Source organism: Ignavibacteria bacterium, assembly GCA_016707005.1.
Taxonomy (GTDB): domain Bacteria; phylum Bacteroidota; class Ignavibacteria; order Kapaibacteriales; family Kapaibacteriaceae; genus UBA10438.
Genome location: JADJIQ010000004.1, coordinates 115,344 through 445,555, shown reverse-complemented (window position 1 = coordinate 445,555; position 330,212 = coordinate 115,344). Strand labels below are relative to the sequence as shown.

Below are 330,212 nucleotides of genomic sequence, written 5' to 3'. Positions count from 1 at the left end.
GGGCTCAACGCGGGTCGCGCCGTCTATGCAAGACCACGGTCGGTCGTAGGGGCTACCAACAACAACCTGTGGTATCTCCCGCCGACGACATTCGCCGCTCTCACCGACGAATGTATGATCCGCGTTGGGGTGATGAGTAATTCGACCGACGTGCTACCATTCAGCCCGACCCCCCACACCACTTGATTCCTATGACGGAGACAGCATAATGTGGCTACGCTACAAGTACAACTCCGCAGACGTGTACAGCTACGTGTGGATCACGGACGCCCACAGGCGTGAACGCCCGTTGGTGGTACGTGAGCAATCGGAGTCTCTCCGCAAGAACATCCAAGTGCGGACGTTCTCACGCAGGACGATCTACGACGTGACGTTCTCGCCTCTCTCGCTTGTCGATCCAGCGAAGATGACAGCCCTCAAGACGTTTTTCGGAGCGGTGGTAACGGAGGATACACCCAACGTCAACAGCAGTGGGATGGCCACAGCCCGCGAGCGGGTGGGTAGCTGTTTCCGTGGACGGTGGTGAGTTGCCCGTCGAGTACGTCGAAGACATTGACCTCTTGCCCGAAGTGACGTTGACCTTCACAGCATTGAGCGGGAACTGACCATGCCCTACTTTCAGAATTACAACGAAATCAAACTCTACGGCATCCACGAAGCGACGCTCAACACAACGACGATCAAACACGTAGAAGCCGACAGCGAGTTTACCCTAGAGGGCATTACACGGCGCAACGGTAGGGGCGTGGAAGAGATCGTCGCTTACCGCGCAAAGGCCGTGCTGTACGTACCCCACAACAGGATCGAGAACTACGCCTCGGAGATCGCCAACATCAGCGCGACACTTACCGTATCGACCCTCGTTGTCAAGAGCAAGGTACAGGACGTGCAGGACGTGTACTTCAACATCGAAATGATGAACAGCTACCTGTCCTCACAAGGCATCCTCATCGGAGCAGGGCAGAGCAAGGTCGATGTAGAGACGGTATCAGGGCGTATGCGTTTTCGCATCGAAGTGGAAGCGATGTACACGACGGGGATCACAAGCAACACGCAAGCATGGAACTCACTTTTTGTTGACATGAACTAAGGAACAGGACATGGCACTCGGTAAGACAATCTTCACGGCGGGCGATACGACGCCTCGTCTATGACTTCGACACGTTGACGATGTGGCAGGCGAAGATGGTGGAAGCCGTCTATGCGTTTCAGGCCGACGTTGACAGACGACCACCTACGTCGTTTGAAGAACTCGTAAACGTAGGGACGCCATGAGTTTCAGGTGAGGACGCTTTCGTTCTTGCTCCGCAAGCAGACGGAGCAGGGCGTCGAGGAGCTTCGCACGATTGCAGAGGCGAAGGCGATTCAGAATGTGATCGAGACGATGACGGCTCTGGAACATCGAGAAGCTCGATGAGTGTGGTCGCAGATTTTTTCGCGGACGCCGGGTCGTTATATGCCAGGTTGCTCGTGCGGCAAAAGTACGAATTCAGAATGACGCTCGACGCATCCATGTTCAACGAGAAGGAGCAAGCAACGGAGCCACAAGAGCCCGTAGCATCCTAGACGAAGTTCGAGAACGTGAGGAACGGTACTCGGCGACGCGAAAGAAAGGAGAGCAGGAGCGCAGGCAACGGGCTCTCCTCACCGACCCCACGTTTTGGGCGTTGGCGCAAGGTGATGTGACGAAGCTAGAGCAGGTGTGGCACTTGCCGTTGCACGTCGCGATCCCCGCCCTCGTCCGCTTACTCGGAGAATAACGCAATGGCAAGCTACGCCGAAGTCAATATCCCGCTCCGCCTCGATCCTGTCCTTGACGTTGCGAAGATCAACGTATTCGTTAAGGCATTGAAGGCGTCGCTCGGTCAGTACGGCAAGGATATCAAACCTCCCCGACGGCGCGGCGATACAGAAGGAACCTCGCCAAGCTCGCCAAGGAGACCGACAAGGCGGCGAAGATCATTAAGCCCGCGATGGACAACATCCACAACTCAATGAATCAACCATTGGGTACGAGGACTTCCTAACGCGGCGAACTTCACGACGGTACTCCACGGCATCAGTGAGTCCTCGGTGAAGTGAGCAAGGCGTATGCCGACTACGAGAAGGAACTTGCTGCGGTAGGAGCGATCACGGGTCTGGGGGGGAATGACTTGCAGAAGCTCGGTAAAGATGCCCGTCACCTCGCCGACGAGTTTGGTCAGGGCGTCAACACGGAGTTGAAGACGTACCAATTCTTGCTCGAAGATCGGTCCCACAGCTCGCACAGAATCAGGAAGGTCTCACCAAGATGGTGAAGACGATCAACCCGTTTTGCTGCTGCTGGTGGTGTCGAAGCGCAGGAAGGGGCTCTCGCCCTCTCGGACGCGATGTTGCAGATGGGACTCGCAACGACGCCGACAAGGACGCCGAGACCATGATGAACATGGCGAACGCAATCGCGGCTGGTGTGAAGGTCGGTGCTGCTGAAATCCCGCAGATGTCCGAAGCGATCTTGCAGGTCGGCGCGGTGTCGAAGGAAGCAGGACTCAACATCAACGAGTTGAACGCTACGTTGCAGGCGATGGCTGTTGGTGGTAAGTACGGCGCGGAAGCTGGTACGGTACTCCGCAACATCCCTCACGAAGATGCAAGGCATGGCAGGGGAGGAAGCCGAGGAGTTGTCGAAGCATGGCCTCACGGTCACAAATCCTCGTCAACGTTGCAAGGTCAAGGTATCGGCGCGCACTCACGCCCTGAAAAGTCGTTTGACTCGAACAGCAATGCCGCCGAGCGCAACGCCTCGATCATGAAAATCTTTGACAAGTACAACGGCGCGGCACTGATGGGCTTTCTCCGCAAATGTCGATACGTTGAAGATGTATCAGACCGAGATCGACCGCGTGGTAGCGCAAGGGGACGCGGCAACGGACGGCGTTATCGCACAAGCGGCGATCCGCATGGACACGGCAGATACGAAGCTCAAGAAGTTCGCCTCGGTGATCGAAGAGCAGTACATCAAACTCGGTGAGGCCGCAGGTCAGGGCTTCTCCGTTGCCGTCGGTGGTGCGACGAAGATCATGCCTATCGTGTCTTCGCTCAACGCCATGAAGCACCTCATCCCGCAAGAAATGATCGGCAACGTCGCGGGGTTCTCCAAGTCGATCCTCGGCACAATGATCCCATCCCTTCGCGCCCTCGACGGTGCGATTTGCAAGACCGTCACAGGGCTCGGTTCTCTCAAGAATGGTCTCGATCGCCCTTTCGTCAGGGGGCTTCCAAGCTATCATAGCCGTGGGAGCCGTTGTAGCCGTCGTAGCGGCAGTTAAAGCCCTCACCGACGCTTGGCATACCACGGCGGAAGAAAAGCTCGCAGGAGCGAAAGCAGACGGCGAAATGATAGCGTCGGCACAGAAAGCCGTGAACGCCCAGATCACGTTGATCGGTGTAAACAACGAAGCCATCAATCAGTACGCTGAATTGGGGGCGAAGGCCAACCGTACAGCCGAGGAGCAGGACGCATTCGAGAAGGCGACGATGAGCGTCGCCCGATCGTTCCCCCATGCGTGGCAGGCGACGGCGACGTTTGCCGAGAATGTCGATGCCCTCAAGAAGAAATCGGCAGAAGCCGGAGGGCAACTCGACAACCTGATGAAGAAGAGCGAGCAACTCGCAGCGAAGGCAGCAGAGAACGACAAGTATCAGATCAGCTCGGTGTCGATGTTGCCAAGGAGGACATCGAGGATGCGTTTGCCGATGCTGGTTCGATTTCTCCTGCAAGGGTGCGGACTGGCTGTTCGGTACGTCCACGTCGCGTCAGATCGGCGAAGGGTTCACCGAAGCGTACAGCAAGGGTATCTACCAAGCCAAGTCAGCGCCCGAAGTGGAGCAGGCAACAGCATTGTTCCAAGAGGAAGTAGGGAAGCAACTTGCCGACGCTGGCGGTCTCTCGAATGAAGAGAAGAAGGCGATCATGGCCAAGATTAGGTCGTTCGGTGACGCCCGTCTGTCCCAACTCGAAGCCGATGGTAAGAGAGTCCGCGCAGGTCGAAGCATCGTACAACCCGCGCCGTTGGCTACTACGAAGGTCTCACGCGGGCAGGGTTGTCGAGTGATGAAGCTGTCTCCAAGGTAGCGACGCGGATCGGCATAACCACCGACGAAGCGCGTAAGCTCCTTGCTACCGACGCTATGAAAAAGGTCTCGACTGACGGACGGGCGACGGAGAACCAAGTGGCGCAGATCGCCAAGCAGTTTGGGTTCTCGGCAGACCAAGCACAACGCCTCGCCGATCAGATCGCCCGCGCCAATGAGGAAGCAGGCAAGATGCCCGTGCCTCGCGATGTCGGTGAGATTTACGATCAACGGGCGAAGTCCGTTGCTGATGCTATCGCCAAGCAAGAGACGGAACTGCGGGCTTGGAATATCAGAGGGTGATCCGCTCGAAGAAAGACAAGAAGAACATGGAGGATGCCGTCATCGGTGAGACGAACGCATCGTTGGCGCAGAAGCTCGACACTGGTAATCGTACATTGAAAAAACTCCGTCAGCAGAAAGAGGAGTTGGACGCGATCAACAAGAAATTCGAGAAGCCGACGGCATCGACAAAGACGAAGAAGGACAAGGACGAGGAACTCGAAGCGTTGAAGGTTGCTAAGGCGAAGGCAGAGACAGCCGACGATATGCTCACCTCGAAAACAAGATCACGGCCTTGCGTAAGGGGCGTGAACTGACGGTGTACGACGAACTTCGCAGAAGCCAACCGCAAGCAAGCAACAGCACAGATGGTGTTGGACGCGGCAGAGAAGGAGTAGAAGACTTTCACCACCGTCACATCGTAACGGCAAGCAGGAGATCGTCAAGCTCTCCGACGAACGTGAGAAGGCATGGCAGGACTACTCGCGACTCTCCGCAGGGGGCGAGAAGGATGCTGGCTGTTGGGGCAGTTGACCGTCGAAGTGAAGGTCAAGGCGGATCGAAACAAGTGGATGGAAGAGCTTGAGAAGACATCTGCATGGGCTCGAACAGACGAAGCAAGACTTCGAGGAAGGGCTGATCCCCGCATCGCGCTACATCGCCGTCATCGAAGCCAACTCGGAAGCACTGCGGGCGAAGTTGCCGTTCCTCCAAGGAGACGATGCCCGTAATGCGATTGCACAGATACGGATGTACGGCAACGAGATCAAAGGCATCAACGACAAGTTGACAGAGGCCGCGTTCCAACGTCGGAAGATGGCAGAGGAAGCAGACTTCAACAAGTGGCAAGACACGTACAAGTCGTGGAATGACTCCCTCGGTCAGATCGTCGAAGTGCAACGCAACATCATTACGTCGGGCATGGAGGCGTCACAAGCGCAGTCGATCAAAAACCTCGACAACCTCAAGGAGCAAGCCCTTCTCACCGAGGCGGATTATCAGTCAGCACGGGAGACGCAGGAGAAGAAACACCAAGAGCGTCTGTTCGCCGTGGAGGAATACTTCAACGCGAAGCGCAAACTCACAGAGCTTGACGCGGAGCGGGAGAACAACAGACGGTTGTTGGATCGCGCCAAGAAAGACGCCGAACATCAGAAGGCAAAGTTCGGTCAGACAGCGATGAGTACAAGAGCGCACTCGACGAAGTGGGTCGCTTGGAGTCAGCCCTTGAGGACAAGGCGTATCGGATCAAACAACTCGGAGCGTCCCTCGGTGACGGTCTCGCAGAAGCGGTAGGGGGAGCGTTCGAGGGGAGCGGTGAGAAGATGAAGGAGGGCTTCCGCTCGATGCTCATGGGCATCAGTGCGTTCCTTGAGAAGCTCTTGTCGGCTCTCGTTGCCAAGTCGGTCATGGACTTGTTGTTCGCCGCTCCAAACTCGGTTGTTGCCCTCGCCCTCGCGCCCGTAGTGAAATCGGGGAACCATATCGGCTCCTGCAAGTGCGACGGGATGACCCATAACCTTGAGACCATTGCTTCGACGGCGTACCATCGGCGTAGCTCACGCGGGAGTGTCTCGTCACGCATACGTGACAAGCACCAGTCGAACCACCATAGATCGAAGTGACGGCTCATCACTCATCTCCTTCGGCGTTGGTGGTGTGTTGTGGCTCTTTCGGAACATCGTTTGGAGTCTGTCCGCTTTATCGTGATCGAGGCTGGCCTTCGTAGCGCGAGAATCTCAAGCGAGAGTCTTAGATTGAACATGGCGTCACTGGTGTACGATCTCGCGATCGCAGCTTTTGTAGGTTTCACGCTTTGGTCTGCGTCGTTGCACAATCTTCATGGCTATGTGGCCTTTCGTTGTTTGCGTTGCTTCCGTGTGCCTTTGCGCTTGGATGGTGGGGCTCCTTTTGCCCTTGACGCTTACACGCTTCTCACCGCGTGTAACTGCCACTTTGACTGTCTCGCTTGAATGGCGGTTGCGACCTGCCATCGAAGGCATGACCCACCTATCGCCATCATTGCGAGTAGCTCGTATGGGATTCTACCCATCACACGCCTCCTTCTCTTGGTATGACCTGTTGTGGCTTGCACTTTGCGTGACGCTTCGTGAACGACTTACTAACTGCAAGCCAATCGTCAACGTACATCGGCAGTGCGGGCAGGTACGTGTCCCCACAGTTCAGACATCGGAATGCCCCGCCGATATTCCCATCGAGAACGATGTGATCCGTCTCACGCTTGCTACTCATCCGCGCCCCTCCATGCCGAGGGCTTTGGTGTCCCTTTCTGCACATTCTTTGCACTGAGTCTTACACCCATGCACAGGTATGTTGGGTCTGTGTATCTCGTAGCAAATCCACGTCTTAGTTGCCATCGCCTCCGACTCGTCCGCACCCCCTTTCGGCATCGGCAGGGCTTCAATCGGTAGCCATGCGTTGAAATGCTGACCCCAATGAGCACGGATTACTTTACCTCGTCGTTTGATATACGCCTCAAACACAGAGTCGTATGCCCATGCCTCATCCTCGTCACCATACCCATCCCCCACCTCATCGACCCCCGGCGGCTCTGTTCGTGGTTCGGGGGCGAGGATGGCGATATTTCTTCCACATCGTTAGGTACTGACCACCTACCGAGTTCAGTCACTGCATCAAGTATCGCTTGAACCGCCTCCTCGCGTGTCATTTGCTTGCTCATGGGGTTGCCTTTGGGATCTATTGATTCATGTTCGCCAACCATCTCCAACATCGTCCCCAGTGTTAGCTCGGTACTTGTCTGTCCATGCGTATACGGCCTTGTTTAGCAGGTGCATCAACTCAGTTACTTGCTCATCAGTGGGGCTTGTTATTTCGCCGTATTCGCTAATGGCCTCGCAGTTGTCTTCCCTAAGCAGTTTTCAAGGAACTGTTCGACGTCTTGTTCGTCAAACTCGAAGCTCAACAGCGCGGTCTTTGCTTGGGTTATTACAAAGGGTTCGCCCTCATGGTAGCTTACACCTTTGCTTATGCACTGTTCGCGTGTATCGTGAGGGCCAAAACCACTGTTCGGCCTCATCACTTTCACCGTGCCACCATTTCGGTTCATTCATTACATTGCTCATGGGTTGCCTTCAATTCAATGGTAGGTGTTACAAGTGTTGGCCTGTTCTCTTTGGACGATACGCCGTCCCTGAATCCAAGCTGATACTTCGCTTGTCCATGCTTTTCAACAAGCTCTGCATAGGTGTCCATAAGGTCATCCTCCTTACGCTGTTCCCAACGCTCTCGTATCAGAAACGTAGCGCAGATTATTGCGACTATAATCGTTGATTCAATCATGGTTGTTTCCCTTGGTTGGTTGGGGTGTCGATCTCAATCATACTCAGCACGTGTTGGGTGTGGTGGGCTTGGCACGCGGCTTTGGCGTCGTCTAATTCATTGAAGTACCCGGGAGGGATTAGTTCATGTGAAAACATCGCTCTCCAAAAACCAAATTCAGATGTCACTACGTACCTCTCAGAACGCCACATATAAGCGGTTTTGTACTCTACCCACTCCAACGCCTTGACTTTGACCTTGGTCGCTCTCAAGCGTAGGGCTATCTCACGCCTCGCCTCGATGGTGTCTTCCTCTGTGTTGCAGATGTAGCTCTCGTGGAACGTGTAGCCGTGTTTCGGTTCGATCCATTCAGCCAACTCCTCGTTGCTTCGCTCACTCATGTTCATGTCGCTCCTCCTTGCATTAGTTCGCCTGTAAGACCTACGATGTAGTCCAAGGCGTGGCTCATTGATTCTTGGCTGTTCGATCCGTTCCAGTATTCATTGATGGACACGATAGCGTCCTCTAGTTCGCGGTTGCGTTTCTTCAACACGTCGATCTCCCGCAAACGCGAAGCGACCTCGGTGAATATCTCAGAGCCATCACCATCGGGCTCGATGCCGTACGCTTCGATCAGGGCGTCGAGTTCGGATTCGTCGTACTCGATCTGATAGCCGTGTCCATCAGGTTCGCCAACTGCTCTTCTGTCAAGTCTTTCGGCGTTTTCATTCCAACCCCTCATCCATCGCTTCAATGAGACTGTCCGTGATCCGCAGAGCGCGGAGAATGATTACGGGCCTGTCTTCCTTGGAGAAATCGTCCATAGTCCCGCGATCAGAGCCGAGAGTACCTCCTTTGCCATGGTCTCTCGCTTCGTCATTGGGTGTGGTGTGATTACGGTTGCTTTTACCGTTTGGGTTGTGGAGGCCAGTGTTCGGCATCGGGTTGTTCCTTTTGGTTGTGGTGTCGGCAATAGTCCTCATCTGCGTTGAGTTGCGGTTCAGGTGGGGTAGAGTAGGGACTGCTAGGGTTAGAACAGAACTTCCCACCGTGTTCGTGTTCAAGCGCGAAACGGCAAGTTCGGCACTTGGATGTCCAAGTTTTACCTCGTCATCAGTCGCTACTTCGTACGGGAACTTGCCATCAGCCCATAGACTGTATGCGTAGAGTGTCGCTGAAGCCCTTCGCATTCTTCATCGCTCTACGCATCAGCAAACACCTCACGCAAGTAGGCGTGTTCTGTGCAGTCGTCGCATGGCGGGGCGATGTGGCATGAGCAGTTCGGTGATGGTGGTTCCTCAACAACGTCGAGGAACTCCTTGCAGGGCGTCGTAGAGTTCACGGTGCGCCTTGTCAACTTGGCAAGATTGATGCCGTCTTGCCGAACCTCATGGGCATCCTGATAGATATTCGTTTGGGCTCGTTGTGTTCAGACATCGGACTTCTCCATTGTTGTGCGGTTGCGTTGTAGTTCGAGATACCTCTTCTGCATACTCCTTGAGCGGTGCGTTCCTGCGACTTCATCAGAGCTACCCTTGGTACAGAGAAGCCCAATAGCGTACGCCCTCTTCCAAAGAGTGAACGTCCCTACCTCGGACAGCTACGAGTGCATTGCGGTCAATCTCTGATTGACGCCATTGGAGTGTGGGTTGGCTCATCCCGCCTTCTCCATGTTCTTGACTGAGTTCATGCTTGACCAGTCGTAGTACACTTCGGGCATAGCGTCGTGCATACAGCAGTCGAGCATACGCCCCGGCGAGCTTCTTTGCCTACACGCTGTCCAAGGTTGTCGTTTGCCCCATTGCTTGAAGAAGAACGGAGTGTGGTTGTCGAAGCATTGGTCACGGATTGCCGTTGCCCAACTGTATTTCATCGGTCTCGCGTTCGCCCTGACTCACCGCCGACGATCACCCAATCAATGCCCTTCGAGATGTCGGTAGTGATGTGACCGAGGAGGGGTTCCGCGCTGACGAACCGCGTCAGGCACTTCGTCTCCCGCAGAAGGAAGATGCGTTCCTTCGCCTCTTCTCGTCCTCGATACTTGTACCCATCCACACGTTCGACGGGATAGGCCACTTGTGGGAGAACTCCATCATGCGTCGAGGTCTCTTCGTGAGGACTTGGAAGATGTGGTGATCGGCTTCCAACATGACCTGCATGATGTGACGGATCACGTCGTCGGGAATGTCTCCGTGGAACAAATCGCTCATTGAGTTGACGAAGTACACCGTCGGCGTTTTCTTCCGCAAGGGAATGTTCATCACCGACGGCGTATCGTGGACAGTGACTTGGAACCCGTTGCGGTAACGCCCTTCGGGTTGCATCCCTTGGAGACGCTTCGCCATTGTTTCCGCGTAGCAATTCTGACAGCCAGGACTCACTTATTGCATCCTGTGACGGGGTTCCGTGTCTCCCGTCCATTCGATTTTTGATTTCGTCCCCATTAGAATCCCTCTCTTGCGTGTTTCCTTACTTCGGTGTTTGTTGTTGGCACGTCATCGCCCCTGTCATCATTGCGTACAACCCACGGGGCTTTCCCGCCAGTTGGTTCGTAGTCGCCGTGTTTGATGAGGAGGTACGCTTGACCGCCTTGGTTGAACCCCTGCGTGTAGGCAAGTATCTTCCGCTCCATCACTTCCGTGACGACGAAGAGACAACCGCCGAACATTGGGTGTTGTGGGTTGACCTGCACGATGTCGTTGATTTCAGGTAGTGGCATTGTTGTTCCATTCTTCTTTGGTGCGTACTTTTTGCAAGGGCGAGTCCTTCGTCCTTCGACATCCAGTAGGTCTCATTGCGATACCACTTAGTCGATCAGCCCTTCAACCATTACCGTCGCGTACTCTTCCGCGTGTTTCTCACTCTTGGCAAGTACGTCCTCGTTGATGAAGAACAGACCTTGGGCTCCCAAGTTGTTGTCGTCGATGCTGATGTAGGCCACGTTGACGGCTAACCCAACACCAAGGGTGATTGCCGTGCGGATGCCAATGGTGAGAGCGTAGCACCACGAATCGCCGTCTTCGGTCACAACGTTCGCGATCCGCTTCCCGTTGATGAACACGGTGTTATCGTCGTCATTGCCTTCGTCTTCTCCGACGGAGAGATTGACCTGAACGGTGCATCGCCACAGGCAAGCGTTTTTCAGCGTGTCGAGGGCTTCACGGCGTAGCGTGTAGGTCGGCATCTGTTCGCCCATCACTGCGAGGTCGTCGTCGGACAGTGTTGACTCTACGGCTCCACGAAGGACGCTAATCGCTTCAAGTATTTCGGTTACAGACTTTGCCATCACGATTCCTTCCTAGACAGCATGAGGGATATGTACCAGCTATTGCCGAGCTTCACGGTTGTCGCCTTGGCGGTGATCGTCTCGTCCTTCCCACACTCTTTCATGTGGAAGCCAGCACTCTCCCTCTCGTAGTTCTCACCGAGCTTGCTGTTGACGGCAACTATCGCTTTGTCGGCCTTGCTCTTTGACTCATATTCGATGTAGAGGGTTACCGTCTTCGGCAGTGCCGAGTTCGTCGAATGCTACGACGGAGATCAGCAGCGTTGTCGGTAGCGTACGACACGCTTGGGCTGTCCTCCTGGTTACTTCACTCGGCTTCGTGTAGTTGTTACCCATCTTGTAGGTAACGACGCGCCGTGAGTCACCGAGGGTAGCGACGAGGGTTAGATCGTCGCAGTTGCCTTCGAGGAGGTTGTCGATCACGCCTTGGGCGTGTGCCGTGTAGGTAGAGACTACGAGGGCAATGATGAGTATGATGTTTTTGCGTCCGTTCCTTTGTGGATGTGGAGTGGTTTTGTTGACTTGTTTTTGGGAAGGGTCGGCTTGAAGTCTCGCCGTCCGTGGTCTTGGTACCGGTCCCATGATCGGCACCTATCTGTCGATTGTTGTGGTAAATCCCCGTGAGAGCCCCGTCGGGACTTCCGCAACAAGGGCAGTTCTTGTTAGCGCGTGACATGGTGATCCACCTCTACGTCAGTGGCAAACCCCACGAGGGAAGCGATCCATTCTTCGTCCCCATTGCTCACAAGGTAAAGGTCGTTCCCGCTGTTGTGGCGAACTAGTCGGAACCCATACGCATCGGCAGCAGAACACCGTTCCACTTGTGCCTGTACGTGTCGCGGATCATGTCGAGTATTTCTGTCCTTTCTGTGTGTGTTGACCTCACGTTCGGGTGGCATCGTAATAACCCGCAACCCGATAATGTGAGCCTACTCGTGCTGAGCTTGAATAGTGGCGTTGGTATCGCCTTGTTCCGCGCGTATGTGAGTGTAGTGTTCATAGTCTTACAATCGGCCGTACCGCCGTTGTCCATGCGCGACCGATTGTATCTTTTTCGTCCCTGTGGAATCTAGCATCATAGACGGTCATGCCCGCCTCGAGTTCAACCCTGTGAACGAGGCCGAGCATTTTACTTCCTAGGAGTTGCCTGTTTCGTCTGTGCCTTGACTGAGAGATTGGGGCGTCGTCTTCACCCCGCATCACCTTACCCGTGCTGCAATCGCCCTCCGCCATATGTTCCAACTGCGTACGGACCGGTTCGAGGGTGTGACGGTTGCCAGCCAGCGTAATCCCGGACAGGCTATGTGATCCGCGTTTGCGTGGAACACAGTTGCCGTGTAACCCCTACCGTGAGAACGTCTACGTTGATTACTGATAGGGGCTGTCTCGATGTCGAACCAGCCGTCGGGGGAGTATGTACTTACCTATTGCCGTCTCCTTCCTTGTCCACGTAACGCCGTTTCGCAGGCAACGTAGTCGAGCAGGACGTTATTGAGTTCACCGGTAGTTCTGTCAACACGCATTGCCCGACGTTCGGCAAGAAGTCAGTTGATGACCGCATCTTGTCTCTTCACAAGATCGCGGAGGACGGTCAGCTCTTTGTCCCGTTCGACCATCGCATGGTATTCATTCGTTGTCATTGTTGTGTCTCCTTGTCTTTGGCGTTGTGAATAGACTGAATCAATCGAGACCGATGCCAAACTGCGGAGCCCCTCACCGATTACCTTGTGTTCGCCGTACGTCGCTTCGTCCATCTTTTCTCCATCGAGACCAGCCCAATATCCTCCTTACTATGTTCCGCCGTGATTCTGTGCGCAGTGCGGTTGACGCGGAGGTAGCTGTTCTGACCGATCTGAATGACGGCTTGGGTAGGTGTCACACGAACCACTCGCTTCGTGTCCTGCCCCGCTTCGCTACTCATCGTCTTGTTGAAGTTCACGATCACCACGTCGTCAACATCGAGGGTGAAGTGATCCCGTTTGAATTGCAGTTCCCGCGACTTTGTCTCTCGTACTTCTTGTGCCACGCCCGCTCTTTAGTTTCTTCTCCAATTTGCTCCATGAGTTTGTCGATGTGGTCTTGGAGTGATACCGTCGTGCGGAGAATCTCAAGCGCAACCTCTACGTCCTTGTCCATCGGTGCGTGTTGTTGGAGAATCTCAAGCGTAGCCAACGCCCATAGACGTTGTTCTCTGTACCCAATGATCCCCGATTGCCTAGGCGGAAGGGGCGGTAGCAAACCGCCCCCTTTGCCGTTGTCTGTGTTCTCGTTCATGCGTTCACCTTGTCCTTTGTTGTTTCAATGATCGTACCCTCAACACCGAGTTCGTCGAGTGTTGGGAAGTCCTCCACGTCGCTACGTACAGGCATCAGCAAGAACCATATCGAGGATTCTGTCCGTGCCGTTGGTGATGGACGCCTCTGGAGACCTTGTTGGCTTCCTCCCAGAGGATAGAGTGTGGAGCCCTGCGATTTTGGAACGGATGTCAATGACTAGTTCCGTGAACCCCGCCAGTGAGTGCTACATGTTCAGGATCGTCCGTAGCAAGTCGGCATTGACGAACGATTCCTCTTACCACGGTCGATCGGGACAGTGCTGTGCTGTTGGTACACCGATCCGATAGGGGGCATCTCGATGTAGTTGGTAACTGTGTCCGTGTTTGTTCAGAACGCAGAGACCACGGCATAGAGATCGTTGTACGCTTCTCCGCCGAGTTCACAAGGTCGATAGCTTGGAGGGCTTTGGCTACGTCGAGGATGAACGTCTTTTGTACGTCGAGAGCTACCATTGCCCCCTTTGCCCATTGCTTGCTAAACCCTGCCATACGGGGGAACGACGGGACGACATTCCTCCAAGGGGGGAACGATTGTGTGCTGATCGTCTCTGTGTAGATCAATGCCCCGCGTTTCGTTACGTCATAGTTCCCCGTGTTGCTCCCTTGGATCGTCGGATCGTTCACAACGTCGGGGTTACGGTTGACGATAGCATCGTCTGTGGTCGTGAACAGCGTCGAGGCAAGGATGAAGCCGTTTGTAGTGACGGCTATTGTCTCCTTCGCCGTGTTGCCTTGTTCCAAGTGAATCCCGTGCATTACGGGTCGATACTCTTCGTCCGACGTGCAATCCTTCATGGCTAGGAACACGTCCGCGATGTTGTTGTCATTGAGATCGTTTGCCTGAAACCGTTTGCCCTTCGATGCTAACATATTGAGAACACCGACCCGCGAAGGTGTCTTGACTCCATCGTAGGAACGCAAGGACTTTCAGGGCTTTCACGATCCGAGCGGAATAAGCGTTGCCGATAGCGTCCTGTGCGTCATTGGAGTGCCGTGTAATCGTCCTTGAGACGCTTGAGCCCCGCACGTAGCACGGGTTCAAACAGTGGTAAGCTCTTGTTGTTTTGATGTCGTCCGTGAGACGTCGAACGATCTTCTTTGCGTTGTGTGTAATACCCGCTACAGAGTTTTGTTGTGCTAGTGCCGTTGCCACTGTTATGCCCTTTTTGGTGTTTGTTGTTGTTTCGTGTGGGTTGTGTTGAGCATAGAACTCCTGCCCTTATTACTCGCTACGGATTCGCATTGCTACGGCTTGACCTCGAAGTACGCTTGTTTTAGATCGTGGTCGTGGATCGAGTTTCCAACGAATGCTTCGGGGTGGTCTCGTTTGAACATGACGACCATGCTGTTTACCCAAATGATAAACCCACTCATGCCCTCGGCGTGGTCGTGTTCATACTGTGCTTCGGGCGTACGTCCGTTGTAGGTTGCATATGCCGTGTATTCCCGCGTGTACGTTCTCACATCAGCCCTGTTCAGAGAGTGGCATAAGCGTCGTCCCATAGTGTCGCGATTACGTGGTCAGGACACGAATATCGACCACTCTACCCGCTTCTACGAGTTGCTTTCTGATCGCGATGTCTTCCCGCGACGGATCGAGTTTTCCGCTTTGGGTGGTTGTGGGCTAGTATGATCGAAGTTGCATTCATCATAATCGCGCTACGGAACGTTTCCCTCGGTCGTATATCGACGCTGTTGACCGTTCCCTTTGTGACAATGTGAACCCCAAGGATTCGGTTTTGCTGATTCATTGGGAACACGAAAAAGTGTTCCACGTCTTCCAAATCGCGCAACAACCCTGCGAACGATAGAAGCTATCTGCTTCGGGTTCGTGATCAGTTCCTTGCCTTGGTAGTCGGGTGCTGAATCCCGTAGAATATTGATCGTTTTGATCTTGACCGTGTGATACGGTTTGAGTTCTCTGACTGTGGTTTCCATCGTTCCGCAATGGTATGTGAGTATTGAGTTGTTGTGGTCGGCGTTGCCGTCAACGATACTGTTCATCGGCGAGGGGGTTCATGTCGTCGTACATGATGTCGTCGGGGAATTGGAAACAGTGTTCTGTTTCGTTGACCATGCCGTTCAGTTCTGCGAGTGTATCGCGGATCGTCTTGAAGACGAAGTTACGGCTTCGCCGTCCACGAACACAGAAGGGACAACGATCACGCAATGGGTGTTGTTAGTTGTGCGGACTTTTTCAAACACTTCACCAGCTATTGCCATTCGTGAAGCCCGACCCTCGGGTGAGGATTGCTCGATCACATCGAGAAACTCAACATGGGGATCGTGAAAAACCTTCGGGTCAAAGTCGTAGTTGATTACGAGGAACACGTACGCCATTAAGGGGGCTGGCTTCCGCTTTCGTGATCTCTAGAATAGCGTCGCGTTTTAGACGCATGACATCGTTTCTTTTTCATCGTCCAATAACTCTCAAGTAGTAAAACAAACATGTTCTATTTGAACACATACAAACATAAACAAACAAAGGTATGTAAACAAGGGGTAAGTTTTAGGGGAGAAATGCCGTAGTGCTGTAAGTCTATATATATAAGGTACAAAAATAGTGTTTGCATTTGCTAGTAGTCATACCTATATATTTGCTTTACGTCTGAAGCGAGACACGTAAACAGACGGGATTTTCTCACATACTCCAAAGGGTCAGAAATGACTACAACAGCAACAAAGGGGAAGCCAAAAGCAAAGGCAACCCACAAACGAAGGGGAAGCAGTGAAGCCATCCCCAACAATCGCCCCGACCGAAAGCGATTGTGGAGACCAAGACGGCGGTAGTATTCAACATCGAGCCTGTCCACAAACAGGAACCGTTGACCGAGAAGGAGATTGATTTGCAACTCGATCTTTTGGTTCATGGTGCAGTGTTGGAGTTCCGACCGAAATATGAGTATGACGAAGGGGCATTCGTGGAACGTGCGACCGTGTGCGGAACAGGGTCAGAACGTCTCTATCGTTCGGACGAAGGGGACTACATTCACTTCGACGAAGATGAAGCGATCCGCGACATTATCGCGGAACGAAACGTCGTGATCTTCCCGCCGAAGAAACAACAGACATACGTGCCGATGAATCTCCGTGAAGGTTGCATCGTGTTGTTTCCTGACCCCCTCGACATCGACGGCATGAATTACCATCACGCTATGGTGGTTCTCAATCGCTATCAGGAAATGCGGTTGGTTGATCCTATAACGACCAACCCTAATGCCCCACGTATTCGACACGCTCATTTGCCAGTACCACGATGGTAACGCGAAAGTCCTTTGCGGAAAGGATACAGCGTACATCAACAAACAGCGTACGAAGAAGTAAGCCACCAACTCACATACTACCAACAACACAAAGACACGACCATGAATGCAATACTTATCAATGCAGGGCTTCTCAAAAACGTGAGTGGGCTCTTCACATGGGGCGATACTCAACTTCTCAGAGAGTTCGACGCCCAACCTGAAATGTGGAAGCAAACCCTAACCTTGCCGAAGCACTTGGATATGAGAAGACGGACGAGTACAAGAGAATCACTCTCTTGGTCACAGACTACATCACGATCCTTGGTCAAGAAGCCCACAACGCTCTGAAGTGGCTACAAGAAAACTGCGCGGACGACTGCGTGTACTTCCACTTTGTAGAGCAATGGAACGAGACGGGCGAGACATTTTCGAGGGTGAGCGGTTGCGTGTGGCATCATGGGCTCTCGGTCTCTCACAAGCCAACGCATTACACAGACGTACGTATTGACGTGGTGAAGGAGGACGGTTCAATCGGTAGTGTGGTGATCCCCGTGACCTACGCACAATTCGCAGTCCTCATGGAAGGGGATGAAACGGAATGCCCGTACACAGTTGTAGGGTCTGACCAACTCCAAGCGGACGACACTCTAACGATCTACGTCTCCCGCAAAGGGTACACGTACTACGGCAACGTACGCGAAGAGAAGTCCGCAATCATGCCCAACGGGACTGTTCACCAAGGGTTCACCACAATCTCCGCTTTGGTTTCACAGGAGTACGGTAATGGCATACGTCAGCAAAGAGAAAATGGAGCAGGTACGCAGAGACCTGAAAGCGGAGTTTCCCAACATCAAGTTCAAGGTGAACAAGTGTACGGGACACTCGACGATCTACGTCACGATTGTTTCAGCCCCCTACAGGTTCATCGACGCGGAGACACCGTACAAGGACGTGAGCCCTTGGCAACAGCAATAGAGAACGGGCATCGTATTGTCACTGATGGCGGGGTAGATATACCACGAGGAAGCCATTTGGGAGACCTGACATTCTCCTTCGCATCCTTGAGATTATCCATGTAGGCAACCACGACCACAGTGACATCTATACGGACTACTTCGACGTAGGGTTCTACGTGGACATCTCTATCGGGTCGTATAAAAACTTCGTTCGTCTTCACGGGCGAAGTGGCAAAGGGTCGCACGGACGCGACATGGCAACAAGCATTTGACATGACACACGAGGAGGCAGTCTGATGAGCTTCACACAAACAGCAAACATGACTCGGCCCTGATCTGTACTTCATCAGAAAGCGATTGAGGCAGGGTGTGGATCTGCGTATTCCGACTACCGACTACTCCCGCCCAATCAAACAGCCTCAACGTCATCGAGTATCAGCTTGGACGATTGATGGTAGAGGAAGCATCTATCCTCGCGAGGACTCCGACGGGAACCGCGTGGTTTCATCGACTGCTGATAGCGACCAGTAATCAACACCCCATGACACTTGCTACGTAGCCGACTACGGGCGACGATTGGGGCAAACGGAAGCTCATGGACGCTATTTCAAGGAGAACGAACAACTGAGAACGCAACACCGACCATAACGACTACAGCCGACCCATACCGTGTTCGTGGAACACGTCAAGGGAGAGAACGGTTGGGAAGAATTTTCACGCACCAACGACCTTGGCAAAGTAAGCCCTGCGATGGCGTGGTACTTCGGTCACATGATGCGCGAAGGTGCGGACTTCGTATTCATCGGTGACGTGATGCTCACTATCGAGACCGTGAAAGGAGACGGGTGAGACATGGCAATGATCCACAGACAACACCGTGAAGACGTGTACCGCCGTGCCATTGCATGGCCTGATAAGCGATCACGCTGGCACTTCATCGACGTTCCTACTACTCACTTACCTAGGGCTTGCCGAACCGTACAGGTACAGTCATCCTCGTGACCGCGCCGATGTTATGCGGTGCGTGAAACTCATCGAGTTAATCCCCGAAGTAGGGCAGACGTTTGAAGCAATGAACCAGTACCAGGAGTGGAAGGTGTACGGCGTACCCTCGATTGTGGCGATCCTCAATGCCAACGCAACAGCAAAGAGAGCGGAGGAGCAAAGCCATGAGTAAGGAATACGTCGTTTACGACTCACGGGCGCAGTATGATGTATGGGAAGCATCGGGTCAGCGCGCTACCGACTCGAAGGAGGAAGCTATCGAGTTCGCCAACGAACATGAATCGGGGTTTGTGGTAATGGAGTACGACGTGATCCCTAGCAGCCAGTACGAGCAACTAGGGCAACGGGCGTGTCATTCACACAGCAAAGAGGGGGTACTAACATGGCAACGCATAACCTTCTCGTTGTTGCCGACACAACATCGTTCCGCATCAAGCCACCGATCAACAAGAACCACACGCCCAAAGTGTCGGATGCTATGATCGAAGAGGCACAGAAGAAAATCAACAGCACTGACACTACGAGTGAGTACACCTTAGACTTGTTCGTTGTCCTCGACGACAGACTCCGCAAGTCGGGCTTGGCATCCCTCAAGATTTACAAGGGGAGCGGGCGACGCTATGATGGGGAAGAGATCGAGGAACCTGATTGTGAGATCGAGTGGTTCCTACCCAACACGCCCTGGAACTGCCGAAGGTTGGCAAGCAGATCGACGAGTTCGCCCGTCGGATCATTGTCGCATTCGAGGACTACTACTACACCACGGAAGACGCACTACAGCATGACAGCACATCGACCACCCACGTATCTACTCTCTGCACTTGGGTACTTGAAGATGCTCATGCGGGAGCGGAACATCACGGTACAGACCTTGCACGGTCATCGGGGCTTAGTCAATCAACGGTATCGTTGATCTTGAGTAAGCAACGCAACCATCGCATGAGTCTCTCGACAGGATCATGCGGGCGGTTGGGCTTCGTGTGACGATCTCGGTCGATATGCACAATCTCGACGCAGGAACCAATGACGTCGATCACGGCTGAGACGCTTTACGTAGTGTAGATTCATTCATCGTTCTCAAACGGCTGTGTTAGGAAGGAGAACGTAATGAAAGGGCTCCGCGATCTGTGCCTATTACGGACAGAAAATTCGCTCAATCTCTCTTGCATCGACGGCAGGACTGTTGACGCAGACGACGACGATCACGCCACGTACCTATTCACGGAATTTGTCGAGAACTCAAAGGTTCATGTCCTCGCGGCATTCTCGGACGGCACTCTGGCGGGTATTGGGGCAGACAAGCCCGAACCTGCTCATTCATGTGCGCCCCTGACGCTTCCCCGACACACTTCCGGACAACCAACGACGATAGCGGGAGCGATAGCGCGGCAGTCAGGTGTAACGCGCTTTTGTCACGAGGGCGTACCTGCCCTCCCCGGCTCCCCCCACCACCACCCACCACCCGGCAAGTATCTCGCGCATGAATTAACCGGGAGGTGGGGCCAAGGGCAACCACCGCGTCCCCGCCCATAGTTGCCACAATCTTGCCAAAAGTGTTTGGTATAATCGAGAAGAAGAATGCCAAGAATCAACGACTTTAAGGGGAAGTGGGTGATCGTTGGGACTCGAACCCAAGGCCCTTTGATTAAAAGTCAAATGCTCTACCAGCTGAGCTACGGGATCAAATGGACTGCAAAGTTACGGCTTCATGGGGAAATGAACGGAAGAGTTTTATTTTGAATGAATATCACGTGGTCAATGCTGATAAATCGAGGGGTTGTGATGAAGGTGCTGCTGTATATCGTTCTTGCATTCGTCTTCATGTCCTCAACCGAAGGCGTCGCACAAGAAAAGCGGGTGAGTGATGAGGATCGGGTCCGACAGGCGATCAAGCTGATGGACGCAGGGGGATGCGGCGATCGCGATCGGGATCCTGCAGGATGTGCTTACCCGACTCCCCGGTAACGGTACGGTGCTTTTTGAACTGGCCTATGCATACCGCGTAAATGAACAGCTCGACTCCGCGATCGAGATCCTCGAAGAACTGGTCTCTCGTGATACTACGGAACCAATGTGGTTTCAAGCGCTCGGCACGAATTACCACTTTGCCGGTGATGCGGATAAGGCGATCGATACCTACACGGAAGGGTTGAAACATCACCCTCGAAGTCACCTTCTCTATCATGAACGTGGCGTGGTCTATTATTCGGAACAGAAGTGGGAAGAAGCGGTTGACGATTTCGAACGCGCCATCGATCTTCAACCGATGTATCCGCCTCCATACCTCCGACTCGCCGAAGTGTTCATTTCCTCAAAAACAAACAATGTCTGGGGGATGATCTACGGCGAGATCTTCAGGAACCTTGAACCCACATCGAAACGCTCGGTTGCACTCGGCGATATGCTCTATCGATGTTACCTCAAGAACATCAAACAGAAATCAAATGGCTTCAGTATCACGTTCTGCTCCGATGCGTCGATCGTTCAGCAAGACAGCGGGATCGGTGGCACTGTCTATCGGAAGTCCCGGTTTCCAATGCCCTATGGCGTAGGCGCATACGAAATGCCAATGATGCTCGCCGTGCTCGGCACACGGAAGATGGACATGCGCTCACTTGCCACTATCCGTGGCCGCTTCATAGAGCAACTCGATACGTTGAAGATCGATTCGATCTATGGCAATAATGTGCTGTATGACTATCAACGAAAGGTCCATAAAGCCGGACATATGGAGGCGTATTCGTTCTGGCTCCTTCAATCAGGCGACCCAGCAGCCTTCGCTGAATGGGTAGCAGATAATGGACCGGCCTATAAAGAGTTCCTTTCCTGGCACGAGGTCAACACACTGTCCCTCACCAAGGGCCGCCGCTTCCTCCGCAAAGAACTCTATGAATGAGTAACTCAGTAACCTCGTAACCTCGTAACCTCGTAACCTCGTAACCTCGTAACCTCGTAACCTCGTAACTGAGTAACTAGTAACTAGTAACTGGAAGTCTCATACTCTTCGTCAGAAACTCCTTCACCACCTCCACAATGCCCGGGGCATCAAGCTGTAGGTCTGCGTGGAGTTCTTCCTGGGTGCCGTGGTCTACGTAGATGTCGGGGATGCCGTGGATCTTGAAGTCTACGGAGCCGACGTGATGTTGTGCGAGATGTTCGGCAACGGCGCTTCCAAAACCGCCTTGGATCTGACCGTCTTCGATGGTGATGATGCGACCAATACGCAGTGCAAGATCGTCGATCATCGTTAGGTCAAGGGGCTTTACAAAACGGGCATTCACAACTTCACAATCAATGCCCTGCGTCTTGAGGATCTCGGCTGCCTTCATCGCATGGGCGACCATCTTGCCGATGGCAACGATAGCAACGTCCTTGCCGGTGCGCAGTGTCTCACTCTTGCCGATCTCGATGGAACGCATCGGACCAATGGGTGTGCCTACACCACTGCCGCGGGGATAACGAATGGCCACCGGACCTGCCGTGTAGGAATACACGGCGGTATACATCATGTCGCGCAGTTCTTGTTCATCCTTTGGTGCCATCACCACCATGCCTTGGATGATGCGCAGGTAGGCAAGGTCTAAAACGCCATGGTGGGTTGGACCGTCGGCACCGACCAATCCAGATCTGTCGAGCGCAAACACAACATGCAGATGCTGCAACGCAACATCGTGGGCAATGTGATCGAAGGCGCGCTGCAGGAAGGAGGAGTAGATGGCAACAACGGGGATGACGCCTTGCGTGGCAAGACCGGCAGCAAAGGTCACGCCGTGACCTTCTGCAATGCCTACGTCGTAGACTTTGTCGGGGAAACGCTTCTGGACAATGTCAAGCCCCGTACCATCCGGCATGGCGGCAGTGATGCCAACAACCTTGGGGTTGGTTGACATGATCTCGACCATTGCTTCGCCGAATACTTTTTGATAGGTAGGGGGCGGAGCAACTGCCGGCGGCGGTGTGGAAAGTGCCTTGCCAGTGATCTTGTCTACCTTGCCGATGGCATGGAGGAACTGTTTGTCGCGCTCTGCCGGACCGTATCCCTTGCCCTTCTGGGTGATCACGTGGAGAAGGATGGGACCCTTCATCTCGCGGATGCCTTGAAGCATGGTGACGAGGTTGTTCACGTTGTGACCGTTCACTGGACCGAAGTAGCGGAACCCAAGGGTCTCGAACAACATGCCGGGTGTGATCACGGCCTTCATGCCCCCTTCGAGACGATGGGCAACGGAACGAATACGATCACCGAGACTGTCCATGCGCTCGGTCATGCCAAGGATCTTCTCACGAAGTCTGCGTCCGGCAGGGGAGGCAAAGATCTCGGAGAAATAGTTCGACATCGCCCACACGTTGGGGGCAATGGACATGTTATTGTCATTTAGTACAACAAGGATGTCACTCTTGAGCACGCCGCAGTTATTCATTGCCTCATAGGCAAGTCCACCGGTCATCGCACCATCACCGATCACAGCTACAACCTTGTAGTCTTCCTTGAGCTGATCGCGCGCAGCAGCCATACCGAGGGCAGCGGAGATCGACGTGGTTGCGTGACCTGCTCCGAAATCATCGAAGATGCTTTCACTGCGTTTGAGGAATCCCGATAAGCCCCCTTTTTGACGGATCGTATCAAGGGTCTTCCGGCGTCCTGTCAAGATCTTATGCGGATAGGCCTGGTGCCCGGTATCGATCACGATCTTATCGTGCGGCGTGTTGAAGACGTAGTGCAGAGCAACGGTGAGCTCCACTGTTCCAAGTCCGGCGCCGAAGTGACCTCCCACGCGCGTGATAGTGTCTACAAGGCACTCGCGTACCTCATCACTCACGGCACGCAGATCGGTCTCGGGAAGCTTGCGAAGATCCTCGGGTGTATCGATGCTCGACAAAAGGCGATAGTTCAACGTGATGTCCTTGGGGTCTCCACGATCACCTGCACCGTGCGAGAGAGTTGACGTCCAACAGCTACGTCATTGGAGAAGATCTCGGTGCCTTCGCCAACTCCGTTGATGGAGTATTTGGCATCCTTGGCCCGTGATTGGAGAAACGCACGAACGGTCTCTGCACGTTCCCGAGAGAGTTTCTGGTTGTACACATCGTTACCGATGCGATCGGTGTATCCGATGATGTTCACCTTGGATGTAGACGTGATGTTCGGCAACACCATCATCTCAAGAATGCGTGAGTTGTCTTCGGTGAGTGTTGCCTTGTCGAAGTCGAACAGGATCAAGGAATATTTGTCGACCGTGCGGTCCGGCAAATTCTCTGTCTTCTTGCGAACACTCGATACATAGTCAACAGGAATGGAGCCGATGGCCGTTGCACTATCACCCTTTACCGAACGGAAGACCATTTCGTAGTCGACGGGGACTTGGTCGGCAGAGAGTTCGTTGGGACGGATCGGCCATGAGACACGTTCAGGTCGGCCGAGCCCGTTGATCTCACGGAGCTGACGTCCGGCCTGCATCACACTCAGCGACCACGAGCTCAAGGAGTCTTCGCTGTCAACCTTGGGGTGGAAGGTCACAACATCCGGCGTTGACACACGCTGATTATCGGCGGTGATCACAACCGGTGCAAGGACATCTGGTACGTTCGACGAGAACTCCACACGTCGGTTCTCAACGATTCCGTCTGGGTCCGTTGCTGCCGACGGTTTCGATGGAGTTGCCGTTGTTTTTGTGACGATCCGTGCGGGATCGATGCCGAAAGCAGTAACGAGGTAGTTCTTTGCCCAATTGGCACGTTTCTCCGGCAGATCCTTGGTCTTTGCTTCGTTCTTTCCGTCGGTGGTACCGGTGATCGTGAGTGATGCCTGCGGATAGGCGATCATGCGCGAACCGATGATGTTCAAGAGATTGCGATTGACCTCAATGGCATCAAGCGGCAATGTCTCTGGCTGGAAGCCACCCTTCTCCGGCATATGGTCTGTTGTCTGCGATGATGCATCCGGAAGTCCGTTCTCCTGTGCGAACACGTACGGCACAAGCGGGAACATCTCGTTGTACCGAACGTCCTCCACATTGAGGGCCGATACGTTTACTTCCTTACCATCACGATCATAGGCCGTGATACGATCGATCGATGCACTCATGCCGCGTGATGAAGTTGGTATTTCCTTCTTGTCGGCGAATCCAAAGAAGACATTCACACCGATGCGGATCTGTGAGAACGATGTTGGAGAGTAGGTAGCAGCCGAAGAGATATTGGAAAGGGGCAGGCGATACGACACTTCCGGTTGGATGTACCACTGTGAACTATCGAGTCGAATGGTATACCCAAGACCAAGAAGAAGCGCCGTACGAACAGAACTCTCCGGAATATCCGTTCCGTCGGCAAACGTCTGAACAGTCTCGGTGTTCTGCGCCGTGGCCGTTGCTGTTTGCGATACGGTTGCTGCCAGCGGAATGCCGAATTCGAGACCTACGAGAGGATGCAGAGACACATCGCCAAAGAGTCCATAGAACTCAGCAACGGGTGAGATCTCCAAGGTTGAGGAGAACATATCAAGTTCATTCACAACGGTGGTGGGGGCAACGAGTTGTTGCACGGAAGAAGAGCCCGACATGCTGTTGTACCCGATACGACCCGAAATATGGATCATCCTTGTGACCGGGAAGCCCATGATGAATCCAAACGCACCACCAAGCCCCATACTTCCGCTTGTGAAACGCAGAGAATCGTTCACAAAGGGGGCGAATTGTGGCTGCGTAGCTCCAAAACCCCGCCATACTTGAACGGACGGCGAGAGCGGATTGAGTGTGAGACCTCCGGAGAGTCCAACACGCAGCGGTGGAATGACTTGAGCACTGGCCACACCCGTGGTGAGGAGGGCAACGATGGTTAAACGCAAGAGTCGAATCATGCAACAAAACTACGTTATGGGCGTACACACGCGCCGACCTGCGGGTCAATGTGGACAACGTGGAAGAAACACTTTAGCTTGCAGAACAGTACCCTCACAACGCCAATATTCCTTTTTAAGGTTCACCGCAATGTTTTGTACCCGCTTTGTCTCAACAGCGATCGTTTTTTTAACCTTCGCAGCGTTCTCCGTCAGTCCTGTCGATGCTGCAGAAGAAGGTAAGGGTGGGGAGCCATTCTCGATCGGCGTCTACCTCGGACCAAGTATTCCGAGTGAGTCCATTGAGCAGATCTATGATTCGATCGATACAACGGGTATCGGTGCAGCATATGAAACGGCATCAAGTCTTGGCTACCATCTCGGTGCCAAACTGCGGTTCGGACTCTCCGATGCGTTCAGTTTCTCCGGGGGTATTCAATACACACAGTTCCCGGGTCAGGATCAGACGGCCGTGCTCGACAATGGAACGCGGATTCAGCTGCAGACGGTAACAACCTATGTACCTGTCTATGCCGGTGTCACGTTCATCCCGATGCAGGGACTCTTCCGTCCGTATGTGTCCACGGAGCTCATGTATTCGTATCGCAATGTATCGGTGAGCGAAGGCAACAGCATTGTCGAAAACCTCATCACGGGTACTGGACAAGAACTCGAGCCACAAACATCACGGTTTGGTGCTGCGATAACAGGCGGACTGGAGTTCAATCTTGGTGGTTTGCGTCCGTTCCTCGAAATGAAGTATAACTGGACGAATCTCGTGGGCAAGGAAGACGGAGAGGCAACGATGTCGTTTCTTAACGTGAGTATTGGCCTCGTTTTTTGAACCACCAGTAGAACGGTATTCCCGACGTAAGCAGGATGACGCCCCAGAGTGAGTTGATCACTGGGGCGCTTCCGTTTCTGTAGTTCTCTACGTCGGAGAAGATGGTGAAGCCCAAGAAGGTCACAGCAAAGAGAATGAAGACGATGGGCACAACAGGATATCCCCAGGTCTTGTACGGTCTATGTGCATCGGGCATCTTCCGCCGGAGAACGAACACTCCATATGCACCAAGGGCATAGAAGCCCCAGCTCACAAAGATCAACATGTCGGTGAGCATATCGAAGGTGCCGGAAAAGATCAGAACCGTGGTCCAACCCAGCTGCAGCGTGAGTGAGCGAACCGGCGTACGGAACCGGTCGTGTACCACACCAGCCCCCTTAAAGAACATCCCTTCGTTGGCCATCGAATAATACACGCGTGAAGTTGCAAGGATGGTTCCGTTGGAGGTGCCAATGGTGGAGACCATCACCGCAACACTTACAAACACCGCACCAAAGGTGCCCATCATGATGAAGGCGGCGTCTCGTGCAACGGCAGACGATGCACTGAGAGCGTCGATGGGGAGGATGGTGAGATAGGCGATGTTGATCAGGACATAGACGCTGATGCAGATAGCCGTGCCGAGCATAAGTGCACGAGGAACGGTCACCTGCGGATTTTTCACTTCACCGCTCACATAGGTAAGGTTGTTCCACCCGTCGTATGACCAAAGAGCCTTGTTCATGGCCATGGCCAGGGCGAACATCAAGGCAGTGCCAACCGGCACCGTGGTGGATGAAGAGGCAACGATGTTGCCAACGTGACCGCTTGTGCTGGTGAAGGCCATCACAACAAGGAAGAGAATGGCTGCTACCTTGGCTACTGTAAAGAGCCCCTGAACACGTCCACCTTCCTTCACTCCAAGGGCATTGATCAGCGTGAGTCCGGCAACTGCACCAAACGTCATGAGCTTGATACCGATCTGCTTGAGCGGATAGATCGTTGCAAAGGGAAGTGAGATAGCCCAGGCCGTGGCAGTGGATTCATCCAGTTCCCAGAGCGGGACAACGGTGTTGAAGTACTCGGCAAACACAAAGGTGATAGAGGCAATCGAGCCCGACTGGATCACAACGAACAAGGCCCAACCGTAGAGAAAGGCCATGAAGTCGCCATACATCACCCGGAAGTACTGATACTGTCCGCCGGTGATGGGGATCAGTCCGGCCACCTCTGCATTGGTCAGCGCACCAAACATCGTTACAAGTCCGGCAACCACCCACACGCCCAGCAGCAGCTCCGGTGAATGGAGAAAACTCGCCATCGCCGATGGATTGCGAAAGATCCCCGATCCGATCATTCCGCCAACAACAAGAGATGTTGTGGTGAACAATCCAAGTGTAGCTACAAGCCCTTTACGACCAGAACTCTGCGTCATGTATCCCTCGTAGTGAAGTTCCCAAGATACGTGTTGAGAACATCCAACGGTATACGGCCGATACAGATGTATCTTCGTTGACAATGATCATCGCTCTTCTCGTTGGGGCACTCGTAGGATATGTTCTTGCGATCCCACCCGGACCGATCGGGATGGCATCTGTCCGAACCGGACTTCGAGATGGATGGCGTCAGGCTATCAAGCTCAGTGTCGGTGCGGGCCTGCTCGACCTGATCTACTGCTCTCTCGCAATGTGGGCAAGTTCGTGGGTTGTGGACCTCCTCCGTTCGATGGAAGGGGGCAACCCTATCGTTACACTCTCCATCCAACTGGTCATCGTCCTCTTCATGATCGGCTTTGGCATCTTCCAGATCCGAGAGCACCCAGTTAAAGGAGTGGATCCCGAGAAGCATAAGCGAGGCGACAAACTTCTCTCCAGAGTTACCTCGAACGGTCCGTTCTTTGTTGGCGTTGGTTTTGCCGTTGCAAATCTTGCCAACCCTACGTTCATCCCGGCCGTGATGGCCATGACCACGTTCATTCAAAAGATGGGTGTATTCGAGCAGACCTTCCTCAACGCCATGGCGTTCTCTGTAGGATTTGGAGCAGGAAATACCCTTTGGCTGATGACCTTGGTCCGACTTGTCTTGGCCTTCCGAGATAAGATGACGCCCAAGTTCATTCATCGGATTCAACAGGGAACCGGTGTAACGCTCATCCTATTTGCGGCATTCTACTGCTACCGTATTCTCAGTGCCACTCCGTGGGATGAGATCCGTAAAATCATTGCGCCTGTCTAAGTGTTTTTTCGTAACGTCGCTACCATGAGTCTTTTCCGTGTTCCGGCGATAGCGTTGTTCTGCCTACTTGCACATCATGCCGCCACGGCGCAGGTTGCATCTATTGGGGTTAAAGGCGGCTACCAATACATTATGAACACGTCGTCGATCTACGTGTTGCCGGGCAGCCCGGATTGCGGACAGTTCTCAAATGGTAACTCCAGCGGCTTCTTTGCCGGACTCACAGGTGAATATTCGCTCTTTGGCGATGCCTTTGAACTGGCCGGCGCCCTTGTCTATTCGCTGCGCCCGGCAGAACTGTCAACCACCACAGTAGATGGCTTTGAGGTCCTCGACCCAAATTCTAACCTCTATGTTCCGATGGTTCGCGAACATGTCTTCACCAGCTCATTGGGCTACGTAGCGGTGGAACTGGGCTTTCGTTCTCGTCCGCTGGATTGGCTTCCGGTCTATATACGGGGCTCCTTCGATGCCGGCAACCCGCTTGTTGATGCTACCTACATGCAGACGGAAGAGATCACCTCGCCCGACGGCGTGCTGTTTCCCGATGGCACGCAGAAACATGTGATCGCCGAAGGCGAGTTTCCGGGACTAGGCACGGCTATGGGCGTTTCGGGTGCCTTGGGTGCCGTGATCCCGCTCTCCAAACACGTAGAACTCTGTCCAGAGGTCTTCTATCGGTACGGCTTGAATTCGATATCATCGTCATCCACCTGGAAACAGTCGTTTGCCGGCGCCGGCATTCAAGTGCGTTATCGCATGTTCAGTGACGAAGTGCCGCCTCCACCACCACCACCACCACCACCACCACCTCCGCCGCCGGTTATCGTTGAAGCACCGCCACCTCCTCCGCCCGCTCCTGAGCCGGTGCCGGCCGTGATCGCCTCCGTGCGCTCGCAGCCGTTGGAGATCCGTGAGACGGTGGTGACGCAGACCTTCCCGCTCCTGCCATACGTCTTCTTCGACAGTACGTCGTCGGCCCTCGATCCAAAGTATCTGGGCAATGATGACGTTGCGCAGTTCAGTGAACTGGCTCTGCCAAAACAGACCCTGCCGATCTATTATCGTATGCTTGACATCGTAGGTGCCCGTTTGCGGGCAACACCGAGCGTAGTTCTGACGGTAACGGGCACAACAGATGGACTTGAAGGGGGCTCAGCAGATCAACGAACGAAACTCGCATCGGCACGGGCACAAAGTGTTGTGACGTATCTGCGCTCGCGCTGGGGTCTTGGTGAGGACCGTTTCAAGATCCGCACAACGGAGAGACCTTCTCTAGTGTCGAACGAACAATACACGCAAGGCATCGAAGAGAACCGCCGCGTTGAACTCACGGCAAGCGATGGATCCGTCCTCGACCCTGTAGTGCATACACGATTCAACGAATACGTCCCCGTGCAAGGGCATCACGACTTTGCCGTGGACGTGCGCAATCCTGAGCAAGCTTCCTCGTGGTCTCTTGATGTGAATCACCGTGAGCGCTCCATCGGTGCGCGCACGGGTGGCAGCGTTCCGCCAGCGCAGATCAGCTTCGATCTCACACAGGAAATGACCGATAAACTCGGACCCGTGGTTGGCACAACAGATACACTTGATGCGCAGCTGGGCATTGTCCAGAAGGATGGAACACCTGTGCGCGCTTCAACGCGGTTCCCGGTGATAAAGACCGTAGCCAATTACGAGGTGAGTCGGTTGAGTCTTATCGTTTTCGATTACGACCGTGCCGATATCTCCGAACAGAACAAGGAAATGATGCGCAGGGTGGTGAAGGCTTCGTCGGGACAAGGGAGTGTTGCTACCATTGTTGGATCAACTGACCGACTTGGTGAACTTCAGCATAACATGAATCTTTCCAACGAACGCGCCAAGTCTGTGGAACAATTCGTACGTTCAATAGCCCCTTCCCTGAATATCACGGAAGTGAAGGGCATCGGACCTGCGATCCTGCCATATAGTAACGAACTGCCCGAAGGTCGATTCTACTGCCGAACGGTCTCTTTGACGATCACAACTCCGTTGAGGGAGCGATGAACAGACGAAACCTCTTTACAAGTTTGGTGCGCGCTTCACAGCGCGGCGGAGGTGCACTCGATGCAGCTCCGGTGGTGCAAGCCGGTCTTGAACCGTACACCACACCGCTCACGCTTGAGGATGTATTCCACCTCTACCGCCGGCTTGGGTTCTCTGTGTCCATGCCTGTTGCTACGTCCCACGTTGGCAAGCAAGCAGCGGACCTCGTAGAGCAGCTGCTGGGTCAGGATGATCCGGGTGATCCGACCCCGGACATGGCCTTTGCCAAATGGCGAGACCCTGCAACACAGCAGATGGTGGACTACACGGAAAATCCACAAGGCGCTGACATTCAAACGCGTCTTGCCATCGAAGGATGGTGGAAGGCCAATCATCGAACGTTCTCCAACTGGTGGCTGGGGACAATGTCCCGTGATGCCAGCTCCGTTGAACGTCTCACGTTGTTCTGGATGAGCCATTGGTGTACGGAGTTCTCGTTCGACGAGACGTACATGGTTCCGCAAATGCACTATCGTCACTATCGGATGTTGCGCAAGAATCGCTTGGGGAATTTCCCGTCGATGGCTCTTGATGTTACGGTCGATAACGCAATGGTCTTCTACCTCGGCGGTACCTACAACGAAGTAGGGAAGCCGAATGAGAACTACGGTAGAGAATTGCTTGAGCTCTTCACAACAGGAATTGGTTGGTATACAGAAGGCGACGTGAAAGAAGCCGCCCGCGTCCTCACCGGATGGAAGGCGTCTCGCTTTAACGACCAACCAGCACCGAAGGGGATCTACAACACGTGGTTCGATGCGAATAAGCATGACACAGGCGCGAAGGAATTCTTGGGTGTGACCATTCCGGCACGCACAGCTGACAACAACACGGAGTTTCAGGTACTCAACGAAGAAGTCTTTGAACTCATCAAGATCATCTTCCGTGTACGCCCAGACGCAGTGTCACGGTTTATCGCCCGCAAGGCCTACCTGTACTTCGTGTATAGCTCAAAGGGCGATGTTGATGAATCGTTCTTGAACGATCTCGCCGCAGAATTCCGTGCTGCAAACTTTGACATAAAGCCGATGTTGAAGAAGCTCTTTACAAGTCAACACTTCTTCGATCCCGCTCTTCGTGGTGTTCAGATCAAGACACCAGTCGAATATGTAGTAGGACTGCAACGTCAGTTCGGCGTTGATGAAGCAGATCCGCAGAACTGGGTCCTGGAAATGGATCAAGTAATGTTCGATCCGCCGAATGTAGCAGGTTGGCCCGGACATCATACGTGGATCAGCACAAACACCTATCCGCGTAGGCGTGAGTTTGCGCGCAAGCTCATCGATGCCATGACCGATGCCCGTGCGAATGCCTTCATCCGTGAATTCGCAGACTATGATGATGTTGCCAAGTTCGTTCTTGGTGTAACCAAGTTCTTGTTGCCGGTGGATGTTTCTCAGGCACGACTCGACTTCTACAAGAGTGCGCTCTTGGAAGGTCAGCCCGACTACACGTGGGCAGAAAAGCTCGACGTACCATCTGCAGCTGCACGTGCGATGCGTGAACTGCTGAAGGCCATTGCTAAGGCCCCGGACTTCCAACTATGTTAAGCCCCCTCAACGTGAACACGATCGTCAAGGAACACCGATGAAACGTCGTACCTTCCTCTCGACAACTGCGGCAGCCGCTGTTGGCACTCAGGTCCTTGGGGGCGTCCCTCTAAAGGCGTTCTCACCGTTCGATCTCGGCGAACACGTGCAAGCCGATGATGATCGCATCCTTATTGTGATCCAAATGTTCGGCGGTAATGATGGTATGAACATGATCATCCCAGCTGATGATCCTGAGTACTACAAGATCCGTCCGAGCATCGCCGTCCCCAAGGAAAAGGCGATCAACGTGCTCTCGCGCGTCTATATGCACCCGTCTCTCGACTCCGACGCACCGTATAATCTCCGACGGATGTTTGAAGATGGCAGACTTGCCATCGTCAATGGGATCGGCTATGAAGCCCCTTCCCTTTCTCACTTCCGCTCCACGGATATCTGGTTGAGCGGATTCAATTCGTCCGACCCGAACAAGCGACTTGTTGATGGTTGGCTCGGACGCTATTGGTCCAATAAGATCAATGGTTTCCCCGAGGTCCTTCCGCCGGATCCTATCGCCGTTCAGATAGGGGGCTCCTTGTCGATGCTCTTGCAAAGTCCAAAGGGTGATATCGGTATCGCTCTAACGGATCCGCAGAAGTTCTTTGAACTTGGACAAGGTCTGTCACCCGACATGGATCCGATGCCCGAAGACACACGATATGGACGTGAGTTCAACTTCGTGCGTTTGGTTGCTGAACAATCAGACCGGTACTCAACTGTGGTGAAGAATGCCTTTGATAAGGGTGAGAACAAGGCAACCTACGATGACACGAACTTCGTAAAGCAGATGAAGCTTGTTGCTCGTCTCATCAGCGGCGGCTTGAAGTCGAAGATCTACCTTGTCTACATGGGCGGGTTTGATACCCACGTGCAACAGCAGGACGAAAATCTCAATGGACTTCATCCATATCTGTTGGAGAAGCTCTCTACAGGTATCGGCACGTTTATGCAGGATGCTCTTATCCAAGGCTTTGCTGATCGTGTTGTTGGTATGACCGTTTCGGAATTCGGCAGACGTCCATACGAGAATGGCAGTCGAGGCACTGACCACGGCGCAGCATCCGTCCAATTCGTGTGGGGCAATGGCGTCCGCGCCGGTGTCTATGGCGAAATGCCGGATCTGAAGAACTTCGACAGCAATGGCGATCTCCGATATCAGTGGGACTACCGTCGGGTCTATGCCGACGTGTTGGAGAACTGGTTCGGTGGTACGCCCGAAAACACCGAGACCGTCCTGGAAGACAAGGTCCTGCCATTAGGCGTTTTGCAACGCGCTACCAGCGTGGATGACACCTATGCAGGCAAGGTCCAGGTAGACGTACGCGTGATGCCTCAGCCGATGACGGATCACTCCGTCCTCGAATGGTATCAACCCGTTCCGGGTCTGGTGAACGTAGAGATCTATGGCAGCGAAGGCAGATTCCTACAAACCCTCTACACGGATCGTGTGATGCCGGGCACCATTCGTGTGCCGGTCCGTGGCATCGCATCCGGATCCTACATCTGCACCGTTACCGTCAATGGCGCTCGGACCGTTGTGCCGCTCACGGTTGTGAAATAGGCAACTGTTCGCTGTTCTCTGTTCGCTGTTCTCTGTTCGCTGTTCGCTGTTCGCTGTTCACTGTTCACTGTTTACATTGTGCTATTGTGAACACACGCAGAGACTTCTTATACACGATCATTCTTGGTTCCGGCGCGGTGTTTCTTGCACCGCTGCCGGGCTGTGGTCCGGCGCGTACGGCAGATGAAGTGCCTCCTGTAACGAAGATCGCCGATCCCATACGCCCGCGCGTGGGGACGCCGCAGTTTCGTGTTGCCCATGAATTTCTACGCGATGGCAAGCCCCTTCCGGAACCATCTACAACGGTGCGTAGAGATGTTGTTGTGATCGGTGGGGGACTCTCCGGACTCACGGCGGCTCTGGTGTTGCAAACGAATGGAGTCGACAGTGTTCTGCTTGAGTCAGAACCACGTTTAGGCGGATCCGCGGTGAGCGAGAAGATCAACACCGCATCTGTTCCGCTAGGCAGTGTGTATTTCGTGAGCCGCACCGAAGAGATCGAAATGTTGATCAAGGCAACATCGATCGAACCTGTGCAGTGTCCGGATGATGCGTACATTCTTCGTGATGGTCGCATCGTGCAGGATCTTTGGTCGGATAGTTCATTGAAGGGGGCTATCCCTGACGAACGCGACCGTGACGGGATGAAACGCTTTCGCGATGTTATCGCTGTGATGGATGCAGATCTGCCATCGTATCCGCTGCCAAAGACGTTGTCACCGCGAATGCAGGAACTCGATGCTCAGTCGGCCGCAAACTACATCGATCGTTTTGCATCGCCCACACTCGAGAAGATCATCAATGCCTATAGTAGGTCATCAATGGGAGCCCCTTCCACAAGGACCAATGCCTACTGTCTGCTGAACTTCTATCAGTCTGAGCTTGGTTCATCCTTTGGATTCTCGCGGTATAGTTTCCCGGGCGGAACAAGTCGTCTGGCTACGGGTGTTGCAGCTGCGTTGGAGAATACCAAGTCTGCTGCACTCGTGGCTCGCGTATATGAAACGGCTGACGATGTGCAGATCGATGTTGTTGAAGCAGATGGTACTGTCACACGATACTTGTCATCGTTTGCTGTTGTTGCAGTTCCGAAGTACCAATTGTCGAGGCTGTTATCTGATCCCGGCTCACATCGTCTTGAGGCATTGAAGAAGATCTCTTACGCTCCCTACGCCACAATTCAGATCAGCTCGAGTATTGCCATCGCATCGGGCAAGGCCTACGATACCTGGGACCTACGGGTTGAGAATTCCTACACTGATGTGATCGATCCGATGTGTATCCAACCAGGGGCCACTGCACACGTGGTATCATTGTACGTTCCGCTCGATCCATCACAACGATCCATGTTGCAGGATCCCGAAGCATTTGCATCCTTCGCAGCGAAGACCGTTGAAAAGTTTGCCGCCGGACTTACAGAAGAACAGCGTCTCTCCATCATCGACGTTCATTGCTGGGGTTGGGGTCACGGTATCGTTGTTCCCACACCGAAGTCGCATAATGGTCCGGCACAGACAGCAAGTGTTGCAACGGCGCGGCTTCGTTTTGCCGGCACCGATAGCGATTGTGCTCCGGCAATAGAGAATGCAACGGAGCAGGGGGCAAGAGCAGCGCGCGACATTATCGCCCAATTGCAACAGAGATCAGGCCGCTGATTTTGCCATCTTCGGAACGTTTCCTACCTTTGTGACCCCTCTGCGGAAGTGGCGAAATTGGCAGACGCACCATCTTGAGGGGGTGGCGCTCGCAAGGGCGTACGGGTTCAAGTCCCGTCTTCCGCACACAGTGGTAAAAAAGGTCGCTCATTTGAGCGACCTTTTTTCATTTCGACAAACTGTCTCGGGTAAATAGCGTTGCTGCCGACAGTGCAGTGTCCAGCATGCGCTCGATGTGCACACCATTTTCGTCGTAGCGAACCCACTCTTGGTCATCCTTTCTGGCATGGCCCCACCAGATCGATGTACTTTTGTCCGACGCCGACCGAACAGCCTGGGCGATCCGTACCGATGGCGCAACTTCCTTGCTGAACATGATCGGTCCGGTGTGTTCATTCATCCACGGCATTGCCTGATCCCAAAACCTGTGCTCATGGTCTAAGCGATCCAACGTGCATGAATAGGACGATGTGAATCGCTCCCACACGCGCACAAATGCGCTTGACGAGCTGCCCGGTGCATCGCGCGGCAATGGATCGTCCGCAGATGGTATCAGGAGGAACAGCGTGCATTGGAGCACGACGATCATGGCCATCATTGTCCACGTCACACGTTTGGCTGTTACAACACCAACGATCGTCGCAGGCACAACAAGTAGCAGATAGCCCTTGGCATAGTGCACGGTGACAAAGAACACCAACGCTGTGATGAATACAATGAAAAGGGGCTTTGTACATGTATCCGGTGCATCACTCGATCGAGTAAGCAACATTGGTATCAACGGAATGCAGAACCACGTGCCGTAGGCAAGGAAGGGAACGAGTTCGCTGAAAGGACGGAACGCAACAGGCGGACCCATCGCGACCAATGCTTTGAGTCCATCAATGCCGCCGCTTCCAAGGACTATGCCATAGATGGTTGCACCAAGAGCAGCAGTGGCAACGATCAGCGGAACAGTCAACGTAGTGAGAGAGAGGGACGAACGTTTTGACCATAGGAGCCAGAGAATACCAGGCAGCAGCAGAACGGCCGTCATCGGACGGAAGAAGGACGTCACGCCCAGGAGTGCCGGGAGCCACCGATGGTCACGGTCGCGGACGATGATCAACGTTACGATCGTACCCGCTGCAAGATCTACAGCATACGTCTCGGCAGCAAGAGCAAAGAACCACACAACCGGAGAAGTGAGCACTAATGTTTGAGTCCACATCGCCCCCTTCCATCCAAGGCGCTTGTGGAGTCCAAGACCAAGCAGGATAGCACTTAGGGGAATGAGCAGACCAAGGAGTCGCAACCCTGAAGCCGGACCCAGTATTGGATCGGCACATGCGCTGAGAGCAACGATACCCGGATAACCGGGCAGATGCGGTCTGTCCGCTGCAATGTTGAAATGACGTCCGGCAAGGATGAAGTTCCCGGCATCGAAGGAGATGAGTCCTACATGCGGTGAGGCATCAAGGGATACGATGATGAGGAGACCGCAGAGTGCCGTCCAGAGTAACGGTATGGCCGATGCACGCAGGAGTGACGATCGAAGTTCGGCCATGGCAAGCCCCTTATCGAGTGACGGCGATCTTGCCAACAGCTGAGGTGTTGGTGCCAGCGCTCTTTGCACTTACGAGGTAGACGCCCGGGGGGACGAGATTGCCGTTCACATCCTTGCCATCCCAAAGTGCTTGACGTCCGCGAGATTGAATCGCCGAGACAAGAATGCCGCCGCTGGTGATGATGCGGATATCGGCGTCGGGAGCAAGTCCATCGATCACAACCTGAACATCCTTTGTTGGAGCGAACGGCTGTGGATAACAGCGGATGTTGAAGTCGTCGAGTGGACGCATTGAAGATGTCTGAGCTACGCTGCAACCATTGGTTGTGCCGAAGTATGCCAGTCCGGATGTCTCATCCACCGCAACGGTGCGAATGTTGTCATCAAGTAATGGCGTGTTTGATTTTGTGATGGTGGAGATCACTTCGGTACCATCTTCATTCAGGACGAACACACCGCCGGTGGTAGCGATCCACTTGTAGTTTAGGGCATCAACATGGATATCGGTCACAACGGCGTTTGTTAAGGCTGAGATGCGGCGCACAAATGGAACACTCGTGTTTGAGAGTGTGCTTGGCGAGGAGATCACCGCAACACCTTTCGATGTGCCGATCCAGATCGCCCCTGATCTGTCGGATCGGATGCAGCTCACAGCATTATCCGGCAGCTGCGTATTGCTCGTGCGGACCACGTTGCACAGATCATCATCGGTGGCGGGTGTGTACCTGTCATTGTACGCAACAACGCCGCTGCCGGTTGGGCTTCCGGCCCAAACAGTACCCGTGAGGTCGATGGCAACCGTTCTGAAGATGTTGCTGCGAGGATCACTGCAATTCGGCGACCATGCCCATACACCGTCATCGAACTTCGAGAGGATCCGGTCAGCGGTCTGCTCATTCAACATCCATGTACGCCCCGATCTATCCTGCGCTACTTCTGCAACAAGCACATAGTTGGGATCGGCGGGGATCCCGGCAAGTGTGGAGTTGTTTTGATCGAACCTTTCGTAGACCACTCCGGTATCGGTAGGTGTGCAACGCAGCGTTCCTCCGCCCCACGTTCCTACCCACGTAGATCCGTCCGGCAATGATGAAACACGATAGCAGGCATTCGATCTGAGAAGGGGCTGAGTACTCGTGTTAATGTTGATCCAATCCGTTCCGTCAAAGTAACTCACGCCTTGACCGGTCCGTGGAGGATCCACTTCCGTTGCTACCCATATTCCGCCACGGGTATCTACATTGATGTGGGCAAACTGATTGGAGATCGGGGAGTTCACATTGAACATTGTAACAACGTTATTCTCAACGTAGCCCAACGCACGATCTCGCACAAAGACAAGGAGGAGCTCTTCACTTCCGGATCGTGGCCATACGTGACCCAATAACTCACCCGGCCAGGTGACGGATAGGGGGCCATTCATCGTTCGGATCTCTGAGGCTGTGTTGATGGCAAGTCTGTCCGTTGTAAAGGTCAAGCCTGTGATCACCTGCGGCGTACCGATGCGCATTTCGAATCTGCCGTTCTTCCATTCCACGGCAGCATAGTCTGTGGATGCAGCAACAGTGTTTCCGTTGGAACGAATGAAGTTCACTCGGATCGCCGGCAGACCCGATGTAGTATCGAGCACTGTCCATACACTCGGGAGACGCAACGTTTCTACGTTAAGCGGTGCAACAGCAACACCTGAATCCGTTGATGCCCAAAGCGTATCGCGCAGGATGCAGAGACTGCTCACGCGCGTCTTCTCCTGCAGATCGCCGATGCGGTCTACAGTCTCGATAAAGGTGGAGTTCTTGGTGTTATAGAGAACGATCCCAAAATCTGTGGCAATGAACAACGTATCGCCGCGCTTGCTGAAGTCGTTGATCCGACGGCGTGTGTATTGAGTTGCCCGACGGATGTCGGAAACATTGGTCCACGTCCCAATGGTATCAGCGATGTCCAATGAACCGTCACTCCCTCCAACGTAGGTTACATTCGCTACGAGGTCGCACATCAAGGATGTACAATCAAGAGTTTGTAATGCATCCACGTTGCGATATTCTTCAATGCTGCCATCGGTGCGATCGATCACCATTACACCCCCAGATGTAGCAGCCCAGATCCTACCGCGCAAGTCGATGTCTGCATCACGCACTGTTCGCAGGGATGACATCGTGCGCCAGTTCGACAATTGAATGGACTGTGCCAGCAAGCCAAGGCTTCCGAGGATACAGATGATCGCAAGGCTGAGAATGCGGTGCATAGGGTCTGGTCTGTGTTGAACGATCGGTACGTCCCGTAGGGGAACGTTACTGCCGGAGTTTTAGGGTTTTTCGCTGCGAAGCCGTTCCATAACGTCGGCCATTTCCAGTGCTCCGACGGCAGCTTCCGACCCTTTATTGCCATGAACGCCGCCGGCACGTGCTTCGGCCTGCTCCACGGTGTCTGTTGTGAGCACCCCAAACAAACACGGAACGCCGGTCTCAACGGCGATATCCATTAGACTATGTGCAACAGGTGAGGATACGTACTCAAAATGGGCTGTGTCGCCACGGATCACAACGCCAAGAGCTATCACCGCATCTACACGCTGCTCCATAGCAATGGCCTTGACGCAGACAGGGATCTCGTAGCTGCCCGGACAACGCACGATCACCACGTCCTGGTCGCGGACGCCTGCACTGCGAAGCGTCTGTACGGCCCCATCTAAAAGTGCGTCTACAATGATCCCGTGCCACCGTGCCGCAACGATGCCAATTCTACGTCCGGCTCCGCTTGGTGATGTTTCCGGCAAGGGACTGGAAGAGGATGTACTGGCCATCGTTAACTCCCTCTGCGGATGCGTACAACACGCGTTTGAATGTTGTCGAGATGGTCGGCCGTTATTCCAAATGCGCCAAAGTTGCGTTCATCATAGTCGCGTGATCCGTGGAAATCAGAGCCACCCGTGATGAGAAGTCCATGTTGCTCCGAGAGTACGCGATAGAATTCCCTCGTAACGTACCAATGGGACGGGTGATAGACTTCGATACCATCGATCCCCGTTGCTACCAAGGTCAGGAAGGACCTCGGGTCTGCATAATGTCTGCCGGGATGTGCTACCGATGTGATGCCCCCTGCCCGATGGACCATTTGTACTGCCTCCGAGACAGGGAAGGGGCTTTTTGAAACGTAGCCGGGTTTGCCAACATCGAGGTAGGCATCAAAGGCTGCTTGGATAGAGGACACAATGTTGCGTTTGACGAGGACGTCGGCAACGTGCGGACGACCGATGGGCGCCTTGCCGGCGGACTCTGCCACTTCGTCGAACGAGATGTTTACACGGGCAACCTTGAGGCGGTCTACCATCTCGCGAGCACGCCGTTCCCGGTCCTCGCGGAAGAACGCCTCGTATTTCTGGATCTCTTCGTTATCTGGGTCGAGATAATAGGCAAGCAGGTGAACCTCACGTCCGGCTTCGAAACATGAGATCTCAATGCCTTCTACAAGATGGAGTGGGCCATTGTATCCGTCTGCACGCAACATCCGGAACGCATCCATGTTGTCGTGATCTGTGATGGCAAGTGCCACCATTCCGGCCTGTTCGGCCTTCACAACAAGTTCGTGAGGCGTAAGAAGTCCGTCAGAGCGATTGGTATGAGAATGCAGATCGCCGATCAAGGATGGGTCGGTCACGCAGCGTCCTCCCGAACAAACCATGCGCGCGTGATCAGGCCATTCTTGCATTCATAGGTTGCAACGGCATGAAGGGAAGAACCGGGGCGAATACCTGTAACGTCCTCTTCATCGAAGACGAAGGGCGGGCAGACGACGCGGCTCACAAGTCTGCAATGAAGGTCAGGATGTTCAGCGAACATCGGACCGTATCGATCGAGAAGAGACTGACGGCCGTTACAGAAAATGGTGCCGGTAGCGAGATCGATGCATTGAATATCGTCGGCATAGACAGAGGCGAAGCGCTCGATATCTCGAGCATTATACGCGTCCAGCTGTTCCTGAGCACATTGTTCAGGTGTTCGTAGTTGTTGTGTGGTCATGCGGAGGCAAAGATAGCCCCTTATCGCGACGTCGGAGATGCGAGCATGCGGGCGATCATGGATTGAAGGACCACAAGGGGTTCTGTGGAGGTCGATTTCAGGGTTGCTTCGGCGGACCGGAGGATCCCTAGGCCTCGTTCTATACGTCCGGGACCCAACCTGTCTAGGGCGTCAAAGGCATCGCCGATCTTGAACGGTGGAATCCCTGCCGTGCGTGCGATCTCGCCACGGTCTGTCACACCACGCAGGTCAATGAGCCGAAACAGTGAGGTAAAATACCTTGTCACCATGCTGATGATGAGCATTTCATTCCTGTCGGTCTCCATCATCTTGGTTGCAATGGTCATCGCCCGTGCAGCATCTGCCTTGCCGATGGCGTCCTGAAGTTCGAAGACGTTGAACTCGCGCGAACTTCCAACGATGGCCAAGATGTCATCGGAGGTGGCCTCCGTACGATCGCCAAGATAGACGGTCAGTTTTTCCATCTCCATCGACAGGTCACGCAATGAGGTGCCGAGCTTAGCAATGAGGAGTTCCGGTGCACCCTGTGGAAGGCTGATGCCAAGCATAGTAGCTCGCTTCTTCAACCACGATCCAACCTGCGACTCTTTCAAACGAGGGTACTCGCCGTATGAGACGTTCGTAAGGAGGAGATTGAACGGATACTTGAGTGCGGAGATCTTGCGTTTTGCTGTGGCCGCATTCTTCGTAAGAGCGGCACTTATTCCGTCGGCCGACGGAAGTGCGGCGGTCAACAGGAGGAATGTTGTGGTCGATGGTGCGTCAAGGTATTGCTGCATCGGATCAGACCCCTTCCGCCCCTTCGACGCCGAGAGCTTGTCTGCTCTGCGCACCCACACCACCCGTCGCTCCGACATCATCGGAAACGAACGTGCAATAGAGAGTACCGCATCCAACGTCATCCCCTCACCATCAAGAACATCGCAGTTCATCCCTGTGGTGTCCAGTGCAGAGGCTGCATCGAAAAGTCTCTGCGCATCTTCTTCAACAAGGAGGTCCTCCTCACCAAAGAGCAAGAGCACGGGCGGAAACGATCCGCTTTTGAGAATGGAATCGATCATCGCTGCGACGTCTTAGGATCAAGGGCATCACGGAGTCCGTCACCAAAGACGTTCAGGACCAGCACACCAATGGCCATTGCAAGACTCGGGAACAACGTCATCCCCCAGTTCGTGCCCAGAGCGATGTAGCCGTAGCCGTCCTTGATCATCTGTCCCCACGAAGGTGTAGGGGGCTGAACACCCAATCCAATGAAACTGAGAGAAGCTTCTGCAATGATGGCCGTTGCGAATCCGGCTGTTGAGAGAACGATGATCGGTCCGGCTGCATTGGGGAGCATGTGACGGAAGATGGTGCGGATGTGGCCATACCCAAGAGCTCGTGTTGCCTCTACATACTCTTGTTCGCGGATGGAGAAGAACTGACCACGCACGATGCGGGCGATGTCTACCCACGACGAAATGCCGATGGCAACAAAGGTTTGCCAGTATCCCTTGCCAAGGATCACACTGAATGCAACAACGAGGAGAATGGTTGGGAACGACCATACAACATTCACCAGCCACATGATGCCGTCATCTGCCCAGCCACGGAAGTAGCCGGCCAATGCTCCAAGAATGATGCCAATAGCAAGAGCAATGGACTCTGAGATGAGTCCAACGCTGAGAGAGACACGCATGCCGTAAACCAAACGTGTAAAGAGGTCTCGACCGAAACGATCAGTACCTAGGAGGAACAGCGGCTCATCGTAATATTCGTGTGGTTCTGTGCCGATCAGCGTGCTGCGAGCCACGCGATAGGGTTCTCCTGCTGGGTCTTGATAGTAGACGGAGTCTCCCACCTCTTTATACGAGGACACTGCAATGATAGACGGAACATCTGCATCTGCCAGGTTCCGTTTGAAGATCACCTTGCCGCGGAAGCCCGCAGGCTTCACACTGTATTCGAGGATCTGCGTAGATGGATCGAAGGGTGTAACGAATGGCGCAAAGATGGCCATGATGACCATGATGCCAAGGACGATCATGCCGATCACAGCTCCGCGGTTCTTGCGAAGCCGGCGCCATGCCAGACGACTCGGGCTTTCGCCTGTTGAGATACTCATGAGAGGCGCACCTTCGGATCGATGAAACCATAAACAAGATCGGCCAACGTATTCACGGCAACGAAGACCACGGCAGTAAACAACACCGTGCCTTGGATCATCGGATAGTCGAGCTTCTCGATCGCATTAAACGCTGCAAGGCCAATGCCCGGCCAATTGAAGATGAACTCAATGAAGTACGTACCCGCCAGAAGTCCGGCAAACCAGGCACTCACCGTGGTCACAACAGGATTCAATGCATTGCGCAGTGCATGTTTGAGAAAAACCGTGCGACTGGAAAGCCCCTTGGCACGAGCGGTTCGAACATAGTCCTGACCCAACACGTCGAGCATACTGGATCGTGTGACTCGAGCGATGATGGAGAGGGGACGGATGGCAAGAGTCACCATCGGCAAGACCAAGAACTCGGGCCCTCGGTCCACGTAGCCGCTGTTAGGGAACCACTCGAGGACTACACCGAAGAAGAGGACAAAGAGCAGACCAACAACAAAAGCCGGTAAGGATATCCCAAGCAGGGAGGTGGACATCGTAAGCGTATCGATCCACGTGTTGGGTCGCCAGGCAGCGATCACCCCAAGAAGGATCCCCAACACCGTGGCGATAGCGATCGATGTAAGCGCTAAAAGTGCCGTTGCCGGAAGTCGTTCAATGATCGTTTCAGTCACAGATCTGTTCGTTGCGATCGATCGTCCAAGGTCACCCTGAACGAGATTGACCATATATGTCCCGATCTGGATTGGAAGGGGCTTATCAAGTCCCAACTGCTCACGCATCGCCGCAACAGATGCTGAATCTGCGCGCTGTCCAAGCAGGACACGGGCAGGGTCGCCCGGCGGCCGAATGAAGAACGTCACCACCACCACACCCGTTAGAACCAGGAGTGTGTAGAGGATCTTGCGAAGGAGGTAGGTGATCATCGGATGTCGGAAGAGAGTGCGAGATGTTCAACGTTGACGCGGACCGGTTCGTCCACCGGCATGCCAAGGAACTGACGTGCAAGCATGGTGAAGGCCGGCGTGTGATCGGTCACGTAGAGGGAGATCAGTGGCATGTGCAAGAGCTCTTGCGGTTCGGCAGAGATCAAACGCTGCGCATCGATCGCTGCACATTCTCCGCAGTCAATGAGTTCTACGCCGGGGAGAATAGACGAGAGTACCGGACCAAGCAACGGATAATGTGTGCAGCCGAGCACAAGCGTATCGATGCCATTGGCAACGAGTGGACGGAGGTACTCTTCTGCAATGAGACGTGTTGCCGGAGAATCAAGCCATCCTTCTTCGACCAACGGAACAAAAAGTGGACACGGCCTGCTGTGGACATGCAGCGTCCTTCCCTCTGCATACCGTTCGATGCATCGTGCATAACTATCCGATGCGACTGTGGCGCGTGTGCCGATCACACCGATATGACCGTTCCTTGTGCGAGACACAGCTTGGCGAGCAGCCGGTTCGATCACGCCAACCACCGGGATGCTCAGCGATGCTCGCAACGTATCGAGTGCAAGAGCCGATGCTGTATTACATGCAACAACGATCATCTTCACATTATGTGTGAGGAGGAAGGCGGCGCATTGGGAGGAGTAGAGCCTGACCGTTTCGGCCGACTTGTTTCCGTAGGGAACACGGGCCGTATCGCCGAGATAGACAAAGGTCTCCTGCGGAAGAAGTCGGGCCAGATGTTTGAGAACGCTTAGACCTCCGATGCCGGAGTCGAAGACGCCAATGGGTCGTGGGTCGGTTGGCATAACGGCAAAGATAGAATCCTGAGCGCCGTCACGCGCTCTGTGTGTATGTTCGGCACGTGAAGTTCACGCTCCGAGCCCGTCTCGCCCTCATGTATGGCGCTCTTGTGGCCGTAACCTTGATCGCCTTTGCGGCCATCGCCTACGTTACGGTCTCCAGTGAGCTGTATCAAAATCTCGACGCCTCGCTCTCCCGGGCGGGGTCATCTCTGCTTGCGGTATTGCGCAAGGAACAGGCACAGGCCAGGAAACCCCTGGTTCCGGTGAAGAAGACACGGCGTGCTACTCGAGAAAAGGATCTCTTCTCGGTTTTGCAGCAGACATCAGTCCGCGACTTTGTTGGACCCGTTGCTGCTACAGACTCGGCAGAGGCGGAACAAGACCCGGTCTGGTCGGCGGTCTATGAACACATGCTCCTGAATTCCTCCAACTACGTAATGCAGGTGGTGGACAAGAAGGGTGCCGTTGCGTGGAGATCGGATAACCTCATTGCAGACAGTCTCCCGCCATTCCAATGGTTCGCCGAACAAGGGGCTCCTGTGGTAGACGATCGCATCTACACGTATTACTGGCTGCGAGGCGAGCGATATCGTTTGGTGCTTACGCGCGGAGATGTGGCAGACGTGACCGCTGCGTATCCGGCAGCAGAGGTGGACATCACGTTGCGACGGTTGTTCTCCCTCATGTTGTATTCCCTTCCTGTTGCACTGATCCTCTCCGTTGGAATGGGCTGGTTCATCGCAGGCAGGTCGCTGCGTCCGGTGGACGTCATCACTCGGTCTGCGCGGCAGATCACAGCGAGCAATCTTGGACTGCGTCTGCCCGTGCCTCCGTCTGACGATGAGATCGCGCGATTGACGGAGACACTCAACGACATGATCGCCCGATTGGAGACATCATTCGCACAGATCCGTCAGTTCACATCCGACGCATCGCACGAACTCAAGACGCCCCTTGCCATCCTCATGGGGGAATTGGAGGTTGCACTTCGCAGACCCATGCGCGAAGATGAGTATCGAGCAACCCTTGCCAGCTGCTTGGAAGAAGTGGAACGGTTGACGCAGGTTGTCCAGGGTCTACTCGAACTCTCCAGGGCTGAGACCGGTCAGGTGACCATCGATCGCGCTCCCATCCGTTTCAGCGCGCTCGTGGCGGATGTTTGTGATGATGTGATGCTGATGGCCGAGACAAAACGCATCGACGTTACAACGCACATCGAGCCGAATATCTCCGTTACCGGAGATCGTGTACGGCTGCATCAAGCACTGTTGAATGTGATCGAAAATGCGGTGAAGTATACACCCGACAACGGAAGCGTGCGCGTTGAGCTCAGTGTTGTTGACGGGAGAGCTCGTCTCGTGGTGGCCGACAGCGGAATGGGTATACCGGCCGATCAATTGCCGTTTATCTATGACAGATTCTTCCGCGTGGATAAGGCACGATCGAAGAATATCCATGGCACCGGACTCGGTCTATCCATCGTAAAGTGGATCGTAGATGCGCATGACGGTACCATCGAAGCAATGAGTGCGGAAGGCAAAGGAACCACCGTTATTGTCACGTTCCCGCTAAGAGAAGCGTCCGAGGTATAACGCTGTTCGTTGGTTCTGCTCATGTGGCTCCGTAACTTCGTGGTTTCTAAGAACTTCAGTGACCCGTAGCGACCATGTTTGAACCCCTGCCGGACGATTTTTCCTATCCACGACTCGAAGAAGACATCCTATCGTATTGGGAGAGCAACGACGTCTTTGCTCGCACCCAAGCAGCACGCAAGGATGCAGAGTGGTTCAACTTCAATGAAGGTCCGCCAACGGTGAACGGTCGCCCCGGCATTCACCACGTTTTTGCTCGCACCATCAAGGATGCCATCTGTCGCTATAAGACCATGCGCGGATTCTACGTTCGTCGTCAAGCCGGATGGGATACACACGGACTCCCGGTTGAACTCAGCGCGGAAAAAGAACTCGGACTCACAGACAAGTCGCAGATCGAAGTACTCGGCGTAGACAAGTTCAATGCCGCGTGCCGAGACATTGTCTACCGCAACATTGGTCAAGACAATGGCTGGAGAACGATGACCCGCAGAATGGGGCATTGGTTGGATCTCGATGCTGCTTATATCACCTGCACCAATGATTACATCGAGTCTGTATGGTGGGCACTTCGCCAGTTCTTCGATAAGGGGCTTATCTACCGCGGATACAAGGTTGTTCCGCAGTCTCCTACGTTGGGAACGCCCCTTTCCTCGCATGAACTCTCACAGAACTACAAGGAAGTGCGCGACCCCAATGTCTACCTTAAGCTAAAGCTCACATCCTCCCCGGTGAAGTCTGCTGAAGGGGCATTTATTCTTGTATGGACCACAACACCATGGACGTTGTTCGCCAACGTTGCCTTGGCGGTTGGTCCCAAGATCGAATACGTTGTGGTGCGTAACACACGCACCGTTGGCGAGCGGACCTTTGATGAGACCCTCGTCTTGGCCGAGAGCCGGTTGTCCATTCTCGACGGTGAGGTAGAGATCCTTGGTCGATGCAAGGGTTCAGACCTTGTTGGCTCCGTCTATGAACAGATCTTCACCGACGTCGTTCTTGATGCCACAACATTCCCTGATGTTCTTCATCTCTTGCCCGGAGACTTTGTCACCACCGAAGACGGATCTGGTGTTGTGCACCTCGCACCGGCCTTTGGTCAGGACGACTTTGAGATGTCTAAGCGCTTCAAGCTTCCCGTGCCGCAGCCCGTTACACCAAACGGACACTTCACCGAAGAGATCAAGGATCTGGCCGGCAGGGCAGTGAAGACCTTTACCTATGCCGATCACACAGAAGAGGGGGCTGATCGAGACATCGTGAAGTCGCTCAAGATGAGCGACAAGATTTACAAGGCCGCATTCGACTACGTCCACAGTTATCCGCATTGTTGGCGAACCGATAATCCAGTGATCTACTACGCTCGTGATTCGTGGTTCATCACATCGCCGACGTATCGCGACCGACTTGTTGAACTCAATAAGCAGATCAATTGGCACCCGCCCGAGATCGGTGAAGGACGATTTGGAAACTGGCTTGAAGAGGTGAAAGAATGGTCCATTTCTCGTGACCGATATTGGGGTTCACCACTTCCGATCTGGGTGCATGAAGAAACAAAGGACATGTTCGCCATTGGGTCGATCGAGGAACTTCGCTCCGGATTTTACGAGAAGGAGGACGGTTCTCTCGTTCCTGTGGATAACTCAGGTGTTGAGATAGATCTCCATCGTCCGTTCGTTGACCGTGTTGTTTTTGTGCGCGACGGAAAGACCTATCGTCGCACTCGTGAGGTGGTAGATGTGTGGTTCGATTCTGGAAGTGTGCCCTTTGCGCAGTTCCACTATCCGTTTGAAAACGTCGATCTTTTTAAGAAGGCATTCCCTGCAGATTTCATCGCGGAGGGGATCGATCAAACACGCGGTTGGTTCTACACCATGCACAACATCAGCACTGCGCTGTTCGATCAGCCGGCGTATAAGCACGTGGTTGTGAACGATCTTGTTCTCGACAAAAAGGGACAGAAGATGTCCAAGTCGAAGGGCAACACCGTTGATCCGTTCGAGGTGATGGAACGTTTTGGCGGCGACGCAGTAAGATGGTTCTTGATGGCCTCTTCGCCCGTCCACAAGCCGAAGCTGTGGAATGAGGAGGATATCGCCAAGACCGTGATCGCCGACCTTTTCCGATCGTTCACCAACACGTATGAGTTCTTTGCGATGTATGCCAATCTTGATGGATACTCCGCAGCAGATGCCATCGTGCCGATCGATAAACGCGCCGAGATCGATCAATGGATCATCTCCCGACTCAACACCGTAGTGCGTGATCAGATGGCCGCGATGGACGAGTATGATCTTACGCGTGCATGCAGACTCGTGCAAGAATTCGTCATCGAAGATGTGTCAAACTGGTACGTGCGTCGCAACCGTCGTCGCTTCTGGAAGGGTGAGTATGACGAAGACAAACGTGCGGCGTATCAGACACTTCACACCGTGTTGATCCGCGTTGCCGAAATGATCGCACCGGTCGCTCCGTTTCTCGCCGAATCAATTTTTCTTCGATTGAATTCCAACAAAGAACATTTCACTGTTCATTGTATTATATTGCAAACGAGCGATGAGGGATTGATCAACGTCGATCTTGAACGTCGCATGTGGCAAGCGCAACACATCGTTTCACTTGCCCGTTCTTTGAGAGAGAAAGCGAAGATCAAAACGCGCCAACCTTTGCGCAGGATCTTACTCCCAGTTGATGGTCCGGCGATGCGCCGGCAACTTCAATCCGTTGAAGACATCATCAAGGAAGAGATCAACGTTAAGGAAGTCGAATACGTTTCGGACGATACGAACATTGTCCGACGTAGTGCAAAGCCGAACTTCAAGGTCATTGGCAAGAAGTACGGCGATACCACACAGGCTGTGGCGCAGGCGATCAAGTCGCTGACTCATGATCAGGTGCGAAAGCTGGAGCAGTCATCCGTATTGGCACTCACGTTAGGTGAGCAGACAGTACAGATTGATTTTGAAGATGTTGAGATCGTCAGTGAGGATATCGAGGGGTGGTTGGTAGCGTCCGACAGCGGACTTACCGTAGCTCTGGATACTGAGCTGGATGACGCACTTCTTCGCGAAGGGTTAGCACGTGAGTTTGTGAGTAGGATCCAAAAGATCCGCAAGGACTCTGGGTTTGAGGTAACGGACCGAATCAGCATACGGTACGTTGCGGACGATGAAACGTCTACGGCCTTAGAGACCATGCGCTCGTACATTGTAATGGAAACGCTGACGGAAACGCTCGAGCGGGGGGAACAATCCGAAGGGGTTGATCTCGAGATGAACGGGCGTCAAGTCAACGTGCGCGTAAAGCGCGTCTGACGAATGTGCGCCAAAGTGGCGTACGCGTTTTCATGTTTCACTATTTCAGAGGTACACTCTATGGCAGCAGCAAAAAAAGCCGCCAAGAAGCCTGCAGCGAAGAAGGCCGTCAAAAAGGCGACCAAGAAGGCTACTAAGAAGGCTGCAAAGCCTGCGAAGAAGGCCACGAAGAAGCCTGCAGTGAAGAAGGCTGCAAAGCCTGCTAAGAAGGCCGCCAAGAAGGCGACCAAGAAGGCTACAAAGAAGGCCACGAAGAAGGCTGCAAAGCCTGCTAAGAAGGCCGTAGCAAAAAAAAAAGCCAAGTAAGGGTACTCCCGAACAAGGCTAAGAGCCCAGCAAAGACTTCAAAAACACAGACATCAGCGTCGAGAAATAGTTCGGCAAATGCCAAGAACGCTCAGTCTAAGCCAGCAGCAAGTAGGAAAGTGACGAATTCGAAGTCTGAGAAGTCAACTGGGACAGTCGCATCTGCATCGGCGGTTGTAAAGACCGCCGGTGCAGTTTCTGTTTCATCCCCAGCTCCCGCACCACGCAGTACAAAGCAGATGCTCCCAATCGCACCGAAAAAGGGTCTGAAGTATCCTGAAAAGGACCTTTCATTCTTCCGCACCAACATCGAAAAATCAAAAGAAGAGGCTCTTGAAGAGCTCCGAATGCTCCGTGAACGCCTCGAAGATCTCACGAACAGCGAGAACAACGAAGACAGTGCCATCTATTCGATGCACATGGCTGAGCAAGGTTCAGAAGCTGTAGAGAAAGAGAAGACCTACGCTCAGATCCAACGTATCCAAGATTACCTCCGTAAGCTTGATGAAGCCTTGGCTCGTATTGAAGACAAGTCCTATGGAATATGCCGCATGTGTGGGATCCTGATCAATAAGGAACGTCTCCTTGCTGTGCCGATCACAACATTGTCTGCATCCTACAAGATCCATCAGCGTTGCCCAGAAGATGGCGTAGATCGCATCGTTGCAAAGAACCCTGATGCATTGAAGTGAATCGGTCCTTCATTCTTGTTGCCGTCCTGGTTGTCCTCGATCAGCTGACGAAACTTGCTGTGAAGGGATTTTCCGTGTTTGGTTTCACCCACCATGGGATGGAACTGGGCGAGTCACATCAACTTATCGGTGATGCTGTAAGGCTAACGTTCGTTGAGAATCCCGGTATGGCCTTTGGGATTAGTTGGGGAGACGGGAAGCTTCTCCTTACGCTCCTAACCATTGCCATCGCTGTGTTCTTGGTCTATTATGTGATCCGACTCGCGCATGCCCATTGGGCTCCGCGCCTTGCTGTGACGCTCATACTGGCGGGCGCCGTCGGCAATTTGATAGATCGCGTGTTCTATGGAATTGCCTATGGTGAACAAGCACTCTTCCATGGCAAGGTGGTTGACTTCATTCAAGTAGACATCCCGGACCTTTCGTGGTTCGGTGAGCTCTACACGCACTTCCCTGTATTCAATATTGCCGATTCATGCGTTTCGATCGGTGTTGTTCTGCTCATATTGACGGGTGGGAAGTTGCCGAAGACGTCGGCAGAAACTCCCAACACTACCGGATCGGAGATGATAGATGGACGAGCAGAAGACTGAGCTCGCCGCAGAAGATCCGAACTACCCGACGCGTATTGAACACGTCTACGAATTCACGATCTCGCCGCGACAAAAGCCAGAACGCCTCGATGCCTTCATCACGAAGAGCATCCTGCATGCAACACGCACCCGGGTTCAAAAAGCGATCGAAACGGATACGGTTCTTGTGAACGATAAACCGTCCAGGGCCAATTACAAGGTGCGCCCAGGCGATGTGATCCGTGTTACCGTGATGAAGCCCCCTCCCTTGCAGCTGATACCGCAAGACATCCCGCTCGATATCGCCTATGAAGATGATCATCTCATGGTCATCCATAAGCCGCCGGGTATTCTGGCACATCCAGGCCTGGGAAATAGATCAGGCACCCTTGTAAATGCAGTTCTTTATCATCTTGGATTCCGAGAACCGATCGATGTGCTCAAACGCCGAGAGGGATGGGGCGATGATGAGTCCAACGTTGAGGGTCCTGTAACTGAAGACCAAGACAATGTTGTTGATGATGAAGAATTCGGTCTCCTCGAAGACGCGAACTTTGACAGTAACGGTATGCGCCCGGGTATCGTCCATCGGCTTGACAAGGACACCTCCGGTATCATGGTCATCGGTAAGACCTACGAAGCAACACTCGGTCTGGCAACACAGTTCGCCAACCGCACAGTGTCGCGCGAGTACATCGCCCTGGCCTGGGGCGTTATCAAGGACGATGCAAAACTGATCGAAGGCGACATCGGTCGGTCTCCTAAGGACAGGAAGCTGCGCGCCATGGTCCAACGCGGCGGCAAGTACGCTGCCACAGAGGTCACCGTCCTTGAACGATACGATTGCGCCACTCTCATCGCCTGTAAGCTCCGCACCGGCCGCACACATCAGATACGCGTGCACCTTACGTCGATCAGACATCCGCTGGTTGGAGATCCGGATTACGGCGGTCGCGAATCGCATCTTACGGCCATCCATCATACGTTTCGCAAGCGCGCGCAGCTTGCTCTTACGCTCATCAAGCGTCAGGCACTGCACGCACGTCTGCTCGGATTCACACATCCGATCACCAATGAACGTATGACCTTTGAGAGCCCGATCCCTGCAGATATGCAGGCATGCATCTACCTACTTCGGTAACGCAACGCCGCGCATACGGCCACGTATCCAGCTTGCACGCTTGCGTGTGTACGGACTTGGCTTTACGGCACTGAATCGACGCGGGTTCGGCACAATAGCGCCCAACAACGCAGCCTGTTCCGGCGATAGCGTGGCTGCAGAGGTGCCAAAGTTCCGCTGGGCTGCCTGCTCAATTCCGTAAACCCCGTCGCCCCATTCGATCATGTTTACATAGACCTCCAGGATGCGCTTCTTACCCCAGAGCGCTTCAATGAGGTAAACGAAGTACACTTCAAATGCCTTGCGGATCATCGACCGCCACGGAACAAGGAAGACATTCTTTGCTGTCTGCATCGTGATCGTACTCGCTCCAAGAGGGGGCTTGCCACGCTTTACACGAGAAGCATTCACCTTCTTCGCACGTTCCACCGATCTCCAGTCCACACCCTTATGCCGCAAGAAGCCGGCATCCTCACCGCCAACAACGGCGCGGAAAACAGAAGGGGAGATATCGTCATACGACACCCAATGATGCCTCGTGAGGATCACATGTCCAGTGAAGGGGGCCTGCACGATCCGCCATACCATCAACGGCGTGATCGCCGGGGGGATGACGCGGAAAAGTACCACAACAACCACGGAACCCACCAAGAAGGCGATCCCGGAACGGGCGATCCAGACGAAAATATTTTTCACCATGGTGTTTGTTGAAACCTTTCAATCGTTAAGTTTGTGACTGAAAAACTTTACAAACGGAAGAAACAAGCGCATGAAAGACCTCGACCGACAGATATGCGCGTTACTGCAAGACAACGCCCGACTGAGCTTGAGCGAGATCGCCGAGCAGGTTGGGTCATCCGTTCCAACCGTGAGTGAGCACGTAAAAAAGCTTGAGGCCGATGGGATCATACGCGAGTATACGACAGTGCTCAATGCCGTCAGTTTCGGACTGGATGTTACGGCTTTCATTTTCGTTGATCTCGAGTCGAGTGTTCACTACGACAACTTCCGTCGGCAATGTCGATCACGTCGCGAGATCCTTGAATGTCACGCCGTAACCGGCACGGCATCCCACCTACTCAAAGTGCGTGTACGCACCACCGGAGCATTGGAACAATTGCTTGGTGCTATCCAACAATGGAAGGGTGTAAGTAAGACCTTTACCAATGTTGTCCTAAGCTCTCATAAAGAAACTCTGTCCATCCCCATCACGATCGAACGTTGATAAACCATGCCAAACTCTATCGACATTGCCTCCGTGGCACGTAACTGGCGTCTCGACGGCGTCACCTTCCCAACTCCCTCAGACGTGGTGACCGAGGTCTTCGCAAGTGACGTGCTCACGATGGAAGAGCTCCGTCAACGACTTTCAAAGCCGGTCTGGAGATCATTGTTGGCAACCACCGAACGCGGCGCTGCGCTCGACCCAGCCATCTCTGACACCGTAGCTCTCGCAATGAAGACCTGGGCGATGGAGAAGGGGGCTACGCACTACACACACTGGTTCCAGCCACTCACGGGCCTAACAGCCGAGAAGCACGAATCCTTCGTTACTCCAACAAGTGATGGTTCGGCGATATCGCAGTTCTCCGGCAAGGAACTCATCCAAGGTGAACCGGATGCTTCGTCGTTCCCAAGCGGTGGTCTTCGCGCAACGTTTGAAGCACGCGGGTATACGGCATGGGATCCTACATCGCCCGCGTTCATCATGCGACATCCGAACGGAGCAACACTCTGCATCCCAACGGCCTTTGCATCGTGGACAGGTGATGCTCTTGATAACAAGACGCCATTGATGCGCTCCATGGAAGTGATCAACACATCGGCATTGCGTGCCCTGCGGTTGTTCTCTGACACGGACACGCAGCGAGTAGAAGCCACCATCGGTGCTGAACAAGAGTACTTCCTCATCGACGAAGAATTCTTCTACCGTCGCCCGGACCTCGTAATGTGCGGCCGCACACTCTTCGGTGCCCGCCCGCCGCGCGGACAAGAACTTGAGGACCATTATTTCGGGTCGATCCCGGACCGCATCCTCACCTTTATGACCGACGCAGAACATCAGCTCTATGCGTTGGGCATTCCGATCAAAACACGGCACAATGAAGTTGCCCCGGGCCAGTACGAAGTTGCTCCGATCTTCGAACAAGCAAATATCGCTGCCGACCACCAACAACTCGTGATGCAGGTACTGAAGAACACTGCCCGTCGGTACGGACTTGTTTGCCTTGTGCACGAGAAGCCGTTCGCCGGCGTGAATGGATCAGGAAAACACGTCAACTGGTCAATGGCCACAGAGCTCGGGCAGAACCTCTTGGAGCCGGGCGAAACTCCGCACGATAACATGCAGTTCCTCTTCTTCTGCGCCGCTGTGATCCGCGCCGTGGACGTACACCAGGATATCCTTCGCACGTGTGTTGCATCTGCCCAGAACGACCACCGTCTTGGTGCGAATGAGGCGCCCCCTGCCATCATGTCCATCTTCCTTGGCGATCAGCTTTCGGAGATCTATGAACGTCTCGTAAGTGGGAAAGGGGGCTCATCAAAGCGTTCTGGACTCCTCGGTCTTGGCACACAGGTGTTGCCAAAACTTCCTCAGCATGCAGGAGATCGTAACCGCACATCACCCTTTGCCTTCACCGGCAATAAGTTCGAGTTCCGCGCCGTGGGATCATCGCAGTCTGTGTCCTTCCCGATCACGGTGCTCAATACGATCGCTGCAGAATCCATTGATGTACTCTCGTCGGCCATCGAAGCACGGATGAAGAAGAAGCAGACGTTTGAGACAGCACTCTCTGAGGTACTTAAGGAAACGTATGCCAAGCATAGCCGCATCATCTTCAATGGAGATGGATATGCGAACAAGTGGCATAAGGAGGCAGAGAAGCGCGGACTCCTGAATCTGCCAACAGCCGTGGATGCGATCGAGATGTTGAATCAAGAGAAGAACGTGAAGCTCTTCTCAGCGTACAAGGTGCTGAGCGCTCGCGAGCTCGAAGCACGTCAAGAAGTGATGTTCGACCTGTACTTCAAGACCGTGAATATCGAGGGCGAGACCACGGAGTGGATCGCGCAGACGCAGATCCTTCCGGGTGCACTGCGTCACCTCCGAGAAATGGTAGCCACCGGTACCTCCATCACGGCCGTGCAGCGTGCTGTTGATGAGATGTCAGGGGCGGTGAACAACCTCTCCGACGCTATCGTTGCGCTCCGTGCGCAGAACGATGAGCTTGGCGGAGACGACGTGCATAGCAAGTCGCATCACATGCGTGACAACGTGTTGCCTGCAATGAACGCTGTGCGCAAGGCTGCTGATGCACTCGAACGCATCACGGCACACGACCACTGGCCGTTGCCGTCGTATCGTGAGATGCTCTTTGTGAAGTGATCAGGCCTTCGGTGCTTTTTTAGCGGCCGCCTTTTTGGCGGCCGTTTTTTTTGCTGCCGGCTTCTTCTTTGCTGCAACCTTCTTCACGGCAGTTTTTTTGGCTGCCGGTTCCTTGGCTGCGGCCTTCTTGCTTGCAGGCTTCTTTGGTGCCTGCTGCGCTGCGAGAGCCAGACAATCTTCTAACGTAAGCGTCTCGGGGTCGGTGCCCTTCGGGATCCGAACGTTCTGTTTTTCAACAACGATGTATGGACCCCATCGCCCCTTGAGGATCTTTACCGTTGGATCCTCTTCAAAGACCTTGATGGTGTTTTCGAGGATCTTCTGACGTCGGGCAAGTATAACCTCAACACCACGTGGACCTTCGATGCTGTACGGATCGTCTTCCTTCGGAAGAGAGTAGAACGCCTTGTTGTGTTCGATATATGGACCGAAACGTCCGAGCTTCACCATCATCGGGGTTTCTTCGAAAAGTCCGATTGTGCGTGGGAACTTGAAGAGCTCAAGTGCCTGCTCAAGGGTAACGGTTTCGATCGAGAGCGTTCCTGGGAGTCCCTTTTGCTTCTTCTCCTCGTCATCTGCATCTCCGATCTGCGCAATGGGTCCGTAGCGTGCAAGACGCACGTAGACGTTCTTCCCGGAGACTGGGTCAACGCCGATCTTGCGTTCTCCGCTTTGACGCTCAGCCGTTTCACTCGTGCGCTTGAGGTCAGCTTGGAACGGCTCATAGAATGCACGGATCATATCCGTCCACTTCACAGTGCCCTGCGCGATCTCATCGAATTGTTTCTCCACGGTTGCCGTGAAGTTGTAATCAAGTACTTCGTCAAAGTGCGTGGTAAGGAAGTCCGTCACCACCGAACCGATATCCGTAGGGAAGAGTTTGGAACGCTCGGCTCCCGTGTTTTCCAATTCAACGGAGCGTACCACAGAGCCCCCTGACAGAAGGAACTGACGTACCTCGCGCTGACGGCCTTCACGATCTTCCTTGACCACGTATTTGCGAGCTTGGATCACGGTGATGGTTGGAGCGTAGGTAGAAGGTCGACCAATGCCAAGCTCTTCAAGCTTCTTCACCAACGAGGCTTCAGTGTAGCGGGATGGTGGACGCTCGAATCGTTCCTTGGCGAGCATCGTGTTCAGCGGAAGATTCTGTCCAATAGAGAGCGGCGGCAGCATCTTGGACGTTTCCTCGTCCTGTTGCTCATCGTCCGACGTCTCGAGATACATCTTGAGAAAACCATCGAAAACAAGCACTTCACCAGTTGCCGTCAATGTGTCCGGCAACGTGGAAATGGCTACGGTAGCAATGGTGCGCTCAAGACGTGCATCGGACATCTGGGATGCCAAGGTGCGCTTGTAGATCAGTTCGTAGAGCCTGCGGTGGGCATCTGATTCGCCGGTTGACTTTAATGCGAAGTCCGTTGGTCTGATAGCTTCGTGTGCTTCCTGAGCCGATGCCACCTTGTTCGTGTATGCCTTGGGATTGCTGTACTCAGGACCGAAGGCAGAGACGATATGTTGTTTCGCAGCAGCGATGGCAAGTTCCGAGAGATTCACCGAGTCCGTACGCATGTACGTGATGAAACCTTGTTCGTACAGATCCTGGGCGAGTTTCATCGTTCGGATCAGCGAGTAGCCAAGTTTCCGGCTGGCCTCTTGTTGCAACGTTGATGTTGTGAAAGGGGCGGTAGGAGATTTCTTTGCTGGTTTGGTTTCGAGATCGGCAACGGTGAACGTAGCTGACACGCAGGCGTCCAGGAAGGCCCGTGCTTGCTCTTCTTCTGAGAACCGTTTTGGCAGTTCGGCCGTGAGCGTTTTGCCATTCACATCGAATTCAGCCGTGATCTTGAACTGGCTGCTTGCCGTGTGTGCTTGGATCTCACGTTCGCGTTCTACCACGAGGCGTACGGCAACGGATTGAACCCTTCCGGCAGAGAGATTCCGTTGGATCTTTCTCCAGAGGACCGGAGAGAGACCGTACCCTACAAGCCGATCGAGCACACGTCGTGCTTGCTGCGCATCAACCAGGTTCTGGTCAATACCGCGAGGGTTCTCGATGGCCTTAAGAATGGCCGGTTTGGTGATCTCATGGAACACGATGCGACGGGTCTTTGCAGGATCCAAGGCCAAGGCCTCCGAGAGGTGCCAGGCGATCGCCTCTCCCTCTCGGTCTTCGTCTGATGCGAGCCAGACTACATCTGCCTGTTTCGCCTGTTTCTTCAGGTCTGCAACGAGTTTCTTCTTGTCCTCGTTGATCTCATAGACCGGTTGAAAATCATGTTCGATATCGATCGCTTTGTCGTTTCCCGGAAGATCGCGGATATGACCCATGCAGGAGGTAACGGAGAAACCGTCTCCGAGGTACTTCTGGATGGTCTTCGCTTTGGAAGGGGATTCGACGATGACGAGGTTGTTCATTCGGGTTCCGTGTTAGTCCTGCTTATTGTGCTCGCAGGTGAGCGGATCGTGACAGACCGCGAAGATCTGAAGAGAGTGGGTCACCGGCCTGAATCCCAGACGGTCGCAGACGGCATCCCGGACTGAATCTATGCCTTCCTCACGAAACTCAACTATTCTGCCACATTCCATACAGATCAAATGGTCGTGATCGGGCATTCTGCTAGCAAGTTCAAAATGGGCACTATCCCCCTGAAAACGATGTTTCATGAGAATTCCGCACTGGGTGAGCAGGTCCAGCGTGGAGTAGATCGTTGCCCTGGAGATCCGGTCACCCCGACCGTTCATGTACAGATAGAGCTCGTCAGCACTGAAATGCCGGTCGAGCTCACCGATCCTGTCGATCACATTATACCGTTCTTGCGTGTTCCGGTACTTCTTGCGTTTGAGGAATTCGGCGAACTGATTCTTGAGAGTTTCGATGTCCTGAATTGAAGTCATGGGCACAAATATATATGTGCGTAGTTTTGTTGTCTGAATTCTCACCACCAACCTAGGGCCGTCCATGCGCAAATGGCGCGTTGAAGACTCGATTGAAACCTATCACGTCCCGGGCTGGGGTATTGGGTACTTTGGTATCAATTCCAAGGGTCATGCCACGGCTATGCCCCGAAAGGCCAAGGGCCCTCAGATCGACCTCAAGGAACTGATCGATGAGCTTATTCTCCGTGATGTAAGCGTTCCGGTCCTGCTACGATTCCCAGATATCCTCGATGACCGTATCGAGAAGATCGCCGGCTGCTTTGCCAAGGCGGCTGCGGATTATGATTACACGGGAAAATATTTCAGCGTCTACCCGATCAAGGTCAACCAGCAACGTCCGGTCGTAGAAGAGATCGTACGTCACGGTAGAAGATTTAACATCGGTCTCGAAGCGGGTTCGAAACCCGAGTTGCATGCGGTGTTGGCGATCATGAACAACGAAGAATCGCTGATCATCTGCAACGGATACAAGGACGAGGAGTTCATCGAACTTGGATTGCTTGCGCAGAAGATGGGCAAGAAGATCTTCCTTGTGGTGGAGAAGCTGAGTGAGCTGCGCCTGATCAATGAAGTAGCCAAACGTGTGAAGGTTCGCCCGAACATTGGGATCCGCATCAAACTTGCATCAAGTGGAAGTGGTAAGTGGGAAGAGTCAGGGGGCGACAGTTCGGACTGAATGCATCAGAACTTCTGGAAGCCGTGGACTATGCTCGTGAGAACGACATGCTCGACTGTCTCAAGCTGATCCACTTCCATCTTGGTTCGCAGATCACGAACATTCGAAAGATCAAACAGGGTCTTGGCGAGGTTTCGCAATTCTATGTCCAGATGATGAACCTCGGTTGCAAGATCGAGTTTGTTGATATCGGCGGTGGTCTCGGCGTTGACTATGACGGCTCGCGCAGTAGTGTTGCTTCAAGCATCAACTATTCCATTCAGGAGTATGCCAATGATGCAATTGCCACCATCGCAGATGCAGCGATCAAGAATCAACTCCCTCATCCAAACATCATAACGGAGTCTGGGCGCGCACTTACAGCCCACCATAGCGTCCTGGTGTTCAACGTCCTGGAGACAACCAGCGTCCCAACCTGGTCGTCCAAGGACCGCGTCACCAAGAAGGACCACGAGCTCGTTCATGAACTCCATGATCTGCTCAGCGAACTCAACAGCCGCACCATGCTCGAAGCCTGGCATGATTGTCAGCAGGTACGTGAGGAGACACTTGACCGGTTCTCGCTTGGTTTGATCGATCTCCGCACGCGTGCGCAGGTAGAACGTCTCTACTGGACCATCGCTCACAAGATCAATGAGATGGCTGTAGACATGAAGCAGATGCCGGAAGAACTCCGCTCGCTGCCAAAGCTTCTGGCCGATAAATACTTCTGCAACTTCTCGCTCTTTCAGTCTCTTCCGGATTCATGGGCCATCGATCAGCTCTTTCCGATCATGCCGATCCATCGACTGAATGAGCGCCCAACACGCATGGCAACGCTGCAGGATATCACCTGCGACTCAGACGGAAAGATCGATCATTTCATCGGCGTTCGTGATTTCACAACGTCACTGCCCGTTCACACCTTCAAAGCAGATGAGCCGTATTACATGGCCGTCTACCTTGTTGGTGCCTACCAAGAGATCCTCGGAGATCTTCACAATCTGTTCGGCGACACGAATGCCGTACACGTAACGGTAACCGATAAGTCGTACGAGATCGATCAAGTGATCGATGGTGAGACTGTTGCCGATGTACTCGACTACGTACAGTTCAATGCAAAGAAGCTTGTCCGCACAATGGAGGCATGGGTCAGTGCGTCCGTGAAGGAAAAACGTATCTCGGTCCACGAAGGCAAGGAATTCCTTGCCATCTATCGTTCGGGCCTTTACGGATACACCTATCTAGAGGAATGACCACGGTGCACGTTCTCTTGTTGTTGATCTTCCTGACAAGCGCTACTTCACTTTCGGCGCAAGGCATTAGCGAAGTGTATCGCGATGACTTCGATGACAATAAGGGACGGTGGAAGGTTGGTACCTGGTCCAACGGCAGTGCAACGATCGCGAATGGCATCTATACGGTAGACCGAAAGCCGTCGTCGAATGAGTGGTATATCGAGACGAACTGTTTCGTTGATTTCGATGCAGACTTTGACATCGATGCACGATTCCGACAGATGAGCGGTGCCTCGAATCAAGGCTTTGGTATCGCCTGGGGTGCCAGTGATGCACAGAATTCGAATGGTCTGGTGGTCTCTTCCGACGGAAGATATAAAGTCTATTCATGGAGAGGGGGCAGGCAGTCCGACGCGATCCCCTGGACGCCGTTCGAGAACTTCCCTTCCATGGGGAATTGGTTTACGCTCACGATCAGAAAACGCGGCTCAGGAATGAGTCTTCTTGTTGATGGCACAACGATCGTTGGATTTGACAAGCTTCCGATCTTCGGCGGAGAGGTTGGGATCGTTCTCAATGGTCAGATGAAAATCGAGGTGGACCATCTGGTTGTGAAGCAGGTGCCAAAACCGATCGTCCTTGCCGAAGATCATCCTGTGAACGTTCAGCGTGAGAGTCTCGGACCACAGGTGAATTGTTATGGCGGAGATCTTTCGCCCGTTATCACGGCCGACGGAAAGCGACTCTACTTTGGTCGCTATCCATTCAAAGGGAACATCGGAGATACCACGAGTGAAGACATCTGGTATACTGATATGCAGAAGGATGGCACGTGGGGTCCCGCTGTGAATGCTGGTCGCCCCCTCAATAATGAAGGTGCCAACTTCCTTATCAGTATCTCTCCGGATGAGAACTCTGTACTCGTCGGCAATACCTACACGGCTGCCGGTGGACCACGCGGTGCCGGTGTCTCTTCAGCGGTGAAGACCGCTGACGGCTGGTCGGTTCCTCGTGAGGTACGGATCGATAACTACTACAACAGACATCGGTTCTCGGAATCATGCCTTGATCCAAGCGGTATGGTTCTCATGATGGCCATCCAACGTGATGATTCGAGGGGGCAGAAGGATCTCTACGTAGCGCGGCGTAAACCTGACGGGACATTCTCTGCTCCGATCAACTGCGGACCCGAGGTGAATACCTGGGGCAGTGAGATGTCTCCGTTCATCGCTGCTGACGGTACAACATTGTATTTCGCAAGTGACGGCAGACGCGGATTTGGCGGCGTGGATATCTGGATGTCTCGCCGACTCGATGATTCCTGGGTGAAATGGAGTGAGCCAAAGAATCTGGGACCGTCCATCAATTCTGCTGAATGGGATGCGTATTACACGGTGCCGGCACGTGGTGATTATGCCTACCTCTGTGGGATGAATCCCGAGAACGGAAGTGCAGACCTCTACCGCATCAAGCTCACCAAGGGTGTGCGCCCGAATCCAGTGGTCCTTGTCAGCGGCAGAGTTCTCGATGCATCCACGAAGAAACCTATCGCGACCAATGTTGAATATGAGAGTCTGACCAAACGAACGCAGATGGGAATCGCTCGTTCGGAACCAACAAAGGGGTCGTACAAGATCGTCCTGCCGGCCGGCGACCTTTATGGTTTCAGAGCTGAAGCCCCGGGTTATTATCCGGTGAGTGATCAGCTTGATACACGAGAGTTAACGGAGTATTCCGAGATCACTCGTGATCTCTTCCTTGTACCGATCCGTTTGAATGAGACGATTGTTCTCAATAATCTCTTCTTTGATTTCGGAAAGACCGATCTGCGACCTGAGTCATTCGCAGAACTTGATCGTCTCGCGCAATTCTTGGCTGCGAGCCCGTCGATCACGATCGAGCTTTCCGGACACACGGACAATGTTGGCAGTGACGCTTCCAACAAGGTTCTGTCGCAGGAACGTGTCAACGCTGTGAGGGCGTATCTTTTGGGACGCGGTGTTGCGCCAACCCGAATGAAGGCCTTGGGCTACGGAAAAAGCAAGCCCCTTGCAAGCAACTCCACAGAAGAAGGTCGTCAAAAGAACCGCCGAGTTGAATTCAAAATCGTCTCCATCTAGAAAATGCGTCTTCTCCTTGGTTGCATGCTGATGGCCGTCCTTCTCGCACAGGCAACGATCGTGCGTGCACAGGGATTTGAACGTGAAGGTCGCAGGTCGGATCCTGATCACCGACGCTCAACGTGGTATCGACTCGTAGAGAGCGACCATCACAATGTGTTCGACGTGATGGCTGCCATGAAGGCTGATACCTCTCTTCAGCGTACAGCAACCAGCAAGGAATGGCGCAAGGCCATGAAGTGGATCGCCAAACGTCGTGCGTTTGCAGATGCTTCGGGATTCGTTTCGAGTTTGCGGCCGGCGTTGGCCGACGTACTCGCCGTAACTGCACAGCGCCAGCAGAAGATGGCCGACGATGTGCATGCTGTTGATCAATGGAGTCCCATTGGCCCCTTTGCCTTTGATACAACGGCACAGATGGCAACAGGATCGGCAGGGATCGGTGTAGTACGATCACATGTTGTTGACCCCCGCGATAAGAATCTGATCATCGCCGGTACGATATCTTCGGGTATCTGGCGTAGTTCCGACGGTGGTTCTTCGTGGAGCAATGTTGGTCTTGATCTGCCGATCCAGACAGTGTCGCGCCTGGCGATGTCGGGGATGACGGTCTATGCAGCCACAGATGCCGGACTCTTCGTCTCCGTGGATAGGGGGCTCACCTTCCGCATGATCGATCTCAAGGGAAATGCCGGACTTACCACGGCTGAAAGCATCGATCACTGTGCTGTTGCTCCAACGGATCCGCGACGTGTTGTGATCGCAACTCTCGGTAGGCTCTTCCTCTCGACGAATGGCGGAACAACATGGACTTCAGCCGGAAACCTGCAAGGAACATGGTGGGACCTCAAATGGCATGCAACACGAAATGACATCGTCTACGGTGTTGTCCAACGCGGTGCTCATATCACCTTTGTGCGCTCTTCGAATGCCGGCATCAAATTCGATGAGGTAGGCCTGGGGTATCCTCAGCCACAGGAGGATCGAACGATGGCTCGTGCATTGATTGCCGTAACTCCGGCAAGTCCGAGATATGTATCGGTTCTCATTGGCGGTAGCAGGAAGGATAACATTAGCGGTGTGTACGGATTTTATGTCTCGAATGATGAAGGCTCCACATTCACACATCGTTGTTGTGGAGACGTAGACGGACCCGAACCCGCAAATGATTCAACCAATATCAATCTCTTCGATTACGACCCAAAGGACAACGGTCTGGGTCAGATCACGTGGGACATGGCCTTTGCAATCTCGTCTCGTGACACATCCCTGCTTCTGGCTGCCGGTGTGTTCCCGTACCGTTCCACCAATGGCGGCCGAACGTGGTTGTCGATGCCGGCGATGCATTATGACATTCAGTCAGCGTCCTATCTCGGCGATACGATCTGGCTCACACATGATGGTGGTGTAACACGAAGCGACGATAGGGGGCTCACCATCAAGGACCGGAGCTTTGGTATCTCTGCAATGGAGATATGGGGATTCGATCAATCGCATGATGGACGGATCATGACCTTAGGAGCATATCACCTGCCGATCTTCATTCGCGATGTTACGGTCTATGACCCAAAGCTACCCATCAATGGCTGGTATGCTTGGTCAGGTGCAGATGCCATGGGTGCGAACGTGAATCCATTGGCAACAGAATGGATCTATGCAAAACCGTGGACAAGCGTACGGGGACAACGCACCAAGACCAAACGTGTTGCTCCTCGTGCATCCGATCTTGGCATCGATCTGGGCTACATCACACTTACGAACATCTGTGTTGACCCACACCATTTGTATACGCTGGTTGCCTGTGATCACAACAAACAACGCATCGTGATCAGTCGGGACAATGCGGGTACATGGACCACCTTGAAACAATTCTCGAATTGGGTCTATCGTGTTCGGATGTATCCAGAGGACGGACAACACCTGCTTGCACTTGCAGACCAGCAGCTTTGGAGAAGTACCGATCAAGGTGAGACGTGGTCAGACATCACTCCGCCAACGGCGATCTCGAAGAACCAAGGAATGCAGGACATGGCATTCATCAGCAACGACCCCTTGCATCTGGTTGTTGTTTTCGGAGGTAATCAAGCATTGGCAAAGGCGGCAGAATCTACTGATGGCGGCAGGACATGGTCGGACATTTCAACCGGGCTTCCCTCGTTTGCGATCAAGACCGTGGTGTCTCGTCGAAGTACCGCCGATGAACTCTACTGCGGAACGTCCTTCGGCGTCTATCGCAGGATGGGTACCGGAGATTGGACATTGTTTGGTAGCGGGCTTCCCATCACGGATGTCAACTTCCTTCACCTCGATGAACCAAACGGCATCATAAGGGCTGCAACGTTGCGTGGTTTGTGGCAGATCGCATTGCCTAACCGTTATCGTCCGCGTGCACTTGTTTCCCGCGATCGAGACACGGTCACGTGTGTTCGAACACCAGTTCGATTCGGATGTCGCTCTGCCGCTCTCGAAACAATGGAGTTCTCGCGCACATGGATCTTTGAGGGTGGGCAACCATCGAACTCCTCATCGAGCATCGTTGACGTTCGTTATGCTGTGCCGGGTTCCTATGATGTAACGCTGATCGTATCCAACGAACACGGTGCTGATACATCCGTTATTCTTGATGCGATTGTGGTGCTGCCAAGTGAGTGTGAGGGAGTGGATGGATATGCTGGTAGAGCTGCTGACCTGACCGATCCTGACGATCACATCACCTTGGCCCGGCTTACCGGCACACCATCGTCATTCTCATTCACTGCCTGGGTAAAGCCAGTTGGCCTGCAACCTTCATTCTCAGCCATCCTATGTACGGACGCTGATCAAGGTGCAGAGCAAGAGATCGGTATGCAGTTTGTGAATGAAAAGAATGAGATCGGCTATCTGTGGACGAATGGCCGGTGGTGGTGGAACTCGGGTCTGGTCGTAGAACCCGATGAATGGTCACATGTTGCTTTGACGGTCGATACGGCCGGTGCAACAGTGTATGTGAATGGAATCGGACGCACCGATCCTATCAAACTCACACCTCAGAACCTGGCACTGCTCGTGATGAAGTTGGGGACCTATCACAATTGGTCATCACGGAACTTCAATGGCTACATCGATGAGGTATGCTTTTATGATCGGAAGTTGAGTGAGGACGAGGTTCGTCTTGGAATGCACTGCACAAAGAAGGTCGGTGAGGGTGGATTGCTGGCATACTACCAATTCAATGAGACTCATGCCGGACAGATCTTTGACAAGATCGCAGGTCGAGACGGTTCATACGAAGCCGGCGCAACATCCGCCCCTTCCCAGGCCTTGGTCGGACGAGCTGAGAGTGATATCGAAGTGATGCGCACGGATGTTCGAAGGATCCGTTTTGATGAGCTTGGTGATGAGATCGAACTCAGCAATACGATCGACGATGGCAAGGTTCTCCTCACCCGCATGTTGGTGGGACCGGATTCACTTCCTACGTCAGCACAGTTCATTCCAAACCGGTCGTGGATCATAGATGTTTTCCCTGGAGATGGTCGTGTGAATGAGGTTGAAGCTATTCGCCTCGATGTACGTCCTCTCATCGATTCAGTCGAGGTAGGGGGCAGGCAGTACATGACGTATACACGTGCCGGCTGGAGTACGGGTGCCACATGGACACCATCACTCACGAGTGCTGCTAGCAGACTGGAGAATGGGTCCACTACACTCGTAACGGAGTTGAGACGGGGAGTCTCCGCGCCACATCAGTGGGCTGTGGCCTACACGGGCGGACCGTTGAGTGTTGCAGAGATCGATGCTGCGGCGACAATCGGTCTGATGCCACAACCGGGCACGGATTTCGTTCGTGTGACCACGTCAACTCCGCAGAGGTCGATCGTGATCTTCAATGCGTTGGGTGCCGTTGTGCTGACGCTGGATGCTGCACACACAACGGTGTCAACGGTGGATGTACGCGGACTTCCGTCGGGACTCTATCTCATGGACGTAGACGGACAGCGCGCGCCGCTTAGGATCCTGCGGTAGTTGGGATCCAGGGTTTGACCATCACAGTCTGCTCGCGCTCAAGGACAACAGCGCCAACATTAGCCCCCTTCGGCTTTCGAACATGCTTGCGTTGGGTATAGACAACCGAAACGTAGGATGCATTGCGGGCCTGTGAGTAATAGGCTGTGATCGCAGCAGCCTTCTCGAGAATTGGCTTTTGGATCTTCTCGCCTTCAACGCCGCGGAGTATAGCGTGAGAGCCCGCAGAACCCCGAGCGTGGAACCACCAATCGTTCTGCTTTGCAAATCGCATCGTGAGCTCATCATTGTTGGCCGCGTTCTTTCCAACATACAGCGTATGGACATCGTCGATGACAAACACTCTGAATCGACCATTCGATTCGTCTCTTGAAGGGGGCATCTCTGACGTCACGGCGGATCTCTGTTTTGTGAGTTCTGTAAGGGAAGGGGCTTGCCTCACCTGCTCAATAGAAGCAATGAGTGCATCACGTTTTGCTCGAAGTCCGGGCAGGCGTTCTTCTCGCGACCGTGATGCCGTAGCAGATGAACGAGCCTTGTCGTAATAATTTCTCGCATTCTCGATCAGCGTACGATGTTCGTTGAGTTGGATCACATTCGGTGTGCCGTCTTCGTCATCGATGGCGATGCTGGTAAGTCCGGATCGGTTTCCACTTGGCTGCGATAACAGGAGGTCTGCCCAATGTCGGTATCGCTCGGAGCGGCCCTCACGTGCGGCATCACTTGTCATTCCTTCGATACTCCGTTCAACTCTACGCAGATCGGTCTCGAGCGATTTAAGCGTTGCTCTGCGGCGTTCCTTGAGCGCCTGGCCCTTTCGTCTCTCACTGATCGTAACACGTATTGCTTCGAGAATATCAGAGAACGTGTCGGCAACAACCCAGCCTCTCAGCGGGATGCAGGAAAAGAGCACTTCGTCATCTCGTCGCAACAGCAGAAATGATGAGGCTGCACTACATTCGGCTATCAACGTTTTGGTTTGTTCAAGAACAGCTTGTTGCTGCTCAGAGGAGAGCTGACCAACAAGCGTTTCTCCATCGATCGAACAACGAGCACAGACCTCTGCTGCATAGTGGGGACCAAGGCGGAGCGTGGATGTTGCCAACATGCGAGAGACGGTGATGGACGTATTGGTAAGGGGCTCCTCCGTTGCAAACACCGTAACGGAGAACCTCGAGTTGACGCGCGATGCGCGGTCTCGCAAAGCGTCGATGATCACACCGTCCTTGGTCAGCACAATGTTCCCACGCCCTGATGAGAACAACTCCACGTGAACATGGTGGGACTCGAACCAAATGGTCAGAATCCTGTCATCGGGGTGCTTTGTGACCATCACAACAGTCTCGTCAAGCACCTCCTTCAACACGTCGATCGAATTGTTCCGCGCCCTTCGCATTGCTGTGCGCTCGGTAATCGTGCCGCCATCGGGTGAGACGTCAACAACAAAGGTTCGCAGCTCAATGTCGATCACAAAGACAAAGGTGCCAACGTACTTCTCTTGAGACCACATCTCAACAAGGCGAGCCCCCTTCCATCGCAGTGACAGAATGTTCGCTACGTGCTCAAGTGTAAAGGGGTGCCGTATCACTTGTTCTTCTTCTTCGACTTCTTCGTTGGTTTTGCGGCCACGGTAGTAGTCGGACTGATGGCCTCGCGCCAAAGTGCCGGAAGTGTTGGTGCTGTGCGCCGGGCAGCATCACGAACCCAATTTGGAACGGATGAATACCACGCAACGAACGACTTCACGTCTTCTTCGGTTGTATCCGCACAAGCGAGTACACGCAAGCCCGAGACCATTGCATACCGATCGTTCACGGCACGCAGCCAAGTTGTGACAGAGGACATGGATCTCCGTGGTCCACGAACGATCCCTTCAACAGCAGCATATCGAACGATCTGCTCATCATCTTCCAACGCAAGCCGTAGGGTGTCAAAGCCGACCCCCATGCGCCCAAGAGTATAGGCTGCACGTTGAACCACATATGGATGGGGATCCTTCAAGAGCAGGACCAAGGCAGAACGAGCGGAGGTATCGCCGATCTCACCCAAGGTGAATGCCGCGAGACGTCTGCGTTTCCACGACGAATCGAGCGTTGCGATGATGAGTGGTTGAATACACTCAACAGACTTAACCTTGCCGGCCACTGTGGCGCAAAGGTTCACCACCGCACCATCATCCGAGGCAAGTCCGCGCAGCAACACCCGCAGTGTGGAATCGCGATGTGACGCATAGAGCTTCGGGAGGACGCTCTCCAGCGTCAACCGCTCTCGCGGCATCTGCGTACCAAAATGAGGCTCGAGTCCAGCCAAGGCGGTCTCGCCCATCTCTCCAAGGAGTTTCCTTGCAGGTTCTACATTGGGTTGGAATCTCAACGGAGCGGCTGAAGCCTGAATGAAGAGACTATCCACGGACTGGGTAAGTGAAATTGACGCACGCATTGGCTCTTGACCGATGATAGCATTTGCAGCAGAGTTCGTGTCCGTTGATGAACTCTCTCGGTCTGCAAACACACCATACGTTGATCTGGTCGTAACCGTATTGTTTCGCAGTCGTTCGCCGTAGTGATCCGCACCGCCGGCATCGAGAAACACTCCGATCATCCCGTAGGAACGTCTGAAATCAGAGTATCCCATCGTGTTCGATTCGTTCGTTGCGATGTAGGCGTCATTACCGCGTTCATCGATGAACAAGGACACTGCATTGGCGTTTCCGGCGCCCAAGGAAAGACTCTCACAGACATAGGCGTCGTTGCCGCCTTCATCGATCAGGGCTCCAAGAGCTATGTCGTGACCACAACCCTGTGATACACCGTGCGAGACATAGACGTCGTCGCCATTGTTATCACGAAGAATGCCCGTGGCAAAGTGAACACCTGCTCCTTGAGCGTATTGATAGGATTCGTACCGGTCGTCTCCTGCGCGGTCGATAAGAGCGCCAAGTCCGAACCAATAGCCGGTGCCCTGACCGTAGATGTCAGACGTGTACAGGTCATTGCCGGAGACATCCAAGAGGACACCGATCCCGCCGGAGGCGATTGGACGTGAGCCAAGCGCTGCCCCTTGCGTGAATGTTACCTGATGGGAGTCATACCGCAGCACATCCACATACGGACTCGCAGCGATATATCGATCGTTTCCGGAGAGGTCACTGATCATGCCAGCTCCGCGTGTTCCGCCAAATCCTTGTGCTTGGGCGTGACAGCGATAGGTGTCGTGACCGCTATCATCAAAAAGGAGACCGATGCCAAGGATCCCGGCGCCCTGCGTATTCGATCCCGAGAGGTAGGCGTCGTCACCCTGCATATCGTGGAGGATCCCAGCGCCCATCAAACCACAACCAAGAGAGAAGTCGCCCGCAGAGTACACGTCATTTCCTCTACGGTCGATGAGGATCCCAACGCCCCCTACACCAGAAGCAAAGGAAAAGTCCTTTCCGGCATACATGTCGTTCCCATCAAGGTCTACGATGCAGCGTACTGGCATATACAGAGCATCGGTTTTCGTTGTGTCATCAAGGCGATACACGTCATTGCCGCCCACGTCAATGATCACGGCATAGGAACCAATGTAGGTGTCGTCATCCGGACCTCCGATGGCAACTCTGCCGAGTGGGGTCTTGAACGTGAACGATCGAACACTGTCACGCAGGAGCTCAAGATTATCCTCACTTTGAGCCACGTAGAACATCAATTGCTGATAGAGCGAGAGACCATGGACGAAGACATCTTCGGCAACCTTCGGAGCCGCCTCTGCATAGAATCGGACAGCAATATCTCGTGCAGCTTGTTCGTTCGCAGACATCTCCCAGAGAGTTGACGTTTCATCTTCACGGGACAGACGCCAGAGCGAATCCATGTGATCGGTAACAAGTGTCTGTTGAAGTAGACGCTTACGACCTTCATGCATCCCGTCTGAAGCCTGGACGATGGCAGATAGGAACCGGAGCACGACAAAGGAGCTTACGATGTTGAGTCGTGCAGTGGGGTCGTTCCCAAGCCGTTGGATCGTCTCGTCGGCGGTGATCTGCCCATCGTAGTTCACACGACGATACGTACCGAGGTCAAGGTGCTGCATAAGGTTTGAAAACAGCTCCGTTGAACTGGCCTCGGTACGCACGGCTGCGGCATCTGTAAGTCGTTGAGCGATATCGAATGCACGAAGCGGTTCGTTGAAGAGCACATCATGAAACACTAAACGATGTCGGTCTTGATCGATCAGGTCAGGGGGCATCTGTAGATCTGACTGCCGCATACCGATCGTAAACAGTGCTGAATCCAGCATGACCAATGTGGAAGAGGAGATCGAACGCTGAGCTGATGCAATGTTCGCAGAAGCCAGCGTGATGCTGACCAACAGGAATATTCTTGTGTACGGTCGTATCAAAGCATGCATTGGATCGAATTCCATGGTCATTAATTCTTCATCAAGCGAAGTTGATCAGCCAAGGCAGGGGAGAGAACATCGAGTTTCGAAACGATCGCCTCAACAGAAGCCCGTTCGCCATTTCGCAGCAAACACCGTGCACATGCATACAGGAGTTCAGCCGACTCCGGGAAACGCTCTACTTCCGTCTTCAGCAATGTTGTGGCTTCAGGGCAACGTTCAGCTTCGAAATAGGTATTGATCCGAGCGGCATGGAAGATCGAAGATGTGTCGCGCAAGGATATAGCTTGACCGTGTGCAGCGATCGCGTCTGCAAAAAGCCCTTCTTTCCGGTAGATGATCGCCAGTGTGTTGTATGCATCCGGGGCTAGGGCTGGACTAATGGTTGCACATCGTTTGAAGGCTTGAATGGCATCTTCTCGAAATCCCTTTTCTTCATAGGCAAGTGCAAGGTTGAAGAATGCTTCACTGTAATTCGGACGGAGAGCGATCGCTTGCTTGAATGCTCGCACGGAGCTGTCCGGCTGTTTTAACTCGAGACTGAGAAGTCCAACGTTGAACCACCCCATGGCCTCGGTCGGATCGATCTTCGTGAGCTGACGTGAGACGAGCAATGCCTCTTCGGCCTTTTTCTGCGCTCGTAACGCACTAGTTAGCGCTAGATAGGCGTCGGTCTTCTTTGGATCTAGAGTGATCGCTTCGCGATACTGCTGAGTAGCCATTTCTAGATCTCCGCGGGCGAGAAGTGATTCACCGTATAAGAGGCGATACGACGTGTTCTGCGGATCTCGGTCCACGATCCGTTCATAGAGCTGGGTGGACTCATTGATCTGCCCTGTAGCAAAGTAGCAGTGAGCAAGTTGTTGCATCACGCCAATGAGCTCTGGACGTCTGAACATTGTCTCTTCAAGGGGCATAATGGCGTCTGCACATTGTCCGGATCGAGCATATGCCATTCCAAGGGCCCACGTAGGCTGTAGCGAATCAGGGAATCGATTGTGAGCAGCCTGCAGCAGAGAGATGGACTCCTTTGGATGCTTAAGCTGTGCTTCACATTCAGAAGCCATCAGCCACGCCTGCATGAGCGATGAGTCGATGGCGATGGTGCGGTGCGCGCTTGCCAATGCTTCCTTGTCCTTGCCTTGCCTGAGTTGAGAAAGCGTCAGCAGCAAGGACGCAACGCGATCCTTCTTGTCTGCCTTTAACGACTGAGTTGCAAGACGTTCAACCGTGGGCCAGTCACCCCTTGATGCAGCGGCCCGCATCGCAGATTGTTGAGTGGCAGTCTGTGCAGGCAAGAGCAGAACGCACGTGCAAAGAAGTACGACGAAAAGAAGCGTGAACTTCATGATCTGGTGACCGTGTATACGATGTGTACGTCAGGTCCGACCGATGTGCATGAACGTAACGTGATGTCCATTGGTGTGATATGCTTGAACCAGGTGTTCTCAACTCCGAGAAACGCGGGAGCTATGTGAAGGATGAGTTCACGCACGCAACCTGCATTGAGAAATGACGCTGCTAGAGTTGGACCGCCCTCGAGAAGAATAGATGCGATACCCATGGTCCCTGTGGTTCGAATGATCGTTGCTACATCCAGATGCGATGTTGTTCCTGCTGTTCCAATGATCTCGAAGCCAAGTCCGCGAAGAATCATTGCTTGCTCACTCTCGACACTATGGTGCCCACAGAAGATGACGCTTCTGATCTCTTTGGCCGTAGCAGCCAGTTTTGATGTAGGGGGCGTTTCACAATTGGGATCAACGACGATGCGAAGTGGATCTCTGCCTTCAGACAGACGGACATTCAAGAGGGGATCGTCGGCAAGCACGGTCCCGATCCCAACCATTACAGCATCGTACTCACTTCGCAGCACATGGGTCACGACCCTGCTTTCCTCGGATGAAATCCATCGACCATGTCCCTGCTGGACTGAAGCCCCGAGATCGATCGATGTGGCCGCTTTGAGCGTTACGTAGCTCGTCCCGCTCGTGATGTGATGAGAGAACCATCTGTTCATCCATTGGCATTCGTTTTCACGAACGCCGCGGATCACATCGATACCATGTTCCTCAAGAATCTGAATTCCCCGGCCCGAGACGAGAGGATTGGGATCTACTGTCCCAACAACAACGCGCTTGATTCCGGAGGCAATGATGGCATTTGTACAGGCGGGTTGTTTTCCGTCATGGGCACAGGGCTCCAACGTGACGTACATCGTTGCCGTTGAGGCATCCCCGGAGAATGCGCGAAGCGCATCTACCTCTGCATGGACATCTCCAAAACGTTGATGATGCCCCTTTGCAACCAACTCATTATCCCGCACGATCACACAACCGACGCGAGGATTAGGGCTTACCCAACCGCTGCCTCTGTGTGCTTCATCAAGTGCCAGCTGCATCCATTCTTCGTGGTTCACCGTGGTGGCCATGAAAAAGAGATGGAAGCTGAATATGACTTTGGACGAGATGGAATGATGAGATCGGCATGATACTCTCCATCAGGTACCTTCTGACCGCCCAGATCACGTCCGTCCCACGGCATCACATACCGGTGGATGGCGTTGGCATTCTGAGGTTCAACAAGAGTGACCACAGAAAGGAAGGCAAGTCCAGCATCAGATCGCCACACAACACTTCCTTTACCGTCGGAGATCAACACCCGGAATGATTCAGACGTTGGCAGGTACTCGCCTTGAGGAACAAAGATCCGTTTTGCCATTACGCCAATATCAATGGCACTGTCTCCGGCTGCGGTAGCAAAAGGTCGGAGATCCACTGGTTCTGCCTTTTGATACTCGATGGCTGTTGTAAAGATCAAATGGTCTGTGGCTGTTACCACCGCAACCTCCGCTACAGCACTGCGAGAAGCCTTTGCAGCGGGCGTATCCCATAGACCCTCACCGATAAAGAGGATCGTTTCGTCCGATCCCGGAGTGCCGGCCATCGTAGGATTGACCATGATCGAATCATTGAGGTGGTCTTTATCAGGACCAATGAAGATGTCCACATATCGAATAGAACGGTCTACCGTGCGAAGAGTGGATGCCGTCATGAAACTCAGCTGCACCGTACTGTCACTTAGACGCACACCCTTGATGTCAAAGATGGGTCGGTCCACATGTATGGCCTTGTTGTTTCGCATAAAGCCGCTGTACGAGGTAGACTTGCAACCCATGGACAGCACGAGGAGACTCGTGATCATCAAGGCGATAAGGGAGATGCGATTCATGGTGATCATGCAGCAAAAATAGGGTGTCAAGGGGCTCCAAGGGTACTGCGGGCAGTCTCAACGGCTGCAAGCACTACCTGAGCAACAAATTGGTGCGACATTTCAGCAGCGTGAACCACCTCTCCGTGTGTTACCATTCGGTGATTAGCGTCGGTCAGCGTATTGGTGACGAGGGAGATGATCCCTACGTGTGCGCCCATTCTGGAAGCCCATTGTGCTTCCATAGCGGTGGACATACCTACGGCATCAGCACCGATGCGTCGCAGCATTCTGATCTCGGCACGCGTCTCATAGGACGGTCCAAGAACCTGCGCATAGACGCCACTACGAACAGGGAGCCCCTTTGACCAACAGTGATCGATGGTTGAGATTCCGAGATCTAGGTAGGCCGCTGACGCCACCTCCGGTCCGTTCAACGGAGGAAGGATCGACCGATGTGTGAGGTTCAGGGTACTGTTAGGGATCACGATATCGCCCGTTTTCAGCAGTGGATGCACTCCACCACATGCATTCGTGAGGAGGATGTTCTTGATTCCACATTCAAGAGCAACTGCTACATGCGAGGCGCAGACTGATGGACTGTAGCCCTCATAGGCATGGGCTCTACCAGTAAACACCATAATGGTGCCTGCCAACGTAGAGAGGAGGACGATCTCGGAGCCATGGCCGTTCACAGCGCTGTTCGGAAGTCCGGTCAGCTGTGAATAGGGTATTCGGTCAATGATCGTACCGGCTTCCGTAAACGTCGAAAATCCAGAACCGGCCACTACGGCAGCGTGGATAGGCTTACTCCACAGCTCACGGAGCCGGGAAGCCCCCTCCCTGACGGCATGTCTTGGGTCTTGATCATCGATGAACATCACGAGGGAAGATACCACCTTGGCCAGTACGTCCCTGCCGTATCTTTGCCAATCCCTTGTATTTGAACAGACTAGGCCGAACATGATCAGGAGTATGACCGGTTACGGAAAGAGTGAGATCCTCATTGAAGGAACTCCCTGCACGATCGAAGCTCGGTGCGTCAACGGACGATACTTGGAGCTTTCCACGCGTATTCCGAAAGAGTGGTCTGATAAAGAAGGTCTCATTCGCGAAACCGTCCGAGAGAACGTCACACGCGGATCGCTGAACATCTTCATCCGACAAGAAGAGCGAGGCCAACAGCAAGCCGTTCAGGTTGATACTGAAGTTGCCCGGTCGTTCGTTGAAGCACTTCGTCAGCTCAAGGCTGAGCTTGATCTCGACGGGGATGTGTCGGTAGACCACCTCGTGCATTTCCCGGCGATCTTCCAAGCGCCTCCCGATACGTCGGAACGTCCGGATGTATGGCCCGATCTGAAAAAGGGGCTTGTTGAAGCCCTTGTTGCCATGACTGCCATGCGAGATAAAGAAGGCAACGAACTTGCCAAGGATCTCCACGGCCGCTTGGAAGCGATCGAGCACGGGTTGGCCGACGTTGAGCTGCGAAGTGCCGCGAGGATCCCGCAAGAACGCGAACGTCTTCGTGAACGTGTGAGGCAGGTGATCGATGAAGCATCGATCGATGACGTGCGCATGAACCTGGAGATCACGTTGTTGGCTGAAAAGCTCGACGTAACAGAAGAATGTGTGCGGCTTCGCAGCCATATGAAACATTTTCGCCAGTATATGGCAGATGATGTTCAATCGGGGAGAAAACTCAATTTCCTGCTTCAGGAGATGAACCGAGAAGTGAATACGATCGGCTCAAAGACAAACGATGCAGACATCGCACGTGTTGTAGTTGGGATGAAGGAGGAACTGGAGCGAATGCGGGAGCAGGTTCAGAATGTCGAGTAAGAAGCACCTCATCGTTCTCAGTGCCCCAAGTGGTGCAGGCAAGACAACGGTTGCCCGACATCTTCTGTCATCGTTTCCGTTCCTGCGTTTCAGCGTAAGTGCAACCACGCGACCGAAACGTGCAGGAGAAGAGCATGGCAAGGACTATTTCTTCCTCACCCGCGATGAATTCCGTCACGCCATTGAGCAGAATGACCTCATCGAATCTGAGGAGATCTTCGGGAATTATTACGGCACCCTGCGCAGCATCGTCTCCGAGGCTGTAGCGCGCGGTGAATTCCTTGTCTTTGATGTAGATGTTAAGGGCGCACTCTCACTTCGTGCTGCATTCCCGGATGACACACTCTTGATCTTTGTTGCGCCCCCTGACATCGAGACCCTTGCTGCACGGCTCCGCAGCAGACACACGGAATCGGAGGAGCAGATAGAAATGCGGCTTGCACGGGCAGAAATGGAAATGGGTCATCGTGACCGTTTTGACCACGTCCTGGTAAATGCAGACCTCGCAGACACTCTCGCTCGTGCCGAACTGCTTGTCCGAGAACATACAGAAGGGGCTCCTCAGCAGCCTTCTCTCTTCGGCGAGCCCTGATCACATCGTAACTTTGCATCCTATGAAGAAGCGAAATGAAACGCAGCCTACGGTTGCGGAAAAAAAGAGCGGCGCTCCGCGATCGACGAATGGTGTAACAACGGCAACGGTGAACGTAGCCGATGTACTTCGAGACTATCGTTTGGCTGTGGAGAGCCGGCAAGCATCCATTCTTGGACGCAAAGAAGTTCTCACAGGAAAGGCGAAGTTCGGCATCTTCGGCGACGGCAAGGAATTGCCACAGCTGGCCATGGCCAAGGCATTCATGCCAGGCGATTGGCGAAGCGGGTATTATCGCGACCAGACATTCATGTTCGCCATCGGCGAAAGTGATGTGCAGAAGTTCTTTGCCCAGCTCTATGCACACACAGATGTTACCGCAGAACCGTCGTCAGCCGGTCGGTCAATGAATGGCCATTTCGGTACCCGATATCTTGCCGAAGATGGTTCTTGGCTTCCGCAGACCTCTACGCGAAATGTCTCTGCAGATGTCTCCCCAACAGCATCACAAATGCCTCGCCTTGTTGGTCTGGCCTATGCGTCGCGCATCTACCGCGAAGTAGAAGAACTCAAGAGCTTCGCACATTTCTCAAATGGCGGAAATGAAGTAGCCTTTGGCACCATCGGCAATGCTTCGAGTGCCGAAGGAATGTTCTGGGAGAGTGTCAATGCGATCGGCGTACTCGGTGCACCGGCGGTGATCTCGATCTGGGATGACGGCTACGGAATCAGTGTGCCGAACGAGATCCAAATGACGAAGTCTAACGTTGGTGAACTGCTTAAAGGGTTCCAGCGTGTCCCCGGCGTTACCAATGGTTATGATGTTCATGTGGTTCACGGTTGGGACTATCCAGCACTTGTTGCTACGTATGAGAAGGCCGCTCATGTGGCTCGCACGGAGCATGTGCCACAGATCGTTCACGTTATCGAGGTTACGCAGCCGCAAGGGCACTCTACCTCCGGCTCGCATGAGCGCTACAAGAGTCCCGAGCGCCTTCAATGGGAAGCAGACATGGATGGAATTTCCCACATGCGCGCCTGGATCCTGAAGACGGGGATCGCCGGCGAAGATCAGTTGGAAGCCATCGAAACAGCTGCAGCAGCGTACGTCTTGGCTTCAAAGCAGGCAGCCTGGGACGCTTACATGACACCGATCTCCTCAGAGATCGGTGAGGCAGTTGCGATCCTGAATCAAACAGCAACGGCTCTCAGTGAGAATGGTCTGACGGATCCTGCAAATGATGTTGCTTCCGCGGCCACCGAACTACAGCGGATCAGAGAGCCGTTCAGGCGCGACATCATGGTTGCTACGTTTAAGGCTCTGGTCTCGGCAAAGCCAGCTCCAGAGAGTGTTCGCCAGCCGCTTGCGCAATGGCGCAAGTCCTATGACGCTCGGATCAGCCCCCTCTACTCATCTCATCTTCACAGTGAGTCTGTGTGGTCACCATTAAAGGTACCGGTGGTAGCACCGGCGTTCAATGACGAGTCGCCATCGATCAATGGTTCTGAGATCATTCGAGCATGGTTCGATCATGCACTTACCACCGAACCTCGTCTGCTCATGTTCGGCGAGGACAGCGGTAAGCTTGGAGATGTGAACCAGGGCACGCTCGGTCTGCAGGCTGCCTATGGAGAATTGCGCGTTGGAGATACGGGTATTCGTGAATGCACGATCCTAGGTCAGGCCATTGGACTTGCCATGCGCGGACTCCGCCCAGTGGCTGAGATCCAGTACCTCGACTATCTACTCTACGCGCTGCAATTGATGAGCGACGATCTGGCCACCGTACAATGGCGTACAAAGGGAGGCCAAAAAGCACCGGTGATCATTCGCACTCGCGGACATCGCCTTGAAGGTGTATGGCACTCGGGATCTCCGATGTCGGGGATCATCAATCTTGTCCGTGGCATCCACGTCTGTGTGCCGCGCAACTTCGTCCAAGCCGCAGGCATGTATCAGACCCTCCTGCAAGGGGATGACCCGGCGTTGGTGGTTGAGGTGCTCAATGGCTATCGACTCAAGGAACGTCTTCCGTTGAATCTCGGAACCTATACCGTAGAACTAGGCGTGCCTGAGGTCTTGAAACAGGGGACGGACCTCACTCTCGTAACCTATGGCGCAACAGTTCGCGTTGCGCTCGATGCCGCAGCAACGCTTGAGACACTTGGCGTGTCGGCGGAGATTATTGACGTTCAGACACTTCTTCCATTCGATCGCCATGCTGCGATCGTGGGATCGTTGAAAAAGACAAATCGACTTCTGGTGGTAGACGAGGATGTACCAGGTGGAACATCGGCCTATATCATGCGCGAGATCCTCGAATGCCAAGACGGCTATCGTTGGCTCGATTCCGCACCGTGTACGCTTACGGCAAAACCACACCGTCCGGCCTATGGAACAGATGGAAACTACTGGTCGAAGCCCGAGGCAGAGCACATCATTGAGGCCGCCTACGCAATGATGCACGAGGTAGATCCAGGTCGATTCCCGCAGTTCGCATAGTTCTAAGACCTATTTTCGCTTTAAGAGTCTTAATTCTCCTATACGATCAGCGGTAGGTCAGACATGATGCTTTCGAAGTCATGCATCTATGGTATCCAGGCGGCGATCTTTGTTACGTCGCAGGGGAAGGGTGAGTACGTGTCGATCAGTCGCATTGCTGCTGAATTGAACATCTCGTTCCACTTCCTCACCAAGGTGTTGCAGCAGCTTACCCAGTCAGGTATCATGGTCTCCTACAGAGGTCCAAAGGGGGGAGTCACGCTCGGCCGTCAGGCCAAGACGATCACATTGTATGACCTCATTGCCGCCATCGATGGTACGGACATCTTCACAGAGTGTATGCTCGGGCTTCCTGGGTGTGGAGAAGCAGAACCGTGTCCTGCTCATGAGCATTGGACAGATGTACGTGTGCGTTTTGCCGGCGTTGCGAAGAAGGTGACGCTGTTGAGTTTGGGAGCTAAAGCCAGCGAATTGAATGTTCGTCTGGCACAAGAGTTCAAGAAAACCTCGGTGACCGAAAAACCATGACAAAAGTCATGGAAACCTGACCTGGTTTGGTGGAAAGTTTGCGTACCGCAACTAACATCTACCTTTACGTGACCTTAAAACCCCCATCTCCGCTCGCCCCTGCTGTGTGTTGTACGCACTGCGGGGAACCTTGCGCGGATCATTCCATCAGCGACGGCGCACATACATTCTGCTGTACGGGCTGCAGGAGTGTCTATGACATCCTGAGTTCGAACGGAATGTGCGAGTATTATACGTTCGATGGCGCATCGGGTGTACCTCAGAGGGGTCCGCAGCGAGACCGGTCGGTCTACGAGGTACTTGATGACGCCGCAACTGCCGCGCGTTTCATCGACTTCTCCAACGGAAGTATCACCCGCGTTCGATTGGCATTGCCCGGTATGCACTGCGCGAGTTGTGTTTGGCTCCTTGAACAGCTGCAACGATTCGATCAGGGGATACGTTCGTCGCGTGTGGATCTCATGCGCAAGACCGTTGAGGTTGAATACGATCCTTCGCGTACTGGATTGAAAGCCATTGCGATCCTCCTGAGCTCCTTAGGATATGAGCCCCTTCTCAGCAGTGAAGGAACCGAACATGACCGCGACGCTGAACGTCGCGAAGCAACCCGAAAGATCTACCTCCGTCTAGGCGTTGCCGGGTTCGCTGCCGGCAACGTGATGATGATCAGCATCGCACGGTACATGGCCGGCGACACCGGCATGGATCAGACACTCGTGCGTTTATTCTCGCTTCTCAGCATCGGACTCAGCATTCCGGTGTATTTCTTCAGTGCATCTCCCTGGCTTTCTTCTGCACTCGCTAGTCTGCGCAGACGTGTTGTGAACCTTGATGTGCCGGTGGCACTCGGCATTACAACGCTGTTCGTACGCAGTATTGTCGATATCGTGTCGGGAGGGGGCGAAGGGTTCCTCGATTCATTCGCCGGACTTGTCTTCTTCCTCCTTATTGGTCGTCTGTTCCAACAGAAAGCATTCGATGCCGTGTCCTTTGACCGGACCGTGAGATCGTTCTTCCCACTTTCTGTTCGACGCGAACAAAAGGGTGTTGAGGCCGTGGTGCCTATCGATGCTGTACGCACTGGTGATGTGATGATCGTTCGTAACGGAGAAGTGATACCCGCGGATGCTGTACTTATGAGCGCCACTGGATACGTCGACTATTCGTTCGTGACCGGAGAAAGCGTTCCAGTTGAGTGCACTTCCGGATCGATGATCTACGCCGGCGGCAAGGTAGTGGGAACAGCCGTCCGACTCACAGCCACCCGTCCGGTATCACAGAGCTACCTCGCATCGTTGTGGGAACGCACAGCCTCGCGTACGCCCCGCTCATCCTACATGAAACTGAGCGACAGATTCGGCCTGTGGTTCACAGTCGGCACTCTCCTCGTAGCTGTGACCGGTGCCCTGTTCTGGTTGCCGAATGTTGCACTTGCCGTGAACGTCTTTACCGCCGTATTGATCATTGCCTGTCCGTGTGCCCTCACTCTTGCTGCGCCGATAACCCTTGGAACTGCCATGGGCCTGTTGGGGAGATCCGGGATGTATATCAAGAATATCGGTGTGCTTCTCGAACTCAAGAATGCCAACACGGTGGTCTTCGACAAGACCGGAACACTTACATCATCCCGTCACGACGTTGTTTATCATGGTAAGCCCCTTACCGCTTCTGAACACGAGGCGATCGAGGCAGTTGCTTCCCATAGTGCACATCCGGTGAGTCAGAGTATCGCCCGTATGGCCTCTGCCAGGTCAACGGCAGATGTTGTTGTGGAAGATGTTGGAAGGGGCGTTCGTGGACGCAGCAACGGACACAACGTAGTGATTGGTTCGTTCTCCTATCTGTCGGAAGAACTGGGAGACGAGACCATCGTCGCCAACGAGGGGACAGCGGTTGCTGTTGACGGCAAACTCGCCGGCAGATTCGTGATGCGCTCTCATGTTCGCGAAGATGTGCCGATGATGGTAGGCGCACTACGCTCGAATGGCATTCAGACAAGACTGGTAACGGGAGACACAGACAGAGATGCAGACGCCCTGCGCAGCGTCTTTACCAATGAAGAGATGCAATTCCGGGCAACACCTGGTGAGAAGGTAGAGGCCGTTGAGGCGTTGCGTTCTGGTGGTGCATCAGTGCTCATGGTAGGGGATGGATTGAACGACGTTTCGGCCATGGCTGCTGCCGACGTTTCTATCGCAGTAACGGACGAGACATCTACCCTAGCACCGGCAAGCGATCTGGTAATGCCTGCGCAACGACTATCTGATCTGCCTGGACTCTTAGTCTACACACACGAACTCACGCGAGTTATCTCGTCGGCCTTGTGGTTCACGATGGCCTACAACGCCGTTGGAATCTCCTTGGCTCTTGCAGGGATCCTAACGCCCGTTATTACAGCGATCATGATGCCGTTGAGTTCACTGCTGGTGGTTGGGATGAGTGTAGGCGGTGCACGACTTTATGCAAGGAGGTTCTCATGAGTGTGATGCCGTTGCTCGTGATCTGCAGTATTCTGGTAGCAGGTGGCTTTCTGCTTGCCTTCCTGTTCGCTACCAAGCGAGGTCAATATGATGATCTCGGCACACCTGCGGTTCGGATGCTTTTCGATGATGTTCAGAAGAAAACAGAGATCAAATAACCAGTTCTTTTACGCTCACTATTCCGGGTTGGGAATATGGACACAAATGTACCGTCAGGCAACGAACGCGGGGGACGCGTCGAAACTGTTGCCTACGATAACAACATCGTCCGGATGTTCGCCATCGCATCACTTGTCTTTGGAGTCGTTGGATTCCTTGTAGGCATCATCGTTGCGATCAAGCTATACATTCCGGAGTTCCTTGGAGGTCTAGACTTCCTGTCGTACGGCCGGCTCCGTCCGCTGCACACAAACGCAGTGATCTTTGCCTTTGCCGGCAATGCCATCTTCCTTGGCGTGTATTATTCGCTGCAACGTCTTTGCAAGACGCGGATGTTCAGCGACACCTTGAGTAAGATCCACTTCTGGGGTTGGCAACTCATCATCGTGAGTGCGGCCATCACCCTCCCGTTGGGGATCACAACAAGTAAGGAGTACGCAGAACTTGAATGGCCGATCGATCTTGCGATCACCCTCGTGTGGGTCGTCTTCGGTTGGAATATGATCGGGACCATCTTGCGTCGCAAAGAAAAGCACATGTATGTGGCCATCTGGTTCTACCTGGCAACGTTCCTCACAGTGGCGCTCTTGCATGTTGTGAATTCACTCGCACTTCCGGTGCATCTTCTAAAGAGCTATTCGATGTATGCCGGAGTTCAGGATGCTCTCGTTCAGTGGTGGTATGGACACAATGCAGTTGCATTCTTCCTTACAACGCCGTTCCTCGGCATCATGTACTACTTCATTCCGAAGGCAGCAGAACGTCCGGTGTTCTCCTATCGACTTTCGATCATCCACTTCTGGGCACTGATCTTCCTGTACATCTGGGCCGGACCACACCACCTTCTTTACACTGCGTTGCCAGACTGGGCTCAGTCACTTGGTGTGGTATTCAGCTTCATGCTCATCGCTCCGTCATGGGGCGGTATGGTCAATGGACTTCTCACGCTCCGTGGTGCATGGGACAAGGTTCGTACCGATCCTGTGCTGAAGTTCATGGTAGTAGGCGTCACTGCCTATGGTATGTCTACGTTCGAAGGTCCGATGATGTCTCTGAAGAACATCAACGCCCTTACGCACTACACCGACTATATCATCGCCCACGTTCACCTTGGTGCTCTTCTCTGGAACGGTGGTTTGACGTTTGCGATGTTGTACTACATCTTCCCTCGTATCTACCGCACCAAGTTGTATTCCATCTCCATGGCCAACTGGCACTTCTGGCTGATGACACTTGGCGTGTTGATCTATGTGATCCCTCTGTACTGGGGCGGCATCACGCAATCACTCATGTGGAAGCAATTCCTTCCTGACGGAACGCTTCAGTATCCGAACTTCCTCGAGACTGTTACGCAGCTTATCCCGATGTACGTCATGCGTTCTATTGGCGGTACACTCTACCTTCTTGGTGCATTTGTTGGCATTTGGAACCTCTACAAGACAGCCCGCAGTGGAAAGCTTCTTGCGAACGAGGAAGTACAAGTTGTCAATAGAATGGCCGAGAAGTCACACGAACCAAAAGAAGGCTGGCACAGACTTCTCGAAGGAACACCTGTGCGCTTCAGCCTCCTGATCTTTGTGGCCGTACTTGTTGGTGGCGTTGTTGAATTCGTTCCGACAGCACTTGTTGAATCGAATATTCCAACCATCGCCAGTGTGAAACCATACACACCGCTTGAGCTCGAAGGTCGCGATATCTACATCAGAGAAGGCTGTTATACCTGCCACTCCCAGATGATCCGTCCGTTCAGAAGCGAAACTGAGCGTTATGGCGAATATTCCAAGGTTGGAGAATTCGTGTACGATCATCCGTTCCAATGGGGCTCCAAACGTACCGGACCGGATCTGCATCGCATCGGCGGTAAATATCCGAACGCATGGCACTGGAAGCACATGAACGAACCGCGGTCCACATCGCCGAATTCGATCATGCCGAGCTACGGTTGGATGTATACCGTTGATCTCGACGTATCGCATACAGAAGGCAAGATCCTCACGATGCAGAAACTTGGTGTGCCATATCCAGACGGATATGCAACCAAGGCTGTGGCCGACCTTCAGGCACAGGCAGCAACGATCGCCGATGATCTTGGTAATGCAGGGATCAAGAACGTCGATCCAAAGAAGGAAATCGTTGCAGTGATCGCATATCTGCAGCGCCTCGGAACTGACATCAAAAAGATGCCGGCTGCGGCATCCGGAAACTGAGGTGCCCCATGTATAAGAATGTTCTCGCAAGCATCCCCGGCATCGAGTGGTACCCCGTCGTTGCCTTGCTGTTCTTCTTCAGCTTCTTCGGTGTCTTGGTGATCTGGTACTTCCGTGCTGATCAACGCCGACTCGAAGCGCTCGCTGCTTCCATTCTGAATGATGGAACACCGAGGTCGGAATCAAACTCTCCATCGAAAACAATGCAAGGGAGCTGACAATCATGGCACAACAGGAAAAAGATCGGTTGATGGATCATGATGCAGACGGCATCCGTGAATATGATAACGACCTGCCGCGTTGGTGGCTCTACGGGTTCTACTTCACGATCGTCATGAGTCTGATCTACGTGTTCTACTATCACGTCTACTTTGGACCGGACTGGAACGTTCTCTGGTATGGTCCGCGTGGACAGGCTAACGAATACGCGGCACAAGTAGCAGATGCACAAGCCTCCATGGCTGCAGCTCCAAAGAAGGCGGCCGTGAAAGCCGTCCTTCTCACGGACAAGGAGTCTTTGGAGAAGGGAAAGGCCATCTTCAACGGAATGGAAAACCTCTGTTCCACCTGCCATCGTGAAGATCTCGGTGGACAGGTAGGTCCGAACCTTACGGATGATCTTTGGATCCATGGGTGCTCGCTGGAGCAGATCATGGCCAACATCACAACAGGGTTCCCCGACAAAGGGATGTTGCCCTATGGCAGCAGCAACAAACTCTCCGACGAACAGCTGATGCAGGTTGCTTCGTACATCATTTCAATGCGAGGTAGCAATCCACCGGAACCAAAACCAGTAGACGAGACACGCGAGATCCTCTGTGACCGAGACGCTGCACCCGTGCAGTGACCTTTGTCATAGATTCTCGCAGATGTCCGTTGTAGGTTCGCGTATCACCACCGAAGGTTCACGACATGTCGATCATTGACCTCGATCTCATCGAAGATCACGAGCGATTCCGAGCAGAGCTCGGGAGTATTCACCCTGACGGTAAACGTCGGTGGATCTATGCTCGTAAGCCAAAGGGTCGATTCACAACATGGCGTACCATCCTCGGTTGGTTCTTGATGGCATTCTTGGTGCTCGCCCCCTTTGTTAAGGTGGGCGGGCACCAATTTTTGTTGTTGAACATCATCGATCGAGAGTTCGTGCTGTTTGGCATGCCTTTCTGGCCGAATGATTTCTATCTCGTGGCGCTGTTGTTCCTCACGGGTGTGATCACGGTGGTTCTCTTCACGGCCACGCTTGGTCGCATATGGTGCGGCTGGCTTTGCCCTCAAACGATCTTTATGGAGATCGTATTTCGTCAGATCGAATACCTGATCGAAGGCGGACCGAAGGAGCAAGCACAGCGTAAGGCAGGTCCATGGAACTGGGATCGCATCTGGCGAACGGGCGTCAAGGTGGTTGTCTTCTTCGCCATCAGTTTTGGTATTGCAAACGTGTTCCTCTCGTACATCATCTCAAGTGATGTGCTTCTTCAGTATGTAGAGAATGGACCGGCAGCTCATGTGGAGCTCTTTGGAGGCCTTGTCTTCTTCACGTTCGTGTTCTTCATGGTGTTCTACCGATTCCGCGAGCAGGCATGTTTGATCGCATGTCCGTATGGACGGTATATGTCTGCACTTGTGGATGAGAACACCATTGCTGTGACGTATGACTTCAAGCGGGGAGAGGACCGTGCGAAGTGGACCAGAGCAGACAATGAAGCAAAGAAACAAACAGCCTCTGGATCGGCCTCATTCACGCGTCCGGAACAGAAGGGTGACTGCGTGGATTGTCACCAATGTGTGACAGTCTGTCCAACCGGCATCGACATCCGAAATGGTATCCAATTGGAGTGCGTCAATTGCACCGCATGTATTGATGCCTGCGACGAAGTGATGGACAAGGTGGGGCTCGATCGCGGCCTGGTGCGATACAGCAGCCTCAATGCTGTTGAGAACGGCAGAGCCAAGGTGTTCACAAAACGTATCAAGGCGTACCTTGCTGTGTGGTTCGTGATGGTTGCAGCGGTTTCTACACTCTTCATCTTCCGTCACGACCTAGACGTCGTTGTCCTTCGCCAAGAGGGCACAACGTGGGTTACGATGCAGGAGGGGATAGCGAACTTCTACCGTCTACAGATCATCAATAAGACCGATCATGACATTCCGTATGAAATGCATGTAACGTCTCCGCATGGATTCTCGATCAAGAACATCGGACTTCCGTCCCACGTTGGTGCAGAAGACATTCTCAAGGGGCGATTCATCATCATCCGTGAGAACGATGCGCCCAAAACAACAGAAACAAAGCTTACAATTGAGATGACGACGAACGGGAAGGTATTCCATACCATTACCACGTCGTTCATCGCCCCCTGAGGTTCCTATGAAAAAACTCCATTGGGGTTGGCGGATCGGTATCGTCTATACGTTGTTTGCAAGTGCAACCCTTGGATTTGTTGCCTTTGCCCTTACGACGTCTGTTGATCTGGTGCGTCCCGACTACTACGAAGAATCATTGCGTCACGACGTAATGATGGCCGATCGTTCTCGTGCAGAGGCCAGCGGCAGTACGCTGGAGGTCAAGTCGCGAGAGCTGACCCTCACAACATCCATGGCAGGTGTTCCGGACGGACAGATCCGTCTCAAGTTCTACAAGCCCGATCAACCGGATCTCGACAGGTCTCTGGCCGTTACGGCGGATGCCCAAGGAATCGCAAACGTTGATCTGTCGGGTTTCGCCACCGGAGTATGGAAGCTCACAGCTCAATGGTCTTCCAAGGGCAACACCTACGAGCTCAACCGAACGGTCGTCTTGGAGTAGGATGTGATCGAGCCTCTTACCGGATTTCTTCTAGGCCTTGCGGGCAGTCTCCACTGTGCCGGGATGTGCGGTCCTATCGCCATGTCCTTGCCGAGTGCAGGGGGCAGGGGGGTACGGCGTTTGGCTGAGAAGAGTATCTATCAGGTAGGACGGATCGCCACCTATGCTACACTTGGACTCATCGTTGGCCTTGGAGCCAGTGTCTTTGATCTGGCAGGGTATGGTCGTGTGGCATCGATCACTGCCGGCGTATTGATGATCATCACGGCCGTGCTTCAGCTTGTTTGGCATAAGAACCTATTGCCGTCGGGACCAATACATCGTCTAACGGCACCTGTTCGAACGTGGCTGGGTGGACTCTTACAGAAGCGATCCATGCTTGCATTGGGAGGGATCGGTGTACTCAATGGATTGCTGCCCTGCGGATTGGTCACCTCAGCGCTCTTAGGCAGCGCAGCAACTGCTGAGCCCCTAGGTGGAATGACCTTCATGGCATTTTTTGGTCTTGGGACGTTGCCGATGATGCTCAGTATCGCGCTCGGAGGTGCCCTGCTTACCGATAGAATGCGCACGTCGATGCGGGTGGCGATGCCCGTTGTGGCGTTGATCGTTGGTGCCATCGTGATGCTTCGTGGAATGGCTCTCGATATCCCGTACCTCTCACCACCTGAAGCAAAGCCGGCTTCAAATGTTCATTGTTGCGAAGAACACTAAAATTCAGACATGAACATCTTATATTTGCGGCCTGAAGAACGAAATTCATTCTCAATATCCATTCGGACAGACATCATGAAGAGATTCGTCGGCATTGTGACAGGCTTGGTCCTGTTTGCCGCCTTCACCACAGTAACACTTGCGCAGGACAAAGCCGCTCTGATGACAAAGGGCCAGAAGGTCTATAATGAGTACTGCAAAACATGTCACCAGGCCAATGGACAGGGTCTGGGAGCAGCCTTCCCTCCGCTGGCAAAGAGCGATTATCTAAAGAACACGCCTATGCCGCAGATCATCAAGGAAGTGGTCAACGGCAAGTCCGGTAAGGTCAAGGTCAACGGCAAGGAATACAATGGTGTTATGGCGCCCCTTCCAAAGAAGTACACGGATGAGGATATTGCCGCAGTTGTGACCTATGTTTACAACAGCTGGGGTAATAGCGGACCCGTTGTAAAGACGGCTGACGTGAAAAAACATAAAAAGAAGTAAGTCGTCCCTATCACACAACGACGCCCTGACGGACCCGCTTCGTCAGGGCGTTCGTATTTTTGCGATGAAGGGTCAGGAAGGGTGTAGACCTAACCTGTTGAAAAGTTTGGGGCAACAGGAGCCCCATTCACGCTATTTTTGCTCTATATCATTTAGGACGCAGCTTCATGGCCAAGGTTCTCTTTCGTGTATCATACTCCATTGCCGATGGCAAACGCGCTGACTACCTCGCTGCCATAGCGAACGTGCGCTCGTTCTATGCTGGGACGGAGATTCAATTCGCCCTTTTCGAGACGAAGGGGAAGCACAATCACTTCCAGGAAGTCTACACCTATCCAACGGCTGAGGCATATGATGCCTCTGATGATCCGGAGGCAACAGCCCCGATCAGTGGCGCGATCGAGAAGATCTACAGCCTTGCCAAGGATGTATCGTACGACGTGTCGACCGAAGTAGCCTAACGTTTCGTCTGACCACCCGCTATGGAGACGCTCGGTGAGGTCCGTGTATTCAGTCAGAATGACACAGAGCTTGTCCGAGTCCTTGCGTCCGATCTCTACGGATTGTCCACGCCGGAAGAACTTGCCAAGCGTGAATGGCCCGAGAAGATGCGGTTTAAGGAACGGTTCCGACTGCGGTTCTTTCAATGGCTGAAGTCAAAGCGCAGTAAGGGGCAGATCTCAGCGCCTATTGATGGACGAGCGGTTACGAAGGTACTCCTATTCCGCTATGATGCACTCGGTGATTACATCACCACGACGTCCATCCTTGAGTGGCTTACGGCAGCCATACCGGGTGTTGTGATCGATGTTGTTGGTTCCTACAGGAACAAAACCTTACTAGAATCTGACCCTCGAATTCGAAGGGTGATCGCGATCAACCCTTCACATGGGTATCGTCCGTCGTGGCTTCGTGTAAGGCAACTTGGTAGAGAGGTTGACTACGATGTTGTTATTGCAGCCGTATTCACTCAGATGACCAAGGCCGCTATTCTCACCACGCTGGCCTCGAAACGAGCACTGAACGTTACCATTCGGCACAACGACCGATCGGGGATCTATGGTCAAGTGTTCCATTGCCAGGTTCCACATCTCCCGGCTGAACATTGGGCGGAAACCATGGCTCGCGTCGGACCGTTTGCGATCACTCCAGTGGTTTCCGTGTTGCCAGATACGGCTCGACCGAGGATCCCGCTGAATGCCAAGGCGGCCCACATTGTCTCGCAATGGCTGGATCAGCGAGATCTGCGTTGGGAGTTTCGTAGCGAAACGGCTCGCGTGATCCCGTCAGACACCCTGCCCGTGGTTGATCGTAGTAAGAGACGATACATCGTAGTGAATATCTCTGCCTACTCGCCGAACCGACAATGGAAACAGGAGACATGTGTCCCGGTCATCACAGACTTGAGAAAACGTTCGCCGGACATCGACATTCTGGTGTCTGGAGCGCCTAATGAGATCGAAGACGTTAAAGAGATCGTTGCACTTGCCAACGATAGCCACGTGCATGCGTGGAAAGGGTCCGTCACAGAGTTGGTTGCCATGATCGCCGGCGCTCACATGCTCATCTCGCCAGACACGGCCACGATCCATCTTGCAGCTGCCGCGGGAGTGCCGTGCACGGTGCTTTTTGCAGAACTCATCAAGGTGGCAGAATGGTATCCATACGGTGTTGAATTCCGAGGTGTCCTTAGTGCAGATCCGTCAACGGTGAATGCGATCCCTGCACACGTCATTGTCAACGCAGCCCTGGAGCTCATTTGACGTGGCAAATTCCTTCCTCAAATCGATCGAGCTAGCTTTCCGTCGGAGTTTCAACCGACACATCGGCGCACAACGTATCCCGATCGTGGTCTCGTCACCGCAATTAGCTATTGCTGTTGAAGATCCCGTGAGGATCCTTGTCCTTCGTCAAGATCGTATCGGAGATGTCTTAGTTAGTGTACCCGTGATCCGTGCCTTGCGTGCTAGATTCCCGGCGGCTACGATCGATATGGTGATGTCACCCAACAACATCACCGTGCGCGATGCTGTTGATCCCTTTATCAACGACGTGATCATCCATCAAAAGGGGCTTGCCGGACTCCTGCGCACACGGCGGACGTTGCGCGCCAGGCGATACGATGTGGTGATCGACCTCATGGACAATGCCTCGTCCACGTCCGCATTGCTCATTCGCGCTTCGCGTGCTCGATATGCCGTTGGCATCGATAAGGAGAATCGTGGCATCTACACTCACGTGGTCCCGCTGGCAGATCGTGCGTCGGTTCACATCGTCGATCGCATCGCACGTCTCCTATGGCCGTTCGCCATCGACCCTGTAGCGACAGACCTACACCTGGCATTTCCTCTGAGCGAAGAGGACAAAGAGCGTGCATCTTCAATCATGCGAGCCCCCTCATCAAGCGCAAAGATCTTCGGTGTGAATATCTCAGGTTCCGATATCTCACGGATGTATTCGGAAGAGGGGATCGTAGAGATCATCGATCACTGCCGGAGAACCTACCCAACCGTTGAAGTTGTTGTGATGGCTGCTTCACAGCATCTTGACATGCAGCAACGGATCGGTCAACGAACAGGCTGCAGAGTGATTCCGCCAACATCGTCCTTCCGGGCATGGGCGGCCAACATCGCCCAGCTTGATAGTTTCTTTACGCCGGACACCTCGTCGGTCCATTTGGCCTCCGCCTTCAACGTTCCAAGCGTAGTACTCTTTGTGCATGACCGCGCCGATCTGATGCCGTGGTATCCCTATGCAAGTGTCTGCTTCCCTGTGGAAACCACAACGGGCACCATCGCAGAGATACCTGTTCGTGATATCATTAGGGCCGTTGACCAGTTGCTTTCGTAAATTCATTGTTTACGAGAACACAGAAATGTCATGCGCTTCGAACAACGAACAGTAACGTGCGGTACACTTCGCCCCGAGCACGCAGGGCAACAGGTCGTTCTGAACGGATGGGTCAATGCTCGCCGTGACTATGGCGGCATCATCTTTCTTGATCTTCGCGATCGGGATGGTGTCACCCAGGCCGTTGTCGATACATCTCACCGTCCGGAACTCGACGAACAGATCCGCGATGTACGTTCAGAGTATGTTCTCTGGGTGAAAGGGGCTGTGCGGCTCCGTGAGAATCCAAATCCGAAGATCCCAACCGGATTGGTGGAGGTTCTCGCCGATGAGATCGGCATCATCAATGCAGCCGATGTTACTCCGTTTGAGATCGTGGATGACCTCGGAACGAATGAAGAACTGCGTTTGACTTATAGGTATCTCGATCTCCGTCGTCCGGTGCTTCAAAAGAACTTTCTTGTGCGCAACAAGCTCTATCAGATAACTCACCGATTCTTCGAAGAAGAAGGGTTTGTGGAGATAGAGACTCCGGTCCTTACGAAGTCCACTCCGGAAGGGGCCCGCGACTTCCTTGTCCCGAGCCGGATCAACAAGGGACGTTTCTATGCGCTGCCGCAATCACCGCAGCTGTTCAAGCAACTGCTGATGGTGTCGGGCTTCGACAAGTACATGCAGATCGTAAAGTGTTTCCGCGATGAGGACCTGCGCGCAGACCGTCAACCTGAATTCACGCAGATCGATGTTGAGATGTCGTTCATCACCCAGGATGATATCCTTGCCCTCACCGAGCGATTCATCACAAAGGCATGGAAAGAGATCCTGAACTACGAAGTAGCCGGTCCGTTCCTGCGTATGCCGTTCAAAACAGCAATGGAGCGCTACGGATCTGACAAGCCCGACCTACGATATGGCTTGGAGCTGACCAACGTGACCGCCACGGCCGGCGCATCTGGATTTACGGTATTCTCTGAGGCGGTGGCTTCCGGAAACGTTGTGATGGCCTTGAATGCAAAGGGCTGTGGCTCGTTCTCTCGCAAACAGATCGATGAACTTGGGGAACATGCAAAGAAGTATGGAGCCAAGGGGCTACCGTGGCTCAAGGTTGTTGGCGGTGAAGTGAGCGGTTCGTTCATCAAGACGCTAACCGATGAACAGCGCGATCTTCTTCTCTTGGAACTCGGCGCAGAAGACGGAGACCTCCTCCTCTTTGCACCGGGAGAGTGGGAGCGTGCCTGCATCATCGCCGGGTCACTCCGAACCGAGGTAGCGCGCCGAACAGGTGTCCTCGAGAGTGTTGCGGGAACGTATTCCTTCCACTGGATCACGGAGTTCCCACTCCTTGAGTACAGCGAAGAAGAGAGTCGATGGATCGCTCGACACCATCCGTTCACTGCACCGATGACCGATGACGTTCCATTGCTGTCCAATGACCCAACACATGCTCGTGCCATTGCGCATGACCTAGTGATCAATGGCTATGAAGCAGCAGGGGGCTCCATCCGGATCCATACCAACGACGTACAGCAAACGATGTTCGATCTCCTCGGCTTTGCTCGTGAAGATGCGGATGCAAAGTTCGGATTCCTTCTCAACGCATTGCGATTCGGCGCGCCGCCTCATGGTGGGATCGCCTTTGGATTCGACAGGCTTGTGATGCTCCTGTGCGGAACCGACAACATCCGCGACGTGATCGCATTCCCGAAGACAACTTCGGGTCTCTCACTCATGGATGGTTGCCCTTCAGATGTTGATACCAAACAACTCGGTGATCTCGGGATCGCACTAACTCGATCATAAACGATGCAACGCAGATCATTTCTCGCCCTGCTCGCCACTCCATTTGTCCTTCAGAATCTGCGTTATAGCAGAAAGAAGAACTCTGATCCCCAGGCAACGTCGCGGTACATCTACAGTCAGGCCGTTCGTCGGTCATCTTCCGACGGCTGGGACAAGCTCGCCATGGGCCCCTTGATGGGGCACATCGGCGAACTGTTCCTTGGAACGCCCTATGTGGGAGGCACACTTGAGGGCGACGGGCCGGAGACATGCCGGATCGATCTCACGGGTCTTGATTGTGTGACGTTCTTTGAGAATGTGCTCGATATCTCCCGTGTTATCAAGAAGGGGAAGTCAGGCTGGGATGACCTCGTGAAGGAGATCACGTTTACGCGATATCGGAGCGGGAATCTCGGTGACTATACAACTCGACTTCACTACACGTCGGAGTGGATCGAGGATAACGTCAAGAAGAACGTAGTTCGAGACATTTCACGTGAGATCGACGGCGAGTTGTTCCCGATCCGCGTGAACTTCATGTCACAGAACCCGAAATATTACAGACCTCTCAAAGAGGATAGTCTCCTCGTGCAGCGTATGGCTGAGATCGAACGTTCGCTCGGAGCTACCACTAGATACATCATTCCCAAAGAACGCATCGAAGCGGTCGAATCACGGCTTCAAACGGGAGATATCGTTGCGATCGCGACATCGAAGAGCGGTTTGGACTATGCCCACACCGGGCTCATCATTCGTGATGGCGATACGGCCCGCATCATGCATGCTTCGTCACAGAAGAAGAAGGTGATCCTGGACGGTCGCATCAGCGACTACGTCAATGGTGTGAAGTCGCACACGGGAATCAGCGTGGTACGTCCGCTGGAAGTGTAACGCACAAACGTCACTTCATCTCGAACGAGAACACTTCCTTCGTTTCCATCTTGGCAGCCGTGCCGAGGCTATTGAAGCCCCTTTCCAACGACCATGGTTCTGGTGTTGGAATTCCCTGCATGATCCGAAACACGCTTGGATCCTTTTCGAACCGTGCGATGATCTTGTTGAACGGCAGGTCGATGACAGTGATCGTGTTCTGCTGAACATAGGTTGCATCGGTGGAGGCAATACCTGGTTCAACCACAATGCGAATGGCGATCTCGAGGTCCGTCATGAACTTCTTCACCATTGTAAGCTGCTGCCGCACCTCTTCGTCAGAAGGAGTCGCAGCCGAGTCGTTCTTCGGTTCCGGTGCAAGGGGCATATTGTTCACGGTGATCCGCGAGCCAACTCGGGTGAATCGTACATAGGATGGCGCAGACTTCTTGCTCGGGTCAGGGGTGTTCATGTGTTCATGAAACGCGTTCTTGCTGATACTGAGCGTCCCGATGTCCTTGGCATCATAGATCGCCACATATCCGGCCCCCTTTGAGGATTTCACAAACTTCACAGATCGTACACTCACACCCGGCCCCATTTTAGAGGCCTCAGCATACATCGCCGAATCACTCCATTGCTCCTTGAGCAAGGTTTGCAGCGGAGTCTTTGTTGCCTTCGCCATCTCTTCCCACATCTTCAACGTGGACGGCGTAAGCATCAACGTATCAGTGACAACGGCCGTGCCGTCCTTACGAACGAGGACGGACATGGAAGAGCGTAAACACCCGGTGAGAAGAGCTGACGCAACAACGACAATGACAAGGATGATGCGCATGGGGGTGTCCGATGGTATGGTCAGTGGGTGTCTTGAAGGTGGTCGAAACTACGACGAATGTATGTCTCGATGTTCTCATCACCAGACGTCAGCCAGCGAACCACTTCGACCGGCAACACCTCTCTTTGTGCTAACTCAGAGAGCGTTACGCTTGAACGTCCGATCTCCGCTTGGAGGAATTCTCGTTGGCGCTCATCTGTGTGCACAAGGTCTGATATCCGTTCATGTCCCGAACCGCAGAGGATACTCCCATGCTGTAGTACGATGCCGTCGATCACACGCTGAGCAGAACCAACAACCTTGCGGGTGCCGCTCATGATCTCGCTTCGGGCATGGGAGGTGAAACAGACCTGACCAAGAGCGCCGGTTGAAGCATAATGCGTCCTCAGATCGGTAGGAACACCAGAGAATGCCAGATCGGGAACATGGTCTGTGAGTATGGTGAACAATGCCTCGTGTACGCGGGCATAGACATCTCGAGCCGTTCGTGATGGACCGAGGCGAACAACGATGCAGTAGGTGAGTTCGTTCGCATGGAGGACGGCCCTGCCTCCTGTAGGTCTGCGAACAATGTCGAACCCAGACGCCTCGCAGCGTTCTGCGTCGATCGATGTTTCCGGTTGGTTACGACCAAGTGATACGCACCACGGATCCCAGGTGTAGGTGCGAAACAAGATGTCTGCAACATTGTTTCGCACGTCTTCGAGCATTGACAGATCTCGTGCCATGTTGGCGGCACCGGATGCTGACCCGTCATGGTCAACTCGGACGATCATGCACGCATCAGGCGGAGGAACCGGAGTTTACCTGCACGAAGGATGCGCGGTGACGAGACGTCGACGATCGATGCAGGGTCCGTGATGCGCTCGCCGTCGAGGGAGACACCGCCGCCGGTGATAAGCCTGCGGGCTTCACTCTTGGATGTTGAGAAGCCGACGCCAACGAGGATGCTCACGATGTCGTGTGGTTCTTCTGCGGATAGTCCGTGATCCGGTATCTGATCCGGAATATCCTTCTTGACAAAGATCCGCTCAAATTCAGCGAACGCTTCGTTCCCGGCCTCTTGTCCGTGATATTGGGCAACGATGCGTTTCGCGACGTCCACTTTTGCATTGCGCGGGTGCACAGATCCGTCAGCAAGCCCCTTCTCAAGAGTCGATACTTCTTCGTCTGATGCGAAGCAAGCATAGCGAAGGTACTTGGCGATCAGGGTATCCGGAATCGACATCGTCTTCCCGAACATGTCCTTTGGTGACTCCGTGAGTCCGATGTAATTGCCAAGAGACTTACTCATCTTCTCCACGCCGTCTGTGCCTTCAAGGATCGGCATGGTTAGGATACACTGCGGTTCGTGCCCATACGAGCGCATGATCTCGCGTCCGACCAAAAGGTTGAACTTTTGATCTGTGCCACCCAGTTCGATATCGCTGCGCACGGCAACCGAATCGTATGCCTGCGAGAGGGGATACAGGAATTCGTGGACGCTGATGGGTTCACCACCGCGATACCGTTTTGTGAAGTCATCACGCTCAAGCAGCTGGGCAACGGTATACTTGGCAGAGAGTGCGATCACTTCCTTGAAACTCATGGCATCGAGCCAGGCGGAATTGTAGACCACCTCTGTGCGCGACATATCGAGAACGCGAGACGCTTGGTCAACATAGGTCTTGCCGTTCTCACGTGTTTCTTCAAGAGTGAGGGCCGGACGCGTTTTTGACTTCCCTGTTGGGTCGCCGATCATGGCCGTGAAGTCGCCGATGATCAGCACCACCGTGTGACCGAGATCCTGGAACTGTCGGAGCTTTGTGAGGACAACGGCATGACCGATATGGATGTCCGGTCTGCTGGGGTCTAATCCTAACTTCACTCTCAGTGGATTCTTAGTAGCAACAGAACGTTCGAGCTTGCGAACGAGGTCTTCAACAGGAAGCAGATCCACTGCGTTCTGTTGGATAATGGCCAGTTGTTCGTTCACGCTGAGCATGATCAAGATCCTTCCAGGTCGCGCCGACCGCGCTGCACTTCTCGTTGTAGTTCGCGCTCCTTGGTAGCAGCACGTTTGTCGTAGAGTTTCTTTCCGCGCATCAATCCCAGTTCCACCTTCACATACGGTCCGGAGAAGTAGAGGGAAAGGGGCACAACAGTCAGCCCCTTTTCTTCGATCGATTCCCGAAGCCGATGCAGTTCATTTGCCTTGAGCAAGAGTTTCCTCTTGCGCATAGGGTCGTGATTCTCTCGGTTTCCAAAATCATACGGATTGATGTGAAGTCCGATCAGAAACAGTTCATCAACGGTCCTCGACGGAAAGGTGGCATAGGCATCTGCCATATTCACCTTTCCGGCCCGGAGAGACTTCACCTCGGTACCGGTAAGCGCAATGCCTGCCTCGAACCGCTGGATCACCTCGAATTCATGCAAGGCTTTGCGGTTGGTAACGATGGTCCGTATGACGCGTTCGTCTGACATTGGCTGGAAGTACTACCGATCGGAATAAAAAAGCCCCACGCAGAAGCGCAGGGCTGAAAAAGTGCGGAGAGGGAGGGATTCGAACCCTCGTTAGAGGTTAAAACCCCTAAGACGGTTTAGCAAACCGTTGCCTTCAGCCACTCGGCCACCTCTCCCTACGGAGAGCACAAAGATACGACGACCGAAGGAAACTCAAACACAAGCTAGAGCGAAGTTTCTGAAGGCATGGATGTTGGGTCGCCCGTGTTCTCGCGTGTGATCGTGCCGTCAGCCGTGAGGATCTCCTGTGTACCGGCAACGTTTCGAAGTATGACGTTGCCGCGGTCGACGTTCACCGATAGGTTGGAAAGTGCGCCATCCACGGTCACATTACCGGCCGCAAGGAAAACCTCAACGACGGCGTTGGCCGGAACATAGATGGTATGAATTGCAGGCAGGATATCCTGAGATACCGCTTGATCAGCTTCCTTGTGGTGGAAGAGCACTGTGCTCCCGCCGTTGACCTGGCTCCGCTCAAGGATGCCCTCTGAACCCGAACTTTGAACGGTGACCTTGTCTGACAGCCAGCTGACGATTCGGATGTCGCCGGCGTCACAATCGATCTTAATGATTGGTGACTTGTCGACAAGAACAGTGTGGCGCATCGTGCTTACACGAGCTTCCTCCACCAGGCGTGCTGCGGAATCGGGATTGAGAAAGAGGCTAGAAAGGGTGATGATCGAGAGGGTGAGGAGAGTGGTCATGTTGACCTCAATGGAAATGAAACTGGAAGACGGGGTGCAGATACGCCGTCATCTGAACAAGGTTGCACCTCAGTGCATGTTCTCGTAACGATAGTATATTGGCCTGCCCTCATCACCAACTTCAATTGTCTTCGAATGTGCTATGCAGATCGTGGTTTATCGAAGGGTTATTCTCACGCTAGCAGTTCTTTCGTCACTGGTAGCCTTTTCAATACCGATCATATCAGTTGTTGATGGTTCCACAGCGTATCAAACTGTTGTGGCGGATGACTTCTATTATTACCTCATTCCTGCCAGGTCATTTGTAGAAACCGGTGTTACGAGCTTTGACGGCATTACGGAAACAAACGGATACCACCCACTGTGGATGGCAGTCATTGTATCCCTTGTCGGTCTCTCTGGTAGCAATTTCACCCTGTTTTGGATTCTCCTCTTCCTTCTCCTCGCTGCCTTATCCATTACAACCTTCATCCAACTTCGGTCGTTCTCTGAGTTGCTTTTCGGACAGCATTGGTGGGTCTCCACGGTGGTTCTTGGAGCGCACTGTTATGGACTGGCGTTCTATCTGTGTGGGATGGAATCATCGATCGTACTTCCCTTATCGGTGGCCTTCTTTCATAGATTTTGGGTGGTGTTGAAGAAGAACGTGCCGCCACAGACCTCACAAGTCTTCTTGTTGGCGTTCATTGCGAGTCTGGCAATATTGGCTCGACTCGATATTGGCCCTTTTGTTCTCTTGCCAATGCTATTGTTTCTGTGGCGTAGCCGGCTAGATCACAAGCGTTTGGTGTTGTTGTCGATCTCAATATTCTTGGGCTTAACGCCTGTTCTCCTGTATTTCATCTACAATCACCTTCACTTTGGCCATATAATCCCTGTCTCTGGTCTAGCTAAAGGTCTGCATCGTGCCGATTTCATCTTCAGTGGACATATGATTCAGGATCTCGCAAGAAGCAAGAGAGTTGTTGGATATGGAGCTTTTGTATTGCTATCTGTGATCATCCTTGTTTGGATGGTGTTTCGTAGGCGGCCGATATCGATGCGTTGGATCATGGTCTACATCGGTTTTCTGATTCCGGCAGGATCTATACTCATTGCCGGATTCCGTAGCGATTGGATCCTTTGGATTTGGCACCTTTATTGGACAGTACCGTCATTTGTAATGATTGGATGTATCGTGTTTACAGTAACAACGGAGGGCGTTGCTGGAAGAAACCACTTGAATAGATACATGCAGTGGATAGCTCCGGCAGTGATATCGATCGCATTTGTTGTGTTTCCTGAAATGATGCTGGGACGGTCCGTGATTCAGCCAGACTATCTCGGAATCGAGTCTACCGCTCTACGACTGCGAGAATTCTCCCGTGCAAAAGGTGGTCGTTATGCCATGGGTGATCGGGCGGGGCTTACTGCCAGTATCATAGAACGGCCGGTCACGCAATTGGAGGGGCTCATGGCAGATATTCATTTGTTAACGTGTATTTCAGCGGAGAAGGACTTGCAAGTAGTCCTTCGAGAATATGACGTTGACTATCTGATAGTATCTCGCAGTAGACCATTCAATTCGTCACGTGAATCAAGAACGATAGAGATTCCAGATCCAGATCAATCTGGCCCAATGTCGTATCGAATGAAGACCACATTCCAGCATGCCCCTGTTTACGTTGATTCTTCAGTTGCCGGAGTGTATACGGCCGTATTCTATTGTCGATTCTAAGCAGGACGAACGGATTCGTAAATTCCCCGGTGAAACAAGCTCAAGAAACGCCGCTCATGCGGCAATACAATCAGATCAAGGGGCGCCATCCGGATACGGTACTGCTCTTCCGACTCGGCGATTTCTATGAAACGTTTGGCGACGATGCAGTTGCAACGGCAAAGGCATGTGGCATCACGTTGACCAAACGCAACAATGGAACTGCGGGCGAGATCCCGTTGGCCGGATTCCCGCACCATCAACTGGATACCTACCTTCCGCGCATTGTGCGCGCAGGTCACCGTGTTGCAGTCTGTGAACAGCTTGAAGATCCCAAGCAGGCCAAGGGGATCGTCAAACGAGATGTTGTAGAAGTTGTGACGCCGGGTGTTGTACTCTATGACAAACTCCTTGATCACAAGTCGCACACCTATGTAGCCGCGATAACCGGTCCAACGAAGAATGATCCGAACTGCGGACTAGCCGTAGCCGATATCTCAACGGGTACGTTCACAGCGGGTGACATCCCGATGGATAAACTTGCAGCGATGATTGAGTCCTTGCAACCGGCAGAGATCATTGTTGACAAGGATCAGCGGGGGTGGTGGGAGCCCCTTCTCGAGAGACTTCCGTTCACACCGGCACGAACACGTCTTGAGTCGTGGATCTTCGAGCAGGAGTTTGCGACCAACATATTGCTCCGTCACTTCCAAACAGCTTCACTCAAAGGTTTCGGTGCGGATTCACTCACGCGTGGTGCGATAGCTGCCGGTGTTGTCCTTCACTATGTCTCCGAAACACAGAAAGGAGCACTTTCGCAGATCACGGGGCTCAGCATCCTGAGCTCGGATACAACGATGGTTCTTGATGCTGCAACCCGTCGGAATCTCGAGATCCACTCTTCGATGTCAGGAGACGGAACAGCCGGGGCACTGATCTCGATCGTGGATCGATCCGTAACCCCGATGGGAGGAAGACTGTTGCGTTGGTGGTTGCAATCGCCGTTGATCGACATCAAACGAATTCAGAAACGTCACGAAGCAGTACGCGGTTTCGTTCGCGATCAGCATACGCTTACGGAAGTGCGTGCAATCTCTGCTGGCATTGGTGACCTTGAGCGACTGATGACCAAGGTGGTCACCAATCGCGCCACCTCCAGAGATCTTGTAGGACTTCGATCCGGACTCCAGCAACTTCCGAAAGTGAAGGAGACATGTACGGCAAGTCTCTTCGATGCGGTTCGCGACCTCGGTGAGAAACTCAATGCTCACCAATCAACGGTGGATCTTCTTCAACGCTCGCTTCGTGATGAGCCATCTTTGCAGATCGGCTCCGGACAGATCTTTCGTGACGGATTTGATGCCGCTCTCGATGATGCTACGAATGCCTTGCTGCACGGGAAAGAATGGATCGCTGCCTATCAAGAGCGACAACGAACGGAGTCGGGCATCTCTACGTTGAAGGTTGCCTATACAAGTGTGTTCGGATACTACATCGAGATATCCAATACCCATAAGGCTCGGGTTCCGGAACACTACGATCGCAAGCAGACGCTGGCAAATGCAGAACGGTATACCACGGTTGAATTGAAGGAGTTTGAGCAGAAGTTGCTTAGCGCAGAGAGTACAGTTACGTCTCTCGAATCAAGACTGCTTGATGAGCTTCGTCAGCATATCTCGTCTGATTGTGCGGCCATTCAGAAGACCGCTACCCTCATTGCAACGATCGATGCGTTGGCAGGATTTGCCGACGTGGCCAGCGCGTATGGGTACGTTGAGCCAGTGATGACAGAAGAGACCGCGCTTGAGATCGTTGACGCCAGGCATCCCGTTATCGAACGACTGCTGCCACACGGAACACCGTACACATCGAATACCGTGTTGATGGATACCGAGAAAGAGCAGCTGCATATCCTTACCGGCCCGAATATGTCCGGGAAGTCTAGCTACCTGCGTCAAGTAGGCCTGATCGTATTCCTCGCCCATGTTGGCTCCTTCGTTCCGGCAACATCAGCCACGATACCACTGACCGACCGCATCTTCACTCGCGTGGGTGCACAGGACAACATCATGGCAGGGGAGAGTACCTTCCTTGTTGAGATGCAGGAATCGGCCAACATCCTCAACAATGCAACGAAGCGCAGCATCATCTTGCTTGATGAAGTGGGAAGGGGCACTGCAACATTCGACGGCATTTCCATTGCCTGGGCCATTGCCGAGTACCTACACGAGGTGATCGGAGCAAAGACCATCTTTGCAACGCACTACCATGAGCTTACCTCTCTGGCGGATCAATTCCACCGAGTACACAACCTTCAGGTGGAAGTACGCGAAGTTGGCGACGAGATCGTCTTTACCCACCGTGTTGTCCGCGGACATTCCGATCACTCATTCGGCATTCATGTTGCGCGGATGGCCGGACTCCCGCCGGCAGTGTTGGCAACTGCCCGCGCAGTGCTCGTCCAGTTGGAATCAGGGCAACACGGACCAACGGAGCTTGGTCGCACGGCTTCTGCTGAACGTCACCGTCTTGAAGAAGCGGGACAGATCTCGCTTTTTGAAGTGCGAGATGACGGACTGCGAGATCGTGTGCGATTGCTCGACATCAATAACATGACCCCGCTCCAGGCCATGCAGGCACTGGTGGAACTCAAGGACAGCATCGATGAATGAAGATATCAAGAAGAAATGGCTCACTCGAGACCGCGTAACACGCGCCATGACCGTTGATGGTCTGTTCCGCGCAGCAGTGATCCACAACCCAAACACTGTCCGTACTGCTCAAGAAAAGCACAACCTTGATGCCGTGAGCTCCATCGTCCTTGCGCGTGCACTAACCGGCGCATCGCTCATGGCCTCGTTCCTGAATGGCGAAGAGCGTGTTGTAGTGCATGGTACCGGAGACGGAGTGATCTCTACGGTCTACGCCGAAGCAATGCAGGTTGGCGAGACCCGCGGATACGTAACGATCAATCCCCAACCGGCAGAGGGTCGGAATAGCCCCCTAGGCGAAGGACTGCTCAAGATCCAGCGAGTGCTCTATGGGAACTATGAACCGGTAACGGGCATCGTTGAACTCCGCCGCGGAGATGTAACGAGTGACCTTGGATATTATCTCACCCAATCCGAGCAAATACCATCGGCATTCGTGATCGATCTTGATTATGACGAGAACGACATGATCCGTCAAAGTGTTGGACTTCTCGTTCAGGCGATGCCAGGTGCACGTCCGGAAGACATCTTCAAGGTGTATGACACGATCGATTATCTGGAGCGTCTGACGGAGTTCGCAGATAAAGGGTATTCGCCCGAGGAGATGTTGCGACAGATCATGCCAACAGAGATCACCGTGATGTCTACATCACCGGTTGATTATTTCTGTCGGTGTTCGCACGACCGATTCAAGTCGCTCCTCCTCACCCTTGGCCTTGAAGAGATCACAGGCATGGAAGCGGAAGGACAGAATGAATTGGTTTGCCAGTATTGCTCCAATCGCTACTACCTCACGCCAGAAGACTTTACAGAGCTCAAAGAGAAACTTCTCGTTAACCGAAATTGACGATCAGCTCATCAATGCCGTGATGGCAGCAACATCAACGATGTCCTCCACGGAACAGCCACGAGAGAGATCGCAGTAGGGATGCGCCAGACCCTGAATGATGGGTCCTATCGCTCGAGCTCCACCAAGACGTTCAGTGAGCTTGTAGGCAATATTGCCACTATCGAGATCCGGGAACACCAGCACATTTGCTTCTCCGCCCAATGGTGAGGAAGGGGCTTTTCGTGCTGCAACAGACGGCACAAGGGCGGCATCTGCCTGAAGTTCACCATCGGAGAGAATCTCAGGATGTTGGTGTTGGAAGATCGACTGAGCTGATCGAACCTTCTCCACGCGCTCGTGCTCGGCGCTGCCTTTTGTTGAGAAGCTTAGGAAGGCAACACGCGGCTCTGACTGTACAACGATCCGGAAATTGTTGGCAGCGGCAGCTGCGATGTCGGCCAATTGTTCATCTGTCGGGTCGGGCACAACACCGCAGTCGGCAAAGATCAACGTTGAATCCGGCCAGGCCATTACGAAATAGCTCGATACGGTTTTTACAGCGGGCGCGGTGCCGACGGTGATGATGGCTGCTCGCAAGACATCCGCCGTGGTCGAAACAGACCCGGCAACAACCCCATCCGCTTGACGACGTGTAACGAGCGCACCTGCTGCATATAATGGATCTAAAGCCATCACCCGTGCTTGGGGGTCGGTGAGCCCCTTACTGCTTCTCCGTTCAAGCAGAAGCGATGTGGTTTCGTTGATGATGTCCGAAGGGTCGATGATCTCAACACCGTCCACACCAACGATCTGTTCATGGTGGGCAACAGCGAGGATCGTATCTCGGGAACCAACAAGAACGGGGACACACATCCCCGAACCGGACATTACCACAACAGCCTTCAGCGTACGAGGGTCTGTGGCATCAGGGAAGAGGATACGTCTGTGCAGAGAGGCAGCGCGACGGTGGATCTCATCAAGGATCATCGGCCGATTCCGACCAGTGCTGAAGAGGAATCAGCTTGAGTAGTGCTGGCCTTAAAGACTTCGCCGTATTCATCGAGGACGTCTGTTGTTGTGACACCCTCAACGGTTCGTTGTACCATGATCTCCGCCCGCGCCGGATTATACCCGATCTGGTCGTAGGCATCGAATTGAATAAGAGTGGTCTTGTTTCGAGTGCGGGTGTTCACGCGAACAAGCCCATTCTGAACCGGAACAAAGGCAGTTTCATTTACGGTCACTACCAATCCTCTCGGTAGTTGTGAAGGGGCATTTGTGGATTTGCCCGATACATCAAGCTTCTTTAGGATCGCTCGTGAGGCAGCCGAGACGAACACGATCGTTGGAACCGATTCGATGCCATCGTCGATCTTCCCAGAGCCGAGACAGACGATGCAGAAGACAGAATTCAAGTCGTCGGCCTCCACATAGTAGGGGGCTTGATCGACGCCTATTCGTGCCTCAACCGTATTTGTGCGTGAATCGATAACGGCAACCTCATTCACGTCGACCAATGCTACACAGATCTGGTTTCCAGTTGAGGCAATGCCGGCCGGTCTTGAACCGAGGGCTATCGTTCTCACAAGTGTGTTCGTTGTGATGTCTACAATACCCACGCTCTTTGTAGTGGCAAGAGTGACGTAGGCTGTAGTAGCGTTGGCAAACGCGATGTCAGATGCTGGGCCATCGGTCCCAAGATCGATAGTGTCAGTAGCCAGCAATGTTGCTTCATTGATCACCACGATCCACGGTTGGCTCGAGTGAAGAACGTAGATCTCATCGCGGAATCGTTTGATGTCCGATGCAGGGTAGGACGTGCCCACCGGACCGGACCAGACCGAAGGATTCGCAAGGTCTCCTGCTGGCATCGTGTATGTTGCCAGGCCATTTGGTCCGGCGGTAAGAAGTCTCCACTCATCGGCGAATGAACTGATCAGAGGTTCGTCAGGCGAACACCCAATGACCACCAGACACAAAACGAGTGAGGATAGGAGGGGGCGGGTCATGTACACGTTGCGATAACGTCCGTGATAAGTTCGGTCATGATCGGTTCTGCTTGGGCAGCAGCAGCGAGGACGTGCTCAAGCTTCACCGGCTCTAAAGAGTCGGGGAAACACTCATCTGTTACAATACTCAAGCCAAGGACCTCCATTCCCATGTGCCGTGCCACGATGTTCTCAGGAACGGTGCTCATCCCCACGACGTCTGCACCGATGGTGCGAAGGAAGCGGTATTCGGCACGTGTTTCGAGGTTGGGGCCGGTAACGGCCACGTAGACACCCCTATGGACCTTGATCTGTCGAGCCAAGGCAGCCCGTTCTGCGAGGTCCAGCAAGCGTCGCGAATACGGTTCGCTCATATCCGGGAAACGTGGTCCGAGGCGATCGTCATTAGGTCCAATAAGCGGATTGTCGCCCAAAAGGTTGATATGATCATCGATCAGCATGATATCGCCCCTTTTATAGAGCGGATTCATCCCTCCACACGCATTGGAGACGATCAGGGTCCGTACTCCTAGGGCGTGCAGGATTCGGACGGGAAACGTGATCTGCTGGAGAGTATAACCTTCATAGGCATGGAATCGACCCTGCATCACTACGATCTCCACGCCGTTCAGGGTGCCGAACACAAGGCGTCCATGATGGGATTCAACCGTGGAGATAGGGAAATGAGGGATGTCATCATATTCGATGATCGTGGTGATATCGACCTTTGATACTAGCCCCCCAAGCCCCGTACCGAGGATGACTCCGATCGCCGGCGTGGAGGGGGAGTATTTACGTATGGCCGAGACGGATTCTGAGAGAGCTTCGAACATGTCCATGGTTTGAAAGATACGTCATTGAATCAGTTCGTATGCACGAGAGACGAATTGGCAAAAAAATGCACGAAAATCCCTGACATTATGAATAGGGAATGTATGTACATTTGAAAATGTGTTTAACGACAGAAGTGGCAATAGTTGTGGAACTTTTTTCACGGTTCTGACTCTTTGGACACAGGGAGTGCTCTATTTCGTTGGGTAGTCCTTTTTGCGAAGCATATCAAAACCCTCTTTACAAATTGCTCAGGGAACGTGATTATGAAGCGTTCGTTACTCCGAAGCATCGTCCTTGTCGGTCTTTTGACCGCGGGACTTGTTTCGATCACACGTGAGGCTACCTCACAGATCTTCGTCCAGGTTGCTGGTGGCTCAGGTGGCACCAGGGCTTGGATGCCATCAGGTTCGAATCCGAATTCGTTCCAAGATTACTGGTGGACGATCAGATCGCAGTATCTGTTTAAGGCCTCGGAACTCACGTTTCATGGAATGGCTCCTGGACAGATCACGTCGATGGCGTTCAACATCCGCACGACGTCGGTTTTTCCGGCTCGTTTGACTACGATCTACATTAAATCTGTTACCCCGGGTACACCACTCACCAATCCGATGGCTACCACCGGGATGACGATGGTGTATAATAATCCGGCGTTTCAGCTTCCGTTGCTGACCAACACACCTACATGGGTCAAGTTCGATTTCAGTTCACCGTTTATGTGGGATGGCGTAAGCGATCTTATGATCGAATACTGCTGGTCTCGGACGGCCTACACATACGTATTCCCAGAATACGAGTATTGCACCGTTTCACCGGCGTATGCCTGCCAGAACTTCTTCTATAGTGATGGCCAGAACTATTGCCTTACTTCCGTTACAGGGACTGGGTATTCATCTCGTCCGGTGGTCCAGTTTGGCGTTCTTTCTGGTATTGAAACCTCGTTCCCTGATGATGTAGATCCACGTCGGATCCTGCGCCAGGGTCAGATCTATGACGGAGTTGATCCGAACTATCCAAAGCCGTCGTTGTCCTTCCGTCAGACGGCCGGACAGAACATCAATCTCACCTACAAGATCGTTGGTCCGCTTCCTCTCACGAATGTGATCTACGAAGCACGCAAGTCCGGCAATCCAACCATGAATCACATTGCTGGTTCAAGTGGTCTATTCAACTATGAAATGACCGAAGCAACCGGTCCAGCGGCCGGTGTAAATGGAACACTCGATCTACGTTTCACTCCGGGTGGATCATACCGCGTGGATGCTACGTATCAGATCCCCGGTTACACACAGACGTGGTCGAAAGAGTTTTCGATCGCTTTTGCAAACGACCTCATGGTACGCCAGATCAGGTCGCCACTCAGTGCACCAAAGAAGTATCCTCGTGGCGTTGCGATCCCGATCTCAGCTCGCATTCAGAATGTTGGACTCAACAACGTAACGGACGCGCGTGTCATTGCAACGGTTCGTCATCAGCCAACGAATGCTGAAGTGTTTGTAGATACGTTCGATTTCTCGGGTGATCTTGCAACAGGAGACATGGCGACGATTGATTTTGAAAACTTCACAACGATGACCGTTGCGACGTATTCGATTTCGATCTGCAGTGAGCTTCTTAGTGCTGTAGATCAGCAAGCAGTGAACGATTGTCAGCCAATGATCGGAACGTATACATTTGAGACTCGTTATAATGAAGAGGTTGGCGCTTCGGCAGTTGAAGCTCCAACATCTACCGGAGTCTATTATTCGCGTCGTCCGTTCACTCCTCGCGGTCGTATCATCAACGGCGGTATTCAGGATCTGTCGAACATCCCAGTTCGCCTGCAGATCTTCCAGAATCCGGGCCGCATCCCTGTCTACAATCAGGTCGTTATCGTGCCTGATGTTGGTGCCGAATTCCCGTTGAATGTTGCGTCATTTGATTTCCCAGCATTCACTCCGCAAGTGGCCGGCCAATATGAGGCCTGTCTTACTACGGAGTATCCGGGAGATCCGGTAGCGAACAACAACCAGATCTGCCAGACATTCACGGTGCAGCCAAGCCTTGCCGGCACATACACGATCGGCACGCTGAAGCTTGGTGATCCGCGCAACTATCCAACGATCCAGGATGCTGTTGATGATCTTTATCGTCGCGGCATCGCAGGTGCAGTAGAACTTGAGCTCACCGACGCAGCTTATTCAGTTGGAAACATCGGAAGTACCCTTCCGGCGCTTGATCTTTCAGCGAAGATCATCGGCGTAGATGCAACGAACACGATCACGTTCAAGCCATCGCTTGCACGGTCGATCAACAAGGGTTCTGTGGTTGTGACGCTTAGCTCCGGATCCGGCGTTGGTGTCCTGTTTGGACAGAATGCTCTGACGTCGAATCCAAATGCCGTTCAGTTCCCATTCCAGAAGGATCCGCAGTGGGCCAACTCTGATGGCTTCATCCGCTTCGACGGCGGTGCACAGAAGTCGTTGGTGTTTGAACTGAACGCCACCACGCCGTTCCGCGCGCCGTTCTATCTGGGCGACGGCTCTCATGACATCGCGGTACGCAACTGTATCATCGGTAATGCACCATCTTCGACCCCGAGCTATGCGTCGAGCCTACCGAGCATCAACTTCGTGAACAACACGTTCTCGTATCAGGCAGATGTACGCACAGGTCCGATCACGTATTCAGCCGGTATCGTAAGTCGTCAGAAGCTTCCGATGGGCCGCGACGGCAACAACTCAGAACGACTTGACACAGTGCCTGGCTTGAACAATACGTTCCTCAACAACGAGATCTCCGGCTTCGGCTACGGAATCGTGTCGATGGGTATCGGCATGGCGATCAAGTCAAATGTCTACCAAGGGTTCTATACCAAGGGCAGCCAGATCTCGGGTAACATGATCACCAACGTGCGCATGGCCGGCATCTTCGTAGGCTATGACGATGGCGCCGTGATCAGCGGCAACCGTATCTACAACGTAGGTATTCAGGCCACGGGCGGAACGAACGTGGACGCAGCAGGTATCGTAGCCGGCGGCGTGAACCGCTACAACAACACGAACCTGAAGATCCGCGGCAATGAGATCTCTGGTGTGGTGGGCGACCTGTGGTCGCGCGGTATCAGCGTTGAGCAGGTACGCAACTCCTTCCCATCGATCACCGCCGGCGGCAACACGTACTTCCCGAACATTCCGGAAGCCACGCAGATCACGAACAATGCGATCTGGGGAATTCGCCGTCAGACGTCGACGACGAATCTGTCGGCTATCCATCTGTTCACGCAGCGCAGCACAACGCTCACGGGATGGAATCAGATCATCACGCCGTCTTTGAACAACAACCAGTACTTCACCCGTAACGACGTGGTGTATAACAACACGATCGTGCTGACCAACGACAACATCGTGGGCACAGGTCTTGTCGCCGGCGTAGGCGTGCAGCACGCCAGCGGCGCCTCGATCAAGAACAATGCGTTTGTGATGCAGAACGGCGCCTCGGCCTCGACGCTGAATCACTCCACGCTGTTCTATCAAGGCGTGCAGATGACCGACGGCAATGACCCGATGGCTCTTGTCTGCGACCGCAATGCGTATGAGAACGGCGAGGCCACAATGGCCCGCTTCGTAGAGATCAACGCCAACAGCGATGTGATCAGCCAAGGCTCGGCCGTGGAGTTCAAGTTCCTGTCGCAGTGGAGATCATGGACCAAGCGCGACATCAACTCTGTTGAAGGGACGATCTCTTCGGACATGGCCTACGGCGGCGTAGCTCCGAATCAGCGCCTGCGTGTGAAGACCAATCCAACGCCGATCGGCTCGTTGCTCAACAACCGTGGCGAGCGTTTGTCGGTGATCACAACGGATATCGACGGAGCCGCGCGCGGCTCAGCCGGTCAACCGTTTGACATCGGCGCCGACGAATTCGACGGTCGTCAGTATGTCAAGGACCTCGAAGCAGCGGCCGTTGTGAGCCCGAGCAAGTATCGTGCGGCCACCGGCACACTTTCTGACGCCGAATACGTGATGACGCAGACACCGATCAGCATCACGGGTCTTGTGCGCAACATCGGCGGTCTACCGCAGACCAACACGCCGATCCGCCTGCGCGTCTACCTCGAGACACCGGCATCGAACAACGGCGCGCTGGCCACAGCGCAGTGGAACGGTTCTGCCGTTGTCGACCGCATCGTCAATGCCACGATCAACAGCGGCGACGAAGCCAACGTTGTCTATGACCTGACGTGGGTACCGCAGTCGTACCAGCAGCTGGCAGGCATGGGCTATGTAGTCCCTGCGCATCTCTACGGCATGGCCAATAACATCTCACCGCGCTATCGCATTGAGATCTCGGTGAGCTCTGATGAGTACACGCCGAACAATGCGGTGAACAAGGTTGTCCGCTTCTTCGTAGCCCGTTCGAACGTGCGCATGCTTGCCACGGCCCGCGGCGCCTCGGTGGATCTGTATGCCGGCGTTCCAACGCAGAATCAGATCGCCTCGCGTCTGAACATCGACAGCGTGACCTACACGCTTGAGCGCATCGGCTATGCGAACAACCCAGCCGGCAGCGTGATCGCCTATGACGTGCTCGACCGCGACAACTTCGAAGAGCGCGCCATCGATTATTCGATCTACCGCACAGTGTTCTGGAGCTCGGACAACAATCCTCTCACGCGCTTTGAGCGCCGCGACCTGCGAGCCTATGTGGCCTCGGGTACGGCACTGTCGAAGAAGAATCTGGCCATCGCCGGTCAGAACTATCCTCGTCAGCACGTGGGCATGGACGTGATCAACGATCAAGCCTTCATCCAGTCCGTGCTGCGCGTGAACAACGTAGCGCCGGGCAATCCTGTGCCAACAGCACTGACGTACCACAACCGCCGCCTGCGCGGTGACGCCATCACGCGCAACTCGGTAGAGACGCTCTTCCGTACGGGCTTCCCTGGCGACGCCGAACCGCTTCCGGCTCTTGTGCGGATGTATTCCGATCCAACATCTGCGGGTGTTGCTCAGCGCGCCTATAACTACGTGCTGGGAGACCGTCAGACGCTAGACTCGATCATGGGCTCGGCTACGGCCTCGCTTGTGTCGAATGTTGTCTACCTGGGTGTTGACTGGCGCTTCTACCGCTACACGGGCGAGCGCACCGGCACCGAGCGCGTGATCCGCGGCATCTTCGACTTCTTTGAGTCCAACGGCGGCGGCATGGTTTCGGCCGAGCTGACAGCCTTTGATGCCAAGGCCCGCGGTAACAACGTGGACGTGATGTGGAACACAGCTTCGGAGACGAACAGCGACCACTTCGACGTAGAACGTGCCGATGTGATGGCCGGCAGCGATGCCGCCTTCACTATGATCGGTGCAGTTACTGCAGCCGGCGTGTCAAGCACGTCGCGTGACTACAGCTACCGCGATCTGGGTCTTGCCTCGGGCCGCTACCTCTATCGCCTGACAACGGTTGATAAGGATGGCTCGCGTTCGGTAAGCAACGAAGTGGAAGTGGTCATCGGCGCCGGCGGCCAGGCCACGATCGGCAACGTCTCACCGCAGCCTGCTACAAGCAATGCCAGCGTGGAAGTGACGATGGTCGAGAACGGCATTGCTACGGTGGAGATCATCGATGCCTCAGGAGCACGGGTTGCTCTGATGAGCGATGTCCGCCTCAATGCCGGTTCGCAAATGATCGACATCCCGGTCAATACGCTCGTCAGCGGTGCCTACACCGTGGTTGTTTCGGCCAACGGAACCACCCTGACCACGCCGCTGGTGATCCGCCGCTAAGGCACGATATTCAACGGAAAACGCCCGATGTTCGCAAGAGCATCGGGCGTTTCTCGTTTGACCTAAGTTATCCACATATTAGGACGTTATCAATATTTCACTATTTTTTGGGGTTAGATGGGGTGGATATACAAAAAGACCCCATCTACGCATTAAGCGACAATGAAATCTTGGTCTGATATAACAACAACATTCCGGAGGGAAGGTTACATGAAACACTCTTTGTTTCTACGTGTCTTCATATCGACATTCCTAGTTCTTCTAGGGATCATCACGGGTCCGCAGATCTCGAGATCTCAGATCTTTGTTGAAGTCGATGGGGGAGTAGGGGGCGTACGATCGTGGACATATACGTTCTACGTTTACAATCCACTCTCTGACTATTCAAACAACCAGCGCAACCGATACATTTATCGTGCGTCCGAGTTGTTGGCGAAGGGTATGACACCCGGCCAGATCTCTTCGATAGCATTCAATCTCAGAAATGCTACACCGTGGCCGGCGAACAGGCTTGTAACGATCAGCATGGCAAGCACTACGGCTAATGCACTTACAGGTTCGTGGGCAACTGCCGGATTCACAACGGTCTACACTAACACGGCTTTTAATCTGCCGGTGATTCCGCTTGCCGCTCCGCAGTGGGTGACGTTCAACTTCCAAACCCCGTACATGTGGGATGGTGTAAGTAACATCATCATCGACTTCTGTACCTATCGTCCCGGAAACTCATTCCTGTTCCCGGATTGGGAGTCTACGACAGTAGGGCCGCCAAATACTAATGCGTGGAATAAGCAAACGAATTATGACTTCGTTGCTATTGATCGCTGCGCTACTCCTCCCACAGTGGCCTACATCTATTCTCCCTACAATCGCCCGGTCTTGAAGTTCGGAGTTCTTTCGGGTATTGAGGCTTCCTTCCCTGATGATGTAGATCCGCGTCGTATCCTTCTTCAAGGTCAGATCTATGACGGTGTCGATCCGAGGTTCCCGAAGCCGTCATTGTCATTCCGTCAAACGGCCGGTCAGAGCATCAATCTGACGTACCGTATCGTTGGTCCGCTGCCATCTACGAACGTGATCTACGAAGCACGCAAGTCCGGCAATCCGACCATGAATCACGTTGCGGGAACAACGGCACTTTACACCTATGAGATGAATGAGGCGACAGGCCCCTCAGCTGGTGTGAACGGAAATCTTGATCTTCGATTCACGGCAGGCGGTTCATACCGATTGGAAGCATCGTACCAGATCCCAGGGTACACCCAGCAATGGTCTAAGGAGTTCTCTATTGCGTTCCCGAACGACCTGATGGTGCGTCAGATCAGATCACCGCTTTCAATTCCGCGGAAGTATCCTCGCGGTGTTGAAATGCCGGTGTCCGCTCAGATCCAAAATGTTGGTCTTAACAATGTGACCGATGCTCTCGTCATCGCCTCCATCCGCCACTTGGCAACCAATTCTGAAGTCTACCGTGACACAGTGGTCTGGAATGGAAACTTGGCTACAGGTGAAATGGCAACGGTTGACTTTGTGAACTATACAACGTTGAACGTCGCGACCTATGCTGTTACGGTGTGCACCGAGCTCTTAAGCGCTGTTGACCAACAGGCAGCAAATGATTGTCAGCCAACAACGGGTAATTACCTGTTTGAGACAAAGTATAACGAAGAGGTAGGTGCTCAAGCGATCGACGTACCTGGTATCTCTGGCACGTATTACTCGCGTCGTCCGTTCACCCTCGCGGCCGCATCATCAATGGCGGTATTCAGGATCTTTCGAACATCCCTGTTCGCCTGCAGATCTTCCAGAATCCGGGACGCATCCCAGTGTACAATCAGGTCGTGATCGTACCGGATGTTGGTGCCGAGGCACCGTTGAATGTTTCGTCAACCACCTTCCCGCCATTTACTCCACAGGTAGCCGGCCAATATGAAGCCTGCCTTACCACGGAGTATCCGGGTGATCCTGTAGCGAACAACAATCAGATCTGTCAGACTTTCACGGTGCAGCCAAGCCTTGCCGGCACATATACGATCGGCACGCTCAAGCTGGGTGATCCACGCAACTATCCAACGATCCAAGATGCTGTTGATGATCTGTATCGTCGCGGCGTTGCCGGCGCAGTGGAGTATGAACTCACCGATGCTGCGTATTCCGTTGGAAATGGCTCTGGTCCGACACCGGCACTTGACCTAACAGCGAAGATCATCGGCGTAGACGCAACGAACACGATCACGTTCAAGCCGGCGCTTGCTCGTTCAATCAACAAGGGTTCTGTTGTTGTGACCTTGAATTCGGGTAACGGTGTTGGTGTTCTTTTCGGTCAGAACTCAACGCCAACAAATCCTCTCACGGTTCAGTTTGAGTTTCCAACCGATCCGCAATGGGCGAATACTCCTGGCTTCATCCGCTTTGATGGCGGTGCCCAGAAGTCGTTGGTGTTTGAACTGAACGCCACCACGCCGTTCCGCGCTCCGTTCTATCTGGGCGACGGCTCTCATGACATCGCGGTACGCAACTGTATCATCGGTAATGCACCATCTTCCACGCCGAGCTATGCGTCGAGCCTACCGAGCATCAACTTCGTGAACAACACGTTCTCGTATCAGGCAGATGTGCGCACGGGCCCGATCACGTATTCAGCCGGTATCGTAAGTCGTCAGAAGCTTCCATTGGGCCGCGACGGCAACAACTCAGAGCGTCTCGATACGATCCCAGGTTCGAACAATACGTTCCTCAACAACGAGATCTCTGGCTTCGGCTACGGCATCGTGTCGATGGGTATCGGCATGGCGATCAAGTCAAATGTCTACCAAGGGTTCTACACCAAGGGCAGCCAGATCTCTGGTAACACGATCACGAATGTCCGCACGGCCGGCATCTTCGTAGGCTATGACGATGGCGGTGTGATCAGCGGCAACCGTATCTACAACGTGGGTGTACAGGCCACTGGTGGAACGAACGTGGACGCAGCAGGTATCGTAGCCGGCGGTGTGAACCGCTACAACAACACGAACCTGAAGATCCGCGGCAATGAGATCTCTGGTGTGGTGGGCGACCTGTGGTCGCGCGGTATCAGCGTTGAGCAGGTACGCAACTCCTTCCCATCGATCACCGCCGGCGGCAACACGTACTTCCCGAACATTCCGGAAGCCACGCAGATCACGAACAATGCGATCTGGGAATTCGCCGTCAGACGTCGACGACGAATCTGTCGGCTATCCATCTGTTCACGCAGCGCAGCACAACGCTCACGGGATGGAATCAGATCATCACGCCGTCTTTGAACAACAACCAGTACTTCACTCGTAACGACGTGGTGTACAACAACACGATCGTGCTGACCAATGACAACATCGTGGGCACAGGTCTTGTCGCCGGCGTAGGCGTGCAGCACGCCAGCGGCGCCTCGATCAAGAACAATGCGTTTGTGATGCAGAACGGCGCCTCGGCCTCGACGCTGAATCACTCCACGCTGTTCTATCAAGGCGTGCAGATGACCGACGGCAATGACCCGATGGCCCTTGTCTGCGACCGCAATGCGTATGAGAACGGCGAGGCCACGATGGCGCGCTTCGTAGAGATCAACGCCAACAGCGATGTGATCAGCCAAGGCTCGGCCGTGGAGTTCAAGTTCTTGTCGCAGTGGAGATCATGGACCAAGCGCGACATCAACTCTGTTGAAGGGACGATCTCTTCGGACATGGCCTACGGCGGCGTAGCTCCGAATCAGCGCCTGCGTGTGAAGACCAATCCAACGCCGATCGGCTCATTGCTCAACAACCGCGGCGAGCGTTTGTCGGTGATCACAACGGATATCGACGGAGCCGCGCGCGGCTCAGCCGGTCAACCGTTTGACATCGGCGCCGACGAATTCGACGGTCGTCAGTATGTCAAGGACCTCGAAGCAGCAGCCGTTGTGAGCCCGAGCAAGTATCGCGCGGCCACCGGCACGCTTTCTGACGCCGAATACGTGATGACGCAGACACCGATCAGCATCACGGGTCTTGTGCGCAACATCGGCGGTCTCCCGCAGACCAACACGCCGATCCGCCTGCGCGTCTACCTCGAGACACCGGCATCGAACAACGGCGCGCTGGCCACTGCGCAGTGGAACAGCTCGCCAGTTGTCGACCGCATCGTCAATGCCACGATCAACAGCGGCGACGAAGCCAACGTTGTCTATGACCTTACGTGGGTACCGCAGTCCTACCAGCAGCTGGCCGGCATGGGCTATGTCGTGCCTGCGCGCCTCTTCGGCATGGCCAATAACATTTCGCCGCGCTACCGCATTGAGATCTCGGTGAGCTCTGATGAGTACACGCCGAACAATGCGGTGAACAAGGTTGTCCGCTTCTTCGTCGCCCGTTCGAACGTGCGCATGCTGGCCACGGCCCGCGGCGCCTCGGTGGATCTGTATTCGGGCACGCCGACGCAGAATCAGATCGCTTCGCGTCTGAACATCGACAGCGTGACCTACACGCTTGAGCGCATCGGCTATGCGAACAACCCAGCCGGCAGCGTGATCGCCTATGACGTGCTCGACCGCGACAACTTCGAAGAGCGCGCCATCGATTATTCGATCTACCGCACGGTGTTCTGGAGCTCGGACAACAATCCACTCACGCGCTTTGAGCGCCGCGACCTGCGTGCCTATGTGGCCTCGGGTACGGCACTGTCGAAGAAGAATCTGGCCATCGCCGGTCAGAACTATCCTCGTCAGCACGTGGGCATGGACGTGATCAATGACCAAGCCTTCATCCAGTCTGTGCTGCGCGTGAACAACGTGCCGCCGGGCAATCCTGTGCCAACAGCACTGACGTATCACAACCGCCGCCTGCGCGGTGACGCCATCACCCGCAACTCGGTAGAGACGCTCTTCCGTACGGGCTTCCCTGGCGACGCTGAACCGCTTCCGGCCCTTGTGCGGATGTACTCGGATCCAACGTCTGCGGGTGTTGCTCAGCGCGCCTACAACTACGTGCTGGGAGACCGTCAGACAACGGACTCGATCATGGGCTCGGCTACGGCCTCGCTTGTGTCGAATGTTGTCTACCTGGGTGTTGACTGGCGCTTCTACCGCTTCACGGGCGAGCGCACCGGCACCGAGCGCGTGATCCGCGGCATCTTCGACTTCTTTGAGTCTAACGGCGGCGGCATGGTTTCGGCCGAGCTGACAGCCTTTGATGCCAAGGCCCGCGGCAACAACGTGGACGTGATGTGGAACACAGCTTCGGAGACGAACAGCGACCACTTCGACGTAGAACGTGCCGATGTGATGGCCGGCAGCGATGCCGCCTTTGCAACGGTGGGTACGGTAGCCTCGGCCGGCGTGTCAAGCACGTCGCGTGACTACAACTTCCGCGATCTGGGTCTTGCCTCGGGCCGCTATCTCTATCGCCTGACAACGGTTGATAAGGATGGCTCGCGTTCGGTAAGCAACGAAGTAGAAGTGGTCATCGGCGCCGGCGGCCAGGCCACGATCGGCAACGTCTCACCGCAGCCTGCTACAAGCAATGCCAGCGTGGAAGTGACGATGGTCGAGAACGGCATTGCTACGGTGGAGATCATCGATGCCTCAGGAGCACGGGTTGCTCTGATGAGCGATGTCCGCCTCAATGCCGGTTCGCAAATGATCGACATCCCGGTCAATACGCTCGTCAGCGGTGCCTACACCGTGGTTGTTTCGGCCAACGGAACCACCCTGACCACGCCGCTGGTGATCCGCCGCTAAGGCACGATATTCATCGGAAAACGCCCGATGTTCGCAAGAGCATCGGGCGTTTCTCGTTTGACCTAAGTTATCCACATATTAGGACGTTATCAATATTTCACTATTTTTGGGGTTAGATGGGGTGGATATACAAAAAGACCCCATCTACGCATTAAGCGACAATGAAATCTTGGTCTGATATAACAACAACATTCCGGAGGGAAGGTTACATGAAACACTCTTTGTTTCTACGTGTCTTCATATCGACATTCCTAGTTCTTCTAGGGATCATCACGGGTCCGCAGATCTCGAGATCTCAGATCTTTGTTGAAGTCGATGGGGGAGTAGGGGGCGTACGATCGTGGACATATACGTTCTACGTTTACAATCCACTCTCTGACTATTCAAACAACCAGCGCAACCGATACATTTATCGTGCGTCCGAGTTGTTGGCGAAGGGTATGACACCCGGCCAGATCTCTTCGATAGCATTCAATCTCAGAAATGCTACACCGTGGCCGGCGAACAGGCTTGTAACGATCAGCATGGCAAGCACTACGGCTAATGCACTTACAGGTTCGTGGGCAACTGCCGGATTCACAACGGTCTACACTAACACGGCTTTTAATCTGCCGGTGATTCCGCTTGCCGCTCCGCAGTGGGTGACGTTCAACTTCCAAACCCCGTACATGTGGGATGGTGTAAGTAACATCATCATCGACTTCTGTACCTATCGTCCCGGAAACTCATTCCTGTTCCCGGATTGGGAGTCTACGACAGTAGGGCCGCCAAATACTAATGCGTGGAATAAGCAAACGAATTATGACTTCGTTGCTATTGATCGCTGCGCTACTCCTCCCACAGTGGCCTACATCTATTCTCCCTACAATCGCCCGGTCTTGAAGTTCGGAGTTCTTTCGGGTATTGAGGCTTCCTTCCCTGATGATGTAGATCCGCGTCGTATCCTTCTTCAAGGTCAGATCTATGACGGTGTCGATCCGAGGTTCCCGAAGCCGTCATTGTCATTCCGTCAAACGGCCGGTCAGAGCATCAATCTGACGTACCGTATCGTTGGTCCGCTGCCATCTACGAACGTGATCTACGAAGCACGCAAGTCCGGCAATCCGACCATGAATCACGTTGCGGGAACAACGGCACTTTACACCTATGAGATGAATGAGGCGACAGGCCCCTCAGCTGGTGTGAACGGAAATCTTGATCTTCGATTCACGGCAGGCGGTTCATACCGATTGGAAGCATCGTACCAGATCCCAGGGTACACCCAGCAATGGTCTAAGGAGTTCTCTATTGCGTTCCCGAACGACCTGATGGTGCGTCAGATCAGATCACCGCTTTCAATTCCGCGGAAGTATCCTCGCGGTGTTGAAATGCCGGTGTCCGCTCAGATCCAAAATGTTGGTCTTAACAATGTGACCGATGCTCTCGTCATCGCCTCCATCCGCCACTTGGCAACCAATTCTGAAGTCTACCGTGACACAGTGGTCTGGAATGGAAACTTGGCTACAGGTGAAATGGCAACGGTTGACTTTGTGAACTATACAACGTTGAACGTCGCGACCTATGCTGTTACGGTGTGCACCGAGCTCTTAAGCGCTGTTGACCAACAGGCAGCAAATGATTGTCAGCCAACAACGGGTAATTACCTGTTTGAGACAAAGTATAACGAAGAGGTAGGTGCTCAAGCGATCGACGTACCTGGTATCTCTGGCACGTATTACTCGCGTCGTCCGTTCACCCCTCGCGGCCGCATCATCAATGGCGGTATTCAGGATCTTTCGAACATCCCTGTTCGCCTGCAGATCTTCCAGAATCCGGGACGCATCCCAGTGTACAATCAGGTCGTGATCGTACCGGATGTTGGTGCCGAGGCACCGTTGAATGTTTCGTCAACCACCTTCCCGCCATTTACTCCACAGGTAGCCGGCCAATATGAAGCCTGCCTTACCACGGAGTATCCGGGTGATCCTGTAGCGAACAACAATCAGATCTGTCAGACTTTCACGGTGCAGCCAAGCCTTGCCGGCACATATACGATCGGCACGCTCAAGCTGGGTGATCCACGCAACTATCCAACGATCCAAGATGCTGTTGATGATCTGTATCGTCGCGGCGTTGCCGGCGCAGTGGAGTATGAACTCACCGATGCTGCGTATTCCGTTGGAAATGGCTCTGGTCCGACACCGGCACTTGACCTAACAGCGAAGATCATCGGCGTAGACGCAACGAACACGATCACGTTCAAGCCGGCGCTTGCTCGTTCAATCAACAAGGGTTCTGTTGTTGTGACCTTGAATTCGGGTAACGGTGTTGGTGTTCTTTTCGGTCAGAACTCAACGCCAACAAATCCTCTCACGGTTCAGTTTGAGTTTCCAACCGATCCGCAATGGGCGAATACTCCTGGCTTCATCCGCTTTGATGGCGGTGCCCAGAAGTCGTTGGTGTTTGAACTGAACGCCACCACGCCGTTCCGCGCTCCGTTCTATCTGGGCGACGGCTCTCATGACATCGCGGTACGCAACTGTATCATCGGTAATGCACCATCTTCCACGCCGAGCTATGCGTCGAGCCTACCGAGCATCAACTTCGTGAACAACACGTTCTCGTATCAGGCAGATGTGCGCACGGGCCCGATCACGTATTCAGCCGGTATCGTAAGTCGTCAGAAGCTTCCATTGGGCCGCGACGGCAACAACTCAGAGCGTCTCGATACGATCCCAGGTTCGAACAATACGTTCCTCAACAACGAGATCTCTGGCTTCGGCTACGGCATCGTGTCGATGGGTATCGGCATGGCGATCAAGTCAAATGTCTACCAAGGGTTCTACACCAAGGGCAGCCAGATCTCTGGTAACACGATCACGAATGTCCGCACGGCCGGCATCTTCGTAGGCTATGACGATGGCGGTGTGATCAGCGGCAACCGTATCTACAACGTAGGTGTACAGGCCACTGGTGGAACGAACGTGGACGCAGCAGGTATCGTAGCCGGCGGTGTGAACCGCTACAACAACACGAACCTGAAGATCCGCGGCAATGAGATCTCTGGTGTGGTGGGCGACCTGTGGTCGCGCGGTATCAGCGTTGAGCAGGTACGCAACTCCTTCCCATCGATCACCGCCGGCGGCAACACGTCCGAACATTCCGGAAGCCACGCAGATCACGAACAATGCGATCTGGGGAATTCGCCGTCAGACGTCGACGACGAATCTGTCGGCTATCCATCTGTTCACGCAGCGCAGCACAACGCTCACGGGATGGAATCAGATCATCACGCCGTCTTTGAACAACAACCAGTACTTCACTCGTAACGACGTGGTGTACAACAACACGATCGTGCTGACCAATGACAACATCGTGGGCACAGGTCTTGTCGCCGGCGTAGGCGTGCAGCACGCCAGCGGCGCCTCGATCAAGAACAATGCGTTTGTGATGCAGAACGGCGCCTCGGCCTCGACGCTGAATCACTCCACGCTGTTCTATCAAGGCGTGCAGATGACCGACGGCAATGACCCGATGGCCCTTGTCTGCGACCGCAATGCGTATGAGAACGGCGAGGCCACGATGGCGCGCTTCGTAGAGATCAACGCCAACAGCGATGTGATCAGCCAAAGGCTCGGCCGTGGAGTTCAAGTTCTTGTCGCAGTGGAGATCATGGACCAAGCGCGACATCAACTCTGTTGAAGGGACGATCTCTTCGGACATGGCCTACGGCGGCGTAGCTCCGAATCAGCGCCTGCGTGTGAAGACCAATCCAACGCCGATCGGCTCATTGCTCAACAACCGCGGCGAGCGTTTGTCGGTGATCACAACGGATATCGACGGAGCCGCGCGCGCTCAGCCGGTCAACCGTTTGACATCGGCGCCGACGAATTCGACGGTCGTCAGTATGTCAAGGACCTCGAAGCAGCAGCCGTGGTGAGCCCGAGCAAGTATCGCGCTGCCGCCGGCACGCTTTCAGATGCCGAATACGTGATGACGCAGACACCGATCAGCATCACGGGTCTTGTGCGCAACATCGGCGGTCTCCGCAGACCAACACGCCGATCCGCCTGCGCGTCTACCTCGAGACACCGGCATCGAACAACGGCGCGCTGGCCACTGCGCAGTGGAACAGCTCGCCAGTTGTCGACCGCATCGTCAATGCCACGATCAACAGCGGCGACGAAGCCAACGTTGTCTATGACCTTACGTGGGTACCGCAGTCCTACCAGCAGCTGGCCGGCATGGGCTATGTCGTGCCTGCGCGCCTCTTCGGCATGGCCAATAACATTTCGCCGCGCTACCGCATTGAGATCTCGGTGAGCTCTGATGAGTACACGCCGAACAATGCGGTGAACAAGGTTGTCCGCTTCTTCGTCGCCCGTTCGAACGTGCGCATGCTGGCCACGGCCCGCGGCGCCTCGGTGGATCTGTATTCGGGCACGCCGACGCAGAATCAGATCGCTTCGCGTCTGAACATCGACAGCGTGACCTACACGCTTGAGCGCATCGGCTATGCGAACAACCCAGCCGGCAGCGTGATCGCCTATGACGTGCTCGACCGCGACAACTTCGAAGAGCGCGCCATCGATTATTCGATCTACCGCACGGTGTTCTGGAGCTCGGACAACAATCCACTCACGCGCTTTGAGCGCCGCGACCTGCGTGCCTATGTGGCCTCGGGTACGGCACTGTCGAAGAAGAATCTGGCCATCGCCGGTCAGAACTATCCTCGTCAGCACGTGGGCATGGACGTGATCAATGACCAAGCCTTCATCCAGTCTGTGCTGCGCGTGAACAACGTGCCGCCGGGCAATCCTGTGCCAACAGCACTGACGTATCACAACCGCCGCCTGCGCGGTGACGCCATCACCCGCAACTCGGTAGAGACGCTCTTCCGTACGGGCTTCCCTGGCGACGCTGAACCGCTTCCGGCCCTTGTGCGGATGTACTCCGGATCCAACGTCTGCGGGTGTTGCTCAGCGCGCCTACAACTACGTGCTGGGAGACCGTCAGACAACGGACTCGATCATGGGCTCGGCCACGGCCTCGCTTGTGTCGAATGTTGTCTACCTGGGTGTTGACTGGCGCTTCTACCGCTTCACGGGCGAGCGCACCGGCACCGAGCGCGTGATCCGCGGCATCTTCGACTTCTTTGAGTCTAACGGCGGCGGCATGGTTTCGGCCGAGCTGACAGCCTTTGATGCCAAGGCCCGCGGCAACAACGTGGACGTGATGTGGAACACAGCTTCGGAGACGAACAGCGACCACTTCGACGTAGAACGTGCCGATGTGATGGCCGGCAGCGATGCCGCCTTTGCAACGGTGGGTACGGTAGCCTCGGCCGGCGTGTCAAGCACGTCGCGTGACTACAACTTCCGCGATCTGGGTCTTGCCTCGGGCCGCTATCTCTATCGCCTGACAACGGTTGATAAGGATGGCTCGCGTTCGGTAAGCAACGAAGTAGAAGTGGTCATCGGCGCCGGCGGCCAGGCCACGATCGGCAACGTCTCACCGCAGCCTGCTACAAGCAATGCCAGCGTGGAAGTGACGATGGTCGAGAACGGCATTGCTACGGTGGAGATCATCGATGCCTCAGGAGCACGGGTTGCTCTGCTGAGCGATGTGCGCCTGAATGCCGGTTCGCAAATGATCGACATCCCAGTCAATACGCTCGTCAGCGGTGCCTACACCGTGGTTGTTTCGGCCAACGGAACCACCCTGACCACGCCGCTGGTGATCCGCCGCTAAGGCACGATATTCAACGGAAAACGCCCGATGTTCGCAAGAGCATCGGGCGTTTCTCGTTTACGGACAGGTGTGTCTTCTAGGTTCTAGGCTTCAACTGCCTGATGGATCACGTCCATACAGGAAACCGAGCAGGTGTGTTCAAACTGCTGCTCGCAAGCTTCGCACGTGAGATGTTGCTTGTTGCACAATTGGTTCGCACAGTTGATATATCGTTCGGTAGGGGCGTCGCAATGAATGCAACGTCCAACGATACGTCGGTCATCTGTGTGATTGATCTCCACCGCGATGCGTGAATCAAAAACGTAGCATAGACCGTCCCAAAGTGCACCCTTTGTTTCCTCGTCCTTCCCATAGGTTACGATGCCGCCATCGAGCTGGTAGACGTCAGTAAACCCATCGTTGATCATGAAGGCCGTGAGCTTTTCGCAACGCACTCCGCCTGTGCAATAGGTGAGGATCGGGACATCTTTCTTATCGCCGAGATGTTCACGGATCCACGTAGGGAATTCACGGAAAGACTCTACGTCAGGTCGGATCGCGCCACGGAAATGTCCGATGTCAAACTCATAATCGGTCCGACCATCCAACACGATCGCATCGCCCCTTTCAAGACGTTCTTTCCATTGAGAGGGGGCTAGCCGGTGTCCAGTGATGCTGTTCGGGTCAGATGGAAGGTCTGCGCGGAAGGTCACGAGTTCCTTCTTGATCCGCACGAACATCTTCTCGAAGGTATGACCCTCTACCTCGTCGATCTTGAACGGCATGCTCGCAAAACGCGGATCGGCATGCAGAGCGGCTCGGTATTGATCGCACGCCTCGATAGGGCCGGATACGGTCCCATTGAGACCTTCTTCGGAAACCAAGATCCGACCTTTCAATCCAAGACGCTGACAGAGTTCTCGGTGTTCGTTGGCAAACCCCTCAGGGTCAGAGATCGGAACGAACGCGTAATAGAGCAAGACATGGTACACTGTACTGATCCTCAATGCGTCGAAAATGTGTACAAATCTACGAGGTACGGACGCTACGAGAGGCATCGACCTTCGTAGATTTGCTGTTGCAGCATTTAAAGAGATGACGATCCCCACTACCATTCGTGGCGGATTGGTTGTTGCGGTCATGTTGTGCGTCCAATGCACAACCTTGAACGCACAGGTCAGTCCGTATCCCTACCTATCCGCACCCCGTCTAGAACGTGGCGTGCGTAGCCTGCTTGATGCCGGGATGGTCCGCCGTGCAGCTGCCGAGGTGGAGGCCCTCTCCCAGAACCGACGTCATTCATCGGTCTATGACGTGGTTGCGTTCGACAGAACCGATGTACTTCGTCTATCTCAGAATAGAGCAGGCGCCGATCGCGAGATGGACGCCTTCCTCCGTGAACGATCCAACTCACCATTCGCGCCTCTTGCGTGGATGGAACGTGCAGTAACGGCACTCGAAGACAAGGACTACGAAGCTGCATCGGACCTGTTCGATCGATGTGCAACTGCTTCGCATGAAGCCATGGCCGAACGCAATGACACGTTCTATGTCCGTCTCGAACACTCTTCTCGATTCTGGGAAGGGGCTTGCCGGGCATCGCTCGGACAATACAAAGAAGCGCTTCAAGCATTTCAGGCGTGTGTTGAAGCCGATACAGCCGGACAATTCGCAGCATACTCTCACTACGCTACCGGTCAGCTCCACGATAGAAATGGAGATCTGCAACAAGCAATTTCTTCCTATTCGATCGTACGAACCCGGTATTCGTTCTCAGACGTAGTGGTGGCCTCTCGCATTCGAGAAGCGATTGACTTGGTGTCACTGCGCAGACCTGAACGTGCATTGGATGTCCTTATCGGGATCGAATCCATCATTGAAGCGAAGCCGAATGATAGTGTCCCGATGCAGATCGACGCCGATGCTGCAAATGAAGAGGTAGCACTCGTACGTGCTGAAGCTCACACGCTCAGAGGCAGATACAACGAAGCATACGACAGTTGCGTGGTCTTCCTCCAGAGATATCCGTCATCTGTGTATCGTTGGCATGTTCATCTTCACGCCGGCCTCAATGCACTGAACACGAACGGACCTGATGCAGCACAAAAACACTATGAGGCCATCCTCGATTCGGTGCCTGATGACGCATCACCGATCCGCCAGCAGGCATTGCTGTATCATGCTCTCAGCCTAAAGCGCCTTGGACGAAGTGATGATGCGGTGAAAGCTTTTGCCGCGTTGGCGTCTCAGTCCGGATACGTCTATCAGTCTCAAGCACTCGTGGAGATGGGGCAGGCATCCTACGAGTCTGGTGATTTCGACAAAGCAAGGAAGGCCCTCGAACGTGCTGAACGTGAATCGCGCGACGCACCAACCTCCATGCGGGCACATGTGCTGCTGGGTGCCACTCTCATCGAGTTGCAACAGTGGGGCAAGGCTGCTCAGGCCTATGAAAGGGCTCAGCGCATTGCAGAAGAGGCGGCTGATGAGTTTCTGCCCGATAGAAAGCTCTACCTCGCAGAGATCAGACTCAAGCGCGGAATCTGTCTGGTTCAATCAGGCCAAACGCAAAATGCCATTGCCGCTCTCACCGACTATCTGGGGAACCACCCAACGGATCTCCAACGTGATGAGGCAACGTTCTGGCTGGCCGAGTCAATGTATCGTGCTGATCTCTTGAAGAATGCTCAAGAATTGTATGAAGAGGTAGTGAAGCGATACACGGCAAGTCAGCGAAGAGAAGAGGCAATGTATGGCCTTGCGTGGACGTACTTCCGGAAGCGAGACTTTGACCGTTCAACATCGATGTTCGGCGAACTCCTTCGCACCTATCCATCCTCGCGATATGCCGCCGAGGCACTTACCCGCCGCGGCGACGGATTGTATATCTCAAGACAGTTTCGCGCTGCCGCTGAACAATACGAACAGGCCGCGCTGAAGGCACCATCTACGGAAGAAGGACAATACGCTGCATTCCAAGCCGGACAGGCTTCGTATCGGGCCGGAGACCTCAACGGAGCGGTAGAGAATATGAAGCGGTTCGTGCAGAAGTATCCGATGAACAGGCTTGCCGACGATGCAATGTATCTCATCGGGTGGATCGACTTCCAGCAACGCAACGATGCCAAGGCCATTGAGGATTTTCAAAGACTGCTCACGGCATATCCGGACGGAGATCAAGCAGTTCGAGCATTGTACACCATCGCCGATGCACAATACAATCTTGGCGAGATCGATGCCTCCATGGCAACGTATCGCAGTGTGATCTCTCGTTTCCCGTCACATCCATTGGCGTCTGAAGCAGCGAAGAGTATGCAGGTGGCGCTGATCGGAATGGGGCGGACACAGGAAGCACTCGACATCGCAGATACACTCATCAATGCCAATCCACAGTCCGGCGCTGCTGAAGAGTTTTCATTCAAGAAGGCAGAGATCTTCTATTCAGGTCGGAACTATACCAGTGCAGCTTCCGAATTGGAAGCCTATATGAAGCGGTATCCGTCGTCGCAACGACAGGACGAAGCGCTCTATCTCCTAGGACGGACCTATCTCACAATGAACGATCTACCTCAAGCTCGTTCTTCATTCACAGAGATAGAGAAGCGGTATCCGCAAAGCCCCTTCATCGTCTCCTCGAAACTCGATCTCGCAGAACACTTTGCCAAGAGTGCTAACAGCGGGGCTGCTGATTCGATCTACGCCATTGTGTGGACGAAATTCGCCTCCGATACTGATGCGGCATCGCGTGCCGGTTACGAACGCGCACTCATCGCTCGTATGCGAGGAGATACTGCCGAGGCCATAGCACTCTATCGCACCACTGCCGATCGATACGCAGGCGCAGAGTATGCTGATCAAGCCCGCTATCAAGTGGCTGCACTCTATCGAAGGACGGGTGTTTCGGACAGTGCCCAATATCATCTTGGTCTCCTTGCCCAGCGTTCAGACAAACCGCAGTTCGCCTCGAATGCGCTGTATGAACTTGGAACGATCTTCCTGCGCGAAAAACGCTATGACGAAGCCGTTGTTCAGTACGAACGTGTCAGACAGGAGTATGCCGGATATGAGGACTGGTACACGCTGAGTCTTCTCGCTCTCGGGGAGTGTTATGAGGCACTCAAACGATTCGATGAAGCCCGAGATGTCTATGAGATGGTAATGAGGCTTCGTCCAGATGATGACTATGGAAAGACGGCCGACGCACGCCTCAAACGACTCAAGAAGGTGCGTCGATGAGATCCATCACCACCATCTTCGGTCTCGTATTCTGTTCTGCGATGATGTTTGCGCAACAACAGCCACCATCGCAGCCGCCGAATAGTCCGATCGAGCTTCCGGAATTCCTTGTGACGGGTAAGGAGCTGATCAATGTTGGCGCTGGTGCAAAGAGCGCACCGCAGCGTCCGCCGTTGTTGTCAGCAACACGCCTTGATTCCTTGAATCCAACAGAAAAGCAACCGATCCCTGCCTTGCCTGCTCGCCCCTTACCACAGTATCGCAGAACGTCAGTTGTTTGGCCCGGTTATCTGCAGGCAGAGATCGGCAACTACATCACACCGAACGTCTTGGCAGGGTATTCGTTTGTGGCAGGGGGCTATCGACTTGACTTTTCCGGAGATATACAGGCAAGTGACGGATGGGCAGACAACACCCAATATCTCACAACCGGTTTGAAGGTGGTGAGTACCTACGTTGCACCTGATAAGTTCATTTTCTTCGGCGGTAGCACTACACAGGCTGATCTAGGTCTCCGTCACCGTTCTTACAGACTCTTTGCCCGACCTGATGCCCTTGAGAGAACCCACACGTCAATGGATCTGGGTGTAGGTGTGGATGGGAAGTATGAAGATGTACGGTATCAAGCTAAGGCCTCGTGGACGAGTCAATCACTGTCTACGTCATCAATGCGTGATGTCTCCGACAACGTTTTTCGTGGCTCTTTGCGAGCTGAACAGCAGTGGAAGAGTGCAGACGTTGGTTTGATGATGGATATGCGCTTGCAGACCTATGCAGAAAACGCCTACCCGTTCGTAGAGGCCGGTGCGTATGGACGTTGGGTTGCCAAAACACTGCGCATTGCCGGGGGAGCGGGCGTTCAATGGGCCACTTCAAGTACTGGCGTAGACAGATTTGGTCTAGGCGTGGGTGGACAGGCCGATCTTTTCCTTGGTCCGGATCTCACAGTAACGGCTGCTGTTCGCAGTGGAATGAGGTCTGTGACCTTCCGTGACCTGGTAATGATGAATCCCTACATCGATGACTCCGTGCGCTTGGACGCTGCCTATGACATCGTTGACCTGAGAGGCACCATCACATTCCACCCATCGGTTCGCACAACCATCAGCGCTGGTGTACGGATGAGACAGACCGATCGTGAACCCGTGTGGGTACCGGGACAGAACGGAATGTTCAGTGTTGATTATAGAACCGTGAGTCTGTTTGAGATCAATGCCGACGCACGGTTCATCATTACCCCACGAGACATTGTGGTTGCTGATGTTCGGATGACCACTGCTTCGGTATCCGAGGCTTCTGCCCAGCCATATCTTCCGAGTATTCGTGCCTCTGCCGACTATCAACGAACGTGGTTCGAAGCGCTTCGTACCGGAGTTGGGGTCGTCTATATTGGTCAGCGATGGGCTGATCTTGCCAACACAATTGCTCTCAGCGGGTATGCAGACCTCAGGCTGAACGCATCCTATACGATCTCGTCGTCATTTGACCTCCACGCCCGAGCCGAGAACCTACTTGGCAGCACGGTGATCCTCTGGGATGGATATCGTGAGCGGGGTATTTTTGTCACTGTTGGCTGTACCTGGAAGTTCTGATCATGGAACCAAAAGATCCTACGTGGGACGATACAGGCTTTGAGCCTGAAGAAGATGGGTTTATGCGGTCTCGGACTGAGGCTGAGGATGGGACTGTTGCTAAAGTGGATGGGATGAAGAAGGGTGTTGCAGAAGATGGGACAGAAGATGGGACAGAAGATGGGACTAAGGATGGGACGGAGCGCAGGCGAGTAGATGCTGTGCCGCCAATGTCTCCGTTGCCGGAGCCGCAGCAACGGCGAAGAAGGGGTGCCTTCTTTTGGCTTGGCATCGTAGCAGGATTGATCCTGTTCATCGCGCTGATCGGAGGCGGTTACTACTACCTCAACATGCCTTCTGTTGAAGAACAGGCATTCATAGCACCAGAGGTCACTCCAGCAGAGCCGGTGGTTCCCACAGTTGATACGGCTACTATTGCTGAAACACCTGCCGACACCGTTGTAGATAGTGTCCCAGCTCCAGAGCCGTTGTTCGCTGAAGCTGAACCTCCGGCTCAACCAGTGGTGAAGACGCCGACGGTAGAGCCGAAACCAATTGAGGAAGTGAAACCAAGTCCGAAGCCTGTGAAGCGTCCGGCAACGCCTACAGTTGCAACAACTCCTGCAAAATCGAACGTAGGTGCGATGTGGGTTGTACAGGTCTTCTCAAGTCCTTCTCGCGACGATGCAGATGAGTGGCTTCAAACCCTGCGTGAAAAACGTGTTCAAGACGGGTACATCGTTGAGCAACAGCTCCGTGGTCAGCCGTGGTATCGCGTGCGCTTCGGGCAATTCAGCACGAGGGAAGATGCTGAGGCAGCAGCGGTGAACCTTGGATTCCGCCAACCGTGGATCGCCCGTATACGATGAGCAGATATCACGATAGTCCTTCTGTTCAGATCCGATTCGAGTGGAACCCGAATGCGGTGAGAGGATTCATCGTGGCTGTGATCATCATGTCCATCATCTTGCTGGTCTCGATGTGTACGAGCTATTCGCCCCCTGAAGCAAGTACGGTCAAGACAACAACACCGGTAACGCTCCTCATTCTTGGTGAAGGAGACGGCACTGGGGCACGCAAGGGGAATCTCTCTCAGGAAGGGGCTTCTCAGCGCGGACAAGAGACACAGAACCCGCTGCAGGATGCTCAGAGATCGACCTCTTCGGTCGGTAAGACGCAGGTAGCGGATCCAAATCAATCAGCACGACTCATTGCCACAAAGGATGTTGGTAAGGACGGGAAGCCTCATGAAGGCGATGCGGCGGACCGAACGGTAGGCACCAAGGACGGAAGTAATGACGGTACCGGCTTGGGGTGGGTTGGGAGCGGTCCGGGCAAGGGTCTGGGATACGGAGACATCGACTGGGGCGGCGGAGGTAATCGAACGGTCGTTAGCAAGGTGCTCCCAAGGTTTCCGCCCGGCACACTCAATACGGAGGTCAAGCTTCGTTTCCGCGTACTGGCCGACGGCACGGTGAGTCTCGTTTGGCCTGTCCGACGGGGTGGAAACCCCAAGGTGGATCAAGAGGCCATGCGTGTCCTCAAACAGTGGCGATTTAACAAACTTTCGTCCGGAGTAGAGATGGAAGGAACCATCACCTTCGTGTTCAAGAACTCATGATCTCCGAGCTCGAGCTTCTCTATACTGGGCTCCATCCGGTGGCAAAGGTTGCCGTTGTGGTGCTGGCGATCCTCCTCGTTCTTGCCATTTTGAAACGACTTTTAAAGCTCGGGATTTTGGTCGCCATCCTCCTCATTCTCATCTTTGTGCTTCGCGCCGTGATCAACGATCTCGGATAACGCGTCTCGGCACTTCATCCACTCAAAACAGCCTCAATGTCCTATCGCATCGCCGTCATTGGAACCGGGTACGTTGGTCTAGTCACCGGGACGTGCCTGGCGGATGTCGGCAACTCGGTTCTCTGCATCGACGTGGATCCAACAAAGGTGGAACGTCTCAGCAATGGGGACATTCCGATCTACGAACCGGGTCTTGATCTCGTTCTCGAACGGAATATTCGTGAAGAACGGATCACGTTCTCCCTCGACCTTTCGGAGGCCGTGAAGACCTGTGAGATCCTCATGTTCTGTCTTCCTACACCTCCGGGTAAGGATGGGGAAGCGGACCTCGCAATGGTGATGTCCACCGCACATAACGTGGCTGAACTCCTCAACAAGCACAACATCACCGAACCTCGGATCGTGATCAACAAGAGTACGGTGCCGGTGGGAACGGCTGCACGTGTTGCTTCCATTTTTGCCAGCGTTGCACCGGAGCGAAGAGTGGACGTTGTGAGCAATCCGGAATTCCTTCGGGAAGGATTTGCCGTTGATGACTTCATGAAACCGGATAGGGTTGTCGTTGGTACGTCGAGTGTCTATGCCGCCGAGATCATGAAGGATCTCTATGAGCCGTTCGTTCGTGGCGGAGCACCGATCCTCATCTTCGACGAAAAGAGTGCCGAAGTAACGAAGTATGCTGCCAACGCCTTTCTTGCCGTGAAGATCTCGTTCATGAACGACCTTTCCGAATATTGCGAACATGTTGGTGCCGACATTGAAAAGATCCGTCTCGGTATCGGAACCGACGGACGAATTGGCAAGCGATTCCTCTTCTCTGGGATCGGATATGGCGGTAGTTGCTTCCCCAAGGATGTTAAGGCCATCATTCACGCAGCAAACGAAGCCGGATCGCCCCTTGAGATCGTTGAAGCCACAAAACATGTGAACGACCGGCAGGTTCGCCGATTCATCGATCGGATCCTTCAGCGTTTCGAGAACAACGTTCAAGGTCGCACGTTCGGTGTATGGGGCTTATCCTTCAAACCCAATACGGATGATGTTCGAGAGGCACCAGCCTTTGTTATTATCGAAGCGTTGTTAGCGGCTGGAGCCAACGTACGAGCCTATGACCCTGAAGCGCGTGATTCAGCTCGCCGCGTCTTAGGAGACAGAGTAACCTATGCCACGTCTCCGTATGACGCGATCGACAGCGCTGATGCACTTGTCATTGCCACTGAATGGAATGAGTTCCGCAAACCGGATATTCTGCGGATGAAAGATCTCCTGATCCGTCCATTGATCTTTGACGGACGGAATATGTATCAGCTGGATGACATGGCTGCTGATGGCTTTGAGTACCACTCTGTGGGTCGGGCTTCGGTCACGCCTGCAACTTCAACGGATCTCGAAGACTAGCGCCGACGTATCGTTCGGCCGGTGATGGTGCGAAACGCACGATGTTGCTTGCGAGCCAGCCACCAGCGTTTGAGTTTGAGGAACAGCAGCCGTATCAAAACGGCAAGCGACAGTTTCTGCTTGAAACTCCCAACATCTAACATGTTGCGAAGCTGCATTCGCTCTAGGTCGCTGATCGAGAGATCCTCTGTGCTGCCCGTTGGTTTGTTCAAGATCGCATCAAGTGTCCGCTCGAGTTCCTTGGCCGCCTTTTCAAAGCGTGATGCGTCGATCTTGTTGTACTTCATCAGTAGTATCAAGTGATCGTATAATACAGCCGCACGTTTGATGTCCTCCACCTGATGCTCTTCACGCAATGCTTCAAGGAGAGACTCGGCAAGGTCTTCAAGCTCGGCAACCTTGTCTTCAGGAAGAGAGAACATCTCTTCAGGCGCGATGTCGTCAACGTTCACATATACGGCGCTAAGGTTCTGGATCTCCAAACCATAGTGTTCCGAAACAAAGGCGCCGAGGCGCTCTGTGAGGTTGTCGATCTGCCGTTGTAATAACCCAAGCTGCGAGCGAAGGGCCTCTTGACGAAGGTGACCAGACGCCGTGGATGACTGCAGCTCGATGTCGCGCTTCTGTTTCATGAGCTCACGCAGACGTACGGCATCATCGTTCGACGACTGAAACACCTGATCCTCAATGACCTTTGCATCCACGTGCATACGGGCGTTGCCGATCTTGACGGTGTTGACGGTGATGTGATCACCCATCTGTTCCTTCAGTCGTTCCAGATCGATATGTGCTACGCCGTCAGTAACAACAAGGATCTGCGACTGACTCAACTGACTTTCATGCGAGATATCATCGATCGCTGTCTGTAGCGCCTTCTGAAGCACGGTCCCATTTCCAATGGCATTGATGTGCATCACATCCGAGATGAGCCGGTCATAAGACGGAACATCACGCGCTGTACGGAGCTCTCCTACGGTGAGGTCGAACGTCCTGAAGAAGATCGTTCCAAGCTCACGCTGGTTCTGCTGGAGGAAGAGGTAGACGATGGCCTTTGCGAGGTGAATGCGGTAGTGCTGCCGCATTGAGCTTGACGTATCAAAGAGGATGTAGACCTTCTGCTTGCGATCATCCGGAGCGAAGCGGTCACTCTCGGTCTGATAGCGAAAGTTGCGCGGTGATCGTGCGCGGGGCATCCATAGGGATCGTTCTGCAAGCCGACGTAGGAACACCATCTCGGGAAGAAGGTGCTGTGCAGGATAGATGTACCGTACCTCAGTGACGCTTCGGATAAGATCTGCTTCGTACTCCTTTGCCTCCGGGACATTCGGAATCAGGATTTGATCCAGGTTGTTGTCGGTGGCTGAAGGATCATTGAGTTCAAGGATCGGTGCCAATGCCCGCGCAATGGCATGCGTCTTATCCTCCAGAATACGGGCTATCTCATAGATGATCGTGAACTCATCCGGCAGGTGTTCTTCTACCGTATCGAAAAAGCCATACTGCTCCATGTTGGAGAAGAATGATGAGATTTCGATGGAAGAGCGAGACATCGTCTACGAACCTATGCGCTGGAGCTCTCGCTCTACAATGATCATTGTCTGTTGAAGAGTCTTTTCAACAGAATTCTTCAACTCGCGGACTTCATCGCACACGGGCACAAAGTCCACCAGGAACTGTTCGAGCAGCTTCCTGTTCTGTTCATGCGGCTGTTCGCTGCCGAACTTCTCCTTAACCCACTCCAAGAACGTGCGCCGGACCGGTGATTCAGCAAATCGAGAAAGGGGCTCCAGCATGATCTTCGGATCATCCTTGATCTCTCGAAGGAGGTCCGTGAAATCGAGAAGGATCGTCACTTGGTCGAACCCGCGCGAAGCCGTCAATGAATTGAGAACGGTAGTATAGGCCTTCTTGAAAAGAGCCATTTCTTCGGGCAGGCCAACCGTTGAGAAGATGAAGTACAGGCGGCTTACATCGTCATGTACGACGTTGGTTCGCCCCTTGAGAAGAGCAAGTGCACGAAGGAGGTCAAGAGACTTTGCCTGGGTCCGAGGGGAGATGTAGAAGTCTGTTCCCTCACCACGTTTTGCGTGTTCGCTGAGCTGCCGATTACGAAGAAACTCAAAGTGACGGATCACAATGTTCGTGAAATACAGCAACTCGTTGGTGATCGCGATCTGGAAGTCGTCACTACGGCCAGTGATGATGCGATGCATGTGCTGCAGTCGCGTAAGGGGGATCCGCTTTTCAGGTACTGCCGGACGTCCGCCGTGGACGAGATACCGCTGAGAGATCTGATACTGAATGAAGGGATCCTTATCAGGCAGGATAACGGCCTTGAACAGGAATCGGTCTAAGAGTGCTTCCGTTACCTCGCTCACGCGGAGATAGTTTGTAGCGGCGATCACGGAATGAAGCGGTGACGCTACATCCTGGAGTCCACGAAGCAGGCGACGTTCATTCAGAAGCGATAGGAGGGCACGAAGGGTGAAGTCATTCGCATCAAAGATCTCGTCGATGAAGCCAAAATCGCTTTCTACGAGCGAACCCTTCGTATTGTGAATGATGCGGCCTGCCTTGAGTTCCTCGAGGTCCAGTCCTCCAAAGAATGTGTCCGGCTGTTGTTCCTTACTGGCCTGGACTCGAAAAAGGCGAGCCCCTTCAAACATGCTGAAGATCTGCTCCGCCAGCAGGGACTTGCCCACGCCGGTCCGGCTCTGAAGCAAGGCGTGCTCGGCCGTGAGGAGGGCACAGAAGGCCTGCTCGATCACTTCCTCCCGATTGATGACGCGTTGACCAATGAACCAAGCAGCATCCTTGAGCTCCTTGGCGATCTCCTCAATGGAGTGAATCACATCCGTATCCTGCTGCACCGCAATCCTCCCAAAATGATCGTTCCACAATATACGCGACGTGCCAAGAGGTCGCACGAATTGCGCTACCTTTGCTGTGATGGACAATGATCGCCCCCTCCTTTCCGAGGCCCTGGAAACAAAGATCGCAGGGCTCCCCACCAAACCCGGCGTATACCTGCATAAAGATGCAGAGGGGCAGATCATCTATGTGGGAAAGGCAAAAAGCCTGCGAAACCGCGTCCGGTCCTATTTCCAAGAGGGACGTCCGGTAGACGCTAAAACCAAGGCACTCGTTCGAAAGATCGCCGACCTCGAGGTGATCGTAACAGACACGGAAGTAGAAGCGCTGATCCTTGAGAATACACTCATCAAGGAGCATCGGCCGAAGTACAACATCCTGCTCAAGGATGATAAGTCCTACCCCTATATCCGGATCACCAAGGAAGAGTATCCGCGAGTGTTCAAAACGCGACGGGTGGTGCGCGATGGAAGTAAGTACTTCGGACCGTATACAGACGGTACCTACCTCTATTCACTCCTCAAGACCCTGCGGTCGATCTTCCCATTACGATCTTGTGAGCTTGCACTAACGGATGCAACGATAGATGCCGGACGGTGGAAGGTCTGCCTTGATTACCACATCAAGAAATGTGATGGACCCTGCGAAGGTCACATCGATCGAGAACGGTACAACGAGTACATCCGTCAGGCACAACAGGTTCTGAACGGGCGCACCAAGGATCTGGAACGTCAGCTCGAAGATCGCATGATGCAATTGGCAGATGATCTACGATTTGAAGATGCTGCAGTTGTAAGGGGGCGCCTCGACCGATTACGGGAATACACATCGAAACAGAAGGTCCTTGCTACCGACGATACAGATCGAGACGTTTTTGCGCTTTCACGTGCAGAGGGTACGGCATGCACCGTTGTATTTACAATACGCGATGGGAAGCTCATTGGGAAACGGCACTATTTCATTGGAGGGTCGCGGGATCGGTCCGATTCTGAGATCTTGAGGACCACTATCGAGCGTTGGTACCTCGAAGCAGAACACTTCCCAGACGAAGTGCTCATCCAGACCGAGATCGAGGATGTGGACGTTTTAGCCGAGTATCTTCGGGAGCAGCGTGGGAAGAACGTTGAGATCCTCGTGCCGAAGATCGGAGACAAACGAAAATTGCTTGCAATGGCAGAGATGAATGCAGATGTGTTGCTTCGAGAGTTACTCATGCAGCAGGCGCAGAAGGATCAGTCGATGCCACGTGCGATCCTGTCCCTGCAGCAGGACCTGAGAATGGAGCGAATGCCGCGCAGAATAGAATGTTTCGACAACTCTCACATGCAAGGAACCGATTATGTCTCATCCATGGTGGTATTCGTGGATGGTAAACCAAAGAAGTCTGAGTACCGACACTTCAAGCTTCGTACAGTGGAAGGCAATGACGACTTTGAGGCGATGAAGGAAGTGATCACGAGGCGCTATAGCAGAGCGCTCGAAGAGGGAACAGATCTTCCGGACCTCGTGATCATCGATGGAGGGAAGGGGCAACTCTCTCACGCTATGGAGATCTTTGCCTCACTCGGATTGATAGGAAGATTCACGGTTGTCGGCCTTGCAAAACGTTTGGAAGAAGTCTTCGTGCCCGGGCAGTCCGTGCCACTGTATCTCGCAAAAACATCGGCGAGTTTGCGACTCCTGCAGCAAGCGCGCGATGAAGCACACCGTTTTGCGATCACGTATCACAGAACTTTGAGAGACAAGCGAACATTACAGACCGAACTCACAGAGATCCCGGGTGTTGGTGAGGCTTCCGCCCAAAAGCTTCTGTCGATCATTGGGTCGGTTGAACGAGTTCGCGAATCGACATACGAAGTCCTTGCAGAAGTAGTCGGCAAGACGATGGCAAAGAAGGTCTTCGATCATTACCATGCTGCGGAGAGAACTACGTGACGCCGCTGATCCTCAGATTGATCAACACTCTTGAAGAACAAGAACAAGCTACGTGGCATCCCTACACAGTGCCCGGAGCGTGGGTCGGAGCACACACGCCGGTGACATTCTCTTCCGGTGCGTCGTATCTCCTCCATCAATTGCGCCGGCTCGATGCCATACGACGGAAGAGAGATCAGAAAGCAACCTGGTCATTGGACCGTGCCGTTGCCTACAATGCGATGGTCCGACAAGCAACGTCGTATGATCATGGTCCAGGTACTGACAAGGATGGATGGCGCTCAACAGGAACCTTCCTCAAACTCCTTGGACTCATTCCATACCTACACTCGCTTGACGTGGATACGCTCGTTCTTCTTCCGATCACAGAGATCGGTGCCATTGGACGTAAGGGGCAACTTGGTTCTCCTTATGCCGTGAAGCATCCGTTTCGGTTGGATCCTCAACTGGCTGAACCGTGTATTGACATGTCCGTTGATGATCAGGCGCGTGTTTTTATCGAGATATGCCATTTGCTTGGTATGAAGGTGGTGTTGGAGACCGTTCTTCGTACTGTAAGCATCGATAGTGAATACGTACAAGGACATCCAAATTGGTTTTATTGGGTCGATGAGTCGAAGCTGGGATCGATCGAGTCATTCCGCTCACCTACGTTCACTGCCGATGAGTTGCGAACAATGCATGAGAAGGTAGAAGGGGGCGACTTCACGCATCTTCCTGAGCCGTCAGAAGCATATCGCACGTTGTTCGATGTAATGCCGATGAAGGTGACCAAGGATGAACACGGTTGGAAAGGTATCGGTCCCCAGGGCAAGATCCTTCGAATTCCCGGAGCATTTGCGGATTGGCCACCGGACGATCCACAGCCGGCATGGAGCGATGTAACCTATCTGCGTCTCCATGATCATCCAGCTTATCGCTACATGGCCTATAACACGATCCGGATGTTTGAACGTGATCTCGATCGATCGGACTATCGACAGACATCGTTGTGGAATACGATCGCCGGGATCATTCCGCATTACATCCGCATGTTCGGGATCGATGGTGCCATGATCGATATGGGGCATGCACTGCCAAGAGATCTGCGATCGCGGATCGTCTCCGAGAGTACGGCGTTAAAGGCCGACTTCATGCTCTTCGAAGAGAACTTCCATATCACGGAAGTTTCCCGCTCTACCGGGTACGACGCAGTGATCGGCTATTTGCCATTCGATGCACATGATCCGCAGAAACTGTCGCGGTTCATTGACAGAGTGTCAGCGAACGACATTCCGATCAGGTACCTTGCTACTCCTGAGTCCCACAATACCCCCCGTGCTGCCGAACGACTACCCCAACGAGCAGGAGCTGCGCTATGGCTCTTCCTTCGGTTCTTACCGAGGGGTGTCTCGTTTCTCCATGCCGGCGTAGAACTCAATGAGACACGGCCGGTAAACACCGGGTTAGGCTTCACCCCCGAAGAGATCGCAAAGAACCCTACGTCAATGCTTGCATTGTTCAATGATGTTCCGCTCCCATGGGATACAGGAGTTGTTCATGCTGAGTGGTTGATCGAGAAACTTCGTCAGTTACAGGCGATGGATGTACTCTCAGTACTTCGTGACGATGACGGCGTGCAACGGGTTGATGTTGACGACCCCGACGTTGTGGCATACGTCAGGCATGGGTCCGGAAGCCGACGAGGAATACTTGTTGTGGTCAACATCAAGGAGTCTGCTCGAACCATCCGCATTCAGATATCACGTACACCCGGACTCCTATTCGCAGCTCCGACCAAGGGCGTTCATGTGCATGCAGGGGAGATCTCGATAGACATTGGCGGATCAGACGTTGTGGTGATCCCAACCCTGCATCGGGTTACCAGCGCCTAACCCATGACACCATTGGAATAACGGGCCATGATGAGGCTTCTGCGCCACTTGCAGCAATTCCTGTAACCGTTAATCCAAACTCAAACGCCTGAACGGCATCAAAGTATCGGGCCGTGACGGTGATCGGTACGAACGTCATCGTTCGCATGAAGAACACCTCTCCGCAGATCTTCCAGTGATATCCCAGTCGTCGGTCATATCCCACACCAAAGATCGTAGCATCGGCATTGTAGGAGCCTTCATACCCTGTGGTGTGATACTTGAACGCATAGCCGAGGTATGTGTTCAGCCGACTGTCATCATTACCCCAACCAGCCGTCGCCCATAAGGCATTGAAGGTGATCTTCGATTCGAGCTTTTCAGACACATCTTGATCGTAATAACTTTGGCCGAGTTGATAGCCCCCTCCAACAACGATATCGGGGCTAATTACAAAGCCAGCCTTTGCACCAAGCGACCATGCTGCGCTCCACGAGGCATCATAGCCTGAAGCGCCAAACCATCGATTCGGCAACGGCAACACGCCCCCGATGGTGGCCATGACGTTGTCCGTGATGCTGTAGCCGCCCGTAAGACCGAGAACATCATATACGCCGCTCGTGAATGTCCCCTTTGGAGGGATCACGGCCGTTGGAAGGAGAATGCCGCGGAAGGTGGTAGGGTCTGAAAGAGCCACGCGGAAGGTATCGATAGCGCCCCGACCATAGACGGTGGCATAAAGCGTCTCCGGATATCCTTCGATGTCGAATGCTAATCGAGTCGTTACTCGACCTTCACGAAGGGCACTGAATCGGATGAGGAGTTCACGTTTTTCACCTGGTTCTACAACGAATGACGATTCGCTTAGGAGTTCAAAGGACGAAGCATCGGGACCAACATTCTTGATCGAACGGATGCGTACCGGAGTCTTTCCGCTATTGTAGATGAGTCCATCAGCCACCACGTCTCGCGATTCTCCTACGTCGAGCACGCCGCAATTCAAGAATTCTGCCTCTGCTGACAGAATGTTCCCTCGTGCCGGGCCACTGATTCGTGCGCGAAGAACGCCGCCGGTAACCTCAGCCACGATCAACGCGGCACGTTCACCAGCCAGATTCGGCGTAAATGAGTATTCAATATCGATACTGTCCCCGGGCGGGATCACAGCTCCCGGAAGTGTTCGTAGACCAAAATGACGTACTTCTGAACCTTCGATCCTCAGACGATCAAGGCGGATCGTGTCAAGAGTGCCATTCACAAGACCACCGCGGATCACGGAGTCAATCGATTCTCCAACCGGTAGTTGACTGAATCGCACATTGCGAAGCTTGGCCTTGGTGAGAAAGATGGCCCAGCTCGCGTCACTGGAGTCTGCCTGAAGAATTGCCGGACTGATCTCATAAACGCCAGCCTCGGACTCTGAGGTTCGAAGTGCAAGACGCGAACCGTCTGCAGAGAACGAAGGGTTGTAGTCTACCTGTCGCATTTCGTAGATCATCACGCCCGTGGCTGTTTCGTGAACCGTTACACGACCCAAAGACGACAATGCTACACGTGAACCGTCTCGGGAGCAGACCGCCGTCATCACTCCGCCAACACCAAGCGTCCGTTGCATGGTCACAATGTTTTCACCTGAAGCAATATCAACGATCGATGTCTGATCTTTCCCGGTCTCGAGTACAACGCGAGAGCCGTCGGGGAGAAACGTCACATAAGAGTTGTCATTGACGTATTGTCTCTTGGCGATCACACGTTGTACCAGCCCTTCGGCCACATTCCATACAACAGCAGTACCATTGGCAGCCGTAGCCACGATCTGCGTGCTCGATGGTGAAAATGCTGCTTTGATGAATTGTGTTGGTGTTGATCCCGTAAGCCGTTGTCGTAAGGTCCCGCTTCGAGCATCATAGATCGAAATGCTGGAGTCTCTGCTACATAGGGCAACCATGGATCCATCCGGAGAGATGATCCCACTTTCGATGTCTCGTGTATTCTTCGGAAGTCGGGCAACGGTGAGCCCCGTTACACAGTCGATCACACGTGGTCGGTCATCCCAACCGCCAAGCACGAGAGCTATTGTACCGTCCGCATTCGGTGAACATGTGATGAGTTGTGTTGAAGGGGCTATCTCTGCCGTCCATTGTTGTTTGCCGGTGTTCAGATCATAACTCGCTAGTACACCAGTGAGTCCCCACGTGAGGATCGATGTACCATTTCGAACAACTGCATAACGGACGCCGGGGAATGTATGGATCACGTCACCGGTGTTTGCATCCCTGATTCGAACGAGGCTGTCCACAGCGGAACGTGCGTCCTTCTGGACCAGTGCCGCAGATGCAAGCCTAGTTCCATCGCCTATAAATGTACATTGCTCGATGCGTACGCCCCGAATAACGGAAACTGGTTGCATGCGGATCTCATCAGGAACCACCTGCGAAACACGCAATAAACAGGAATCGCTGGAGATCGATGGTGCGTTCCAAGGGATATCATGTCCGGTTGCCCGTTCACTAATAAGCGTCCAGGTGTTCCCAAGATCATAGCTTACCTCTACACGGACGGGTAAGTCTGCCGGTACTCCGTCATAACGAAGTTCCTGTTTGGCATGCGCAGGAATTCGCTCACCGCCATTCGGATATACAACATGGATCGTTCGGTTAAGAGGCCTCCCAACGGGCTTTCCGGAGCTTGTGTAGACAGTGGGTAAGGGGCAGGGTGTTGCCGAGAATTGAATGCGTCCAACTGCATAGATGCTGTCTCGATGTTCGCTCACAACGGTGAACATTGCAGAGTCTAATGCGTCGATCACGATCGGAAACACGATCTCTACTTCTCCTCTCATCACTCGCACGGGTGACAAAGATGTGACCTTGACGCCAGTAAGGGTGAGTGGCATTGATCCAGCGCGTATCGAGATGCGTTGTTGAGGAGCCCCCTTCTCAAATCGAAGGGAAAGAGGTTTGATCGATGCCTGTGTGACGGAAGAATCTGGGGTAGCAATGATCCGTCTGATAGATTCCTTTGAGCTCGACAGAACAAGCACACGTTCTTTAGAACATGATGGCGGCAGCTCGGCTTTGGCTGAACAGCTCAGTGGCGATGTAGCATCTGCGTGGATGCGACGATAGGCCATCTCTGCCTGTTCAACGGTAGTGACATTCTCAAACCACAAACCACCGGACTCTTCACTGAGTGTTCGTAAGGATTCTGGCATAGACATGCCAAGCGACACACAGTAAACAGTGATCCCATTGAGCCGCGCTTGTTCGATCATGTACGATGTGTTCGCCGTACCGATGCCGTCGGTGAGAAAGATGAGAACACGCTTGCCACGACCTGTGGCAGCCATCGACAATCCGCCGATCTCTTCGGTAAGAAGTCCGGCATCATAATCCGTTCCTCCCCGCGGTGTGAGTGCAGCAATTGCTTTCATTAAAGCGGCGGTATCGGACGTAAAATCGGACACCAATGATGCCTTGTGATCAAAGGCCGTGATAGCACAATCAGACCCTGCTGAGAGTGCACGTATCCATGCATATGCCGCAGAACGAGCCAATGTGATGTTTGGGCCACCGCGTACCATTGATCCGGAGATGTCGATCGTGAGTACCGATGACAGCTCAACAGGCGATGGTGGTTCCGGACATACGACAGATGTGATCGGAACGATCTTGCCATCAATGGTGAGTGTGAGCATCGAAGGCTCTAGTGCAACACGTCCGTCCGATCCTGCAGCATATTGAACAAGATCTACGGTCAGAACATCTCTTGCATCGAGGGTGGCCTTGCGGACATGAAGATCCAGAGATTGCCCGAACAGCGGTCCGGCAGTAAGGAGGACGACGAAACAGACGAAAAACGATCGGATCATGGTGTTACGCGTTCTGTGGTGCGGGTAGCGGCAAAAACCCGACGAATGTCTACCATGGCAGTGGACAAAACAAGGGAGACCGAGACGTTCCGTGCGAGATGTCGAGATGCTTGTTCGATCACGGAGAGTACAGCTGAAAAGTCGGCTTGACCAAATGCTGCTGCGAATCTCTCAAGGGCAGGGCGGTGATCGACATTCACAAGTGGAGCCCCTTCTCCGGCAAGTGCAATTGCTTGTGCATCGCGAAGCCACAAGGCAAGCAGCGAAAGAACGGCGTCGGCACGGGACTTATTCCTGCCATCGGCTGCCTCTTCAACAGCATCCATCAATCCGTTTCGGAAATCCTTCCCTTTCAATGCGGCACGAAGAATATTCACCGCCGTTTCACGAAGCGCTCGAATATCTTCTGAGAGGTAGTCGATCGCTCTCTTCAGATCTCCTTGTGCAAAAGGGGCGATGATCGTTGCTTCGTCACGCGTGCATAGTTCGCGCTTAACAAGTGCTGCGATGATATCATCGTCGTCTAGTGGCGGGACGATCAATTCCTGGCAACGCGAAACGATGGTTTGAAGAAGACGCTCGGGCCGAGCTGTAGTCAGGATGAGTGTAACATCATCGTGAGGCTCTTCCAACGTCTTGAGGAAGGCATTTGCAGCTTCTACGGTCATCTCTTCGGCATTGAGAATGATCACTACACGCCGTCCGCCTTGAACGGCAGAAAGTGAGAGAGAACGCTTCAATTCGCGGATCTGACCGATCCGGATCTGGGTGGCATTTGCGAGTCGAATCGGGAGATAGGCGTCACTTGCCAAGCCCTGTATTGCCTCTCTTAGCTCCGTGATGACCTCATCCTTGAGTTCATCCTCCGTGTCGGCCTTTCCGCTCGGCAGCGACGCCACGATGCGGATATTCGGATGTTGCAGGGTAGCCCCCTGTATACATGCATGACAGGTCTCGCAGGGGGCGATGGTCGTTTCCGTGGCCACCGGACGTTCACAATTGACTGTGCGAGCAAATGCGAGAGCTAAGGCTACGGTTCCTGAGCCCTCGTGCCCTGTCAGGAGAAGGGCGTGCGGGATGCGGTTGTCCAGAATGCAGCGTTGAAGCATCTTCTGAACCCGCTCTTGGCCGATGATCGTGTTCCATGTCATGACCACGAAGATACGGTCAGTCGTATCTTGGCGTCATGCGAATCCTTGTGATTGAAGACGAGCGTAAGGTTGCCAGCTTTATCAAGCGGGGCCTGGAAGAAGAACGCTATATCGTGGAGACGGCTGCGGACGGTCAGAGCGGCCTGGATCTGGCGTTGAATAATGTCTTTGACGCTATTGTGCTGGACGTGATGCTGCCCAAACTCGACGGGTATAGCGTCCTGAAGGCACTCCGCGACGAAGGCAACGTAACTCCGGTGCTGATGCTCACCGCTCGTGGTGCTACAGAAGACCGCGTGCAAGGTCTGGATCTCGGAGCTGACGACTACCTCTCCAAACCGTTCCATTTTGAGGAACTAGCCGCCAGACTTCGGTCGATCCTCCGTCGGTCAACATCCGAGAAGACCACGAAGCTTGCCTGCGGTGATCTCACACTCGATCTCGTAACGCATTTCGCCTATCGGGACGAAAAGGAGATCGAGCTCACCACAAAGGAATATGCGCTGCTCGAATATCTCATGCGGAACAAGGACCGGATCCTCTCTCGATCGATGATCATGCAGCACGTGTGGAAACACAATTTCGATCCCGAGTCCAATATCATCGATGTCTATGTGAAACGCATCCGTCAGAAGATCGAACGTCCGGGTCAGGGTCAGCTCATCACCAGCGTGCGCGGCGTAGGCTACCGCATGAGAGAAGGGGGCTCCCACGAAGTGGAAGAAGAGGCAGGTGAGGTATGATCCATCCACTATGCGATCAACTGATCGAAAGCGTTGAACAAGGACTCGCTCCGATCCAGCGGGCATTCGATGCGTATCAGAACGAGTGCTTCATCCCACGTCCACCGGAGTTCTTTGCCCTTGAACTCTGCGGCGAAGCAGGGGAGTTGGCCAACCTAGAAAAGAAGCGATGGAAGGGGGCTCCACCAAACGATGCCCATACCGCAGACGAAGCTGCAGATGTCCTCATCGCACTCATGAACTTCTGTAACGCACGCGGAATTGACCTAGCTGCAGCTGTTGCCCTCAAGCTTCCTAGGATAGGGACAACCCTCCCAAGCGCTTAGTGCTCCCGTAGGAGCACAGCTACGGGACGAAGTTTTGGGATCGATTCACACAGCACCTTGACCATAGCCGTAACCGGCACGGCAAGGATTGCACCTACAGCTCCCCAGAGCCACGTAAAGAAGAGGAAGGCGAGGATCACGATCACCGGCGAGAGATCAAGGCTCTTGCCCATGATACGGGGCTCTACGACTCGCTCAATGATCACGTTGCCCAGCAGAAGGCATACGATGATCCCAATGAGTAAACCACCGCCGCCGAATTGCAGAGATGCCAAGCCAACTGGTAACAACAGTGCAACAATCCCGCCGATGGCCGGAACAAACGTCAGGAAGAATGTGAGCACGCCAAACACGATCGCAAGATCAAGTCCAAAGGCGAGTCCCACAATGGCCACCATTGCTCCTGAAAGTAGATTCACGAGAGATTTCGAGACGAGGAACTGACGCATTTTGTCGTCCGTTGCATGAACAACATCCATGATCCGCTTGTGCCGCTCTTCGCCATACGCCGCCAATACAGCATTACTGAACGAATCACCCGAGGCAAGGATCATCAGTACAAGAATGAAGATCATGAAGCCAGTGGATAGCATCGAGACCGTTGAACCGAGTGCTCCGGTGGCAATGGCGATGATCTTTTGAGCGTCGAGGAATCGTGATGGCTCGCTGATGGCTGCTGATGAGCCACCGATCTTGGCCATGAGTCCGGCAGCGGCATCTTGCAAAGAATGGATCGAATCCGCAATACGCGGAGCATAGCCAGGCAGGACCTCTGCCACCTGCACGCCGCAGTAGCCAAGGACCACAGCGATACCGCCGGCAATGGCTGCGCATGCGAACGAAACGAGAAGAATGGAAAGTCCGTGGGGGACACCTCTCTTGTGCACCTTGGTAACGTATGGACGCAAGAAGCGAGCAACAAGGAAGCTCACAAAGACCGGAAGGATGAGCTCGCTAAGCGTTTTTGCAACGCCAACCACAACAACAAAGGCAAGGATCCCTGCGAACCACGTGAGGAGACGGAGGTCGGTGCGTACCTGGTGCTGTTCCATGGAAGTCTCTCTATGTCCGTGTTGTGGATGTTGAGAGTGCAATGTAAAACGAAAAAGCCCCGGCGGTTGCCGAGGCTTTGTAAAACGTCAATGTAATGGATGAACCGCGTCTTAGCGGATCTCCTTATGCACAGTGTGGCGCTTGAGGTACGGATTGTACTTCTTGATCTCTAAGCGTTCTGTTGTGTTTTGCTTGTTTTTCATCGTTGAATACCGCGATGCAGGCTTGCCTTCTTTTTTGGCTTCCGTGCATTCTAGCGTGATGATGACGCGTGCGCCCTTCTTGGCCATGACAATTCTCCGTGTTTCTCGATTGCGTTTTTGGGAATGACAAATCTACGGCAATACGTCGTAAACTCCAAACAGGATTACCGCTTACGTGTCGTTTTAGAAGGTTGACGCTTCACCGCGTCCGGACGAAATGCCACAGGTATCGCATCCGTGATGCTACCCACATAGACAATTGTGAGGCCTTCCGTAACCATCGGGGAGAGCTCCTGGACATCCTTTTTGTTGTCCTTTGGAACCATCACAGTGGTCATTCCAGCACGTTTGGCGGCCAAGAGTTTCTCATTCAATCCACCAATAGGGAGAACATTACCGCGCAGGGTTACCTCGCCTGTCATCGCAACGTCACCACGCAGTGGACGTCCGCTTGCGGCGGACATCAATGCCAATGTCATCGTGATACCGGCGGACGGACCATCCTTTGGAATGGCACCTTCCGGAACGTGAACGTGGATCTCCTTGCCTTTGGAGAACTCCGGATCGAGTCCAAAACGAGCGGCGTTGCTTCGCAGGAATGAAAGAGCTGCCATTGCAGATTCCTTCATTACGTCTCCAAGCTTGCCGGTGAGAGTCAGGCGTTCAACACCGGGCATGATCGTAACCTCAACAGGGAGTGTGTCTCCACCCATCGACGTCCAGGCAAGCCCCGTTGCAACTCCAACCTTATCACTGATCTCTTCTTCCTTTTCTTTGAACTTCGCTACGCGAAGCAGACGTTCGATGGCCTTTTCGTCCACCTTCCAAGAGCGTTGTTTGGCGATCTTGGCATAGGCCTTACTTGAACGAACATCGTCAACCTTGGTCTTCCCAGAACGCTTGCTCACATCACCCACGATGTCCTTGGCCAACTTCCGCATGACGCTGGCGATCTCGCGCTCGAGGTTTCGAACGCCGGCCTCACGAGTGTATTCGCGAACGATCTTCAACAAAGCAGCATCGGTGAATGTGATGTTGAAGTCTTGGAGACCGTGACGTTCGATCTGCTTCGGAATAATGTACTGTTTTGCGATCTGTACCTTGTCCGGCTCCAAATAGCTAGAAAGTTCGATCACCTCAAGACGATCAAGAAGGGGAGCTGGGATGTCATACTTCACGTTCGCTGTGGCGATGAAGAGGACATTCGATAGGTCGTAGTCTACTTCGAGATAATGATCGCTGAACGTGCTGTTCTGTTCCGGATCTAGGACTTCAAGGAGTGCAGCGCTCGGATCTCCGCGGAAGTCCTGGGACATTTTGTCGATCTCATCAAGCAAGATCACTGGGTTCGTGGATCCAGCTCGCTTCATCGACTGAATGATCTTGCCCGGCATCGCACCGATATAGGTGCGACGATGACCGCGGATCTCTGCTTCATCGCGAACGCCACCGAGAGACATGCGAACGAAGTTCCGTCCCAAGGCGCGTGCAATGGATTTTGCAAGCGACGTTTTACCGACACCCGGAGGTCCGACAAAACAAAGGATCTGACCACGCATGGAGCCAACAAGATTCAGCACGGAGATGTATTCGAGGATCCGTTCCTTCGGCTTTTCAAGGTCGTAGTGATCCGTATCGAGGATGCCTTGCACGTGGTTGATGTCGAGATCGTCAGCCGTACGTGCCGACCATGGAACATTCGCGATCCACTCCAGCCACGTGCGATTGACGCTGAATTCCGGCGACATCGAAGGTGTTCTCTTGAGTCTGTCGAACTCTTCCATCACCTTTGATTTCGTTGGCTCAGGAAGTTCGGCCTTTTCTAGTTGTTCTTTGAGTGGTCCGAGTTCAGGACCGCCATCATCTTCGTCACCGAGCTCTGTTTGTAGGGCACGGATCTGTTCTTGGATGAAGTACTTGCGTTGGGATTTCTGGATCTGATCCTGAACCTTGGTGTCGATCTCAACTTCAAGACGAAGGAGTTCGAGCTCATTCGAGAGCATCTGCACCAGTTCGTAATACTGCGTCTTCACGTCCGGTGCATCAAGGATCTTCTGCTTGATGTCAACCTTTTGAGAAACGTTGGCAGCGGCGTAGTAAAGCTTCCGCATCGGGTCTTCGATGTTCTGGAAGGCACCGAGAACTTCAGGCGGGAGATTGCGATTGTCCTTGACGTATTCCTCAAAGAGTTCCGTTGCGTGACGGATCAGGGCCTTGAGGTTGCGGTCCTTCTCGTTCACGACAGGAGCGATTGTCTCCACCTTGGCTTCGAGATAAGGCTCGGTGCGTGCTGTGCCAACGATCTTGGCTGTCACAGCCCCCTCAACAAGGACTTTGAGGAGGTTGTTCGGAAGCCGCATGACCTGCAGGATCTTGGCAACCGTGCCAACCTTGTGAATGTCATCAAAACCGGCATCCTCCGTGGATGCATGGCGCTGAGACGTCACAAGAATGAACTTGTCTCGCTCCAAGGCCTCGGCCACGGCCTTCAGTGAAGACGCCCGTCCGATCAGGACCGGGAAGATCATGTAGGGGTAGATAACGATGTCCCGAAGGGGGAGAACCGGCATCTGGGTTGGGATGGCTGGGGCTCGTTTTTCAGCCTGTTCGATAGAGTCGAGTACGTCGGATTGGTCGATCATGGGGTCAGAAGACGTGGACAGAACAGAAAAATTACGAAGGATATTCGGTAAAACCTGCCGGACGTTTGGACGTAACCCCTTTTAACCCCTATCTTTGCGTTCTTTCCAAGAAGCTCAATTCACTGTAACCGAAGGTCCGTTTGAGGCGTCCGTATATCCCGCCGCAAGGTCCGCGTCAGGAACCCCAAAGAAAACACAAGATCAATGACGAGATCAGCGCCGCTGATCTGCGTGTTGTTGATGCACAAGGTGCGCCGCTTGGTGTAATGCCGCGTCGCGAAGCATTGCGTATCGCTCTTGAGCGAGAAGCAGATCTTGTAGAGATCGCACCACAGGCAAATCCGCCTGTTTGCAAGATCATCGATTATGGGAAGTTCATCTATGAACAGACCAAGCGAGACAAGCAGCAGAAGAAGCAACAGACGCAGACAACGTTGAAGGAAGTTCGGTTCAAGGCAGGTACAGATGTGCACGACTTTGATTTCAAAACAAGGCATGCACGCGAGTTCCTAGAAGAAGGCCACAAGGTAAAGGCAACGGTGATGTTCAAGGGCCGTGAGATCCTGCACAAGGAACTTGGCGAAGTGCTCTTGCAGCGATTCATCGATGCATTGGCAGAGGTTTCTAAGGTGGACCAGCCGATGCGAATGGAAGGTCGGTTTCTTGGTGTAATGCTTGCACCAGATATCAAGAAGCCGGTCAAGAAGAAGGAGCCAAAGCCGAAGACAGACGAAGCAGCTCCAAAGGCTGCACCGACATCTGAGGCAGCTCAACCCGAAGCAGAACAACAATCAGTTCAGGAGTAATATCATGCCGAAGATGAAAACGAATTCCGGAGCCAAGAAGCGATTCAAGGTCACCGGGTCAGGTGCGATCAAGCGTCAGAAGGCGAATCGCAGCCACATCCTCACAAGCAAGAACCGCAAGCGCAAGCGTAACCTTCGTCAGGATACACTTGTACACCCGGCAGATATGCCGAACGTGTTGCATTGCTTGGCATTGCGCTAAGCGATTTCTCGTTTGTTTTTTTCTCACGTCGTTCAGGGACACAGCCGTTCTCCTGACGACAAACCAAGGAGTTTGACATGCCAAGAAGTGTCAATAAAGTAGCGGCGCACCAGCGGAAGAAGAAATACTTCAAGCTCGCAAAGGGCTACTGGGGCGCACGATCGAAGGTATGGACGGTAGCGAAGCACCACGTTGAAAAGGGTCTTCAGTATGCGTACCGTGACCGTCGCAACAAGAAGCGTACATTCCGCTCGTTGTGGATCATCCGTATCAATGCGGCAGCCCGCCTCAATGGTACAACGTATTCGCGTTTGATGCACGGTTTGAAGCTCAAGAACATTCAGATCAACCGCAAGGTCCTTGCAGACATCGCGATGCATCATCCGGTGGTCTTTTCTACGATCGTAAAATCCGTCTAAGACCAACGAGGCAGAAGATCCTTCGATCTTCGTGAACTTTTCAAACGGCGGTGATGACTTCGGTCGTCACCGCCGTTTCTTCTTCCTACATTTGCATCTATGACGCTCATCGACCAGATAGCCGCTCTCCGTACGGAGATCGAGCACGAGATCCCCACGATCGATTCGGCGGACGCTGCCGAACGTTTCCGATTGAAGCACCTTGTGAAGAAGGGCACCATTCAGGCCTGCGTTGAAGGTCTGCGATCTGTACCGCGCGAGGATAAGCCCCTTGTCGGGAAAGCGCTCAATGAATTGCGCGCCATTGCGGATGAAGCCTTTGCAAACGCGCAAGAACGCTTTGGGAAGCGTGCCTCATCTGCGAATCTTGATCTGACCCTTCCGCCTCGCGGACAGCGTCGTGGTGCTGTGCACCCGATCACGCAGACGGTCGATCGATTGGTAGACATCTTTACGTCCATGGGCTTCGAGGTTGCTGAAGGTCCGGATGTTGAAGACGACACGCACAACTTCGGGAAACTGAACTTTGCCGCAGATCATCCTGCTCGTGATATGCAGGATACGTTCTTCGTTGATGATCCATCGCGGGCAGATCTTCTCCTACGCACACATACATCAAGTGTGCAGGTGCGAGTGATGGAAAACATGAAGCCCCCTATCAGATGTATCATGCCGGGCCGTGTGTATCGTAATGAAGCTGTGAGTGCACGGTCACTTGCAGAGTTCCATCAGATAGAGGGACTGTACATCGACAAAGGCGTGAGTATGGCCGATCTCAAGGGCACGATCATGGCCTTTGCACGTCGGTTCTATGACGAGAATGCCGAGTTCCGTTTCCGCACGTCGTATTTCCCGTTCACAGAGCCAAGCTGCGAGATCGATATGTCGTGCTTCCTCTGCAAAGGTGAAGGATGCCGGATCTGCAAACATTCCGGATGGCTTGAGATCTGCGGGGCTGGTATGGTACATCCCAACGTTCTCTCTGCCTGTGGGATCGATCCGAATGAATACTCCGGTTTTGCTTTTGGCTTTGGCGTTGAGCGTGTAGTGCTGATGCTTACAGGGATCGATGATATTCGACTCCTGTATGAAAACGACATCCGTGTTCTATCCCAGTTCTGATCATGCCACTTCTTACGGCAACGGATCTGCACAGGTCGTATCGCAGAACAGGTCAGACAGACACTGAAGTTCTTCGCGGCGCATCCCTGATTGTGGAACCAGGTGAAGTGGTGGCCCTTGTTGGACCAAGCGGAGCGGGAAAGAGCACAATGCTCCATATCATGGCGTCTCTCGACGTTGCAGATCGCGGTAGTGTCCATCTCATGATCGATGATCGTCAGGTAGATCTTTCAGCACTCTCCATGACGGCTCTTGCGGCTGTCCGGGCCAAACATATCGGCATGGTGTTTCAATTTCATCACCTCTTGCCGGAATTCACTGCCCTTGAAAATGTGGCGATGCCTGCACTTGTTGCCGGACTCTCCGCGGCAGCTGCCAAGGTCAAAGCGAATGTCTTGCTTGAGCAGGTTGGTATGCTTCATCGTGCCGGCCATGTACCGATGGAGATGTCAGGGGGCGAACAACAACGTGTAGCCATTGCTCGCGCATTGATCAATGAACCGTCGATCATCTTCGCAGATGAGCCAACGGGAAATCTCGACACGGAGAACGCGGCCACAGTTGCTGAGCTTCTTCTAGGACTGCGAGCCACACGGAATGTTGCCTGTGTGATCGCTACGCACAGTACGGAACTTGCACAGAGCGCCCATCGCATCGTTCAGATGGTGGATGGCAGATGTATAGGATAATGCCATGCATCGGCGACTAGGTATGCTACTGATCGGCTATGGACTCTTTCTTGTTTCAGCAGGAATTGTAGGGTTCATTCTCACCCGAGAGACGAGCGTTTCGTCTCTCTTCAATGGTGGGATCTTTGGCACGCTTCTTATCGTGCTTGGAGTGTTGCATCGCCAAGGGAGGATGTGGACACATCCTGCCAGTCTTTCTGCCACAGCGATCTTCACATTGACGTTCTTTTGGAGAACATCCTTACAATGGTATGAAATAGCGAACGGCGACGTCACCAGGGTGAACATCGCCGTTCTCTTATCGATCATGTCACTTGTGAGTTTGGGTGTTGTCCTCGTGCTCTTCCGGCACTACAGACATTGATACGCCCCTTACAGCTTGAATACGAGTCCGCCGCCAAGACTGAATTGGAACAGCTGGATCACTGTTGAAACCCCGTATCCACTTCCTCCGGTACCGAGGTAGAATCCCGCTCCACTGAAGATCATCGGCATGTTGAGGTTGGCATTGAGTCGAAGACCGATCTTGTCATTGAGCCAGATCTTCGCCCCGCCCGTGAGCGAGCCAAGGAAGCGGGTCTCAGAATCATATGCTTGGTTTGCTGGGGCAAAGATCTCCATGCCGAACAAAAGACCGCCGAACATCGTGACCTTGTCGTTCACATCCTTGTGGTACAGACCACCGATCTGAATGAAGTGGTTGTTGATCTCACTCCCGTTATCCGACGGAGAACCGGCATACCCTTCGATTCGAACCGTGGTTGGTTGAAAGGCATACTGCAGTTCAAGCATCATGTTGTTGCGTAGGTCAACGTCGATTGCGCCGCCATAGACGATCGATGGCTCGATATAGAGATTGCCGTTGTAGTTGTTGTAGTAGTAGTCATTCGACGCACCGAACATGTAGTTCGCAAACGCATTGAGTTCAACTTTTTGAGCACTCAACGACGTTGCTGCAAGAACAATGGCAGCACAGGCAGTAAGAAGATGTTTCATGAAGGTCATCCGTGTGATGAGAGTGAATGTTCTGATTCTGTTCTACGTGGTTTGACCAAAAATATCGAACTCAGCTGCGTCATCAATCGTTACATCAACGAAGGAGCCAAGTGATAGGGGGCGTTCAGAGCGGACATAGACGTCGTTGTCAACCTCAGGAGCGTCTGATTCAGTGCGACCTCGATATTCTCCGGTAAGGTCTTCTTCGATGAGTACCCGTTGAGTAGAGCCGATCTTTGCCAAGTTCTTTGAAAGGGAGATCTCACCCTGGAGTTCCATCACTCGTTGGACACGAGCATCCTTGACGTCGTCGGGGATCGGGTCGCCAAGAATATAGGCGTAGGTGTCGTCTTCCTGAGAGTACTTGAACACTCCTACGCGATCGAGCTGTTGTTGTTGGAGGAATTCCATCAACTCGTCTACATCCGCTTCCGTTTCACTCGGATATCCGATGATGAAAGTACTCCGAAGTGTGATATCTGGCACCTGTTGACGGATCTGATCAAGGAGTTCTTCGGTTGCGCGCCGTGTGATGCCCCTTCTCATATTCTTCAGAACATTCGTTGAGGCATGCTGAAGCGGCATGTCGAGATAGTTGCAGATGTTCTTTCTGTCGCGGATCACCGGTAGTATGTCGAGAGGGAACTTGGCAGGATAGGCATACATACACCGTATCCACTCTGCACCGCTTTCGTCAGAGAGCGCCGTGAGAAGGTCTGCGAGACGACGCTTTTCGTAGATATCCAGGCCGTAGTAGGTGAGATCTTGAGCGACCAGCACGATCTCTTTCACGCACTGCGACACAAGATTCTGTGCATTCTTTACCAGCGTCTCGATCGGCGTGCTTCGGTGAGTCCCGCGCATGATTGGAATAGCGCAGAACGAACAGGGATTGTCACAGCCTTCAGAGATCTTCAGATAGGCATAGTGCTGAGGGGTGGAAAGGATCCGGTCGCCCAGCAACGAATACTTGAGATCTGGTGAGATAGCCTTGATGATCTGCTCATAGGCCTCTGTTCCAAAGAAGTGATCCACCTCCGGGATCTCCTTTCGAAGATCGTCTCCGTAGCGTTCTGAAAGGCATCCTGCAACGACCAACTGACGAAGTGAGCCGTCCTTGCGTAGTTGAGCGGCTTCAAGGATCGTGTTAACGCTTTCTTCTTTTGCTGTGTCAATGAAGCCGCACGTGTTGATCACGAGTGTATCGGCATCTTCAACGGATTCAGCCAGTTCCATGTTGTTGGCCGTAAGGTGACCGGCCAATGTTTCGCTATCTACTGTGTTCTTGCTGCAACCCAGCGTGATGATGTGGACCTTCATGCGAATTTCTTCTTCATGCGTTCGGCCACGATCTGTGGAACGAACTCGGTGATATTCTGCTCATACCGACCCAATTCGCGGATGATGCTTGAGTTCAGGTACGTGAATCGTTCATGCGGCATCATGAAGATCGTTGTTACGTCGGGTTGAAGTTTGCGATTCATAAGTGCGATCTGAAACTCATACTCAAAGTCACTCACGGCGCGCAAGCCGCGGACGATGACATCTACGCCGTTCTCCCGTGCAAAGTCCACCACAAGCCCGGCATGGACCGTTACACGTACATTGGGAAGATGAACGAGGGAAGCAGATGCCATCTCAAGGCGCTCTGTTTCATCGAACAAGGGGGTCTTTTTGCTGTTCTTGGCCACAACGACTGTTACGGTCTCGAACATTTGGGCGGCACGCTCGATCACATCGACGTGACCGTTCGTGATGGGATCGAACGATCCCGGATACATGGCGTGCTTTGACATAGTGCGCAAATTACGGTAAGGGGCGTTCATAGCGTAGTACGTCGATCACTGTTGAGCCCCGTTCCTTATGCCACAACAAGGAAGCGCCCTCTGGAACGATCACCGCTTCTTGATCGCCATGTTCGAGGATAACGATCGTTGTTGGTGCCAGTAGGGGACTCTTGGTGAGTGCCTCGGCTATGTGATTGCAGAGCTTGAGAGCATACGGAGGATCGGCAACGATCACATCGAACGGCGGCGGCTGTCCGTTCTTGATGTATCCCAGAACGTCTGTTCGGACAATGGTTGTTTGCTGGTCGAATCCGAATTCACCGGCCACACTTCTCAAGTGCCTGCATACGGGAGTCGATGCGTCCACCAATGTTGCCTCCTTGGCTCCTCTGCTGAGCATTTCCCAGCTGAGTTGTCCACTCCCGGCACAGAGATCCAAGACTCGTTTCCCTGTAAGATCGAGATGATGGGTGATCACACTGAAGAGACTCTCTTTTAGGACGTCCGTTGTTGGGCGCGTATCAGATCCCGGAGGAGGCGGTACAACGCGACCCTTGAGAGTGCCCCCGATGACTCTCATGCGTGAAGAGTTTCTGCCGTTACAGACGAGAGCGCAGGTGCTACGAGTGGTCCAAGGAGTTGTGCCTTGGCTAACAACGATGTCTGAAGGTTCGCATCAAGTTCTGTTTTGACACGTCGAAACGGCTGCAGTCGGCCGGTTCGAACATCAAGAGGTTTTACGGCAGCCGATATGTCAGCATACGCGGACTTCGTTAGGTGGTCGCCGAAGAGCAGAACTCTGTCGATAAAGAACCCGGTGGCAGAACGAAGTTGAAGAACACTTTCGCTGACAACGGAACCAGGCGCAATGTTGGCTTCATTCGGAATGGACGTCAGTGATTGCAGGGCATGATCGGTGCCGATGACGGCTCTATACCACACTGCGCCTCGCCGACCCATGAGCAGCCACGGCGAAGTCTGTTGCGGAACCGTTGCTCGAGCGATCTCAATGTCGAGCTCAATGTCTGTAACCAAGGTAGCTTCTCTAAGGACGCGCCTGTGGATGGCTTCGATCACGGTCTTGGTGATGATGATGATCCCGTGCCACTGTGTGCCATGCAAATGAGCTGGCGTGGTGATGTCATGCACAACGTCTACTCCCTCAAGAACATCGGGGAGACATGTTGAGAGCTCAAACCTGCGTCTCTCCACTACATCTTCATCAGCATCAATCGGATAGGCATGAAACGTGATCATCGAACCATGCACTGCTACAGTAACGTCTTCCGCCCCTTCAACAAGATCGTCAAGGGGCTCCTCGGGTTTACGTTCGAAATAGGCCGAAAGAACCGGGACAGCTTGGTCCTCGGACCAATGAGCCACTGCAGTTCTTTGAGGATGGAGATAGACCGTTACGCGCATGTGGTTGAATTTACGGCACCTTGACGTAAGGGAGAAGCTTTGCGAGTTTCTTCTCGCCGATACCTTTCACATTGAGCAGGTCTTCTGCACACGTGAAGGGCCTGCGTGTGCGTGCCTCGATTATCCTCTGGGCCATAGCAGGTCCTATTCCTGGCAATGATTCGAGGTCGGAGGTCGTTGCCGAATTGAGGTTGACGACCCGCGGCGTCTTCGGGGATGGTCTTGGAGCTGATCCTGAGTCTGTACTCTGAGATCTGCTGGGTTCAGCTCTTGTTTCAGAGGGGATTGGTGAGCCCCCTTCAGGATTGAGACGGTCTGATTCTAAGGAATCGAGCATCTGCGAGATGCGTTCGGCTGTAACATGCTCATGCGTGGAGGTCGTAGGCCAAAGTCTGCTCCCAATACTTCCTATCGAAAGTACAGATGCAATGAAGGTGATCGCAACGGCCTCGGACCGGGTAATACCGAGGTGCTTTTGTATGACGGTGATGAAGCGCTTCATAGGAGGTCCTTCTGAAGCGCCTCATGTTCCTCTAGGAGAACGCTTCTTTGATCTTATCGAAGAAGTGTGACTCTACTCGTTGATCCTTTGGCTTGAAATGGTCACTTGTTGCCAGATCCTTCAGGACCGACTTTTCTTTTGATGAGAGCTTCGTTGGCACATGAACATTGAAACGTACGAGTTGGTCGCCGCTGCCCCTTGCATTGAGGTGAGGGATACCCTTACCTTTCATCCGCAGGACCGCCCCCGGCTGGGTGCCCGGTTCGATCTTCAATGAAGACTCACCAAACAGCGTTTGGACATTCACTTCGCCGCCAAGGGCAGCAGTAGGGAAGTCCACTACCACGTCCATGTACACATCATCCTCGTCGCGCTCAAACACCTCATGTTCGGTCTCTTCAATGACCACGATCGCATCACCGGACTCACCACCCCTACGACCTGCATGCCCCTTACCCGTGACCGTGAGATAATTACCAGTGTGTACACCGGCCGGAATCGTGACTTTTACGGTGGTTTCACCTTCTACGCGACCTTCACCTTCGCACGTGTCACAGCGATCCTTGAGGATCTCTCCGGTGCCACCGCATGTGGTACATGGTGCGATGTTGATGAACTGACCGAAGACGCTGCGAGAGACCTGGCGGATCTCTCCTGAGCCTTCACAGACCGTACACGTGGAGAATCCTGAGCCTTCTTTTGCCCCAGATCCGCTACATGTGCCGCAGGCCTTCCAATGGCGTAGCTTGATCGTACGATCTACGCCTGTTGCGATGTCTTCGAGACTCAACGGCATTCGAACACGGAGGTCTGCGCCAGGCTCACGTTGCGAACGTTTGCGTCCGCCGCGCTGCTGCTGGCCAAACATGTCGCCAAAGATGGATTGACCGAAGATGTCACCGAACGCACTGAAGATGTCGTTGATGTTCGAATACTGGTGGTAATCCTGACCGCCGCGCATCCCAGCGTGACCGTATTGATCATAACGGGCGCGCTTGTTCTGGTCGCTGAGTACTTCGTATGCCTCTGCAGCTTCCTTGAACTTGCCTTCAGCACTCGGATCGTCTGGATTGCGATCCGGATGGAATTGCATGGCCATCTTCCGATAGGCTGATTTGATCTCGTCTGCCGATGCGGACTTGCCAACGCCAAGGATCTCGTAGTAGTCGCGTTCCGTCATGATCTGTCTTCCGTTGTATCAGTGTGGGCTGGGAGTCCGGCAGAGGTGATGACCTTCGCATGGCGGATCACCTTGTCATGAAGCTGATAACCGCGTTGAACATTCTGGATCACATGACCCTCCGGATGCTCAGATACTGTATGCATGAGAGCTTCATGAAACTCAACATTGAATGGTTCACCCACTCCGGCCTCGATCACCGAAACGCCGGATTCTTCGAAGATCTTCACCGCCTTGGCATAGATCATTTCTATGCCGGTCTTGAGAGGAGATTCATCAGATGTCTTCCGCGCAGATTCCAGAGCTGCATGTAGATCATCGAGGACCGGAAGCATCTTGGTGATCACCCGTTCCGACGCATGGTTCGCCATTGCCTGACGTTCTTCCTGTGTCCGGCGCTGAATATTGGCGATCTCGGCTGAACGCCGATGAGCAAGATCCTTCCACTCCTCAACCTGGAGTTGAAGTGCTTCGATCTGCTCTTCTGATGTTAGTTCTTGTTCTTCGTTATTCATGGTGTTGGGTTGTGTTTCAGTATCATCGGGCTAAAGCCCGACGTCAGTATCATCGGGCAGTTGACGAATATCCCCGAGAGTACGTGTAAGTACACTCGACATAAGTTGTACGATCGAGATCATGCGTCCGTAGTCCATCCGGCGCGGTCCAATGATGCCAAGAGACCCGGTTGCATGACCGGCCCGATAGGTAGTTGCGATCATTGCATAGTCTCGCATCTCGGCCTCTGCGAATTCATTCCCGATGGTGATCGAAACCCGTCCGGCCTCTGTAGCTGTTCCGAGGAGGTGGACGATGACATCTTCGTTCTCAACAAGTTCGATAACACTGCGGAGTCGTTCCGGCGCTTCAAACTCCGGTTGTGTGATCAGGTTCTGTGCTCCGGAAATATGGACCATTCCGCTCGGCTGTGTGCTGACCAGATTCCCAACCTGTTCAACGAACAACCTGAACAAGGATGGCGTTTGATCTGATGAGGGGGCGAGCAGTTCCGAGAGCATGGTTGTGATAGACGAGAGGGGGCGTCCGGACAACCGTTCATTGAGCTGTCGCGAGACCGCCTCAACCGTTCCGGGTTCGATGAGGTCATTGGTCTCGAGAGTGAGCGTACGAACGATATCACTATCGAGAGCGATCACCACAAGAAGTCGCTCTGTGGACAACGGGATCAGCTCCACACGTTGCACGAGTGCTTCGCGAAGCAGGGGGAGCTGCACCATTGCCAAGTGTCGGCTTAGCGATCCAAGAATGCGCGATGCATCGCGCATGACGCTCTCCCGCGGTAGGGAAAGCAGGTCTGAAACAACCTGTTCAGATTCATGGATCGGAACCCTGCTGATATCAACCAATGAATCAACGTAGAAGCGATATCCTAGGTCCGTTGGCATACGTCCGGCCGACGTGTGAGGATGGGTGATGTAGCCCATTGCCTCAAGGTCGGACATCGTATTGCGGATCGTTGCCGGACTCAATGGCAGGGTGCGTTCGAGGTACTTCGATACCACACGCGACCCAACGGGAGTTGCATGGAGAATGAAGAGCTGGACGATCGCACGTAGGATCGAGCGCTCACGGTCATTCAGATCTCGGTGGTCAACCGGAACGATCACAGACATCGCGTTCCCTTACGCCGAAACAACGGAGAAGTAGAACTTGACGAAGGAGAAGGCGTCATACGACGCATTCCAAGAGATCAGGATCGCTACAAGAGCTACTACTACAAGTCCAAGTCCGATCGAATACACGATGGTGGATGGTACATCGAACACGACAGAAGTAGCACGCAGGGTGCGCATTAATGACCAGATCGTTAGTGCGATCACAAGCAATGGAACCCAGAGAGACAGAGCATCCGTGCTGAGTGCCTGGTAAAGGGCAACGCCGATGGGAAGAAGCACCACCAATGGCAAGGCCGACCACACAACGATCGTAAGGGTATCGCGGAAATAGATGCGTGCCTTGATGAACATCGATCCAACACGGAGTAGGAAGGCTGCGAGAACAAAAAGCCCCATAACAACTGTGGACCACAATGGAACTGCGAGGGTCGGCCTCCATGACACAAACCGAACCACATCATAGGCTACATTCGAAGGGATAAGAAGATGCAAGAGATACTCGATCTCGGCATCAACACGAACGTAGTACAGCAACGACGAAATTACCAATCCAACACAGCTGGCAATGACGATGCCGAGGAAGGACGTTTGCACTGCGGAGAGGATCCGTTGGTCTCTGATGTCAGCATAGAAGTTGTACGGCCGTGCAATGGCACGCAACAGGTATTCACGGAACCGACGTGAACGATTGATCAGGAACGTCATGATCAACGCAAGGATGATGCCCGCAGCGATGAAGACGAGCGGGGTGTCAAACGCCGCATACCGAGCTTGAAGAAGGGGCTCCTTCTCATCATTGATGAGAGACTTCAACATGGCATACGAGATGCGAGGTTGACGCCAAACGTCGAGAAGGCCGGACGTGCAGACATACGAATCGTAATGATCGACCAACATCGTTGGACGTTCAAGAGAATAGTCCACGAACGACCAGATCATAACGCCCGCGAGACCGGCAGATATCGAGGCGCGGAAACAGTCGCGCACAACCAAGGCCTGCGCTTCATTGGAGAGAGGATCGCTGAACCCATTCGTATTGCTTGGCGACAACCGAGAACCGAATTCCGTGATGACAGCAGCAGAACGGAATGCTTTCGGAAGCGCCTGAACGATGCGTTCAAAACGAGTACGATCCTGCGTTGTGCTGAACTTGATAATGATAAGGTCAAAACCACCTTCGCTCGTACGGTCGTAAAGTCCGGCAGGAACGACTTTGAAAAGCATCTTCGTAGAGAGTTTACGATACAACTGAACGAGGTCTGCGTGATATTGAGCAACGGCGTCGGAGCCTTCTTCCAATCCATCGCTCAAACCGATGGCGATCACTGAGGGATGAGAATCCAGATAGGCGATAGACCGTTCAGAGGTGTTGCGATACCGAGCCAGCAGCTCTTCCTGCAGGATCATGTCCGAGGGAACGTCGGACGTTGGGAGCTCTGCCATCACCATCAGGCCGTAGCGATCGCAGAGGCTGAGGAAATAAGGGTGTGGACTGCCGTTGCGGATCTTTACGACATTTACACCAAGCGTCTTCATCAGGGATACATCAAGCTCCATCTGACGCCAGGACATCGACGGTCCGCGATTTGGGTAGTCATCAACATAATCCACGGCATAGATCGGTACGATTGAGTCGTTGATCGATATCTGACGTCCGCGGTCCGTACTCATAACACCAATGGAACGAAAGCCAACAGGCGTCTCGTAGATATCGATGAGTTGACCGTCGCGCTCGATCCGTACGATAAGGTCATACAGATTCGGAGAGGCAACGCTCCAGCGCTGTGGGTTCGCTACGGAAAGCTGGAAGTTGACGATCTGCTGGCGAGACCGTTCGATCGTGACGGTAGATGTTCCTGTTCGCGATACGATCTGTCCACCATCTCGAGACCGTAGCATGGCCTCAACAGAGACCGTTGCCTTGCCTTGCGTCAAAGCGTCGCCTCCCAAGGCAGAACCAAGAAGACGCTCAACAGTCCCACCGACGATCGTAGCCTTAACGTTCATTGACCCGTTGCCACCGTTGATCGAACTTCTAACCCGAATGTCGTTGGTCCAAACATGAGGTGTTCCAACAAGGAAGACCTCACGCAGGAGCCCCATGTGACGAGATCTTGAAGAACGTGCAAACCCTTCGACCAACGCTGTGAGTTCACTGGTCGGTGAAATGACCAACTCAATTGTATTTGTGCCTGCAACAAGAACTCGATCGGGGATGCGAATGCCGAAGGGCACCATACCACCCGGATATCTCATGATGAATCGACCATTGACGCGCAGCTCGATCTCGTCCACCACACCCAGCACTTGGAGATGCCACGTGTGTTTGCTGAGGGTTGCTTGTTCGATCCGAATGGTCCGTCGAAGCACGACCGGTGTTGTGGACTCCAATGAGCCAGGAACTGATACGGTCTCCACGGGGACACCGTCATTCATGCGCTGCCATTGCCCACTTAGGTTGATGATCGTTCGTGTCTCGGAAGGCATGAACGCCGCCACTTGTTGCGGACCAAGTTGGGTATAATCAGAGAAGTCCGCTGCCGGTAGGCAGAGTGATGTGATGAAAAGAAAGGTGAGGACGAGGGCGTATCGTTGCGTCATGCCGTAAACAATAGGATGGCAGGTGGTTCGTGCGAACTACAAAACTAACCCACGATGTATCTTTGTACATCATAAACTCACACGGAGAGGGCGTATACTCACCATTTGGTACGTTGCTTGCATGACCATGTTGGAATGCAGATCCGGTTTTTTTAGTCCATAGGTGAGCTGCCCGACGTGTTCGAGGGTTCTAAACGAACATCTTTGACGGCTTTAGTGATGGTGACATGCCTTTGCATGGTCGCCTTTTCTACGTCTGTCCTTGCCTCATCCCGGCCAAATGCCGCGGGTGAGCCTCTTCATGCAGCATGTGTCCAAGCTGTTTCATGGACGTTATCGGCATATATCCTGCCCCTTTTACAGGATTCAACGAAACCGCCAACGGTCATTGATCGCTATGATTCAGGAGACCCGAACAACACAGACCTGCCAAGATATTTTCCCACATCCACGATAAATCGGTACGGGACGAGTCCAGCACAGAGACGAGACCGGACGATTCCTATTCCTAAGGGGTATTCTGCCGTGGGATATGTGGATTCGCTTCTGGATAACGTTACCCTCAGGAAGATGCTTGACGGGGTGGATGTTGGGACGATGGTTCCGATCACCATGGAAGGGTACCTGGCTCAACAGCGTGAGGCAATGGCAAGGAAGCTGAGGGACTCGTCGCTTCTGGCGTATGAAATGAAGAAGCCGATGTCGTCGGCCGAGCTCACAAAGCTTATCGATCAAGCAACAAACATCACTATCCCACTCCCGCCGAATGCCATTTTCGGGATCTTCGGCAAGCCTGAGGTGTCGATCAATGTGAATGGAGAGGTGAACGTACAGGCCGGATGGCGATGGGACACGCAACGTTTGGGTACCGCCTCGGTCCTTGGTCAGACCCAGTCGGCACCGATCTTTAACCAGAACATCCAGGTCAACGTCAGCGGTCGCATCGGCGACAAATTCCGCATGAACGTAGACTGGAACACCCTCAACCAGTTCGAGTTCAATAACCGGTTTAAAGTTGGCTATGAGGGATACGACGACGACATCATCAAACGCGTCGAATTTGGTAATGTGAACCTCGAGACCCAAAGCACCCTTATTGGTGGGGGACAAACGCTCTTTGGTGTCCGGGCCGACTTCCAGTTCGGCCCCCTATACCTCAAGACCATCGCCTCTCAACGTCGCGGCGAACGCAAGATCATCAACGCTCGTGGCGGCTCAGCGCGTCAGATGTTCACCGTGCGCGCCTATGATTACACACGCAATCACTTCTTCCTCGATACTGCGTACATGGCTGTCTGGAGAGCATATTTTCGTTCGACAACCCCAGTTCTTCCTCCATTTGGGGCACCGCTTGTAGTTAAGGGAGACATTGAGGTATGGGAGTCCACAACTGATCTCAGGGAAGTGCAAGCCAACGAGGCAATAGCAATCGCGGACCTTACACCCATTCGTTATGCTCAAGGCGAGCGATATCCGGCAGCAATCAAAAATCAAGAAATCAAGGCTGGTACAGTAGAACGGGGGAGGTTCACTCGTTTGGACAATAAGCGTTTTGAGATCGATTACAATCTTGGAACACTTACAATTCTTAACCTCAGAACTGACCGCTACTATGCTGTTGCTTATCGAACCGACGGTCCCACGACTGACAACACAGACGACTTCAATCATGGGACTCTCACTAGTGATGTAGGGGAGAAGGACACACTGATCCTTAAGCTCATTGCTCGTCCTCAGATGCAGCCGGGATTTACGCTTCTTTGGAAGCGATTGATGAAGAACATCTACAACATCGGTGTTGCAAACGTCAATCCGCAGGATGCCCGAATTGGAATGTGGTACTATCGATCCACAAATGACTCAACGGATGTTCTTGAAGGTGCGCCGGATAAGATCCCAACGATCTTCCGCATTGACCAAGTGAATAACGGAACTGGCGCAGCGCCTCCGGACGGCGCTTTCGATGCCCGTCCTCCCGTGTTCAATTCACAGCGAGGTGAGATCACCTTCCCAAGTCTTGAACCGTTCCGGGAAGGCATTCGCGAGTACTTTGCCTCAAAGGGAAATGCCCAGCTTGCCGAACAGTATGTGTTCAATGAGGTCTATGACACCACCGATGCGGCTGCACGCCTTGTAACAGCTAAGGACAGGTTCCTTCTCGTTGGAGAAGCAGCGGGAACGGCAACCGGCAACAGGATCCCGCTTGCGTATCAGCTTGCACCAGGCAGTGTTCGCGTGACGCTCGACGGCGCGCCGTTGCGTGAAGGAGTGGATTATACGGTTGACTACTATACCGGCACGATGTCCCTTCTGAACGCTCGGGCAACTCTTCCGAATGCCAATCTGAATATCGAATACGAGCAGAACGACATCTTTAATCTCACAACGAGAACGTTGCTCGGTCTGCGTGCCGACATGGTATTGTTCAATAAGCGTCGAATGAACGGTTCGATCGGTATGACGCTTATGAATTATGATCAGGCCGCTATCGTAGACCGCGTGATGCCTGGTCAAGAACCGAACTCGAACTTCATGATGGGCTTCGATGCGAAGTTCAATGCGGAGTTGCCGTGGCTTACGAGAGCATTGGATGCATTGCCTGGTCTCGATACGAAGGAGAAATCTACATGGACGTTCACTGGTGAATGGGCTATGGTGTCGCCTACGCCGAATAAGAGAACGTCAACAGTAGCCAGTGATGCAGGTAAGGCCGTTGCCTATGTTGATGACTTCGAGAGTGCAAGGCGGTACTTGTCGTTCGGCCTCACGCCAACCGTATGGCAACACTCTTCTCCGTCAAAAGATGTGTCATTATGGGACCACGATACCAATGCCGTGAAATTCAAGGGAAAGACGTTTTGGTATCAGAAGTTCGTTCCAGATGTGCCTCAGGCAGACGTGTATCCCAACCGTGCACGCGTTCAGGGTCGAAACAATATCAACCCGATTCGATTGGTCTTTGAACCACGTGAACGTGGTATCTACAATCCTAATCCTGAATTCCTTGATGCAAAGAATCCGCGGTGGAATGATGCGGACTCACTGAATGTTCGTGCAACCACACAGAGCTACATCGAACAGAACAGACCGAAGATCTGGGGCGGTATGCTTCGATTGCTGTCTCCGTTCAATACCAACTTTGACAATGACAACATCGATTACATCGAGATCATGATGAAGATCGATGCATACGAGGCCGGGTCGCGTATGTTCATCGACCTAGGTCAGATCAGCGAAGATGTGATCCCCAATCAGCGTCTCAATACCGAAGACAATCCACCGGCTAACAATCTCATTGATGTTGGCGAAGACCGCGGAATCGATACTCTCACCAACGACCGCGAAAAGGTGGTATATCCCGATCCGCTCAATAGGGAAGCCGACCCTGCCCGTGACGACTACTTCTTTGACTTCAATGCCGACCGTCAGAATCAGAATGAGTCGCAATTCGTTCAATACAACAATTTCGAAGGCAACTCTACACAGTCTGAGCTCGGTCAGTTCCCTGATACCGAGATCCTAAATAAGAACAACGGCCAAACGATCTCCCTTGATAACAGCTATTTCCGATACGAGGTACAGCTTAATCCGAACCCATCAACAAATCCGCAGATCGTTGGTGGTAATCCTCCAGCCGGATGGTTCCTTTTCCGTATCCCTGTACGTCGTCCAGACACTGTTGTCGGAAACCCACTCTTCACGAACATTCAATACGCACGTGTCCACTTCCAGGGTGGAACTGTAAAGGTCTCAATTGCAGACTGGGGAGTTGTTGGATCCTATTGGCTGCGTAATCACCAGTTCCAGCCGAACGTTTCATCAACCGACTCCGTCCTGCAGGTTGCCTATGTGAACCGCGAAGAGAACCAGAGTGCGCCGGACTTCTACACGATGCCTCCGGGTGTTCAGCCCCCTCAACAGCTTCAGAATCCGGACCCATATCAACAGGTCTACCTTAACGAACAATCTCTGGTGATAAAGGCGCGGAACCTACGCTATGGTGAAGAGCGATTTGCAGCTCGCATTTTCCGCCCATGGGATCTGTTCTACTACAAAGAGGTAGCGTTCTTCATCCATGGTGATAATACCATGCCGAGCAGTGTTACAGAAGGTTCAACACCTCCGGCGTACTGCTTTGTGCGATATGGTGTGGACTCAGCCAACTACTACGAGTACCGACGTCCGCTCCTGCGAGGTTGGCAGGACCTGCGTATCGTGATCTCCGACCTTACGGCGATCAAGGAGCGAAGAGATCAAAGTCGGACCACTGAACGGCAAGAGTTCTCTGTGCCCGGAGATCCGCAGGGGATTTTTGCGATCAAGGGTAATCCGATCATGACTCGGGTGACATTCTTTGGTTTCGGCATTGCGAACCCGGCTGAACGATATCCGAATGGGCTGTCAACATCGATGTGGGTGGATGAACTCCGCGTAGTTGAACCCACCAATGATAATGACTGGGCGGGGCTGGCAAGTACTACATTGAAACTCGCAGACGTAGGCGATATCACTGCATCGATCAACCATACAACGCCGAACTACCACCGTCTTGAGGATCGATTCGGGAATCGCATGCAGGCCACGGCGTGGAATGCCACTGTGCAGCTCGGTCTCGAAAAGTTCCTTCCGAAAGAACTCAAAGAGACGCGGATACCGGTGACCTATACTCACACGGAGTTGGCAGAGACACCGAAGTATCAGGCGCAGAATGACGTTGAGCTTGATGCCGCCGCCGCCGCCGCCGCTCAGGATACGTTGGACAAGGGCGGAACTGCTGAGGCTGCTGCTCAGGCATCAGAAAATGTGAAAACACGTTCTCAACGAGTAAGGGTGCAGGATCAGTGGGCAGTTACCGGTCTCAAGTTGGGGATCCCTTCTAAGGCATGGTATCTCGATGACACCTTCAACAAACTCACGTTCAACTTTGCCTATGCACAGGAGTTCGAACGGTCGCAGGTTGTTCAGCAACGTTTTGATTGGAGATGGCGTCTCCGGATCGATTATGCCGTGACACTTCCGGCTAAGTATGACGTAAGCCCCCTAAAATTCCTGACAGAAGTATGGGGCTTGAAAGCATACAAGGACATGAAGATCAACTTCCTTCCGCAGACGATCACGGCCAATCTTGGTATGACCCGTGCTCGGACAACGGAACAATCCAGATTCCTACTCCAGCCTAGCCCGATCATCCGTGAATTCATCGCTGAGAAATCTTTTGGATTCAACTGGCGCCTTGTTGAGAACGGTTTTTTGAGTGCGGTGATCGATTACAAGGTCATCTCTTCTTCCACGCTCGTGCCGCTCGAGATGGATCAGAACGGTCGTCAGCGAACGGGCGGACAGATCGCAGATCAGATGTTCTTCAGCAACGGTCAGCTCTTCAATTTCGGACCTGACAACAACTTCGGTCAGACGATCACGTTTTCGTTCCGCCCTAAACTTCCAGACATTTTTGGTCTGAACCGGTTGTTGGAGACCACGGGCTCTTACAACGTTGTGTATGGAGTGTTCGATCCGCTACAACCGGATCCGGCACAACGTGATGTGGTCCGAACAGCACGGTATACATCGAATTTCCGTTTGAGTCCAGTGTTCCGTTGGCGACAGTTCGGAGCAGAGATGTTCGGCCCGTCTAAAAAAGGGGCTGATGACTTCGGTTCCGTCTTGCAAGACATCTTCTTCGGATTCGAGAACTTCACGTTCACGTTCAATCAGACGAACACAGCCCTCAACAATGGTATCCTCGGCGGAACAGGGATCACCAACCTCTGGGCACGATCATTGACCTTCCGCGATAACGATCCAATGTGGGGTCCGAGCACGCCATATCAACTTGGTCTGATCTCCAACCCGCACGGAGATCTGAATCTTGTGGGCAGTTCTGCCTTCCCATTCTTCAAATTCGAGACAACTGCCGGGGTTCGTCCGTCGAACGCAGTGATGGTTGACGACTACACGCAGCGTTCCACATTCCAGTTCCAAACCAACCGACCCTTGTGGCCGGGAGCTACGTTGGATCTGAACATGCGTACGGATGTTGGATACAGTCGCAATCAACGGGTGGTGACCGATGCTGCAGGCATCCCAACGTTCACGAACATCAATAAGCGCCAGACCCTTGAGCGAAGCTTTATCAGCTTCCCGGATATGCCGTTCGGATTGTTCAATGACAACGTAGAGAACGTGATTACGATCTATAACGGACGAAAGGCCGCCATCGAAGCCGATCCTGACACAGTAGGCAGAAATGCTCGATTGTTAGAGGCATTGGCAACCTCGTTCCGGGAAGGATTCGAATCGTTGGACTTCATCTCCGGTGAGATCGGGCGCGTACTGCCGGCGATCAACTGGACACTTCGTTGGGATGGGATCGAGAAGATCGCGCCATTCCGCGGGATCGCTCAGCGGATCTTCCTTGAACATGCCTATCAGTCCACCTACACCGAGAATGCACGTATCAACGACAACGGTCGCGTGATAGAAGTGCAACAGATCAAGTCCGGGTTTACGCCCCTTATCGGCTTGAATCTCTCCTTTGACGAACGCAGATTGAACGGCCTGCTCACCGCCACCGGCCGGTACAGTGTTACAACAACCCACGGTCTAAATGCCTCTGCCAGAAGTGTGATCTCACGTGAGACGTCCCACGAGATCCAGATACAGGCATCGTATCTCAGAAGGGGAGTATCACTGAAGATCCTTGGTCTCGACCTGCAGAACGACATGGAGTTCACCTTCAACACCCAGATCCGTCGCAATCTCAGGGCTCAATACGACGTAACTGATTTCAAGGGGGCAGACGGGTCTCTTGTTGACGGAACAACCCAGATCATCATCGAACCTCGCGCTAGATACACGATCAGCAATCGCGTTACGGCCTCTGCCTTCTTCCGATACGAAGGAAACTTCAGCGAAGGGGCTGCAAATCCGGGGTTCAGCACCACGCAGGTAGGCCTCGATATAAGGCTGTCCATCTCCGGAGGCAGATAGCGTGGAACGCCCATGAAACATAGGTTTCCCGGAGACGGGGTGGGTTCGTACCTTTGTAGCCCGACTCGAGAACTTCGAGCGGAAATATCACCACTCACGTAGCAGCGTCGAGGGAGTCCGAATAGACATGGGCAAGATCATCGCGGTCGCCAACCAAAAAGGCGGAGTAGGGAAAACAACAACGTCCGTCAACCTTGCAGCGTCGTTGGCTGCCGCAGAGCAGAAGACCCTTCTCGTAGACATCGACCCGCAGGCAAACGCATCACATGGGTATGGCGTAGAAACAGCTCAGCTGGATCGAACGATCTACGAAGTACTCGTTAACGGACTGGCCATTAGCAGTGTGGTCGTCAAAACACAGATGCCAGTCCTCGATCTCGTTCCGTCGCACATCAACCTCGTTGGTGCAGAGATCGAACTTGTTGAGGTGCCGCATCGCGAGCATCTGCTCAAGAAGGTGTTGGACACCATCAAGGATCAGTATGACTTCATCGTCATCGACTGTCCGCCTTCTCTTGGACTTCTTACTTTGAACTCCCTTACAGCTGCCGACTCCGTTCTGGTGCCGGTACAATGTGAGTTCTATGCACTTGAAGGTCTGGGACAATTGCTCAATACGATCTCCATCGTTCGCAGAACAACCAACCCCAATCTCGAGATCGAAGGTGTGCTGCTTACGATGTATGATTCACGGCTTCGGCTTTCTAATCAGGTTGTAGACGAAGTACGACGTCACTTCGAAGACAAAGCGTGTCGCACGATCATCTCTCGGAACGTCCGTCTCTCCGAAGCCCCAAGTCACGGGAAACCGGCACTGTTGTACGACGCGTCAAGTATCGGAGCACAGAACTATCTCGAGCTCGCAACGGAGATCCTCACCAAGAATGGTGTAGTTCCCGGGGCCGTGGCGGAATAATCAAAGGACCACAGCGTGAAGCAAGGGTTAGGACTAGGCAAGGGGATCGGGGCGCTCATACCAAAAGAGTTGCTTCGACCTGAATCAACTGCACAACAGCCGCTTTCCGATGGCTCGGACGAGGTACTCGGTGTTGCCCTCATCGATATTGAGCGGATCAGCACGAACCCCGTTCAACCCCGACATCATTTCGATGAGGGGGCTTTGCAGGAACTCGCACAATCGATCGCCGTCCATGGTGTGATCACTCCGATCACGGTTCGTCCGCACTTTGATGGCTATGAGCTTATCAGCGGGGAACGTCGTCTACGCGCTTCGAAGATGGCTGGCCTTACCTCCATCCCTGCCTACGTGATGAACGTTGGATCGGACGGGCAGATGCTGGAGATCGCTCTTGTTGAGAATCTTCAACGGGAAGACCTTAACCCTCTCGAAGTAGCACTTGGATATCAGCGTCTGATCGAAGAATGTAATCTGCGTCAGGATGACGTAGCGATCAAGGTCGGCAAGGATCGAAGCACGGTAGCCAATTTCCTCCGCTTGCTCAAGCTGCCGCCGGATGCACAGTCAGCCCTTCGTACTCGTCGGATCACCATGGGACATGCCCGCGCACTGCTGGCCCTCTCCTCCGATCATCTTCAACTTGTTGTCCTGCGAGAGATCATTAAGCGCGAACTCTCTGTTCGTAAGACCGAAGCGCTGGTAAAGGATCTCGAGCTGGGTCGCAAGGAGTTGGTCAAGGGCGGAGAGATCAAATCCACAGCCCCTGCGAGCGCGGTACCGCGGACCACGGACAAGGGCGGCCCGTCGAATTCTCTGGCCGATATCGAGAATTCGCTCCGACACCTGTTTGGCACACAAGTCCGTGTTCGTATGAAGGCCGATGATTCCGGATCGGTAGATATCGAGTTCTACTCCTTGGAAGAACTTGAGCGCCTTCTCGACATGATGCTGTCCATGAACGACCAAGGCCCCAACCGATGACAGCCACCATCGTGCATTGTACCGAGTACCGTGTGCGCTATAGTGACACGGATAAGATGGGTGTGGTGTACTATGGGAACTATATGCGGTTGTTTGAGATCGGACGGACGGAGTTACTTCGGTCTGCCGGTCTTCCGTATGCTGAACTGGAGGCAGAAGGCTATCTCATGCCCGTGCTCGAGGCCCATGCGCAGTACCTTTCCCCGGCTCGATATGATGACGTGGTGACCATCGAGACAAGCTACACGATGGAGCATTCGCCGGTGTTAGTTCTGAGATATGAACTTCGGAGAGGATCGGACACACTCGCCAGCGGATGGACACGTCACAGTTTTGTATCGGCCACCGAGTTCAAACCCGTTCGGCCGCCGCGACGTTTTTTCGATGCCATGGCATCGTACAACCAATCTTCTGGCGCATGAAGCTCACACGCATCATCCTCGTACTCGCCTCCGTGATCACACCGGTTTTGGTGAATGCACAAGAGGCCACGATCTTCCCATTCCTTCGCGGCATGATGAGTGCCCGTATGGCAGGATTAGGGGGCTCCACCGTAGCCATGCCCAACGATCCGCAGAATGTTGTCCTCAACCCTGCGGTGTTGCCAACTCTTGAACAGCGTCGCGTTGCAGGCACGTTCATCAAACATGTTCTCGATATCAATGCCGGATATGCCACGTACAATCAAGAGGTAGAGAACCTCGGTACGTTCGCTGTAACGGCCTCGTTCACGAGTTACGGATCGTTCGATCGCGCAGATCAACTAGGATCCGTGACTGGCACCTTCGGTGCGAGTGATGTGGTTTTCGGAGTGTCGTTCGCTCGAGAACTCGATACGCTCATCACCTACGGAGTAACGGCAAAGGTCCTTCATTCGTCATTAGAAGATATGTCGTCCACAGCCTTGGCACTCGATGCCGGACTGTTGTTTCGCTTTCCTGCCCAGCGAACCAATCTAGGTGTGAGCATTCTCAATGTAGGAACGCAGCTCTCTACCTACGATGGAGTGCACGATGCTCTGCCCCTTGACATGAGACTGGGCGTCAATCACCGACTTCGCGGACTCCCACTGCTCGTGAACCTTTCATTGAATCACCTTACCGATGACGTTGAATCGTTTTTCGACAGGTTCTTGAATTTTTCAGTCGGCGGGGAGTTGTATCTTGGGAAGGTAGTCCAGGTTCGTGTCGGATATGACAACTCCACTCGCAATACCAGCTCCGTGAACGTTGCAACACAATTGACCGGTCTCAGTGCAGGCATCGGGCTTGACCTCCCGATGCTCGATTTCGATTATGCCTTGAGTTCACTCGGTGCTTCGGCATTACTTCATCGCGTCAGCGTTGCTGTGAGGATAGACGGATAATGCCCCAGCCGATCCAAATACCGAATGTCGATCTGCTGAAAGAAGCAGAAGACCTCGTTCGTAAGGATCCGTCCCTTGCTATTGAACTGCTTACGCCAATTCTTGCGTCGGCAGACAGTACTCCACTTGACCAAGTACGTGCATTGCTCTTGGTAGCTCGCGGAAGTCTGTTCGTTGGTCGAGTACATGAAGGTGAAGAGTTTGCCCGGCAGGCCCTGACACTGGCAAGACTAAATGGATTGCGCAGATATGAAGGACTGTCTCAGAACGAGATCGGGATCTTCCGTTTTGTTGCCGTAGACTATGAAGGAGCCTTAGGCCATTATGCTGTAGCAGAACAGCTGCTAGTTGATCATGGTACGGAGTTGGATCTGGGCAAGGTCTACCTCAACATGGGGAACGTTTACCACCGCTCGAATGATGAGATCCTCGCCATTCAAATGTATGAGAGGGTACAAGACATTTCAGAGCGTACTGGCGATGTTCTAGCCGAGGCAAAGGTATCGACGAACTTGGCAGGGATGTATGGAAATGTTCTTTATGATAATGACACGGCCATTCGGTATTCACGTCGGGCCATTGAATTGTATGAAAAGCTTGGAGATCTGATCGGATTAGGCAAGGCCTTTGTGAACCTAGCGCATCATTTGCGCGAAAGCGGGCATAGACAAGAGGCCATTGAGTACTACCACAGGTCAAAGGAACTCCGAAGAACGTACGTTGAGCCTTCCGATTTCTTCACGATGTATCGCGGATTGATCGTTGTAACGCTTCAACTTGGGGACTTTGCGAAGGCACGCGAGCTCTTCCGTGAAGCGAATGAACATCCATACGCTCAGCAGAATCTACCAGGGATAGAGTTTCTCAAGGAGGTAGAGGCCTCCATCCTTGTTTGTGAGAAACGATATCCCGAAGCACTTGAGCTCATTGAAGCGATCGAGGTATGGATCAATGAACATCAAGCAGAAGAGATGCGCAGTGAGCTCCTGCGTCTAAAGGCTACCTGCCTGCGTGAGGTTGGAAGAGCCAATGAGGCGATCCTCACGCTGGAGACGCTGCTCACTGATCAGGCTCGTACTACAAAACGCAGGGCTGAACAGCGCCTTGTCCAAATGCGGGCGCATTTCGATCTCGTGCAGGCTCGCACAAATGCAGAAGTAGAGCGTTTGAGAAACGTAGAACTGGCAGCCGCTCTCGAAGAATCAACCCGACTCCAACGTCAGAATGAAGAGTATCTGGCCTTTATGGCTCATGAACTCAAGAGTCCGCTCACAACGATACGATCGATCGCCAACCTCTTGAAGTCCGATCAACGAGTGAGCGACCACGACAGAAGTGTATACAGTTCTGAAGTGTTTGATATCTCAACGCGGATGTTCGACCTGATCAATCAGGTCCTTGAACGAGGAAGAGAATTGGCTCAGAAAGAAGTAAGTAGAGTGGATGTTGCCACCATCTGGGGGCATGTACTTGGCATGTGGAGACACCGTGTCGCAGAGAAGCAGATCACTCTCGAGACATCGTTGATCGACGGGCCGGTCTATGTTTCCGGACCAGAGGGAAGTATCGTCTCCATACTCGACAATTTGATTTCCAATGCTGTAAAATTCTCCAACATCGGGTCTCGCATTGAAGTGTCGACCCGCGGAATCCCGAATACGTCTCAGCCAACGAGCCTCCTTCTCTCGGTTCGAGACCAAGGGCCCGGTCTTACGGCGCTAGATCTCTCCAGACTGTTCACGCCCTTTGGCCAGCTCTCAGCACGTCCTACATCAGGCGAGGATTCAACCGGTCTTGGACTCTTGATCGTTAAGCGTGAAGCAGAAGCACTTGGTGGCAGAGTTTGGTGCGAGAGCATCGCAGGGCAAGGTGCGACCTTCTTCGTTGAACTTCCACTTGCTACAAGCTCGGAACAATCGATCGATGTGAAACGCACGTCATGATGACGTACCGTGGTTTTCATCTGCGTTGGACAATTCCGCTCGCGATCGCATCTATGACGATCTGGGCCGCCTCGCCATCTCCATTCAGCGCACTTGTAGTTCTCTCCGGACTCTGCCTCGTGGTGGTAGCATTCACCTTCCCCTGGGATGATTGGGCTGTAGCACAAGGCGTGTGGGATTTTCCGTCAGACAGGGTCTTGTACCGTGTGCGCCACTTGCCGATCGAAGAGATTTTTTTCTTTGTGATCCAAACCATTCAGGTCGGCGCGTTAACGGCTGCTCTTGCAGCCTATATGCCCAGTACTTCACATGAAGACGTACGATTTGATACACAGACCTTGGTGTCCCTGAGCATCGTGTCATGCGCATGGGTAGGTGCCTGGTTTGTTGCACGTCGATGGAGAAGAGTAACAGTCTCCGTCACGTATGCGTGGCATTTGCTGTTCTGGTTCGCACCAGTGATCATCATGCAATGGGTTTTTGGGTGGCCTATCCTCGGACCACGGACATCGATCATCGTTTTGGCTTCAGTCTCCATCGGAACCATACTTGTCCTTTCGGACATATGGGCTGTGAAACGGGGCATCTGGTTCTTTGATGAGAAACAGATAACCGGGCTCAAGGCCTTCGGCGTGCTCCCGTGGGAGGAGATCGCTTTCTTCTACGTCACAAGTATCCTTGTCTCGCAAAGTACCTTGCTGTTGTTGCCTTCTTCAGCGCGATGACACAATGGGGTGTTTCATTCTCAATCATTGAAACTGTAGAAAACGCATAGGAACATGGAGCACATTCGATTCGATCTCGCAGCCGGTCCTTGGTGGGTGTATATCCTCCTGGTCCTCGTTGCAGCCACCCTGGCCGTTGTCACATACGCCCGGACAAATCCGCCATTGACATCTCTGTCAAAGGGGCTTCTCATTGCCTTGCGTACGTTTGGTCTTGCATGTCTCTTGCTGGTACTCTTTGAACCCTTATTGCGTCTCGTACGCAGTGAGACGAGTACCCCACGTGTAGCCATCGCTCTCGATGTCTCGTCCTCAATGGCGATCAACGATCTCGCAGGAGACAGAGCACAGCAGGCTCGTTCGGCTCTGGATCAACTTAAAGATGGCTTAGGTGAGGGCACAGAGGTATTCTTCTTCGACGAGAGCTTGCGTGAAGCAGGAACAGTGCCGGTCGACTCTATTCGTTTCTCTGGTTTTCGAACGAATATCGCCCATGCGATCAACAGCATCTCGAATAGATCGTTGGATGACCGGTTCGGTGCCATTGTGCTTGTGACGGACGGTAATCACAATGCTGAAGACGTACCCGTTCATGTTGCCGAACGTTCCGGCATGGGCATCTATTCCGTTGGGATCGGCGATACCGTGCCACCTCGTGATATACACGCGGCCAGTATTCTCGTCAATGGCATTGCCGTGGTAGGGGAGCCCCTTCCCATTACCGTTGAGATCGTTCAGTCGAACATGGAAGACCGAGATGTTGATGTGATCTTCGAAGACAACGCTGTTGAGATCGGCAGAGAACGTATCGCGCTGCGCCGATCGATCGGGAAACAGTCCATAACGTTCATATGGACTCCAAAGACTGACGGAATTCGGAAGATCAGCGCACGTATCGTTCCTGTGCAGGGGGAGTTCACCGAAAAGAACAACGTGGTTCAAGACTTTGTAACGGTCCGCAAGGACAAGCGCCGAGTATTGATCGTTGCAGGAGCTCCAAGTCCGGACGTCACGTTTGTCAAGGCGGCTCTTGCACACGATCCATCGGTGACCATCCAGACCTACATCCAAAAGCAGGGATCAGAGTTCTATGAAGGGGCTCTCCCGGCCAATGCACTTGAGGATGTAGAAGCCGTTGTCATGATCGGGTTCCCAACCCAGTCTTCGCCTCGCGACGTAGTTGAACGGATCGCAGCCGCCTGCGCTAAGGGTCGGTCGCTCATGTTCATCCCATCACTTCAAACCGACTACACGAAGTTGGGTTCCTTTGAAAAGGTGCTTCCGTTCCGAGTTGGTGGATCGAGACCGCAGGAGTTCTTGGTGACGCCCGACGTCACACGCGGCGCATCTTCTGATCCAATCATCAAACTCAACGGCACAGAAGCGGACATGGCCGTTTGGAACAATCTTCCACCCATTTATCGAACTGAGACGTTCGTTGAACCAGCGCCAGGTGCCGTAACACTGGCGACCATTCGCGTCGGCAACGCTCCGTTAGATGAGCCCCTTCTCATGAAGAGGGAAGACGGAAACATCCGCTCACTTGCTCTGCTGGGATATGGGATCTATCGTTGGAAGCTGCTTGGCGATGGTCCGGCCACGTCTCGTGGGGGAGCCGTGAGCGATGTCCTGCAGACCTTCATGGGTAACTCCCTTAAGTGGCTCAGTGTTCGTGATGATGCACGGCGAGTCAGGATCAAGAGCACTCATCCGTTCTATGCAGCCGGTGAACGTGTCGGCTTCATCGCCTCGATCCAGGACCAGACCTTTGCCGCGATCGATGATGCTGAGGTGAAGATCGTTGTTGAAGGGGCTTCCGGGCGCCGTGATGTGATCCTGACCGGGCAGGGCAATGGTCGATACGCCTTCGACATCGGCTCGCTTGCCCCAGGTGACTATTCGTATACAGGCACGGCGGTAAGTAGGGGCGTACAGATCGGGACGGACAAAGGCAGATTCACTGTAGGCGATCTAGGGATCGAGGCAGGAGCTTCTGCAAGAAACAGTTCATTGCTCCAGACACTTGCTGCCCGAACAGGCAGCCTTGCAACGTCTCCAACTGATATCGATAGGCTCATCGCTGCCGTTAAAGCTGACCCAAGACTTCGTCCAGTGGCCCGTACTCACGAACGCGAATTACCACTGTACCACCTTCCTTGGCTGATGTTTGCCGGGATCCTTGGATTTTCATTGGAGTGGTTCATCCGCAAACGCAGGGGACTTGTCTAGCAATGGGGCTCCATCTTCCCCTGGAGTTGCAAGACCTTTACACTGAGCGGCGGACAGAGATCCGTCAGCGCCTGGCTGACTTTGCGGCGGTGAAACCTGAAGATCGTTTCTATGAACTGTGCTTTTGCCTGCTAACGCCGCAATCCTCTGCACTCCACGCAGATATGGTCGTGCGCGCACTTAAGTCCGTAAGTTATCAATCGGTTGGGCAGAACGTCTTACATCTTCTGCGCGACCCCGCATGCTACATCAGGTTCCACAACGTAAAACATGCACGGTTGGCAATTGCTCGCAAAGCATGGCCTGAGATCGCCGCAGTGATTGAGAGATCGGACCTTGGCGTTCGCGAACGAAGGGACCTCTTGGCTCAGACTGTGAATGGTTTCGGTCTCAAAGAAGCCAGTCACTTCCTTCGCAATATTGGTGTAAGGGGGCTTGCCATCATAGACCGGCACCTTCTGACCAACCTCGTCCGATGCGGTGTATATGAGTCGATCCCATCATTGGGATCTCCACGAGCGTATCGTGAGGTGGAGGATCGTTATGCTTCTTACTGCGATGTCATCGGGATCGACATGGATGAAGTTGATCTCCTGTTCTGGTGTGCACAAACAGGACACATTTTCAAATAATTTCATTTCACAGACAAATACCGCAAAGTCAGTTGAATCAACAGGTTAAGGTGAACGATAAAGTAGAATATCAAGGTCGGTAGGTAGTACTACGTAAGAAAAAGCTTGACATTAGGTAGAGTTACGCATAAGTTCGCCTCTGTAGACCGTGTGTACGTGTTCTCACGTACGCATTACCACCAATCAGAGGGGAGCCCCCATGGACAGGAACAACAAGCTCGTGATCAGCATTGCAATGATGCTCGTCGTGGCAACATCCTTCCAAATGGCTGCAGCCGGTGGCCTAGAGCCAGTAATGTCTAATAATCTTCCAAGTGTAGCAGCTATCACTACGGTCCGTGATCTCGTCACATCTGGACAAGCTCGATATCAGATCGTTGAACGCAAAGTATTTGCTGAAAGAACTGAGATCGAACTCGTACTTACAGATCAAAAGGGCAACACTATTGGTGGCTATGCTCAACCGTATCTCAACTCAGAGGAAGAAGCCAGGACATTGTGGAAAGACTTCGTTACCGCAAACCTGACAATGTCTGCAATTCCGGATCAGATCTCGATTCGAGAAGAGCGAAAAAGCGAAGCCGAGTCCTTTGCCGTGGCATTCGCTCTGGATCACAGTCCGTCAATGACGATACCACGTGCTATCAGGATGCAAAAAGCAATTCAACAAGCTCTTGCGGCATTCAATTCAAATGACTTTGTATCGGTTGTCAAGTTCACGGGCCGGGTTAATACTGAAGTAGAGCTCACAAATGATAGGTCAGAGTACCTTTCGGAGTTTAAAGTAAATGGACTGAATCTTCGTAGTAATGGAACAGCGATCTATGATGGTGCTATTGAGGCACTTGTGCAATTAGATGCAGCGCCTCAAGCAACGAAGAGAATCTTGATCATCTTCACAGATGGAGAAGACAATTCATCCTCTGCTACCAGTGAAGAAGTGCTCGAATACGCAAAGCGTACGGGAACGATTATTCATACTGTCGTCTATGGTGTCTCTAACGATACTCCTGTCAGTAGACTTTCAACGGAGACCGGTGGGAAAAACTTTCGCTTGACGGACGTATATGAATTCGATCGGGTCTTCTTGGGAATCTATTCCGCCTTGCGTCATTCCTACGTTCTGACGATTAATATGAAGTCAGATCGGGAATTGGAGTCATCGGCTGGTGGTGTTCTTTCAGCAGCCGGAAGTTCCGCCGGGTCGATCAGATCCAATGAAATGATGATCCTTCTTCCGCGAAATCAGGTTGAAGTATCAAAATACTCGACTGATGACGCCCTCGTTATGAACGTAGATCTCTCATTCGATCCTGAAAACGGAGATGTAGCGCCAAATGACATGTTGCTACTGGATTCTGTTGCCACAGTACTTGTTCAGCGAAGTGATGTTGGTCTAGACATCGTATCTGCAACTGCAGCAAACACAGGTTCGCACGAAGAGATTGAGATCTCCCAGAAGCGAGTTCGTTCGATCCGTGATATCCTTATCCGTCGCGGTATCAACCCTGCACGTATCCAGAGCTACGCCAACAAAGCAGCATCTTCCAACCCTATGCTTCAGCGGGTGGCCTCGCCAACGAAGACTACATTTGTCTTCACCAAGCTCTGATCGATCAGCGGCCAAGATCTACACAACGGCCTGTTCGCATTTAGCAGCGAGCGCTTCCGAAGACATACAAACTTGACCTTGAGTACCCTCCGCCAGGAGGGTATTCGTTTTTGTGGCTAAGGCCTCGATGGTACAGAGTATATAGCGCCCCTTGACGGTCGATACACGCGCAGTGATCCGCACCTCTGCTCCGATACCCGCCATTGCTTTGTGCTCAATACTGATCGAGCTGCCGACGGCGTTTTCGCCATCTTCAAAGTAGGGTTCTATGGCTCGTCGGGCCGCTACCTCAGCATGGTAGGCAAGCCAGAATGTTGAGTAGACAGGGTGGATCAGCCTGTCATCGAGTTTGGCCGTCATTTCCGGTGTGACCGTAACCTCAACGACGCCAACTCCATGTTCGATACCAGTCTTCATCTTGCATGTTACGATATGGTTCGCAAACTCGATACCGTACATTTGTCAGATGCGGATCGCACTACATACACTTGGCTGCAAACTGAATTACAGCGAAACGGCCACGGTACGAGATGAGCTCGTTCAACGGGGTCACGTGGTAGTGCCGTTCTCTGAAGAAGCGGACGTACTGTTAGTCAATACCTGTTCGGTTACGGAGAATGCTGATACCGAATGCCGTAAGATCATTCGAAGGGGGCTTCGCACCTCTCCCAATGCATCTGTTGTGATCACCGGGTGCTATGCTCAGTTACAGCCGGAGGAGATCGCCAGCATCGACGGAGTGAAGGCCGTTGTTGGTATGACGCAGAAGTTCAACATCGGTGAGAAGTTGGACGAGATCGTATCGAGCGCTTCGCCACGGATCTATGTTGACGAGATATCAACCGCAACGGTGTTCACCGGGTCGAGAACCGGTCGCGGTGATTCTCGTACACGATCGTTCTTCAAGATCCAGGATGGCTGTGACTATTCGTGTACATTCTGCACAATTCCACTCGCAAGAGGTCCAGCTAGAGCTATGTCGCTTTCAGCAATCCGTCAAGAGCTTGAGTCCATCGCTCGCGAAGGCTACCACGAGGTTGTTCTCTCCGGGATCAATCTTGGCGAATACCGCGGTGAGAACGACGAACGGTTCATTGATGTGTTGAAAATGATCGATGACTATGAGCCACCGTATCGAGTTCGCATATCGTCGATCGAGCCAAATACACTCTCGACAGAGATCATCGATCTGATAGCTGCATCAAAGACGTTTGTCCCGCATCTCCATGTTCCGCTGCAAAGTGGTTCGGCGGATGTGCTACGGAGCATGCGCCGGAGATACAACCCAACAAAGTACCGGGAGATGGCAGCACACGTTGCCTCGACGATGCCACATGCGGCTCTGGGGATAGACGTGATCGTAGGATTCCCGGGCGAAACAGATGAACTGTTTGAAGAGACGGTGACCTTCCTTCAGGGCCTGCCATTCACGTATTTGCATGTGTTCACGTATTCTGAGCGTGAGAATACTCCTGCCAGTTCCATGCCCGGTCACATTGATGTTTCCCTTCGCAGAGCACGCACGCAAAGACTTCGAGCGATGTCCAACGAGCGCACCGCGCGATTCCATACTGAACAGTGTGGCAGCACTCGTGTGATGATCCCGGAAGGGTTCGACCCTGCAACTGGAATGTGGGATGGCTGGACGGAGAATCATGTCTGCGTCAAACTCGAAGCGCCGTCGACCTTGATCAAGAGACCGTATCGCGTTCAATTGCAACGCGTAGAAAATGATGCCGTTCGCGTAGTCCCGCTTGAGACACTCGACCTCAATGCGCCGCCAATTCTCCATGTCCTCAATCAATCGGAACATTCATGAAGATCTTTATCGCTGCTGACATGGAAGGGGCCACCGGGGTGGTCCATCACGACCAACTCATGCCCGATGGAAGGGGCTATGCAGCGGCACAACGACTGCTCACGGGAGATGTGAATGCGGCCATTGATGGCGTGCTTCGCGTGGTTCCGAACGCTACGTTCGTTGTTGGAGACGGACATGGACCGATGCGGAATATCATTCTTCAGGAACTGCATGAGTCGGCAGAGCTCGTTATCGGCTCCGCAAAACCGATCAACAAGCCCCTTTGTCAACTTGAAGGGGTAGATGGGTCGTTTGACCTGGCCTTTATGGTGGGGTATCACAGCAAGGCAGGAACACCTTCCGGACTTTTGGCTCACACGTATATCGGAAGCCTGGTCAGAGAATGGCGACTCAACGGTATTCCGGTGGGTGAAGTGCAGATGAATGCTGCCGTTCTGGGAACGTTCGGAGTACCCGTGGGACTCGTGGTGGGCAACAGCGATCTGGAGGCTGAAGTGCGAACCTGGGACGCAAACGTAGCGTTCGTGTCTACCAAGCGCACGTTAGGTCCAACCGCTGCGATCTGTGCTACACCAGCACGTACACGTTCCTTGATCGCAGATGCTGCTGCTCGTGTCGCTGCAGAGAACATCCGCGCTGCGATATATAACGTAGGTGCCACAAGGATCGAGGTTGACACCTATCGACGTGAACAATGCGACAAGGCATCGACGGAACACGGGATAAGAGTTCTGGGTGATTCTACGATCGTTTCAGAGGCTGCTGATGCAGCTGAAGCCTACCGTCTCATGTGGCGTGCGTGTACAAGGGCATTGGACGAGACGCCGGCATGGCTTGCCTAAGCCTTCATAGTGTTCGTTTGAATTCCGTATAGCCGCGAGTATTGAGCTGTGCTTCGGTAGGGGGCGGAATGTTCGCCTTTTTCAATCGCGCATTCGTTTCGTCAATCCGGTCTTGAGGTAACGGATGAGTGCTCAGGAGCCGCTCGATGGACGAACCACCACGCCCCTTGACCTTATCAAAGAAGTACAGGATACCGCCTGGGAACCACTGTGTTGACCGGAGGTAGCGGAATGAATAATCGTCGGCCTCTTCTTCATCAGACCTGCTGTTCTTCAGAAGTCCAAGTCCTGTAAACGCGTTCGCTGCGAGTTCTAGATTCTGATCCTTATTGGTCCCAAGTGCGATATCCATCATTGTCTGCATGCCGAGTTGTGTGGTCATGCGGTCCGTTGAATGGCGTTGTTCGGCATGGGCGATCTCATGGCCAAGTACACCAGCCAAGGTGGCCTCATTGTCGATGGCCTTTAGCAAACCGGTATAGACGTAGATATAACCGCCCGGAGTACAGAACGCGTTGATCATCGCGTCGTCCTTGATCAACTGAACCTTGTAGGAGAACTTCCCGCGATACTTCACTTCGGGGGATTGAATGATCCTATCGATGATCGACTGAACATATTGCTGTGCTTTCGGATTCGAATACGGAGGATACTGCTTGGGATCGGACTTGATCTCTTTGTCGAATTGAGCTCCGAGGCGTTGATCCTCGCTTACAGGAAAGACATTGATGGCACCGCAATAGGTAAGGAGCAATGACGAAGCGATCACTGCGAAAAGGATCGTCGATCGGCGTCGGTTCAGAAACACAGTCATAGATCTCCTCTTAGAAGTAATTCTCGTCATCGAAAATACCATTCCGGTAACGGACATGGTTCAGTACCAACCCTTGCGGGGGAGCTAGTGGAGCCTGACCGGACCGTACACCAGATGCCAACAATGTCTCAGCATCTGAATATTCGATCTTTCCGCGTGCAACGGTCATAGCCGTACCAATGATCGCTCGACACATTCCGTAGACGAATCGATCCGCTCGAATACGAACGAGGAAGCGGTCGGCGTGTTCTTCCACCCTGCATGATTCCACGTTGCACATATACGACCCCGTGGACGGATTATGTTTCGAGATGGCCGTGAAATCATGAAGTCCTTCAAAGGCATGGGTCGCTTCGGCGAATCTTGCAGCGTCGAATGGAAGTTCCGGTGTCCAGGCAAAGGTCCGTGAGAAGACTGATGCCTGCTTTGTGATCACATAGATGTACTCTCGTGACACAGCATCGAATCGAGCATGAAACTCTTCCGTTACTCCGCAGGCCGCACGCACACGAATATCTCGCGGCAGATGGGTGTTGAGAGCAACATGGACCTTGTCCATTGGAATACGATGTGAGCCTTCCGGTAGGTGAACATGAGCTACTTGACCACGTGCATGGACGCCGGAATCGGTGCGTCCTGAACCGACGATCTGCTGATCCACGCCAAATGTATCCACTATCGCATTTTCGATCATTTGTTGAACTGACTGACCGTTCGGCTGGTTTTGCCAACCTACATAGTTAGTACCTTCGTATTCAAGTAAGAGGGCGAGGGAATTCATTTCACAAATGTATGGAGTTGGAAGTATGAAGTTCATGCGAACCATGATCTTGGCGGTAACTGTCCTTGCTGCAATGGCAGTTACACCCCATATGTCAGCTGGCAGTGATGGCGGGACAGCAGCCGGTATTCAATTCGGATATCCTGGCAATGTTGGCTTGTCTCTTCGTTTTGATCGCATTGCTGTAGGCGCTGCATGGAATTTCGGAGATAATGGCTATCTGCACATAACAGCTGATTATTGGTTGCTGAAGAACAAACTTGCAAAGAACCTGGATTGGTATCTGGGACCGGGCGTGAATCTTGGCGTTGGAGATCCGTTCGCATTGGGCGTTCGACTTCCGATCGGCCTTCAGTGGATCCCGGCAGAGCATATTGAGATCTTTGGAGAAGCAGCACCATGCCTTTGGCTGATCAATGCTGTTGACTTTGATTTTAATGGGGCGGTAGGTATTCGCTACATCTTCTGACCTTCAAGCGATTTCGCAATAAGGGGCCAGTGTTCATTGAACATTGGCCCTTTCCTGTTCTTGGAGACCAACTTCCAAGGTATCCGTTCCGCCGGCATAGGAGAGGTGACCGTGATATCCTCCTATCACATTCGTGAGAACGCGCACGTCATCGACCATTACACCGCGCCAATTGGCTGTGCCATGAAGCGTACCTTTTACGACCAACGATGCACTGCGAAGATCCTTCCGGAAGAGATCTCGGATCTCCGGTCGCACAACACATTGAAGAAAGCCGGTCTCGTCTTCGATGGTAACAAAGAGCATACCGTGTGCTGTTGCGGGTGCTTGACGTAGAATGACGATCCCGGCCGTTGTTACACGAAGTCCGGGGGTCACAGCTAGACGCTTGATCATTTCGATAGGGCGTACCTCCATATCGATAAGCCCCCTTCGATACAGCGTCATTGGATGAAGTCGGGCAGCACCATGCGTGATGTAGTCATACGCTAGACGTTCTTGTGCGCGCATCTCCGGTAGTTTTGGAATGTCGTCCTCATGCAGCATGGGAACATGGACAAGCGGAGTTGGTGTACCCGACGCTCTTCGCTTTACAACTCCTACCATCCACATCGCTCTGCGAGCATCCTTCTCCCATGGTTCCATTGCTCCTGATAATGCCAGGGCATCTAGAGCATCACGCGGTACGTCTGGCAGTCGCACAACAATGTCCTCAATGCTCGTGAATGGGGCACGAGAACGTTCCCATACGATCATTCGTGCTACCTCCTCGCTCACATTCGAGACACTTGTAAGGGGCTTGCGGATCGCAGCTGTTCCGTCGGTCTTTGTCTCAAGTGTATAGCGCATACCTGAGATCGCCATGTTCGGCAACAGGATATCTACGCCGAACCTGCGAGATTCTTCTTCAAGCGTCATCAGATTGTACATCCCCGGACGGTGTTGCATGAAAGCAGCCATGTATGCAGCCGGATGATGGGTCTTGAGCCATGCGCTTTGGTAGACGATCTTGGCAAATGCCGCTGCATGCGACCGGCAGAAGCCATACCCAACAAAGTGCGACACCTTCTCATAGACTTGTTCGGCACTCGTCCGGTCTACGCCTCGTACCATCGCTCCTTGAATGAAACGTTCTCGCATTGCCTCCATCAGCACTCTGTCTCGATTCTTCGATACCAGCGCTCGAAAGTCATCAGCTTCATCAAGCGGCATACCTGCGAACTTGTGAGCGATCTCCAGAACCTGTTCTTGGAAGAGTACGATGCCGAGTGTATCACGGAGGATCGGTTCCAGATCAGGATGGAGATAGGTCACAGGCTGAGTGCCTTTCCGCCTTGCGATATATGGGTGAACCATCCCTCCCTGAAGCGGACCCGGACGGAAGAGAGCAACCTCAGTGACTAGATCATCGAACGTCTCCGGCTGGTGCTTGGCAAGCAGGTGCATCTGGCCTTGTGATTCGATCTGAAAGATGCCTAGCGTACGACCGCTGCGAATGAGCACGAACGTAGCAGGATCATCAAGCGGCAATTCATCGATATCCAGGACGGTTCCGGTATGGTGCAATACAAGTTCAACGGCTTCACTCACACATGCAAGCATGCGTAGTCCAAGCACATCGAACTTCACAAGCCCCATAGCTTCAACATCATCTTTGTCGAACTGTACAACAGCAACACCATTGGCAGACCGTTGCACCGGAGTGAGATCCGTGAGCGGCCGGGAGGAGAGGATCATGCCCCCTGAGTGCAATCCGAGGTGACGTGGGTGATCAAGAAGAAGGTGAACTGCTCTCAAGAGAACATCGAGCAGTGGAACATCTCCACAAACCGCAGAGAGATCCTCGCGAAACTCATCAACATCTTTGTTCGTCCACGACGGAACACATTTCGAAAGTTTGTTCACGGTCTCCATCGGCCATCCAAGTGCCTTGGCTGCATCACGTACGGCCATGCGGGCACGATACATGATCAACGTTGCCGTCATAGCCGTTCTATCCGTACCAAAACGTTCTTCCATCCAAGAGATCACCTCATCACGTCTGTCGCTATCGAAATCCACGTCAATATCTGGTGTACCCTTTCGCCCCCTATGAAGGAATCGTTCAAACAGAAGATGGTGCTGGATCGGACATACCCCTGTGATACCGAGTAGGTAGGCAACGATAGAATTCGCTGCTGAGCCTCTGCCTGAGCATCGTATGCCACGCCGCTTGGATTCATCGACAACTTCCTTCACAACAAGGAAGAAGTCCGAGAGTTCAAGATCACCGATCACACGTAATTCATGTTCGAGTAAGATGCGAGCCTCGCATGCCCGTTCAGTGTAGCGTCGTGGAAAGGCTTCTTCACACGCAGCACGTAAAACCTCGGTAGCATTCTCACCAGGTTGTAACTGAGCAGAAGGTGGTGTGATATGTTCTGGTATGATATTGAACGCACATTGTCGGACGATCTCGTCCACAGCATCGAATGCCTCAGGCCATGGAAGCAGTGATCGCAGCTCAGCTTCACTGCGAAGGCCTTGTTTATCATTCACAGGACGTTTGGGATGGGGCTCATAGATCGTGATGCCTTCTCGTATACAGGTCATGAGATCATGGGCAGCATACCGATCACATGTAGCATACCGTACATCTTGGGCGATGACAACGGGAAGAGAATGTGAACGGGCCATCTCTACGATCTGTCCGGCCCTGCGTCTGGCCCATGGCCTGCCATCATGACCGATCCCCATAAACGCCCTTTGTCTAGGGAGCTTATCAAGAACCATTTCGATCGTCTCCCGCTCAGCAGAGAGTCCGTGGAGAATGAGAATACACCGTTCAAGTTTCGACAGTCCATCATAGATCTCATAGTCTGGATCTGTGCGAATCTTCGAGATGAGTGAGCATATCTCAGCGTAGCCTACATGATCCATTGCAAGAAGTGATACGACCGAACCGCTGCATACAAGGTCTGTGCCCATGATCGGTGTGATACTATGTTCGATACAAGCTCGCTGGAGTCTCACAGCAGCAAAGACACCTAGCATGTCTGTTATGGCAATTGCCGCATGACCTAGACGTGATGCTTCAGCTGCATGCTCTTCTGGGGATGAGGCACCATCCAAGAACGAAAAGTGCGAGCGGGTATGCAGCGAAGCGAACATGGAAATAGCGAATTCAGAATAGCGAATAGCGAATAGCGAATAGCGAATAGTGCTAAACGTAGGAACAATATACAAAACGTATAATATCGATAACAGATCTCTTCCTTTTCAGACTATTCTGTGCCTGTGAGTGCGGGAGGTTTGATCCATGATCTCTCTAAAACAGAGGTAGCGATATAGTCTATTTTCAATCCTTTACTTGTGATGAAGTTGTTCCAGGTCTGGAAGGTCTTCATATATCCGCGATTTACATATCGTTCCATTGTTGCTGTTGCTAACGAGCCTGTGCCATAAGCAGGATAGCGCATCATTGACACAGACATATGAGCTATCTGATCCTGCCCATGTCCAGAAAGTGAGTCCACTCTGACTGATCGAATCACGGTATCAAGTTTCTCATCAGCTTTGACAGTTTTTTCCGGGCCATAGGTCTGCCCGATGTTTTGAATAACGGAACGCAGCAATAATGTATCGATATACTGTTGCCCGATAACAGTCATAGATGCACCATGAGTGTAAGGGGCTAGCAGGGCATATTCAGTTGGAAATGTCATAACAAGTGATGACAGGGCCTCAAAGTCAGTTGTCCGAGATTGTAAAGCCCCCATAGTAATAGGCTCTGTGTTCTCAAAGTGAAGTGCCTCTCCAGCCTTCATCACGCGGCCGTATTGGTCAAGTGTGGCTTCATACTTCGGAGTAGCCCATGCTAATCGAACACCAACGATCTTCATCTCTCCCTTATTTGTAATGAAGAGAGTGTCTGAGGTCAGCAATTCTAGCATGGTTCTAACTTGCACTGCAATACGAATGTTACCTGACGCATCCCGATCAAGAACCTCAAGTTGGTACACTGCCGGAACACATACACCTCTGTTATTAACAACACTCTGATCGATTCGCAAGTGGTATGACAACATCCTGCCTGGCAAGAGCTCGGTTTCACCACTATCGATGATGATATCAGGACCGATCTGTTCGGTTTGCCCGCTGGTCTCTATGTTCATGAACAATGAAACACAAAGCAGTAGAATTACGTAGATCATTGGAACACCTATTCGGATGTTTAATAACAAAATACAAATAAACACGTATTCATCTACGGTATTTATCATTCATTTTAGTCGAACATTCTCGATAGAACCCAACCTTGTTGGTCACTTCGGTAGACCTCCATTACGCCCGATGTAGTCTCCAATAGGATGTAATCTCGCAGCTCATCCTTACCCCACCACGGGCCTCTGCTCGACCATGTATCAAGCACCCGTTCTACGTCATATGCGCCTCCACGCCAGCATACCACGTAGGGCGTCTTGTTCCGGCACCCGACATCGATAGGTTCGAGAAGCAGCTTCATACATTCCCTGCTCGATCCGGCATATAGCCTATGATCCGTGCGTAGGACTCCGGTACGATAGACCATGGATCCAAGATCTCTACACGTTTCATCACTGCTGAGAACCGTGGCATCATCGCCAAGGAGACATCCGCTGTGGTCTTGCGCTCAACGAATAACTGCGTCTGGATAGCTGTTGGAAGAGTCAATGAAGCCAAGCGCAATCGGAGCCCCCACCACAAACGCGTGGGGCCTTGAAGCTCTCTCAGCATAGATCGTGCGTGAACCATGATAGTATCGAGTGTCGTTGCCCCCTCACGCAGGACACGGCTGCGCTGCGCACACGTCTCATCTGCCTTATCAAGTACTGCCAGTTCTACGCGCCAGCAGAGTCTCGGTATTAGTTCAGCCAAGGCACGTACACAACATTCGAGCAAGGCTGACTCAAGGACACCCGGTTCACATTGCACGTCCTCGAATCGTTCCCGAGAGATGATGTCAGGGGGCGGAACATAGAGTGGCAGGGGAGGGAATTCTTGTCCTAAGAAGGCGTGGAGTTTGCTGCCGGAAGTGCCAAACTGTACTCGAAGATGGCGTTCTTCCAGTATCTGCAGATCGCCTATGGTGCGGATCCCAAAGAGTCGCAAACGTTCAGCGTCGCGTTCATCCATCACGAGTTCAGGAAGCCGCATGAGAACGCCGATCGGTACGTGCTTCGCATCAGCGTGCGCATCCAATCGTCCGGCCGTTCCATTGAGTGCACAAAGGAGGGCACTTGTTCTGTCCGGGGCCAAAGCCGCCAGTGCCTTGGTTCTGCGCACAAGAGAACGCAGTCCATCAAGATCATCTATCCCGGCAAAGAGTCTGCCGTGCCGAGCCACAACGATCAGGGGAGTGCAGTTGTGAACTCGTTCAACAACAGCATCCCACCGGGCGGATGAGAGAGCCCCTTCTATAACAACGCAGAGAATCATCTGCGATTCTACGAAATGTCAAAGGAATTGACAATGCAGATAAGGGGCGGGGGATAAGTTTTAGAGTTTCTTGATACAGCTGCGGACCACGCCAACGATCGTGAAGTCCATATCGGCAGTGATAGCGATGTCCTTATAGCGACGGTTTTCAGCGCGCAGTACAGGCCGTCCCTCAGCCTTGATGTAGCGCTTGACGGTGAGTTCTCCGTAGACCTTGGCGATCACGATCTGGCCGGAGCGCGGCTGTATAGCACAATCCACGATCAACGTGTCTCCGTCGCTGATCCCGGCATCGGTCATGGAATCACCTACGACTCGTATGAAATACGTGCTTTCCGGATGTTCCAAGAGCATTTCTGCAAGGTCGATCTCACGTTCGATGGTATCATCGGAGGCCGTTGGAGATCCGGCACTCACTCCGAGAGACAGCATTGGAATACGTGGTCCGCGAGCCCCCTTTGCAGATCTGGCAGGTGCTACTACTAGGGGGGATTGAGACTTGAGTTCGGCGATAACGGAGCGAATGGCCTGTACCTGATCTTCAAGACGGTCAAGAGCAGTCTTTGCAACGTTCGGTTCTGAATGGTGATCCGGACCGGACGTGCCGAGTGTTGGGGAGCCGGTACCGGTAAGAAGCCATCCTGATGAGATACCATAACGCTTTTCGAGGATCGCTAGGACGTCCTGCGGCACGGAGGTACGACCAGATTCCCAGGAATAGACCGTAGGAACCTTTACCTGCATATGCTTCGCATAATCAGCAACGGACATCTGAAGGACTGATTCACGGATCTGGCGGTGGCGCGTGCCGAGTTGGATCTTGGTTTGCATGGTGCTGCCGTATTCATATGTGGAAACGTGTGGACAATATACAAAATGTAGAGTCTTTTCGCTAGAGAGTTACAGAGTTACAAGGTTACAGGGTTACGGGGTTACAAGGTTACGGGGTTACGATTCTGATCTTTCTACAGTTTTTAGAAGAGATTCGAACATCACCTCAAATGGAATGAGTTCGTTCGTTTCGGATGGCATAGGATCATGCGAGGAGGCAATAAGTTCATCATAGATATCCTTTGTGTGTTTGCGGATCTCTGATGGAATGAACGAATGTTTAGGGAAACTTTGGATCAGGCGCAGGAAGATCCGCACGCGATTGAAGTGTTTTTCCTTCAGATAGCGTGAGGAGTATACCCGGAGATAGTCGATACGTTTTTCCGCAGTGTCATAGTCACCATTGATCATGAGATAGAATACATGGGAGACAATAATGAGTACGTTATAGACCTTCTTAGACTTCGATTCCTCAGGAAGCGAATTCAAGTATGTGGAGAGACGGAAGGTTTTGGCTCGACTTTGTTGTGGAGAATACAACCCGAGTTGTTCTGCTAAGAGGAGATATGCACCGTAGATGATCCAGCGTTCGCGAGTATTCTCGGACAGCATGTTGTACTTACGGTGGGTTGTTGCTCTGGTATAGAGGAGCTCTGCTTTGTCATAATCCTGAATATTGATCGCTGCCACAAATGCAAGGTCAGAAGCGAAATACCAGTTGTTTCCGGCAACAGTGAACGAATCGATACACTTGTCTGCAAGGGTAAATGCTTCGTCATATCGGCGCAGGTAAAGGGCAGCAGACATCTTCTGAAGCATGAACTCGCCGTGGCGTGCCCTCTGTGAAAGGTGGGGAACGGAGTTCAGATACTCGATGGCACGGTCGCATTCCTTGATCACCCCGGCAAAGTCCTCAACGAAGTCATAGTAGTTCACTGCTGCGCGGATACTACTGAGTCGAAGACCATGGGTGTTGTGTTCCTTTCGCATCGACTCAACCTTGATCATCGCGTCCTTGTGGAGATCGATCAAGTATGAGCGCTTGCGGCTTGTTACCGTCATTTCCATCTTGATATGGTCGAGCAGGAAGTCGGCATCATATTCACATTTCAGCGCACCCAGATGCTTCACCACCTCCCGATGGTGATGAAGGAATGTTGTCCGCTTGTTCCAAACAGCGGCAGATTCGCGCAACAGCACCGCAAGGGAGACGCAGATATCTGTGAACTCATACTTCTGGGCTATTGTAAGGGTCTTGAGGGCAATGGCATAGCCGGCACGACGTGAGGCAAAACGCATCAGCGTTTGGGCACCGATCTGATTGCGCATGCATTTGTAGTAGTAGCTGAGATATTCCGAATGTTCGGGCTGTTTCACCTGGAGGAAGAGCACTGAGTGCATGAGGCGCTCATACGTGCGCGATTTCAGCGTTCGATAGCGTTGGTCACTGGCCCCGGTTCCGTAAAGGTCCCGTGCAGCTTCTTCGTCCGTGGTGTACGAGTCATTGGCCATTCCATTGAGGAACCGCCCGGCAAGAGAGGTTGATGCCTCATCATCCTCGATCAGTTCGGGAAAGACCTTGGCCTTATCGGACTTCGTTGTAACAATTCGCAGGATTTCTTTAAGAATTTCCATGGCGAAAACACGTAAAGTGCTGTAGTGATAGGACTTGTTCCTCAGGACGAATATACAGTATTGCCAATAATAACCTGTAACAATTCCCTTTTATTTGTAACAGAGAAGAGGGGACGCCTGTACCATCTTCGCATCACAGACAACGGATCGGCTAAAACCGGTTCCGCGTTCTCTGTTGCGGCGCCCATGTTCTATGGGTGTCGTAATGGAACATACGTAGCGCTCTGACCATAAGATTGGTCGGGTCGTCTATATCTGACCGAGCATGGTTTGATCATTCGTGATCGGACTTTGACTGACTTGGCCGAGCATGGTCCAACCTCACATGGTTGGTGGTGTTCTGCTTGGTTGGGCTGGATCGTCAGACATGTACTTCACAGGAGAATTCAATGACACGCAACTACAAACATCATCTGTTCAAATCAACACAAGGGTCACCCCCATGGAACTACTCATTGCCATCATGTGCTTCTTCGGCCTCGTTAGCTACGAAGATGCCGGTATCTCGTCAGCCGATGCCAATCTGCTCTTGCAGGACAATCAGTCGACGGTAAGGTACTACTACGACAATCCTGATTCGCTCTATGCTCTGCCGCAACGTGTCAACATTGACCGCGCCGAAGACTAAAGATCTACAACCACTTTGAACACAAAACCAAGCGAGAACATCATGCGTACAACACGTCAACACCCATACTCGATCGACCGCGGCGAAGAGAACTAAAACCCAAATTTCAAACACAAAACCAAGCGAGAATACCATGCGTACAACACGTCAACACCCATACTCGATCGACCGCGGCGAAGAGAACTAAGCAGCCGGTCCAACTCAACCCAAACCAATTACAACAACACAAACGAAAGTCAACCCCATGGAACTCCTCATCGCCATCATGTGCTTCTTCGGTCTCGTCAGCTATGAAGATGCTGGTATCAATCAAGCAGACGCCCAATTCCTTCTCCAGAACAACCAAACGACTGTCAAGTATTACTACGACAATCAAGATGAACTCAACGCCCTTGCTCCACAGCGTGCGCAGATCGACCGTGCTGAAGACTGAGTGCTAACTCGAACACAAACACGAACCCAAACACGAAAACAAAAGGATATATCATGAAAACGAACCGTCAACACCCGTACTCGATCGATCGCGGCGAAGAGAACTAAGCTTCTCGGTAGCTACCTGAATTCGACCAATGAAATTCTGAACTCAAGGAAGAACACCATGTTACACGCAATGCCTGTCCAAAATTGCATGCATTTCCTGATGCCAGTTGGTCTCGACGATTGGAGATCATATGATGTACCCGGAGTGGTAGGGATCCTCCGTAAGGGCGAGTCCGGCCAATATGAACTGGTCGATGCATTCGACTGCGATACGATCCCGGGTGCACGCGATCTGGCACTTCACGAGAAGTTCTCGCAATGGGCCGATGCTGCCGGTAGCTATGATCAAATGCGTTTCGACGTATTCCTGATGCCACAAGCGGATAAGACGAGACGTGTGGATGTGATCACACTCCTCGAACGTAGCTGTGGGTTCAGCCTTACACCGAAAACAGCCTATGGTAAGGCAGCGTAAATTGCTGCACTGATATCGTTCTACTTACGAATGATGTTTACAAGTTTGGATGTGCTCGAACCAAATGGCGGGCCATCGGTAGAAGTTCCGGCCCACTGATGTGACTCATTGGTGATGATACCAAGGGTCGGACTGACATACGATAGAGTCTGAGTTACTACGATCCCAACGCCGTCAGTTAATGTTGGCATAGACAGAGAACGAAATGCGGCACAGCGGAAAGTTCCGACTGGAGTCGAGATCGTCGTGTCGGCGTTCATAGCGATAACAACTTCGTCATAGATCTGCAGGACCTTTCCCGCAGGATCCATCAGCGTATCCAGTGAATGGATGACCGTGTCTCCCGCCTTTGTTGGGAACTTGGCAATGACCTGAGCAGCCTCCGTTCCGTGATATGTTTCCAGGAAACCACTTCGCATTCGATACGAAATGTCCTCACGCAAGAGTACCTGCGCACCGGATGCCCCAGTCACACCGATGACCGTCACACTTGATAGTGTTGCACTATCCGGGAGTACGGATGACGTGGACTCAAACTCTAGCTTGTCACCGGCCTTCAGATCGAACGTCGTAAGAGAAAACGTTGGTTCGGGTGCTACCGGATCGGTCGTTGACGCACATGCCGTCACTACAACAGCAAATAGTGCAAGCCCAACAAGTGGTTTGATCATGGGATCACCAAGGTTACTCGTGAAACGATCGTTCCGTTTGAACTGATCGTCAATAGATACATTCCGCTGGCATACTGACTACGCACGTCAACCGGTAGAGTCGTCTGACCGGATTCAACGTTATAACTCCCCAGAACATGCGATGACCCACTTAGATCGGATAGGGTCAAGGTTACGACGCTTGGGATCGGCGCTGTCATGACCACGGTACTTGAGCTCGTAACGGGATGAGGTGTGATCTTCACTCCCCAGCCATTCTCCATGGACTCTGCCACACTCGTAACGGTCAATGAGAAGCCGGCAGGCGTGGACCAGCCACCATTGCCACAAGAATTCTTCGCGCGAACTTCCCATGTGAAGCTTCCGGCTCCGATGGAGGCAACGGGAATGTTCTTCGTTGTTCCAACGATGGACGTGTCTTCATAGATCACTGCGAAAGGCGACGTTGAATTCTTGATCCGGAGGTGGTACGTGGTTGCATCTGCGGCACTCGTCCATGCAAACGCGATCGTTCCGGTGTTGTCGCCTGACTGAGCACCCTTTGGTGAGGACGCTGTTGTGGAGGTAGGGAGCTTGCCACCGGTTGTGAAGCTATAGGGGGCTGACCATTGACCGTTACCAACGCTATTCACACCACGCACACGCCAATAGTACTTTGTGTTGCACTGTGGGACTGTCACGAGGGCAGAGGTCGTACTTGGTTTGCCTTTGGCTACGATGGTATTCGCCGAGAAGTTCTGTGTGGTTGCAACCTGGTACTCATATGAATCAGCCATTGGTGCAGTATTCCATTCGAGCGTCACTTCAAGCGGTCTGCCTGTTGCATTATTGGCGGGCAGACGCAGCGTCACATTGCCGGGACCCTGGGATGCAGGAATGAAGTCGACCTTGATGTTCTCTCCAGAGAAATCGACTGTCTTTACGACAGGTGCTGCCAAGCCCCCTTCAGATGCCGTAACAACAACGGAACCACTTCCGGTGAACGGTATGGCATAACCGCCCGAGGTGCTTGTAACGGCATAATACGTTCCGCGATTGGGCTTCACTGAGACGCCGCTGAGACCTTCACCGATGTCGTAAAACCCATTGGCGTTCTTGTCATTGTAGACCACGCCGGTGATGTACCGCACGCTGCGGAGTCCAAAATCTTGGGTGATCACATAAGGACCAACATGATTGGTCTGCAGTCCTTGGTTGTTGATGATGATCCCGATACCGATCTCCGTAAAGAGATAGTTCGAGATGTTCATGATGTTCGTTCGGTGTCCGAGATCGATCTGATTTTGCGTTCCCCAGTCCACATTCAATCCGCAGTGACCATGCCAGACGGATTCGCTGTATGCGGCAACGTTTTCTCCGTACGTACCCATTGAGGCATAGCCCACCTTGGCATAGCGGTCACCAAGGTCATCACCGTTACTACTGTTGTGTCCTTGGAAGTTGTGATCGTCCATGTCCTTGGAATGATCGGCCGCAGCTGTCATAAGGCTCGGATGAAACGCAAGAGGCGGACGTTGTGCGTACCCGGCGAATGCTTGTTTGGTTGCACTCTTGTTGATGTTGAAGAAGGAATAGGACTGCTGTACTCGAGCATCGTCCGTATCCATCAACCGCACACCTTCTTCTGTTGGGTTCGCCCGTGCCCGATTGATCATCTCGAGCATCAATTGTTCTTCCGGCGTTGGGTCGCCATGACTATAGACCTGATTCGGCTGCGCTGTTGCAGTGAATGAAAGAAGCGCTAGGCACAGCACTATGAACTCCTTGGTCATCACAGATCTCCGCGTTGAGGTCGAATGAGAATTTCTTCGAATTGTACTCTAGGATTATTGAACGATCCTATGATCATCTGAACGGCATCGGCAATATCATCGGCCTGCATCATTCGCTCACCGAGTGAGGCACGCTCTTCTTCACCCCAAATGTCCGTATCAGTAGCTCCAACAAGGACATCTGAGACCTTGATGTTCTTGCCCCGCACTTCATTACGAAGAGATCGGGTGAGTGCGAGTGCTCCGGCCTTGGAAGCGCCATAGCCCGTACATCCGGAGAACGCACTTACGGCCGCAACGGAATTGATGGTGATGATCATGCCCTTGTGGCGTTCGATCATCGAAGGGAGAACGGACTTAATGCCAAGGAAGACACCGCGCAGATTCACGGCGATCTGATCGTCAAAGGCGTCCACCGTCATATCGACAAGGTCGGTGAAAACAGCTACGCCGGCGTTATTGATCAAAACATCGACAGGCCCGAACAACTGCGTCGCCGCGGCATGGGCAATGGCAACGCTGTGTTCATCTGCCACATCGCATGGAACAACAGCAGAGTGTCCGCCGGGCAGCATGTTCTCGATCTGACGTAGCGATGCTTCATTCCGGCCACTCAGCGTGATGCGATGTTTTGCACCAAGATGCTGAGCGATCGCGGCGCCGATACCACGGCCTGCGCCAGTGATCCAGATGTGTAAAGATGCGGACATATCAGCCCGCAAGATAGCGCAAAAGGGCTTCTGTTTCTGGTCCGAGAGACGTGTTCCGACGTGCCATTACGGTTCGTGCTACATCGATCGCCCTGTCGGTCTCGTACTGTTTATCAAGCCATCGGAAGGAGCTAATTGATCTCTCAGGGAGAACGGAAGCGACAATATTGCTGCTTACACCACAGACCGTGCCGGTTGTGAACATGGTACCAATGGCGGACTTACTGTGATCACCCATCAAGATGCCGAGGAACTTCCGCTGGGTGTCTTCCTGACCCCACGGCAGGTCCACGCGGATGTGACCGTAGTTGTTCTTCAGATCGGAGGTAGTTGTTCCCGCACCGAGATTGACCCACTCACCGAGGTATGAATGCCCGAGAAATCCGTGATGTTGCTTATTGCTGTATCCATGGATCACGGAATCTTCGATCTCTCCTGCAACCTTACACATTGGCCCGATGACAGACGTATGGATGGTTGTGTGAGGTTTCACCTTCGTACCACTTCCGATCGCCACAGGCCCTGTGATCACGCAGAAGGGGCCGATCTCAACATCTTCTCCGATCACAACCGAGCCGTTAGAATCATCGATCACGGATGATGGATGGATCGATGCAGAGGAAGCGATCGATTGATCGAGTAGAGATGCATCCCACTCGATCGAGTCTGCGATATGATCCAACGCTTGCCATTGACGATGAAGGACGTTCCCGATGCAGTCAACAGAACCCAATTTGTCTGGATCGATGGACTCAAGATGATGTACTGCCTCATCGGGTGTGACCAGATCTGTAGGAACGTATGCCCCCACAACATGACCACTGCAGGTAACCAAAAATGCCTCGGTACGCTGTTCGCACGTCTCCACAAGCTTTCGCATCACGGAAGGAGACAGTAGAACATGACCCGCGATCAACAAGGAGGGGGCTGATACAAACGCGGTGGTATGTGGGTTGCGTTCAACAAAGGAACGTACATGCAAATCGCGATGAGACACAACGCTCACAGAGTTGTTCGGGAGGGCATGCTGCCACCGTTCAAGAATCGTGAACAGTCCGGTGCGGATCTCCCAAGAACAATGTGTTGCCGTGAAAGGATAGAGTCCTTCTACGTCATCTTGCTCAAGGAGGAGGATCTGCACTCGACCCATTTACAGCTTCTCCAGGGCGTGTGCTACCGCTGCCTTGATGAACGAGACAAAGAGGGGATGACCTGTAACCGCCCGAGACTTGAGTTCAGGATGGAATTGTACACCAACAAACCACGGGTGATTCGGTAGCTCAACCACTTCAACAAGTCTTCCGTCCGGTGATGTGCCGCTGATACGGAGCCCCTTACTTTCTAGAAGTTCACGGAATTCATTGTTGAACTCGTAGCGGTGGCGGTGGCGTTCACTGATGTGTTCGCTCTTGTAGGCTGCGAATGCCTTTGTTTTCTTCTCTAGGTGGCACGGATAGGCACCGAGACGCATCGTTCCGCCCTTTTCTGTCACCTTCCGTTGTTCCGGAAGAAGGTCGATCACGTTGAACTTGTTTCTCTTGAACTCCGACGAATTCGCAAGAGGAAGTCCGGCAACGTTACGAGCGAACTCGATCACGGAACACTGCATGCCAAGGCAGATCCCAAAGAACGGGATGTCGTGGGTTCGCACATATTCGATCGCATTGATCTTTCCTTCGATCCCGCGCGATCCAAAACCAGGGGCCACGAGGATGCCGTCCACATCTGCAAGGAGTTCCTTTACGTTGTCCTTGGTGATCCCTTCTGAATCCAACCAGCGGAGATTGACCCTTGTGTTGTTGATCGCTCCGGCATGGATGAAGGCTTCTGTGATGCTTTTATAACTGTCCGGATACTTGTTGTACTTCCCAACGAGACCGATCGTGATGTTATGCTTCGGGGCCTTGATCCGATGGACAAATCGCGACCAGGTGTCGAGATTGAGCTTCGACTTCTTGAGATTGAGTTTCTCACACACGATCTCGTCAAGCTTATGCTTGGCGAACATCATTGGAACTTCATAGATCGTTTCAGCATCAAGAGCTTCGATCACACTCCGCTCTTCTACGTTGCAGAAGAGGGCGATCTTGGCACGAATGTCCTTATCCAAGCTCATCTCTGCACGGCAAAGAAGAAGGTCGGGCGTGATGCCGAACTCCATCAGCGTCTTTACAGAGTGTTGCGTGGGTTTTGTTTTCAGCTCACCGGCACTCTTGATGTAGGGGACGTAGGTCAGATGGATGTCGAGCACGTTGCCGCGACCAACCTCATGACGTAACTGACGACATGCTTCGAGGAAAGGAAGCGACTCAATGTCACCAACTGTTCCGCCGATCTCAATGATGATCACGTCGAACTTGCCTTCAAAGGCTCTCATACGACGTTTGATCTCGTCGGTGATATGCGGAACCACCTGAACCGTCTTGCCGAGATAGGCACCTTGGCGCTCGCGGGTGATCACGTCGAAGTAGACTTGGCCTGCCGTAGCGGTGTTCGACCGCGACATACTCACGTCGAGATAACGCTCGTAGTGGCCTAGGTCAAGATCCGTCTCTGCACCGTCATCGGTCACGAAGACCTCGCCGTGCTGATACGGATTCATCGTTCCCGGGTCGACGTTGATGTAGGGGTCAAGCTTCTGCACCGTCACAGTAAAACCGCGCTGACGGAGGAGGAGACCGATGGAAGAAGAAGCAATGCCCTTCCCTAAAGAGGAAAGAACCCCGCCCGTAATGAAGATGTACTTTGACGTCTTCGGCACTGGACACCCGGAAGATGAAGTAATGGACGGGCTCAAAACTACGGATGTTCGTGCGATTGGACAACGCGTTTGCGTAGCTTCGCCGCATGAATACTCGTTATCGCCTGCTGATGGTCGTTTTTCTTTCTGTCAGCACACTCTTGTTTCTTCCTGGATGTGGTGGTGGAGACACTCCGGCCAATGCACCCCGCACCATCAGATTTTGGCACTTCTGGAGTGAACCAGGTCAAAAGGCCGTTCTTCAAGAGCTCGTTTCAGAGTTTGAGAAGGCCCATAACGCCAAGGTTGAACTCACAGAACTCTCGTGGAACGACGGCAAGGTGAAGCTCCAGGCAGCCTTCAATTCAGGAGCTCCTCCGGATGTGATCGAATTGGGCTCGGACTGGGTTGCCCAATTCTCAAGCTCGGGCGTATTGCTTGCATTGCCAGGAGACGCCAACGCTCTAGGCAGGTTCGTCCCATACTCTGTAGCTCCGGCTATGTGGCAGGGCAGAACATTTGCCTATCCGTGGACGCTGGATACACGCGTGATCTATGTGAACACGAAGTTGGCGCAAAGCAGTGGCTGGAATGCACCGATCTCTACCATGGATGATCTGATCGCAGCCGCGGAGAAAGTCAATGAATCCGGATCCAACGGATGGGGCGCAAACGGAGCAGATGCACACCGGCTGTATAAGAAGATCCTTCCCTTCATGTGGACCTACGGTGGCGATGTCCTCAACACGAATGGACGTCCTGTCCTCAACAGTCCTGAAAACGTCAAGGCGCTTACAACGTATGCCCAACTGGCTCGTGCCGGATTTGTTGAGACACAAAGACAACTCGATGCCGCATTCCTTCAGGGGAAGATCGCGATGTGGAATTCAGGTTCTTGGCTCTCGAACAAGATCCGCTCAAATTCCGCGCTCAAGGTCACGCCCATCCTCATGCCCGGACTCACCGGGGAGCCGGGGACGTCGTTTGCGGGTGGAGAGTATCTGGCCGTAAGTGCGTCTACGAAGAACACGCAGATCTCTCGTGATCTGGTCTTATTCCTCACAAAGGGAATGAATGCCGTACGTTTCTGCGCCAAGATCCCAGAAGCCGGATTCCCGGCTGAGAAGGGGTACTATGCAGACTCTACGCTCACCGCAGATCCGATCAAGGCAGTCTTTGCTCAACAACTCGAGCATGCTCGAATGACACCTGTCCATCCTCGCTGGCTTGATCTTGAGGCGGTACTCGAAGACGCAGTCGTTCGCGTCCTGCTCGGTGAATCCACACCGGAAGAGGCCCTGAACATGGCTCAACAAGAAGCACTTCAGATAGTAGGGGGCTGATCGATGCGCCCCCTGTGGTGCCTTGTGGTTCTTATCGCGGCACTGAACATGTCTCGTGCTCAAGGCGATGTGACCTTGCGCGGCTCGGTGTTCGATACTGATTCCGTTGGTCCTTTGCGGTTCGTGAGCGTACGTGTTCTCGAAACACGTTCTGCGACGATGACTGATAAACGAGGAGCATTTCTGTTGCGGATACCTCGGGCTCAGCTACGCGGAATTGACACCTTATCGATCGTCTTTTCACTCGTTGGGTACGCACCCGACACCGTCCGCCGACCTGCCGGAGATGCGGTCCTGGAAGTTGGTTTAGAAGAGCGCGCATTCACAGGAGCTGAGGTCGTAGTGTCGGCAGAGGATCCTGCCGTAGCGATCATGCGTCGCGTGCTCGCAAGAAAGGCACAACAACGTGATTCGCTTGAACGCTACACCTACATGCTGTACACAAAGTTTGTGGTGAACACAGACACGGCCACGGCATCACGGAGCTCCGGACGGGGAGACACTACAGTCTTCAGCATCCTCGAGTCGTATTCTCGTGGATATTATGCGAAGCCCGGTCGATACTTCAATGAGATCGTTCAACGCAGACAGACAGCCAACATACCGCCGCAGGCGAACTTCGTTTCGTTTGGAACAAACCTCAATGCCTACGATGATGTGATCTCCTTGTTGAACGAGGAGATCGAGTCGCCCCTTCATCCGAATGCCATCGACGATTATGACTTCATCCTCAAGAGCAGCGTTGAGGACGATACGGTTTTGATCGATGTTGCGCCGTACAGCAATGGACGAAAGGCCTTTACAGGCACGATCTTCATCGATCAACGCAAGAACATTCCGCTCGAAGTGCGCCTTACACCAAACCGAGCAGTCAATCTGCCCTTCGATGCGAAGCTCTCGTACCGCCAAAGCTTTGTAGAGGTAGAAGGGGCTGTTGTCCCCGAAGCCCTCTCTATTCAATCGTCACTCGTAGCAGAGATCCTGTTCCTCTTCGCTCCACGGCTCGACATAGAGATCGAGACCTTCTGCTATGAATACGACATCAATGCAAGTATCGACAACGATCTCTTTGAACAACGTCGCGTAGAAGTATCCGATCAAGCCAACACCTTCGATTCAACCTACTGGCGTCTGAACCAAAAGCTGCCACTGCGGAAAGAAGAGGCTAACGCCTACGCTGAGATCCAGAATCTCATCGACAATCCGGATAGTCTTCAAACAACGTTCCTTGACAGATACATCGGTCCGGTGACTCGGACTCTGGCGAGGTTAGGCAGGCGCCCCTTCTCTGGCTTTGAGGACATCTTTCGGTACAACAGGATCCATGGGCCGTACCTCGGGCTTGGATTACGGTTTCGTCCAGATACAGTTATCGAAGTAGAGGCTCTTGCAGGATATGGATTCGAGGACAAACAGGGCTATGGATCTGCAAAGACCACGTGGTTCATTGGAGAACGTCAGAAGTGGACCCTTGATGCTGCGTTATACAAGGTCCTGCAGAGACGCGACGATCCAAATGTTGTGAGAACGGGGCTCATCACTTTTACGAGCCTCCTGTTCGGCAACGACTACGGCGACTACTACTATCGAACAGGCGGAGAGGTTGGGATAGGATATACGTGGGGACAACTTCGGTTCATCCGTAATGATCTATGGTCACGTCCGAGCGGCATTCGATTCTTCGTGCGATCCGATGACCATCGATCGGCCACATCCATTCCTGCGTGGTCGTTGTTCAAACCCAGTGCCGGACTGCGCGAGAATCCTTCGATCTTCGACGGAACGATGAGAACAATGGGACTTACCCTTACGTTGGACTATTCACCGATCAGACTGATCTCGAGGACCGGAACGTGGTTGAACGTGGAAACATCACGCCCTGGGATCCTTGCTTCGAACTACGATTTCACAAAGGCATCATGGATCGGTGTGTTGCGCTTGAAGACATTGCCGTTGTGGACGCTCGACGTTGTGGCCACGGCAGGTTGGTCTTGGGGTGCTGTACCGCCACAGAAGTTCTCGAGCTTGGAATCGAGCGTAAGCGGACTCGTGGTTGGCAGTGTGTTCCGCGGTATGAGCGTGAAGGAGTTCTATGGAGATCGGTATGCTACCATCTCGCTCAGTCACAACTTCGGTGAAGTGATCCCTGGACTTCTCCGCATCCCGGACATCGCTTCTTTCGGCATTGAGTTTATTGCGTTCGGCGGCATCGGCTGGACAACATTCTCGCCGCAAACGCTGGAGTATACCAAAACGACATTGCCAACGACCGACCTCACCTCCGACAAAGCGTATTATGAGGTCGGCCTCGGCATCAATCGCATTCTGTTGTTCTTCCGTCTCGATGTGAACGCTCGTCTATCTCAGACATCCACTCCTGCATTTCGAGTTACGTTATCCGGTGCTACGTTCTAATGTAAGCCCCTTACTGAACGATAAGTCGTTGAACTGCTCGTTCACCCTTGTCCGTGGTCATCGTAACAAGGTACATTCCCGGCATCACACCCTCAAGCGCGAATGGGATATGTCCGGTCCCTGCTTGTCGGCGTACACCTGAGGCAAGTGTGGAAACCTTGTTTCCTGCAAGATCATGAAGGTCGATCGTTATCAGTCGATCTCCGCTCAGAGAGTATGAGACCGTAGCGCTACCATCCATGGTTGGGTTAGGATAGATATTCTCCAATCGCAGAGCACCGGATTCAACTCGATTCTCCTGCAGTTGCGACCCATCGACGTTTGGTATGATCGCCTTGGATGATCCGCCCTTACGAAGGATGATCACCCGAGTCTTGGTCGACATCCGAGCGCAAGAAGGCATCGTTGTGTCAAGATCCTTGAGAACGTTCACATCTGCTGTGGTCATTGTTCCCATGCGTTTGATTTCAATACGACGCTGAATGATCTTGCGTTGTCCGTTCGCTGTATCTGCATCTCCATCAACAACGATCGTCTTGATACTGGCCAACATTTGCTTACTGTGAGCATTCGTGGTATCAAGCATCGGTATCGAGCGCACTAACGAATCAATATTCAATGTTTGAATATCTGCGAGATCATCCTCATTGATGACCTGTACGTCAATGTCGAGATCCTGCGTACCTCGCTCCCGGCAGAGTTGTTTTTCTACACGCTCGGGAAGCATCTGCATCACTTCCTGGGTTGGGGAGAACCACATCAGCATCGTGCCGTCAGGAGAAGGGGCTTCTACCGGGATAAGGGCATTTGGATCGAAGGTCTGAGACATCTCGATCCGAACCATCTTGCCCCTTCCATCTGCAGACGTAAACATCACCGGCATTGGTCCCGGACCGTTACGAAGGGCTATTTCCTGTCGTTCACCATTCTGCCAGACACAGAGGGTTCCGTTCGTAGTTCTCGGCCGTGGCAAACACTGTGCGATGCTGTCAGCATTCGGTACCATCGAACGAAGGATGCCTAGCGATGCCAGATCGATGTTGAGTTGCTGAAGATCATCGGACTCAAGGGACAACACGGCAATGGACATCGAACCATCCGATCCTGAAGGTGGTGTGCTCGGGGTATGCGGATCCGTAGGTAACACGGACGAGGGTTTCGAAACGTGGATCTCACGAGTTGACGGTTGTGGTTCTGCCACTGCGCCAAGGGTTGATCGTTGTTGTGACGGTTCCGGAGAAAGAAGGTAGGCCGTAAGTCCGGCCACCATGGCCAAGGAGGCCGCTGTTGCTGTGATGATCGCTGGCATAGGAGATCTCGATAAAGGGGCTGACCCTGCATTCTCAACGAGGGAACGCACATCGTCGGCGGTGACCGGCGATGTTTCCTGACGAGCGCGAGTGAACAGTGTCTGGAGATTGCGTTTCGGTGACATTAGAGGATCGGCTGATTGTGAACACGTGGAATTGTAGAGAGTGCGGGCTCTTCTTGGTGTTGATCCACACCCAGCATCGTAGCCAACGAACGTCGGCCACGAACCAGGCGCGATTTCACGCCAGAAAGGGTTCCGCCTTGGATGACCTTGATCTCCTCAAGGGAGAGGCCGAGAATGTCGAAGAGGACCACAGCTTCTCGTGTTCGTTCCGGAAGGCGCTGCAGCGCCTGGCGAAGGAGCACGATGTCCATCTGCACATCTGGTTGCGCGTCCGTATGTGGTATCTCATGTGCAGCCTGTTCATCGTATTGACCGAAGAACGTCCTGCGCCACCGATGCCGCTTTACGAGCCGATGTGCGATGGTAAAGAGGAACGAGACAAATGCTTGTTCGTCTCGAAGCTTGTGGATCGATTGGTATGCCTGAAGGACCGTCTCGGACATCATGTCCTCGGCTTCGTGATCAGTCCGCACCATTGAGCGCACGAACCTCCACAACGCACTGCGTTGTGGTTCAAATAGCCGAAGGAACGTATCCTGTAAGTCGCGATGTTCCTGTATGCCCATGTGGTCGTTGTTTGCGCGCAACAAGGGGTAGGTGACGCAATGGCCTTAAAAGTTTCATCGGCACACCGATCATGATCGAGCCGTGATCACCGAAATGCAATCGGCTGCTGTTTTTGCATGTGCACGGAGTGCATCTACGTCAGAATCCGGTGCGCCGTTGGCAAGTGCAACGGCCATGCGACGATATGGTCTGGTACTTGGCTTGCCAAAGACTCGGATCTCGATCTCCGGCATTGACAATGCTGTTTCGATCCCGGAATAGGTAGGGGGCAGGGCAGATGCCTCTGTTGCAAGGATCACCGCGGATGCTCCGGCATGTTCAAGGACAATCCCTGGGATAGGATAACCAAGGACGGCGCGGGCATGGAGTTCGAATTCATTGAGGTTGGTGGTGGGAGCAAGCGTGACCATGCCTGTATCATGCGGTCGAGGCGATAGCTCTGAGAAGTACACATCGTCTGCAGTGAGGAAGAACTCCACGCCCCAGATACCAGAGCCCGTGAGCGACGCTGTGACCTTTGCTGCCATGTCTTGTGCTTTTTCGAGGAGCTCTGGCCTCATAGCATGTGGCATCCACGATTCCATGTAATCACCCCGCTCCTGGCGGTGTCCAATAGGCGGACAGAAGAGGGTGTGCCCATTTCGTTGAGTTACGGTCAAGAGCGTGATCTCGCTGTCAAATGGAATGAACTCTTCCACGATTACCTCTTTCAGGTCACCGCGACTGCCCTCCATGGCATAGGTCCATGAGCGTTGCACGTCTACTGCCGTCCGAACAATGCTCTGCCCCTTACCGCTTGAAGACATCAGTGGCTTGACCACACACGGTATTCCGATCTCCTGTACGGCCGCAACAAACTGCTCTTCGGTGCTGGCATACATGTACCGAGCCGTTTTCAGACCAAGTTCTTGTGATGCCAGATCCCGGATCGCCTTACGATTCATGGTCATGTTCGCAGCACGTGCGCTTGGGACAACGTGAATGCCTCTGGCCTCGTAGTCAAAGAGACGTTCTGTGCGAATAGCCTCGATCTCAGGAACAATGATGTCTGGCTTTACCTCTGCAACAACGGCATCAAGGGCTTCGCCGTCGAGCATGTTCACTACCCGACGTTCATCAGCAACCTGCATGGCTGGCGCATTGTCGTATGAATCTGCAGCCACCACACGGTGGCCATATCGTTTGACGGCGATGACGAATTCCTTGCCGAGTTCACCGGATCCGAGAAGTAGGATGGTCTTCATAGAGGGGGCTGATTATAGTGTTCCATGAGCATCAACATCGATCGTGACCTTGACGGACGATGATGCATAGGATGCATGATACGTAGCGAATGCATTACGCAACAAGGACCGGCACAGAGCGCCGGATTGATCCTTGTCCTTGAAGTTCTTGATGATGATCACCTGACGGAAGGCATTACGAATGCGGGCAACCGATGGCGTCACAGGGTCAAGTCGTAAATGGTAGTCCGTGCGAGCCGGAATGAGTGCTGCCAATACACGCGCGTGATCAAGTGTGGCCGCCTCATCCAACGACGAGATCTCGATCACGATGAACCGTGTATAGGGCGGATAATCCACCTCGCGTCGAAGTCGAAGTTCATCACCTTCCCATGCCCGAAGCACATCAGGCGAACGTTCACCATTGATCGCTGCTACAATGGCCGGATGATCAGGGGAACTGGTCTGTACGATCATTTCACCGGGATGGGATCCGGTACGACCGGCACGACCGGCCACCTGGGTCAGGAGCTGGACAGTGCGTTCTGATGCACGGAAGTCATTCTGATGCAGAGACATGTCGGCATTGACCACTACTACAAGCGTTACACGGGGAATATCAAGCCCTTTTGCGATCATCTGCGTACCCACAAGAACGTCGATATCACCATTTGCAAATCGCTTCAGCAAGGTCCGGTGTTCGCCCTTCTTTGATGTAGTATCGGCATCCATCCGTTCGATCCGCGGTGTACGCTCCATTCGCTCATTCAGGGCTGTGACGAGATCTTCCTCGATGCGCTGGGTTCCGGATCCTGACTCGCGCAAGTCCACAGAGCCGCAGGTGGTACATGCTGCTCTCATTGGCTCAGCATAACCGCAATAGTGGCATCGTAGGACGTTGGCATGTTTGTGATAGGTGAGGGCCACGTCACAGTTCTGGCACATCGGAACGTCGCCGCAATCTTCGCATTGGAGGTTGACCGCATATCCTCGTCGATTGAGGAAGACAAGCGTTCCTTCCTTGCGTTCGATGCGTGCAGCTATCGCATCAAGGGCAGTCATGGAGATAGCCCCTTTCAGTCTGCGTGACTTTCGTTCCTCACGCAGGTCCACCACGCGGATCGATGGCAACAATGCACCATCAGCACGGTGGGTGAGTTGAAGCAGCGTAGCGCGCCCGGCAGCCACGTTGGCGAGGCTTTCCAGAGACGGCGTGGCACTTCCGAGGATCACCGGACACTTGTGGATCTGACCACGCATGAGGGCAACATCTCTGCCGTGATATCGCGGTGCCGGATCGTCTTGCTTGTAGGATGGTTCGTGTTCTTCGTCGACAATGATCAATCGAACATCCATAAGCGGGGCAAACACAGCCGAACGTGCACCGATCACGATGTCGAATTCCCCAGCACGAATGCGCTGCCAGAGACCGATCCGTTCGCCTACAGCGAGGCGCGAGTGCAATACCGCCACACGATCGCCAAAGACTGCACGGAATCTGTCCGCCAATTGCGGCGTAAGGGAGATCTCCGGCACAAGGAGCAATACTCGTCCGTTGCCTTCGATCACATGTTGAATGGCTCGTTGGTAGACGATGGTCTTGCCACTACCGGTAACGCCATGGAGAACAACAGGTGAGAGTTGACGCATATCACAAAGCTCTGTGATTCTCTCAACGGCAGTTGCCTGCTCTGCCGTAAGCTTTACAACAGCTTCGTTTCGACTGACTAACGAACTGTCTTCATCATCTGCCGTACGGCGAATGACCTGGGATATCTCCACAAAGCCGCGCCGCTCCAAACTGTCGACCACCGTTGATGAGACATGCAACTCATCGGCCAGACGTGCGATTTCTACCGGACGTCCATCACGTTGTGTTGTCAGGTAGATATGTCCCAGAGCAAGAGACTGTTTTGGGGCCTTCGCATCAAGAAAATCAAATGCTGCACGCAGTTCCTCTTCGTTCGATAGCAAGGAAGGGGCTATCGATGCAGCCCGTACCATTCGAGGAACTCGCTGTTGTTCCAACGATTGTTCAAGTCGTATCCATCCCATTCGCTGGAGCGCATCTAGCTGATCGGCGATGGCCGTTGCCTTTAGCTTGCGTTGTAGGTAGGAGACACTGATCTCACCCTCGTGTTCTCTGAGCTCTCGGAGCAGTCGTGCACGCTTAGGAGCTCGCAACTCCATCTCTTCAAGATCATCATCGGTGATCGGCCTCAGCACCGTTACATGAAGGACTGTAGCCGGTGTGAGACCCGTTGGCAATGCAGCCTGCAACACCTCGCCCCATGATGAGAGGTAGTACTCACTGATACGTTTCGTGAGCTCGAGTACCTCGTCACTGAACGATGGCTCTTCATCGAGTACTTCGATGATGTGGCGCATCTTTGGAACCGCATCCTGATCAACAGCTACTACGGTTCCGGTCACAATCCTCGTCCCAAGCGGAACAAGCACCCGACATCCCCGCTGCACATGGATACCATCAGGGAGCCCATAGGTAAGAGGCTCGAGGCGGGGTAGTGGGAGGGCAACGTGGATGGGCATGGGCGACGAAGATACCGACAGGCAATATTTTTGCCCTGAATTCGACGTTTCGGCCTATGACAAAGACACCATTCACCTCGTTCTTCACGGCCATGATGATGGCCCTGGCGGCACATCCGATGGCTGCCTGCAAGCCCGATACGGAGATGGCGATCTCCGAACCGGTGTACACAAATTCTCAACCGGCCAACGACGACGTTTCGGGGAGCAGAAAGAATGCCATAACCCGAGCGGTCAGTAAGAGTTCGCCGGCGATCGTCGGGATCAATGTCACGGAAACCAGAACGCAGTACTACCGCGATCCGTGGGATGACTTCTTTGGCGACCCATTCTTCAGAAACCATTACGGTGACCGTCCTCGCACGTATAAGCGCGATTATGAAGTGCGCTCCCTCGGCTCCGGATTCCTCATCAGTGCAGACGGGTACATTCTTACAAATGATCACGTTGCCGGTAATGCATCCAAGATCGTTGTGACGATGACCGATGGCACAAAGCACGATGCACGGATCATCGGAACCGACCCCGTGTCGGATGTAGCCGTACTCAAGATCGATGGAGGGGGCTTTCCATTTCTGAAGCTGTCCAACAGCGATGATGTGGAGGTCGGTGAATGGGCCATAGCCTTTGGTAATCCCTTCGGCCTCTTTGATAACAACGCTAAGCCGACCGTTACGGTTGGCGTGGTCTCTAACGTAGGCGTGAGTTTCACACAACCCGGTGAAGGCGGAGAGGACCGTGTCTACAAGAACATGATCCAGACCGATGCTGCCATCTCTTCCGGCAATTCCGGAGGTCCATTGGTCAATGCCCTCGGTGAGGTGATCGGCGTGAACACCGTGATCTACTCAACCTCACAAAGTGCTCGTGGTTCCGGGAGTATCGGCATTGGATTTGCGATTCCGATCAATCGTGTGAAGGCGATCGTCGACCGTTTGCAGAAGGACGGCTCGATCAGGCGGGACTTCTGGACAGGCATGAAGCTCTCCGCAATCGATGAAAACGTTGCACGCTACTTCAAGCTTTCCGGAACGGATGGAGTGCTCGTGAGCGAGGTTGCAACCGACGGTCCGGCCGATGATGCTGGAATCGAACCGGGAGACGTTATCATTGCAATCAACGGTCGGCCTACGTTGCGCGATGAAGATGTGAATATCGCCATTCTCGACGGGGAAGTGAACCAAAAGCTGAAGCTGACGGTGTTACGCTCCGGTGAAAAGAAGGATCTGACCATGACCTTGCAAGCACGTCCACGGAGCGGTGGTGTCCGTAATTGAGACTGGAAGTGTCCTACGCGCAGAAGGACTCCGGAAAACCTACAAGCAGCGCACGGTAGTCAAAGGCAGCACCCTAAGTGTTCGCCAAGGTGAGTGTGTTGGCCTCCTTGGTCCAAATGGCGCAGGAAAGACCACCACGTTCTACATGATCACGGGAATGATCAAACCGGACGTAGGCAGTGTGTTCATCGACCAGGAGGATGTGACCACCACGCCAATGTATAAGCGTGCACGAGCAGGTCTGGCATACCTTCCCCAAGAAGCAAGCATCTTCCGTCGGCTTACGGTAGAACAGAATATCAAGGCCATCCTCCAACTCAAGAAGATGACCTCTGCAGAACGTCAGAAGAAGCTCGATGGCTTGCTCGACGAGTTTGGGATCGACCATATCCGCAAAAGCATCGGGATCACTCTCTCCGGTGGAGAGCGCCGTCGCTGCGAGATCGCCCGCGCACTGGCAACAGACCCAAAGTTCATTCTCCTTGATGAACCGTTCGCAGGGATCGACCCGATCGCTGTGGAGGACATCATGAAGATCGTTACGCAACTCAAACACAAAGGAATCGGTGTTTTGATCACCGATCACAACGTGCATGAAACGCTTAGCATTACGGATAGGGCCTATATCTTAATCGATGGCTCGATCTTTGTGAGCGGCACGGCCGAAGAGATCGCCTCCAATGAAGAGGTGCGAGCCAGGTATCTTGGTGAGACGTTTGTGTTGAGAGATTACTAGTTAGTATCGGAGTTCGAATTGGAGGAGGAGGGCTCGGGTAGGTCCGAGGTTGCCAACGATCTCTGTGTATGAATAGCTCAAGATGTTCTTACCAATAAGGCCGATCTTCGTGTGTTCTGACGGCGAATAGAAGACACGGGCATCTACGATGTGCATTGCCACACGAGCATCAGCATCAGGTATGAAGAGGCTGAGTCGATCATCGATGAGTTCAACTCTGTCTTGATACCGATATTCAGCTTGGAGTTCGATACCAGTGAATGGCGTCCAGGAGCCCCGTGAATACCACAGAATTTTGTTGCGATACTTCAGAGTGGTGCCGGTTGTCAGATCACGTGGGATCATGTAGGTAAAGCCAGTTTCGATGTTCGCATTTCGTGCGATCATGACCCGCAACGTGAGTTCCGAACCGAGGATGCGTGCACGTGTTAGGTTCTGGAACACGATCGGAGCGCCAACCTGTGTGAGGTCAAACGTTGGTTCGATGAGTTGATACAGTTCGTTATCGAACACAGCCAGGTCGAGATCGATCGGTACGAAGAAATTGGATGCTGTAACATGGAATCCAACCTCGCCGGACCATGAGCTCTCGGAGAGGAGGTCGGGATTGGGACGCACATTGAACGGACCATACCGAATATTGGCGTATCGTTCAGCAATTGTTGGAGCCCGAAAGCCCCTTCCCACAGATGCACGAACGGTTAGTTGTTGAGCGGCATTCCACGTCATACCAAACTTCGGAGAGAATTCGAGCTGGGGAGAAAGTGACTCGGTCTCTTCGCGATCTGCTCGAATTCCGCCGGTCAATATCACAGAGCCAAGGGTGAATTCGCCCTGTGCATATCCACTGATGATGGTTTGTAGAGCTGTGTTATAGACGTCGCTTCGTACCCAATTCAAACGACCGGTTATTCCCGCAGTGAGGATCATTCCCTCAGCCAGACGTGAGGTGAGCTGCGCCTCGGCATTGTGGGCAAATGCTGTTGAATAATTGGAGTCGAGCTTTTCACCATTTAAGGTGTTCTCAAACATCGTCCGGAAGAATCCGTACTTGGCGATCAACGAGGTAGACCCCGAGAAGATCTGCGAGTATTCGGTCCCAACGGCAAACTTCGAGGTTGCTAGTCGTTCATCGAGATTCTGGGCAAGGGGCGGGCGGGTTGCGTTATCGAGATCCCTCCAATAGATGAAGTTCTCTCTGTTCTCGAGCGTTCCAAAACCAAAGGCCCGCAGTGTGACGAGGTCGGACGGTTGCCATGTGAGTTTTGCAAAGCCAAACCCCCTAAGAGATCGGTCATACTCACGATAACTTTCATCTGACCGAATACCACCGCTTACGGAGTACGAGAATTCACCAACACGTTGTGCCATTCTGAGATCGGCACCGAATTGCCACGGAAGTGAAGAACGATACTCCCATTGCGAATAGGGTGGTTGGGTATAAGGCCCGGTGTAGCCTCTAGCATAGACAGAGAAGGAGTCTGTTGGATCGCGGGTGATCATGCTGACCACTCCGCCCAGAGCTCCCGTTCCGTACAATGCAGAGCCGGCTCCCTTGATGATCTCGATACGCTCTACGTCAGCAACAGGCATTACATCGAATTTGATATCGCCATTATCGCCGGAGAGAAGAGAGAAACCGTCGATCAGGACTGCAGTTCGTGAACCAACACCGAAGGCAAAGCCAGAGGCTCCACGGATGCTCACTTGATCGCGGGCGATGCTGATGCCACTTACGTATCGGAGTGCATCATCGAGCCGCGTCACATTCCGTTGATCGAGATCTTCCGACGTAAGAATGGACACGCTGATGGGAACATCCTGAACTGCCTGAACTCGTTTATTCGCTGATACCACGACCTCCCCTTTGGAAACGGCGGATTCCTTGATGGTCATGATCATCGAGGTAGATTCACCCTTCTTTACATACACCTTCTGTCGAGCGGTCTCGTAGCCTACGAACGTTGCTACCACATTTACCATACCGGCAGGGATGCCATTGATCACGAACATTCCCTTGCCATTGGTGATAGCGCCGCTCTGGGTGCCTTCGATGCGGACGGTGGCTCCGCGCACGGGTTTAGCGGTCTCTCTGTCGGTAAGGTAGCCCGTGATCGTTCCTGCTTCTTGTGCGGTTGAGATCACGGCGGACAAGGTAAGAATGCCCAGTAGGAGTATGATGTGAACGTTCCTCATCAGAATGGCTGCGGAGGAAGATTTGTGAAGTCAACTCGGAAGTCCACTCGTACCGTGTTTCCTGAGGGAACGATCACCACGCCCGGCTGGGTGGGATCGCCGGAAGGGGAGTAGACATCAAGCATGATCCAGTCGGTCTGGAAGTTCGGACCGTTCTGCATCGCAACAACAACGTAGGTGAATGTTCGGGGAGTTGCCAGAACCTCGATCTCATACGATGTGGTGTCGACGCGAATAGGCAGGCTTGACGGAGAGAATGCAGCCGTTTGCTGGAGGATCGACGTTAGGATCTCCTGCGGGACGGTTGGCTTTGTCTCAAACGCAACTACACGTACATCGTAGACAGTGTCAGAAGGCCAGGCCGCGCTACCGCCCACATAGGTGATCGTTCCGCGCAAACCACTGAACGGACGCACTTCTTCCGGATCCAAGCCACCGCAGGCAGAGATCAGGAGTGCTAACAAAACAACGGTACCGACAAGAAGAGATCGCATCAACACCATTCGACGAACATACGGCAGAGAAACGAGCAAGACATGTTCATCGAGTAACAACGATACCTGTGTGGACAATTCCCGAGTTCGCATGAATGTTGACGGTATAGCGCCCGGAACTGAGTGGACGGAGATCGAGGACTACACTGCGAAGTCCATGTTCAACAGATACTGGTGTGCTGAGAACTGTTACACCCTGAGCATCGACGACGCTGAAATGGATGTTCGTTGGTCTATCCACAACATAGGTGAGGGACAATGCGTCATGCGCCGGGTTCGGACCATACCCAAGGATGGTTAGCTCCCGAACGACATTCTCCTCTACACTTACAGGTCCGGTAGGGGGCTCAGCAGGAGCCGGAATGTCTTGGATCGCTTTACCTGGAGCGGCGGCTGCAGCTGGGCGTAGCGCACTCTCTTGGGAATTTGTGTAATAGCCCCGTATCCAGACCTCTGAAGTAGGACGAAGAAGGATGCTGTCCATGAAATACCAATCACACTGAGCGCGTTGTGGTGTAAGGTCCAAGATCTCGTACCCGTGCTCAGTGATATCATGCCATTTCAAATGCGGATTGAGACCGACAAGTGTTGTGTCGATCGTTGCGAGCAAGGCGGGTGTGATAAGGGCGATCGTCGGCACAGATGAGAGGTTCTCATCGAAGTTAGCCGCAGAGATCGACGGCGTCATGAACTCAACAGCTAGAGACGTTGCGGAGCCGATGGTATCGGCCGGGACGTTGAAAGCAAAGGAGGAATGGAAGTCGCCGGTAACAACAACGAGATTCTTCACCTTCTGATCTCGAACAACGTCTAATAGCCTTCTACGCTGAGCAGGATAGTTGTTCCACACATCGCCATAAAAGGCGGACTCGAAGACGAATTGAAGTGTGGGGATCTGCGGACGAATGAATGCAGAGAAGATCGGACCAACGGCATTGAAAAGATAGGCTGTATCGATCGGTGTTACGTCTACCGGAGAGAACATCACTTGATTACCAAGGACACGCCACGTGGCAGTGCTTGAGGTTAGCCCAGACGTCAGCCACTCATACTGTGTTGTAGAAATGATCTTGCGATCCTGGGCATTAAGAGAATCCTTTGATGCTTGGGAAGCCCCTTCTCCAACACCTTGCACCTGTTTGTCTCGTCCGTCGAGGCGCGTGTCGAGCATAAAGAGGTCTACCAACGTCCCGAAGGAGAAGCGACGATAGAGAACGTTTGACGTGTTCTCGCGAGTTGGCATCCATTCATAACAAACACGTTTCGATACCTCCTTACGAATGTTCCAATCGCCTTCTTCCGGCTGATGATTTTCTGCTCCGTCCGTATAGGAGTCATTTGCCGATTCATGATCATCCCATACATGGATCATGGGATGTTGCTGATGGGCACGGCGGAGATCCGGATCGAGTCGGTATTGTGAATATCTCGTTCGATAATCCGTAAGGGTCACCAATTCAGCATCTGGCTCATGACGTCTGCCGAGCTTGGCTCCCGTGGCCCCGCCGTAGGAGGTTGTGTCTGCATCGTATTCGTAGATATAGTCACCGAGATGAAGGATCGCATCAAGGTCATTGCGATCAGCGATCTTGGCGTAGGCATTGAAGTATCCTGCCGGGTAGTTCGAGCAGGAGACCACGGCCAACCTCGTATGGTCCACCGCCGTTGGATGTGTTGTGCGTGTTCGTCCGATGATCGAGTATCGACCGTAGGCAGAGAACATGTAGTAGTAGACATTGCCTGGTTGGAGACTGTCCACGTCGACCTTGACAGTGAAGTCACGATCTGACGTTGTTGTGAACTCACCGGATCGGATGATATTCTGCATGCCTGTATCTGTAGCAAACCGATAACGAACGCGAACTGACGTGTCTCCACCTTCTGGGGTGATGCGGGTCCAGATGATCACTCGATCATGGAGTGGATCTCCGCTGGCTACACCATGATAAAATGGTCGGAGCTTGTCCTCTACCTGTGTGGTCTCGATCCGTTTAGTCACGCGTGGTTCATGTCCCGCACGCCGAGTTCGGAACATATCATTGCGATAGTCCTGACCAATGGCCATCGAAGTCGTGAGCAAGAGTATCGAAAGGCCGATAAAGGGGCGAAACATAGACGATCCGGATAGATGATGTTCATGCAAAACTGCGAAGAGGAAGCGGTAGTTTAGCATCATGCTTCCATTACTCCTCCCGAATGAAGTACGACAATTAGACCAAGCGTGTCGTGACGTCCTCGGCATAGCTCCTGTCGACCTCATGGAGCAGGCAGCTAGGTCGGCAACGAACTCCCTTCGCTCGGTTATTGCGTTGCGAGGGATCAGTGCCACACGCTATCTGATCGCCTGTGGCGGGGGTAACAATGGCGGTGACGGACTTTGCATGGCTCGCATGATCATGGAAGATGACCCGTCGGTTTCTGTTGTAGTAGCGTGTGATGCATCACGTGAGACGATGACAGAGCAAGCACGAGTGAATCTTGATCGACTTCCTTCCGCGGTCAAGATGGTCCGTTTTGCCGAGATCGATCTTGGCTCTGACTTTGACGTTGTCCTCGATGCGCTGATCGGAGTAGGGGGCGGAGCAGTCCTTCGTGAGCCGATCCCGTCGTTCTGTGTTCTTCTCAATTCCCTCAGCGGAATGAAGGTCGCAATTGATGTCCCGACGGGACTCGATGCATCAACCGGAGCGGCAAGTCATGATGTTTTCCGCGCCGACGTAACGATCACGATGGAGACAGAGAAACCGGGGTTCTTCCGAAACGATGGTCCGGCCTGCACCGGGTCGGTGGTTGTTGCCCCGATCGGTATTCCGGAGGGAACCGCAGCGCAGTTCGCCTCAACATTCCGCTATGAACCGCGTGATATTGAAACGCTCCTGCCAAAACGTCCTCGTTCGGCTTCAAAGTTCGACAATGGTCGGGTCCTTGTCATCGGCGGTACACGATCGATGCGGGGAGCGCCGTCACTGGCCGCACATGCAGCGATCTCCATCGGTGCCGGCTTGGTGGAACTGGCAGCCCCCTACATCCATCCTCTAACGCCGCGTGAGGTGATGACCAACGAATTGCCGTCACATGCTGACGGCACGATCCATGTGGATGCAGAGAACGTCTTGAGAGAACTTCTTCAACGTGCCACCGTTTGTGCCGTTGGTCCCGGTCTTGGAACCAACGAGGCAACGCTTCATATGTTGGCGCGATGTATTGATGAGTTTGCCGCAGTGAAGACATTCGTTATCGACGCAGACGGTTTACGATTGCTGTCTCGTATCAGCTACCGAGGACCCAATCTGATCCTCACACCGCATCGTGGTGAGTTTGCTCGGCTGTTGGGGATCGACAGGGGAGACTTACCCTACGATATCGCTGCAGCAGCAGCTGAGTTTGCGGAAGAGAACAAATGTGTGCTTCACGTCAAGGATGTGCCGTCCATAACAACGAGTGGCGGACGCCATGTGCTCACTGTGAACGGAAACCCGGCGATGGCAACGGCAGGATCAGGCGATGTTCTTACGGGCATCGTTGCCGGCTGCGCAGCACAAGGGATGTCAACGTTTGAGGCCGCATCGCTTGGAGCATATATCCATGCCTGTGCTGGTGACGAGGCAAACGCTGTCAGTGTCCATCAACGAATGGTTGCGGGCGACATCATTCGCTATCTGTAGTCATCTCGTCCACCGTATCCGCCGGTGTGGGCAGGATATCCTGAGGGATCGGAACGGGCTGTTTGAACGAGAAGGATGCAAGAGCCATGGCTGCTAGATTTTCCATGCCCTTGAATGACCCAACGCTTGGTCCATTCGAGATAAAGGAGAACGCCAGGAGCTCACCATCTCTCGTCGTAACATAGCCGGCAAGAGCACTTACATTTCGCAACGTACCCGTCTTTGCCGTTACATTATTCGCGGCCGGTGAACCATGCATTCTCCTGCGGATCGTGCCATCGTAGGCCCCAACGGCGAGAGTGCTGCGATACTCTTGACCCCATTCCTGTTTGTGGATCTGACGCAGCAATCCAACTTCTGTGGCAGCACAAACCAGATTCCGGCGAGAGAGTCCACTGCCATCATTGAATGAGCAGTTGTTTCGCTCCACTCGAAGTGAGTCGAGTACTTCAAGCATGGCACGCTTTGCACGGACCGCAGTGGTTGAATGGTCGCCACAAGCAGCTCCGACCATTTTGAACACATGCTCTGCGAGATAGTTGTCACTTCGCTTATTCACAACACTCGCAAAATCAACGAACGGACGTCGGAATTGAGCAAGGAAGCGCGCGTTGACCGGCGTACGACGCTCCTCAATTCGACCGTCGATCTCGATCCCGCCACCGCGGAGCCTGTTGGCAAAAACGCCCGCTGTGGCAAGGGCAGGCTTCGACATCGCGATATACACCGTTGCAGAGCGGTTCGCACCCGGGGAGCCGCTCACCACGAATTGCTGAACGCCATTTGGGAGTGTCGAAGACGTTACACTGATACGTGGCGCACGGGATCTGCTCCGCCCCTTACGACGGCGTTGTCGAGGCTCTGGTGGTGCATCACCATAACGATCGATCGACTCGTCGATGTTGGCATCCGCACGAGACCCCTTCTTTTTCTTCTTTGATGGTTTTGCCTTTGCTTTCGGTTTTGCTTTGGGCTTTCCCTTGGCCTGTGCCTTGGGCTGAGGACGAGCCGCAGCAGTTCTGATAACAACATCAAATGCGTCCGAGGCTGGTATCGTTTGGACGTTAACGCGTCCTGTCTTGCCGGCACTGGCAAAGACGGCAACGGTTCCCTTATTCACCGAGAGTGCAACGATGGGAGGAAGTGGCTGGACATCCTCATAGTCTCCTGAATAGACAGCTCGATTACTCTGTCCGTCAAAAGCATAGCCATCTCCAACGATGTTCCCTGTGATGCGCTTGATCCCTAGTGCCCGAACCTTATCAGCGAGAAACTCCAAGTCATTGACACTCAAAAGAGCGTCGCCGTGACCTATGAGATAGAGATTGCCTCTTAGTGTTCCGTCAGCCTCCAGTACACCGTCTGTCTTTACTTCCGTGGAGACGATGGCATTCTGTCCATTGAGTTGATAATACGCTGCCGTTGAGAACAGTTTCGTTGTTGAAGCAGGGGTTAGGTTCTGGCGACTGTTGCGCTCATACACAGGGACATTACGCTTGAGGGACCACACCATCACGCTCACGCGCGAGGATCTATACGGGGCAGACGTGAAGATCTGATCCAAGCGGGTTCTCAACGACGTAAGGGCCTGCGACGAGTCATATTGCGTCGGAATAGGTGGCCGGTAGCTACGTGGCTGCTGTGCCATTGCACCGATCGTGATCACGATGGTGCAAAGAACTGCTATATGAACGCGTATCGAACTACTCTTCACTCAAATCTTCCTTGGTTGCTGCGGTGCAAATCTACGAAGGTCGATAGCCATCCCTTGGTATCCAGGATCTCACATATCTGAGCGGTCATCATTTCGATGGATCCACTGATCCACGTATAGCGCTTGTCCTTCCTGAACCACGTATGCTGACGTTTCGCGTACTGACGTGTGGATCTCTTCAGATCTTCTTTGGCTTCTTCAAGGGTGCGGCGACCGTCGATCACAGACAATGCCTCATAGTACCCCACGGTACGCAGTGACTGTGCATTGCGGTCAACTCCCATATCCAAGATCCGTTGGGTCTCTTCGATCAATCCATTCTGCCACATCTTGTCGCACCGGGCATCGATCATAGCATTGAGGACCTCACGATCCTGCGTGATCCCAATGTAGAGCGCATCAACATTGGCCGCGTCTCGTGGGGCATCCCATGAGAGTGAGAAGGGGCGTCCTGTTATTCGTATGTATTCGAGAGCTCGCTGCACACGACGTGGGTTTCTGTCTGCATATCGTTCCGCAGCTCTAGGATCAAGTTCTTGAAGTCTCTCATACATGGCATCTCTGCCGTGTATATCGAACTCGCGCACGATCTCTTCGCGCACCTCGGGGTCAGTAGCTACTCCATCAGTGGAGAGGCCATCTAGTGCTGCAGCGATATAGAGTCCGGACCCACCTACAATGATCGGGAGAGACGATAGTGGAATGGACGTTATCGCCTGACGAGCATCATGGGAATACTCTGCAGCGCTATACGACTCGTGCGGATCGCGAATGTCAATGCAATGATGCCGAACGCGTGTGCGCTCCTCGGTAGTTGGTTTGGCCGTTCCGATATCCATCGATCGGTAGATCTGCCTGGCATCGGCGCCGATGATCTCGCAACGCAGTTGCTCCGAGAGTCGCATCGCAACTCCGGTCTTTCCGGCTGCTGTTGGTCCCGCCAGTACAAGGACCTGGCGTTGTTCAGGCTGCACTGGTCTCATCCCAACCAGACCGTCCGATCAACGGTACGAATTTGAATGGGCCGAGATCTTCGGCCTTCCATGAGTCTTCGGCATTTCTCACAACGCGGTAGAGCGTCTGGTTTTCCAGTGAGCCAACAGGGACCACGAGTCGACCACCGATGGCCAACTGCTTGGCAAGCGGCTCAGGGACATCAGGTGCACCAGCAGTAACGATGATACCGTCATATGGACCCGCTTCACGATATCCAATGGTACCATCGCCGACCCTACAATTGACCTCGTATCCAAGGCTGACCAGGGCCGTTCTTGCCTTCTGAGACAAGAGCGGATGGCGTTCGATCGATACAACATTGGCCCCAAGCTGCGCAAGAACTGCAGCTTGATATCCGCTGCCTGTGCCGATCTCCAATACGCGGGATCCTCTGGTGATCTTGAGGGCCTGCGTCATAAAGGCCACCGTGTAGGGCTGAGAGATCGTCTGGCGATTGTCGATCGGCAATGCCGAGTCTTCGTAGGCTCGACCTGTCATTGCTGCAGGAACGAATACTTCTCGTGGCACCTTGCCGATTGCAGCAAGTACTGCTTCGTCGGTGATCCCGCGCGAACGAAGGACATCAACGAGTCCCTGGCGTTGAACATCAAATGGGGTTGCTACTCTTGTTGGACGTGGAGTCATCGTGTAAGGTTGTCTTAGGCCGCCGCTACGGCAGCCAGTCGTTCTTGGAGTGTTTTGCGAAGGTCATGAAGAGGGATGTCCAGTTCAAGCTCACCGTGATATGCTAGGCTTGCTGTTCCTCGTTCTTCGGAGAGGATCAGCACCACGACGTCTGCTTGTTCGGCAAGTCCTAGTCCGGCACGATGGCGTGTTCCGAGATTGCGAGTGCCGATCCGTTGTACGCTGCTCAAAGGCAGCACACATCGTGCAGCCACCAGTGAACGATTGTCGATCACCACAGCGCCATCATGAAGGGGAGAGCGGGGATTGAAGATGGAAAGAAGGAGTTCTGATGAAACTGCCGCATGGAGCTCTACGCCGGTATCCACGGTTACCTTGATATGCTCAGCACGAGAGAATACGATCAGTGCTCCGATATGCTTGGCCGTGAGTTCGGTAACAGATGTGATCACATCGTCGATCGTTTCCGAATTGCTCGAACGCACGAACACGCGGAACAGGCGAGACTGAGTCAGGATCAACAGAACCCTGCGAAGCTCCGGTTGAAAGAGCACAACAAAGGCGATCAGACCAATGTCTCCAATCCGACGAAGCACCCAATTCACCGTCTTCATCCCTGCGGCATCGGTCACGAAACTGAGGATGAGAACGAGACCGAGTACGATCAGGATCTGTACGGCAAGGGTGTCCCGAAGCGTATGATAGACAACGTAGAACAGGACCGTGATGAGCAATACGTCGACAAGATCGATCCACGTAAAAGCAAGGAATCCTATCCGTAGCAGTTCGTTCATGTTGACGATGAACTGCTGTTGGCTCGTTCCTTCCGCTCTGCGTCACGTTCGTAGGCAGCAACGATCTCCATCACAAGACGGTGGCGGACCACATCGGACTTCTCAAACTCGATGAAGTCGATACCGCTGATGCCACCGAAGAGTGTGAATACATCAAGCAATCCGGAGTCGTGTTTCTTCGGCAAGTCTATCTGCGTCACATCACCCGTTACGATCGCTCTGGAGTTCCTGCCGAGACGGGTAAGAAACATCTTCATCTGCGTCCGTGAAGCGTTCTGCGCTTCATCAAGAATGATGAAGGAATTATTCAGAGTTCTTCCTCGCATGTAGGCTAGAGGAACGATCTCCACGATCCGCTTCTCAAGCATGCTTTTGAGTTTATCAGGACTCACCATGTCGCTCAAAGCATCAAGGAGGGGGCGAAGGTATGGATCTACCTTCTCTGAAATGTCGCCCGGCAGAAAACCGAGAGACTCTCCGGCCTCTACAGCTGGACGAGAGAGGATGATCCTGGAGACTTCGTTTGCACGCAGGGCGGCAAGCGCCATGGCAACGGCAAGAAAGGTCTTACCGGTACCGGCAGGGCCGATGCTGAAGACAAGATCGTTCGATCGAACCTTGCGGTAATACTCCATTTGACGCGGAGTGCGCGCGCGAACCATCTCCTTCTTACCCCAGAGAATAACAGAATCAAGTTCTTCCTGACTCATGGAGCTGGGGACAACGCCTGCTCTGCCTCCATCTACGAGATCCACGATCATCGAAACGTCTGCCAGTTGGAGTCTGCCTGTCCGTTTCAGCGTATGGGTAAGCTCCTGAAAGATCTGTTCGATCTTCTTCACTTCAACCGGTTCACCGCGAAGGACAACGGTATCGCCGCGGACGGTGATCGCCGTGTCGAACTTATTCTCGATGAGTTGGAGATTTGCTTCTTGAGCACCGAACAGTTCGACAAGGTCAACGTCCGGCAATTTGATCTTCTTCTCTACAATGTGCATTGAGGAGCGAGATGATGAGAGAATGGACTCGGAATTGGTCGAAGATACATCAAAAAAAAGGGCCCGATAAACGGGCCCCTTTTTCAATTCGCTATTCGCTATTTGCTATTCGGAACTCAATTACCTGCTTCTGTCTTCTTCGTAGTCGTCTGAGCAGGAGCGGCTGGCGTTGTGTTCTCTACCGGAGCCACGGCAGCTGCAGCAGCTGCGCGCTTCTTGCGCCAGTATGAACGTTCTGCCTTCATTTCTTCCGATGTCTTTGGTCCGGCTGGCGGTACAGTAAGCACCCAACCTGGTTGGATCACGTCAGGATTCTTGATCTTGTCCGTGTTCGCTTGCCAGATCTTTGGCCATTGGAACGGATCAGCATAGATCTCTTGACGTCCGGCGATATTCCAGAGGCAGTCGCGGTTTTCAGCCCACGTACCAACGGTATATCCCTTGATCTTCTTTTCGCGATAGAGACCCTTGATGTCGCGATGGAGAGATACGATACGATCATAGAATTCCGGAAGGATCGAGATCTGCTCGCGAGCAAGTTCATTGAGGCTACGCTCAAGACCCTTGACCTCATCTTGACGATCTGCGAGTTGGTCATCGGAGAGGCGTTGCATCTCACGAACGCGACCTTCGATCTGGCCGAGGCGCTGACGGAACGAGTTCACGTCTGCTTCTGTGGCACCTACGAGAGCGTAGATGTCATCGTTGCACTTCTTCAGAGCCGTTACAGCAGTGGCGAGATCGCCTTCTGCCTTCATGATGTCAGCGCGTACGGCATCGAGCTTTGCTTTTGCCGTGGCATTCTGACCTTGAAACTGCATGATGCGCGCGTCGGCTTCATCACACGTGAGTTCTTCGTCAACCTTGCTTGCTGGTGGCGGAGGTACTTGCTGTGCAAATGCAGGAGCAAGGAAGCCACAGAACAGAGCGATAAGAAGGAAATTCTTCATAGTAGTTCAGGTCCTTTCGTGGCTTACTTCTTTTTTGGAGTTGGTGCTGGTTCTGGTGTTGGTTCCGGGGCGTTCGGATCCCAGTCAGGCCACACATTCGGCCACTTTGCCTTCTTTTCCTGGACAAACGAGAGGCGTTGATTGCAGTTCCGGACCTCGCCTTGACGGCTATTGAGTTCGCCTTGAATGCGCGAACGGTCCGACTCTGACTTCTGAATATCCATCGCGAGCTGCTTTTCATCTGTGCGCAGCTGACGGATCTGTGCTAGCTGCTCGTCCTTGATCTTGCAGGTGCACGACGTAAGTACGAGCGCCGTACTGATTGTGGCCAGTGCCACAACGGCGCCGTTCCATTTTTTCATACGTCCTCCTTCGAATTGCTGGATACGTGAATTTGCTATTGTCCCATGTTGACATTTCAGACCCGCATAAGACTCCCCACGGTCTGATCATGTTCCAAATATACGGGGATACTACGTAAGGAACACATTATTGACGATTATCTATCCATATAGAAGGGGCAGTAACCCTGATAGGAGAACTCCTATCTTTGCTGTCCCATCAAATCGAACATGGACCGAACTAGATATGTCTACACCCCTCGAAAAATCTTACACCCCATCGGCCTCTGAACAGCATTGGTACGATGTATGGCAACGTACCGGCATCACAAGGTCTGCCCCATCGGAGAAACAGCCGTATTCGATCCTCATGCCCCCTCCAAACGTGACGGGGATCCTGCACTTGGGCCATATCCTGAACAATACGCTGCAGGATATGTACATCCGTTGGGCTCGCCTTTCCGGCAAGGAATCTTGCTGGTTTCCGGGTCTGGATCATGCCGGGATCGCAACGCAGACAAAGGTTGAACAGGAACTGAAGAAAGAGGGAGTCTCCCGACATGACCTGGGCCGTGACCAGTTCATCGGAAGGGTTTGGGAGTGGAAGGAGAAATACGGCGGCTTTATTCTTAAGCAGCTTCAGACCCTGGGCGTCTCCTGCGACTGGGATCGAACCGTCTTCACGATGGATGAGCATGCTACTGAGGCTGTTCGCGACGTGTTCATCTCGCTCTTCGACGAAGGTCTGATCTACAGAGGGAAGCGGATCATCAATTGGTCGCCCGTTGCTCAAAGTGCACTCAGTGATGAAGAGGTGATCTTCAAAGAGGTGAAAGAGCACCTCTATACCCTTCGCTACCATCTCGAGGATGGATCGGGGACACTTCTCGTTGCCACTGTACGGCCAGAGACGATCTTCGCGGATGTTGCTGTTGCCGTCAATCCAAAGGATGCTCGGTATGCACACCTGATCGGCACGAACGTCATCGTCCCGCTTGGAGGACAGGCCATTCCGATCATCGCAGACGACTATGCAGATCCTGAATTCGGTACCGGATGTGTGAAGATCACGCCGGCTCACGATCCAAATGACTTCGAGATCGGCACACGTCACGGTCTCGCAATGCCATCATGTATCAATGCCGACGCCACGCTGAACGATCTGGCGGGTGTTTTCAGCGGCCTTGATCGATTTGTTGCTCGCCGTAAGGTCGTAGCCGCACTCGAAGAGCAAGAACTCCTCGAAAAGAAGGAAGACTACACACACAACGTCGGGTTCAGTGAACGCGGCGGTGAGGCTGTTGAACCCTACCTGAGCGATCAGTGGTTCGTACGGATGAGCCCCCTTGCAAAACCTGCCTTGGACGCCGTTGTGGACGGACGGATCAAGATCCACCCTGAGCATTGGGTACGCACCTATGAACACTGGATGTCGAACATTCGAGATTGGTGTATCTCCCGTCAGCTTTGGTGGGGACACCGCATCCCAGTGTTCTATGCAGAGGACGGAGGTTTCACCGCAGCTCGTACATCGGAAGAAGCGATCGAAAAACTAGGCCTTGATAAGGGGGCTGTCCTCACGCAAGACCCGGACGTACTAGATACCTGGTTCTCGTCATGGCTTTGGCCAATGACAACGATGGGATGGCGCGGTCCGGCAATGCATGACAATAGTGCCGACAGCGAGAGCGAACGGCTGATGAAGTATTATCTGCCAACGAATCTCTTGGTGACAGGACCGGACATCATCTTCTTCTGGGTGGCACGGATGATCATGGCCAGCCTCAAGTTCCGCAACGAGATCCCGTTCCGAGATGTGTACTTCACGTCCATCATACGCGATGCCAAGGGACGGAAACTCTCGAAGTCACTAGGGAACTCACCCGATCCATTGGAAGTGATCGGGAAGTACGGCTCGGATGCTGTGCGATTCACGATGATCTACCTAGCGCCGATGGGCTCGGACGTTCGACTTGATATCGACGAGAAGACGCAAGACGTTCCTTCAATGGAGCTCGGACGAAACTTTGGGAACAAGGTCTGGAACGCGTGTCGCTTCCTACAGATGAAACAGGGCGAGATCGCAGGTGGTAGCGCTGATACTGATGGTGCTGACGCCTATGAATTGTCCACTGCAGACAGATGGATCGCATCGCGATACAACACAACTGTAAAGCTTGCCACACAGGCATTGCAGGATTATCGCATCACAGAATATTCCAAGATCCTGTACGATTTTATCTGGAGAGACTTCTGCGATTGGTACGTTGAGATCGTGAAGGTAGAGTTCGCCCAGGCCACGTCTGACGCACAACGCACGGCTCTTCTGGCACATGCATTCCGGATCATTGAAGGCACTATCACGCTCCTACATCCGGTGATGCCATTCCTCACCGAAGAGCTGTGGCATGGTCTGTTCGATAAGGGGGCAGAGGAATCCATCTCAACCACCACCGCACCGGTGGCAGATGCCTCCAAGATCGATGCCGAGGTGGAGTCACGTTTCGAAGTCCTTCAGAACGTCGTAGAGGGCGTACGCCGTCAGCGCGCTGAAATGGGGATCCCTCCGGGCGAGAGACTTGATGTACATATGAACGTACCAGACGCAATGGTTGAATTCTTCCGTGAACAGGCACCTACGATCACGTCCCTTGGTCGTTGTGCCGATCTGGTCATAGGTGCGGGTGTTGAAAAGCCGGCTGGATCCGTTGCTGATGTAGTACGCGGGATCGAGATCTTCCTGGTAGTAGCGGGCAAGGTGGACATGGAAAAGGAGCGCGCTCGCCTTACGAAGGAAGTTGAACGTTTGCGTAACGCCGTGGCCGGAGTTGACAAGAAGTTGAGCAATGCTTCGTTTGTGAGTAATGCGAAGCTTGAGGTAGTAGAAGCAGAACGTCAGAAACAGCGCGATTGGTCAGATGCGATCGCAAAGATCGAACGCAACCTTGCATCCCTTTGAGCCAAAACATGACCACCTATATCATTGAACCACTCAGAACTCCGGTAGGGAAGTATGGCGGAGCGTTAAGCTCTGTGCGACCAGATGATATGGCCGCAGACCTCTTGCGCGTGTTGGTTGAGCGCACGGGTCTCGATCCTTCATCCATCGATGATGTGATCCTTGGTTGTGCCAATCAAGCGGGTGAGGATAACCGGAACATCGCTCGGATGGTGGCATTGTTGGCAGGCTTGCCGGATACCGTGCCTGGCGTAACGGTGAATAGGCTTTGCGCTTCGTCGCTTGAGGCCGTTATCCAAGGAATGCGGGCTATCGCTTCGAATGAAGCGGACATCATCATTGCCGGCGGTGTAGAAAGTATGTCCAGAGCCCCCTACAGCCTTCCAAAGAATGTGTCGGGTGCTGCAACATTCGGCAATCTCACTGCCTACGATACAGCTCTGGGATGGCGTTATCCCAACCCGAAGATGGAAGCAATGTTTCCGCTCGAGGTGATGGGCGAGACAGCGGAGAATATCGCGGAACGGTGGAGCATCAGCCGAGAGGATCAAGATGCCTTTGCTGTACGTTCTCATGCCCGAGCTGTGCAAGCGCAGGATTCCGGTGTCTATGATGATGAGATCGTTTCTGTGACAATTCCGCGTCGCAAGGGAGATCCGATCGTAGTATCACGCGATGAGATGCCTCGCCGAGATACTTCGGCAGAGTCACTGTCAGGACTCAAAGCCGCGTTTCGCAAGGGCGGAACGGTTACAGCAGGAAATTCATCGGCACTCAATGATGGTGCTTCGATGATGATCCTCGCCAGTGAAAAGGGGCTTGAATCACAACCGATTCTCAAGGGTCGAGTTATCGCGAAGATCCTCCACTCCGGTGCTGTGGGTGTAGATCCGCGGATCATGGGCATCGGCCCGGTTGGTGCTATCCGCAAGGCATGTGAACGAAGCGGTCTGGCAGTTGGAGATCTTGGGTTGATTGAGATCAACGAGGCATTCGCATCGCAGTCTCTTGCATGTATTCGTGAGCTAGGTGTGGATCCGGAGATCGTCAATGTCAACGGCGGAGCCATTGCTATCGGTCACCCACTTGGCATGAGTGGAGGCCGCATCCTTGGGCACCTCGTCCGCGAAATGAAGCGCAGGAATGTGCGTTATGGTGCTGCAGCACTATGCATCGGGGTGGGGCAGGGACTGGGGATCGTTGTAGAGTCTGTGGGGTAGGGCTTCTACGCATCTTCACGTAGTAAACCCTATACGAATCACGTACTTCCACGACTTGAAACCCCCAGGTCTTCGAGGCAACTTTGTTGTTGCCCGTGCCAAACCTTCTACATCAGACCAGCGTTCCGAGTACATTCGACAAGCTTCTGACCGATACCGGTCACGAAGCCTTGCTCCTGCATGCACCCAGCGGAGTGATCCACTTTGCTAGCCCATCAGCCTCCGCTGTTTTGGGTATGCCTGCTGTCCAAGGGAAGAACCTTCTGGACCTCCTCCATCCGGATGATGCAGAATTCGTGGGCACCGCGTTCCGTGATGCAGTGATCCGAGGAGCCCCTTTCATGCCACGAACGGTGCGTCTTGGTCAGCGGCATATGGTTCTGATGACCATGCCGGTAAAGGACATGAAGGGCTCTGTGATAGAACTGCAGACCACCGTGCGCGACGTTTCGGAATATGTGGCGTTACGCGACCAGATCGTTGTTCAAGATGCCGTTGCGGCCGCAACAAGTGAAATGGCCAAGGTCGGTGGATGGCGTCTTGAAGTTGCCACGAACGAATTGTTCTGGACTGCAGAGACGCGTAGGATCCATGAAGTACCGGATGACTACGAACCAACGGTAGAGTCGGCGATCGGGTTCTATGCAGAAGGCTACAGGCAAGTGATACGAGACGCTGTGAATATGGCGATCGAAAGTGCCATTCGTCAGGATATCGAATTGCCGCTGATCACGTATTCTGGGCGGCATATCTGGGTTCGTGTAAGTATCATGCCCGAAGTGCTGGACGGTTCAGTTGTGAGAGTGTACGGGGCATTTCAGGATATCACAGAGCACCATGTGCGCGAGGCTCAGCTGAGTACGTTGGTCAGCGAATTGACGAAACAGCGTGATCAGCTTGAAGAATTCGCCTATGTGATCTCGCACCACCTGCGCGGCCCGGTTGGGAACATTGTTTCGCTGCTCGACGTGCTCGGTACTGATGATAGTGAAGAGAGCTCCGAGGATACGATCAAGCACATAAAGGAGAGTTCTAAACTCTTGCTTGACACACTGGAAGATCTCACGAACGCCATTATTGTGCGTCATGAAGACATCCCGAATCTCGAACGCCTGCAGATCGAAGAAGTAGTTACTGAGGTCGCCGAAGGTCTTGGCGACATGATCCGCGAGTCTGGTTCGAAGATCACGACCGATGTCCATTCGCTCCCTGTGATCGAGTACCCAAGGTCCTACTTAGAGACGATCATTCGTCAGCTTATCACCAATTCCATTCGCTTCGCCGCACCTGGGCGTCCGCCTCGGATTCGGATAACAGCATCAGCTGACGCAAACGGTCAGTTCCTGGAGATCAGCGATAACGGACTAGGTATCGACCTTGATAAGTACGGTGAGAAGATCTTCAAGATCAGAACATCCTTCCACCGCGGTTCTGCCGGCAGGGGAGTTGGACTTTTCCTCGTAAAGACCATCGTTGAATCCATGGGTGGAAGTGTGACCGTACATAGCATCATTGATAACGGGACAACCTTCCGGATCAATTTTGCACCCATGAGTAACGAAGGCGAGATCTGATGCCATCGTCACTCCTCATAGCCCTTGTTGACGATGATCGCGTGTACCAGTTCACTACCGAGCGCATGTTGATGCGGATCGATGGTGATGTTCGGTTCAAATGGTTCAAGGATGGTGAGGAAGCTCTCGGTTATTTGGAGAGCCATGCGGGTGAACCGGACGTGCTGCCGGACATGCTGATCCTGGATATCAACATGCCGTTCATGGACGGCTGGCAGTTCCTAGACGCCTTTCATACAAAAAAGGCCAATCTCTCGAAGAAGATCGATATCTACATGATCTCCTCGTCGGCCGACGACCGTGACCAAACGCGGGCCAAGAGTTACGGAGACGTTACCGACTATCTCGAAAAGCCGATCACCACGGACCTGCTGCGATCGCTCCTCGATAGATACAACGAACGGTACGATAGCTGATTCTGAGCGCCTGTTCTGCGTTATATTTGCCAGGTCGTTTCACATCTATCGCTCAGGAAAAGGCATGTACGCAGCTCCCAACATCGTCCTCCCGATCATTCAGGACATTCACAAGGTGGATGTTTATGAATCTCATGGCGGTTACAAGGCCTATCGCAAGGCATTGACCATGACGCCTGACCAGGTAACGGATGAAGTAAAGCGTTCCGGTCTTCGGGGTCGTGGCGGAGCCTGCTTCCCAACTGGTCTTAAGTGGTCCTTCATGCCAAAGGGAAATGAGAAGCCCAAGTACCTTGCCATCAACGGTGACGAATCGGAGCCGGGTTCATTCAAGGATCGTCAGATCTTTGAACAGAACCCTCATCAACTGATCGAGGGCATCCTCATTGCCGGATATGCAATGGGCATTGCAAAGGCATTCATCTACATCCGAGGTGAATATCATAAGTGGGTAGAATGCATGCAGACAGCCGTGGATGAAGCCTATGCAAAAGGATTCCTCGGCGAGCGGATGAAGCAGACCTTTGGTGGTGACTATACCATCGATATCGTGGTTCATAAGGGGGCAGGTGCCTACATCTGCGGTGAAGAAACCTCGCTCATGAATTCGCTTGAAGGCGATCGTGCCTATCCGCGGTTCAAGCCGCCATTCCCTGCGAATAAGGGGCTTTGGGGAATGCCAACCACGATCAATAATGTTGAGACCATTGCAACTGTTCCTGCGATCCTTTCGATGGGAGCAGAAGCCTATGCAGCCATTGGCGCGCCGGGACATTCCGGTACGATCCTCTACGGAGTAAGCGGCCATGTGGTAAAGCCGGGCGTGTACGAACTCCCAACTGGAACCCTGCTCACAGACATCATCCACAACGTTTGCGGCGGAGTCCCGGGCGGTAAGAAGGTTAAGGCCGTCATTCCTGGTGGTTCATCGATGCCTCCGCTACGCGGCGACGAACTCGAAGGGGTTCGTATGGATGAAGAATCGCTGAAGAAGATCGGTACCCACATCGGTACTGCAGGCATCATGGTCATGGACGAAGACACAGATATCGTTGCCGTTACGTTGCGGATCGCAAGATTCTATCATCACGAGTCCTGTGGGCAGTGTACTCCGTGCCGAGAAGGTTGCGGCTGGATGGAAAAGGTCTTGCATCGTTTCCATCACGGAGAAGCGGTATCATCAGACATCGATCTGCTCTATAACGTCGCATCGAACATTGAAGGCAACACGATCTGTGCACTGGGAGACGCTGCAGCGTGGCCGGTGAAGGGCTTCATCGAGAAGTTCCGTGATGAGTTCGAGGCACGCTGTCGCCCAAGCCGTTCCTTGGTATCCCTGAATGTTGTCCATGGACGTCGCAGTTCGGCATCGACACTTGTCAAGACGTTGTCGTAACAGACCTCCATCATGCGTATCGGCATCATTGGCGGCTCATTCAATCCAATCCATATCGCTCATCTGATCATCGCTGATCGTTTCAGCGATCAGATGGAGCTTGATGAGTGTGTCTTTGTGCCGGCAATGCAATCGCCGTTCAAGGTTCGGGGTGCTACGTTGGCCTCACCGGAGGACAGACTTGCAATGGTGAGACTTGCAACGGTACAGCATCCGAAGTTCCATGTCAGCGATGGTGAGATCCGGCGTGGCGGTGTATCGTATACGATCGATACCATACGTGACTTCGCACAAGAACGTCCGGGTTCAGAGATCTGCCTTCTCATAGGAAGTGACCAAGCCGTTGAGTTTGTCCGGTGGCGCGAATGGGAGCATATCTGCAGAGAGGCGCAGCTGTGTATCGTACGTCGCCCCTTCCTCCTCACTCCGGAGATGGAAGAACGAATGACCGAGACACTCACCGTTGACGGACGTAAACCCGTATGGATCGGCGCTCCATTGCTTGAGATATCGTCCACCGATATTCGAAACCGAGTGGCAGCAGGGAAGAGTATTAACTACCTCACTGTGAAGGCCGTACGGGATCATATCGAAGAGATGGGGCTATACAGGTGACGCGGCCGATGGTGATGACTGGTCGGGTCGTAACAAATGTGTTGTTGACGATCGTAGCACTGGGAATGATCGCACCAATGGCATGGATGGTGGTTACCTCACTACGTGCGAATCCCGAACAGTATGGAACGCTCAGTGAGATCCTTGGAGCGGCAACCACGTTTGATAACTATGCAGACGCATGGCGGTCCGATAATTTCCTTCGGTACTTTCTGAATTCACTGCTAGTAGCAACGGTGGTAACCGCAGGCAATGTTCTTTTCTGTCTATGGGCAGGATATGCCTTTGCTCGACGGCGGTTCAAAGGCAGGGCATTGCTTTTCGCAACCATCCTAGGTGTATTGGTTGTGCCACAGCAAGTGATCATGATCCCGCTCTATCGGCTCATGGCTGAATTAGGCTGGATCAATACCTACTGGGCTTTGATCGTTCCGTGGCTCGTTACTCCGTTCGGGATATTTCTTGTTCGACAGTATGTTGAGTCGATGCCCTCTGAGATAGAAGACGCAGCTCGCATTGATGGTGCAGGCGAATGGTACATCATGTTCCGTGTGGTTATGCCGCTTGCACGTCCGGTACTCACAGTATTGGCTATCTATACGTTCCTATCTAACTGGAATTCATTCCTGTTCCCATTTCTGTTCACGAATGATGAAGCGCACCGAACCCTACCCGTTGGTCTTGCTTTTTATCTAGGAAAACAATCCATCGATTGGGGTCACCTCATGGCTGGTGCCAGCATCGCAGCCTTGCCTATTCTAGGTCTCTTTGTAGTCTTTCAGAAAAGGATCATTGAGGGACTTACAGCAGGTGCGTTGAAGGAATAGTTTCACCTATCTTTGCCCGATGTTTAGCATACCCTCTACTCAACGTCAATCCTCTGTGATGACGCATCCGATCGCCATGAGTATTTATGGTGCATTGGTATTGATGGCGATGACGCAGGTGCGGATCGCATTGCCATTCACACCGGTTCCAATCACGGGGCAGACCTTTGCCGTGATCCTCTGGCCATTGCTCTTTGGACGAACTATCGGACTTGGTTCGATCGGTATCTATCTCACAGCCGGAGCCCTTGGCCTACCGGTCTTTGCAGGCTTCACAGCACTTGTTGCACTCTGGGGCCCAACATCGGGCTACCTGATCGGATTCATCGCAGCAACTGCCATCGTTGGAAGTATGCGAGATAGCGGCGTAACCAAAAAGCCCCTTGGAGCATTGTCGGCGATCATCCTTGCAACCGCAGTGATCCTCTCAAGTGGTGCACTCGTCCTCGGACAGTTCGTTGGGTATTCCAACGTATGGATGATGGGTGTCGCTCCATTTCTGCTTGGTGACGTGGTGAAGACCATTCTTCTTGTGATATCAGCTCGGATCGGAAGATGGAACACGCAGAACTGAAATTGCTTGCGAGCATGATCGCAGACGAGGTAGAGAAGAGGCACAACGCGGACCTTGCTCCGAAATGGCAACATGCGATAGTGATCTTCAAGCCGTCTCATCCTGAACTCAAGCAGCATGAGATGTCGATGGAACGATTCATGCAAAAGATTGTTATGATGCGAGATAATCTTCGCGTGATGGAACAACAGATCAATGCGAATAAGGGGCTTGAGGTTGGCGAAAAGATCAAGTTACAGGGATACATCACACGGATCTACGGATCGTTGACATCCTTCAACTTCATGTTCGATAACGACGACGATAAATTCCGCGGCAGCGGAGAGTGAATTCACTCAAGGAGGATTCGTGCAAATGATTCGATACGTACTTGTCAGTTCATTGATGCTGATTGCGCACTTTGGACTAACAGCACAGACACTCGGAACAGAGTCTGGTGGATTCTATTACCCGGAGAAACTCGAAACCTGGGATGTGAAATCCGAATTTGACATTCTGTTTGCCCGCGTACCATACGATGTGGTAGAAGAGGCGCAAACCTATCGTTGGCCGCTCTTCTCGTTACGTGGACTGATGGGTCTTCCGGAAAACTTCGCACTTGAAGGAACGTTTTCAACCGATATCGTCATGTTCAATGCCACGATCGGTCCGAAGTGGAGATACGACTTTACAGAGAAGTTCCATGCCTATTTGGGATGGGATGTTTCGTGGTTCGGAGGTCGTGTCAATCAAGAACAGTTTGACCAATCTGCCTACGGCTGGTTAACCTATCCGAATCTCTCCATGGGATATCAGTTTGGTAGAGTCCTTGTAACGCTAAAAGGCGAACTCAACTATCTGATCCAGTTGAGCGGACGGACCGGACAGATCGAAACATCTTACCTAAGCAGTGCCTTCAACGGATTCACGATTGCAGCCTTCGTTGAGCAGCCGCTATGGAAGGATCAATATGTGATCATTGGTCTGCGCGGAAACACGATAAAGTTCTATTATCCAACGTGGATTTTGGCGCCAACTTTCGACAAGTATTACTTCGTTCCTGAAGCCGTATTGGGGATCAGATTATGAAACACCTTCGATTCATTTCAGCATTATGCATGGCTTTGCTCGCATTTGGGTGCGACGAGTCGGGTATCATCAAGCCACCGGATGTTCCCCAGGATTTCATAAGTCAAACACGCCCCCTTACCGAAGAGCAGGAACATCTGATGGATGGCGTGTATGCCGTTGATACAGGGAATGAGATGTTCGGAGACTCTGTAGCGATTCGACGCTCGGGCGATAAGATCACCATCTACACTGGGAAGAAGTCGGGCTTCATGGTGCTCCAGGTAGGGAACCTCGATTCAGTGATCCTCATGGTAGGATACTGGAAGTACCAGAATTCAAATGAAACAGGTCTTGTACAAGGGTACATTGAACGAGAAGAGGGTGGGGCATGGATCATGAACAATGGTGTTGGTGAACGCCCTGCGAAGATCGAGATCCGTGCTTCCCTCGGTGAGGGAACTTCTGCACCAACCGTCCCACTTCGTTTCCATTATGTGAGGCCATTCAGTGCAAAGGCCATCGCTGATCTCGACAATTTCATTCTCATTGGTCACCGGTGCGGAGGTCGGATGTCGGATGGAATCCGTCATTCTGAGAACACGATTGAAATGGTTCGTGAGTCAGAGGAGATCGGATGTAATGGCGTTGAAGTGGATATTCGAAAGTCCAAGGACGGGGTTCTGTTCTTGTATCACGACGGTTCCATCAACCCTCGTCTGGTGAGAAAGAATACCCTGGTTGGCGCAACAGAGGACTATACATGGCCTGTACTTTCATCTGAGATCACCCTGATCCATGGCGAAAAGATGCCTACACTCGAGGCCTTTCTTGATGCCGTGATCGACCAAACCAAGGTGGTTTTCGTGTATCTCGATACGAAGTCTGTAGGGAAGGGAATCATCGCTGATATGATCCCGATCGTGAAGAAGGCTCAAGATCGTGCGGATGCTATCGGACGCAATGTCAAGATCTACATCGGTATCCCAAACACTGATCTTTTGGACGAACTCAAAGCGATTCCGAACTACCAAGATCTGCCAACGTTGATCGAGACATCTCCGGACGACTGCGAGGCCGTGAACGGTAAGGTATGGTCGCCACGTTGGTCAGATGGTACGCAGAATGAAACAGTGGCGAAGATGCAGTCTCAGGGACGGAGAGTTGTGACCTGGACAGTAGATCCCCCACAATACATCCGTGAGTATCTTTTTCAAACTAGCGGTCGGTTCAATGGCTTTCTCTCGAATTACGCCATGTACGCTCGTTTTAACCTTCTGATGCAATGAACAACATGAAGAACATTCTCATCGTGGCGTTCGCATTGGTCGCAGTTGGCCACGCAGGAGCTAAAACCGATAGTCTCTACACAGTAGAAGGGATTCTCGGAGGGGGCTATGTGTACAACATGTCCGTCTTTCCATACGGGGTAGACGGCCTCTCACGCAACGGTCTCAATGGATATGCTCGGATGATGTGGAGTCCGGAACATATGCTTGACGTGGGTCTTGAGATAGGATACACAAACCTCTATCGTATCGATCCGGCGGCCAGCACAGCTGTAGAGTATTCATCTCTGAATGCATATCCGCTCTTCCTTGTGTTCTCGATGCACCCAATGGACAACTTTGGAGTTTCTGCTGGATTCGGAACCGCGATTCTCTCCTCAGTTGTTGATGATCGCGAATCCGTAACCGCAGTCACAACAGCAAGTACGGCTGTCTTCCTTGCATTAGAGTACATGTGGCCTGTAGCCGACAGGGTGCGAATTGGAGGTGAAGCGCGCTTCTCATCGTACGACAGATTCCGCGATAAGAACTTCTCGTTGAATCTTGTGTTGGCATATTCGCTGATACGGTATTAGGAATAGCGAATAGAGAATAGCGAATAGAGAATAGCGAATGGAGAATAGCGAATGGAGAATAGCGAATAGAGAATAGCGAATAGCGAATGGAGAATAAAAAAGAAAAGCCTGATCGTGAGATCAGGCTTTCTTTTTTACGGGATGCGGGACCGACGGGGCTCGAACCCGCGACCTCTGCCTTGACAGGGCAGCGCTCTAACCAGCTGAGCTACGATCCCGTGACCGTTACGCAGTGGACCCAAGCGGGATCGAACCGCTGACCTCTTGAATGCCATTCAAGCGCTCTCCCAGCTGAGCTATGGGCCCGTTCACGAAAAACGGAACGCGAATATAGGGAGTTTGCCCGATATGGCAAAGAAGCGATATCCACAGACACTACGATTTACTGCTGAAAATGACTACGTATTTCTAACTACTTCTTACCTTCGCGCACATGCTCTGATCTTGAGTACACGTTCTTGAGGGAAATATGAAGAAGTGGTTCGTCTTGGCACTGCTCTCGCTGTGCAGCCTGCTGTCTGTTCGTGCGCAGGTAACGATCTCTGCTACGCAAGGTTTTGGTCCATTCCCGCAGGGCCAAACGCGGTCAAACACGTTCTCAATATCGGGCCTTCAGCCCGGTGTTGGGCTCGATAGCGTGATGTTCCAGGTGACCGCAGGCACGGGTACATCCACTCAGACCCTTGCCTATCAGCGCTCGGCGGCGAATTCATTCGTGGTAGACATGGCTATCCTGCCATGGCAACCAACACCGCAGATAACAGCCGTTGCCTTCCTGCGAAATCAGTATTCGAAGTACTCAACAACGATCTCAAAGCAGATACAGATCTCTGCACCGATCATCAATCTCACGTCAACAGACAACTTTGGTCCGGTGATCGTGGGCAGGCCGCATTCGGCCACGTTCACAGCCTCATCGTTGCCGGCAGGAACTACCCGCGTAACGTTAACCGTGACGGACCAGGGGGGACAGATCATTGCTCAGGCGGATACATCAGGAGCCTCGCTAACATCGGCGCGACTCAATTTCTCTTCTACACTCTACCCGGGGCAGTTGCGCGTTAATGCCCTTGTGCGTTATCCAACAGAGCCCACAAATGGCTATGTGCTCCAAAAGATCATCACGGATTCCTTGATACGTCCAACGGTTTTGGCTTCCCAGGGTTTTGGTCCATTCAAACCTGCAGTTCACCTCACCAATACCTTCATTGTACAAGGTCTTGGCCCAGGTTGTACAACGCTCCAATGGATCATTCAGTACAAGACGCCAACCGGATACATCCGTCAGCCGGTATCTATCACGCGGGCGTATGATGCTGTCAAGGACTCGATGCACTTCGTCTATGACATGCGAAACGTGAGTCCGAATTCAACACTCCGCGTGTTGGCGAAGTATGGTGCTGGGCAATTCTTGACCGCTGAATCAGACTATTCGCTAACTGTGCCCACTTCGGTAAAGCCACCACGGTTCCGGATCAATGATTCGATCCCGTTACGCTATGGCATATCGAAGGTCGACACGATCATGCTGGACAGTCTGCCCTCACGGATCACGAAGGCCATCCTTACGCTTACCGATATCTACGGCCATTCGATCGCTACCAAGACGTTTGATGCACCAACGGGGACATACATCGACTCTACATGGATCGTCTTCAATGTGAATCAGCTCCCGCCATCAACGGCGATCCTTCGTGCTGAATTCCAGAATGACATGAGTGATGACAATGCCGAATACGACTATGAGATCGAAGTGCGAGACACATCCAAGGCATTCCTGTTCGCAGATTCTTGGGGGCCGTTCGTACAGAGTGATTCGGCCACCATCACACCGGGAGTGACGTACCTCAAACCGATCTCAGGTCCGCCACCAACGGCTGTGTTCGGGAGATTCAGCGTTGTTGATACAACCGATCCCACTGTTGCGATCGTCCGTTCGCCCCTTCTCTTGATGACCGGTATCACCAATGCAGACACCATGTTGTATTGGCCGGACAGCTCGTATGTTTTGGGATCTACCTCGTACGGACGAGCCCTCATTCGTACGGATGTGCTGCCCTTGACTTCCATCGTTCTTTTTGAACGACTTGTGGTGCGGGGTTCGGATACAACCGTGGAGAGTTCGGTTTCTCATCCGATCATCATGTTGCCTTCACCAGGAACCCTTTCTTCCAACAAGGGATATGGTCCGTTCGTCGTAACCCGACCAACCCCGGTTACGTTCACAATGTCGAACCTGCCGATGAACGCATCGAAGGTCCGATTCGCCGTTTCCGGTACGTCCGATATAACTCCGGTCGATCAGTCAGAAGTGACAGTTCCAGCAGGAACGACCTCCGTTGAATGGACCACAGACGTTGGGAATCTTCCCGTGAATGCCCAGTTGTGGGTGTGGGTGGTCACTCCAACATCATCTGATAATGGAACATTGCTCAGACGTGCCTTGAACACCATTCCGGACACATTGTCTGTACAGTTCACCGCTCGTATTGATACGATTGGTCTGGATTGGAGTGTTCAACAGAATACCAACGTCATCACAGGCCCAAAATCGTATTCTACGATGATGACGTTCTCAAAGATCCCTGCTCAGACAAAGACCATCCAGGTCTTGAGTGTGAATGAGCAGAGCGGAGTTACGGATACCACGAGTGTCCAGATACCATCAACGATCGACTCAACCACCACAGGTTTGCCGTATCGTCTAGGGTATGATCCCGGACTCAGCGTGCAGGTACCATTCTCGTTCCGTGCCTTCAATACACAGTCAATTCAAGTCCGATATCTCTCCGATGGCGGCCCGCGTGACGGTGTGCGTTACACACGCCCCGTTGTGATGAAGATGCCGAACCTGTCCTTCACAGCGAAGAAGATGGACGTAACAAAACGTCCGCCGGCTGTGGACCCAACGCCTATTCGGCAGGGATCCACGGACATCGTTGATCTCGATGTGCGCTGGGCTCCGAACGGAACAGCTTCTTTGAATACGGGGCTTGCTAGCGGACTGAAGATCGACTCGGTGATCTTCCGAGCACGTGATTGCTCAGGACGTGTGGTAGACCAAGGACATGTCACTCCGTCGCCAGCTCTTGTGATGAACGGTGTTGCTGCAGACTCTTCCTACGTAGTGACCAAACTCCCGCTTTCAGTTGCATCGGTGGAGTTGCAGTTGTATTCAAAGTCCTTGACCTTCCCCAATGAAGGTGTCTTGGTCAGCACGCCGTTGACGGTGATACCATTCCCGCAGTTTAATGCACCGTATGGATTCTCGTATCCTACGTTCCGAGTACTTGACTCCACAACGGCGTCGCTTCCACAGCGATTCTACCTCACAAACGTCGACGGCATTCAAGAGATCGATTCCACGCGATTTGTTGACAAGAACGGCGTCACGCGATACGTGTTTGCGATGCAGATACCATCCAACGACACCATACATTATCCAACGTTCGATGTAAACACTCTCGATGCGAATCTCGCACCGTATACGATCGTGGGAAAGGTACGCTCCGACCTCTGCAACGTGCAACGCTCGTATACGCAGACGCTCGCAACGTTTGATATGCCGCGAGTACTTGCCGATCCACCGCAACGCAACTGGGTGTACTCATCACTCGGATGGGGACCATTCCGTCAAGGACGAGCACCAACCACGGTCTTCCGTGCAAACTTCGATCCGGCACAGTTCATCACAACTAGGTCCGAGATCGGGGACAGTCTTCGTGTCAGCATCGCTGGTATCAACAAGGACGGACCATTCCAGGACGCTACACCGGCCGTGTATTCGTTCCCGAATGCTACTGCACTGCCAACACATGTGAATGCCGGGGCCAGTGTGAACCTCAACCCGTACGATACCTCGTCTTCGATCGCACTCCACGTGGTCTGGATCAGGAAATCCTCTGCAGGTGTCACAACAGCACTGGATAAGTTCTATCCATTCCCGATCACCATGATCGAGTTTCCTGATCAGCCGATCGTTATGAACAAGACTGAGTTCGAGCAGTCTGTTCTTGCCGGTTCATCGAGTGCTCCGGTGATGCAGGACTCCTTGAAGTTCTCTATGAAGGCTGCCTCGATCGCGATCGACTCGCTGACGTTTGCCTATTACAATTCGGTGGGCGTAAAACTCGATACCTTCCGCGTGACACCGACAAACATCAACACGGTCGATACGACGTCAATATTCGCCTATGCTCGAGACGTAGCACAATTCAAGTGGCCCGATATCGCTCGGAATCAGGGACACGTTTCCGTTCGCATTGGCTATGTATTCCAAACGGCTACACGTCCTACCAAGATGCAGTACACAGCATTCGACATCGAACCGCATGCCGAATGGCTGAACGGAAGTGTTGCAACACTCAATGGGACGGCCACTCAGACCACGGTTCCGATCAAGGTCGTGATCCCGATGCCGTCATCTACATTTGGCGTGATCATTCCGCTGTTCAATGAGATCGTCTTTGGAATTCCTTTGGACGAGTCGAATCGCCCCCTCAATGTGACTGTTGATGCTCTATACAATCGAACGACCAAGGGCTTCTCTTTCGCTGGTCCGGTCGATGAACAGAACTGCCATTGGCCGCCTACTATCACACTGTTCGGTGGGGTCAACTTCTCTTACAACGTCACTGCAGATGATGGTACAAAGTCGGGAGAGTTTGAAGCCATACGTGCCTTCGAAGAGTCGGACGGCATTCCATTGCGTGAACTTCGCGTCCGTGCGTTGTATTCATCGAGTTTCAGTGCCAATGGCGTTGGCATGGTGTCGTTCATCAACGAAATGGCCAAGGTGATCGGTGATATCATCGGGGACGCAGAGGACGAGGAGACTGGTGGTGTAGTTGAACTCAAGCCGATCTTCTCTCTTGGTGGCGGAACACAGCAGATCTCTGTTGTCAACCTTGCTACCAATGAGTCGGGCGCACTTCAAAACACCAGCACCGTTCCAAGCGTTCGTGATCCCGAAGCAGCGAATCTCATGCCATCCAGTCAGGCTGTTGGTATAAATGTCTCAGGTGGTGGTGGCCTAGAATTGAGCTTTATCAAGGGGCTTGCCGGGATCAGTGCATCCATCTCCGTCAATGATCTCATCGCAACAGGGGAGGTCTACAGCGGGATCGTAAACAATGTGACACGTCAGTACTACGTACCGACACTGAATCCGAGTGTGTGGTTCACGCTGGAGCTCTCGCTTCTTTGGGGTCTTATTAAACTCGATCTGTTCAAGGGTCGACTCTATTCCTGGACGTCGCCCTATACCATGCCATCCTTCCCGATCTACAGCGAAAGCTGGGAATCGATCTTCAAACCGAGATTTAAGCAGGAATCAGGAGATCGTCCACAGGTCTCTGAACCGATCGCTGAGCTTCCTGCAGAAACACCATACTACCGTCCTAGTCCGGCACTCGCCGCAAATGACAGTGCCCTGGTGGCTGTATGGGTAGAACATGCAGAGCTGGATAACTCGGGTACACTTGTTATCGGTGCTCTCGATCGCTCAGCACACCAGTTCTCGCGGACAGGAACAATCGCTAGAAATCGCAATGGTATCCATGATCCATCGGTAACGTTGGTTGGAACCAATGGAGATGCTTTGGTTACCTGGACTCAGAATGACCGCAATGCCGGTGACGTAGAGAATGGAGAGAGCGTTGGCACGCTGCTTCGTTCTGAGAACGTTCATGTTGCCTTCTTCGATGCCGCAGTTGGCGGTGTTACGAACACCTTCAAGGTTGCAGATGCGTCGGGCAATCGAATGGATGGCAATGTTCAGATCGCTGTTGCTCCGGATGGAACAAATGCCATGGCTGTATGGGCAAGCATGGAGCCGTCGGCCTCGTCTACGGACATCACCGGTGCTCGACTCTTCCGTGTGAATGGGAAGTGGGAGATGGGTGATCCTCGCACGATCGCTACAACTTCGGGACTTGATCGTGACCTATCGATCGGAGTCCTTGCCGATGGAACGTATCTCATCTCATGGATAAATGAGAATGGGCAGAATGGCTCGTCGGATGCGCGGTTCGTATCGAGCACCGAAACTGCATGGTCTACACCTGTGGTTGTTGCATCATCGAACGGATCAATGGCGATCACCGACATCGATATGTCCGTGGCCGGTAATCGTGCGATCATGCTGGTTGCAAAACACGACATCAAGGACACAACCGAGGTAGAGAGAGTTCTGTCTTCCTACGTCTATGAAGCAGGCTCCTGGTCCCAACCGACTGATGTTGATCTCGGAGATGGTAAGGGGTACATTCGACACCTTGATGTATCGTTCAACGCAGAAGGAGAGCTCTTTGCAGCCCTTGATCTGTATGACAGAACATCTCCATCAACGGGCCAACGGAGTTTCATCACCCTATCAGGCTCATCACCATCAGCCCCTTCTTCATGGAAACGTGAGAGAGACAATCCGGTGGTAGTTGATCGCAACAATGCTTCGTGGCATATGCGGTCGACCATTGGACCTGACAACACCTACTACACCCTTGGACAAGAGCTCGATACGATCGCCGGCAATGTTCAGGTCTATCGCAACGGCATTCAGGTAGGTCCGCAACGACTGAACATGGTGCTTCGTGCGGTACGTCAGAATGCAAATGGTGACCTTGTTGAACGCCGATTCGGTGGCCAACCAACGTCTGTGGATGACGGCGAGGCAGAACGTGTAGAGCGAGATCTCCGCTATCGTCCGTACCTGCTTGATCCGGCTCCGAACCCGGCACATGAAGCAAGTCTTATCCCTGTAGCCGTTCAGGTCCCATCCCACATCACGATAGTGTTGAAAGATGCTGTTGGACGTACGGTGTCAACATTGTTCGATGGCCAACTTGATAAGGGGATCCACGGAGTGACCGTCACCGTGGACACTCTTTCGTCAGGGACATACTTCGTTGTGATGACGGATCAGACAGGCATGATCTCATCGGTACCATTGACCGTGGTTCAATAGTCAACGCAAGAACTGAAGGTCACACCAACGCCGATACAGTCCGGCATGTGCGAGTAACTCCTCGTGCGTGCCGGACTCTTGTATTGTACCACCAGCATACACAAAGATCCTATCGCATGTGCGAACTGTACTCAGTCTATGAGCGATGATGATCGTTGTACGATCAGACATCAGGCGTTCAAGGGCTTCTTGTATCAAACGCTCACTCTCGGCATCAAGTGAACTTGTCGCTTCATCCAAGATCAAGATCGGTGGATTCTTCAACAGGGCGCGGGCGATCGCCACACGCTGACGTTGTCCACCGCTGAGTTTGATACCGCGCTCGCCAACAAGTGTCTTGAATCCCTCAGGGAACTTCTCTATGAAGTCCAAGGCATTCGCTCCTCGGGCTGCTTCACGAACTTCTTCGTGCGTAGCATCCGGTCTGCCATATCGTATGTTGTCCTCGATCGACCCTCCAAAGAGCACGATGTCCTGCGGAACCACGCCGATGTTCCGTCGCACCTGCGCAAGAGTGAATTCCGAAGCTGGCCTTCCATCGTAAAGGATGGTGCCGCTCGTTGGTTCATAGAGACGTTGCATCAAGGCCGCTGTAGTTGACTTGCCGGCACCGCTTTCACCAACGAAGGCCACACGCTGTCCATTCTCAACTGCTAGCGATATCCCCGTTACCACTGATATCTCTGAGCGTTCCGGATACGAGAACTGAACATCGCGGAGTTCGATCGAAGAGAGCGTGATAGGGGGCGCATCTTCTCCGACATCTTCGATGGGTTCGTCGAACAGCTCGCGGATCCGCACCGAAGCTCCAAGGGATTTCTGGATCTGCCCGAATAACTCAGCAAACGATCCCAACGCTCCACCAACGAACATTGCATACATGAGGAAGGACAACAGTTGTCCCATCGATACTTCATGGGATGCTACCAGCTTTGCTCCGTAGAGGATCACAGCAGCGATACCCCCGAAGATGGTGAAGATGATGAAGGTCACGAAGATCGCACGAAGTCGGGCCCCTGAGATGGCTAACGTGACGTTCTCATGCAAGGCTTCATCGTACCGACCGGACTCGTAGCGTTCTTGAACGTAGGACTTTACGGCATTGATGCTCTGTAGTGTCTCATCCACGATCGTTGACGTACGTGCCAGTGCATCCTGCGTCTTTGTACTCAACTTCCGTATGCGACGTCCTATCAGAACTGCAGCTCCTACTACAATTGGAGTTCCAACGAGGATTGGTATCGTGAGTTGTACGCTTGTCATTAGGATCAGAGTGATCGATCCAATGAGAAACACACTCTGTCGCAAAAGCTGAAGGATCGAGAATGAGAACGTCTCCTGGATCTGTGTTAGATCACTGGATAATCGAGACGACAACTCACCAACACGACGGGTGGTTAGGTGCGAGAGCGGGAGCTTCACGATGTGATGAAAGAGATTTCCTCGTAAGGTTGCGATCACACGCTCTGTTGTTCGAGCCATCGTCACGGAAACGAAGTATCCTACGAATGCCTGCAACGACAGTAGTCCAAGAAAGATTCCACCAGTCTGCAACAACTCAGACGGAGCATCGCTACTGATGATCCTATCGATGATCGTTCCCGTGAGTGCCGGAAAGGCCAGACTGATACCACTGCTTGGGATCATGAACACAAGTGCTGTGATCATTCGTCCAGCATACGGCCTGTAGTAGCGTAGGAGAAAGAGAAACGTTGAGCGCGGAGACGAAGCTGCGTTCAAAATGAACCTCGACCAAACATGGGGATCACGCCACCCGATAGGCCACACTCAGGAGAGCATAGATGCAGGATCGTTGTTGCGATCTGCTCAGGTGTTACCCACTCATCTGCCATCGCACCATCGGCCCAAGCAAGATTGGCTTCGGTGCGGATCACGCTTGGAAGAATACAGTTGCATCGTATGCCTTCGCTTCGTCCTTCTTCTGCCACCGACTGGGTAAGTGATACGACGGCCGATTTTGAAGCCGCATAGAGTGATCTGTTCGGAACAGGGTGGACAACCGCCTGAGCGCCGATGGTGACGATGGAGCCCCCTCCATTCGATCGCAGAAGCGGAATTGTCGCCTGCATGACATTGAAGGTTGTTGTCACGTTCAACCGGAGCATGTGCTCAAGATCCGATTGCGTCGTTTGGTCAAGGGGCTTCCCAGCGGTGATGCCCCCAACAAGGTGGACCACGGCCGTCAGATCTTGGGGTATGTCGGGAACGAGCCTCTGCAGAACATTCTCATCAGCGAGATCGCCGTGTTCATGGTTCACTGCAAAGACGTTCCAGCCAGTGGTTCGAGCTTGGTTGGCAACCACGCGGCCGAGTCCGCCGGAGGAGCCGGTGATCAACATTGTGGGCATGGGATTCTTCAGCGGACGATGATCGGAAGGGTCTGTGACGAATTCTCGTATCGAAGAACGATAAGATATGCTCCGCGTTCGAGGTCCTCGGAAGTGCGCACTCGCACTCGATCGGCATCGAATGATGTGAATGCGCAAGGTATCTCTGTACCCATCGTGATGTGCACCAGACGAATGTCAATAAGGGGCTCTTTGATACCTACTACATCGATCACCCGAGTTCCTACAGAGAGCGGGTGATCTACGACCATTGGCTCAAGATGGGCTGTGATATCATCATTGACCGTGGTAACAGATCCCGGAAGGCGCACGCCACACGGCTTGATGACTGCGTTTCGAGGCAGAATGAACCATGATGTGTCGCGAGGGAAGGAACCGCGCCGTGAAGACCCCGTCACAGTTGCCTCGACTCGTGCATACATTTCATCGCGGAAGATCTGCGATTCTTCAATAGCGAACAGATACCAGGGATCATCAGAACGAAGTCCCTGCACCGTAGAGGTCTGTCCTGTGATCGGGTCCTTGATGATGAGTTTCACGTCCACAGCGAGGTCACAAAAGACCGAAGCCAACACCGTTCTCTTGCTATCAACGGTAACGATCGTTGGTGGACCGATCCCCGGTCCAAGATATCGTGCGGCAGCGGCAGCGTCGATAGAGCCGTAGCCGAGAACTGAATCGGGATCGGAAGAGAATAGCGACGATACCTGAAGTGCCTCACGAATGGTCCAAGGAGCCACATCTGGATAGAGTTCACGCAATAAGGCTACCTGACCGGCAACCATCGGCGTAGCCATTGACGTTCCCGACGAGAACGTGAACAGCCCGGAGACCTCCTGTCCGGCAGCGCCCATTCCAAGAGCAGCAAAATCTGGTTTCTGTTGTCCGTCGGCAGTTGGTCCCCATGAAGACTGTGGCCAGCGAGAGATGCCGTCGGTTGCCAGAGCGCCAACGGTAATGGCACTATCTGCATCGCCCGGCGTACTGAGCGTATTCTTAGCCGGACCGTCATTCCCGGCAGCGGTAACACAGATCATGCCCCGACTGGCTGCAATGTTGATCGCTCTTGAGGCGTACGTGGTCTTGCCGTCCAACGCAGAATATGGTGTTTGCGATTCTGTTGAATCGTAGATCCGATAGCCTAGTGATGAGCTTGAGACATCAGCCCCTTGCTGCTCAAGCCATATGATCGCCGCAGCATAGAGTTCTTCTTCGATCCTGCGTTCGTACCGCATGTCCTCTGACTTGGCAAGCAAGTAGGAGCCAAATGGAGCTATACCGATCAGTGAGTCCTGCTCCCAGCCGGCGATCACCGATAGAATGATGCTGCCATGTTCATCCTGCCGTCGAACATCGATCGGCTCGTTGGCCGTGACGGAATCACCGTAGATCACGTCATATTCTGCTTCAACATCTAGGTGAACAAGTGACGACATCGATCTCCACCGAAATCCATTGTCGATCATGCCTATACGGACATTCTTGCCATAGATACCGGCATTATGCAGAGGTGCTGTACCAAGGAAACTTTGCTGTCGATCGGCATATCCATACCGCGGTGCTTCACAGTCCAGCGGTTCATTCAGTCCATAGGAAATGCTCGACGTGGGAATCACCGATGTTACGAAGGGCAATCCCTGAACTTGTCCTTGTTCTGCTTCTGTTAGACCAACCGTAACGGAATTGAACCATGGCAGGACGATCAAGATGGAGTCGCTGATCGACTGAATCGAGTCGAGGTAGGGGGCATAGACAGGTGCATCGAGTGAATCGAGTACTGGACTCATTCCCATGCTGGATCTGCGTTCCAATGAGTTAGGGTGAAACCGGGCTAGGAGGGTGTCATAGACCGGCGTTCCGGGGACGAAGTCCACCGGCCCCTTATCCGAAAAAACAACACGGCAGGGTATACGCTGGGCAGTGCTCTTTTCCGTCATGGTTGCCATCGTCAGCAGAAGTACGAGCCACACGGCGGCTCTTTCGTAGGTTTGATGTCTCACGCAGGAATCCAATGTCAGAATCAGTGATTGTAGAACGCCGACCCGAGGCAATTCGTTCGGCACAGACAGCCTCGGCATGGATCGATCGAGCAGGTTGGTCATGGATTGTAATGACCGGTGCCGATCGGGTGGATCTGTTGCATCGTCTAACGACGAATGACCTAACCCGTCTCGTGCCCGGAAGTGGAATCCAGACCGTATTGCTCACGGAAAAGGCTCGAATTCTCGACGTTCTGACGGTGCTCCAAGACGAAGATCGTTGCTACCTCCTTGGTTCGCCGGAAACGTCTGCACAGACGATCCAATGGCTACGAAAGTACGTCATCATGGACGACGTGAAGCTGCAGAACCGCACTTCGACTGTGCACGCCATTGAGATCTGTGGGCCACGGGCCGCTGATACCGTCATCCAGCTCACGGGATTGGACGTGTCGGTCTGGGCAACAGGCCAATGGCAACATTGCCGTATCGAGTCCGGAAACGTGATCGTGGTTCGCGTCCCATCCATCTCAGAGGTTTCATACTGGCTTGTGGCAGACCCAGAAGCCGCCAGTGCTTTGTTGGGTATCCTCCATGAAAACGCCGATACAATACCTCAGCTCACCAACGAAGAAGCAGAATATCTGAGGGTGCTGGCCGGAATGGGAAAACACGGCCATGAATGGACAGATGCCTATAATCCGCTTGAGGCAGGTTTATTGCATCTTACATCGTTCACAAAGGGATGTTACATCGGACAAGAAGTGGTTGCTCGACTTGATAGCTATAACAAGGTGAAACAGAGAGTGATGGGATTGGTTTCTCAGGCAACGCTGGTACAAGGAGATCGTGTGGTATCAGTGGGACTGCCCATCGGGTCCGTAACGAGCGTTGTGCCCTCCCTGGAAGGGTCGCATACGCTGGCCCTTGCCTACGTTAGAGGTGAACATGCACATCCGAATACGTGGTTGACGATCGTAACCGACTCCGGTGACGTTACGGCTGAGCAAGTACTCCCGCCATTGCAGGATCCGTCATGCCAATAGTCTGGATCACGGGTGGAGCACGGCGTATCGGTAGGGGGCTTGCCCTTCGATTTGCCGCGCGTGGTTACGATGTGGCCTTCACCTATCACACATCACACGACGCGGCAGCCGCTACAAAGGCAGAGATAGAGAACAAGGGGCGTCGTTGCCTGATCACTCAATGTGACGTGGCGGATGACGTATCTCTTGGATCAGCACTTGAGACATTCGATCAAGAGCTTGGCACCGCAGATGTTGTGATCAGCAATGCCGGAGTGTTTCCAAAGCAACAAACGGTTGTCGACACCGGGCTCGAAGGTCTCAAGGAAACTCTCAGTGTGAATACCTTCCCACTCTTGACCATCGCAAGAGCATATCATGCAGTATGCGCACGGCGCGGTACGCAAGGTCGGTTGATCAGTATAGGTTCGCTCGGATCGATGGAGATTTGGAAAGATCGCATCGCATACAATGTCAGCAAGAGCGCTCTTCAGACATTGGCGCTTTCACTGGCTCGAGCACTCGCACCATCCATGACCGTCAACACCGTTGCTCCGGGTGCTATTGCACAACCGGAAGACGTAACATCCAATGACGCATCACTCATTGATGCATCTCGTATACCAATGAATCGGCATGGCAGCGTTGATGATGTCTTTGATGCAGTGTGGTTTTTTGCCACGGCCTCACCGTACATCACCGGCCAAACCATTGTTGTAGATGGCGGATATCGTTTGGTCCGCTGAAGCACTCCCTCTTTCCCATAGCATTTCTCGACACTCATGAACGCTTCTATGCTCCGTACTCTCCTTTTGGCCATCGTTACGCTGGCAATGACAATACCATCCATTGCCGGTACGGTGACCATCCTTCCGATGTCGCCCAAGGAAGGGGCTTCCATCACAATCGAGTACGTACCCGATGCAGTTGATGCGAACATCATCGCAGGTGGCAAACTGCATGCGGTTCTCTACGGGTTTGTTGCTGATGCTGAATCTCCACGTGCAACAGAAGTTGAACTCGAGAAGAGTGGCAATCGGTGGGTCGGAAAGACCACGCTGGCCAAGGGTATTGTGTATACAATAGTGAAGGTTGGCAATGGACTTCGGTATGACACGAACAAGGAACTCTTCTGGGAATTCCTTACTTCTGCTGAGCGAGGAACTGGCGTAATGGGTGCACATATGCGTGCCGCCTTAGCTCGTTACGGTCAACTCCCGGTTCCATGTCGCATGAAGGAGGATTACGCAGGGGCGGTTGAGGAACTCGAACAAGAAACGATGTTGCATCCCAACAACACAGCGGCACGAGTGAATTACATCCTTGTGATGAAGAACATCGGTCAGCTGGACGAAGCCGAGGCAACTGCAAAGCTGCGTGAGATCACAACATCCGTGATGCAGGCAACTACGCCTCTTGATGCAATTGCGCTCTCCCAGGCCTATGAAGTGCAGGGCCGGGCAGATGACGCTCAGCGTGTGATCATGGATGCTGTGTCTCGTTTTCCGCGAAGCATCGTTGATGAACAAGCTGCATTAGGACAGTTGAGCACGGCACCTACGATCGATGTGTTTATGGACAAGGCCGAGGATCACTTGCAGGCATGGCCGAATTCGTTTGCACGTCAGAACTTGATCGACGCAGTGGTCAAGGCAGCAACGCAGCAGAATGCACTTCGACAGCTCGTCAAGTTCCTCGACAGAACGAAGGGGATCACGGCGATGACCTATCATCAGGCAGTGAACTTCATCGGTGCCAACGATACCCTGCGTCCGGATGCTTTCAGACTCATTGAAGCCGGATTAGCTGCGGCCGATGATGATTCACGTCGACCAACCTTCGTCGGTCCATCTGAATGGCACGAAGAACAACGCATCGCAACCTCCCTACTATACTTTGTTCAGGGGGCTATCTACCGCGCCGAACAGCAACCGGCAAAAGCACTTGCGTCGCTCGAGAAGAGTATGGAGATCGGTGGCAACGAGACAGAGAAGAATTGTTATGACATGATGATCGGACTTTACCGTGATCAGCAGTCACCGAAGAAGGCCATTGCAGTTGCAGAACGGGCACTATCAACAGGCGCAGCTACTCAAGGAATACTCGACGCCTATCGTTTGCTCCAGTCGGCTGAAGGACTCGATAGTGTAGCCATTGCCACAAAGGAGAATACGCTTCGGAACAAGGGGCGCGGAGTACTTTCAGCACGCATCGCACGCGAGATGCTGAACCAAGCACCGATCGATGGTGCACTGACCACGTTGGATGGGAAGCCCCTTAAAATCTCTGATTGGCGGGGGAAGGTAGTTATTGTGGACTATTGGGCTACATGGTGCGGGCCTTGCAAACAGTCGTTCCCGTCACTGCAAAAGCTCTACGAACGTTACAAGAGCAACACCAATGTAGTCTTCGCCGTTGTGAATGTATGGGAACGTGTAGAGGATCGCACGAAGACGGTGAAAGACTTCTTGTCAACGAATAAGAACCTGACCTTCCCAATGTTCATCGATAAGGATGACAGTGTTGTTGCCAAGTATGGTGTTACCGGTATACCAACGAAGTTCTACATTGGCAAGGACGGTCGGATCCAATTCAAAGAAGTTGGATTCACGCCGGAAGAACAATTCTTGGAAGAGGCAACCAATCGCATTGAGGTTCTGCTCGCACAATAGTTCGATCAGGATCTAGACGAAAAGACACCCAGTGCTTCCGGTCCAAGGATCGGTGTTGTATCGTGCGCCCATGAGTGCACCACGTCCGCTTCTTCCGAGTGACATCACTGGTATTGGAGCGTCGTGTGAGTCTGGCCAGAGCAGCATCACACGGATCTCAACCTTGTTGTTTCCGTACGGTGTCTCGATGCATTCGGCATATGTCACCTTCTCTTGAAGGACCCAATTCTCCCGCTGGTCAGCAGGGATCGCACTGATGTCTTCACGAGTTGGGGATACGTTAACACCCTTGCCTGCGAACGAATACAGTGGCTTGAGAACGAAACGGTCAAGGTCTGACGGAAGCTCCGTGAGCTCGTGGAGAAACGATGTCTTCGGCACTGCCGGATGATCAAGGTAGGGCAGTGAATATTTACTGATCCGGAAATACCAATTTGGATGACCAGCCCATTCCACGTCGAGGTCATCGTTCCATGCAAAGTTCAGTTCAACACCCATATCGTTGAGTTCATCAACGATTGCACGATTGAAGATCCTCTTTAGGGGGGTGAGTGTTCCATCCTCAGATCTGACGAAAAGGTTTCGACCGTCTTTCACAACATTGCGAATGTTCACAGTTCGAAGACCGATAAGTTGCTCCATCGCAATGAAGTCAGGGCGTGTCTTTTGTGCGTCAGGATCCACCTCAACCAATGCCACTTCTTCAGGCGAATGAGAGCCATATATGCACTGTCGAAGGAGATCCACGTAGCGTTCATGATCGAGATCGCTGAAGAACGGAGTGGTCTCCCACATCTCATAGGCTTCACGCATACGCGAGGCATAGAGGTACTGATATCCAAGGAGTGACGGAAAACCCTGAAGCTCAATGAGTTTCGGTACCCACGCACCTTGATCGTTCTGACAAACAGCAAAATCGACAACGGAAAAGAGCGGTCGGTCATTCTCGTTGCGCACTGTAGTCTCCGGGGTGAGTGCGCGGTCGGTCTGAGCCAGATATGTCGGGCGGATGCATTGTTGAATGATCTCTACGGCCGCGGCTTCGAGATCACGCCGGAAATCATGAGAAACAAAGATCGGCATCTCACAGATCCGAAACGCGATCTCCATCCCTAGACCGGCTTGCAGTTCATTCTTGAATGATCGGTACGAGTCAGTGGTCACTCGTTCGATGAAGGCGCGTTGAAGATCCGGTCTCATACGGAGTACCTGCGTTTACCTGCAGTGAAAGTGGCCATGATTCGCGTGTCGATCAATTCGTCGGCGGTGCATTCTTCGAGATCGCGATCAACGATCACCATATCGGCATCGTATCCGATCTTCAAGGATCCTCTTCGGTACTCCATTCCTGAAGTGGCATGTGCTCCGGTTGTATAGGCTTCAATGGCTTCAGTGATGCCGATCCCTTCGTGGCCTTGCCAAGATTGCATCATTCCGCGCGGGACGCGGTCAACAAATGCAGAAAGTCCTGCAAGCACACTTGGCGACTCGATGGGGAAGTCGGATCCGGCACCGATGGGCACTCCAGCATCTAGAAGGCTGCGCCAACGGTACGCCCAGGAAAGTCGATCCGCACCAAGTCTGCGTTCTGCCATCGCTGCATCGCTGATACAATGTGATGGTTGCACACATGCGAACACCCGCAGATCAGCCATGCGCTGAATATCATCCGGATGAACATGCTGTGCATGTTCGATACGCAGAATCACATCTGAACCATCTTCCCATGATCGAACAGCTTCGTACGCATCAAGGACGTTGCGTACGGCGGCATCACCGATGGCATGGATCGCAATAGCCTGCCAGCCGGCATCCATTGCCTCTCGTGCCTTACGTGTCATTTCAGCAACCGAAAGCAATCCAACTCCGTTCGTTGACGGATCGTCCGAATACGGAGAACGGAGCAGAGCGCCACGTGAACCCAGCGCCCCGTCGGCATAGAATTTTACGCCGGCAAGTCGGTGAAACTCGCCCCCTGCTGGAAGAAGTCCGACCGTTTGCCATTCATCGTGATGTGCGCTTACGAAGGACTGGACCCGTACCGGCAGTGTACCTTGTTCCGCAAGAAGTCGGAACGGTTCGAGCCAAACATCGGCCACGTCCATATCATGGATCTCCGTAATGCCCATCGAAGCGCAATACGAAGTAGCAGCAAGGATCATCGAAGTGATGTCTTCCGGTGAATGAGCCGGGATAGCTTGTAAAAGGGGCTCCATCTCAGCGTCGACGAGAATGCCGGAGTGCTCTGTTGCATTAAGTCCAGCCTCCGCGAGCGCTGCAGTATTGACCCAGGCCGCGTGACCATCAACGCGCATGGCAACTACGGGTGTGTTGGGGAAGGCTGCATCGAGTGACAAACGAGTTGGCATTGAACGAGAGCTCCAATGCTCCTGATTCCATCCCATGGCACGGACCCATCCATTCAACGGTATCGCCACGGTACTCAGGCGTTGTACACAGTCCGACTCGTCAAGGGCCTCATGCAATGACACGAACGTACGTCGTTCACCGAGTCCGACGATGTGTGCATGATTATCGACGAATCCCGGGTAGACATGGCATCCCGGGAACTCGAACGAGTCGGTTTCCGTTCGTAGGATGGTTCCCGTTAGGCAGGGGAGGATAGCACGTATCCGGCCCCTTTCCACATGGAGTTCGGCGAACATGCGTCAGCTGCGCAAACGGATCTGGTCAATGCTATCGAGGTAGTCTTTCTTCTTGAGAAGCGAGGCCTCATCTTCAACATTGTTCGGGTCAGGTAGGCAACAGTCAACCGGGCAAACTGCTGCGCATTGAGGCTCATCGTGGAATCCCTTGCACTCTGTGCACTTGTCAGGAACGATAAAGTAAAACTCAGAGGAGAAGAATTCACCCTTGAACCCGGCCGGCGATGTACTGTCGTGATACTTCGCACCAGCAAGATCCCATTCCGCACCAGCCTCATAGATGGCCGTGTTGGGACACTCTGGTTCGCATGCGCCGCAGTTGATACAATCGCTGGTGATGTAAATGGCCATGGTCGTTCTGTTGCTCGTGTTGCTGTGTGGTGTCTTCTGTAGCTCCAAAATTAGGCATCTGCTGGACAACAATCTCTCCCTTATGCAACAAACACCGCACGAGTTCGTTTAGGGCGTCTCTCAATACCTATGCAAAATCTCCTCCTACGTACATCGATCCTCCTCGCAATGCTCACCACCGCGGTGGGCATTTCTCTTGCTGCAGTAGAACCCGACCCTGATAAGGGGGCTGTTAATGGTTTCATCGAGGATACTACGTCGAAAGAAACCCTTGTGGGAGCCACCGTGACGGTCAAGGGCACTAAACTTGGTGCCTACACGAACAAGAGTGGCTACTTCTCCATCTCCAATATTCCAGCGGGCGATCAGACGATCGTTATCTCCTCTATCGGATACCTCCGCAAGGAACTTAAGGTTCGTATCGAAGCCGGTAGCTCTGTGAAGCTCAGAGTTCAGATGGTTCAGTCGAAGACCACGACCAAGGAAGTTCTCGTTTCGGCCGAACGAGCAGAAGACAAGAGGCAGATCTCGATCTCCCAGGTCAACATTCCGATGGAACAGCTCTCCCAGATCCGTATCGGAGGAGAGGCCGACATTTTCCGGGCATTGCAAATGCTGCCAGGTGTTCTGTCCTCGTCTCAGATCTCGTCGGGACTCTACATTCGAGGGGGCTCTCCGGATCAGAACTTGGTTTTGCTCGATGGAATGACGGTCTACAATCCAACGCACCTCTTCGGATTCATCTCTGCCTTTAATAATGATGCTGTGAAGGACGTGGACCTCATCAAGGGTGGCTTCCCAGCAGAATACGGCGGTAGGATGTCAGCGGTGTTGAACATCACTCAAAAAGATGGCAATAGAGACCATGTTGAGGGACTCGTTGGCATCGGTCTCATCTCATCAAGGGCATCATTGCAGGGTCCTCTTGGTAACGGCTCTTGGTTCATCGGCGGACGGGCAACATATCTCGATCTTCTTCTGGGACTTCTTCCGGAGGATCCCGAGAGCCCCTTCCCGAACTTCAATTTCTATGATGTGAATGCCAAACTCACGCAGAATCTGTCTGATGATGACAAACTCTCGATCAGTGGTTTCCTCACGCGCGATAAGTTGAACTTCGAACAACCAGGGCTGTTGTTCAACGTTGGCATCGGCAACAGAGCAACGTCTCTCCGTTGGTCACATATCTATGCATCGGATCTCTTCTCAGTTGCAACCGTGAGTGCTAGTAGGTACGACAACGGTTTTGATGGAAATCAAGCCGGATTCCAGTTTGCGATCGATAACAGCATCACCGACTATTCGTTGAAGACTGAGTTTGAATGGTTCACGGCTGAGGATCTTACATTCAAATTCGGGTACGAAGGAACCATCTATAACTTCACATACGAGCAGAATACCTCCGGACGTACCGATGGATCTACAAACAATCAATCGTCCGTCTTCCTGCTTGATGTATGGGACAATATCCACTCGGTGTTCGCTCAGAACACATGGAACATCACTGATGCGGTGTCTCTTCAAAGCGGACTTCGTGCTAACTATTGGTCAAAGAGCGAACAGCTTCTCTTTGATCCGCGTTTAGCTCTTCGCTTTCAGCTGACGGATGGGGTGGCCCTGAAAGCTGCGTGGGGTATCTACCATCAGTATCTCCGTCTTGCTTCGGCCCCGGACTTCACGTTCTTCGATACGTGGCTGCCAACCGACAATACCGTTCCGGCTGGACGTGCTGATCACTATATCGTTGCTGTTGAGACGCAACCATTTGAAGGATTCGACTTTAACGTGGACGTGTACTACAAGAAGCTCTACAACATCAACGAGCTTCGGCAGAACAATACTCAGGCTCGTAAGGTCTCTGATGTCTTCTACATCGGAAACGGTGAAACATATGGAGCGGAGTTCTTCCTGCAGAAGAAGATGGGCCAGTTCACAGGATGGATCGGTTATGCGTTAGGCTTTGTGTATTCACAATTCGACAGCATCAATCAGGGCGTCACCTTCCGTCCTAAGTTCGACCGTCGGCATGATCTGAAGATCACGGGTCTCTTCCGCCTCAACGAACGCTGGGAGTTCGGTGCTTCGTTCATGTTCCAATCCGGCCAATCGTATACCGGTGCTACCTCATCGCTTGGCGGACGAATGCCAGGATGGGAAGGCGGGATCGTTATGGTGAACCCGTCGCAGCGCTGGGGTCTGCGTCTTCCGAGTTCGCATCAGCTCAATCTCAACGTCAATTACAATACAACGTTGTTCGACCTTCCGTTCAGGATCTTCCTCGACGTGTTTAATGTGTACTCTCGACGAGACATCTGGTTCCGGTTCTACGACACCACGGAGGCAATTCCAACGGTGACCGATGTGCGGTTGTTGCCGATCCTTCCAACGATCTCCTTTGAACTGAAATTCTGATGAAAACGCTTAGATCCATAACACTCACGATCCTGACCATCACGGCCTTTGGCCTTGTTGGTTGCGAAGATCCGGTACCAACGGACTACACAGAAGAAGTTGTCCTTGAAGGTTTTGTGATCGTTGGGGAGCCCCTTAACAACATCCGAGTTTTCCGTTCGCTGCCGATCACAGACACGTTTAAGATCGAGAATGCCTCGGTGAAGGATGCTGTCTTTACGGTGAAGGCCGATGGAACAGAACTTCCGATCGAGTTCGTGGATGATTCACTTGGCGGCACGTATCGTGCGATCGATACTGCCTATCGCGCATTGCCTGGGGTAACCTATACGGTTGAGATGCGAGCTCGCGGAAAAGTGATCACCGGGTCTACCAAAACGCCACCACTAATCTCCTGGGTTCGTCAACCTGCCGATACATTCCAATATCCTGGCATCAACAACGAACTTGTTCGAGATCCATCACTCGATATCTATTGGACTGCAGTTCCCGGCGTGACGCAATACATCATCTCCATGGAAGCAGTAGATACTCTTGGATATGGGAAGTATCTCACGCCTCCAACAGAAGACACGAACCGTCGAGTTCGAACAGAAGATCGATTTGATGACGGCACGCTCATCTCCAGTGAACGTACTCGATACGGCTTCGCACTACAACCGAGCACGCCAGTTGTCTGGTCGATCTTCAAGTGGTTTGGGAAGCAGGAGATCCAGATCCTCGCGCCAGATAAGGCGTTTGCCGACTGGTTCCGAATGGTCGGATTCGGTCGTCGAAGTCAATACGACTACAGACTCAGCAGTGTCAAGGGCGGCCTTGGCACATGGGGCTCAGCTTCAACGATCAAGTGGAGCAGCTTCCTGAAGAAGGACAAGCCGTAGGATGCTCTCGCCTTGACGTCGACCGCACATTTCGGTCACTACGTCTGCACAAGCTCTGAGATCGGCCGCATTGGCACCTACCAAGAACGCGCCACGAACATGGGAACGCAATTGGTTCTCCCGCTCCAATGCGGCGAGGATACCGACGATGCAGAGTTCGCGGCGAACGATATCCAGCTCTGGCCGACTTAACGTCTTACCGTAGCCTTCAACGATCATCCAGGAACTCAGTTCCGGTGTGATGGTCCCTAGTCGCTCCATCATCCTCTCGTAGACGCTGCCGTAGACGCGTTTGCAGAGCTGTTCGCCACGCTCCTTGAACGCTTGGACATCAAAGTCATCGGCATTCTTCCAGGTGAGTGTACCAAGGATCGACCGACACTCTTCATCTGCCACAGCAAGTGCTTCGAGGGCCACCGGGAAACCAGCAAAGAGGTAGGATTGGAGTAGTGCCTCGTGGAGGAGAACAGCATCGTTCATATCACGAACGAAGTGACGGATCGTTGATCGAAGCTGTTCAACGTTCCCTGTAACGGCGCTGACCGAGGCCATGATCAGGGCATCTGTTGTTGGGAGCGGATCATCGATCGAGGCATGACCGGCATCTTCATCTAGCGCTACGAGGTGACGGGATAGATCCTTCACCGCTGCGCCTCTATGACTGATCGAAAGTTTCTCTTCCTGACTATGCTCGGCATAAGTTCGGTTCGAGTCCAATGGCGTGAACATGGGATCATACCCAAACCCATGTTCACCACGCTCTTCCATACCGATCGTACCTTCACTCGTTCCGATTCCAAACAGTGTGCGCATGGCATCCATGTAGCACAACACACAACGAAAACGTGCACTTGAGTTCGTAGCACCGCGCGAGGTCAAGGACCGGCGAACCGCGTCTCTATTTCTGCTATCCGTAGCGCCTTCCCCGGAATAACGAGCCGAGAGAACGCCAGGCTCGCCGTCCAAGGCATCGATCTCCAGACCTGAGTCATCGGCTATCACAGGGAGACCGGTAAGTCTGTGTATTGTCAACGCTTTGATGTAGGCGTTCTCCTCGAAGGTCACGCCCGTCTCTTCGATCTGTACGTCCCCCAAGACCTGCGTCATCGGCACACAATGAACATCGATTCCCTGAGCGCGGAACGCCACAGTAAGCTCTTCTACCTTATGAGCATTTCCGGTTGCGATGATCACAGTTTTCATGGGGTGACTCTACTGGTTTGTGTTATCGCAGTGTGTTGATCGTTTCAAAAAGATCACTCATCATTTCTATGGTGTACGAGCCACAGGTCCCAATGCGCATGATACGCCCCTTCAATCGATCCTGTCCTCCTGCAACGATCATGTTCTGATCTGCGAGGGCATCGATGATCGACTGAACGGTGTCACCTTGCACAACAACCACACCCTTTGACGTAGCACAACCGAACTGCATCAGTCCCAGCTGTTCGGCGCAGTTTCGAACATAGTCCGCTAGGTAAGCGTGACGCTTCCATACATTTAGTAGCCCCTCATCAAGGATCATCGATAGGGCAACATCAAGACCGGCGATCAACGAGACCGGTGGTGTCCATGTGAAGAGCCCTCGTTCCTGATCCTTTAGAACCGTAGCAAGGTCAAGAGTATAGGTGCAGGGGGCATGTGATCGTATCCGCTCGATCATCCGCTGGCTTACAGCTACTACTGCCGCACCGGGTGGGCACATGAGGCCTTTTTGAATGCCCGCTACTGCTGCATCGATTTTCCAATCGGTCATCCGAAGAGGTTCGATGGCCAGCGTAAGAACACTATCGACCATCAAGAGTGCGTCAGGTGCTAAACGATGTACGACCTCTGAGATCTGCTCGAGATCGAGTGATACACCCGTTGATGTCTCGCTATGGACCAGCCAAACAGACGCGATGTCGGACAGGCTCGACAATCGCTCTTCAACCATTTCCGCGGTGATCTCCTCGCTCCATGCTACGCCAAGCTCTATGACGTGTGCTCCGTAGCGCTGGTTGATCGTGATCAATCGCTCGCCGAATCGTCCGTGGTGGAGAACAAGAACACGGTCACCGGGACGCACAGTAGAGGCAATACAGGATTCGATCCCGGTCATGCCGCTGCCGGAGAGAACAACAACGGGATCCTTTGTCAGAAACACCTGCTGCAGTCTATCCCACACACGCCGTGAAAGCTCACGAAACTCGTTGCTGCGATGATAGAGCAGTGGACGTGCACATGCTTCCGAAATGCTCGGTAGTACAGGCACGGGCCCCGGCGTAAAGAGACGTTGGCTCACCGGCGTGCCTCATAGAGAAGGATCGAAGCAGCTACCGCTGCATTGAGCGATTCCGTGCCGTGTCCGCCCGGGATGGTTATCGACATCGTAGCTAGGGCATTGATATCGTCATGAAGTCCATGTGCTTCGGACCCGATCAACAAGGCCCATTTTGACATATCGCGCAAAACGGCCGGTTCTGCTCCGCCTCGTGCTGAGGCAGCAATGATCGGTCGTTGTCCCAACTCAGGGATCATGTCGACGATCGTTCTCTTTCGCAGAACGTTTATGCGAGCCAGGGCTCCTGCTGTTGAGCGCACAACCTTCGGATTGTAGAGATCGGCACAGCCCTCACCCAGAATAACATCTGTGCAGCCGAACCACACTGCAGACCGAATGATCGTACCAACGTTCCCCGGGTCTGAAACAGCATCAAGGATCACCACCCGATCTCCCAATGGAGCTTCGGTGAAGAACGGAGCAACAAGCAGGATGTCTTGAGGAGCGGCGGCATCGGCCATGAGCCCCATATCCTTTGAACCCGAGCCATAGACGTTTGCGCCACGACGTTCGAATGCCTCGGCTATGGCTCTGCACTCCTCCGATGCATCATCACGTAGGACCACAGTTTTTGGATCAATACCTGCCGAAAGCAAATCGCCGCAAGCATGTGGCCCTTCAGCCAAAAACTGTTGAGTCTTCTCTCGTTCTGAACTTCGTTGAAGCTCACGAATTGCATTTCGTAGATTATGCGGACAGCGAGGACGGATTTCGTTCATCATGCAAACCTATGAAGAGCACGAAAGAACTACTGCGAGATAAACGAGAAGGGGCCTCTTGGACCACCGATGAAATGTCTCGTTTTGTGGAGGATCTCGTCCGGAACAAGGTGAGTTCCGCCCAGATCGGCGCCTTCCTCATGGCTGTGTGTTGCAGGGGGCTCACCGATCGCGAGACAGCTGACCTAACCCTGGCGATGTCGCGATCTGGTGTGTGCTTCCCACAAGGACTTTCACCAAGACCCTGCGTAGATAAACATTCAACCGGTGGAGTGGGGGACAAGGTCTCACTCCTATTGGCTCCACTTGCCGTGGCGTGCGGTCTTCGCGTTCCCATGATCAGCGGAAGGGGATTGGGTCATACCGGCGGAACCTTGGACAAACTCGAAAGCGTGCTCGGACTTTCAACCCAATTGTCCTTTGATGAGATGCTTCGCCTGCAACGAGATCACCATCTTTTCATGGCCGGTCAGACAGAGGATCTCGTTCCGGCAGATCAGATCACCTATGCCCTGCGCGACGTTACAGGCACGGTTGAAAACACCAGCCTCATAACGGCATCAATTCTCAGTAAAAAGCTCGCAGAGGGGCTGGACGGCCTTGTTATGGACATGAAGGTGGGCAGTGCTGCATTCCTGCCTACACTCGACGCTGCATATCGGCTGGCAGAGTCGATGCAGAATGTCTGCCGGAACGTAGGGTTGCCCGTTACCTTCGTTTTCACCCGAATGGATCAACCTCTAGGACGAACGATCGGGAATTGGCTTGAGATGGCTGAGGCCGAGATCGCACTGGCGACGTCAGCTGAGACGGATCTGGCCGAGGTCACCACCGTGCTCACGGCACATATGCTTCTTCTTGCCGGGAGAGCTTCTACGCTTGACGAGGCCAGAACGCATGTGATCCAAGCGTGGAGATCTGGTGCTGCCCACGTGGTATTCCATGAGATGATCTCACGTCAGGGTGGCCGATGGGCCGACAGCGTAGAGTACTATTCTGCTTTCACGCCACTTGAGGTTCGGGCAGAAGTTGCCGGAATTGTTGATCACATTGACGCCCGAGCATTGGCCATCTGCACAATGGAGGCGGGATCAGGCAGGCTTGTTGAGACAGATGTTATCGATCCAATTGCCGGACTCGTTCTGCTGCACAAGGCAGGCGATGTTGTGAATGCCGATGAGCCCCTTGCCTTGGTCTATGCTGCTGATGATCGGCAAAGAACTACACTGGCAAACAAGGCGTCCGGTTTGATCAAAACGACAACGGCCCCTGTGCACCAGGAGCCGTCGATGATCATCGAAACGTGGAGATGACGAAGGATCACATCGCCTTTTGAACGGCGGCAGTGAAAGCTTCCTTTGACTGCATTCCGATAATGCGTTGAACCACATTACCCTGGCGGTCAATGATGAACGTTGTTGGAATCGACTGAATGCCGCCGTAGGCCTCAGAGATCTGAAGGTTGTCGATGACATTGATGTACGGAATATTCATCTTTTCAGCGAACGTTTTCACCAATTGGAAACGGTCGTCCTTCTGATCTACGCTAATACCAAAGACAACAACACCTTTTGCGGCCATTTCGTTGGAAAGTGCGACGAGATCAGGAAGTTCGCGCTTGCACGGGCCGCACCATGTAGCCCAGATGTTCACAAGGACAACCTTACCCTTTGTTACCTCAGAGAACGAAACGGTCTTGCCGCCGTCCTTCCATGAGAAATCCACGGCCTTGGTTCCAACGCGTTTGGCAACGTTGTCAACCATGTAGACCTTAACAGGCGGAGTCTGTGGCGTACCACTTGTGCCGATAATAGTACCCGTGACGATCAGCGCCAAGGTTGCAAGTGCAAGGACAGTTTTCATTAGAGTGTCTCGAGTCGAAACAGTGCTGAAAATTCTTGTGTGTTCAGGTCAGAGACGGCTGAACACATCACCGTATTGCTTTGCCAAACAAATAGGGTGCCAACGTTGTCTTTTTCTTCCCAATGCCACCGGCTCTCCTTGACGTCCTTGGATATCTCGGCGGCCAATGTTACGGCACCGCTTTCAAGGGATGGCACATCCACTTCGAAAAGATAAACAAGGTGGGAGCCACTTCCATACACCAGGTGTGCGAACTTCTTATCGCCGTGCTGGGAGACAACACCGCCCTTCAATTCGGCATCGATCTGAGGGTAAAAGACCGTATAGGTAACACCTTGTTCGCGGAAGAACCGTTGAAGTTCTGCTGTGTCAGATGACGTGCGGACGAGTTTGATGTCTCCTCGGACCACGGACTGGAAATTGGCATAGGAGGCGGAAGACAATTCGAACAGGCTCGCTTTAGCAACGGTCGTTTCTTCAGAACCGGGCACGTTGCGATTGATCATCATGTAGATCCCTGTGATACCCAATGCAACGACAAGGGCAGCTGGGATCGCAACGAGGGGACGGGACAGGCGTTGGAGAAGCCGTTGCAGAAGCGACGGAGTACTCTCTGCCTTTGACTGTCGAACAACTTCTTCACCCAAAGAGAGCCGGATCGAGCGCTCAAGTGAAACAGGCACGGCGATCTTCAGTTGTTCCGTTCGATTGCGAATATTCGTTCGTAACGCACCGAGGAGTTCAACCTCTCGTTGAAACACAGAGTCGGTGGCAAGAAGGTGTTCAACGAAAGCGCGCTCATCAGCATCGTGAAGCTCTCCGTCGAGGTAAGCCGAGATCAGCTCGGTACGTTCGTATTGATGTTTCATCACTCGTTCCCTCCGTCTGGTACATGCGATTCCGGCATACCGGATCCTTCTGGGGCAACAGTGAACCCGCGACGTTTCGCATAGTCCGCCAATTGGCCAGCCAGGATCTTTCGTGCACGGTGCAGACGTGAACGGACCGTCCCAATGGGACAATCAATGAATTCGGCGATCTCTTCGTAGGTGAACCCCTCGATATCGCAGAGTAGGATAACAGTTCTGAATTCTTCCGGGAGGGCATCGATCGCACCAGCCACTTCATCATCGAGTGCTTGATTGAACATCTGTTCTTCAAGCACCGACGTTTCCATGGAGCTATCTCGAATGGTCTCGTAGAACTCCTCAACCACATCATACTCCACCGTATCCGGAGCCTTGGAGGTCTTCCGAAAACGGTTGATGTACGAGTTCTTCAGGATCCGAAACAGCCAGGCCTTACAGTTAGTTCCCCGTTCGAAGGACGCAAAGAAGCGAAACGCCTTCAGAAACGTCTCCTGCACGAGATCCGAGGCATCATCAGGATCCCGTGTGAGTCGCACAGCGAACGTATACAATGCCGACATATGCGGAATCGCTTCGGCTTCGAAGTCCTTACGAAGGGTATCGATGTCGGTCATAACAACGATATGAGTTGGGGACCGAGGCTCACCAATGGCGAAGCATTTCTGTCAGGAGTCGGACGCCAACACCGGATCCACCCTTTGGTGTGTAGTGTGATGCCTTTGGCTGAATACCCGTACCGGCGATGTCAAGGTGGACCCACGGATACGAGACAAAGTGCTTTAGGAACAATGCCGCTGTAATGGACCCTGCATAACGACCACCAGAGTTCTTGATATCGGCATAATCACTATGGATCAGCTCGTTGTACTCATCGTACAGCGGAAGTTCGCACACATACTCATTGGTCTTGTCGGCAGCAACGCGAAGACGATTCTTCGTCTTTTCATCTGTACCCATCATGCCGGTTGTAACAGTACCAAGGGCCACAGCAATAGCACCAGTAAGGGTGGCAAGGTCGATAACCGCACTTGGCTTGTAACGGTCTGCATAGCAAAGAGCATCCGCAAGAACGAGTCGGCCTTCTGCATCCGTATTGTCGATCTCAGCGGTCTTACCGTTCATGAACGTCAGAATATCGCCGGGAACATAGGCCGTTCCGCTTGGCATGTTCTCTGTTGAAGGCACAAGGGCAACCACATTGCGCTTGAGTCCAAGCTTTGCGATCGTGTACATGGTACCGATCACCGAGGCTGCACCGTGCATGTCACTCTTCATATCGCTCATACCGGCGCCCGGCTTGATCGAGATACCGCCTGTGTCAAAGGTGATGCCTTTGCCAACGAGGACAAGGGGCTTCTCGTTCTTTGGACCCTTCATGTATTCCATAACGATGAAGACCGGCGGACGAACGCTTCCGGCGTTAACGCCAAGAAGACCACCCATCTTGAGTTCTTCGATCTTCTTCTTATCCAGAACAGTGGTTTTAAAACCTGCCTTGCGACCGGCCTCTTGAGCACGCTTCGCAAGTGTTTCTGGATAGATCTCATTGTTCGGGGCGTTGGCGAGGTCACGTGCAAGGGTTACGCCGTCGACGATGTTTTCGCCGATACCGGCACCCTTTGTGACGGCCTTCTGGTGGGCCTTGTCGGTAACGAGGGTTACCTTCTTGACCATGCCTCCATTGCCGCTTCCTTCTTCCTTTATGGTCTTGTATTTGTCGAAGCGGTACTGACTCAGGATCGATCCTTCTACGATCGCCTGCGCGATCGAAGCACTATCAATGCCATTGATCGTTGCGATCTCAAACGCCACATGTCCGCAATTGCTGGCAGCTGCACGTTTCGTCGCTGCTGCTGCGGCACGGCGGATTTTCTCTAGCGTCACGCCCGATGCTTCACCGAGTCCAACGAGGATCACACGCTGAGCTGCCGTTGCAGATCCGCCGTAGGCCAGAATCGTCTGATTGGCCTTCCCTGTGAAGTCCATGGATTCAAAGACCGGAGTAAGGTGCGGGATCTCTGACGTCAAAGCCTTTTCAGATGCTTTGAAATGTTTGTCGTCCTGAGCAACAAAGACAACAATGGCGTCGGCTTTGGCCGAACGGCGATTTCCAACGATACAAGAGACGGACATGGAGATCTCGGGGGTTCTTGATGGAGAATACGACCGGCAAAAGTACGGAACTACCGAGTCTTACGGTGCAAAGACATGATAGAGTCGGAACGAAACGTCAGGTTTTGGACCAACAGGAAGCCGTACATAGCCCCCTTTCAGCCATAACTGAAGCTGATCTGCATAATGGGCATGAAGGGGCTGACCTGACGATCCTCCGGGGACAACACTGTATTGTACGCTGTCCTGCATATCGGAGATCACGCGCATGCTGGCGGCAACTCGGGTAGCATAGGGCTGAGCGATGTTCCACTCGCTATTGTTGAGTGTTGTATGGCTACCCGAGATATCGAATGGGCCCTGATTCATCACAGGGCGCATGAGCTCATTGGAGCCGAAGAGATGCGGGAATGTCACAGTGTGCATCATGCCATACTTCCATGCAGTATCGCGGTCGTTCTTAAAGGTCACCCGCAATTCTCTGATGGCTTCGATGTAGGAACGGATGGCGATCCATGCCATGTCTTCTCGTTGCGGGGTGCGCGTATCATCCCAGAGAACATGAGTTGGGTCATCGAGGAGCTCGTCGATCCTGCGCATCGGGATGTTGCTTACGAACGTCCAATCGTAATAGAGCTGCTGCCCAAGTTCATCTTCGAAGGTATTCCACAGAATGCGTTGGAGAAGAGCGGCATAGATGCTGGCAGAAACATCGATCGAAGACTGCGTGCCGTCCCACATATCCAACGTCTTGAGTGCTTGCTTCTCAGATTCGGCGTATCTATTCATTCCGCGTTTCAAGACTGGGATGATCCGCTCCAGAAACTTCTTCGTGAACGGGGACACCACGTCCTGCTGCATCACCTGTACATCACGAACACTCGGATCACGATAGATGGCAAGGAGTTCATTGATTCGTTGAATGCGTGATGAAGGCTCAAAAAGTGTACCGATGAACACATCGGTTCTAGGTGAGGTGCGGTTGTTGGCTGAGGCAACGAACCCGCGCGATGGATTCACTAACACTCCCATCGTTCGGAGCGGGATCACGCCAGACCAGTCGGCACCAGCTACCCATGAAGGTATCGGCAAGTGCGGATCTGCGCTGCCACGACGAGGAACAACACCGGCAACAACAGTTCCCACTGTACCACTTGCCGTTCCAACGCTGAAGTTCAATGCCGGGGCAACCCACGTTTGGGTGGCCGTCACGAATTCATCAAATGTCTTGCTCGTGTTGATCCTGTACAATGCGAGAATCTCATCACTTCTGTATCGAGCTGTCCAGCGAAGAGTGAGACACGAGGTGTTCAAAACCTTGGCCGACATCTGTCTGGGCATCCCGAAGTAGATCGATGGATCTTTCATGAGATGGACATCGGAAACAACGCAGGATCTGTTGGTGAATCGCAGATCGATCAGTGAATCGGGCTGATCCTTGATGCGGATCGTATCTCTACGATACTTGAACTTCACCCGTCGTCCCTCTGCATCAAGGTAGTAATTGGCATTCTTGGGATCAACACGCTCGGCAACGTAGTCTACATCATCCACCATGGCGTTGGTGAAGCCCCATGCCAAGTTGTCGTTTCGGCCGGAGAAGACGAAGGGCAATCCCGGAATACTCAGGCCGATCACATTGAGTCCGGGTGCACTAAGGTGGTTTTGATACCACTTTGGCGGCATGGAAACAGAAAGGTGGGGATCATTGGCAACGATCGCACCACCACTTGCCTTCTTCACGGCCCAACAGTTGCTGCCATAGCTTGAACCGTGCATTCCCAGCGCACTACGAACGTCAGCAAGCATGCGCTGCATACCGGGCATATGTGCTGAACCCAGCTGTTGTGGGTCATTGCGTTTGGAGAGCGTCGTATCAGAACGTGTTGCACTTGTAGTATCAAGCACGTAGGGGGCGCCAGGACCACGTGGCACATACATGCGGTATGCATCTGGTCCACGTTGGAGTGCAATCTGCGCGTAGGCGATGTCGGTCCAGAACGCAAGACTTATCTCAAAGGCCATGGTTCTGCCTACAACAAGGCAATCCTCAACGGACCAAGGTTCCGGTGTGTATTCTAGCGCATCAAACTCAAACGGTAGCTTTCCTTCATTGTCACGCAGGTAGGCATTAACGCCATCGCTATAGGCCTGCATGAGCCTACGTGATGTTGGATCGATGGTTCGAACATTCAATGCAACGATTCCGGCAATGTCAACGGCACGCATGAATGCGTCTACTTGGACGAGTTTCGGACCGAGGATCTCGGCGAGACGACCACGTCCGGTTCTGCGCCATACATCCATCTGCCAGAGTCGATCCTGGGCATGTGTATACCCCTGAGCAAAGATCACATCGTCGATCGAGCGACCGATGATATGCGGGATACCAAATGAGTTTCGAAACACGCGGACGGTATCGTGAACCGCTGCCTGTGATTCAGAATAGGGAACTGGATGACTGCGCGTTGCCAGTCTAACGGCAAAAAAGGCAAAACAGATAAGGAGGATCACGAGTGTGATCGCAATGCCAATGAACCCCTGAAGCCAGCCTCGGATCATAACCACTTCTGCTCGCGATACCAGCGCACGGTGTCGCTCAGTCCATCCTTGAGCGAGATCTCCTGTCGATATCCCAGATCCTTGCGTGCCTTCTCCGTACTACACGTCCAGTACTTCTGAATGATGTCCACACCCTTCTCATAATCGAGTACGGAAGGTTTCCCAAGCATCTTTGTCACGCCGCCGGAAACGCCGGCGATCCCAAGAACCAGGAAATGCGGGAGCCGCACTTTGAACAATCTTCTCTTACCGAGGAGTGCACCTGTGAGCGTGGCTACTTCCGGCCAGGTATATGTTTCGTCTGAAGAGATGTTGTACGTCTGTCCAACGGCAACAGGAGCAAAGGCAGCGTCAACAATGCCGCGAGCAAGATCTCGCACATGCACCAGACTTACTCGTTTTTCATCGAATCCGATGAACGTGGCTAGCCCCTTATCAACGGCTTGAAAGAACGTAAGGATCGCAGAGTCTCTTGGACCGTAGACGGCCGGCGGCCGAACAATGGTCCATGGCACGTCATTCATACTCCGAACCACATCCTCAGCCATCTTCTTCGTCCGACCATATGCCGTGATGGGATGAAGGGGCTCATCTTCTGTCTTTGGGTGATCGGCGTCTCTGGAAGGACCACTAACGGCAAGTGAGCTCAGGTGGAGGTAGCGCGTCAGACCCGGTCGATATGTTCTGATGGCATCAACAAGGTTCTGCGTTGCATCAAGGTTGCCACGACGGAATTCAGCTTCATTCTTGGCTGCCGTGAGACCTGCCACGTGGATAACAACATCTGCACCCTCCACAGCATCTTTGAGAGAATGCAGATCGAACAGTGATCCATCAACACGCTGAACCGGTTTGCCTTCGAGCCACCGCATGTTACTCGTAGAACGAGCGATGAACGAGACCGTGTGGCCACGTTCGAGTAGTACATCGACAACATGACTGCCGACAAATCCGGTTGCACCGGTAACAAGGACGTTCAAGACATTCTCCAGTTGATCATCGGCAAAGATACACGACCTCGGAACGCACTTGAAGTCCATTCCTGAAGACGACCAGTGCAGCACCACACGGTACCGACGAAACGTCGATCTCGAGACGGTAGCTTCCTGGTTCCAGGACCGTCGAGAGCGGAGTCATCAAGTGTCTCCCTGTAACGTCATACAGACCTACGATACATGGATCATTCGTCAATGCCGTGATCCCAACCGAGACCGTGCCTGCTCCCATTCCGTACACACGCAATGCCGCAGGTGTTCCGAGTGCCGTAAGCTCAGCCTTGATATCACAGTCCGCTACAACCGTCACCGTCCCTTTGCGTCCGGTGATCTGCGCCCCGGCTGCCGATACGGAATCGATCGAAAATGGAGTACTGTTCGTTGACGAAACATATGCGTCTTGGCACGAACTACGACGAGAGGCGCAGTTGCCTCGATCGGCGTTGTGCTGTTGATCGTGATCCGTGCTTTTCCGGGGACAGACTCAATGATCGATCCTTGTGCACCGCCAGCCCCTTGCTCAATTCCAATGGCCTTGAGCAAACGAGGGTCATACGAGATGTTCACGATCATTTGGGTGATGTTCGCCGAAAGAAGGGATTGAGCAGACTCCAAGGTCAACGGTACATCAACGGTAGTTCCGGCAGTTCCAATGACCGACGGCGCACTTACGACCACTCCGGTGATCACACCGGGAGAAGTGGTAGCACCACGAACCTCAAATCGAGTTGTATCAGCACAGGCCCCACTTGTTGTTGACACGATCTCGATTGTATCGCGTCTGTCATGTCCTGCAAACTCATACATGATCTCGATCACCACTGAACTGTCAGGAGAAAGCTGGGTAGGAAGTGTGGGCACTTCAGAATTGATCGTGAATGGGGCTGTGACCCCGGTAAGGGGCTCCACAGTGATCGGGTTCGAACCGGTATTCGTGATCCTGATGGTCTGTGTATTCGATTGACCTGGACCGACGGTACCGAATGAGTTGCCGGTTATCGTTGTAGTGCGACTGGAACGGGTGGTTGTAGCTGTGAGGTCGATGTCGATCGGTGTATTGCACGGTCCAACCGTCATCGACAAGCGACCATTAAAGGTCCCAACGGCCGTCGGAGTAAACGTCACGTTGAAATACAGCGTGTCAGTGAAGGTTGTTCCGGGTAGTACGTCAACGGAATAGGGTGAGGCAATGGAAACGGTCTTAACGGTAGAACGGAGTCCGGACAATCCAGTGGCTACTACATACCCTCTACGTGAAAGAGGAGCTGTTGGACCACAGAACTCGATAGATCCAAAGCTGATCGAGGAAGATGATGAGGAATATGTAGGTGCGACCACAAGCCCTTCTGCTCGAACTGGTGCTTTGAGATCGCACGGACTTCCAGTGATCTCTCCATCAAGGGTAAACGGACCATTCACGGCCGCAGGTTGGACCCGAAGCGATACGGACTTCCCGGTGTTCGGTTCGATCACAGTGGCACTTCCTGTGAACGTAAACCCTGTGCCAATGACGCCATTGACGGTCACTGGTACTGCCGTGGGATTGAACACCGTTACAACAGTATCGATGTAGTTAGCACACGACAGCACAACACCGACATCCATCGTATCGGGATCGATCACGAATGACGGTGCATAACACGCAGCTTGAAGTTGCGCTCTGAGTGTGTCTCGACACGTAGCTGAGGTGAATGGGAAGGATATCTGTTGCACAACACCCCGATCTCTATCAGCTCCTAACGGGCGATACTGGATCTTGACTTCGAGTCTGCCACCCGGCTGCACAACAACTCCAAGCGGGAATGACGTAAGCAGGTAGAATGGTGGGAGTACACTTGGAACCTTCACTGTTATCGGCGAGGTACCAGAATTGGTGATCCAGAATGATGAATCCGGACGAATGATCGTTGTGGGGCATGCTGAATAGACACCGAAATCAACTCCGGTGCGATCGAGGGCGGCCGATACCTGGGTCCGCTCACCACGTACGGTAAAGGACGCCGTGATATTGCACGGCACAGCGTTGAAGGTCACTGTTCCTGCGGTGATCCCGGCAGCAGATGGTGCGAACAACACTCGCACAGTCTGTTTTCCACCGGGAGCAACTACGAATCCCGGTGCGGGTGATTCAAGAGCATATCCAGGTGGGAACGAAGCTGATGTTACGGTGATCGCAGTAGCACCGTCGTTGACGAGTTCAAGACTGAGCGTGGTGTCTGACGTGCACTGACCAAGAGAACCAAAGTCCAATGATGACGGTGTGAATCGATACCGCACGTCTGGTACACGAACCTTGACCACTGAGGATACTGCAGGACAGCCTTGAGATGTAGCGATGCGCACAAAATAGTCGCCCGCACCACGCACGGTAAGAGATTTGCCTGTAGCACCAATGATCACGGTTCCATCACGGAACCACTCGTATACAGGAGCATCAGTTTGTGCCGTGATGACCAGTGAATCTGTTGCGCAGATCGTCTGAGTTCCACGAGGTGAGATGTCTACATCTTGTGCCGGCAGGGCAGTGAGCGTGATCGGATCAGACGTAGAACTGCATCCTCCGTCTTCTGTAACAGTCAAACGATATGTGCCCGGTTCACGAACAACAACCCGAGTTGTACCTCCAATGGCCAACGGCGTTCCGTTGAGTGTCCAATCATACCGCTCAGCAACTGCCGTCGTTGTAAGTGTTACTGTATCCCCTGAGCAGAACTGCAGGCGCGATGCTTGGATGACGGGTTTAGCCGGATTCGGCTTGGTTACAACCGGGGATTGTGCCCACTTGAGTTCTGTGTATTGTCTGCCTCGCGCCGTAGTATCGTCCGTCACTACGAGTTGATCATCCTGCTTGTATCGATATCCATAGACGCGGTAGGTGTAGGACTGACCACAGAGGAGATTGACAGAATCCGTGAATCGATTCCCTAGGATCGTTGGACGAACGTCCAGAACCACAGAAGTGCCAAATCGAGCCCCTTTCGCAATCATTTGACCGTCACGAATGGCATTGGCAGGGAACGACGCAAAATTGAGCGTGTCTCGCAGGATCACGTATCCTGTTGTTGAATCCTGCTGGTTTGCATCGATGAGTGCCGTCCACTCTATCACGTGTTTCTGTGCTGTTCTGCTGATTAGCGTAACAGATGGCGAGGCCGACCATTGTGGTTCGCGAGTCTCGCGCCAGAACCAGTGATTGATGTTCGGAACACCTTGGAAGGTTCGGGCAAGGTCCCATCGATTGGGAAGTCCACGGGAGTCATTGAAGCCAGCTACAGCGGAGTCCTTGGTGATGCCCATTGAATAGGCAGCGAGTGTTCGGCCCGTAACACGATTTGATCTACCAGCACCAACTGCACCTGAATCGAAGTTGACCTTTGGTCCGGTTGCGTTGTCATAGATGGGGCCAGTGGGTTTATCGTGACCGAGCATATGAACATTGCTGGTGTCGGGTCTCATGATATGCACGAGGTCGCCGGCATCGGCCATGTTCATCCCATCTACTCCACCCGGGAAGAGGAGCGTGTTGAAAAATCGCTGATCGATCGAAGAGAGTTCAAGGTAACCGTCAGCAGCATTCGTATCGATCGTTGCTGTGGCAGGCAAGGCGCGGTGCCAAAGGACAATGATGGTTCCGGCGCGAAGATTTCTCCAGAGCGGTACATCTCGAAACTGTGGTCCTCCTTGACGAACAGTTTGGTCCGTATTCGCGTCGGAGATCATATATCCCACAGCGTTGAAGTTGTCCTGCACCACCAGAAACTCCGACCATTCAGCCTCTACGAACTGAATGTTGTAGTACTCGCTCACAACCATTTCTTGAGCCGAGACCGGGCACACTCCACATACTGCAAGGAGTGCCAAAAGCACTGCCGAAATGCGTAACCTCATCATGCCTGAGCCTTCGAGTAAGAATGGGCGGTCGGTTCAAAGAAAAAGGGGGCACGCATAGCATACCCCCTTTTGGTTTCATCGAACATTCAACTGGATCACTTGATGATCATGACCGACTGCATCGATGGAACGCCATTGATGACGGTCAGGAGATGATACACACCAGAGCTGACTGTTGTGGCCTCGATCATAAAGCGATGAGTTCCGGATGTCACTGCACCATTCACGATCGTTGCAACAGCTGAGCCGGTGGCGTCGATCAGAGTGATCGACATCTGTGTTGTAGATGGAAGTGTAACGTCAACAGTTGATACACCCAAGACCGGGTTTGGAGCTACGCGCCCGATCACAACTCCGGCGATGACGTCACCGTCCACACCCGTCGTAGACGGACGTGTCGTTACCGTTGTGGTGTCAGAAAGCAGTTCTCCGCACTCTGATGTAACTCTGCACCAGTATGCACCGGCATCGGTCAGTTCAGCTGCAGTCTTCGTGTACGTAGGTGTTACTTCACCGGCGATCTGTGTTCCGTCCTTGAACCACTGGTACTGCAGAGTACCGGCACCTGTAGCTGCCAGATTGATGGTAAGGGGCTGACCAACCTGCACATCGATCGTGCGTGAGGGTTGCTGTGTGATCGCAGTTGCTTCCTTCACGCTAACAATAGCCCCATTCGAAGAGGCTAATCCGCATGCCGTTGAGACAGAAACGGAGTAACGTCCGGCACGAGCTGCCGTAACGTTCTGAATCGTAAGTGTTGCCGCTGTTTCACCAGGGATCACGGTTCCGTCCTTTGTCCACTCGTAGGAAAGCGTACCCGTGGCAGTTGCACTGACAGTAAGAGTCAGCGACGTGCCGGCACAAACATCAGCCGATTGCGGTTGTTGTGTGATCAGAGGTACAGACGCGATCACCACCGAGATCGTACCTTCGTCATAGATCGAGGCATTGTCAGCAAGTTCAGCATGCAGTGTGTAGTCACCTGCATCGGCACCAGTGACGTTCAGGATCGACAACGTAGAAGTGGTTGTTCCCGAATAGTTACCGCCATCGAAGAGTGGCTGACCCTTGAACCACCAGCGCAGAGAGAGTGCCGCACCAGCAGGATTGACATACGCTTGAGCAACTACGTCAACGCGATTGCCGGCACACGCATTTGCGGTGTTAGAAGCGAATTCAACATAGACGCCGTTCGTGAAGACACGAATGTTGCGCGACGTGGCACTTCCGCATACACCGATTACCACACATGTGTAGTCATTCGCAAGATCATTGGCGTTTACGTTGCGGATCTCCAAACGGTTTGAATTTGCACCGTAGATGCGACCGTTATCCGTGAGAGCTGTCTGCCCCTTATACCACTGATAGGAGATCGCTTCATCCGGGATCTCTGCTTCAACGGTGAGAACGGCCTTAGCGCCGATCATCACCGGAACGTTGCGTGTTTGATTTACGATCTGTGTTTGACGTCCAACTCGAAGGTGAGCTGTATCCGAAACAGCACTCCCACAATCGCCATATCCCGTAGCCACGCAATAATAGAAGCCCGATGTGCCATAATTGGCATCAGTGATCTGGAAGAGCGGACCGTTTGCACCCGGGATCGGTTCGTTGTTCTTATACCATTGGTAATTGCGAACGGCACCGCTTGTGAGCGCTAACATCGCATGTTCATCACCTACACAGAGGTTCTTCGATTCCGGCTTGTTGACCATCGTGACCTTAGAGGCAACAGCGAATGGCGAAGTCGTGGCCGAGATGTCTGTGCGTTCTACGCCAGTGACGCGAACTAGGCACTTACCAGCAAACTCGATGGCAGGAACCGTCCATGTTGCGGTTGTCTGAGCGGCAGGTACGTCGCTCATAAATTCCCACGACGCACCATTGTTTGAAGAGAATTCGATCCGCACCGTGTTCACGCCACGGGCTAGGAATGATGTTGTTGCTGTTTGTCCTGCGCAAAGGGTGTCGCCAGTCTTAGGCGTGGTGATCGTGATCTTTGGCGTTTGGAGAACGATCGGACGCGAGAACCCACCCGGACCGGATGGATAGGCGATCAGATCCGATGGATTGGTTTGAACACCATTCCACAGTCCATCAACAGATGTGCGGACATAGACGATCGCGTTCGTACGGTAGTCACGCTCTTCAATACGACGGACACCGGTAGCAAGTGCGTTCGGAATGAGTGTTGCCCAAGCCGAAGAGATGTTTTGTCGTGTGGCGTAATACGGCTCAGCGCCTGCAACAGACGTGCCGGTCGATTGGATAACCGTTACCGCGATCGGACGTCCGGTTCCTGTTGTGTTATCGTACAGGAGAACATAGTTCTTTGGCGTCAACTGCGAAAGATCATCAACGATGCCCGTTGCCTGATTTGGAGCAGTACCTAGGCGGATCACTGTAGAACTTTGCGACAACTGGAAGCGATTGACCAAGCGACCTTGATTGTCTCCGAGTGAAACGCGCCAATTTGCAATTCCGCCTTCTTGGAAGGCCGCATTGGTGCTGGCAGCCATATTGATCCAGACGGACTTTGATGTTTCACCATTCAGCGTGGAGAATTGCGAAAACTCTCCAACACCCGTGAGAGACTTGCCGGCACCATAAACGTAGGTATTGTTATCTAGGTTGTAGTGGATGTTGAATCCGCCGCCTGTCGATGTCAGGATGTTATCTGTTGCAATGCCGGCATTGTAGCGATACGTCGTATTTGGCTGGAGACCCGTGAAGGTAACTCTGGCAAAGACCGGTACCGGGAATGCTTGTACGCTTGAATTACATGTTCCGGAAGCAACACGAGATTGAATGTACTGCGGCACGATGTCCGTTGTCATACCAGGCGCAGTAAAGGCCGTTGTAAATGGCAGTGTCTGGGTTGGAAGTCCCGGAATGGTTACCTGGAGTTGGTACGTACCAGCAGTACTTACGCTGATATCAGAAAAGACGGCCACTCCTTGTAACGCCGTGATTGTAGCTGTCCCAGTGACAACACCCGGACCGCTAACCTTCGATACTGTGATATTCGAAGAATAGTTCAGATCCGTTGTGTTGTCTGCACGGACCACTGTTACAGTGATCGGATTGAATGGAACACCTGCATAGCCATCAAGCTGGGCGCCCGTGATGAGAGCATATGCAGCAGGAGCCTGAATGCTGAATGTTGCGCTGTTCGAGAATGTCAAGACTTGTCCGGCGATCGATGAAGCTCGGATTGAGACGCCTGCCTCCACGGTGTTGTACGAGACATTGGAGAGTACCACCGAACTCTGTCCGGCAGGGATCACTCCTGTAAGTGTACCGGAAAGCGACCCAGTGCCTGAATTCAATGTCAGCTGAACAGTAGTAGCTGTCGTGACATTCTTCGCTGCACCAAGGGCATCCGTTGAACGCACGAAAACGTTGAAGGCTGTATTCTGAGATGGGGCCACCGGTGAGATCGCATCAATGCGAAGATCCGTAGCTGTGCCAATCGTACTGTTTGATGTCACAGATATATCGTCGAGGCGGATCTGCGGACGAGATCCCGTTCCTGAACCGGCAACGTAGTAATACACCCACCGCACCTGAACCACTGGTTGGTTTTCACAGACTAGTGGAAGGGGGCTTGTGATAGTTACCGCGGAACCTGTGACGTTTGGCGTAGAAACAAACTCTACAAAACCACCGTTGTTGACCACATTATTCCAGTTGCCAACCGTGCCAAGACGGTACTGAAGACGAAGGCCATATCGTCTCTGACCTGCTCCAAGTGTTTGAGCAGTATATGACACGCGAACCTGACCGCGGTTCGTGGTATTGAGAGCCAGGACTGCGCTGCCAACAAAAGCACAGTTACAATTGATAGTCCCGGTGTTGATAAAGCCAATACCGTTTGCACCCAGGCCATTCACGCGGGCACCACTCGTAAGGGCATAAGAGCAGTTCCAGTCGGCCACAGCAGCTGCGTCAGGTTGATCATCAATGATCGCAGATTGCTGAAAGACCATGCTGGCCGGGTACGACCCGGCTGTGGCTGTGGACTGCCAGTCGGTGAGTGAATATGAACCTGTGTTAAGGTCAAACGGAGAAGGATTGCTTTGAGCACGCAGTGTTGAAGCGCTCACGAGGACCAAAAGCGTGACGAACACGCTCCAAACGGTCGATCTCTTCATATTCTTTGCCACCGGATATTTGGACAGAAACGGATAGTCGTTGGGAAGCCACAAACCTACGGAAATTCCACCCCTCAGCGCTACTACGAGCGATAGGTTCAGGTTATTACCATATGGCAATGAAAAAAGCCCCGAAACCAGTGGTATCGGGGCCTTTTGGAGTTACGAACTCGCCATTTCCGTTGGATAGTGCTCCCCGAGCCATCGATAGGAGTATTCGACGATCTCCTGGAGGCAACCATTCTGGAACGGTGAGATGAGGCGTCCGGCCGATACGATGTCTAGGAATGGCTTGGAGCCCCCTATATCACAGATCTTTAGATAGCTGGCAAAGGCCTCAGTACGGTCCGTTTCAGCCCACTTCCAATATTGAAGGGCGCAGGTCTGCGCCAGGGCATAGTCGATGTAGTAGAATGGCGACTCATAGATGTGACGCTGGAATTGCCACGTACGCCCTTCTTCAACGGCTGGGTATCCTTCCGACGAACGCCATGGCATATACGTGCTTTCCATCTCCAGCCAGGCTGCGTTGCGTTGTGCCGGTGTAGCCTGCGGATTGGCATAGATCCAGTGTTGGAAATGATCCACCGCACATCCATACGGAAGGAACAATAGTGCACCCTGCAGGTGGTAGAAGCGGAACTTCTCTGTCTGATCTCCAAAGAAGAGATTCATCCATGGCCATGTGAGGAATTCCATTCCCATCGAGTGGATCTCACAGGCCTCGGCGGTTGGCCAGAAGTATTCCGGTACCTGATGATTCCTGCTCCTATAGGCCTGGAATGCGTGACCCGCCTCATGCGTAAGCACTTCAATGTCATGGGTGGTCTTATTGAAGTTCGCAAATATGAACGGTAGCCCATAGGAACTGAAACTCGTGCAATATCCACCGGTTGCCTTATTGTCTCGACTTTTCAGGTCCATAAGATCGGCGTCGAGCATCAACTGGAAGAACTCATTGGTTTCTCCTGAGAGCTCCGAATACATACGATGAGCTCGCTCAACGATCCAATCATGGTCTCCGGCCGCTACGGGATTACCGTCCTTGAACTGCAGCTTTTCATCAGCAATGGTCAGCTTGGCTATACCAAGTCGGTGTTTCTGAGCTTCTCGGAGTTTTGATACCAGCGGAACCACATGCTCGCGGACCTGTGAACGGAACTGCTCAACGTCGTCAGCATTATAGTCAACTCGTCCGAACTCCACATAGCGAAACTCGGTATATGATGGGAACCCAAGACGTTGCGCCTTTTCATGACGAAGCTTGACAAGTTCATCATAGATCTTATCAAGTTCCGTTGCGTGGAGCGTTAGAAAACCATACATCGCTTTATGAGCTCGTTCTCGGACGCCACTGTCGAGATCGATGAGCAAACGTCCAATGGTACTCAGATTGTAAGTTTCTCCATCCACCTCAATGTGTGCCGAGGCAGTTAGCTCGTTATAGGTACGACATAGCTCAGACTCGTGCACGAGCAGATCCTTGATAGACGGCTCAAACGTGAGACTGGCATTATGGAGACGCGTCAGGAAGAGTTCGCCAAAAGTTGCAGCGATCACACCACGATAGGGTGATGACAGGATGGACCGTGCAAACGCAATATCTAGCTCAGCGATAGATGGGCTGTTTTCATCATAGAACAGCTTTTCTTCCTTGGCTGCAACATCCGATACATTCTGCGTGAAATGCACTTCAGCAAGTGAGCCCATGGTACTCACGTTGATCCGATGAACATTCCAATCACGAACCACTTGGATAGCCTCTGCATCGGTGGTTGCCGACTCAAGTCGTTTCGTCAGCAACTCGTGTTGTTGCGTTAACTCCGACAGAACAGGTCGTTGATACGGGAGTGATGAAAACGTAGGACTAGACATGTAAAACTCCGGACGTAGGGCCAACGGTCATGCATCTCCGCGAAGAACGCGGATACGATCACGAACGCCGGGCACCAGAATGGAACGGGGGTAATTGACTAAGAGTGAATTCAAGATCTTCAGTGCGCTTGGTGTGTCACCGCGTCGCACTTGGATATCGGCAAGCAAACTCAACGAACGATCCCCGTAAATGGTTTCAGGGATTCCTTTGAGGATCTCCACAAGAAGGGGCTCTGCAGACACATCGTCGTGGAGTTCGATAAAAGCAACAGCTCCGTTCATACGGGCACGATCACGGAGGTCATTGTCCTTGGCTGAGGCGGCCGCTTGAACGAATTGGAGGGCCGCATCACGGTAGTGACGTCGTACAAGGAGTCCTTCGGCGGAGGCAATCGCGATCACGGTAGCAGAATCGTCCTGAGCAAGATTTATGAGGAGAAGCCGATCGAGAGCATCATTCGATGCTACAGACCCTGTTATAGCTGCAAGAGGGGCATAATACGAACGGGCCGAATCTAGGTTGCCATTCCACAGGAAAAGATCTGCTAAGCGAAGGCGAGCCAGATCGGCCCTGTCGGACACGATCACGGACGGACCACTGGCGAGGCCGCGGAGCGTTGAGATCGCATCAGCATCTCTCCCCATCGCTAGGTAGATATCCGCCAGACGTAATGCTCCGTCTGAAGAAACCGTTGTGCCCTTCCATTGATTGAGCAGGCGCATGAGTCGCTCGCGAGCTCCGTCCATATTGCCGATAACGTCGTCCTCGAGGATCGCCGAATGATAAAGGGCCTCTGCAGCAATTGGATGTTGTCCGTATTGACTGATGATATCATCATATCGCTCTACAACGATCTTTGCCTCTTGATGCGTGATCTTGTCTGTTCTTCTGAGCTTCTGCTCAAGAGCACGTGCTGAACCGTAGGCAGCAGACATACGATATCGTTGCTCCGAATTCTCCTTCATGATGATCGAATAGGCTTCGATGGCTACATCATACTGATCATCCATTCTAGCCCCATCTGCAAAGAGCAATAACTCCTGACCGCGTGGTTTTGTCATTTGGTCGAGCTGAGCAGTGACGTCGAGCGCTTTCTGCCAAGCTTTCGACTGTCGGTAGAACCATTGGCGAAGGCGTAAGACATCTGTACTGTTATTGGTCATCAGATCAAGTTCCGTCGAGATAGCTTCTGCACCTCCGTCATATGAAAGGAGAATGCTGAGTCTTCGTTGCACCCGTACCAAATCACCATCTAAGCCGTACATCGCTACTGCTTCACGAGCCGCTGTCTTGAGATCTCCAGTTACGGCAGAGAGTTGTCCAATCTCGTCACAATATGCGAGAGCATCGCCGTTGATGGAGCGAGCCGCCTTATACGAACGCAAGGCCATCGCATGAAGCATCAGCTGTGATTGCTCGGCACCGATCAACAGATGGGTGGTCTCATCATCATCTGAGAGTTCAATGGCTTTTTTCCACCAGTTCTCGGCGGCAGCCATGTCTCCGAGCCGTGCGTAGAGTGTCCCGGCCAAAATGGCAGTATTGACCGAGGGAGCGATCTTCATCTGCTCCTCGACTACCGGTGCTAGGGAGGCGTATTGTTGCAGTCCCGACAACGAACGTACAACACCCTGAAAGTACGAGTCGAGAGTGGGAGACGAAGCATGAAGTTCTTGATACAACCGAGCAGCGCTACGCAAGTCGCCACTGCGTTCATAGGTCTGTGCCATTCGCAACTTGTCGCGATCAGCAGAAGACTGAGCACCCGCGTCGAGCCCAAGAACGAACAAGAGGACCAGGATCGATATGATTAGGGGGCTTCTGATCACTGCATCCATTCATCTGAAAGCAGAGGTAGCAATGAGGCTTGTAATGGTGACGATGGGATGGTTACGGTCCCGTCTCGCAGAATCACCACGTCGATCTCTGTCCTCAAGCCAAGGACATCGGGCAGGTAGATGCCCGGTTCAATGGAGAATGAGGTTCCCGGCAGGAGTACACGAGTATCGTGGGTTTCATAGTCATCCATGTTCACGCCCGGACCATGGATCTCGGTGGTGATGTTATGGCCGGTACGATGGATAAATGCCGATCCCATGCCGGCCGACTCAATAACCGACCTACAAGCATTGTCAACTTCATAACCAAGTACTGGTGTTCCGGATGCAAAACGCTCCTTAACCAGAGCAATGGCAGCATTCCTACCTTCAACGATCATGTTGAATGAAGCAGCCAGATCTGCAGGTATTGCAACGCCGGTGTAGCCCACCCATGTTAGATCTGCATAAACCGATCCGGGAGCAGTGTTCTTGCACCACGCGTCGATAAGCACCACCATCTCTGCACTGATCTCAGAACTGTGGGTGTAACTCGGCGCATAGTGAGGCGAGGCGGCATTTGGACCGATCGCCACGATCGGTGCGCTATCGGTCACAAGTCCTCTTGAAGCAAAAGCAGAGACGATACGTTGCTGGACATCGTATTCTGTGATCCGTACGTTGTCCAGAATGCTCTGACGGATGAAACCGAACGCTTCCATCATTACATCACGAAGTTGCCCGGCTGTGACCGAGGCACCGGCCAGTTGCTGCTCACTGAGTACTGCGGTGAATTGCTGGGCGATATCAGCGGAAGAGACCACTTCTACACCAAGCGAACGAATAAACTCCACGGTTCCGGCATCTACCTTACTCGTTACCGGGATGGCATTCATCGGTGAATACTCCATGGCCACGGTTGAAAAGCCTTTCAATGCCGACGCAACCTGCGATTCCCATGAACTTCGTGTGTCGTAGAGTCGTTCTTCGATCGGGATGTGAGACAATGGAGTACACTCCATCCGATGAACGAGCTTTACGGGGTGACCCTGAGCAGGCACAACGACCATCCATCGACGCGTACAATGTGCATCAGGCGGAATGTCGAGCATCGTCCACGCCAGATCATTTGTTCCGCGAAAGTCATACATGACCCACGCATCAATGCCGGCCTTTCGCAATGCTTCTTGAAAAGGGGCGAAATGGACTCTCATAACCGCTCCGAGATATTGATGGTGATGTGCGAAACCAGACGGTGAACGGCCACAGATGGTGGAATACCACCAACTTCGACCTGGTCCTTAAGATCCTTCACGAGCTCCTTGATTCGAACATCACAAAGAAGCACGGCTAGGAGTTCGTGTTGTAACGCGCCGGAGAACCAGGTAGTTCTCTGTGTTCGGCGGACCTGTTCAATCGATGTACGACGAATGGTGGCAAAAAACTGTGCAATGAGATCGAGAACACTCGTAAGGCCGTCTCCTTGCACTGCACTGACACCAAGCACTGGCGGCGACCAGTCTTCAAGCGGGGGAACCATGAGGCGCAATGCGCTCGTATACGTTGCAATGGCCACTCTCGATGCCTGCTGATCAAGATCAGACTTGGTTACCAACAGACCGTGGGCAACTTCCATGATCCCACGTTTTATCCCTTGAACGTCATCGCCGGCTGTAGGCAATACAAGCAGGAGGAAAAGATCTACCATGTCTGCTACTTCGGTCTCACTCTGACCAACACCAACGGTTTCAACGAGGATCGTATCGTACCCTGCCGCCTCACAGAGAATGATCGCATCACGCGTTGTGGTAGCGGCACCTCCCAACGCAAGTCGAGACGGAGATGGCCGAACAAAGGCATGGTCATGCAACGAAAGATTCGGCATTCGAACCTTGTCGCCTAAAATGCTTCCTCCGGTGCGCTTACTGCTCGGATCAACAGCTAGAACGGCAACGCGACTGCCTTGTTCAACGAGCAAAAGTCCGAGTGACTCAACAAGAGTGCTCTTCCCAACGCCGGGCGATCCCGTCAATCCGATACGGCGCGTAGCTGTCGGTACTTCACTGCACAACTCAAGCAGTTCAAAGGCTGTATCGCGATCTGACTCCGAGCTACTTTCGATCAAAGACAGAGCGCGAGCCAACGCACGGCGCGATCCTGAACGGATCTCCGTGAAAAGGTGCTCGATGTTCTCTTCTCGAAGCATGATGCATCACTCCACGGTGACGCTTTTCGCAAGGTTGCGTGGCATATCCACATTACATCCTCGCTCTACTGCTATGTAATAAGCCAAGAGCTGTAGCGGAATTGAAGCAAGGATCGGCGTAAGCATCGGAAGTGTACGCGGTATTCGAATCACATGATTTGCGACCGAAGCGATATGCATGTCGTCCTCATCGGCTATCGCTATCACACGTCCGTTGCGGGCACGCACTTCCTCGATGTTGGACAGGATCTTGTCGTAGATCTCATCCTTCGGGGCAATGAACACAACCGGAAGCTCTGCATCGATCAATGCGATAGGACCATGCTTCATTTCTGCAGCAGGGTATCCTTCAGCATGGATATAGGAGATCTCCTTGAGTTTCAATGCACCTTCGAGAGCGGCAGGGAAGTTGTACCCCCGTCCGAGGTACAGACAGTTGCTGACGTTCGCATATTCAAGAGCTATCTGTCTGATCTCTTCCGAGCGGTCAAGGATCGTTCGGATCTGCGATGGGATGTTGGCCAACCCTTGGGCAACCTCTCTACCTTGTTCCGATGAGAGAGATCTCATGCGTCCCAAATAAAGCGCGAATTGCGTCAATACACAGAGCTGCGATGTGAATGCCTTCGTTGAAGCAACACCGATCTCAGGCCCGGCATGAAGATAGACGCCGGCATCGGTCTCTCTGGCAATTGTGCTGCCTACCACATTCACCATTCCGATGACAGTAGCCCCTTTCAACTTGGCTTCGCGAATGGCTGCAAGGGTATCTGCCGTTTCTCCACTCTGGGAGATGGCGATGACCACATCATCGGAGTGAATGATCGGGTTGCGGTAGCGGAATTCACTGGCGTATTCTACTTCGACCGGTACGCGAGCCAGATGTTCGATGAGGTACTCACCAACCAGACCGGCGTGCCAAGACGTACCGCAGGCAGTGATAATGATGCGTTTTGCTGATCGTAGCTTATCGATCACCGTTGCCAATCCACCGAGCTTGACGGTGCCTTCTTCGATCTGTAATCGACCCCTGAACCCGTCGTGGAAGGTGGTTGGCTGCTCAAAGATCTCCTTGAGCATGAAATGTTCGAAGCCGCCTTTTTCGATCTGTTCAAGCTCAAAAGAGATCTCTTCAACTACGCTTCGAGTATCAACATTCTCGATCGTCTTCGTCGAAAATCCATCACGACGTAGAATGGCCATCTCATTTTCGTTGAGATAGACCACCTGACGTGTGTGGGAGATTACAGCAGCCGCATCAGATGCAACAAGGTACTCGCCGTTTCCAATGCCAAGGATCAGGGGGCTTCCCCGTCTCGCTGCGATGATCATGTCCGGTTCATGGGTACTTAGGACCACAAGACCGAACGTCCCTTCAACCTCGGAGAGGGCGGTACGAACAGCGAGTTCAAGATCGTTGAGCGTTTCGTAGAGCATACCGATGAAGACGGCAAGAACTTCACTATCCGTCTCTGAACGGAATGTATACCCTGCATTGAGCAGCTTCTTCTTGATCGTGAGGTAGTTCTCAATGATCCCGTTATGGACCAAGGCGATGGACCCACTCTGATCGGTATGTGGGTGAGCGTTCACATCATTCGGGACACCATGTGTTGCCCAACGCGTGTGACCCACCCCAACGGTTCCGTTCATGGATGAGATATCGACATATTTCTCGAGATCGGCTACACGTCCGGCCTTTTTCTCGATCCGAGCACCACTATCGGAAATGATGCAAACGCCGGCGGAATCATAGCCTCGATATTCGAGGCGCTTGAGTCCGCTGACGATAAGAGGCGCCGCCTGCTGCGTGCCGATGTAACCAACGATTCCACACATAGAAGCAAAAATACAGACCAAGCTCACCGATACAGCGGCGTGGATTGTTTAGGAATGACAAGATCCCGCAATTGTTGTGCAGAAGCACCAAATCGCAAGAAAAAGCCTTGGTTGACGCCGATTGGTACCCAGTTCACCGATAGATACCAACAATGAATGCGCTTTGAGATGTCAATGATAGGGGAATTGAGCTGCCCTGTGATCAGATCGAAGGAGCCGACGACGTTCATGTCCAGGGATTGTGTGAGCGAAACCGATCCTCTGAAGCTGAGGTACAGCGATTGGGATACTACGTCCGGATTTGGTCGGGCATAGGAATAAACAAGCTGTAGACCAAGATCCCATGGCATGATCACAGGAGACCAACCCGGAGTGCGTTCTCCGAACAGGTCCACATCTTCGTCGCGGTAGTTCAATCGTCTGTCGAATCGCGACCGAAGATCTTCTCGAACACTGTCTTGGGCCGATGTATCAGCAACATTCGATCGTTGGTCAAAACTCACTCCCTGTGACGAAAACCGCGTTCCGAGCTGAATGCTCAGATTGGACAACCTGGCAAGCCCCTTACCAGCTTGAAGCATGGACGTACCCATGTCCTTCCACACCAAACGTCCGGTGGCAGGGTCCGGAACAAGGGCCTGATCATACACAGAGAACGCACCGTTGAGATTGAACTCTACGGCGTCCAGCATCGGGGTCCGAAGATTGAACGAGATCGGTGCCAACCTCAAAGAATCAGCCACCATGTTATAGGAGGTTGCAAAATTGAGCGTGAAGAGCTCAATGGCCTTATCAGCTGTATCTCCTTGTTTTACCTTGATCGCCACTCGATTGAGAAACGATCCAGTGAGAAGGAATTGCTGACGGGACGAGGCGAGTTGTCCTGCATCGCCGAACCGATTGTACCGGACGGTTTGGCCGGTGATCGGGCTAACATATTCACCGTAGAATCCCTTGGAGGGATCGGACTGATCAGGGATGTAGGCCAGTCCGATCGAGGGTTGGAAGGTATGTCGGATGGAGTTAATACCAAGGATCCGCGGATTGGCGAGGCCGTAGAGGAACGTGCTGGCATTGACGCCGAGGCCATAGGTGTACTCGCGGAAGAACCCCGACTCTCGAGTTTGGACGATCTCTGAGTCGAGCGGATTCACCGACTGCGTGTACCGTTGGAAGTACCAATTTTCGGAGTAGGAGATGGAGGGGGCGACGATGAAGTTGCCCAGTTTTGGAGTGACAGTGATCGATGGGCGGTGTTCCCACACAGATCGCTCGTTCACAACAAATGCGCCCGTATCTGTGGCGCGGTAGGAATTGTAGTTGTACCTGGCAGTGGATCGGTAGGAGAACTGAAGGTCACGTAACCAATGATCTCCGGAGATCAGTCCTTTAAGGGGCTGGATCTGAGGGATACCGAACGACACAACTGGTGTGTGGGTGATACTTCCCGTGATCATGTTTTGGTCGCGCGTATAGCCTGTATTGAAGGTCATTCCGTTGTAGAAGGTGCGTTGGTACGAGGCATTGCTTCGTGCATTCTGCCGAACACGATCGAGCGGATTGAGAGATGTGTTTTGGTAGAGTCGGTTCGATGTGAACAAGAGATCCAGAATGATACTCTCATTCGGACGAAGCTGCTGTTGGTGATTGAGTTCAACGCCGAGATTCAACGCATACGGATCGGTCACGTTGAACCGTGTGTATCCGAACGTGATCTTTGCTCTACCGGTCAGTTTGTCTCGCACGGCATAGTTGGTGCGATTATACAGCGTGAAACCGCCCTTGGTTGTCAGATCTGTGGTGAGCTCGGTATCGAAGTAGTCACTGACTGCGAAGTAGTATCCGAGATTTTGAAGGACAACACCGCGATCACTGGTGATCAACGGTGTTGGCATGATGATCCCTGATCTGCGACCGCGTTCCGTGCTGAAGAACATGCCAATAGGAAGTGCAAACACCGGAATATCTTCTACATACCAGATGATCGGATCGAGATAGATCTTGTCGTTCATCACAACCTTCATCTGCGGAGAGTTGAAGTAGAAGTGGGGATGCGGCGCATCACAGGTTGTGAAACATCCTTGTTCTACAAAGGCTGTGTTTTCATCCACACGTTTGATCTTGGATCCGTAGTAGTAGCCCCCTTCAATATTTGTCTCGCCGAACTGCACTCTACCACGTCGCGTAGAGAAATTGTACAGCATGGACCGTCCGGCATACTCCTCACCATTGTCGGAGAAGACAGGGAAGCCGGCTACCCTCCCGACACTATCTGTTGCCCCATCGGCCTGCATCGTGCTGGAACCAAAGTCCATGACGATCACTTCGGATTGCAGACGTTGCGTGCGATACTTCACATCCGCCGTTCCGCGAAGCCGGAGTTGCTTCTTTGCTACACTGAAGTGGGCAGTGTCCTTCGCTGAGAATACAACGATCGTGTCGATGCCCGATGAAGTTGTCTGTCCCTCCGCAGTGGTCACGCGCATGCTGTCAGGCGCTGTCTGCGGCGCCTGAGCACGAAGGAGAATGGCGGACGTCGCGAGGAGCACGACAACGAGGCGCAGAACCATCAGCGATAGGTCTTGCGAGTGAAGGATGCGGGGATCTGAACCTCAAATGAAGAGGTGATAGGTTCATTCGCCGTGACCTTTGTGAATCGGAACGTCACTGTTTGCTTCCGGTCGTCAAACGCAACATCCACGGAATGGGGGATGGCGTGACCGGAAACAAGACGTACATCACTAAAGGTGATGTTCATAACAAGTTGACCTTCTAGGCCCTTACGCTGATACTGCCTGAGGGTGCCGGTTGCCGTGTCAACAAGAGCGTATTCAACTCCATCAGTCCGTTTCGCAATGAAAAGGATCGAGGAGTCCTTGCGCCTGTCTCCTCGGACAAACCTTGAGAGGTCTCCGGAAAGTCTGCCCCGAACTAACATCTGAAGGTCGGTAACGGTCAGCGGAATAGGCATGGCTTGGGCAAGGGACGGTGAGGCCGGGTCACCGTCAAACACCTCACGCATGAAGTAGTTTACAACAACGAAGGAATCTGGTTGAGCATAGATCCGGGCAGCTGTGATACCGAATGGACCGCTGGTGGTCATCCGCATGGTGTCTTCTTCAACGAGAACCTCAAACGGGATCCCGCTCATGGACTGTTCGCCGGTAGTAGAAAGAGCCCCCTCGATCATAAGGGTGCGCACGTCTAGTCCCAATCCGGTTAGGACCGAGTCGGGCCGCTGTTCACTGCCGTAGACCGCGTGGGGAGTCACGCTGACGAGGGCAAGAATCAGTGGGAGAAGGGTGGACAACATCGTATGTTGCAAGGACATAGCCTACAAATATCCAACATCACGGGCGATCCTTCGTCACCGCGGAACCAACAGAAGCATACTTGTGTTCTTCTGTCCGATCCCAAAGGAGCCATGCATGATCTTCGTTACGCGCAAAGCAACCTTCTCAGCAGCACATCGGCTCTACAACCCAACGTTCTCCGACGAACGGAATCAGGGTGTATTTGACAAGTGCAATAATCCTCATGGCCATGGCCACAATTACACACTTGAGGTCACGGTCAAGGGGCTCCCTGACCCCCTCACAGGCTATGTGATCAATCTGAAGTTGCTCAAGGACATCATGGATGAGGCAGTGGTTGACAAAGTAGACCATAAGCACCTCAATTATGATGTGGACTTTCTGCGTGGCATTATCCCAACTGTAGAGAACCTCTGTGTTGTCTTCTGGCAGCAGCTCGAACACCGCCTGCCAAGCGGTGAGTTGCATATGATCCGGCTCTACGAGTCTGACTCGAATGTGGCCGACTATTTTGGCGCCCCGGTTTCGATCCCTCGATATGACCTCTCAGAAGTTCCTCTCGCAGACAGGATCTTGGTATGATGTCTATGGAAAAACCTCAGAGAACATCGCTTGTAGACCTCGACGATGAGGAACTTGAACGCCAACTACTACGCAAGGGGCACCTATACCCAACGGAAAGCACGGAAGGTCATCGTCTCTTTGATGCCAATGGGAACATGCCGATCAGCGATGAAGAGCGGCTCAAGATGATCGGTCAGGTCGAACAGAAGTTCGTAGAGATCTTCGATATCCTCCGCATCGACCGTAATGATCCCAACAGCACGGACACTCCGTTCCGGCTCTCTCGAATGTGGATCAATGAACTTCTTGCCGGACGCTATACACCCGCGCCAAAGATCACGGTCTTCCCGAACCGCAAGAATGTTGACGAGCTCGTGATCTCCAAGGGCATCAAGGTGATGAGTGTGTGTTCGCACCATTGGCAGCCGATATCGGGAACCTGTGCCATCGGATACGTTCCCCGTGATAAGGTCATCGGACTCTCGAAGTTCACGCGGATCGTAGAGTGGTTCTCCCGTCGTGGTCAGATCCAAGAGGAGCTTGGTGAACAGATCGCCGACTTCCTCGTGGAAATGCTCGATCCGATCGCACTCGGTGTAGTGATCTCCTCCAAACACTACTGCATGATCGCACGTGGTGTTGAAGCTCATGATTCCAGCGTGATGATCACATCCGTGATGCGTGGAGACCTGGCCACCAACCATGTTCTTCGAAATGAGTTCCTACAACTCATCGGTGAGCAGTAGGTTTGCGGTGTGATATCCACCCGCACTGAAGATCAATATTGGAAGAGAAACACCCTGGTCATCGGCGTTGACGAGGCGGGCAGAGGCGCACTTGCAGGCCCTGTGGCTGCCGCGGCCGTTGTTTTTGATCCTGATCGGATCCCGGCCGGACTCAATGATTCAAAGCTTCTCACCGCCGAACAACGCGCAACGTGCGCCGTTGAGATCCGTTCGTATGCCCGTGCTTGGTCCGTTGCACTGATCGACCAGCGTCGCATCGATGAGGTAAATATTCTTCAGGCCACCTTCGATGCCATGCACCAGGCAGTGAATGAGTGTGTAGGGGGCATTGGTCATGCCCAGCCCCTTCACTTGCTCATTGACGGAAATCGGTTCCGTGCTCATGAGATACCACATACGACCATCGTCCATGGTGATGCACTAGTTGCATCGATCGCAGCTGCGTCGATCCTAGCCAAAACCACTCGTGATGCTTGGATGATCGACATCGACAGGATCTACCCACAATACGGGTTTGCCCGACATAAGGGCTATGGCACGGCGGTGCATCGTGAGGTCATCTTGCAGTATGGAGCTTGTGATATCCATCGCGAGACATTCTTGAAGAAGCTACATGCGACGTCAACTCAGGGTGACATCTGATGGGAGATGTCCTCAAACTCGATACCCTCGATCTCCTTGTGATCCTGGGGAGTCTGGCTGCCGTCCTTGTTGCCGGGATTCGCGGTGCTCGCGGTACAAAGAATGGAGCACAGGCTGATTTCGTGCTTGCCGGCAGATCGCTAACGCTTCCGTTCTTCGTAGCATCTCTTGTTGCAACCTGGTACGGCGCAGTACTTGGGTCCGGTGAGTTCATCATGCGGTATGGCATCACCTTCATTCTGTGCTTTGGACTCCCGTATTACATCGTAGCCGTGTTTTATTCCCTTTGGCTGGCTCAACGCATCCGGGATTCAAAGGCCGTTTCCATCCCGGACCAGCTAGGCATGGCATATGGTCCAAAGGCCCGAACAGTTGCAGGGATCGTGATGCTCATCATCACCATACCGGCCTCGTATCAGCTCATGTTAGGGGTGATCGTCCAATCGATCACCGGATGGTCTCTGCTACTCTCGATCATCGTTGGGAGCATTGTGTCCCTGATCTATGTAGCCAAGGGTGGCCTGCGCAGTGATATCTACGCCAACGTGGTGCAGTTCATCATCATGTATGCCGGGTTTATTGCACTTGTGGTAGGGTGTATGTCTGTCTATGGATCTCCGGTCGAACTCTACCATTCGCTTCCCGAGCCCCATCTTTCCATCCCCGGAGTACTCGGTTGGACGCCGGTGGTTGGCTGGTTCCTTGTGGCCCTGCAGACCTTCATCGACCCAAATTTCCATGTCCGTGCGGCGGCGGCAAAGGACATTTCAACAGCAAAACGTGGAATCGTTGTGAGTGTTGGTTTGTGGATGGTGTTTGATGCGCTGCAGCTATTGGCCGGACTTTACGCTGTATCGCACATTCATGGTGTTGCTCCAACAGACACCTATGTAGCCCTTGCTCAAGCTGTTCTTCCATCGATGTGGAAGGGGCTTTTTGTTGCCGGAGTTATCGCAGCCGTGATGTCGACTCTCGACGGTTACGCACTTGTAAGTGCAACAACCATCGGACACGATCTCATCGATCCGTGGCGAGGAACAGCGCCGAGAGTCTCCTCCCTACGTATCGGACTCGTGATAACCAGTGTCGTGGGTCTCATTGCAGCTTGGTTCATTCCGAGCATCATCGATCTGATCTACAACGCCGCCTCGATCGTGGTGCCCGCGCTGTTATTGCCCCTTTTCATGAGTTTTTCCCGACGAGCAGAGAGATTTGCACACGTCATTGTCCCGATCATCGTCATTCCAGCCTTGGTAAGTGTAGCCGCATTCGCTCTTGACTTGGGCGAGCCAATGTTACTTGGTCTAGGCGCTTCCATTCTCCTCATTGCCTTTCGCAGCATTCATCGTGCGCCTACAACCATCTAGCGACAGATTCCTCACCGCATCGAATGCGATCTCTCTCCTGCGGCTCGTGCTGACCGGGCCGGTGGTCTATACGTTGTACTACGAGCAGTACTTGGCTGCCTTCCTTTTGTGCTGGTTCGGAGCGTTCACTGACTGGCTCGACGGATTTGTGGCGAGAAAGACCGGAACTGTTAGTGAATGGGGGAAGGTGATCGATCCCGTTGCCGATAAGGTGTTGGTTGGCGCTGTTGTTCTAATGATGTTGGTCAAGGGGCTCCTTCCTGTTTGGTTCGTAGTGGCCGTTGTAGCACGCGATCTCATCATTCTCGTAGCTGCTGTCTATGCAAGAAAACGAGTGAGTGTAGTGCTGCCATCGTTGATGAGTGGTAAACTTGCCGTCAGCGCCATCGCCTTGACAGGAGTTGTGGCAATGCTGGAAGGCGGACCTGTTGTGATTTGGCTCATCGGCCTGTCCTGTGGGCTTATGGCGCTATCTTTGTGGCATTACGGTAAGAGACTTCATGGGCTTCTTCGATAAGATCAAACAAAAGATCACCGGCGTCACTGAGGCGCTGACATTTGACCGGCTGAAGGAAGGGTTGACCAAGACCCGCGATTCCTTTGTCGGCAGGCTTCGTGCTGTCCTCTTCGCCGGACGAAAGATCGACGCCCAACTGTTATCCGAGATCGAGGAAATCTTGATCACGTCCGATGTTGGGGTGACCACAACAGACAAGATCATTGCTCGGCTTAAGGATCGCGTTCGTGCAGACAATCTCCAGGATGCAGAGCTGATATTGGACGTCCTCAAGGAAGAGATCGCCGGGCTTATCGCCCAATCTCCGTCCGCACAGGCAGATGCCACCTTTTCGATCGATGAGTCCAATAAGCCCCATGTTATCATGCTTATCGGCGTGAACGGGGTAGGGAAGACCACCACCATCGGGAAGATGGCCCATAACTATAAGAAGGCCGGGCGCAGCGTGTTGATCGGTGCTGCCGATACCTTCCGTGCGGCCGCAAACGAGCAGCTCGAGGTTTGGGCTACACGTGCCGGTGTTGATATCATTCAACAGAAACACGGCGCAGATCCGGCGGCCGTGGCATTCGATACATTGAATGCTGCTAAGGCCCGAGGCACGGACGTTGTGATCATCGACACGGCAGGTCGGCTTCATAACAAGCAGGGTCTGATGCAAGAGCTCGAAAAGATCGGGCGTGTGATGAAGAAGATCCAGCCGGATGCACCTCACGATATCTTCCTCGCTCTGGATGCAACAACAGGTCAGAATGCTCTTCAGCAAGCAAAAGAGTTCACCAAGGTTGCCCCCATCACCGGTATTGTGCTGACCAAGCTCGACGGTACGGCCAAGGGTGGGGCCGTGCTCGCGATCGCGGATGCAATGCAGATCCCTGTGCGGTACATCGGTGTAGGCGAGAGAATAGATGATCTTCAGGTCTTCGACGCTGCGACCTTTGTTGAGGCATTGTTCGAAGAGCGTTCATCTGTAGATGAGCAGCCGGCCTGATATGACACGCAAACGGTCACGCCGGTGGTTCTTCGTGACCCTTGTGGTACTAGCCTTGTTATACCTTGTCCTCATTGCTCGAGTTTTCCTCCTCGAGGCTGATATGTCGTTGGGACTTTCCCGAATAAGTGGTCCGGGTCTTCAAGGTCTGATCGTAGACAGATCCACCTATGTTCCGCCCAAGGACAGCGTCGTGCAACCGGGACAGCTTAGTATGCTCGTCGATGTGGTTGAAACTCTTGATTCGCTTCGAGATGATTCTGCTGACACGTTGGAAATGAGAACATCATTCGCAGACCTCCTTAATCGCTATACGATCTCCCTTAGCGAATACCGCTGGGTTCGAAGCGTCGTCAGCGGCGTTCGTGAGCAAGAAGTATCAAGAAAACGTCGTACCCGTGCTGATTCAACCAACACGCAACGGCTACGAATGTTCCTTCCTCGGCTCGAAGACCACGGAATGTTCTTCAGAGATACACTCGATCGTGAGGCCTTGGTACAGTGAGTGCCGATCTAATCGCCTCGCTCACCTATCTCCTAACAATGTTCTTAGGCATTGCCGCTCGTATCAGATCCAAGAAGTTCGGACACTGGCATCATGTTGCCTTTGCCGCCACGTGTCTTACTGGTGCGATCTCCGTGGTTATCCATCCCACGATGGCTCATATAATCCCTGCCACAGCATTGATGATCCTTCCATTCACACGTCCACGAACTTCACGAGTTCATGATGCGGTAGCTCTCCTTGGAGCCATAGGATGGGGGATGGTTGTATGGTAGGATCTGATGAGAAGAATCAACTCGTGAGCGGCACACTCGATTCTGAACTGAGCCTGCTTCTTTCGAGAGCTGTGTTTCGGAATGATCGTTCCGCCAAGGATCGAATAGAAGTATTGTTCTCGGATCACCCAGACCGGACAGTGAACCGCGAGGTCAAGGATCTTCTGGAGTGTTTTCTGCTGTTCAGCGCAAGACGGACACGTGAGTGTATCGACCGACTACTCACGATCATACGCGAAGATCAGAGACAGAAGAGCACTGACCTGTGGGTTGTGACGATGGTCTTGCTCATTCGAGCATTTCAACGTGATCGTCGCTTCAAAGAGGCAATGGCACTCCATGATGATTGGTCTCCTTGGTCTGAGAGTCTTTCATTGGAAGAGCAGGTTGCTCTCCATCGACACGTTGGAAACACGCTGAGTTTGATGCGAAGGATCTCTGAGTCGCAAGAGCATCTCTCAAAGGCGTATTCGCTCTCCGTCGATCTTCAGTCTGTTGAATACTCAGCCCTGATCTATGTCGATCTTGCCAACATCACGTCTGATGCCGGAGATACGGCAAAGGCGATCACGATGTATGAGTCATCTCTTCATGTCCTCGGAAAGTCGAAGGAAAATGCTGCGGACTGTATCATCATCCGTTTGAATCTTGCCTCTCTCTATCCAAGCGTCGGTAGGGATCAAGATGCATTGCGTGAGTACGACCTCTTGCTGGAGAAGCCAGAGGTAAAGCAACATCCAACTCTCTTGTATTCGGTGCAGCTCAACAGAGCGATTTCGTTAAAACGTCTTCGAAGACACGATGAGTCGCTTGAATCGTACCAGTCATTGCTTGAGATGACACGTGCCAATTCCAATGATGAGTTTCAGTTGCGGGCTCTTGTTGGGTTAGCCGATCTCTTGACGATACTAGGCACACAATCCGAGGCGCGTGAAATGTCGATGAAGGCCGTGGCTCTTGCTGAGACTTTGGGAGTGGAACCACTGAAATACCAGGCCATTGCAAACATTGCTGTGATCGAACACCAGGAGGGGAACACGGGCATTGCGATAGACCACATCCTAGCGTCATTCCAATGGATGACCGAGAATGGTGATCTTTCACATGCAATCGATTATGGACGAATTCTCGCTGAATTGTATACCGTTCAGGACCGGTATCAAGATGCATTTCACGTTCAGCGTTCGTGCTCGGAACTACACAGATCCATGTACGAGAAGGAGATCGAGCGGACGATCGAGTTGGCATCAGTGCGGTCACGGCTCGATCACGAGCGCAACGCAATACGATTTCGAGACGAAGAGCGCAACAAGATCCTCAATGCCGTCCTACCGCCACGTGTTGCGAGTAGGCTCATGGCTGGAGAAACGCATATAGCCGACAACATGAATGACGTTACAATCATGTTCGCCGACATTGTTGGCTTCACGAAGATGGCGTCATCGATGGAGCCGGAGCATCTTGTTATCCTCCTCGAAGATCTGTTCACGGAGATGGACAGGGTGTGCGCGATGTTTGGTTGTGAACGACTCAAAACGATCGGAGACTCCTTCATGGCGATCTGTGGAGCATCTGAATATCTACCGGACCATGTAGAGCGAATGTGCAAGGCCGCCCTCTATATCGTTAGTGGAAGGGCCACGATGCCCCTTGATCATTCACGATTGCGCATAGGGATCCATGCGGGACCTGTGGTGGCAGGAGTCATGAGTGGAGCACGGTTGTCGTACGATGTTTGGGGCTACACTGTGAATATCGCTTCGAGAATTGAGGAGAACTCGCAACCGGGGAGGATCCTCTGCTCAGAGTCTGTTGAACACGTATTGCGGAATGTGTCGGGGTTCACCTTTGAAAAACACAAGCCCCTCGACATCAAAGGCAAGGGGCTTCTTTCGACCTATTGGATTTCTTCTACTTCTTCGACGGAGGAAGAGCTGGATCGATCTCGGTTGTGATCACACGGACAGGCTGATCAGCGACACCGGTTGAAGGCGGCGATCCAATCGTCTTCGTCGAGACCCAGGCAGGTGTAAAGGACGTAAACGTCACCTGTGTACGCGTCTTGATAAAGCCGTTCGACACAGAGTCTGCAATCACCGTACCGGTAACGGTACGTGTCTTTAGACTGATCTTATTAGCGGCCTTTGTTGAATCGTTCATATAGGAAAAGGTCGAATCAACCGTACCCATATCACGATACGTAGTAAAGCTCAACATCGACGGTCCACCACCACCGATCGAGTCCTTCACAACGGCTACCGATTCAGTTCCTGGCGTCGATTCAGCTTTCTTGTCCTGACATCCAATGAGATGCACTAAAGCGAACACTGCAAATGCAGCAACTACAAAGACTCTCGTTTGCGAAACTCTCATGACCGTATTCCCTCAATTGTGGATAAATTCATCAACCCCGACTGAACATACGATAAAGAGCAGTTTATAGAGGTACTGGAAAATATGTCTTCCAACAATCTTCGTTCCACACTGCTATTTCTGGACCCGAAGAAGATCTCCGTCCTTCTGGACAGGTTTCGTAGTGGGGATGCAGACCTGCAAGTCCCACCTGTTCCTGCGCTGTGCCTAGCACTCGAGAGATACGTCGTCCATGATCTCGATGGGACGTTGGTTCTTCTGCAAAGCCTCTTTGACGAGCGTAGGCTTGGAAGGACCTCACCGTATAGTATCGCCACGGCTCTGCTACGTGCCCACGTGCTTTTGGACGCCGGTTCATTGGGTGAGGCCCTTACGGTTCTTGACGAGACGATGACATCACACCCTGAAGCAGATAGCGAAGAGTTGATCGCTCTGCATCAGAAGAGGGGATTCGTCTTCCTAGGACTTCAGCGTTTTTCTGACGCAATGAGTTCCTTTGAGATAGCTCATCAACTGGCATTGGAGGAGCAGGACGAGGTTATGGCGGCAAAGATCTATGCTAACATGGCCCACGCAAGTGTTGCAACTGGTGATGTGGTCCGTTCGATCACCATGTATGAACAGTGTTTGCTTACATTTTCAACGATGCCTGGGTCAGAGACAAGTCTCATCACAACACGGATCAATCTGGCATCGTTGTACCAAAACGTCGGCAGGAATGAAGAGGCATTAACGGTCTATGATCTTTTGGTCGAAGATCCTATCGTGCTCTCACGCCCGGCTCTCAACAGCGCAGTTCTCCTGAATCGATCGATCGCGCTCAAGCGACTTGAGCGGTTTTCTGAGTCGGCTTTAGCGTATTCAGCAGCACACGCATTCGCGGTGTCAACGTCGAACGTTGATGCACAGATCAGGTCGTTGATCGGCATTGCCGGACTCCAGAAAGTACTCGATGAACTCAGTTTGGCGCGCACAGCTGCACTCGAGGCGCTTTCCATTGTACAGTTGAATCCTGGACATCCACTCACTAACGAGGTGCAGGCCACACTGGCCGATATCGAATGGGCAGAAGGATCGAGATCCGAGGCTATTTCACGACTCCACACCGTGTTTGATGCTCTGATCGCGATCGAAGACCACCACATGGCGATCATCTACGCCAAGGACCTAGTTGATTGGTATGTCTCTGAAGAACGCTGGGAAGAGGCCTACCGGGTCCAGTCCGAGTGCGATCGTATACAGAAGATGGTCTACGAGAAGGAGGTTGAACGTACGATCGAACTCACGTCCTTCCGCTCCCGACTCGACAACGAACGCGAAACGATACGGCAGCGGGATGAAGAGAGAACGAAGATCCTGAACGCTGTGGTACCACAGCATATTGCCGACAGGCTTATGTCTGGAGAGACACGGATCGCTGACCGCATTACTGATGTGACGATCCTATTCGTAGACGTTGTGGGTTTCACCGAGATGGCCTCGACGCAGACTCCGGAGGTTCTTGTTCAATGGTTGGAGTCGCTGTTCACAAGCCTTGATGGTGTCTTTTCTCGATACGGCTGTGAACGAATCAAAACTATCGGTGACTCCTACATGGCCATCAGCGGTGCAACATCCCATAGCTCCGACCACACGGAGCATATGGTGCGAGCAGCGCTGGAGATCGTTTCTGGAAATGCTGACCTTCCCGTCGATGCTAGAAAGCTTCGCATCGGGATCAATTCTGGCCCGGTGATCGCCGGCGTAATGGGTGGTTCACGGCTTTCCTATGATGTATGGGGCGATACTGTGAACGTTGCCGCACGTATGGAAGAACATTCTCATCCAGGCAGAATTCTGTGCACCGCAGATGTTGCGCAGAAGCTTGCCATGCATCAGGAATTCTCACTAGAAAAAAGAGAGCCCCTTGACATACGAGGCAAGGGGCTTATGACAACGTATTGGGTGAATTCTAGTCGTTGATCAGGATCACAAGAACCGGCTGATCGGTGATCCCTTGTTTTGGAACGGAGATCGTTGATGGCTGGTAACCAGGCCATGGTGTGATCTTCACAGCCATGAGATCGGAACTCTGGAGGAGCGTATCTCCATGAATGCGCGAAAGGGGTGCAGATCCGGTGACCTTATACTTCATCAGATCCACATGTGCGCTGCTGTCCTTGGTGATTTGGAACGAGATCGTTCCTACTTGCTTCTTCGTTGAGAAGAGAGCGGCTTCATCCTGAGACTGCACGCCGAAAGATGCGAGGAGAATCACAGTACCGATGAGGATACTGCCTAAGAACAAACGTTGTACTCGACGTACCATGCCTTTACCTTTCTGTGTTCAGCGGATCACGCTGACATGAGTGTATCACCGGATCTGTGATCGTGTTCCGCCGAACATAAGGTTCTGGATGTTCTCACCCGCAAGAAAGTCATGCGGCCACCCCAAGACCACTGAACTCACCTCACGCAATCTCTGCATGTGATCTGCGGATAACACTACATCTAGGGAGCCTAGGTTGTCCAGCAACTGCTTTTCATTGCGTGCACCGATGATCGGGATCACGCCGGGTTGATGCTTCCGGAGAAATGCCAATGCAACTTGTGGCGAACTCACACCGAGTTCGGCTGCTACTTCAGCAACGACTGAGGCGATACGAAGATTTCGCTCGGAAAGGCGGAGGCTATCAGGCTTAAGCCGAACACCTTCTACGGACTTCGTCTGGAGGTACTTTCCCGATAAAACTCCGGCTCCGAGCGGGGACCACGGCGTAACAGTGAGTCCGAACGCTTGAGCCATTGGCAGCAGATCTCTCTCTGCGTCTCGGTTCACAAGTGAGTATTCGACTTGAAGTCCAACAAAGGGGCTCCAACCGCGCAGTTCAGCGATAGAATTACAACACGACACGATCCACGCAGGTGTGTCGCTGATCCCGATGTGGAGGACCTTGCCGCTGGAGACAAGGTATTCCAGACTCCTCATGAGTTCATCTGGCTGCATGGTATCATCCCAAGCATGAACCCAGTACAGATCGATATGATCGGTCTTCAATCGCTTTAGCGATTCATCCAGGGCCCTGACCATATTCTTGCGATGATTGCCGGCAAAGTTTGGGTCACCCATCCGCGTATACAGCGTGTATTTCGTTGCCACTACGAAATGATCTCTATCTGCAGAAAGGAAGTCACCCAGATAGGTCTCACTGGTACCCTCCGTGTATCGATTGGCCGTATCGATGAAGTTGCCACCGGCATTTGCATAGGCATCAAAGACCTTCTTCGAGGTTTCATAGTCGCTTCCGGTACCCCAATCATTGCCAAAGGTCATTGTTCCGAGACAGAGTTCAGAAACGCGCATTGCACTGCGACCAAATAGACGATAGTTCACGGGATGTTCCTCTGTGTGGTAGTTTATGCCGACCAAACTACGGATAGACACTTGGAGTTCAGATGCGTGTGATCTCATGGGCCATGGCGGCCGTCTTCATCGGATTCACAGTTGTGCAGTTCAACGACGCAGATGGCCTGATCTGGATAGCTGCGTATGGGGCTTGCGCCCTTCTCAGCGTGTTACGAGCCACTGGGAGAGTGCCGCGGATCGGAGCTACTGCCTGCGCTCTGGTCTATACCATCTGGGCAGTAGTGTTGTTCGGACAAACGAGCGGACGGTGGTGGGATGGTGAGATCGAGCGTGAAGTAGGGGGATTAGCGATCTCCGCGATCTGGTGTTTGGTCCTGGCAACACAAAAAAAGCGAAGCGAAATGTCACGTTTCTGATAGCTGACGGCACGAGGAAGTCAACACGACTCCTCAAGGACCGTCATGCGATCAGCATTTTTCTTCTTCCTCTTCGTCCCAGCCATTCTCACGGCACAGATCGCCGCAACGGTTGAGGTACGACTTTCACTCGGTGACGCGCAGACCCCGGATGGTCCACATGCGATCACTGTTCAGTGGTACGATGTGCCGTCAGGGGGCACATCACTCGCCCAAGAAGACCTCACGGTAGACCTCAGCAATGGCGAGGCAACGTTGATCCTTGGAACCACAAGCCCCTTACCGCTGAACGCGTTTGATAGGGGAGCTGTGTTCCTGGGCATCAGTGTGGATGGATCGCCGGAACGCTCTCCGCGCACTCCACTACTGCCCCAAGCATTTGCACGAGCCTCGGCATTCGCTGAAGTGGCTGAACGACTTTCGCCGAATGTGACCGGCATCGTTACCTCGATCAATGAGGTGGCGGGGAACGTGAAGCTTGTTGGTGGCGACGGTGTGAGGATCACACGGAACGGATCGATCATCATGGTGGAACGGGATTCAGCGATCGCAGAGCAAGGTGTGATCACTGGCACGGGAACCGAGTACACGTTCCGGATTCAGCCGAAAACAACACTTCGTTCTGAGCACGATGTCACGTTTCGAGTGTCTGCAGGCACTACAACAATACAGGCCGGTTGCACCATCGATACAACAACAAACACGATGGTCTTTGTGACCTCTGCACCACTTCTGAACACCGAACAGATACTGTGGGAGATCAGACGTTGATCACCACGTTTCACATTATCCAATTCATTGCAGGACGTAGTATGAACACGCACAAGACCTTGTCGACGATCATGATGTACATGATCATTCTCATCGGTACCCCGCTGCTTTATGGTCAGAGTCAGACCACCGGAACTCTGAATCTTCGAAACGGCCAACCGGCAACAGTTTCGCTCACACTTCCTTCTACCGGCGTCACAGGTTATACGATGTCGCTTCCACCGGTTGCAGGAGCCGCCGGACAGGCACTGACGATCCAGAATGTAACGGGATCAACCGCCACGTTGGAATGGACAAATGCGTCATTCTGGAAGCTCGACGGTACGTCGATCACCACCGGCGGTACGGGAGCCACTCAACAGTATCTCGGAACAAGCAATGCACAAGATCTTGTCCTTGCGGCAAATGGCACCGAGGCACTGCGATTGGTTGGTGTTGCTGGTCCAGGCCAAGGATTCATTGCTATTGGTACCACTACACCTCGCGCTCCGGTTGACATCGGGAAGAATGTACTGCTTTCAAACTCCGGTCTCCCTACAGAACTCCGCTTTGGAGAACCATCGGCCGGCGGTCTGAACTATACGGCCTTTCGTGCAACCACGCAGGCAGCAGACATTACCTATACCTTGCCTGACGCGCCTCCGCTATCTGATGGAATGGTGCTCACGAGCACAACCACCGGCACAATGTCATGGACAAGACCACTCCAGAATATCGTTCGAGGGATCTTCGTTCCCGTCGTTGGAAATTTTGTACATGTGATTCCAATGGGAACGAACATCACGAGCGGTTCGATCCCTGTTGTGACAATGATCAATCCACCCGGGACAACCATCGGTATCAGCATCACGGCCATCGATGATGTCAACGACACGATAACGGTAGAAACATCCGCGGCTCTGGGTACAGCCGACAAAATCGCTTGGTTGTTGGTTCACCCGTTCTGATCGATTCTGATGCTCTACCTCGCCACCATCGTACTGATCTCATGCAGCTTGCGACTGTCTGCACAGGGATTCAGTACAACCCGGCTGGAGTCAGTAGCAGCAATGCCGCTACTCATCGCACAACGCGCGCCGGCGGGACAACCGATTCGGTTTCTCGCCGGCGACAGCGGGTCGATCCGTGCATTGGAGATCGATGCTGCCGCCACTACATGGATTCGTGGACCGTTGAGTTTAGGAAACCTCGTTGGTGCCGCATCAAATGAACGTATGCGTATCGGTGCGCTTGACCCAACAGGTGGGATGGGACTTGTGATCTCACTGCTAGGTACGTCAGCAAGTACGGGGCTCCTTGTATCAGACATCGGAGCGAGTGGTACGGAGAATGCGGCCGTTGTCTTGCAAAGCACATCAAATGGAACCGGAACGGGGATCCGCATCGGCGGACCACTTGGATCAACGAGACCAACGCTCTCAACCGGAATAGACATCACAGGTGGCACCGGTCTGCGTTACAATGCTCTCTCTACAGGAAACGGAACGGCATTGGAGATCGGGGGAACAACACCGCCTCGACGTGGCATTGAGGTGGTCGCATCCGGTACGGCGCACATTGGTGTTCTGGCGTCGGCGAATACCAATGGCGCAGGCGTGATCGGGCTCTCGCAATCATCATCGTACACGAATATTCCGCCAACCGAACGTGTTGGCGTACGAGGTCACGCTGCAACAAATTCCACCATCTCCGCAGACACCATCATTGGCGCGATGGGAAGTTCGGTACGAGGTGGAACAGGCGGAACACTGACCACAAGCGTTGGCGTACTGGCACGATCCGACGCATCCGGAACGTCACATGCAGGTACATCGATCGGCATCATCGGAACAGCCACGGCCTATGCACCGGGGAGAGCTGTTGCTATCGGCGGGTTTTTTGTGACCGATGAGAAAGATCTCTCGATCGTTGCGTTGGGTGGTGACGTCTATCTCGGAAGCAGCGATGATGCTCGCCCCCTACAACTCACGAGGTCAACTGCGAGCGGTTACAACGGTCAAACGCGCACCTATGTCTACGACCTCCATGCCAGCGGTCACGTCGAGGCCAACTCAATGGCAATCACTGGTGCAGAAGAACTCGCTCCCGGGCCAGGAGTAGTGAACAACCATCCAACAAGCGGATCGACCGTTGTGCGGATCGCTGCTGATGCCACAGTGACCGAGCTAACCGGTTGTGCAGGGGGCAGGCCCGGACGGATCATGGTCATCATAGCAACAGCCGGAGTACTTCGACTAACGAACGAGGGGGCAGGCTCTCTTCCTGAGAACAGATTCAGACTGCAGGGGGCGAATGATCTGCTCCTCCCACAAGATGCGTCGGCCATACTCTGGTACGACGAGGAGATCCAGCGATGGCGAACACTATCATACTGATCCTTGTTACGCTCCTGTCTACGTTGAATTGCACGTCACAGATGATGTGGACGGGATATCAACAACGTTCTTCAGCTGTCATTGAACTGGATCAGTGCCGTCGAACAATGGTTGTGCTTGACGCGTCGATCTTTCATCGCGGCGACAAGATCCTCCTACACCAAACAACGAGTAACGACAATCGATTCGTTGGGCTCTGCGAATACAGCGTGGTGGATACCGTCATCGGCTCAGTTGTCTACCTGGAAACCTCTCGTGTGCATACCTATGATGCGCGGAGTGGACTGCAAGCAGTGCGGATTCTCACGGCAAAAACGGCAATGATCACTGACACGCTTCGCACGATGCCGTGGAACGGAATGTGGGGAGGCGTCATTGCACTCGAATGCAAGGACACGTTGATCGTAGATGGAGTTGTGAATGCGGATGCCTGCGGTGGCAGGGGCGGACGTGTTGGCATCAATACGCTCGACACCGCAGCGTTGATGGACACTATCGACATCAACGATAACCGGTGTTCCGGAGAAGGGCCCGGAGCCGCCCGAGGTGGATGGGCACGAAATGCAGGTGGTGGCGGCGGTGCTCTTGCGGGTGCAGGCGGAAGGGGAGGCGACCAAACATCTGCCTATGGACAACTTCCTCGTGGTGGTAGCGGTGGCACGTCTGTTGAAGATACCAGCAGCGCTACACGGATCTTCATTGGCAGCGGCGGTGGAAGCGGGCATCAGAATGACTTTCATGGAACACGAGGGGGTCACGGTGGTGGCATCATTCTCATCTCCGCTCCCATCCTCATTCTCGGACAGAGATCGTCATTCACCGCACAAGGCGGTCTAGCACAGAATGCCTACGAAGATGGCGCAGGAGGTGGCGGGAGCGGCGGAACCATCATTCTCAACGTAGACTCTGCCGTGGGACGTTCCTCTGTGATCGTGAGCGGTGGCAACGGCGGAAGCACTAGCGGCGTGCTCTTTCATTACGGTCCGGGTGGCGGTGGAGGGGGCGGCGTATCTGCTTTTCGCAGTCGCCGTGTTGCAACCTCATTTACAGAATCCGTCATCGGTGGAGCAGGCGGCACATCTACGTGTGACGTACTATCCGAGAGGATCGCATTCGGTGCACAAGCCGGGGTAGACGGAGCTTCAACATCAGCACGCTCCATACCCACGGGCAGACGACGAACACAGCGCGTTGCAATGCAAGCACGAGACACGCTCGTTACCGAAGGCACCTCAACGATCATAACAGCAACAGGCGGTGTCAGCTATCGTTGGATTGACAACGTTGACTCCGTCTCATCAAACGGCAACAGCGCGCAGACACGACCGATCTACCAGCCAACGTGGTGTACGGTAGAGATAACCACCGAAGACGGATGTATCGTTGTGGACTCGATCTTGATCTCTCCTCGCGTGTCAGCATTGCCGAAGTTGATCGTTCAAGCTGATAATGCGCATGGGGCTCCCGGAGACACCGTTGATCTCTACATTCGGATCAGAGCGGAACCCATAAACCAACGAACAGTGAATGGCATCGTGCATGTATCAATGAGAGCCACCACGTTGATCCCCATCCGCAGATCGAGACGTATCAACGATACCGTGATCTCGATGGAGTTTCCGTTCACGTTGAATGCGCGGGCGGGAACAACCTACAGAAGGTCAAGCGCCAGAGTTGCCCTGGGCGATTCTTCGCAGATCATTCTTCGGATCGATAGCGTCCAGCTCGATACTACAACACGCGATCTCGTTCTCGAACACGGACGATTCACGCTTGATGGTTTATGCGATGAGCAGGGAAGAGTGCGTCTTCTTGGTCCATTCGAACCACAATACTCCGTGCGCGGACGTCAGATCTTCGCTGAAGTCGATGAGTTGATCCTGACCGATCTGCTCGGCAAAACAATTCCGCACGATGGCGTGCGAACAGGGAGTCAACTCAGTACGTCCGTTCCTGAAGACGTGCACGGACTCATCTATCTCACGTTGATCAAGAATGGTAGGCGACGAACAATGGGGATCATGATCGAATGATCACTTCATGGTGTTCTTTAAGTACAGAGCCACAACGCCCCCAGACATCCATCGATCCTGCACAGTGTTCGGGATCCTACCTGGACCCATTGAGACATTACCAAGAAGGACATCAAGGTCTCCATCTCCGTCAGCATCGGCGATATCTGAGGCGAGCCACCGTCCATCGGCGGCATGAGCCACCCTCCATGTATTCATATTCGCCCTACCAACATTGAAATCGAAACGAATGAGATCTACATCTGAACGATCAAGTCGTGGGAAAAATGAGAACGAGAGCATATCCTGGGTTCCATCGCTATCAAAGTCGCGGACAAAGGCACCGTAGGCACCGTCGAGATGTTGGAACGATCGTTGGGTGTACACACCGTTCTTATCAGAGCCGTAGATGTAGACTCCGTGATAGGGCTTGAAGGGTGGGTCTTCGTAATCGCCGTTGTCTCCCGTTGTGATGATGATCTCCAGTTTCCCGTCATCATCCACGTCGTAGAAGGAGAACGACGATGATCCATAACACGGCGGGAAGGTGATCAATTCACGGGCTGTGTAACGCCCCTTGCCGTTGTTGATATATGCCACAAGACCTTCTCGTGCCTGTGCCATGAGAACAACGATATCAAGTCGTTTGTCGCCATTCACATCACGCAGCTCTGCTCGAATTGCTCCGGGTTGTGCTACCAATTCATGGTACTTGGAACGCCCCTTCGCATCGATCTCATACCAACCGAAACGTCCGATGAGATTTCCGTATTCGCAAACGAGATAGTCCTTGCGAGAATCACCGTTCAGATCAGCAACCGTGACGCTTGTGGGGCGACGCAATGAGTCGAGGATCACCGTAGACGTGGGCACATCCTTAACCCACGTGATCTTCACGAGACGGCCGATGGCGGAATCATGCGGAAGCAGCTTGCCCATATCTGTGACGTACCAAGCGTCCGGCTGAACGTCGACACTTGAAGGCGGACCATTGAGTGATACACTGGCAACGGAATCACCATTCATGTTCAGGACATTCAGGGCATTTCCAAAGCCATCACCAATGATCATTCGTCGACGTTGTGCGTCGAACCGAACCACGGTTGTCATTGGCACGTCGATCGTCTTCCGAAGAGGCATCGATTGGAATTGCGATGTCACACCCTTCACATGGATCAACGGTGGAGAGGGAAGGACAGCCGGAGCATTGTCGATATACCACTGCGCAACACTGAACCACTCATCCTCCGTCATCGCCGGAAAGGTCGGATAGAATGCCTGTAGATCATGCGGCAGTTTATCACGCTGAGGGATCTGATCCATCCCCAGGTATTGACGCATCACCGGAAAGACCTTGGCAACCCACGTCGACTTATCGAGATGTTCAGGAAGGGGCTTCAGGTGACACGATACACAATACTTATCGGCCAATTCCGCACCGTTATCGGAACGAGACCTCGTGATGGCAAGCCCTCCGGCAACGGAGGCCATGATCACAACGATCGCAACGATAATCTTCACACTCAGGCCAGACCACAACGGGCGAAGATCTGATCCACGTTCTTCAGCATGCGAGCATCATCGAAAATGGCATCCAGCTCTTCAGCTGAGAAGAACGACATGATCTCCTGATCGGCTCCTAGTGTCTCGCGGAGTGGAGTCTTGGTCTGCCACGTCTGCATGGCATTTCGCTGCACCATCTTGTACGCGTCTTCTCGCGTGACATCCTTGCGAACAAGTGCCAACATCACACTCTGCGAGAATGGCAGGCCGTGCGTGAGTGCAAGGTTGCGCTTCATTGCTTCTGGGTAGACAAGCAACTTATCGATGAGACCGGTCGCTAAATGAAGCATGTAGTCGAGAGCGATCGTTGAATCCGGACAGATCACGCGTTCTACTGAACTGTGGGAGATGTCTCTCTCATGCCAAAGTGCATTGTTCTCAATGGCGGCCATGGCATTACCACGTAGAATGCGGGCCATTCCGCAGATGCGCTCACTAAGAATAGGGTTGCGCTTGTGTGGCATCGCCGACGAGCCCTTTTGTCCGGGCGAGAAGTACTCTTCCGCCTCCAGCACTTCCGTGCGCTGAAGGTGTCGTACCTCGGTGGCCACCTTTTCTAGGAAGGCGCCAATGATGGCAAGAGTGGTCAAGAACTCCGCATGACGGTCACGTTGGATCACCTGTGTACTGACCGGTGCAGGTTTGAGTCCAAGCTTTGAGCAGACGTAGACCTCTACATCCGGTGAGAGGTGTTCAAACGTCCCAACAGCACCGGAGATCATCCCAACGCTGATGGACTCAATGGCGCGTTCCATCCGGGTGATACTGCGCTTACACTCTTCATACCAAAGTGCGAGTTTCAATCCAAAGGTTGTTGGCTCTGCATGGATGCCGTGTGAGCGACCGATACAGACCGTGTATTTAAACTCGGTTGCTCGTCGAGCCAGAATGTCGCGAAGCGTGATGAGATCGGCAAGGATCAATTCACCGGCCTGCTTGAGTTGAACACCGAGACAGGTGTCGAGAACGTCGCTCGACGTCATCCCCATATGAATGAATCGCGATGCAGGTCCGACATATTCCGCCACATTGGTCGTGAAGGCGATCACGTCGTGCTTCGTCACCTCTTCGATCTCAAGGATACGTTCAACGTTGAATGCTGCCTTGGCACGGATCTCTGCAACTGCATCCTTGGGTATCACGCCGAGCTCAGCCTGAGCTTCGCAGGCAAGGACTTCGATCTCAAGCCAGATAGCGTATTTGTTCTCATCGGACCAAATGGCCCCCATGTCGGGTCGAGTATACCGTTGGATCATTGTTTCGAGGCGTTGTTGGGGAAAGGCGAAAATAGCGAATAGCGAATAGCGAATAGCGAATAGCGAATAGCGAATAGCGAATAGTAAAGAGGGACTGTGAGTTTTGTCATAGGATAGCGAGGGTGATTGGGGTGAACTTGAAAGCAACAACGAAGGAGTTTGCCATGAAACCGATCAGATTCATCCAAACAGCAGCATTTGTGTTGATCCTGGTGGGGTGCGGGCAGCAGCAAAAGACATCGGAAGCCCCGTTAAAAGAGGTTCCGCCACTGACGGCTCAGGAGGAACGCGACCTGCTTGAACAGGCCACCGGAATATTCGGCGCACTACCGGATGTGATGCCGGGGGCAGAAGGGGATACGCCGGAACAGATCGCACTCGGAAAGAAGCTCTATTTCGACACCAGATTGTCGGTCAATAACACGCAATCGTGCAACACGTGCCATAACGTGAATGAAGGAGCTGCCGGAGTCGACAACGAGGTCACATCGGCCGGTGCCGATAAGGTTCGCGGTGCTCGTAACTCGCCGACAGTTTTCAATGCCGGATATCATTTCGTGCAATTCTGGGACGGCAGAGCAGACGACCTCAAGGCACAAGCGAAGGGACCGATCACCAACCCGGTGGAAATGGGAATGCCAAGTGCAAAGGCCGTTGAAGAGAAGATCCGTTCGATCGATGAGTATACGCCTCTCTTCGCTGCTGCATTTCCCAGAGCTCGTAAGGCTGTGTCGTACGACAACCTGGCTCATGCCATTCCTGCGTTTGAACGGACGTTGCGAGCCCCTTCAAGATTCGACGACTATGTACTTGGTGCATCAGCCAAGTTGACGAATGAGGAAAAGCGGGGATTGAAGACCTTTATCGAAAGCGGTTGCATCACATGCCATAATGGTCCGCTCTTCGGTGGAAGTATGTATCAGAAACTCGGCCTTGTGAATCCCTACGACACGAGGGATGCCGGACGTTTCGGTGTTACTAAGGACCCATCCGACAGCTTGATGTTCAAGGTTCCATCATTGCGACTGATCTCCAAGACCCACCCATACTTCCACGATGGTTCGGTGCCAACACTCTCAAGGGCGATCGAGCTCATGGGGTGGCATCAACTTGGAAAGAAGCTCACGGCGGATGACATCGCGTCGATCGAGGCGTTTCTAAAGGCCCTTTGAGCGAACCTCGAACTCCTGCTGATACTCAGGAACAAAGGTCATCGCATCGTTGAAGGGGGCTCCTGCCTCCAACAGTTTCCATGCTGCAAAGGCCACAAAGCGCGCGGAGAGTCGGGTGAGACCACTCACCGGGTTTGGTGTGAGTTGAGAGGCTGCCGGACCAACCACCAGGGTGGCGTCACTGAGATGTTCCTTGACCTCGTGCAGCGGCAGGAGTTCCACTGCAGCAATATGGGTAGGATCCTCAACCGGACTCGTTGCAACGTAGTACAGATCTCGATGTGAAGCCACCACAGCGGTGATCGTGGCAAACCTGCCGATGCGCGCTACTTCAGTACCGGCATGCATAAGTGCCGTGAGCGTAGGAACAGCAAGGAGGTTTGGTTTCCCGCTGAAACAAAGCCCCTTTGCAAATGATACGCCGATGCGAAGACCGGTGAATGAGCCGGGTCCGGCAGAGACGGCTACGACATCGATGGAGTCAAGCGCTAGTCCTGCATTCGACACCACATCATGAACACACTTGCTCAACATCTCATCATGGACGTTGGCCTGCAGGATCTCTATGGAGGAGACAAGAGACCCATCAACGGAGACCGCAACGCTACACACGGACCCTGATGTTTCGATCGAAAGAAGTCTTGTCATAGAAGTTCTTCCGTGGGTTCTTCACGAGGAGCGGCTTGAGATGAGAATTGTTCGAGAATGTTGATCGCCTCTTCGCGCCTACCCAGTAAGACCTCGATGAGCAAGCGTTTTCCATTCTGTACGAATCGAGCGTTCGGGATGCTAGTGAGCAGTGGAAGGATCTGTTTGAAGACCTGACCATACCACCGTGTATCGGAGTCGGCAGGGAGCTCAACAAGAAGTCGACCATCCTTCACATTCACACGTAGGAAGCCACTCGGAAGAGCTGCGATCCGCAACCGCACTGCGAACAGAAGTTCCTCCGCTTCCTGAGGAAGTGCTCCGAATCGGTCACGGAGTTCATTGAAGACGAGATCCACCTCGCGCTGCTCATGCGCGTTGTACAAACGCTTGTAGACATCGTACCTGTCGGTATCACCCGGTATGTAGGCCTTTGGCAGGAGGGCATCAGCATCAAGTTCTACGGCGATGTCTTCATTCGTGAAGTCATCGGTTAGTGCCTTGGTGCCGGCAAAGAGCTGTGAGAATTCTTCGTGACGGAGTTCGGTGACCGCTTCGTCCAGAATCTTCTGGTACAACTCAAAGCCCATATCCATGATGAAACCACTCTGCTCGCCCCCTAACAGATTACCGGCACCACGGATCTCGAGATCGCGCATGGCAAGCTGGAATCCGGATCCGAGGTCTGTGTATTCTTCCAGGGCTTGAAGTCGACGAAGTGCGGTACGAGAGAGAGTATGCGGCGGGGGAATGAGGAGGAAGCAGTAGGCTTGGGTATTTGAACGTCCAACTCGACCCCTCAACTGATACAGCTCGGCAAGACCGAAGTTATCTGCGTGTTCGATGATCATGGTGTTGGCGTTGGGGATATCAAGTCCCGACTCAATGATCTTTGTTGCGATGAGCACATCGAACTTGCGTTCAAGGAATCCTTCCATCACGTCTTCGAGATGGTCGGACTCCATCTGACCGTGAGCCATGGCGATGCGCAAGGTTGGGACAAGCATCTTGAACTTCATCATCAGCTTATCCATGTCATGGATACGATCAGTAACGATGAATGCCTGACCGCCACGTTCGAGCTCACGTAGCAATGCTTCTCGCAGAACGTCATCGGCCCATTGTAATATCTCGGTTCGGATCGGGAGCCTATTGCGAGGGGGCGTTTCGATCACGGACAGGTCACGTGCACCCATGAGCGAGAAGTTGAGCGTCCGCGGAATAGGTGTTGCTGTGAGAGTGAGTGTATCAACCGATGAGCGGAGCTGACGGAGTTTCTCTTTTGCAGCAACGCCGAAACGATGTTCTTCGTCGATGATGAGGAGGCCAAGGTTTTTGAAGTCTACGTCCTTGCTCAATAAGCGGTGTGTACCGATAACGATATCCGCCTTCAGCGACTTGATTCGTTCAAGGATCTCCTTTTGCTCTTGTTTGGAACGGAAGCGAGAAAGCACGTCGATCGTCACGGGATATCTGTGAAGTCGGTCGCGGAAGGTCACACCATGCTGTTCGGCAAGGATCGTTGTTGGCACCAACACGGCAACTTGACGACCCGCTTGTGCAGCCTTGAACGCTGCACGCACGGCCACCTCTGTCTTGCCAAATCCCACATCGCCGCAGACAAGCCGGTCCATCGGCGTTGCTTGCTCCATGTCGTACTTCACTTCCGACGTAGCGCGTGCCTGATCGGGAGTGTCTTCGTATTGGAACGACGCTTCAAACTCCTTCTGCCAGACGGTATCCGGAGCAAAGGCGAAACCGGGTTGTGACTTTCGTTGAGCATAGAGTTTGATCAGATCACGGGCAATGTCCTTGATCCGCTTCTTTGCCTTGGCCTTCTTACGTTCCCACTCTGCAGACCCGAGCTTGCTGAGCTTAGGGACAGCCCCTTCTTCACTCGCATACTTTGAGAGTTTATGAACGTAGTTCAGATGAACGTAGAGATTGTCTCCGCCATCGAAGACAAGCTTCACACATTCAACGGCAGATCCGTTGATCGTGATCGTGTCGAGTCCGTCGAACTTTCCGATGCCTTTGTCGGCATGGACAACGTAGTCACCCCGGTGCAGCTGCTGCAGATCTCTGAGCGAGAATCCGCCTTCTTGCTTCTTTGTTCTTCGCTGCGCACGTTGTCTGCCGAAGACCTGGTGTTCGGTAAGACAGGCAATGCCGAGCTCTTCCCAGAGGAATCCTTCGCTCATTGCAACGCTTACCCAACGCATCCCATCGATGGTGCGGTGATAGATAGCCCCGTCATCAGCGTTGTCTTGTTCTACTTGATCAGCCAAGGCATCGCAGAGTTCACGGATGCGCTTTACGTTCTGATGTCCGTCTGCACCGAGCGTGACGGTTACCTTGCGCGACTGTAACTGTGATGCCGAGCGCAGCAGCATTTCGATCGTTGCGCCATAGGATGGCTGTGCCTGTGTTCGCGCCGAGATCGCAGCCTCACCAAGAGGATTGATGCGAAGGGTAGGCCATTTCCAGGTTGAGGGGTCTACCGAGATCTCCATTCGATGGATCTCTGAGTCGATCGCCTCCGGTCCATCGAGTACGAGGATGCAACGTTGTGGTACGTGATCCATGATGCCGCTCGTAAGCGTTTCATCATCTTCGTGGTAGACTCGTCCGAGGAAGGCGGCGTTTTGATGTTCACGTATCGATCGTTGGGAAAGGGGCTCAAACTCGCGTATGGAGTCAACGGAGTTGCCCCAGAACTCGATGCGCAATGGATTATCCCACCCTCCGGGAAAGATGTCCACGATGCCACCGCGCACTGCGATCTCACCCGGCTTGGCTACAAAGTCTGTGCGTTCAAAACCGGCAAGGACAAGCCCCGTGACAAAATCTTCGAACTCAAATTCAGCACCGCGAGCGATCTCGATCCTAGCAGAGGAGAGATCTGTGAGAGCCGGCAGACGAAGGGCAAGAGCGGAAGCCGAAGCAACAACAACGAAACGCTCTCGCTCCCGGAGTCGAGTTAGGGCATCAACCTGTTCATGGTGGACCATGCCACCGGCCGCTAGCGCGCTGTGTCGGATGGCACCGTGGATTCCCGCTACAAGGTCCGGACCTATCAGGGCTGAAAGATCGTGAACGATGTCGTCCACGTCCTTGTCATCCGACGTAAGGACAACAAAGGGCAATGATCCGAGGGACCATAGGGCTGCGACCATGGAGGCGCGTGCCGACCCGGTCAGCGTCTTTACCGAGACTGATACGGAACGAGACAAGGACTCGGCGGCCTGGAGGACAGGTTCTGAGTTCTTGAGGACATCGAGGAGGGCAGAATAGTCTGAACGAATCGCGTGCATCCTTCGAAGTTACCCACTTCGTAGTTTTGCATTGATCTCTCACCTGAACATCATGTATCGCATTAAATACCTGCTCGGCTCTCTGATCGCCGTTTTCAGTCTGGTCTACTTCCTTTTTGGGATCGTAGGCTGGTACCGAGGCGATTCGGCATACATCGACGTTTTGACGTGCTTCATCTTTGGCTCCCTGCACATCGGTGGGGGAGGATGGTTGCTTTTGAGCAGTTTGCGTGAGTACAGGTCAGAACGCCAACGTGTTGATGCCATCATGCGTCAGCTCATCAGAACCAATGCCGGCAGAGTTGTTGTCACGGATCTAGCGCGCTACGCCGAGATCCCCGAAGAAGATGCCCGTGAATACCTCGAGAGGCGGTCGCAGGAAGATGTTGTCTTCCTCATTGAAGGCCGCAACGGGAAAGACACCTTCTTCTTTGGACAGCAATACTGGAATAATTGACGCGGTTTTATTTCTTGCGCATGGAGTCGAGATACTCCTGCATCATGCGCTGACGTTCCATACGACGTTCATAGCGCTCACACATACCGCCGTTGAGCACCATTACGATCAGGACGGAACCGAAGACGATGCCAAGGACAACTGGTATCCATGTGTTTCTGGATCGTTTGTCTGTCATCGACGCGGATCCGGAGTACGGAAGGCAATCGCGCACCACTCGGTCTCTGCTAAACTATCGGTGATTGTGCATCCCAACTCGAGGAACGGAGCGGCAACCTCGTCCTTATCATACTTCAAGATGCCGGAGATCAGGATCACACCGCCGGGGACCACGGCATTGACGAATGACGGTGCGAACGGGATCACGAGGTGACGGTAGAGGTTGGCGGCCAAACCATTACAGGATGGTAGCGTTACGTCCTGCAACTCCGCCAGTTCCAGTCGAACGATCTCCTTCACATCATTGCGCTCAACGTTCTCCTGACTGTTGACAACAGACCATTCGTTGTTGTCGAAGGCATACACATGCGTGGCACCAAGCTTTGCCGCGAGGATCGCCAAGACACCGGTACCCGTTCCCACATCCACCCAAGTATCGCCCGGCTTTGCGTATTGCTCCATGAGTGTACACATCATGCGTGTTGTGGCATGATGTCCCGTCCCGAACGACATCTTCGGTGTGATGATCAGCTTGAGCGGCAGATCATATTCATCGGCACGCCACTCGGGAACGATCACAATACGGTCATTTACCACCACTGGATCGATACTCGCTTCCCATTCAGCGTTCCAATTCTGATCGTCTTCGCTTCCGAGCTTTTTGAGAGAAGCAGAGAGCCCCATTTCCACCATTTCACTGATGATGGTTTCGGTGTAGGCCTCTTGCCAATCATTCTGTTCAAAGCAGACCGTGCACTCATCCACCCCTTGTTCAATACCAACAAGCGGATATCCGGATAGTACGCCGAGGGCTATATCCATCTGCTCTTCCGGGAGAGCGAGTGTAAGCATAACGTATCGCTTGGCCATGTCCATCCGTTGTAGTTTTGTGGAGCGAAACTACGCCATCGGGTTTACACCACCACAGAAGAATCGGAGTATACGTGACAAACACAGAACGAGCGCTGCGTGTAAAGCTCCTGGTGATGGATGTGGATGGAACATTAACCGATGGGGCAATGTATTACTCCGAGCGTGGCGAAGAGCTTAAGCGTTTCAATACCCGAGACGGAATGGGCATAACGTTGCTTCACAGGGCCAGTATCCAAACGGCGATCATCACCAGTGAACACTCGCCCGTGGTTGTGAGGAGAGCTGAGAAGTTGCGGATCCAGGAAGTGATGCTTGGGTCAAAGGATAAGACCACAACATTGCTCGACATGGCCCGTCGTCTGTCTCTGTCGCCAGAAGACATTGCGTATATTGGTGACGATGTGAACGACCTCCATGTCATGCGACTTTGCGGCTTTTCGGCCTGTCCGGTCGATGCTGTTGAAGCGATCCGAGAGACTGCACACATGGTCTGTCAGAAGCCGGGTGGTAATGGGGCAGTTCGCGAATTAGCAGAATTCATTCTCGTTGCTCAGAACAAGCCAATAACGCTGCCTGAGCGATGGTAACTCCAACGGAGGACGTCATGGAAGACAATAATGGCTCGTACACCAAGGGCTTTCTTATCGGTGCCGTAGTTGGTGGTGCTGTTGGTGCAGTGGTTGCATTGCTATTCGCGCCTAAGAGTGGTCGTGAACTTCGTCGTGACATCGCAGACAAAACAGAAGAAGTTGTAGACAAAGCACAACAGATGTTCAACAAGGCAACGGGCAGTGTAGAAGACGGTCTCGAAGACGTTGTCAACGAAGGTCGCCTTGCTGCTGAACGCATTGTTTCTTCGGCACGTCACCAGGCGGATAATCTCATGTCCAACGCCGAGCAAGTTCTTCGCGAAGCAAAGAACCGTGCGGTAAAGGTCAGTGACGCCGCCAAGGCCGGCACAGAAGCGTTCCGCTCAGAGATCCAATGATCGATGGATACAACACTCCTCATATTTGCTTGTAGCGCTCTTGGAGCGGCAGCTGTATTGTGCGTCGTCGTAGCCATTGTTGCGTTTCGGGCAGGGAAGAACCTGGACCGTGTAACTGTTGTTGTTGAAGCGATGCAAAAGGACGTCCATGACCTCAAAGTCAGTGCGATGCCGATCATCGAAAAGGCCGGTGTCTTCTTGGATCAGGGTCATCAAACGTTCCAGGTCCTTGAGTCGGATCTTGCCAAACTCTCCAAGGGCGCACAAAACCTCTCCGGTATAGCCGAGGATCTACGGATCTTGGAGCAGAGTGTGGTTGCTCGTATTCGTCCGGGACTCGAAGATGCCGCATCGTTGATCAGCGGAATCACTCGAGGGATCACAACCTTCGCAAAGAAACTGACGGATCGTTGATCTAGCGTTTCTTCTTGCGCAACGTGCTTTCGACATCAACGCCATACTTGGCCACCAAGGTCCGCACGTCTTGGTACTCCGCGTCATTCGTGCGCGTGAATCCTTCTACGCTGGCAATGGTCATCAATGATGCCTTGCCCTGTGGCGTTTCCTGGAACTGCAAAAGGGCAGCGATCAACCTGTCCGCTACATCCTGCGGGAGCCCCTTTCGAATCACGACAGGATCGTTCGGGATCTCTTCTGTAAGGGCGATCACCTTTACCACGTCAAACACATCCGGGTGTTCGGTGGCAACCTTTGCTCGTGCATCGAGACGTTCTCCGGTTGCACTGTCCGGTCGGGAATAGAACACAGCCCCGGCGTCTACATCGCCCTGATAGACCTTGGTGACCACCTGGTTATGTCCATTGGCGAACACTTCTTGTTTCGGAACGATCCCTCGCAGGCGGAGCATCTCCTTTGGGTAGATATAGCCCGACGTTGAGGAAGGATCCACGTAGGCAATGGTCTTACCCTGCAACTGATAGAGCGAATCGATCCCACTATTGGCTCGGACGATGAACTCACCACGGTAGGTTAGCTCTCCATACCGGCGGGCCACACGCAGCACCGCCCTGGCACCATACTTCGAATGTGCCAACAGGTAGGAGAACGTGTTCATGATCGCCATATCCGCCCGATCGGTCCCAAATGCCTCAACCACCGTGATGTAGTAGTTCGGCACTGCCACTTTCACGTGGAGTCCGGTCTTTTCGTAGAGGTATTGAGCCAAAACATCGCCGTCCTTGATGATGGCCTGGGCGTCCGTAGACGGCGTCAGCATGAGTCGGATCGGGTTCTTTTCGGACCCCGGATCCATGTTCTCAACAAGGAAGGGGCGAAGGGTTAACCAGCCCAAAACCGCAACTATTACCAGAAGATAGACTCGGGCGATACGCATGTGGATGACGCTTCTTCGCTTATACCGACGTGGTTCCGTAAATTCGCTGTCTACCAAGATACGACGCGAACTTTCCATCATTGAGGAACTCATGAACATTCACGAATATCAAGCGAAAGAACTCCTTCGACAGTACGGTGTGCCTGTTCTGCGCGGCAAGGCTGTGTTCTCAGCCGTCGACGCCGGAGCAGTAGCCTTTACCGACTTCGTTGCGCAAGGTGTCTCAGCGATCGTTGTAAAAGCACAGATCCATGCCGGCGGACGTGGAAAGGGGATCGTTCATGACCCTTCTTCCAATGCAGTGATCGAGGTAGATGGTAAGCCCCTTCGTGGTGTTACGGTCGTAACATCCGGGAACCTGGCTGACCGTGCATATCAGATCGCTGACGGACTCATCGGCAACAAACTCGTGACGATCCAAACCGGCGAAGAAGGCAAGATCGTCCGCCGCGTTCTGATCGAAGAAGGCTGCCGTATCGAGCACGAGTATTATTGCTCCATCCTTCTCGACCGTTCCGTAGGTAAGGACCTGATCATGGTCTCTACCGAAGGTGGCGTTGAGATCGAGACAGTAGCCGAAGAAACACCGGAAAAGCTGATCAAGATCCACGTAGATCCAACAGCAGGATTCATGCCGTTCCAAGCACGCGAACTAGCTTTCGGACTTGGACTTAGCGGTGCTTCCTTCAAGAGTTTTGTCAGCTTCATCACGAAGCTTTACAAGGCCTATCAGGAGATGGACTGCGCCATGATGGAGATCAATCCGCTGGTTACAACACCAGAGGGCGACTTCATTGCCTTGGATGCCAAGGTCGGCTTCGACGACAACGCCGAATACCGTCACCCAGAATGGGCCGCATTGCGCGACATTGAAGAAGAAGACCCACTTGAGGTTGAAGCCGGCAAGCACAGCCTGAACTACATCAAACTCGACGGAAACGTAGGCTGCATGGTCAACGGAGCCGGTTTGGCCATGGGAACCATGGACATCATCCAGCTTGCGGGCGGACGTCCGGCCAACTTCCTGGACGTGGGTGGTGGGGCCAACGTAGAGCGCATTTCCAACGCCTTCCGCATCATGATGAGCGACCCACATGTTGAGGCCGTTCTAATCAACATCTTTGGCGGTATCGTACGCTGCGATCGTGTAGCAAATGGTATCCTCGAAGCACTGAAGATCGTGGATGTAAAGGTGCCTGTGATCGTTCGCTTGGACGGCACAAACGCTGAAGAAGCACGTGAGATTCTGCGTAAGTCAGGCCTGAACTTCCTTGTTGCAGCTACCTTACAAGAAGCTGCAGAGAAAGTAACTGAAGCCCTTACAGGTAGCGCAGTTAACGCTTAAGCAATATCGAAAAAGGGGTCGAAAGACCCTTTTCTAGTTGAAGTATAATCTGCATTATGTAAACTAAACGGAACATCGATCTTCCCTGTTCCTTTGAAGGCTTTGAGCATGAAGAACCAACGTCTATTTGATACAGCCACGATGGTCACCATTGCGCTTGTGGCGTTAACACGTCTCATCCCGCACTGGCCGAATTTCACACCAGTGATGGCCATTGCGCTTATGGGTGGAGCGATGTTTTCTGACAGGATGCGTGCACTCATTGTACCGATCGCTGCAATGGTTCTGAGCGACCTTGCACTTGGTCTGGTCATGGGTTCGGAGTATGTACTCCATGGAGCCCAACCGTGGGTGTATGGTTGCGTGATCGGCATCAGCCTGTTCGGCCATGCCATCCGCTCGTGGCGTCCAACCGCCCTCATTCTTGGCGGCGGCACCATTTCGGCCGTAGCCTTCTTCCTCATCACCAACTTCGCCGTTTGGCTTGGTGGTGGTATGTATCCGATGTCGGTGGACGGACTCATTGCTTGCTACGCAGCCGGACTTGCCTTCTACCGTGATGGTGGGAACTTCCTGATGAACGGTGTGGTTTCGACGGTCTTGGGGGCCTTCCTCATACATTCAAGTATCAAGGTCGTTTCCGTCGCCACGCAAAACCGACCCGTTGGTTCTTGAGCCTGTATGATCGCTGGCCATCTTTGGTCGTCTTTTGTATCGACTCAGTTCATCATTTTTTTCGGAGGTTCGATGCGTAGGTTTCTTACAGCGTTTTCAGCAGCAGTGTTTGTTTCTGTAGCCGTGTTTGCCCAGGACACGCCTCCTCCTCCGAGACCGACCCCAGCTCCTACCCCAGCACCGGCACCAGCGCCAGCTGAATCAAGTGCAAAGGCATCAACAAGCAATTCCTCATGGGGCTTTAAACTTATGCTTGGTGTTGGCATGCCCAGCTACGAAGGTGTTGAAGACGAGACTTCTACGGCAGGTGCATGGTCAGCCGGTTTGTTTTGGAATTGGTCAACCGGTGGAGCTGTAGCCTTCGCTATCCAACCGGAATTCCATTACGTCTATGAATCCGGTGTCACCACTACAGCCGTTGGTACAACCGAGCTTACAACCTCCACACAGAGCCTTCGACTTCCTGTGCTCTTCAAGTTAGAACTCCTGGATCGTGCCGTCATCCAACCATCGATCTATGCTGGTCCATCCTTCTCCTACTTGCTCGGTGCAAAGAATGAAGGTAATGGTCAGTCTCTTGACATTGAAGATCCAAACAAATTCCAAGTCGGTCTAGCGATCGGTATCGACGTCACCTTCCTCGAGATCTTCGTGATCGACCTTCGTTACAACACGAAGTTCACCGCGATCAAGGAAGAGAGCTTCAACGGGTCCACAGTTTCCCTCTCGATGAATTCATTCCGCGCCGGCGTCGGTCTTCGATTCTAAGACCTTCAGTCGAACATACAACGAATCATATCCCAAGGGGCGAGTTGAACTCGCCCCTTTTTGTTTGTACACGGTTCATCCCCCCAACCCCCTCTCGCACGCTACGCTCGAGAGGGGGTGCCGGTTCGTGTACGTCATTTCGTAACTTTTTCATTACGTCACTTCATCCTAGGTCCCTCGTCGCTTCGCTCCTCGGGATGACGCCGCTTTTGCCCCTCAATCTCCTATAGAAACAATACCCAGTGTAAAGTGTCATCCCGAGTTGTGTAGGGGCACGGCATGCCGTGCTCTACGCGGAATCTCCATCTAGAATGATGCTAACGCATTCTCCGAAACACATTGCTAGGTCTGGTGAAATTCAAATACTGCTTGACTACTCCGGTTGTATCTACAACAACATACATGCAAGTCTTGCTTGTATGGCTCCCAATAACACCAAGATCATCGATGATGTACTCGACCGACCCATCAGCTAGTCTTCGCACCGATTCGCATTCTAGACGTCTTCCGCTATTGTAACTCAGAGGGTCCTTGATTCTGAAATTAGCGGTGAGCCGATGTAGTGTGTCGGGTAGAGAAGCCAGCAATAGTGTTCGACCCGTGTTCAAATGGCGATAGTGCCAACCTTCAACCATTCTCTCTTTATTGCGCGAAGGCATGTAGGAGGCCATGGAGGAATCGTACCAATTGAATCTGCCGACAACCTCAATTCCTGAATGGCCTCTGTACTTAAGATTCTGGTGAGTGTATTCAACAAGTTCTCCATTGGGTAACGACACTACAGTCGAATCTTCATTTAGCAACCCAGTCGTAAACACCACGGCAGGCGTACTGTTGTTGGGACGAACGAATTGAATCGTGTCTGTTCTCCATTCCCGCCGAAAACGCGTATTAGAACGTGAAGATGAATACCAGCGGATTGCATATTTATCAAGTCCTATTGGAAACACGTAGTACGGATAGAATGTAAGAAAGCTTTCTTCTTCGTATGGAACAGGTACTCGAATCAGGGTGTCACATGTCGTGATTGAGTTACAATTCGATCGAACTACGTGGATGAATGTCCCTTCGCCGTTGTAATCATCGGCTTCAAGTACTGTCAATCCAATTTCCTCATTGATTTCATAGGCTAGATAATAGTATCCACGTACGGAGACTATCGAGGCAGTACGATGCTCAAAAGCAGGCCTCCCTGAAGAATCTGACACCAGTTTCCATTCGCACACGTAATCAGAATCGACACCACATCTGATTTCGGCATGGGACGCACATGCACATGAAATCAACAATATCAATATTGCAAACAACGAAACAACATGATCGCATGTTGCGGTAAACGGACTTTTTGATCTATGAAACATCATTTGTGCTTGGTCCCTGACCATATTCTTTAGCAGCTCTCCTTTCTCGGACGTATTTGAGTCAAGTTAATCAATGGATACATCTCACTGTTGTACCAAGGCTTGCATAATGTGCATCTGTCAACGCATTGAGGAACTTACCCTCTTCTCTCGAACACAACTTCAAGGCGAGCATCATTTTTCTATAACGTTCACTTCTTTCATAACCTCATGTCCTGTTCTTGGCTTGTCCCCTTCTTGGCTCATCCCCCTTCCCCTTCTCATTCTGAGAAGGGTGCCGGTTCGTACTTGATGAATATGAGTTTGATTTACAAAGTGCTCTAAAAGAGTGACTTCTTATCGTAGTCGCCGCGAGGGATTCGCAAGCGATTCGTATGTAGTGTCACGGAGGACGACGCCAATCGAATTGAGCACGATATGATGATATCTAAACGAAGAAGGAATGGAGCCTCCATAGGTTCCAAGCTCGTCTATAACATACTCTACCGTTCCATCTAGATTCCGTCGAACCATACCGACCTGGTGCCTTATAGGCCAAGTGCCCGTGGAGTTGTAATAGCGAATCTGACTATCAAGTCTTACCCTATGGGTATATCTCATAACGCTATCAGCTGGCTTGGGCAGAATTCGATGTACGCCGGTTCGTGGATGTTCGTAATGGAACTCATCTTCGGCTGGCCCATTGGTTCGCGCTGCGTTCAACCAAACGACGGAGGTATCCGCCCAATTGATCCAATCGCACACGAGACCGCTGGAGCTGGCCACACAACAACCGAATGGATCGCACCTCTCCGTCGTAGAACTACAACGTAGGGAGTTGCCAACAGAATAGGACAGCAAGCGGCTGCGTCCGTCAATGTGCGGTGAATACTCAAGTGTATCGGCTCGTTGCTCGCCTCCAACATGCCATATCACAAGTACTTTGAACATCGAAACAGGCCTAACGCACGCCGGGACGTACTCCGCATTTACTGACATCGACGCCTCCGTTACCTGTAGACCCCAGACCACAATGGTTGTGTCGAATATCCTACCGGTTTGATGGTTACCAATGGTCACCCGTACTCTCGGTCTTACACTTTGCGAGTCATCTAGTTCTAACACGACCAGATCATGATCATCAATCCAGTATACGTCTTCGAATCCATCGCCAAGTCTTATCGAATCGCGACCACACCTCGTAAACAGTATGGACCTGCCACCGCCAGCAGCCTCCCGCCATTTACACTGACTCGATGAATTGACACTTTCGGAACGGATATTCGGCATGCACGATGCAAGAATTAGACCGCTCACGACAATGCAAACCGCACGCAATGCGAAATGGTGGTTGCCGATATGAGGATTGAGACCCAATACAACTCCCGTTATGACTATCGATTTGGCACCAGCGGATTCGACTTCGCCAAGCCCGCACCCGCAGAAACGATGTTGAATTCTGATACTAGATCTGCACAGGCAGTGAGTATCTGATCCTTATGTCCTTCGATTTCATCATGAACGACCTTTGCCAATTCCTGGTCAGTCAGTTTATGGTAATATCTCAGGTCCGCCAAGTCATCGTCTGCAATCTGTCCGAAAGCAGAGTAAAGAACATCAACTGCCCTTTTGACATTGTTGTTATCACTATCGAGTACTCCGGCCTCCGATAGTCTATGAATGACTTCAATAAATGCACGGACGACTACTGAGTCTCTACATCCAGACTTCACCAGTGCTTCCAACTCCTTTGCTTCTTCCACTATGTGCTGATAGTGTTCAGACGGACTCATTCGTAACTCCAAGGAATATTCGATCTATGCTGGCGTTGAACTTCCCCCCACCTTTCTCGTCAACTAGATTAATGCTCGTTACACGTTGACATACATGCTGCTTGATCTAATGTACAATTCATTCGGGCCTATTACACTAGATATGTCCTGTGTGGTCATTGCAACGAGGATTCTGTCGGTCAAGACGGGTAGGATTCTTGGTCACTATGTCACTACGTCACTGCGTCATTACGAGCGAAGCGAGTGACGTCATTTCTTCAGATCCGCCTTCATCTGCTCCCACGCCGGCTTGCCCTGCGGTGAGAATCCGTCCTTGCCTTCGTTGTTCTTGCGGGGGTCGGTGAACATCTTCCACCAGAAGATGCCGCCGTACCAGTCTTGTGTGTAGCAGGCTTGGGCGAGTGAGGCGTAGGCTTGACGTTGGTGGTCGTAGTTGACCTTGCGCGGACGGTGCTCGGGCCATTCCCATGGTTTGTCATAGGCACGCTCAACACTCCGGAAGCCGGCTTCGGTGAGGATCACCTTGCGATTGTGCTTCTGTGAGAGCTTTTGTAGTCCGTCAACAACCGGACGCCATCCGTTGCCAAGATCGTCGTCAGTTGGGTGATCATCTCTGCTAAGCGTTGGATAGATGTTCACTCCAACTACATCGAGATGGTTCCAAAAGGTGATCGACTCTGCTTCATCAAGTCCATGCGAAGCATAGGTGAGGCTGCCCGGGTAGATAGTGCGCAATGTGTCAATGAGCGTCTTCCATTGCTCTGCATAGACGGACATATGCGGCAGTTCCAGTCCAATACAGAGAAGCTCGGCTCCCCCATCACGCGCATACTCTGCGCACTGGATCATCCACGTTGTGTAGGAACGGAACCACGATGCTCTTTGAACGGAATCATCGAATCTGATGTCTCCGGTCCAGCGCTTCTTTGTCCAGAAATCCATCGACCACAAATAAGGCTTGATCATCACCTTCAAACCGTGTTCACGCGCGGTTCGAATGCCTTTAGGATAGTCACGTATCGACCACTCGTTCCAACCGATCTTAGTGTCAAACGTGCTATCAATAAATCCGCATGGTGTTATAGCAATCCACTCTATCCCTGCTCCACGTAATGAGTCATACAACCGTGCGGCATCGTCCGATGTGTAGTCTGGATAATCATCGGCTACGGTAGCCCCCTGCAATGGATATGGCAAGGACGGACGCATGACCTTTGCCACAGGTGCATCACTCCCCCGCACATCACGTGTACAAGAGATGATGAAGGGGGCGAGGAGGAGGCAACACCACACCAGCCATCTCGACTTCGCTCGATGTGACGATATCACCATGCTCGATGTGAGGTTAAAGTGTACCAACACCAGTAACGGTGGTGTATTTGATCACGTGTTTTTTCTCGGGGTGCTGACGTTGAAACTCATAGTTCAAGGCAACGGCGGCTTCGTGGAAACCACAGAGAATGAGCTTGAGCTTGTTGGGATACTCGGAGATATCACCAACGGCATAGATGCCTTCAACACTTGTTTGGAAGGTCAATGGATCTACGGTGACGGCGTTTTTGTCAAGTGCAAGTCCCCACTGCGCGATCGGTCCAAGCTTTGGAGAAAGTCCAAAGAGTGGAACGAAATGATCCACTTCGATATCTCGCGTAGCACCGTCATTGTTGGTTATGGTCACGTGGTGCAAAGCACCTTCCCCATGGAGTCCGGTTACCTGTGCATCGGTGATGAGGGTGATCTTCCCTGCATCTGCCAAGGCATGCGCCTTTGCAACGGAATCGGGTGCTGCACGGAACTGAGCACTGCGATGGATCATCGTCACTTCCTTTGCGATATCGGCCAGGACGATCGTCCAATCCAATGCCGAATCTCCCCCGCCGCCAATGATCACGCGTTTGCCGCGATAAAACTCCGGGTCCTTGATGATGTACTCCACGCCGTTGTCTTCGTACGACGCAAGGCCTTCGATGGACGGCTTACGCGGTTCAAAACAACCTAGTCCGCCGGCAAGGAAGACGGTCTTTCCGGTGATCACGGTGCCGCGCGATGTTGTCAGGCGGAACGTTCCATCCTCGAGTTTCTCCAACTGCTCTGCCCGTTCACCAAGTGTAAATTCAGGATGGAACGGGGCTCCTTGCTTCACGAGGTTCTCTACGAGCTCACCGGCGAGGACGGACGGGAAACCCGGGATGTCGTAGATGGGCTTCTTTGGATAGATCTCCGTGCATTGTCCGCCGGGTGTTGGGAGGTAGTCAACGAGGTGACATTTCCATTTCAACAACCCTGCTTCAAAGACTGTGAAAAGGCCACATGGGCCGGCGCCGATGACGATGACGTCTGTTGAGAAGTGGTTCATGTTAGAGTGCTAGATTGGTAGAGTGCTAGATTGGTAGAGTGCTAGAGTGGTAAAGTGCTAGAGTGGTAGAGTGCTAGATAGGGGCAGAATCTTTTGAGAGGGAGCGGAAGGTGATGCCGTTGCGGGATTCGATGAGCCAGCAGATGGCACCAACAACAAAGGCGAGGCCGTAGTTCACTGTCCAGGCGAGCATGCCGAAGGCGAGGCCTTCGGTGGGGGTTGCTCCGGCAAGGACAACAAGTGCGGTCTGGGCGAATGACTGGTAGACGCCGAGCGCGCCGGGTGTTGGAGCAATGGTCACCCCTACAGAAATGATCACGAGCATGATCGCAGCATCCACCATGGTGATGGTGTGGGCTGATGGAAACGGTAGGGCTTGCGTGATGATCCACAACGGCAAGGCGTAGAGGACCCAGATGATCACGGTCTCAAGAACCAAGCGTGCGTAAAGCCGTGGTTGACCGATGATGCTCATCCCTTCACGAACGGTGGTGAGGATCTTCTCGAGCTTCTCGGCAAGACCGCTGAACATCGGACGAATGACGCGGTGCACAATGGCAATGCCGAGTGGTGTGAATACGATGAGTGAAAGCACAACGACCAAGAGTCCGATGGGTAGTGCCAAACGTGTGGCAACCATCGAGGGCGTGAAGCCAGGGAGGATCTCGGAGAACCGTCCGGGTGCAAGAACCATCACAAGGGCAATGGCCAGCAACAACGTCAACACATCAATGACACGCTCAACCAATACGCTGCTCATAGCCGTAGCCACAGGCATCCCCTCACGTCTGGCAAAGACCCATGGACGGATCAGTTCACCGGAACGTGGTACGATGGTGTTGGCAGCGTAGCCGATCATCACGGAGTTGAAGGCTGTTGACAAATGAGTGACATGGTTCGTTGGACGAAGAAGTGTGCGCCAACGAATTGCACGCATCAGATGCGAGCCGATCACCAGCGGAATGCATGACGCAGCAATGACAAGATCGGCGTGTTTGAGGATATCGAACATCGCGCTCAGATCAACGCCCCGCATCATGAACCAAACGGCAACGACCAAGATCGATGTTCCGATCAATACCCGAACGATCGATCGTCCGTTCATCGTGCAGCCTTCGTTGCGCGTTTACGTGCCGGCACCACTCCCACTTCTCGGAAGAACTCAGCAAGGGCAACGCCGGTATGAGAGGTTTCCTCGTTGGCCATGGAGCGTGGTGTGCCTGTGGCTACTACCCTGCCTCCGCGGACGCCGCCTTCGGGACCCATGTCGATGATCCAGTCGGCAGCAGCCATCACATGTACGTTATGCTCGATCACGAGCATGGTATGCCCCTTCTCAACGAGTCGATCAAATGCAGTGATAAGCGCAGAGACATCGTGCACATGCAGTCCAGTAGTTGGTTCATCGAAGATGAACAACATCTTCCCTTCGTTCTGCGTGTCGAGATGTGTGGCAAGTTTGATACGCTGTGCTTCTCCGCCGCTGAGGTGTGTAGACGGTTGACCGAGTCTGAGGTATCCAAGGCCAACATCTCGTAGGATGCTGAGTTTTGAGACGATACGTGGATACCCACTGAACAACTCAATGGCTTCTTCGACGGTCATGCCAAGGACATCGATGATCGACTTACCCTTGTAGAGGATGTGCTGGGCATCTCTTTTATACCGCGTACCATTACACGCCTCACATGGCAGTTCGATGTCGGGGAGGAACTGCATTTCGATCGTCACCGTGCCCGCCCCCTCACATACATCACACCGTCCGCCGGAGACATTGAAGGAGAAGTGTCCGGGCTTCCACCCCAGTTGTTTGGCTACCTGTGTTGCGGCAAAGACATCACGCACACTGTCGAAGATCTTTGTGTAGGTGGCCGGGGTTGACCGACTCGACCGACCGATCGGTGTTTGATCGATCATCTCCACACCAGTGATGTTCTCTAGACCTTCCATACGTTCGCAGTGGCCTACTTCACCGGAGTACCCACCAAGCATTCGTTGGATGCCGGCATATATAACATCGTGGACGAGTGAACTCTTGCCCGATCCGGAAACGCCTGTTACAACTGTGAACGTCCCCAAGGGTATCGAAACATCATCGCCCTGCAGGTTGTGATGAAGGGGCTTCTTGATCACCAGAGATGAACCGGTTCCCTTCCGATAGGCTGTTTTCACACTCACATGTTTACGACCGGTGAGGTAGTCTGCAGTGAGTGACGTGCCGCTTTCGATCATCTCTGATAACGGACCGCTGAAGTTGACGTGTCCGCCGTTCTCACCGGCAAGCGGACCGATATCGATCACATGGTCTGCTGTGCGGATCACATCAAGATCATGTTCAACGATCACCACAGAGTTTCCGAGTCCGCGCAGCTTCCGTAGAATGCTCAGCAGACGTTCCGTGTCGCGCGGGTGAAGTCCGATGCTTGGTTCGTCGAGAACATACAGAGTTCCAACAAGGGCTGAACCAAGAGATGTAGCGAGATTGATACGCTGTGATTCGCCCCCTGACAGAGTATGCGAGAGACGATCGAGTGAGAGGTAGTCGAGTCCGATCTCACATAGGAGATGAAGTCGACGGCGGATCTCGATAAGGATCTGTCCAACGATGGCATCTTCATGCGGAGTGAGGACTAGGGCATCGAAATGATCGCGGGCATCGCTCAACGTTAAGGAGACGATGTGCGGAATGTTCTTGCCGTGAACAAAGACCTGACGTGCAGCGGTGCGGAGTCGAGACCCCTGACACTTCTGACAGGTTGTATACCCACGGTACCTACTCAACATCACACGGTAATGTGTCTTGTAGGATTTCTCTTCCAACATTCTGAAGAATCCATCAACACCGATGTATTTGCCAAACCCCGTCATCACTGCCGCTACCTGTTCAGGTGTGAGCATGAAGAACGGTTTGTCCAACGGAATGTCTTCAAGGGGCGCCTCACTGATCAACGACTTCAGGTGGGCACCGAACGTCTCACCACGGAACGGATGAAGAGCTCCCCTGCGTAGGCTCAAACTCTTATCGGGGACCACGAGGTTCATGTCCACACCAACACTGCGGCCAAAGCCCTGACAGGTTGGGCAGGCGCCGAACGGACTATTGAACGAGAAGAGTCGAGGTTCCGGCTCGATGTATTGCGTCTTTGTGCGTGCACTTTCAAACAACGACGAGAAGAACAGATCTTCTCCGGTACCGATGTTTCGAACAACCACTCTTCCGCTCCCGGCATCAAAGGCCTGCTCTATGGAGTCGGTGAAACGAGTCGTGGTTTCATCATCTGTCCTGACCACTACGCGGTCAACCAAGACATAGACCGGCGTTCCGTCGGAAGGAAGATCCTCAAGATCTGCTACTTCAATGATCTCCGTTGAGTCACCGATCACAACACGTGTAAAGCCTTTTGCCGAGAGACCTTCTCGAACGATGCCAACGATGGCGTGTTCGGCGGACAGTTCGTACATGATGTAGAAGCGGGTGCCTTCCGGACATCTGAGGACCTCTTCCGTAACGGATTGGGCGCTGTCCTTCTTGACCACTTCTCCCGTGTCCTTGTCGATGACGATGCCTATCCGACCATAGAGCAGGCGCAGGTGATCATAGATCTCCGTTGTAGTCCCTACCGTTGATCGCGGGTTCTTGGCAAACGTTTGTTGTTCAATGGCCACTGCCGGTGGCAGACCACTGATACTGTCCACGTCGGGTTTGTTCATCCGGTCGAGGAACTGTCGGGCATAGGCACTGAGCGACTCCACAAACCGGCGTTGACCTTCCGCATAGAGCGTATCAAAGGCAAGGGACGACTTCCCGGAGCCGGAAAGCCCCGTGATCACCGTGAGGGCATTGCGGGGAATGTCCACGTCGATGTTCTTGAGATTGTTCACCCGAGCGCCTCGGATGGAGATCACGCGCTTGGGTTTCGGGGTGGATTTTGGGTCCACGAGGGATGATTCCGGGGACAGAGGGGGCTCCACAGGGTCTATCGGTGAGGTGAGCCACAAAAATAGGCCGAAAAGCCGACCCAAGGTATTGATGGCACGGTACTTGCTTTACATAGCAAAGATTCCGTATTTTTAAAGTCTGATAAAAAACGAACCTCATTTGGAGTTCCCTCATGGCTCGTCGCTGTGAATTGACAGGTGTCGGCGTCATGTACGGCAACAATGTGTCTCATGCTAACAACAAGACACGTCGCCGTTTCATGCCAAACATTCAAAAGAAGCGTATCTGGGTGCCTGAAGAAGGTCGCTGGGTAACGGTGAAGATCACGGCAAGTGCTCTCAAGACACTTGACAAGATCGGCTACACCGCTATGAAGAAGCGCGCTGCGAAGTAATCGAATGCCACGTTCTGTGGCATCTCAATAACGTTCCTTCGTAAAGAAGGCCGCTGTGCGGCCTTTTTTCGTTCTCTGTCTGCCATAAAACCACCCCGTGGTTCGTCTCCTACTTGGATGAACAGACTGGCCCTCAGAACCTACGCATGTTCCCCTGTTTTGGTCCTTGCCCTTTTGGTAAGCATGACCACAGTGGTTCCGTGTGTTTCACAGCAAGATGATGCTACCTCACGTATGCGCAAGGCACGTGAGTTCTTCATCAACGGTACAACCTTACAGATCCAAGGCAACCGTCACGCAGA

280 protein-coding genes, 5 tRNA genes and 1 pseudogene (1 of these 286 only partly in view) are annotated in these 330,212 nt (G+C 53.1%); 150 read left to right on the top strand and 136 right to left on the bottom strand.

The window, feature by feature from the left end:
* Positions 1 to 208 precede the first annotated feature (208 nt).
* The 3 genes from IPI29_08580 (at position 209) to IPI29_08570 (ending at position 1,998) form a co-directional block, all read left to right on the top strand.
* Complete coding sequence (locus tag IPI29_08580; protein ID MBK7412593.1) at positions 209 to 526, top strand: hypothetical protein; 318 nt, start codon at positions 209 to 211, stop codon at positions 524 to 526.
* An 81-nt stretch (positions 527 to 607) separates the two neighbouring features.
* On the top strand, positions 608 to 1,090 hold the full coding sequence (locus IPI29_08575; protein MBK7412592.1) for a hypothetical protein: 483 nt from the start codon (positions 608 to 610) through the stop codon (positions 1,088 to 1,090).
* A 674-nt stretch (positions 1,091 to 1,764) separates the two neighbouring features.
* Positions 1,765 to 1,998 (top strand): hypothetical protein, encoded by a 234-nt coding sequence (locus IPI29_08570; GenBank protein MBK7412591.1) that lies wholly within the window; start codon positions 1,765 to 1,767, stop codon positions 1,996 to 1,998.
* Here IPI29_08570 and IPI29_08565 read toward each other — a convergent pair.
* Positions 1,992 to 2,258, bottom strand: a complete 267-nt coding sequence (locus tag IPI29_08565; protein ID MBK7412590.1) for a hypothetical protein — start codon at positions 2,256 to 2,258, stop codon at positions 1,992 to 1,994. The genes IPI29_08570 and IPI29_08565 overlap by 7 nt on opposite strands.
* 32 nt (positions 2,259 to 2,290) lie before the next feature.
* On the opposite strand from IPI29_08565, the gene IPI29_08560 reads away from it, so the two are divergent.
* The 8 genes from IPI29_08560 (at position 2,291) to IPI29_08525 (ending at position 6,705) form a co-directional block, all read left to right on the top strand.
* A complete protein-coding gene (locus IPI29_08560) occupies positions 2,291 to 3,010 on the top strand; it encodes a phage tail tape measure protein (protein ID MBK7412589.1) in 720 nt (239 codons plus the stop codon).
* The gene (locus IPI29_08555; GenBank protein ID MBK7412588.1) at positions 2,940 to 3,308 is read left to right on the top strand and encodes a hypothetical protein; all 369 of its coding nucleotides are present in this window, start codon (positions 2,940 to 2,942) and stop codon (positions 3,306 to 3,308) included. Before IPI29_08560 ends, IPI29_08555 begins: the two co-directional genes overlap by 71 nt.
* The gene (locus IPI29_08550) at positions 3,226 to 3,936 is read left to right on the top strand and encodes a hypothetical protein (GenBank protein ID MBK7412587.1); all 711 of its coding nucleotides are present in this window, start codon (positions 3,226 to 3,228) and stop codon (positions 3,934 to 3,936) included. Before IPI29_08555 ends, IPI29_08550 begins: the two co-directional genes overlap by 83 nt.
* 234 nt (positions 3,937 to 4,170) lie before the next feature.
* Entirely contained in the window at positions 4,171 to 4,416 is a 246-nt protein-coding gene (locus tag IPI29_08545; protein ID MBK7412586.1) for a hypothetical protein, read from the top strand.
* Complete coding sequence (locus IPI29_08540) at positions 4,413 to 4,712, top strand: hypothetical protein (GenBank protein ID MBK7412585.1); 300 nt, start codon at positions 4,413 to 4,415, stop codon at positions 4,710 to 4,712. Before IPI29_08545 ends, IPI29_08540 begins: the two co-directional genes overlap by 4 nt.
* A gap of 2 nt (positions 4,713 to 4,714) precedes the next feature.
* Positions 4,715 to 4,981 (top strand): hypothetical protein, encoded by a 267-nt coding sequence (locus tag IPI29_08535; protein MBK7412584.1) that lies wholly within the window; start codon positions 4,715 to 4,717, stop codon positions 4,979 to 4,981.
* Entirely contained in the window at positions 4,978 to 5,691 is a 714-nt protein-coding gene (locus IPI29_08530; protein MBK7412583.1) for a hypothetical protein, read from the top strand. The genes IPI29_08535 and IPI29_08530 overlap by 4 nt, the downstream gene beginning before the upstream one ends.
* Positions 5,692 to 6,351: 660 nt before the next feature.
* Entirely contained in the window at positions 6,352 to 6,705 is a 354-nt protein-coding gene (locus tag IPI29_08525) for a hypothetical protein (protein ID MBK7412582.1), read from the top strand.
* Between the two features lie 774 nt (positions 6,706 to 7,479).
* On the opposite strand, the gene IPI29_08520 is transcribed toward IPI29_08525, so the two are convergent.
* The 9 genes from IPI29_08520 to IPI29_08480 all read right to left on the bottom strand — a co-directional run bounded on the left by IPI29_08520 (position 7,480) and on the right by IPI29_08480 (position 10,981).
* Complete coding sequence (locus IPI29_08520) at positions 7,480 to 7,716, bottom strand: hypothetical protein (protein MBK7412581.1); 237 nt, start codon at positions 7,714 to 7,716, stop codon at positions 7,480 to 7,482.
* Positions 7,713 to 8,102: a hypothetical protein gene (locus tag IPI29_08515; GenBank protein ID MBK7412580.1), complete on the bottom strand. Its 390-nt coding sequence runs from the start codon at positions 8,100 to 8,102 to the stop codon at positions 7,713 to 7,715. The genes IPI29_08520 and IPI29_08515 overlap by 4 nt, the downstream gene beginning before the upstream one ends.
* Positions 8,099 to 8,437, bottom strand: a complete 339-nt coding sequence (locus IPI29_08510; GenBank protein ID MBK7412579.1) for a hypothetical protein — start codon at positions 8,435 to 8,437, stop codon at positions 8,099 to 8,101. The genes IPI29_08515 and IPI29_08510 overlap by 4 nt, the downstream gene beginning before the upstream one ends.
* A complete protein-coding gene (locus tag IPI29_08505) occupies positions 8,421 to 8,636 on the bottom strand; it encodes a hypothetical protein (GenBank protein MBK7412578.1) in 216 nt (71 codons plus the stop codon). Before IPI29_08505 ends, IPI29_08510 begins: the two co-directional genes overlap by 17 nt.
* A gap of 713 nt (positions 8,637 to 9,349) precedes the next feature.
* Entirely contained in the window at positions 9,350 to 9,568 is a 219-nt protein-coding gene (locus tag IPI29_08500; protein MBK7412577.1) for a DUF5131 family protein, read from the bottom strand.
* Positions 9,565 to 9,750: a DUF5131 family protein gene (locus IPI29_08495; protein MBK7412576.1), complete on the bottom strand. Its 186-nt coding sequence runs from the start codon at positions 9,748 to 9,750 to the stop codon at positions 9,565 to 9,567. The genes IPI29_08500 and IPI29_08495 overlap by 4 nt, the downstream gene beginning before the upstream one ends.
* On the bottom strand, positions 9,675 to 10,040 hold the full coding sequence (locus IPI29_08490) for a DUF5131 family protein (protein MBK7412575.1): 366 nt from the start codon (positions 10,038 to 10,040) through the stop codon (positions 9,675 to 9,677). Before IPI29_08490 ends, IPI29_08495 begins: the two co-directional genes overlap by 76 nt.
* A gap of 98 nt (positions 10,041 to 10,138) precedes the next feature.
* Positions 10,139 to 10,414: a hypothetical protein gene (locus tag IPI29_08485; protein ID MBK7412574.1), complete on the bottom strand. Its 276-nt coding sequence runs from the start codon at positions 10,412 to 10,414 to the stop codon at positions 10,139 to 10,141.
* A gap of 87 nt (positions 10,415 to 10,501) precedes the next feature.
* Positions 10,502 to 10,981, bottom strand: coding sequence for a hypothetical protein (locus IPI29_08480; protein MBK7412573.1), 480 nt, complete (start codon positions 10,979 to 10,981; stop codon positions 10,502 to 10,504).
* Here IPI29_08480 and IPI29_08475 point away from each other — a divergent pair.
* Positions 10,975 to 11,169, top strand: a complete 195-nt coding sequence (locus IPI29_08475) for a hypothetical protein (GenBank protein MBK7412572.1) — start codon at positions 10,975 to 10,977, stop codon at positions 11,167 to 11,169. The two genes, IPI29_08480 and IPI29_08475, sit on opposite strands and share 7 nt — an antisense overlap.
* A 1-nt stretch (position 11,170) precedes the next feature.
* On the opposite strand, the gene IPI29_08470 is transcribed toward IPI29_08475, so the two are convergent.
* The 7 genes from IPI29_08470 to IPI29_08440 all read right to left on the bottom strand — a co-directional run bounded on the left by IPI29_08470 (position 11,171) and on the right by IPI29_08440 (position 15,112).
* On the bottom strand, positions 11,171 to 11,563 hold the full coding sequence (locus IPI29_08470) for a hypothetical protein (protein ID MBK7412571.1): 393 nt from the start codon (positions 11,561 to 11,563) through the stop codon (positions 11,171 to 11,173).
* Between the two features lie 80 nt (positions 11,564 to 11,643).
* Positions 11,644 to 11,880 (bottom strand): hypothetical protein, encoded by a 237-nt coding sequence (locus IPI29_08465; protein ID MBK7412570.1) that lies wholly within the window; start codon positions 11,878 to 11,880, stop codon positions 11,644 to 11,646.
* Positions 11,881 to 12,525: 645 nt separating this feature from the next.
* Positions 12,526 to 12,735 (bottom strand): hypothetical protein, encoded by a 210-nt coding sequence (locus IPI29_08460; protein ID MBK7412569.1) that lies wholly within the window; start codon positions 12,733 to 12,735, stop codon positions 12,526 to 12,528.
* A gap of 187 nt (positions 12,736 to 12,922) precedes the next feature.
* Positions 12,923 to 13,255 carry a hypothetical protein gene (locus IPI29_08455; GenBank protein MBK7412568.1) on the bottom strand — a complete coding sequence of 111 codons (333 nt, stop codon included), beginning with the start codon at positions 13,253 to 13,255 and terminating at the stop codon, positions 12,923 to 12,925.
* 211 nt (positions 13,256 to 13,466) lie between these two features.
* A complete protein-coding gene (locus IPI29_08450; protein ID MBK7412567.1) occupies positions 13,467 to 14,186 on the bottom strand; it encodes a hypothetical protein in 720 nt (239 codons plus the stop codon).
* Between the two features lie 375 nt (positions 14,187 to 14,561).
* Complete coding sequence (locus IPI29_08445) at positions 14,562 to 14,819, bottom strand: hypothetical protein (GenBank protein ID MBK7412566.1); 258 nt, start codon at positions 14,817 to 14,819, stop codon at positions 14,562 to 14,564.
* Positions 14,820 to 14,860: 41 nt separating this feature from the next.
* On the bottom strand, positions 14,861 to 15,112 hold the full coding sequence (locus tag IPI29_08440; GenBank protein MBK7412565.1) for a hypothetical protein: 252 nt from the start codon (positions 15,110 to 15,112) through the stop codon (positions 14,861 to 14,863).
* A 260-nt stretch (positions 15,113 to 15,372) separates the two neighbouring features.
* Between IPI29_08440 and IPI29_08435 the strand changes: the two genes are divergently transcribed.
* The 6 genes from IPI29_08435 (at position 15,373) to IPI29_08410 (ending at position 19,435) form a co-directional block, all read left to right on the top strand.
* Positions 15,373 to 15,606, top strand: a complete 234-nt coding sequence (locus IPI29_08435; protein MBK7412564.1) for a hypothetical protein — start codon at positions 15,373 to 15,375, stop codon at positions 15,604 to 15,606.
* Positions 15,607 to 16,162: 556 nt separating this feature from the next.
* Positions 16,163 to 16,579, top strand: a complete 417-nt coding sequence (locus IPI29_08430) for a hypothetical protein (protein ID MBK7412563.1) — start codon at positions 16,163 to 16,165, stop codon at positions 16,577 to 16,579.
* Positions 16,580 to 16,681: 102 nt separating this feature from the next.
* Positions 16,682 to 16,909, top strand: a complete 228-nt coding sequence (locus tag IPI29_08425; GenBank protein ID MBK7412562.1) for a hypothetical protein — start codon at positions 16,682 to 16,684, stop codon at positions 16,907 to 16,909.
* A gap of 435 nt (positions 16,910 to 17,344) precedes the next feature.
* Complete coding sequence (locus tag IPI29_08420; GenBank protein ID MBK7412561.1) at positions 17,345 to 17,536, top strand: hypothetical protein; 192 nt, start codon at positions 17,345 to 17,347, stop codon at positions 17,534 to 17,536.
* 656 nt (positions 17,537 to 18,192) lie between these two features.
* Positions 18,193 to 18,366: a hypothetical protein gene (locus IPI29_08415; GenBank protein ID MBK7412560.1), complete on the top strand. Its 174-nt coding sequence runs from the start codon at positions 18,193 to 18,195 to the stop codon at positions 18,364 to 18,366.
* Between the two features lie 538 nt (positions 18,367 to 18,904).
* Positions 18,905 to 19,435, top strand: a complete 531-nt coding sequence (locus IPI29_08410; GenBank protein ID MBK7412559.1) for a hypothetical protein — start codon at positions 18,905 to 18,907, stop codon at positions 19,433 to 19,435.
* A 699-nt stretch (positions 19,436 to 20,134) separates the two neighbouring features.
* Here the strand turns inward: IPI29_08410 and IPI29_08405 are convergent.
* Positions 20,135 to 20,200, bottom strand: a tRNA-Lys gene (locus tag IPI29_08405).
* 264 nt (positions 20,201 to 20,464) lie between these two features.
* Between IPI29_08405 and IPI29_08400 the strand changes: the two genes are divergently transcribed.
* Positions 20,465 to 21,418, top strand: a complete 954-nt coding sequence (locus IPI29_08400) for a tetratricopeptide repeat protein (GenBank protein ID MBK7412558.1) — start codon at positions 20,465 to 20,467, stop codon at positions 21,416 to 21,418.
* Positions 21,419 to 21,494: 76 nt separating this feature from the next.
* On the opposite strand, the gene IPI29_08395 is transcribed toward IPI29_08400, so the two are convergent.
* Both IPI29_08395 and IPI29_08390 read right to left on the bottom strand, forming a co-directional pair.
* Positions 21,495 to 23,423: a 1-deoxy-D-xylulose-5-phosphate synthase gene (locus IPI29_08395; protein MBK7412557.1), complete on the bottom strand. Its 1,929-nt coding sequence runs from the start codon at positions 23,421 to 23,423 to the stop codon at positions 21,495 to 21,497.
* Positions 23,414 to 25,378: an OmpA family protein gene (locus IPI29_08390; GenBank protein ID MBK7412556.1), complete on the bottom strand. Its 1,965-nt coding sequence runs from the start codon at positions 25,376 to 25,378 to the stop codon at positions 23,414 to 23,416. Before IPI29_08390 ends, IPI29_08395 begins: the two co-directional genes overlap by 10 nt.
* 130 nt (positions 25,379 to 25,508) lie before the next feature.
* Here IPI29_08390 and IPI29_08385 point away from each other — a divergent pair, with 130 nt between their 5' ends.
* A complete protein-coding gene (locus IPI29_08385; GenBank protein ID MBK7412555.1) occupies positions 25,509 to 26,201 on the top strand; it encodes an outer membrane beta-barrel protein in 693 nt (230 codons plus the stop codon).
* Here the strand turns inward: IPI29_08385 and IPI29_08380 are convergent.
* The gene (locus IPI29_08380; protein MBK7412554.1) at positions 26,173 to 27,615 is read right to left on the bottom strand and encodes an amino acid permease; all 1,443 of its coding nucleotides are present in this window, start codon (positions 27,613 to 27,615) and stop codon (positions 26,173 to 26,175) included. The two genes, IPI29_08385 and IPI29_08380, sit on opposite strands and share 29 nt — an antisense overlap.
* A gap of 83 nt (positions 27,616 to 27,698) precedes the next feature.
* Between IPI29_08380 and IPI29_08375 the strand changes: the two genes are divergently transcribed.
* From IPI29_08375 to IPI29_08350, 6 genes are all read left to right on the top strand, one after another.
* Positions 27,699 to 28,415 (top strand): LysE family transporter, encoded by a 717-nt coding sequence (locus tag IPI29_08375; protein MBK7412553.1) that lies wholly within the window; start codon positions 27,699 to 27,701, stop codon positions 28,413 to 28,415.
* Positions 28,416 to 28,439: 24 nt separating this feature from the next.
* The gene (locus IPI29_08370; GenBank protein MBK7412552.1) at positions 28,440 to 30,446 is read left to right on the top strand and encodes a hypothetical protein; all 2,007 of its coding nucleotides are present in this window, start codon (positions 28,440 to 28,442) and stop codon (positions 30,444 to 30,446) included.
* Positions 30,443 to 32,035 carry a DUF1800 family protein gene (locus tag IPI29_08365; GenBank protein MBK7412551.1) on the top strand — a complete coding sequence of 531 codons (1,593 nt, stop codon included), beginning with the start codon at positions 30,443 to 30,445 and terminating at the stop codon, positions 32,033 to 32,035. The genes IPI29_08370 and IPI29_08365 overlap by 4 nt, the downstream gene beginning before the upstream one ends.
* A 37-nt stretch (positions 32,036 to 32,072) precedes the next feature.
* Entirely contained in the window at positions 32,073 to 33,635 is a 1,563-nt protein-coding gene (locus tag IPI29_08360) for a DUF1501 domain-containing protein (GenBank protein ID MBK7412550.1), read from the top strand.
* 86 nt (positions 33,636 to 33,721) lie between these two features.
* Positions 33,722 to 35,290 (top strand): FAD-dependent oxidoreductase, encoded by a 1,569-nt coding sequence (locus IPI29_08355; protein ID MBK7412549.1) that lies wholly within the window; start codon positions 33,722 to 33,724, stop codon positions 35,288 to 35,290.
* A gap of 42 nt (positions 35,291 to 35,332) precedes the next feature.
* Positions 35,333 to 35,416, top strand: a tRNA-Leu gene (locus IPI29_08350).
* Positions 35,417 to 35,456: 40 nt separating this feature from the next.
* Here IPI29_08350 and IPI29_08345 read toward each other — a convergent pair.
* The 9 genes from IPI29_08345 to IPI29_08305 are packed head-to-tail and all read right to left on the bottom strand — an operon-like array spanning position 35,457 to position 44,727.
* The gene (locus IPI29_08345) at positions 35,457 to 36,872 is read right to left on the bottom strand and encodes a hypothetical protein (GenBank protein ID MBK7412548.1); all 1,416 of its coding nucleotides are present in this window, start codon (positions 36,870 to 36,872) and stop codon (positions 35,457 to 35,459) included.
* Positions 36,847 to 39,084, bottom strand: a complete 2,238-nt coding sequence (locus tag IPI29_08340) for a hypothetical protein (protein MBK7412547.1) — start codon at positions 39,082 to 39,084, stop codon at positions 36,847 to 36,849. The genes IPI29_08345 and IPI29_08340 overlap by 26 nt, the downstream gene beginning before the upstream one ends.
* A gap of 60 nt (positions 39,085 to 39,144) precedes the next feature.
* On the bottom strand, positions 39,145 to 39,642 hold the full coding sequence (locus tag IPI29_08335) for a 6,7-dimethyl-8-ribityllumazine synthase (GenBank protein MBK7412546.1): 498 nt from the start codon (positions 39,640 to 39,642) through the stop codon (positions 39,145 to 39,147).
* Between the two features lie 2 nt (positions 39,643 to 39,644).
* Positions 39,645 to 40,496 (bottom strand): PHP domain-containing protein, encoded by an 852-nt coding sequence (locus tag IPI29_08330; GenBank protein MBK7412545.1) that lies wholly within the window; start codon positions 40,494 to 40,496, stop codon positions 39,645 to 39,647.
* Positions 40,493 to 40,858, bottom strand: a complete 366-nt coding sequence (locus IPI29_08325) for a nuclear transport factor 2 family protein (protein ID MBK7412544.1) — start codon at positions 40,856 to 40,858, stop codon at positions 40,493 to 40,495. Before IPI29_08325 ends, IPI29_08330 begins: the two co-directional genes overlap by 4 nt.
* A 20-nt stretch (positions 40,859 to 40,878) precedes the next feature.
* On the bottom strand, positions 40,879 to 41,940 hold the full coding sequence (gene holA, locus IPI29_08320) for a DNA polymerase III subunit delta (protein MBK7412543.1): 1,062 nt from the start codon (positions 41,938 to 41,940) through the stop codon (positions 40,879 to 40,881).
* A complete protein-coding gene (locus IPI29_08315; GenBank protein MBK7412542.1) occupies positions 41,937 to 42,983 on the bottom strand; it encodes an ABC transporter permease in 1,047 nt (348 codons plus the stop codon). Before IPI29_08315 ends, holA begins: the two co-directional genes overlap by 4 nt.
* Positions 42,980 to 43,900, bottom strand: a complete 921-nt coding sequence (locus IPI29_08310) for an ABC transporter permease (protein ID MBK7412541.1) — start codon at positions 43,898 to 43,900, stop codon at positions 42,980 to 42,982. Before IPI29_08310 ends, IPI29_08315 begins: the two co-directional genes overlap by 4 nt.
* On the bottom strand, positions 43,897 to 44,727 hold the full coding sequence (locus IPI29_08305; GenBank protein ID MBK7412540.1) for a glutamate racemase: 831 nt from the start codon (positions 44,725 to 44,727) through the stop codon (positions 43,897 to 43,899). Before IPI29_08305 ends, IPI29_08310 begins: the two co-directional genes overlap by 4 nt.
* Before the next feature lie 56 nt (positions 44,728 to 44,783).
* On the opposite strand from IPI29_08305, the gene IPI29_08300 reads away from it, so the two are divergent.
* The 6 genes from IPI29_08300 to IPI29_08275 all read left to right on the top strand — a co-directional run bounded on the left by IPI29_08300 (position 44,784) and on the right by IPI29_08275 (position 52,341).
* Positions 44,784 to 46,316 (top strand): HAMP domain-containing protein, encoded by a 1,533-nt coding sequence (locus tag IPI29_08300; protein MBK7412539.1) that lies wholly within the window; start codon positions 44,784 to 44,786, stop codon positions 46,314 to 46,316.
* 74 nt (positions 46,317 to 46,390) lie between these two features.
* Positions 46,391 to 49,630 carry an isoleucine--tRNA ligase gene (locus tag IPI29_08295; protein ID MBK7412538.1) on the top strand — a complete coding sequence of 1,080 codons (3,240 nt, stop codon included), beginning with the start codon at positions 46,391 to 46,393 and terminating at the stop codon, positions 49,628 to 49,630.
* A 60-nt stretch (positions 49,631 to 49,690) separates the two neighbouring features.
* Positions 49,691 to 49,936 (top strand): hypothetical protein, encoded by a 246-nt coding sequence (locus IPI29_08290; GenBank protein ID MBK7412537.1) that lies wholly within the window; start codon positions 49,691 to 49,693, stop codon positions 49,934 to 49,936.
* 119 nt (positions 49,937 to 50,055) lie between these two features.
* Positions 50,056 to 50,628, top strand: coding sequence for a hypothetical protein (locus IPI29_08285; GenBank protein ID MBK7412536.1), 573 nt, complete (start codon positions 50,056 to 50,058; stop codon positions 50,626 to 50,628).
* Positions 50,625 to 51,221, top strand: coding sequence for a signal peptidase II (gene lspA / locus IPI29_08280; protein ID MBK7412535.1), 597 nt, complete (start codon positions 50,625 to 50,627; stop codon positions 51,219 to 51,221). Before IPI29_08285 ends, lspA begins: the two co-directional genes overlap by 4 nt.
* Entirely contained in the window at positions 51,202 to 52,341 is a 1,140-nt protein-coding gene (locus IPI29_08275; GenBank protein ID MBK7412534.1) for an RluA family pseudouridine synthase, read from the top strand. The genes lspA and IPI29_08275 overlap by 20 nt, the downstream gene beginning before the upstream one ends.
* On the opposite strand, the gene mtgA is transcribed toward IPI29_08275, so the two are convergent.
* Positions 52,330 to 53,019 carry a monofunctional biosynthetic peptidoglycan transglycosylase gene (gene mtgA / locus IPI29_08270; GenBank protein ID MBK7412533.1) on the bottom strand — a complete coding sequence of 230 codons (690 nt, stop codon included), beginning with the start codon at positions 53,017 to 53,019 and terminating at the stop codon, positions 52,330 to 52,332. The genes IPI29_08275 and mtgA overlap by 12 nt on opposite strands.
* Positions 53,020 to 53,089: 70 nt before the next feature.
* On the opposite strand from mtgA, the gene IPI29_08265 reads away from it, so the two are divergent.
* A complete protein-coding gene (locus tag IPI29_08265) occupies positions 53,090 to 53,545 on the top strand; it encodes an Lrp/AsnC family transcriptional regulator (GenBank protein MBK7412532.1) in 456 nt (151 codons plus the stop codon).
* Between the two features lie 6 nt (positions 53,546 to 53,551).
* Positions 53,552 to 55,708, top strand: a complete 2,157-nt coding sequence (locus tag IPI29_08260; GenBank protein ID MBK7412531.1) for a glutamine synthetase III — start codon at positions 53,552 to 53,554, stop codon at positions 55,706 to 55,708.
* Here IPI29_08260 and topA read toward each other — a convergent pair whose 3' ends face one another.
* Positions 55,709 to 58,126, bottom strand: a complete 2,418-nt coding sequence (gene topA / locus IPI29_08255) for a type I DNA topoisomerase (protein MBK7412530.1) — start codon at positions 58,124 to 58,126, stop codon at positions 55,709 to 55,711.
* Positions 58,127 to 58,138: 12 nt separating this feature from the next.
* Positions 58,139 to 58,606, bottom strand: coding sequence for a transcriptional repressor (locus tag IPI29_08250; GenBank protein MBK7412529.1), 468 nt, complete (start codon positions 58,604 to 58,606; stop codon positions 58,139 to 58,141).
* A 64-nt stretch (positions 58,607 to 58,670) separates the two neighbouring features.
* On the opposite strand from IPI29_08250, the pseudogene speA reads away from it, so the two are divergent.
* The 3 genes and pseudogenes from speA (at position 58,671) to IPI29_08235 (ending at position 66,666) form a co-directional block, all read left to right on the top strand.
* A pseudogene (gene speA, locus IPI29_08245) lies at positions 58,671 to 60,559 on the top strand (biosynthetic arginine decarboxylase).
* A complete protein-coding gene (locus tag IPI29_08240) occupies positions 60,556 to 62,661 on the top strand; it encodes an OmpA family protein (GenBank protein MBK7412528.1) in 2,106 nt (701 codons plus the stop codon). Before speA ends, IPI29_08240 begins: the two are co-directional and overlap by 4 nt.
* 30 nt (positions 62,662 to 62,691) lie before the next feature.
* Complete coding sequence (locus tag IPI29_08235; GenBank protein ID MBK7412527.1) at positions 62,692 to 66,666, top strand: hypothetical protein; 3,975 nt, start codon at positions 62,692 to 62,694, stop codon at positions 66,664 to 66,666.
* Here IPI29_08235 and IPI29_08230 read toward each other — a convergent pair.
* The 6 genes from IPI29_08230 to IPI29_08205 are packed head-to-tail and all read right to left on the bottom strand — an operon-like array spanning position 66,650 to position 75,158.
* Positions 66,650 to 68,326, bottom strand: coding sequence for a DUF814 domain-containing protein (locus tag IPI29_08230; GenBank protein MBK7412526.1), 1,677 nt, complete (start codon positions 68,324 to 68,326; stop codon positions 66,650 to 66,652). The genes IPI29_08235 and IPI29_08230 overlap by 17 nt on opposite strands.
* Positions 68,251 to 71,073: a HEAT repeat domain-containing protein gene (locus tag IPI29_08225; protein ID MBK7412525.1), complete on the bottom strand. Its 2,823-nt coding sequence runs from the start codon at positions 71,071 to 71,073 to the stop codon at positions 68,251 to 68,253. Before IPI29_08225 ends, IPI29_08230 begins: the two co-directional genes overlap by 76 nt.
* A gap of 5 nt (positions 71,074 to 71,078) precedes the next feature.
* On the bottom strand, positions 71,079 to 72,398 hold the full coding sequence (locus tag IPI29_08220; GenBank protein MBK7412524.1) for a tetratricopeptide repeat protein: 1,320 nt from the start codon (positions 72,396 to 72,398) through the stop codon (positions 71,079 to 71,081).
* The gene (gene ribD, locus IPI29_08215; GenBank protein ID MBK7412523.1) at positions 72,395 to 73,480 is read right to left on the bottom strand and encodes a bifunctional diaminohydroxyphosphoribosylaminopyrimidine deaminase/5-amino-6-(5-phosphoribosylamino)uracil reductase RibD; all 1,086 of its coding nucleotides are present in this window, start codon (positions 73,478 to 73,480) and stop codon (positions 72,395 to 72,397) included. Before ribD ends, IPI29_08220 begins: the two co-directional genes overlap by 4 nt.
* On the bottom strand, positions 73,465 to 74,289 hold the full coding sequence (locus IPI29_08210; GenBank protein ID MBK7412522.1) for a hypothetical protein: 825 nt from the start codon (positions 74,287 to 74,289) through the stop codon (positions 73,465 to 73,467). Before IPI29_08210 ends, ribD begins: the two co-directional genes overlap by 16 nt.
* Positions 74,290 to 74,306: 17 nt before the next feature.
* Positions 74,307 to 75,158: a purine-nucleoside phosphorylase gene (locus IPI29_08205; protein MBK7412521.1), complete on the bottom strand. Its 852-nt coding sequence runs from the start codon at positions 75,156 to 75,158 to the stop codon at positions 74,307 to 74,309.
* Between the two features lie 64 nt (positions 75,159 to 75,222).
* Here IPI29_08205 and IPI29_08200 point away from each other — a divergent pair, with 64 nt between their 5' ends.
* From IPI29_08200 to IPI29_08115, 18 genes are all read left to right on the top strand, one after another.
* On the top strand, positions 75,223 to 76,098 hold the full coding sequence (locus IPI29_08200; GenBank protein MBK7412520.1) for a YicC family protein: 876 nt from the start codon (positions 75,223 to 75,225) through the stop codon (positions 76,096 to 76,098).
* Positions 76,088 to 76,690, top strand: a complete 603-nt coding sequence (gmk, locus tag IPI29_08195) for a guanylate kinase (GenBank protein MBK7412519.1) — start codon at positions 76,088 to 76,090, stop codon at positions 76,688 to 76,690. The genes IPI29_08200 and gmk overlap by 11 nt, the downstream gene beginning before the upstream one ends.
* Positions 76,691 to 76,712: 22 nt before the next feature.
* Positions 76,713 to 79,193, top strand: coding sequence for a transketolase (locus IPI29_08190; protein ID MBK7412518.1), 2,481 nt, complete (start codon positions 76,713 to 76,715; stop codon positions 79,191 to 79,193).
* 63 nt (positions 79,194 to 79,256) lie between these two features.
* Positions 79,257 to 79,721: an Rrf2 family transcriptional regulator gene (locus IPI29_08185; GenBank protein ID MBK7412517.1), complete on the top strand. Its 465-nt coding sequence runs from the start codon at positions 79,257 to 79,259 to the stop codon at positions 79,719 to 79,721.
* Between the two features lie 68 nt (positions 79,722 to 79,789).
* Positions 79,790 to 82,201 (top strand): heavy metal translocating P-type ATPase, encoded by a 2,412-nt coding sequence (locus tag IPI29_08180; GenBank protein MBK7412516.1) that lies wholly within the window; start codon positions 79,790 to 79,792, stop codon positions 82,199 to 82,201.
* Entirely contained in the window at positions 82,198 to 82,359 is a 162-nt protein-coding gene (gene ccoS, locus IPI29_08175) for a cbb3-type cytochrome oxidase assembly protein CcoS (GenBank protein MBK7412515.1), read from the top strand. The genes IPI29_08180 and ccoS overlap by 4 nt, the downstream gene beginning before the upstream one ends.
* Positions 82,360 to 82,395: 36 nt before the next feature.
* Positions 82,396 to 84,567: a cytochrome-c oxidase, cbb3-type subunit I gene (ccoN, locus tag IPI29_08170; GenBank protein MBK7412514.1), complete on the top strand. Its 2,172-nt coding sequence runs from the start codon at positions 82,396 to 82,398 to the stop codon at positions 84,565 to 84,567.
* A gap of 8 nt (positions 84,568 to 84,575) precedes the next feature.
* Positions 84,576 to 84,785 carry a hypothetical protein gene (locus IPI29_08165; GenBank protein MBK7412513.1) on the top strand — a complete coding sequence of 70 codons (210 nt, stop codon included), beginning with the start codon at positions 84,576 to 84,578 and terminating at the stop codon, positions 84,783 to 84,785.
* Positions 84,786 to 84,790: 5 nt separating this feature from the next.
* Positions 84,791 to 85,414: a c-type cytochrome gene (locus tag IPI29_08160; protein ID MBK7412512.1), complete on the top strand. Its 624-nt coding sequence runs from the start codon at positions 84,791 to 84,793 to the stop codon at positions 85,412 to 85,414.
* A 65-nt stretch (positions 85,415 to 85,479) separates the two neighbouring features.
* Positions 85,480 to 86,931: a cytochrome c oxidase accessory protein CcoG gene (gene ccoG, locus IPI29_08155; protein MBK7412511.1), complete on the top strand. Its 1,452-nt coding sequence runs from the start codon at positions 85,480 to 85,482 to the stop codon at positions 86,929 to 86,931.
* A 7-nt stretch (positions 86,932 to 86,938) separates the two neighbouring features.
* Entirely contained in the window at positions 86,939 to 87,376 is a 438-nt protein-coding gene (locus IPI29_08150; GenBank protein ID MBK7412510.1) for a FixH family protein, read from the top strand.
* A 3-nt stretch (positions 87,377 to 87,379) separates the two neighbouring features.
* Positions 87,380 to 88,090, top strand: a complete 711-nt coding sequence (locus tag IPI29_08145; GenBank protein MBK7412509.1) for a sulfite exporter TauE/SafE family protein — start codon at positions 87,380 to 87,382, stop codon at positions 88,088 to 88,090.
* A gap of 75 nt (positions 88,091 to 88,165) precedes the next feature.
* Positions 88,166 to 88,579, top strand: a complete 414-nt coding sequence (locus IPI29_08140; GenBank protein MBK7412508.1) for a cytochrome c — start codon at positions 88,166 to 88,168, stop codon at positions 88,577 to 88,579.
* A 167-nt stretch (positions 88,580 to 88,746) separates the two neighbouring features.
* On the top strand, positions 88,747 to 89,040 hold the full coding sequence (locus IPI29_08135) for a hypothetical protein (protein ID MBK7412507.1): 294 nt from the start codon (positions 88,747 to 88,749) through the stop codon (positions 89,038 to 89,040).
* Between the two features lie 21 nt (positions 89,041 to 89,061).
* Positions 89,062 to 90,342 (top strand): glycosyltransferase family 9 protein, encoded by a 1,281-nt coding sequence (locus IPI29_08130; protein ID MBK7412506.1) that lies wholly within the window; start codon positions 89,062 to 89,064, stop codon positions 90,340 to 90,342.
* A gap of 1 nt (position 90,343) precedes the next feature.
* Complete coding sequence (locus IPI29_08125) at positions 90,344 to 91,429, top strand: glycosyltransferase family 9 protein (protein ID MBK7412505.1); 1,086 nt, start codon at positions 90,344 to 90,346, stop codon at positions 91,427 to 91,429.
* A 30-nt stretch (positions 91,430 to 91,459) separates the two neighbouring features.
* Positions 91,460 to 93,229: an aspartate--tRNA ligase gene (gene aspS, locus IPI29_08120; GenBank protein MBK7412504.1), complete on the top strand. Its 1,770-nt coding sequence runs from the start codon at positions 91,460 to 91,462 to the stop codon at positions 93,227 to 93,229.
* A gap of 3 nt (positions 93,230 to 93,232) precedes the next feature.
* A complete protein-coding gene (locus tag IPI29_08115; GenBank protein ID MBK7412503.1) occupies positions 93,233 to 94,099 on the top strand; it encodes a DUF1460 domain-containing protein in 867 nt (288 codons plus the stop codon).
* Between the two features lie 10 nt (positions 94,100 to 94,109).
* On the opposite strand, the gene IPI29_08110 is transcribed toward IPI29_08115, so the two are convergent.
* The 6 genes from IPI29_08110 to IPI29_08085 all read right to left on the bottom strand — a co-directional run bounded on the left by IPI29_08110 (position 94,110) and on the right by IPI29_08085 (position 98,125).
* Positions 94,110 to 94,916, bottom strand: a complete 807-nt coding sequence (locus tag IPI29_08110) for a hypothetical protein (protein MBK7412502.1) — start codon at positions 94,914 to 94,916, stop codon at positions 94,110 to 94,112.
* A 20-nt stretch (positions 94,917 to 94,936) separates the two neighbouring features.
* Positions 94,937 to 95,692, bottom strand: a complete 756-nt coding sequence (locus IPI29_08105) for a lipoate--protein ligase family protein (protein ID MBK7412501.1) — start codon at positions 95,690 to 95,692, stop codon at positions 94,937 to 94,939.
* Positions 95,689 to 96,900, bottom strand: coding sequence for a tyrosine--tRNA ligase (locus IPI29_08100; GenBank protein MBK7412500.1), 1,212 nt, complete (start codon positions 96,898 to 96,900; stop codon positions 95,689 to 95,691). The genes IPI29_08105 and IPI29_08100 overlap by 4 nt, the downstream gene beginning before the upstream one ends.
* A gap of 2 nt (positions 96,901 to 96,902) precedes the next feature.
* The gene (gene smpB / locus IPI29_08095; GenBank protein MBK7412499.1) at positions 96,903 to 97,382 is read right to left on the bottom strand and encodes an SsrA-binding protein SmpB; all 480 of its coding nucleotides are present in this window, start codon (positions 97,380 to 97,382) and stop codon (positions 96,903 to 96,905) included.
* A 64-nt stretch (positions 97,383 to 97,446) separates the two neighbouring features.
* A tRNA-Ser gene (locus tag IPI29_08090) sits at positions 97,447 to 97,537 on the bottom strand.
* Between the two features lie 48 nt (positions 97,538 to 97,585).
* Positions 97,586 to 98,125, bottom strand: a complete 540-nt coding sequence (locus IPI29_08085) for a hypothetical protein (protein ID MBK7412498.1) — start codon at positions 98,123 to 98,125, stop codon at positions 97,586 to 97,588.
* A gap of 142 nt (positions 98,126 to 98,267) precedes the next feature.
* Between IPI29_08085 and IPI29_08080 the strand changes: the two genes are divergently transcribed.
* From IPI29_08080 to IPI29_08070, 3 genes are read left to right on the top strand one after another with little or no spacing between them, the layout of a single operon-like run.
* Complete coding sequence (locus IPI29_08080; protein MBK7412497.1) at positions 98,268 to 99,842, top strand: hypothetical protein; 1,575 nt, start codon at positions 98,268 to 98,270, stop codon at positions 99,840 to 99,842.
* Positions 99,843 to 99,898: 56 nt separating this feature from the next.
* Complete coding sequence (gene mutS, locus IPI29_08075) at positions 99,899 to 102,493, top strand: DNA mismatch repair protein MutS (protein MBK7412496.1); 2,595 nt, start codon at positions 99,899 to 99,901, stop codon at positions 102,491 to 102,493.
* Complete coding sequence (locus IPI29_08070; protein MBK7412495.1) at positions 102,486 to 103,379, top strand: Hsp33 family molecular chaperone HslO; 894 nt, start codon at positions 102,486 to 102,488, stop codon at positions 103,377 to 103,379. Before mutS ends, IPI29_08070 begins: the two co-directional genes overlap by 8 nt.
* A gap of 3 nt (positions 103,380 to 103,382) precedes the next feature.
* Here the strand turns inward: IPI29_08070 and pta are convergent, their stop codons facing one another.
* The 3 genes from pta to IPI29_08055 are packed head-to-tail and all read right to left on the bottom strand — an operon-like array spanning position 103,383 to position 106,188.
* Positions 103,383 to 104,348 (bottom strand): phosphate acetyltransferase, encoded by a 966-nt coding sequence (gene pta / locus IPI29_08065; protein ID MBK7412494.1) that lies wholly within the window; start codon positions 104,346 to 104,348, stop codon positions 103,383 to 103,385.
* Positions 104,345 to 105,370, bottom strand: a complete 1,026-nt coding sequence (locus tag IPI29_08060) for a hypothetical protein (GenBank protein MBK7412493.1) — start codon at positions 105,368 to 105,370, stop codon at positions 104,345 to 104,347. Before IPI29_08060 ends, pta begins: the two co-directional genes overlap by 4 nt.
* Positions 105,367 to 106,188 (bottom strand): purine-nucleoside phosphorylase, encoded by an 822-nt coding sequence (locus IPI29_08055; GenBank protein ID MBK7412492.1) that lies wholly within the window; start codon positions 106,186 to 106,188, stop codon positions 105,367 to 105,369. Before IPI29_08055 ends, IPI29_08060 begins: the two co-directional genes overlap by 4 nt.
* Before the next feature lie 258 nt (positions 106,189 to 106,446).
* On the opposite strand from IPI29_08055, the gene IPI29_08050 reads away from it, so the two are divergent.
* The 10 genes from IPI29_08050 to IPI29_08005 all read left to right on the top strand — a co-directional run bounded on the left by IPI29_08050 (position 106,447) and on the right by IPI29_08005 (position 123,409).
* Positions 106,447 to 111,945 (top strand): T9SS type A sorting domain-containing protein, encoded by a 5,499-nt coding sequence (locus IPI29_08050; protein ID MBK7412491.1) that lies wholly within the window; start codon positions 106,447 to 106,449, stop codon positions 111,943 to 111,945.
* Between the two features lie 210 nt (positions 111,946 to 112,155).
* Positions 112,156 to 113,790, top strand: coding sequence for a hypothetical protein (locus IPI29_08045; GenBank protein ID MBK7412490.1), 1,635 nt, complete (start codon positions 112,156 to 112,158; stop codon positions 113,788 to 113,790).
* A complete protein-coding gene (locus IPI29_08040; GenBank protein MBK7412489.1) occupies positions 113,772 to 115,232 on the top strand; it encodes a hypothetical protein in 1,461 nt (486 codons plus the stop codon). The genes IPI29_08045 and IPI29_08040 overlap by 19 nt, the downstream gene beginning before the upstream one ends.
* On the top strand, positions 115,229 to 117,679 hold the full coding sequence (locus IPI29_08035; GenBank protein MBK7412488.1) for a T9SS type A sorting domain-containing protein: 2,451 nt from the start codon (positions 115,229 to 115,231) through the stop codon (positions 117,677 to 117,679). Before IPI29_08040 ends, IPI29_08035 begins: the two co-directional genes overlap by 4 nt.
* A gap of 209 nt (positions 117,680 to 117,888) precedes the next feature.
* Positions 117,889 to 120,987, top strand: coding sequence for a right-handed parallel beta-helix repeat-containing protein (locus IPI29_08030; GenBank protein ID MBK7412487.1), 3,099 nt, complete (start codon positions 117,889 to 117,891; stop codon positions 120,985 to 120,987).
* Positions 120,959 to 121,360, top strand: a complete 402-nt coding sequence (locus IPI29_08025) for a hypothetical protein (GenBank protein ID MBK7412486.1) — start codon at positions 120,959 to 120,961, stop codon at positions 121,358 to 121,360. The genes IPI29_08030 and IPI29_08025 overlap by 29 nt, the downstream gene beginning before the upstream one ends.
* Positions 121,299 to 121,598, top strand: a complete 300-nt coding sequence (locus IPI29_08020) for a hypothetical protein (GenBank protein MBK7412485.1) — start codon at positions 121,299 to 121,301, stop codon at positions 121,596 to 121,598. Before IPI29_08025 ends, IPI29_08020 begins: the two co-directional genes overlap by 62 nt.
* Complete coding sequence (locus IPI29_08015) at positions 121,592 to 121,981, top strand: hypothetical protein (protein MBK7412484.1); 390 nt, start codon at positions 121,592 to 121,594, stop codon at positions 121,979 to 121,981. Before IPI29_08020 ends, IPI29_08015 begins: the two co-directional genes overlap by 7 nt.
* Entirely contained in the window at positions 121,915 to 122,742 is an 828-nt protein-coding gene (locus IPI29_08010; protein MBK7412483.1) for a hypothetical protein, read from the top strand. The genes IPI29_08015 and IPI29_08010 overlap by 67 nt, the downstream gene beginning before the upstream one ends.
* Positions 122,690 to 123,409: a T9SS type A sorting domain-containing protein gene (locus IPI29_08005; GenBank protein MBK7412482.1), complete on the top strand. Its 720-nt coding sequence runs from the start codon at positions 122,690 to 122,692 to the stop codon at positions 123,407 to 123,409. The genes IPI29_08010 and IPI29_08005 overlap by 53 nt, the downstream gene beginning before the upstream one ends.
* Before the next feature lie 83 nt (positions 123,410 to 123,492).
* Here IPI29_08005 and IPI29_08000 read toward each other — a convergent pair whose 3' ends face one another.
* A complete protein-coding gene (locus tag IPI29_08000) occupies positions 123,493 to 124,446 on the bottom strand; it encodes a rhodanese-related sulfurtransferase (GenBank protein MBK7412481.1) in 954 nt (317 codons plus the stop codon).
* A 163-nt stretch (positions 124,447 to 124,609) separates the two neighbouring features.
* Here IPI29_08000 and IPI29_07995 point away from each other — a divergent pair, with 163 nt between their 5' ends.
* From IPI29_07995 to IPI29_07970, 6 genes are read left to right on the top strand one after another with little or no spacing between them, the layout of a single operon-like run.
* Positions 124,610 to 127,624 (top strand): tetratricopeptide repeat protein, encoded by a 3,015-nt coding sequence (locus IPI29_07995; GenBank protein MBK7412480.1) that lies wholly within the window; start codon positions 124,610 to 124,612, stop codon positions 127,622 to 127,624.
* On the top strand, positions 127,621 to 129,216 hold the full coding sequence (locus IPI29_07990; GenBank protein MBK7412479.1) for a TonB-dependent receptor: 1,596 nt from the start codon (positions 127,621 to 127,623) through the stop codon (positions 129,214 to 129,216). The genes IPI29_07995 and IPI29_07990 overlap by 4 nt, the downstream gene beginning before the upstream one ends.
* 2 nt (positions 129,217 to 129,218) lie before the next feature.
* Positions 129,219 to 130,064, top strand: a complete 846-nt coding sequence (locus tag IPI29_07985) for an SPOR domain-containing protein (GenBank protein MBK7412478.1) — start codon at positions 129,219 to 129,221, stop codon at positions 130,062 to 130,064.
* Positions 130,043 to 130,816, top strand: coding sequence for an energy transducer TonB (locus IPI29_07980; GenBank protein MBK7412477.1), 774 nt, complete (start codon positions 130,043 to 130,045; stop codon positions 130,814 to 130,816). Before IPI29_07985 ends, IPI29_07980 begins: the two co-directional genes overlap by 22 nt.
* Entirely contained in the window at positions 130,813 to 130,995 is a 183-nt protein-coding gene (locus IPI29_07975; protein ID MBK7412476.1) for a hypothetical protein, read from the top strand. Before IPI29_07980 ends, IPI29_07975 begins: the two co-directional genes overlap by 4 nt.
* A gap of 36 nt (positions 130,996 to 131,031) precedes the next feature.
* Positions 131,032 to 132,393 carry a UDP-glucose/GDP-mannose dehydrogenase family protein gene (locus IPI29_07970; GenBank protein MBK7412475.1) on the top strand — a complete coding sequence of 454 codons (1,362 nt, stop codon included), beginning with the start codon at positions 131,032 to 131,034 and terminating at the stop codon, positions 132,391 to 132,393.
* Here IPI29_07970 and IPI29_07965 read toward each other — a convergent pair.
* Together IPI29_07965 and IPI29_07960 are read right to left on the bottom strand one after the other, a co-directional pair.
* Entirely contained in the window at positions 132,390 to 133,943 is a 1,554-nt protein-coding gene (locus IPI29_07965) for a VWA domain-containing protein (GenBank protein MBK7412474.1), read from the bottom strand. The genes IPI29_07970 and IPI29_07965 overlap by 4 nt on opposite strands.
* 3 nt (positions 133,944 to 133,946) lie before the next feature.
* The gene (locus tag IPI29_07960; GenBank protein MBK7412473.1) at positions 133,947 to 135,263 is read right to left on the bottom strand and encodes a MoxR family ATPase; all 1,317 of its coding nucleotides are present in this window, start codon (positions 135,261 to 135,263) and stop codon (positions 133,947 to 133,949) included.
* A gap of 79 nt (positions 135,264 to 135,342) precedes the next feature.
* On the opposite strand from IPI29_07960, the gene IPI29_07955 reads away from it, so the two are divergent.
* Together IPI29_07955 and IPI29_07950 are read left to right on the top strand one after the other, a co-directional pair.
* Positions 135,343 to 137,199: an excinuclease ABC subunit C gene (locus IPI29_07955; GenBank protein ID MBK7412472.1), complete on the top strand. Its 1,857-nt coding sequence runs from the start codon at positions 135,343 to 135,345 to the stop codon at positions 137,197 to 137,199.
* Positions 137,196 to 139,073, top strand: coding sequence for an alpha-amylase (locus IPI29_07950; GenBank protein ID MBK7412471.1), 1,878 nt, complete (start codon positions 137,196 to 137,198; stop codon positions 139,071 to 139,073). The genes IPI29_07955 and IPI29_07950 overlap by 4 nt, the downstream gene beginning before the upstream one ends.
* Here the strand turns inward: IPI29_07950 and IPI29_07945 are convergent.
* Positions 139,060 to 142,923 carry a VWA domain-containing protein gene (locus IPI29_07945; protein ID MBK7412470.1) on the bottom strand — a complete coding sequence of 1,288 codons (3,864 nt, stop codon included), beginning with the start codon at positions 142,921 to 142,923 and terminating at the stop codon, positions 139,060 to 139,062. The genes IPI29_07950 and IPI29_07945 overlap by 14 nt on opposite strands.
* Positions 142,920 to 144,074, bottom strand: coding sequence for a hypothetical protein (locus IPI29_07940; protein ID MBK7412469.1), 1,155 nt, complete (start codon positions 144,072 to 144,074; stop codon positions 142,920 to 142,922). Before IPI29_07940 ends, IPI29_07945 begins: the two co-directional genes overlap by 4 nt.
* Before the next feature lie 35 nt (positions 144,075 to 144,109).
* On the opposite strand from IPI29_07940, the gene IPI29_07935 reads away from it, so the two are divergent.
* Both IPI29_07935 and IPI29_07930 read left to right on the top strand, forming a co-directional pair.
* On the top strand, positions 144,110 to 144,817 hold the full coding sequence (locus IPI29_07935) for a response regulator transcription factor (protein MBK7412468.1): 708 nt from the start codon (positions 144,110 to 144,112) through the stop codon (positions 144,815 to 144,817).
* On the top strand, positions 144,814 to 145,143 hold the full coding sequence (locus IPI29_07930) for a hypothetical protein (protein MBK7412467.1): 330 nt from the start codon (positions 144,814 to 144,816) through the stop codon (positions 145,141 to 145,143). The genes IPI29_07935 and IPI29_07930 overlap by 4 nt, the downstream gene beginning before the upstream one ends.
* Here IPI29_07930 and IPI29_07925 read toward each other — a convergent pair.
* The 3 genes from IPI29_07925 to lon form a co-directional block, all read right to left on the bottom strand.
* Positions 145,140 to 146,195 (bottom strand): AI-2E family transporter, encoded by a 1,056-nt coding sequence (locus IPI29_07925; GenBank protein MBK7412466.1) that lies wholly within the window; start codon positions 146,193 to 146,195, stop codon positions 145,140 to 145,142. The two genes, IPI29_07930 and IPI29_07925, sit on opposite strands and share 4 nt — an antisense overlap.
* A gap of 111 nt (positions 146,196 to 146,306) precedes the next feature.
* Positions 146,307 to 146,486, bottom strand: a complete 180-nt coding sequence (rpmG, locus tag IPI29_07920) for a 50S ribosomal protein L33 (GenBank protein ID MBK7412465.1) — start codon at positions 146,484 to 146,486, stop codon at positions 146,307 to 146,309.
* Positions 146,487 to 146,563: 77 nt separating this feature from the next.
* Positions 146,564 to 149,041 carry an endopeptidase La gene (gene lon, locus IPI29_07915; GenBank protein MBK7412464.1) on the bottom strand — a complete coding sequence of 826 codons (2,478 nt, stop codon included), beginning with the start codon at positions 149,039 to 149,041 and terminating at the stop codon, positions 146,564 to 146,566.
* Between the two features lie 155 nt (positions 149,042 to 149,196).
* Between lon and IPI29_07910 the strand changes: the two genes are divergently transcribed.
* The 6 genes from IPI29_07910 (at position 149,197) to IPI29_07885 (ending at position 152,643) form a co-directional block, all read left to right on the top strand.
* The gene (locus IPI29_07910) at positions 149,197 to 149,847 is read left to right on the top strand and encodes a translation initiation factor IF-3 (GenBank protein MBK7412463.1); all 651 of its coding nucleotides are present in this window, start codon (positions 149,197 to 149,199) and stop codon (positions 149,845 to 149,847) included.
* A 4-nt stretch (positions 149,848 to 149,851) separates the two neighbouring features.
* A complete protein-coding gene (rpmI, locus tag IPI29_07905; protein MBK7412462.1) occupies positions 149,852 to 150,049 on the top strand; it encodes a 50S ribosomal protein L35 in 198 nt (65 codons plus the stop codon).
* Positions 150,050 to 150,126: 77 nt separating this feature from the next.
* Complete coding sequence (gene rplT / locus IPI29_07900) at positions 150,127 to 150,468, top strand: 50S ribosomal protein L20 (GenBank protein MBK7412461.1); 342 nt, start codon at positions 150,127 to 150,129, stop codon at positions 150,466 to 150,468.
* Between the two features lie 99 nt (positions 150,469 to 150,567).
* The gene (gene pheS, locus IPI29_07895; protein ID MBK7412460.1) at positions 150,568 to 151,590 is read left to right on the top strand and encodes a phenylalanine--tRNA ligase subunit alpha; all 1,023 of its coding nucleotides are present in this window, start codon (positions 150,568 to 150,570) and stop codon (positions 151,588 to 151,590) included.
* 2 nt (positions 151,591 to 151,592) lie between these two features.
* Positions 151,593 to 152,279, top strand: coding sequence for an ABC transporter ATP-binding protein (locus IPI29_07890; protein MBK7412459.1), 687 nt, complete (start codon positions 151,593 to 151,595; stop codon positions 152,277 to 152,279).
* A gap of 4 nt (positions 152,280 to 152,283) precedes the next feature.
* Positions 152,284 to 152,643 carry a TMEM14 family protein gene (locus IPI29_07885; GenBank protein MBK7412458.1) on the top strand — a complete coding sequence of 120 codons (360 nt, stop codon included), beginning with the start codon at positions 152,284 to 152,286 and terminating at the stop codon, positions 152,641 to 152,643.
* Between the two features lie 8 nt (positions 152,644 to 152,651).
* Here the strand turns inward: IPI29_07885 and IPI29_07880 are convergent, their stop codons facing one another.
* Genes IPI29_07880 through IPI29_07835 form a run of 10 tightly spaced genes read right to left on the bottom strand, consistent with a single transcriptional unit; the run spans position 152,652 to position 162,401 of the window.
* On the bottom strand, positions 152,652 to 153,275 hold the full coding sequence (locus tag IPI29_07880; GenBank protein MBK7412457.1) for a hypothetical protein: 624 nt from the start codon (positions 153,273 to 153,275) through the stop codon (positions 152,652 to 152,654).
* Positions 153,276 to 153,317: 42 nt separating this feature from the next.
* Complete coding sequence (rimO, locus tag IPI29_07875; protein ID MBK7412456.1) at positions 153,318 to 154,595, bottom strand: 30S ribosomal protein S12 methylthiotransferase RimO; 1,278 nt, start codon at positions 154,593 to 154,595, stop codon at positions 153,318 to 153,320.
* Positions 154,592 to 155,071, bottom strand: a complete 480-nt coding sequence (gene coaD / locus IPI29_07870) for a pantetheine-phosphate adenylyltransferase (GenBank protein ID MBK7412455.1) — start codon at positions 155,069 to 155,071, stop codon at positions 154,592 to 154,594. The genes rimO and coaD overlap by 4 nt, the downstream gene beginning before the upstream one ends.
* Positions 155,072 to 155,081: 10 nt before the next feature.
* Positions 155,082 to 155,642 (bottom strand): RsmD family RNA methyltransferase, encoded by a 561-nt coding sequence (locus IPI29_07865; GenBank protein ID MBK7412454.1) that lies wholly within the window; start codon positions 155,640 to 155,642, stop codon positions 155,082 to 155,084.
* Positions 155,639 to 156,484 carry a hypothetical protein gene (locus IPI29_07860; protein ID MBK7412453.1) on the bottom strand — a complete coding sequence of 282 codons (846 nt, stop codon included), beginning with the start codon at positions 156,482 to 156,484 and terminating at the stop codon, positions 155,639 to 155,641. Before IPI29_07860 ends, IPI29_07865 begins: the two co-directional genes overlap by 4 nt.
* A 10-nt stretch (positions 156,485 to 156,494) precedes the next feature.
* Positions 156,495 to 156,986, bottom strand: coding sequence for a helix-hairpin-helix domain-containing protein (locus tag IPI29_07855; GenBank protein MBK7412452.1), 492 nt, complete (start codon positions 156,984 to 156,986; stop codon positions 156,495 to 156,497).
* 31 nt (positions 156,987 to 157,017) lie between these two features.
* Positions 157,018 to 158,166 (bottom strand): molecular chaperone DnaJ, encoded by a 1,149-nt coding sequence (gene dnaJ / locus IPI29_07850; protein MBK7412451.1) that lies wholly within the window; start codon positions 158,164 to 158,166, stop codon positions 157,018 to 157,020.
* Positions 158,163 to 158,681 (bottom strand): nucleotide exchange factor GrpE, encoded by a 519-nt coding sequence (locus tag IPI29_07845; protein MBK7412450.1) that lies wholly within the window; start codon positions 158,679 to 158,681, stop codon positions 158,163 to 158,165. The genes dnaJ and IPI29_07845 overlap by 4 nt, the downstream gene beginning before the upstream one ends.
* 30 nt (positions 158,682 to 158,711) lie before the next feature.
* Positions 158,712 to 159,797 (bottom strand): heat-inducible transcription repressor HrcA, encoded by a 1,086-nt coding sequence (gene hrcA, locus IPI29_07840; protein ID MBK7412449.1) that lies wholly within the window; start codon positions 159,795 to 159,797, stop codon positions 158,712 to 158,714.
* A gap of 9 nt (positions 159,798 to 159,806) precedes the next feature.
* Positions 159,807 to 162,401: a YIP1 family protein gene (locus IPI29_07835; GenBank protein MBK7412448.1), complete on the bottom strand. Its 2,595-nt coding sequence runs from the start codon at positions 162,399 to 162,401 to the stop codon at positions 159,807 to 159,809.
* A 237-nt stretch (positions 162,402 to 162,638) separates the two neighbouring features.
* Between IPI29_07835 and sprA the strand changes: the two genes are divergently transcribed.
* The 10 genes from sprA to IPI29_07785 all read left to right on the top strand — a co-directional run bounded on the left by sprA (position 162,639) and on the right by IPI29_07785 (position 179,798).
* Entirely contained in the window at positions 162,639 to 169,391 is a 6,753-nt protein-coding gene (gene sprA / locus IPI29_07830; GenBank protein ID MBK7412447.1) for a cell surface protein SprA, read from the top strand.
* Positions 169,392 to 169,518: 127 nt separating this feature from the next.
* Positions 169,519 to 170,307, top strand: a complete 789-nt coding sequence (locus IPI29_07825; protein ID MBK7412446.1) for a ParA family protein — start codon at positions 169,519 to 169,521, stop codon at positions 170,305 to 170,307.
* Positions 170,308 to 170,322: 15 nt separating this feature from the next.
* Complete coding sequence (locus IPI29_07820; GenBank protein ID MBK7412445.1) at positions 170,323 to 171,291, top strand: ParB/RepB/Spo0J family partition protein; 969 nt, start codon at positions 170,323 to 170,325, stop codon at positions 171,289 to 171,291.
* Entirely contained in the window at positions 171,288 to 171,713 is a 426-nt protein-coding gene (locus IPI29_07815; GenBank protein ID MBK7412444.1) for an acyl-CoA thioesterase, read from the top strand. Before IPI29_07820 ends, IPI29_07815 begins: the two co-directional genes overlap by 4 nt.
* On the top strand, positions 171,710 to 172,657 hold the full coding sequence (locus IPI29_07810) for a PorV/PorQ family protein (GenBank protein MBK7412443.1): 948 nt from the start codon (positions 171,710 to 171,712) through the stop codon (positions 172,655 to 172,657). The genes IPI29_07815 and IPI29_07810 overlap by 4 nt, the downstream gene beginning before the upstream one ends.
* The gene (locus IPI29_07805) at positions 172,657 to 174,600 is read left to right on the top strand and encodes a tetratricopeptide repeat-containing sensor histidine kinase (protein ID MBK7412442.1); all 1,944 of its coding nucleotides are present in this window, start codon (positions 172,657 to 172,659) and stop codon (positions 174,598 to 174,600) included. The genes IPI29_07810 and IPI29_07805 overlap by 1 nt, the downstream gene beginning before the upstream one ends.
* Positions 174,597 to 175,325 carry a lycopene cyclase domain-containing protein gene (locus IPI29_07800; protein MBK7412441.1) on the top strand — a complete coding sequence of 243 codons (729 nt, stop codon included), beginning with the start codon at positions 174,597 to 174,599 and terminating at the stop codon, positions 175,323 to 175,325. The genes IPI29_07805 and IPI29_07800 overlap by 4 nt, the downstream gene beginning before the upstream one ends.
* A 54-nt stretch (positions 175,326 to 175,379) precedes the next feature.
* Complete coding sequence (locus IPI29_07795; protein ID MBK7412440.1) at positions 175,380 to 177,554, top strand: VWA domain-containing protein; 2,175 nt, start codon at positions 175,380 to 175,382, stop codon at positions 177,552 to 177,554.
* Positions 177,555 to 177,556: 2 nt separating this feature from the next.
* Positions 177,557 to 178,186: a hypothetical protein gene (locus tag IPI29_07790; GenBank protein MBK7412439.1), complete on the top strand. Its 630-nt coding sequence runs from the start codon at positions 177,557 to 177,559 to the stop codon at positions 178,184 to 178,186.
* 199 nt (positions 178,187 to 178,385) lie between these two features.
* Positions 178,386 to 179,798, top strand: a complete 1,413-nt coding sequence (locus IPI29_07785) for a VWA domain-containing protein (protein MBK7412438.1) — start codon at positions 178,386 to 178,388, stop codon at positions 179,796 to 179,798.
* Positions 179,799 to 179,816: 18 nt separating this feature from the next.
* Here IPI29_07785 and IPI29_07780 read toward each other — a convergent pair whose 3' ends face one another.
* Positions 179,817 to 180,215 carry a hypothetical protein gene (locus IPI29_07780; GenBank protein ID MBK7412437.1) on the bottom strand — a complete coding sequence of 133 codons (399 nt, stop codon included), beginning with the start codon at positions 180,213 to 180,215 and terminating at the stop codon, positions 179,817 to 179,819.
* Positions 180,216 to 180,264: 49 nt separating this feature from the next.
* Here IPI29_07780 and mtaB point away from each other — a divergent pair, with 49 nt between their 5' ends.
* Positions 180,265 to 181,617: a tRNA (N(6)-L-threonylcarbamoyladenosine(37)-C(2))-methylthiotransferase MtaB gene (gene mtaB / locus IPI29_07775; protein MBK7412436.1), complete on the top strand. Its 1,353-nt coding sequence runs from the start codon at positions 180,265 to 180,267 to the stop codon at positions 181,615 to 181,617.
* A complete protein-coding gene (locus tag IPI29_07770) occupies positions 181,614 to 182,462 on the top strand; it encodes a M55 family metallopeptidase (GenBank protein ID MBK7412435.1) in 849 nt (282 codons plus the stop codon). Before mtaB ends, IPI29_07770 begins: the two co-directional genes overlap by 4 nt.
* A 4-nt stretch (positions 182,463 to 182,466) precedes the next feature.
* Here the strand turns inward: IPI29_07770 and IPI29_07765 are convergent, their stop codons facing one another.
* Both IPI29_07765 and truA read right to left on the bottom strand, forming a co-directional pair.
* Entirely contained in the window at positions 182,467 to 183,276 is an 810-nt protein-coding gene (locus tag IPI29_07765) for a M48 family metalloprotease (GenBank protein ID MBK7412434.1), read from the bottom strand.
* A gap of 10 nt (positions 183,277 to 183,286) precedes the next feature.
* Positions 183,287 to 184,093: a tRNA pseudouridine(38-40) synthase TruA gene (gene truA, locus IPI29_07760; GenBank protein MBK7412433.1), complete on the bottom strand. Its 807-nt coding sequence runs from the start codon at positions 184,091 to 184,093 to the stop codon at positions 183,287 to 183,289.
* Between truA and IPI29_07755 the strand changes: the two genes are divergently transcribed.
* Positions 184,092 to 184,526, top strand: coding sequence for a hypothetical protein (locus tag IPI29_07755; GenBank protein ID MBK7412432.1), 435 nt, complete (start codon positions 184,092 to 184,094; stop codon positions 184,524 to 184,526). The genes truA and IPI29_07755 overlap by 2 nt on opposite strands.
* A 33-nt stretch (positions 184,527 to 184,559) precedes the next feature.
* Here the strand turns inward: IPI29_07755 and IPI29_07750 are convergent, their stop codons facing one another.
* From IPI29_07750 to IPI29_07725, 6 genes are all read right to left on the bottom strand, one after another.
* Complete coding sequence (locus IPI29_07750; protein ID MBK7412431.1) at positions 184,560 to 187,676, bottom strand: DNA polymerase III subunit alpha; 3,117 nt, start codon at positions 187,674 to 187,676, stop codon at positions 184,560 to 184,562.
* A 113-nt stretch (positions 187,677 to 187,789) separates the two neighbouring features.
* Complete coding sequence (locus tag IPI29_07745) at positions 187,790 to 188,680, bottom strand: hypothetical protein (GenBank protein MBK7412430.1); 891 nt, start codon at positions 188,678 to 188,680, stop codon at positions 187,790 to 187,792.
* Positions 188,681 to 188,793: 113 nt separating this feature from the next.
* Positions 188,794 to 189,030 carry a hypothetical protein gene (locus tag IPI29_07740; GenBank protein MBK7412429.1) on the bottom strand — a complete coding sequence of 79 codons (237 nt, stop codon included), beginning with the start codon at positions 189,028 to 189,030 and terminating at the stop codon, positions 188,794 to 188,796.
* Complete coding sequence (locus tag IPI29_07735; protein ID MBK7412428.1) at positions 189,027 to 189,983, bottom strand: hypothetical protein; 957 nt, start codon at positions 189,981 to 189,983, stop codon at positions 189,027 to 189,029. Before IPI29_07735 ends, IPI29_07740 begins: the two co-directional genes overlap by 4 nt.
* Positions 189,984 to 190,043: 60 nt before the next feature.
* Positions 190,044 to 190,814, bottom strand: a complete 771-nt coding sequence (umuD, locus tag IPI29_07730; GenBank protein MBK7412427.1) for a translesion error-prone DNA polymerase V autoproteolytic subunit — start codon at positions 190,812 to 190,814, stop codon at positions 190,044 to 190,046.
* Between the two features lie 117 nt (positions 190,815 to 190,931).
* Positions 190,932 to 192,449 (bottom strand): hypothetical protein, encoded by a 1,518-nt coding sequence (locus IPI29_07725; protein MBK7412426.1) that lies wholly within the window; start codon positions 192,447 to 192,449, stop codon positions 190,932 to 190,934.
* A 442-nt stretch (positions 192,450 to 192,891) separates the two neighbouring features.
* Between IPI29_07725 and IPI29_07720 the strand changes: the two genes are divergently transcribed.
* From IPI29_07720 to IPI29_07710, 3 genes are all read left to right on the top strand, one after another.
* Complete coding sequence (locus IPI29_07720; protein MBK7412425.1) at positions 192,892 to 193,077, top strand: hypothetical protein; 186 nt, start codon at positions 192,892 to 192,894, stop codon at positions 193,075 to 193,077.
* Positions 193,078 to 193,321: 244 nt separating this feature from the next.
* Complete coding sequence (locus tag IPI29_07715; protein ID MBK7412424.1) at positions 193,322 to 193,510, top strand: hypothetical protein; 189 nt, start codon at positions 193,322 to 193,324, stop codon at positions 193,508 to 193,510.
* 207 nt (positions 193,511 to 193,717) lie between these two features.
* A complete protein-coding gene (locus tag IPI29_07710) occupies positions 193,718 to 194,032 on the top strand; it encodes a hypothetical protein (GenBank protein ID MBK7412423.1) in 315 nt (104 codons plus the stop codon).
* Between the two features lie 20 nt (positions 194,033 to 194,052).
* Here IPI29_07710 and IPI29_07705 read toward each other — a convergent pair whose 3' ends face one another.
* From IPI29_07705 to IPI29_07685, 5 genes are read right to left on the bottom strand one after another with little or no spacing between them, the layout of a single operon-like run.
* Positions 194,053 to 194,703 carry a hypothetical protein gene (locus tag IPI29_07705; GenBank protein MBK7412422.1) on the bottom strand — a complete coding sequence of 217 codons (651 nt, stop codon included), beginning with the start codon at positions 194,701 to 194,703 and terminating at the stop codon, positions 194,053 to 194,055.
* A complete protein-coding gene (locus IPI29_07700; protein MBK7412421.1) occupies positions 194,700 to 196,475 on the bottom strand; it encodes a T9SS type A sorting domain-containing protein in 1,776 nt (591 codons plus the stop codon). The genes IPI29_07705 and IPI29_07700 overlap by 4 nt, the downstream gene beginning before the upstream one ends.
* Entirely contained in the window at positions 196,475 to 197,185 is a 711-nt protein-coding gene (locus tag IPI29_07695) for an SDR family oxidoreductase (GenBank protein MBK7412420.1), read from the bottom strand. The genes IPI29_07700 and IPI29_07695 overlap by 1 nt, the downstream gene beginning before the upstream one ends.
* A 1-nt stretch (position 197,186) precedes the next feature.
* A complete protein-coding gene (locus IPI29_07690; protein MBK7412419.1) occupies positions 197,187 to 198,326 on the bottom strand; it encodes a hypothetical protein in 1,140 nt (379 codons plus the stop codon).
* Between the two features lie 9 nt (positions 198,327 to 198,335).
* A complete protein-coding gene (locus IPI29_07685; protein ID MBK7412418.1) occupies positions 198,336 to 199,946 on the bottom strand; it encodes a CTP synthase in 1,611 nt (536 codons plus the stop codon).
* Positions 199,947 to 200,032: 86 nt separating this feature from the next.
* On the opposite strand from IPI29_07685, the gene IPI29_07680 reads away from it, so the two are divergent.
* Positions 200,033 to 201,268 (top strand): extracellular solute-binding protein, encoded by a 1,236-nt coding sequence (locus IPI29_07680; protein ID MBK7412417.1) that lies wholly within the window; start codon positions 200,033 to 200,035, stop codon positions 201,266 to 201,268.
* A gap of 3 nt (positions 201,269 to 201,271) precedes the next feature.
* Positions 201,272 to 203,683 carry a hypothetical protein gene (locus tag IPI29_07675; GenBank protein MBK7412416.1) on the top strand — a complete coding sequence of 804 codons (2,412 nt, stop codon included), beginning with the start codon at positions 201,272 to 201,274 and terminating at the stop codon, positions 203,681 to 203,683.
* Between the two features lie 10 nt (positions 203,684 to 203,693).
* On the opposite strand, the gene IPI29_07670 is transcribed toward IPI29_07675, so the two are convergent.
* The 4 genes from IPI29_07670 to priA all read right to left on the bottom strand — a co-directional run bounded on the left by IPI29_07670 (position 203,694) and on the right by priA (position 209,458).
* Positions 203,694 to 204,992, bottom strand: coding sequence for a T9SS type A sorting domain-containing protein (locus IPI29_07670; protein ID MBK7412415.1), 1,299 nt, complete (start codon positions 204,990 to 204,992; stop codon positions 203,694 to 203,696).
* 125 nt (positions 204,993 to 205,117) lie between these two features.
* On the bottom strand, positions 205,118 to 205,684 hold the full coding sequence (locus IPI29_07665) for an RNA polymerase sigma factor (protein MBK7412414.1): 567 nt from the start codon (positions 205,682 to 205,684) through the stop codon (positions 205,118 to 205,120).
* Between the two features lie 69 nt (positions 205,685 to 205,753).
* Complete coding sequence (purT, locus tag IPI29_07660) at positions 205,754 to 206,929, bottom strand: formate-dependent phosphoribosylglycinamide formyltransferase (protein ID MBK7412413.1); 1,176 nt, start codon at positions 206,927 to 206,929, stop codon at positions 205,754 to 205,756.
* 12 nt (positions 206,930 to 206,941) lie between these two features.
* Positions 206,942 to 209,458, bottom strand: a complete 2,517-nt coding sequence (priA, locus tag IPI29_07655) for a primosomal protein N' (protein MBK7412412.1) — start codon at positions 209,456 to 209,458, stop codon at positions 206,942 to 206,944.
* Between the two features lie 56 nt (positions 209,459 to 209,514).
* On the opposite strand from priA, the gene IPI29_07650 reads away from it, so the two are divergent.
* Both IPI29_07650 and lptB read left to right on the top strand, forming a co-directional pair.
* Positions 209,515 to 210,735, top strand: a complete 1,221-nt coding sequence (locus IPI29_07650; GenBank protein MBK7412411.1) for a trypsin-like peptidase domain-containing protein — start codon at positions 209,515 to 209,517, stop codon at positions 210,733 to 210,735.
* Positions 210,722 to 211,471: an LPS export ABC transporter ATP-binding protein gene (gene lptB, locus IPI29_07645; protein MBK7412410.1), complete on the top strand. Its 750-nt coding sequence runs from the start codon at positions 210,722 to 210,724 to the stop codon at positions 211,469 to 211,471. The genes IPI29_07650 and lptB overlap by 14 nt, the downstream gene beginning before the upstream one ends.
* On the opposite strand, the gene IPI29_07640 is transcribed toward lptB, so the two are convergent.
* From IPI29_07640 to IPI29_07630, 3 genes are read right to left on the bottom strand one after another with little or no spacing between them, the layout of a single operon-like run.
* On the bottom strand, positions 211,472 to 213,667 hold the full coding sequence (locus IPI29_07640) for a TonB-dependent receptor (protein ID MBK7412409.1): 2,196 nt from the start codon (positions 213,665 to 213,667) through the stop codon (positions 211,472 to 211,474).
* Positions 213,667 to 214,161: a hypothetical protein gene (locus IPI29_07635; GenBank protein ID MBK7412408.1), complete on the bottom strand. Its 495-nt coding sequence runs from the start codon at positions 214,159 to 214,161 to the stop codon at positions 213,667 to 213,669. Before IPI29_07635 ends, IPI29_07640 begins: the two co-directional genes overlap by 1 nt.
* A gap of 46 nt (positions 214,162 to 214,207) precedes the next feature.
* Positions 214,208 to 216,274: an alkaline phosphatase D family protein gene (locus IPI29_07630; GenBank protein MBK7412407.1), complete on the bottom strand. Its 2,067-nt coding sequence runs from the start codon at positions 216,272 to 216,274 to the stop codon at positions 214,208 to 214,210.
* 61 nt (positions 216,275 to 216,335) lie between these two features.
* Here IPI29_07630 and IPI29_07625 point away from each other — a divergent pair, with 61 nt between their 5' ends.
* Complete coding sequence (locus tag IPI29_07625; GenBank protein ID MBK7412406.1) at positions 216,336 to 217,826, top strand: NAD(P)H-hydrate dehydratase; 1,491 nt, start codon at positions 216,336 to 216,338, stop codon at positions 217,824 to 217,826.
* Here the strand turns inward: IPI29_07625 and dacB are convergent.
* The 7 genes from dacB to IPI29_07590 form a co-directional block, all read right to left on the bottom strand.
* Positions 217,810 to 219,540, bottom strand: a complete 1,731-nt coding sequence (dacB, locus tag IPI29_07620; protein MBK7412405.1) for a D-alanyl-D-alanine carboxypeptidase/D-alanyl-D-alanine-endopeptidase — start codon at positions 219,538 to 219,540, stop codon at positions 217,810 to 217,812. The genes IPI29_07625 and dacB overlap by 17 nt on opposite strands.
* Positions 219,537 to 220,523 (bottom strand): tRNA (adenosine(37)-N6)-dimethylallyltransferase MiaA, encoded by a 987-nt coding sequence (miaA, locus tag IPI29_07615; protein MBK7412404.1) that lies wholly within the window; start codon positions 220,521 to 220,523, stop codon positions 219,537 to 219,539. The genes dacB and miaA overlap by 4 nt, the downstream gene beginning before the upstream one ends.
* Complete coding sequence (locus tag IPI29_07610; protein MBK7412403.1) at positions 220,504 to 221,181, bottom strand: protein-L-isoaspartate(D-aspartate) O-methyltransferase; 678 nt, start codon at positions 221,179 to 221,181, stop codon at positions 220,504 to 220,506. The genes miaA and IPI29_07610 overlap by 20 nt, the downstream gene beginning before the upstream one ends.
* Before the next feature lie 14 nt (positions 221,182 to 221,195).
* A complete protein-coding gene (locus IPI29_07605; GenBank protein MBK7412402.1) occupies positions 221,196 to 221,975 on the bottom strand; it encodes a TIGR00159 family protein in 780 nt (259 codons plus the stop codon).
* Positions 221,972 to 222,973 carry a PhoH family protein gene (locus IPI29_07600; protein MBK7412401.1) on the bottom strand — a complete coding sequence of 334 codons (1,002 nt, stop codon included), beginning with the start codon at positions 222,971 to 222,973 and terminating at the stop codon, positions 221,972 to 221,974. The genes IPI29_07605 and IPI29_07600 overlap by 4 nt, the downstream gene beginning before the upstream one ends.
* A gap of 116 nt (positions 222,974 to 223,089) precedes the next feature.
* On the bottom strand, positions 223,090 to 223,923 hold the full coding sequence (locus tag IPI29_07595) for a LysM peptidoglycan-binding domain-containing protein (GenBank protein MBK7412400.1): 834 nt from the start codon (positions 223,921 to 223,923) through the stop codon (positions 223,090 to 223,092).
* 23 nt (positions 223,924 to 223,946) lie between these two features.
* Positions 223,947 to 224,285 carry a hypothetical protein gene (locus IPI29_07590; GenBank protein MBK7412399.1) on the bottom strand — a complete coding sequence of 113 codons (339 nt, stop codon included), beginning with the start codon at positions 224,283 to 224,285 and terminating at the stop codon, positions 223,947 to 223,949.
* Between the two features lie 226 nt (positions 224,286 to 224,511).
* Between IPI29_07590 and IPI29_07585 the strand changes: the two genes are divergently transcribed.
* The 12 genes from IPI29_07585 (at position 224,512) to IPI29_07530 (ending at position 236,756) form a co-directional block, all read left to right on the top strand.
* Entirely contained in the window at positions 224,512 to 227,223 is a 2,712-nt protein-coding gene (locus tag IPI29_07585; protein ID MBK7412398.1) for a valine--tRNA ligase, read from the top strand.
* A gap of 8 nt (positions 227,224 to 227,231) precedes the next feature.
* Positions 227,232 to 228,443 (top strand): thiolase family protein, encoded by a 1,212-nt coding sequence (locus tag IPI29_07580; protein MBK7412397.1) that lies wholly within the window; start codon positions 227,232 to 227,234, stop codon positions 228,441 to 228,443.
* 95 nt (positions 228,444 to 228,538) lie between these two features.
* Entirely contained in the window at positions 228,539 to 230,017 is a 1,479-nt protein-coding gene (locus IPI29_07575) for a PAS domain-containing sensor histidine kinase (GenBank protein MBK7412396.1), read from the top strand.
* Positions 230,017 to 230,433, top strand: coding sequence for a response regulator (locus IPI29_07570; protein MBK7412395.1), 417 nt, complete (start codon positions 230,017 to 230,019; stop codon positions 230,431 to 230,433). Before IPI29_07575 ends, IPI29_07570 begins: the two co-directional genes overlap by 1 nt.
* Before the next feature lie 64 nt (positions 230,434 to 230,497).
* Positions 230,498 to 231,829, top strand: a complete 1,332-nt coding sequence (gene nuoF, locus IPI29_07565; GenBank protein ID MBK7412394.1) for an NADH-quinone oxidoreductase subunit NuoF — start codon at positions 230,498 to 230,500, stop codon at positions 231,827 to 231,829.
* 12 nt (positions 231,830 to 231,841) lie between these two features.
* On the top strand, positions 231,842 to 232,444 hold the full coding sequence (gene nadD, locus IPI29_07560) for a nicotinate (nicotinamide) nucleotide adenylyltransferase (GenBank protein MBK7412393.1): 603 nt from the start codon (positions 231,842 to 231,844) through the stop codon (positions 232,442 to 232,444).
* Between the two features lie 14 nt (positions 232,445 to 232,458).
* Positions 232,459 to 233,271 (top strand): carbohydrate ABC transporter permease, encoded by an 813-nt coding sequence (locus IPI29_07555; GenBank protein MBK7412392.1) that lies wholly within the window; start codon positions 232,459 to 232,461, stop codon positions 233,269 to 233,271.
* Positions 233,272 to 233,290: 19 nt separating this feature from the next.
* Positions 233,291 to 233,845 carry a biotin transporter BioY gene (locus IPI29_07550; protein MBK7412391.1) on the top strand — a complete coding sequence of 185 codons (555 nt, stop codon included), beginning with the start codon at positions 233,291 to 233,293 and terminating at the stop codon, positions 233,843 to 233,845.
* Positions 233,827 to 234,174 carry a hypothetical protein gene (locus tag IPI29_07545; GenBank protein MBK7412390.1) on the top strand — a complete coding sequence of 116 codons (348 nt, stop codon included), beginning with the start codon at positions 233,827 to 233,829 and terminating at the stop codon, positions 234,172 to 234,174. Before IPI29_07550 ends, IPI29_07545 begins: the two co-directional genes overlap by 19 nt.
* Before the next feature lie 25 nt (positions 234,175 to 234,199).
* Positions 234,200 to 234,913 (top strand): hypothetical protein, encoded by a 714-nt coding sequence (locus IPI29_07540; GenBank protein ID MBK7412389.1) that lies wholly within the window; start codon positions 234,200 to 234,202, stop codon positions 234,911 to 234,913.
* Positions 234,910 to 236,181 carry a hypothetical protein gene (locus IPI29_07535; protein MBK7412388.1) on the top strand — a complete coding sequence of 424 codons (1,272 nt, stop codon included), beginning with the start codon at positions 234,910 to 234,912 and terminating at the stop codon, positions 236,179 to 236,181. Before IPI29_07540 ends, IPI29_07535 begins: the two co-directional genes overlap by 4 nt.
* Before the next feature lie 5 nt (positions 236,182 to 236,186).
* Positions 236,187 to 236,756 (top strand): hypothetical protein, encoded by a 570-nt coding sequence (locus IPI29_07530; protein ID MBK7412387.1) that lies wholly within the window; start codon positions 236,187 to 236,189, stop codon positions 236,754 to 236,756.
* Positions 236,757 to 236,900: 144 nt separating this feature from the next.
* On the opposite strand, the gene IPI29_07525 is transcribed toward IPI29_07530, so the two are convergent.
* Together IPI29_07525 and IPI29_07520 are read right to left on the bottom strand one after the other, a co-directional pair.
* A tRNA-Asp gene (locus IPI29_07525) sits at positions 236,901 to 236,974 on the bottom strand.
* Between the two features lie 15 nt (positions 236,975 to 236,989).
* Positions 236,990 to 237,062 (bottom strand) — tRNA-Ala (locus IPI29_07520).
* A gap of 163 nt (positions 237,063 to 237,225) precedes the next feature.
* On the opposite strand from IPI29_07520, the gene IPI29_07515 reads away from it, so the two are divergent.
* A complete protein-coding gene (locus IPI29_07515; protein ID MBK7412386.1) occupies positions 237,226 to 243,720 on the top strand; it encodes a hypothetical protein in 6,495 nt (2,164 codons plus the stop codon).
* Here the strand turns inward: IPI29_07515 and IPI29_07510 are convergent, their stop codons facing one another.
* The 3 genes from IPI29_07510 to IPI29_07500 form a co-directional block, all read right to left on the bottom strand.
* Positions 243,721 to 245,388, bottom strand: coding sequence for an ATP-binding cassette domain-containing protein (locus tag IPI29_07510; GenBank protein MBK7412385.1), 1,668 nt, complete (start codon positions 245,386 to 245,388; stop codon positions 243,721 to 243,723).
* 68 nt (positions 245,389 to 245,456) lie between these two features.
* Positions 245,457 to 246,089, bottom strand: coding sequence for an SDR family oxidoreductase (locus IPI29_07505; GenBank protein MBK7412384.1), 633 nt, complete (start codon positions 246,087 to 246,089; stop codon positions 245,457 to 245,459).
* Positions 246,090 to 246,097: 8 nt separating this feature from the next.
* The gene (locus IPI29_07500) at positions 246,098 to 248,035 is read right to left on the bottom strand and encodes a S8 family serine peptidase (protein ID MBK7412383.1); all 1,938 of its coding nucleotides are present in this window, start codon (positions 248,033 to 248,035) and stop codon (positions 246,098 to 246,100) included.
* 65 nt (positions 248,036 to 248,100) lie between these two features.
* On the opposite strand from IPI29_07500, the gene IPI29_07495 reads away from it, so the two are divergent.
* The 3 genes from IPI29_07495 to IPI29_07485 are packed head-to-tail and all read left to right on the top strand — an operon-like array spanning position 248,101 to position 251,765.
* Complete coding sequence (locus IPI29_07495; protein ID MBK7412382.1) at positions 248,101 to 249,114, top strand: hypothetical protein; 1,014 nt, start codon at positions 248,101 to 248,103, stop codon at positions 249,112 to 249,114.
* Positions 249,105 to 249,839, top strand: a complete 735-nt coding sequence (locus tag IPI29_07490; protein MBK7412381.1) for an SDR family oxidoreductase — start codon at positions 249,105 to 249,107, stop codon at positions 249,837 to 249,839. Before IPI29_07495 ends, IPI29_07490 begins: the two co-directional genes overlap by 10 nt.
* Before the next feature lie 48 nt (positions 249,840 to 249,887).
* Entirely contained in the window at positions 249,888 to 251,765 is a 1,878-nt protein-coding gene (locus IPI29_07485) for a redoxin family protein (protein MBK7412380.1), read from the top strand.
* Positions 251,766 to 251,777: 12 nt separating this feature from the next.
* Here the strand turns inward: IPI29_07485 and IPI29_07480 are convergent, their stop codons facing one another.
* The 3 genes from IPI29_07480 to IPI29_07470 are packed head-to-tail and all read right to left on the bottom strand — an operon-like array spanning position 251,778 to position 254,782.
* On the bottom strand, positions 251,778 to 252,965 hold the full coding sequence (locus IPI29_07480; GenBank protein MBK7412379.1) for a hypothetical protein: 1,188 nt from the start codon (positions 252,963 to 252,965) through the stop codon (positions 251,778 to 251,780).
* On the bottom strand, positions 252,962 to 254,431 hold the full coding sequence (locus tag IPI29_07475; protein ID MBK7412378.1) for an amidohydrolase family protein: 1,470 nt from the start codon (positions 254,429 to 254,431) through the stop codon (positions 252,962 to 252,964). Before IPI29_07475 ends, IPI29_07480 begins: the two co-directional genes overlap by 4 nt.
* Positions 254,432 to 254,434: 3 nt before the next feature.
* A complete protein-coding gene (locus tag IPI29_07470) occupies positions 254,435 to 254,782 on the bottom strand; it encodes a 4Fe-4S dicluster domain-containing protein (GenBank protein ID MBK7412377.1) in 348 nt (115 codons plus the stop codon).
* A 129-nt stretch (positions 254,783 to 254,911) separates the two neighbouring features.
* Between IPI29_07470 and IPI29_07465 the strand changes: the two genes are divergently transcribed.
* Both IPI29_07465 and IPI29_07460 read left to right on the top strand, forming a co-directional pair.
* Positions 254,912 to 257,194 (top strand): TonB-dependent receptor, encoded by a 2,283-nt coding sequence (locus IPI29_07465; protein ID MBK7412376.1) that lies wholly within the window; start codon positions 254,912 to 254,914, stop codon positions 257,192 to 257,194.
* Positions 257,194 to 258,075, top strand: a complete 882-nt coding sequence (locus IPI29_07460) for a DUF4249 family protein (protein MBK7412375.1) — start codon at positions 257,194 to 257,196, stop codon at positions 258,073 to 258,075. Before IPI29_07465 ends, IPI29_07460 begins: the two co-directional genes overlap by 1 nt.
* On the opposite strand, the gene rdgB is transcribed toward IPI29_07460, so the two are convergent.
* The 3 genes from rdgB to IPI29_07445 are packed head-to-tail and all read right to left on the bottom strand — an operon-like array spanning position 258,031 to position 260,964.
* Positions 258,031 to 259,278 (bottom strand): RdgB/HAM1 family non-canonical purine NTP pyrophosphatase, encoded by a 1,248-nt coding sequence (gene rdgB / locus IPI29_07455; protein ID MBK7412374.1) that lies wholly within the window; start codon positions 259,276 to 259,278, stop codon positions 258,031 to 258,033. The genes IPI29_07460 and rdgB overlap by 45 nt on opposite strands.
* A 22-nt stretch (positions 259,279 to 259,300) precedes the next feature.
* Positions 259,301 to 260,359: an alanine--glyoxylate aminotransferase family protein gene (locus tag IPI29_07450; GenBank protein ID MBK7412373.1), complete on the bottom strand. Its 1,059-nt coding sequence runs from the start codon at positions 260,357 to 260,359 to the stop codon at positions 259,301 to 259,303.
* A complete protein-coding gene (locus IPI29_07445; protein ID MBK7412372.1) occupies positions 260,356 to 260,964 on the bottom strand; it encodes an RNA methyltransferase in 609 nt (202 codons plus the stop codon). The genes IPI29_07450 and IPI29_07445 overlap by 4 nt, the downstream gene beginning before the upstream one ends.
* Positions 260,965 to 261,128: 164 nt before the next feature.
* On the opposite strand from IPI29_07445, the gene IPI29_07440 reads away from it, so the two are divergent.
* Entirely contained in the window at positions 261,129 to 262,430 is a 1,302-nt protein-coding gene (locus tag IPI29_07440; protein ID MBK7412371.1) for a thymidine phosphorylase, read from the top strand.
* A 7-nt stretch (positions 262,431 to 262,437) separates the two neighbouring features.
* Here the strand turns inward: IPI29_07440 and IPI29_07435 are convergent, their stop codons facing one another.
* The 16 genes from IPI29_07435 to IPI29_07360 all read right to left on the bottom strand — a co-directional run bounded on the left by IPI29_07435 (position 262,438) and on the right by IPI29_07360 (position 288,632).
* The gene (locus tag IPI29_07435; GenBank protein MBK7412370.1) at positions 262,438 to 262,980 is read right to left on the bottom strand and encodes a TlpA family protein disulfide reductase; all 543 of its coding nucleotides are present in this window, start codon (positions 262,978 to 262,980) and stop codon (positions 262,438 to 262,440) included.
* The gene (locus tag IPI29_07430) at positions 262,980 to 263,849 is read right to left on the bottom strand and encodes a zf-HC2 domain-containing protein (GenBank protein MBK7412369.1); all 870 of its coding nucleotides are present in this window, start codon (positions 263,847 to 263,849) and stop codon (positions 262,980 to 262,982) included. The genes IPI29_07435 and IPI29_07430 overlap by 1 nt, the downstream gene beginning before the upstream one ends.
* Positions 263,849 to 264,463: a sigma-70 family RNA polymerase sigma factor gene (locus IPI29_07425; protein ID MBK7412368.1), complete on the bottom strand. Its 615-nt coding sequence runs from the start codon at positions 264,461 to 264,463 to the stop codon at positions 263,849 to 263,851. Before IPI29_07425 ends, IPI29_07430 begins: the two co-directional genes overlap by 1 nt.
* A 28-nt stretch (positions 264,464 to 264,491) precedes the next feature.
* Positions 264,492 to 265,982: a leucyl aminopeptidase gene (locus tag IPI29_07420; protein MBK7412367.1), complete on the bottom strand. Its 1,491-nt coding sequence runs from the start codon at positions 265,980 to 265,982 to the stop codon at positions 264,492 to 264,494.
* Positions 265,983 to 266,042: 60 nt separating this feature from the next.
* A complete protein-coding gene (locus IPI29_07415; protein MBK7412366.1) occupies positions 266,043 to 268,523 on the bottom strand; it encodes a penicillin acylase family protein in 2,481 nt (826 codons plus the stop codon).
* Positions 268,520 to 269,503: an NAD-dependent epimerase/dehydratase family protein gene (locus IPI29_07410; protein ID MBK7412365.1), complete on the bottom strand. Its 984-nt coding sequence runs from the start codon at positions 269,501 to 269,503 to the stop codon at positions 268,520 to 268,522. The genes IPI29_07415 and IPI29_07410 overlap by 4 nt, the downstream gene beginning before the upstream one ends.
* 16 nt (positions 269,504 to 269,519) lie before the next feature.
* Positions 269,520 to 269,828 carry a hypothetical protein gene (locus IPI29_07405; protein MBK7412364.1) on the bottom strand — a complete coding sequence of 103 codons (309 nt, stop codon included), beginning with the start codon at positions 269,826 to 269,828 and terminating at the stop codon, positions 269,520 to 269,522.
* Entirely contained in the window at positions 269,825 to 273,409 is a 3,585-nt protein-coding gene (locus IPI29_07400; protein ID MBK7412363.1) for a choice-of-anchor D domain-containing protein, read from the bottom strand. The genes IPI29_07405 and IPI29_07400 overlap by 4 nt, the downstream gene beginning before the upstream one ends.
* A gap of 95 nt (positions 273,410 to 273,504) precedes the next feature.
* Positions 273,505 to 277,563, bottom strand: coding sequence for an immunoglobulin domain-containing protein (locus tag IPI29_07395; protein MBK7412362.1), 4,059 nt, complete (start codon positions 277,561 to 277,563; stop codon positions 273,505 to 273,507).
* Positions 277,564 to 277,725: 162 nt separating this feature from the next.
* Positions 277,726 to 279,438: a M3 family oligoendopeptidase gene (locus tag IPI29_07390; GenBank protein ID MBK7412361.1), complete on the bottom strand. Its 1,713-nt coding sequence runs from the start codon at positions 279,436 to 279,438 to the stop codon at positions 277,726 to 277,728.
* A 27-nt stretch (positions 279,439 to 279,465) separates the two neighbouring features.
* Positions 279,466 to 281,277, bottom strand: coding sequence for a tetratricopeptide repeat protein (locus IPI29_07385; GenBank protein MBK7412360.1), 1,812 nt, complete (start codon positions 281,275 to 281,277; stop codon positions 279,466 to 279,468).
* The gene (locus IPI29_07380; GenBank protein MBK7412359.1) at positions 281,265 to 282,470 is read right to left on the bottom strand and encodes a M24 family metallopeptidase; all 1,206 of its coding nucleotides are present in this window, start codon (positions 282,468 to 282,470) and stop codon (positions 281,265 to 281,267) included. The genes IPI29_07385 and IPI29_07380 overlap by 13 nt, the downstream gene beginning before the upstream one ends.
* Positions 282,467 to 283,462: a methylmalonyl Co-A mutase-associated GTPase MeaB gene (meaB, locus tag IPI29_07375; protein ID MBK7412358.1), complete on the bottom strand. Its 996-nt coding sequence runs from the start codon at positions 283,460 to 283,462 to the stop codon at positions 282,467 to 282,469. The genes IPI29_07380 and meaB overlap by 4 nt, the downstream gene beginning before the upstream one ends.
* A 6-nt stretch (positions 283,463 to 283,468) precedes the next feature.
* On the bottom strand, positions 283,469 to 285,301 hold the full coding sequence (gene glmS, locus IPI29_07370; GenBank protein MBK7412357.1) for a glutamine--fructose-6-phosphate transaminase (isomerizing): 1,833 nt from the start codon (positions 285,299 to 285,301) through the stop codon (positions 283,469 to 283,471).
* Between the two features lie 23 nt (positions 285,302 to 285,324).
* Positions 285,325 to 287,871: a hypothetical protein gene (locus tag IPI29_07365; GenBank protein MBK7412356.1), complete on the bottom strand. Its 2,547-nt coding sequence runs from the start codon at positions 287,869 to 287,871 to the stop codon at positions 285,325 to 285,327.
* Positions 287,871 to 288,632 carry a DUF4292 domain-containing protein gene (locus IPI29_07360; protein ID MBK7412355.1) on the bottom strand — a complete coding sequence of 254 codons (762 nt, stop codon included), beginning with the start codon at positions 288,630 to 288,632 and terminating at the stop codon, positions 287,871 to 287,873. Before IPI29_07360 ends, IPI29_07365 begins: the two co-directional genes overlap by 1 nt.
* Before the next feature lie 97 nt (positions 288,633 to 288,729).
* Here IPI29_07360 and IPI29_07355 point away from each other — a divergent pair, with 97 nt between their 5' ends.
* The 9 genes from IPI29_07355 to IPI29_07315 are packed head-to-tail and all read left to right on the top strand — an operon-like array spanning position 288,730 to position 296,177.
* Complete coding sequence (locus tag IPI29_07355; GenBank protein MBK7412354.1) at positions 288,730 to 289,197, top strand: 6-carboxytetrahydropterin synthase; 468 nt, start codon at positions 288,730 to 288,732, stop codon at positions 289,195 to 289,197.
* A 5-nt stretch (positions 289,198 to 289,202) separates the two neighbouring features.
* Positions 289,203 to 289,925 carry a GTP cyclohydrolase I gene (locus IPI29_07350; protein MBK7412353.1) on the top strand — a complete coding sequence of 241 codons (723 nt, stop codon included), beginning with the start codon at positions 289,203 to 289,205 and terminating at the stop codon, positions 289,923 to 289,925.
* Between the two features lie 12 nt (positions 289,926 to 289,937).
* On the top strand, positions 289,938 to 290,567 hold the full coding sequence (locus IPI29_07345) for a ribonuclease HII (GenBank protein MBK7412352.1): 630 nt from the start codon (positions 289,938 to 289,940) through the stop codon (positions 290,565 to 290,567).
* Positions 290,567 to 291,934 carry a sodium:solute symporter family protein gene (locus IPI29_07340; protein MBK7412351.1) on the top strand — a complete coding sequence of 456 codons (1,368 nt, stop codon included), beginning with the start codon at positions 290,567 to 290,569 and terminating at the stop codon, positions 291,932 to 291,934. The genes IPI29_07345 and IPI29_07340 overlap by 1 nt, the downstream gene beginning before the upstream one ends.
* Positions 291,915 to 292,451, top strand: coding sequence for a CDP-alcohol phosphatidyltransferase family protein (locus tag IPI29_07335; protein MBK7412350.1), 537 nt, complete (start codon positions 291,915 to 291,917; stop codon positions 292,449 to 292,451). The genes IPI29_07340 and IPI29_07335 overlap by 20 nt, the downstream gene beginning before the upstream one ends.
* Positions 292,435 to 293,442: a signal recognition particle-docking protein FtsY gene (gene ftsY, locus IPI29_07330; protein MBK7412349.1), complete on the top strand. Its 1,008-nt coding sequence runs from the start codon at positions 292,435 to 292,437 to the stop codon at positions 293,440 to 293,442. The genes IPI29_07335 and ftsY overlap by 17 nt, the downstream gene beginning before the upstream one ends.
* 1 nt (position 293,443) lies before the next feature.
* The gene (locus IPI29_07325) at positions 293,444 to 293,947 is read left to right on the top strand and encodes a hypothetical protein (GenBank protein ID MBK7412348.1); all 504 of its coding nucleotides are present in this window, start codon (positions 293,444 to 293,446) and stop codon (positions 293,945 to 293,947) included.
* Positions 293,944 to 294,222, top strand: a complete 279-nt coding sequence (locus IPI29_07320; GenBank protein MBK7412347.1) for a hypothetical protein — start codon at positions 293,944 to 293,946, stop codon at positions 294,220 to 294,222. Before IPI29_07325 ends, IPI29_07320 begins: the two co-directional genes overlap by 4 nt.
* Positions 294,216 to 296,177 (top strand): tetratricopeptide repeat protein, encoded by a 1,962-nt coding sequence (locus IPI29_07315; GenBank protein ID MBK7412346.1) that lies wholly within the window; start codon positions 294,216 to 294,218, stop codon positions 296,175 to 296,177. Before IPI29_07320 ends, IPI29_07315 begins: the two co-directional genes overlap by 7 nt.
* Here the strand turns inward: IPI29_07315 and IPI29_07310 are convergent.
* Positions 296,134 to 296,595 (bottom strand): hypothetical protein, encoded by a 462-nt coding sequence (locus tag IPI29_07310; GenBank protein MBK7412345.1) that lies wholly within the window; start codon positions 296,593 to 296,595, stop codon positions 296,134 to 296,136. The genes IPI29_07315 and IPI29_07310 overlap by 44 nt on opposite strands.
* Before the next feature lie 84 nt (positions 296,596 to 296,679).
* Between IPI29_07310 and IPI29_07305 the strand changes: the two genes are divergently transcribed.
* A complete protein-coding gene (locus IPI29_07305) occupies positions 296,680 to 298,557 on the top strand; it encodes a hypothetical protein (protein ID MBK7412344.1) in 1,878 nt (625 codons plus the stop codon).
* On the opposite strand, the gene IPI29_07300 is transcribed toward IPI29_07305, so the two are convergent.
* Positions 298,547 to 298,903, bottom strand: coding sequence for a hypothetical protein (locus IPI29_07300; protein MBK7412343.1), 357 nt, complete (start codon positions 298,901 to 298,903; stop codon positions 298,547 to 298,549). The genes IPI29_07305 and IPI29_07300 overlap by 11 nt on opposite strands.
* A 45-nt stretch (positions 298,904 to 298,948) precedes the next feature.
* Positions 298,949 to 299,968 (bottom strand): aldo/keto reductase, encoded by a 1,020-nt coding sequence (locus IPI29_07295; protein ID MBK7412342.1) that lies wholly within the window; start codon positions 299,966 to 299,968, stop codon positions 298,949 to 298,951.
* Between the two features lie 62 nt (positions 299,969 to 300,030).
* On the opposite strand from IPI29_07295, the gene IPI29_07290 reads away from it, so the two are divergent.
* From IPI29_07290 to IPI29_07270, 5 genes are read left to right on the top strand one after another with little or no spacing between them, the layout of a single operon-like run.
* Entirely contained in the window at positions 300,031 to 300,357 is a 327-nt protein-coding gene (locus tag IPI29_07290) for a transmembrane 220 family protein (GenBank protein MBK7412341.1), read from the top strand.
* A 45-nt stretch (positions 300,358 to 300,402) separates the two neighbouring features.
* Complete coding sequence (locus IPI29_07285) at positions 300,403 to 301,128, top strand: hypothetical protein (protein MBK7412340.1); 726 nt, start codon at positions 300,403 to 300,405, stop codon at positions 301,126 to 301,128.
* Positions 301,129 to 301,169: 41 nt separating this feature from the next.
* Positions 301,170 to 302,075 carry a hypothetical protein gene (locus IPI29_07280; protein MBK7412339.1) on the top strand — a complete coding sequence of 302 codons (906 nt, stop codon included), beginning with the start codon at positions 301,170 to 301,172 and terminating at the stop codon, positions 302,073 to 302,075.
* Positions 302,076 to 302,084: 9 nt separating this feature from the next.
* The gene (locus IPI29_07275; GenBank protein MBK7412338.1) at positions 302,085 to 303,503 is read left to right on the top strand and encodes a hypothetical protein; all 1,419 of its coding nucleotides are present in this window, start codon (positions 302,085 to 302,087) and stop codon (positions 303,501 to 303,503) included.
* Entirely contained in the window at positions 303,482 to 305,536 is a 2,055-nt protein-coding gene (locus tag IPI29_07270; GenBank protein MBK7412337.1) for a hypothetical protein, read from the top strand. Before IPI29_07275 ends, IPI29_07270 begins: the two co-directional genes overlap by 22 nt.
* Here IPI29_07270 and IPI29_07265 read toward each other — a convergent pair whose 3' ends face one another.
* Complete coding sequence (locus IPI29_07265; protein MBK7412336.1) at positions 305,537 to 307,036, bottom strand: VCBS repeat-containing protein; 1,500 nt, start codon at positions 307,034 to 307,036, stop codon at positions 305,537 to 305,539.
* Between the two features lie 2 nt (positions 307,037 to 307,038).
* The gene (locus IPI29_07260) at positions 307,039 to 308,334 is read right to left on the bottom strand and encodes an adenylosuccinate lyase (GenBank protein ID MBK7412335.1); all 1,296 of its coding nucleotides are present in this window, start codon (positions 308,332 to 308,334) and stop codon (positions 307,039 to 307,041) included.
* Positions 308,335 to 308,498: 164 nt separating this feature from the next.
* Here IPI29_07260 and IPI29_07255 point away from each other — a divergent pair, with 164 nt between their 5' ends.
* The gene (locus IPI29_07255) at positions 308,499 to 309,506 is read left to right on the top strand and encodes a c-type cytochrome (GenBank protein MBK7412334.1); all 1,008 of its coding nucleotides are present in this window, start codon (positions 308,499 to 308,501) and stop codon (positions 309,504 to 309,506) included.
* Here the strand turns inward: IPI29_07255 and tsaB are convergent.
* Both tsaB and mfd read right to left on the bottom strand, forming a co-directional pair.
* Positions 309,492 to 310,154, bottom strand: coding sequence for a tRNA (adenosine(37)-N6)-threonylcarbamoyltransferase complex dimerization subunit type 1 TsaB (tsaB, locus tag IPI29_07250; protein ID MBK7412333.1), 663 nt, complete (start codon positions 310,152 to 310,154; stop codon positions 309,492 to 309,494). The genes IPI29_07255 and tsaB overlap by 15 nt on opposite strands.
* Entirely contained in the window at positions 310,151 to 313,468 is a 3,318-nt protein-coding gene (mfd, locus tag IPI29_07245) for a transcription-repair coupling factor (GenBank protein MBK7412332.1), read from the bottom strand. The genes tsaB and mfd overlap by 4 nt, the downstream gene beginning before the upstream one ends.
* Positions 313,469 to 313,520: 52 nt before the next feature.
* Here mfd and IPI29_07240 point away from each other — a divergent pair, with 52 nt between their 5' ends.
* Entirely contained in the window at positions 313,521 to 313,925 is a 405-nt protein-coding gene (locus IPI29_07240; GenBank protein ID MBK7412331.1) for a hypothetical protein, read from the top strand.
* Between the two features lie 7 nt (positions 313,926 to 313,932).
* On the opposite strand, the gene IPI29_07235 is transcribed toward IPI29_07240, so the two are convergent.
* Both IPI29_07235 and prmA read right to left on the bottom strand, forming a co-directional pair.
* Entirely contained in the window at positions 313,933 to 314,103 is a 171-nt protein-coding gene (locus IPI29_07235; GenBank protein MBK7412330.1) for a hypothetical protein, read from the bottom strand.
* On the bottom strand, positions 314,100 to 314,954 hold the full coding sequence (gene prmA / locus IPI29_07230; protein MBK7412329.1) for a 50S ribosomal protein L11 methyltransferase: 855 nt from the start codon (positions 314,952 to 314,954) through the stop codon (positions 314,100 to 314,102). Before prmA ends, IPI29_07235 begins: the two co-directional genes overlap by 4 nt.
* Before the next feature lie 116 nt (positions 314,955 to 315,070).
* Here prmA and IPI29_07225 point away from each other — a divergent pair, with 116 nt between their 5' ends.
* The 3 genes from IPI29_07225 to IPI29_07215 are packed head-to-tail and all read left to right on the top strand — an operon-like array spanning position 315,071 to position 316,359.
* Positions 315,071 to 315,544 (top strand): HAD-IIIA family hydrolase, encoded by a 474-nt coding sequence (locus IPI29_07225; GenBank protein ID MBK7412328.1) that lies wholly within the window; start codon positions 315,071 to 315,073, stop codon positions 315,542 to 315,544.
* Positions 315,545 to 315,561: 17 nt separating this feature from the next.
* Positions 315,562 to 315,945, top strand: coding sequence for a YtxH domain-containing protein (locus IPI29_07220; protein MBK7412327.1), 384 nt, complete (start codon positions 315,562 to 315,564; stop codon positions 315,943 to 315,945).
* A 3-nt stretch (positions 315,946 to 315,948) separates the two neighbouring features.
* Positions 315,949 to 316,359: a hypothetical protein gene (locus tag IPI29_07215; GenBank protein MBK7412326.1), complete on the top strand. Its 411-nt coding sequence runs from the start codon at positions 315,949 to 315,951 to the stop codon at positions 316,357 to 316,359.
* A 1-nt stretch (position 316,360) separates the two neighbouring features.
* On the opposite strand, the gene IPI29_07210 is transcribed toward IPI29_07215, so the two are convergent.
* Positions 316,361 to 317,299, bottom strand: a complete 939-nt coding sequence (locus IPI29_07210; GenBank protein ID MBK7412325.1) for a phosphate/phosphite/phosphonate ABC transporter substrate-binding protein — start codon at positions 317,297 to 317,299, stop codon at positions 316,361 to 316,363.
* 91 nt (positions 317,300 to 317,390) lie between these two features.
* Here IPI29_07210 and sucC point away from each other — a divergent pair, with 91 nt between their 5' ends.
* From sucC to IPI29_07190, 4 genes are all read left to right on the top strand, one after another.
* Positions 317,391 to 318,644, top strand: coding sequence for an ADP-forming succinate--CoA ligase subunit beta (gene sucC, locus IPI29_07205; protein MBK7412324.1), 1,254 nt, complete (start codon positions 317,391 to 317,393; stop codon positions 318,642 to 318,644).
* Between the two features lie 108 nt (positions 318,645 to 318,752).
* A complete protein-coding gene (locus IPI29_07200) occupies positions 318,753 to 319,319 on the top strand; it encodes a hypothetical protein (GenBank protein MBK7412323.1) in 567 nt (188 codons plus the stop codon).
* Between the two features lie 72 nt (positions 319,320 to 319,391).
* Positions 319,392 to 320,087, top strand: a complete 696-nt coding sequence (locus IPI29_07195; GenBank protein MBK7412322.1) for a PorT family protein — start codon at positions 319,392 to 319,394, stop codon at positions 320,085 to 320,087.
* A gap of 1,946 nt (positions 320,088 to 322,033) precedes the next feature.
* Positions 322,034 to 322,261 (top strand): hypothetical protein, encoded by a 228-nt coding sequence (locus IPI29_07190; GenBank protein ID MBK7412321.1) that lies wholly within the window; start codon positions 322,034 to 322,036, stop codon positions 322,259 to 322,261.
* A gap of 560 nt (positions 322,262 to 322,821) precedes the next feature.
* Here the strand turns inward: IPI29_07190 and IPI29_07185 are convergent.
* From IPI29_07185 to uvrA, 5 genes are all read right to left on the bottom strand, one after another.
* The gene (locus tag IPI29_07185; GenBank protein ID MBK7412320.1) at positions 322,822 to 323,220 is read right to left on the bottom strand and encodes a hypothetical protein; all 399 of its coding nucleotides are present in this window, start codon (positions 323,218 to 323,220) and stop codon (positions 322,822 to 322,824) included.
* A gap of 249 nt (positions 323,221 to 323,469) precedes the next feature.
* Positions 323,470 to 324,552: a hypothetical protein gene (locus tag IPI29_07180; GenBank protein ID MBK7412319.1), complete on the bottom strand. Its 1,083-nt coding sequence runs from the start codon at positions 324,550 to 324,552 to the stop codon at positions 323,470 to 323,472.
* A 13-nt stretch (positions 324,553 to 324,565) separates the two neighbouring features.
* The gene (locus tag IPI29_07175) at positions 324,566 to 325,576 is read right to left on the bottom strand and encodes an NAD(P)/FAD-dependent oxidoreductase (GenBank protein MBK7412318.1); all 1,011 of its coding nucleotides are present in this window, start codon (positions 325,574 to 325,576) and stop codon (positions 324,566 to 324,568) included.
* A 73-nt stretch (positions 325,577 to 325,649) separates the two neighbouring features.
* Positions 325,650 to 326,681 (bottom strand): flippase-like domain-containing protein, encoded by a 1,032-nt coding sequence (locus IPI29_07170; protein MBK7412317.1) that lies wholly within the window; start codon positions 326,679 to 326,681, stop codon positions 325,650 to 325,652.
* Positions 326,678 to 329,515: an excinuclease ABC subunit UvrA gene (gene uvrA / locus IPI29_07165; protein ID MBK7412316.1), complete on the bottom strand. Its 2,838-nt coding sequence runs from the start codon at positions 329,513 to 329,515 to the stop codon at positions 326,678 to 326,680. Before uvrA ends, IPI29_07170 begins: the two co-directional genes overlap by 4 nt.
* A 173-nt stretch (positions 329,516 to 329,688) precedes the next feature.
* Here uvrA and rpmB point away from each other — a divergent pair, with 173 nt between their 5' ends.
* Together rpmB and IPI29_07155 are read left to right on the top strand one after the other, a co-directional pair.
* Entirely contained in the window at positions 329,689 to 329,910 is a 222-nt protein-coding gene (rpmB, locus tag IPI29_07160; GenBank protein ID MBK7412315.1) for a 50S ribosomal protein L28, read from the top strand.
* 183 nt (positions 329,911 to 330,093) lie between these two features.
* Positions 330,094 to 330,212, top strand: the beginning of a protein-coding gene (locus IPI29_07155) for a tetratricopeptide repeat protein (GenBank protein ID MBK7412314.1). The gene runs 1,420 nt beyond the window's last position; only the first 119 of its 1,539 coding nucleotides appear in the window; its start codon is at positions 330,094 to 330,096; the stop codon falls past the right edge of the window.

Excerpts from the sequence above, each read along its gene's own strand:
- IPI29_07395 (MBK7412362.1), bottom strand. The coding sequence starts at position 277,563 with ATGAAGAGATCGACCGTTTGGAGCGTGTTCGTCACGCTTTTGGTCCTC.
- rpmB (MBK7412315.1), top strand. The coding sequence starts at position 329,689 with ATGGCTCGTCGCTGTGAATTGACAGGTGTCGGCGTCATGTACGGCAAC.
- IPI29_07470 (MBK7412377.1), bottom strand. The coding sequence starts at position 254,782 with ATGGCCATTTACATCACCAGCGATTGTATCAACTGCGGCGCATGCGAA.
- IPI29_08425 (MBK7412562.1), top strand. The coding sequence starts at position 16,682 with ATGAATGCAATACTTATCAATGCAGGGCTTCTCAAAAACGTGAGTGGG.
- IPI29_07400 (MBK7412363.1), bottom strand. The coding sequence starts at position 273,409 with ATGATGAGGTTACGCATTTCGGCAGTGCTTTTGGCACTCCTTGCAGTA.
- IPI29_07550 (MBK7412391.1), top strand. The coding sequence starts at position 233,291 with ATGTTTAGCATACCCTCTACTCAACGTCAATCCTCTGTGATGACGCAT.
- IPI29_07215 (MBK7412326.1), top strand. The coding sequence starts at position 315,949 with ATGGATACAACACTCCTCATATTTGCTTGTAGCGCTCTTGGAGCGGCA.
- IPI29_07310 (MBK7412345.1), bottom strand. The coding sequence starts at position 296,595 with ATGAGAGTTTCGCAAACGAGAGTCTTTGTAGTTGCTGCATTTGCAGTG.
- IPI29_07315 (MBK7412346.1), top strand. The coding sequence starts at position 294,216 with ATGGTAGGATCTGATGAGAAGAATCAACTCGTGAGCGGCACACTCGAT.
- IPI29_07535 (MBK7412388.1), top strand. The coding sequence starts at position 234,910 with ATGAAACACCTTCGATTCATTTCAGCATTATGCATGGCTTTGCTCGCA.
- IPI29_07415 (MBK7412366.1), bottom strand. The coding sequence starts at position 268,523 with ATGATCCGAGGCTGGCTTCAGGGGTTCATTGGCATTGCGATCACACTC.
- IPI29_08080 (MBK7412497.1), top strand. The coding sequence starts at position 98,268 with ATGCAGATCGTGGTTTATCGAAGGGTTATTCTCACGCTAGCAGTTCTT.
- IPI29_07705 (MBK7412422.1), bottom strand. The coding sequence starts at position 194,703 with ATGATCAAACCACTTGTTGGGCTTGCACTATTTGCTGTTGTAGTGACG.
- IPI29_08455 (MBK7412568.1), bottom strand. The coding sequence starts at position 13,255 with ATGAACGAGAACACAGACAACGGCAAAGGGGGCGGTTTGCTACCGCCC.
- ribD (MBK7412523.1), bottom strand. The coding sequence starts at position 73,480 with ATGGCCACCACGGTGAACCACGAAGAATGGATGCAGCTGGCACTTGAT.
- IPI29_07970 (MBK7412475.1), top strand. The coding sequence starts at position 131,032 with ATGTCCTATCGCATCGCCGTCATTGGAACCGGGTACGTTGGTCTAGTC.
- IPI29_07945 (MBK7412470.1), bottom strand. The coding sequence starts at position 142,923 with ATGATCCGATCGTTTTTCGTCTGTTTCGTCGTCCTCCTTACTGCCGGA.
- IPI29_08235 (MBK7412527.1), top strand. The coding sequence starts at position 62,692 with ATGGCCGTCCTTCTCGCACAGGCAACGATCGTGCGTGCACAGGGATTT.
- IPI29_07420 (MBK7412367.1), bottom strand. The coding sequence starts at position 265,982 with ATGTCCGTCTCTTGTATCGTTGGAAATCGCCGTTCGGCCAAAGCCGAC.
- IPI29_08580 (MBK7412593.1), top strand. The coding sequence starts at position 209 with ATGTGGCTACGCTACAAGTACAACTCCGCAGACGTGTACAGCTACGTG.
- IPI29_08310 (MBK7412541.1), bottom strand. The coding sequence starts at position 43,900 with ATGATCACCTACCTCCTTCGCAAGATCCTCTACACACTCCTGGTTCTA.
- IPI29_07290 (MBK7412341.1), top strand. The coding sequence starts at position 300,031 with ATGCGTGTGATCTCATGGGCCATGGCGGCCGTCTTCATCGGATTCACA.
- IPI29_07170 (MBK7412317.1), bottom strand. The coding sequence starts at position 326,681 with ATGAACGGACGATCGATCGTTCGGGTATTGATCGGAACATCGATCTTG.
- IPI29_07765 (MBK7412434.1), bottom strand. The coding sequence starts at position 183,276 with ATGACTGTGTTTCTGAACCGACGCCGATCGACGATCCTTTTCGCAGTG.
- IPI29_07555 (MBK7412392.1), top strand. The coding sequence starts at position 232,459 with ATGACTGGTCGGGTCGTAACAAATGTGTTGTTGACGATCGTAGCACTG.
- IPI29_07935 (MBK7412468.1), top strand. The coding sequence starts at position 144,110 with ATGCGAATCCTTGTGATTGAAGACGAGCGTAAGGTTGCCAGCTTTATC.
- IPI29_07605 (MBK7412402.1), bottom strand. The coding sequence starts at position 221,975 with ATGAACGAACTGCTACGGATAGGATTCCTTGCTTTTACGTGGATCGAT.
- IPI29_07955 (MBK7412472.1), top strand. The coding sequence starts at position 135,343 with ATGGACAATGATCGCCCCCTCCTTTCCGAGGCCCTGGAAACAAAGATC.
- IPI29_07390 (MBK7412361.1), bottom strand. The coding sequence starts at position 279,438 with ATGTCTAGTCCTACGTTTTCATCACTCCCGTATCAACGACCTGTTCTG.
- pheS (MBK7412460.1), top strand. The coding sequence starts at position 150,568 with ATGACGCTCATCGACCAGATAGCCGCTCTCCGTACGGAGATCGAGCAC.
- IPI29_08160 (MBK7412512.1), top strand. The coding sequence starts at position 84,791 with ATGGCACAACAGGAAAAAGATCGGTTGATGGATCATGATGCAGACGGC.
- IPI29_07885 (MBK7412458.1), top strand. The coding sequence starts at position 152,284 with ATGCATCGGCGACTAGGTATGCTACTGATCGGCTATGGACTCTTTCTT.
- IPI29_07725 (MBK7412426.1), bottom strand. The coding sequence starts at position 192,449 with ATGGAAATTCTTAAAGAAATCCTGCGAATTGTTACAACGAAGTCCGAT.
- IPI29_07515 (MBK7412386.1), top strand. The coding sequence starts at position 237,226 with ATGAAGAAGTGGTTCGTCTTGGCACTGCTCTCGCTGTGCAGCCTGCTG.
- IPI29_07930 (MBK7412467.1), top strand. The coding sequence starts at position 144,814 with ATGATCCATCCACTATGCGATCAACTGATCGAAAGCGTTGAACAAGGA.
- IPI29_08000 (MBK7412481.1), bottom strand. The coding sequence starts at position 124,446 with ATGCCTCTCGTAGCGTCCGTACCTCGTAGATTTGTACACATTTTCGAC.
- nuoF (MBK7412394.1), top strand. The coding sequence starts at position 230,498 with ATGTACGCAGCTCCCAACATCGTCCTCCCGATCATTCAGGACATTCAC.
- IPI29_07700 (MBK7412421.1), bottom strand. The coding sequence starts at position 196,475 with ATGACCAAGGAGTTCATAGTGCTGTGCCTAGCGCTTCTTTCATTCACT.
- IPI29_08390 (MBK7412556.1), bottom strand. The coding sequence starts at position 25,378 with ATGATTCGACTCTTGCGTTTAACCATCGTTGCCCTCCTCACCACGGGT.
- ccoG (MBK7412511.1), top strand. The coding sequence starts at position 85,480 with ATGTCGATCATTGACCTCGATCTCATCGAAGATCACGAGCGATTCCGA.
- IPI29_08380 (MBK7412554.1), bottom strand. The coding sequence starts at position 27,615 with ATGACGCAGAGTTCTGGTCGTAAAGGGCTTGTAGCTACACTTGGATTG.
- IPI29_08050 (MBK7412491.1), top strand. The coding sequence starts at position 106,447 with ATGAAGCGTTCGTTACTCCGAAGCATCGTCCTTGTCGGTCTTTTGACC.
- IPI29_07425 (MBK7412368.1), bottom strand. The coding sequence starts at position 264,463 with ATGACCGACATCGATACCCTTCGTAAGGACTTCGAAGCCGAAGCGATT.
- ccoN (MBK7412514.1), top strand. The coding sequence starts at position 82,396 with ATGGACACAAATGTACCGTCAGGCAACGAACGCGGGGGACGCGTCGAA.
- rimO (MBK7412456.1), bottom strand. The coding sequence starts at position 154,595 with ATGAAGGTCCACATCATCACGCTGGGTTGCAGCAAGAACACAGTAGAT.
- IPI29_07280 (MBK7412339.1), top strand. The coding sequence starts at position 301,170 with ATGAACACGCACAAGACCTTGTCGACGATCATGATGTACATGATCATT.
- IPI29_07585 (MBK7412398.1), top strand. The coding sequence starts at position 224,512 with ATGTCTACACCCCTCGAAAAATCTTACACCCCATCGGCCTCTGAACAG.
- IPI29_07380 (MBK7412359.1), bottom strand. The coding sequence starts at position 282,470 with ATGAGAGTCCATTTCGCCCCTTTTCAAGAAGCATTGCGAAAGGCCGGC.
- IPI29_07270 (MBK7412337.1), top strand. The coding sequence starts at position 303,482 with ATGGCGAACACTATCATACTGATCCTTGTTACGCTCCTGTCTACGTTG.
- IPI29_08550 (MBK7412587.1), top strand. The coding sequence starts at position 3,226 with ATGGTCTCGATCGCCCTTTCGTCAGGGGGCTTCCAAGCTATCATAGCC.
- holA (MBK7412543.1), bottom strand. The coding sequence starts at position 41,940 with ATGATCGATTCCATTCTCAAAAGCGGATCGTTTCCGCCCGTGCTCTTG.
- IPI29_07795 (MBK7412440.1), top strand. The coding sequence starts at position 175,380 with ATGGAGCACATTCGATTCGATCTCGCAGCCGGTCCTTGGTGGGTGTAT.
- IPI29_07570 (MBK7412395.1), top strand. The coding sequence starts at position 230,017 with ATGCCATCGTCACTCCTCATAGCCCTTGTTGACGATGATCGCGTGTAC.
- IPI29_08335 (MBK7412546.1), bottom strand. The coding sequence starts at position 39,642 with ATGGCCAGTACATCCTCTTCCAGTCCCTTGCCGGAAACATCACCAAGC.
- IPI29_07530 (MBK7412387.1), top strand. The coding sequence starts at position 236,187 with ATGAAGAACATTCTCATCGTGGCGTTCGCATTGGTCGCAGTTGGCCAC.
- IPI29_07815 (MBK7412444.1), top strand. The coding sequence starts at position 171,288 with ATGACAGCCACCATCGTGCATTGTACCGAGTACCGTGTGCGCTATAGT.
- miaA (MBK7412404.1), bottom strand. The coding sequence starts at position 220,523 with ATGAGACCAGTGCAGCCTGAACAACGCCAGGTCCTTGTACTGGCGGGA.
- IPI29_08520 (MBK7412581.1), bottom strand. The coding sequence starts at position 7,716 with ATGATTGAATCAACGATTATAGTCGCAATAATCTGCGCTACGTTTCTG.
- IPI29_07305 (MBK7412344.1), top strand. The coding sequence starts at position 296,680 with ATGTCTTCCAACAATCTTCGTTCCACACTGCTATTTCTGGACCCGAAG.
- IPI29_08340 (MBK7412547.1), bottom strand. The coding sequence starts at position 39,084 with ATGCACCGCATTCTCAGCCTTGCGATCATCTGTATCCTCGGAAGCCTT.
- IPI29_07595 (MBK7412400.1), bottom strand. The coding sequence starts at position 223,923 with ATGAAGAATTTCCTTCTTATCGCTCTGTTCTGTGGCTTCCTTGCTCCT.
- IPI29_08420 (MBK7412561.1), top strand. The coding sequence starts at position 17,345 with ATGGCATACGTCAGCAAAGAGAAAATGGAGCAGGTACGCAGAGACCTG.
- IPI29_07210 (MBK7412325.1), bottom strand. The coding sequence starts at position 317,299 with ATGCGTATCGCCCGAGTCTATCTTCTGGTAATAGTTGCGGTTTTGGGC.
- umuD (MBK7412427.1), bottom strand. The coding sequence starts at position 190,814 with ATGCAAACCAAGATCCAACTCGGCACGCGCCACCGCCAGATCCGTGAA.
- IPI29_07670 (MBK7412415.1), bottom strand. The coding sequence starts at position 204,992 with ATGCCAGCGATCATCACAGCAACAGCGGCCTCCTTGGCCATGGTGGCC.
- sucC (MBK7412324.1), top strand. The coding sequence starts at position 317,391 with ATGAACATTCACGAATATCAAGCGAAAGAACTCCTTCGACAGTACGGT.
- IPI29_07275 (MBK7412338.1), top strand. The coding sequence starts at position 302,085 with ATGCTCTACCTCGCCACCATCGTACTGATCTCATGCAGCTTGCGACTG.
- IPI29_07200 (MBK7412323.1), top strand. The coding sequence starts at position 318,753 with ATGAAGAACCAACGTCTATTTGATACAGCCACGATGGTCACCATTGCG.
- IPI29_08450 (MBK7412567.1), bottom strand. The coding sequence starts at position 14,186 with ATGTTAGCATCGAAGGGCAAACGGTTTCAGGCAAACGATCTCAATGAC.
- IPI29_08085 (MBK7412498.1), bottom strand. The coding sequence starts at position 98,125 with ATGACCACTCTCCTCACCCTCTCGATCATCACCCTTTCTAGCCTCTTT.
- IPI29_08070 (MBK7412495.1), top strand. The coding sequence starts at position 102,486 with ATGAATGAAGATATCAAGAAGAAATGGCTCACTCGAGACCGCGTAACA.
- IPI29_07680 (MBK7412417.1), top strand. The coding sequence starts at position 200,033 with ATGAATACTCGTTATCGCCTGCTGATGGTCGTTTTTCTTTCTGTCAGC.
- tsaB (MBK7412333.1), bottom strand. The coding sequence starts at position 310,154 with ATGACAAGACTTCTTTCGATCGAAACATCAGGGTCCGTGTGTAGCGTT.
- IPI29_07195 (MBK7412322.1), top strand. The coding sequence starts at position 319,392 with ATGCGTAGGTTTCTTACAGCGTTTTCAGCAGCAGTGTTTGTTTCTGTA.
- IPI29_07430 (MBK7412369.1), bottom strand. The coding sequence starts at position 263,849 with ATGAAACATCAATACGAACGTACCGAGCTGATCTCGGCTTACCTCGAC.
- IPI29_08570 (MBK7412591.1), top strand. The coding sequence starts at position 1,765 with ATGGCAAGCTACGCCGAAGTCAATATCCCGCTCCGCCTCGATCCTGTC.
- IPI29_07635 (MBK7412408.1), bottom strand. The coding sequence starts at position 214,161 with ATGCGATCTCTTCTTGTCGGTACCGTTGTTTTGTTAGCACTCCTGATC.
- IPI29_07350 (MBK7412353.1), top strand. The coding sequence starts at position 289,203 with ATGGAAAAACCTCAGAGAACATCGCTTGTAGACCTCGACGATGAGGAA.
- IPI29_07540 (MBK7412389.1), top strand. The coding sequence starts at position 234,200 with ATGATTCGATACGTACTTGTCAGTTCATTGATGCTGATTGCGCACTTT.
- IPI29_08240 (MBK7412528.1), top strand. The coding sequence starts at position 60,556 with ATGACCACGGTGCACGTTCTCTTGTTGTTGATCTTCCTGACAAGCGCT.
- IPI29_07300 (MBK7412343.1), bottom strand. The coding sequence starts at position 298,903 with ATGGTACGTCGAGTACAACGTTTGTTCTTAGGCAGTATCCTCATCGGT.
- IPI29_07965 (MBK7412474.1), bottom strand. The coding sequence starts at position 133,943 with ATGTCTCGCTCTTCCATCGAAATCTCATCATTCTTCTCCAACATGGAG.
- IPI29_08005 (MBK7412482.1), top strand. The coding sequence starts at position 122,690 with ATGGGCTCGGCCACGGCCTCGCTTGTGTCGAATGTTGTCTACCTGGGT.
- IPI29_07860 (MBK7412453.1), bottom strand. The coding sequence starts at position 156,484 with ATGCGCGTAACGGTCTATCTCCATCCTCAAAGAACTGCAGTGGCTCAT.
- IPI29_07490 (MBK7412381.1), top strand. The coding sequence starts at position 249,105 with ATGCCAATAGTCTGGATCACGGGTGGAGCACGGCGTATCGGTAGGGGG.
- meaB (MBK7412358.1), bottom strand. The coding sequence starts at position 283,462 with ATGCTTCGAGAAGAGAACATCGAGCACCTTTTCACGGAGATCCGTTCA.
- IPI29_08375 (MBK7412553.1), top strand. The coding sequence starts at position 27,699 with ATGATCATCGCTCTTCTCGTTGGGGCACTCGTAGGATATGTTCTTGCG.
- IPI29_07845 (MBK7412450.1), bottom strand. The coding sequence starts at position 158,681 with ATGAATAACGAAGAACAAGAACTAACATCAGAAGAGCAGATCGAAGCA.
- IPI29_08545 (MBK7412586.1), top strand. The coding sequence starts at position 4,171 with ATGAAAAAGGTCTCGACTGACGGACGGGCGACGGAGAACCAAGTGGCG.
- smpB (MBK7412499.1), bottom strand. The coding sequence starts at position 97,382 with ATGTCAGACGAACGCGTCATACGGACCATCGTTACCAACCGCAAAGCC.
- rpmI (MBK7412462.1), top strand. The coding sequence starts at position 149,852 with ATGCCGAAGATGAAAACGAATTCCGGAGCCAAGAAGCGATTCAAGGTC.
- gmk (MBK7412519.1), top strand. The coding sequence starts at position 76,088 with ATGTCGAGTAAGAAGCACCTCATCGTTCTCAGTGCCCCAAGTGGTGCA.
- IPI29_07285 (MBK7412340.1), top strand. The coding sequence starts at position 300,403 with ATGCGATCAGCATTTTTCTTCTTCCTCTTCGTCCCAGCCATTCTCACG.
- IPI29_08305 (MBK7412540.1), bottom strand. The coding sequence starts at position 44,727 with ATGCCAACCGACCCACGACCCATTGGCGTCTTCGACTCCGGCATCGGA.
- IPI29_08275 (MBK7412534.1), top strand. The coding sequence starts at position 51,202 with ATGGACGAGCAGAAGACTGAGCTCGCCGCAGAAGATCCGAACTACCCG.
- IPI29_07625 (MBK7412406.1), top strand. The coding sequence starts at position 216,336 with ATGCTTCCATTACTCCTCCCGAATGAAGTACGACAATTAGACCAAGCG.
- IPI29_07460 (MBK7412375.1), top strand. The coding sequence starts at position 257,194 with ATGAAAACGCTTAGATCCATAACACTCACGATCCTGACCATCACGGCC.
- IPI29_08220 (MBK7412524.1), bottom strand. The coding sequence starts at position 72,398 with ATGAAGTTCACGCTTCTTTTCGTCGTACTTCTTTGCACGTGCGTTCTG.
- IPI29_07925 (MBK7412466.1), bottom strand. The coding sequence starts at position 146,195 with ATGGAACAGCACCAGGTACGCACCGACCTCCGTCTCCTCACGTGGTTC.
- IPI29_07855 (MBK7412452.1), bottom strand. The coding sequence starts at position 156,986 with ATGAAGCGCTTCATCACCGTCATACAAAAGCACCTCGGTATTACCCGG.
- IPI29_08250 (MBK7412529.1), bottom strand. The coding sequence starts at position 58,606 with ATGACTTCAATTCAGGACATCGAAACTCTCAAGAATCAGTTCGCCGAA.
- IPI29_07745 (MBK7412430.1), bottom strand. The coding sequence starts at position 188,680 with ATGAACATAGAGACCAGCGGGCAAACCGAACAGATCGGTCCTGATATC.
- IPI29_07185 (MBK7412320.1), bottom strand. The coding sequence starts at position 323,220 with ATGAGTCCGTCTGAACACTATCAGCACATAGTGGAAGAAGCAAAGGAG.
- IPI29_07650 (MBK7412411.1), top strand. The coding sequence starts at position 209,515 with ATGACAAAGACACCATTCACCTCGTTCTTCACGGCCATGATGATGGCC.
- IPI29_08370 (MBK7412552.1), top strand. The coding sequence starts at position 28,440 with ATGAGTCTTTTCCGTGTTCCGGCGATAGCGTTGTTCTGCCTACTTGCA.
- IPI29_07440 (MBK7412371.1), top strand. The coding sequence starts at position 261,129 with ATGAAGAGCACGAAAGAACTACTGCGAGATAAACGAGAAGGGGCCTCT.
- IPI29_08225 (MBK7412525.1), bottom strand. The coding sequence starts at position 71,073 with ATGGAATTCGATCCAATGCATGCTTTGATACGACCGTACACAAGAATA.
- IPI29_07510 (MBK7412385.1), bottom strand. The coding sequence starts at position 245,388 with ATGATCACAGCACTTGTGTTCATGATCCCAAGCAGTGGTATCAGTCTG.
- IPI29_07985 (MBK7412478.1), top strand. The coding sequence starts at position 129,219 with ATGGAACCAAAAGATCCTACGTGGGACGATACAGGCTTTGAGCCTGAA.
- IPI29_07325 (MBK7412348.1), top strand. The coding sequence starts at position 293,444 with ATGACACGCAAACGGTCACGCCGGTGGTTCTTCGTGACCCTTGTGGTA.
- IPI29_08555 (MBK7412588.1), top strand. The coding sequence starts at position 2,940 with ATGGACACGGCAGATACGAAGCTCAAGAAGTTCGCCTCGGTGATCGAA.
- IPI29_07715 (MBK7412424.1), top strand. The coding sequence starts at position 193,322 with ATGGAACTCCTCATCGCCATCATGTGCTTCTTCGGTCTCGTCAGCTAT.
- glmS (MBK7412357.1), bottom strand. The coding sequence starts at position 285,301 with ATGTGTGGAATCGTTGGTTACATCGGCACGCAGCAGGCGGCGCCTCTT.
- IPI29_07785 (MBK7412438.1), top strand. The coding sequence starts at position 178,386 with ATGGACAGGAACAACAAGCTCGTGATCAGCATTGCAATGATGCTCGTC.
- IPI29_07385 (MBK7412360.1), bottom strand. The coding sequence starts at position 281,277 with ATGGATGCAGTGATCAGAAGCCCCCTAATCATATCGATCCTGGTCCTC.
- IPI29_07355 (MBK7412354.1), top strand. The coding sequence starts at position 288,730 with ATGATCTTCGTTACGCGCAAAGCAACCTTCTCAGCAGCACATCGGCTC.
- IPI29_07825 (MBK7412446.1), top strand. The coding sequence starts at position 169,519 with ATGGGCAAGATCATCGCGGTCGCCAACCAAAAAGGCGGAGTAGGGAAA.
- IPI29_08290 (MBK7412537.1), top strand. The coding sequence starts at position 49,691 with ATGGCAGCAGCAAAAAAAGCCGCCAAGAAGCCTGCAGCGAAGAAGGCC.
- IPI29_08465 (MBK7412570.1), bottom strand. The coding sequence starts at position 11,880 with ATGCCACCCGAACGTGAGGTCAACACACACAGAAAGGACAGAAATACT.
- rplT (MBK7412461.1), top strand. The coding sequence starts at position 150,127 with ATGCCAAGAAGTGTCAATAAAGTAGCGGCGCACCAGCGGAAGAAGAAA.
- nadD (MBK7412393.1), top strand. The coding sequence starts at position 231,842 with ATGCGTATCGGCATCATTGGCGGCTCATTCAATCCAATCCATATCGCT.
- dnaJ (MBK7412451.1), bottom strand. The coding sequence starts at position 158,166 with ATGACGGAACGCGACTACTACGAGATCCTTGGCGTTGGCAAGTCCGCA.
- IPI29_08030 (MBK7412487.1), top strand. The coding sequence starts at position 117,889 with ATGAAACACTCTTTGTTTCTACGTGTCTTCATATCGACATTCCTAGTT.
- IPI29_07340 (MBK7412351.1), top strand. The coding sequence starts at position 290,567 with ATGGGAGATGTCCTCAAACTCGATACCCTCGATCTCCTTGTGATCCTG.
- IPI29_08500 (MBK7412577.1), bottom strand. The coding sequence starts at position 9,568 with ATGAAATACAGTTGGGCAACGGCAATCCGTGACCAATGCTTCGACAAC.
- IPI29_07175 (MBK7412318.1), bottom strand. The coding sequence starts at position 325,576 with ATGAACCACTTCTCAACAGACGTCATCGTCATCGGCGCCGGCCCATGT.
- IPI29_08110 (MBK7412502.1), bottom strand. The coding sequence starts at position 94,916 with ATGCGCATCATCCTTGTCATTGTCGTTGTTGCGTCAGCTCTTCTCACC.
- IPI29_07435 (MBK7412370.1), bottom strand. The coding sequence starts at position 262,980 with ATGAAAACTGTCCTTGCACTTGCAACCTTGGCGCTGATCGTCACGGGT.
- IPI29_08485 (MBK7412574.1), bottom strand. The coding sequence starts at position 10,414 with ATGCCACTACCTGAAATCAACGACATCGTGCAGGTCAACCCACAACAC.
- IPI29_07675 (MBK7412416.1), top strand. The coding sequence starts at position 201,272 with ATGCGCCCCCTGTGGTGCCTTGTGGTTCTTATCGCGGCACTGAACATG.
- IPI29_07805 (MBK7412442.1), top strand. The coding sequence starts at position 172,657 with ATGCCCCAGCCGATCCAAATACCGAATGTCGATCTGCTGAAAGAAGCA.
- IPI29_07800 (MBK7412441.1), top strand. The coding sequence starts at position 174,597 with ATGATGACGTACCGTGGTTTTCATCTGCGTTGGACAATTCCGCTCGCG.
- hrcA (MBK7412449.1), bottom strand. The coding sequence starts at position 159,797 with ATGTCTGTGATCGTTCCGGTTGACCACCGAGATCTGAATGACCGTGAG.
- IPI29_07485 (MBK7412380.1), top strand. The coding sequence starts at position 249,888 with ATGCTCCGTACTCTCCTTTTGGCCATCGTTACGCTGGCAATGACAATA.
- IPI29_08560 (MBK7412589.1), top strand. The coding sequence starts at position 2,291 with ATGGTGAAGACGATCAACCCGTTTTGCTGCTGCTGGTGGTGTCGAAGC.
- sprA (MBK7412447.1), top strand. The coding sequence starts at position 162,639 with ATGGTCGCCTTTTCTACGTCTGTCCTTGCCTCATCCCGGCCAAATGCC.
- truA (MBK7412433.1), bottom strand. The coding sequence starts at position 184,093 with ATGAACTTCATACTTCCAACTCCATACATTTGTGAAATGAATTCCCTC.
- IPI29_07240 (MBK7412331.1), top strand. The coding sequence starts at position 313,521 with ATGTATCGCATTAAATACCTGCTCGGCTCTCTGATCGCCGTTTTCAGT.
- IPI29_07610 (MBK7412403.1), bottom strand. The coding sequence starts at position 221,181 with ATGACTCCACGTCCAACAAGAGTAGCAACCCCATTTGATGTTCAACGC.
- IPI29_07735 (MBK7412428.1), bottom strand. The coding sequence starts at position 189,983 with ATGATTCTCTGCGTTGTTATAGAAGGGGCTCTCTCATCCGCCCGGTGG.
- aspS (MBK7412504.1), top strand. The coding sequence starts at position 91,460 with ATGCGCTTCGAACAACGAACAGTAACGTGCGGTACACTTCGCCCCGAG.
- IPI29_07865 (MBK7412454.1), bottom strand. The coding sequence starts at position 155,642 with ATGAGAGTCATCGGGGGCACTCTCAAGGGTCGCGTTGTACCGCCTCCT.
- IPI29_08060 (MBK7412493.1), bottom strand. The coding sequence starts at position 105,370 with ATGACCCGCCCCCTCCTATCCTCACTCGTTTTGTGTCTGGTGGTCATT.
- IPI29_07835 (MBK7412448.1), bottom strand. The coding sequence starts at position 162,401 with ATGACGCAACGATACGCCCTCGTCCTCACCTTTCTTTTCATCACATCA.
- IPI29_08055 (MBK7412492.1), bottom strand. The coding sequence starts at position 106,188 with ATGGACATGTTCGAAGCTCTCTCAGAATCCGTCTCGGCCATACGTAAA.
- IPI29_08505 (MBK7412578.1), bottom strand. The coding sequence starts at position 8,636 with ATGCCGAACACTGGCCTCCACAACCCAAACGGTAAAAGCAACCGTAAT.
- IPI29_08360 (MBK7412550.1), top strand. The coding sequence starts at position 32,073 with ATGAAACGTCGTACCTTCCTCTCGACAACTGCGGCAGCCGCTGTTGGC.
- mtaB (MBK7412436.1), top strand. The coding sequence starts at position 180,265 with ATGCGGATCGCACTACATACACTTGGCTGCAAACTGAATTACAGCGAA.
- IPI29_08150 (MBK7412510.1), top strand. The coding sequence starts at position 86,939 with ATGAAAAAACTCCATTGGGGTTGGCGGATCGGTATCGTCTATACGTTG.
- ccoS (MBK7412515.1), top strand. The coding sequence starts at position 82,198 with ATGAGTGTGATGCCGTTGCTCGTGATCTGCAGTATTCTGGTAGCAGGT.
- IPI29_07360 (MBK7412355.1), bottom strand. The coding sequence starts at position 288,632 with ATGTCCTTGCAACATACGATGTTGTCCACCCTTCTCCCACTGATTCTT.
- rdgB (MBK7412374.1), bottom strand. The coding sequence starts at position 259,278 with ATGAAAACTGTGATCATCGCAACCGGAAATGCTCATAAGGTAGAAGAG.
- rpmG (MBK7412465.1), bottom strand. The coding sequence starts at position 146,486 with ATGGCCAAGAAGGGCGCACGCGTCATCATCACGCTAGAATGCACGGAA.
- IPI29_08200 (MBK7412520.1), top strand. The coding sequence starts at position 75,223 with ATGATCAGGAGTATGACCGGTTACGGAAAGAGTGAGATCCTCATTGAA.
- IPI29_07740 (MBK7412429.1), bottom strand. The coding sequence starts at position 189,030 with ATGAAGCTGCTTCTCGAACCTATCGATGTCGGGTGCCGGAACAAGACG.
- IPI29_08045 (MBK7412490.1), top strand. The coding sequence starts at position 112,156 with ATGAAACACTCTTTGTTTCTACGTGTCTTCATATCGACATTCCTAGTT.
- IPI29_08100 (MBK7412500.1), bottom strand. The coding sequence starts at position 96,900 with ATGCTCAGCGTGAACGAACAACTGGCCATTATCCAACAGAACGCAGTG.
- IPI29_08105 (MBK7412501.1), bottom strand. The coding sequence starts at position 95,692 with ATGATCGTCCGAGTTGACCATGACGGGTCAGCATCCGGTGCCGCCAAC.
- IPI29_08410 (MBK7412559.1), top strand. The coding sequence starts at position 18,905 with ATGGCAACGCATAACCTTCTCGTTGTTGCCGACACAACATCGTTCCGC.
- IPI29_08470 (MBK7412571.1), bottom strand. The coding sequence starts at position 11,563 with ATGGGACCGGTACCAAGACCACGGACGGCGAGACTTCAAGCCGACCCT.
- IPI29_07480 (MBK7412379.1), bottom strand. The coding sequence starts at position 252,965 with ATGAGACCGGATCTTCAACGCGCCTTCATCGAACGAGTGACCACTGAC.
- IPI29_07580 (MBK7412397.1), top strand. The coding sequence starts at position 227,232 with ATGACCACCTATATCATTGAACCACTCAGAACTCCGGTAGGGAAGTAT.
- IPI29_07790 (MBK7412439.1), top strand. The coding sequence starts at position 177,557 with ATGGGGCTCCATCTTCCCCTGGAGTTGCAAGACCTTTACACTGAGCGG.
- IPI29_08185 (MBK7412517.1), top strand. The coding sequence starts at position 79,257 with ATGATGCTTTCGAAGTCATGCATCTATGGTATCCAGGCGGCGATCTTT.
- IPI29_08365 (MBK7412551.1), top strand. The coding sequence starts at position 30,443 with ATGAACAGACGAAACCTCTTTACAAGTTTGGTGCGCGCTTCACAGCGC.
- IPI29_07990 (MBK7412479.1), top strand. The coding sequence starts at position 127,621 with ATGAGATCCATCACCACCATCTTCGGTCTCGTATTCTGTTCTGCGATG.
- mutS (MBK7412496.1), top strand. The coding sequence starts at position 99,899 with ATGCGGCAATACAATCAGATCAAGGGGCGCCATCCGGATACGGTACTG.
- IPI29_07630 (MBK7412407.1), bottom strand. The coding sequence starts at position 216,274 with ATGTTTCGCCCCTTTATCGGCCTTTCGATACTCTTGCTCACGACTTCG.
- IPI29_08385 (MBK7412555.1), top strand. The coding sequence starts at position 25,509 with ATGTTTTGTACCCGCTTTGTCTCAACAGCGATCGTTTTTTTAACCTTC.
- IPI29_08165 (MBK7412513.1), top strand. The coding sequence starts at position 84,576 with ATGTATAAGAATGTTCTCGCAAGCATCCCCGGCATCGAGTGGTACCCC.
- IPI29_08515 (MBK7412580.1), bottom strand. The coding sequence starts at position 8,102 with ATGAACATGAGTGAGCGAAGCAACGAGGAGTTGGCTGAATGGATCGAA.
- IPI29_07600 (MBK7412401.1), bottom strand. The coding sequence starts at position 222,973 with ATGCACATTGTAGAGAAGAAGATCAAATTGCCGGACGTTGACCTTGTC.
- IPI29_07710 (MBK7412423.1), top strand. The coding sequence starts at position 193,718 with ATGCCAGTTGGTCTCGACGATTGGAGATCATATGATGTACCCGGAGTG.
- mtgA (MBK7412533.1), bottom strand. The coding sequence starts at position 53,019 with ATGGTGAAAAATATTTTCGTCTGGATCGCCCGTTCCGGGATCGCCTTC.
- IPI29_07255 (MBK7412334.1), top strand. The coding sequence starts at position 308,499 with ATGAAACCGATCAGATTCATCCAAACAGCAGCATTTGTGTTGATCCTG.
- IPI29_07770 (MBK7412435.1), top strand. The coding sequence starts at position 181,614 with ATGAAGATCTTTATCGCTGCTGACATGGAAGGGGCCACCGGGGTGGTC.
- IPI29_08315 (MBK7412542.1), bottom strand. The coding sequence starts at position 42,983 with ATGAGTATCTCAACAGGCGAAAGCCCGAGTCGTCTGGCATGGCGCCGG.
- IPI29_07720 (MBK7412425.1), top strand. The coding sequence starts at position 192,892 with ATGGAACTACTCATTGCCATCATGTGCTTCTTCGGCCTCGTTAGCTAC.
- IPI29_08510 (MBK7412579.1), bottom strand. The coding sequence starts at position 8,437 with ATGAGGGGTTGGAATGAAAACGCCGAAAGACTTGACAGAAGAGCAGTT.
- IPI29_07260 (MBK7412335.1), bottom strand. The coding sequence starts at position 308,334 with ATGATCCAACGGTATACTCGACCCGACATGGGGGCCATTTGGTCCGAT.
- IPI29_08490 (MBK7412575.1), bottom strand. The coding sequence starts at position 10,040 with ATGGCGAAGCGTCTCCAAGGGATGCAACCCGAAGGGCGTTACCGCAAC.
- IPI29_08460 (MBK7412569.1), bottom strand. The coding sequence starts at position 12,735 with ATGGACGAAGCGACGTACGGCGAACACAAGGTAATCGGTGAGGGGCTC.
- IPI29_07365 (MBK7412356.1), bottom strand. The coding sequence starts at position 287,871 with ATGGTTCTGCGCCTCGTTGTCGTGCTCCTCGCGACGTCCGCCATTCTC.
- lon (MBK7412464.1), bottom strand. The coding sequence starts at position 149,041 with ATGATCGACCAATCCGACGTACTCGACTCTATCGAACAGGCTGAAAAA.
- prmA (MBK7412329.1), bottom strand. The coding sequence starts at position 314,954 with ATGGCCAAGCGATACGTTATGCTTACACTCGCTCTCCCGGAAGAGCAG.
- IPI29_07475 (MBK7412378.1), bottom strand. The coding sequence starts at position 254,431 with ATGTTCGCCGAACTCCATGTGGAAAGGGGCCGGATACGTGCTATCCTC.
- IPI29_07880 (MBK7412457.1), bottom strand. The coding sequence starts at position 153,275 with ATGAAACATCTTCTTACTGCCTGTGCTGCCATTGTTCTTGCAGCAACG.
- IPI29_07545 (MBK7412390.1), top strand. The coding sequence starts at position 233,827 with ATGGAACACGCAGAACTGAAATTGCTTGCGAGCATGATCGCAGACGAG.
- IPI29_08210 (MBK7412522.1), bottom strand. The coding sequence starts at position 74,289 with ATGATCACCATGAATCGCATCTCCCTTATCGCCTTGATGATCACGAGT.
- IPI29_07180 (MBK7412319.1), bottom strand. The coding sequence starts at position 324,552 with ATGGTGATATCGTCACATCGAGCGAAGTCGAGATGGCTGGTGTGGTGT.
- IPI29_07220 (MBK7412327.1), top strand. The coding sequence starts at position 315,562 with ATGGAAGACAATAATGGCTCGTACACCAAGGGCTTTCTTATCGGTGCC.
- IPI29_08260 (MBK7412531.1), top strand. The coding sequence starts at position 53,552 with ATGCCAAACTCTATCGACATTGCCTCCGTGGCACGTAACTGGCGTCTC.
- IPI29_07495 (MBK7412382.1), top strand. The coding sequence starts at position 248,101 with ATGTCAGAATCAGTGATTGTAGAACGCCGACCCGAGGCAATTCGTTCG.
- IPI29_08480 (MBK7412573.1), bottom strand. The coding sequence starts at position 10,981 with ATGGCAAAGTCTGTAACCGAAATACTTGAAGCGATTAGCGTCCTTCGT.
- IPI29_08190 (MBK7412518.1), top strand. The coding sequence starts at position 76,713 with ATGAAGAAGCGAAATGAAACGCAGCCTACGGTTGCGGAAAAAAAGAGC.
- IPI29_07755 (MBK7412432.1), top strand. The coding sequence starts at position 184,092 with ATGCGAACCATGATCTTGGCGGTAACTGTCCTTGCTGCAATGGCAGTT.
- IPI29_08265 (MBK7412532.1), top strand. The coding sequence starts at position 53,090 with ATGAAAGACCTCGACCGACAGATATGCGCGTTACTGCAAGACAACGCC.
- IPI29_07750 (MBK7412431.1), bottom strand. The coding sequence starts at position 187,676 with ATGTTCGCTTCGCTGCATACCCGCTCGCACTTTTCGTTCTTGGATGGT.
- IPI29_07780 (MBK7412437.1), bottom strand. The coding sequence starts at position 180,215 with ATGAAGACTGGTATCGAACATGGAGTTGGCGTCGTTGAGGTTACGGTC.
- IPI29_08575 (MBK7412592.1), top strand. The coding sequence starts at position 608 with ATGCCCTACTTTCAGAATTACAACGAAATCAAACTCTACGGCATCCAC.
- pta (MBK7412494.1), bottom strand. The coding sequence starts at position 104,348 with ATGATCCTTGATGAGATCCACCGTCGCGCTGCCTCTCTGCACAGACGT.
- IPI29_07640 (MBK7412409.1), bottom strand. The coding sequence starts at position 213,667 with ATGAGGAACGTTCACATCATACTCCTACTGGGCATTCTTACCTTGTCC.
- IPI29_07695 (MBK7412420.1), bottom strand. The coding sequence starts at position 197,185 with ATGTCCGCATCTTTACACATCTGGATCACTGGCGCAGGCCGTGGTATC.
- IPI29_08325 (MBK7412544.1), bottom strand. The coding sequence starts at position 40,858 with ATGACCACACAACAACTACGAACACCTGAACAATGTGCTCAGGAACAG.
- purT (MBK7412413.1), bottom strand. The coding sequence starts at position 206,929 with ATGAAGACCATCCTACTTCTCGGATCCGGTGAACTCGGCAAGGAATTC.
- IPI29_07890 (MBK7412459.1), top strand. The coding sequence starts at position 151,593 with ATGCCACTTCTTACGGCAACGGATCTGCACAGGTCGTATCGCAGAACA.
- IPI29_07225 (MBK7412328.1), top strand. The coding sequence starts at position 315,071 with ATGGATGTGGATGGAACATTAACCGATGGGGCAATGTATTACTCCGAG.
- ftsY (MBK7412349.1), top strand. The coding sequence starts at position 292,435 with ATGGGCTTCTTCGATAAGATCAAACAAAAGATCACCGGCGTCACTGAG.
- IPI29_07190 (MBK7412321.1), top strand. The coding sequence starts at position 322,034 with ATGGGTATATCTCATAACGCTATCAGCTGGCTTGGGCAGAATTCGATG.
- priA (MBK7412412.1), bottom strand. The coding sequence starts at position 209,458 with ATGCCCATCCACGTTGCCCTCCCACTACCCCGCCTCGAGCCTCTTACC.
- IPI29_08140 (MBK7412508.1), top strand. The coding sequence starts at position 88,166 with ATGAAGAGATTCGTCGGCATTGTGACAGGCTTGGTCCTGTTTGCCGCC.
- IPI29_08115 (MBK7412503.1), top strand. The coding sequence starts at position 93,233 with ATGCAACGCAGATCATTTCTCGCCCTGCTCGCCACTCCATTTGTCCTT.
- IPI29_07810 (MBK7412443.1), top strand. The coding sequence starts at position 171,710 with ATGAAGCTCACACGCATCATCCTCGTACTCGCCTCCGTGATCACACCG.
- IPI29_08445 (MBK7412566.1), bottom strand. The coding sequence starts at position 14,819 with ATGGGACGACGCTTATGCCACTCTCTGAACAGGGCTGATGTGAGAACG.
- IPI29_07590 (MBK7412399.1), bottom strand. The coding sequence starts at position 224,285 with ATGAAAAAATGGAACGGCGCCGTTGTGGCACTGGCCACAATCAGTACG.
- IPI29_07975 (MBK7412476.1), top strand. The coding sequence starts at position 130,813 with ATGATCTCCGAGCTCGAGCTTCTCTATACTGGGCTCCATCCGGTGGCA.
- mfd (MBK7412332.1), bottom strand. The coding sequence starts at position 313,468 with ATGCACGCGATTCGTTCAGACTATTCTGCCCTCCTCGATGTCCTCAAG.
- IPI29_07505 (MBK7412384.1), bottom strand. The coding sequence starts at position 246,089 with ATGCCCACAATGTTGATCACCGGCTCCTCCGGCGGACTCGGCCGCGTG.
- IPI29_07465 (MBK7412376.1), top strand. The coding sequence starts at position 254,912 with ATGCAAAATCTCCTCCTACGTACATCGATCCTCCTCGCAATGCTCACC.
- topA (MBK7412530.1), bottom strand. The coding sequence starts at position 58,126 with ATGAACAACCTCGTCATCGTCGAATCCCCTTCCAAAGCGAAGACCATC.
- coaD (MBK7412455.1), bottom strand. The coding sequence starts at position 155,071 with ATGTCAAAGCACGCCATGTATCCGGGATCGTTCGATCCCATCACGAAC.
- IPI29_07235 (MBK7412330.1), bottom strand. The coding sequence starts at position 314,103 with ATGACAGACAAACGATCCAGAAACACATGGATACCAGTTGTCCTTGGC.
- IPI29_07665 (MBK7412414.1), bottom strand. The coding sequence starts at position 205,684 with ATGGGCATACAGGAACATCGCGACTTACAGGATACGTTCCTTCGGCTA.
- IPI29_08135 (MBK7412507.1), top strand. The coding sequence starts at position 88,747 with ATGGCCAAGGTTCTCTTTCGTGTATCATACTCCATTGCCGATGGCAAA.
- IPI29_08295 (MBK7412538.1), top strand. The coding sequence starts at position 46,391 with ATGTTTGAACCCCTGCCGGACGATTTTTCCTATCCACGACTCGAAGAA.
- IPI29_07500 (MBK7412383.1), bottom strand. The coding sequence starts at position 248,035 with ATGGCAACCATGACGGAAAAGAGCACTGCCCAGCGTATACCCTGCCGT.
- IPI29_07940 (MBK7412469.1), bottom strand. The coding sequence starts at position 144,074 with ATGACATGGAACACGATCATCGGCCAAGAGCGGGTTCAGAAGATGCTT.
- IPI29_08130 (MBK7412506.1), top strand. The coding sequence starts at position 89,062 with ATGGAGACGCTCGGTGAGGTCCGTGTATTCAGTCAGAATGACACAGAG.